We start from the raw sequence: 453,188 nt of genomic DNA, 5'->3' as shown, positions 1-453,188 counted from the left end.
CAGCGGTTGGCTTTGCGCAAGGAAGCGTGAGCGTTCAGCTTTGGAGATCGGATCGGCCATCGCTACCTTCTGACCCAGCGGGTCGACGTGCACACCATTGACCTGGAACTCGTAGTGCAGGTGCGGGCCGGTGGAGAGGCCGGTGGTGCCGATGTAGCCGATCACCTGACCTTGCTTGACGCTGCCGCCAGTCTTGATGCCTTTGGCGAAGCCCTGCATGTGGCCGTAAAGCGTACGGTAAGTACTGCCGTGCTGGATAATCACGGTATTGCCGTAACCGCCGCGGCGACCGGCCAACAATATCTGGCCGTCGCCGGCAGCCTTGATCGGTGTGCCGCGCGGTGCTGCGTAATCGACACCCTTGTGGGCGCGGATCTTGTTCAGGATCGGGTGCTTGCGGCCCATGGAGAATTTCGAGCTGATGCGGGCGAAGTCTACCGGAGTACGGATGAACGCCTTGCGCATGCTGTTGCCGTCAGCCGTGTAGTAGCTGCTGTTGCCTTGTTTGTTGGTGTAGCGCACAGCGGTGTAAGTCTTGCCACGGTTGGTGAAGCGTGCGGAAAGAATCGGACCGTTACCGACGGCTTTACCGTTGACGACTTTCTGTTCATAGATCACATCGAACTCGTCACCCTGGCGAATATCCTGGGCGAAGTCGACGTCATAGCCAAACACGCTGGCCATATCCATGGTCAGGCTATGGGACAAACCGGCACGGGCTGCGGATTGCGACAGCGAACTGTTGATCACGCCATGTACGTAGGCGGTGCGAACAGTGGGCTTGGCGGTAATGCGGTTGAATGTATAGCCCTTGTCGTTCTTGGTCAGGCTGATGCTTTCCGTGTCGCTGACTTTGCTGTGCAAATTGGTCAGTTGGCCGTTCGGGCCGAGTTCGAATTCGAGCTTCTGGCCATGTTTGAGCTGGCTGAACTGCTTGGCCTGCTTGTCGCTGGCCAGCACTTCATGCACCGAAGTGGCCGGAAGGCCGACTTTCTCAAACAATGTCGAGAGAGTGTCGCCTTTGGCAACGATCACTTCCCTGTGGCCTGGCGCCTTCTTTTCTTCGACGACTGGCGCGGGGGCGGCCTGGGCAGTTTCATGCGGGGCTTCGGCGCTGTTTTCGATCTGCGCGAAAGGGGAGGCTGCCGGCTCATTTGTGGCTTGGACGACGTCGGCGGCGTCTTGATCTTGTGTCAGTTGTTCTACAGGGCTTTCCAGTTCAAGACTCAGGGTCGTCTTTTTGGCTTCAACATCACTGGAAGGAAATACCAGAAGCGCCAGGCTCAGAAGGGCGGCGATACCGCTTGCTGCGAGCAGGTGGGTCTTCGGGTAAAGCGGTGGCGCTTTAGACGATTCTTTGGTCATAAGTAAATTTGACTTTGAAAAAATGAATTGGAAAAGATGAATGACATGATGAAGACGAAATAACTGTATAAAATATAACCAAATCATCTCTGAAGCAAGCCTGCGGACGCTCTGTCCGTGGATTGGTGTCCGTGCGCCGGGCAAAACTTTGTATTTGACGCCCGATCTTGTATGGTTGGTCCCCTTTGAATTCGAGTCTTGCAGGTCTGTTATGAAGTCGGTTGAAGAGCAGCTAGCGCTGATCAAACGTGGTGCAGAAGAACTGTTGGTCGAGTCCGAGCTGATCGAAAAGCTCAAACGTGGCCAGCCGCTACGTATTAAGGCAGGCTTCGATCCGACCGCGCCGGATTTGCACCTGGGTCACACCGTGCTTATTAATAAGCTGCGCCAGTTCCAGGATCTGGGCCATCAGGTGATCTTCCTTATAGGTGACTTCACCGGGATGATCGGTGATCCGAGTGGTAAGAGCGCGACACGTCCACCGCTCACTCGTGAACAGGTTCTCGAGAATGCCGAGACCTACAAGACTCAGGTCTTCAAGATTCTTGATCCGGCCAAAACCGAAGTGGCGTTCAACTCCACCTGGATGGATCAGATGGGGCCGGCTGACTTCATACGTCTGACTTCGCAATACACCGTGGCACGCATGCTCGAGCGCGACGACTTCGACAAGCGCTACACGACCAATCAGCCAATTGCCATTCACGAATTCCTCTATCCGCTGGTTCAGGGTTACGACTCGGTCGCTTTGCGCGCGGACGTCGAGCTGGGCGGTACCGATCAGAAGTTCAACCTGCTGATGGGGCGTGAACTGCAGCGTGGTTATGGTCAGGAGGCTCAATGCATTCTGACTATGCCGTTGCTCGAAGGGCTGGATGGCGTGAAGAAGATGTCCAAGTCGTTGGGCAACTATGTCGGTATCCAAGAGGCGCCGGGTGTCATGTACGGCAAGTTGGTCTCTATTCCTGATGTGCTGATGTGGCGCTACTTCGAATTGCTCAGCTTCCGCTCCATGGAAGAGATCGATGCTTTGCGGGCTGACGTCGAGGCGGGTGCGAATCCGCGTGACATCAAGATTAAGTTGGCCGAAGAGATCGTTGCGCGTTTTCATGGTGAAGAAGCTGCGGCCAATGCTCACCGTGCGGCGGGCAACCGTATGAAAGATGGCGAGCTGCCGGATGATTTGCCAGAGATCGAATTGATCGCTACCGAAGATATGCCGATCGCTGCTGTACTTAATAAGGCGGGCCTGGTGAAGAACTCTGCCGTGGCGCGTGATCTTTTAGGTTCCGGTGGTGTGCGTATAGATGGTGAAGTTGTCGATCGCGCCTTTATATACACGCTGGGTGCGACCCACGTTTGCCAGGCTGGGAAGAAGGCATTTGCGCGTATTACGCTCAAATCCGAATAAAGCTGAAATCAGGGGTTGACGGCAGATTCTGGACGTCTATAATTCGCCCCACTTCCGGCGCAGTCGAAACGGAAAACTCCTTGGCAAACAACGAGTTACGCAGTTTTCGGCAGCGGTTACGCTTCAGTTCATCGAAGCCAGAAGGAGTTGGTAAGGCAGGATTGTTGTCGCCTTATTGACGGTTCGATCTTCTCGGTCGAAAGCGGAGAAAAAGAGGTGTTGACAGCAGCGACTAACGCTGTAGAATTCGCCTCCCGCTAACGAGAGATCGGAAGCGCAAGTGGTTGAAGTTGTTGAAGAAACCTTCGAAAACTTCTGAAAATAATCACTTGACAGCAAATGAGGCTGCTGTAGAATGCGCGCCTCGGTTGAGACGAAAGCTCTTAACCAACCGCTCTTTAACAACTGAATCAAGCAATTCGTGTGGGTGCTTGTGGAGTCAGACTGATAGTCAACAAGATTATCAGCATCACAAGTTACTCCGCGAGAAATCAAAGATGTAACCAACGATTGCTGAGCCAAGTTTAGGGTTTCTTAAAAACCCAAAGATGTTTGAACTGAAGAGTTTGATCATGGCTCAGATTGAACGCTGGCGGCAGGCCTAACACATGCAAGTCGAGCGGCAGCACGGGTACTTGTACCTGGTGGCGAGCGGCGGACGGGTGAGTAATGCCTAGGAATCTGCCTGGTAGTGGGGGATAACGTTCGGAAACGAACGCTAATACCGCATACGTCCTACGGGAGAAAGCAGGGGACCTTCGGGCCTTGCGCTATCAGATGAGCCTAGGTCGGATTAGCTAGTTGGTGAGGTAATGGCTCACCAAGGCGACGATCCGTAACTGGTCTGAGAGGATGATCAGTCACACTGGAACTGAGACACGGTCCAGACTCCTACGGGAGGCAGCAGTGGGGAATATTGGACAATGGGCGAAAGCCTGATCCAGCCATGCCGCGTGTGTGAAGAAGGTCTTCGGATTGTAAAGCACTTTAAGTTGGGAGGAAGGGCAGTTACCTAATACGTAATTGTTTTGACGTTACCGACAGAATAAGCACCGGCTAACTCTGTGCCAGCAGCCGCGGTAATACAGAGGGTGCAAGCGTTAATCGGAATTACTGGGCGTAAAGCGCGCGTAGGTGGTTCGTTAAGTTGGATGTGAAATCCCCGGGCTCAACCTGGGAACTGCATTCAAAACTGTCGAGCTAGAGTATGGTAGAGGGTGGTGGAATTTCCTGTGTAGCGGTGAAATGCGTAGATATAGGAAGGAACACCAGTGGCGAAGGCGACCACCTGGACTGATACTGACACTGAGGTGCGAAAGCGTGGGGAGCAAACAGGATTAGATACCCTGGTAGTCCACGCCGTAAACGATGTCAACTAGCCGTTGGGAGCCTTGAGCTCTTAGTGGCGCAGCTAACGCATTAAGTTGACCGCCTGGGGAGTACGGCCGCAAGGTTAAAACTCAAATGAATTGACGGGGGCCCGCACAAGCGGTGGAGCATGTGGTTTAATTCGAAGCAACGCGAAGAACCTTACCAGGCCTTGACATCCAATGAACTTTCCAGAGATGGATTGGTGCCTTCGGGAACATTGAGACAGGTGCTGCATGGCTGTCGTCAGCTCGTGTCGTGAGATGTTGGGTTAAGTCCCGTAACGAGCGCAACCCTTGTCCTTAGTTACCAGCACGTAATGGTGGGCACTCTAAGGAGACTGCCGGTGACAAACCGGAGGAAGGTGGGGATGACGTCAAGTCATCATGGCCCTTACGGCCTGGGCTACACACGTGCTACAATGGTCGGTACAGAGGGTTGCCAAGCCGCGAGGTGGAGCTAATCCCACAAAACCGATCGTAGTCCGGATCGCAGTCTGCAACTCGACTGCGTGAAGTCGGAATCGCTAGTAATCGCGAATCAGAATGTCGCGGTGAATACGTTCCCGGGCCTTGTACACACCGCCCGTCACACCATGGGAGTGGGTTGCACCAGAAGTAGCTAGTCTAACCTTCGGGGGGACGGTTACCACGGTGTGATTCATGACTGGGGTGAAGTCGTAACAAGGTAGCCGTAGGGGAACCTGCGGCTGGATCACCTCCTTAATCGACGACATCAGCTGCTCCATAAGTTCCCACACGAATTGCTTGATTCATTGAAGAAGACGATATGAAGCAGCCTGTATCAGGTTGTAGCTGTGTTGGTTAGAGCGCACCCCATGCTGTGTGGTAAAGAGCAGGGTGAGGTCGGCCTTAGTAGCTCGAAATTGGGTCTGTAGCTCAGTTGGTTAGAGCGCACCCCTGATAAGGGTGAGGTCGGCAGTTCGAATCTGCCCAGACCCACCAATTTTGTGTGGGAATACCTGTAGAAATACGGGGCCATAGCTCAGCTGGGAGAGCGCCTGCCTTGCACGCAGGAGGTCAACGGTTCGATCCCGTTTGGCTCCACCACTACTGCTTCTGTTGTTGAAAGCTTAGAAATGAGCATTCCATCGTGATGATGGTGAATGTTGATTTCTAGTCTTTGGCTAGATCGTTCTTTAAAAATTTGGGTATGTGATAGAAAGATAGACTGAACGTTACTTTCACTGGTAACGGATCAGGCTAAGGTAAAATTTGTGAGTTGCTCTTAATTGAGCATGCGAATTTTCGGCGAATGTCGTCTTCACAGTATAACCAGATTGCTTGGGGTTATATGGTCAAGTGAAGAAGCGCATACGGTGGATGCCTTGGCAGTCAGAGGCGATGAAAGACGTGGTAGCCTGCGAAAAGCTTCGGGGAGTCGGCAAACAGACTTTGATCCGGAGATGTCTGAATGGGGGAACCCAGCCATCATAAGATGGTTATCTTGTACTGAATACATAGGTGCAAGAGGCGAACCAGGGGAACTGAAACATCTAAGTACCCTGGAAAAGAAATCAACCGAGATTCCCTTAGTAGTGGCGAGCGAACGGGGACTAGCCCTTAAGTGGCTTTGAGATTAGCGGAACGCTCTGGAAAGTGCGGCCATAGTGGGTGATAGCCCTGTACGCGAAAATCTCTTGGCCATGAAATCGAGTAGGACGGAGCACGAGAAACTTTGTCTGAATATGGGGGACCATCCTCCAAGGCTAAATACTACTGACTGACCGATAGTGAACTAGTACCGTGAGGGAAAGGCGAAAAGAACCCCGGAGAGGGGAGTGAAATAGATCCTGAAACCGTATGCGTACAAGCAGTGGGAGCCCACTTTGTTGGGTGACTGCGTACCTTTTGTATAATGGGTCAGCGACTTATTTTCAGTGGCGAGCTTAACCGAATAGGGGAGGCGTAGCGAAAGCGAGTCTTAATAGGGCGTCTAGTCGCTGGGAATAGACCCGAAACCGGGCGATCTATCCATGGGCAGGTTGAAGGTTAGGTAACACTGACTGGAGGACCGAACCGACTACCGTTGAAAAGTTAGCGGATGACCTGTGGATCGGAGTGAAAGGCTAATCAAGCTCGGAGATAGCTGGTTCTCCTCGAAAGCTATTTAGGTAGCGCCTCATGTATCACTGTAGGGGGTAGAGCACTGTTTCGGCTAGGGGGTCATCCCGACTTACCAAACCGATGCAAACTCCGAATACCTACAAGTGCCGAGCATGGGAGACACACGGCGGGTGCTAACGTCCGTCGTGAAAAGGGAAACAACCCAGACCGTCAGCTAAGGTCCCAAAGTTATGGTTAAGTGGGAAACGATGTGGGAAGGCTTAGACAGCTAGGAGGTTGGCTTAGAAGCAGCCACCCTTTAAAGAAAGCGTAATAGCTCACTAGTCGAGTCGGCCTGCGCGGAAGATGTAACGGGGCTCAAACCATACACCGAAGCTACGGGTATCACTTAGGTGATGCGGTAGAGGAGCGTTCTGTAAGCCTGTGAAGGTGAGTTGAGAAGCTTGCTGGAGGTATCAGAAGTGCGAATGCTGACATGAGTAACGACAATGGGTGTGAAAAACACCCACGCCGAAAGACCAAGGTTTCCTGCGCAACGTTAATCGACGCAGGGTTAGTCGGTCCCTAAGGCGAGGCTGAAAAGCGTAGTCGATGGAAAACAGGTTAATATTCCTGTACTTCTGGTTATTGCGATGGAGGGACGGAGAAGGCTAGGCCAGCTTGGCGTTGGTTGTCCAAGTTTAAGGTGGTAGGCTGGAATCTTAGGTAAATCCGGGATTCTAAGGCCGAGAGCTGATGACGAGTGTTCTTTTAGAACACGAAGTGGTTGATGCCATGCTTCCAAGAAAAGCTTCTAAGCTTCAGGTAACCAGGAACCGTACCCCAAACCGACACAGGTGGTTGGGTAGAGAATACCAAGGCGCTTGAGAGAACTCGGGTGAAGGAACTAGGCAAAATGGCACCGTAACTTCGGGAGAAGGTGCGCCGGTGAGGGTGAAGCATTTACTGCGTAAGCCCACGCCGGTCGAAGATACCAGGCCGCTGCGACTGTTTATTAAAAACACAGCACTCTGCAAACACGAAAGTGGACGTATAGGGTGTGACGCCTGCCCGGTGCCGGAAGGTTAATTGATGGGGTTAGCTAACGCGAAGCTCTTGATCGAAGCCCCGGTAAACGGCGGCCGTAACTATAACGGTCCTAAGGTAGCGAAATTCCTTGTCGGGTAAGTTCCGACCTGCACGAATGGCGTAACGATGGCGGCGCTGTCTCCACCCGAGACTCAGTGAAATTGAAATCGCTGTGAAGATGCAGTGTATCCGCGGCTAGACGGAAAGACCCCGTGAACCTTTACTATAGCTTTGCACTGGACTTTGAATTTGCTTGTGTAGGATAGGTGGGAGGCTTTGAAGCGTGGACGCCAGTTCGCGTGGAGCCATCCTTGAAATACCACCCTGGCAACTTTGAGGTTCTAACTCAGGTCCGTTATCCGGATCGAGGACAGTGTATGGTGGGTAGTTTGACTGGGGCGGTCTCCTCCTAAAGAGTAACGGAGGAGTACGAAGGTGCGCTCAGACCGGTCGGAAATCGGTCGTAGAGTATAAAGGCAAAAGCGCGCTTGACTGCGAGACAGACACGTCGAGCAGGTACGAAAGTAGGTCTTAGTGATCCGGTGGTTCTGTATGGAAGGGCCATCGCTCAACGGATAAAAGGTACTCCGGGGATAACAGGCTGATACCGCCCAAGAGTTCATATCGACGGCGGTGTTTGGCACCTCGATGTCGGCTCATCACATCCTGGGGCTGAAGCCGGTCCCAAGGGTATGGCTGTTCGCCATTTAAAGTGGTACGCGAGCTGGGTTTAGAACGTCGTGAGACAGTTCGGTCCCTATCTGCCGTGGACGTTTGAGATTTGAGAGGGGCTGCTCCTAGTACGAGAGGACCGGAGGTGGACGAACCTCTGGTGTTCCGGTTGTCACGCCAGTGGCATTGCCGGGTAGCTATGTTCGGAATAGATAACCGCTGAAAGCATCTAAGCGGGAAACTAGCCTCAAGATGAGATCTCACTGGGACCTTGAGTCCCCTGAAGGGCCGTCGAAGACTACGACGTTGATAGGTTGGGTGTGTAAGCGCTGTGAGGCGTTGAGCTAACCAATACTAATTGCCCGTGAGGCTTGACCATATAACACCCAAGCAATTTGTTGATCCGAAAGGACGCCAGATTGCGGTGTGTGAAGACGCAATGAACCGAAAGTTCGCAACCATTCACAAAAGCCGCACAAACTATCGCATACCCAATTTGCTGAAGCGTCGAAAGACGGTTCGGTACCCGAATTTCTTGACGACCATAGAGCATTGGAACCACCTGATCCCATCCCGAACTCAGAAGTGAAACGATGCATCGCCGATGGTAGTGTGGGGTTTCCCCATGTGAGAGTAGGTCATCGTCAAGATTAAATTCCGAAACCCCTATCTGCGTACGCAGGTAGGGGTTTTGTTTTGCCCGCAGGAAAATCTGACTTTTAGGGTTTCTATGCAACTGCTCGGCGCATGGCTATCATGCGGGCCTCATTGTGAGGCGAGACTTGCATGCTGACGTTGTTAAAGCTTCTTAAGGATGGCCGATTCCATTCGGGCCAGGCCCTGGGCGTCGCCTTGGGTGTCAGTCGTAGCGCTGTATGGAAGCAGCTTCAGCATTTGGAGGCTGAGCTCGGCTTATCCATTCATAAAGTGCGCGGTCGCGGCTATCAGCTGGCTACGCCATTGACGCTGCTTGACCCTGCCGAGATATGCGCGCATGAGCCTTCCTGTGAGTGGCCCATCCTGGTCCTCGACTCAATTGACTCTACCAATGCTGAAGCCTTGCGCGCTATCGAGCGTGGCCAGGTCGCGCCATTTCTGGTGCTTGCCGAGCGGCAGACGGCCGGTCGCGGGCGGCGTGGACGCAAGTGGGTGAGTCCGTTCGCAGAAAACATCTATTACAGCCTAGTGTTGCGCATTGAGGGTGGGATGCGGCAGCTTGAAGGCTTGAGTCTAGTTGTTGGGCTCGCCGTACTGCAGGCCTTGCGAGAGCTTGGTATTTCAGGCGCGGGGTTGAAGTGGCCCAATGATGTTCTGGTTGGTCAGAAAAAAATTGCTGGAATATTGCTCGAATTGGTGGGCGATCCTGCAGATGTGTGTCACGTAGTGATCGGTGTCGGGATCAATGTGAACATGCAGATGACTGATGAGGTTGACCAGCAGTGGACGTCCATGCGGCTCGAGTCGGGCAAGGCGGTTGATCGCAATCACCTGATCGCGAAGTTGGGGGTGATGCTCCAGGCCTACTTGAGCCGCCACCAGATCGGCGGGTTTCCGGCTATCCGGGCGGAGTGGGAGCAAAATCATCTATGGCAGGGGCGCGCTGTGTCGTTGATTGCTGGAGCTAGTCAGATAGATGGAGAGGTGTTGGGTATCGATGGTCAGGGTGCCTTGCGCTTGAAGGTGGGTGGCGTGGAAAAAGTCTTTAGTGGTGGTGAGCTCAGCCTGAGGTTGCGTGATGATTCTTGAGCTCGATTGTGGAAACAGTTTCATCAAATGGCGTGTGCTCGGCGCGGATGTCGGGCGGGTGGTTGGTGAGGGTGTCGTTGATTCGGATCTTGCGCTGCTTGAGAGCTTGAAGGGGCTCAAGGGGCTCGCTCTCAAGCATTGTCGGTTAGTGAGTGTCAGAACCGCTGAAGAAACCGGAGCCTTGATCTCTTTGTTGTCAGAGGCTTTCGGTGTTTCCGTGATGTGCGCCACGCCGGCTCGCGAAATGTCCGGGGTTCGTAATGGCTATGAAGAGTTCGAGCGGCTAGGACTTGATCGCTGGCTTGCAATGCTCGGAGGATTTCACCTGGCTTCAGGTGCTTGTCTGGTGCTCGACTTCGGTACCGCAGTCACTGCTGATTTTGTCGCTAGGGATGGCGAGCATCTTGGAGGCTTCATCTGTCCGGGAATGCCCTTAATGCGTAACCAGTTGCGTACTCATACCCGTAGAATCCGCTATGGCGACCTTGCTGCCGAGCGCGCTTTGGAGAGTCTTGTTCCTGGGCGTACCACCGTCGAGGCGGTCGAGCGAGGTTGCTTGCTGATGTTGAGGGGCTTTGTCCAGGCTCAGCTAGAATTGGCGCGCAGCTATTGGGGGGAGGATTTCGCTGTATTCCTCACAGGAGGAGATGCTGATCTGGTCTCCGAGATTGTGCCTGGGGCCAGGGTGGTTCCAGATCTGGTGTTTGTAGGGTTGGCTATGGCGTGTCCCTTGTCTTGAGGTTTTTATGCGTTGGTTGTTCCTGCTGCTGCTTGTTCTCAATGTGTTCTATTACGTCTGGCACCAACAGGAGGCTCCGCTTCGCGCGAAGGATGTGACCCCCTTGAGTATGTATCGGGGCTCTCAGCAGGACATTCGTTTGTTGAGTGAGGCGACTGATGCGACCCGAGATAAAGGAAAATCCACGCAGACAGAAAACAGTTGTCTCTATCTGGGCGGTTCTGCCCGGCAGGAAGTCGCTCAGGCAATCGAGCATCGATTGAGTGGCATGGACATCAAGTTTCAGCCCTTGCCGAAGGATCTCCCTGAATATGCGGGTTACTGGGTGCGTGTGGCGCCGGAAAGCCGGCGTTTGCTGGATGACTTGCAGTTGCAAAGCCTTTCTAAAGAATTCAATGAGTTAAAACATAAAATAATGCCGTGTGAGGGGGTTGCACCTGTCGAATAGTTTGCATAGAATGGCGCCCGCTTCGCAGTGAAGACCTTTTAAAGGTTGACGGTGCGAAGCGAGGTCAACGCAGCTAACCTCAGGTTTTTAATGAGAAAATGCTTGACAGAAGGCTGGCATAGTATAGAATGCCGGCTCGCTTAGGAGGGGTTCCCGAGCGGCCAAAGGGATCAGACTGTAAATCTGACGTCTACGACTTCGAAGGTTCGAATCCTTCCCCCTCCACCATTTTTAGCGAGAGCTGCAAGCTCCGCGGGTATAGTTTAGTGGTAGAACCTCAGCCTTCCAAGCTGATGATGCGGGTTCGATTCCCGCTACCCGCTCCAGGTTTGCAGGTCCTGCAAAGTGTTTCGCTCTTGTAGCTCAGTTGGTAGAGCACACCCTTGGTAAGGGTGAGGTCAGCGGTTCAAATCCGCTCAAGAGCTCCATATAACAAGGCAGATATGAAAATATCTGCCTTTGTTTTAATGGCTTGTAGATGCGCGTTGTTGCCTGATAGGGTGTTGTGCGTCTTTGGTGCTGGTTTGCATGGCCAGGATCGATGAGTAAATTGTTGTAAAGTCTTTTTCGGGCCGGCATAATGGTCGGCCTGATTTTGTTTTAGGTCAGTAGCTCAATTGGCAGAGCGACGGTCTCCAAAACCGTAGGTTGGGGGTTCGATTCCCTCCTGACCTGCCAGATTCACCAGGTGTGTCTGGCTTTCTTTTCACAGGATCTTCATAGATGACTCCTAAAGCTGAAGCTCAAGGCTCTCGCTTCGATCTACTCAAGTGGCTGGTAGTAGTTGCTTTGGTGATTGTTGGCGTTGTTGGCAATCAGTATTACTCTGCTTCGCCGATCCTGTACCGCGTGCTCGCTTTGCTGGTCATTGCTGCTGTAGCTGCCTTTGTAGGCCTGCAGACGGTTAAGGGCAAGTCTTTCTTTGTACTGGTTAAGGAAGCGCGCACCGAGATTCGTAAAGTCGTTTGGCCAACTCGCCAAGAAACTACGCAGACCACGTTGATCGTTGTGGCTGTTGTTCTGGTTATGGCGTTGCTGTTGTGGGGGCTTGATTCCCTGCTCGGTTGGCTTGTTTCCTTGATCGTCGGCTAAGGGTGTCCCGTGGCTAAGCGTTGGTACGTTGTGCATGCTTACTCCGGTTACGAGAAGCATGTCATGCGTTCGTTGATCGAGCGCGTAAAGCTGGCTGGCATGGAAGATGGCTTCGGCGAAATTCTGGTTCCCACTGAAGAAGTGGTTGAAATGCGTAATGGCCAGAAGCGCAAAAGCGAACGCAAATTCTTCCCTGGTTATGTGCTGGTTCAGATGGACATGAACGAGGGTACTTGGCACTTGGTCAAGGATACTCCTCGGGTGATGGGTTTCATCGGTGGTACTGCCGACAAGCCTGCACCAATCACAGATAAAGAAGCAGAAGCGATTCTGCGTCGCGTTGCTGATGGTAGCGACAAGCCGAAGCCGAAGACGTTGTTCGAGCCGGGTGAGTCGGTACGTGTCAATGACGGGCCGTTTGCCGATTTTACCGGCACGGTTGAAGAGGTTAACTACGAAAAGAGCCGGATCCAAGTGGCGGTGCTCATTTTCGGTCGCTCTACTCCGGTAGAGTTGGAGTTCAGCCAGGTCGAAAAGGTCTAGCTGAGCAAGCATCCCAACCCCGCAGCCCTAGGCTGTGGGGTTTTGTCGTCACTGGGATAAACGCGCAAGTAACCGGGGAGCCTTTCGAGGCGTTTGAACCCGTAATTGGAGTGCCTCATGGCCAAGAAGATTACCGCTTACATCAAGCTGCAAGTGAAGGCCGCTCAGGCTAACCCAAGCCCACCTGTTGGTCCTGCTCTGGGTCAGCACGGCGTGAACATCATGGAATTCTGCAAGGCTTTCAACGCCCGTACTCAGGGTCTTGAGCCAGGTCTGCCGACTCCAGTGATCATCACTGTCTACAGCGACCGTAGCTTCACGTTCGAAACCAAATCCACTCCTGCTTCGGTTCTGCTGAAGAAGGCTGCTGGTCTGACTAGCGGTTCCGCTCGTCCGAACACCGTTAAGGTTGGCACTGTGACTCGTGCTCAGCTGGAAGAAATCGCGAAAACCAAAAACGCGGATCTGACTGCAGCTGATATGGAAGCAGCCGTGCGTACTATCGCCGGTTCTGCTCGTAGCATGGGCCTTAACGTGGAGGGTGTGTAATGGCTAAGCTGACCAAGCGTCAAAAGGCTATCGCCGGCAAAATCGAAGCAGGCAAGGCCTACAACTTTGTAGACGCTGCTGCTCTGCTGTCCGAGCTGTCGACTGTCAAGTTCAGCGAGTCGTTCGACGTAGCTGTGAACCTGGGTGTTGACCCGCGTAAATCCGACCAGGTCGTTCGTAGCGCTACCGTGCTGCCGCACGGTACTGGCAAGACCGTTCGCGTTGCTGTGTTCACTCAGGGTCCAGCTGCCGAGGCCGCTCTGGCTGCCGGCGCTGACCGTGTAGGTATGGACGACCTGGCTGCCGAAATGAAAGGCGGCGACCTGAACTATGACGTAGTGATCGCATCCCCGGATGCAATGCGCGTTGTAGGTCAGTTGGGTCAGATCCTCGGTCCACGTGGTCTGATGCCTAACCCTAAAGTCGGCACTGTAACTCCAGACGTAGCTACCGCGGTTAAAAACGCCAAGGCTGGTCAGGTTCGTTATCGCACCGACAAAAACGGCATCATCCACACTTCCGTTGGCAAAGTCGGCTTCGATGCCGTCAAGCTGAAGGAAAACGTTGAAGCCCTGATCGCTGATCTGAAGCGTATCAAGCCAGCTTCCTCGAAAGGTATTTACGTCAAGCGCGTTACCCTGAGCACTACTATGGGCCCAGGTCTGGTCATCGACCAGGGTTCGCTCGACGCGTAAGACGCAGGTTGGCGCAAGTAATTGCGCCAATTGAAAGATTGGGGTCCCTGCCTGGCGGGGGCTATCCAAGACCGTAGGCGACGCAAGTCTTAAACCTCAAGCCTACGCAGATGGTGCTCCCGGTTCCTTACCGAATCAGACACCAAAACGACATCCGGTTTCGACTGGATGAAACGGTAACAAGCAGGAGTTAAACCCGTGGCAATTAAACTCGAAGACAAGAAGGCCATCGTCGCTGAAGTCAACGAGGCTGCCAAAGTCGCTCTGTCCGCTGTCGTGGCTGATGCCCGTGGCGTAACAGTAGGCGCGATGACCGGACTCCGTAAAGAGGCTCGTGAAGCTGGCGTTTATGTACGTGTCGTACGTAACACCCTGCTCAAGCGCGCTGTTGCTGACACTGAATTCAGTGTCCTCAACGACGTGTTCACCGGCCCTACCCTGATTGCATTCTCCAAAGAACATCCAGGCGCTGCTGCCCGGATTTTCAAAGAGTTCGCCAAGGGTCAGGACAAGTTCGAGATCAAGGCAGCTGCGTTTGATGGCAAGTTCCTTGCCGCTAACCAGATCGACGTGTTGGCTACCCTGCCGACCCGCGACGAAGCTATTGCGAAGCTGATGAGCGTGATCCAAGGCGCTACCAGCAAGCTGGCTCGTACCCTGGCAGCCGTTCGCGACCAGAAAGAAGCTGCTGCTGCCTAAGGCACAGCGAGACCTTTCAAAATCATATGTTTAATTTGATGGCTGCGTAAGCTGTCACCCCAATACAGGATTCAAGTCATGTCTCTGACTAACGAACAAATCATCGAAGCAATCGGCCAGAAAACCGTTCTGGAAGTTGTTGAGCTGATCAAAGCAATGGAAGAAACCTTCGGCGTTACCGCTGCTGTTGCTGCTGCTGGTCCAGCTGCTGCTGCCGCTGTTGTTGAAGAGCAAACTGAATTCAACGTCATGCTGACCGAAGCTGGCGAGAAGAAAGTTAACGTGATCAAGGCTGTACGTGAACTGACCGGTCTGGGCCTGAAAGAAGCCAAGGCTGTAGTTGACGGCGCTCCTGCCATGGTTCTGGAAGCTGTTGCCAAAGACGCAGCTGACAAAGCCAAAGCAGCTCTGGAAGAAGCAGGCGCTAAAGTCGAGCTGAAATAAGCATCGACTTTGCTCCTCCAGCCCGAGCGTTAAGCGAAAGGCTGATGGCTGGTGGCTCTTGCCACCGGCCTTTTTCCGTTATTGGCAGCCGACTGGGTCGGTGCTGGTAACGAGCTGTATCCACCCGATGTGGTGGCGCAAACCATGGGGTTTGCACGATTTTCTGGCTGCTCCCGTCGGGAGGGGCCAAACAAGCAGGTGACCAAGCTGGGGAACGCTGATGGCTTACTCATATACTGAGAAAAAACGTATCCGCAAGGACTTTAGCAAGTTGCCGGACGTCATGGATGTGCCGTACCTCCTGGCCATCCAGCTGGATTCGTATCGTGAATTCTTGCAAGCGGGAGCGACTAAAGATCAGTTCCGCGACGTGGGCCTGCATGCGGCCTTCAAATCCGTTTTCCCGATCATCAGCTACTCCGGCAATGCTGCGCTGGAGTACGTCGGTTATCGCCTGGGCGAACCGGCATTTGATGTCAAAGAATGCGTATTGCGCGGTGTAACTTACGCCGTACCTTTGCGGGTAAAAGTGCGCCTGATCATTTTCGACAAAGAATCGTCGAACAAAGCGATCAAGGACATCAAAGAGCAAGAAGTCTACATGGGTGAAATCCCCCTGATGACTGAGAACGGTACCTTCGTAATCAACGGTACCGAGCGTGTAATCGTTTCCCAGTTGCACCGTTCCCCGGGCGTGTTCTTCGACCACGACCGTGGCAAGACGCACAGCTCCGGCAAGCTGCTGTACTCCGCGCGCATCATTCCTTACCGCGGTTCGTGGCTGGACTTCGAGTTCGACCCGAAAGATTGCGTATTTGTGCGTATCGACCGTCGTCGCAAGCTGCCTGCATCGGTACTGCTGCGTGCGCTGGGCTATACCACTGAAGAAGTGCTGGATGCGTTCTACACCACCAACGTCTTCCACGTGCAGGGTGAAAACCTCAGCCTGGAACTGGTGCCTCAGCGCCTGCGTGGTGAAATTGCTGTCCTCGATATTCAGGATGACAAAGGCAAGGTTATTGTCGAGCAAGGTCGTCGTATCACCGCTCGCCACATCAACCAGCTGGAAAAAGCCGGGATCAAAGAGCTGCAAGTGCCTCTGGACTACGTCCTGGGTCGCACTACGGCCAAGGTCATCGTGCATCCGGCTACCGGCGAAATCCTGGCAGAGTGCAACACCGAGCTGAACACCGAAATCCTGGCAAAAATTGCCAAGGCGGGCGTTGTTCGCATCGAAACTCTGTACACCAATGATATCGACTGCGGTCCGTTCGTCTCCGACACCCTGAAGATCGACTCCACCAGCAACCAATTGGAAGCGCTGGTCGAGATCTATCGCATGATGCGTCCAGGCGAGCCGCCAACCAAGGACGCTGCCGAGACACTGTTCAACAACCTGTTCTTCAGTCCTGAGCGCTATGACCTGTCTGCAGTCGGCCGGATGAAGTTCAACCGTCGTATCGGTCGTACCGAGATCGAAGGTTCGGGCGTGTTGTGCAAAGAAGACATCGTCGCGGTTCTGAAGACTCTGGTCGACATCCGTAACGGTAAAGGCATCGTCGATGACATCGACCACCTGGGTAACCGTCGTGTTCGCTGCGTAGGCGAAATGGCCGAGAACCAGTTCCGCGTTGGCCTGGTACGTGTTGAGCGTGCGGTCAAAGAGCGTCTGTCGATGGCTGAAAGCGAAGGCCTGATGCCGCAAGACCTGATCAACGCTAAGCCAGTGGCTGCGGCGGTGAAAGAGTTCTTCGGTTCCAGCCAGCTGTCCCAGTTCATGGACCAGAACAACCCGCTGTCCGAGATCACCCACAAGCGTCGTGTCTCTGCACTCGGCCCAGGCGGTTTGACTCGCGAACGTGCAGGCTTCGAAGTCCGTGACGTACACCCGACTCACTACGGTCGTGTATGCCCGATTGAAACGCCGGAAGGTCCGAACATCGGTCTGATCAACTCCCTGGCCGCCTATGCGCGCACCAACCAGTACGGCTTCCTCGAGAGCCCGTACCGCGTGGTGAAAGACGCTCTGGTCACCGACGAGATCGTTTTCCTGTCCGCCATCGAAGAAGCTGATCACGTGATCGCTCAGGCTTCGGCCACGATGAACGACAAGAAAGTCCTGATCGACGAGCTGGTAGCTGTTCGTCACTTGAACGAGTTCACCGTCAAGGCGCCGGAAGACGTCACCTTGATGGACGTGTCGCCGAAGCAGGTAGTTTCGGTTGCTGCATCGCTGATCCCGTTCCTCGAGCACGACGACGCCAACCGTGCGTTGATGGGTTCGAACATGCAGCGTCAAGCTGTACCAACCCTGCGTGCTGACAAGCCGCTGGTAGGTACCGGCATGGAACGTAACGTGGCTCGCGACTCCGGCGTTTGCGTCGTGGCTCGTCGTGGCGGCGTGATCGATTCCGTCGACGCCAGCCGTATCGTGGTTCGTGTTGCTGATGATGAAGTTGAAACCGGCGAAGCTGGTGTCGATATCTACAACCTGACCAAGTACACCCGCTCCAACCAGAACACCTGCATCAACCAGCGTCCGCTGGTGAGCAAAGGTGATCGGGTTCAGCGCAGCGACATCATGGCCGACGGTCCGTCCACCGATATGGGTGAACTGGCTCTGGGTCAGAACATGCGCATCGCGTTCATGGCATGGAACGGCTTCAACTTCGAAGACTCCATCTGCCTGTCCGAGCGTGTTGTTCAGGAAGACCGTTTCACCACGATCCACATCCAGGAACTGACCTGTGTGGCGCGTGACACCAAGCTTGGGCCAGAGGAAATCACTGCAGACATCCCGAACGTGGGTGAAGCTGCACTGAACAAGCTGGACGAAGCCGGTATCGTTTACGTAGGTGCTGAAGTAGGCGCAGGCGACATCCTGGTAGGTAAGGTCACTCCGAAAGGCGAGACCCAACTGACTCCCGAAGAAAAACTGCTGCGTGCGATCTTCGGTGAAAAAGCCAGCGACGTTAAAGACACCTCCCTGCGTGTGCCTACCGGCACCAAGGGTACTGTCATCGACGTACAGGTCTTCACCCGTGACGGCGTTGAGCGTGATGCTCGTGCACTGTCGATCGAGAAGACTCAACTCGACGAGATCCGCAAGGACCTGAACGAAGAGTTCCGTATCGTTGAAGGCGCTACTTTCGAACGTCTGCGTTCCGCTCTGGTCGGCCACAAAGCCGAAGGCGGCGCCGGTCTGAAGAAAGGTCAGGAAATCACCGACGAAGTTCTCGACGGTCTTGAGCACGGCCAGTGGTTCAAACTGCGCATGGCTGAAGATGCTCTGAACGAGCAGCTCGAGAAGGCTCAGGCCTACATCGTTGATCGCCGCCGTCTGCTGGACGACAAGTTCGAAGACAAGAAGCGCAAGCTGCAGCAGGGCGATGACCTGGCTCCAGGCGTGCTGAAAATCGTCAAGGTTTACCTGGCAATCCGTCGCCGCATCCAGCCGGGCGACAAGATGGCCGGTCGTCACGGTAACAAGGGTGTGGTCTCCGTGATCATGCCGGTTGAAGACATGCCGCACGATGCCAATGGCACCCCGGTCGACGTCGTCCTCAACCCGTTGGGCGTACCTTCGCGTATGAACGTTGGTCAGATCCTTGAAACCCACCTGGGCCTCGCGGCCAAAGGTCTGGGCGAGAAGATCAACCGGATGGTCGAAGAGCAACGTAAGGTTGCTGAGCTTCGCACCTTCCTGGACGAGATCTACAACCAGATCGGCGGTCGTAACGAAGATCTGGATAGCTTCTCCGACCAGGAAATCCTGGATCTGGCGAAGAACCTGCGTGGCGGTGTTCCAATGGCCACTCCAGTGTTCGACGGCGCCAAGGAAAGCGAAATCAAGGCCATGCTGAAACTGGCAGACCTGCCAGAAAGCGGCCAGATGCAGCTGACCGACGGCCGTACCGGCAACAAGTTCGAGCGCCCGGTTACTGTTGGCTACATGTACATGCTGAAGCTGAACCACTTGGTAGACGACAAGATGCACGCTCGTTCTACCGGTTCGTACAGCCTGGTTACCCAGCAGCCGCTGGGTGGTAAGGCGCAGTTCGGTGGTCAGCGTTTCGGGGAGATGGAGGTCTGGGCACTGGAAGCATACGGTGCTGCTTACACTCTGCAAGAAATGCTCACAGTGAAGTCGGACGATGTGAACGGCCGGACCAAGATGTACAAAAACATCGTGGACGGCGATCACCGTATGGAGCCGGGCATGCCCGAGTCCTTCAACGTGTTGATCAAGGAAATTCGTTCCCTCGGCATCGATATCGATCTGGAAACCGAATAACACGTGACGCGAATCGAGAGCGGGGCAGGATTGCCCGCTCTCTGCTCCGCCAGGAGGAAAGGCCTTGAAAGACCTACTGAATTTGCTGAAAAACCAGGGTCAAGTCGAAGAGTTCGACGCCATCCGTATTGGATTGGCATCGCCTGAGATGATCCGTTCGTGGTCGTTCGGTGAAGTTAAAAAGCCGGAAACCATCAACTACCGTACGTTCAAACCTGAGCGTGACGGCCTGTTCTGCGCCAAGATCTTTGGCCCGGTAAAGGATTACGAGTGCCTGTGCGGTAAGTACAAGCGCTTGAAACACCGTGGTGTGATCTGCGAGAAGTGCGGCGTTGAAGTCGCGCTGGCAAAAGTTCGTCGTGAGCGCATGGCGCACATCGAGCTGGCCTCGCCAGTAGCCCACATCTGGTTCCTCAAATCGCTGCCGTCCCGTATCGGCTTGCTGATGGACATGACCCTGCGTGATATCGAGCGCGTTCTCTACTTTGAGAGCTATGTCGTTATCGATCCAGGCATGACCACCCTTGAAAAGGGTCAGTTGCTCAACGACGAGCAGTACTTCGAAGCGCTGGAAGAGTTCGGCGACGATTTCGATGCCCGCATGGGTGCCGAAGCTGTCCGTGAACTGCTGCACGCTATCGACCTGGAGCACGAGATTGGCCGTCTGCGTGAAGAAATTCCGCAAACCAACTCCGAAACCAAAATCAAGAAGCTGTCCAAGCGTCTGAAGTTGATGGAAGCCTTCCAGGGTTCCGGCAACCTGCCAGAGTGGATGGTGCTGACCGTTCTGCCGGTTCTGCCGCCAGATCTGCGTCCACTGGTCCCATTGGATGGCGGTCGTTTCGCGACTTCCGACCTCAACGATCTGTATCGTCGAGTGATCAACCGTAACAACCGTTTGAAGCGCCTGCTTGATCTGTCCGCTCCGGACATCATCGTGCGCAACGAAAAGCGTATGTTGCAGGAAGCCGTCGATGCACTGCTCGACAACGGTCGTCGTGGCCGCGCTATCACCGGTTCCAACAAGCGTCCTCTGAAATCCCTGGCTGACATGATCAAGGGTAAGCAAGGTCGTTTCCGTCAGAACTTGCTCGGTAAGCGTGTTGACTACTCCGGTCGTTCGGTAATTACCGTAGGTCCGACCCTGCGTCTGCACCAGTGCGGTCTGCCGAAGAAGATGGCTCTCGAGCTGTTCAAACCGTTCATTTTTGGCAAGCTGGAAATGCGTGGTCTTGCTACCACCATCAAGGCGGCCAAGAAGATGGTCGAGCGCGAGCTGCCAGAGGTTTGGGACGTTCTCGCTGAAGTGATTCGCGAACACCCGGTTCTCCTCAACCGTGCACCGACCCTTCACCGTCTGGGTATCCAGGCGTTTGAACCGGTACTGATCGAAGGTAAGGCTATCCAGCTGCACCCTCTGGTCTGTGCTGCGTACAACGCCGACTTCGACGGCGACCAAATGGCCGTGCACGTACCGCTGACGCTGGAAGCCCAGCTGGAAGCGCGCGCGTTGATGATGTCGACCAACAACATTCTGTCGCCAGCCAACGGTGAGCCAATCATCGTTCCGTCGCAGGACGTTGTATTGGGTCTGTACTACATGACTCGTGAAGCGATCAACGCCAAAGGCGAAGGTCGTGTGTTCGCGGATCTGCAGGAAGTTGACCGTGTGTTCCGTGCCGGCGAAGCCGCACTGCACGCCAAGGTCAAGGTGCGGATCAACGAAACCGTGAACGATCGTGATGGCGGCAGCGTGACCAACACCCGTATCGTCGACACTACCGTCGGTCGTGCGCTGTTGTTCCAGGTTGTGCCAAAAGGTCTGTCCTTCGACGTCGTCAATCTGCCGATGAAGAAGAAAGCGATCTCCAAGCTGATCAACCAGTGCTACCGCGTGGTTGGTTTGAAAGAGACCGTGATCTTCGCTGACCAGTTGATGTACACCGGTTTTGCCTATTCGACCATCTCCGGCGTTTCCATCGGTGTTAACGACTTCGTTATCCCGGATGAAAAAGCCCGCATCATCGGTGCTGCCACCGACGAAGTGAAAGAGATCGAAAGTCAGTACGCCTCCGGCCTGGTAACCCAGGGCGAGAAGTACAACAAAGTGATCGACCTTTGGTCCAAGGCGAACGACGAAGTTTCCAAGGCGATGATGGCCAACCTCTCGAAAGAGAAAGTCATCGACCGCCATGGCGTCGAAGTTGACCAGGAATCCTTCAACTCGATGTACATGATGGCCGACTCGGGCGCACGGGGTTCTGCTGCGCAGATCCGTCAGCTCGCCGGTATGCGTGGCCTGATGGCCAAGCCGGACGGTTCCATCATCGAAACGCCGATTACTGCGAACTTCCGCGAAGGTTTGAGCGTACTTCAGTACTTCATCTCTACTCACGGTGCTCGTAAAGGTCTGGCGGATACCGCGTTGAAAACTGCGAACTCGGGTTACCTGACTCGTCGTCTGGTAGACGTGGCGCAGGATCTGGTTGTGACCGAGATCGATTGCGGCACCGAACATGGCCTGGTAATGACTCCGCACATTGAAGGCGGTGACGTTGTTGAGCCGTTGGGTGAGCGCGTATTGGGTCGTGTCATTGCTCGTGACGTATTCAAGCCAGGTACCGAGGAAGTTATCGTTCCTGCTGGCACTCTGGTAGACGAGAAGTGGGTCGAGTTCATCGAGCTGAACAGCATCGACGAAGTGATCGTGCGTTCGCCGATCAGCTGCGAAACTCGCTACGGCATTTGCGCCAAGTGCTACGGCCGTGACTTGGCTCGTGGTCACCAGGTGAACATCGGTGAAGCGGTCGGCGTTATCGCTGCCCAGTCCATCGGTGAGCCGGGTACCCAGCTGACCATGCGTACGTTCCACATCGGTGGTGCGGCAAGCCGGACCTCCGCAGCCGACAGCGTTCAGGTGAAGAATGGCGGTACCGTCCGTCTGCATAACCTGAAGCACGTTGAGCGAGTGGACGGTTGCCTGGTTGCTGTGTCCCGTTCCGGTGAGCTGGCAATCGCTGATGACTTCGGTCGTGAGCGTGAGCGCTACAAGCTGCCGTACGGTGCTGTGATTTCGGTTAAAGAAGGTGACAAGGTCGACGCTGGCGCAATCGTGGCCAAGTGGGATCCGCACACTCACCCAATCGTTACCGAAATGAAAGGTACCGTGACCTACGTGGGCATGGAAGAAGGCATCACGATCAAGCGTCAGACTGACGAATTGACCGGTATGACCAACATTGAAGTACTCGACGCCAAAGACCGTCCAGCTGCCGGTAAAGATATCCGTCCTGCTGTGAAGATGGTTGATGACAACGGCAAGGATCTCTTGCTGCCGGGTACCGACGTAATTGCTCAGTACTTCCTGCCTGCTAACGCCCTGGTCGGTGTAGCGGACGGTGCGAAAATCGCGATCGGTGATGTTATCGCTCGTATTCCGCAAGAGACTTCGAAGACCCGTGACATCACCGGTGGTCTGCCGCGTGTTGCCGACTTGTTCGAAGCCCGTCGTCCGAAAGAAGCCTCGATTCTGGCTGAAGTCAGCGGCACCATCGCGTTCGGTAAAGAGACCAAAGGCAAGCGCCGCCTGGTTATCACCCCGAACGACGGTAGCGATCCGTACGAAGAGCTGATTCCGAAGTGGCGTCACCTGAACGTCTTCGAAGGCGAACAGGTAAACCGCGGCGAAGTTATCTCCGACGGTCCGAGCGATCCACACGACATCCTGCGTCTGCTGGGTGTGAGTGCGCTGGCCAAGTACATCGTGAACGAGATCCAGGACGTTTACCGTCTGCAAGGCGTGAAGATCAACGACAAGCACATCGAGACCATCCTGCGTCAGATGCTGCGTAAAGTTGAGATCGCTGAATCCGGCGATTCCAGTTTCATCAAGGGCGACCAGATGGAATTGACTCACGTGCTGGTAGAGAACGAGCGTCTGAGCAATGAAGACAAATTTGTCTCCAAGTTCACTCGCGTTCTGCTGGGTATCACCAAGGCGTCGTTGTCCACCGAATCGTTCATCTCGGCGGCTTCCTTCCAGGAAACCACTCGCGTACTGACCGAGGCGGCGGTAACCGGCAAGCGCGATTACCTGCGCGGCCTGAAAGAAAACGTGGTCGTGGGTCGTCTGATCCCGGCCGGTACCGGTCTGGCTTATCACAGCGAGCGCAAGCGCCGCCGTGATGCTGACAAACCGTTGCGCGTGAGCGCCAGTGAAGTGGAAGCTGCACTGACCGAAGCGCTGAACTCGAGCGGTAACTGAGTTCTGCGGTAGTAAATGAGTGCAGGCCCTGATCGCTCCGTTCATCCAGTCGAGACAATTTGTCGAGGTTGGATGGGGGGAGAGGTCGGGGCCTTGCCTTGACTGGGGGCAAGATCCTCTTTAGACTCTTGTACCCCTAAATTTGGCGGGGATTCGTTCCTGCCATTTTGCTTTTCTTGCAAGACAATAGCGTCGCAAGACAACAGTGGAGCTAGTAGATGGCAACTATCAACCAGCTGGTACGTCAGCCGCGTAAGCGTATCGTCGAGAAATCCGACGTGCCTGCGCTGCAGAACTGCCCGCAACGTCGTGGCGTATGCACCCGTGTGTATACCACTACGCCGAAAAAACCTAACTCGGCACTGCGTAAAGTATGCCGTGTGCGTCTGACCAACGGTTTCGAGGTTTCCTCGTACATCGGCGGTGAAGGCCACAACCTGCAAGAGCACAGCGTGGTACTGATCCGCGGCGGTCGTGTAAAAGACTTGCCAGGTGTTCGTTACCACACCGTTCGCGGCTCTTTGGATACTTCCGGCGTTAAAGGTCGTAACCAAGGTCGTTCGAAGTACGGTACCAAGCGTCCGAAGTAATAGTCGCTTGCAGCAAAAAACCGATTTCTATTTTTCTGAGTCGATAAGAGTAAGGTCGGAGGCGTCCCGAAAGGGCACCGATTCCGAGCGAACCTGAAGACCGTTTGAGGGCTTATCCATGCCAAGAAGACGCGTAGCAGCCAAGCGCGAAGTGCTTGACGATCCAAAATACGGAAGCCAAATCCTGGCCAAGTTCATGAACCACGTGATGGAAAGCGGCAAAAAAGCCGTTGCCGAGCGTATCGTTTATGGCGCGCTGGAAAAGGTTAAAGAACGCAAGAACAGCGACCCCCTGGAAATCTTCGAGAAAGCTCTCGACGCCATCGCTCCGCTGGTCGAAGTAAAGTCGCGCCGTGTAGGCGGTGCTACTTACCAGGTTCCGGTCGAAGTTCGTCCGTCCCGTCGTAACGCGCTGGCAATGCGCTGGTTGGTAGACTTCGCCCGTAAGCGCGGCGAGAAGTCTATGGCTCTGCGTTTGGCTGGCGAACTGTTGGACGCTGCTGAAGGTAAAGGTGCTGCTGTTAAGAAGCGTGAAGACGTGCACCGTATGGCTGAAGCCAACAAGGCTTTCTCGCACTACCGCTTCTAATTTTAGCTTCACTAATTTTGCGAGGGCTTTATGGCTCGTACTACTCCGATTAGCCGCTACCGTAACATCGGTATCGTTGCTCACGTGGATGCTGGTAAAACCACCACCACCGAGCGCGTCCTTTTTTACACTGGCAAAAGTCACAAAATGGGCGAGGTGCATGACGGCGCCGCGACCACAGACTGGATGGTGCAGGAGCAGGAGCGTGGTATTACCATTACTTCTGCTGCTATCACCGCCTTCTGGAAAGGTTCCGAGAAGCAGTACTCGCACGAGCACCGCTTCAACGTTATCGATACCCCGGGCCACGTAGACTTCACTATTGAAGTTGAGCGCTCCCTGCGCGTACTCGACGGCGCTGTCGTTGTGTTCTGCGGTACTTCGGGTGTTGAGCCTCAGTCGGAAACCGTATGGCGTCAGGCCAACAAGTACGGCGTTCCACGTCTTGTTTACGTAAACAAGATGGACCGGGCTGGCGCTAACTTCCTGCGCGTGATCGGTCAGATCAAGCAGCGTCTGGGTCACACTCCGGTGCCAATCCAGTTGGCTATCGGTTCCGAAGACAACTTCCAGGGTCAGATCGATCTGATCAACATGCAAGCTGTCTACTGGAATGACTCTGACAAGGGTATGGTCCCTGTTCGCAAGGACATTCCTGCTGAGCTGCAAGAGCTGGCTGAAGAGTGGCGCAGCAACATGGTCGAGGCTGCGGCCGAAGCCAGCGAAGAGCTGATGAACAAGTATCTCGAAGGGGAAGAGCTCTCCATCGAGGAAATCAAGGCCGCTCTGCGTCAGCGTACTATCGCTGGTGAGATCGTTCTGGCTGTTTGCGGTTCTTCCTTCAAGAACAAGGGTGTTCCCCTGGTTCTCGACGCCGTTATCGACTTCCTGCCTGCTCCAACCGACATTCCTGCTATCAAGGGTTCCAACCCGGATAACGAGGAAGAGGAAATGGAGCGTCATGCAAGCGACGACGAGCCTTTCGCGGCTCTGGCGTTCAAGATCGCTACCGACCCATTCGTGGGTACCTTGACCTTTGTTCGGGTTTACTCGGGCGTGTTGGCCTCCGGCGACGGCGTGATCAACTCGGTAAAAGGCAAGAAAGAGCGCGTGGGTCGTATGGTGCAAATGCACGCAAACGCCCGTGAAGAAATCAAGGAAGTACGCGCTGGTGACATCGCGGCCTTGATCGGCATGAAGGACGTCACCACTGGTGAAACTTTGTGCAACGCTGACAAGCCAATCATCCTGGTTCGCATGGACTTCCCGGAGCCGGTTATTTCGGTTGCCGTAGAGCCTAAGACCAAGGATGACCAGGAAAAAATGGGTATCGCTCTGGGCAAGCTTGCTCAGGAAGACCCGTCTTTCCGCGTCAAAACTGATGAAGAGACTGGTCAAACGATCATCTCCGGCATGGGCGAGCTGCACCTGGACATCCTGGTTGACCGGATGCGCCGTGAGTTCAACGTCGAAGCCAACATCGGTAAGCCTCAGGTTTCGTACCGTGAGCGCATCACGAAGAGCTGCGAAATCGAAGGCAAGTTCGTTCGTCAGTCCGGCGGTCGTGGCCAGTTTGGTCATTGCTGGATCCGTTTTGCACCTGCTGACGAAGGTCAGGAAGGTCTGCAATTCCTGAACGAAGTAGTGGGTGGTGTGGTTCCTAAGGAATACATCCCGGCTATCCAGAAGGGTATCGAAGAGCAGATGAAGAACGGTGTTGTTGCCGGCTATCCGCTGATCGGCCTGAAGGCTACCGTGTTTGATGGTTCTTACCACGACGTCGACTCGAACGAGATGGCGTTTAAGGTGGCTGCTTCCATGGCGACCAAGCAACTGGCCCAGAAGGGTGGTGGTGAGTTGCTTGAGCCGATCATGGCGGTAGAGGTTGTTACGCCTGAAGACTATATGGGTGACGTGATGGGCGACCTTAACCGTCGTCGCGGCATGATTCTGGGTATGGAAGATACGGTTTCCGGTAAAGTAATTCGTGCCGAGGTTCCGTTGGGCGAGATGTTCGGTTATGCGACCGACGTTCGTTCCATGTCTCAGGGTCGCGCAAGCTACTCTATGGAATTCAAAAAATACAATACGGCTCCGTCGCACATCGTCGAAACCGTTACCAAAAAACAAGGCTGATTCAGTCCTTTAGGCAAGGAGTTAATTGTCGTGGCTAAAGAAAAATTTGATCGTTCCCTACCGCACGTCAACGTTGGCACTATCGGTCACGTTGACCACGGTAAAACCACTCTGACCGCTGCTCTGACTCGCGTCTGCTCCGAAGTTTTCGGTTCGGCTCGTGTTGACTTCGACAAGATCGACAGCGCACCAGAAGAGAAAGCTCGCGGTATCACCATCAACACCGCTCACGTTGAGTACAACTCGAAGATCCGTCACTACGCTCACGTTGACTGCCCAGGTCACGCTGACTATGTGAAGAACATGATCACCGGTGCTGCTCAAATGGACGGCGCTATCCTGGTTTGCTCGGCCGCTGATGGTCCGATGCCACAAACCCGTGAGCACATCCTGCTGTCCCGTCAGGTAGGCGTTCCGTACATCGTGGTTTTCCTGAACAAGGCTGACCTGGTAGACGACGCTGAGCTGCTGGAACTGGTTGAGATGGAAGTGCGCGATCTGCTGAGCACTTACGACTTCCCAGGCGACGACACTCCAATCATCATCGGCTCCGCTCGTATGGCGCTGGATGGTCTGGACGATAACGAGATGGGCACCACTGCCGTCAAGAAGCTGGTTGAAACTCTGGACAGCTACATCCCAGAACCAGTTCGTCTGACTGACAAGCCGTTCCTGATGCCAATCGAAGACGTATTCTCGATCTCGGGTCGCGGTACTGTTGTGACTGGTCGTATCGAGCGCGGTATCGTTCGCGTCCAGGACCCACTGGAAATCGTTGGTCTGCGTGACACTACCGTCACCACCTGCACCGGTGTTGAAATGTTCCGCAAACTGCTCGACGAAGGTCGTGCTGGCGAGAACTGCGGCGTGCTGCTGCGTGGCACCAAGCGTGATGACGTGGAGCGTGGTCAGGTTCTGGTTAAGCCAGGTACCGTTAAGCCGCACACCAAGTTCACCGCAGAAGTTTACGTTCTGAGCAAAGAAGAAGGCGGTCGTCACACTCCGTTCTTCAAAGGCTACCGTCCACAGTTCTACTTCCGTACTACTGACGTGACTGGTAACTGCGAACTGCCAGAAGGCGTTGAAATGGTAATGCCAGGCGATAACATTCAAATGACTGTTACCCTGATCAAAACCATCGCAATGGAAGACGGTCTGCGTTTCGCTATTCGCGAAGGCGGCCGTACCGTTGGTGCTGGCGTTGTAGCTAAAATCATCGAGTAAGCTTCTCTTCTGAGATAGCTTCGATGCTTTGAAAAAGCCCCCGCTCAGCGGGGGCTTTTTTATTGGGTTGACACCTATCGGGGGCGTCTATAGAATTGCGCCTCCTTTTAACGGGCGTATTGCGCCCGGTGGGAATAGCAGCCGGAGTCTGAAATCCAATGCAAAATCAGCAAATCCGTATCAGGTTGAAGGCTTTTGACCATCGCCTGATCGACCAATCCACCCAGGAAATCGTGGAAACCGCGAAACGTACTGGTGCTCAAGTGCGTGGTCCAATTCCACTGCCTACCCGTAAAGAGCGGTTCACCGTTCTGGTCTCCCCGCACGTCAACAAAGACGCGCGTGACCAGTACGAGATCCGTACTCATAAGCGCGTTCTGGACATCGTCCAGCCAACGGATAAAACCGTTGATGCTCTTATGAAGCTTGATCTTGCGGCCGGTGTGGAAGTGCAGATCAGCCTCGGCTAAGACTCGGTCTTAGTCGTGTAACGCTCTGAAATGGGCGGCCATAGCGGGTGAAAGCCCCGTACACTCATGAGGTTTACAACATGACTATTGGTGTAGTCGGTCGTAAATGCGGTATGACCCGTATTTTCACCGAAGAAGGTGTCTCCATTCCGGTCACGGTCATTGAGATCGAACCGAATCGCGTCACCCAGTTCAAAACTGAAGAGACCGATGGCTATCGTGCAGTGCAAGTCACTGTAGGCGAGCGTCGTGCTTCGCGTGTTACAGCTGCGCAAGCTGGCCACTTCGCTAAGGCGAACGTTGCCGCTGGTCGTACCGTAATGGAATTCCGCCTTGAAGAAGGCGAGTACCAGGCCGGCGATCTGATCAACGCTGAAATCTTCGCTGCTGGTCAACTGGTTGATGTAACCGGTCAGTCCAAAGGTAAAGGCTTCCAGGGTACGATCAAGCGTTGGAATTTCCGCGGGCAAGATAACACCCACGGTAACTCCGTATCCCACCGCGTTCCAGGCTCTATCGGCCAGTGCCAGACTCCTGGTCGTGTATTCAAGGGCAAAAAAATGTCCGGTCATATGGGCGCTGAGCGCGTGACCGTGCAGTCCCTCGAAGTAGTGCGCGTGGACGCTGAACGCAATCTGTTGTTGGTCAAGGGCGCTGTTCCTGGCGCTACTGGCGGCAACTTGGTTGTACGTCCAGCAGCCAAGGCTCGCGGTTAAGGGGAAGCTGACATGCAATTAAATGTAAATGACGCTCAAGCGATCGAAGTTTCCGAACTGACATTTGGCGGCGAATTCAACGAGACGCTGGTTCACCAAGCAGTCGTGGCCTACATGGCCGGCGGCCGTCAAGGTAGCAAGCAGCAAAAGACCCGTTCCGACGTTCGTGGTGGCGGTAAGCGCCCATGGCGTCAGAAAGGTACTGGCCGTGCTCGTGCCGGTACTATCCGTAGCCCAATCTGGCGTGGCGGCGGTACCACTTTCGCAGCTCGTCCTCAGGATCACTCCCAGAAGCTGAACAAGAAGATGTATCGCGCAGCAATGCGTTCCATCCTTGCTGAGCTGGTGCGTACTGATCGTCTGGTCGTGGTTCAGGATTTCGCTGTTGAAACGCCGAAAACCAAAGACCTGCTGGGCAAACTGAACAACATGAGCCTGACCGACGTTCTGATCGTGTCGGACGCTGTTGATCAGAACCTGTACCTGGCTGCTCGTAACCTGCCGCACGTTGATGTACGTGATGTGCAAGGTTCCGATCCAGTTAGTCTGATCGCATACGACAAGGTGTTGATCACCGTGTCGGCCGTGAAGAAATTCGAGGAGCTGCTGGGATGAACCAGGAACGCGTATTTAAAGTTCTGCTTGGCCCGCACGTTTCCGAGAAGGCTACGGTTCTGGCAGACAAGAAAGGCCAGTTCGTTTTCAAGGTTGCCACTGACGCAACCAAGCTGGAAATCAAGAAGGCCGTCGAAAGCCTGTTCAGCGTGAAAGTAGAGCGTGTTACTACCCTGAATGTTCTGGGTAAGAGCAAGCGCACTGCTCGCGGTCTGGGCAAGCGTAATGACTGGAAGAAGGCAGTTATCTCCCTTCAGCCAGGCCAAGATCTCGATTTCAGCAGCAGTGCTGAGTAAGGAAGGGGTGCATCATGGCAATCGTTAAATGCAAACCGACTTCCCCTGGCCGCCGTTTTGTGGTCAAGGTGGTCAACCAGGAGCTGCATAAAGGCGCTCCTCACGCACCGCTGCTCGAGAAAAAATCGAAGTCTGGTGGTCGTAACAACAATGGTCGTATTACCACTCGTCACATTGGTGGTGGCCATAAGCAGCATTATCGTCTGGTCGATTTCCGTCGCAACGACAAAGATGGCATCGCTGCCACTGTCGAGCGTATCGAATACGATCCAAACCGTACTGCTCACATCGCTCTGCTGCTGTACGCAGATGGCGAGCGTCGCTACATCATCGCGCCTAAGGGCGTGAGTGCTGGCGACCAGCTGATCGCAGGTGCTCTGGCGCCGATCAAGCCGGGCAACGCTCTGCAACTGCGTAACATTCCAGTTGGTAGCACCGTACACGGCATCGAATTGAAGCCAGGTAAAGGCGCGCAAATCGCTCGTTCCGCTGGTGCTTCGGCTCAGCTGATCGCTCGTGAAGGTGTCTACGTGACCCTGCGTCTGCGTTCTGGTGAGATGCGTAAAGTGCTGGCTGAATGCCGCGCGACCCTGGGCGAAGTCTCGAACTCCGAGCACAGCCTGCGTTCGCTGGGTAAAGCTGGTGCCAAACGCTGGCGTGGCGTTCGCCCAACCGTTCGTGGTGTTGCCATGAACCCGGTTGACCACCCACATGGTGGTGGTGAAGGTCGTACCTCTGGTGGTCGTCATCCGGTATCGCCATGGGGCTTCCCGACTAAGGGCGCGAAGACTCGTGGTAATAAGCGTACCGACAAAATGATCGTCCGTCGTCGCAAGTAAATAGAGGGATACGACAGTGCCACGTTCTCTGAAAAAAGGTCCTTTTATCGATCTTCACCTACTGAAGAAGATCGAAGTGGCGGCGGAAAAGAACGATCGCAAACCAGTTAAAACCTGGTCGCGTCGCTCGATGATCCTGCCACAAATGGTCGGTCTGACCATCGCAGTACACAACGGTCGTCAACACGTCCCAGTTCTCGTTAACGAAGACATGGTCGGCCACAAACTGGGCGAGTTCGCCGGTACCCGCACATATCGTGGGCACGTGGCAGACAAGAAAGCCAAGCGTTAAGGGGTTAGGAAATGGAAGTAGCCGCTAAGTTGTCGGGCGCTCGAATCTCCGCCCAGAAAGCCCGCTTGGTCGCCGACCAGATCCGCGGGAAGAAGGTGGGCGAAGCGCTCAACCTGTTGGCTTTCAGCAGTAAGAAAGCCGCCGAGATCATGAAGAAAGTGCTGGAGTCGGCCGTAGCCAACGCCGAGCATAACGAAGGCGCAGACGTTGATGACCTTAAGGTCAGCACCGTTTTCGTCAACGAAGGGCGTTCGCTGAAGCGCATCATGCCACGTGCCAAAGGCCGTGCTGATCGCATCGTCAAGCGGTCTTGCCATATCACTGTCAAGGTTGCTGACAAGTAACGGAGTCGAAGAGATGGGTCAGAAAGTACATCCCATTGGCATTCGCCTGGGAATCGTCAAGGAGCACACCTCCGTCTGGTACGCAGACGGTCGGACTTATGCGGACTACTTGTTCGCTGATCTGAAGGTGCGTGAGTATCTCCAAGACAAACTAAAAAGCGCGTCCGTAAGCCGTATCGATATCCATCGTCCGGCCCAAACTGCACGTATCACCATTCACACCGCTCGTCCAGGTATCGTTATCGGGAAGAAAGGTGAAGATGTTGAGAAGCTGCGTCAGGACCTGACCAAGCAAATGGGTGTGCCTGTGCACATCAATATCGAAGAGATCCGCAAGCCGGAGCTCGACGGTATGCTGGTTGCGCAGAGCGTAGCTCAGCAGCTGGAGCGTCGCGTAATGTTCCGTCGCGCTATGAAGCGCGCTGTTCAGAACGCCATGCGCATTGGTGCCAAAGGCATCAAAATCCAAGTGAGCGGTCGTCTCGGCGGTGCTGAAATCGCACGTACTGAATGGTATCGCGAAGGTCGTGTGCCTCTGCACACCCTGCGTGCCGACATCGACTATGCCAACTACGAAGCTCACACCACTTATGGTGTGATCGGTGTAAAGGTTTGGATCTTCAAAGGCGAAGTAATTGGTGGTCGCCAAGAAGAACTGAAACCACAAGCACCAGCGCCTCGTAAAAAAGCTGCTAAGTAAGGGGTACGCCAAATGTTGCAACCAAAGCGTACGAAGTTCCGCAAGCAAATGACTGGTCACAACCGTGGCCTGGCATTGCGCGGTAGCAAAGTCAGCTTCGGCGAGTTCGCGCTGAAGTCTGTTGCTCGTGGTCGTCTCACCGCTCGTCAGATCGAGTCAGCGCGTCGTGCACTGACCCGTCACGTTAAACGTGGCGGCAAGATCTGGATCCGTGTATTCCCGGACAAGCCTATTTCCAAAAAGCCACTCGAAGTTCGGATGGGTAAAGGTAAGGGTAACGTGGAGTACTGGGTTGCCCAGATTCAGCCAGGCAAAGTCCTGTATGAAATCGAGGGTGTTTCTGAAGAGCTGGCGCGTGAGGCTTTCGCCCTGGCTGCTGCAAAGCTGCCGCTCGCCACCTCCTTTGTTAAACGGACGGTGATGTGATGAAAGCGAATGAACTTCGTGAAAAATCCGCACAGCAGCTGAACGAGCAACTGCTCGGCCTGCTGCGCGACCAGTTCAATCTGCGTATGCAGAAAGCAACTGGCCAGTTGGGGCAGTCTCATCTGCTCTCGCAAGTTAAGCGTGACATCGCTCGCGTGAAGACTGTGCTCAACCAGCAGGCAGGTAAGTAATCATGGCTGAAGCCGAAAAAACTGTCCGTACGCTGACTGGCCGTGTTGTCAGCGACAAGATGGACAAAACCATCACCGTTCTGATCGAGCGTCGCGTTAAGCACCCGATCTACGGTAAATACGTTAAGCGTTCGACTAAGCTGCACGCGCACGACGAAACCAATCAGTGCCACATCGGCGACAAAGTCACTATTCGTGAAACTCGTCCTTTGGCCAAGACCAAGTCTTGGGCGCTGGTTGATGTTCTCGAACGCGCTGTGGAAGTCTAAGGACTAGGGGTCGGAGAAATTATATGATTCAGACTCAATCCATGCTCGATGTGGCCGATAACAGCGGCGCTCGCCGCGTTATGTGCATCAAGGTGCTGGGTGGCTCCCATCGTCGTTACGCTGGTATCGGTGACATCATCAAAGTTACCGTGAAGGAAGCAATTCCTCGCGGTAAGGTGAAAAAAGGCCAAGTGATGACTGCTGTTGTAGTCCGCACTCGTCACGGCGTTCGCCGTGCAGATGGCTCCATTATCCGCTTTGATGGCAACGCTGCTGTTCTTCTGAACAACAAGCAAGAGCCGATCGGCACCCGTATCTTTGGGCCAGTGACCCGTGAACTTCGTACTGAGAAGTTCATGAAGATCGTCTCGCTCGCCCCAGAAGTGCTGTAAGGAGATCCGACATGCAAAAGATTCGTCGTGACGACGAGATCATCGTGATCGCCGGCAAAGACAAAGGTAAGCGCGGTAAGGTGCTGAAGGTTCTTGCTGATGACCGTCTGGTCGTTGGTGGTCTGAACCTGGTCAAGCGTCATACCAAGCCTAACCCGATGTCGGGCGTACAGGGCGGTATCGTCGAGAAAGAAGCGCCACTGCACGCTTCCAACGTCGCCATCTTCAACGGCGAAACCAACAAGGCTGACCGCGTTGGTTTCAAAGTAGAAGACGGTAAGAAAATTCGTGTCTTCAAGTCGACCCAAAAAGCGGTTGATGCTTGAACACTGCTAGGTAGAAGACCATGGCACGACTAAAAGAGATTTACCGGAAGGAAATCGCACCGAAACTTAAGGAAGAACTTAAGCTTTCGAACGTGATGGAAGTTCCGCGCGTTACCAAAATCACCCTGAACATGGGTCTGGGCGAAGCGATCGGCGACAAAAAAGTCATCGAGCACGCTGTTGCTGACCTGGAAAAGATCACCGGCCAGAAAGTCGTTGTGACCTACGCTCGGAAATCCATCGCTGGCTTTAAAGTCCGTGAAGGTTGGCCGATCGGCGTCAAAGTGACCCTGCGCCGTGAGCGTATGTATGAGTTCCTGGATCGTCTGCTGTCGATCTCCCTGCCTCGGGTTCGCGACTTCCGCGGCCTGAATGCCAAGTCCTTCGATGGTCGTGGTAACTACAGCATGGGCGTTAAAGAGCAGATCATCTTCCCGGAAATCGACTACGACAAGATCGATGCTCTCCGCGGTCTGGACATTACCCTGACCACCACTGCCAAGAACGATGATGAAGGTCGCGCCCTGTTGCGTGCTTTCAAATTCCCGTTCCGCAACTGATTGGAGTAGGAAAATGGCCAAGATGAGCATGAAAAACCGCGAGCTGAAGCGTCAGCTCACGGTTGCCAAGTACGCCAAAAAGCGTGCAGCACTGAAAGCTATCATCGTTGATCTGAACGCAAGTCCAGAAGCGCGTTGGGAAGCTACAGTAGCCCTGCAGAAGCAGCCACGTGACGCAAGCGCTTCGCGCATGCGTAACCGCTGCCGCCTGACCGGTCGTCCACACGGCGTTTACCGCAAGTTCGGCCTTGGCCGTAACAAACTGCGTGAAGCTGCAATGCGTGGTGACGTACCTGGTCTGGTTAAAGCCAGCTGGTAAGCACTGTCGAAGTCTCGGTGTTCGGGGTCGCAAGATCCTGACCATCGGTGACCTTGAACTTGAATCAAGCCCCTATTGGGGCTTGATTCATTTGTGGGGTGTGTCTAGAATACCCGGCTCGCCTGAGCCCGTGTTTTTTTGCGCGGATGTGCTCGGCGACACGTAGTAGCCGCAAGGCTAATTTTTTGTGTATTAGGAGCGTCTAGCCCATGAGTATGCAGGACCCGTTAGCGGACATGCTAACTCGAATCCGTAATGCCCAGATGGCTGAAAAGTCCGTCGTAAGCATGCCATCTTCTACTTTGAAGGTAGCTGTTGCCAAAGTCCTGAAGGACGAAGGTTACATTGCGGGTTATCAGATCAGCAGCGAAATCAAGCCACTGCTGTCCATCGAGCTGAAGTACTTCGAAGGCCGTCCGGTCATCGAGGAAGTGAAGCGCGTTAGCCGTCCAGGCCTGCGTCAGTACAAGTCCGTCGATGATCTGCCAAAAGTTCGTGGCGGTCTCGGTGTGTCTATCGTCTCCACCAACAAAGGTGTGATGACGGATCGTGCTGCGCGCGCTGCCGGTGTCGGCGGCGAAGTTCTTTGCACTGTGTTCTAAGGGGGGATAAGCATGTCACGCGTCGCTAAGAACCCCGTTAAGCTGCCAGCCGGTGTCGAAGTCAAATTCGCAGGCCAACAGCTTTCGGTGAAGGGTGCCAAGGGCACTCTCGAACTGAACATCCATTCGTCCGTTGAGATCGTTGAAGAAGCTGGTGAGCTGCGTTTCGCTGCTCGCAATGGCGATCAACAAACTCGCGCAATGGCTGGTACCACTCGTGCGTTGGTAAACAACATGGTCCAAGGCGTAAGCCAAGGCTTCGAGCGTAAGCTCCAGCTGGTCGGTGTTGGTTACAAAGCGCAAGCAAAAGGCACAGTGCTGAACCTGGCTCTTGGCTTCTCGCATCCAGTGGATTATGAACTGCCGGAAGGCATCACCGCTGAGACTCCTAGCCAGACCGATATCCTGATCAAGGGCATCGACAAGCAGCTGGTAGGTCAAGTGGCCGCCGAGATCCGCGACTTCCGTCCACCAGAGCCGTACAAAGGCAAAGGTGTGCGCTACGCGGACGAAGTCGTCCGTCGTAAAGAAGCCAAGAAGAAGTAGGGCATAGCAAATGACCGACAAAAAAGTTACTCGACTGCGTCGCGCTCGCAAAGCACGCCTGAAAATGCACGAACTCGAAGTCGTGCGTCTCTGCGTGTTCCGCTCGTCGCAGCACATCTACGCCCAGGTCATTTCGGCCGACGGCAACAAAGTCCTGGCAAGTGCCTCGACTTTGGATAAAGAACTGCGTGATGGTGCCACCGGCAACATCGACGCGGCCACTAAGGTTGGCCAGCTGGTCGCTACGCGTGCTAAAGCCGCTGGCGTCTCGCAGGTGGCTTTCGACCGCTCTGGCTTCAAGTACCACGGCCGCGTCAAGGCGCTGGCTGATGCTGCTCGTGAAGCTGGGCTGGAGTTCTAAGTTATGTCAAATAACGACCAAAAGCGCGACGAAGGCTACATCGAGAAGCTGGTTCAAGTTAACCGCGTAGCCAAAACCGTTAAAGGCGGCCGTATCTTCACTTTCACCGCGTTGACCGTGGTTGGTGATGGTAAAGGGCGCGTTGGCTTCGGCCGTGGCAAGTCGCGTGAAGTGCCTGCTGCGATCCAGAAGGCAATGGAAGCTGCTCGCCGCAACATGATCCAGGTTGATCTGAACGGCACCACTCTGCAGTACGCAATGAAGTCCGCCCACGGCGCTTCGAAGGTGTACATGCAGCCTGCTTCTGAAGGTACCGGTATCATCGCTGGCGGCGCTATGCGTGCTGTCCTCGAAGTTGCTGGCGTTCAGAACGTTCTGGCCAAGTGCTACGGCTCGACTAACCCGGTAAACGTGGTTCACGCCACTTTCAAGGGTTTGAAAGCAATGCAGTCTCCTGAATCCATTGCCGCCAAGCGTGGCAAAAGCGTCAAGGAGATCTTCTGATCATGGCTACCGTTAAAGTTACGCTGATCAAAAGCATGACCGGCCGCATCCCTAACCACAAACTGTGCGTTAAGGGTCTGGGTCTGCGTCGCATCGGTCACACTGTAGAAGTCCAGGATACTCCCGAGAATCGCGGGATGATCAACAAGGCTTACTACATGCTGCGTGTCGAGGGTTAATCGATGAAACTCAATGATCTGAGTCCAGCGCCGGGTTCCCGTCGCGAAAAGCATCGTCCGGGCCGTGGTATCGGTAGCGGTTTGGGTAAGACTGGTGGCCGTGGCCACAAAGGTCAAACCTCCCGCTCCGGTGGCACCATTGCTCCAGGCTTTGAAGGCGGTCAACAGCCGCTGCATCGTCGCCTGCCGAAGTTTGGTTTCGTTTCCCTGAAAGCCATGGATCGCGCAGAAGTGCGTCTGTCCGAGCTGGCTAAAGTGGAAGGCGACATCGTCACCGTGCAGTCCCTGAAAGATGCCAACGTGATCAACGTCAACGTTCAGCGTGTGAAAATCATGCTGTCCGGCGAAGTTACTCGCGCTGTCACCATCGGAAAGGGAATCGGCGCCACCAAAGGTGCGCGTGCGGCTATCGAAGCAGCTGGCGGCAAGTTCGAGGAATAAATGGCTAAGCAAGGTGCTCTCTCTGCGCTCGGCAAAGGCGGTATGTCTGAACTCTGGGCTCGTCTGCGTTTTCTGTTCCTGGCGATTATCGTCTACCGAATAGGCGCACACATCCCGGTTCCAGGTATCAACCCGGACCGACTCGCGGACCTGTTTCGACAGAATGAGGGGACCATTCTTAGCTTGTTCAACATGTTTTCCGGCGGCGCGCTGGAACGGATGAGCATCTTTGCACTGGGGATCATGCCGTACATTTCGGCATCGATCATCATGCAACTGATGACCGCCGTCAGCCCGCAGCTGGAGCAGTTGAAGAAGGAAGGTGAAGCTGGCCGTCGCAAGATCAGCCAGTACACCCGCTACGGCACTGTCGTCCTCGCTCTCGTCCAGGCTATTGGCATGTCCATTGGTCTGGCGGGGCAGGGCGTTGCGTTCACTGGTGACTTTGGCTTCCATTTCGTCGCGGTATCCACTTTTGTGGCTGGTGCGATGTTCATGATGTGGCTGGGTGAGCAGATTACTGAGCGTGGTGTTGGCAACGGTATCTCGATGTTGATTTTTTCGGGTATCGTCGCCGGTCTTCCGAGAGCGATCGGGCAGTCTTTCGAGTCTGCACGTCAGGGTGATATCAACATCTTCGCCCTGGTTGCCATCGGTTTGCTGGCAGTAGCGATTATCGGTTTCGTGGTGTTCATTGAGCGTGGCCAGCGTCGTATTGCTGTTCACTACGCCAAGCGTCAGCAGGGCCGTAAGGTCTTTGCTGCGCAGACCAGCCACTTGCCGCTGAAGGTGAACATGGCCGGTGTTATTCCGGCTATTTTCGCGAGCAGCATTTTGCTGTTCCCGGCTTCGTTGGGTGCCTGGTTCGGTCAGTCTGAAGGTATGGGCTGGTTGCAGGACATCTCGCAGTCGATCGCTCCTGGTCAGCCGTTGAATATTCTGCTGTTTAGTGCAGGGATTATTTTCTTCTGCTTCTTCTATACGGCGTTGATGTTCAATCCGAAAGACGTAGCGGAAAACCTGAAGAAGTCCGGTGCCTTTATTCCGGGCATCCGTCCAGGTGAGCAGTCTGCGCGCTACATTGATGGCGTTCTGACTCGCTTGACCATGTTCGGTGCTCTTTACATGACGGCCGTCTGCCTGTTGCCCCAGTTCCTGGTGGTTGCAGCAAACGTACCGTTCTACCTTGGCGGGACCTCGTTGCTGATCGTGGTCGTGGTTGTGATGGACTTCATGTCCCAAGTACAATCGCACCTCGTTTCGCACCAGTACGAATCCCTGATGAAGAAAGCCAACCTGAAGGGTTACGGCAGCGGCATGTTGCGCTGAGTACCCATAAGGTTCGAGGAGTTGGTGATGAAAGTTCGTGCATCGGTGAAAAAGCTGTGCCGTAACTGCAAGATTATTCGCCGCGAAGGTGTTGTTCGAGTAATTTGCAGCGCGGAACCGCGTCACAAACAGCGCCAAGGCTGAGTGTGATTGTGCTTCAAGCCCGGCAGCTAGTGCGCTGCCGGGTTGATTATTTGTTATTACAGCGATATTATCTCGCGCCCTATTTCTTGGCTTCCGGGGCGTAGGTAGCTGTCAATTGGAGTCCCACTGAATGGCCCGTATTGCAGGCGTTAACATTCCAGATAACAAGCATACTGTTATCTCGCTGACCTACATCTATGGTGTTGGTCGCACTACTGCACAGAAAATTTGTGCAGTGACTGGGGTAAACCCAGCGGCAAAGATCAAAGATCTGAGCGACGAGCAGATTGAACAGCTGCGTGGCGAAGTGGCGAAGTTCACCACTGAAGGTGACCTGCGTCGCGAAATCAACATGAAAATCAAGCGTTTGATGGACCTCGGTTGCTATCGCGGTCTGCGTCATCGTCGTGGTCTGCCAGTACGCGGTCAGCGTACCAAGACCAACGCGCGTACCCGTAAAGGTCCGCGTAAGCCGATCCGCAAGTAATCGCCCCAGCGAATCGACAGGAAATTAATCATGGCAAAACCTGCTGCTCGTCCTCGTAAAAAAGTTAAAAAGACAGTGGTTGATGGCATCGCCCACATCCATGCTTCTTTTAACAACACCATCGTGACCATCACCGACCGTCAAGGTAACGCTCTTTCCTGGGCTACCTCCGGTGGTTCGGGTTTCCGCGGTTCCCGCAAGTCCACCCCGTTCGCTGCTCAAGTAGCTGCTGAACGTGCTGGTCAAGCTGCGCTGGAATACGGCCTGAAAAACCTCGACGTTAACGTCAAAGGTCCAGGTCCAGGTCGTGAATCCGCAGTCCGCGCTTTGAACGGCTGTGGCTACAAGATCGCCAGCATCACCGACGTGACGCCAATCCCGCACAACGGGTGCCGTCCGCCGAAGAAGCGCCGCGTGTAATCCAGGAGATTGTAAAGAATGGCTCGTTACATTGGTCCAAAATGCAAACTCGCTCGTCGCGAAGGCACCGATCTCTTTCTGAAGAGCGGCGTGCGCGCGATCGAATCGAAGTGCAACATCGAAGCAGCACCTGGTATCCACGGCCAACGCCGCGGTCGCCAGTCCGACTACGGCACCCAACTGCGTGAAAAGCAGAAGGTCCGTCGTATCTACGGCGTTCTCGAGCGTCAATTCAGCGGCTACTACAAAGAAGCTGCTGGCAAGAAAGGCGCAACTGGCGAAAACCTGTTGCAACTGCTCGAATGCCGTCTGGACAACGTTGTATACCGTATGGGTTTTGGCTCTACTCGTGCCGAATCCCGTCAGCTGGTATCGCACAAGTCGATCAGCGTTAACGGTCAGACCGTAAACGTTCCGTCCTACCAGGTTCGTGCTGGTGACGTGGTCGCAGTTCGCGAGAAAGCAAAGAACCAACTTCGCATTGTCCAAGCTCTCGATCTGTGTGCCCAACGTGGCCGCGTAGAATGGGTAGAAGTAGACACTGAGAAGAAGTCGGGCGTTTTCAAGAACGTTCCTGCTCGCAGTGATCTGTCCGCCGACATCAACGAAAGCCTGATTGTCGAGCTCTACTCCAAGTAAGGGCTAGAAAATAGGTGCATCCATGCAGATTTCGGTAAATGAGTTCCTGACACCCCGCCATATTGATGTGCAGGTTGTCAGTCCAACCCGCGCCAAGATCACACTCGAGCCTCTCGAGCGTGGTTTCGGCCACACCCTGGGCAACGCGCTGCGCCGCATCCTGTTGTCCTCAATGCCCGGCTGTGCAGTAGTCGAGGCCGAGATTGACGGTGTGCTCCACGAGTACAGCGCCATCGAAGGTGTACAGGAAGACGTAATTGAAATCCTGTTGAACCTTAAAGGTCTGGCTATCAAGCTGCACGGTCGAGACGAAGTTACGCTGACCTTGTCGAAGAAGGGTTCGGGGGTGGTTACCGCTGCCGATATTCAGCTGGATCATGATGTCGAGATCGTTAACCCCGATCACGTAATCGCTAACCTGGCGTCTAACGGCGCCCTGAACATGAAGCTCACCGTAGCTCGTGGTCGTGGTTATGAACCGGCAGACTCGCGTCAGAGCGATGAAGACGAAAGCCGCAGCATCGGTCGCTTGCAGCTTGACTCTTCGTTCAGCCCGGTTCGCCGTATCGCATACGTGGTGGAAAACGCCCGTGTCGAACAGCGTACTAACCTGGACAAGCTGGTTATTGATCTGGAAACCAACGGTACCCTGGATCCTGAAGAGGCTATTCGCCGTGCTGCAACCATTCTGCAACAGCAGTTGGCTGCGTTCGTCGATCTCAAAGGTGACAGTGAGCCAGTGGTTGTCGAGCAGGAAGACGAGATCGATCCGATCCTGCTTCGCCCGGTTGACGATCTGGAACTGACTGTACGTTCGGCTAACTGCCTTAAGGCGGAAAACATCTACTACATCGGCGACCTGATTCAGCGTACCGAAGTAGAGCTGTTGAAGACTCCGAACCTTGGCAAGAAATCCTTGACTGAAATCAAGGACGTTCTGGCCTCCCGCGGTCTGTCCCTCGGCATGCGCCTCGACAACTGGCCGCCTGCAAGTCTTAAGAAGGACGACAAGGCGACTGCCTGATCGTCGTAATCACCGAACGTTGTGTTTGGTAAGGAATGAACCATGCGTCATCGTAAAAGTGGTCGTCACCTGAGCCGCACCAGCTCGCACCGCAAGGCCATGTTTCAAAACATGGCGGTGTCGCTGTTCGAGCACGAGCTGATCAAAACTACACTGCCAAAAGCCAAAGAACTGCGCCGCGTTGCTGAGCCGCTGATCACTTTGGCCAAGACAGACAGCCTGGCTAACCGCCGTCTGGCTTTCGACCGTACTCGTTCGAAAGCTATCGTTGGTAAGCTCTTCAACGACCTGGGCAAGCGTTACGCTACCCGTGAGGGTGGCTACCTGCGCATCCTCAAGTGCGGTTTCCGCGCTGGCGACAACGCGCCTATGGCGTACGTCGAGTTGGTTGATCGTGCTGTCGGCGGTGAAGCTGTATCCGCTGAGTAAGACGTCAGTCTGAAACAAAGAACCGGGCCTAGTGCCCGGTTTTTTGTGCCTGTAAGAAATGCGCTCTGCGTACAAGCTTCAAACCCTTCCCTATAGGTACTATATGCTTGGGTTGATCATTAGTAATTTTCTATTGATGTCTGCAAATTAATGAATTTGTGACTGTCATGTTGATGATCAATACTTCCCACCAAGCCGATTTAGCCGGCAGTTCAAGACTGACAGAGGAAGAGATCGCATGAGCCAAAACAAAACACTTACGACCGCCAGTGGCGCTCCTGTCGCCGACAACCAGAATTCCCGCTCCGCCGGCCCTCGTGGCCCTCTACTGCTCGACGATTTCCACCTGATCGAGAAGCTTGCCCACTTCAACCGTGAAAACATCCCGGAGCGTCGCGTACACGCCAAAGGCTCGGGTGCTTACGGCACGTTCACTGTGACTCGCGATATCACTCAATACACCAGTGCCAAGCTGTTTGAGTCTGTCGGCAAACAAACCCCGACCTTCCTGCGATTCTCCACCGTGGGTGGCGAGCGCGGCTCGGCTGACACCGAGCGTGATCCACGTGGTTTTGCCCTGAAGTTCTACACCGAGGAAGGCAACTGGGACATCGTCGGTAACAACACGCCGGTGTTCTTCATCCGTGATCCGCTGAAATTCCCTGACTTTATCCACACCCAGAAGCGTCTGCCGCAAAGCAACCTGAAAAGCGCGCAGATGATGTGGGATTTCTGGTCGCATTCGCCTGAGGCGCTGCACCAGGTCACTATCCTGTTTTCGGATCGCGGCATCCCTGACGGTTACCGTCACATGCACGGCTTCGGCAGCCACACCTACAGCTTGATCAACGCCAATGGCGAGCGTCACTGGGTGAAGTGGCACTATAAAACCAAGCAAGGGATCAAGAACCTCGCTCCGGCAGAAGCGGCGCGCCTGGCCGGCACCGATCCGGATTACGCACAACGTGACCTGTTCGGCGCCATTGAGCGCGGTGACTTCCCGAAATGGAGTGTCAACATTCAGATCATGACCGAGGCTCAGGCCTCGACTCACTATGAGAACCCGTTTGACGTGACTAAGACCTGGTCGCAGAAAGAGTTCCCGTTGATCGAAGTGGGCGAGCTTGAGCTCAACCGCAATCCGCTGAACTACTTCGCTGAAGTCGAGCAGGCCGCGTTCGGTCCGAGCAACATGGTCCCAGGCGTCGGCCTGTCACCTGACCGCATGCTGCAGGGGCGTGTGTTCGCTTACGCGGATGCCCACCGGTACCGTGTGGGCACCAATCACCAGCAGCTGCCAGTGAATGCACCTCGCAGTCCGGTCAACACTTACCAGCGCGATGGTTCGATGGCGTTTGGCAGTAATGGCGGTGCGGCGCCGAACTACGAGCCGAACAGCTACGTTGAATCACCGAAACAGGCACCGCACTACGCGGAACCTGCCTTGGCCTTGAGCGGCGCGGCTGACCGCTACGATCATCGCGAGGATACCGACTACTACAGCCACGCGGGTGCGCTGTTCCGTCTGATGAACGATGAGCAGAAAGCGCTGCTGATCAACAACATTGCCGGTGCGATGGCTGGGGTTTCCGGCGACGTGGTTGATCGTCAGCTGCAGCATTTCTTCAAGGCCGATCCGGCTTATGGAGAAGGCATCGCGAAGGCGTTGGGCGTACAGCTTAACGAAGTCTAAACGAGAAGCAGAACCGCCCTCATTAGGGCGGTTTTTTGCGTTATTTGAACCCATTTTCTCAGAATATCTTCGCTTTTATTGCGACGGGCGAGTGACCTTCAGGTCAGGTTGGTTCAAACTACAGCCTTTCAAGCAGGGAGATGTAGGGCGATGCAAGGTCACCCAGACGTAATCGATTACCTCAACACGTTGCTGACAGGCGAACTGGCAGCGCGTGATCAATATTTCATCCATTCGCGGATGTACGAGGACTGGGGGTTCACCGAGCTCTACGAACGTATCAACCACGAGATGGAAGAAGAGGCTCAGCACGCTGATGCGCTGATGCGTCGGATCCTGATGCTCGAAGGTACGCCGCGCATGCGTCCGGACGATCTCGATGTCGGCACCACCGTGCCGGACATGCTCGCCGCTGACCTGCGTCTGGAATATAAAGTTCGTGCAGCTCTGTGCAAAGGCATCGAGCTTTGCGAGCGGCACAAGGACTATGTCACCCGCGAGATCTTGCGCATTCAGCTGAACGACACCGAGGAAGATCACACCTATTGGCTGGAGAAACAACTGGGTTTGATCAAGTTGATCGGATTGGAGAATTACCTGCAATCGCAATTCTGATTTTTAGGCCGACGACGCACAAAAAAGCCCCTGTCACCGACAAAGTGACAGGGGCTTTTTCATGGGCCTGATTCAGGCCTTGTCGCGAGCCAGCAGTGGTTTGAGGTAGTAGCCAGTGTGAGACTGCTTCATCTCGGACACGTCTTCCGGCGTGCCGACGGCAATGATCTGGCCGCCCTTGGAGCCGCCTTCCGGCCCCAGGTCCACCAACCAGTCGGCGGTCTTGATCACATCCAGGTTGTGTTCGATCACCACCACGGTATTGCCATGGTCGCGCAAGCGATGCAAAACATCGAGCAGTTGCTGGATATCCGCAAAGTGCAGGCCGGTAGTTGGCTCATCGAGGATATACAGGGTCTTGCCGGTATCGCGCTTGGACAGCTCGCGGGACAGTTTCACCCGCTGGGCTTCACCGCCCGACAGCGTCGTCGCCGATTGTCCCAGCTTGATGTACGAAAGGCCTACGTCCATCAGCGTCTGAAGCTTGCGCGCCAAGGCTGGAACCGCGTCGAAGAACACCCGGGCTTCCTCGATGGTCATCTCGAGGGTTTCGTGGATGCTCTTGCCCTTGTACTTGATCTCAAGGGTTTCGCGGTTGTAGCGCTTGCTCTTGCAGACGTCGCACGGGACATAGATGTCCGGCAGGAAGTGCATCTCCACCTTGATCAGGCCATCGCCCTGGCAAGCTTCACAGCGCCCGCCCTTCACGTTGAAGGAGAAACGCCCTGGCCCGTAACCGCGGGAGCGCGATTCCGGTACGCCGGCGAACAACTCGCGAATTGGCGTGAACAACCCGGTGTAGGTCGCCGGGTTGGAGCGCGGCGTGCGACCGATCGGGCTCTGATCGATGTCGACGACTTTATCCAGATGCTCAAGGCCCTTGATACTGTCGTGAGCCGCCGCTTCCAGTGTCGTTGCCCCATTGAGTGCGGTAGCGCTCAAGGGAAACAACGTGTTGTTGATCAGCGTCGATTTGCCCGAGCCGGACACGCCGGTCACGCAGGTCAGCAGGCCGATCGGAATCTCCAGGTCGACATTGCGCAAATTGTTACCGCGAGCACCCTTGAGGGACAGCGACAGCTTCTTGTTACGGGGTGTGCGTTTGGCCGGAACGGCGATCTTCACTCGACCCGACAAATACTTGCCGGTCAGCGAATCAGGGTGAGCCATGACTTCGTCCGGCGTACCTTCGGCAACGATATGTCCACCGTGCACACCCGCGCCCGGGCCGATATCCACCACATAATCAGCCAGACGAATCGCGTCTTCGTCGTGCTCGACCACGATTACCGTGTTGCCGATGTCCCGCAGATGCTTGAGGGTGCCCAGCAACCGGTCGTTGTCCCGCTGGTGCAGGCCAATTGACGGTTCATCGAGGATGTACAGAACCCCCACCAGGCCGGCGCCAATCTGACTGGCCAGGCGAATGCGCTGGGCCTCACCGCCGGACAGCGTGTCGGCACTGCGATCCAGTGACAGATAGTCCAGGCCCACGTTGACCAGAAACTGCAGGCGTTCGCGGATTTCCTTGAGGATCTTGTCGGCAATTTCGCCACGGCGGCCGGTCAGCTTCAGCACGCCGAAATACTCACAGGCGTCGCCGATTGGCAGATTGGTCACCGCCGGCAAGGTCTTCTCGCCAACCCACACGTGTCGCGCCTCGCGACGCAGACGAGTGCCACGGCAATCCGGGCAAGGCTGGGTGCTGAGGAACTTGGCCAGTTCTTCACGGACCGAAGCCGATTCGGTTTCGCGGTAGCGACGTTCCAGGTTCGGCACGATGCCTTCGAACGGGTGCGAGCGCTTGACGATGTCGCCCCGGTCGTTCAGGTACTTGAAGTCGACGTTCTGCGAGCCACTGCCGTGCAGGATGAATTTCTGCTGATCGGCCGGCAGTTCGTTGAACGGCACTTCGAGGCTGAACTTGTAGTGGGCGGCCAGCGAGCCAAGCATCTGGAAGTAATAGACGTTGCGCCGGTCCCAGCCGCGGATCGCGCCTTCGGCCAGGGTCAGTTCACCGTTCACCAATCGTTTGGTGTCGAAGAACTGTTTAACCCCCAAACCATCGCAGGTCGGGCAGGCGCCGGCCGGGTTGTTGAAGGAAAACAGTTTGGGTTCCAGCTCGCTGATGGCGTGGCCGCAAATCGGGCAGGCAAAGCGTGCGGAGAAGATGATTTCTTCGCCGGGCTCGTCGTCCATTGGCGCCACCAGAGCGATGCCGTCCGCCAGTTTCAGCGCGGTCTCGAACGATTCGGCCAGGCGTTGTTGCAGATCGGCGCGGACCTTGAAGCGGTCGACCACGACGTCGATCGAATGCTTCTTCTGTTTATCCAGCTTCGGCAACTCGTCCAGCTCACAGAGCTTGCCGTTGACCCGGGCGCGCACAAAGCCCTGGGCCCGCAGTTCTTCGAAGACCGAGAGGTGCTCACCCTTGCGCTCGCGGATTACCGGAGCCAACAGCATCAGTTTGCTGCCTTCCGGTTGCGCCAGCACCAGGTCGACCATTTGGCTGACGGTCTGGGCTTCCAGCGGAATGTCGTGGTCCGGGCAGCGCGGAATACCGACGCGAGCGTAGAGCAGGCGCAGGTAATCGTAGATTTCGGTAATGGTGCCAACCGTCGAGCGCGGGTTGTGCGAGGTCGATTTCTGTTCGATGGAGATCGCTGGCGACAGACCTTCGATGGTGTCGACGTCAGGTTTTTCCATCATGGACAGGAATTGCCGGGCGTAGGCCGACAGCGATTCGACATAGCGGCGCTGGCCTTCGGCGTACAGCGTGTCGAATGCCAGGGACGACTTGCCGGATCCGGACAGGCCGGTGATGACGATCAGTTTGTCCCGTGGCAGGGTCAGGTCGATGTTCTTCAGGTTGTGGGTTCGGGCCCCACGAATCAGGATCTTGTCCAAAGTGGCCTCGCTCGGCGGGCGTCGAAAACGTAGGAGTATACGGCCAAATACTGGATGGATGCACACTATCAAATGAGGGTCGCGCGGCCATGCATGAAGATTGCGTCATCTGTACGCGTCATAGCGTCGCGATATACCCCGTCAATCGATGGGACTGGTAGAATCGCCGCCGGTTCACATGAGGTTTTTCCATGCACGATCCCCACAGCGAACGCATGAGTGGCAGTGAGACCCGCGCAGCAAGCGGTCTGGCCCTGGTGTTCGCCTTCCGTATGCTTGGCATGTTCATGGTGTTGCCGGTGCTGGCGACCTATGGGATGGACCTGGCGGGCGCGACCCCGGCCCTCATCGGGTTGGCGATTGGCGCTTACGGCCTGACCCAGGCGATTTTTCAGATTCCCTTTGGCTTCATTTCCGACCGCATCGGTCGTCGTCCGGTGATTTACCTGGGGCTGATCATCTTCGCCCTGGGCAGCGTGCTGGCGGCCAATGCCGATTCGATCTGGGGCGTCATCGCCGGACGCATCCTGCAGGGCGCCGGGGCGATTTCTGCGGCGGTCATGGCGTTGCTGTCGGACCTGACCCGGGAACAGCATCGGACCAAAGCCATGGCCATGATCGGCATGACGATCGGTCTGTCGTTCGCGATCGCCATGGTGGTAGGGCCGTTGCTGACCCGTGCCTTCGGCCTCTCGGGGCTGTTCTTCGCCACCGGCGGCATGGCGCTGCTCGGTATCGTCATCGTGATGTTCATGGTGCCGCGCGCCACCGGGCCATTGCAGCACCGCGAGTCCGGCGTCGCCCGTCAGGCATTGATCCCGACGCTCAAGCACCCGGACCTGCTGCGCCTGGACCTGGGCATTTTTGTGTTGCACGCGATGTTGATGTCGAGCTTCGTTGCATTGCCCCTGGCGCTGGTCGAAAAAGCCGGTTTGCCCAAGGAGCAGCACTGGTGGGTGTACCTGGCCGCGCTGCTGATTTCCTTCTTCGCCATGATCCCGTTCATTATTTACGGCGAGAAGAAACGCAAAATGAAACGAGTTTTATTGGGCGCGGTGCTGACGCTGATGCTCACTGAGCTATTCTTCTGGCAGTTTGGCGATAGCTTGCGGGCTCTGGTGATTGGTACGGTGGTGTTCTTCACTGCGTTCAATCTGCTGGAAGCCTCCTTGCCTTCGCTGATCAGCAAGGTTTCACCGGCGGGCGGCAAGGGCACGGCAATGGGGGTTTATTCCACCAGTCAGTTCCTCGGTTCGGCACTGGGCGGGATCCTCGGCGGCTGGCTGTTTCAGCACGGCGGTTTGTCGGTTGTGTTCCTGGGATGTGCCGGGCTGGCTGCACTTTGGCTGGCCTTTGCTGTTACCATGCGTGAACCACCTTACGTCACGAGCCTGCGCTTGCCGTTGTCGCCCGAGGCGATCCGCGAAGCGGGTCTGGTTGAGCGCCTGAAGGCCGTCGTAGGGGTAACAGATGCGGTGATCGTTGCTGATGAAGCGGCGATTTACATCAAATTGGACACAGAACTATTGGATCGCACGACCCTTGAGCGCCTGGTGAACAACCCGGCCGAGGCAGCGTGCGTAGCCTAGGAGAACGTTATGGCCCGTGGGGTTAACAAAGTCATATTGGTCGGCACTTGCGGCCAGGATCCCGAAGTTCGCTACTTGCCTAACGGTAACGCCGTGACCAACCTGAGTCTGGCGACCAGCGAACAGTGGACCGACAAGCAAACCGGTCAGAAGGTCGAGAAGACCGAATGGCACCGTGTTTCGATGTTCGGCAAAGTGGCTGAAATCGCCGGCGAATACCTGCGTAAAGGTTCGCAGGTCTATATCGAAGGCAAACTGCAGACCCGCGAGTGGGAAAAAGACGGTATCAAGCGTTACACCACTGAAATCGTGGTCGACATGCAAGGCACCATGCAACTGCTGGGCGGCCGTCCACAACAGGGCGACCAACAAGGCGGGAATAACTACCAGCAATCCGCTCCAGCCCCACGCCAGCAGGCTCCGCGTCCGCAGCAGTCGGCACCGCAACAGTCGCGCCCGGCTCCACCGCAGGCTGCTCCGCAACCGGCTCCGGATTTCGACAGCTTTGATGACGATATTCCGTTCTGATAAAGCTGCTATCCAGTCAGTAATAAAAAAAGCGAAGCCAGTGATCTGGCTTCGCTTTTTTGTTGGCGCTGTTAACTGAATAAAGGGGTCACATTGGCCCGTGCCGAGTGCAGTTTTTTGTAGCTCTCGATCAAGCGCAAATGCCTGTCGAGCCCTTCCAGTTTCATGCTGGTCGGCATCAAGCCATGGAAGCGCACGCTGCCGTCTACCGATCCGATCGCTGCATCCATCCGCTCGTTGCCAAACATCCGGCGGAAGTTAGCCTCGTAGTCTTCCAGTTCCAGGTCTTCGTCCAGCTTCATCTCCAGCACCACATTGACCGCCTGATAGAACAAGCCGCGCTCAACCGTGTTGTCGTTGTACTGCAGGAACATTTCTACCGCTTCTTTCGCCTCTTCAAACCGCTGCAAGGCGAGATAAATCAGCAGCTTCAACTCCAGAATCGTCAGCTGACCCCAGGCGGTATTGTCGTCAAATTCGATGCCGATCAAGGTGGTGATGTCGGTGTAGTCGTCCAGCTCACTTTCCACCAGACGCTCAACCAGCGCTTGCAGCTCTTCTTCGTCCAGGCGATGCAGGTTCAGGATGTCGGCGCGGAAGAACAGCGCTTTGTTGGTGTTGTCCCAGATCAGATCGTCTACTGGATAAATTTCCGAATAGTCTGGCACCAGGATGCGGCAGGCCGTTGCACCGATATGCTCGTAGACCGCCATGTACACTTCTTTGCCCATGCCTTCGAGAATGCCGAACAAGGTCGCGGCTTCCTCGGCATTGGAGTTTTCACCCTGGCCGGAGAAGTCCCATTCCACGAATTCGTAATCCGATTTTGAGCTGAAGAAGCGCCACGACACCACGCCGCTGGAGTCGATAAAGTGCTCGACGAAGTTATTCGGCTCGGTCACCGCATGACCTTCAAATGTCGGCTGGGGCAGGTCGTTGAGGCCTTCGAAGCTGCGGCCCTGCAGCAATTCGGTCAGGCTGCGTTCCAGCGCCACTTCCAGGCTCGGGTGCGCGCCGAACGAGGCGAACACACCGCCGGTACGCGGGTTCATCAACGTGACGCACATCACCGGGAATTCACCTCCCAGGGACGCATCCTTCACCAGCACGGGGAACCCTTGCTCTTCCAGTGCCTGAATCCCGGCCAGTATTCCGGGGTACTTCGCCAGCACGTGAGCCGGCACATCCGGCAGGGCAAATTCACCTTCGATGATTTCGCGTTTTACCGCGCGCTCGAAGATCTCCGACAGGCACTGCACCTGGGCTTCGGCCAGCGTGTTACCGGCACTCATGCCGTTGCTCAGGAACAGGTTTTCAATCAGGTTGGACGGGAAATACACCACCTCGCCGTCGGACTGGCGCACGTAAGGCAGTGAGCAGATGCCGCGCTCTTCATTGCCCGAGTTGGTGTCGATCAGGTGGGAGCCACGCAGCTCGCCGTCGCGGTTGTAAATCTTCAGGCAGTACTCGTCGAGGATTTCGGCCGGCAGTGCATCTTTACGGCCAGGCTTGAACCAGCGTTCGTCCGGGTAGTGCACAAACGCTGCGTCGGCGATGTCTTCGCCCCAGAACTGGTCGTTGTAGAAGAAGTTGCAGTTGAGTCGCTCGATAAACTCGCCCAACGCCGACGCCAACGCGCCTTCCTTGGTCGCACCCTTGCCGTTGGTAAAGCACATCGGCGAGTGCGCATCGCGGATATGCAGCGACCACACATTGGGCACGATATTACGCCACGAGGCGATTTCAATCTTCATGCCCAGGTCCGCCAGAATGGCCGACATATTGGCGATGGTTTGCTCCAGCGGCAGATCCTTGCCCGCAATGTAAGTGTTCGCCTCTGAATGAGAAGCAGGCATCAGCAACGCCTGGGCGTCGGCGTCGAGGTTGTCCACCTCTTCGATCACAAACTCAGGCCCGGCTTGCACCACTTTTTTCACAGTGCAACGGTCGATGGAGCGCAGGATGCCCTGGCGGTCCTTGTCGGAGATGTCTGCCGGCAACTCGACCTGGATCTTGAAAATCTGGTTGTAGCGGTTTTCCGGGTCAACAATATTGTTCTGCGACAGGCGGATATTATCCGTGGGGATATTGCGCGTGCTGCAGTACAACTTCACGAAATACGCAGCACACAGCGCCGACGAAGCCAGGAAGTAGTCGAACGGACCCGGTGCCGAGCCATCGCCCTTGTAGCGGATAGGTTGATCGGCCACCACCGTGAAGTCATCGAACTTGGCTTCAAGTCGAAGGTTGTCGAGAAAATTGACCTTGATTTCCATGGGGGATTACCAGAATAGCGGCTAAACGAATGGCCGCCATTATCCGGCATTTGCGCAGTAAGTCTTGTAGGTGTCTGACGATATGTCGACACCAGTCCTTTTTAGTGGGCGATGGAGGGCTCAGTCGAGTATCAGATGCGGCAAGAACCGGCTCGAATCCTTGGTAATCAAGCTGTTGTCCTCACGCACGCCGATACCGGCTGCCTGATCCCCGATCACCCAGGAGCCGATCAGCGTGTAGCTGTCGCCAAATTTCGGCAGCGGGGCAAACTCCTGAAGGATAAACGGCGCATCAGTGTAGGGGCCGTCCTCTTTTACGATCAGACCCTCAGCGGTTTGCAGCTCAATGTTTGCGCCTTCCCGTGAGAAGAACGGCTTGCGCACCCAACCTTTGGGCACCGCTTTACTCGGATCGGAGTCCAGGTGCGCCGCGAGCAGGTTCGGGTGACCTTGGTTGAACTCCCATAGCAGCGGCAGGATGCCCTTGTTGGAGATGATGGATTTCCAGGGCGGCTCGAAAAACTGCGTGTCGCTCTGGGCAATTGCAGCGCCGAAGGGTTCGTGGAAGATGAACTCCCAGGCATGCAGTTTGAACAGGTGAGGGATCCAGCGATCTTCGAGGTCGACGAAACGTCCGTCACTGGTGAGGCCAATGTCTTCGATGTCGATGTGCCGCGATTCGATGCCGACCTTTTCCGCGACCAGGCGCAGGTAATCGGTGGTGCCCTTGTCTTCGACCGAGTCTTTCATCGAGGCGAAATAGAAGGGCTGTTTGAGCTGCAGTTGGGCAAAAGCCTGATGCAGCTTGGTGTCGATGCTGTTGAACTGGTCGGCGTGCCTGGGCAGCAAGCCACGTTCGATGCATTGCTCCAGCCAGCCCCACTGAAACGCCGCGGCCTCATACAGGCTGGTCGGCGTGTCGTAGTTGAGTTCCAGCAACTTGGCCGGTCCGCTGCCGTTGTAGGAGAAGTCCATGCGCCCATACAGGTGCGGGTGGCCTTCGAGCCATGAAGTGCGAACCATGTCGAAGAACGGCGCGGGGATGCTCAGGCGCTCCAGCAACTCTTCGCTTTGTACCACTCGCGCCACCAGGTCCATGCACATCTCATGAACCTCGGTGGTCGGGTCTTCGAGGTCGTTCTCGATCTGCTTGAGCGTGAACTGGTAGTACGCGCTCTCGTCCCAATAGGGTTCGTCGTCGATGGTATGGAACAGAAAACCGAGGCTTTCGGCGGTCTGTTTCCAGTCATGACGCTCTGCGAAGAGGATTTTCTTCATGGCCTTGTTCCCTTAGCTGCTCGAACCGCCAAAGCTCTTGCCTGATCCACCCCAGCCACTGCGTGCGCTGGCCTGGCTGCCGAAGCCGCCGCGGGAGGTGGACGATGCAACGGACACCGGCTTACTGCGGGTGATGGTGTCGGTGTAACTGCCACTGCTGCCGTAGCGCGCCTGATTGGACCTATTGAAGGTTGAACCTGACGATACCCGTTGACTGAGTGTCGAGGACGAGTAGTCACCGCGATCATCGCGATAGCGGTAGACCGGTTCGGAGTAGTAGCTGTTGCGGTTGCTGCTGAGCATGTTGCCGATCAGCAGCCCGGTCAGCAGGCTACTGCCGGAGAAGCCCGACCCTGCGGCATTCGCTTCCGATGCGGGCAATTTAGCCTTGGCCGCGTCCACTTCGGACTGCGTCACCTCGCCATCGGCACTCAGCTCGAAACCACCGAGCTTGGGGATGAATTTGCCGGCGGAATCCTGCTGGCACCAGTCGGCGACAAAGTCGGCGTCGCAATCAGCCTGGTTGTCGTACACCGGCGCAATGCTTCGATGCTGGGCCATGGCCTTCATATAAGCGTCAGAACAGATGTCGACCGGGAGCTTTTCATCGGCGCATTGCTGAACGGACTGGAAATTGTACTTTTTGTGTATCTCGTAGGTTTTTTCCGTCGGCCCGCAGCCTGATATGGCCATGGCGACCGATGCCGCCAGCGAGAGCTGAACGTACTTGCTTCGTTTCATCGCAATCTCCGTGGCGCAATCAGTTCTGGGAAGGGGTCATGCACGCGGCGTTCAACATGCCGACGCTGATGGCCACTGCCGCGACATAGATACCCGCTGCGATTTCGCCGTTCTTGATGCGTTCAGAGGCGCCTTTGAGCACCAGGCTGGTCACCAGGAACGCCAGCAGCTGTACGAAAGCGGCGATCACCGCCCAGACGACGAAGTCCAGAATGCTGATCGAGTAGGCGATCACATTGCTGGCCGGAATGGCGAATCCGATGATGGCGCCGCCCAGGGCGATGGCGGCCGCAACGTTGCCCGCACGGATCAACTCGAATTCCCGGTGCGGTGTGATGCGGGTGTAGATGAACTGGAACAGCGCGAACAACACGGCGGCGCCGAGGATGTACAAAACAAACCCGAGCACGGCGGCCTTGTTCAGGGAGATAGAGAGCGCTTCAAGCATGGACTTCTTCCTTTTTAAAAAGTGTTCAGGTCGGTGGTGTACAACGAAATACCCAGCGAAGTGCTCAAGCTGATGGTGCCTTCAGCGTCTTCTTCGACGGAAAACAGCAGGAATTCCCGGCGATCGGTCAGGCCGGTTTCGCGGGCGTACAACATCGAGCGGTGCCCGATGCTGTAGGTCTCATCTGGATTCTTCAGGTGTTCGCTCAACGGCACCAGTTCGGTCTGGCCGTTCTCGGTGCCCCATTCGCGGGTGTATTCGACACCGTTGAGGGTGTAGATCGGCAGCCCGATCAGGCTTTGAGGGCCGGCCAGCCGCCGCAGCTCCGCTTCACTGTTGATGGTGACGTAGCTGAGGTAGTTGAACAGGATCACCGACTCGACCTGCCCGGCGATGTCGCCGGTGGTGTGCACTTGCAGCCAGTAGTCTTCGTCGTTCATGTAGTAGCGCGACAACCAGTTCGACTGCCCGAGATCGACGGTGCCGGCGCTCCAGATCTGTTGGGAGCCAGGGATGGTCACGGTGGTGTTGCCGTCGAGCAGCAGCTTCAGGGAGGTGTCGAACATAACCTCTTTACCCAATGCCAGGCCGAGCGGGCCGCTGACTGGCAGGTTGTCGTTGGCTGTCCATTTCGATTCCGTATTCGCTTTCGGGGCCTCAAGCCCCATCAACTGTTTAAACCATCCCATTGGTGATTTCCTTGAGGCGAGTGGAGGCGATGTAGAAGAGTTCGCCGCCCTCGACGCGAGTGGCGCCGGGCGGGTTGATCGAAGGTTGTCGGGCACCTTTGGCGCGGTAGCCAATAAGGGTCGCGTTGTGGTGTTCTTTCATCTGTGCGTACAGATCGCCAAACGTTGCTTCGAAGGAGTCGGGCAGTCTCATCAGGTATTGGGTGGCACCTTGGCCCACGCACAGCAATTCATTGATGACCACTGACGAGCCCGGATCCTGAGAGGCGCGCACCAACATCTCGATGGCCATGCTTGAGGTGCATTCCAGGCTGGGCGCGTAGGCGCTGGCGAGCGCGGCGATTTCACTTTCATTGAAGTGGGCGACCACATGCCCGACCGGGCTCAGTTGATTGACCGCCAGCACGGTGGCCAGGGTCAGATCGTCTGAATGGGTGCGCACCAGCACGCGTTCGGCGCCAGGCACGCCGGCACGCAGCAAAAGCGCGACAGAGGACAGGCTTTCGCCTTTGATGAAGGCCGTCTTGCCCGGCATGGGGTTTTCTTCGAGGTCGCAATCGCAAATGACGATCAGGTTGTCATTGGACGTTTCGTCCTGCAGCAACAAGTCAATGACCCGCTCGCTGGACGCACCTTCCCAGCCGATGAGAACGGTGTGGCCAACCTTGCCGGTGAAATCGCCTTTGCCTTTCATGCCTTTCCTCCATACATCGATGACACTGCTGGTGGTTTTGCCGATGGCTGCCGTCAGCAGCGCAATGCCCCCGAGCATGACCCAGGTAGCCACGAAAATCCGTCCCGCGGCTGTCTGTGGCGCAAGATCGCCGTAGCCGACGGTGAGCGTGGTGGTGAGATAGAAGTAGGTGAACGTGGCGGGAGCGATGAGGTGTTGTTCGCCCAGAAACGCCAGGCCCAGCCAGGCCGTGCTCAGGTGTACGCCTAGCGCAATGGCCAGGCCGGCCCAGCCGAAGCGATGGAAGAAGGACGCCGCGTACGCGCGCAATAAAAGGAAAATCGACATTACATCCCTGACTCCTTGGGGGCTCATTCCTGGCGACGTAATCGCTCGGGTATCTAAGTGCTCGAGTGCGGTTACCGGGCGGCATTAAACCTGCTGCGCGGCGTAGATAACAGTACCTTGGCTGCAATATACCCGGCGATTGCAGCAAAAATATGCCCTTCGAAGGAAATGCCCCGGCGAGGAAGGAAGCCAACAACCAGCCCGCCATAGAGCAGGGCCACGACACTGGCGGTTATCAGGTTGCTCCAGCTCCTCTGGAACCAGGCGCGCGACAGGAGATACGCCCACAGCCCGAACACCCAGCCGCTGGCACCGATATGCACGCCGGCAAAACCGAACAGCCAGATCAGCGAACCGCCCAGCAAAATGATGATAGCGCTGACGGCCATGAACCGGTTGAGCCCTTCGGCGATGACCAGGGTACCGAGGATCAAAAAGGCGATCAGGTTGGCGCTCAGGTGAGCAAAGGATGTGTGCAGGAAAGGCGAGGTGATGATACCGACCAGTCCGTGCAAGGTTCTCGGAACCAGGCCGAAGGCGTTAAGGCTGTAGCCGGTCGCCACATTGAGCAGTTGCAGCACAACCATGAAGATGGCCAGGCCGGCGATTGTCTTGAAACCCTTCAGGGCATCCATCCTTGACCTCAATTCAGCAGTAAAGAAGGGCGATCAATTAATGCCTGCCAGTTAAGAAATAGAACAAGCACTGAGTAAAGTTGTGGCGAGGGAGCTTGCTCCCTCGCCACAGGGTCAGTGCACTTGACTGACTGGCATCAGGGCAATGAATGCCCTTTCTGCTGGGGTATTGCTTACTCGGCCGATTTTTTCTTCAGGCGTTCCAGGATCGCATTGGCGCTGCCTTCATCCGGCGTGATGCCGGCTTCGCGCAGTTTGCGCTCCAGGTCGGTGCCGGTCGACGCATCGGCCAGTTCGTCCTGGGCTTGCAGTTCAGCGGCGCGTTGCTGCTGCTTGGCCTGCAGGCGGTTCAGTGTACCGACAGCGGTTTCCAGCTTGCCGTTGGCGCCGCCACTGGCAATCGAGGCGCTGACCTGGGCTTTCTGTACGCTTTCACGAGCCTTGGCCATGTCCACTTGCTGGCGCAGGCTTTTGATGCGGTTTTCAGCCTTGGTGATGTCTTTGCGCATGTTGTCGGCGTAACCACCGAATTCGGCGGCCTGCTTTTGCTCGACATCCAGTTCATTGGTCAGGGTCGAAATGGCTTCGGCCACTTCCAGTGCCAGGTCTTCGCGGTTGGCCTGGATGGCGGCCAGGGCCTTGGATTCCAGGTCCTTGATCTTGGCGTTGTACTCGCTGACGCGGTCAGCCGACAGTTTGTGCTTGGCCATGATGGTGACCAGCTCACGCTTGGCGTTGGCCAGCGCGCTGTCAGCATCGCGAATTTCCTGGTCGAGAATGCGCAGGGCCTGTTGGTCGACGATCGATTCGCCGACTTCGTTGGCACCGCCACGCAACGCGGTGAACAATTTGCTCCAGATGGACTGAGTCATTGGATATATCCTGTTCCCGAATAATTAATTGAAGAAGCGTTCAAAGGCTTCGCTGGCGCGCTGGACGTTGTCGACGAGGGTTTTGATCTCAGTCACGACGTTGGTCAGGCTGGAGTCGGAGCTCAGCGCGCCGAACATGTTGTAAACGACCTGCCCGTTGGGCATGGACTCGATACCGATCGAGGACAGCGGGAACATTTCCCGGCTGCGCAGAACGGCGTCGTTGAAGGCCGGGACGTCGTTGATCGACTCGACATCGACCAGAACGGTATCGACGATGATCTGATCGCCAACCACCGCGATGTAAATCGGCAAGCCACCGAAATCGTTCATTTCCAGCTTGATGCTGGATTCGGAGCCTTGAACGAGGGAGAGGGTGATTTCGTTCGCAACCACTTCGTCGAGGGCCTGGAGGGCGCTGTAGAGGCGATCGATGTTCCAGTTATTACCTGCGCTCATGTAATTCTCCGACATGAATGAGCCAGCCAGAATCGGTTGGCGTAGCTGTTTCTCCATCTGCTTGAGCAGGCTTCGATTTTCGGGAAGCACCCAAGTCTCGTGTTTCACATAGCCGGCGGCACCCAGGCCCGCGCGCATCTGCTTCATGTAGAAGCTCGATGGTTTTTTCGCGGAGGGTTTCGAGCGCTCTCCCTTGCGGCTCGCTGAATCGGTAACAGACCCGGTAGGCGGATCTGATGGAGAGCTGCTTTTCATGGTGCTGATCCCGTTGTGAAAAACTCACGCGTGATAACACTACAGGCTATTTTTGCAGCCCTCAATAGCTCACGCGTGAGATTTTTTCGACGGTTGCGCAGGTGTATGAAAAAGAAGGGAAGCAGCATAATTCCGGTCAGTTAAGCGCAATCCTGTGGAACGGGCTTCTCATCTAACCAGCCAGAAAGTCATCGGTGGACACCACGCTGGCATAGGCGAAACCCAGGGCTGACATGAAGGCGGCGTGAACGTGTGCGGCCGGGACGGTAACGCCGTTGAACTCCAGGTCGAGGGTGGCACAGGCGTCGTGGATCACCGTGACCGTGTAGCCGAAGTCTGCTGCGGCACGGGTGACGCCGTCGATGCACATGTGGCTCATGCTGCCGACGACTACCAGGTGTTCGATACCTTGCTGGTCGAGGATGTCCTTGAGTTCGGTTTCGCGGAACGCGTTGACGAAGTGCTTGAGCACCACCGGTTCATCGGCGCGGTTGAGGACTTTGGGGTGCAGCTTCGCGCCGTCGGAGCCCGGGGTGAAGAACGGCGCGGCGTCGGAGGTGAACTCGTGGCGGATGTGTACCACCGCGTCACCGGCCTCGCGAAAGGCCTGGATCAACCGTGCAGCGTTGTCTGCGGCGGCATCGGCGCCTGCCAAAGGCCACTTGCCCTGAGGGAAGTAGTCGTTCTGGATATCGACTACGATGAGTGCTTGCTTGGTCATGAGTGTTTCCTCGAAGTGCTTGTTGGGTGTGATTCAAGTATCAGGTTTTGCAGGCCGTCCGAGGATTGGCCGCACCGACAATAGAAGGGGGAAAACTGACAATGGGCGTAGAAAGGGCAGTCGTCGAATTGGGCGTGCTGATCTATCCCGGCGCGCAGATGGCGGCGGTGCATGGGCTGACGGATCTGTTCGGGGTGGCCAACCGGATTGCCGCCGAGCATCAGACGGCGCAGTTGCCGTTGTTGCGGATCAGCCATTGGCGGGTCGAGGGCGATCAGGCGCCCGATCGGGTCTACGACAGTCAACCCGGTCCGGACGGCGCGCTGGTGGCGGTGTTGATCCCGCCTTCGATTGGGGGTTTTTCCAAGGGTCAGGCACCGCAGGGACTGATTCGCTGGATTCGTCAGCAACACGCCAGCGGCGCGACCCTCGGCGGAGTTTGCGTGGGTTCTATACTGTTGGCCGAAAGCGGTCTGCTCGACGGTCGGAGCGCCACCACCCACTGGACCTCGGCCAAAGCCTTCGCCGAGCGTTATCCGGCGATCAAACTCAAGGCCGACACGCCCATCGTCGATGACGGCGATCTGATCACCACCGCCGGGCTGATGGCCTGGTCAGAGCTGGGGTTACGGCTGGTGAACCGCTTGCTGGGGCCGAGCATTGCCACCAGCACGGCACGCTTTCTGGTGGTGGAGCACAGCGACAGCGCGAGCGAATGCGGCAGTAATTTTTCACCGATTCTCAGCCATGGCGATGCCTCGATTCTCAAGGTCCAGCATTGGCTGCAAAGCACCGGGGCGGTCGATGTCTCGCTGGCGGCAATGGCCGAACGGGCGGGGCTGGAAGAGCGCACCTTCCTGCGGCGATTCCGTGCGGCGACCGGGTTGAAACCCACCGAGTACTGCCAGCACCTGCGCGTCGGCAAGGCGCGCGAGATGCTCGAATTCACCAATGGCACCATTGATCACATTGCCTGGACCGTGGGTTATCAAGACCCGAGTGCTTTTCGCGCGACGTTCAAAAAGATTACCGGGCTGGCGCCGAGTGATTACCGGACGCGGTTTGGCGTGACGCCGCCAGTCGTGGTGGCCCGGTAGCCAGAGCACACCAGATCAAAAAATGTGGGAGGTTTGAGTCGTGCAAAATACCTGAGTCCTGAAGGGCGTCGTGCAGAATCAAACAGGCGTAATGCCATTACTGTCTGGGCAACCGGCTGATTTAACAGTCGTTCTTCATCAGCCGCCATTGGCCTGATCCCTGCACCCCTCCAGCTACATTTATCCAACGCAGATTGAAGGGGACCCCATGACCCCAACAAGTCGCAAGAAACTGGTACTCGCCCATTCGGTACGGCCCGATGCTCCGCTGCACGAAGTCGAAACCAATCGCGCCCTAGCCCGCTGGCTGGCGCAGATCGTCGGGCTCGAATACGGCGGCAGTTACGACCCCCAATTGCACAGCAACCGTGACCTTTATCTGTTGCCGACCCAGACGCTGGTGGGCGCCGCTACCGCCCGGCGGCTGGGCGTCAAAGGGCCGGAGGATTTGTGGGGCGGTTACGTCGACCACGATTTCATCTGCACCAAAGCCATCAGTCATGGCTTGTTGAACCGCTATGCGTTCGCGCCTGAAGGCTGGTCGCCGTTGTTTTCCGAACGGGTGCGCAACGTCGTGCTCGACGGCCTCAGCGTGTTCTCCCAGGACGATGCGCGCCCGGCAGCGGAACACCTGCTCTACAGCGGCCCGATCCGCATCAAGCCTATTCACGCCTGCGCCGGGCGCGGTCAGGAAGTGATCAAGAGCATCGACCAGTTCGACGCCATCCTCGCTCGCCCCGATGCCAAGGCACTGTTCACCGAAGGCGTGGTGCTGGAACAGGACTTGACCGAGGTGATGACCCACAGCGTCGGCCAAAGCTTCGTCGGCGACAAAGTGCTGAGTTATTGCGGTGATCAATACTTGACCGAAGACGCTCAGGGCGAGCAGGTTTATGGAGGGTCCAACCTGTTGGTGGTGCAGGGTTATTACGAGGACCTGCTGGCGCTGGAACTGCCGGATGAGGTGAGGCTGGCGATCCAGCAGGCACAGGTATTCGACAGTGCGGCGGATGAGGCCTACCCCGGTTTCTATGCTTCGCGGCGCAACTACGACATCGCCCAGGGGCTGGATTGCAACGGTCGACAACGCAGCGGCGTGCTCGAACAATCCTGGCGTTTGGGCGGTGCCAGCAGCGCCGAAGTCGCGGCGTTGCAGAGCTTCGTCAACGACCCCGGCCTGCGTGCGATTCGCGTGTCCTCGGTCGAAACCTATAGCGATCAAACGCTGCCGGCGAACGCCATCGAGGTGTACCGCGGGCCGGCGGAACACAGTGACTTTCTTCTCAAGTACGTAACGGTCAAATCCTATGACGGCTAGAAGCGAAACCATTCAGATCGACATCGACGATGAACAGATGAGCGGGACCTTCCTCAGCCCCAAATCGAAAGTTCCGGGTGTGCTATTTGTCCACGGTTGGGGCGGTAGTCAGGAGCGCGACCTGGAGCGCGCCAAAGGCATTGCCGGGTTGGGCTGTGTGTGCCTGACGTTCGACTTGCGTGGCCATACCGGCGGAACTGGCATTCCGTTGTCCCGGGTCTCCCGCGAAGATAACCTGCGCGACCTGCTGGCGGCCTACGACCGCTTGCTCTCCCACCCGGCGCTCGACACCTCCGCGATCGCGGTGGTCGGCACCAGTTATGGCGGTTATCTGGCGGCGATCCTGACGACGTTGCGTCCGGTGCGCTGGTTGGCGCTGCGGGTGCCGGCGTTGTATCGCGACGACTTGTGGCACACGCCCAAGCGTGAGTTGGACAAAGCCGACTTGCGCGACTATCGCGGCACGCTGGTGCGCGCCGACAGCAATCGCGCGTTGCACGCCTGCTCGCAATTCACCGGGGATGTGTTGCTGGTGGAGTCCGAGACCGATGCCTATGTGCCCCATGCGACGATCATGAGTTACCGCGCCGCGTGCCAACAGACTCACTCGCTGACTCACCGGATCATCGATGGTGCGGATCACGCCTTGAGCGACCCGGTTTCGCAGCAGGCGTACACCTCGATCCTGGTGGGTTGGATCACCGAGATGGTGGTGGGTGAGCGGTTGAGCATCATTCAATCGAGTTGAGAGAGGCGGTGGTCTTGCGGTCGTTCGCGGGCAAACCACATCTCACCGAGGTTTCTTCGAGATCCGCAACGACTTGGCCTTGGCTTCCACCACCAGGTACATCACCACGGTTATCAGCAGCGGCAGAATGAAATAGATCGCCCGATAAGCGATCAACCCCGCCACCAGGCTGCCCCGTGACACCTCGTGCTGCAGCAGCGCCACGAACACCGCCTCCAACACACCGAGCCCGGCCGGGATATGGGTGATGACCCCGGCAATGGCGCTGATCAGCAACACACCAAGCACCAGCGGATAGTCCAGTTTGCTCGGCAGCAACGTGAAGATCACCGCCGCCATCAGCGCCCAGTTCAGTGCGCCGAGGGCCAGTTGCAGGATTGCCATGCGCAGCGACGGCAGAATGATATCCACGCCGCGAACCGACCATTTCCGGCGCCTGGAATACCGGCAGGCCGCCAGATATCCCATGCTCAACAGCAGCAACAAAATCCCTACGTCTTGCAGTGCATTGCTGCTCACTTTCCAGCCCGGCGGCATTCGCATCATGCCGCTGCTGAACACCGCGCCGGCAATCACCATGTAGCCGAACCAGTTGGTCGCCAGACTCAGCCCGAGGATTTTTGCGATGTTGCCTTTGCTCACGCCGAGCCGCGAATACAGCCGATAACGCATGGCGACGCCGCCGACCCAGGCGCTCAGGTTGAGGTTGAAGGCATAGCTGATGATCCCCACCGGCAAGATCTGCCGCCAGGTCAGGTTCTGCCGGATGTAGGTGCGCCCGATCAGGTCGAAACAGGCGTAGACCAGAAAACTTGCCAGGGTCACACCTGACGCAATGATCAACGTGCGTACTTTGAAATCAGCCAGGGTATCGAACACTTCGTTCCATTCGATGCGCTGGGCGAGCATCGTGAACAACACGATCAGCGCCAGGAAAAACAGCATCGTCAGCGGTCTTTTCCAGCGGTGCCAGTGGTGTTTGCCCGGCGTGTCGGAGTGCGGTGCAGGCTGCGCTTGGGAATGGCTCATGCCTTGGCGCTCCCGGGTGGATGGATGAAGGGCTTCAGGCGTGGTTTATGCGCCGGCAACCAACCGGCCCATGCGGGGAAATGCCGCAGGAAGTGAAACACCAGAAAGCCGATGGTCATGTCCCAGATCCGCCCGCGAGGGGCTGTGTCCACCGACATGACCTTGCAATGGTTGCTGCTCAACTCGTCGAGACGCTCGTACAGATCGCGGTTGAAGGCACGGTCGCGGATCAGCACGTTGGCTTCCAGGTTCAGGGACAGGCTCAGCGGATCGAGGTTGCTTGAGCCGACAGTGCTCCAGTCCTCGTCGACCAGGGCGACTTTGCCATGCAGTGGGCGGTCGCAATATTCATAGATCACCACCCCGGCCCGCAGCAGGTAATCGTAGGTCATGCGCGCGGCGAGTCTGGCCACCCGCAGGTCAGGTTGTCCCTGAAGAATCAGGCGCACTTCGACCCCTCGGCGTGCCGCATTGCGGATCTCCCGCAGCAGCCGATAGCCGGGGAAGAAGTAGGCATTGGCAATTACCACGCGCCGCCGGGCAGTGCGCAGTACCTGTAAATACACCTCTTCGATATCTTTTGGGTGTTCTGCATTGTCGCGATACACCAGTCGCACCTGGCCGTCATGATCGTTGACCGCCAGTTCAGCGTGCCTCTGCCGGCGACGTTGCCACCAGTATTTGGCTCGGGCCGGACGGCCGCTTTGCAGGAGGGCGAAGTGATGAATATCGGCCACTGCCGGGCCTTGCACTTCAACCGAATAATCCTGCTTGGCCTCGGGGCCGAAGTCGGCCAGATGGTCGGCGGAAAAGTTGATTCCGCCCAGGAATGCAATCGTGCCGTCGACCACCACAATCTTGCGGTGCAGACGGCGAAACCAGTTGGTGCGGATGCCCAGGTGAAGCGGGGCGGGGTCGAATATTTGCAGGCGCACGCCTGCGTTGCTCAGGGCGGCGAGGAACGGCGTACTCAGTTCGCCACAACCAAAGCCGTCGAGACTGACCGTGATACGCACGCCACGTTGCGCCGCTTCAATCAGGATCTGTTGAAGCTCATTGCCGACCTTGTCCTCGAACACAATGAAGGTTTCCAGGAGAATTTCACTCTGGGCCTGGCGCAGCACTTCAAACACCCGTGGAAAGTACGCCTCACCGTTTTCCAGCAACTCGACCCGGTTGTTACCGTGCCAGCCGTATTCAACATCAGTCACCGCGGGCTCGCGCACGGGGGGAGGTGGGGAGACATGTTCGACCGTGGTTTTTTCCATCGATGGGCTGCTCATAACTCGATCTCCACCGACAGGGGCGCATGGTCCGAAAGATGTGACCAGGGGCGTGCCGCCAGTACTTGTGGATGGCTGGCCTTGAGATGGCGCACGTAGATGCGGTCCAGGCGTAACGCCGGCAAACGCGCGGGGAAACTGCGCGCCGGTTTGCCATGCTGCTCGACAAAGACCTCACGCAAACCGCAAGGCTTGAGCAACGCATCGGCGCGCAGGCGCCAGTCGTTGAAGTCGCCGGCGACGACCACCGGGGCATCTTGCGGTAACTCTTCCAGGCGTCGGATCAACAGCTTGAGCTGTGCCGTCCGGTGGCTTTCGCGCAGCCCCAAATGGACGCAAATGGCATGCACTTCCCGGCCATCGCCGGGCATCCGCAACACGCAATGCAGGATTCCACGGTTTTCATGGCCGCTGATGGACACGTCGAGGTTGTCGTGGCGAATGATCTGGAATTTCGACAACAGTGCATTGCCGTGATCGCCCGCCGGGTAGACCGCGTTGCGCCCGTAGGCGAATTGCGGCCACAGGCTATCGGCAAGGAATTCGTACTGGGGCATCGCCGGCCAATTGTTGTAGCGCTGGGGATGCTGTTCGTGGGTGCCATGGACCTCCTGCAAAAACACCACATCGGCGGACACACTGCGCACCGCTTCGCGCAACTCGGGCAGGATGAAGCGCCGATTGAGTGCGGTGAACCCCTTGTGGGTGTTGACCGTCAGCACGGTGAAGCGGCTCACGGCATTGATGATGGGTTGCTGTTCATCCGTCCCACCGACCGGTTCGGGAATGCTCATGGCAGCGCTCCTTCGGCAACCGGCTCGCCAGGGGCAGTGACCAGGTCTTTATCGAGATGCAAACGCTCAAGCAGGCGTCGAGCATCGAAGGGCGCGCGGACTTTGATGTCGTTATCGAAATAGCAGAACACTTCCCGGGATCTGCGAGTCTTGGGTTTTTGCCGGGGCGCGATCAATTGCGGATCTGCCGGTTGCTGGCCGTGATGCCAGGCCTCGATCCGCTCGCTCCAGCGTTGCAGCGCTTGAGGGGTGTAACCGCTGGCGTAGAGTTCTTCGGCACCGTGCAGGCGCAGGTAGACGAAATCGCTGGTGAGGTCTTCGCGGTACGGCCATTTGCCGGCGGTGTCGGCAATCACCAACGCGGTGTTGTAGCGTTTGAGCAGCCGGACGAAGGCCGGATCGACGAAGCTTTCGTGGCGAATTTCCACGGCATGGCGCACCGGTTTTTTGCCGTAGGCCTTCATGCTGGCGTGACCGTTCAGACGTGGTTCGTGCTGGCGGGCGAGGGCGGCGGCCTGTTCGGTGTCGTGGGGCAGTTGTTCAAGGAAGTGTTCAAACAGCTCCGGGTCGAATTTGAAGCTGGGCGGAAACTGCCAGAGGATCGGGCCGAGTTTTTCCTTGAGCTCCAGCACTCCGGAGGCGAAGAAATTCGCCAGGGGTTTATGGATCTCCCGCAGGCGCTTGATGTGGGTGATGAAGCGCGGCGCCTTGACGCTGAACACGAAGCCCGCCGGGGTTTCGGCGTACCACTGGGCGTAACGTTCGGGGCGTTGCAGGGCGTAGAATGATCCATTGATTTCGATGCTATTGACCGCCCGTGACGCGAATTGCAATTCGCGTTTGTGGGTCAGCCCCTTCGGGTAGAAGGCTCCCCGCCAGGGCGTGTAGCGCCAGCCTGAAATACCGATATGAATCGCCGCCATGTCGCCTCCCATCCTCGGACAGCCCTGTCTTTTGATGACTGCCAGGCGTGTGAGAAAGTTTCGACGGGGCTACGGACGGGCAAAAGATTGCAGCCTTCGGCAGCTCCCACAGGCGCGCAGGCGTTGCCGAAGGCTACGATCTTTCGATCTATCAGTGCCCGGCGACGATCCGGGCCGAACCTTCAGCCGGCTCGGCATACACCGGGCCCAATCGATCGAGACGACCACTCCAGGCGGTCAGTGCCAATGCCACCAACACCACCAGGCCACCGATCCACGCGGTATGGATCAGGCCCATATGCGCCACGATCAAACCACCACCCCACGCACCACCGGCAATGCCGAGGTTGAACGCCGCAATGTTCAGGCCCGACGCCACGTCCACCGCATGTGGGGTGTGATGTTCGGCCTGACGCACCACATACACCTGCAGCCCCGGTACGTTACCGAACGCCACCGCACCCCAGACCAGCACGGTGGCCAGGGCCAGCCATGGATTGGCGGCGGTGAAGGTCAGTGCGAACAGTACGGCGGCGAGCAGGGCGAAGATGATTTTCAGGGCGCCGATCGGGCCGCGCTTGTCCGCCAGCTTGCCCCCCCAGATGTTGCCGACGGCCACCGAGATGCCGTACACCAGCAGCACCAGGCTGACGGTGCTGACGCTGAAGCCCGCAATGTCCTGAAGAATCGGTGCCAGAAAGGTGAAGGCGATGAACGAGCCGCCGTAGCCGACCGCCGTCATGGCATACACCAACAACAGGCGCGGTTGCTTGAGCACTTGCAACTGCTGCAACAGCGAAGCCGGTTTGCTGTGGGCGATGTTCTTCGGTACGTAGAGCAGGCTGCCGATGAAGGCGATTACACCCAGTGCAGACACCGCGAGGAAGGTTTCACGCCAGCCGAAATGCTGACCGATAAACGTCCCCAGCGGCACGCCGGTGACCAGCGCCACGGTCAGGCCGGTGAACATGATGGCAATCGCGCTGGCGGCTTTTTCCTTCGGCACCAGGCTGGTGGCGATGATCGAGCCAATCGAGAAAAACACCCCGTGGGCCAGGCCGGTGACGATCCGCGCAATGATCAGCGACTCGTAGCTCGGCGCTTTCCAGGCCAACAAGTTGCCGAGGGTGAACAGCACCATCAGCGACAACAGCAGCAATTTACGCGGGACTTTGCCGGTGAGGGCGGTCAGCACCGGCGCGCCGACGGCCACCCCGAGTGCATACAAACTGACCAGCAAACCGGCAGACGGCAGGCTGACGCCGAGGTCGGCGCCGATGGTGGGTAACAGGCCAACGATGACGAACTCCGTCGTCCCGATGGCGAAAGCGCTGAGGGTCAGCGCGAGCAAGGCAATGGGCATGGCTGCAACTCCGGTGGATTGATGGAGCGCAGTGTCGGGGTTTGGGTTGTGCGGAAAAATACAGGGATGGGCATTTGATATTTGCGTGCAAAGCAAATATCTCACGGCTGGCATTAAACCTTGTGGCGAGGGAGCAAGCTCCCTCGCCACAGGAGATTGAATCCTACAGGGGGGAGTGGCGGATCAGTGTATTGCGTACTTCTGTAGTCGATTGCTGATCCAGCTCCAGCCAGAACTGCTGCTTGCCGGCGATCTCGGCGGCGGCCGGCAAACCGTCGCGGTACACCAGCCGATTGCTCGCCAGCGCCGGCACTTTTGCGCCCGGCAGCAGGGTGCCGGCGAGGTTCAGCGGATCCACCCCGCACACCGCAATCAAACTACCGTCGTGGGGGCGCCGCCTGACTTCGCGCAGCAACGGGATCGCCTCGGGCAGGGCAAACTGTTCACCGGCCAAACCACTGACAAACCGCCCGCCACGAATCTCGCCCCGGGCCTCCAGCCGATGGAACGTGCGCAGCAATTCCCGCCAACTCGGCAACCAGTCCGCCTCGCGCTCCAGCAAGCGCCAGAACACCACGCCGTAACGGCGCAGTAAGGTCATGGCGATGTGTTCCAGGGTTTCTGTGGGCGTGGACGTCGGGCGTTGTTTATCCACAACCGGCTTATCCACAGCCGGCGCGGCAGCACCGCGGCGCAGCAAGGCCCAGCGCCCGGCGTCGTCCATGCCACCGACAAACGCGCCGCGCCCGCGTCGGCTGCTGCGATTCTGGCGTTTGCTGGCCGGGGTGATCAGCGCCCGCAACCCGGCGAAACTGTCGGCGTTGACCAGTCCGGCACCGACCAGTTCCTGCAAGGCGATTTCCAGTTCCGAGCGCAGCAGATGGGCCTCGTGCATCAGCTCGTCGAAAAACAGCGCGCCGTGCTGGCTGAGCGCTTCGTAGACTTTTTGTGTTTTGGGCGACAGTTCGCTGACCGGCGTCTGCTCGGTCAAGCTGCTCCACAACCCGACCTGACTACGCGGCAGCAGCAGAATCGGCGTGCTGCGCAATGCCGTGCCGGCGCTTTTGTTGCGTGCGGTCAGGCGGGTCCAGACCAGTTTGCCGCTGCGGCATAACTCATCCAGCCAGCTCGCCGAATAGTCTTTGAGCCGCGCCGGCAGAATGTCGCTGTCCCATGCCGAAGCGGCGGCGGGGTAGCCTTCGAACTGGCTGATGATCGCCGGCAACACTGCGCTGCCCTGGCCTCGGCTCACGGTGGAAAGATGCTGCCAGTCGAACAGGAAACGCATGAAATCCTGCAACGCCACTGGCTCGATTTCCCGTCGCAGCCGTTTGACCGTGTAGCGATGAATCCGCGCCAGCAGATGCCGTTCGCACCATTCGTCTTCACCTGCGCGCGGGGTGAATTGCCCGCGCAACACGTAGCCTTCGCGTTCCAGTTGGGCCAGGGCCTGAGTGACTTGAGTCGCCGGTAATCCAAGCGGTTCGGCAATCGCCTTCAGCGGTAACGGACCAAACGCGCTGAGCCGCGCGCGGATCACTTCCAGCACCGCTTCGCCCGGCTCCCAGGTTTCATCGAAACCCGGCAACGGCTCCAGCGGTGGAAGCAACTTGGCTTGTGTATAAATCGCCTTCAGGCAAGTCAGTCGCTCCAGCGCCAACCACAATGATTGCCCGATATTGATCTGCAAACGGCTGGCGCGGCCACTGTCGGCCAGGGTATTGAGCCACTCGAGCCAATTCGGGTTGGCCTGGGCCTCGGCGTCGGTGATGCACGCCAGGCTCATCAAGGCCTCATGCATTTCATTGAGGCCGGTTGGCGTTGGCCAGGCTTCGTCGCGCACCGCGGCAATCGCCTCGGCGTCCAGCGCACCGAGGTCGTCGGTGGACTGCGGATCGCTCCAGCGGCGGTTGAGTACCGCCTGAGTACGGCGCTCTTCCAGCGGCGCGTCGTCGAGGAAGGTGTAGGGGCGGGCGCTGAGGATTTCCGCCGCCAGCGGCGAGGGCGCTGGCAAGTCGCGGCTGATCAGGCGGATATCGCCCTGTTCCATACGCCGCAACAACGCCAGCCAGCCTTCGCTGTCCATGGCCTCGTGCAGGCAATCGTCGAGGGTTTGTTCCACCAGCGGATGGTCCGGAATCTCGCGCTCGTCGGCGAGGTTTTCCACGCAAGCGATCTGATCGGGAAACACGCTGGCAATCAGGTCTTCGCTTTTCATCCGCTGGATCTGCGGTGGCACTTTGCGGCCGCCGCTGTAGCGTGGCAGCGCGAGGGCGACCCCGGCATTCCAGCGCCAGCGCACGCCGAACAGCGGGGCTTCGAGCACCGCTTGAGTCAGGATATGTTCGGCGCTGTTGCTGTGCAGGTAGCGCCAGACGTCGTCCAGCTCGAAGCTGTGGCTGGTGGACAGCGACAATACGATGGCGTCCTCGCTGGCGGCGGCCTGCAATTCGAAGTTGAAGGTGCGGCAGAAACGCTTGCGCAGGGCCAGGCCCCAGGCGCGGTTGATGCGGCTGCCGAACGGTGAGTGGATGATCAATTGCGTACCACCGGACTCGTCGAAAAAACGCTCCATCACCAGTGTGTCCTGGGACGGCAAGGCGCCGAGGGTCAGGCGGGCTCGGGCCAGATAGTCGACCAGTTGCTCGGCGCTGGCGAGGTTCAGGCCGAGGGTGTCGGTCAGCCAGTCGAGGGCTGGTTGCAGATCGCCGGGTGTGGCGCCGAGCCGCTCATCGAGTTGCGCTTGCAGGCGGGCCACGGCGAACGATAGTTCATTGCTGCGACCGGGTGCTTCACCGAGCCAGAACGGAATGGTCGGCGGCTGGCCCTGAGCATCTTCGACCCGGACCTTGCCGGTTTCGACCCGCAGGATTCGATACGAGGTATTGCCCAGCTGAAAGATATCCCCGGCGATGCTTTCCACCGCGAAGTCTTCGTTGACGCTGCCGATGTTCAGCCCCTGAGGCTCCAGCAATACGCTGTAGTCGGCGTTGTCCGGAATCGTCCCGCCGCTGGTCACGGCGGTCAGTTTGGCGCCCCGACGGCCACGCAGGGTGCGGCTTACGGCGTCCCGGTGCAGGTAAGCGCTGCGAATGCCCAAGCGACCGTTGTAGCCCTCGGCGAGCATGTGCAGCAACGCCTGATAATGTTTTTCGTCGAGCTTGGCGTAAGGCGAGGCTTTACGCAGCATCTCCAGCAACGCCTGCTCGTGCCATTCCTGGCAACTGACCTCGGCGATGATCTGCTGGGCCAGCACGTCCAGCGGCGCTTCGGGGATCAGCAAGGTGTCGAGTTCGCCACGGCGCACGCAATCGAGCAAAGCGGCGCATTCGATCAGGTCGTCGCGGGTGGTGGCGAACAATCGGCCCTTGGGCGTGCCGCCGACCTGGTGCCCGGAGCGGCCGACCCGTTGCAGAAAACCGGCAATCGAGCGTGGCGAAGCGATCTGGCACACCAGGTCGACGTCGCCGATATCAATCCCCAGTTCCAGGGAGGCGGTGGCGATCAGCACTTGCAGCTCGCCGCGCTTGAGCCGTTGCTCGGCGTCCAGGCGAAATTCCTTGGCCAGGCTGCCATGGTGGGCGGCCACCGCGTCTTTGCCGAGGCGTTCGCTCAAGTGTCGGCTCAGGCGTTCGGCCAGGCGCCGGGTGTTGACGAAAATCAGCGTGGTCCGGTGTTCGCGGGCGAGGGCGGCGAGGCGGTCATAGACCAGCTCCCAGACGTCGTTGGCCATCACCGCCGACAGCGGCACGGGCGGCACTTCGATATCGAGATCCCGTGGGCGGGCGTGACCGATATCGATGATTTCGCAGGCGCGATCACGGCCAACCAAAAAACGCGACACCGCTTCGATGGGTTTTTGCGTGGCGGACAGGCCGATCCGCACCAGCGGTTGCGGGCAAAGCGCTTGCAGGCGCTCCAGGCTCAGGGCCAGGTGACTGCCGCGTTTGCTGGCGGCGATGGCGTGGATTTCGTCGACGATCACCGTTTGCGTGGTGCCGAGCATTTTCCGCCCGGAGTCGGAGCCGAGCAGCACATAAAGGGATTCCGGGGTGGTCACCAGAATGTGCGGCGCGGTTTTGCGCATGGCCGAGCGATCTTTTTGCGGCGTATCGCCGGTGCGCACGGCAGTGCTGATCGGCACGTCGGGCAGGCCCATCAGGCGTAACTGCTCGGTGATGCCGGCCAGCGGGTTTTGCAGGTTGATCCGGATGTCGTTGGACAGGGCCTTGAGCGGCGAAACGTAGACCACCAGGGTTTCGTCTGGCAGGCCATCCGGGTTTTCCAGGCCGCGATGAACCAGATCGTCGAGTACGGCCAGAAACGCGGTGAGGGTTTTGCCGGAGCCGGTGGGCGCGGCAATCAGCGTTGAACGGCGCTGGCGGATCAACGGCCACGCCCGGGCCTGGGCGGCGGTAGCCGTCGCGAAGGTGTTGCTGAACCAGGCGCTGACGGCGGGGTGGAAACCGTTCAGAGCGCTGTCTGCAGGGATGGGCAGGTTCATGAGCCAATTTATGCGGGTGGGGGCGGGAAGTTGCAAGTACCGCTCAGGCTCTGTGTTGATCCTGAGACCAGTAGCCGCACCACTAATCCTCGGGAACTACACTTTACGGATGACGGTTGCGCACTAAACCCGCAAAATGCAACGATTCCGGCAATTATTGAGGACATCGCCTGCGGGCGCTGTCGATAAAGCCATCGTTCCAATCAGACTGGGCCTGCTGACTCTATGCGAATGCGCCTTATGTTACTGGGCGGCGGAAATGCCCTTGGGCAGGCGCTGATTCGCCTCGGTGCGGAGGAAGACATCGGTTTCCTCGCCCCCCGCCCACCACAAGACGGCTGGGACGCCGCGAGCCTGACGCAACTGCTCGACGATACCCGTCCGGATGCGTTGATCAATCTCGCCTACTATTTCGACTGGTTCCAGGCGGAGACCGTCAGCGAACAGCGTCTGGCCGGACAGGAGCGCGCCATCGAGCGTCTGGCCGAATTGTGCCAGCATCACAACATCGTGCTGGTGCAACCGTCGAGTTATCGCGTGTTCGATGGCTCCCGGGCGACCGCCTACAGCGAAAAAGACGAACCGGTACCGTTGGGTCTACGCGGTCAAGCTTTGTGGCGCATTGAGCAAAGCGTGCGCGCCACTTGTCCACAGCATGTGTTGCTGCGTTTCGGCTGGCTGCTCGATGACAGCCCCGAGGGCACCCTCGGGCGATTCCTCGCCCGGGCGGAGAAAGCTGAAGAACTGCTGTTGGCGGATGATCGTCGCGGTAATCCGACGCCGGTGGACGACGCTGCCCGTGTGATCATTTCGGTGCTCAAGCAACTCGATTGCGCGGCGCCGCTGTGGGGCACCTACCACTACGCCGGGCATGAGGCGACCACACCGCTGGCACTGGGGCAGGCAATCCTTACCGAAGCACGCGCGCTGCACCCGCTGGCCATCGAATCGCCGACCGCCCAGGCTCACGCCGCACGTCCCGACGCAGCCGAAGAACCGCAACACGCGGTGCTGGCCTGCAAGAAAATTCTGCACACTTTCGGGATCAAACCCCGCGCCTGGCGCGCGGCACTCCCGGGCTTACTGGATAGGTTTTATCGCCATGGCTGACGGCCCTGTTTTAATCACCGGCGGCGCCGGTTTCATCGGTTCGCACCTGACCGATGCCTTGCTCGCCAAAGGGCATTCGGTGCGAATTCTCGATGACTTGTCCACCGGCAAACGCAGCAACCTGCCGATGGACAATCCCCTCGTCGAACTGATCGAAGGCGATGTCGCTGATGCCGCCCTGGTGGCGCAGGCGATGCTCGGTTGCAGCGCGGTGGCGCATCTGGCCGCGGTGGCTTCGGTGCAGGCTTCGGTGGATGACCCGGTGAAAACTCACCAGAGCAACTTCATCGGCTCGCTGAACGTCTGCGAAGCCATGCGTCAGGCCGGTGTCAAACGCGTGTTGTACGCGTCCAGCGCAGCGGTCTATGGCAACAATGGTGAAGGCGAGTCGATCGACGAAGACACGCCCAAGGCACCGTTGACACCGTATGCGGCGGACAAGTTGGCGAGCGAGCACTACTTCGATTTCTATCGCCGCCAGCATGGTCTGGAGCCGGTGATTTTCCGTTTCTTCAATATCTTCGGCCCACGTCAGGATCCGTCCTCGCCGTACTCCGGGGTGATCAGCATTTTCAGCGAGCGCGCGCAGAAAGGCTTGCCGATCACTGTGTTCGGGGATGGCGAGCAGACTCGGGATTTTGTCTACGTCGAAGACCTGGTGGACGTGCTGGTGCAAGCCATCGAGAAACCGCAGGTTGAGGTCGGCGCGGTGAATGTCGGCTGGAATCAGGCGACGACTCTCAAGCAGATGCTTGAAGCCCTTGAAGCCGTGGTCGGCAAGCTGCCGCCTGTTAGCTATGGCCCGGCGCGTTCCGGTGACATCCGTCATTCACGAGCGAATAACCGGCGTTTGCTGGAGCGGTTCACCTACCCGGAGCAGACGCCAATGAGCGTTGGCCTGGCGCGGTTGTTGGGGCGCTGAGGTTTTACACAGCCGTGAAAAAGGCGCCTTGAACAGACTGTGTGAAAACCTAGCAATCTGTCCGGCCCTTTAAGAGAATGCTCCGTATCGAAAGATACGGAGCATTTTTCGTTATGGCCTACATACAAGGGGAGTCCCGTAGCCAGACCAGCCTGTTCCCGGTCTCGCTGGAGGAACTGATCCCTGAAGATCATCTCGTACGAGTCATCGACCTGTATGTCGCCAGGCTCGATCTGGGCCAGCTCGGTTTTGAGAAAGCTCAGCCCAAGGCCACTGGGCGCCCTGCTTACGACCCCGCCGATCAGCTCAAGCTCTATCTCTATGGCTATTTTCAGCGCATTCGCTCGTCGCGGCGCCTAGAAGCTGAGTGCCAACGCAACATCGAAGTGATGTGGTTGATCAACCGGCTTAAACCCGACTTCAAGACCATCGCCGACTTTCGCAAGAACAACAAAGTAGCTTTCGTTATGACGTGCCGAGCTTTTGTGCAGTTCTGCCGATCCGTCGGCTTGATTGCGGGTGATCTGGTTGCGATCGACGGCAGTAAGTTTCAGGCAGTCGCTTCCTCGCGACGCCACCTGAATTTGAATCAGCTCAAGCGTCAGGAGGAGAAGCTGGATAAGCGGATTGCCCAATACCTGGCTGACCTGGATGCCGCTGATAAAGTAGAGGGCGAGCAAGTGGTCGATCGCACTGCGATCAAGGCGGCACTGGCGAAGCTTGAGGCCAAGCAGCAAGACAACCGTAGTTGCCAAGCTTTGATGAAGTCGATGGGGCTGGAGCAATTCAACACGCACGAAAGCGATGCCCGAATGATGCGCACGCCAAAGGGGCCGCGTGTTGCCTATAACGTGCAAACAGCCGTGGATGCAGAGCACTGCCTGATTTTGCACCATGAGGTGACGCAAGATGGTGACGATCGCAAACAGCTTGAACCCATAGCTAAAGCCGCCAAGGCCGAACTGGGGCAGGACACGCTGACTGTGACAGCCGATATGGGCTACTCAAATGGCCAGCAATTCCAGGCGTGCGAGGAGGCCTCCATTACCGTGTACGTGCCGCCAAACCGAACTTCGAACCCAGGCGGAGAAACATTATTCGAGCGTCAGGACTTTACCTATGACGCTGAACAGGATCGATACCAGTGCCCGGCAGGTCAATGGCTAACCCTGAAGCAGCGTTACAAAGGCGACCGGATCTACCAGGCGGCAGTCAGCGACTGCGCTGGATGTGCGCTGAAAGCCCAATGTACAACGGCTCAGCGCCGCTATGTCTCACGTCACGCACAAGAGGAAGCCTTTGAGCGTATGGCACAGCGGATGCAACTGCATCCAGAGATGATGGAGCGACGCAGATCCATCGTGGAGCACCCGTTTGGCAATCTCAAACAATGGCTATTTGGGAACGGGCGGTTCTTGCTACGACAACTTGAAGGGACAAAAGCTGAAATGGCCCTGGCCGTGACCGCTTACAACTTCAAGCGGGCGATCAGTGTCCTGGGAGCCAAGAAAATGATGCAACTGATGGGCTGAAGAGCCTTTTTCAGCATAAAAACAAACGCCCCGAACAAGTCGGGGCGTTTGGTCTTAGGCCTGTCAGTGTGTTTTCACACAGTCTGTTGAAGGCGCCTTTTTTGTGTGTCGAATATGACCGGTGCAGCTCTCTGTGGCGAGGGAGCTGATCACATGTTGCTTAGAATTTGTAACCCAGACCGACCATGTAGATGAACGGATCGACGTCCACGTTCACCCGTGCGCGGGTGCCCGGAGCCACGGCGTTGTTTTCCACGGTGGCACGGGTGTCGATGTCGATGTAGCGCACTTGGGCGTTGATCATCACCTTATCGGTGAGCATGTAGTCGGCCCCGACTTCCCAGGCCAGGCCCCAGGAGTTTTTCGCGTTGAAGTTGCTGAAGCCGTTGGCGCTGGCTTCGCTGCCGACGTGCTCGTCGTAGATCCAGGTGTAGTTGATACCGCCGCCAACATACGGCTGGAATGCGGACTTGGCGTCCATCGGGTAGTAGATCAGGCTCAGGGTCGGCGGCAGGTGTTTCAGGGTGCCGAGTTTGCCGTTGGCGGCGCCGAGCGAGGTGCCTTTGAGCTTCACCTCATGCTCGAACGGCGAAGCCGCGAGCAGTTCGATCCCCAGGTGGTTGGTGATCATGTAGGCGAAGTTCAGGCCCAGTTGCGTGTCGCTGCTCATGGTGGCCTTGCCACCCAGGTCGGCGCCCTTCAGCGGGCCTTGATCGACCTTGACGCTGGAGCTGTCGGCTGTCGGATTGACGGTGATCGCACCGGCCCGAACGATGATATTGCCAGCCTCATGGGCATGGGTGAGCGGGGCTGCGAGCGCGAGGGCAAGCAGCGAAGCGCTGAGCAGGGACTTGTGCATGGGGGCTCCAAAGGACGTTAAAAATGTTCGATGTCCAATGGTAAGGATCCAACTGATACGGTCTTTTGACTCAGCTCAACGAAACAGTGAAGGCCCAGATTTTTGCGGAACCTTTGATGGCCTCATCACGGGCAAGCCCGCGATGGCAGTCCAGTAGGCGACAGATCACCACCGGATTCACTCCGGCAGTTCATACACATAAATCTTCTGCGCCTCCATCTGATACCCGGCATCCGCCAATTCGCTGGTGGACGCCTTGACCTGCAACGCACCTTCGACCCAGTACGGCTGGTACAGCTCATCGAGCTTCACGCCGACTTCGCTTTTGACGTGCACGATCTGGTTCGACGGCGGAGGCGGTACGTGGATACAGGCGCCGAAATATGGCACCAGCAGAAACTCCGTGGTGCGGCCTTCTTCACTGACCTCCAGCGGCACGATGTACCCCGGCAAGCGAATGTTCTGGCCATCGAGACTTTTCACCACCGGCGCATTCGGCATGTCTTGTTTGGCGGCCGGGGCCGACTCCGCGGACAACGCGTCGCTCATCTTCGACAGGTCGTGCAGCGGCGTCATGTTCGGCACTTCCGGCGGGGCATCCGGCGGGATCATTTCCGACCAGGTCAGGTCTTTCGGCTCGGCCGCCCACAGCGGCAAAGCGACCAGCATCAACAGCGCAAGCAGAGCGCGGGGCATGTTCAAGGTCCTCACAGGCGGATCGACAGGCCATCGGCCAAGGATTGGCGATAAGCGCGCCAGGCCGGCACGCTGCCCATCAGCAGCGCGGCGATCAGGATGCCACCGAGCAGCGTCCATTCATATTCGCTTGGCCAGGCCAGTGGCAGGTACAAACCGTAATTTGACTGCACGTAACCCTGCGCCACGGCGATGCCGACATACAGCAGCGCCACGCCGGCAATCACTCCCGACAGCGCCAGGGCAAACGCTTCCAGCACCAGTAAAGTCGCGATATGCCATGGCCGCGCGCCCACTGAACGCAGAATCGCCATCTCGCGGCGCCGCTCGTTGAGGCTGGTGAGAATCGCCGTGAGCATGCCGATCAACCCGGTCAGCACCACGAACAGCGAGACGACGAACAAGGCTTTTTCCGCCGTGCTCATCAAACTCCACAGTTCCTGCAACGCCACACCCGGCAGGATCGCCAGCATCGGTTCGCCACGGAATTCGTTGATTTCACGTTGCAGCGCGAAGGTCGAAATCTTGTTGTTAAGGCCGAGCATGAACGCGGTGATCGCTTGCGGCGTCAGGTCCATGTTGCGCGCCTGATCGGCACTGACCCGACCGTTACCCCGCGCCGGTACACCGTTGTGCCAGTCGATGTGGATCGCTTCCATGCCGCCGAGGCTGATGTGCAGCGTGCGGTCCACCGGGGTGCCGGTGCGTTTGAGAATGCCGACCACGGTGAACGGTTTGTCGTCATGCTTGACCAGGCTGATTGCCGCCACGCCATGGGCCAGCACCAGTTTGTCGCCGAGTTTGTAGTGCAGCGCGTCGGCCACTTCGGCACCGAGCACCACTTCGAACGGATCGCTGGCGAAAGCCCGGCCGTCAGCCAGTTCCAGATGCTGTTGATGGCCGTACTGGTAATGCTCGAAGTACGCTTCAGTGGTGCCCATCACCCGATAACCACGATGGGAATCGCCGAGGGACATCGGGATCGCCCACTTCACTTTCGGGTTGTTGGCGAACTGCTCGAAGCTGTCCCAGCGGATGTTATTGGTGGCGTTGCCGATGCGGAATACCGAATACAGCAGCAGGTTCACCGAGCCGGAACGCGCGCCGACGATCAGATCGGTGCCGCTGATGGTGCTGGCGAAACTGGCCTTGGCCTCGGTGCGCACCCGCTCCACCGCCAGCAGCAGGCAGACCGACAGGGCGATGGCGAACGCGGTGAGGATCGCGGTGAAGCGACGGTTAGCGAGGCTGGCCATGGCTAGACGAAACAAATACATCTCAAACCTCGGACGGGGTGGCGGCGCGATTGAGATCGGCCAGCGACAGGTGGCGATCGAACAGCGGCGCGAGGCTCTGATCGTGGCTGACGAACAACAGGCTCGAGCCGGCTTCGCGGCATTCGGCGAACAACAGGCGAATGAAGTTTTCGCGAGCGTCGTAGTCCAGGGCCGAGGTCGGTTCGTCGGCGATCACCAGTTCCGGCTGACCGATCAGCGCACGCGCGGCAGCGACTCGCTGCTGCTGGCCGATGGACAGCGAATCGGCACGACGGCCCAGAATGTTTTCGTCTTTCAGGCCCAGATGGGCGAGCAGGGTGGCGGCGGCCTGATCGACGCTGCCGTGGCGTTGTTTCGCCCGCTCGGCGCGCAGTTTCGAGAAGTGACAGGGCAGTTCGACGTTCTCCCGCACCGACAGAAACGGCAGCAAGTTGAACTGCTGGAAGATGTAGCCGGTGTGATCGACCCGGAAGTGGTCGCGAGCCCCGGCAGACAGTTCAGTCAATTCCTGGCCGAGCAGCCGGATGCTGCCGCGATCAGGCTTTTGCACACCGCCGAGCAAGCCGAGCAGGGTGGTCTTGCCGCTGCCGCTGGGGCCTTTGAGGAACAGGGTTTCACCAGGCTCCAGGCGAAACGCCGGGATGTCCAGCAACGGTGGGTGACCGGGCCAGCTGAAGCCCAGGTCGGACAGTTCGATGAGTGCTTGGGTCATGTGAAACCGGTCAGGTTGATGGTGAACCCTGTGGGAGCGGTGTCGGATCAGAATTTCAGGGCGGCGGTTTTGGCCGTCACTTCAACCCCTTGCTGTCCGCTCGGACTGATCAGTTGTACCTGAATCTTCTGGGTAGCCGGGAACGTGTTGAAGACAGTCGCCAGGTCCAGGGTCTTCAGCGCGCCCGGGGCCGAGCAGCTGAATTGGTAACGGGCGTGGATTTCGCTGTGGTCATGTTGATGCTCGTGACCGTCCTTGGCTTCTTCATGCTCATCGTCGGCATCCGGTTTGTCACCGAACAACGGGCTTTCCAGCTCCTGGGTCGCGACCACGCAACCGGCGGCTTTCGGCAGGTTGAACAGTGTCAGTGGTTTTTCCAGTTGGGCACGGACGGCGGCGACTTTGGCCTTGTCGGCATCGGTGGTGGCGGCGTGCTCGAAACCCACCAGGTTCATTGCCGGGCTTTCCAGCTCCAGCTCCAGGGTCTGGCCGTCCAGCGCCGCATTCAAGCGACCGACGCCGTGTTCGTGGGCACCGAGGCTGCCGTGCTCATGGTCGTGATCTTGCTCGACAGCCGCGTGGGCGACAGCCAGCGGTAACAAGGCAAACGGCAAAGCGAGCAGCAGACGGCGCATGACGGGTCTCCGAAAAGTAAAATGAAAAATTTGTTATGTAATCTTATAACGAAAGTGCCGAGAGTTTGACCGTCTGCTTGGCGTTGTGCAAGACCCATGGGAGCATGCGAGTCAGGTATGTGCTGGAGCAGACTTATGTTGCGAATACGCGGAAGCATCGGCGACTGGCCGGTGGATTTGACCCTTGAACTGGATGAGGGCGACTGGGCGCAACTCGGTGCGCAGTTGCAGGCTGCCAAACCCGAGGCGAGTGCAACACCGGTCAAACCGGTGAATCAGGATGATGCGCTATGGCAGATCGCCAAAGAATTGCTGCGCAAGGCCGGGCAATTGAGTGGGCCGGATTTGCTGGAGCAGCTGGAAGGGCTGACCGGCAGCGCAGCAGCGGGCAAGCGCTTGTTGGTGCGCTTGCGCCACTGCGCAGATGTCAAAGTGGTGAGCGGCGGGGATACACCGCTCTACAGCTGGATCGAGTAAGCCGCAAAAAAGAGCTTAATAGAGCGCGGCAAACAGCTTGCGACGGTACGTGGTCACCAACGGGTGATCGTTGCCCAGCAGTTCGAACACTTGCAGCAAGGTTTTGTGTGGCAAGCCTTCGTTGTAGCTGCGATTGCGGATGAACAGTTTCAGCAACGCATCCAGCGCCGCGTCGTATTGCTGACGGGCCAGTTGCTGGATCGCCAACTGATAGACCGCCTCATCGTCCTGCGGGTTTTTCGCCAGGCGTGCTTTCAGGTCTGCCGCATCCGGCAAATCCCTGGCCTGACCGAGAAACTGGATCTGCGCCTTGGCGCCTGCCAGCGCGGCCTTGTGTTCGTCGGTCTTGACCGCGTCGAGTACGGTTTGCGCTTCACTCAGCTCGCTGCGCTCGGTAAGGCAGCGGGCGTAGAGGATCAGTGCCTTGGCATTGGTGTTGTCTTCAGTCAGCAAGACTTTGAGTGTGGCTTCAGCGTCGGCGAAACGGCCTTCATCGAACAGCGCCTGAGCCTGTTCAAAGGGGTCGGCGGCGGCTGGAGGCGGCATTTGCACATGAGGTTCGAGCATCGTGCGCACGGCGGATTCCGGTTGCGCACCGGCAAAACCGTCCACTGGCTGACCGTCCTTGAACAGCACCACGGTCGGCAGGCTGCGAATGCCGAAACGCGCAACAATGTCCTGCTCGATGTCGCAGTTGACCTTGGCCAGCAGCAACTCACCCTGATAGCTCTCGGCGATGGTTTGCAGCATCGGCATCAAGGCCTTGCACGGCGCACACCATTCGGCCCAGAAATCCACCAGTACCGGTTTGTGGAAAGAGTTCTCGATCACCGACTGGTCGAAATCGGCAGTCGTGGCGTCGAAGATGTACGGCGTTTCCTGACTCATGGGGGATCTCGTAAAAGCGTGGATGAGGCCACTATAAGGCTTGGTGGGGGGCGGCTGAAAGCGGGGTAACCATGATCGTTCCCACGCTCTGCGTGGGAATACCTCCAGTGACGCTCTGCGTCACGCTACGAAAGGACGCGGAGCGTCCCGGGCTGCATTCCCACGCTGGAGCGTGGGAACGATCAAGCTTTTTGCTAACCGCGCCGCGCGTGGTAAAGGCTCACATGCCGAAACTCTTCGGGCTCGGCCAGGTCCGGCAAGGTCATCGCCTCCAGCATCTCGATGCGCCGATACAGCGGATGGCGAAAATCCCGCACCCGTGAATCCGCTACCAATGCTTCCCGGCCACGGCTGAGAAACTCGTCGAGTAGCGGCAGATTTTCCCGGTCGTACAACACGTCGGCCACCAGAATCAGATCAAATCGATCCGCTTCGGCGAAAAAATCCGTCGAGTAGCGCAACTGCACATCATTGAGTTCGGCATTCGCCCGACACGCGGCAATCGCCAGCGGGTCCAGGTCACAGGCCACCACTTCCAGCGCCCCGGCCTTCACGGCCGCAATCGCAGCCACGCCGGAACCGGCACCGAAATCCAGCACCCGTTTGCCTTCGACCCAGTGCGGGTGTTCGGCGAGATAGCGGGCCACGGCCAGCCCACTGGCCCAGCAGAAACTCCAGTACGGCGGCTCGTGGAGAATCCGCCGGGTTTCTTCGGGGCTGAAGGCGCGGTCCATGTTGTCGCCGTCGATCAGCCAGAGTTTCAGCTCGGTGCCCGGCAATTCACAGGCAACAAGCTGTGCGTCACCGAGCAATTCACCCAACGCCTGTCGCAGGTCGAGCGGTGCAATCATGGCGCTTTGACGAATTGCAACTGACCCAGGGCCTGGGTCGTCGGCTGTGCGATGAGTTGCGCCGGCAGATGCAGAATCAACTGCCCGGACTGGCTGGCGCGGCCGCGCAGTTCAACGCGAGCGCCAACCGGGAAGGATTCAGGGTTGAAACGCAGGCGAAACGGCAACACCTGATTGGTGCCGATCAGGTTGGCACTGGCGAGCAATTGTTGCGGGCGATCCTTTTCGTCGATCACTAGCAGCGCCAGTTCGACTTCGGCGTCGGCCGGCACGCCCATCAGGGTGCCACTGATTTCACGTTGGTAAGCCGGCAGCGGGCCGAGCTCGGCAGACGCCTTGGCTTTCTTCTGCGCCTGTTGCGGCGCTGGGCCTGGTGTTGGTGGCTGGGGCTTGGGTGCATCGCTGCCACAGGCCACCAGCAGGCTGAAAAGACTGAGCAAAACGAGCGGTCGTAACGACATTGGCGGCTCCAGCAAGGTGAAAACATTATAGCCCGTCTGTATACCGCAAACCCTATGGCTTGTCTTGCCACGGAGATGCGCTACCATGGCCCTCCCATTTTTTGTTGCCTGCCACCATGCACTGTCCCTTCTGCGGTGCCAACGACACCAAGGTCATCGACTCGCGTCTGGTCGCCGAGGGCGAACAGGTGCGCCGCCGGCGTGAATGCCTGGCCTGCGGCGAACGTTTCACGACGTTCGAAACCGCTGAACTGGTGTTGCCGCGCCTGATCAAAACCGACGGCAGTCGCCAGCCGTTCGACGAAGAAAAACTGCGTGCCGGCATGCAGCGAGCGCTGGAGAAGCGCCCGGTGAGTGTCGAGCGCCTGGAATCGTCGCTGGTGCACATCAAACACAAGCTGCGCGCCACTGGCGAGCGCGAGGTCAAATCCCTCGTGGTCGGCGAACTGGTGATGGCCGAGCTGAAAAAGCTTGATGAAGTCGCCTATATCCGCTTCGCTTCGGTGTACCGACGCTTCCAGGACCTCAACGAGTTCCGCGAAGAGATCGATCGCCTCGCCCGTGAACCGGTGAAAGAATGACCACCTCCCCGGAACAAGCCATCCTCGACGCCCATTACATGGCCCGTGCCCTGGAACTGGCGCGCAAAGGTCATTACACGACGCACCCCAACCCGCGGGTTGGCTGCGTGGTGGTGCGTGACGGGCAGATTGTCGGCGAAGGCTGGCATGTGCGCGCCGGCGAGCCCCATGCCGAAGTCCACGCCTTGCGTGCCGCCGGTGACAAGGCGCGAGGCGCCACGGCTTACGTGACCCTGGAACCGTGCAGCCACCACGGCCGTACGCCGCCCTGCGCCGATGCGCTGGTGAATGCTGGTGTGGCGCGCGTCGTTGCGGCGATGCAGGACCCGAACCCGGAAGTTGCCGGTCGCGGTCTGCAACGTCTGGCCCAGGCGGGAATCGCCACTGAAAGCGGCGTGCTGGAAGGTGAGGCGCGCAAGCTCAATGAAGGCTTCCTCAAGCGCATGGAACACGGCTTGCCGTTCGTGCGGGTCAAGTTGGCCATGAGCCTCGACGGTCGCACAGCGATGGAAAGCGGCGAGAGCCAATGGATTACCGGCCCGGCGGCGCGCTCGGCGGTACAGCGGCTGCGCGCGCAGGCCAGCGTGGTGTTGACCGGCGCCGACACGGTGCTGGCGGACAATGCCCGCTTGACCGTGCGTGCCGATGAATTGGGCCTCGATCCCGAACAAACTGCCTTGGCCATGAGCCGTCCGCCACTGCGCGTGCTGATCGACGGTCGCCTGCGGGTGCCGCTGGACGCGCCGTTTTTCAAGGCTGGCCCGGCGTTGGTTGCGACGTGCATGGCGATCGAAGAGCAATACGCCAACGGTCCGGAATGCCTGATCGTGGCGGGCGACGATGGCCAGGTCGACCTGCGCAAGTTGCTGGTTGAACTGGCTGCCCGTGACGTCAACGAGGTGCTGGTCGAAGCCGGTCCGCGTCTGGCCGGGGCGTTTGCTCAGCAAGGGTTGGTGGACGAGTTCCAGATTTTCATTGCCGGCAAGTTTCTCGGCTCCACGGCGCGACCGTTGCTGGACTGGCCGCTGGCGCAGATGAAAGATGCGCCCGAGCTCAAAATTACCGAAATCCGCGCGGTTGGCGATGACTGGCGAGTCATTGCCATACCTGTCCCAACGGTCAGCGTATAATTCCCGGCTGCAGCCCAGAAGGCCCTGTTCTCGAGGAGGACTCATGTTTACCGGCATCATCGAATCCATCGGCAGTATTCGTGCATTGACCCCAAAAGGCGGAGATGTGCGGGTTTACGTAGAAACCGGCAAGCTCGACCTGAGCGACGTCAAACTGGGCGATAGCATTGCCGTCAACGGCGTGTGCCTCACGGCGGTTGAACTGCCGGGCAATGGCTTTGCGGCGGACGTCAGTCGCGAAACCCTCGACTGCACCGCCATGAATGACCTCAAGAGCGGCAGCCCAGTGAATCTGGAAAAAGCCCTGACCCCGACCACCCGCCTCGGTGGGCACTTGGTCAGCGGTCATGTCGATGGTGTCGGCGAAGTGGTCTCGCGCACCGATAATGCCCGCGCCGTGGAGTTTCGCATCCGTGCGCCGAAAGAACTGGCCAAGTACATCGCCCATAAAGGTTCGATCACCGTCGACGGCACCAGCCTGACGGTGAACGCGGTCGATGGTGCCGAATTCCTGCTGACGATCATTCCGCACACCCTGAGCGAAACCATCATGGCTTCTTACAAGCCAGGTCGCCGGGTGAACCTGGAAGTGGACTTGCTGGCACGTTATCTGGAACGCCTGTTGCTGGGCGACAAAGCTGCTGAACCGGGCTCTTCACAAAAGTCTGGCGGCACTATTACTGAAAGCTTTCTGGCCCAAAACGGCTACCTCAAATCCTGACTCAAGGGGGTGCCTTGTGGCGCTCAATAGCATCGAAGAACTGGTTGAAGACATCCGCCAAGGCAAGATGGTCATCCTCATGGATGACGAAGACCGCGAGAACGAAGGCGACCTGATCATGGCCGCCGAGTGCTGCAAGGCTGAGCACATCAACTTCATGGCCAAGCACGCCCGTGGCCTGATCTGCATGCCGATGAGCCGCGAGCGCTGCGAACTGCTCAAGCTGCCGTTGATGGCGCCACGCAACGGTTCCGGCTTCGGCACCAAGTTTACCGTGTCCATCGAAGCCGCCGAAGGCGTGACCACCGGTATCTCCGCGGCCGACCGTGCGCGTACCGTACAAGCCGCTGCCGCCAAAGACGCCAAGGCTGAAGACATCGTCAGCCCCGGCCACATCTTCCCGCTGATGGCTCAGGCCGGCGGCACCCTGGCCCGCGCCGGCCATACCGAAGCGGCTTGCGACCTGGCACGCATGGCCGGTTTCGAGCCGAGCGGTGTGATCTGCGAAGTGATGAACGACGACGGCACCATGTCCCGTCGCGCCGAACTCGAAGCGTTTGCCGCCGAGCACAACATCAAGATCGGCACCATTGCCGACCTGATCCACTACCGGATGATCCACGAACGTACCGTTCAGCGGATTGCCGAGCAGCCGCTGGACAGCGAACTGGGCCAGTTCAACCTGGTGACCTATCGTGATTCGGTGGAAGGCGACGTGCACATGGCCCTGACCCTGGGCAACGTGTGCGCCGAAGAACCGACCCTGGTTCGGGTGCACAACATGGACCCGCTGCGTGACCTGCTGATGGTCAAGCAACCGGGCCGCTGGAGCCTGCGCGCCGCCATGGCCGCGGTTGCCGAGGCTGGCAGCGGTGTGGTGCTGTTGCTCGGTCACCCGCTCGATGGCGACGTGTTGCTGGCGCACATCCGCGAGACCGCCGACCACAGCGCAGTGAAAAAACCGACCACCTACAGCATCGTTGGTGCCGGTTCGCAGATCCTTCGGGACCTGGGCGTGCGTAAAATGCGCCTGATGTCTGCGCCGATGAAATTTAATGCGATATCCGGTTTCGATCTGGAAGTTGTAGAATACGTGCCCTCCGAATAATGACCGGTTGTTTCCAGTCTTTGATTCGCGGCTAACACATCACTGAGGGATGCGTAGAAAACGCGTCCCGGCTCTTTAAGAGATCTAACGAATGACCCTGAAGACCATCGAAGGTACCTTCATCGCCCCTAAAGGCCGCTACGCTCTGGTAGTGGGCCGTTTCAACAGCTTCGTGGTTGAAAGCCTGGTCAGCGGTGCAGTTGATGCCCTGGTTCGCCATGGCGTGAGCGAAAGCGACATCACCATCATCCGTGCGCCTGGCGCCTTCGAAATCCCGCTGGTTGCGCAGAAAGTCGCTCAGAAGGGCGAGTTCGCGGCAATCATCGCCCTGGGCGCGGTCATTCGTGGCGGTACTCCGCACTTCGAATACGTGGCTGGCGAATGCACCAAGGGCCTGGCCCAGGTGTCCATGGAATTCGGCGTACCGGTCGCTTTCGGCGTACTGACCGTTGATTCCATCGAACAAGCCATCGAACGTTCCGGCACCAAGGCCGGTAACAAAGGTGCTGAAGCTGCCCTGTCCGCTCTGGAAATGGTCAGCCTGCTGGCGCAGTTGGAGGCCAAGTGATTAGCGACGATAGCGATCGTTTCAACCCGCGCGATCCAAAGCCTGCGGATGCCGGCAAGCCATCGAAAAGCGCCAAGCGTCGCGAAGCCCGTCAGCTCGCGACCCAAGCGCTGTACCAATGGCATATGGCCAAGCAGTCGCTGAACGAGATCGAAGCGCAGTTCCGGGTCGATAACGATTTTACCGATGTCGATGGCGCGTACTTCCGCGAAATCCTGCACGGGGTTCCGCAGTTCAAGACCGAGATCGACACCGCGCTCAAGCCTTGCCTGGACTTGACCATCGAAGAGCTGGACCCGGTTGAACTGGCCGTTCTGCGCCTGTCCACATGGGAACTGCTCAAGCGTGTCGACGTGCCATACCGCGTGGTGATCAACGAAGGTATCGAACTGGCCAAGGTCTTCGGCTCCACCGACGGCCACAAGTTCGTCAACGGTGTGCTCGACAAGCTGGCCCCGCGTCTGCGTGAAGCCGAAGTGAAGGCGTTCAAGCGCTGATTGGCGCTTGAACTGCCATTGCCATGGGTGAGTTTGAGCTGATCCGCAACTTCTTCGCCGCCGCGCCTTGCGCGCAGGGCGGTGAAGGCGTTGCCCTCGGGATTGGCGACGACTGCGCCTTGCTGGCTATTCCTCCCGGGGAGCAGTTGGCGATTTCTACCGATACGCTGGTGGCCGGTGTGCATTTCGCCGACCCCTGCGATCCGTTTCTGCTCGGCCAGCGCTCGCTGGCCGTGGCCGTCAGCGACCTGGCCGCCATGGGCGCCACCCCCGTTGCCTTTACCCTTGCCTTGACCTTGCCGATCGGGACTTCCGATTGGCTGGAAGCGTTCGCCCGTGGTTTGAACCTCATGGCGCAGAATTGCCGTGTGGCACTGGTGGGCGGCGATACCACTCGCGGGCCGTTGAGCCTGACCATGACTGTGTTCGGTCGAGTGCCGACCGGTCTGGCGCTGACCCGCAGTGGCGCACGGCCGGGTGATTTGCTCTGTGTGGGCGGTGATCTGGGTAACGGCGCGGGCGCCTTGCCGCTGGTACTTGGTCAGCGGACTGCCGAAGCGGCCATCGCCGATCCATTGCTGGCCCACTACTGGTCGCCGCAACCGCAGCTGGCGTTGGGCCAGGCCTTGCGTGGCAAGGCCACCGCCGCGTTGGACATCTCCGACGGCCTGCTCGCCGACTGCGGGCATATTGCCCTGGCGTCGAAAGTCGGGATTGAGGTAGAGCGCAGCAGGCTGCCGTTGTCGAAGGCGCTGCTGGCTTTCCTCGGTCAATCCGGCGCTGAGCAGGCTGCCCTGAGTGGTGGTGACGATTACGTGCTGGCCTTCACCTTGCCGCCTGCCGAGTTGCCATCGTTACTGGCGGACGGCTGGCCGATCCATGTGCTCGGGCAGGTGGTTGCAGGGCAGGGCGTGATTCTGCTGGACGCCGACGGACACGACATCACCCCGCCAATCCGGGGTTACCAACATTTTCGGGAGACACCGTGACAGATCATCCCAAACAGGTTCCGTCGGAGTTCGTACCACCGTCGGTCTGGCGCAATCCATGGCATTTCCTGGCGTTCGGCTTCGGCTCGGGCACTCTGCCAAAAGCGCCGGGCACCTGGGGTTCGTTAGTGGCGTTACCCTTTATTCCGTTGTGGCAGATGCTGCCCGACTGGGGCTACTGGCTGATGCTCGGCATCACCATGCTGTTCGGCTTCTGGCTGTGCGGCAAGGTCGCCGACGATTTGCGCGTGCACGACCATGAAGGCATCGTCTGGGACGAAATGGTCGGGATGTGGATCACCCTGTGGCTGGTGCCGCAAGGTTGGTATTGGTTGTTGGCGGGGTTCCTGATGTTCCGCTTCTTCGACATCCTCAAGCCTTGGCCGATTCGCTGGATCGACCGGCATGTGCACGGTGGCGTCGGGATCATGCTTGACGATGTACTGGCCGGGGTGTTTGCGTGGTTGGCGATGCAAGGGCTGGTTTGGCTTTTCGCCTGAAGGCTGCAGTCGAGGACGAAAAATGGCCCGCTGGTTGATGGTGATGGTTTTCGCGACGTTTTGCGCACTTGCCCGTGCGGACGAAGCACCGACGACGCCGTCCGTGATTCACCTGGCCAGCGAAGCGTGGGAAGACTTTACCGCCGCCGATGGCCGTGGTTTGGGCTGGGACGTGTTGCGCGAAGTGTTCGAGCCTGCGGGCGTCAAACTGGATATTCGAATCGAACCTTATACACGCGCCACGGGCCTGGCGCAGCGTGGCGAAGTGGACGCGTGTGTCGGTGCCTATCGGGATGAAGTCAGTGACGTGCTCTATCCGCGCTGGAGTTTCGATACCGATCCGATCTATGCACTGGGCCTGGCCAGCAATCCGGCGCCGACCGCGGAAAACCTGGGCAATTATCGATTGGCCTGGGTACGCGGCTACAAGTACCAGGCTTACCTGCCCAATGTGCAGCGCTATAACGAAGTCGCGCGGCGTACCGGGATTCTGCCGATGCTGATCCACAACCACGCCGACTACTACATTGACGCGCTGGACGAGGTTAACTCTATCGTCAGTCGAGCCAAGGATCCGTCGCAGTTCCGCCGCACGCACATCGCGGATTTACCGCTGTACCTGTGCTTCGCCGATACCCCTCGGGCACGGCAGTTGATGGTGCTGTTCGACCAGCGTATGGAATTGCTGGTAAAAAGCGGTCAGCTGAAACCGGTCTTCGAACGCTGGAAGCAGCCCTATCCGTTCGGCTCGAAATGAAAGCGTTCAATGCGGGCGCGGGGCAGATATCAAACTTTTTGATCGTTATGGCCGATAATTCAGCCTAAGCGTCTGTAGGAACGTGCTGTTACAATGCCGCCTCTGCGAATCTTCAGTACTTATAGATCAGGAGCACACCGGTGCCTGTCGTTTTTGTCGCCGCTTCCAAGCTGCCAACGCCTTTTGCGCAATTCACCATGCACGGCTTTCTCGATGAAGAAAACGGGCGCGAGCACGTGGTGCTGAGCCTGGGTGATATCGCCGACGGTGCTCCGGTACTCGGCCGGTTGCACTCCGAATGCCTGACCGGCGATGCCTTGTTCAGCCAGCGTTGCGACTGCGGTTCGCAACTCGAGGCGGCGTTGCAGGCGATCGCCCGTGAAGGCCGTGGCGTGTTGCTCTACTTGCGTCAGGAAGGTCGCGGCATTGGCCTGCTGAACAAGATCCGCGCCTATGAATTGCAGGATGGTGGTGCCGACACCGTTGAAGCCAACGAACGTCTGGGCTTCGCCGCCGACCAGCGCGACTACGCCATGTGCCTGCCGATGCTGGAGCATCTGGGCGTGAAATCCCTGCGACTGATGACCAATAACCCACGCAAGGTCAAAGCCTTGACCGACATGGGCATCGTGGTGGCCGAGCGCGTGCCGTTGCACACCGGACACAACCCGCATAACAAACACTACCTGGCGACCAAGGCCAGCAAGCTCGACCACATGATGGGCAACGAGCACCAGGGCGAGGCTGACCGGGCGTGACCCGCGGTCAGGTACGGCGGCGACTGTCCGTCAGCTGGTGGCAATATCTGGCGTTGGCCTTGCTGCCGTTGTTCGTTATTAACGGCGTATTCGGTCAAAGCGAGGCGATTCTGCCGGTGCTGGCCATGCCGTTTTTCATTGCCGGTGTGGCGTCGATGTTTGTCAGCCTGAAGTTCTTTGGCGGTTACAAACATGCGCTGATCGCGACCCAAAAAGCCCTCGATACCCCTGAAGAACCCGCCGCCTGGATCGCCCTGGCCGCGAAACGTCGCACTGCGTTTCTGGTCGCCGGCCTGCCCGCCTGGATCGGCGCACTAGCAGTCTTCGTTGGTCTGGAAGCCGTGCCGCTGATGCTGCTGGCGTTGTCGACGGCGGTGCTGTTCTACCTCTACCGTATCCCGCGTCAACTCGGCTGATGCGCTGCGTCTGGCTGGCAGTCCTGTTGCTGGCCATCGGTGGTCCGGCAGCTGCGGCCGAGCGGGTTGTCAGCCTGGCACCGTCGCTTTCCGAAATCGTGATTGAACTGAATTCGGCTGACCTGCTGGTCGGTGTGCTGGATGCCGGTGAGCGTCCGGCCGAGCTCAAAGACATTCCTTCGGTGGGCCGCTACGGTCAGTTGGACATCGAACGGTTGCTTAGCCTCAAACCCGATTTACTGCTGCTCTGGCCAGGCAGTGTGGGGCCGGCTCAGCGTGAACAGCTCAAACGGCTGAACATTCCCACCTATGTCGCCGAACCGCATAACCTCGAACAACTCACTGTGCAGATCGAAGCGATAGCCACGCAACTCGGGCGAGCGGAGCGGGGCGTTGCATTGGCCAAAAAACTGCGTCAGCGACTCGACTCCTTGCGCCAGCGCTATCGAAGGGACGAGCCGCTGCGGGTGTTTTATCAAGTCTGGGATCGGCCGCTGTACACCGTGGGCGGGGGGCAGATCATCAGCGATGCGCTACAGGTTTGCGGGGCAAGCAATGTGTTTGCCGATCTGCCACAGCCTGCACCGCAGGTCAGTGTGGAGGCGGTGTTGCAGCGCAACCCCGAGGTGATTCTGGCCAGCGATCAGGCGCAGCTCAAGGCGTGGAAGGCCTGGCCCCAGGTGACGGCGGTGGCGCAGGGGCAATTGCTGTTGGTGACGGATAAAGGCCTGGAACGGCCGAGTGGGCAGATGATCGAAGCGACGGCCAAGCTCTGTCAGTTGATCGCACCCGATCTTTAACCTGTGGCGAGGGAGCTTGCTCCCGTTGGGCTGCGAAGCAGCCCCAAAACCTGGCAACGAGTTCTTTCCACGTGGCCATGTCGGCTTGGATTGCGGCTGCTGCGCAGCCGAGCGGGAGCAAGCTCCCTCGCCACAGGGTTTTGCATGCAGCCAGAGGATCAGATATTCAGCAATTGCAGGCGCTGACGCACCGCCTCTTCGATCCCCGCTTCATCCAGCCCGCACTCGGCGAGCATTTGCGCAGGCTTGGCGTGTTCGACGTAGATGTCTGGCAAGCCCAGGTGCAGCACTGACTTGAGGATGTTCTCGCGGGCGAGGAACTCGCTGACCGCGCCACCGGCGCCGCCCATGATCGCGTTCTCTTCGACGGTCACCAGCAATTGGTGACTGCCGGCGATTTCGCGAACCAGTGCTTCGTCGAGCGGTTTGACGAAACGCATGTCGACGACCGTCGCATCCAGCTTCTCGGCGACTTTCAGTGCCTCGGCCAGTTGCACGCCGAACACCAGCAGGGCGACTGTGCTGCCCTGACGACGAACCACGCCCTTGCCGATTTCAATCGGTTCGAGGTCTTTCGCGATCGGTGCATTCGGGCCGGTGCCACGCGGGTAACGCACCGCCGCCGGGCCGTTGTACAGGTGGCCGGTGCTGAGCATTTTGCGCAGTTCGTTTTCATCGCTCGGGGTCATCACCAGCATGCCGGGAATGCAACGCAGGAACGACAGGTCGAAGCTGCCTGCGTGCGTCGGGCCGTCTTCGCCCACCAGACCGGCGCGATCGATGGCGAACAGTACGTCGAGGTTTTGTACCGCGACGTCATGAATCAGCTGGTCGTAACCGCGTTGCAGGAAGGTCGAATAGATCGCCACCACCGGTTTGGCGCCTTCACAGGCCATGCCGGCTGCCAGGGTCACGGCGTGTTGCTCGGCAATCGCCACGTCGAAATAGCGCGTCGGGAAGCGTTCACTGAAGGCCACCAGATCGGAGCCTTCCTTCATCGCCGGGGTGATCCCGACCAGGCGCGGATCGGCCGCCGCCATGTCGCACAGCCACTCACCAAACACACCGGAATATTTCGGCCCGCTGGCTTTTTTCGGCGCGGCGGCCGGCGCGTCCAGCGGTTCGAGTTTGGTAATGGCGTGGTAACCGATCGGGTCGACTTCCGCCGGGGCGAAACCTTTGCCTTTCTTGGTGACCACGTGCAGGAATTGCGGGCCTTTCAGATCGCGCATGTTGCGCAGGGTGGCGATCAGGGTTGGCAGGTCGTGGCCATCGATCGGGCCGATGTAGTTCCAGCCCAACTCTTCGAACAGCGTGCCAGGGACCAGCATGCCTTTGGCGTATTCTTCGGTGCGACGGGCGATTTCCCAGGCGCCGGGCAGGCGCGACAGGACCTTTTTGCTGCCTTCGCGCATGCTCGCGTAAGTGCGGCTGGAAAGGATTTTCGCCAGATAGTTCGACAACCCGCCGACGTTGCGCGAGATCGACATATCGTTGTCGTTGAGGATCACCAGCATGTTGGCGTCCACTTCCGGCGCGTGGTTCAGCGCCTCGAAGGCCATGCCAGCGGTCAGTGCGCCGTCGCCGATCACCGCGATCGCCTTGCGATCACTGTGTTGCAGGCGGGCGGCAATCGCCATGCCCAGCGCTGCGCTAATCGAGGTGCTGGAGTGGCCGACCCCAAAGGTGTCGTACTCGCTCTCGGAACGACGCGGGAAGGCGGCGATGCCATCCTTCTGGCGCAGGGTGCTCATGCGCGCGCGACGGCCGGTGAGGATTTTGTGCGGATAGGCCTGATGACCCACGTCCCACACCAGCCGGTCGTCCGGGGTGTCGAAAACGTAGTGCAACGCGATGGTCAGCTCGATCACGCCCAGGCCGGCACCGAAATGCCCACCGGTCTGGCCGACCGTGTAGAGCAATTCCAGGCGCAACTCATCAGCCAGGGTTTCCAGCTCGGCTTCGCCTAACCGGCGCAGTCCGTCCGGCGTGTTGGCACGGTCGAGCAGGGGCGTGGTCGGGCGCTTACGGGGAATCTCATGAAACGTCGTGGGCATCAGGCGAATCGTTATAGGTATAAAAGATGCGGCAGTTTACCTGATGCATCGCCCCCTGCCCACGCGTTGGTCTTTTTTGGCGGATACGCCGTCAGTTGCGGCGGTCAACGATGTATCGGGCCAGATCGCGCAAGGGCTCGGCTGCCGCGTCAAACGGTCGCAGCGCGTGCAGGGCCTGGTCGCGCAGTTCCAGGGCGTAGGCCTTGGCCGCGTCGAGACCAAGCAGGGCCGGGTAGGTCGGCTTGTCCCGGGCAATATCGGCGCCCTGGCGTTTGCCCAGGGTGGCGGTGTCACTTTCGACGTCGAGAATGTCGTCCTGGACCTGAAATGCCAGGCCGATGGCCTGTGCATAACTTTGCAGCGACTTCAGTTCGTCCTTTTCGGCGCGGCCACTGGCCAGGGCACCGAGTTTGACGCTGACTTCGATCAACGCGCCGGTCTTGTGCCGATGCATGTATTCAAGGGCATTTTGATCGAGCTTCAGACCCACCGAGCCAAGATCGATGGCTTGCCCGCCGACCATGCCCGCCGGGCCTGCCGCCAGCGCCAGGGCGCTGACCATCTGCAGCCGGGTTTCGGCATCCGACGAGCTCAGGCGTGGGTCGAGCAGGGCGCTGAAGGCCAGGCTCTGCAAACCGTCGCCGGCGAGAATCGCGCAGGCTTCGTCGAATTTCTTATGGGTGGTCGGCTGGCCGCGACGCAGGTCGTCATCGTCCATGGCCGGCAAATCGTCGTGCACCAGCGAATAGGCATGGATCAGCTCAACCGCGCAGGCTGCGCCGTTGGCTTGCTCGGCCTTGCCGCCCAGCGCTTCACACGCGGCGTAGGCCAGCAGCGGACGTACGCGCTTGCCGCCATTCATCACGCTGTAGCGCATGGCTTCATAGAGGCGGGCGAGCTCAGGGCTCGGCGGGTTGAACAGGGTTTCCAGTGCTGCATTGACGCGGGCCTGGCTGGCTGCCGAATACGCTGCAATCATTCTGGCTGATCCGCGTCGAAGGGTTCCTCGGCCAACTCGCCATCACGCTCGAGCAGCACTTGAACCTTCTGCTCGGCCTGGGCCAGCGCCGCCTGGCAATCACGGGTCAGCCCGATGCCCTGCTCGAAAGCGGTCAGCGAGTCTTCCAGCGATAATTCGCCGTTCTCCAGACGCTCTACCAGCGTTTGCAGGTCAGCGAGGGATTGTTCGAAATCCAGTGCAGCTTTTTTGCGGGCCATGGCGGCTATTTCCGGTTGACGTTAAACCGGCGCGACACTAGCAGACATGGGGGGTATGGGCAAATGAGCTGGGCCATTTGGAGCAGCAGTTCCGGGGTGACAACACACCTTGTGGCGAGGGAGCTTGCTCCCGTTCGGCTGCGCAGCAGTCGCGAACCTCTGGACGCGGTAGGCCTGAATAAACGCGATGTATGGTTTTGGGGCCGCTTCGCTACCCAGCGGAGCAAGCTCCCTCGCCACAGATGTATGTCGTCTATATAGGTTGTGTGGATTATTCGGCTCACTTTATGAGCCGAATAAGATCGCTATTCGGCTCACGCCCAACAAACACCGTGATTCTCACCGCAAATATAGATGTATCCGATTGTTAAAAAACTGCCGAATGGCTAATCTTCGCGCCTTCAACGACCCTATATTCAGGGTCTTCTGACGAAACGCAGTTTTTTTGATCTGTAACGCGCCGAGGATCAGGCGCCAGGTTTCGTTATGCATGGCAGGAGGCGTCACATGCGTTGGGTTCTTTCACTGCTGATTACGCTGGTTTGCGCTCAAGTTGCGCGGGCCGAGCCCACGGCCGAGCTATCGGAACCGGTGGGCGGCTGGCGCTATCACGGTTTGCTGGACCGCAGTGAAAACCCTCGCGTCGCCTATCCCACACCGCCTATCGACCGGGGCGTGCAGCGCAATCGCACAATGATCGAAGGCCAGCTCAAGGCCCTCGGCACGCTCCGTCCGCCCCACAGCCTGGCGGTCAACGGCAATCCCCTGAATCTGTATACCGACGACCAAGGGCGTTTTGCCCGCCCGTATGCGTTCGGCGCCGGTTCCAACAGCGTCGAAGTGCGCAGTTCCGAGGGCAAGTCGCTCAAGCGCGTTCAATTCTATGAAGCCAACAACCTGCGCACCCCGGCACGGATTCGCGTGGTGCTGGGCTGGGACGATCCCAAGGCCGAACTCGACCTGCACATCATTACCCCCGACGGCCAGCACGCGTTCTGGGCCAGTCCGGCGATGAGCAACGGCGGTGGGCTGGACCCGGACGGTGTCGATGGCCCCGGCCCGGAAATGTTCACCATGACTGCGCCGATGCACGGCACCTATCTGGTTTACGTGAACTATTGGGGCAACTACGGCAGCGGCGGCTATAACTTCGATGAGAACAGCAACCAGAACGAGGTGATCACCTCGCAAATCAACCTGGTGCTCAACGAAAACACCGTCGACGAAAAACGCGAGACGTTCATCGTGCCCTTGCGCGCGATTGGCGACCTGCTGCTGGTCAAGACTTTCAACTATTAAACATCCCGCACCACGGTTGAATTCAGCCTTGTGAAAATGAGCGTGAACATGAGTGATAACACTGTTTCCCCGGCCGACGCACCCGCTGCCAAACCTCCTCGCCGCTGGCCAGCGCTAGTGATCGGGCTATGCCTGGTGGCCGGCGTGGCGGGCGGATTGGGCTGGCTCCTGCACAAACCCAAGGCCCCGCCTGCGCAATTGGCCAGTGACAAACTGGGCATGAGCCGGCCGGACGGTCTGCTCGAAACCCATTCCTTGAGTCAGCTGCCCAAGGATTTGCTGGCCGTGCCGTTCCTCAAGGAAACCCTGACCGAAGATTTCGTCTTCTATTACGAAGCTCACGCCGACCGTCTCGGTTTGATTGGCAGTCTGCGGCGGATTATTTACGAGCATGACCTGAAGCTGCAGGACAGTCTGATCGAGCAGCTCTTCGACCAACCGGCAGATGTGGCGCTGTGGCGTGGGGCGGATGGGCGTCTCAAGGATTTCCTGTTGGTGATGGATCGCGGAGGGCTGGCCAAGGTGCTGGAGCCGCTGGCGAAAGTGGCGCTGGATGATTCGCAACTGAGCAAGCTCAGCGAAGTGAAAGTCGGTGCCGACGCCGTCACCCTCTATCAGCTCAACTACAACGCCAGCAAGTCGTTGGTGTTCGCCTCCCATGGCGACAAATTGGTGGTGCTGTCCAATCCGGCCAAACTCTACGACCCGGATAACGGGGCTTTGGAGGAAACCGGCGGCGTTTCGACCAAGGCGATCGCCGCCTTGCTCAACGGCGACAAACTATTCCCCGAGGCCTTCGGCCTGCCGCCCCGTGCGCCCGAGGTAAAACAACGCCTTTCGGTCAACTCCAGCGTGTTGGCCATGGGTTATCAGCGCTTCATCCCGAACTTCGCCGGCCTGCGTTTCGACATGGACGACAAGGGCTGGCACAGCTTCCTCGCCATGGACGAACTGGACAACCAGCCGGACTTCGACTTCAAACCGATCTGGCAAGCCATGCCGATGGGCGCCAGCGCTTGCGTGGCCTTGCCGTTGGCCGCCGAACAACAGAAACCGTTGCTGGTGAAACTCGGCGCCGAAGAGTCTGTGGCTCAGGCCCTGACTGAACACATGGCCGGTGCCGCCGGCCTGTGCTGGTATGCCGATTCGCGGCTGTACACGCCGCTGTTGGTGGCCAGCCTGAATGATGATGACAGTGCCAAACTCGATGGTGACTTGGGCAACCTGTTCGGCTCGATGGTCGGTGCCTACGAAGGCAATGTTGCCGAACACGCATTCCCGGTGGTCGAGAAACAGGACGGTAAAACCCATCAGTGGCAGCGTCAGGTCAGTTCCAACTTCGGTCCTTATAAGGCCAAGGATGCCGAGCAGCCAGACGCGATCACCGGCAAAGCCTTCATGCGCGTCAGCCTGGCGCGCCACGGTTCGACGCTGCTGTTCTCCCTCGATGACAAACTCGTCGACAAAGCGCTGGGCACCCTCGACAAACGTTTCCCGCCGCTGGCTGACGTGCTGCCCAAAGACCTGCTGATGCCGATCTATTTCGGCCCCGATTCCATGGCGCAACTGATGCAGCAGGAAACCCTCGACAGCCTGCCGCAGGACATGGAGCCGGTGTTCTACAACGCCGCGCAAACCTACCTGATCCCGAAACTGCGCACCCTCGGCGGCTACGGCAAATACGCCCTGACCTTGCCCAAAGGCAGCGAGCCCGACGGCCACTGGCAATGGCTGCCACTGGAGTGGAAAGCTCTGTGACCGCACTCATCCGAGGCCTCGGCTTGCTGGCGTTGCTGCTGGGGACCCGCACATTCGCCAGCGAAGCCGCCGCGCTCGACCCGCAGCAATCCCAGGTATTCCGCGCCTGGTTCGTGCGCATCGCCCAGGAACAATTGACCCAAGGCCCGAGCCCGCGCTGGTACCAGCAGGACTGCGCCGGGCTGGTGCGGTTTGCCGCCAATGAAGCGCTGAAAGTCCACGACGACAAATGGCTGCGCAGCAATGGCCTGTCCAACCGCTACCTGCCGCCGGAGCTGCAACTGAGTGACGCCCAACGCGGCCTCGCCCAGCAATGGCAGCAGGGCGGCGGCAAGGTCGGGCCCTACGTCAACGCGATCAAACTGATTCAGTTCAACAGCCATCTGGTCGGCCGCGATCTGGCCCAGGCTCGGCCCGGCGATTTGATGTTTTTCGATCAGGGCGATGACCAGCACCTGATGATCTGGATGGGCCGCTTCATTGCCTATCACACCGGCACCACCACCCCCACTGACAACGGCATGCGCTCCGCAAGCCTGCAACAACTCATGACATGGAAGGACACCCGATGGATACCCGACGCAGCCAACCCCAACTTCATCGGCGTCTATCGACTGAACTTTCTCTCCCAATGATCGGTGCCCGCATGTTGCGTTTTCTGCCTCTGCTGTTGGTATTAGTGCTGCCTTTTTCGGCGGTCAACGCCGAAGACACCGTCGAGCCGAGCGGCTATGCGCCGGTGGCCGGTGAAAGCTTTTTCCTGTTGGCCGACAGTAGTTTCGCCAGCGATGAACAGGCGGTGGTACGCCTCGAAGCGCCGGGTCGTGACTATCGCCGGTTCCGCATGGAGCCTTACGGCGGTGCGGACATTCGGGTGTATCGCATCGACAAGCCGCTGGATTTCCTCAAGCGTCAGAAGAACCTGCACCGTGTGGTCAGCGACGGCCAGTTCAAGGGTGAAGGCCTGTCGAACACCCTCGCGTACCTGTGGGACAACTGGTACCGCAAATCCCGTCGGGTGATGCAGCGGGCGTTTTCCTACGAGTCGCGTAAACAAGTCACCGAGGAAGTGCCGGAACTGAAGATGGGCACCGCCATCGCCGCGCCAACACCCTACGACGCCCAGCCGCAATTCGCGTTGATTCCGGGCCTGCCGGTGGTCAGCCAATTCCGTTATCCGCTGTGGCAAGCCAAACCGATCCAGCCGCCCGAAGGCGTGAAGCTGGTCGGTTCTTCCAGCGAGTTCGTCAGCGTCTCGCCGGGCAACGTTTATATCCCGCTGGGCAACCTGAAACCGGGCCTGTACCTGGTGGAAGCGCTGATCGGCAAGTACCGCGCGACCACCATGGTGTTCGTCTCCAATACCGTGGCCGTGAGCAAGATTGCCGGTGATGAATTGCTGGTATGGGCCGCGCGCAAACATGAAGGCAGTTCGGTGCCAAAAGTGAATGTGCTGTGGACCGATGGCCTGGGTGTGATGAGCAGTGGCGCGACCGATGCCGATGGCTTGCTGCGCCTGAAACACGTCAGCCCCGAGCGTTCGTTCGTGATCGGCGAGGACGAAGAGGGCGGGGTGTTCGTCTCCGAGAACTTCTACTACGACAGCGAAATCTACGACACCAAACTCTATGCGTTTACCGATCGGCCGCTGTACCGGCCGGGGGATTGGGTGTCGTTGAAAATCGTCGGCCGCGAGTTCAAGAATGCCCGGGATTCCGTGGCACCGACTGCTGCCGATGTCAATGTGACGGTGCTCGATGCCACCGGTACTGCGCTGCAATCGTTGGCGTTGAAGCTCGATTCCAAGGCCGGTACTCAGGGCCGTTTCCAGTTGCCGGACAATGCGGTGGCAGGTGGTTATGAGCTGCGTTTCAGCTACAAGGATCAGGCCTACAGCAGTGCCTTCCGCGTGGCTGAGTACATCAAGCCGCACTTCGAGATTTCTCTGAACCTGGCGAAGCAGGATTACCGCACCGGCGAACCGGTCAAGGGCAGTCTGGTGTTGTTGTACCCGGACGGTAAACCAGTGGCCGACGCCAAGGTGAGCCTGAGCCTGCGCGCCCAGCAGTTGTCGATGGTCGATAACGAACTGCAATACCTGGGGCAATTCCCGGTGGAGCTGACCAGCGCCGAACTGACCACCGACGCCAAGGGCAACGCGACGCTTGACCTGCCCGCCGCCGAGAAACCGAGCCGCTACATGCTCACCGTGTTCGCCAGCGATGGTGCAGCGTATCGGGTCAAGACTACCAAGGAAATCCTCATCGACCGGGGCGCCGCCAGTTTCCGCCTGAGCGCGCCGCAACGGTTCAGCGCGGTGGGCGGCAAGGTTGCCTTCAGCTATGCCAACGAAGGTGGCAGCGAGCAAAGCAAAGCAGTCAACCCGAGCAGCTACAGCTGGGTGCGACTCGAAGATCAGACCACTGGCGAAGGTAAACTCGCCGCCAAAGATAAAGGCTTCACCCTGGCCTTCGACCGTCCGGGTACTTACAACCTGACGTTGAAGGATGATCATGGCCGCGTGCTTGGCGCGACCGGTCATTCGGTCACGGGTGATGGCGTCAAAGCCGTGCCCGGCACCGTGGAAATCGTCCTCGACAAACCCGAGTACAAGGCCGGCGACGAAGCCCTCGCGTTGATCACTTTCCCCGAGCCGGTCAGCGATGCGTTGTTGTCGCTCGAGCGCGACAAGGTCGAGGCCACGGCGTTGCTGTCCAAGGGCGCTGACTGGCTGAAGATGGAAAAACTCAGCGACACCCAATACCGCGCGCGCATCGCGGTGAAGGACAACTTCGCGCCGAACCTGACGTTCTCCGTGCTCTATACCAAGGGCGGTCAGTACAGCTTCCAGAACGCCGGTATCAAGGTGGTCGCGCCACAGATCGATGTGGCGATCACTACCGACAAAGAGGCGTATCAGCCCGGCGATACCGTGTCCGTGGACCTCACCACCCAGTTCGCCGGCAAGCCGATTCCGGCGCACCTGACGGTCAGTGTGGTCGACGAAATGATCTACGCGCTGCAGCCGGAAGTGGCGCCGACCATCGACCAGTTCTTCTACCACCCGCGCCGCAACAACGTGCGCACCAGCGCCAGTTTGTCGTTCATCAGCTACGACGTGGCACTGCCGGGCAGCCCGGGCGCGCCGGGCAAAGCCAACCGCAGCGAGCGTGGGGTGAAAGTGCTGGAGCGGCCGCGTCGTGAAGACGTCGACACCGCCGCGTGGCAGCCGGAATTGATCACCGACGCCAACGGCAAGACCCGCTTCACCTTCAAGATGCCGGACTCCTTGACCCGCTGGCGCATCACCGCCCGTGCCATTGCCGATGACGGTCAGGTCGGGCAGAAGAAGCAATTCGTGCGCTCGGAAAAACCGCTGTACCTGAAGTGGAGCGGCCCGACCAAATTCCGCAACGGCGACAAACCGGATCTTGGCGTATTCGCTTTCAGTCAGGCCGAGAAACCGGTCAAGGCTGAGCTGGTGATTCATTACGCGGGTGCCGAGCAACGTGTGCCGGTCACACTGAACAACGGCGTCAACTACGTCCCATTGCCGGCATTCACATTGGCCAATGGCGATTGGACCGCCGAGCTGGTGCAGGACGGTAAAACCGCTGACGCCTTGGCCGTTCGCCTGACCGCGACTGGCGAAGGCTGGCAGGTGACCCAGAGCCAAAGCCTGGACGCGGTCAGCGGCGACACGCCGTTGACCTTGCCGACGGACGCCACGGATATTCGCCTGCGTCTGGATGACAGCCCGCAAGCAGTGTTCCGTTCGGCACTCGATGATCTGCTGAGCTATCCGTACGGCGGTGTCGAACAAACCGCCAGCCGCCTGCTGCCGCTGAGCATCGCCTACCCAACGCTGTCGTCGAATCCACAGATCCGTGATCGCTTGCGTTTGATCATGCAGAACAGCCGCCTGCGGCTGGTGCAAATGGCCGGGCCATCGGCGAGCTTCACCTGGTGGGGCTTTGACGGCGAGCCGGATGCGTTCCTCACCGCTTACGCCTATTACGCCGACTGGCACGCCAGCAAAGTGCTGGAACTGAGCCTGCCGCCGGAGCACTGGCAGCGGGTGCTGGAGGTGTACGCGAAACAGGCGCAGAACACGCCGCTGTTGCAGCGGGCGTTGATTCTGTCGTTTGCCAAGCAGATGCAATTGCCGGTGAACACGCTGCTCAGCGGTTTGATCGACGACCTGGTGAAAGCCGGCGAAGGCAATACCGCGAGCGTCATGGACGATGGCGCAGAAAGCCTGGTCATGAACGATCCGGATTCGGCCTTGGGGCTGGCCAGTGCTCGGGTGTTGACCGCGTCTTTGGCGCGTCAGGCCAAGGTCAATCTGCCGCCGGCGTTCAGTCGTCAAGTGGATGCTGCGCAACAGCAAGTGGCCGCCAGCGCTCAACCGTTTGTCGAAGCCCTGAACCTGTCACTGCAAGCTTTCGATCAGGCTCATGCGCAAGCGTTGTTGCAACGCCTGTTGCCACAGCAATCGACCCTGGAACGCGCGTTGGCGCTGACCTGGTTGCAACGCAGCATCGAGCAGGCCTCTCCGACCATCGCATTGGCACCGGGTGAGGGCTGGAAGAAACGTTACAGTGATACCGGTGAGATGTATTGGACGTGGCAGGGCTCTTCGCCAGTGCCGGCGGCATTGTCGCTGACCGGGACGCAAGAGCGCCCGCTACGCGCCATGTTGAGCTTCCAGACCAAACAACCGGCAATCGATCCGATGGCGGTGACCATCACCCGTCGCCTGTCGCGTCTGGTGCCGGGTGATGAGGCGTTCGAATTCAAACTCGAAGCGGTCGGCACCAAGCCGTTGTCCAGCGACAGCCTGTACCTGGACGAAGTGATCATCACCAGCAAAGCGGCGAAACCGCTGCGCTACGGCATGCTCGAAGTGCCGCTGCCACCGGGCGCGGACGTCGAGCGCACCACGTGGGGCATCAAGCTGATGGGCAAGGCCGGCACCGAGCCGACTGCGTTGGAGAAGGCCCGTTTCGAGCCGGGGCAAATGGCGTATGCAGTGCCAGTGGATGCCCTGAGCGGCGAGTTGCGCCTGCGTCATCTGGTGCGCTTCTCGCAAAAAGGCCAGTTCAACCTGCCGCCGGTGCGTTTCACGCAGGTCTACGCGCCACAGCATCAGGCTCAGGAACAGAAACCGGCGCTCGGTCAGGTCACGGTCAACTGACATGACCCGGTGTCTGGTCTGGTGGTTGCTGTGTTTGATCCCTGCGCTGGCGACAGCGCAGGACGAGCCGCTGCGCCTGGGTTTCAAGGGTGAGCTGCTTGCGTTGAGCCAGACTCAGGTGATCTCGCGTGAGCCATTGCCTGATGACTTGCAGACGCCGTTGGGCAGCTTGTGGAAGCTGTTTGTCTACGGTTGGCTGGTGGACACCGGCGCGCGTGAGCCCGCTTATGAATGTCGCGGGCAATCGAAGGAAGAAGTTTATTGCTGCACGGCGGGCGGCACGATCGGGCGTGATCAGGCGTTGGTGAAGTCTTGCGGGTTGTATTTCGAACCCGCGCGGTTGGGCATTGCCGGCGCGCAGTGGCGCGAGTATTGGCAGGCCAGACAAGCGCCGAAGTGGTTGCTGGATTTGCCGTCGTTGCAACCGCAGACCCGGGTTCCGGTGGCGGAGTTGTTGAAGGTGTTGGCCGTGATGCCAGCGCAGGATCAGGCGCGAAGGGTGTTGCTCGATGTGGTGCTCAATGCCGCGGACGGCAATGTCGTGGGTGAACTCGGTGGCCGGTTGCGGGTGAAAACCTGGAGCTGGCTGGGGGATCAGGATCCCTCGTCGCGCCAAGGCGGATTCGCGGGCTGGACGGTAGACGGCACACCGATCTGGGCCGGTGGGCGCGGCACCAGTCAGATGGTCTTGCGCACTTATGGGCAGGCGCTGGCGACGGTACTGCCCTCGTCGTGGCCAGCCGAGGCAGGGAAGTGCGTTGAGGTCGGTCTGTTCGCGCGTTATCCACTAAAACGCGTGCTGTCGGGGGATCGCGTTGTAGCGCCCGGCCCTTTGCAAGGCGACTATCGCGTCGAGTTCGCCAACGGCAATCAACTCGATATCCACAGCGATGGCGAGTTGTTCTTGCTCAAAGACAAACTCGTCGCCCGCCTCGATCGTGAAGAATACGTCGCCCGCGTCCTGCAGCGTGAAGCCAGGCCTGAACCCGTCGAAGCGGCCAAAGCCCTGGCCGTCGCGATCCGCACCTACCTGCTGCAAAACGCCACTCGCAACGGCGACTGCCTGAGCATCGATGACAGCAGCAGTCGACAGCGCGTCGCGCCACGTCCGGCCGCCACCGAGTCGCGCAATATCGCCTCGTGGACCAGCGATCTGGTTCTCGCAGGCAGTAACGTCACCTATCACTCCGACCAACCGGGGCCGGACAAACTCTCCTGGCAGCAAGCCGTCGAACAAGCCAATGCCGGCCAACGCTACGACGCCATCCTGCTGCATGCCTACCCGCGCGCCAGCCTCAGTCGCTGGGACAACCCCGTCGCCTCCTGCGAAGCGCTGCCCGCCGCGCAAGACTGGCTGCAAAACCAGCGCCGCGGCTGGCGCCAACGGCTCGAAAGCGAAGTTGGCTACAACGAAGTCAGCACCTTTGCGGTCTGCCGCCTGGCCTTTGGTCGTCCGTTTGTCGACCGCGAACGCCAGCGCATCTACGTGCGCGGCGTGCTGTCGTTGCAAGACCGCCTCGACCTGACCCACGAATACCTGCACCTGGCCTTCGAAGCACACCCTAACGGCCAGGATGAAACCTACATCGAAGGGCTCGCCCGTCACCTCTTGCTGGAATAGGCCATGAAACTCCGTTATCCACAGGTCTTGCTGTTGCTTTGCGCTTTTTGCGTACTGCCAGCGACATTTGCCGCCGTCAAACTTGATACGCCCATTGGCGGCTGGCGTACCGGCGCCCCTGAAGGCGAAGGCGAAAACTTTCGTCAGACGGTCAATTACCCGGCCTCGTCGGTCAACACCCCGGTGGGCCAGGCCAATACGGCGCGCATTACCGGCCAGATCCAATCCACCCCCAAGAGCAATGAACCTGGCAAGCTGATCGTCAACGGCGTCAGCATGCCGTTGAAAATTGACCCCGCCGGTCGCTTCGACCGCCCGTTCTCATTCCCCAAAGGCAGCAACAGCGTTGAAGTCCGCAGCCCCGATGGCCAACAACGCCACCGCACGCAGTTCCTCAATGCCAACGGCGGAGCCACCCCAGCCAAATTGCGCGTCCTGCTGGCCTGGGACAGCGACGGCACGGACCTGGACTTGCACCTCATCACCCCCGATGGCGCACACATCTGGTACGGCGACCGTGTCGCGCCCAATGGCGCGGCGCTGGATGTGGACGTGACCACCGGCTACGGCCCGGAAATCTTCGCCATGCCGGCGCCGATCAAAGGACAGTATTTGGTGTATGTGAATTACTTCGGCGGCGGGTATCGGAGTGATGAGGAAGGGCAGGAAGAAGCGGTTCAGCCACTGACCACCGCGCAAGTGACGGTGATTACGGAGGAGGGGACGCCTGATGAAAAAATGGAGACGTTCCTGGTGCCGATGCGGGCGGTGGGGGAGTTGACGTTGGTTAAGGGGTTTAGTTATCCGTGAGGGGAAATCGTCTCGGCACTGCTGAGGCCTTTATCCAATCCGTAGCAGCTGCCGAGCCTGCGAGGCTGCGTTCGAGCCGGGGTCGCGCTCGACCGAAGTTCTCGCATATCCGCTGTACACAGGTCTTCCTGAAAGAACCGGTTGCCTGATTTTACGACTGCTTCGTGGCCGGACGCAGACTTCGCCGGCTGCTAGAGGGAGTGCGGTGCTGTAGCTCTTTATTGATGAGGGGCTGAGGTTGGTTCGGGGGAGGGCGCGGGATTATTTCGGGCATTAAAAAGCCGGCTTGTGGCCGGCTTCTCGGGGACTGGCTTGGTTTATTTTTGGTAAACCGCGCCAGCCTTCAAAACGTACACCCGGATCTTGCGTCCGGCTGTGGGACTTGGCGAGAAAGTGATCTGCCTTGTCGGTGCGATCTGAGCCTTGAAAAGGGTCGATGCGCAAATGTGGGGCGCAGCATACTGATTTTTTTGAGGAATTCCCAGCTTGGCGTGCGGGGTAGAGCGATTGCGCTGAGGCGTAGCAGCTGCCGAAGGCTGCTACAGGGCTTCGTATTTACAGGAACGGTACGGACGGTCTGCGTTTGTTGAGCGTCGACCACCAGAACACCCACCCCAATACCCTGATGTTCTGCTTGTCGATCTGCTCGGCGCTGAAGATCTCATCCGGATACTCAGCACGGTTGTGGCTGCGCAGTCGCAGCGCATTTCCCGGCATCCGGTGCAGGTACTTGATCCGCAACATCCCGTCATGTTCGATCGCATAGATTTCGCCATCGATAATCTGCGTAAGCCCGCGATCAATGGCGAGGACAGAACCGTCTTCAATCTTTTCGGCCATGCTGTTGCCGATCATATGGGTGCAGATGGCATTGGCATGTTTGATTTCCAGGGAGTCGAGGTAGCTGTGGGGCAGGCGGATGGATTGGCCGGGGTCCTCGACGACGTGGGTTTTGTTGGAGCCTGGGGCGGTGGCGGTCTCTTTGAAGAAGGGCAGTTCGACGTCGATGGGTTCGATCACCGTGTAGATGCCCCGGATGGCTTGGGCGTCGAAGGTGTTGCCGGACTCGTCGAGCACACGCAGGCGCGAGGACTCTTTAGGACCTTCGCCGGTTTTCAGCCAGTCACTGTTTACAGACAGAAGTCGGGAGACTTCTTCCATGCGATAGGCGGGCACACCACGGGTGTACCAGTTATGGATATTTTGCGCTTCCGTGTCGAAGAAAGCGGCAAATCCTGTCGTTGTGATGTTGGCTGCTTCGAGGAGCGCTCTGAACCGTGGGCCGCTAGTGTTCTTTTTCATAAACACGAGTCTACGGGCGCAGGATGGGGGTTTGAATAAACGACCCGTTCAAATTTCGAGGGAAATTTAAGACCGGATGTAAGACGCTTTTCGTAAAAAATAAACAGGCAAACACCCAGGCCGAAATGCTCAAAACTCATTGTTAAAAGCGTTCCAGGCGGGCACAAAAAACCCCGGATCAACCGGGGTTTTTCTTGAAGCGTGAGGCTAGAAACTAACCGTTGCTTCTCAGCCTTTGTAGGCGGCAACCGACTTGGTGATCGCGGCGCGGGCGGCGTCTGCGCCGTCCCAGCCTTCGATTTTCACCCATTTGCCTTTTTCGAGGTCTTTGTAGTTCGCGAAGAAGTGCTCGATCTGCTGGATCAGCAGGGCTGGCAGGTCGGTGTATTCCTTCACGTCCACGTACAGCTGGGACAGCTTGTCGTGTGGGACTGCGATGACTTTGGCATCGCCGCCGCCGTCGTCGGTCATGTTCAGGATGCCGACTGGACGCGCGCGGATCACTGAACCTGGAGCAACCGGGTAAGGGGTCACGACCAGCACATCGAGGGGATCACCGTCGTCAGCCAGGGTGTTCGGGATGTAACCGTAGTTGGCCGGGTAGAACATTGGGGTGGCCATGAAACGGTCAACGAACAGGCAATCGCTGTCTTTGTCGATTTCGTATTTGATCGGCGCGTGGTTGGCCGGGATCTCGATCGCGACGTAGATGTCGTTCGGCAGGTCTTTGCCAGCCGGAATCTTGCTGTAGCTCATTGGGCGGTGCCCCCGTTAGTTGACCAAAAATACTTGGCCGGATTGACCAAAAAGTGGCGGCGATTATAGGCATATTCCGCCACCGTTGCTATGTGCCAGAGGTCGTGTAGACCTTAGTCGTGAGCCTGATAGACCGGATCGTTGGCCTGAAGTTGCCTAAGCCTTGCCAAGGGATCCTGCCGGTAAAACAGCCTCAACTGCTCGTAGACCTGTGGATAAGCCTCGTGCAGCAGATCCGGGGCGCTGAAGAAGTATTCGCTGGTGACCGCAAAGAACTCGGCGGGGTTTTCCGCGGCGTACGGGTCGATGGCGGTTTCAGCGTCCGGGTTGCGCTCGAGTTGCCGGTCGAGGTCGTCGTAGGCTTCCTGCATGACCTTGGCCCATTCGCTGACGCGCATGTCGGCGTGCAGCGGTGGCAGGCCATTGGCGTTGCCGTTGAGCATGTCGAGCTTGTGCGCGAGTTCGTGGATCACCAGGTTGTAGCCTTCCCAGCCACCGCTGGCCATCACGCCGGGCCAGGCGAGGATGATCGGGCCTTGCTGCCAGGCTTCGCCGCTGTGTTCACCGTCCCATTCGTGTTCGACGCCGCTGGCATCGCGATGGCGCTGGGGGCTGAGGAAGTCGTCGGGGTAGAGGATGACTTCGTGAAAGCCCTGATACCAGTTCAGATCACCCAAATGCATGAGCGGTAATTGGGCCTGGGCGGCGAGCAGCAGGCGCTGCTCCTGGTGGAGTTCTACGCCGGGCAGGGCGGTCAGGTGTTTGTCTTGCAGGAACAGCACGCTGGCTTCGCGCAGCCACTGGTCTTCGGCCGCGCTGATGCCATCGAGGAAGCTCAGGTGATGGCGCACCCGTTGCCACATGTCGTCGGCAATCGGATGCCTGGCCAGGGTGCGCCGGCGTCGCCAGGCGCTAAGGGACCACATCGTCAGTCAGCGGGGTTCGGCTTTGGACGCGCCATTAGCGAGACGGCTGCGGATTACGCCAATGATCATCGGTAGCAGCGACACCAGGATGATACCCACCACCAGCAGCGACAGGTTTTTCTTGATGAACGGTACGTTGCCGAAGAAGTAGCCGAGGGTTACCAGGCCACCCACCCAGAGGATGGTGCCGAATATGCTGAAGGCGAAGAAACGCGGGTAAGGCATTTTGCCAACGCCGGCGACGAACGGGGCAAAGGTACGGATGATTGGCATGAAACGCGCCAGGGTCACGGTTTTGCCGCCATGTTTGTCGTAGAAATCGTGGGTTTGTTGCAGGTAATCGCGGCGGAAGATTTTCGAGTTCGGGTTACTGAACAGCCGTTCGCCGACGGTGCGGCCGATCACGTAGTTGGTGCTGTCGCCGAGGATCGCCGCCAGCATCAGCAGGCCGCCCAGCAGTACCGGATCCATGCCGCCACCGGCCGCCACGGCGCCCGCGATGAACAGCAGGGAATCGCCCGGCAGGAACGGCATCACCACCAGCCCGGTTTCGCAGAAGATCACCATGAACAGGATGGCGTAGATCCATGCTCCGTAGTTGTTCACCAGCATCTCGAGGTAAACATCGAGATGCAGAATAACGTCGATCGGGTTGAAATCCATGGAAAGCACCTGTGGTGATGGCCCGACTCAGCAGGCCTGTGCGGATAGCTTCGCGTAAGACTACAGCGGGGTGTGATTTTTCTTACGAGCCGTGAGGTGTGGGCATTATACGGGGTGAAAAGTGAAAAACGCGTCGAGTTTGTAGCGAGGAATATCGATGTGTTGCAGAGTTTGTCGGAAAAGGTCGCAGCCTTCAGTAGCACCTACAGGTTCGAGGTTGCCTCGGTCAATGCAGGCGCTGCCGAAGGCTGCGATCTTCTTGGTGACCTTAAAGTTCGTCACTGATCGGCAATACGTAATTCTTGAACTCGGTGTCTTCCCTGAACCCGATGGACTCGTAGGTTTTCTGCGCGACTTCGTTGTTGCTGCTGGTGGAAACGCGCATGCGCACGGCATTGGTTTCCTTGGCCATTTTCTTCGCGGTGCGGATCAGGTTGTCGGCCACCAACTGGCGGCGGGCGTCTTCGGCGACGTAGATGTCGTTGAGGATCCACACGCGTTTGAGCGAAAGAGACGAGAAGCTCGGGTACAACTGACAGAAACCCAGCAGTTTGTTGTTGTCGTCATCGGCCAGGGCCAGGTAGATCACCGACTCTTTGCGCCGCAGGCGCTTTTCGAGGAACGCTCGGGACGAGTCCGGATACGGCAGGGAACCGTAAAACTCACGATATTTGACGAACAACGGGGTCAGCAGGTCCAGGTGTTCGAGGGTCGCTTGAATAATCCGCATGGTAGGTCTCGTCTTCAAGTGGCTGTCTTACATGGTGACGGCGATAGGAAACCCTTGGCGGCCGTGCATCGATCCTGCCTTAAACCGGAATAGAAACGCAATGCGGAAACGGTTCAGGCATCCGACGGGCTGAGTAGGAAATTACCTTTCAAACCTGCTCCTGTGTCCGACTCCAGCGTCTGAACCTGGGCTTCGTCCTTCAGACTGACCCCCGATAACTGCCGCCGACAGGCTTCGCGCATCAAATACAGCAAACGGTGTGCCGCCATGCCGTAACTCAAGCCTTCGAGCCGGACATTCGATATGCAGTTGCGGTAGGCATCCGTCAGTCCGACCTTGGGATTATAGGTGAAATACAGCCCCAGGCTGTCTGGAGAGCTTAATCCAGGGCGTTCCCCGATCAGAATGACCACCATTTTTGCGCCCAGCAGCTCGCCAATCTCATCAGCCACCGCAACCCGGCCTTGTTCCACCAGAATCACCGGCGACAGGGACCAGCCTTCGATAGCTGTCTGTTCTTCCATGCGTGCCAGAAACGGCAAGGTATGGCGATGAACGGCCAGTGCCGAGAGACCATCGGCCACCACTACAGCCAGATCCACCCCGCCAGGATTGGCTCGTGCGTAATCACGCAGTGTCTGCGCCGACTCGTCACTCAACTTGCGCCCCAAGTCGGGGCGCTGCAAATAGCTGTTCCGGTCCGTGGCGGCGCTGTGCAACAGCAAACTCTCACGCCCACGCTCGGTCAGTTGCGAACTGAGCGCCGAGTGATCGAAAGGCAGGTGCACCGCATCCCGGGCCTGGGCATGGGCGTACTGGAAATCCAGCTGCGCGCGGGTCGGCATGCTGGTGCCGGTACGGCCGAGGGCAATGCGTGCCGGGGTCAGGCGACGCAGGTCCCGCAACGGATTTTGCGGATCGACGGGGGGCTTATCCATATAAACACTCATCCCAGTTGCGCCAATGCCTGGCGGAACGCCGGTGGCAGGCTGTTGCCGAAGTGAATTTTGCCGTCCGCCTGGGTGAAGATGCCCATGTTCGCCAGCCACTGTTCAAACTCCGGCGCCGGTTTCAGGCCCAGGGTTTGCCGGGCGTAGAGGGCGTCGTGGAACGAGGTGGTCTGGTAATTGAGCATGATGTCGTCGGAGCCGGGGATGCCCATGATGAAGTTGATCCCGGCTACGCCCAGCAAGGTCAGCAGAGTGTCCATGTCGTCCTGGTCGGCTTCGGCATGGTTGGTGTAACAGATATCGCAGCCCATGGGTACGCCCAGCAGCTTGCCGCAGAAGTGGTCTTCGAGGCCGGCGCGGATGATCTGTTTACCGTTATAGAGGTATTCCGGGCCGATGAAGCCTACGACGGTGTTCACCAGAAACGGTTTGAAATGCCGTGCCACGGCGTACGCGCGGGTTTCACAGGTCTGTTGATCGATGCCGTGGTGGGCGTTGGCCGACAAGGCACTGCCTTGGCCGGTCTCGAAATACATCAGGTTTTGGCCCAATGTGCCGCGATTCAGGCTCAAGCCCGCGTCGTAGCCTTCCTGTAAAACGTTGAGGTTGATGCCGAAACTGGCGTTGGCCGCTTCGGTGCCGGCAATCGACTGGAACACCAGGTCCAGCGGAACCCCGCGATTGACCGCCTCGATGGAGGTGGTGACGTGGGTCAGCACGCAGGCCTGTGTCGGAATGTCGTAGCGCTGGATGATCGCGTCGAGCATTTCCAGCATGGCGCAAATCGATGCGATGCTGTCGGTGGCCGGGTTGATGCCGATCATCGCGTCGCCGTTACCGTACAGCAGACCGTCGAGAATGCTTGCGGCGATGCCGGCCGGTTCGTCCGTGGGATGGTTGGGTTGCAAGCGTGTCGAGAGCCGGCCACGCAGGCCCAGGGTGCCGCGGAACTTGGTGACCACGCGGATTTTCTGCGCCACCAGCACCAGGTCCTGCACGCGCATGATCTTCGACACGGCGGCGACCATTTCCGGGGTCAGGCCGGGGGCGAGGGCGCGCAGGCTCTGTTCGTTGGCGGCGTCGCTGAGCAGCCAGTCACGGAAACCGCCGACGGTGAGGTGGCTGACCGCTTTAAAAGCCTGTTTGTCGTGAGTGTCGATGATCAGTCGGGTGACCTCATCGGCCTCGTAAGGAATCAGCACTTCCTCCAGGAAGTGGGCCAGCGGGGTGTCGGCCAGGGCCATCTGCGCGGCCACCCGCTCGCCATCGTTGAGGGCTGCAACGCCGGCCAGAAAGTCCCCGGAGCGCGCCGGGCTGGCTTTGGCCATGACCTCCTTGAGGCTGTCGAAGCGGTAGGTCTGGGCGCCGACGGTATGGGCAAATACGGCCATGGGACGGTGTCCTCCTGATTCAATAAATATCTCAAATGCACCACTAAACCCCTGTGGGAGCGGGTTCTGGTGCACTTCAATAGGGCTGGCGCCGGGAATCAGCCCGGCGCCGGTGCATTTCAGACGCCTTCGAGCATCGCATCTGCCGGCGCATCGGCGCGTTGCTTGGCGGTCAGTTGGAAATACAGGTAACCGGCCACCATGAAACCGAGGAACACACAGCCGATCAGCGCGTTGAACCAGGCCATCGCCACCAGGCACACCACCGCCAGAAACAGCGCGATCCCCGGTACGATCGGGTAGCCCGGCGCGCGGAAGGTGCGCTCCAGGTTGGGTTCGGTTTTACGCAGTTTGAACAGGCTCAGCATACTGATGATGTACATCACGATGGCGCCGAATACCGACATGGTGATCATTGCAGCCGTCAGCGTCATGCCTTGCAGGTTGATCAGGCCGTCGCTGTAGATCGCCGCGATGCCGATCACGCCGCCCGCCAGGATCGCCCGGTGCGGGGTCTGGAAGCGCGACAGTTTGGCCAGGGAAGCTGGCAGGTAACCGGCGCGAGCCAGGGCGAAGAACTGCCGCGAATAACCCAGAATGATCCCGTGGAAGCTCGCCACCAGGCCAAACAGACCGATCCACACCAACATGTGCATCCAGCTCGAGTTGTTGCCGACCACGGCTTTCATCGCCTGAGGCAGCGGGTCGTTGATGTTCGACAGTTGGCGCCAGTCGCCGACACCGCCGGCCATGACCATCACGCCGATGGCGAGGAACACCAGGGTCAGAATGCCGCTGACGTAAGCCTTGGGAATCGTGCGTTTCGGGTCCTTGGCTTCTTCGGCGGCCATGGCTGCGCCTTCAATGGCGAGGAAAAACCAGATCGCGAACGGGATGGCCGCAAAGATGCCGGGAATCGAGGCCATGCTGAATTCGTTGGCGCCCGACCAGCCGTTGAGCACGAAGTTACTGAAGCTGAAGCCCGGTGCGACCACACCCATGAACACCAGCAATTCGGCGACGGCGAGCACGGTGACCACCAGTTCGAAGGTGGCCGCGATGCTCACGCCGAGGATATTCAGGGTCATGAACACGAAATAGGCGCCAACCGCGGCGACCTTCGGGTCCAGTTCCGGGTATTGCACATTGAGGTAGGCGCCGATGGCCATGGCAATTGCCGGTGGCGCAAAGACGAATTCGATCAGGGTGGCGATGCCGGCGATCAGTCCGCCTCGCTCGCCGAAGGCTCGGCGGCTGTAGGCAAACGGCCCGCCAGCGTGGGGAATGGCGGTGGTCAATTCGGTGAAACTGAAAATGAAGCAGGTGTACATCGTCGCCACCATCAATGCGGTGACGAGAAAACCCAGGGTACCTGCGGTGCCCCAGCCATAACTCCAGCCGAAATACTCGCCGGAAATCACCAGGCCGACGGCAATGCCCCATAGATGCAGGGTGCCGAGTGTGGGTTTGAGCTGTGTAGTAGAAGTCATAGGTCCTCTCTGCGTAGTAGAAGTCATAAGTCCTCTCTGTCTTTTTTATTGTTTGATTTGTTGGACTTTCGGGTATGGCATTCAGCGTGTAGAGCGGGCAAGCAAAGCCCATGCCAGACCGGCAGAGCGATGAAGGAGGCGTTTAAGGGCACCATCGCGGGCTTGCCCGCGATGGCCTTCTGAAGGGCGATACAGAAATACCTGTATCGCCCCCCGGTTTTTAGAAGAAGCCCAACGGGTTGATGTCGTAGCTCACCAGCAGGTTTTTGGTCTGCTGATAGTGATCGAGCATCATTTTGTGGGTTTCACGGCCGACGCCGGACTTCTTGTAACCACCGAACGCGGCATGTGCCGGGTACAGGTGGTAGCAGTTGGTCCACACGCGACCGGCCTTGATGGCGCGGCCCACGCGGTAGGCGCGGTTGATGTCGCGGGTCCAGAGGCCGGCACCCAGGCCGAACTCGGTGTCGTTGGCGATGGCCAGGGCCTCGGCTTCGTCCTTGAAGGTGGTGATGCTCACCACCGGGCCGAAGATTTCTTCCTGGAACACGCGCATTTTGTTGGTGCCCTTGAGCAGGGTCGGCTGGATGTAATACCCGGTCGCCAGGCTGCCCTCGAGTTTTTCCACCTTGCCACCGGTCAGCAGCTCGGCGCCTTCGCCCTTGGCGATGTCCAGGTACGAAAGGATTTTGTCGAATTGCTGCTCGGACGCCTGGGCGCCGACCATGGTGTCGGTGTCCAGCGGGTCGCCACGCTTGATCTGCAGGACTTTTTTCATGACAACTTCCATGAACTCGTCGTAGATCGACTCCTGTACCAGGGCGCGGGACGGGCAGGTGCAAACTTCGCCCTGGTTGAAGAATGCCAGCACCAGACCTTCAGCGGCTTTCTCGATGAAGGACGGTTCGGCCTGCATGACGTCTTCGAAGAAGATATTCGGCGACTTGCCTCCCAACTCCACTGTGGACGGAATGATGTTTTCGGCGGCGCATTTCATGATGTGCGAGCCGACTGGAGTCGAACCGGTGAAGGCGATCTTGGCGATGCGTTTGCTGGTGGCCAGGGCTTCACCGGCTTCTTTGCCGAAGCCTTGCACCACGTTGAGCACGCCAGGTGGCAGCAGGTCGCCGATCAGCTCCATCAGCACGGTAATGCCCAGCGGGGTTTGCTCGGCAGGTTTGAGGACAATGCAGTTACCGGCGGCCAGGGCCGGAGCGAGTTTCCAGGCGGCCATCAGAATCGGAAAGTTCCACGGGATGATCTGCCCGACCACGCCCAGCGGTTCATGGATGTGATAGGCCACGGTATTGCCGTCGATCTCGGCGGCGCTGCCTTCCTGGGCGCGAATGCAACCGGCGAAGTAGCGGAAGTGGTCGGCGGCCAGCGGGATGTCGGCGTTGAGGGTTTCACGCACGGCCTTGCCGTTGTCCCAGGACTCGGTGATCGCCAGCAGTTCCAGGTTCTGTTCGATGCGATCGGCGATTTTCAGCAGCACCAGCGAGCGTGCCTGGGCGGACGTGGCGCCCCAGGCATCGGCGGCGGCATGGGCGGCGTCCAGGGCTTTTTCGATGTCTTCGGCAGTGGAGCGCGGGAATTCGGCAATCGGTTGGCCGTTGACCGGCGAAGTATTGGTGAAGTACTGACCTTTGACAGGCGCGACGAACTCGCCGCCGATGTAGTTACCGTATTTGCTCTTGAACGAAACGATAGCGCCTTCAGTGCCTGGGTGAGCGTAACGCATGATGGGTTTCTCCTTGGCTTTTGTGCTTATAAGGGAGGACGCGCCAGAGCGCGGTAACAAGCGTAGAGCAAAGGTTGGGCCACCGCCTTGCAGGTCAGTTAAATCAAGGACTTGTGTGTTTTTTGTCGGACGGCTGGGCGGGGCTTGTGACGCTTGCGGTACAACCCGTGTGACACTTTGTACCGCTTGTGGCACAACCTGTGACCGATGGGTCTTGCCAGCATTGCAATGCGTCGATGGCTGGAGGATGCTGGGCCTCAAATGGCCCACAGGTAATCCTCTGTGGCGAGGGAGCTTGCGTGGCGAGGGGGCTTGCCCCCGTTGGGCAGCGAAGCAGCCCCCAAACCATTCACCTCGATTTACCAGATACACCGCATGCTCAGGATTTACGACTGCTGCGCAGCCGAACGGGGGCAAGCCCCCTCGCCACAGGAAGTGGTTATAGGTAGGCACTCACCTATCGGGGAGAATAATAAGAAATGCACGACAACCATTTGAGTCGCCATGCCCAGCAAGTGTTGACCGTGACCCAGGGTAAGTCCCACCTGCACGGTCCCGGCAGCGATCCGTCCATTGCTCGCTCCTGGCTGCGTTGCCTTGAGGACTATCACCTCGACCCGGCCCTGACCATGGCGCCGACGGTGCTGGAACATGGCCGTCTCCTGGAAAGCCGCGAACGCTTGCAGCAAGTGCTGCAGATCGCCGGCAACGAAATGACCAGCCTCCACCAGCAACTCTCCGGCGCCGGCCACGCAGTGTTGCTGACCGACGCTCGCGGGGTGATCCTCAACTGCGTCACCGCGCCCGCCGAACGGAAGATTTTCGAACGCGCCGGCCTTTGGCTTGGCGCCGACTGGAGCGAAGCCTGCGAAGGTACCAACGGCATCGGCACCTGCCTGGTGGAGCGCCAGTCCCTGACCATCCACCAGGACGAACACTTTCGCGGCCGCCACACCGGCCTGACCTGCTCGGCAAGCCCGGTGTTCGACCCTCATGGTGAACTGTTGGCGGTGCTTGACGTGTCTTCGGCGCGTCACGAGGTTTCGCGGCAGAGCCAGTTTCACACCATGGCCCTGGTCAATCTGTCGGCGAAGATGATCGAGAGCTGTTATTTCCTGCGTTACTTCGACAATCAATGGCTGCTGCGTTTTCACTTGCAGGCCGAATCCGTCGGACTGTTCAGCGAAGGGCTGCTGGCGTTCGACGGGGAAGGGCGGATCTGTGCGGTCAACCAGAGCGCGCTGAATTTGCTGGGGCATATTCGTGGCGGCCTGTTGGGCCAGCCGGTGGAGGCGTTTTTCGACTGCTCGCTGAATGAGTTGCTCGGCCGCGCGAGCGCCAATGCCAGCGCCAGTTGGCCGTTGCGCACCCGCGATGGGCGGCGGCTGTTTGCTGTATTGCGTGGGCAGCCGCGCAGCATTCCTGCACCGGTGGTGCAAAGCCCGGCAGTGGCCGAGCGTCCACGGCTGTCGGGTATTTGCCTGGGCGATGCCGCGTTGCAGGAAGACTTCCGCAAGGCCTTGCGGGTGTTCGAACGGGACGTGCCGTTGCTGATCAATGGCGAAACCGGCTCAGGCAAGGAGGCTTTCGCCAAGGCCGTGCATCAGGCCAGTCAACGGGCGGAAAAATCGTTCGTCGCCCTCAATTGCGCGGCGATCCCCGAAAGCCTGATCGAAAGCGAGTTGTTCGGCTATCGCGGCGGCAGCTTCACCGGTGCCCGTAAGGAAGGCATGCGTGGCAAGTTGCAGCAGGCCGATGGCGGGACATTATTCCTGGATGAAATCGGTGACATGCCGCTGAGCATGCAAACCCGGCTATTAAGGGTGCTGGAAGACCGTCAGGTGGTGCCGATTGGCGGCGAGCCGGAATCGGTCAATGTGCGGATCATCAGCGCCACTCACCGTAACCTGCTCGAAAGGGTGCAGGACGGCAGTTTCCGCGAGGATTTGTATTACCGGCTCAATGGGCTGGAAGTCGCATTGCCGGCGTTGCGCGAGCGCACGGATAAATCACAGTTGCTCGACTTCCTGCTGGCTGAAGAGGCGGGCGGGGAGACGGTATTGATTGATGCAGCGGCGCGGCAGGCCTTGCTGGATTTTGCCTGGCCGGGGAACGTGCGGCAGTTGCGCAATGTGCTGCGGACCCTGGCGGCGTTGTGTGACGGCGGTCGGATCGGGTTGGAAGATTTGCCGGCGATGATTCGTCAGGCCCGGCCGGTGACGGTGGCGACGATTGACGAGCCGTCCGAGTATCCGCTGGACGATGCCGAGCGGCTGGCATTGCTCAACGCACTGGAACAGCAGCGCTGGCACATGACCCACACCGCCGAACAGTTGGGCGTGAGCCGCAATACCCTCTATAGAAAGCTGCGCAAACACAGTATCGCCCGTTAGGTTGTGACTGATCGTTCCCACGCTCTGCGTGGGAATGCCTCCCCAGACGCTCTGCGTCCGCTTTTGGGGCGCAGAGCGTCCCTTGGTGCATTCCCACGCAGAGCGTGGGAACGAGCGTGGTTACAGCTAAAGAGTGCGATTTTCCCCTCCCTACGCTAACCTGCGGCCATGTTTTACGAGGTCGACTATGCACATTCATATTCTTGGTATTTGCGGCACTTTCATGGGTTCGATGGCGGTTCTGGCCAAAGAGCTGGGCCATCGCGTGACCGGCTCCGATGCCAACGTCTACCCGCCGATGAGCACTCAGCTGCAAGCCCAGGGCATTGAGTTGACCCAAGGTTACGACCCGGCGCAGCTCGATCCGGCCCCGGACCTGGTGGTGATCGGCAATGCCATGTCCCGCGGCAACCCGGCGGTCGAGTACGTGTTGAACAAAGGCCTGCCGTACGTCTCTGGCCCGCAATGGCTGGCCGATCACGTGCTGCAAGGCCGCTGGGTGCTGGCGGTTGCCGGCACGCACGGCAAGACTACTACCAGCAGCATGCTCGCCTGGGTTCTGGAACACGCCGGTATGAGCCCGGGTTTCCTGATCGGCGGCGTGCCGCAGAATTTCTCGGTGTCGGCGCGTCTGGGCGATACGCCGTTCTTCGTGATTGAAGCCGACGAATACGACAGCGCGTTTTTCGACAAGCGTTCCAAATTCGTTCACTACCGCCCCCGCACGGCGATCCTGAACAATCTGGAGTTCGATCACGCGGACATCTTCCCTGATCTGGCGGCCATTGAGCGACAGTTCCACCATTTGGTGCGGACTATTCCGAGCGAAGGCCTGGTGATCCATCCGACCACCGAGCCGGCCTTGCAGCGCGTGATCGAGATGGGCTGCTGGACCCCGGTGCAAACCACCGGTGCCGGCGGTCAATGGCAGGTCAAACTGCTCAGTGAAGATGGCTCGAAGTTCGAAGTGATGTTCGAAGGCGTCGCTCAAGGCGTGGTCGAGTGGGACATGACCGGTCAACACAACGTCGCCAACGCCTTGGCCACCTTGGCCGCCGCGCGCCACGTCGGCGTCGTGCCGTCGATGGGTATTGCGGCACTGAGCGCGTTCAAGAGCGTGAAGCGCCGGATGGAAAAAGTTGCGGAAGTCCGTGGCATCACCATTTACGACGACTTCGCCCACCACCCGACCGCCATCGCCACCACCCTCGACGGTTTGCGCAAGCGTATCGGCGATGCGCCGCTGATCGCGATCATCGAGCCGCGCTCCAATTCCATGAAGCTCGGTGCTCACCGCGATGGCTTGCCGGAAAGCGTGGTCGATGCCGATCAGGTGATCTGGTATTCGCCGGCCAACCTCGGTTGGGACTTGGGCGCCACGGCGGCGTTGTGCACCGTGCCGTCGATTGTCAGCGATTCGCTGGAAGGCATCATCGAGCGGGTGAAGAGCCAGGCCCAGCCCGGCACGCACGTGGTGATCATGAGCAACGGCGGCTTCGGCGGCCTGCACGGCAAACTGGCCGAGGCGCTGCAATGAACAATGGTCCGGAACGCATCACGCTGGCGATGACCGGCGCTTCGGGCGCTCAGTACGGCTTGCGCCTGCTCGACTGCCTGGTGCGTGAAGACCGCGAGGTGCACTTCCTGATTTCCAAGGCCGCGCAACTGGTGATGGCCACCGAGACCGATGTCTCGCTGCCGTCCAAGCCGCAGATGATGCAAGCCTTCCTCACTGAATACACCGGTGCCGCCGCCGGGCAGATTCGGGTGTACGGCAAGGAAGACTGGATGTCGCCGGTGGCATCGGGTTCCGGCTCGCCAGCGGCGATGGTGGTGGTGCCGTGTTCCACCGGGACCTTGTCGGCGATCGCGACCGGGGCCTGCAACAACTTGATCGAGCGGGCGGCCGACGTGACGTTGAAGGAGCGCCGCCAGCTGATTCTGGTACCGCGCGAGGCGCCGTATTCGAGCATTCATCTGGAAAATATGCTCAAGCTGTCGAACATGGGCGTGACGATTCTGCCGGCATCGCCAGGCTTCTATCATCAGCCGCAAACCATTGATGACTTGATCGACTTTGTCGTGGCGCGAATTCTCAATCTGCTGAACATTCCGCAAGACATGCTGCCGCGCTGGGGTGAACACCATTTGAGCAGTGATGAATAAGCTGCTGATCATCCTGCTGACGGTGCAACTGGCGGGCTGCGCCACGGCGCGCACCCTTGATGCCGCCAAACCTGGGGCGCCGGTGGTGTATTCGGGGACGCGTCTGGATTTGTATGCCATGAACGGCGGTTGCTGCGCCAAGGACAGATTTGGCGCAGAAGCGCCGAGTTATCCCGGTGTTGATCTGCCGGCCAGTGCGTTGCTCGACACGCTGCTGTTGCCGTTGTCATTGTTGACGGTTTTAGGTGTTGGGTTTCAGGCGACCGGAGGGTTGTAAGGGTAGCTGCTCCCCCTCGCCGTCCGATGTCGACCTGAAATTACTTGCCTAACTTGCGCAACTCATCCGACTCGACAATCCGTACGCCATCCTGCTCTTCCAGTGCCAGGCGCCACATGGCGCGGGCCAGTTGGCAGGCTTCGATGCCGTGGTATTTGCCCGGAATCAATTTCGACAACGGACCGGCAACCCGTTCGGCCAGTCGCGGCTCGGCGCGATCGCCCAGCAACAGCGAAGGCCGGCAGATGGTCAGCTGCGGCCAATTCTGCGCACGCAATGCGTGTTCCATCTCGCCTTTAACCCGGTTATAGAAAATCGGCGATCTGCGGTCGGCCCCCAAGGCACTGATCACGATCAGGTGCCGTGCGCCCATTTCCCGGGCACGTTTGGCGAAGGCCACGACCATGTCCAGGTCCACCGCGCGAAACGCTTCCTCGGAGCCGGCTTGCTTGATCGTGGTGCCGAGGCAGCAGTAGGCGACGTCGACGCGACCGTTCAATTGCGGCAGAAACTCCGTCGGGTCACCAACCGGGTTTTCCAGGTGAGGGTGTTCGGCCAGTGGCCGGCGTGAGGGGGCTAATACGCGTGCAATCGTTGGCTCGTTGAGCAGACGGTCAAGCAAATGTTCACCGGTTAACCCGGTAGCTCCGGCAAGCAATACATGCTGAGGCGTCAAGTACATAATAATTCCCCCTTGATACTATTCAGCTTAGTTGCTCTTTTCATCCTTGCTGATAGAGACACTTTGCAGCGCCTTTCGTGCCTGCTGCTTGCGTAACAATTGCCAGTGGGCGAGCACGGCTTTCGGCGCCCAGATCTGTGGTTCGGAGGCTTCGAAGCTGTCGGCCAGCTCACGCTCGGCCACGGTGGCGCTGGCCCGTTTGAAGGCTTGCTCCAGATCGTCGGTCTGGTTCAGCGCCTGGGCAAACAAGGCATCGCCGAAATAAGTGAAGTTGGCTTCTTCCGAACACCCGAAGGACACCCGGTCGGCGCGCGAGGCGGTCATGATCAGGGTGTGTTCATCCTTGAGGGCAGGGATGAAGCCGCCGGAATAACAGGACGAAATCACGATAATCTTGTCGCGCTTCTTCAGGGGCGCGAGGACGGCGGCGAGTTCGTCGGCCGGCAGGTCGGCCAGTTCCATGCGTGGCTGGTCGAGTACCAGCTCGTGTTCACTGGAGCCATGGCTGGTCAGGTAAATGAACAGCAAGTCTTCCGGGCCACTGCGCTCGGCCAGGGTCTGGGCGGCGCGGCGAAGGTTTTCCCGGGTGGCCATCGGCCGGTCGCCGAGGTGGTCGCGATGGTTGACCAGGCGAATCTGGCCGAAAGCGCCGAAACGGCTGGCGAGCATGTTGGCGACGTAGTCGGATTCGCGCAGGAACACGCTCTGCTTGCCGTCACCGCCCAGGGTCAAGGTGTACAGTTCGACCGCCGGAGTCGAGGCTGGCACATTGGCCAGGGCTTCGTCGAGCAAGCGGCCCTGGGCCAGCAAGCCGAGTTCCAGGGTGTCGGGCAGCAGCTTGCCGTCGGCGTCGCGCACGCGCTGGCTGTTGATCCAGGTGCCGCTCAGCACCGTGCCATCGGTCAGCACCAGCGTGCCTTTGCCCTGATAGTTGTCGCCGTCGAACTGACCGATATAGAAACTGCCATCGGCCAGGTTCAAGCGGCCCTGGCCGGTGAAGCGCCAGTCGCTGAACTGACCGATGTAGTGACTGCCATCGGCGCCGATCAACTCGCCCTTGCCGTTCAGCACGCCTTCCTTGAACTGACCGATCCAGACATCGCCATCGGCGTTTTCGTAGCGGCCCTTGCCATGCAGTTGATTGTTCTTGAACCCACCGACGTAGATATCGCCATCGGCGCTGTTGAAAGTACCGTTGCCTTCCAGTTGGCCGTCGACGAAATGCCCGGTGAACTGATTGCCGCTGGCATCGCTGCGCTGGCCTTCGCCGTTGGGTTTGCCGTGGGCGAACTGACCCTGGTACTGGCTGCCGTCTTCGAGTTCCAGACGACCGAGCCCTGAATATTGGTCGGCCTTGAATTCGCCGCGATAGGTCATGGCGTTTTCTTTGAGGGTGCCTTCACCGTCCCGTCGACCGGCCTTGAAACCGCCGGTGTAGCTGCTGCCGGTGGTGGTCAGCGTGCCCTGACCGTCGAACAGCCCCTGCTGGAACTGCCCGCGATAGACCTCGCCGTTGCTGCCGTGCCATTCGCCCTGGCCATGCCATTGGCCTTTGTCGAAGTGACCGGCGTACCAACTGCCGTTCGGGTAATCGATGCGACCCTCGCCTTGCAGCAAGCCGTTGACCAGATCACCACGATAGCGTCCGCCGTCCGGCAGGCGGGCGTCGGGGGGCAACAGCGATTCGCCATCGCCGCAAGCGGTGAGCATCAGGGTCAGGGCAAGGAGTGCAAGTGAGCGCATAGCGGGATCCGGGCAATTAGGCGACGGAGTATGCCGCAGCTATGTGTCGCATTTATAGAGACACGGCACAGACACAGCGCGAAACAGCATGAGCTGCTTCGCAATCAGGCATGTGTCAGACGAAGCAGAGGGACAGTGGCTCGGCGATATAGGCCGGCTTGTCCGATCCTTCGATTTCAAGCGTAGCGGTGGCCTTGAGCAGCCATTGGCCGGGTTTCTTCTCGGTGACGTCGTTCATGTCGACCTTGAGTCGAACCCTGGAATTAACCTTCACAGGCTGGATGAAACGCACGCTGTCCAGGCCATAGTTGACCACCATCTTCGCGCCTTCGGGCAGGATGAGGATGTCTTCCATCAGTTTGGGGATCAGCGACAACGACAGGAAACCATGGGCGATGGTGCTGCCAAAAGGCGTTTGCGCGGCTTTGACCGGGTCGACATGGATGAACTGATAATCGCCTGTGGCTTCTGCGAACAGGTTGATGCGTTCCTGGTCGATGGTGAGCCATTGGGAACATCCGAGTTCCTTGCCGACATAATCTTTGAGCTCTGCAACTGGAACATAGGGCATTGAGACTCTCCTTGGGTTCATCGGATTTATAGTTTTTCGAGTGGGGGCTTGACCTCCCTGCGAACCACTTTAGATCAACATGACAAATTGCTCCGGTCAACTGACCATGCTTTTGGCGAATGCCGACTCATAGCGTGCTTATAATGTCAGGCCCCTTCTTGGTTGGGGGAGAGCGCGGGAGAGGATGGATGTTGTTACGTGGCCTGACCTGGCTGGTGCTGTTTCAATTGCTCGGCACAGCCCTAAATCATCTGTTTTTGCCGGTGCTGCCGGGGCCGATCATTGGCCTGCTGTTGCTGCTGGGGTATCTGATCAGCCGCGGTCAAGTCGGCGAACCGCTGAACCTTGCGGCCAGCAGCCTGTTGCGTTATTTGCCGTTGCTGCTGGTGCCGCCGGCCGTGGGCGTGATGGTCTACGCCACTGACATTGCCGCGGATTTCTGGGCGATCACCGGTGCGCTGGTGTTGTCGCTGGTGCTGTCGATGGCCTTCGCCGGAGTGCTGATGCAGCGCCTGGTCAAGCGTCACACCCATTCCGAGGACAGCCAATGATGTTCGATTGGCACGGCGCCTGGGCGTCGGTGATTCATCATCCGCTGTTCGGCATCGGCATTACGCTGGGCGCGTATCAATTGGTGCTGGCGGCGTTCGAGAAAACCCGCTGGATTTTTCTGCAACCGGTGCTGGTCTCCATGCTGCTGGTCATCGGCGTGCTGGTCAGTTGCGGCCTGAGTTACGTTGAGTACCGCAAGAGCACCGAGATCCTCAGTATCTTGCTCGGGCCGGCCACTGTTGCGCTGGCGGTGCCGCTGTACCTCAACCTGCGGCGGATTCGACAGTTGTTCTGGCCGATATTTACTACGCTGGTGATAGGTGGCGTGGTCGCCACGGGCATGGGTGTGCTGCTGGGGTGGTGGTTCGGCGCCGAACACATGATCCTGATGACCATGGCCCCCAAGTCGGTGACTTCGCCGATAGCCATGCTGGTGGCCGAGCAGATTGGTGGTGTCGCGGCACTGGCGGCGGTGTTCGTGTTGATCACCGGAGTGATCGGGGCGATCTTCGGGCCGAGTCTTTTGACCCGTCTCGGTGTCCACAGCCCGGAGGCCCGCGGTATGGCCCTGGGCATGACCGCCCACGCGGTCGGCACGGCGGTGGCCATGCAGGAAAGTGAGGAGTGCGGCGCCTTCGCGGCGCTGGCGATGAGTCTGATGGGCGTGGCCACGGCGGTGTTCCTGCCGTTGGCGGTGTCGATGGTGGTGTAAGGAAATGTCTATGAGTCTGCCGCTTTTCCCGCTGAACACAGTGCTGTTTCCGGACTGCATCCTCGACTTGCAGATATTCGAGGCGCGCTACCTGGACATGATCGGTCGCTGCATGAAACAGGGCAGCGGCTTCGGCGTGGTGTGCATTCTCGAGGGCGAAGAAGTCGGCATCGCCCCTGAAGGCTACGCGCGGGTGGGGTGCGAGGCGCAGATCACCGATTTTCATCAGCAGGACAACGGCCTGCTGGGCATTCGGGTAAAGGGCGGGCGGCGTTTCCACGTGGTGCGCACCGAGGTGCAGCGCGACCAGTTGATCGTCGCCGAAGTCGAGTGGCTCAAAGATGAGCCTGAACAACCGTTACAGGATGAAGACGCCGATCTGGTGGCGCTGCTCAAGGCCTTGGCGGAACACCCGATGGTCGAAGCACTGAGCATGGGCTCCGAAGCGACGGGGCAACAGTCGCTGGCCAATCAGCTGGCGTATCTGTTGCCGTTTTCCGAGGCGGACAAGATTGACCTGCTGCAACTCGATGATCCGCAGCAACGGCTGGATGCGATTCAGGCGTTGCTGGATGAATTGCAGGGTGAATTGTTTGCCTGATGTCCGCTGAAAGATCGCAGCTGTTACAGGTGCGATCTTTCAATCCTCAATACGCATACCGCAACAAAGCATGCGGCAAATGCCGCAACACAAAGAAGCCGAACAACGCCACCAACGACGGCAACACCAGCCACCAGACCTTGGGTGGCATGGCGTTGAGCGGCACCTGGCGTTGCGTCAGCCACAGGCTCGCCGCACACACGCATGCCGCCAGCATCGCGCCGGCCAGCACATCAGTCGGCCAATGCGCCCCCAGATATACCCGCGACAGGGCAATCGCCAGCGCCGGTAAACAACCCAGCAGTAACCAGGTCAGGCGCATCCGCGGCGGCTGACCGCGACCGGCCAGCACAGCGAGGGTTAGAAACAACGCAAAGGAACCCGAGGCATGGCCGCTGGGCATACTGTAGCTGGTCAACGGATCGCTCAGCACTTCCGGGCGAATGCGGGCGAAAAAGTGCTTGGTTGCCGTGTTGCCCAGCGCGGTGAAAAGCAACGTGCTGCCGGCGAAGATCGCGTGCCGCCATTGTCGCGTCAGCAACAGCAGGGCCGTCAACAGGGCGCTGATCATAAACATGTTGCGGAATTCGCCGATCAGCGTGAACACCACCGCCACTTCATCGAGCGTCGGGCTGCGGTGTTCCTGCACCAGGGTCATCAGCCCTTGGTCGAGGGCCGTCAGGTGCGGATAGCCGATGAACAGTCCCGCCAGAATTAGAAAACTCATGCCGGTGATCAGCATCGTCGCCTTGCGATGGCGGCGCATGCTGCTGGTAATGCTCAAGCCCACCATGACGGCGATGCTGCCGGCAACGATCCCGGCCTCGGGCCAGAACCCTTCGGGCAATGGCAAGCGAATCGCCGCGCCGGTGGCCCAGCCGGGCAGCAGATAGGCAACGCTCCAGCCCGCGGCGGCCAACAGGCTGACGGCGGCGAAGCGGGGGAAGGGCATATCGAACATACCTGCGACCATCGGCAGCATTGGTCGCAACGGGCCGATAAAGCGTCCGACTAACAGGCTGGCAATGCCGTAACGCTGGAAATAGGCTTCGGCCCCGGCGATCCATTCCGGATGATGGCGCAACCCCGGCAGGCGCCGGATGTTCTGGTGGAAATGTCGCCCCAGGAAATACGAAACGATGTCGCCCAGCACGCCGCCGAGGAAACCCAGCAGCAATGTTTCACCCAGCGACAGCGCGCCACTGCCGGCCAGTACTGCCACGGCAAACAACAACACCGTACCGGGTACGATCAGTCCGGCAATCGCCAGGCACTCCACACACGCCACTACGAACACTGCCATGGCCAGCCACTGCGGATTGACCGTCAGCCAACCGGTCACGCTATCGAGCCATGGGCCCATAAAAACAACTCCATCGAATGTTCACTTGGCCTCAAAGGGACGAATCTCCCAAATGCTAAAGGACCGCTACCACTGGGATTCCCGTTTGCCCGGGCACGTTTCAAGTCAGCAAAAAATAATCGCGCCCTTCGACCTGACCCCGACGCATCGGATTGCGAGTGCAGTACGGCGCGTAAGCCGCATCGACGAAACGGTACATTAAATGTTCGTCGCGCCCCTGGGGGATGCCCAGGCGTGTGGTCTGGATGATGTGGCCGGGCGCAGGCCCGATGTCTTCCACCAGCAGCACTTCATGGTCAAAACGCTTGGCGTCCCAGACCGGCACCTTCAGGCCTAGTGCCTTGCACAGCAACGTCTGTCCGGCGCACAGCTTTTGTGAGGGGCGAGGGCGGCCCTGGGCGTCGGGATTGTTCAGCAGCATTTGCGCCAGGCTGGCTGGCCCGCTCAGTTCATCGACCCATGGATAGGCGGATTTGATCAGCACCGCATTGCCCGGACCTTGGGCACTGAAGTTCAGGGAATCGCCGCCGCGGGCGTAATACATATAGATGTGGCCGCCATCCAGAAACAAAGCCTTACGCTTTTCTGTGTAACCCAGGGAGGCGTGGCTACCCTTTTCTTCGCAGTAATAGGCTTCGGTCTCGATAATCCGGGCGCTGAGCCACAGGTCGTCGACCCGGTGACGGATGATTTTGCCCAGCAGGTCCCGGGCCAGCGTTTGGGCGTCGCGGTCGAAAAATGCATCCGGCAGCGCCTTGGGCGGGCGGGTTTCGGACGCACGAACAGTCAGGTTAGTCATGATGAACAGCGTTTATCAGGGCTGATTGAGTCGTGATGATAACAATATGCAACTTAATCACGGCTGAACGTCGGCAAATTGCCCTCCATTTCGACCATCCGCCCGTCACCGCTGTTAGTCGGGGGGCGCGACAGCTATAATCTGCCGCTTTATTCTTTACCAAGCCTAGCAAAGACCATTACAGACCATGACTGAGTCCGTTCTTGACTACATGACCCGTTTGGGTCGCGCCGCCCGCGAAGCTTCCCGCGTGATCGGCCGTGCCAGCACCGCGCAGAAAAACCGCGCCTTGCAGGCGGCCGCCAATGCGCTGGATGCTGCGCGCGCCGAGCTGACCGCAGCCAATGAACTGGATTTGGCCGCTGGCCGCACCAATGGTCTTGAGCCGGCCCTGCTGGAACGCCTGGCGCTGACTCCGGCGCGCATCGACGGCATGATCGTCGGTTTGCGTCAGGTCGCGGCCTTGCCGGACCCGGTCGGCGCGATCCGCGACATGAGTTACCGGCCGTCGGGCATTCAGGTCGGCAAGATGCGCGTGCCGTTGGGCGTGATCGGGATCATCTACGAATCCCGGCCGAACGTGACCATCGATGCTGCCAGCCTGTGCCTGAAGTCCGGCAACGCGACCATCCTGCGTGGCGGCTCCGAAGCGATTCACTCCAACCGCGCCATTGCCGCCTGCATCCAGCGCGGCCTGGCCGAGGCCGATCTGCCGGCCGCGGTGGTGCAAGTGGTCGAAACCACCGACCGTGCCGCCGTCGGCGCGCTGATCACCATGCCCGAATACGTCGACGTCATCGTGCCCCGTGGCGGCCGTGGCCTGATCGAACGGGTCAGCCGCGATGCCCGCGTGCCCGTCATCAAGCACCTGGACGGCATCTGTCACGTCTACGTCAGTGCCCACGCCGATCTGCCGAAAGCCCAGCGCATCGCATTCAACGCCAAGACTTACCGTTACGGCATCTGCGGCGCGATGGAAACCCTGTTGGTCGATCAAACCGTCGCCAAAGAGTTTCTGCCAGCGATGGCTGCCCAGTTCCGCGAAAAAGGCGTCGAACTGCGCGGTTGTGAGCGCACCCGGGCGATCATCGAGGCCGTCGCGGCCACCGAAGAAGACTGGACCACCGAATACCTGGCGCCGATCCTCTCGATCCGCGTGGTCGACGGGCTGGACCAGGCCATCGAGCACATCAACCAGTACGGCTCCCATCACACCGACTCGATCGTCAGCGAAAACCTGGCCGACACCCGGCGTTTCGTGGCTGAAGTCGATTCGTCCTCGGTGATGATCAACACCCCGACCTGCTTCGCCGATGGCTTCGAATACGGATTGGGTGCCGAGATTGGCATTTCTACTGATAAGCTGCACGCCCGCGGCCCGGTGGGCCTCGAAGGTCTGACCTGCGAGAAGTACATCGTGGTCGGTGACGGTCAGCTGCGCGGCCAGGAGTCGCTCTGACTTGGGCGACCTTGACCCGTCAGCCCCAGTGACCGCCAGCGAGCCCCGGCCTCGACGCATTGGCGTACTGGGCGGGACCTTCGACCCGGTGCACATCGGCCATTTGCGCGGTGCGCTGGAAGTCGCCGAATCGCTGGCTCTCGATGAGTTGCGTCTGACACCCAGTGCCAGGCCGCCCCATCGGGACAAGCCGCAGGTATCGGCGAAGGACCGTCTGGCGATGGTCAAGTGCGCGGTGGCCGGTGTGGCACCGTTGGTGGTGGATGCCCGCGAATTGCAGCGGGACAAGCCGTCCTACACCATCGACACCCTGGAACTGATGCGCGCCGAACTTGCCGCGTCAGACCAGGTTTTTCTACTTTTGGGCTGGGACGCATTTTGCGGCCTGCCCACTTGGCACCGCTGGGAAGAGTTGCTCCAGCATTGCCACATCCTGGTGCTGCAACGCCCGGATGCCGACAGCGAACCGCCGGATGCCTTGCGCAACCTGCTGGCAGCACGTTCGGTGAGCGACCCGCTGGCCCTCAAAGGGCCGAGCGGACAGATTGCATTCGTCTGGCAGACACCGCTCGCGGTATCCGCCACCCAGATCCGTCAACTGCTGGCCAGCGGTAAGTCGGTACGTTTCCTGGTGCCCGACGCGGTCCTGGCCTACATCGATGCGCACGGACTTTACCGTGCGTCGAACTGAAAAAGGGCGCGCTTCAAGGCACGTGAATGCGTGTATCGAAGCGCCCGAACATACGAGCAAAACGAGTTTTATATGACTGACAAAGACGTAAACAAAGTAAAGCGCAAGGGCACATTCAAGAGCGCACCGCTGCCAGTAGAAGCACCAACTGGCGCGCCACTGGCCGGCGAAGAGCTGGTCAAGGTTGCCGTAGCGGCCCTGGAAGACGTCAAGGCCCAGGACATCCAGGTGATCGACGTTCGTGAAAAGCAGAGCATCACTGACTACATGATCATCGCCACCGGTACGTCCAACCGCCAGATCGGCGCGATGCTGGACAAGGTCCGCGAAGCCGTCAAAGCCCAAGGCGTCAAGCCGCTGGGTGAAGAAGGCAAGGGCGACAGCGACTGGGTGTTGCTGGATATGGACGACGTCATCGTGCACATGATGACTGCCTCGGCGCGCCAGTTCTATGACCTGGAACGCCTGTGGGCCGGCGCCGAGCAAAGCCGTTCTGCCAGCGCTGCACACCACAGCCCTGAGAACACCCATGAGCATTTCACCAAGCTCAACAAAGACCAGCAATAAGGGAACGCTGTGCGACTGCGACTGATCGCCGTCGGTTCACGCATGCCCAAGTGGGTGGAAGAAGGCTGGCATGAATATGCCAAGCGTCTTCCTTCCGAGCTGGCGCTGGAACTGGTGGAAATTCCGCTCAACACCCGCGGCAAGAACGCTGACGTGGCGCGCTTTATCCGTCAGGAAGGCGAAGCCATGCTGGCCAAGGTCGGGCCGAACGAGCGCGTTGTCACCCTCGAAGTCCACGGCAAGCCCTGGAGCACCGAGCAACTGGCGGTCGAACTCGATCGCTGGCGGCTGGACTCGCGCACGGTGAATTTCATGGTCGGCGGCCCCGAGGGGCTGGCGCCGGAAGTCTGTGCCCGGGCGGATCAACGCTGGTCGTTGTCGCCGTTGACGTTGCCGCACCCGTTGGTGCGGATTCTGATCGGCGAACAGCTGTATCGTGCCTGGACAGTGCTGTCCGGCCACCCTTACCACAAGTAGTTCTGCCCTCATGTCCCAGCCGATCCGCATCAAGGACCACGAAAAAGACGCCCGTCTGGTGCGTGGCCGCGTCGTGTTCGGGGCTATTACGGTGGTGACGCTGATCGGCGTGCTGATCGCGCGGCTGTATTTCCTTCAGGTGATCCAGTACGAGTACCACTCGACCCTGTCGGAAAACAACCGCGTCCATGTGCAGCCGATTCCGCCGACTCGCGGGCTAATCTACGACCGCAATGGCGTGGTGGTGGCCGACAACCGGCCCAGCTTCAGCCTGAGCATGACCCGCGAACGCTCCGGCGACTGGCAGCAAGTGCTCGACGTGATCGTCGAAGTGCTGGAGCTGACGCCCGAGGACCGGGTGATCTTCGAGAAGCGGATGCGTCAGGGGCGTCGGCCATTCGAGCCGGTACCGATCCTGTTCGAGTTGACCGAAGAGCAGATCGCCCGCATCGCAGTGAACCAGTTCCGTCTGCCGGGTGTGGAAGTGGTCGCGCAGCTGGTGCGGCACTATCCGCAGGGCGCGCACTTTGCGCACTCGGTGGGTTACATGGGACGGATCAACGAGAAAGAGCTCAAGTCTCTGGACCCGGTGAGTTACAGCGGCACCCATCAAATTGGCAAAACCGGCATCGAGCGCTTCTACGAGCCCGAATTGCACGGTCAGGTCGGTTACGAAGAAGTCGAGACCAACGCCCGTGGCCGCGTGCTGCGGGTACTCAAACGTACCGAACCGATTTCCGGCAAGGACATCGTTCTGAGCCTGGACATCAAATTGCAGGAAGCTGCCGAAGCCGCGCTTGGCGGTCGCCGTGGCGCGGTCGTGGCGCTGGATCCGGCGACCGGCGAAGTGCTGGCGATGGTCAGCCAGCCGAGTTTCGACCCGAACCTGTTTGTCACCGGCATCAGTTTCAAGGCCTACTCCGAGCTGCGCGACTCCATCGACCGGCCACTGTTCAACCGCGTGCTGCGCGGTCTGTACCCGCCGGGTTCGACCATTAAGCCGGCGGTGGCGATTGCCGGTCTGGATGCGGGCGTGGTCACGGCGTCGACCCGGGTGTTCGACCCGGGCTACTACATGCTGCCCAACTACGATCACAAGTACCGCAACTGGAACCGTACCGGTGACGGCTTCGTCGATCTCGACACGGCGATCATGCGTTCCAACGACACCTACTTCTATGACCTGGCGCACAAGCTGGGGATTGATCGGTTGTCGTCCTACCTGAGCAAATTCGGTATTGGCCAGAAGGTCTCCCTGGATATGTTCGAAGAGTCGCCGGGGCTGATGCCGACACGGGAATGGAAGCGCGTGACCCGTCGTCAGGCCTGGTTCCCGGGCGAGACGCTGATTCTGGGGATCGGTCAGGGCTACATGCAGTCCACTCCGTTGCAATTGGCGCAGGCCACGGCACTGGTGGCCAACAAGGGGGTCTGGAATCGTCCGCACCTGGCCAAGACCATCGAGGGCGAGAAGCCGAAGGATGAAAATCCGATGCCGGACATTATCCTGCGCGACCCGTCGGACTGGACCAAGGTCAATCACGGTATGCAGCAGGTAATGCACGGTGCCCGGGGTACGGCGCGCAAGGCATCGATCGGCGCGCAATACCGGATCGCCGGCAAAAGTGGTACGGCCCAGGTGGTCGCGATCAAACAGGGCGAGAAGTACGACCGCTCCAAGGTGCAGGAACGCCACCGCGACCACGCCTTGTTCGTCGGCTTCGCGCCGGCCGATAACCCGAAAATCGTGGTGTCGGTGATGGTCGAGAACGGCGAGTCCGGTTCCGGCGTCGCCGCGCCGGTGGTGCGTCAAGTGATGGACGCCTGGCTCCTCGACCAGGACGGCCGACTGAAAGCCGAATACGCCAGCCCTATCAGTGCGGAGGCTACGGCCCGTGAAGAATAATTTCGATCGCATGCTCTCCAGCGAGGATGTGATGCGTCGCCGTGCGACGCTGTTGCAACGCCTGCACATCGACGGCCCGCTGCTGATTCTGCTGCTGACCCTCGCTGCCGGCAGCCTGTTCGTGCTGTATTCGGCCAGCGGCAAGAGTTGGGATCTGCTGGCCAAGCAAGCCACTTCCTTCGGCATCGGCCTGATATCGATGATTGTCATCGCCCAGTTCGAACCGCGCTTCATGGCCCGCTGGGTGCCGCTCGGCTATGTGGTCGGCGTGATCTTGCTGGTGGTGGTGGACGTCATGGGCCATAACGCCATGGGGGCCACCCGCTGGATCAATATCCCCGGGGTGATCCGCTTCCAGCCCTCGGAATTCATGAAGATCCTGATGCCGGCGACCATCGCCTGGTACCTGGCCAAGCGTTCCTTGCCACCCCAGCTCAAGCACGTGGGGATCAGTCTGGTGCTGATCGGTGTCCCGTTCATTCTGATCGTGCGTCAGCCCGACCTTGGCACTTCGTTGCTGATCCTCGCCGGGGGCGCGTTCGTGCTGTTCATGGGCGGCCTGCGCTGGCGCTGGATCCTCAGCGTGATTGCCGCCGCCGTGCCGGTGGCCGTGGCGATGTGGTTCTTCATCATGCACGACTATCAAAAGCAGCGAATCCTGACCTTCCTCGACCCCGAGAGCGATCCGCTGGGCACGGGCTGGAACATCATTCAGTCAAAAGCGGCCATCGGTTCCGGTGGCGTGTTCGGCAAGGGCTGGTTGCTCGGTACCCAGTCGCACCTGGACTTCCTGCCAGAAAGCCACACCGACTTCATTATTGCGGTCCTGGGTGAAGAGTTCGGCCTGGTCGGTATCTGCGCGCTGTTGCTGATTTACCTGCTGTTGATCGGTCGCGGGCTGGTGATTACCGCCCAGGCCCAGACATTGTTTGGCAAATTGCTTGCGGGCAGCCTGACCATGACGTTTTTTGTTTACGTTTTCGTCAACATCGGTATGGTCAGTGGCCTGTTGCCGGTGGTGGGGGTGCCGTTGCCGTTCATTAGCTACGGAGGAACTTCGCTGGTGACGCTACTGTCAGCGTTTGGGGTTTTGATGTCGATCCATACCCATCGCAAGTGGATCGCGCAGGTTTGAATAAGGTGAAGATTTCAATGCAAGTAATGCGTGGCTGGGCGACTCGATACGCACCGTGGGTCGGCCTGGTGAGCATCCTTGGTTCCGTGCAGGAAGCATTGGCCGGCGATTACGAAGGCTCACCCCAAGTGGCCGAGTTCGTTGGTGAAATGACCCGTGACTATGGCTTTGCCGGTGAACAGCTGATGGGCGTGTTCCGCGAAGCCGAGCGCAAACAGTCGATTCTGGACGCGATCTCCAAACCCGCCGAACGCGTCAAGCAGTGGAAAGAATATCGCCCGATGTTCATCACCGACGCGCGCATCGCCCGTGGCGTGGACTTCTGGCGTCAGCACGAGGCGGTGCTGGCCCGTGCGGAGCAGGAATACGGTGTGCCGGCGCAGGTGATCGTCTCGATCATCGGCGTCGAGACCTTTTTTGGTCGCAATACCGGTAATTATCGGGTGATCGACGCCTTGTCGACCCTGGGTTTCGACTATCCTCCCCGTGCTGATTTCTTCCGTAAGGAGTTACGTGAATTCCTGCTGCTGGCCCGTGAAGAGCAGGTCGACCCGTTGACCCTCAAAGGCTCCTATGCCGGAGCCATGGGCTTGCCGCAATTCATGCCGAGCAGCTTTCGCGCCTATGCGGTGGATTTCGACGGTGACGGCCACATTAATATCTGGAACAACCCCGATGATGCCATCGGCAGCGTCGCCAGTTATTTCAAGCAACACGGCTGGGTCGCCGGCGAGCCTGTGGTCAGCCGTGCCGATGTGCGCGGCGATCAGGTGGACGATGGGTTGACCGACGGCATCGAACCGACGAAAACCGTCGGGGAGTTGCGGGCGCTGGGCTGGTCGAGTCATGATGCGCTGCGCGATGATATGCCGGTCACGGCTTTCCGCCTGGAAGGTGACAATGGCCCTGAATACTGGATGGGTCTGACGAATTTTTACGCGATCACGCGTTATAACCGCAGCGTGATGTACGCCATGGCCGTGCATCAACTGTCTGAACAGCTGGTCCAAGCACGGGGCGTCAAGTAATGCGGGCATTGCCTATGAATAAACCCCTGAAGCTCATGGCATTCGCCGCGTTGGCGGTGCTGGTCGCCAGTTGTTCGACCAGCCGCTCGCCGACTCAGAAGTCTTCCACCGCCGTTCGTTCGGCCCCCGGCCTGGATATCAACCGGGCGCACAAGGATGGCGCACCCTGGTGGGACGTCGATGTATCGCGCATCCCGGATGCCACGCCGACCCTGCACAGCGGTCCTTATAAAGCCAACCCGTACACCGTGCTGGGCAAGACCTACTTCCCGCTGCAGGAATCCAAGACCTACGTCGCGTCGGGCACGGCGTCCTGGTATGGCACCAAGTTCCACGGCCAGAACACCGCCAACGGCGAGGTGTATGACCTGTATGGCATGAGCGCCGCCCACAAGACCTTGCCACTGCCAAGTTACGTTCGGGTGACCAACCTGGACAACAACAAGACGGTGATTCTGCGGGTCAATGACCGTGGGCCGTTCTATTCAGACCGGATCATCGACTTGTCCTACGCGGCCGCCAAGAAGCTCGGCTACGCTGAAATCGGCACGGCGCGGGTCAAGGTCGAAGGCATCGATCCGCAGGAATGGTGGGCGCAGAGAGGTCGTCCGGCACCGTTGATGCTCAACGAGCCGCAAGTGGCGCAAAATGCCGCGCCGACCGTGACGGCTTCCACTGGCACCGTCGAGCAATGGACGCCACCGCCGCAGCAACACGCCGCGGCCGTTGTGCCTGTGCAGATCGATGCAAAAAAAAACGCTTCTGTACCAGCCTCTGGCCAGTATCTGCAGGTGGGCGCGTTCGCCAACCCGGACGCTGCAGAACTCCTGAGATCGAAGCTCAGCGGGATGGTGAGCGCTCCGGTGTTCATCAGCTCGATCGTGCGTAACCAGCAGACTCTGCATCGGGTGCGCATGGGGCCGATCGGCTCTGCGGGTGAAATCCAGCAGGTGCAGAACAGCGTGCGGCTGGCCAATCTCGGCTCACCGAGCCTGGTCAGCGCCGAGTAACACGTAGTACTTGATTGACGGTTCGCTTGCGGTTTTGGGGGGCGAACCGGGTTGTTGGCTCGTTGAAGAACAAAAGCCCGGCAAGGGTTACAGAGTGAGCAACTGAACACGTGACAGCTTTTTGAAAAGTTGTCTGATTAGTTTTGCCTTAGGGCAGTTTCCATTAGCGATTTCGAGAGACGGATGAACATCACCACCTTTGCCAAACGCCTGTGCCTGCTAGTCCCGCTGCTTCTCTCTCCCGCGGCTTTCGCGGTCGAGATGATGCCGTCGCCACCGCAATTGGCCGCCAAAGCCTACGTACTCATGGACGCCAGCAGCGGCAACGTGCTGGTAGAGAACAACGGTGACCAGCGTCTGCCGCCGGCCAGCCTGACCAAGCTGATGACCGCGTACATCGCGACCCTGGAAATCCGTCGTGGCCAGATCGGCGAAAACGATCCGGTGACCGTCAGCGAGAACGCCTGGCGTACCGGTGGTTCGCGGATGTTCATCAAGGTCGGCTCGCAAGTTACCGTCAGCGACCTGCTGCACGGCATCATCATTCAGTCGGGCAACGACGCCAGTGTTGCGCTCTCCGAGCACATCGCCGGCAGCGAAGACGCATTCGCCGACCTGATGAACAAAACCGTTGCTGATCTGGGCATGACCAACACCCACTTCATGAACCCGACCGGTCTGCCGAACCCTGAGCACTACTCGTCGGCTCACGACATGGCCGTGCTGGCTCGCGCGATCATCCACGAAGACCCGGCTCACTACGCGATCTACTCGCAGAAAGAGTTCTTCTGGAACGGTATCAAGCAGCCTAACCGTAACCTGCTGCTGTGGCGCGACAAGACTGTCGACGGTCTGAAAACCGGTCACACCGACGAAGCCGGCTACTGCATGGTGTCTTCGGCCGTACGTGATGGCATGCGCCTGATCGCCGTGGTGTTCGGCACCAACAGCGAAGTGGCTCGTGCTGCCGAAACCCAGAAATTGCTGACTTACGGTTTCCGCTTCTTCGAAACCCAGACCTTCTATCAGAAAGGCGCCGAGCTGGCTCAGGCACCTGTCTGGAAAGGCACCACCAATCAAGTCAAGGCCGGCCTGGCTGAAGACCTGACCATGACCTTGCCAAAAGGCCAGCTGAAGAAGCTTGCTGCCAGCATGACCATGAACCCGCAACTGGTTGCACCCATCGCCAAGGGCGACGTGATCGGTAAAGTCGAAGTGAAACTGGACGACAAAGTGGTGCACAGCGCCGACCTGATCGCTCTGGACGCCGTCGACGAGGGTGGTATCTTCCGCCGCATGTGGGATAGCATCCGTCTATTCTTCTACGGCTTGTTCAACTGATAGTGTGCACCTGCAAGGCCCCACGCTGATCCGGCGTGGGGCCTTGCTGTCGCCACGGCTTACGCTTACGAGGCCGTTACGCCATGACCGATACCGAAGTAAAGGCGCCTAAGATCGAATTCCCCAACGTTGATTACCCGGTTAAGGTGATCAGCGATACGGGTGTGGGCAACAAAGACAAGATCATCGAGATCGTCAAGAAACACGCGACGATCAACCATGACCGCGTTGATGAGCGCCAAAGCACCAACGGCAAGTACACCACGATTCAGTTGCACATCGTCGCCACCGACCAGGACCAGCTGTACAACATCAACAGCGAACTGCGGGCTACCGGCTTCGTGCACATGGTGCTGTGATGCCTGGCACGCTGGGCTTTCGCGAACTCGGCCAGATGGCTTACGAGCCGGTCTGGCATGCCATGCAACGCTTCACCAACGAACGCGGCAGCGATGCCGCCGACGAGATCTGGCTGGTCGAGCACCCTCCGGTGTTCACCCAGGGCCAGGCCGGCAAGGCTGAGCACCTGTTGCTGCCAGGCGATATTCCGGTGGTGCAGGTCGATCGCGGTGGTCAGGTGACTTACCACGGTCCGGGCCAATTGGTGGCCTACCTGTTGCTGGATGTGCGCAAGCTGGGGTTCGGCGTGCGTGACCTGGTCAGCCGCATGGAGCAGTGCCTGATCGAGTTGCTGGCCAGTTACGGCGTGACCGCATCCGCCAAGCCGGATGCACCGGGTGTGTATGTCGATGGCGCGAAAATCGCGTCCTTGGGTCTGCGGATCCGCCACGGTTGCTCCTTTCATGGCCTGGCCCTGAACGTGGATATGAACCTGGAACCGTTTCGACGGATTAATCCCTGCGGCTATGCCGGGCTGGCGATGACCCAGCTCCGGGATCACGCAGGACCGATTGAATTTGCCGAGGTAAGTGCCCGGCTGCGCGCGCAGCTCGTCAAACACCTCGACTATGCTGAGCAGACGACCCTAACGGGCGGAATCGATTGATATGACTACTGATGCAGTGCAAACCATGATCCCGACGCTCGATGTCACCGAGCGTCCGGCCCCGCGTGCCAAGGTTGAAGCCGGCGTCAAGCTGCGCGGCGCCGAGAAGGTTGCACGCATCCCGGTGAAGATCATCCCGACCACCGAACTGCCGAAGAAACCTGACTGGATTCGCGTGCGCATCCCGGTTTCCCCGGAAGTCGACCGCATCAAGGCCTTGCTGCGCAAACACAAGCTGCACAGCGTTTGCGAAGAAGCATCCTGCCCGAACCTGGGCGAGTGCTTCTCCGGCGGCACCGCGACCTTCATGATCATGGGCGACATCTGCACCCGTCGTTGCCCGTTCTGCGACGTTGGCCATGGCCGTCCGAAGCCACTGGACGTGAACGAGCCGGAAAGCCTGGCCATTGCCATCGCCGACCTGAAACTGAAATACGTGGTCATCACCTCGGTAGACCGTGACGACCTGCGTGACGGTGGTGCCCAGCACTTTGCCGACTGCATCCGCGAAATCCGCAAACTGTCGCCGAACGTACAGCTCGAAACCCTGGTCCCGGACTACCGTGGCCGCATGGACATCGCGCTGGAAATCACCGCCGCCGAGCCGCCGGATGTGTTCAACCACAACCTGGAAACCGTGCCGCGCCTGTACAAGGCTGCGCGTCCAGGGTCGGATTACCAGTGGTCGCTGACCCTGCTGCAACGCTTCAAGCAGATGATGCCGCACATTCCGACCAAGTCCGGCCTGATGCTGGGTCTGGGCGAAACCGACGAAGAAGTCATCGAAGTCATGAAGCGCATGCGCGAACACGACATCGACATGCTGACCCTGGGCCAGTACCTGCAACCGTCCCGCAGCCACTTGCCGGTCCAGCGCTTCGTGCACCCGGACACCTTCGCCTGGTTTGCCGAGGAAGGCTACAAGATGGGCTTCAAGAACGTCGCTTCCGGCCCGCTGGTACGCTCCTCGTACCACGCCGACGAGCAGGCGAAGCTGGTCAAGGCCGAATTGATGTCGTCCTGATTCCGCGCTGAAAAAAGAACACGCCCGCAAGGTTAGTCCTTGCGGGCGTTTTCATTGGCGGTGCCCACATCCTCTGCAGGCTTTTCCTGCAAGCCGTGGTGCGACTGACCCTCTTTTGTTTATTCCCGTTCCTGACTACTGTGTGCTGAAGCATTCACACAGGGAGAATCATGGATGACTGCTCGACCGACCCACACCCTTTGTCCTCACGTCCCTGTTCCGGCCTTGCCGCCTGCAGGGCTGATCGGCGTCATTGCGCCTGCCGGCCCCGCTGCCCTGGACACCGATAAAGCGATTGCCTGGATGCGCGCTCGCGGCTATTCGCTGCGAGTGTTCCCCGGCGTTTACGAGAAAGACGGCTACCTGGCCGGCAGCGACGATGTGCGGCTCAATGACTTGCACGCGGCATTTACCGACAGCGAGGTCGACGCCATCATCTGTTTGCGTGGCGGTTACGGTACGCCGCGTTTGCTCGATCGTATCGATTTCGAGTTACTGCGCAACAATGCCAAACCGTTCATTGGCTATAGCGATATCACGGCACTGCATCTGGCAATCAGCCGTTATGCGGGGTTCGTGACGTTTCACGGCCCGATGCTCAATGCTGACCTGCTGGGTGACAAGCAGAAACCCACCGAGTCCTCGTTTTTCAACATGTTGCGCGGGCAAGTGACGGCGGACAGCGTGCTGGCGCACCCGGTGGCCTATCCGTTGACGACCGTCTCGCCAGGCATTGCTCACGGGCGTTTGCTGGGGGGCAATCTGTCGATGATCGCCGCGACCATGGGCACGCCTTACGAGATCGACGCCGAGGGCGCCATCCTGTTCATCGAAGACATCAACGAGCCGCTTTATCGCATTGATCGGCTGCTGACCCACTTGCGTCTGGCCGGCACGCTGCACAAGTTGCGCGGGGTTCTGGTGGGGGATGTGGCGGGCGTGGACACCATCGCGCTGGAGGGCTTGCTCAAGCAGACCTTCGCGTCGTTGCGCATACCCGTGCTGGCGGGGTGGCGCAGCGGGCATTGCGATCCGAATCTGACGTTGCCGATGGGGGCACTGGTCAGGCTGGATGCGGGGAGCAAGACGTTGGTGTTGGAGCAGGATGTGGTGATCAAGTAACAACACATCGCAAAAAAAGATCGCAGCCTTCGGCAGTTCCTACAGGTGTACACAAAACCCTGTAGGCGCTGTCGAAGGCTGCGATTTTTTGCTTTTAGCGGTTACGCAAACCTTCGAGCAACTTGTGCGTAGGGTACCCATCCGCCGGCCAGCCAAACGACTGCTGCGCGCTGCGGATTGCTTTACGGGTATTGGCGCCGATGATGCCGTCGGGGGTGCCGGCGTCATAGTTCCGGGCGCTCAGCAGGGTTTGCAGCTCGATTCGCTCGGTACGGCTCAGCGGCAAGTCATCTTTTGGCCATAGACCGTTGATCAGGCCACCGCCATTGAAACGCTCAGACAACAGGCTCACGCCCAAGGCGTAGGACGAAGAGTTGTTGTACTTGAGGATTGCGCGGAAGTTATCGAAGATCAGGAATGCCGGGCCGCGATAGCCTGCCGGCAGGAGCAGGGCGGCCGACAGGTGTTCGGAACCGGCCGGAACCTGGACACCATTGGGCAGGGTGACCCCCAGTTGCTGCCACTCGGCGACGCTTTTGCGGATCGCGCCATCGGCCAGGACGTAATTGAAGCTGCTCGGCAGTTGGACTTCGAAGCCCCACGGCTGGCCTTTCTGCCAGCCAGAGCTTTGCAGGTAGTGGGCGGTCGAGGCCAGTGCATCAGCGGCGCTGTTCCAGATGTCACGGCGGCCATCGCCGTCGAAGTCTACGGCGTGGGTGTTGTAGGTGGTCGGGATGAACTGGGTCTGGCCCATGGCGCCCGCCCAGGAGCCGAGCATTTTCTCGGGTTCAATATCGCCCTGTTGCAGGATTTGCAGGGCAGCGATCAGCTGCGCATGAGCAAAGCCTGGGCGTCGACCTTCATAGGCCAGGGTTGCCAGGGAGTTGATCACAGACTTGTTGCCCTGGAACTGACCGAAGTTACTCTCCATGCCCCACACCGCCACCAATGCCTGACGGTCGACGCCATAGCGCTGTTCGATGCTTTGCAGGATATCGGCGTACTGGCTGACCAGTGCCTGACCTTTGCGCACCCGCAGCGGCGACAGCGCGCCATCGAGGTATTCCCACACCGGACGAGTAAATTCCGGCTGGCTGCGGTCGGCACGGATCACGCTGGCGTCCAGGCTGACATTGGCAAAGGCACGGTCGAACAGGTCGGCGCGAATGCCGGCAGCGAGGGCGTCTTTGCGAAAACCCGCCTGCCATTCGGCAAAGGTCTGGGTGGGCTGGATGTCGAGATCCTCACCGGTCGGAACCACCGGCGGAATGACCGCAGGGGCCGTGGCAACGGCTTGGGTTTGAAGCGGCTGGGCGTCGGCGGCGGTGGGTTTTTCCGCGCAGGCGACAAGCAGAACGAGGCTGGAGGCAGCTATCAATTGGCGAAGGTGCCAACGACGGGAAAGACAAAGGGGCATGCACAGGTCCAGAGGATACGAATCAGGTGCAGACCTTAACATGTTGAGCGATGGCTTGCCTTTCAGGCTGCCAGAAAGTAAGAAGCCTCCCAGCTATTAGACTGGAAGGCTTCGCGGCGGTAGCTGCCTTTGCCCTTGCCGGCTCGTTCCTGACGGCTGCGGAACAGTGGCTGGGCGATGATGGATTTGGCCTTGTTGGGGCCATGCTTGGATGGCTTTTTGCTCATGATGATCTCTCGCAAGTGAGTGGATGTTGCGGGACAAATCATCGGCCGAAGTTGGGGTTCTGTCTAGTCCCGCATTGCGTAGGACCTTTCGCCGATCGCCCTGTAGCAGCTGGCGAAGCCTGCGTTCGGCTGCGCAGCAGTCGTAAACCCTGAGTCCGGAATCATCCTGACACACTGCGTCGTCTGACTTGGCGACTGCTTCGCAGCCGAACGCAGGCTTCGCCAGCTGCTACAGAGAGCGTGCTTACTCGGCAGGCAACGACAATCTCTGCCCAGCCATCAACAACGTCAACCGGCTCAAACTCATCCAGGGTGAACCCGCCGCCTGGCCTTTGATCTGCGCGTCGATGCGCTGTGCTTCAAGCAGCAATTGCGCCCAGCGTTGCGCCGAGTAGCGTTGCAGTGCCTTGCTCATCAGCGGTTTGCGCTTGTCCCAGACCGGCGGTCGCGCCTGGCTGAAGGCTTTGTCCAGCGGCACGCCCTGGCTGTATTGCAGCGACAGGTTGGCCAGCAGGCGCAGTTCACGGGCCAGCGCCCAGAGAATCACCGGCGGTTCGACGCCTTCGCCGCGCAGCCCTTCGAGCATGCGCAGGGCATGAGCGGCTTCGCCGTTGAGGATCGCGTCGGTCAAGCCGAAGACGTCGAAGCGCGCGCTGTCGGCCACCGCCGCTTGCACGGTTTCGACGGTGATCTGACCACCTTCGGCCATCAGCTTGAGCTTTTCGATTTCCTGGGCGGCAGCCAGCAAGTTGCCTTCGACCCGAGCGGCGATCAGTTCGACGGCGTCCTGGCTGGCGGAAAGCCCGGCCTGGGACAGTCGTTGACGAATCCAGCTCGGCAACTGGTTGGTGTCCACGGGCCAGATTTGCACGAACTGGGTTTGCGGACCTTCGACCAGTGCCTTGCCCCACTTGGTTTTCTGCGCGCTGCCATCAAGCTTGGGCAGGCTGATCAGCAGCAGCGTGTCTTCCGCCGGGCGCGAGCAGTACTCGATGAGCGCGGCGGCGCCTTTGTCACCAGGTTTGCCGGAGGGCAGGCGCAGTTCCAAAAGACGTTTTTCAGCGAACAGCGACATGCTTGCACCAGCCTGCAGTAGCGTACCCCAGTCGAAACTGGCGTCGGCGGCGAAGACCTGGCGTTCATCGAAACCTTGTTGGCGAGCAGCGGCGCGAATGGCGTCGGCGGCTTCCTGGCACAGCAGTGGGTCATCGCCACTGATGATGTAGACCGGCGCAAGAGCGCCTTGCAGGTGTTTACCGAGTTGGGCGGGGGCGAGTTTCATAAGAGGAGGCGAACGGGGCGCCTGAGCGCCCCGTAAGTCTTACTGCTGCGGCAGTTCGACAGGCGACTGACGCGGAGTCTCCGCTTCAGCCTTCTGTGCCGCTTCCAGCGCGGCGGCTTCAGCCTTGGCCCGGGCGTCGGCGGTCTGTTGCAGCTGTTCCAACTGAGTCGGGGTGAGCTGTTGCAGACGCAGCATCATGCGTTGAACCAGTTCACGACGAATGTCCTTGCGGGCATCGTTGGCTTCCTGGTCGGAGCCCACCAGGTTGTTGCCGTCGTGGATGAACACCTTCTGCACTTCAAGCTTGTCGCTCAGCAGTGGCAGGTCACCCTGACCACGGATGTCGTAATTGAGCACGGTGTTCACCTGGTACTCGCCAGTACGGCCGGCACCGGCATAGCTGAGGATGCGCTGGCTTTCCTGCTCATCGGTCAGCACCAGTTTGTAAGGTGCGCCGGTGTAGACCCGGACGCCGCTGCTTTCCAGTACCTGACGCAATTGTGTCACGGTTTCGCCGTAGGCATTGCGGGCGCTCAGGTCGAGTTCCTTGATCGCCAGTTCGGTGGTGCCGGTGCCACGCAGGTGGAAACCGCAGGCGCTCAGCAGGACTGCAAGGCCCATCACCAGCAAATTGCGTTTGATCATCTTGTTGCTCCCCTTGAAACCATGTGGGCCGGTCAAACGGCCCGAAAGGTTTTACTCGGCGCCAGGCTCACCTGGCGCCCGATCCAATTTTTAGCTGGCGACGATATTGACCAGTTTCCCGGGCACTACGATCACTTTGCGAATAGTCAGGCCATCGACGAAGCGCAGGACGTTTTCGTTAGCCCGTGCGGCGGCTTCAACTTCTTCGCGGCTGGCGCTGGCTGGCATTTCGATGTGGCCGCGCAGCTTGCCATTCACTTGAATGACCAGTTGCAGGCTGTCCTGTACCAGGGCGCTTTCGTCCAGCACCGGCCAACCGGCGTCGATCACCGGGGCGGCGTGGCCCAGGCGATGCCACAGCTCGTGGCTGATGTGCGGGGTGATCGGGGCCAGCAGCAGAGTCACGGTCTCCAGGCCTTCGTGAATCAGCGCGCGATCCTGTTCGGTGCCTTGCGGGGCTTTTTCCAGCACGTTCATCAGCGTCATCACCTGGGCGATGGCGGTGTTGAATTTGTGGTTCTGGCCGACGTCGTGGCTGGCCTGCTTGATGGCCTGGTGGATCGAACGGCGAATGGCTTTCTGCTCGTCGTTCAGGCTGGCGACATCCAGTTTGCCCGGCAGGCCCTGAGTGACGTGCGCTTGAGCCAGGCGCCAGACGCGCTTGAGGAAACGGTGCGAACCTTCAACTCCGGAGTCGGACCATTCCGCGCTCATGTCAGGTGGCGAGGCGAACATCATGAACAGGCGGCAGGTGTCTGCGCCGAACTGATCAATCATCGACTGTGGATCGACGCCGTTGTTCTTCGACTTGGCCATCTTCTCGGTGCCGCCGATTTCCACCGGCAGACCGTCTGCGATCAGCTTGGCGCTAATGACCTTGGCCTTGCTGTCGCGTTCGAGTTCGACGTCCGCCGGGTTGAACCAGGTGTAGGCACCGTTGGCTTCGCGACGGTAGTAAGTCTCGGCGATCACCATGCCCTGGGTCAGCAGGTTCTTGAACGGCTCGTTGGAGCTCACCAGGCCTTCATCGCGCATCAGCTTGTGGAAGAAGCGCGCGTAGAGCAGGTGAAGAATCGCGTGTTCGATACCGCCGATGTACTGATCCACCGGCAACCAGTGGTCGGCCGCCGATTTTTCTACCAGGCCACCTTCAAAGTGCGGCGAGGCGTAACGGGCGTAGTACCACGAGGACTCGACGAAGGTGTCCATGGTGTCGGTTTCACGCTTGGCCGGTGCGCCGCATTTCGGGCAAGCGCACTCGTAGAACTCGGGCATGCGCGCCAGCGGCGAACCAGCGCCGTCCGGTACCACGTCTTCCGGCAGCACCACGGGCAGTTGATCTTCCGGGACCGGCACATCACCGCAAGTATCGCAGTGGATGATCGGGATCGGGCAGCCCCAGTAGCGTTGACGGCTGATGCCCCAGTCGCGCAGACGGAACTGGGTGCGCGAGGCGCCGAGGTTTTTCTTGATCAGTGCGACTTCGATGGCGTCGAAAGCGCCTGCGAAGTCAAGGCCGTCGAACTCGCCGGAGTTGATCAGCGTGCCGTACTCGCCGTAAGCGTCCTGCCACGGGGCAGGATTGGTGTCACCTGCACTTGTGCGCACCACCGATTTGATCGGCAGGTTGTACTTGTGGGCGAATTCGAAATCACGCTCGTCGTGCGCCGGAACTGCCATGACCGCGCCATCGCCATAGTGCATCAGCACATAGTTGGCGACCCATACCGGGAGTTTCTCACCGGTCAGCGGGTGCTCGACGAACAGCGAGGTCGGCAGGCCTTTTTTCTCTTGAGTGGCGACGTCGGCTTCAGCAACGCTGCCGCCCTTGCATTCAGCGATGAACGCTTGCAGCTCAGGGTTGTTCTGCGCCGCCAGGGCAGCCAGGGGGTGTTCGGCGGCCACGGCAACGTAGGTTGCGCCCATCAGGGTGTCCGGACGGGTGGTGAAGACTTTCAACGCGCCGGCTTCACCGATGGAAGCGACGTCGTATGGGAACTGCACTTCCATGCCGCGGGATTTGCCGATCCAGTTGCGCTGCATGGTCTTGACCTGTTCAGGCCAGCCAGTCAATTCGTCGAGGCTCTCCAGCAGCTCATCCGCGTAAGCGGTGATCTTGAAGTAGTACATCGGGATTTCGCGCTTTTCAATCAGCGCGCCGGAACGCCAGCCGCGACCGTCGATCACTTGCTCGTTGGCCAGAACGGTCTGGTCGACCGGGTCCCAGTTCACGGTGCCGCTTTTTTTGTAAATCACGCCTTTTTCGAACAGGCGAGTGAACAGCCATTGTTCCCAGCGGTAGTAATCGGGCTTGCAGGTGGTCACTTCGCGCGACCAGTCCACCGCCAGGCCCAGGCTACGCAGCTGGCTTTTCATGTAGGCGATGTTTTCGTAGGTCCACTTGGCGGGCGCTACGTTGTTCTTCATCGCGGCGTTTTCCGCCGGCATGCCGAACGCGTCCCAACCCATGGGTTGCAGGACGTTCTTGCCTTGCATGCGCTGGTAGCGGGAGATCACGTCGCCGATGGTGTAGTTGCGCACGTGCCCCATGTGTAGCTTGCCGCTGGGGTAAGGGAACATCGACAGGCAGTAGAAAGTCTCCTTGCCTGGCTGTTCACTGACTTCAAAGGACTTTTGCTCGTCCCAGAACGACTGGGCGGCGGCTTCGATTTCACGGGGCTGATATTGTTCGTGCATGGCTACTTTTGAACTGAATAGGGGTGGCCTAATCCTCTTCAATGCAACGCTGGACGGTGATGACGCCAAATCGGCGTTTCGCTGCCCAGCCGAGCTGGAAGTGGAGTTACAGGAAGCGCCGTAGCATACATGACGGCACTCTACCGAGGGAAACCCTGATTACACGCAAGGGCGCGGCCAATTCCCGCCCCAAGGGCCGTTGGTCGCGGCGCTCAGCCGGTTTTTTCAGCGAAGCTAAGCTCTAAAAGGGGAGTGAGTCTTATCTTCAATGAGGTGATGGATGGTTGATTCACAGCAAAAAGCTACGAAACCGGAGTTGTACGAAAGACTGATCGACCGTCTCGCAATGGCCCTGGACGCGGCCAAAACCGCTGGACGGCTTCGCGACGAGCGTCCCCTGGAGCTGGAACTGCGTGGTTTGACCCCCGCAGAGTTTGAATTGGTCAAGGCCTATCTGGACCGCAGTGAACGTGAAACGCACGGATGCTTGTCAGCAGCAGTGAAGCAACTCGAGGCACCACGTACGGCCAAGATTGTCTGGCTCAAGGATAAGGCACCCGGCGGAGGCGCGGGAAAGGTCCGGTCTCTGCAGTTCAAGTAAGGACACTTGAAACCATGGCATATGGTTTTTTGAAATAAAGTCCTTCCGCATTTGTTGTCGCATTGCGTTAACCCACTTAGGCTTCGGGCATCTATGGAGATGCCCGATGCCTTTTCGTTATTTCATTAAACAACTTCTATTGCCGCCCGGCGTTCTTTTGCTGTTACTGGTACTCGCCTGGTGGTGGCGCCGCTCAAGGCCGAGGCTGGCGGGAGCGTGCTTCGTTATGGGTGTGGGCGGCTTCTGGTTGATGAGCCTGCCAGTCATGGTGGAGTGGACTGCCAGGGTTCTGGAGCGCGAGCCGCCGCTCGTACGCGAGGAATGGGCCACCCTGGGCCAGCGCGCCGACGCGATCGTGGTGCTGGGTTCAGGGCGTGAGCGTGGCGACCTGGCCTGGGGCGTCGACCAGCCCACCGGCGTAGGTCTTGGGCGCGAGCGTTATGCTGCGCGTCTGGCCAAGGCTTCCGGCTTGCCGATTCTGACCAGTGGCGGCCTGCATTACGGGACACCGCCGACTGAAGCGCAGCTGATGGCAGATTCGTTGCTCGATGATTTTGGCGTGACGGTACGCTGGCAGGAAGGGCGCAGCCGCACAACCTGGGAAAACGCGCAGTTCAGCGCCCAGGTATTGTTGCCGCAGGGGATCAAACGGGTGGTGGTCGTGACTCAGGCGTGGCATATGCCGCGGGCGGTCTGGAGCTTTGAACAGGCCGGATTTGAGGTGGTGCCGGCGCCAGTGGGGTTTTTGGGCGTGGACAATGCGCGGCCACTGGGTGGCTGGATGCCGGAATTCAAATCGATCTGGCAATCGGGGCAGTTGATGAATGAGCTCGTGGGGCAGGTCGGGTATTGGATGTTCTATCGAGGCGAGCCTGTTGAGGAGTGATCATTCCCACGCCAGTGCATGGGAATGATCCTGCCGGGTTAAACGGTCTTCGCCATCCGGTTGGCCATCAACGCCCAGCCAAACAACAGCACGCAAATGATGATCAACGGCCACGAACGCCATTGCAGATACGGCGTCAGGTTATGCATTGGCACCACTTCGCCGTACAGAATACCGCGTTCGAACTGCGGGATCCGGGCAGTGATCTGACCAAACGGGTTGATCAGGCCGGTCACGCCGTTGTTGGTGGCGCGGATCATCCAGCGGCCGGCCTCAAGGGCGCGCATCTGCGCCATCTGCAAATGTTGCAATGGGCCGATCGAGGTGCCAAACCAGGTGTCGTTGCTGATGGTCAGCAGCAAATCGCTGCGGGCGGCGAGGCCTGCGGCGAATTCCGGGTAGACCACTTCGTAGCAGATGTACGGCGCAATCTGATAACCCTTGGCCTGTAGCAGCGGTTGATCGGCCGGTCCACGGGCAAAGTCGGACATCGGCAGGTCGAAGAACGCGATCAGGCCGCGCAAGACTTCCTGCAACGGAACGTATTCGCCGAATGGCACCAGTTTCTGCTTCAGGTAAGTGCCATCGCCTTCACCGACAACGGTAATGCCGTTGAAGTAGCGCTTTTCGTGATGGACTTCCTGTCGAATCGGTACACCGGTAATCAGCGCGGATTTACGCTCTGCAGCGAAGCTGCCCATCATGTCCAGATAGCCCTCGGCGGACTCCTTGAGCACCGGGACCGCCGTTTCCGGCCAGATCAGCAGGTCGACGGGTTTGGAGCTGAAACTCATGTCGCGGTACAGCGCCAGCTGCGCGTTGATCTGCGACGGGTCCCATTTCATGCTTTGTTCGATATTGCCCTGAATCGCCGCGACGCTCAACGGCGCACCCGAAGGGCTGGTCCAGGCGTGTTCCTTGAGCGCCAGGCCGATCACCCACGGGCCGGCCAGCAGCAACACGCCAGCGGCAATAAAGCCCTTGCGAGCGCTGCGAATCAGGCGCGGTGTGTTGTAGATCAGCGCGGCGGTCAGGGCCAGCGCGAAGGAAATCAGCCACATCCCGCCGACCGGCGCGAGCCCAGCCAATGGGCCGTCGAGCTGGCTGTAACCGGAATACAGCCACGGGAAACCGGTGAGGAACCAGCCGCGAAAGGCTTCCTGTCCCACCCACAACGCTGCAAACGCCAGGGCATCGCCCAACGGCGCTTCGTTACGGCGCAACCAGCGTGCCCAAATCCAGGCGGGCAGGGCGAAGAACCAGGCAATCGCGGCGGTGAAGAGCAGCATCAAGAACCCGGCCAGCAGTACAGATGCGCCGCCGAAGTTGTGAATGCTGTAGTAGATCCAGCTGGTTCCACCGGCAAACAGGCCGAAACCGAAACACCAGCCACGGCCCAGGGCCTGACGGGGGCTCAGTTCGCGCAAGCCGGCGTAAAAGAAACCGACCGCCAGCAATGCCAGCGGCCAGATATCGAATGGCGCCAAGGCCAGGGTGGTGAGTGCACCGGCCGCCACGGCCAGCAGGTTACCGGGCCAGCCGGGGCGGGTCATCCAGCGCATTTCAATCCTTAGAGTTACCGAGCTATAGGTGTCAGACGCAGCAAATGAATCCGACGGCTGTCGGCGTTCAGGATGCGGAAGCGATAGGCGCCGATTTCGGTGATTTCGTTGCGTTTTGGCAAGTGCCCGAACGCGCTCATCACCAGTCCGCCGACGGTGTCGAATTCGTCGTCGGAGAACTCGCTGTCGAAGAACTCGTTGAAGTTCTCGATCGGCGTCAGGGCCTTGATCAGGAAGTCACCGCTGGGCAGCGGCTTGATGTAGCTGTCTTCTTCGACGTCATGCTCGTCTTCGATGTCGCCGACGATCTGTTCGAGCACGTCTTCGATGGTCACCAGACCGGCCACGCCGCCGTATTCGTCAATGACGATGGCCATGTGGTTATGGTTGGCGCGGAATTCGCGCAGCAGCACATTCAGGCGCTTGGACTCGGGCACGAAGGTGGCCGGGCGCAGCAGGTCCTTGATGTTGAAGCTGTCACCGTTCTCCTTGAGGATCAACGGCAGCAAGTCCTTGGCCAGCAACACGCCCATCACGTCATCATGGCTTTCGCCGATCACCGGGTAGCGGGAGTGGGCTGAGTCGACCACGGCAGGCAGGAACTCGCGAGGTGTCTGGGTCGCCTTGATGCTGATCATCTGCGAGCGCGGGACCATGATGTCCCGTACTTGCAGGTCTGCAACCTGGATGGCGCCTTCGACGATGGCCAGCGCTTCGCTGTCCAGCAACTTGTTTTGGTGTGCATCGCGCAGCAGCTCCAGCAGCTCCTGGCGGTTTTTCGGCTCGTGGGCAAAAGCCTGGGTGAGCTTACCCAGCCAAGACTTCTGCCCGTTGCTCGATCGATCTTCGCTCATAGCGATTACTCTGAATCCTTTGTTGTAACGATAGGGAATGTGTCTGTTTCGTCGTCCGCATAAGGGTCCGGATGACCCAGTTCTGCAAGCAACGTTCGTTCCAGTGCTTCCATTTCTTCGGCTTCGTCGTCATCTATATGGTCGTAACCAAGCAGATGCAAGCAGCCGTGAATGACCAGATGTGCCCAATGGGCGTTGAGTGCCTTGCCTTGTTCGGCGGCTTCGCGCTCGACCACGGCCACGCAGATCACCAGATCGCCCAGTAACGGGATATCCAGCAACTCGTCCGGCACATCGGCAGGGAATGACAGCACGTTGGTGGCGTAATCCTTCTGCCGCCAGGTGTGATTCAGTTCGCGGCCTTCTTCTTCATCGACCAGACGAATGGTCAGCTCGGAGTCGGCGGTGCGCTGGCGCAGGGCCAGTTCGCACCATTTCCGGAACTCGGCTTCACTCGGGGCAGGTGCGTCGCTGGCCAGTTGCAGATCAAGCTCAAGCATCGTGTGGGGTGTCCTTTGGCGCGGCATCGGCAGCGCGATTTTCGAAGCGCTCGTACGCCTCGACGATGCGTTGTACCAGCGGATGGCGCACCACGTCCTTGGGCTGGAAGTGGGTGAAGCTGATGCCCGGAACGTCCTTGAGCACTTCGATCACATGATGCAGCCCGGACTTGGTGCCGCGTGGCAGGTCGACCTGGGTGATGTCACCGGTGATGACCGCCGTGGAGCCAAAGCCGATCCGGGTCAGGAACATCTTCATTTGTTCGACGGTGGTGTTCTGGCTTTCGTCGAGGATGATGAAGCTGTTGTTCAGCGTGCGGCCGCGCATGTAGGCCAGTGGCGCGACTTCAATGACCTGGCGCTCGATTAGCTTGGCGACATATTCGAAGCCGAGCATTTCGTAGAGCGCGTCGTAGAGCGGGCGCAGGTACGGGTCGATTTTTTGCGACAGGTCGCCGGGCAGGAAGCCAAGTTTTTCACCCGCTTCAACCGCCGGGCGCACCAACAGAATGCGACGAATCTGCTCGCGTTCCAGTGCGTCTACCGCGCAGGCAACAGCCAGATAGGTCTTGCCGGTACCGGCGGGGCCGATGCCGAAATTAATGTCGTTACCGAGGATTTCCTTCACGTAGCGCAGTTGATTCAAGCCGCGAGGGCGAATCATGCCTTTTTTGGTGCGCAAGGCGACGGACGGTTCGGCGGGGGAGTGGTTGTCCAGTTCCTCGACGGCCGATTCCTGCAGGAACAGGTGAACCATGTCCGGCGACAGCTCGGTACCCTTGGTTTCTCGGTACAAGCGACGCAGGAGGTTTTCCGCGGAGGTGGTGTGCTTGGGCTCGCCGATCAGTTCGAACTGGTTTCCGCGGTTGCGGATCTCGATGGTCAGGCGCTGTTCGATCAAGCGTAGATGCTCGTCGAATTGCCCGCACAGATTGGCGAAGCGGCGAGCTTCAAAAGGCTCGAGGATGAAACGATGTGGTTCTATGGGTGCGTTCAAGGTCGTATTTAGCCGCCCTGGGGCAATTATGATGAAATCAAGGATAACGCCAGTCGCCTGGGTGCGAAAGCTCTTAAATAAGATGCCGGAATCTGACACCTGAACTGTGGCGAGGGGGCTTGCCCCCGTTCGGCTGCGAAGCAGTCGCAAAGTATTGGGGATCGCTTCGCGATCCAACGGGGGCAAGCCCCCTCGCCACAAAAGCCCGGCTCCCGCAGGAGGCGAGGTGTTATTGGATCAACGAACCGCGCAGCGAGTGCGGTTGCGCGGCATCGATGTGCACGTCGGCGAACTGGCCGATCAGGGTCGGATTGTCGCAGCGGAAGTTGACGATACGGTTATTCTCGGTGCGCCCCTGCAGTTCGCCAGGGTCTTTTTTCGAATAATCGGTAACCAGAATCCGCTGAATGGAGCCCACCATTTGTCGGCTGATCTCGAACCCTTGCTGGTTCAGGCGATGTTGCAGGGCATTCAGGCGTTCTTTTTTCAGCTCTTCCGGCGTTTCGTCGGCCAGGTCGGCGGCCGGGGTGCCCGGGCGCTGGCTGTAGACGAACGAGTAGGAGAAGTCGAAACCGACGTCTTCGATCAGCTTCATGGTCTGTTCGAAGTCTTTTTCGGTCTCGCCCGGGAAGCCGACGATAAAGTCCGAACTGATGCAGATCCCCGGCACGGCGGCCCGCAGTTTGCGCAGTTTGGACTTGTACTCCAGCGCGGTGTGGTTGCGCTTCATCGCCGCGAGGATCCGGTCGGAGCCTGATTGCACCGGCAAGTGCAGGTGTTTTACCAGTTCCGGCACGTCGGCGTGGGCCTGGATCAGGCTGTCGGAGAACTCCAGCGGGTGTGAAGTGGTGTAGCGAATCCGGTCGATGCCATCGACTGCGGCGACTACCCGGATCAATTCCGCCAGGTCGGCCAGACGACCATCGTGAGTGGTCCCGCGATAGCCGTTGACGTTTTGCCCCAGCAGGGTCACTTCGCGCACGCCGTTTTCGGCCAGGTGGATGATCTCGGCAATCACGTCGTCGAACGGCCGGCTGACTTCTTCACCGCGGGTATAAGGCACCACGCAGAAAGTGCAGTACTTGCTGCAGCCTTCCATGACCGACACGTAAGCGCTCGGCCCATCGATGCGCGGTTCGGGCAAGTGGTCGAATTTTTCGATTTCCGGGAACGAGACGTCGACTTGCGGCAGTTTGGTAGCGCGCGCGGCGTCGATCATTTCCGGCAGACGGTGCAGGGTCTGCGGGCCGAACACCACGTCGACATACGGAGCGCGATCACGGATGGCCGCGCCTTCCTGGCTGGCCACGCAACCGCCGACGGCGATGACCATTTCCGGATTGGCCAGTTTCAGTTCGCGCCAGCGGCCGAGCTGGGAATACACCCGGTCCTGGGCGCGTTCACGGATCGAGCAGGTATTGAGCAGGATCACGTCGGCGTCTTCAGCGCGGGCAGTGACTTCCAGGGCCTGATGTTCACCCAACAGATCGACCATGCGCGAGCTGTCGTACTCGTTCATCTGGCAACCGTGGGTTTCGATGTAAAGCTTCTTGGCCATGGAAAGATTCATCACGTGATTCAAAGAACCGCGCATTATAGGGAACATGTTCCAAGGTTCCTACCGCTGCGCGTCCGGTGGCTATGCTATAGTTCGCGCCCTCATTTTTATCCCCGATGTGTTACCCGCCCACCATGACCAAACGTGAAGCTCCAATCTACAAGGTGATTTTCCTCAATCAGGGCCAGGTGTTCGAAATGTACGCCAAGCAGATCTATCAAAGTGATCTGTGGGGCTTTCTGGAAGTGGAAGAGTTCGTCTTTGGCGAGCGCACGCAAGTGGTCGTCGATCCGAGCGAAGAAAAGCTCAAGGCTCAGTTCGAAGGCGTTGTGCGCAGTTTTGTGCCGATGCATTCGATCGTGCGCATCGACGAGGTCGAGCGCCTCGGCACGCCGAAAATCAGCGAAGCCCGCGGCGCGGTCGGTAATGTCATGCCGTTTCCGATGCCGATGCCTGAGAAGTAAGCAGCAGGTTTTTCTAAGGTGAGAATTGATCGTTCCCACGCTCTGCGTGGGAACGCCGCCTTCGACGCTCTGCGTCGGTGACGCGGAGCGTCACGGGATGAATTCCCACGCAGAGCGTGAGAACTATCGGATCCGGCAATTCAGGGAAGTGGCGAAAACGGCGTACGCCCGTCGGCGCTCTGCAATTCCATCAGGTATTTACGGAAAATTTGCCCCAGCACCTGGGTAGCAACTTCCAGGTCTTCGCGGGGCATTTTCTCGGCGACTTCGTCGGCGGTGTCCAGCGCGTCTTCGGCGCCGTTGACCGCGGCCATTTTCAGCACGATATACGCCTGAATGTTATTGGCCGGTACACCTTCGCCATGGAAGAACATGGTGCCGAGTTTGAATTGCGCCTGGGCATGACCTTGCAGCGAGGCCTTTTCGAAGTAGCTCAGGGCTTTATTGAGGTCGCGCGGCACGCTTTTGCCTTCGTAGTAGAACTCACCCAACTCGTATTGCGCTTGCGCATCCCCTTCATCCGACGCTTTCTGGCAGGCGGCGAGCGCTTGCGTCAGGTCTTGCGGCTGAGTATTGAGGGTGCAGCGACCCATCGCCGGGATCAACAACGAGTTGCCGCCTGCTTGTGCGAGCGCGAGCAGGGGCTGAAGGAGCAACAGGCAGCCCAATGCAAGGGTGCGGCCGGTGCGGTTCATGGGAATCGACTTACCTCTGAGGGGCGCGCGGACCCGTCGAGGGATCCAATAAGCGCGCATTATGAAATAAGCAGGGGCAACCTTACAAAGTCTTTACTCGTTTTTCTGCTGCGCGGGGACTATATCACCCACTTTGCGGGGGATTATTGGCAGCTGAGCAGGAAAAAGGGTGCGGATGTAGGTGAAAGCTGACGCTGGCAATCGCCAACGTCAGCGTCGCAGATTTACTTCAGTGCGGCGAAGGCACGTTCGGCGGCGTCCAGCGTCAGTTTCAACTCGGTTTCGCCGTGGGCAATCGAGGTGAAGCCGGCTTCGAAGGCGCTCGGCGCCAGGTACACGCCGCCCTCGAGCATCAGGTGGAAGAAGCGCCCGAACAGGTTCGCATCGCTGGCCATCACGTCATCGAAGGTGACGATATCGTCGGCGCCGCTGAAGTACAGACCGAACATGCCGCCGGCCTGAGTGGTCACGAACGGAATGCCAGCGGCATCGGCGCGCTGTTGCAGGCCATCGAGCAGGCGGCTGGTGTAGTCGCTCAGTTCAGCGTGGAAACCCGGACGACTGATCAGACGCAGCGTGGTCAGGCCAGCCGCCATCGCCAGCGGGTTACCCGACAACGTACCGGCCTGGTAGACCGGGCCTAGTGGCGCGATGTGTTCCATGATTTTGCGTTTGCCGCCGAAGCAGCCCACTGGCATGCCGCCACCGATGATCTTGCCGAAGGTGCTCAGGTCCGGTGTTACGCCGTAATAGGCTTGGGCTCCGCCGAGGGCGACACGGAAACCGGTCATCACTTCGTCGAAAATCAGCACCACGCCGTGCTTGTCGCACAGGGTCCGCAGGCCTTCGAGGAAACCCGGTGCCGGCGGTACGCAGTTCATGTTGCCGGCCACCGGTTCGACGATGATGCACGCCACGTCCTGGCCGACTTCGGCGAGCATGGTTTCGACCGCGTCGATGTCGTTGAACGGCAGGGTCAGGGTGTGTTTGGCGAACGCCGCCGGTACACCGGCCGAGCTCGGTACGCCTTGGGTCAGGGCGCCGGAGCCGGCCTTGACCAGCAGGCTGTCGGAGTGGCCGTGGTAGCAGCCTTCGAATTTGATGATGCTGTCGCGACCGGTGAAACCACGGGCCAGACGGATCGCACTCATGGTCGCTTCGGTGCCGGAGCTGACCATGCGCACCATTTCCATCGACGGCACGATCGAGCAGACCAGATCGGCCATCTCGGTTTCCATCGCGGTCGGGGCGCCGTAGGACAAGCCGTGCTCCAACTGTTTGCGTACCGCGTCCAGCACGTCCGGGTGGCTGTGGCCGAGAATCATCGGGCCCCAGGAACCGACGTAATCCACATAGCGCTTGTCGTCTTCGTCGGTGACGTAGGCGCCTTCGGCGTGTTTGAAGAACAACGGCGTGCCGCCAACGCTCTTGAACGCACGAACAGGCGAGTTCACGCCTCCGGGGATGTGTTTCTGGGCATTGGCAAACAGGGTTTCGGAACGAGACATTATTTGGCTCTCAAAATCAGGATTTGAACAATTCGTTAAAGGCGCGGGCGCGACGCGTCACTTCAGCTGTGCTGTCGGCGCCAAACAGGCCATGCACCACCGCCAGCAGATCGACCCCGTGGGCCACCAGCGGGGCAGCGTTGTCCAGGGTGATGCCGCCGATCGCACAGATCGGCAGGTGCAGTTTGCTGCGGGCCTGGTCGAGCAGGTCGAGGCTGCACGCGGGTGCGCCAGGCTTGGTGTTGGAATTGAAGAAGCGGCCGAAGGCGACGTAACTGGCGCCTTCCTTGGCGGCTTGTTCGGCGAGTTCGAGTTGCGCGTGGCAGGTCGAGCCGATGATCGCCTGACGCCCGAGCAGTGCTCGCACCGGCATCAGTGGGCCATCAGTCTGGCCCAGGTGCACGCCGACATTCAGTCGCGCGGCCAGTTCGGCGTCGTCATTGATGATCAGCTGGGTCTTGTAGCGATCGCACAGATCACGCAGGGCTTCGGCCTCGCGCAGGCGGCGGGCCTCGTCGCTGCTTTTGTCGCGGTATTGCAGCAGGGTGACGCCGCCTTCGAGCGCCGCCTCCACGTACGAAAGAAATTTGCCGGCCAGTAGCTGGCTGTCGGTAATGGCGTACAGGCCACGTAGTTTCATCGGACAAGCCTCTGCGCTTTACGCATCGAAAGTTACGAACAGAAATCCAGCGGCAGGCGGCGGGGCACGAACTGGCCTTTGCCCAGCTGTTCCGCATCTCGCAGGGTGCGCCAAGTGTAGTCAAGCGCGCTCTGTACGGCACTGGCGAGGTGTTCACCCTGGGCCAGGCGGCCGGCGAGGGCGCTGGCCAGCGTGCAACCGGAACCGTGATAACTGCCGGGCAGGCGCTGGCAGGTAAAGGTTTCGCGGCGACCGTCACGGCTGTACAGGCGGTTGTGGATTTCGTGTTCGTCGCCATGGCCGCCGGTGATCAGCAGGTGTTTGACGAATGGCAGGAGTTTTTCCGCGCACTCGTCGGCGGTGCCTTCGGGCAGTTCGGCGAGGATGCGGGCTTCGGGAAGGTTAGGAGTGGCGATGATCGACAGCGGCAGCAAGCGTTCGCGCATGGCGTAGCCGACTTCGTCCTTGCCCAGTCGTCCGCCACCGCCGGCACGCAGCACCGGGTCGCAGACCACTGGCAAATGCGGGTGCGCTGAAAGCAGTTCGACCACGGTGTCGACCATTTCCAGGGAACCGAGCATGCCCAGTTTGACGGCGGCGACTTCGGAGTCGTTGAGCACGGCATTGGCCTGGGCCAGTACCCACTCGCGATCGAGCACGCGGAAGTCAGTGACGTTGACCGTGTCTTGCACGGTCAGGGCGGTGACGGCCGGAGCCGCATGGCAACCCTGGGCAAGCAGGGCTTCGATATCTGCCTGCAAGCCGGCGCCACCACTAGGGTCGTGGCCGGAGAGACAGAGGACAACGGGGCGAGAGCTGTAGATATTCATGGTGCGCGAGCTTACCACCAAACATGTTTTTTCGGGTGTTGCGACGTCCAGTCCGGCCGATACATTGTGGCGAGGGGGCTTGCCCCCGTTGGGGTGCGAAGCGCCCCCTTTGCCTTCTGTCTGGAACACCGCGTCGGCAGATTTACGACTGCTTCGCAGCCGAACGGGGGCAAGCCCCCTCGCCACAGGGTTCATCACCCACCGGGGCATTATCACGACCTGATCAAGCCAACAGCTCTAGCTCAATACATAGCGCTGGAACGCCCGTGCTAGAGCCTTTTTAGGAAAAAATTCAATGGTGTTCAATGGCCACTAACGGCTATGCTAGAGTGGATCCAAACCAATAACAGGTAATACCGGTTTTACGTCTACTCAAAAGGAATGGGGGGCTTCCTGACAGAACCGGACAGGCCACGCTGGGGCTTAAATGCGCTATTTGTTGATGTTGCTGTTGTGCTTGCCTCTCCTGGCGAGCGCCGTCGAGTTCGACGAGTTCACCCAGAGCCTTCCCCTGGGCCGAACGATGCAGGTTTATGAAGACGCGGGCGGTCAAGCGACCATTGCCGATGTCCGTGCGCAAGCCGCGGCCGGGCACTTCCAACCCCACGATAAAGCCACCCTCAATGCCGGTTATTCGCGTTCGGCATTCTGGTTGAAAATCGACCTGCAGTACCGTCCGACCAACCCGTCGGCGCAACGGGCCTGGTTGCTGGAGCTGGCCTATCCGCCCCTCGATCACCTTGATCTGTACTTGCCTGATGCCGGCGGCGATTATCAATTGGTCCGACAGACCGGCGATGCATTGCCGTTCGCCACACGCGAGATCCGCCAGAACAACTATCTGTTCCATCTGAACTTTGCGCCCGGGCAGGCGCAAACGGTGTACCTGAGACTGCAAAGCGAAGGCTCGATTCAGGCGCCCGTCACCTTGTGGTCGAGCACTGCTTACCTTGAAGAGCAGCCCGTGCGGCTCTACGTGCTGGGGCTGATTTACGGCGTATTGCTGGGGATGCTGGTCTACAACCTGTTCATCTTCCTCAGCGTGCGCGACACCAGTTACCTCTATTACATCGTCTACATCGCCTCGTTCGGCTTGTATCAGCTGTCGGTGAACGGCGCGGCCGTGGAGTATTTCTGGCCGAACAATCCGTGGTGGGCCAACGCCGCCACGCCGTTTTTCATCGGCTGTTCGGGGTTGTTCGGCAGCCAGTTTGCCCGCAGCTTCCTGCGGACGGCCACCCACAGCCGCTGGCTGGACCGTGTGCTATTGGCGCTGATCGCGTTCAGCGGGCTGGTGGTCGGGTTGTCTTTGATGACCAGTTACGCCCTGGCCCTGCGTCTGGCGACGGCGTTGGCGCTGGTCTTTACCGTGGTGATTTTCGCTGCCGGGGTATTCGCCTGGTGGCGTGGCTTGAGGGTGGCGCGCTACTTCATCATTGCCTGGTCGGCGTTTTTGCTCGGTGGCGTCGTGAACACGATGATGGTGCTGGGGTATTTGCCCAACGTGTTCCTTACCATGTACGCCAGCCAGATCGGCTCGGCGATTGAAGTGGCGTTGCTGTCCCTGGCCCTGGCCGATCGTATCAACGCCATGCGCGAGCATCAGGCACAGACGTTGTTCGACGCCGGCCAGAAGCTTGAGGTGCTGAACCAGCAACTGGCTCACAGCAACAGGCTCAAGGACGAATTCCTCGCCACGTTGACCCATGAGCTGCGCACGCCCATGAACGGTGTGATCGGTTCGCTGGAGCTGATGCAGACCGTCGAGATGAACCCAGAGCTGGAGCAGTATCAGCAAACGGCGGCAGGTTCGGCGCGGGACATGATGCGCATGGTCAACGGCATCCTCACCCTGACCGAATTGCAGGCCGGCAAGCTCAAGGTCTATCCGGAGGCGTTCAGCTTGCGCAGTGTGGTCGAGTCTTTGCGCGGGCAGTTCGATGGCAATGCGTCGAGCAAGTCGCTGGACTTCAAGGTCGAGGTAACGCCCGGGTTGCCGGATCGTTTGTTCGGCGACAGCGGCAAGCTGGCGCAATGCCTGGAATGCTTGCTGGACAACGCAATCAAATTCACCCGAGTCGGTGGTCTGGCGCTGCGGGTGACGGGTAAACCGGCGGCGGAGCCCGGTCGGCTGGCGCTGTCTTTTGCGGTGATCGACACCGGCATCGGTTTTACCGATCTGGGGGAGGCGACGCTGTACCAGCGCTTCTTCCAGCTCGACGGCTCGATGACCCGTGAATATGGCGGTCTTGGCGTTGGCCTGGCGATCTGTCGGCAGTTGGTCGAATTACTCGGGGGGCGCCTGAGCCACCGTTCCGAACCAGGCCGTGGAAGCCGCTTCCAGCTGGACGTCGAATTCGAGCTGTCGGTGGTGGAACCTGCTCCCTCGATCACCCGGCAGACCACCGGCCTGCGCTTGCCCCAGGAGTGCACGGTATTGCTGGTCGATGACAACAGCATCAATCAATTGGTGATGCGCGGCATGTTGCTCAAGCTTGGGTTCCGGGTACGCACCGCTGACAATGGCCTTGCTGCGCTCGATCAATTGCAGTGTGAAGCCGTTGACGCGGTATTGCTCGATTGCCAGTTGCCGCCAGTGGACAGCGCCTCCATCTGCCGGCGGATCCGTGCGTTGCCGGGGTGCGCCGAATTACCCGTGTTCATGATTGCCCTGAGTGCGGACCGAGTGCACTGCCCGAGCGACACCGTGGTCGACTACCTGAACAAACCGGTGAAATTCGAGGACTTGCAGGCCGCGCTCTATCGACGGGTGCTCTGTTCTGGATAAGGCGAAAGCGCCGACAGATAGGCAGATATGCCACTTTGTTCAGCCTCGGGGCGGTGCTTAACTGAAAATCCCTTGGCTGACCAAAGGAGCCCCGTCATGAACCTGCATCAGTTCGCCGAAACCCACGAAGTCACCAACCAGCCACCGTCGCTGGACGGCACCAACCTCTATCGCATTGACCTGCCTTTGCAGGAATGGTCGCGGCGGTTCGATGCCGGTTGGGCCGAGTCGCGGATCGACGCTTACGGCGCATTGGCCGGCGGGCCGCTGATGGAAGCCGGGTTTGCGGCCAATCAAAACAAACCCGTGTTCGTCAGCCATGACCGTTACGGCCATCGCATCGACCTGGTGGAGTTTCACCCGGCTTATCACCAGTTGATGCGCACGGCGGTGGAGCATGGCCTGACAGGGTTGCCCTGGACCGATCCGCAACCGGGCGCCCATGTGGCTCGCGCGTCCATGACGTATTTGCACAGTCAGGCTGAGGCCGGTAGCGGTTGCCCATTGACCATGACTTTCGCCAGCGTCCCGGCGATGCGCCTGCAACCGGATCTGGCCCGGCAATGGCTGCCGAAAATCCTCGCCACCGAATACGACCCGCGCAATGTCGGCATGGCCCATAAGGCCGGGGTCACCATCGGCATGGCGATGACCGAGAAACAGGGCGGCACCGACGTGCGGGCCAACACCACCAAGGCGTATCCGGTGGGGGCCGGTGGGCCGGGCCAGGCGTATGAGCTGGTGGGCCACAAGTGGTTCTGCTCGGCGCCAATGTGTGACGCCTTCCTGACCCTGGCCCAGACCGACAAAGGGCTGACCTGTTTCCTGCTGCCGCGTCATCGCCCGGATGACACGCGTAATCAGTTCTACATACAGCGGCTGAAAAACAAACTCGGCAACTGGTCCAACGCCTCCAGCGAGGTGGAGTTCCGTGGCGCCCTGGCCTGGATGGTCGGCGAAGAGGGCCGGGGCGTTCCGACCATTATCGAAATGGTCGCCATGACCCGTTTTGATTGCATGGTCGGCTCCAGCGCGCTGATGCGCCAGGCCCTGACCCAGGCCAGCCATCACTGCGCCCACCGCAGGGTCGGTGGCAAGTTGCTCAGCGAACAACCCTTGATGCAAAACGTGCTGGCCGACCTGGCCCTGGAAAGCGAAGCCGCCCTGGCGTTGAGCCTGCGCATGGGGCGAGCGCTGGATCATCTGGATGACGACCACGAAGCGAAATTCGCTCGATTGGTGACGGCAGTGGGCAAGTACTGGATCTGCAAACGCGCGCCCGCGATGATCAACGAAGCGGCCGAATGCATGGGCGGCGCCGGTTACGTCGAAGAAAGCATCTTGCCGCGACTGTACCGTGAGGCACCGGTCAACTCGACGTGGGAAGGTTCCGGCAACGTGCAATGCCTCGACGTGTTGCGCGCGTTGTCGAAAGAACCGGGCGTGCTCGATGTGCTGTTCAACGAGTTGGGCGATGGCCATGGCGACAAACGCCTGGCCACACACATCGGCCAGTTGCAGAAGGCGTTCAAGGACACCGACGACATTCAATACCGCGCCCGCCAGCTCACCGAAGACATCGCCTTGGGGCTTCAGGCCAGGCTGTTGCTGGAGGCGGGTAATGCGGCGGTCAGTGATGCGTTCATCGCCAGCCGCCTCGGTTCGGCCGGTCGGGTGTATGGAACGTTGCCACGTGGGCTGGATGTGGAAGCGATTGTGGCCCGCTCGACACCGCAGGGCTTCTGAAGGGCGAAAAGATCGCAGCCTTCGGCAGCCTCTTACAGGTGTACGACGACCCTCTGTAGGAGTTGCCGAAGGCTACGATCTTTTTTCACTGTTCCCGTGAAGCGATGATGCAGGCAAGATGAAGGTCTGCAAGTCAGAACACAGGAAGCTGATCGTGACCGAAGCGTTTATTGTCGTTCAAACCGCCGAGCAAGCCGTTGATCGGCTTGCTGTCTTGCACGAGCGTGCAACCACCGCGCTGAATCAAGCGCTCAAGCGTTATCTCAAGGATCGCGTCGAGCCGGACGCTGAACAGCGTGCCCTGTTTCGTTATCCCGAGTTGCGTCTGACCTACCTCTGCCAGGGCGAAGTCCCACAAACCACTCGCGCTTATGCCAAGGTTCAATTGCCGGGGACCTACAGTGTCACCGTCACTCATCCGGCAGCCTTTCGCAAATACCTGCTGGAACAACTCGTTCCGTTGATGCACGACTTCACCGTGACCGTGGAAGTCGGCGTCAGCCAGCAAAACATTCCTTATCCGTATGTGGTCGAGCAGGGCGATGAACTGGCCGGCTCTGGCGTTACGGCGGCGGTACTGGCGCGGGTGTTCCCGAGTACGGATCTGTCGGCCGCCACCGATGGCATCGCTGATGGCTTGTACGATTGGGAAAACACCGACCCGCTGCCATTGGCCTTGTTCGATGCCGCGCGGGTGGACTTCTCCCTGCGCCGACTGGTGCACTACACCGGCAGCGACTGGCGGCATGTGCAGCCGTGGATTCTGCTGACCAACTACCACCGCTACGTTGACCAGTTCATCGTTCATGGCCTGGAACAACTGCGCAAAGACCCGCGTTTTGTGCGCATGGTGTTGCCGGGCAACGTGATCATCGAAAAGGGTATGGACCACGGCGAAGCCTCGGCGATTGCCGCGGGCGTGGTCTGGCATCGTTACCAGATGCCGGCCTATCACCTGATCGCCAGCGACGGCCATGGCGTGACCCTGGTGAACATCGGCGTCGGCCCGTCCAACGCCAAGAACATCACCGACCATTTGGCCGTACTGCGTCCGCATTGCTGGCTGATGATCGGCCACTGCGGCGGCTTGCGTCAGTCGCAGACCATTGGCGATTACGTGCTGGCACACGCTTATATGCGTCGCGACGGGATTCTCGACCGGGTGGTGCCACCGAACATTCCGATTCCGGCCTTGGCCGAAGTGCAGATGGCGTTGCAGCAAGCGGCGGCCAATATCACAGGTGAGAAGGGCGATGAACTGAAGAAGCGCCTGCGCACCGGCACCGTGCTGACCTACGACGACCGTAACTGGGAACTGCGCTGGGCGCAGGAACGTCCGCTGATCAACCTGTCCCGCGCCGTGGCGGTGGACATGGAAAGCGGCACGATTGCGGCCCAGGGTTATCGCTTGCGGGTGCCGTACGGCACGTTGCTCTGCGTATCGGATAAACCGCTGCACAGTGAAATCAAACTGCCGGGTTCGGCAAACGCCTTCTATGAACGCGCGGTCAGCCAGCATTTGAAAATCGGCATCGAGGCGGTGGATCTGTTGCGCACCGAGCTCAACTCGCTGCACTCGCGCAAATTGCGCAGCTTCGACGAGCCGCCGTTCCGCTGATTGTTCTCATGGTCATTTGACGGTTGGGGCACTAGCATTAGCAGCCCTGACCGTTAGATGTTCTTCTCGCCATGTCCCGTCCTCAACGTCCCGTTTCCCGCCGCCCTGGCGTGAAGCCTGTGTCATCTTCTTCCGCCCCGCGCCGTATCGCCAAAGCGCCCCCGGCCGAGCCGAAGCTGATTCTGTTCAACAAACCTTTCGATGTGCTGACGCAATTCAGCGACGGCGAAGGGCGGGCGACGCTCAAGGACTTTATCGAGATTCCGGGGATTTACCCGGCAGGACGGCTGGACCGCGACAGCGAAGGCTTGTTGCTGCTGACCAACGACGGCCAGCTTCAGGCGCGGATTGCCGACCCGAAACACAAATTGGCCAAGACTTACTGGGTGCAAGTGGAAGGCGAGCCAACCGCCGAGCAGTTGCAGCGTTTGCGCGAGGGCGTCGAGCTGAACGATGGTATGACCTTGCCCGCCGAGGCGCGGCAGCTTGATGAGCCTGAGCTGTGGCCGCGCAACCCGCCTGTGCGTTTTCGCAAAAGCGTGCCCACCAGTTGGCTGGAGTTGGTGATTCGCGAGGGGCGCAACCGTCAGGTGCGGCGCATGACCGCGGCGGTCGGCTTGCCGACGTTGCGCCTGGTGCGGGTCAAAATCGGTGACTGGTCGATCGAAGGGCTCGATCAGGGACAGTGGAAGGAAGTGCCGGCGCGTTTATAGCGTGCCGGATTCGATCAGGCCGATGACCACGCTTTTGATCACGAATGCGGCCACACCCAACCCCAGCACAAAGAACAGAATGAACGAGCCGAAGCGTCCGGCTTTGGATTTTTTTGCCAGATCCCAGACGATGAAACCCATGAAAATGATCAGGATGCTGACCAGGCCAGTCATCATCCACTCTTCGAAAACTGCAGGATCCATTGAACATCTCCAGCGCGGGCGGGGCTAAAAAGGCGGGAGGAGTATACGCCAAGGGGGATTGGCGGGGTATTGACCTGCGTCGGTGTGCCGCAGTCATTCGTCGTCTTGGGCAGTGATCGTTCCCACGCTCTGCGTGGGAATGCCGCCATGGACGCTCCGCGTCCGCTGTAGATCGTGACGCAGAGCGTCACAGGATGCATTCCCACGCGGAGCGTGGGAACGATCAGGTCAGAAGGGGCGTCTCAGCTGCGCAAATGAGTTAAAGGCAACTCCGTGCTATTGAGCACCTGGTTCAACACAAAACTCGACCGTACACTCGTCACCCCTTCAATCCGGGTCAGATGCCCCAGCAGCAGCTTCTGATAGTGATCCATGTCCGGCACCACCACCTTGAGCTGATAATCCGCATCCATCCCGGTCACCAGGCTGCATTCCAGCACTTGCGGTAACGTGCGAATGGCGGCTTCGAAGTTCTCGAAACGCTCGGGAGTATGGCGGTCCATGCCGATCAGGACGTAGGCGGTCAGGCTCAGGCCGAGCATCTTGCGGTCCAGCAAGGCGACCTGGCGGGAGATGTAGCCGTCGTCTTCCAGTTGCTTGACCCGCCGCGAGCAAGGCGAAGGCGACAGGCCGATGCGTTCGGCCAGCTCCTGATTGGAGATGCGCGCGTCGCGCTGTAATTCCGCCAAAATACTCAGGTCGTATCGGTCGAGTTTGCTCATCAATCAGGCCTTTGTCATAACTATTGCGGCAGATTATCTATCCTGAGTTAAAAATTGCGCAAGTGATGTTTATTTGAGCAATCTTCGCAATCCTCTGTCGGTGCTCCGGGCCTATTCTTATCACCAGAATCACTGCTCGGACAAACAGTCCAGTGCGGCTCGCCCAATCAGGCCAGCTGCGGTCGCCACCCCCACCGGGGATGCGTCGGCCCCCGAGCTACACACTGTCCAGAAGACGGCGTGAGGTGAGCCGACGTCATAAGCGTCGAGCACGGACGAAGTTCTCAAAGGGAGGCCGACGGGTCTCCCTTTTTTCTTGCCCGCAATTTGGCATGCCCTTAATAAAAAGCCGCTCAATAAAAAAGTTACGTGACTGATAACCTGTTGCAGAACCGGCCTGCGCTTTCCCAGTCTTACGTACAGGCCCTAATCCGCCGTGAGGAAAAGCATGAAATCGCGCATCTGGCGTTTGGCCGGTGTTGGTTTGCTGTGTGTGAGTGTCACTGCACAATCGCTTGCCGATGAACCACAGAACCGCGGCCCCGATGGCGGGCAGCATGGGCCTGATCATCGGGGCAATGAACAGGGCCAGGGCCGTGGCGGCAGCAATCAGCCACGCCCGCAGAACACCGAAATCATTCGTGGCGACAACAGTCGCAAGTTCGAGCTCCACGACCAGAATCAGGGTGGCCAGTGGCAGAACCGGGCGCCGCACGAGTCCAACAATCAGGGCGGCCAGTGGCAGAACCGTACGCCGCACGACTCCAGCGTTCAGGGTGGCCAGTGGCAGAACCGTCCGCTACACGATCCAAACGTTCAGGAGCGAGCGCCGCAACAACCGAGTAATAATCTGCCAATCCAGAGTCGGCCCGATACCGTGCGCCAGACCCAGGAACCGCGGCGTGGCTACTATCAGGACGAACCGTGGCGTAACAATCACAACCAGCCATGGCAGACCGGGGGGCGGGAGCCGCGTCACGATGACCGTCGCTGGCCCGGTCGCCCGGAGGGGCACGGCACAGGCTGGGGCCCCGGCCCGCAGTATCGTCCTGGGTACGTGATCGACCGCTTCCCGGAGGACCGTCACTTCCGCGTGCCGTATCGTGGCCAGGATTATTTCTATTCCGGTGGCTACTGGTATCGCCCGCAAGGCCCGCGTTATGTGGTGGTTCAGCCGCCTCGCGGGATTCGTGTCAGCTATTTGCCCGATTACGCCCGTGAAGTGTGGATCGGCGGCACGCTGTTGTTCCTGGCGGCCGGCGCGTATTACGCCTACCAGGAGAGCACTCAGGATTACGTCGTGGTCGACCCTCCTGTGCAGCCGCCACCGGTGAGCAATGGTTATGACGTGTTGGCGTACCCGGCCAACGGCCAGTCGCCGGAGGAAGTCAGCCGGGACGCTTATGAATGTTATCGCTGGGCCGTGCAACAGAGCGGTTTCGATCCACGTACCGCCACCTACCAACCGGATCCGTCGGTAGTGCAAGCTTACCGACAGGCCCAGGGCAACTGCCTGAGCAGTCGCGGTTATCAGGTGAGTTACTGAGCCCTGGCGGCCTTCACCGCTTCCTGCGGGTCGGCGTGCACCAGCACTTCGGCTCGCGGGTAGACGGCATGAATCGCATCGGCGGCTTGATCGCTGATGCCGTGGGCGACTGACAGGGTCAAGTCTCCCGGCAATTCCAGATGCAATTGCACGAACCACTGGTTGCCGGAAATCCGCGTGCGCAAGTCGTGGGCACCCAGAACGCCGGGTACGCTGCAGGCCAGTTCGAGCATGTGCTGGCTGACATCAGTCGGCAATTCTTCATCCATCAGCACTGCAAAACTTTCCCGGGCGATTTGAATCGCGCTCCAGAGGATGTAAGCAGCGATCCCCAGGCCGAACCACGGGTCGACTTGCTGCCAGCCAAACCCTGCCAGCACCAGCGCTACGAGAATGCCGCCGTTGAGCAGCAGGTCCGAGCGGTAATGCAAGGAGTCGGCGCTCACCGCGCTGGAACCGGTTGCCTTGATTACCCGGTGCTGCAACATCAGCAGGGCCACGGTCAGGACAAGGGAGAACACAATCACCCCGATACTGAGCCACGCTGCGCCTATCGGTTCCGGATGTTTCAACCGTTCGATCGCCTGCAAGGCAATCAGCACCGCACTGCCGCCAATGAACAGCGCCTGAGCCATGCCCGCCAGTGATTCGGCTTTGCCGTGCCCATATCGATGATCATCGTCGGCCGGGCGCAAGGCGTAATGCACGGCCATCAGGTTGAGCAGCGAGCTAATGCCGTCGAGGGCGGAGTCGGTCAACCCGGCGAGCATGCTCACCGAGCCGCTCAGCCACCAGGCGATGGCTTTGGCGATGATCAATATGCACGCGACCGCCACCGAGGCGCGCGTCGCCAGCCGCAGCAGGCGGGCGTGGTCGGTAGGGGTAGTCATCAGTGCTGTGGTTCCTTCAAATGCACGAATTATGCAGCCGGTTGCAGGCCGAACATAGCCAGTTGCTGGGCGCTGCCCTTGTGCTGGATCAGACGCGGATCGTCCAGCGGGAAGCTGCGGCCCAGTTCACTTTCGAGAATAGTCTGCAACTTGTGGTTATCGACCTTGCCGTCGGCGCCGATGGCTTCCTTGAGTTTTTCCGGGGCCACCTGGGCGGTCCGGCCGGGCTCGAAGTAAATGGCACCCGTGGTGAAGTCCACTGCAAAGGCGATCAGGCCGGGGATGATATAGAACAGCAGACCCACGGCATCCAGCGCGGCAATGGCCGGGTCGATCTTGCCGTCGATCTGGCCGCGACGATCCGGGTAGAAAATCGAACCGCAGGCGGTCACCTGGGTCAGCAAGGATGCGATCAATACACCGCCGATCAAGCGAAAGGGAGCACGCATTTGAAATCTCCTGGATTATCTGGGAACGAAGCATCGTCGATATGAATTAGGACCGCGCTGAACGCCGTTATACTCGCCGCTCTGTTTGGGAGCCAGCATGATTTCTTTGCCAATTGATGAAGTTTTACCCGCCCTGCGTGAAGCCCTCGCTACACGCCACGAAGCCGTGCTCGAAGCACCGCCCGGTGCCGGTAAAACCACCCGGGTACCGTTGGCCTTGCTCGATGAGCCGTGGCTGGCCGGGCAGACCATTCTAATGCTCGAACCGCGCCGGTTGGCAGCGCGGGCGGCGGCGGAGCGCTTGGCCAGTGAATTGGGCGAGAAGGTCGGCGAAACCGTGGGCTATCGTATTCGTCTCGACAGCAAGGTCGGCCCCAATACCCGCATCGAAGTGGTCACCGAAGGCATCCTCACCCGGCGCCTGCAGGATGACCCGGCGCTGGAAGGCGTGGGCTTACTGATTTTCGATGAATTCCACGAGCGCAGCCTCGATGCCGACCTGGCGCTGGCCCTGAGCCTGAATGGCCGGGAGCTGTTCCGCGACGATCAACCGCTGAAAATCCTCTTGATGTCGGCAACCCTGGAAGGCGAACGCCTGGCCGGGTTGCTGGATGACGCGCCAATCCTGCGCAGCGAAGGTCGCATGTACCCGGTGACGATGCGCTGGGGCCGGCCGTTTCAGCCCGGTGAGTTCATCGAGCCAAAGGTGGTGCAGACCATCCTCGACGCGCTGAACGATGAAACCGGCAGCCTGCTGGTGTTCCTGCCGGGGCAGGCGGAAATTCGGCGGGTGCATCAACAATTGGCCGATGCCTTGGGCGAGGGCACGCCGGTGTTGCTGTGCCCGTTGCACGGCGAACTGGACCTGGCGGCGCAGCGGGCGGCGATTGATCCGGCGCCTGCGGGCAAGCGCAAAGTGGTGCTGGCCACCAACATCGCCGAAACCAGCCTGACCATCAATGGCGTGCGCGTGGTGATCGATGCCGGGTTGGCGCGCGTGCCGCGTTTCGACCCCGGCAGCGGCATGACTCGCCTGGATACCCAACGGATCTCCAAAGCCAGTGCAACGCAGCGTGCAGGTCGGGCCGGGCGTTTGGAGCCCGGTGTGTGTTATCGCTTGTGGTCGCAGGATCAGCACGAGCAACTGGCGGCTTACGCCAGTGCGGAAATACTCTCGGCGGACCTTGCCGGGCTGGCCTTGCAACTCGGTCGTTGGGGCGTGACGCCGGGGCAGTTGGTTTGGCTCGATGTGCCTCCGGCAGCGGCTTATGCACAGGCCCAGGATCTGCTTGAGCGTTTGGGTGCGCTGGAGGGAGAAGCGCTGACCCGTCATGGTCAGGCCATGGCCGAACTGCCGGCCCATCCACGGATCGCCCATTTGCTGTTGCGTGGCCAGGCGCTCGGTCTGGCCGACATGGCTTGCGATGTCGCCGCACTGCTCGGGGAGCGGGATATCTTGCGTGGCGCTGGTGCGGACCTGCACAGCCGACTGGTGCTGCTGTCCGGTGAAGAACGGGCCGCTCGCGGTGCGCAGGGCGGTGTTCAACGGGCCCGGCAACTGGCGCGGCAGTATCGCGGTTATTTGCGTGGCAAAGCGTCGGAGCCGGTCAGCGATCCCGAACATCCGCGCTGGCTCGGTGCGTTGCTGGCATTGGCTTATCCTGATCGGGTCGCTCAACAGCGGCGGGCCGGTGGCGCTGAATATCGCCTGGCCAACGGTCGCGCAGCACTGTTCGCCGAAGCCGACAGTTTGATGAAACAACCGTGGCTGGTGATCGCCGATCTGGGCAGTCGTCAGGGCCAGCGTGAAGAACGGATTTATCTGGCGACGGATTTTGATCCGGCGCTGTTCGACTCCGTGCTGGCCGAACAGGTGCGGTGCGTCGATCAACTGGATTGGGATGAGCGCGAAGGTGTGCTGCGGGCCGAGCGTCAGCGCAAGGTCGGCGAGTTGATCCTCAGCCGCGAACCGCTGACCGGGCTCGATGAAAGTGCTCGCAGTCAGGCGTTGGTGAATCTGGTGCGGCGCAAAGGTCTGGAGCTGTTGCCCTGGACGCCAGAGCTGCGTCAGTGGCAGGCGCGGGTGGCGTTGTTGCGGCAGTTGGATCTCGCGGGTAAAGGCGAGAGCGAATGGCCGGATGTCAGCGACGCAACATTGCTCAAAAGCCTCGAACACTGGCTGATGCCCTATCTGGGGAAAGTCTCGCGGCTCAGTCACTTCGCCAATCTGGACCTGTCGAGCATCGTTCACAACTTGCTGCCGTGGCCGTTGCCGCAACGGCTCGAAGAGCTGGCGCCGCATCATTTGAGCGTGCCGTCGGGTTCATCGATTCGTCTGGATTACAGCGAGCAGCCGCCGATTCTGGCGGTGCGGTTGCAGGAGTTGTTCGGCCTGGCCGAGACCCCGCGGATTGCCGGCGGCCGGCAAGTGGTGAAACTGCATCTGTTGTCCCCGGCGCGGCGGCCAGTGCAGGTGACGCAGGACCTGGCGAACTTCTGGCGCAGCACCTATGCCGAGGTGAAGAAGGATTTGAAGGGGCGGTATCCGAAGCACTACTGGCCGGATGATCCGCTGGTGGCCGAGGCGACGGCGCGGGTTAAGCCTCGTAAGTAGCGCACGGATTTTTGTGGCGAGGGAGCTTGCTCCCGTTGGGCTGCAAAGCAGCCCCAAATTCTGTCACATCATTTTTCAGGTGCGTAGCGTCAATCGGTTTACGACCGCTGCGCAGTCGAGCGGGAGCAAGCTCCCTCGCCACAGGTGTTTTACGGCGCGACCGGCAACAGAAACCGCGCAATCACCGGCAAATGATCGGAAATGCGCAACGTATCGTCCTGCCGCACCCGCGCTTCGACCCGTTTGATGCGCGGGCTGTAAAACAGGTAGTCGACGGTCCGGTCCGGCCCGTTCAAGCCGGGATCATTCGGGTAATGGGTCAACCAATGCGCCCGGTCGATACCGCTGGCTTCGTTGTTGGTGGGGATCATCGGGTATTTGTCCCACAGCACATGCAGCGCGCTGTCGGCAGAGTAGGGCGTGCGTTGCTCGGCGGGCAGGCGTTGATACTGGCCCAGCGGCAACAGGTTGAAATCTCCACCGATCAACCACGGCGTGCCGCGGCTTTCGAACTTGTCGAGCACCTTGGCCACGGCGGTCACCTGGGTTTGCAAGGTATCGTCGGTCTGGGTGGCACGGTCCAGATGGGTGTTGAGCACGGCCATCTGGCCACCGTCGTTCAATGCCAGGTACGTGACCAGCAAGGCGTCTTTCGGCTTGAACTGACGGCTGATGACATTGGCCGGCGCGACCGGCAATTGCAGGCGTTCGGCGTGTTCGATCCGGTAGCGGCTCAGGGTCGCCAATTGCCGGCCAACGCTGCCGAAAATGTGCGGCTCAGGTACGAAGTCGGCTTTCCAGTCGAAGGCCTGAGTGGTGCACGGATACAGGTCGGTGACCCGATCCTGAAGTAATTTGAACTGGTTCTGGTAGTCGCTGGCCTTGGCGCCGTCATCGAGTTCCTGCAACAGCACGATGTCTGGTTGCTCGTCGCGAATCACCCGCGCCACTTCGTCGAGGCTGAAGGCCATGTCTTCAGGTGTAGGGGATTCGTCGTCTCCTGCGGCCAGGTCGCTCCAGAACACGTAGCGCTTGCCGGCCAGATACTGGACGTTCCAGGTCATCACCTTCAACGCCTGACCGGGCACCAGCGTCGGCGCCTGGGCGTTGCAACTGACCGGCAGCGCTTCCTTGGCGTCGGGGCGCCAGGTCAGGCTGTAGATCAGCATTGCAATCAGGCTGATGGCAATCAGCAGGCCCAGCAGGGTGTAGCGCAGTAGACGGGGCATCGCTCGGCTTATCGCGTTACAAGATTGACCCCGAGCATAACCGAGAGCAGCGCCAAAGCCCAAGGGTAGAGCGGTCAGAGCCGCTCATCAGATTTCTCGGGTGCGTCGGCGATCAGCATGAACAAACGGAACAGCACCACGCTGGTGAACAGCTGCAGGAAGCTGTGGGCGCTGTCGATCAGCAGCGAGATCACCGGGTTCTGCGGGTCAGGGTAAACCGCCAGCGTCGCTCCCTTGAGCACCCACAGCGGGCCCATCACGCACAGAATGCACACCAGAATGCGTATGAAATGCCCGCGGGTCAGGCGCAGGCTTTCCTTCATCGCCGCCAGCGGTGCCAGGCCGCGCAGCACCAACAGGTACTCGCCGAACGCCAGCGTCACCATCAGCCAGATGCCCGGCAGGAAATACAGCGACAGGCCGATCAGGATCAGCAACGTATTGAGGGCGGTCAGCACGGCGAAGCGCGGCCACAGGGTCGCAGCGGCTGCCAACAGGTCACGGGTACGCGGCGATTCGCCTCGGCTGCGGGCATCGAGGAACAGGATCAGCGCTGCGGTGTACAGCGGATACACCAGCAAGCCGACAATCACACTGATGCCGGCGAAACTGTCCGGCCCGGTGGAGCTGTCGACCACTTGTTGCAGCAGCGCCTCGACAATCACCAGCGGCAGGCATAGCTGCACAATCTGGCCCAGGTTGCGCTTGAAGAAATACAGAGAGTCACGCAGTACATCGAACGAATTCATCAGTCGGTATCGCAGGTTGAAAGCAGTGCCTCACTTTAACCGATCAACCCCTTCGGGGCGCAAACGTAAACGTTCGGTAAAGGTCATTGAAACATCCTGTATCAGCCCCATTACTGGTGAGCACCTTATCCACTGTGGGTGAGGGCACTGATATTCCCGGCAATCTACGAGGTCGCCATGAACAGCGAAGAACAAACCCTGATCGATGGACTGTTTTCCCGGCTGCAACAGGCCGAAACGGACTCAGCCCCGCGCGACGCCCAGGCCGAGGCGCGGATCAAGGAACACCTGACTCGCCAGCCAGCGGCGGGCTATTTCATGACCCAGGCGATTCTGGTGCAAGAGGCAGCCATCAAGAGCCTCGACGAACAGAACAAGCAACTCACCCAGCAAGTGCAGCAATTGCAGGCCGAACTGCAACAGGCCAAGGCGCAGACAGCGGCGCCGGTGCCAAGTGGCGGCTTTTTGTCGAGCATTTTCGGCGGCGCTTCCCGTGACCCGCAGCCTGCACCGACTCAAAGCGCAGCCCCCTCGAATGGTGGCTGGCGTGAACCAGGACGGCCGTCGTTCAACTCGCAGCCGCAGCAAAACTTCGGTGCACCGCCTGCTCAGCAGAATTACGGAGCGCCACCTCAGCAGAATTACGCACCGCAACAGCCTGTCGGCAGCGGTTTCCTCGGCGGTGCGTTGAAAACGGCAGCAGGTGTGGCCGGTGGCGTGATGCTGGCGCAAGGCATCAGTAGCCTGTTCCATCACAATCAGCAGCCGGAAGTGGTTGAAGTCATTAAGGAAGAACCGGCCAAGGTCAACGATCAGAGCGATAGCAGCGGTTGGGGCAATGATCAGCGCGTGGCTGACAACTCCAGCGATCAGGGCGGTTTCGTCGACACGGATTACGACGATGGAAGTTCATCGTTCTTTGGCGGCGATGACGACGACTCCTTCATCTGACCTGCCATTCGTCCGGAGCGCCATGGCGCTCCGGGCCGATTGTTCGCGGAACAATCCTTCGGGCTGGCATACTGGGCGACTTTTCGGGCCTGGAGCCTGATCCTGCCTGCGCGCCTGTGCGCCAAGACCCCGCGCGCCAACGCGCTGAGAGGATGTACGGTGAAAAAAATCGCAGTGTTCGCCGATGTCCAGAACCTCTACTACACCGTGCGTCAGGCCTATGGTTGCCACTTCAACTATGCCGCTTTGTGGGCTGACGTCAGCAAGCAGGGGCAGATCGTCGAGGCCTACGCCTATGCGATCGATCGTGGCGACAGCAAACAGCAGCAGTTCCAGCAGATCCTGCGCAACCTTGGCTTCGTCGTGAAGCTCAAGCCCTACATCCAGCGCAGCGACGGTTCGGCCAAAGGCGACTGGGACGTGGGCATCACCCTCGACATCATGGACGCCGCCGACCATGTCGACGAAGTGGTGCTGGCTTCCGGTGATGGTGATTTCGACATGCTGCTGGAGCGCATCATTGCCAAGCACGGCGTGCAGGCTGTGGCCTATGGCGTGCCGGGCCTTACGGCCAATTCGCTGATCCGTGCCGCCAGTCGTTATGTGCCGATCGAAGGCGCGTTGCTGCTCAAGAATTGATTTTTAAGGAGTTGAAACAGGTTTGGAACGCATAGCAGTCATCGACTTTGAAACCACCGGAATCTCCCCGAGCAGCAGCTGCCGGGCCACGGAAATTGCCGTGGTGATTCTTGAACAGGGGCGCATCGTCGAGCGTTACCAAAGCCTGATGAATGCCGGCGTGCGGGTGCCGGCGTTCATCGAACAACTGACCGGCATCAGCAACGCCATGCTGCGCACCGCACCCTCGGCCGAGCAGGTGATGAACGAGGTCAACGAATTCGTCGGCATCACGCCGCTGCTGGCGCACAACGCTGCGTTCGACCAGAAGTTCTGGGACTACGAGCTCGGGCGAATCAAACGTACACGCTTGCAGAACTTTGCCTGCTCGCTGTTACTCGCCCGCCGCCTGATGCCCGCCGCGCCGAACCACAAACTCGGCACCCTCACCACCTTCGCCAGCCTGCCCAATACCGGCAAGGCTCACCGGGCCATGGCCGATGCGGAAATGGCCGCCAACCTGACGGCGCATCTGGCGCAAGAGTTGCGGCAAAAGCATGGGTTGCGCGAGTTGTCCCATGATCTGTTGTGCAGCCTGCAGAAAGTGCCGGCGGCGAAGATCAATGAGCATTTGAAGCGGTATCGCGGGTTCTGACAGAAGCCCCCTGGAGAACTATTTGCCATTCCCCTCCAGTTGACCCAACGGCACGCGCTTTTCGATGGCACTCGACAACACAATCGAGGTCTTGCTGAACCCGAACGTGGCGATCCGGTTGATCAACTCTTCCAGCTCCGGCATCGAGCCCACCGCCGCTTGCATGATCACGCACGGATCGCCGGTGACGCGATGGCACTCGGTCAGCTGTGGGATTTTGATCAGTTCGTCGTAGGTTTTCTGGTTACCGTGCTGGTTCAGGCGCAGTTCGATGACGCACTGGATCGGCAGGCCGATTTTGGACAGGTCGACTTTCGCCTGGTAACCGGTGATCACCCCGCAAGCCTCAAGTTTAGCGACGCGTTCGGCTACCGCCGGAGCGGACAGGTTCACCTTGCGCGCCAGATCGGCGTAGGACGCACGACCGTTTTCCAACAGGGCGCAGAGGAGCATGCGGTCGTATTTGTCCATCGTGGCCTACCTGAAAAATGACTGACTTTCGAAAGCACGGTTTATAGCGTCGAACTCCGTGTTTTGAAAAGTGTACCGGCGCTATAAACAGGTTTTGTAGCTTATTTTCCGCTGTTGGCCTTTCTAGAATAGCGGCTCTCCTTGTCTTGTTCTCGAGCTGCCCATGCCTGGCCTACGCCGTTTTTCCTTACCGCTGGTCGCTGCTTTTTTCGCGCTGTACGTGATTTGGGGATCGACCTACCTGGTGATTCGCATCGGCGTGCAGTACTGGCCGCCGTTGTTGCTCGCCGGTATCCGCTTCGTGATCGCCGGGACATTGATGTACGCGTATCTGCGCTGGCGCGGGGCACCGGCACCGACCTGGGCGCAATGGAAAGCGGCGGGGATCATCGGGATTTTGCTGCTGACATGCGGTAACGGTGCGGTGAGCGTCGCCGAACATACGGGCGTGGCCTCTGGCGTGGCTGCGCTGGCGGTGGCGACGGTGCCGCTGTTTACCTTGCTCTGTGGATATTTCTGGGGTGCGCGTAATACCCGTCTCGAATGGGCCGGGATTGTGCTCGGGCTGATCGGCATTGCCATGCTCAACCTCGGCTCCAACCTGCAATCGAGCCCGTTGGGCGCGGCGTTGCTGGTGTTCGCGGCGGCGTCCTGGGCCTTCGGCTCGGTGTGGAGCAAACATTTGCCGTTGCCTCAGGGCGCAATGGCCAGTGCCGTGGAGATGCTGGTGGGCGGCATGGTGTTGCTGATCGGCAGTGCGGTGAGTGGTGAGCGTCTGGAAAGTCTGCCGCCGATCGAAGGCTGGGCGGCGCTGGCGTACCTGACCATCTTCGGTTCGATCATCGCCTTCAACGCCTACATGTACCTGTTGAAACACGTGCGTCCGGCCGCGGCCACCAGTTATGCCTACGTCAACCCGGCGGTGGCGGTGTTGCTGGGGATCGTGTTTCTCGGCGAGACCATCGGTATCGAAGAAACGCTGGCGATGGCGGTGATCATCAGTGCGGTGGTGTTGATCGGGTTGCCACAGTGGCGCCGTGGCACAGATCGGCCTGCCCCTGCCGTAGTGGTGCCGACAGAATCCCGCGCGAATTAGGGTAAACTGCGCGCCATTGCACACTTGTTTCGCACAATCGCGCTGAATTTTCCTACGGTACTCCCATGACTTTCGCCACCCTTGGCCTGATCGAACCCTTGCTGCGCGCCCTCGAGACGCTCGGCTACCAGACCCCGACGCCGGTTCAGGCGCAAGCGATTCCGGCGGTGCTGGCCGGTCGCGACCTGATGGCCGCGGCCCAGACCGGCACCGGCAAAACCGCCGGTTTCGCCTTGCCGCTGCTGCAATTGCTGGCCATGGAAGGGCCGAAAGTCAGCGCTAACTCCGTGCGCGCGCTGATTCTGGTGCCGACCCGCGAACTGGCCGAACAGGTTCACGAAGCCGTGCGCCAGTATGCCGAGAACCTGCCGTTGAGCACTTACGCGGTGTACGGCGGCGTCAGCATCAACCCGCAAATGATGAAACTGCGCAAAGGCGTCGACCTGTTGGTGGCGACCCCGGGCCGTTTGCTCGACCTGTTCCGTCAGAACGCGCTCAAGTTCAACCAGCTGCAAACCCTGGTGCTTGACGAAGCCGATCGCATGCTCGATCTGGGCTTTTCCGAGGAGCTGGGGAATATCTATAAAGCCCTGCCTTCGAGACGTCAGACGCTGCTGTTCTCCGCGACCTTCTCCGATGCGATCCGCATGCTGGCCGGGCAAATGCTCAACGACCCGCTGAGCATCGAAGTCAGCCCGCGCAACGTGGCCGCCAACACCGTCAAGCAATGGGTGGTGACGGTGGACAAAAAGCGCAAGCCGGAGCTGTTCATTCACTTGATGCGCAAGGGCAAGTGGAAGCAGGTGCTGGTGTTCGCCAAGACCCGCAACGGCGTAGACGCGTTGGTGGAAAAACTCCAGGGCCTCGGCGTCAATGCCGACGGCATCCACGGCGACAAACCCCAGGCAACTCGCCAGCGGGCGCTGGATCGCTTCAAGGCCAGCGAAGTGCAGATCCTCGTGGCCACCGACGTCGCTGCCCGTGGTCTGGATATCGAAGATTTGCCCTTGGTGGTCAACTTCGACCTGCCGATCGTGGCCGAGGACTACATCCACCGCATCGGTCGTACCGGCCGTGCGGGTGCAACCGGGCAGGCGATTTCGCTGGTCTGCGCTGATGAAGTGAATCAACTGTCAGCCATCGAGATGCTGACCCGTCAGACGTTGACTCGCCAGACAGAGCCGGACTTCGAGCCCGAGCACCGCGTGCCGGATACCGATGCCAGCGGTCAGGTGATCAAGAAGCCGAAAAAACCGAAGAAGCCAAAGACCTCCGGTGGCGGCAAGCGCAACCTGGGTAAATGGGTCGAGAGCGGTGAGGCGTCGGCGCCGGAGCCTTCGATCAAGCCGGTGCGTAAAGTGCCGGTGTTCAATACCGGGCCGCGTAAGCGTAAGCCTTGATCCTCTGAGGATCGTTCCCACGCTCTGCGTGGGAACGCCTCAATGGACGCTCTGCGTCCGCCTCGGCAGGAACGCAGAGCGTCCCGGGCTGCATTCCTTTGCTGCGCGTGGGAACGATCAGTGTCGGTGCTTCAACCACTCCACCATCCCCAATCCCGCCGCTCGCCCACTGGCGAAACACGCAGTCAGTAGATAGCCGCCGGTCGGCGCTTCCCAATCGAGCATTTCCCCTGCGCAGAACACGCCGGGTAGTTGCTTGAGCATCAAACGTTCATCCATCGCCTCGAACATCACGCCACCAGCGCTGCTGATGGCTTCATCCAATGGCCGGGTTTTCACCAGCGTCAGCGGCAATGCCTTGATTGCTTTGGCCAGCAGGGCCGGATCGGCAAAACAGTCAGCCGGTGTCAATTCCCGCAACAACGCTGCTTTCACGCCATCTAGCCCAAGCTGACTGTGCAGGTGTTTGGCCATGGAGCGTGAGCCGCGCGGTTTGCTCAGCGCCGCCTGGATTTTATCCACAGGCTTGCCTGGTAACAGATCGAGGTGAAGGGTTGCCGAGCCGTGTTGATTGATCGCTTCGCGGATCGCTGCCGACAGGGCGTAGATCAAACTGCCCTCAATTCCCGTGGCAGTGATCACGCACTCGCCGAGTCGCGGCACGTCATCATTGAGGCCGATGGCGATATTTTTCAGCGGGCTGCCGGCGAATTTGCTGACCATCAATTCGCTCCAGGCCCGCACCTCGAAGCCGCAATTGCTCGGTTGCAATGGCGCCAGCCCTACACCGCGCTGTTCCAGCGGCAGCATCCAGGCACCGTCCGACCCCAGGCGTGACCAACTGCCGCCGCCGAGGGCCAGCAGGGTCGCGTCTACTTGAACAGTTTTTTCGCCTTCGGGGCTGTCGATTAGCAAATCACCGTTGTTATCCCAACCGAGCCAGCGATGGCGGGTGTGGATAACTACGCCGGCATCGCGCAGGCGTTTGAGCCAGGCACGCAACAGGGGCGCGGCTTTCATGTCGGTGGGAAACACTCGACCGGAGCTGCCGACAAATGTTTCGATGCCCAGGTCATGAATCCATTGGCACAAGGCTTCGGCGCCGAACGAGCGTAACAGCGGAGCAATCTGCGGCGCCCGTTCGGCATAGCGTGAGAGAAATGCCGGGTAGGCCTCGGAGTGGGTGATGTTCATGCCGCCGACCCCAGCGAGAAGGAATTTTCGCCCCACTGAAGGCATGCCGTCGTACAGATCGACCTTGATCCCGGCCTGGCTCAACACTTCAGCCGCCATCAAGCCGGCGGGGCCGCCGCCGATGATGGCGACGTGAGGGGGGAGGGAAGTGGAGGGCTGGGTCATGGCGAGAGCTGCGGCGTGGCGGAATAAGCCGCGCATTCTACCAGCCCTGCTCCCTGTGGGAGGATTCGAGGGCTGGTTAAAAAACAACCACCGCTCTGTAACCTATACCCCGCATGGGCTGCAGGCCCTTTCACTCAGGTTATCCACAGGCGGTTCCACAGGCATTGTGGGTAAAGACTCACACATTAATGACAACCTGATGACTGCCACACCCGTTGGGCGCTGTGATGGAGGATGCCATGACGGCGCGCCAGAGCCTTGCGGTCCTTGCTGTAGCCGCCGCCGATCACGCCGACCACCGGAATATCCCGGCCCAGGCAATGGCGCATCACGCTTTCATCACGCGCGGCGACACCTTCGTCGGTCAGCTTCAGATAACCCAGGGCGTCATCCTTGTGCACGTCGACACCGGCGTCGTACAGCACCAGATCCGGTTGATAGAGCGGCAGCAAATAGTTGAGCGCATCGTCCACCACCTTCAGGTAATCGGCATCGCCCATGCCCATCGGCAACGGGATGTCCCAGTCGCTTTCGGCTTTGCGTGCAGGAAAATTCTTTTCGCAGTGCAGGGAAACGGTCACCGCTTCCGGGGTGTTGTGCAGGATTCGTGCAGTCCCGTCGCCCTGATGCACATCGCAGTCGAAGATCAACACCCGATTCACCCGGCCACTTTCCAGCAGGTAATGGCTGATCACCGCCAGGTCATTGAAGATGCAGAACCCGGCAGGGTGATCGTAGTGCGCGTGGTGCGTGCCGCCGGCCAGGTGGCAAGCCAAGCCATGTTCCAGCGCCTGTTCGGCCGCCAGCAGCGAACCGCCGACCGCCCGCACTGTGCGCCGGGCCAGTGCTTCGCTCCAGGGCAGGCCGAGGCGCCGCTGGTCTTCGCGGGACAACTCGCCACCCATGTAGCGCTCGATGTACGCAGGGTCATGGGCGAGGGCGAGAATATCCGCCGGGCACAGCTCCGGGCGCAGCAGGTCGATGTCACGGGTCAGGCCACTGTCCACCAGGTGATCGCGCAGCAGGCGAAACTTGTCCATGGGGAAGCGGTGATCCGCCGGGAACTCGGGACTGTAGTCTTCGTGGTAGATCAGGGGCAGGGGCATGGCTGATTTATCGGGGAAGCATGTAGGAATGAGTGAACGATCCTACCAGCGATGTAGACTTGCGGCATGGAAACAGAGGGGAGGGGCACGATGGAGCCGATACTGGAACTCGAAAGCGCACGACTGTCGTTACGGCAGTGGCGCGATGAGGATTTGCCGGCGTTTGCGGCGATGTGCGCCGATCCACAAGTGATGCGGTATTTTCCGGCGCCCTTGAGTCGGCTGGAAAGTGCCTCGCTGATCGGGTGGGTTCGCGGGCATTTTGCCGAGTATGGTTTCGGCCTCTGGGCACTGGAGCGCAAGGACACCGGGGCGTTCATCGGGTTTACCGGGCTGAGTGTGGTCGGCTTTGACGCACCGTTCACGCCAGCCATCGAAATCGGCTGGCGCCTGGCGCGCGAGCACTGGGGCCTGGGTTATGCCAGCGAGGCGGCATGGACCGCTCTGCGCTGTGGGTTTGATCGCTTGGCGCTGCAAGAGGTCGTGGCGTTCACCACCGAAACCAACCTGCCTTCGCAAAAAGTCATGCAGGCGATCGGCATGCAGCATGACCCCGGTGATGACTTCGAGCACCCCAGGCTTGCCGCCGATCATCCGCTGCGCCCGCACGTGTTGTACCGCATCACCCGTGAGCAATGGCTGCAAACCTTGCATGGATAAGCAGGCACGGACATTTACAATGGCCCTCATGTTGAACCGGGCCATAAACTGAATCGACCGCCGCAGCCCAGACTGCGCGGCATTGCTTTGTGTGAGGAGAGTCTGAATGAGCCAAGTGTTGGAAGATCTGGTAGACCTGCTGACCCTGGAACCGATTGAAGAAAACCTGTTTCGTGGCCGCAGCCAGGACCTGGGTTTCCGTCAGTTGTTCGGCGGCCAGGTGCTCGGCCAGTCCCTGTCGGCGGCCAGTCAGACAGTCGAAGAGACACGCCATGTGCACTCGATGCACGGTTACTTCCTGCGTCCGGGCGATGCGAAGTTACCGGTGGTGTATCAGGTCGATCGGGTGCGCGATGGCGGCAGTTTCAGCACGCGCCGGGTGACGGCGATCCAGAAGGGCAACCCGATTTTCACCTGCAGCGCCTCGTTCCAGTACGACGAAGAGGGCTTCCAGCATCAGAGCCAAATGCCGCAAGTGGTCGGCCCGGAGAACCTGCCGTCGGAGCTGGAGCTCACTCAGCAGCGCGCGCACCTGATCCCCGAGCACATGCGCGAAAAACTGCTGTGCCCGAAACCGATCGAATTCCGGCCGGTGACCGAAAAAGATCCCTATAACCCGCAGCCTGCCGATCCAGTCAAATACGTCTGGTTCCGCGCCGACGGTGCGTTGGCCGACACCCCGGCGCTGCACAAATACCTGCTGGCCTACGCTTCGGACTTCGGTTTGCTGACCACCTCGATGCTGCCCCATGGCAAATCGGTCTGGCAGAAAGACATGCAGGTCGCCAGCCTTGATCACGCGTTGTGGTTCCATGCCGACCTGCGCGCCGATGACTGGTTGCTGTACGCCATGGACAGCCCATGGGCCGGCAACTCGCGCGGATTTTCCCGTGGCAGCGTGTTCAACCGTGCCGGGCAACTGGTGGCCTCGGTCACTCAGGAAGGCCTGATTCGTCATCGCAAGGATTGGGCATGAGCCTGGCCGAAGTGCGGCACTGGGTGTTCGACATGGACGGCACTCTGACCGTGGCCGTGCATGACTTCGCGGCGATCCGCGTGGCGTTGGCGATTCCTGCAGAACACGACATCCTGACCCACCTCGCGGCGCTGCCGGCCGAAGAAGCGGCGGCCAAACATGCGTGGCTGCTGGAGCATGAGCGGGATCTGGCACTGGGTTCGAAACCGGCTCCGGGCGCGGTGGAACTGGTGCGGGAGTTGGCCGGGCGCGGTTATCGTCTGGGCATTCTCACGCGCAATGCTCGCGAGTTGGCCCATGTCACGCTGGAGGCCATCGGCCTGGCCGACTGCTTTGCGGTGGAGGATGTGCTGGGCCGAGATGAAGCACCGCCCAAACCGCATCCCGGTGGTTTACTGAAACTGGCCGAGGCCTGGAAGGTGCCGGCGAGTGAAATGGTGATGGTCGGTGATTACCGCTTCGACCTGGATTGCGGCCGGGCGGCGGGGGCGCGGACGGTGTTGGTGAACCTGCCGGATAATCCGTGGCCGGAATTGACCGATTGGCATGCGCGCGATTGCGTGGAGTTGCGGCAGCTGCTTTCGGCTTGAGAGAGGGGGGCGTCCGATCAGACGCCCCAAAACTCACTGCCCGAACAACGCCTTCTGCCCCTCGGGCGAGGTAAACATCCCGTCCCCATTGTGCCCGACGCCGGGCACTTCTATCAGTTGCTGACTCAACCCTTGAGGATGGCGCCGTTTCAGATAATTGAAATAATTGCGCCCGCGAATCAAACGAGAAACGCCCTGGGCTTTGGCTTCGCAACTTTTATCCAGCGCCGGGTGATTCGGGTCGATGTCCTGCTGCCCGAGCAAATAAACGATGTCACGTTTGACGTAGTTTTCTTCCAGCTGCGCAGGCGTTTGCCCATTGGCATAGGCGGGCAAGTCCGCCAGACCATACTTCCAGCGATTGAAGTTCGGACACCCCGCGTGACTGAACGCAACCGGCCGTTGCTCATTGAAATAGGCATACGACGAAGGATTGGCGATCACATAACGCACCTTCACCCCTGCTGTGTCGAGGGCTGGCTGAGGGTGGCTCAACATGGCGTAACGCTGAACCACCTGAGCGCCGCCCGAGTGACCGGCAATGACGATTTGCTTCACGTCCGGAAACTGTCGCCGATCACCCAGGCGAGCGATGATTTCGTCGAGCGCCGCGTAGGAGCTCAGCGTAAACGGCGCGGTGGATAAGCCACCGGCCATCCAGTCATTGCCGTGCCAGCGTAAAACGCTGTCAGGCACCGGGTGGCTCGCGATGTCGGTTTCATTGAGAAACTGTGGGGCAAGCACCAGGGTGTTATCGCTTTGCCCGGCTTGCTCGGCCGCGTGCTCGGCGCTCTGGCGGTAGGTCTCAGCGTTGCGCAAACGCCCATGGATGATGATCAGCACCCGTTCGATATTCTTCGCCGGTGTCGGGCCGATGCCCACCGCGATTTCGCCGGCGCTCAATAGCAGGCGCCCGGAACTGATCTCCTTGACCCCCTGCTCGGCAGCCTGGGCGCTTGTGCAGGTGATCAACAGAGCTAACAACCACTTGTGCATTACAGATTCTTCGCGGCAAAGGTATCGCACTGGCCAACCTGGCCTTGTGCAAATCCGGCTTTGAACCAGCGCACCCTTTGCGCTGACGTACCATGAGTGAACGAGTCCGGTACCACGCGGCCCTGACCTTGCTGCTGCAAGCGGTCATCGCCGATGGCGTTGGCGGCGTTCAAGGCTTCTTCGATGTCACCGGGTTCCAGCCAGTTCAGGCGCTTCTGCGCAATGTTGGCCCAGACCCCGGCCAGGCAATCGGCCTGCAGTTCCTGACGCACCAGCAAACCACCGTCGCCCTCCATTTGCCGGCCCTGCTGCCGAGCGGTCTGAATCTTCGCCGAAACGCCGAGCAAGGTCTGCACGTGGTGTCCGACTTCGTGAGCGATCACGTAGGCCTGGGCGAAATCACCTGCGGCGGAAAAACGCTGGGACATTTCCTGGAAGAAACTCATGTCCAGATAGACCTTCTGGTCTGCCGGGCAATAGAACGGACCAGTCGCCGACGTCGCCAATCCGCACGCCGAGTTCACCTGATTACTGAACAGCACCAGGGTCGGGTCTTTATATTGCCGACCGGCCTGCTGGAAAATCTGGCCCCAGGTGTCTTCGGTGTCGCCGAGGATCGAGCGCACGAACTCGGCCCCTTCATCATTGGCCGGTGGCGCCTTGCGGGTTTGGGTGGTGGTTGGGGCCGATTGCTCGCTCATTTGTCCGGTCAATTGACCGAGGATCTGCATCGGGTCCTGGCCGGTGATCCAGCCGATCCCGACAATCAACAGGATCGCCGTCAGGCTCAGGCCCTTGCCCCCGCCGAAGCGCATCCCGCCGCCCCCACCGCCGACATCATCGCCACGGGCATCGACCACGTTGTCGCTGCGTCGGCCTTTTTTCCAAAGCATGGGGGGAAATCCTCGTTTGAATATGGTGATGAGTGTTGCTGGTGAGTGAGAGCGGCGCCAGTCCGGTCGTCTGTCTTTTACTGCGCAGGGAATAATTCAGACTTGTATTGAACACGGATAGCCCGGCGAATTCCTTCAGGGCGACAGGTTTTTACCGAGTGGGTGAATGTTTGTCTCGGGAATCGTCGATCAAACGCACTCGATTCCGGCGATATGCCGTGCTGCGATGTAGCCGAAGGTCAGCGCCGGGCCGAGATTGATACCGCCGGCGGGATAATGCCCGCCCATGATGCTGGCCATGTCGCCGCCCGCCGCGTACAGCCCGGCAATGGCCTGGCCGGATGCGTCGAGGACTTGCGCGTGCCTGTTGACCTTGAGCCCGGCGAAGGTGCCGAAGCAGCCAGGCTGAACCTTCACAGCGTAGAACGGGCCTTGTTCAATCGGCGCGACGCACGGGTTGGGTTGCTGCAACGCATCGCCCTGTTTGCGGTTGTAGGGCGTCGAGCCACGACCGAATAAAGGATCTTCACCATTGCGCGCATGCCGGTTGTACTCCTCTAGCGTGCTGCGCAATCCGTTTGGGTCGATGCCACAGGCCTTGGCCAATTCCTCGACAGTGTTGCCGACCTTCAGATAACCGTTGCGGATGAAAGATGACAGCGGCACCGGAAACGGCCGAGAGATGCCCAAGCCATAACGTCGCTGAAAACCGTGGTTGCAGATCAGCCAGGAGGCGACTTCTTCACCCTGTGGTGCGGCGGCGACCATGGCGGTCACGTAGTCGTAGTAACCGTTGGCTTCATTGACGAAGCGGCGGCCGTTGCTCAGTACGCCGATGATCCCGGGCTTGCCGCGCTCGATGATGTGCGGGAAGTGACCGACGTGGCCATCCTTGTACGGCACTTGCGAAACCGGCGCCCAGGCCACGGGCGACGCCATGTCGGCGTTGACTCGAGCGCCGACACTTTCACCCAGTCGCAGGCCATCGCCGGCCACGCCGAGGGGCGGCAGGGCCAGGTGCTCATGACCGGACGGTGTGCGAGGGAACAGAGCTTTGCGCCGTTCGATGTCATTGGCAAAACCGCCGGCCGCGAGCACCACGGCCTTGCGCGCATGGATGCGGATGTTGCCTTTGGCGGTGCTGACTACCGCGCCTCGCACCTGATTGTCTTCGCAAAGCAACTCGGTCACCGGTGCCGATTCCCAGAGCAGTACGCCAAGGTCTTCGGCAGACTTTGCCAGCCGCGCCACCAGCGCTACACCGTTGACCAATTGCATCGCCCGCCCATGAACGGCGAGGTCGAACAGATGGCGGGTGAAACGCCGGGTGACGTGCCAGACCGCCGCCAGTGAGCGGGTCAGGTTGAGAAACGCCGAGAGGTCCGCCCCCGCCATGATCGGCATGCCCATGAACGAGGTTTCCCGCATGGTTTTGCGAAGACGCTTCAGTAGCTTGCCGACTTTTCGCCCGTCATAAGGCGCAGCGATCACCGACCGTCCACCGGTGCCGGCACCCGGCGTATCGCCATGAATGTCGGCGATGGCGTTACCGTCGGCGAATTGCAGGGAAGTGTGTTGCTCGAAGAACGCGACCATTCGCGGGCCAGCCTCAAGGAACGCGTCGATCATCGCCGGATCGTAACGCTCACCCAATTCGTGCTTCAGGTAAGTGCGCGGTTGCTCGACGTCTTCAACGATGCCGGCACGACGCGCCAGAGGATTGCACGGCACCCAGGCCCATCCGCCGGACCACGCCGTGGCGCCGCCGAACACCGGGTCTTTCTCGACCACGATCACTTTCAAGCCATGCCAGGCTGCGGTTACAGCTGCGGACAATCCGGCCGCACCGGAGCCGACGATCAGCACATCGCATTCGATGTCCGCAAGGAGGGGAGAATCGGCCGGCATCGTTAAAAGCTCCAGATTGTTTTTGGAATTTAATTCCAGAAAATATAAAGGCTTGATTGATCCCGGCAACCATTCACTGCGTAAAGAGGGCGGTTATCGGACAGCGGGTTCCAGATTTCGCATTACGTGGTTTGTCTTTTAGAATCGGCAAAATTTCGAGTGGAACCCCCCATGGCCGGCAGTCAGATCGAACGTGTTTTCAGCGTGCTGGAAAGCCTCACCAGTGACCCTCGCGGCCTGCCGATGCAGACGTTGGCGGAGCAACTGGACATCCCCAAAAGCGCGACCCACCGTCTGCTCGCCGAGCTGATTCGGCTAGGTTACGTGCGACAGAATCCGGAGAACTTGCGCTATCACCTGTCGACCAAACTGGTGGCGATGGGTTTCCGTTACCTGTCGAGCAGCGGCGCCGATATCGTGCAACCGGTGCTCGATCGCCTGGCCGAGGAAACCGGCGAGCTGGTGCGCCTTGGCGTTATTGAAGGCGAGCGCCAGGTCTGGATCGCCAAGTCTCAGGGCGCTCGCTCGGGCCTGCGTTACGACCCGGACATGGGTCGTGATGCGCCCTTGTTCTATACCGCTTCGGGCCACGCATGGCTGGCGTGCATGAGCGATGCCGAAGCGTTGTCGCTGGTGGAGCGTCAGGGGAGCGAACGGCCGAAAGACCTGGGGCCTAACGCGCCGCGCTCCAACATTGAGTTACTGGAACGCCTGCGTCTGGCGCGAGAGCAGGGCTATGCCTGGGTCGAAGAGAGTTCGGCCGTGGGCACCTCGGCGATAGCGGCGGTGGTGCGTCACCCAAGCGATGGTCGAGTGATCGGTGTGCTGAGCATTGCCGGGCCAAGCGCGCGGATGCCGGGGGCACGGTTGCATGAACTGGCGCCGCTGTTGTTGAAGTTCACTGAGGAGCTGTCTGCCGCAAGCCTGGCTTCGGAGTTGTTCGTCTAATTCTGCCCGCACAAACCCATATGTGGGCTATGCGAATCTGTGCGTTGTTCGAACACAAGTTGCCGTTACTCCTGTAAGAATCTGGAACCAGGTTCTAAATTATTGGAATTCATCCCTCCGACAATAATCACAAGAGGACCGCAGCATGACTTCGCCCCTTCGCATCGCCCTGATCGGTGCCGGCAACATGGGCCAGCAGCATTACCGGCATCTGCAAACCCTGACACAAGCGACGTTGTGTGCGGTGGCCGATCCCGGCCCACAAGCGGCAGGCCTCGCGGGCGAATGGGGCGTGGGGTATTTCGCTGATCACCGTCAGATGCTGGAGCAGGCGAAGCCAGAGGCGGTGATCGTTGCCAACCCGAACACGCTCCACGTCAGCACTGCGCTCGATTGCCTCGCCGCAGGTGTGCCGGTGCTACTGGAAAAACCGGTGGGTGTGCACCTGGATGAAGCGCGCGAACTGGTGGCCGCGTCGAAAGCCACCGGTGTTCCCGTGCTGGTCGGCCACCATCGCCGGCACAATCCGTTGATCGTCCGCGCCCATGAACTGGTGCAGGGTGGCGCTTTGGGGCAGCTGACGACGGTGACGGCGCTCTGGCAGTTGCGCAAACCCGACAGCTATTTCGAGACGCCATGGCGCCGCGAGCCCGGTGCGGGGATGTTGTTGACCAACCTGATTCACGACCTCGACCTGCTGCGCCATCTGTGCGGCGAAGTGCGGCAGGTGCAGGCAATCACCAGCAATGCGGTGCGCGGATTTGCCAACGAAGATTGCGCGGCGGTGTTGCTGCAATTCGACAATGGCGCACTGGGCAGCCTGACCGGTTCCGACGCCGTCGCGGCGCCCTGGAGTTGGGAGCTGGATTCCGGGGAGAACCCGGTCTATCCGCGCCAGGCCGATCAGCCCTGTTACTTGCTGGCCGGGACGGGCGGTGCATTGAGCATTCCGCAACTCAAGCGCTGGCACTACGCTGACGTCGATTGCGGATGGCATCAACCGTTGCTGGCGGAACAGGAATACTTCAGCGTCGATGAAGCATTGCGTTTGCAGTTGCAGCACTTCGTGCGCGTGGCGCGTCGGGAAGTCGAACCCTTGGTGAGCGCGGCCGATGCTGCGCGCACCCTGGCGCTGGTTGAGGCGATTCGCAGGGCCGCCGAAACCGGTCGTGCCTGCTCCCCAATGTTGATCGAGGGATGAGCATGAGTGAGCGGATCTTTTCCCTGGCCAGCCTGACGGTGCTGGAGTTGTCTCCGCCGGAGATGGTCGAGGTCGCAGCACGGGCCGGATACAGCCATGTCGGACTACGCCTTGAACCTGCAACACCCGAAGAACATCACTTTGCGCTGGTAGCCGATGTCGGTTTACGGCGTGAGACGCTGGCGCGGCTGCGCGATACCGGCATTCGTGTGCTGGATGTTGAAATCCTGCGTCTTAAACCGCAAACCGTCGTCGCCGACTTCGAGAAGATTCTGGCGGTCGGGGCGCAATTGGGTGCCAGTGAATTGCTGGTGGCCGGTAACGATTCCGACGAACAACGACTCACCGAGAACTTCGCCCGGCTGTGTGATCTGGCGGCACCTTATGGGCTGCATCCGCATCTGGAGTTCATGCCATGGACCGATGCGCGCGATCTTGAACAAGCGGTGCGCATCGTCGAAAACGCTGACCGTGAATACGGCGGGGTGTTGGTGGACGCGTTCCATTTCGACCGATCGGGTTCGCGGCTGGAAGATCTGGCCAAAGTTGCTCCGTCACGGTTACGGTACACACAGTTATGCGATGTCGCGGGGCCACGGCCAACGGACATGGCGGAGATTTTGCGTCAGGCGCGTAACGAGCGGCGTTTTCCGGGCGATGGCGATTGTGATCTGGCGGGGTTGTTGCAGTGTTTGCCGGCCGATATCCCGTTAAGCCTGGAGATTCCCGCCGTGAAGTTGCAGGAACAGGGCGTGAGCGGGTTGCAGCGGGCGCAGATGGCGTTGGATAAGACCCGGGAATTGTTGGCGCGCCTTTGAACCTGTGGCAAGGGAGCTTGTCGGACCGCCGCACCGTCCCGTTCGGCGGCGAAGCGGTCGTCAACGACCTGTTATATGCAGTGACGGAACACCTTTGCTGATTTGGGGACTGCTGCGCAGTCCAGCGGGAGCAAGCTCCCTCGCCACATTCTGATTTGATTACAGAGGCCTTGCATGACCATCAGCACCCCGCTCTCCGGTGTAAACCAACCCTTCAAAGGGATTCTGCTGATCGTTGTCGCGACCTTTCTGTTTTCCAGTCACGACGCCTTGTCGAAATATCTATCGGGGTTTTATCCGATCGTCATGGTGGTCTGGGCCCGCTATGTGGTTCACACCTTGCTGATGGCCGGGATTTTCCTGCCGCAATCGGGGTTGCGAGTCCTGCGCACCAAACGGCCGTTGCTGCAGCTATTCAGGGCGTTGTGCCTGTTGGGCACCAGTTTGTTTTTCACCACTGGTTTGCAGTACATCCCGTTGGCCGAAGCCACGGCGGTCAACTTTCTCGCTCCGGTTCTGGTCACCGCGTTGTCGGTGCCACTGCTGCGTGAGCGGGTCACCCGTGGCCAATGGATCGCGGTGATTTGCGGATTTGTCGGCGTATTGATCATCGTCCATCCCGGCGGGGATCTGTTCACGCCAGCAGTCTTGCTGCCACTCTGCTCGGCGCTGTTTTTCTGCTTCTATCAATTGCTCACCCGCAAGCTCAGTGAAATCGACAGCCCGACCACCAGTAACTTCTTCGCCGGCCTGTGCAACACCCTGGTGATGAGTGCGTTGGTGCCGTTTTTCTGGAAAGTGCCAAGCCTTGGGCATGGATTGATGATGGTTGCACTGGGCGCCTGCGGGATGACGGCGCACCTGTTTCTGACCCAGGCGTTCCGCCATGCCGCCCCCGCGCTGCTGGCACCGTTCGGCTATTGCCAGATTGTCTTTGCCGGTTTGCTCGGCTGGTTGCTGTTTTCTCACACGCCGACCCTGACCACGGTGGTCGGGATCGCGGTGATTTGCTGCAGCGGGTTGGCGGCGGCGTGGCAACAAAGCCGCCGCTGAACCCGGTCAAAATTTGAAACGCACCACCAGGTTTTGCAGGCCCGCCGCCAGTCGCGACAACTCCTGGCTGGTGGCGCTGGTCCGGGTCGCGGCGTCGGCGCTTTCCAGCGACAGGTCGCGGATGTTCAGCAGATTACGATCCACCTCACGGGCCACCTGCGCCTGTTCTTCCGAGGCACTGGCGATCACCAGGTTACGTTCATGGATCTGCTCCATCGCCCGGGTGATTTCTGCCAGCGCCAGCCCGGCCTGTTCAGCAATCGACAAGGTTTCAGCAACACGCTGACTGTTGTCGTGCATCGACATCACCACACCGTTGGTATCGCCCTGAACCCGGCCAATGATCTGTTCGATCTCCCGGGTTGATTGCTGAGTGCGATGCGCCAGCGCCCGAACTTCATCGGCCACCACCGCGAAACCACGTCCGGCTTCCCCGGCTCGCGCAGCCTCGATGGCGGCATTGAGCGCGAGCAGGTTGGTCTGTTCGGCGATGGCGCGGATCACGTCCAGCACCTTGCCGATTTCCCGGGACTGCTCGGCCAGGGTCTGAACCTGTTGCAGCGCGATGCCCGCATTGCCGCTCATCGCCTGAATCGAATCCAGGGTTTCAATCACTCGCGCCTGGCCCTGGCTGGCTTGCTGCGTTGATTGGCGAGTGCTGTCGGAAGTCGACACCGCGTTGCGTGCCACTTCTTCCACCGCGACGGTCATTTCGTTGACGGCCGTGGCGGCCTGCTCGATTTCATTGTGTTGCTGTTGCAGCCGACTGGAGTCCTGCTGAGTGCTCTGATTCATCTGCAGGGCGGCGGCCGCCAATTGAGTCGACGTGCCGCTGATCAGTTGCAGGGTTTCCCGCAGGCTGGTCTGCATGGCCGACAGGGCCTTGAGCAAGCGTGCGGTTTCATCGGCGCCGTGGCTGCGGATCGGTTGACTCAGGTCACCGGCGGCCACTTGCTCGGCCACGTCGACCGCCTGACGGATCGGCAGGACGATGCTGCGAATCAACAGCCAGGCCAGGCACAGGGTCAGGAGCGCGACCGCGATCAGCGCACCGATCACGGTGATTTTTACCTGGTTGTAGAGCGAGTCAGCCTGGTTGGCCGACAGGCTGACTTCGTTGGCGGAAAGCGCCATCAATTCGGCGAACTGGTCACCGGTCTGGGTCGAGTAGTCCTGGATTTTGCCATTGAGCAACGCGGTCATTTCTTCGCTGCGGTTTTCCCGCGACAGCGCTTCGTATTGCGCCAGCGCCTGGCGATAGCTGGTGACGGTGGCGACGAAGTTTTCGTACGGCCCCCGGTTGTAATCGCCGACCAGCGGAGTGAATTTTTCCAGCGTCTCTGCAAGCCAACCCTGCACTTGGTGCAGACGTGTGACGGTGGCATCGAGCACCTTTGGATCGCGGTTGAGCGCCATGCGCAGGCTGAGCACGCGAATGCTCAGGATGTAGTCGCGGATTTCACCCAGGTGGCGAATGCTAGGCAGGGAGACGTTTTCAGTGTGCTGGCCGGTGGCGCGGACTTGCGCGACCTGTTTAAGGGCGAACAGCCCCTGCAACAGGACCAGCAGGGCGATGACGCCGAAGCTGATCACGGCACGCTTGGCGATGCTCAAGTTACCTGGCGACATGGTGTGCCTCTGTGGCTGTGAGAAAAAAAGGGTGAAATGGATAAATCGCGGCCATAAAAAAACGCAGGCCCGGGATCAGGCCTGCGTTTGTGGTGTATCAATCTTTTACGGTCGGAATCTTGCGCGGTGCCATGAAGTACATCCAGGTCAGCGCGATGAAGTACATCGCCGGAATGATGGTGAACAACACGGTGTAGTTGTTGTTGGTGATGGTCAGAATGTGGCCGACCAACTGGGTCATGAACATCCCGCCGATCGCCGCGCACATGCCGCCGAAGCCGAACACCGTACTCATCATGTGTTTAGGTGTGTAGTCCATCACCAGGCTCCAGATGTTCGCGGTCCAGGCCTGGTGCGCGCCGATGGCCAGGGAGATGGCGAACACCGCGAGCCACAGGCTGCTCGAACCGGCGGCCATGACCACCCCGATGATGCAGCAGGCGAACAGGAACATGGACATCAGTCGGGCCTTGATCGGGTTGATCCCGCGACCGATCAGGAACGAAGACAGGATCCCGCCGCCGACGCTGCCGAAGTCAGCCGTGAGGTAGATGATGATCAGCGGAATACCCATCTGGGTCACGTTGATCCCCAGGTTGTATTGCTGATTGAGGAACGGTGGCAGCCAGTACAGGTAGAACCAGAACACCGGCGCGGTGATCGAGTAGGCGAGGGCGAAGGCCCAGGTGCCACGCATGCGCAGGATTCGCGAGAACGGTACGCGGGATTGTTCTGGTTCGACTTCCTTCTGGATGTAGTCCAGTTCCGATTGTTTAACGCTCGGGTGATCTTCCGGGTTGAAGTATTTCAGGCCCCAGAACAGCAACCAGATGCCGCCCAGCGCCGCCATGCACAGGAACGCTGCCTGCCAGCCCCAGGCGTGAAGAATCAGTGGCAGCAGCATCGGTGTGAACATCGCACCGACGTTGGTCCCGGCGTTGAAAATACCGGTGGCCACGGCGCGCTCGCCAGCTGGGAACCACAACCGGGTGGTTTTCACGCAGGCCGGGTAGTTGGCGGCTTCAGTCAGGCCGAGAATGAACCGGCAGACCATGAAGCCCGCCGCCGAAGTGGCCAGGCCATGAGCGCCGGTGGCCAGGCTCCAGAGCAGTACCGCGAAGAAGAACACGCGCTTCACGCCGACCCGGTCGATCAACCGGCCTTGCAGCACGAAACCGACGGCGTAGCCGACCTGGAACCAGAAGTTGATGTTGGCGTAGTCCATCGCCGTCCAGCTCAGTTCCTTGGCCAGGATCGGCTGCATGACGCCCAAGGCTGCGCGGTCGATGTAGTTCAGGGTGGTGGCGAAAAATACCAGCGCCAGCATTCCCCAGCGGGTTTTGCCGACGGCCATGGCGCCGCGGATTTTGTCGCCAATGCCGCCAGTGGCGACGCTTTGGGCCGAAGCCACGCGAGAGCTTTGAGAAGGAAACATGTGTGTGCCATCCGTTCAATGACTGACAAGCGAGGCTTGTCGGGACTTCAAGGGCGCGTGATCAATCGATGGCGACGGGCGCGAGTGAGATTGATCGGCTGAGGTGTTTTCGTCAGGCGACGACAACGTTTTATTCAGCGAGCGGCACGGTTCGGCCGAGGGGGCGCAAGGTTCGGATGGACACCAGGTCTGGCGTGAGATCGGTGGAGCAAGCAAACAAGGCGTTGAATGAGCGCATGAGCGTGTACCCGTTTTTTGAAATTTTTATGTGGTGTTCAGGGTCTTTGGTAACCGAGTCCATGGGGTCGTGACCGGACTCAATGTGGTGTCGATGGTGCGCAGTGGACGAAAAATCGTCAATTCGCCAACCGCCATTGTGTTCGATAATCGCCCGCAAAACTAACCGGGTAGTACACTTTGAATTGCTGTGCGGATTCGTCAAGCCAATAATTTGCCCAACAAGAATGTCCCCACCACCGGGAGTCGACACATGCAGCGTTCCATTGCCACCGTTTCCTTGAGCGGTACCCTGCCGGAAAAACTAGAAGCCATCGCCGCCGCCGGTTTTGACGGGGTGGAAATTTTCGAGAACGACCTTCTCTACTACGACGGCAGCCCACGGGAAATCAGGCAGATGTGCGCTGATCTCGGGATCGCGATCACTCTGTTCCAACCCTTTCGGGATTTTGAAGGTTGCCGCCGCGATCGCCTGCCGCGCAATCTGGAGCGGGCCGAGCGCAAGTTCGATTTGATGCAAGAGCTGGGCACCGACCTGGTGCTGGTGTGCAGCAACGCCTCGGCCGACTCCATCGGCGATGAGCAGATCCTGGTCGACGACTTGCGCCTGCTCGCCGAACGGGCCGGCGCTCGTGGTTTGCGGATCGGTTACGAAGCGCTGGCCTGGGGCCGCCACGTGAACACGTATCAACAGGTGTGGAACATCGTTCGCCAGGCCGACCATCCGAGCCTCGGCGTGTTGCTGGACAGTTTCCATACGCTGTCGCTCAAGGGCGACCCGAAGGCGATCGCCGAGATTCCCGGTGACAAGATCTTCTTCGTGCAAATGGCCGATGCACCGATCCTGGCCATGGACGTGCTGGAGTGGAGCCGGCATTTCCGTTGTTTCCCCGGCCAGGGCGAATTCGATCTGCCGGGGTTCCTCGCGCCGATCATCAAGAGTGGCTACACCGGCCCGCTGTCGCTGGAGATCTTCAACGACGGTTTCCGCGCCGCGCCACCCCGGGCCAACGCCGCCGACGGCTTGCGTTCGTTGCTGTACCTGGAAGAGAAAACCCGCCAGCGCCTGGAACAGGAAGCCACGCCTGTGGCCAATCGCGACATTCTGTTCGACACCCCAGGCGCCAGCGAATACAACGGCATCGAGTTTCTTGAGTTCGCCGTGGATGAAAGCCTCGGCGCGAAGTTGTCCCATTGGCTGGAGCGGCTGGGTTTCGTCAAGGCTGGGCAACACCGTTCCAAGAGTGTCAGCCTGTTGCGTCAGGGCGATATCAACCTGATCCTCAACTCCGAACCTTATTCCTTCGCCCACAGTTTTTTCGAGGCCCATGGGCCATCGCTGTGCGCCACCGCCGTGCGGGTCAAGGACAGCGCCAGTGCGTTGGCCCGAGCCGTGGCTTACAAAGGCCAGCCGTATCGCGGGCTGGTAGGCCCCAATGAGCTGGAACTCGCCGCCGTGCGTGCGCCGGACGGCAGTCTGATTTACCTGGTAGACCAGGACGCCGACGTCTATGGCACCGACTTCAATCTGCAACCGGCGGCCGTGGCCAGCGGTGGCCTCAAGCGCATCGACCACATGGCCATGGCACTGCCCGCCGACAGCCTCGACAGCTGGGTGTTGTTCTATAAAAGCCTGCTGGATTTCGAAGCCGACGATGAAGTGGTGCTGCCCGACCCGTATGGTCTGGTGAAGAGCCGTGCCTTGCGCAGCCGTTGCAGTTCGATCCGCCTGCCGCTGAACATTTCCGAGAATCGCAACACCGCGATCTCACACGCGTTGTCGAGTTATCGCGGTTCCGGCGTGCATCACATCGCTTTCGATTGCGACGACATCTTTGCCGAAGTCAGCCGCGCCAAGGAGGCGGGCGTGCCGCTGCTGGATATCCCGCTCAACTACTACGATGACCTCGCCGCGCGCTTCGATTTCGACGATGAGTTCCTCAGCGAGTTGGCGTATTTCAACGTGCTCTACGACCGTGATGCCCAGGGTGGCGAGCTGTTTCACGTGTACACCGAGCCGTTCGAAGGGCGGTTTTTCTTTGAAATCATCCAGCGCAAAAACGGCTATGCGGGTTACGGCGCGGCCAACGTAGCCGTGCGACTGGCGGCCATGGCCAAATCCCGAAGTGGTGGCGTACGTCAGACAAAGTTGTAGGAAAATCGTAAACACGGGTACAAAACCGCTGCCGCGTGGCTTCCTTCACTGTGCGCAGCGGCCCATAATCGCCTACTTGTGCAGTGATGGCCGTGAGCCCGCAATGACAATAATTTCAGAACTCCCCGTAGCGCCCGAAAAGCCAATTGCCGAGCCTCGCAAGAGTCGCAAGAACAACCCGGAAAAAACCCGCGAGAACATCCTTCAAGAGGCTATCGTCGAGTTCGTCCAGCAGGGGCTTTCCGGTGCGCGCGTCGATGCGATCGCCGAGCGCATCCACACCTCCAAACGCATGATCTATTACTACTTCGGCAGTAAGGAGCAGCTCTACGTCGAGGTGCTGGAGAAGCTCTACGGGGATATCCGCAGCACCGAAAGTCGCTTGCACCTGGCCGAGCTGGCGCCGGTGGAGGCGATTCGGCGGTTGGTGGAATTCACCTTCGACCACCATGACCGCAACGTTGATTTCGTGCGTATCGTCTGCATCGAGAACATTCACAACGCCGAGTATGTGAAGCGCTCCGATGCGATCAAGGCGATGAACAACACCATCCTCGATTCACTGGGCGAGATTTTGCGTCGCGGGGCCGCAGAGGGTGTATTCCGCGCCGGCCTCGATCCGCTGGATGTGCACCTGCTGATCAGTTCGTTTTGCTTCTATCGCGTGTCGAACCGTCATACCTTCGGTGAGATCTTTCAGATCGACTTGCCGGATGAAAACATCAAGCAGCGTCATCGGGAGATGATTTGCGAGTCGGTTTTGCGATATCTGCAGGCCTGACACCTTCGCAGGCAAGCCTCGCTCCTACGGACGATGCTTGCCTGCGATGCTTTTCAACCATTCATGCTCTGAAAATGCGCCAGCATCCGCTGGGCATCCGGCACCACGCCGCTGAATAATTCGAACGCCTTCACCGCCTGAAACACCGCCATGTTGCCGCCATCCAGGGTACGGCAACCCAGCGCGCGAGCATTGCGCAGCAGTTCGGTTTCCAGCGGGAAGTAAACGATCTCCGCCACCCACAAATCAGCCCGAAGCAGCTCTACCGGCACCGGCATGCCCGGCAGTTTTTTCATACCCATGGGCGTGGTATTCACCAACCCGTCAGCCTGACCCAGCGTACCCGGCAAGTCATGACCGGCCACGGCGCGGCCAAAACCGAAATGCTGATTCAGGTTGTCCGCCAAAGACTGAGCCCGGCTGTGATCCACATCGAAAATGCTCAGCAGTTGTACGCCTTCGCTCAATAACGCGTGGGCCACCGCTGCGCCTGCGCCACCGGCGCCCATTTGCACCACTCGCTCACGGGCAACGTCCTGCAGGCCGCGACGAAAGCCTTCGGCGAAGCCCAGGCAATCGGTGTTGTGGCCGATGCGTTTACCGTCCTTGAACACCACCGTGTTCACCGCGCCAATGCCGCGGGCTTCCGGAGACAATTCGTCGAGCAACGGGATGATTGTCTGCTTGCACGGAAAGGTGATGTTCAGCCCGGTGAAATTCATCCGCTCGGCGGCCATCAGCAGGTCAGGCAGGGCGCCGCTGTCGAGTCTCAGCTGATCCAGGTCGATCAGTCGATACAGGTAGCGCAAACCCTGCGCATCGCCTTCGTGCTCGTGCAGCGCCGGAGTGCGGGAAGCCTGAATGCCGGCGCCGATCAGCCCGGCCAATACCACGGTGTTCTGTGTCATCACGCTTAACCTTTCAAACGTTGGCTGAAATGCTCCAGCGCCAAACGATAGCCGTGGCTGCCGAAACCGCACATCACCGCCGTGGCGATGGACGAGACAAAGGAGTGATGCCGGAAGGGTTCGCGGGCATGGACGTTGGACAGGTGCACTTCGATCACGGGCAGTTCGCTGGCGACCAACGCATCGCGAATGGCGACCGAGGTGTGGGTCCAGGCAGCCGGATTGATGACGATCCCGGCGCAGCGGCCACGGGCGGCATGAATCCAGTCGAGCAGTTCGCCTTCATGGTTGGTCTGGCGAAACTCCACCTTCAGGCCGAACTCTTCGGCGGCGCGACCGCACAGCGCTGAAATATCCGCCAGGGTTTCGTGGCCATAAGTCGCCGGTTCACGGGTGCCGAGCAGGTTCAGGTTCGGGCCGTTGAGCACCAGAACGATAGGGGACATCGGGTCTCTCCACTTATTATTTTTGGCATTGGCCGAGGGTCTCAGCCTGTGGAGATAAATTGTACTAACTGGTTAATAAGGTCAATTGAAGAGGCGCCGGCCCTGGATTATCTGTGCGGTGATCGAACATTCAGCGTGGAAGACGCTCAACCAGAAAATCGATAAACGCCCTGAGCCGCAACGGCACATGGCGGCTTTGCGGATACAGCAACGTGAAGGGGCGGGAGCGTCCGCCATAGGGCTTGAGCACTTCCACCAGCGAGCCATCCGCCAGTTCGTTTTCGACGATGAAGCGATAGGTTTGAAACAGCCCGGCACCGTGTTTCGCTAGCGTCACGCCGCCCAGTACGTCATCGGAGCAGCAGTAATTGCCCTCGGCCAGAATCTCCAAAGGCACGCCGTTATCGTTGAACAGCCAGGCAATCCGCCGCCCGCTGCTGGGTAGCTCGAACTGGATGCATTCGTGGTGCTCCAGATCGTCGAGGGTCTGTGGTGTGCCGGCACGCTTGAGATAGTCAGGGCTGGCAATCATCACCAGCGCGGCGTCCTCCAGCGGCCGGGCAATCAGCCCGGAGTCGGGAATCGCCCGCACGCGGATGGCCATGTCATAGCCTTCGCCGACGAAATCGATGTTGCGATTGCTGATGTGCACCTCGACTTTCACGGCGGGAAAGCGCGCCCGGAACGTCGGCAGCAGCGGCAGGATGCGGTGGTGGGCATAAGTGGTTGGAATGCTGATACGCAAGGTGCCGGAGGGTTCCTGCTGTTGGCCCATGACTTCGCGCTGAGCCTCGACCAGCTGCGCAAGGGCCAGGCGACACTCCTCGAAATAACGCCGGCCACTGTCGGTCAGCTTGACGCTGCGGGTGGTACGCGCGAACAGCCGCACACCCAGACGTTCTTCCATCCGCGACACCGAGCGACTGACCGCAGCCGGGGTCACTCCCGCCACCAGGGCTGCGGCGGTAAAGCTGCCCGCTTCGGCGGCCAGGCAAAACAGTTCGATGCTGCCGAGCTGAAGATCGTCGAAATGTCGCTGCATGATTGATTACACCAAGAATCAAATGGGATGCCTGAGGTGGTATTTATCAAATGCAGACGTACAAATACAGGGTTCGTTTCAACCACCAGCGCCGTTGAGTTCATCACCGGCCAGATATTGGTAGTGAAAGGATTGCTTACTCTTTTTTGCCCTGATTGGCAGGGGACGGTCGACCTGAAACGCTAGGCTCAAACGTGGTCAGCTGATCGAACGGTTAGCGCCAGTTATCGGGTTTTTCAAGGAATGGCGAATCTTCGGATTCTATAACCTAACGGATGGGTTGGCATGAATGTATGCCGCTACAAGGGATTGTCACTGGTAGTCATGTTGCGTGACGAGAATTGCCCACCACACGTTCACGTCGATGGAGGCACATGGAGCGCACGCTTTCGGTTCAGCTTCTGGCACAACGGCGTAGAGCTCTGGGATGTCATTCCTCATTCGCATCGACCTCCTCTGACCATGCTGGAGGGGTTACGCCAGGCGCTCAGGCAACCTGCCCATTTGCGGCGAGCCCGTGGCATCTGGTGGAGCAAATTGCAGACGGCCTGCCTCGACAATCAGTTATGGGATTGGCAGGGCAATGAAGTGGTCGTGATGAAGAGGGTTGCCAGCACGACTTACATGATTGGTTCGGCTCGCTATGAGCCTGAAGGAAACAAGACCTTATTGACGCTGATGGGAGCACCGGAGGGCGTGGAGATCGAATTATGAAAACGATAAGTGCAAAAATGCAGGTAGATCACCCTGTGACCGAAGGCGTTTTGGACGAAGCGATCGAGAGTGGCGAGTTACGCCGTCGCAGTGGATTGAATGCAACGACGGTGATCTTTCTCGATCCATGTCTCGCCGTCGGTTTCGAGGATGGCAGCGGTGTGTTGTTGCCAGTGAAAAACTATCCAGAGTTCGATGGTTTTGAGACCGAGGATTTCGCCGGTTTGAAAATCGGTTTCGCCGGAGCCGCGCTTTTTCATGAAGACAAGGATCTGCAGGTCTCCATCGCCGGTTTGATTTCGGCGAGCAAACCGCTGATGGATATGGCGGCCTCGCTGGTCGCCTCGCGCAATGGCCGTCAGAGCAGCACCGCCAAAGCCGAGGCAGCTCGGGCCAACGGCAAGAAGGGCGGTCGCCCACGCAAGGTCGATGCGGCTCTTTGATCGCCCACAAAAAAGCCGTCCCAGGGACGGCTTTTTTGTGTGGCGGCTGCAATCAACGACGGGTCAACAACACTCCGGATTCCATGTGATGGGTCCACGGGAACTGGTCGAACATCGCGCATTGAGTAATGCGGTGAGTGTCGTTCAGTTGGGCGATGTTGGCCGCGAGGGTTTCCGGGTTGCAGGAAATGTAGAGGATGTTGTCGAAGCGCCGGGTCAGTTCGCAAGTATCCGGGTCCATGCCGGCGCGGGGCGGATCGACGAACACGCTACCGAACTCGTAGCTCTTGAGGTCGATGCCGTGCAGGCGACGGAACGGGCGAACTTCGTTCAGGGCTTCGGTCAATTCTTCGGCAGACAAACGCACCAGCGTGACGTTATCCACCGCGTTTTCGCTCAGGTTGCTGAGTGCCGCGTTGACCGAGGTCTTGCTGATTTCGGTGGCCAGCACTTTGCGCACGCGCGTAGCGAGCGGCAAAGTGAAGTTGCCGTTGCCGCAATACAGCTCCAGCAGATCATCCGGGCGATCGCCAAGGGCGTCATACGCCCAGTTGAGCATCTTCTGGTTCACCGTGCCGTTGGGTTGGGTGAACGCGCCTTCCGGCTGGCGATAGCTGAAGGTGCGGCCGCCGACTTCAAGTTGTTCGACCACGTAATCGTGACCGATCACTTCGCGTTTGCCCTTCGAGCGACCGATGATGCTGACGTTCAGGTCGGCTGCCAGCTTCGATGCCGCCGCGTGCCAGTGCTCGTCCAGCGGGCGGTGGTAGCACAGGGTGATCATCGCATCGCCGGCCAGTGTGGTCAGGAACTCCACTTGGAACAGCTTGTGGCTCAGGGCTGCACTCGCTTGCCACGCCGCCTTGAGCTGCGGCATCAACTGGTTGATGCGCAGGCTTGCGATCGGGAACTCTTCGATCAGGATCGGCGTGCGTTTGTCTTCCTGGGAAAACATTGCGTAGTGGCGCTCGCCGGCTTCGCGCCACAGGCGGAATTCGGCACGCAGGCGGAAGTTTTTCAGCGGCGAATCGAACACCGCAGGCTCGGGCGCACCGAACGGGGCCAGCAGGTCACGCAGGCGCGTGACCTTTTCTTCGAGCTGAACGGCGTAGGCCTGGGAATCAAAAGTCATGCGTTGAACCAACCTAACTTGATCACGAACAGAATCGACAGAACCACCAACGCCGAGTTCAGCTCACGGCCACGGCCGGACAGCAACTTGATGGCGGTCCAGGAAATGAATCCGAACGCGATACCGTTGGCGATGGAGTAAGTGAATGGCATAGCCAGCGCAGTGACTACCACTGGCGCGGCAACGGTGATGTCGTCCCAGTCTATTTCCGCCAGCCCCGAGGTCATCAGTACGGCGACGAACAGCAACGCAGGTGCGGTGGCGAAGGCCGGTACGCTGGCGGCCAGTGGTGCGAAGAACAGCGCCAGCAGGAACAGAATCGCCACCACGACGGCGGTCAGGCCGGTGCGGCCACCGGCACTCACGCCGGCTGCGGATTCGATGTAGCTGGTGGTGGTCGAGGTGCCCAGCAACGAACCGGCCATGGCCGCGGTGCTGTCGGCGATCAGGGCACGGCCCATTTTCGGCATGTGGCCGTCCTTGCCCATCAGGCCGGCGCGCTTGGCGACGCCGATCAGGGTGCCGGAGTTGTCGAACAGGTCGACGAACAGGAACGCGAAGATCACGCTGACCAGACCGATGTCCAGTGCGCCTTTGATGTCCAGTTGCAGGAAGGTCGGCGCCAGGGACGGTGGCATCGACATCACGCCGCCGAACGGGCTGAAGCCCAGCAGGATGGAAACGATGGTCACCGACAGAATGCCGATCAGCACCGCACCGCGCACTTTCAGGGCCTCCAGGGCAACAATCAGGGCAAAGCCCAGGGTTGCGAGGATCGGTGCCGGTTGCTTCAGGTCGCCGAGGCCAACCATGGTCGCCGGATTGCTGACGACGATGCCGGCGTTGTGCAGGGCGATCAGTGCCAGGAACAGGCCGATACCGGCGGCAATCGCCGAGCGTAGCGCCAACGGGATGCTGTTGATGATCCATTCGCGGATGCGGAAGATCGACAGCAGGAAAAACATCACCGCCGAGAGGAACACCGCGCCCAGCGCCACTTGCCAGGTGTGGCCCATGTGCAGGACCACGGTGTAGGTGAAGAAGGCGTTCAGGCCCATGCCCGGTGCCAGGGCGATCGGGTAGTTGGCGATCAGGCCCATGGTCGTCGAGCCGATGGCGGCTGCCAGACAGGTGGCGACAAACACCGCGCCCTTGTCCATGCCGGTCTCGCCGAGGATGCTCGGGTTGACGAACAGAATGTAGGCCATGGCCAAAAAGGTCGTGACGCCCGCCAGAATCTCGGTTCGCACATTGGTGTTGTGTGCCTTGAGTTGAAACAGCCTTTCCAGCATGTCTGCTCCCCGTGGCGCGCCCGGCGCCGTGAATGTATCGACCTCAACAGCAAAGCACAGACCGCCATGGACGCCTGGGAATTTTCTGTGGGTCGGAAAAAGCCGCGCATCATACCAGCAGCGTAGGGTTATGGCTGCTTATGGCTGTGATCGTCGTCGATGTTTTGCCAAAAAGGGAACTGCGCCATACTGCGCGCTGTTTTTTTTGGGGTAGGGAAGGGCGGAATATGAAGTACATGAGCACACGCGTGGTTGCCCCATTCGCAATGTTGATCGCGTTGTTCCTGAGCGCCCAAACCGCCTCGGCAGCGACGGCTCCACCACTGAGTCAGGTCAAGGTGCTCAAGGTCGAGTCGCCCAGCTGTGGCTTTGAAGATATTGCGGATAAGCAGGAGCAGACCCGTTGCGATCACAAGGGGCCGAACATCAAGGTTTATGTGCTGGAAGTCGGCTACGGTCGCGAAGCCCATGTTGCCCTGGACGGTTTCGAGGTGGATGGCACCCGGACCCCAGTCTGTGCTTTTGATACCGGTAACCTGACCGAGTGCTCAGTCGGGAAAAAAACTGTCGGCTATCTGTACATCTTCGACCTGGCAGGCAAGCAGGACGGCATCTTCACGTTCAGCAACACCTCGATCAACGCGCCGGGCAACACGATGTCGACGCAGCTTTACATCAAGTAACGGCCAGGCTCGAACAAGGGTCAGGAAAGCTGACTACGCTTTAAAGATCATTCCCTGGACCGCGCCCATGACCTTTAGAGCCCTGATTACCCTCGCCGAGGGCATCGACGATCTGCAAACCGTGACCCTGATCGATGTGCTGCGCCGCGCCAAGGTTGAAGTGGTGGTGGCCAGCATCGAGTCGCGGCGCATGCTCACCTGCGCCCGCGGCACTCGCTTGACCGCCGATGCGATGTTGGTGGATTTGCTGGCCCAGCCCTTCGACCTGATCGTTCTGCCCGGCGGTGCCGTGGGAGTGCAGCATCTGGTGGCCCACCAACCCCTGCAACAATTGATCAAGGACCAGGTCGCCGCCGGGCGCTTGTTCGCCGGCATTGCCGAAGCGCCGGCGCTGGCGCTGCAGACTTTTGGCGTGCTGCGTCAGCGGCGCATGACGTGCCTGCCTTCCGTCAGCCATCAATTGTCGGGCTGCAACTTCGTCGATCAACCGGTGGTGGTCGATGGCAACTGCATCACCGCCCAGGGTTCGGGCGCCGCGCTGGAGTTTGCGCTGACGCTGGTGGAGCAACTCTGCGGCAAAGCCACGCGGTCGGCGGTGGCGGGGGAATTGCTGGTGTAGAAGACGGCTTCAGGCCCTGACCTCTTCCACCGGCACATGCATGCGGTCGCGGTTGGCCAGGGTCGGGAACAGTTTGACCCAGGCCCCGGTGACCATCAGTGTGCCGATGCCGCCCATCACCACGGCCGGTACGGTGCCGAACCAGTGGGCCGTCAAGCCAGACTCGAATTCGCCGAGCTGATTCGAAGCACCGATGAACAAGCCATTCACGGCACTGACCCGGCCGCGCATCTCGTCCGGGGTTTCCAGCTGCACGAACGAGGCGCGGATCACCATGCTGATCATGTCTGCCGCGCCTAAAACCACCAACACAGCGAGAGAGAACCAGAACGAAGTCGACAGGCCGAAAGCGATGGTTGCCACGCCGAATACACCCACGGCGGTAAACATCACCCGTCCGACGTTGCGTTCCACGGCAAATCGCGCCAGAAACAGCGACATCAGCAATGCACCCACCGCCGGGGCCGAACGCAGCAGGCCCAGACCCCAAGGGCCGGTCAACAGAATATCTTTGGCGAACACCGGCAGCAGCGCAGTCGCGCCACCCAGCAGGACGGCAAACAGATCCAGGGAAATCGCCCCGAGAATATCCGGACGGCTGCGAATGAAGCGGATGCCTGCCAGCAGCGAATCGAGGGTTGCCTTGCCCTTGTTCAACGGTGTCTGCCGAGCCGGTAGGTTAAGCATCAGCGCACAGGCGATGAGGTAGAGGATCACCGTCGGGCCATACACCCAGACGCTGCCGAAGGCGTAAAGCAAACCGCCCAGCGCCGGGGCAACGATGGTGGCCGATTGCTGCGCAGATTGCGCGGCAGCAACCGCGCGCGGGAATAAAGCACTGGGCACGATGCTCGGCAGCAAGGCCTGGGTGGTTGGCATCTCGAAGGAGCGGGCGGCGCCGAGCATGAATGCGAGGATGAAGATCATCTCCCGGGTGACATGGTCAGTCGCGCTGCCGATGGCCAGCGACAGGGCGATCAGCGCTTGCACGGACTGACAGATCGCCGCAACCTTGCGCCGGTCATAGCGATCCGCCACATGCCCGGTGTGCAGCATGAACAACACCCGCGGGGCAAATTCCACCAGACCTACCAGACCCAGATCGAGCACATTACCGGTCAGTTGATACAGATTCCAGCCGATGGCCACGGTCAGCATTTGAAAACCGCTGGCGGTAAATACCCGAGCCAGCCAGAACGCGATAAAAGGGCGGTGATGACGTAACAGCAGGGGCGCTTGGCTGGGCATCTGAAGGCAAGTCTGGGTGAGGGGAAGGGCGAGATTATCACCAACCTGTAACCAGAGGTTGCGAGCGCGGAAAATTTAGTTAGCTAGACACCGATCCCACAGAACATACAAATACCCTGTGGCGAGGGAATGCATTGCAACGCATGACCAAACCCGTGAGGCAACCTGTCACGCGGCAATAGACCACACCGTCCATCGGCAAAAATGCGACTACTCTTTCAACGTTGCTTGATCCAGATCAAGACCCTTCGTGGAAATGATCCGGAGGCCAGATGGCCAGATTCCCTACGTTGTGATGATGGTAGAAAAAGAACGAATTCAAGTTCGCCACACTCCATATCCGTGGGGGCAGTGGGTGTAGGCCGCAAGCCTTCAGCCGGTATTACCTGACAGAGGAAGACTTATGTTCGGTTTGGAGGCACTTGATCTCGCCCGGATTCAGTTCGCGTTCACCATTTCGTTCCACATCCTGTTCCCGGCCATCACCATTGGCCTGGCGAGTTACCTGGCGGTACTCGAAGGCCTGTGGTTGAAGACACACAACGACACCTACCGCGATCTGTACCATTTCTGGTCGAAGATCTTTGCCGTCAACTTCGGCATGGGCGTGGTGTCCGGTCTGGTCATGGCCTATCAGTTCGGCACCAACTGGAGCCGCTTCTCGGATTTCGCCGGTTCCGTGACCGGGCCGTTGCTGACCTACGAGGTACTCACCGCGTTCTTCCTGGAAGCCGGTTTCCTTGGCGTCATGCTGTTCGGCTGGAACAGGGTCGGGCGCAAGCTGCACTTCTTTGCCACGGTCATGGTCGCCATCGGTACCCTGATCTCGACCTTCTGGATTCTCGCCTCCAACAGCTGGATGCAGACCCCGCAGGGTTACGAAATCGTCAACGGCCAAGTCATTCCAGTGGACTGGCTGGCGATTATCTTCAACCCGTCGTTCCCTTACCGCCTGATGCACATGGCTACGGCGGCGTTCGTCGCTACCGCTTTCTTCGTCGGTTCGTCAGCGGCCTGGCATTTGCTGCGCGGCAAGGACAACCCGGCCATCCGCACCATGCTCTCGATGGCCATGTGGATGGCGCTGATCGTGGCGCCGATTCAAGCCGTCATCGGTGACTTCCACGGCCTCAATACCCTCGAGCACCAGCCGGCGAAAATCGCTGCGATTGAAGGTCACTGGGAAAATGTCGGCGATGAACCGACCCCATTGATCCTGTTCGGCTGGCCGGACATGAAAGCCGAAAAGACCAAATTCGCGGTCGAGATTCCGTATCTGGGCAGCTTGATCCTGACCCACTCCCTGGACAAACAAGTGCCGGCGCTCAAGGAGTTCCCGCCTGAAGACCGGCCGAATTCGACCATCGTGTTCTGGTCGTTCCGGGTCATGGTCGGCCTGGGTTTCCTGATGATCTTCACCGGTTTGTGGAGCCTGTGGCTGCGCAAGCGCGACACGCTGTATACCTCGCGTCCGTTCCTGTACCTGGCGCTGTGGATGGGCCCATCCGGCCTGATCGCGATTCTCGCTGGCTGGTTCACCACTGAAATCGGCCGTCAGCCGTGGGTGGTCTACGGCTTGATGCGCACGGCGGATGCGTCCTCCGGGCATAGCTTCGTGCAGATGAGCATCACCTTGATCATGTTCGTCGTGGTGTATTTCGCGCTGTTCGGTGCCGGTCTTGGCTACATGATGCGCCTGGTGCGCAAAGGGCCGAAGATCGACGAAGGCAAGGAAACCAACGAAGGTGGTCCTGGCCAGAAACGCACGCCGGCCCGTCCGCTGTCCGCCGCCGACGACAACGGTGACGGCGATCACAACCACAGCCTGACCAAGGAGATTTGAATCATGGGTATTGATCTTCCGCTGATCTGGGCCGTGATCATCATCTTCGGCATCATGATGTACGTGGTCATGGACGGTTTCGACCTGGGGATCGGGATTCTTTTTCCGTTCATCAAGGGCAAGACCGACCGTGACGTGATGATGAACACCGTCGCCCCGGTCTGGGACGGCAACGAAACCTGGTTGGTATTGGGCGGCGCGGCATTGTTCGGCGCCTTCCCCCTGGCCTATTCGGTGGTGCTCTCGGCGTTGTACCTGCCGCTGATTTTCATGCTGATCGGGCTGATTTTCCGTGGCGTGGCCTTTGAGTTTCGCTTCAAGGCCAAGGACGCCAAGCGCCACTTGTGGGACAAGGCATTCATCGGTGGCTCGATCGCCGCCACCTTCTTCCAGGGCGTGGCATTGGGTGCGTTCATCGATGGGCTACCGGTGGTCAATCGTCAGTTTGCCGGTGGTTCACTCGACTGGCTGACACCGTTCACGATGTTCTGTGGCGCGGCGCTGGTAGTGGCTTATGCGCTGCTCGGTTGCACCTGGTTGATCATGAAGACCGAAGGCAAGCTGCAGGAGCAGATGCATGACCTGGCGCGACCATTGGCCTTCGTGTTGCTGGCGGTGATTGGCATCGTCAGCGTCTGGACACCGTTGGCCCACGCCGAGATCGCCGCACGCTGGTTCACCCTGCCGAATCTGTTCTGGTTCCTGCCAGTGCCGATTTTGGTGCTGGTGACTCTGTACGGTCTGATTCGCGCGGTGGCCCGCAATGCGCACTACACGCCATTCCTGCTGACCCTGGTGCTGATCTTCTTAGGCTACAGCGGTTTGGGAATCAGTCTGTGGCCGAACATCGTGCCGCCGTCGATCTCGATCTGGGACGCTGCCGCACCGCCGCAGAGCCAAGGCTTCATGCTGGTGGGCACGCTGTTCATCATCCCGTTCATCCTGGGTTACACCTTCTGGAGCTACTACGTGTTCCGCGGCAAGGTCACCCACGAAGACGGTTACCACTAGCCCATACGAATACGGCGCAAGGTTGATACCTGCGCCGTTGCAGAGGAGAACGCGATGATGGCTGGCAAACCTGATTTGCAGGAAATCGAAGCCGCCGAGAAAAAGCCGCTCTGGCAGCGACTCGGCTGGCTGGCGTTGATCTGGGCCGGCAGCGTTGGGGCACTGTTCATCGTGGCCACGCTGATGCGCATGTTCATGAATGCCGCAGGCCTGAGCACCCACTGAAATTCCCATCCCGTTGCCTTGCGGCACGGATTTTTAACCCTCCTGCGACGGAGGGTTTTTTTGCCTGCTTTTATTTGCGTGCCTTGAGAATCACGAACTTGGGAGTAGCGGCCACTTGTTCGACGCCGCGGAACAGCCGCGCAAGCTTGCTGTGATAGCCCAGATGACGGTTGCCGACGATGTACAGCGCGCCGCCCACCACCAGCGCTTCGCGCGCCTGCTGGAACATCCGCCAGGCCAGGAAATCGCCGACCACTTGCTGTTGGTGGAATGGCGGATTGCACAGCACCACGTCGAGGGATTGGGGTTCCTGCCCCGCCAACCCATCGCCGGCACGTACGATCACGTCACGATCACCCAGCGCCGCGCGCCAGTTTTCAGCGGCCGATTGCACGGCCATGAATGACTCGTCCACCAATGTGTAATGGGCCTCGGGGTTTTGCAGGGCGCTGGCGATCGCCAGCACGCCGTTGCCACACCCCAGATCGGCGACCCGCGCCGTGCCGAGGTTGTTCGGCAAGTGCGGCAGAAAGGCTCGCGTGCCGATATCCAGCCCTTCGCGACAGAACACGTTGGCGTGATTGAGCAGTTCGATTGCAGGCGTGTCGAGTCGATAGCGGGTCGGGTATGGAGAGACAGCGGGGGCTTTGGTTTCGGGCGTGGCGATCAGCAGCCGAGCCTTCTTCACGGCCAGCGAGGCTTGCACCGGGCCGATGTAGCGCTCGAGCAGATCGCCCGCGGCGCGTGGCAGATGTTTCACCATCGCGCCAGCGATCACCTGGGCGTCGGGAGCCAGTTGACCCTGTAGCCGGATCAGTTGTTCTTCCAGCAAGGCCAGGGTTTTCGGTACCCGGATCAATACCCGGTCGAACGGCCCGACGACGGCTTCGCTGGCAGGAACCCTCGGCACTGCATCAAACGCCTGGCCGTTGCGTATCAGGTTTTTTTCCAACCCCTGAAAGGCCAGAAACGAATCGCCGCTGCTGGTCACCCGGACCTTGCCCATCAGGCTGGCGGCCAGCGCGCCGAAGCTGTCGTTGAGCACCAGCACGCGGGTATCCGCAGCCGGTTGTTGTCCGGCCAGATGGTTGAGCAGGTATTCGTCCGCGGCATCAAATGCTTGCAGCGGTTCGTTCTGCTGTTCTGGCTGGCGGATCAGGTCGAGTTGGGCGAAGGGAGTTTCGAGCAGAGGCATGAGGCGGAGGGCTCTGGGTAGTCAGCGGAGATAATCAACGAGTGGCCGCCGGACGTTGTAGCGGGCGGAGCCATCCGAGCGGACTGCGTCGTGGACGCTTCACACGACATCACTCGGGATGGAGCGCAGATGGTACGTTTTTTTGGTCTGGATTACTTGCAGGGATTACCTGATTCGAACGGTTTCAGATGATGCCCTCTCTCGCTGCCCTGATCACGGCGGCAATTTTGTTGTTGACGCCGAGTTTGCTGATGGCACCCCGGATATGGAACTGTACCGTGCTTGTACTCAGTCTGAGGATGATCGCGATCTCGTCGGCTGTTTTGCCATCGGCTGAATATTTCAGCACCTCGATTTCTCGGCATGACAGATGCGTGTTCGGTTTCAGCGCACATGCAGGCAGATCTTTTACGACAAGCCCGTGCAGGTGACGGCTGATGAACATGGCGTAACCCAGATTTTTATACAGATCTTCTGTAGTAATCGGGCAGTGGCTTCTGGCCAGGCTCAGCATGCTGCAAAGCCCGTTCCGATCATGAACGGATTGAGACCAGCCATACTGTAAACCCAGATTTTTTTGTGCTTCCCACAGCGTCGGTGCCTTTGAGTAGACCTCTTTCCTCCAAAGAATTGGCAATTCAGATTGATTGCAATGGGCTAGTATCGGGTCGACTTCATTGAAATGCTCTTGTTCATATTTCATGTTCCATTCGGCGGGGTAGTTATTCAGATTGATTGGGCGACTGTGTACTCCTCTCGCTTGGGAAGTTATTGAAAATGCACAGAAATTAAAGCCCAGGTTTTTAACGAAATTGAGAGATAACTCGTAGGCCGTGTCGATTTTCCGAGCATAAGAAAGTTGCGTTAACTGTGACTCCTTCCACACTTTCATGGGATGACTCCGTGGGGGCTTTCATGAGGGTGCTGATTGGATCCAAAATCCGGCACGTCCCAGAGTGTAGGAGAGTTATTACAAACATGCTGAACTTTTTTGCTCTTGAAAAAACCGTATCTGCATAACTGGTTCTTAGCGTTGTTTTAGGGTTATACAAAATCAACACTCCGGTATTAGTTCTTTATTGCGCTGCCCAAGTCTCTGCACGAATAACACTACAAACCATCGGTGTTTAGGTCGTCTGCTTTGGGGGACACTGGTGTCATCTGTTGATCGGAGCGGCCCATGACTGCCAGTGTTGAAAAATTCACTCGTCAGACCTTGCTTGAGGTCCAGCCGTTGACTCCGAACCTGTTCACCCTGCGTACCACCAGGGATGCGGGCTTTCGTTTCCGAGCGGGGCAGTTCGCCCGGCTGGGTGTCACCAAGGCCGACGGCAGCACGGTATGGCGGGCTTACTCCATGGTCTCGTCGCCCTATGACGAGTTCCTTGAATTCTTCTCCATTGTTGTGCCTGGAGGGGAGTTCACCAGTGAGCTGAGTCGGCTCGAAGCTGGCGATACGCTGCTGGTCGACCGTCAGGCCTTCGGTTACCTGACGCTGGATCGCTTCGTCGATGGTCGTGATCTTTGGTTGTTATCCACAGGCACGGGAGTGGCGCCGTTTCTGTCGATCCTGCAGGATTTCGACGTGTGGGAAAAATTCGAACGAGTCATCCTGGTCTACAGCGTGCGCGAAGCACGGGAGCTTGCGTACCAGGAACTGATTGCGGGGCTGGTGCAGCGTGACTATCTCAGCGAGTACGCGCACAAACTGCAATTCATTCCCACCGTCACCCGCGAACAGCATCCGGGTGCCTTGAACGGGCGGATCACCAGCCTCATTGAGAATGGCGAACTGGAACAGACGGCCGGTGTAGCGCTGACAGCCGAGCATTCACGGGTGATGCTCTGCGGTAACCCACAGATGATCGATGAGACGCGCAAGCTACTGAAACAACGGGACATGCACTTGAGCCTCAGTCGCCGACCTGGCCAAGTGGCGGTGGAAACCTACTGGTAAACAAACGGCGCCCCGAAGGCGCCGTTTCTTTGGGCAATCAGCGATCAGGGCCGATTGTTCTGAGCCTTGAGCAGATCGCGGATCTCGCTCAGCAGCTCTTCTTCCCTGGTCGGAACCGGCGGCAGGGTTGGCGCAACGGCCTCTTCGCGCTTCAGGCGGTTAATGGCCTTGACGCCCATGAAGATCGCGAAGGCGACAATGATGAAGTCGATCATGCTCTGGATGAACTTGCCGTAGGCCAGCATCACCGCCGGGACATCACCGTTGGCAGCCTTGAGCGTAATGGCCAGGTCACTGAAGTCCACCCCACCGATCAGCAGTCCGATGGGTGGCATCACCACGTCGCCGACAAATGACGTAACGATTTTGCCGAAGGCGGCGCCGATGATAATACCCACCGCCATGTCGACCACATTACCTTTGACCGCGAAGGCCTTGAACTCACTTATCACGCCCATAGGTTATTTCCTTGTTACAGATGAGGTTGGTGAGCGCAGTGTAAATCAGCAAAGCATCCCTTGCTTGAAACGCCTTCTTACAATGCTCGTGTCTATCGACACATCTTCCGGCAATTAGTTTACAAAATGCCACTCTTCGCGCGCGTCTACCCGCTCTAGACCGGGCTTTCCAGAACCTTTTCGCTATCGGCCCGGTACGGGATTTCTATTTATGTTTTGGCCTTTGGGTCACTAGCCTCTGTGGTGCGCACCAGGATGCGCTTAATAAAACCAGAGGAAACTTCCATGACAACTCCCCTTGGCCTCGGGGCTTTTCCCCTCCGTCGTACCTTCGGCGTTCTGACCGTCAGCCTGCTGTCCTTCTCCATCAACGCTGCGACCTTGACTCGTGATAACGGTGCCGCTGTCGGCGATAACCAGAATTCGCAAACCGCCGGCGCGACCGGGCCGGTGCTGTTGCAAGACGTACAGTTGATTCAGAAGCTCCAGCGTTTCGACCGTGAACGCATTCCTGAGCGTGTGGTGCATGCCCGTGGCACCGGCGCCCATGGCACGTTCACCGTGACTGACGACCTCAGTGACTTGACCAAGGCCAAGGTATTCGCTGGCGGCCAGAGCACGCCGGTATTTGTGCGTTTCTCCGCAGTGGTCCATGGCAACCACTCCCCGGAAACCCTGCGTGACCCGCGGGGGTTCGCCACCAAGTTCTACACCGCGGACGGTAACTGGGACTTGGTCGGCAACAATTTCCCGACCTTCTTCATCCGGGACGCCATCAAGTTTCCGGACATGGTCCATGCCTTCAAGCCGGACCCGCGCACCAATCTTGACGATGACTCCCGTCGTTTCGATTTCTTCTCTCATGTTCCGGAAGCCACTCGCACCTTGACCGAGTTGTATTCCAACTCCGGCACCCCGGCCAGTTATCGGGAGATGGACGGCAACAGTGTACATGCCTACAAGTTGGTTAACGCCCAGGGTGAAGTTCACTATGTAAAGTTTCACTGGAAAAGTTTGCAGGGAATAAAAAATCTCACGCCTAAAGAAGTCGCCAATGTTCAAGGTCAAGATTACAGCCATATGACCAACGACTTGGTTGCTCATATCAACAAGGGGGACTTTCCGAAGTGGGACTTGTACGTCCAGGTTCTAAGTCCTCAAGACTTGTCCAAGTTTGATTTCGATCCATTGGATGCCACCAAGATCTGGCCTGGTGTTCCTGAGCGAAAAGTTGGACAAATGGTATTGAACCGTAATCCGGCGAATGTATTCCAGGAAACCGAACAAGTGGCGATGGCACCGGCCAACTTGGTTCCGGGTATCGAGCCTTCGGAAGATCGCTTATTGCAGGGGCGAGTGTTCTCGTATGCCGATACCCAACTGTATCGCCTGGGGGCCAATGCTCTGCAGTTGCCGATCAACGCACCGAAAATCGCCGTGAACAACGGTAATCAGGATGGTGCGATGAACATCGGTGCCAGCAGCACGGGGGTGAATTACCAGCCGAGCCGTCTGCTGTCCCGTGAGGAGCCGCAAACCGCGCGTTACAGCCAGTCGACCCTGTCGGGCAGCACGCAGCAGGCGAAGATTCAACGTGAGCAGAACTTCAAGCAGGCCGGTGATCTGTATCGCTCGTTCAACCAGAAGGAACGTCAGGACCTGATCGACAGCTTCGGCGGCTCATTGGCCACCACCGATGACGAGAGCAAGCACATCATCCTGTCCTTCCTGTACAAGGCCGACCCGGAATACGGGACAGGCGTAACCAAAGTGGCCAAGGGTGATCTGGCCCGGGTCAAGGCGTTGGCGGCCAAACTGGTCGACTGATCTATCTGCCTGAAGCGGGGCCTCGCAAGAGGTCCCGTCTGACCAAGGAGTCCCGCCATGCGTGTTTATCTGTCTGTGTTTCTGGCGTGCGTGTCGTTCGGTGTATTCGCCGGTCCTGACGCGCAAGTCTCGAAGGACCCCGAGGCGCTGAAAGCGCAATTACAGGATTACTATTTCGATGCCGCCCGAAGGGGGGATGTGCCGATGCTCGATACCTTCATCGAGGCCGGCTATTCCCTCGACACCCGCGACAGCAAGGGTTACACCGCGTTGATACTGGCCGCCTATCACGGTCAGGGTGCCGCCGTGGAGCGTTTGTTGGCGGCCGGGGCGGACGCCTGCGCTCAGGATCAACGCGGCAATACCGCGCTGATGGGCGCGATTTTCAAAGGCGAAGTGCAGATCGCTCGAACCCTGCTGGCCGCCAATTGCAGCCCCGACCAACGCAACGGCGCCGGGCAGACTGCCGCAATGTATGCCGGGTTGTTCAAGCGCGTCGAGTTGCTTGACGCGCTCAAGGCCAAAGGGGCGGACCTGAACGCCGAGGATCCGTTGGGCAACAGTGCCGCGCGTCTGGCCAGCGGTGAAATCCGCACGGCGGCGCCGCGCTGATCCGCGTCAGCTGAGCTATCATCGCGGTTTTTGCCGGGAGTTCAGATGGCCAAGGCCAAGCGCATGTACGGCTGCACCGAGTGTGGCTCAACCTTCCCCAAGTGGGCCGGCCAGTGCGGCGAATGCGGGGCCTGGAACACACTGACCGAAACCATGGTGGAGAGTGGCGGCGCCGCAGCCCCCAGCGGTCGCACCGGTTGGACCGGCCAGCAGGCGCAGATCAAGACCCTGGCCGAAGTCAGCGTCGAAGAAATTCCGCGGTTCTCCACGGCGTCCAGTGAGCTCGACCGTGTCTTGGGCGGTGGTCTGGTGGATGGCTCGGTGGTGTTGATCGGTGGTGACCCCGGTATCGGCAAGTCGACCATTCTGTTGCAAACCTTGTGCAACCTCGCCAAAAGCATGCCGGCGCTGTATGTCACTGGCGAAGAGTCCCAGCAACAAGTGGCCATGCGTGCCCGACGGCTGGGCTTGCCTCAGGATCAACTGCGGGTGATGACTGAAACCTGCATTGAAACCATCATTGCCACCGCTCGGCAGGAAAAGCCCAAGGTGATGGTGATCGACTCGATTCAGACGATCTTCACCGAGCAACTGCAATCGGCGCCGGGGGGCGTTTCCCAGGTACGCGAAAGCGCGGCATTGCTGGTGCGTTACGCCAAGCAAAGCGGCACGGCGATTTTCCTCGTGGGCCATGTCACTAAAGAAGGTGCGCTGGCCGGCCCCCGAGTGCTGGAGCACATGGTCGACACCGTTCTGTATTTCGAAGGGGAATCCGATGGGCGCCTGCGTTTGCTGCGGGCGGTGAAAAACCGGTTCGGCGCGGTGAATGAACTGGGCGTGTTCGGCATGACCGACAAAGGTCTGAAAGAAGTCTCCAACCCTTCGGCGATTTTCCTCACTCGCGCTCAGGAAGAAGTCCCGGGCAGCGTGGTCATGGCCACATGGGAAGGCACCCGGCCGATGCTGGTGGAAGTCCAGGCGTTGGTGGACGACAGTCATCTGGCCAACCCGCGCCGGGTGACGCTCGGTCTGGATCAGAATCGCCTGGCCATGTTGTTGGCGGTTTTGCACCGCCACGGCGGCATCCCGACCCACGATCAGGACGTGTTCCTCAACGTGGTCGGCGGCGTGAAGGTCCTGGAAACCGCTTCCGACCTGGCCTTGATGGCGGCGGTCATGTCCAGTTTGCGCAACCGGCCGCTGCCGCACGATCTGCTGGTGTTTGGCGAAGTCGGGTTGTCGGGTGAAGTACGCCCGGTACCGAGTGGCCAGGAGCGCTTGAAAGAAGCTGCCAAGCACGGCTTCAAACGCGCCATCGTGCCCAAGGGCAACGCGCCGAAAGAGCCGCCGCCGGGGTTGCAGATTATCGCCGTGACGCGCCTGGAACAGGCCCTCGACGCACTGTTCGAATAAACCGCCCTGTGGGAGCGAGCAGGCTCGCTCCCACAATGGAAGGCGGGAGGCTTCAGACTTCGATCAGGGCAGCCAATTCGCGCTCTAGTTCCCGGGGATCGCCCAGGTTGAACTCAATCAACCGCCGCAGGCGCTCGATGGATTCCAGGCTGATGTGTTTGCAGACGAACCCGAGCTGGTCATGGTCATCGTGGGTCAGTTGCACATCCATCTTGATGGCGACGTCATCGTTGAGATGAATGTCGACCAGGAAATGCCATTCCCGATTACCCAGCCATGGCTCGGGCTTCTCGACCAGCAGTCCCTTGAGCGACAGGTCAATCAGCCGCACCGGCCAGGTGAATTCCCCTTGGCTCAGCTCGGTTCGGGCATCGAACGCAATACGTCTGAAGCGGCGGCGATCGGCAGGTTGTTCGCTCATGGCGCAATCCTCGTAAAGGTTCGCTGACTATAGACCTGCATTGCCGAAGGCTGCCAGCACAGTGATGGCTCTAGACTGATGTCGAACTATGGTCTTTGCCGCCAGTAGCGCTAAACTCGAGATGGCTGTCTTTCTTGTCCACTCTGGCTGGAATCATAAAATGAAAAATAATAATAGCCCGCTACGCCACTTACCCTGGCTGCTGCTGGCAGTCGTAGGAGCGTGCGCCCTGGGCGTAGTGGCATTGCGTCGAGGCGAGGCGATCAACGCCTTGTGGATCGTTGTCGCAGCCGTCGCTATCTATCTTGTCGCATACCGCTACTACAGCCTGTTCATCGCTAACAATGTGATGCAACTCGATTCGCGTCGGGCTACACCTGCCGTAATCAACAATGACGGTCTGGACTACGTGCCGACCAACAAACACATTCTTTTCGGCCACCACTTCGCGGCCATCGCCGGCGCGGGGCCGCTGGTCGGTCCGGTGTTGGCGGCGCAGATGGGCTACTTGCCCGGTACGCTGTGGCTGATTGCCGGCGTGGTGCTGGCCGGTGCGGTTCAGGACTTCATGGTCCTGTTCATGTCCACCCGCCGCAACGGCCGTTCCCTGGGTGACATGGTCCGTGAAGAAATGGGCCGCATCCCCGGGACCATCGCGCTGTTCGGCTGCTTCCTGATCATGATCATCATCCTCGCGGTGCTGGCGCTGATCGTGGTCAAGGCCCTGGCCGAGAGCCCGTGGGGCATTTTCACGGTGATGGCGACCATCCCGATCGCGATGTTCATGGGCATCTACATGCGCTACATCCGCCCGGGCCGCATCGGTGAAATCTCGGTGATCGGCGTGGCGTTGCTGCTGGGTTCGATCTGGCTGGGCGGGCAGATCGCCGCTGACCCGGTGTGGGCCAAGGCGTTCAGCTTTACCGGGGTCCAGATCACCTGGATGCTGATCGGCTACGGTTTCGTGGCAGCCGTGTTGCCGGTGTGGCTGATTCTGGCGCCACGTGATTACCTGTCCACCTTCCTCAAGATCGGCACCATCGTTGCCCTGGCGATCGGCATTCTGATCACCATGCCCGAGCTGAAAATGCCGGCATTGACCCAGTTCATCGACGGCACCGGGCCGGTGTGGAAGGGCGGGTTGTTCCCGTTCCTGTTCATCACCATTGCCTGTGGCGCAGTGTCGGGTTTCCATGCGCTGATCTCTTCCGGCACCACGCCGAAGCTGCTGGATAACGAAGTCAACGCTCGCTACATCGGTTACGGCGGCATGCTGATGGAATCCTTCGTGGCGATCATGGCGATGGTGGCTGCTTCGGTGATCGAGCCGGGCGTCTATTTCGCCATGAACAGCCCGGCGGCGGTCGTCGGCGGTGATGTGGTGGCGGTAGCGACAGCGGTCAGCAACTGGGGCTTTGCCATCACGCCGGAAGCGTTGCAAGCGGTAGCCAAGGACATCGGTGAAACCACCGTCCTGGCCCGTGCCGGCGGTGCGCCGACCCTGGCGGTCGGTATCGCGCAGATCCTGCACAGCGTGCTGCCGGGTGAAAACACCATGGCGTTCTGGTACCACTTCGCGATCCTGTTCGAAGCGCTGTTCATCCTCACTGCGGTCGACGCCGGTACCCGTGCCGGACGTTTCATGCTGCAGGACTTGCTCGGCTCCTTCGTACCGGCGCTGAGACGCACTGAATCCTGGACCGCCAACCTGATTGCCACCGCCGGTTGCGTGGCGATGTGGGGCTATCTGCTGTACCAAGGCGTGATCGACCCGTTGGGCGGGATCAACACCTTGTGGCCGCTGTTCGGTATCTCCAACCAGATGCTGGCCGGTATCGCGCTGATGCTGGCAACCGTTGTATTGATCAAAATGAAACGCCAACGCTACATCTGGGTCACCATGCTGCCCGCCGTTTGGTTGCTGATCTGCACCACCACTGCAGGCTTCATCAAGCTGTTCGACGCCAACCCGGCGATCGGCTTCCTGTCGCTGGCCAAGAAGTACAGTGATGCCCTGGCCAACGGTCAGATCCTCGCTCCGGCCAAGAGCATCGAGCAGATGCAGCACGTGATCTACAACGCCTACACCAACGCAACGCTGACCGCGCTGTTCCTGTTCGTGGTGTTCAGCATCCTGTTCTATGCGCTCAAGGTCGGTATTGCCGCCTGGGGCACCAAAGAACGCACGGATAAAGAATCGCCATTCCAGGCGCTGCCGGATGCGTAACCTGAGGATTGCACCATGTTCAATGACCTGAGTCGCCTCGGTAAATACCTCGGTCAGGCCGCACGCCTGATGGTCGGGATGCCCGACTACGACAACTACGTCGAGCATATGCAAACCAAACACCCGGACAAACCGGTGATGAGTTACGAGGCGTTCTTTCGGGAGCGTCAGGAGGCTCGTTACGGCGGCAAGGGTGGACCGAAGTGCTGTTGATGTACGCGGTTTAGGTAACACACCACTGTAGGAGCACGGCTTGTCGGCGAAGGCGATCTTCAAGACGCTTTCGCCGGCAGCCTGGCTCCTACAGTTTTTTTGCGTCCGGGAGATCTTATTTTGTTAGCGCCAATCCCTGTCACGATCCTCAGCGGCTTTCTCGGCGCTGGTAAAACCACCTTGTTGCGCCACCTGCTCAAAGCCGAGCACGGCCTGAAAGTCGCCGTGATCGAAAACGAGTTCAGTGACGCCGGCATCGACACCCAGCTGTTGGGCGACGAGCCGGTGCAAGTGATGACGCTGTCCAACGGCTGCGTCTGCTGCACCATCCACACCGATTTGACCAAAGCGCTGTACCTGCTACTGGAGCGCCTGGACAGTGGCGAAATCGCCTTTGACCGCCTGGTGATCGAATGCACCGGTCTGGCCGACCCGGCCCCGGTGGCACAAACCTTTTTTATCGATGAAGAGCTGCGCGAGCGCTACATCCTCGACGGCATCATCACCCTGGTGGACGCGGCTCATGCCGAACTGCACCTGACCCAGACCATTGCCCAGGCGCAGATCGGTTTTGCCGACCGCTTGCTGGTGAGCAAACGCGATCTGGTGGATGAGCCGACCTTCACCGCCCTCAGCGAGCGCCTGACCCGGATCAACCGTCGCGCGCCGATTCGTGTGGTCGACCACGGCAAGATTGATCTGGCCGAATTGCTCGATGTGCGTGGCTTCAACCTCAATGCCGACCTCGGTGGTGGCGTGAGTTTGCGGCCGGTGAGCAAGGCGCCCTCCATCGATCGCATTTCCAGCCTGGTGCTGCGTACCGACAAACCGCTGGATATCGACAAGCTCAGCGAGTTCATGAACGAACTGCTGGAAGACCATGGCAAGCAATTGCTGCGTTACAAGGGCGTGCTGAACATTGCCGGCGAGGACCGGCGGTTGGTGTTTCAGGGAGTGCTGAAGCTCTATGGTTTTGATTGGGACACCGAATGGGCTGAGGGGGAAAGGCGCGATAGTGTGATGGTGTTTATTGCCGATGACTTGCCGGAAGAGAAGATTCGGGCTGGGTTTGCCATGCTTTGATCCGCCAGGTTTTCGCACAAAAAACCGGCCTGAGTGATCGCCGGTTTTTTGGGCTGCCGTTGTCAGGTGTGCCTATGTCGGCACGCTGAAGTCTAGCGACAGTATGTTGGGAATCGTCGGGTCAACGGAATATAGCAAGGCATACCCGACACCTGATATCCCCGTCAGTAGACTGATGTCGGGAACCTGATCGCTGCTGAGAAAGTTGCTCTCGAAAAAGTTATGGGCGACTTGTTCAAATGCTTTTTCAACTCTGGTGACGCCCTCGTGATTGCCTGAATCCCGGTACCAATCGTACAAGCAGATCAGATTGCCAAAGTCACCGTGACACAAGCTATAACCGCTCCCAAGGCCATGACGCCAGAGATTACTCTCGCACCTGGAAATATCCTCATCCACTTTCTGTCTGGTTGATGCGTCCAGGACCTCTCCCATCGACTTCAAGAGTTGTCGCCTGGCAATCAGAATTCCACCATCCCCGTGGCACCACTTGGTCAAATGCCCCGGATTCTCCTTGTCTCTCAAGTCCAGCCAGAACCCGTCACGAGTCAAGCGGTTTTCGCTCTCGAACACCTCAACGGCCAAGGGCACCAGAGACCTGTCGTAAGTCACATCATAGGCTTTGCACAAAGCATGGAGCACTCCCGAGAGCCCGTGGGACAGGCCTGTCAAAATGACAGACTGATCGTTGCGTCGGAAAAAACGGCCCTCTTCAATGATGAGCTCACTTTTTATGTAATCGACCATACGCCTGATGGCTGATAGCAGATCTTCTCGCGGATTCAATACATAGACATTTGCCATTAGCGTCACCGCGCCACAGCAGCCCGACAGAAAATCAAAGTCATAATCCTTGGGGGGGACTTCTATTATTCTGGTCAGTAAGTCTTCCAGTGTGTCGTTATATTTTTGATCGCCGGTGATCTGCTGGCGGCTCAAGAGGAGGTAGATATAAGAGCCCAACCCATGAAATGCACTGACACTCGAGTCGCTCTTGAAATAACCGAATGATTCGGCCAGTGAGTGCAGCACTCGATCAGCGCAGGTCAAATAATGAGGTGTCCGGCTTACTTTGAATAGACTCAGGTAAAACAGTCCAACCCCGGCGATCCCGGAATACAGGCCATTACCCATTGGGGAAAGATATTTTTTATGTGTCGTGGGGTGTGTATGGAAGGATAGCCATCTAATGTCCGCGCCCGCTTTCGTCACCGCGAGCTCCTCGACGCGGGAAGCGATTTTGATGATGTTTTCAAGACGATCAGTCGGTGTCGAACGTTCAGTTTTCGTATGAGTATGCGTGAGATTAAGAGGCTGAAGGTCATTTGGCTTTGGAAACAGACATGTTTCGAGAATAGTGCGTTGCAAGGCTTTATCCGCTAGAGACAAGCTGTCCATTTTTTTCAAGCAGCTTTCGTACGGCGGTCTTACTTGAGGTGTTTCGATTTTTTCACCGTGTGCACTCACTAGATAACGGGAGGTGAGGGGCATGGTAAAACACGGAATGCTTAACCTTTGCAGGTCCATTATTTCGTGCCGGGGAATGCCTATTGTAATGTAGGCATCTTTCACATCTTTCCACAGGGTGGCGAGTAAGAGCTCTCTATCGAGCATGTTTTGCATAAAGCGTGGATGCCGGCTCAGTCCGATAAAGTCGGCATAACGTTGGGTGTTTTTCACCAATACACGGGTTGAGAGCTGTTCTGCAGATAGTTCAAGCATTCGAACAACGGTTTGCCGATGGGTCATTAACGCATCATAGGAAAGTTCAAAGCTCTCTAAGAAAGCTTCTTTATAATGCTCCAGCCCTTTTCGTTCATCGGCCAGCAGAGGCAGGTGTTTTTGCTGAAGGCAATGTTCTGTATTGATTTTGCGCAAATGGTAAAAGCCGTTTTCATGAACGAGCGATTTGCCAGTGGAGAGGAATCGCTCTTGTCGTGTCAACCCGCTCAAGTCGTTACCTGAACCTTGCGCGAAAGGTACAAAGCCGCTGGAAAAAACTGAATGCCGAGTCGACGTAAATGCCTTGAACAGAGCAGAGTCAGCCGGCAAGTCATAAAGCAGGTCGCTGATAGAAGCCGTAAACAAACATTCCAGGTCAATCATGACCGGATTGCTTCCATGCGCAATAATGTTTTCGTGATGAAAGTCGATACCGTTCAAAGCATGGATAACGGCGATTTGTGCTCCCATTTTTCGGTAGAACAGTTCAACCTCCGCCAGGTTTGCACAGGGTAGGTTCTCGATTACCTCTATCCAGCTATGTTTTCCACGACTGACAATTCTGGGCGAATAAATAGAGAAACACTCAGCGCCTGTCTGCTCGTGCAGTTCACCAAGGAGACGATTGAAAAACAGTGCCTCCTGGCTCGCCCTTGGTTTGTATACCAGGGGCATTGCACCGACCTCAACCCGACAAACCGTTTCACCGCGGCCATGCGGGTCTCCCAGACCAAATTCGATAGCGCTTATTTTATCGCAGGGGATTGAAAACTCGTTTCGCAGAGATTCAACGTCGGCAGCGAAGTCGAGAATGACGGTATACAAATAGTCAATTGCATCCTCCAGCAGCCCAAACAATAAGCTCGCCAACACTGGGTAGGCTTCAAAAAATGTGCTGAGTGAAAGAGTTCTCAGTTGCTGGCTGAGTTCAGGCAATTCAACGTTGTTGCCTTGGGCAATCTGAGTGTTCAAATAGTGAACAAGGCTCTGTTCGGAGGTGCGGCTGATTCTGTCTAATATAAAATTTTCAACACTTGAAAGTAATGTTTGCTCACAGATGTGTGTCGACGCACTCAAGTAGCGTTCGTCTGTTTTGAAAACATCGATAAAATAAAGGTAAAAGCGGTAGGCGAACCAATAGAAGTTTTCACTGTTTTTCGGGGCTGGCTTCTCGCCGGTATTTATGGCGTCTAGTGCAGTTACTTTTTTTCGCAAAGAATTTAGTGATGCTTCACTGCTGCTGGGCAGCAGGTGCGTATTGGTGGGTTCTTCCACAAACGAAGCCAATTCCTTCCGGTCCATTCCAAAATAATGCAGGACGGCCTGGTCGTCAATTTCATGCAGGCGGATCATGTTATTTCTGAAGTTGATAAGTTCATTTCCAGAAGAAAATCTGCGTTTACCTCGCTGACGCAACGTCAAGAAATTAGCCAACATGCCGAAACTCCCTGTATGGATCGAGCAGGCGTTGCCTGCTCGATCTTTTTATTGTTGATCACTTGACAGACTGACTGGCTGGTAATTTATCCAGGTCGGTCGTCGGTATAACGGCCAATGATCAAGGAATCGAACAACCCAGGCCTGTGCATTGTAGGGTGCCACAGTCAAGAATGGTGGTGCCCATTGCTTCAATGTTGTCTTTGTCGCAAGACTGGTACGCTTCAAAGTCGCGATCAAAATCGCCGGACATATTTAGAATCTGCTCGTTCATAGTGTTATTCTCATTGTTGGTCAGGTACTAAATGCAGTGAGCAACGGTCAGCCGGATACCGGTAATTACCTTTGGCTACATTGTATTCAGAGTTTTTTATAGGGCTGAGCTGCTTTTATCTAAAAGAAGATTTGCGCAGAGGCATATTTCTGGCTTGAGACAGGCTCTGCCACAGTTTTAGCACAGAATGGCGGTGCAGTTTTCGGTGCCACACTCGACGATTGTCAGTGCTGCCGATTCAATGCCGTTTCGGCTGACTTGTTGATAGGCTTCGAACTCGCTATCGAAGTCGCCGGACATGGCCATAAGTATCTCGCTCATCATGTTCCTCTTTTTATTAAACACCGGTATGGTGTGCGAAAAAAGTTAACATGCTCCGGGCGGGACACCAATACGTAGCTTATAACCTCATATTTCAGTTGTTGGTTGTCAGGTTGTAATTTTCAGGGTGTGTTGGGTGTCGTGCTGTAATGATTTCAGGGTGATATTCAAGTGGTCTGAATAACTGGGTGAAGAAAATATGAGTTTGTTTATATCGAACTCGCAACAAATAGTATGATTGTTTCGCGTCATGACTGGGGCGAAACATGAATAACTACGTGTCAGCCCCGATCTTTTCATGTCTGGAATAGTTGTTTCTCCAATTTATCGAGGTGCGTGTTCATCAGCCTGACCGCAGCCGACACATCGCGGCGCTCAACCGCATCGACTATCGCCCCGTGTGATTGCCATGCATCGTGATCATTCCACGGAACTTCACACTGCGCGATTGCCAGGGAAATCGGTGGTACCAGGCTTCCGAGAAACCAGGCCAGTGGAACGTTGCCGACGAATTCAGCCAATAGCAGGTGAAATTCACCGGACAGGCGAAGCGTCGGCCCGCGCAACCCACGCTCGGCGGATTCGCGTTCTCTGGCAACCAGGTCACGTAAATGTCGCAACTGTGTTGATTGTGGTTGTTGGCAAGCCAGCCGGATCAAGGTGGATTCGGTCAGGCGTCGAGCATGGAGCGTCTGGCGGGTCCGCTCAGCATCTGGCGCCGCCACTTGAGGTCGATGATTGGGCAGCAGCAAGATCACCTGCTGCTGAGACAATCTCGCAAGTACGTGGCGAATGATGTTGCGATTCACGCCGAACATCTGGCCCAGGCTCGCTTCGGTAAAACGACTGTCAGTGTCGATACGCCGTTCAAGAATCGCGTCGAAAACCCGCGGGTAGATGTTGTCCACCAGATGGGTTTTCTCCTCTGCTCGGCGACGGCGTAGGGACACGGGGAAAGTGAGGTGCTGTGAATTCAAGGCGCAGCTGGCCATGGCCTGTCTCCAGTCCGGTTGCCGAAATGAAAGTGAAAGAGGTTCAGTTGTGCATATGGTCGTCCGGGATATTCAATTCGATGCCCATCCGTTGGCCTTCCCGAAGGATGTGCCGACGCATTTCGGCACTGGCCTGGGCGCTGTTTTTGCTGCGGATCGCTCGTACCATGGCTTCGCTTTCTTCAAGGCGCTCAGCCAAGTGCTCCGGAGAATTGCGCAGCACGTCGGCGCTTTGCTTGAGGGCATTGCTGGTCTGCTGCACCACGCTCTGGAAAATCGGGTTTGAGGTCAGGGTGAACAACTCTTCGTGGAACGCGATGTAGGCGTTCACACCGGCCTCGCTGTCATTGGCTTCCAGGGCTTCGCGCATGTCCATCAGGGTCAGGCGCAGTTGCCCGACTTCCTTGCTGCTGATGGACTGTGCCACCAGGCCGACGATGAACGGTTCGAGGGTGTAGCGCAGTTGCAACACGTCTTCCAGGCTGGCCCCCGCGACCGCGCTGTCATGGCTTTGGCTGTCGCTGAGATTGGCCTCCAGCACCACCACGCCTTTGCCCGGCATCGAGCGCACCAGCCCGAGGGTTTCCAGCACGATCACCGCTTCGCGCAGGCTTGGGCGGCTGATGCCCAGTTGTTCGGCCAGTTCACGCTGGCCCGGCAGCATGTCGCCGGAACGCCACTGACCGCGGGCCAGCGCGGCCCGAAGTTTTTCTACCACTGAATTTACGACGGTTGACGAGGTAATCACTGTTCGCTCCAAATCGCGATAAATGTGCCTGCCCGTGGGCAGGCACACGTTGTTTAAAATTCCTGCTGATGTGCCGGGACCACCGGTTTTCTCGGCTGGAAGGTGTAACCCACCTGGCCGGACAGCACTTTGTTTGCCCGTTGGATATCGATGTCCTTTTCCCAGCGAGCGATGGCCACCGTGGCGACGCAGTTACCAATCAGATTGGTCAGTGCCCGGCCGATGCCCATGAACCAGTCCACCGCCAGCACCAGCACCAGGCCCACCACCGGAATTGCCGGGATCGCCGTCAGGGTGGCGGCGAGAATCACCAGCGCCGAGCCGGGAATCCCGTGGGCGCCTTTGGAGGTGATCAGCGACACCAGCAGAATCGTCAGCAGGTCAGTCATGGCCAGCGGCGTGCCGGTGGCATTGGCGATGAACACAATGGCCAGGGTCAGGTAGATCGAAAAACCATCAAGGTTGAACGAATACCCGGTCGGAATCACCAGCCCGACCGTGGAACTGCCGATGCCCAGATGCTCAAGCTTGCGCATGATTTGTGGCAGCACGGCGTCGGAAGAGGCGGTGCCCATGACGATCAGCAGTTCTTCGCGCAGGTACTTGAGCAGTGGCCACATCCGCAGGCCCGAGAGGCGCATCACCAGGCCGAGAATCAGCGCCACGAACGCCGCGCAGGTCAGGTAAAACAGGCCGACCAGGCTGCCCAGGTGTTGCAGCGAGTCCAGGCCATATTTGCTGGTGGTGAAGGCGATGGCGCCGAAGACGCCGATCGGCGCCAGGCGCACGATCATGCCCATGATGCGGAAGATCACATGGCTCAGCTCGTTGATCAGCCGGGAAATACCCGACGCCGCTTCACCCACCAGATTCAGCGCGCTGCCGAACAGCACCGAAAACAGCAGGACTTGCAGGATGTTGTTGTCGGCGAAGGCGCCGATCACCGAGGTCGGAATCAGGTCCATCAGGAACTGCGTGGTGGTGTGCATGTGCTGACCGCGCTGGGCGATGTCGCCCATGTCGGCGGCGGAGAGCTGCTCCAGATGAATGTTCGCGCCGCTGCCGATGCCGGTTGTGAAGGCGAACACCAGGCCGATCACCAGGGCGATGGTGGTCAGTATTTCGAAGTAGATGACCGATTTGAGGCCGATGCGTCCGACCTTCTTCAGGTCGCCGGCACCGCTGATGCCGCTGACCACCACGCAAAACACGATCAGGCCAATAAGCATCTTGATCAGTTTGATGAAGCCGTCGCCAAGGGGTTTGAGTTGGGCGGAGTATTCGGGAAGGGTCAGACCGCAGACGATGCCGAGCACCAGTCCGAGAACCACTTGAAGGAAGATTGAACGCGAGCACCATCTGAGCATGGGAGGAATCCTGGTCGGTGTCCTGGCTGCCGTGCGCGGGGCGCATCAGATTCAGGACTTAATTATTGTGGTCTTACCGGTATGTCCAGTGCAGGCGCAGTCTACGCTGGATTTTTTCAGGATTACAAGGGGACGCAGCAAAATTGGCATGACCGGTCTGACCAGTGGTGCCGACCCCATTGATCTTTATGGCGGACGAAAAAAAACCGGCCATCACTGGCCGGTTTTTCATTGCTGCGGTTTAGCGGGGCAATTAAGCGCCGTACACCGGCAGTTTCTTGCAGATGGCCTTGACCTTCTCACGAACGGCATCGATCACCGCCTCGTTGTTCAGGTCAGCCAGGATGTCGCAGATCCAGCCGGCCAGCTCTTTGCACTCTGCTTCCTTGAAGCCGCGAGTGGTCACAGCCGGGGTACCGAAACGCAGGCCGGAGGTGACGAACGGGGAGCGTGGATCGTTCGGTACCGAGTTCTTGTTCACGGTGATGAACGCTTTGCCCAGTGCAGCGTCGGCGTCTTTACCGGAGATTTCCTGCTTGATCAGCGACAGCAGGAACAGGTGGTTCTGAGTACCGCCCGACACCACGTCGAAACCGCGCTCGATGAACACGCCGGCCATGGCCTGGGCGTTTTTCACCACTTGTTGCTGGTAGGCCTTGAACTCAGGCTGCAGCGCTTCCTTGAAGCAGATCGCCTTGGCAGCGATCACGTGCTCCAGCGGGCCGCCTTGGGCACCCGGGAATACTGCGGAGTTCAGCTTCTTCTCGATGTCGGCGTTGGCGCGAGCCAGGATCAGGCCGCCACGTGGACCGCGCAGGGTCTTGTGGGTGGTGGTGGTCACCACGTCAGCGAAAGGCACCGGGTTCGGGTAGACGCCAGCGGCGACCAGACCGGCCACGTGGGCCATGTCGACGAACAGGTAAGCACCAACCTTGTCAGCGATAGCGCGGAAGCGTGGGAAGTCCAGGATCTGCGAGTAAGCCGAGAAACCGGCCACGATCATTTTCGGCTTGTGCTCGACCGCCAGACGCTCGACTTCGTCGTAGTCGATCAGGCCGTTGCTGTCGATGCCGTACTGCACGGCGTTGTACAGCTTGCCGGAGGACGAAACGCTGGCACCGTGGGTCAGGTGACCGCCGTGAGCCAGGCTCATGCCCAGAATAGTGTCGCCTGCTTGCAGCAGGGCCAGGTAAACGGCGCTGTTGGCTTGCGAACCGGCGTGCGGCTGAACGTTGGCGTAATCGGCGCCGAACAGCTCTTTGGCGCGGTCGATGGCCAGTTGTTCGACGATATCGACGAACTCGCAACCACCGTAGTAGCGCTTGCCCGGGTAACCTTCGGCGTACTTGTTGGTCAGTACCGAGCCTTGAGCTTCCATCACCGCAGGGCTGGTGTAGTTTTCCGAAGCGATCAGCTCAATGTGTTCTTCCTGACGCTGAGCTTCTTGCTCCATGGCGGCAAAAAGGTCGGCGTCGAACTTGGCAATAGTCAAATCACGGCTGAACATGGCGGTCCTCAAGGATCGGGGCAGAAAAGGGAGGCATTCTAACCCAACCGCTTTTAGATGGCATATGAAAGGACATCATGTCGCAGACAAGTGGTGTTCATGAGCAGGATTTACGGTGTCTGGGCTGGTTAGTGTCAGGTGATCGTTCCCACGCTCTGCGTGGGAATGCCTCATTGGACGCTCTGCGTCCGCTTTGGCATGTGACGCGGAGCGTCACGGGCTGCGTTCCCACGCAGAGTGTGGGAGCGATCAGTCAGTCGAACATGAACAACGCATCATTGCTGAACTGCGCTTCGAACCGGCCGGCCGGCATCGGGCGGCCGAACAGGTAGCCCTGAACCTCATCGCAACCATGCTCGCGCAGGAAGTCGAGCTGTTCGTGGGTTTCTACGCCCTCGGCGATCACCGCCAGATTGAGGCTGTGGGCCATGGCGATGATCGCCCGGGCAATTTGCGCATCCTGTTCACCGGATGGCAGGCCATCGACGAAGGTGCGGTCGATTTTCAGCACATCGATCGGGAATTGCTTGAGGTAGTTGAGCGATGAATAACCGGTGCCGAAGTCGTCGACCGCAATGCTCAGGCCGAGGTTTTTCAGTCCGGCGAGGATCTGCATCGCCTCGCTGACTTCGCGCATCAGGATACTTTCGGTCAGCTCCAGCTCCAGGCACGCCGGGGGCAGGCCGGTTTCCCTGAGAATGGTGGCGATCCGCATGCCGAGCTGCCCGTCGGAGAACTGCCGGGCCGAAATATTCACCGAGACCTTCGGCACCCGCACCTTGGCCAGGTGCCAGGTCTTGAGCTGACGGCAAGCCTCACCGATCACCCAGTCGCCGACATCCACCACCAGCCCGAGCTCTTCGAGCACCGGAATGAAGTCCCCCGGCGGCACCAGGCCACGGCGCGGGTGGCGCCAGCGCAGCAGGGCTTCGGCACCGGTCAGGCGTTTGCCGTCGCCGCTGAATTGCGGCTGGTAGTACAGCACGAATTCGTTTTGCTCCAGGGCGTGGCGCAAGTCGCTTTCCAGTTCCAGACGTTCCAGGGCGCTGGCGTTCATGTCGGCCTGATAGAACTGGAAGTTGTTCTTGCCGCGCTCCTTGGCGTGGTACATCGCAGTGTCGGCGTTCTTCATCAGCTGACTGAGTTCGCTACCGTCCTGAGGACTCAGGGCGATGCCGATACTGGCGGTGACGAAGAACTCGCGGCCTTCGAGTACGAACGGTTTCACCAGGCTGGCGAGGATCTGTTCGGCTACATGAATCGCCCGGTTCAGGGCGATCTCGCGGTTGACCCGAGGTTGCAGCAGCAGGGTGAATTCATCGCCGCCCATGCGCGCCACGGTGTCGTCATCGTCGACGCAGCCGAGCAGGCGCGTGGCCATTTCCTTGAGCATGCGGTCGCCGGCGGCATGGCCCAGGGAGTCGTTGATCGGCTTGAAACGGTCCAGGTCGAGGAACATCAGCACCACCCAGGACTTCTGCCGTTCGGCCGATTGCAGCGCGGTGTGCAGGCGATCCTGGAACAGCGTGCGGTTGGGCAGGTGGGTCAGGGCGTCGTAATAGGCGAGGCGGTGAATCCGTTGCTCACTGGCCTTGCGCTCGCTGATGTCGCTGAAGAAACACACATAACTGGCCAGATCGCCTTCGTCGTCGAGCACCGCCGTAATCCCGACCCAGGCCGGGTAGTGCTCGCCGTTGCGACGCTTGAGCCAGACTTCGCCTTCCCAGGTGCTGTGCTGGTGCAATTGCTTGAGCACGTAGCGCAGATGAGTTTCCTGCTGCTCGTCGACGGTGAGCATGTTCGGCAACTGATCGAGCACCTGGGACACCGCATAGCCGCTGACGCGACTGAAGGCCTCATTGGCCTGGACGATGTAGCCGGCCGGGTCAGTGATCAGAATCGCCGAGGTCGAGTGCTCGAATACCGTGGCCGCCATGCGCAGGTCTTTCTCGGCCCGGCGTTGCTGGCTGATGTCGCGACCGACCCCGAGCACACCTTCGAAGGCGCCGTGTTCGTCCCAGACCAGGACCAGACGCAACTCGATAGGGATCTTGCGTCCGTCGGCCCGCAGGCAGTCGAACAAAAACAGTTGGGTCTGCACCTGACTGCGCAGCAGTGTCAGTTGATCGGGTTTATCCAGCGCTTTGCTGACTCGGTCCATCAGGCTGTAGATGCCGCTCAGTTGTTGCGGGTTGGCGATGGTCGATTGCCAGCCGTTCTGGAATATCCAGTCGGCGTCGAAGCCCAGCACCGCTTGTACCGAGGGGCTGACGTAATTGAGCGCCATCTTGCTGTCAGTCGAGAAAATCACGTCGCTGATACTTTCGGCGAGCATCCGGTAGCGCTGCTCGCTGTCGCGCAGGGATTCACTGGCTTCGATCTGCTCGGTGATGTCCTTGGCCACGCCGATGATGCGCGTGACCTGATCGTGCTTGTCCCGCGCCAGGGCCTGTTCGCGAATATCGAAACGCCGCCATTTGCCATCGCGATGGCGGAAACGCAGCTGGCACTGCAGCAATTGGGTGTAACCCGCCTGACGCTGGGACTGGCGCGAGCGGTGGTAGTAGTCGGCGTCCTCCGGGTGCAAGAGGATTTCCCAGAAGTACTCGCCCATCTGGTGCAGCTCGGTGCGGTTGTAACCCAGCGTCTGCCCCAGGTGATGGTTGCTGAAGATCATCCGCTGGCTGATCACGTCTTGCACATACAGGTGATCCGGCACGGTACGCACCACATCGGACCAGAATCCTTCGCGCTCCAGCAGCGAAAGCTCAATGAGTTTGCGGCTGGTGATGTCGCTGATGCTCAGGATCACCGCTCTATAGTCGGGCTGATCTTCCGGCAGGCGCAGCACGAGCCACAAGTGCTGGTCGCGGCCATTGGCGTCCTGAAGCTTGATTTCCAGCTCAAGCTGTTTCTGCTGGTGGAGCACCGCTTCGAGCACTTGATTGCCGATGGCCGTGCAGTCCAGTGGGCAGCCGTTGATCAGTAGTTTCCAGGCCTGATCGCAGGAATTGACGTTGAGCAGTTGCAGGGCGACCTGGTTGACTTCGGTGATGCGCAGTTCCTGCAACAATTGCTGGCGTTGCTCCGGTATCTCGAGCCAGGTTCTCAGCTGCTCGCTGTTGGTGAGTTGCGCCTTGTCGAAAAAACTTTTGAGTCCGGACAGGTCCAGCACGCACAGGGCAACGCCGGTGCCTTCGAAGATGTCCTGATAGCGTCGGCGGCCTTCATGCAGTTGGCGTTGGCGGCGACGAATGTTCAGCAAAGCGATGAACGGTAACAGCGAGAACGCCAGGCCCAGAAGGCATTTGCCGATGAACGCCGGCAACAGTTGTTCGATCACCCGTTGCCGGTCGAACAGCCCGCGCAGTTGCCAGTCGCTGCTGCTCAGGGGGACGGTCAATACGCTGTTGGTCAGTTCGTCGGGTGTCAGCGCCGCGGGTTTGGCAGAAGGCAGGGCGTCATCGCGACTGATGATCTGATGATTGATGCGGTTTTCCACCAGCCACAGGGGGCGAAGGCCGGCGTCGCCCTGTTTGGTCAATGAAGAGAAAAATGTCGGTGTCAGGCGCAGGGCCCAGTAGCCGCGCGTGCTGCCGCTGGCCTGATGCAGGAGCAGGTGCACCACCGAGCCGTCATCGGCATTGCTGAAATAGTGGGCCTGGGCGCGACTGCGCTGGACCAGTTCGCTCAGGTAGTTGGCGTCCTGGCTGTCGACGGCGCTGTCACTCAGGACTTTCCCGGAGGGGCTGAGCAGCGCCAGGCTGCGCAGGTCGGGCAGCGACTGTTGCAGTTTGCGCAGCAATGCCTGCTGTTCGTCGGCGCTTTGCGGTTGTTCGACGATCGGTAGCAGATTAAGGGCGATCTGGGCGTTGAGCGCCATGTTGAGGCTGACTTGCGAAGCCAGGTCGGCGGTGTAGTTGATGGTGTACTGGCGCTGGTTTTTCTGGGTTTCGCGCAGTTGATCCAGCAACTGCCAGAACAGCAATGCGAGCAGCAACAGCACGAGAGTCGCCAGCGCGCCCTTCAAGCTTCCGCGCAGGGGCGAGCCGAGCCCAGGGTTGAGCACGCTCGCGGACGGTGGCGGAGTGACATTGGACAAACTGTAATCCTGCGGTTTGGCTGGACTGGCGCGGCGTGCACTATAAGCCGGACGCCCGAAGGGCGGCTAGCATGCCTTGACTTGTGGCGAAGTGCCAGCCCCGCTCGGCTGGACTGCCTCCTGTCAATGAGGTAGCTTTGCCGGTTACGCGGGAGCGTTCCAGCTCCTAGGTTTTTCAGCGCGCACGCCTTGATACCCATCAAACGAACGACGCGCATGGCCTGGCCGGGCATCGCCTGCGCTCCAATCATTCATCAGTCACTGACCCTAGGTTCTCCATGGCTCAATACGTCTTCACCATGCATCGGCTGGGCAAAGTTGTTCCGCCGAAGCGGGAAATCCTGAAAAACATTTCTTTGTCGTTCTTCCCCGGCGCCAAAATCGGCGTCCTCGGTCTCAACGGTTCGGGTAAGTCCACACTGCTGAAAATCATGGCAGGCGTCGACACCGAGTTCGACGGCGAAGCCCGTCCGATGCCGGACCTGAACATCGGCTACCTGCCGCAAGAACCGATCCTGGACCCGACCAAGACCGTGCGTGAAGTGGTCGAGGAAGCGGTCAGCGTGATCAAGGACGCCCAGGCGCGTCTGGACGAGGTCTACGCGGCCTACGCCGATCCGGATGCCGACTTCGACAAGCTGGCTGCAGAGCAAGCCAAACTTGAAGCCATCCTGCAGGCCAGCGATGGCCACAACCTGGATCGCCAACTGGAAGTCGCTGCCGATGCGCTGCGTCTGCCGGCCTGGGATGCCAGGGTTGAACATCTTTCCGGTGGTGAAAAGCGTCGTGTGGCCCTGTGCCGCCTGCTGCTGTCCGCCCCGGACATGCTGCTGCTCGACGAACCAACCAACCACCTGGACGCCGACTCCGTCGCCTGGCTGGAGCACTTCCTGCACGATTTCCCGGGCACCGTGGTTGCGATCACGCACGACCGTTACTTCCTGGACAACGTTGCCGGCTGGATCCTCGAACTCGACCGCGGCGCCGGTATCCCGTACGAGGGCAACTATTCGGGTTGGCTCGAAGCCAAGTCCGATCGTCTGGCGGCCGAATCCAAGCAGCAATCGGCTCACGAAAAGGCCATGAAGGAAGAGCTGGAGTGGGTGCGCAAAGGCGCCAAGGCCCGCCAGTCCAAGTCCAAGGCTCGTCTGCAACGCTTCGAAGAAATGCAATCGCAGGAATTCCAGAAGCGCAGCGAAACCAACGAGATCTACATCCCGGCCGGTCCACGCCTGGGCGACAAGGTCATCGAGTTCAAGAACGTCACCAAGGGCTACGGCGATCGCGTGCTGATCGACAACCTGTCGTTCTCCATGCCTAAAGGCGCCATCGTTGGCGTGATCGGTGGTAACGGTGCCGGTAAATCGACCCTGTTCCGCATGCTGATGGGCAAGGAAACGCCGGATTCGGGCAGCATCGAAGTCGGCGAAACCGTGCAACTGGCGTGCGTCGACCAGAGCCGTGAAGACCTGGATGGCAGCAAGACTGTGTTCCAGCAGATCTCCGACGGTTCCGACCAGATTCGCATCGGCAACTACGAGATCCCGTCGCGTACCTACGTCGGTCGTTTCAACTTCAAGGGTGGCGATCAGCAGAAGTTCGTCAAGGACCTGTCCGGCGGTGAGCGTGGTCGCTTGCACCTGGCCCTGACCCTGAAAGAGGGCGGCAACGTCCTGCTGCTCGACGAACCGTCCAACGACCTCGACGTTGAAACCCTGCGTTCCCTGGAAGAAGCCTTGCTGGACTTCCCGGGCGCCGCCATTGTGATCTCTCACGATCGGTGGTTCCTTGACCGCGTCGCGACTCACATCCTGGCGTACGAAGACGACTCGCAAGCGGTGTTCTTCGAAGGCAACTACACCGAGTACGAAGCCGATCGCAAGAAACGCCTCGGCGAAGCGGCCTCCCAGCCGCACCGGGTACGGCACAAGAAACTGGCCTGATTTCAGGTTGGTCGAAAAAAAACGGAGCCTTCGGGGCTCCGTTTTTTTTTGCGCTCAGTAAGACCGAGGCTTGCCCGCAAAGGCGTCATCGAACTTACCCGATCTCTATGGCCAGCACCTCAATCACCAAATCCCCCGCCGGGCGTTTCCACGACACTTCATCGCCCACATGCGCACCCAGCAACGCCCGTCCCAGCGGCGAACTCCAATTGATCAGCCCATGGGCGGCATCCGCCTGGTCTTCTCCAACCAATTGCACGCGCTGCTCGTGATCGTGTTCGTCGGCGAAAGTTACCCAATTGCCAATCTGCACTTTGTCGGTGGAGGAGGCTGGTGCAACCACCTGCGCACTTTGCAGGCGCTGCTTGAAGTAGCGCCAGTCGCGATCGAGGTCGGCCTGGCGCTGCTTGTCGGCCAGGTCACCTTTGGCGCTTTCCTCGTCGAGCAGGCTTTGCAGCGCGGCGACTTTCGCCTGAAGCTGCGCGAGCCCGGCGGGTGTGACGTAATTGGGCTGCGCGCTGACCTGTCGTTCGACTGGCAGGTCGGCTTGCGCGGCAGCGTTATCTTCATTGACGAAGGCGCGACTCATGTTGTTCTCCCGTTATAGGGTTTGGGCCATGGTCGCGTGCTTTAAGTTTCGACGAATGTCTGTAAACGACTTATTGCGAGCGATAGGCTCGCGCGGCGTCCCGGTCTTTCTCTCGTTGCCAGGCCCTTTCGCGCTCATCCCAATGGCGTTCCCTGTATTCGTTGCGATCCTCGCTTTCCCGCATGGCCTGGCATTGACGGAAGCCATCGGTCCAGCCTTCTGCGTATTGCTTGTCCTTGAGGTAGCGTGGGACATTTTTGCGAAATTCACCGGTGATTGCCCCGGCGGCTTGCCGGCCACTGCTGCAACCGTCATCGAAGCCATCGGCGAACGCCGGCGGATACCCTTTGGCGATCAGATCCTCGTGAGTCGACTGGCACCCTGTAACCAATAGCAACAACCCCAACACACCCACGCAACGCCACATCTCGGACTCCAGGGCCGTTCAACGGCCTATAGGAGAAGTCTAGAAGCGGATTTGTCGGATGGGAGTGAAAGAAAGGTCAAAAGATCAATAGTGATACCACTTCACTTCAAGCATCACTTCGTTTTCAGGTGACGCCAGGTGGCTGAATTCGCGTTGGGCACTCAGGCGCAGCCCGAGGTTGCGCGACAACTCCCACTGCTGATTCAGGCTCATGCTCCGGCGCACTTCGCCGTTGGTGAAGTAATCGCCCTTGGCTTCCAGGCTGAAATTTCCCAGCGGGTTTTTCCACAACAGACCGCTGTTGAAGCCCGCTGCCGGGGCAATGAAGCCCGCGAAGTCGTTGTTGTGCTCCACGCGCACGGTGCCCAAGGCGAACCCGAGCATGTCGTCGCTCAGTTGCCAGGTCCCGCCACCGCCACCGTTGACATGACTGACCAGGGTTTCGTCATCATGCTTGCCCGGCACACGCTCCAGGCCGCCGGTGACTTGCCACGACAGCGGCTGCAACAGCGCGTTGCGCGGGGTCAGGGAGCGGATGGTCGCCAGGTCCAGTTGCTGCAATTGCCAGTGATTGCCTTCGTATTGGCGCAGCTTCATCTGCAGGATTTCGATCTGCGCGCCAAGGGGGAAGCTTTCGGCGTTGTCGTTAAGGTCGTGGTAGGCCATGCGCAGGCCATATTCGCCGAAGGCTTGGTCACCCCGGGTGCCGATGCCGGCCTGCCAGGTGCGGGACTCGTGGCCGTCCTCGGGCAGGCCTGGTCGCGCGATGTCCAGTTCAGGGGGCGGGTTCTGATTGATCGCGCGCAGCAATTCGAAACTGCGCTGAGCCCGTTGCGGGTCACGTTCCTGACCGTTGGCGCGATAACGCTCCAGACGATAGGCCGCATCGATGATCAACGCCTGTCGCTCGCGCGGTTGCGCCTTGAACGCCGGTTCCTGCAATTGCTTCTGATCGGCGCTGACTTTCAGCACCCACTGTTGCTCTTCATCGGTCAACGGCTGCGCGCGGCTCAGCAGTTCACGCTCGCGGGACGGGCGATATTCGATCGACTCCACGAGTCCGGCCTGTTTCACCGCTTTGACGGTGTCGGTGGGAATGGCGGTCAACGGGAACTGATCGGTCAGCTTCAGGCCCGGCCGCGCCACCTGCAGCAGCTCAAGCAGGCGATAGGAGCAGTTTTCATCGAAGAAGAAGTAGTCGAACTGGATCTGCTTGAGCTCCCAGACATGCTCGACCATGCGCTCGGTTTCCTGCTGGGTCAGGTTCAGGCGGTATTCCCACAGGTCGCGGTTTTCGAGGCTACGGTACTCCGAGAGTTTTTCCTGATAGGGCACCAGTGCAAACAGCCCGGGATAACCACCCATCAGGCCTTTCCACGCGTACAAAATGCTGTTGTCCGACCCTTCGATGTAGGCGCCGAAGTTGATCGCGTAACTGAGCAGCGAGGTCTTGTCGCGCTGCACATCGACCTGATCGATGCGCAGCAAGGTATGGCCGAACATCGACGACGGGCTGTTCAGGTAGGCGGCCGGGAAAATCATCACCGCACTGTGGGGTGAAACGTCCTTGAACCATTGCTTGAATTCAGCACAGTCCAGCGACGGCAGATCCGTCAGGTCAAGTTGCGCCTTGAGCCAGCGAGTACGGGCCGGATAGACACATTGCGCATGCTGCTCGCCGGCACTGGCCGGGGCATACAGCGCCTGTACGGTCGCCGCCAGTTCGCGGTCGGGGTGTTCGTTGCCGTCGGGAGCGAGAAAGAATTTTTTGTCGCTGACATAGCTGCGCCAGCCACCGAGCTTGGCGGTTTCGTAATGACCCAGGGAAATCCAGAAGGGGTCGTTGGCCAGTTGCTGCAAACGTTGATTGTCGATGTGGGGCGCGGCGGACAGCGGGGCGCAGACACAGAGCGCCAGCCAGGCAAGGCGTTTGAGCATAGTGAGCAACTTAAGTCGAAAGAAACAAAGACCCAAAGAGGCAGGCGAAAAAGGGCCCGGGTCAAAAAATAAAACCCGCTCCCCAAAGAGAGCGGGACGGGTCGAGCTTAAGCTTGAGTGGCGTACTTGGCCAGACGAGGATCGTTCTTCAATACGGCCAGGGTGTTGGTATGCACATCCTCAGCGGTCACGTCAGCTTTGCTGAAAATTTGCTGGAAGTGTTGATGAGTCACGGTGGCGAAGTGCGCACGGTCTTCCGGCGCCACACCCAGTACTACGGCGTAAGTGGTCAGCGCTTCACCCTGACCTTTAGCCATGTCTTCGGACAGCTCGTTCATCATGCCATTCATGGCGAGCCAGGATTTGCCGCCATAGGTCAGCGCCGCATTGGTCGAGCAACCGTTGGTACCGGAGGTCATGCCGAAAGTTGCGTTACCTGAGGTGCCGTTGGTGGTGGATGCCAGGAAGTGTGCCGGGGTGCCACGCTGACCTTCGAACAGCATGTTGCCCCAACCGCAGTCCGGACCGCCTGGCGCCTGAGCCATGGCGTTGATGGATACAACGGTGAAGAGAGTACCAAGAAGAATCCGTTTCATAGCTATGTTCTCTTTGTGTGCATACCAATGGACAGGGTGCTGGCCCCTAATGGTGCCAGTGGGCCGGTTATTCGTTCCAGCCGCGCAGTTTGGAGTTTAGGCAGGTTCCAGGGGTTCCGTGATTTTTTGCGAAACATTCCCTGAAAACCTTGATTTTGACCCGCGCGGCCCGAGGATGGGGGCTTGTCTAAGCTTTGGCTTGAGGTGCGCCTTGCCAGTGGGTACGGGCAGCGCCAGAATGCCGTTATCTGCCCCGCCTGATGTAAGGAAGCCCGATGCCTGATCCTGTTGCTGCCAGCTTGCGTCTAGCGCCTGAAGCGCTGACCCGTCCGTTTTCCGCTGAACAGTTCAGCTTCTCTACCACCAATGATCTGGAGCCCTTCCGCGGTGTGCTTGGCCAGGAACGCGCGGTCGAAGCCTTGCAGTTCGGTGTGGCCATGCCGCGCCCCGGTTACAACGTGTTCGTCATGGGTGAGCCCGGCACCGGCCGGTTTTCGTTCGTCAAACGCTACCTCAAGGCCGAAGGCAAACGCCTGCAGACCCCGGCCGACTGGGTCTACGTCAATAATTTCGATGAGCCGCGCGAGCCTCGCGCCCTGGAGTTGCCGTCGGGTACCGCCGGCGCCTTTATCGGTGACATCAACGGCTTGATCGACAACCTGCTGGCGACCTTTCCGGCAGTATTCGAGCACCCGTCCTACCAGCAGAAGAAAAGCGCCATCGATCGCGCCTTCAACCAGCGTTATGACCGCGCGCTGGATGTGATCGAGCGTCTGGCGCTGGAGAAAGACGTCGCGCTCTACCGCGACAGCAGCAACATCGCGTTCACCCCGATGAGCGAAGGCAAGGCCCTGGATGAGGCGGAGTTCGCCCAGTTGCCGGAAGCCGAGCGCGAACGCTTTCACGACGACATTTCCGGGCTCGAAGAACGGTTGAACGAAGAGCTCGCCAGCCTGCCGCAATGGAAGCGCGAGTCGAGCAATCAACTGCGTCAGCTCAACGAAGAAACCATCACCCTGGCCTTGCAGCCATTGCTGGCACCGCTATCGGAAAAATACGCGGAAAACGCAGGGGTTTGCGGTTACCTGCAAGCCATGCAGGTGTATCTGCTCAAAACAGTGGTCGAACAACTGGTGGACGACAGCAAGACCGACGCCATCGCCCGCAAATTGCTTGAAGAGCAATACGCCCCGAGCCTGGTGGTCGGGCATCCACACAGCGGCGGTGCGCCGGTGGTGTTCGAGCCGCACCCGACCTACGACAACCTGTTCGGCCGCATCGAATACAGCACCGATCAGGGCGCGCTCTACACCACCTATCGGCAGTTGCGACCGGGTGCGCTGCACCGGGCCAACGGCGGTTTCCTGATCCTCGAAGCGGAAAAAATGCTCAGCGAGCCATTCGTGTGGGATGCGCTCAAGCGTGCCTTGCAATCGCGCAAGCTGAAAATGGAATCGCCACTGGGTGAGCTGGGCCGTCTGGCCACCGTGACGCTGACGCCGCAACACATTCCGTTGCAGGTCAAAGTCGTGATCATCGGCGCCCGGCAGCTCTACTACACGCTGCAAGACCTCGATCCGGACTTCCAGGAGATGTTCCGCGTCCTGGTGGATTTCGATGAAGACATTCCGATGGTCGACGAAAGCCTGGAGCAGTTCGCCCAGTTGCTCAAAACCCGTACCTCGGAAGAAGGCATGGCGCCGCTGACCGCGGATGCGGTGGCGCGTCTGGCGACTTACAGCGCACGTCTGGCCGAGCACCAGGGACGCTTGTCGGCGCGGATCGGCGATCTGTTCCAACTGGTCAGCGAGGCAGATTTCATTCGCCACCTGGCGGGTGACGAGATGACTGACGCCGGGCACATCGAGCGTGCGCTCAAGGCCAAGGCCACCCGTACCGGGCGCGTTTCGGCGCGGATTCTCGATGACATGCTGGCCGGGATCATTCTGATCGACACCGATGGCGCGGCGGTCGGCAAGTGCAACGGGCTGACGGTACTGGAAGTCGGCGATTCGGCCTTCGGGATACCGGCGCGGATTTCCGCCACGGTGTATCCGGGCGGCAGCGGCATCGTCGACATCGAGCGCGAGGTCAACCTCGGCCAGCCGATTCACTCCAAAGGCGTGATGATCCTCACCGGGTATCTGGGCAGCCGCTATGCCCAGGAATTCCCGTTGGCGATTTCCGCGAGCATCGCCCTGGAGCAGTCCTACGGTTACGTCGACGGCGACAGCGCATCGTTGGGTGAGGCCTGCACGCTGATCTCGGCCTTGTCGAAAACTCCACTCAAGCAGTGCTTTGCGATTACCGGTTCGATCAACCAATTCGGTGAAGTGCAGGCGGTAGGCGGGGTCAACGAGAAGATCGAAGGCTTCTTCCGGCTCTGCGAGGCTCGCGGTCTGACGGGCGAGCAGGGAGCGATCATTCCTCAGGCCAATGTCGCCACGCTGATGCTCGACGAAAAGGTGCTGGCGGCGGTGCGCGCGGGGCAGTTCCATGTCTACGCGGTGCGCCAGGCCGACGAAGCCCTGAGCCTGCTGGTCGGCGAGGCGGCCGGTACGCCGGATGAGAATGGCGACTTTCCCGAGGGCAGCGTCAACGCGCGGGTGGTGGAACGCTTGCGGGTGATCGCGGAAATGGTCAGTGACGAAGACCTCAGGGAGGCCGAAAAGGAGTTGGCGCAGGAAGCATTGCTGGAAGTCAAACCGGCCTGAGTTGTTCGCAAAAGAGGCAAGCTCCTTGTGGCGAGGGGGCTTGTCGCCTCGCCACAACTCTGGCGTCAATATTTGCACGGCGACCACTCGGCGCCTTCTGGCCGCGTGCCGCGTGCGAGCTGAACTTTTCTTCTATTCTCTGCTCAAGGATATCGACAGTTATCACTGGATCGAGACAGCCTTCCCGTGGAGGCTGAATACCGGATCTACCGAGGGTCGCCGCCATGTCGCGCAACCTCTGCCTCACCCGTCAATGCCTGGGCCTTGTGACCCGTATCGAATGTGCTATCCGCCCGCTGGCGGGAGATACGGGCATGTGGACCTTGCTTTTTGCCGCCGGAATGGCCGGCGAGCAACCTTCAGCCATCAAGGCTCAAGGCCCGTTCCGTGGGCCGGTCGTGGCTGAATCGATCCTCGACACCATCGTCGAAAGTCTGACCCTGCATGGCTACGAGCTGGCCGATGACCCGCAAATCTGGTGCCTGCACCTGCAAGCCCAGTTGCGAGAGATCAACGGTGGCCGTTTCCGCAACCTTGCCGGTCCCGGGTTTCGACCTGAAGGCTGATCCAGGCTATTGATCCAGGTTACCTGGCTCGGTCTTGTCGAGTTTGACCTCGAAACCGTATTGCACGGTGGTGAGGTTGGTTCGCTGATAAGTTTCCAGACGTGTGGGCTGGCCGTAGAAGTAATGCACTGCGAATAACCCCGGACCTTGCGCGTTCGCGTCGTGACTGACCGAAAGAATCTCCTTCAGATAGTTGCCACTGTCGTCCTTGGCGAAAAAGCGCCAGTCCTGGTCGGGGAACAGCTTCAGATCAACCACCAACTCATTCCCTTTGAGCGCCAGGCCCTTGGGCAGTTGGTGGGCGTCGTAGATTTGCTTGTCGACAGTCGCCAGGAACAGCGGCATGGAGCCCACCGCGTAGGCTGGAGTTTCTGCAAACAGATTCAGGTCGTAGGTGATGCTGCCGCGTAGCGGGTCGACCTGATACGCCTCCGGTGGCAGCTCAATCGGCCCGTCGCGCCGGCCATTGCTGTCTTGGGTAAAGAACGTCACGGGACTTTCGCCGGGATTGAACGAGGTGCCGAGCAGTTCGTCATTGAAGTTTCTGGGGTGATTGAATTCAATGCGTGCGGCGCTCGGGTCATCGACCGACTGGCTGATACTGATGCTTTCTTTCAGTTGGTTCTCGTCCAGCGTCGCACCCTTGAGCCAGGTCGCAGCCTGGTCGTCGTATACCACCACGGGCAATGTCAGTGGCTGGATGGCTTTTTCCGTCGTGTGCGGGTCGAAGCGGCGTACTGGCAGGTCCAGGTTCTTGCGGGTCACCGTGACCGCCGAGAAGTCCAGCAGGCTGACTTCGAGCGTGTCGATCGGTCCGTTGAAGTACACCTTGGCGTAGTGTCGGGTTTGTTGTTTTTCAAAGGCACGCTGGTCGTCCTCGAGCTGTTTTTCGAACGCTTCGCTCCAGGCTTTCTGCTGTTGCATTTGCGCCAGTTGTTTTTGATAGAACGCAATCTGCGCGGCGGTTTCATGGATCGCGCCCGAGCGCGAGAGGAATTGTCCGGTGGTGTCCCTGGCCTGAACGATCAGCGGGTTGGGCGGTGTATCGCGAACCTCGGGGGCCGGTGGTGCGCTGTTACTGAATTCGATTTCGGCATGGTTTTTTTCAAGCTTCAGCAGCGTGACACTGAGGTTGTCATTGGTGCGCGTCTGGCCGACGTCCTTTTTTGTCAGGTCGAAGCTGTAGATTCGGCGTGGGGCGATGACCTCCACCTTGCCTTGCAGGCTCACCGGTTGTGGCAGGTGTTTCTTGTCCACATCCAGGCCTTCAATGAAGGGGTAGGTCACCGTCAAATCATCGGGGTTGGTCAGGTTGGAGCTCGACGGGCTCAGCTGAATGCCGGGATCGGTTTCCGACCATTCCGGCTGAAACGCGATGACGCGCTTGTTGCTGAGGGTCACCGATTGCCATTCCAGGTCATGAGGGAAAAGGAATGCGCCAGGGGTGTTGAAGTGGAGGGGGAATACCGGTTGCAGATCGGTCAGGTAATCCGAGCTGGACTCCTTGTGCAGCACGAACAGCCCGTTGATGTAAGTGTCGACCAGCGCCTGGGGCGTGGGGTAGTGCTTGAATACGGCGAGGGCATCTTCGCCGTATTCGGTGACCACCGGTTTACTGTCGAGCTTGAGTTGCGCACGCTCGAGCAGCAGCAGTGAACCGCCGAGTTCGGTCACGACGTCCTTGAGTTTCGGATCCTTGATCGCCTCCAGAGACTTTTCGAACTGCGCGGTCTTTTCTTCGAGGCTGACCTGGCGTTTCTCATCGCTGGGTGAACAACCACCGAGCAGCAATGCGAGGCAAAGTCCGGCACTCGTTAAGGGCAATCGCACATCCATTTCCAGTTTTCCTGTCCGATGTCGCTGACCTGTCATTGATCTGGACACTAGCAGAAAAACTTTGTCACACACACGCAGGTTGCGGATTTTCCGGCGGTTTCTGGGTGTAACAGGCGGCTGTTATACTCGCCGCCATTTCCAGCCCCTTGTGTGAGATTCAATGGAACGCTTTATCGAAAATACAATGTACGCCTCCCGCTGGTTGCTGGCGCCGATCTATTTCGGTTTGTCGCTGGGCTTGCTGGCGTTGGCACTGAAATTCTTCCAGGAAGTCATCCACGTCATCCCTAACGTGTTCTCGATGGCCGAGTCGGATCTGATTCTGGTGTTGTTGTCGCTGATCGACATGGCGCTGGTAGGCGGCTTGCTGGTGATGGTGATGATCTCCGGTTACGAGAACTTCGTTTCCGAACTGGATATCGACGACAGCAAGGAGAAGCTCAACTGGTTGGGCACCATGGATTCGTCTTCGTTGAAGATGAAGGTCGCGGCTTCCATCGTGGCAATTTCGTCGATCCACTTGCTGCGGATTTTCATGGACGCCAAGAACGTCGATCCGGAGCATTTGCAGTGGTACGTGATCATCCACATGACCTTCGTGGTGTCGGCGTTTGCCATGGGTTATCTGGACAAGCTGACCAAGCACTGACCCGCCCTTACTTGCTCCACCGCACCGCCCGTCTGTTGCGAAACAGACGGGCGGTGTCGTTTGTGGCTTGTACTTTGGCGCGTCGAGGCATATCCCTGTAAGAACCCTGGCTCTCCACTGCGTGAGGTGCGCTCATGAACCTGCAAGAGTTGAATGCGTTTGCCATCGCCGGAAAGATCGATGAGTTGAACCTGATCTCGATGGAAGGCGTGTTCTACGTGCTGGAGGCTCGGATGCATGGTGCGGCGCATCCAGTGCTCGATGCTCATGGCGAGACATTGCAGCTGCGCTCGGTCGAGCATGCGCGTGAAGTGCTTCACGCCTGTCCCAAGCCATTCAACGTTGTATATACCTCGGCCCATGATGAAATGTGCGGTACCAGCGCCGAGGAAAGTCCGAAATTACCGAGCACCTTCCGTTCTGCGTAACAGGGCTGACGCCGCTCATCAACGTGGCGGCATCTGTGCTAGTCTGCTCGCCCTTTTGATTCCGGGCGCTCCGGGATGCGCTGTGCACGCACGGCAAGTTCCAGGGCCGTCCGCACAGCGGAGCAGTGTCATGTCCGAAGTAAATCTGTCCACCGACGAAACCCGCGTCAGCTACGGCATTGGCCGTCAGCTGGGCGACCAGCTGCGTGACAACCCACCACCGGGTGTGAGCCTTGACGCGATCCTGGCAGGTCTGACCGACGCGTTCGCCGGCAAGCCAAGCCGTGTGGGTCAGGAAGAAATGTCCGCCAGCTTCAAGGTGATCCGCGAGATCATGCAAGCTGAAGCGGCTGCCAAGGCTGAAGCTGCTGCTGGCGAAGGTCTGGCTTTCCTGGCTGAAAACGCCAAGCGCGAAGGCATCACCACTCTGGCTTCGGGCCTGCAATTCGAAGTGCTGACTCAAGGTGAAGGCGCCAAGCCAACCCGTGAAGATCAAGTGCGCACTCACTACCACGGCACTCTGATCGACGGCACTGTATTCGACAGCTCCTACGAGCGCGGCCAGCCTGCAGAATTCCCGGTAGGCGGCGTTATCGCTGGCTGGACCGAAGCCCTGCAACTGATGAACGCCGGCAGCAAATGGCGTCTGTACGTGCCGAGCGAACTGGCTTACGGCGCTCAAGGCGTTGGCAGCATTCCGCCGCACAGCGTACTGGTATTCGACGTCGAACTGCTCGACGTTCTGTAATCCCGGTGTTGGAGCTGGCCCGCTCCTGCAGGGCCAGCTCCGGCATTTTTACAAATGATCTTCATACCTCGAACTTGGTATTCAGATCATGACTCGGGCGCAACGCCCGGGCATAGCAAAACAGAAACAGATTGCGCACCAGTTCCTTGAGCACCACCGGCTCACTGGAACTCAGGCCGTTGACGTCCAGATCACCTTGATCCTGCAGCTCGTTCAAGGCTTCTTCTTCAAGCACCGCACAGACTTCCCCGGTTTCCCGATGCAGGATTCTGAGGTAGGGATGTGGGCGGTCCAGCCAGGCATCGATCAAATAAGTCATGGGTCTCATCTCCATTGATGGGGTTCAATGAGAATAATTCCTATTCATTAAATAGCAAGGGCCTATTGGCGGTTTGCGTTTTTTATCGGGTAAGGATTGCGTAAGGTCAAAACGGCTGGCGTTTGGCTATTGCGAGGAGTGCTGGGTGAGGCGGGGAAGGGCAAAGCACCATCCCACGCAGGGCGCGGGATGGAATACAGCGGGCTCAGACTTTTCTGACGAACTCGGATTTGAGCTTCATCGGGCCGATGCCGTCGATCTTGCAGTCGATGTCGTGGTCGCCATCGCACAGGCGGATGTTCTTGACCTTGGTGCCGACCTTGACCACCAGGGAAGTGCCTTTGACCTTGAGGTCCTTGATCACGGTGATGGTATCGCCGTCCTGCAGGACGTTGCCTACCGAGTCCTTTTTCACGGTATCGTCGGACGCTACTTCGGCTTCGCCGTTGGCGGACCACTCATGGGCGCACTCCGGGCAGATCAGCTGTGCGCCGTCTTCGTAGGTGTATTCGGAATTGCATTTCGGGCAGGGTGGCAACGTGCTCACTAAAGCTCCTTGGATTCAGGATGGCTAAAAAGCGCACATTATATAGGGATTTATCGCAGGAGGGAGCGAACAGCAAAAGATCGCAGCCTCCGGCAGCTCCTTGGTGTACCCATGTGGAGCTGCCGAAGGCTGCGATCTTTTGATTTTGCTGTGAATATCAGTGCGTGCGAGCGACCGCGAACTCACTCAATTCCACCAGCGCATCGCGGTATTCGCTGGCGGGCAGGGCGTCGAGGCACTTGATCGCACGGGCCACGTAGTCGCGGGCCAGTTGCGCGGTGTAATCCAGCGAGCCGGAAGCTTCGACCGCTTCGCGAATGCTTTCCAGGTCTTCGATGCCACCTTTCTGGATCGCCTGACGAACCAGTGCAGCTTGCTCCGGAGTGCCTTCGCGCATGGTGTAGATCAGCGGCAGCGTCGGCTTGCCCTCGGCCAGATCGTCACCGACGTTCTTGCCCAGGGTCTCGGCGTCGCCACGGTAGTCCAGCAGGTCGTCGACCAATTGGAAGGCCACCCCCAGGTGATCGCCGAAGGTACGCAGTGCTTCGCTCTGTTCCGGCGAGGCACCGGCCAGGGCCGCGGCACTGTGGGTCGAAGCCTCGAAGAGCATTGCGGTTTTGCCGCGGATGACTTCCATGTAGGTTTCTTCGGTGGTGCTGGCGTCGCGAACCTTCGACAGCTGCAACACTTCGCCTTCAGCGATGATGCGCGTGGCTTGCGAAAGGATCTTCATCACCGGCATGGAGCCCAGTTCGACCATCATTTCGAAAGAACGCGAATACAGGAAGTCGCCCACCAGCACGCTCGGCGCGTTGCCCCACATGGCATTGGCGGTCGAACGGCCACGGCGCATGCCGGACATGTCGACGACGTCGTCGTGCAGCAGAGTGGCGGTGTGCAGGAATTCGATGGTCGCGGCCAGCAGGCGCAGGTCATCGCCTTCGCGGCCCAGTGCCTTGCCGCATAGCAGCACGAGCAAAGGACGCAGGCGTTTGCCGCCAGCCGAGGTAATGTAGTCGCCGATTTTCGATACCAGCGGCACTCGGGAAGTCAGCTGCTTCTTGATGATGCCGTCGACGGCGCTAAAATCGTCCGCCACCGCGCGGTAGAAAGCTTGGGGTTGCATCAGCGACAGTTGCTCCAGAAGGGTTGCGCGGCATGCTAGGACCCACGTCCGGGCCTGTCAAGGCGCGATGGACGGCCACTTGCAACGCCAGAGTAGCTTGCGTACAATCGCGCACCCTGAACTTCCTGGGCAGCACCTGCCTTACGCAATTGCAAACTGGCCTTCCAGCCTTATGCAGCCATGCCAGCCAATACCTCTTCTTATAAAGAGCTGGGTGAGCAGGATTATCGGAGAAATACCATGTCTTATGCAGTAATCGTTACTGGTGGCAAGCAGTACAAAGTTGCTCCAGGTGAATACCTGAAGATCGAAAAACTGGAAATCGCTACCGGCGAATCCGTAACTTTTGATCGCGTTCTGTTGGTTGCCAATGGCGACGACGTGAATATCGGCGCTCCAGTTGTTCCTGGTGCTACCGTTGTGGCTGAAGTGATCTCCCAAGGTCGTCACGATAAAGTCCGCATCATCAAGTTCCGTCGCCGTAAGCACCACATGAAGCGTATGGGCCACCGCCAGTGGTACACCGAGATCAAAATCACCGGTATTCAGGCTTAATCAGCCTAATTCCTCACTAGGAGAATTGAACTCATGGCACACAAAAAAGCTGGTGGTAGTACCCGTAACGGTCGCGACTCAGAAGCCAAACGCCTTGGCGTGAAGATGTATGGCGGCCAGGTCATCAAGGCCGGTAACATCATCGTGCGTCAGCGCGGCACCCAATTCCACGCTGGCTACGGCGTTGGCATGGGTAAAGATCACACCCTCTTCGCGAAAATCGAAGGCGTGATCAAGTTTGAAGTAAAAGGCGCCTTCGGTCGTCGTTACGTGAGCGTCGTCGCAGCTTAATTGCGCGATCGCTGGAAAAGCCCTGTCTTGCGACGGGGCTTTTTCGTTTGTGGGGTGAGTCTCTTGCAAAGCTGTTTGTGATGGGCTCCAGCGCTGTATTGGCGGTCGTTGATTGAGGTCGCTGCGCTCATTTTTGCAAGAGTCTTATGTCTTGGTTGTTTTTCGGCTCGTCCGTATGGCGAGAGGCGTTTTGTTATGAAGTTTGTTGATGAAGTATCGATTCGAGTAAAGGCCGGCGACGGTGGCAACGGTTGCATGAGTTTCCGTCGAGAAAAATTCATTGAAAACGGCGGCCCGAACGGCGGCGACGGTGGTGATGGCGGTTCCATCTACATGATGGCCGACGAAAACCTGAACACCCTGGTCGACTACCGTTACACCCGGCACTTCGATGCCGAGCGCGGTTCCAACGGTGGCAGCACCGACTGCACCGGCAAAAAAGGTGAGGATCTGATCCTGCGGGTGCCGGTCGGTACCACAGTGATCGACTCTGCCACCCAGGAAGTCATCGGCGACCTGACCAAGGCCGGCCAGAAGCTGATGGTGGTTCAGGGCGGCTGGCACGGTCTGGGTAACACTCGTTTCAAATCCAGTACCAACCGTGCGCCGCGCCAGACTACGCCGGGCAAGCCGGGTGAGCAGCGCGACCTGAAACTGGAAATGAAGGTGTTGGCGGACGTCGGTCTGCTCGGTTTGCCGAACGCCGGTAAAAGTACCTTCATTCGCTCGGTGTCGGCTGCCAAGCCGAAAGTCGCCGACTACCCGTTCACCACATTGGTGCCGAACCTGGGTGTGGTCAGTGTCGATCGCTGGAAGAGCTTCGTGGTCGCGGATATTCCGGGCTTGATCGAAGGTGCTTCCGACGGCGCAGGCCTGGGGATTCGCTTCCTCAAGCACTTGTCGCGTACGCGTCTGCTGCTGCACCTCGTCGACATGGCGCCGCTGGATGACACCAGTGCGCCGGATGCCGCTGAAGTGATCGTCAGCGAGCTGACCAAGTTCAGCCCGTCCCTGGCTGAGCGTGATCGCTGGCTGGTGCTGAACAAGTGCGACCAGATCCTTGAAGAAGAGCACGATGCTCGCGTCAAGGAGATCGTTGATCGTCTGGAGTGGACCGGTCCGGTCTATGTGATCTCGGCGATCGCCAAGCAGGGCACCGAGCGTCTGTGTCACGACATCATGCGTTACCTGGAAGATCGCGCCGATCGCCTGGCTAACGACCCCGCCTACAAGGAAGAGCTGGCTGAGCTCGATCAGCGCATCGAAGATGAAGCTCGCGCTCAGTTGCAGGCGCTGGACGATCAGCGTGCTCTGCGCCGCAGCGGCGTGAAGTCGGTCCATGATATCGGTGACGACGATTGGGACGAAGAAGATGTGGATGACGAAGACGGTCCGGAAATCATTTACGTGCGTGACTGATTCGTTGCGATAAACTTAAGCGCCGCTCACTGGAGCGGCGTTTTAGTATCTGGAAATCGACTGTTGGTCACGAAGAACCACGAATAACGTCACGGGCAGTGCCAGGTCGCGCTGCCCTCAAGCTAAGGTTGAAGATGATGCGGAGCAAGGTGACAGGTGCGCAGCGTTGGGTCGTGAAGATCGGCAGCGCTTTGCTGACGGCGGACGGCAAGGGCCTGGATCGCGCAGCAATGGGTGTCTGGGTCGAGCAGATGGTTGCCCTGCATGAGGCGGGCGTTGAGCTGGTGCTGGTGTCCTCCGGGGCAGTGGCGGCGGGCATGAGCCGTCTGGGCTGGACCTCGCGACCCAGTGCGATGCATGAGTTGCAGGCGGCTGCCGCCATCGGTCAAATGGGGCTGGTGCAGGCCTGGGAGTCGAGCTTCGCCGAACATGGTCGGCATACCGCGCAGATTCTCCTGACTCACGACGATTTGTCCGACCGCAAGCGCTACCTGAATGCTCGTAGCACTTTGCGTGCGCTGGTCGAATTGAAGGTGATCCCGGTGATCAACGAAAACGACACTGTGGTCACTGACGAAATCCGTTTCGGCGACAACGATACGTTGGCGGCGCTGGTGGCGAATCTGGTCGAAGCCGATTTGCTGGTGATCCTCACCGATCGCGATGGCATGTTCGATGCTGATCCACGCAACAATCCCGACGCCAAGCTGATTTATGAGGCGCGGGCCGATGATCCGGCGCTCGATGCGGTAGCTGGTGGCACTGGCGGTGCGCTGGGGCGTGGCGGCATGCAGACCAAGCTGCGCGCTGCGCGTCTGGCGGCGCGCTCTGGTGCGCACACCATCATCGTTGGTGGGCGTATTGAGCGAGTGTTGGATCGCCTCAAGGCTGGCGAGCGCATCGGCACTTTGCTGTCGCCTGAGCGCGGCATGCTGGCGGCCCGCAAACAGTGGCTGGCCGGGCATCTGCAGACTCGCGGTACGCTGGTGCTGGACGCGGGGGCGGTGACCGCGCTGTCTCAGGGCAACAAAAGTTTGCTGCCGGTAGGTGTAAAGCTGGTCCAGGGCAGCTTCCGTCGCGGCGAAATGGTGGTCTGTGTGGCGCCGGACGGTCGTGAAATCGCTCGTGGCCTGGCTAACTACAGTGCTCTGGAAGCACAAAAAATCATCGGTCAGTCGTCTGAGGCGATTATCGGTCTGTTGGGTTACATGGCGGAGCCGGAACTGGTGCACCGCGATAACCTGATTCTGGTCTGAAGGAATACCTGAATGCGTGTGGCAAAAGGATTATTGGGCTTGTTGTTGGCGATGCCGTTGCTGGCCTCGGCCGAGGAAATTGGCCAGGTGTCGACGGTGTTCAAATTCGTCGGCCCGAACGACCGTATTGTTGTCGAGGCGTTTGATGATCCGAAAGTGGAGGGCGTGACCTGTTACCTGTCGCGTGCCAAGACGGGTGGCGTGAAAGGTGGTCTGGGATTGGCCGAGGATCGCGCTGAGGCGTCTATTGCATGTCGCCAGGTCGGGCCGATCAGCTTCAAGGGTGAGCTCAAGGATGGCGAGGAGGTATTCAAGGAGCGCACCTCGCTGGTATTCAAGACTATGCAGGTGGTGCGATTCCTCGACAAGAAGCGCAATACCCTGGTGTATCTGGTCTACAGCGATCGTTTGATCGAGGGCAGTCCGCAGAATGCGGTGACGGCGATTCCGATTCTGCCATGGACGCACGCTCAGTAAGATAGCGACGGTCCAAGTGTGGGGGCGAGCCTGCTTGCTCCCACATTTTTTTTGCATTGTATTTAATAAATCGCAGGCAATAAAAAACCGACCCTGAGGTCGGTTTTTTAACGAGCGCGTCGCTTAGGCAGCAGCGGCAACGTTCAGGGCCTTGACGTGGCCATTCAGACGGCTCTTATGGCGAGCAGCTTTGTTCTTGTGGATGATGCCTTTATCGGCCATGCGGTCGATAACTGGCACGGCCAGAACGTAAGCAGCTTGAGCTTTAGCAGCGTCTTTTGCGTCGATGGCTTTAACTACATTCTTGATGTAGGTACGAACCATGGAACGCAGGCTGGCGTTGTGGCTGCGACGCTTCTCAGCCTGTTTTGCACGTTTTTTGGCGGAAGGTGTGTTGGCCACCGTCGAGCTCCTCGAAAGACTTTTTAGGAAATAGCAAACAAAATAGGCCGCGAATCATGCCGATGAGTTGATGTCTTGTCAAGGGCGGAAGAGACGTTCCGCTAAGTGGCCGGTTCCGGCCCCATGAAAACTACTGCGCTCGGCAATACAGCGTTGAAAGCAGACTCGAAATGCTCATTGACTAAAGTCAACTCCGCTTTCTCGCCTGCTTTCGCCTTGTCTTGCCTTCGCTCGCTACGTTTTCAAGGGGACGGTGCGCTGGATATTTCTTTCCGGCGCGCGACCTGTAAACTCGCGAGCTTTGGCTCTGTGCTGTTGCGGCGCGGAGTATCGCATAAGTGGGCGCGTTGTTCGCCTGCTGTTTATCGACAGGCACAAACTCTTTCAATGAATCTGCTCAAATCGTTGGCCGCTGTCAGCTCTATCACGATGCTTTCCCGGGTGTTGGGGTTTGTTCGTGACACTCTAATCGCTCGTGCATTTGGCGCGGGAATGGCGACCGACGCCTTCTTTATCGCCTTCAAACTGCCCAATCTCCTGCGGCGAATCTTCGCTGAGGGGGCGTTTTCCCAGGCCTTTGTGCCGATTCTTGCCGAATACAAAAGCCAGAAGGGCGAGGAGGCGACGCGAACCTTCATTGCCTACGTCTCAGGCCTGCTGACGCTGGTACTGGCGCTGGTCACTGCGTTGGGTATGTTCGCCGCCCCTTGGGTCATCTGGGCCACGGCACCGGGATTCGTCGATTCTCCGGAAAAATTCCAGCTGACAACCGATCTGCTGCGGGTCACTTTCCCTTATATATTGCTGATCTCCCTGTCGTCGCTGGCCGGGGCGATCCTCAACACCTGGAACCGCTTCTCGGTGCCGGCCTTCGTGCCGACCCTGCTCAATGTCAGCATGATCATCTTTGCGGTATTCCTGACACCGTACTTCGATCCGCCGGTGATGGCGCTGGGCTGGGCCGTTCTGGTGGGTGGGCTGGCGCAGCTGCTCTATCAACTGCCGCACCTGAAAAAAATCGGCATGCTGGTACTGCCGCGTTTGAACCTGCGCGATAGCGGTGTCTGGCGGGTCATGAAACAGATGCTGCCCGCGATCATCGGCGTTTCGGTGAGTCAGATTTCGCTGATCATCAATACTATTTTTGCCTCGTTTCTGGTGGCCGGCTCCGTGTCATGGATGTATTACGCCGACCGCCTGATGGAATTGCCATCCGGCGTGCTGGGTGTGGCGTTGGGCACGATTTTGTTGCCGACGCTGGCCAAGACCTATGCCAGCCAGGATCGCCACGAATACTCGCGGATCCTCGATTGGGGGCTGCGCCTGTGTTTCATGCTGGTGTTGCCGTGCGCCCTGGCGCTGGGGATTTTGTCTGAACCGCTGACGGCTTCACTGTTCCAGTATGGCCAGTTCAGCGCTTTCGATGCGGCCATGACCCAGCGCGCGCTGATCGCTTATTCTGTCGGCTTGCTGGGGATTATCGTGATTAAAGTGCTGGCGCCGGGCTTCTATGCGCAACAAAACATCCGCACGCCGGTGAAAATCGCGATTTTCACCCTGATCGTCACTCAGCTGTTCAACCTGGTGCTGATCGGTCCGCTGGCGCACGCTGGCCTGGCCCTGGCCATCAGCGCGGGTGCCTGCATCAACGCCGGTTTGCTGTTTTATCAACTGCGCAAGCAGCAGATGTATCAGCCGCAACCGGGCTGGGCGAAGTTCGGGCTCAAATTGCTGGTGGCGGTAGCGGTGATGTCAGCAGTATTGCTGGGTGCGATGCACTTTATGCCGGCCTGGGGGCAGGGGCCTATGCTTGAGCGGCTGCTGCGTCTGGGTGCATTGGTGAGCGCAGGCGTCGTGGCGTATTTCGGCATGTTGCTGTTGATGGGCTTTCGTTTGCGCGACTTCAATCGCAAGGCCTTGAGCTGAAGACGTTATCTCGATAATCATGGGCGAACCGGCAGTTTTGTCGGCTCGATTACTTTGGGTTACGGTGTTGCCTGTCGTCGGCCGCCGGGTGTGGTTATAATCGACCACTTTATGAGCAAGAAGCGCGTTATGCAGCTGGTTCGAGGCCTCCACAACCTGCGCCCCCAGCATCGGGGCTGTGTCGCCACTATTGGCAACTTTGACGGTGTTCACCGTGGCCACCAGGCTATCCTGGTCCGGCTGCGAGAGCGTGCGCTCGAGTTGGGCGTACCCAGCTGCGTGGTGATTTTCGAGCCGCAGCCGCGGGAGTTCTTCGCTCCGGACACCGCTCCGGCCCGTCTGGCCCGCCTGCGGGACAAACTGCAGCTGCTGGCCGAAGAGGGTGTAGACCGGGTGTTGTGCCTGGCTTTCAACCATCGCCTGAGCAAACTCAGCGCCAGGGCGTTCGTCGATACCATTCTGGTGGACGGCCTCGGCGTGCAGCATCTGGAAGTCGGTGACGATTTCCGGTTTGGCTGCGATCGGCTGGGGGATTTCGACTACTTGCAACAGGCCGGCGTCCTTCAGGGCTTTACCGTCGAAGCGGCGCAGACCGTCGAGCTGGACGGCATTCGTGTCAGCAGCACTCAGGTCCGCAATGCCCTGGCCGCCGCCGATTTCGCCTTGGCCGAGCAACTGCTCGGTCGCCCGTACCGGATTGCCGGTCGGGTCCTGCATGGCCAGAAGCTGGCGCGCCAGTTGGGTACGCCCACGGCCAACGTGCAACTCAAACGTCGTCGTGTGCCGTTGAGCGGGGTTTACCTGGTCAGCGTCGACATCGATGGCAAGACCTGGCCAGGCGTCGCCAATATTGGTGTGCGGCCAACGGTCGAAGGGGATGGCAAAGCCCACCTCGAAGTGCACCTTTTAGATTTTGCCGGCGATCTGTATGACCGGCGTTTGACGGTGGTTTTCCACCACAAGCTGCGTGAAGAGCAGCGTTTCGCCTCTCTGGAGGCGCTTAAGACGGCGATCAATGCGGATATCGCCGCCGCCCGTGCCCTGTCGCACCTAGCGCCAATCGCTAATGAAGAGCCTTAAATGACCGACTATAAAGCCACGCTAAACCTTCCGGACACCGCCTTCCCAATGAAGGCCGGCCTGCCTCAGCGCGAACCGCAGATTCTGCAGCGCTGGGACAGCATTGGCCTGTACGGTAAGTTGCGCGAGATTGGCAAGGATCGTCCGAAGTTCGTACTGCACGACGGTCCTCCGTACGCCAACGGCACGATTCACATCGGTCATGCGCTGAACAAGATTCTCAAGGACATGATCATCCGCTCGAAAACCCTGTCGGGTTTCGACGCACCTTATGTTCCGGGCTGGGACTGCCACGGTCTGCCGATCGAGCACAAAGTCGAAGTGACCCATGGCAAGAACCTGGGCGCCGACAAGACCCGCGAACTGTGCCGTGCCTACGCCACCGAGCAGATCGAAGGCCAGAAGTCCGAATTCATCCGTCTGGGCGTGTTGGGCGACTTCGCCAACCCGTACAAGACCATGGACTTCAAAAACGAGGCCGGTGAAATCCGCGCCCTGGCGGAAATCGTCAAGGGTGGCTTCGTGTTCAAGGGCCTGAAGCCTGTGAACTGGTGCTTTGACTGCGGTTCGGCCCTGGCTGAAGCGGAAGTTGAGTACGAGAACAAAAAGTCCGCGACCATCGACGTGGCCTTCCCGATCGCCGACGAAGCCAAACTGGCGGCCGCGTTCGGTCTGCCATCGCTGGCCAAGCCTGCTTCGATCGTGATCTGGACCACCACTCCGTGGACCATCCCGGCCAACCAGGCGCTGAACGTTCACCCGGAGTTCAACTACGCCCTGGTCGACGTCGGCGACAAGCTGCTGGTACTGGCTGAAGAACTGGTCGAATCCTGCCTGGCCCGCTACAGCCTGGAAGGTTCGGTGATCGCCACCACCACCGGTAAAGCGCTGGAACTGATCAACTTCCGTCACCCGTTCTACGATCGCCTGTCGCCGGTTTACCTGGCCGACTACGTTGAGCTGGGCGCGGGCACCGGCGTGGTTCACTCCTCGCCAGCCTACGGCGTAGATGACTTCGTGACCTGCAAGAAGTACGGCATGGTCAACGATGACATCATCAATCCGGTGCAAAGCAATGGTGTGTATGTGCCATCGCTGGAGTTCTTCGGCGGCCAGTTCATCTGGAAGGCCAACCCGGCCATCGTCGATAAACTGACCGAAGTCGGCGCGCTGCTGCACACCACCACCATCGAACACAGCTACATGCATTGCTGGCGTCACAAGACCCCGCTGATCTACCGCGCCACCGCGCAGTGGTTCATCGGCATGGACAAAGAGCCAGCAGCGGGCGACACCCTGCGCAAACGCGCGATCAAAGCCATCGAAGACACCAAATTCGTCCCGGCCTGGGGCCAGGCGCGCCTGCACTCGATGATCGCCAACCGTCCGGACTGGTGCATCTCCCGTCAGCGCAACTGGGGCGTGCCGATCCCGTTCTTCCTGAACAAGGAAAGCGGCGAACTGCACCCACGCACCGTCGAACTGATGGAAATCGTCGCCCAGCGCGTCGAAGTCGAAGGCATCGAAGCCTGGTTCAAGATGGACGCCGCCGAGTTGCTCGGTGACGAAGCGCCGCTGTACGACAAGATCAGCGACACCCTGGACGTCTGGTTCGACTCGGGCACCACGCACTGGCACGTCCTGCGCGGTTCGCACCCGATGGGTCACGAGACCGGCCCACGCGCCGACCTGTACCTGGAAGGTTCGGACCAGCACCGCGGCTGGTTCCACTCATCGTTGCTGACCGGTTGCGCCATCGACGACCACGCTCCGTACCGCGAACTGCTGACCCACGGTTTCACCGTCGACGAATCCGGTCGCAAAATGTCCAAGTCCCTGGGCAACGTGATCGCGCCGCAGAAAGTCAACGACACCCTGGGCGCCGACATCATGCGTCTGTGGGTAGCATCTACCGACTACTCGGGTGAGATGGCGGTTTCCGAGCAGATCCTGCAACGCAGTGCGGACGCCTACCGGCGCATCCGTAACACCGCGCGCTTCCTGCTTTCCAACCTGACCGGTTTCAACCCGGCCACCGACCTCCTGCCGGCCGAAGAAATGCTCGCCCTGGACCGTTGGGCGGTGGATCGCACGCTGTTGCTGCAACGCGAGCTGCAGGAACACTATGGCGAATACCGTTTCTGGAACGTTTACTCCAAGATCCACAACTTCTGCGTGCAGGAGTTGGGCGGTTTCTACCTGGACATCATCAAGGACCGCCAGTACACCACTGGCGCCGACAGCAAGGCCCGTCGTTCGTGCCAGACCGCGCTGTTCCACATCAGCGAAGCGCTGGTGCGCTGGATCGCGCCGATCCTGGCGTTCACCGCCGACGAGCTGTGGCAATACCTGCCGGGTGAGCGTAACGAGTCTGTGATGCTCAACACCTGGTACGAAGGCCTGAGCGAGCTTCCAGAAGGCTTCGAGCTGGATCGCGCTTACTGGGACCGGATCATGGCGGTCAAGGTTGCGGTCAACAAGGAAATGGAAATCCAGCGTGCAGCCAAGGCCGTCGGTGGCAACCTGCAAGCCGAAGTGACGCTGTTCGCCGAAGACGCGCTGAGCGCCGACCTGGCCAAGCTGAGCAACGAGCTGCGTTTCGTGCTGATCACTTCGACCGCCAGTGTTGCGCCATTGGTGCAGGCACCGGCCGATGCCGTGGTCACCGAAGTCAGCGGCCTGAAGCTCAAGATCGTCAAGTCGGCTCACGCCAAGTGCGCCCGTTGCTGGCACTGCCGTGACGACGTCGGTGTGAACCCTGAACATCCGGAAATCTGCGGTCGTTGCGTCGACAACATCAGCGGCGCGGGCGAGGTTCGTCACTATGCCTAATGCGGCTGGCCGTTTCGGACGGCTGAGCTGGCTCTGGTTGAGTTTGCTGGTCCTGGTCATTGACCAGGCCAGCAAGTTCTACTTCGAAGGCAAGCTCGAGATGTACCAGCAAATCGTGGTGATCCCCGATTTGTTCAGCTGGACCCTGGCCTACAACACCGGGGCGGCGTTCAGCTTCCTGGCTGACAGCTCCGGCTGGCAGCGCTGGTTGTTTGCCTTGATCGCGGTGGTGGTCAGTGCGGTGCTGGTGATCTGGCTCAAGCGCCTGGGGCGCAACGACACCTGGCTGGCGATTGCGCTGGCCCTGGTGCTGGGTGGCGCGCTGGGTAATCTTTATGACCGCATTGCCCTGGGGCATGTGATTGATTTCATTCTGGTGCATTGGCAGAACCGCTGGTATTTCCCGGCGTTCAACTTTGCTGACAGTGCTATTTCTGTCGGTGCCGTGATGCTTGCGCTGGATATGTTCAAAAGTAAGAAGACCGGAGAAACCGTTCATGACTGAACAGGTATTGGCTGAACAACGTATCGGCCAGAACACGGAAGTCACCTTGCACTTTGCATTGCGCCTGGAGAACGGCGACACCGTCGACAGCACTTTCGACAAAGCCCCGGCGACCTTCAAGGTCGGTGACGGCAACCTGTTGCCAGGCTTCGAGGCCGCGCTGTTCGGCTTCAAGGCCGGCGACAAGCGCAGCCTGTCCATCGAGCCGGAAAACGCCTTTGGCCAGCCTAACCCGCAAAACGTGCAGATCATCCCGCGCTCGCAGTTCCAGGACATGGAACTGTCGCCAGGATTGCTGGTGATCTTCAATGATGCGGCCAATACCGAGCTGCCAGGCGTGGTGAAGGAATTCGATGACGCGCAAGTGACCATCGACTTCAACCACCCGCTCGCCGGTAAGACCTTGACCTTTGACGTCGAGATCATCAACGTCAAAGCGTTATAACTGACCGAATACGGTCACCTGTAGGAGCAGAGCTTGCTCGCGAAGGCGTCATCACATTCAGCATCAATGTTGACTGACACACCGCTTTCGCGAGCAAGCTCTGCTCCTACAATGATCTAACTTCTTGCGCGCAAGACACGAGGCACAGCATGCAAATCAAACTCGCCAACCCCCGTGGCTTCTGCGCCGGCGTGGACCGGGCGATCGAAATCGTCAACCGCGCCCTGGAAGTCTTCGGGCCGCCGATCTATGTGCGCCACGAAGTGGTCCACAATAAATTCGTCGTCGAAGACCTGCGTGCCCGCGGGGCGATCTTCGTCGAGGAACTGGATCAGGTGCCGGATGACGTGATCGTGATCTTCAGCGCCCACGGCGTTTCCCAGGCCGTGCGCACCGAAGCCACAGGTCGTGGCCTGAAGGTGTTCGACGCGACCTGCCCGCTGGTGACCAAGGTGCACATCGAAGTCGCGCGTTACAGCCGTGACGGCCGTGAATGCATCCTTATTGGTCATGCCGGCCATCCGGAAGTCGAAGGCACCATGGGCCAGTACGATGGCAGCAATGGTGGCGCGATCTATCTGGTCGAAGACGAGAAAGATGTCGCCGAATTGCAGGTGAACAACCCTGAAAAGCTGGCTTTCGTTACCCAGACCACCCTGTCCATGGACGACACCAGTCGCGTGATCGACGCCCTGCGTACGCGTTTTCCGGCGATCGGTGGTCCGCGCAAGGACGACATCTGCTACGCCACGCAAAACCGTCAGGACGCTGTCAAGCAACTGGCGGACGAGTGCGACGTGGTGCTGGTGGTCGGCAGCCCGAACAGCTCCAACTCCAATCGTCTGCGTGAACTGGCCGAACGCATGGCCACCCCGGCCTATCTGATCGACGGTGCTGAAGACCTGCAAAAGAGCTGGTTCGACGGTGTCGAGCGTATTGGCATCACGGCCGGTGCCTCCGCTCCGGAAGTGCTGGTGCGTGGCGTGATCCAGCAACTGCAGGCCTGGGGTGCCACGGGTGCCGATGAACTGGCCGGTCGCGAGGAGAACATCACCTTCTCCATGCCTAAAGAGCTGCGCGTGCGTTCGCTGCTGTAATACTTTTCGCCTTTCGACACAGCGCCTGCTCAGCCTTACGGTTGGCCAGGCGCACTCGACCGCTCGCCGCCAGCACCACCTGGAGCTGGCTGACCGGCTCGCGAGCCGAGCAAATATGTAGCGTCCCTGCCTGAAATGCCCGCCCGGGCATCAGCGGTTGGCCCAGACTGCTGAACCGCACGAAACGCCTGACCCACCAATTGCCGACAATCGGCGTTCGCGCATCACCTGCGCGCTCGACCAGTAGCGGATTGCTGCTGTCCTCTGGCCCTTTGCCGCTGATGTCCAGAATGATCCGCCAGCCCTGGCTCCAATCGCCGTTGATGCCATGAATGACCACGTTCTGGTTGCGGGTTATGGCCAGGGTTCTGGCCTGCCGGATCCCGCTGATCAGCGACTCGGCCGCCTGCTCCCGATGATTCGATTCCGTCAGTGCAGCGAACGCCGGACTGACCAAGTGCAGAACAATCCCGACAATTGTCAGTCCCATGAGCAGTCCGATCAGGCTGAAACCTTGCTGACGCATATCATCTCCCTCCATGGAGTGCTGCGGTCCGCGCGATCCTTGCGCGAGTAATGGCAAAACAACCGTACATCTGTCGGTCGAATGTTCTAGCGTGTAGAAGCAGGTATAGCCGACGGCAACGGAGGGCACTGATGGATCATCGTACAAAAGGTTTCACGCTGATCGAGCTGCTGGTCACGCTCGCGGTGTTTCTGATCCTGATTACACTGGCCGTTCCGGCGTTTACCCGTTCGGTGCAAAGCGCCAAGGCTGACACCGAGCTCGGCGACCTGCAGCACGCGCTCAATTACGCACGGCTAGAGGCGATCGACCGAGGCATCACTACCCGGGTTCGCCCGACGGCCGGCGGCAGTGTCTGGACCGGCGAGCTGAGCGTTTATGACGGCACTGGTAATCCGGCCAATGTATTGCGGGTTGTTCCGGCGATGAGCAGTGGGGCAACTCTGACGCTAACCTCAGGAGTGACCGCCATTGATTTCAACAATCTGGGCGGTTTGGCGGCGCCGTCCACGGCGGTGGTGATCAGTTATGTACTGGGGGCGCAAAACAGGACGCTGAACGTGTGCTTGAACGGACGAATTCTATTGGGTGGAAGTTGCGGATGAGGGGATGGAGCAAGCGTGCACAGGAGGGCATGACGCTGATCGAGGTATTGGTCGCGTTATTGGTGCTGGCTGTGGGGCTGCTGGGCGCGGCGGCGATTCAGCTCAATGCGCTGAAATACACCGACAGCTCGCGGATGACCAGTCAGGCGAGTTTTATCGCCTACGACATGATGGACCGCATTCGCGCCAACTCCGGCGCCGATTACACCGTCACGCCACCGACCTCGGGCAACCTGAGCGTGGCCCGGGATCAGGACCTCTACGATTTCACCACCAATATCGTCAATTTCGGCGGCGCCACGGCCACCGGCAGCATCGTCCGCAACCAGCGGGTGTACACCATCACCATTACCTGGGACGACTCCCGGGCCGCCAATATCGCCGATTCGCGCCGCAGTTTCGTCCTCACCAGCCGCGCCACCGTTGATCCGGCGACGACACCATGAGCAGAACCAGCAGAGGTTTCGGCCTGATCGAATTGCTGATCGCCCTGGCGTTGAGCCTGATCGTGGTCCTGGGCGTGGCGCAGATTTTCATCGCGGCAAAAAACACCTACGTCAGCCAGAACACCGCCGCCGGGATGCAGGAAGATGCGCGGTTCGTCCTGAGCAAGATGATTCAGGAAATTCGCATGGTCGGCATGTTCGGTTGCCTGGGTACGATTACCGATGCCAGCTCGGCTGGGGATTTTAATGCCAGCCGGCTCACACCGATCAGTTGGGACAATGCCAACCTCAAATTGACCCTGGTCACTGCAGATGTCGGCGGCAGTGGCGGGGTACCGACCTGGACCGTCCTTTCCGATTGCCGCAACGCCGCGACGGCCTACTCCGGTGCACGCACGCCGACGACGGGGCAGTTGGCGTTTCCGGTCCGACGGCTGATCTACAGCTTCAGCAACAATCAGCTGCTGATGGGCACTGGCAGCGGCACACCGACTCAGGCGGTGCTTATCAATAACGTCAGTGCCTTCGGCGTGAGCTTCGGCCTCGCCAGTTCGGCCACGGATACATCCGCCTCCACCTACAGCAGCAATCCGTCCGATCCGGCGCGAATCCGCAGTGTACGGCTGACGCTGACCCTCACCGACCCGAACAATCGGGTACGCAATCAAACCTTCAACGTGGTTGCCGCCTTGCGCAACCGGTTGCCATGAGGGAAGGGCCGATGAATCGTGTACCCATGACCTCTCACGCCCAGCGCGGCATGGCGCTGCTGGTCAGCCTGGTGTTTCTCCTGGTGCTGACATTGATCGGTCTCTCGTCAATGCAGAGCGCCACGTTGCAGGAGAAAATGACCAGCAGCGTGATCCTGCGCAACCAGTCGTTCCAGGGCGCGGAAGCGGCGTTGCGGGTCGGCGAAAGCGCGGTGCAACTGAACTCCTACTCATTGCCGGTCTGCAGTGGCACCAGCCAGTGCGCACCGCCGGCCGAGGCGTCGGTCATTACCGCCGCCGGGTTCAACTCCACCTCGGGGGTGAACTGGATCGCCTCCGGTAGCGGCTTTTACGGAGTGCAGAACATTGGCACTACCCTGACTGCCGTGAATGTGCCGAGCAACACGTCGGCAACCCTTTATCGGGTGACCGCCGTGGGCATCGCGGGCAGCTCGCGCAGTGTGGTGGAGAGTATTTATGCGAAGTACTGAGACCCGCACAGGCTGGCGCCGTTGGTTACTGCAGCTGCTCTGCGGCGCGGCCTTGAGCCTTTACCTGGCCGCGCCGACCTACGCCTTCACGCCCTCGGATTCTCCGCTGTTGAGCGCCGCCGCCGTGCCTCCCAATGTGATGCTGCTGCTCGATGACTCGGGGAGTATGAACAACATTATCTGGGCAGCCGGTTTCGACCCGACGGTCGCACGCACCCCGGTGACTATTTGTCTCTCCAATGGTACCTGCCTGAAAGGCCGCGACCTGGACATGACCGATAACAATATCGCCTTGTCGAGTTTGACTCATGGAACATGCACGAAGGCCGGATGGTACGGTTTTTATAAAAACAGCCTTCTCGGTCTGGATTCGCTTTGCCTGAAGCTTCCCGACCCGGTGGGAAGCGAGGACACGCGGTATACGGCGAATTATTTGTCCTACCTGATCAGCCTGGCCAACAACACTGACCGGGACTTCACCGACGGCTCGATCCCCAACGATTACCGGATGAACGTGGCGCGCAACGTTTCCAAGACGTTTGTGGCCAATAACCGTTCGCTACGCATCGGCCTGTCGACGTTCAACCTGGCGGTCGGCAACCATAAGGATGACGGCGGTTACATCGCCCGCTCGATCAGCGATTTATCGGCGGTCAGCGGCACTGTGACCCAGGCTCAGGCCGATACCAATTACACCTCACTGATCGCCGGGATCGACGAGTTGAGCGCGCAAGCGAATACGCCGCTGGCGGAAGCCTATTACGAGATCACTCGTTATTTCCGTGGCATGGCGCCGTACAACAACTCGACGCCCGACACCTATACCAGTCCGATTCAGTACCGTTGCCAGAAAAACTACGGGGTGGTGATCACCGATGGTCTGCCGACCTACGACCGAACCTTTCCGACCGACGATCCGCTGGGTGGCAGCCGGTTACCGAACTGGGACGGGATCAGCAGTAACGATGGGGCTGACCCTTCAGGCGACAATGAGGGCGACACCCTGTACCTGGATGACATTGCCAAGTTCGCCTTCGATATCGACATGCGTTCCACGGGAACCGATGCCGCGGGCAAAAGCTGGGACGCGGTGGATTTTCCCAGGCAGAACATGAACACCTATACCGTGGGTTTCACCGCTGCAAACCAGATGTTGGCGGATGCCGCGACCTACGGGCAGGGCAAGTACTACCAGGCGAGCGACAGTGCGGGACTTAACAATGCATTGTCTGCAGCCCTGAGCGACATCACTTCCAAGGCCGGCTCAGGTGGCAGTGGCGTGGCCAGCGGCACGACCCTGACCAGCGACTCGAGCTATTTCCAGACCAGCTACGATCCCAAGGACTGGCGGGGTACGATCAAGTCCTTTGGCTTCACGTCGGCGGGCGCGGTTAACACCGCCGCTGTGCTGTGGACGACCGACACCACCATCGTGCCCGCCGCCACTGCGCCGACCTACCAGTCCTGGAACACGCAAACCAACGCAGCGGTCACCCTGGCTTACAGCAATTTCTCTGCGGCGCAGCAGACAGCCCTCAACCAGGGGCTGCCCACTGGCATCAACGGCAACGATCTGGTGGAGTGGAGCAAGGGCATCAACAAAACCGGGCTGAAAGTTCGCAGTGTATTGCTGGGCGACATCATCAATTCGCCACTCGTGCTGGCCTCACCCACGGACAAAACCGCGTCCGATCTGGTGGCAGACACCAGCTACAGCACTTACCTGACCACCAAAGCCGCCAACATGAATGCCAGCCTGGTGGTGAATGCCAACGACGGTTTTGTAAACATCATCAACTCGGCCAATGGTGTCAGGCGTTATGCCTACATGCCCTCCAGCGTGCTGCCATCGTTGAACGACATCGCCGATCCCAATTACATCAACGGTGTGAGCCACAAGTTTCTGGTCGATGGCCAGGTCGGCGTGTTCGATGCTCAGCTCAACAGCGCCTGGAAAACCCTGGCGATTGGCGGAACAGGGGCGGGGGGCAAAACCTTCTATGCGCTGCAATTGTTCGACGCATCGGCCGGTAACGAAACTAAAGCGCTGTGGGAAATCAGTGCACCGGCCACGGCCAGCACAGCGAACGTTTTCAATGATCTGGGTTATGCCTATGCGCGCCCCGAAGTGGCACGCTTGGCCGATGGTCGCTGGGCCGCGTTTATCTCCAACGGCTATGGCAGCAACTCCGGGGTGGCAGCGTTGTATGTGGTGGATATTCGCGACGGCTCGCTGATCAAGAAAATCGTGGTCGACAGTACCGAAACCACCAACGGCCTCTCGTCGGTGAAGCTCAGGGTCAACTCGCAGAATGTGGTGCAGGCTGCCTATGGGGGCGATCTGAAAGGGCGGTTGTGGAAGTTCGATTTGAGTGGCACCACCCCTGACACCTGGGGCGTGGCGTTTTCCGGCAAGCCGTTGTTCACCACTGCAGGTGGCGCGACCCAGCCGATTACCGCGCAACCGTTGCTGGCGGATCACGTGTTGGGCGGCAAGGAGGTGTTTTTCGGCACCGGCAAATTCAATGAGGTTGCCGACAAGACCAACAAGGATCTGCAGGCGTTCTACGCGGTATGGGATGCCGAGGGGGGCGCAGGACAAATCACCGTTTCCAGTTTGCAGGTGCAGGCGGTGACCGGCGTGTTTTCGGGCAGTACCGGGCAATTCATCACCACCAGCCAGAACGAGGTGACCTACCCGGCCAAGAAAGGCTGGTACTTGCCCCTGGTATACAACAACGTGCTGACGGGGGAGCGGGTGATCTATCAGGCCAGTCTGGTATCGGGGCGAATTGTTTTTACCACGCTCAGCGTGGATACCGTGGACCCCTGTGCCAGCTTCGGTACCGGCAAACTGGTCGAACTCGATGCGTTCAGCGGTAAGATGCTCAATTACGCGGTACTCGACACCAATGCCGACGGGGTGGTCGATGGCAACGACACGATTTCCAGCGGGGTGATCTTCACCGGTGGTATCCCGACCCTGAACGCGGTCGTCAATGACGCAACCCGCAAGATTGTGAACGACTCCGGTGGTGGCGTGACCACTCTGGTGGAAAAATCCGGTGGCGGCAGCGGCCGTCGCATCATGTGGCGACAAATACAGTAAGTGAGAGTGAGGCATGCGCAGATCCAACCGAGGTTTTACCCTGATCGAAATCATGATCGTGATTGCGATCATCGGGATCGTCATCACCATTGGCTATCCGAGCCTCACCGAGTACGTAAAAAAGGGCCGCCGTACTGAAGTCGCCGGGTTGCTTTCCGAGCAGGCGCAGATCCTCGAGCGTTTCTATTCGAAGAATAATGTCTACACCAATGCCACTGGCCTCAGCGCTGGCAATGATTTCTACACCATCACCCCGACCCTGACCGATCAGACCTTCCTGCTGACGGCAACACGCAAGGCCGGTTCGACCATGGCCAGCGACAAGTGCGGTGATTTCACCCTCACCAATACCGGTGTCAGGAGCATGGTCAATGCCGCGTCCGGCCTGGCCACCAAGGATTGCTGGGGTCGCTGAGTTCCTTTTTCGGGCGCCTTTTGCGCCCTCTGTCTATTGAACGGTTGGATCAGAACATGAGCAGTCAACAGCAAGTGGTGATTGTCGGTGGCGGGGTGATTGGCCTGCTGACGGCGTTCAATCTCGCGTCCGAAGTGCAGAGCGTGGTGCTGCTGGACCGCTCGAACGTCGGTCAGGAATCTTCCTGGGCCGGTGGCGGGATCGTTTCGCCGCTCTACCCATGGCGCTACAGCCCGGCGGTCACTGCACTGGCTCATTGGTCCCAGGATTTTTATCCACAGCTGGCCCAGCGTTTGTTCGCTGCCACCGGTGTCGATCCTGAAGTGCACACCACCGGGTTGTATTGGCTGGACCTGGATGACGAGGCCGAAGCACTCGCCTGGGCCGAACGGGAGAACCGTCCGCTGCGGGCTGTGGATATCTCTGCGGCTCACGATGCAGTGCCGGTATTGGGCGCCGGTTTTTCGCGGGCGATCTACATGGCCGATGTGGCCAATGTGCGTAATCCACGGCTGGTGAAGTCCCTCAAGGCCGCCTTGCTGGCGTTGCCGAACGTGACGATCCATGAACAATGCGAGGTCAGCGAATTTATCCGGGAGGGTTCTGTGGTGGTCGGGGTACAGACCTCGAAGGGGGCCATTCGGGGTGATGAGGTGGTTTTGACAGCGGGGGCCTGGAGCGGTGACTTGCTGAAACAGCTGGGCCTGGAGCTGCCGGTCGAACCGGTCAAGGGACAGATGATTCTCTACAAGTGCGCAGCGGACTTCCTTCCGAGCATGGTCCTGGCAAAGGGGCGTTATGCCATTCCCCGGCGCGATGGGCACATCCTGGTCGGCAGTACGCTGGAGCATGAGGGTTTTGACAAGACGCCAACCGACACGGCGCTGGAAAGCCTGAAAGCATCGGCGGTGGAGTTGATTCCGGCATTGGCGGATGCCGAGGTGGTGGGGCATTGGGCGGGGTTGCGGCCGGGGTCGCCTGAAGGAATTCCCTATATCGGTCGGGTGCCGGGATATGACGGGCTCTGGCTCAACTGCGGGCATTACCGTAACGGGCTGGTGCTGGCGCCGGCGTCGTGTCAGTTGTTTGCCGATGTGATGCTGGGGCGGGCGCCGATTATTGACCCTGCGCCGTATGTGCCAGCCGGACGAATCTGACAGAAGAGCTGTTAACGGTTCAATCCAGCCCCAATTTCTTCAGCCTGTAGCGCATCGACCGAAATGACAGATTCAATCGCTGGGCCGCCGCCGTGCGGTTCCAGCGGGTTTCTTCCAGGGCCTGGAGGATGAGTTTGCGTTCGACGTTTTCCAGATAGGCTTCCAGATTGTCGATCTGTGTCAGGTCTGGCACGCCGCCGTCCGGATTGCAGTTGCCTTCCGCCAGGCGCAGGTCGCTGGCTTCGATCTGTTTGTTCTCGCACAAGGTGTGAGCCCGTTCGAGCATGTTCTCCAATTCCCGCACGTTTCCAGGAAAGCGATAGTTTTTCAGCGCTTCGAGGGCTTGTGGGTGGAGTTTTGCGGGGGGCTGGCCAGTGCTGGCCGCCAGTCGCTTGAGCATATTGTTGGTCAGAAGCTCAATGTCGTCGCGCCGTTCGCGCAAGGACGGTACTCGCAGCTCGATCACGTTCAGGCGGTAGTACAAGTCCTGGCGAAAGCGTTCGGCGGCGACTTCGGCATCGAGGTCTTTGTGAGTGGCGCAGAGGATGCGCACATCGACCACGGTTTCCTGCTGGCCACCGATGCTGCGAACGGCTTTCTCCTGTATGGCCCGCAGCAGTTTGACCTGCATTGCCAGCGGTAGGTCAGCCACTTCGTCAAGGAACAAAGTACCGCCGTGGGCTGCCTGGAACAGCCCGGGCTTGTCTTCGATGGCGCCGCTGAAACTGCCTTTGCGATGGCCGAAAAATTCGCTTTCCATCAATTCCGACGGGATTGCCCCACAGTTCACCGGGACGAACGGTCGGCTGGCGCGTGGGCCTTGGTCGTGGATAAGTCGGGCGACCAGTTCCTTGCCGCTGCCGGACTCGCCACTGATGTAGACCGGGGCTTGGCTGCGGGCCAGTTTGTCGATTTGTTTGCGCAGGTTGCGCATGGGCAGCGAGTCTCCCAGCAGCCGACGGTCGATGCCGCTGCTGGTGCCGCCTGGCGCTGGCAAGCTCAGGGCGCTGATGACCAGTTCGCGCAGGCGGGTGAGGTCGACCGGTTTGGTCAGGAAGTCGAAGGCGCCGGCCTTGAGGGCATTTATTGCTGTCTCCAGGCTGCCGTAGGCGGTGATCATCGCCACCGGCACTTGCGCATAGCGCTGCTGGATGTGCTGCACCAGCGCCAGACCGGTGCCGTCAGGCAGGCGCATGTCGGTCAGGCACAGGTCGAACGTATCCCGTGCCAGTAGCGCCTGCGCTTCTGCGAGGTTGCGGGCGCTGAAGGTGTCGAGTTTCATCCGTCCCAGGGTGATTTCCAGGAGTTCGCGGATATCCGGCTCGTCGTCGACGATCAGGATTTTTTGCCGTGGGCTTGTGTTCAACTTTGTTTCCGTCCGTGAGCAAAGGTGATGCGAAAGCAGCCGCCGCCTTGGCGTGATTTGAAGTCTAGGCGGGCTTGATTGCTTTCGCACAGCTCACGGGACAGATAAAGCCCCAGGCCAGTACCCTGGCTGCTGGTGGTGAAGAACGGTTCGAACAAGTGCGTGCGCTGGTCCGGATCGACGCCGGGGCCATCGTCCAGGACTTCCAGGGTCGGCAACTGGCTGTCGGGGTCGACAAACAACTCAAGCCAGGCCTGCGCCCGATCATGCTTGAGGGCGCTATGGCGCCAGGCATTGCGCAATAGGTTATCGAGAATCTGGGTCAGCTGATCCGGATCCATCAGGGTTTTGAAGTCTCCCGAACCGATGCGCAGGTGAATCTGCTGATGTTCTTTCGAGCCTTCGCGGGTTTCGGCGACGAAATGCTCCAGCCACGGCTTCAAATCGAGCCGTTGCGGCACGGTTTGCTGACGACGGGACAGTTGCAGGACGTTTTCGATTACCCGATTCATGCGCTGAGAGTGGTCTTGAATAATCTGGGTCAGACGCCGGTCCGCACCGTTCAGTTCCTCGGATTCCTGCAGTAACTGCGCGGCATGACTAATGGCGCCCAGTGGATTGCGGATCTCATGGGCAATCCCGGCAGTCAGGCGACCTAAGGCCGCGAGTTTCAGTTGTTGGGCCTGTTGGGCGATTTGGGCGAGGTCTTCGAGAAAAACCAGCGTCTGGTGGTGCGGGCTTTGGTCAAGGGCAATGAAGCTTGGTTGCAGCTCGAGGCCGTTGCTGGCGATCTGCAGGCTTTGCGGGCGCAACGTTGGATTGTTGAGCCACAGTTGGAGCCGCTCAACCAACGGTATCGAGTAATCGTCGATCAACTGGCCGTCCAGTTTTTCCTGCCCCAGCAAGGTCAAGGCGCTGTGATTGGCCAGTTGCACCCGCCGCTGGTCGTCGAGCACCAGAATGCCCGTGCGCATGCGTTGCAGAATCAGTGCGTTGAGCGCTTCCAGGCTGAGCACTTCGCTGGCCCGCTGCTCGGCCAGGTTCTCGCTGACTTCCAGTCGTCGGGTCAAGCCCTGCACCAGCAGCGCCGCGGCAAAACACAGGGCGCCGAGGGTACCGATTTGCAGGTAATCACTGGGGCTGGCGGGGTGGTTGAAGCTCAGGATGAAGCTCAACCCCACGATGCCAAGGGCACCGACCGCTGCGATCAGCAGACCGACACGCCCGCGCAGCAAGGTATTGCTGATGGCCACTGAGACGATCAGCAAATTGCCAATGGCGCTGGCCATGCCGCCTGCGGCATAGAACAGGCCGCACAGCAGCAGGACATCGACCAGCGCCAGGCCGAACAGCTGCGCGGGGCGTCGGGTGTTCCCCAGAAAGACCACCAGCAGGATATTCAGCACCAGGTACAACCAGCTGCCGTTGCGCAGCAGGTCGTCATTGGCGAACTTCAGCAACTGGTTGTCCATGTTGCTGGAGATCAACAGTACCAGGGTGATGCCGACGCTTAAGCGGTAGAGGTGATAGAGGCGCAGCAGTCGCTGGGCCTGTTTGTTGCCTGGGCTGGGCGTCTCAGCGATCACTGGAGCCCGGGCCTTGCTCAAGGTGAGCCTGGCTGCAATACCACTGTTGTTCGAGTTTCAACGCGCGGTCGCGGGGCAGGTGTACGCCGCAATGAGCACAGCGAACCATGGGCGGAGCATCTTGCTCGCGCGGCATATTGGCGACCGACGTCGGGCCCTTGAACTTGCGCCAGAACCATACGGCAGCGGCAATCAGGGCGATCCAGAACAATAGACGAAGCATGGTGAGCTGCTTTTTGATTAATGAGTTGGCAGTTTAGCCAAGGACGGGTCAAGCGCACAGCGCAATACGTTCACCCAAAAATCCGGCAATAAAAAAGGCGCCTCGAAAGGCGCCTTCCCGGTACAACATCCCTATGTCAGTCGAACAGGCCGAAGGTCATGTGGCTGAACCAGGAACGGTCGGTGTTGCTGGACTCGGGTTCCGGTTCTTCGATCACATCGCCGTTTTCATCTTTAGGCTTGAGCTCGTTCGGAATCGCGTCCTTGGCATCCTGGAACTGCTTCTGCACGTCCTGGTTGGCGCGGGTTTCGCCCGGCGGCAGTGGCGGACGGGATTCGATCAGGCCCAGGGTGGCCTTGCTCAGCCACGAACGGTTGTCGGCTTCGGCTACCGATGGCACGAACTGACCGTCCACCAGACTCGGGTGGTTCGGGTAGTTGAGCTTCAGGGTTTCGAGGCTGGTCGCAGCCAGTTCGTCCAGGTGCAGGCGCTGGTAGGCTTCGGTCATCACCGCCAGGCCGTCACCGACCGATGGGGTTTCCTGGAAGTTCTCCACTACATAACGGCCACGGTTGGCGGCGGCAACGTAGGCCTGACGGGTCAGGTAGTAGTCGGCAACGTGGATTTCATAGGCCGCCAGCAGGTTGCGCAGGTAAATCATGCGCTGCTTGGCGTCCGGCGCGTAGCGGCTGTTCGGGTAGCGGCTGGTCAGCTGGGCGAACTCGTTGTAGGAGTCGCGGGCAGCGCCCGGGTCACGCTTGGTCATGTCCAGTGGCAGGAAGCGCGCCAGCAGGCCGACGTCCTGGTCAAAAGAGGTCAGACCCTTGAGGTAGTAGGCGTAATCGACGTTCGGGTGCTGCGGGTGCAGGCGAATGAATCGCTCGGCGGCGGACTTCGCAGCCTCAGGCTCGGAGTTCTTGTAGTTGGCGTAGATGAGCTCGAGTTGAGCCTGATCGGCATAGCGACCGAACGGATAACGCGACTCCAGGGCCTTCAGCTTGGCTGTGGCGGCGGTGTAGCTATTGTTGTCCAGATCGTGCTGAGCCTGCTGGTACAGCTCGACTTCGCTCAGGTTTTCGTCTACGACTTCCTTCGATGAGCAAGCAGCGGTCAATGCGAGGATGGCGATCAGCAGCAGGTGTTTCACTTGCATGGCGGCTTGCGTCCCTATGACGGCCGCTGTCTTGGGCGGGGCCGTCCTGTTATGATGAGTGCCCCGTTGAAAAGCCTCGGGGCAAAAGACGCCGTATTTAACCACAAGCGCGCAGCCGAAACCAAAGGCTGTGCCGACGCCTAGTCTGAGCATGTCCGATAAAATTGAACTTCGCGCAGAGGTGCCGTCCGAATTGGGCGGCCAACGCCTCGATCAAGTCGCCGCACAATTATTCGCTGAGCACTCGCGCTCGCGCCTTTCCGCCTGGATCAAAGACGGCCGCCTGACTGTGGATGGGGCGGTTATCCGCCCGCGAGACATCGTTCACGGTGGCGCCATTCTTGAACTGACTGCCGAGCAGGAAGCTCAGGGCGAATGGATCGCTCAAGACATCGAGCTGGACATCGTCTATGAAGACGACGACATCCTGGTGATCAACAAGCCTGCGGGCCTGGTGGTGCATCCGGCCGCCGGTCACGCCGACGGCACCTTGCTCAACGCCTTGCTGCACCACGTGCCGGACATCATCAATGTGCCCCGCGCCGGTATCGTGCATCGTCTGGACAAGGACACCACCGGTCTGATGGTGGTGGCCAAGACCATTCAGGCGCAGACACAGCTGGTCACGCAATTGCAGAGCCGCAGCGTCAGCCGGATCTACGAGTGCATCGTAATCGGTGTGGTGACGGCCGGCGGCAAGATCAACGCACCGATCGGTCGTCACGGCCAGCAGCGCCAGCGCATGGCGGTGATGGAAGGCGGCAAGCAAGCCGTCAGTCACTACCGCGTGCTCGAGCGTTTCCGCTCCCACACTCATGTGCGAGTGAAACTGGAAACCGGTCGTACGCACCAGATTCGCGTGCACATGGCGCACATCAACTACCCGTTGGTCGGAGATCCTGCCTACGGCGGTCGTTTCCGTATTCCACCGGCCGCCAGCGTGACCATGGTCGAATCCCTGAAGAATTTCCCGCGTCAGGCGCTGCATGCGCGGTTCCTGGAGCTGGATCATCCGACCACCGGTAAACGCATGAGCTGGGAATCGCCACTGCCGGATGACTTCGTCTGGTTGCTGTCGCTGCTCAAGCAAGACCGCGAGGCGTTCATCGGATGACCTGGCTGACGCCTGACTGGCCCGCGCCGGCCAGCGTCAAAGCCTGCGTTACCACCCGTGCGGGCGGCGTCAGTCTGGCGCCGTTCGACAGCCTTAACCTCGGCGATCACGTCGACGACAGCCCTCAAGCCGTCGCCGAAAACCGCCGTCGTCTCACCGATCGTTTTTCGATTCAACCGGCTTGGTTGCAACAGGTTCACGGCATTGTCGTGGCCCAAGCGGACCCAAACCTGGTAGCCACTGCCGACGCCAGCTGGACGGCAACACCCGGTATCGCTTGCACAGCGATGACCGCCGACTGCCTTCCTGCGCTGTTTTGCGACCGTGCCGGCACCCGCGTCGCTGCCGCCCATGCCGGTTGGCGCGGGCTGGCGGCGGGTGTGCTGGAAGCGACCCTCGACAGTCTGGCTGTACCGCCCGAAGACGTACTGGTCTGGCTCGGCCCGGCCATTGGCCCTCAAGCCTTTGAAGTCGGCCCGGAAGTGCGCGAAACCTTCGTCCAGCAATTGCCTGAAGCCGCCAAAGCCTTCGTGCCGAGCCAGAATGCCGGCAAGTTCATGGCCGACATCTATGAACTGGCGCGTTTGCGTCTGGCCGCTCGCGGTGTCACCGCTGTTTATGGCGGTGGTTTCTGCACAGTGACCGATCCGCGTTTCTTTTCTTACCGCCGCAGTCCTCGCACCGGCCGGTTTGCCTCCCTGATCTGGCTCGAACGCTAGACTTCTCTGATCTACATCAACTGCACGACGCTTGAATCTCCCAGAATCGACCACATCTATAGCGGTATCTGGCAGGTTTCTTTATTCGGGATGTTTATAGGTCCGGCCTGCTCAAAAGGAAGGTGAACCCATGCGTATAGACCGTTTAACCAGCAAGCTGCAGTTAGCCTTGTCCGACGCCCAATCCCTGGCTGTCGGCCTCGATCATCCGGCCATCGAACCGGCGCATTTGATGCAGGCCATGCTTGAACAGCAGGGTGGTTCGATCAAACCCCTGCTGATGCAGGTGGGTTTCGACGTCAACAGCCTGCGTAAAGAGCTGACCAAAGCGCTCGATCAGCTGCCGAAAATCCAGAACCCGACCGGTGACGTGAACATGTCACAGGATCTGGCACGCCTGCTCAATCAGGCCGATCGCCTGGCCCAGCAGAAGGGTGACCAATTCATCTCCAGCGAACTGGTGCTGCTCGCCGCGATGGACGAGAACAGCAAGCTCGGCAAATTGCTGCTCGGCCAGGGCGTGAGCAAAAAGGCGCTGGAAAACGCGATCAACAATCTGCGTGGCGGTGAGGCGGTCAATGACGCCAACCAGGAAGAATCACGCCAGGCGCTGGATAAATACACCATCGACCTGACCAAGCGCGCCGAAGAGGGCAAGCTCGATCCGGTGATCGGCCGTGACGATGAAATTCGCCGCACCATTCAGGTTCTGCAACGCCGCACCAAGAACAACCCGGTGCTGATCGGTGAACCTGGCGTGGGTAAAACCGCCATCGCCGAAGGCTTGGCTCAGCGCATCATCAACGGTGAAGTGCCGGACGGTCTCAAAGGCAGGCGCCTTTTGTCCCTGGACATGGGAGCATTGATTGCCGGCGCGAAATACCGCGGCGAGTTCGAAGAACGCCTCAAGTCCCTGCTCAATGAACTGTCGAAGCAGGAAGGGCAGATCATTCTGTTCATCGACGAGTTGCACACCATGGTCGGCGCGGGCAAGGGCGAAGGCTCGATGGACGCGGGCAACATGCTCAAACCGGCATTGGCTCGCGGTGAGCTGCATTGCGTCGGCGCGACCACGCTCAACGAGTACCGCCAATATATAGAGAAGGATGCGGCCCTCGAGCGGCGCTTCCAGAAGGTCTTGGTGGACGAGCCGAGCGAAGAAGACACCATCGCCATCCTGCGGGGCCTGAAAGAGCGCTACGAAGTTCACCACAAGGTGGCAATCACCGACGGTGCAATCATCGCCGCGGCCAAGCTCAGTCATCGCTACATCACTGACCGCCAGTTGCCGGACAAGGCGATCGACCTGATTGACGAAGCCGCCAGCCGCATCCGCATGGAAATCGATTCCAAGCCGGAAGTGCTGGACCGTCTGGAGCGTCGTCTGATTCAGCTGAAGGTGGAATCCCAGGCGCTGAAGAAAGAAAGCGACGACGCGGCGAAGAAACGTCTGGAAAAATTGCAGGAAGAAATCGCCCGTCACGAGCGTGAGTATTCGGACCTTGAAGAAATCTGGAATTCGGAAAAAGCCGAGGTCCAGGGTTCGGCACAGATCCAGCAGAAAATCGAACAGTCCCGTCAGGAACTGGAAGCCGCGCGCCGTAAAGGCGACCTGAACCGCATGGCCGAGCTGCAATACGGGGTAATCCCGGACCTGGAGCGCAGCCTGCAAATGGTCGACCAGCACGGTAAAAGCGAAAACCAGTTGTTGCGCAGCAAGGTGACAGAAGAAGAGATCGCTGAAGTCGTGTCGAAGTGGACCGGCATCCCCGTGGCGAAAATGCTCGAGGGCGAGCGCGAAAAACTGATGAAGATGGAAAGCCTGTTGCACCAACGTGTGATCGGTCAGGACGAAGCAGTGATCGCCGTCTCCAACGCAGTGCGGCGTTCCCGTGCCGGGTTGTCCGATCCGAATCGCCCGAGCGGCTCGTTCATGTTCCTCGGCCCGACCGGTGTCGGTAAAACCGAGTTGTGCAAGGCGCTGGCCGAGTTCCTCTTTGATACTGAAGAGGCGATGGTACGGATCGACATGTCCGAGTTCATGGAGAAGCATTCCGTGGCTCGTCTGATCGGCGCGCCACCGGGCTATGTGGGCTATGAGGAGGGCGGTTACCTGACCGAGGCGGTGCGTCGCAAGCCTTATTCGGTGATCCTGCTGGATGAGGTCGAGAAGGCCCACCCGGATGTGTTCAACATCTTGCTGCAAGTGCTCGAAGATGGCCGTTTGACCGACAGCCATGGCCGCACGGTGGATTTCAAAAATACCGTGATCGTCATGACCTCCAACCTGGGCTCGGTACAGATCCAGGAACTGATAGGGGATCGCGAAGCGCAGCGTGCAGCGGTGATGGATGCGATTTCCACGCACTTCCGGCCGGAGTTCATCAACCGGGTCGACGAAGTGGTGATCTTCGAGCCGCTGGCTCGGGATCAGATCGCGGGCATTACCGAGATCCAGTTGGGTCGCCTGCGTAGCCGTCTGACTGAGCGCGAGCTGAAGCTTGAGCTGAGTCCGGAAGCGATGGATAAGCTGATTGCTGTCGGTTACGACCCGGTCTATGGCGCACGGCCGCTCAAACGGGCGATCCAGCGCTGGATCGAGAACCCACTGGCACAGCTGATTCTATCGGGTCGTTTCATGCCCGGAGAGACCGCCAAAGGTGTGGTGGAACACGACGAGATCGTCTTTGTCTGATCCCCAGTGGCAACAAAATGAAAGAGGCCTCGCATTGCGAGGCCTTTTTTTCGATAGGCTGTTGAACTCAAAGGAAAATGCTTGTAAAGTGCGCCCCGCAGTAAGTCACCCCGAGAGGGTTTCTGCTCCCCAAGCAGGAATCTGAAATAAGTTGCAAATCATTAACTTGAAAGCAATTTAGGGGGTTGACAGAGGTGCTTAAGATTGTAGAATAGCGCGCCTCAGACACACGAACGCAGCGATGCGAACGGGTCGAAGAGGTGAAGCAAGCTTCACAGTTGTAAATTGAAATATGTAGTTCCGTGATAGCTCAGTCGGTAGAGCAAATGACTGTTAATCATTGGGTCCCAGGTTCGAGTCCTGGTCACGGAGCCAATTTCAAGCCGGGGTATAGCGCAGTCCGGTAGCGCGCCTGCTTTGGGAGCAGGATGTCAGGAGTTCGAATCCCCTTACCCCGACCATTTTTGGGTCGTTAGCTCAGTTGGTAGAGCAGTTGGCTTTTAACCAATTGGTCGTAGGTTCGAATCCCACACGACCCACCATTTTTGAAACCAGTTAACGCTGGAATCGAATCTTAAGATCAGACGCCAAAAGCTCTGTTCGCAGAAGGCGCCTTTCAAAGGTGCCTTTTTTTTACCGGGGTATAGCGCAGTCCGGTAGCGCGCCTGCTTTGGGAGCAGGATGTCAGGAGTTCGAATCCCCTTACCCCGACCATATTAAAAATCCTCGTATCGAAAGATACGGGGATTTTTTTTTGCCTCGAACAAATGCAGATTGCTTCCAAGGCAATGGAAGCGCAGAGCAGGGCTGGTGCTTTCGGTAAATCCTCCAGACAAAAAAAGCCCTGCTTATCGATGGAAAAGCAGGGCTTGGCTCTTCAGGGCTAAGTCTTCGCAGACTTAGCTGTTGTCTTTCAGGTGCTCGAACAAGCCTTTTGGCATTTGTTTGCCATTGGCTTCGTAGCTGGCTTTCACATTGTCGAAAGCCTCTTGTTCCGAGATTTGACCATCGTGGTTAGTGTCGATCTTGTCGAAGTCGCCCTTAGGCGCCACTTTCATGAACTCCGCACGGGACACCTGACCATCGCCATCGGTGTCGGTCTTGGCCATCGAGGCATCGCCGCACTTGCCTTCGCCACATTTGCCTTCTGGGGTTTTTACCGAAGTTTCAGCTGAGGCGACCATGTAGCCCTGGGTCAGTGGCTGCGCGGCGAATACGGAACCGGACAACATCAGGCCACCGGCCAGGACAGCGCCGAGCAGGCCAACGGTGTTTTTGCTGAGAGTAGTGGTACGGGACATTACAAATCTCCTGGGTTGCACGACACAACCGTTCGATAAAGGACGCCACGCAAGTGCGGCGATGACCGAAGCAGGCGGTGCCTTGCTCGGGTGTGACCATTTAGCGGGCGCGGTGTATCGCTACTGTGTCGTGCAAGGAGGGAGTTTGTAAGCGAAGGGGTGAAATCGTGGGGGAGATACAGTGAGACACAGAAGTGTTCACGGGGTAGACCGAGGCGCCTGCATCGCGGGCAAGCCACGCTCCCACAGTTGATCTTTGTTGGCCGCATATTTGCGTACGACGCAGATCCTGTGGGAGCGTGGCTTGCCCGCGATGAGGCCCTGACAGACGCCGAAAATTTAGTGCAGCTTGAGCCGCGGCTCGGTCCCACGCCCAATCTTGCTACCAAGCATCAACATCGCCGTACGGAACGCGCCATACAGCGCCATCTGGTGCATGCGGTACAGCGACACGTAAAACATCCGTGCCAGCCAGCCCTCGAGCATCACGCTGCCGGTCAGGTTGCCCATCAAGTTACCCACAGCCGAAAAACGCGACAGCGAAATCAGCGAGCCATAGTCGGTGTATTTGTATTCCGGCAGGGCCTTGCCTTCGATCCGTAGTTTCAGCGATTTGGCCAGCAACGAAGCCTGTTGGTGGGCCGCCTGGGCACGCGGCGGCACATTGCGGTCGCTGCCCGGTTGCGGGCAGGCCGCACAGTCACCGAAGGCGAAGATGTTCTCGTCGCGGGTGGTTTGCAGGGTCGGCAGCACTTGCAGCTGGTTGATGCGGTTGGTTTCCAGGCCGTCGATGTCCTTGAGGAAACCCGGTGCGCGAATCCCGGCGGCCCAGACTTTCAGGCTGGCGCTGATCACTTGGCCGTCGGCGGTAATCAGGCTGTCGGCGGTCACTTCACTGACTGCGGCATTGGTCATGACGTTGACCCCGAGCTTCTCCAGGGTTTTATGCACAGGCCCGCCGATCCGCTCCGGCAGCGCCGGGAGAACCCGTGGCCCGGCTTCGATCAAGGTGATGTGCATGTTTTCAGGCTTGATCCGATCCAGACCATAAGCTGCCAGTTCATGGGCTGCGTTGTGCAGTTCCGCTGCCAGTTCGACCCCGGTGGCGCCGGCGCCGACGATGGCCACGCTGATCTGTTGCACGGTGTCGGTCTGTCCGGCGTGGGCACGCAGGTAGTGATTGAGCAGTTGCTGATGGAAGCGCTCGGCCTGTTTGCGGGTGTCGAGGAACAGGCAGTGTTGCGCCGCGCCTTGAGTGCCGAAGTCGTTGGTGGTGCTGCCGACCGCGATTACCAGCGAGTCGTAAGGCACTTCGCGCGCTGGTACCAGTTCAAGGCCAGCGTCGTCGTAGGTGGCGGCCAGCTGGATTTTCTTCTGTGTGCGATCGAGCCCGCTCATGCGCCCCAGCTGGAACTCGAAATGGTTCCATTTTGCCTGGGCAACATAGTTGAGTTCGTCTTCGGAAGAGTTGAGCGATCCAGCGGCCACTTCGTGCAACAGCGGTTTCCAGATGTGGGTCAGGTTCGCGTCGACCAGCATCACACTGGCCGTGCCGCGCTTGCCCAGAGTCTTACCCAGACGGGTAGCCAACTCCAGACCGCCGGCGCCGCCGCCAACGATGACAATACGATGAGTCATGGGGATATCTCGCAAGGCTAAAAGAAATCGGTGCAATTACCCGAGCGAGCGCCAGGCAGCTCATAGCGTCAGGTAACTGATCAAGCGGCTCAACAGGCCCAGGCCAATGGTCACTGCCAACACCACCACCAGGAGCATCCACGGCCGGAAAGGCCGGCGCTCGACTTGGTGCTGGGACAGGTGCAGGTACTCTTCGACATGCTTTTGGTCGTCGGGGTTCAGGCGGCTGGTCATAAAGGCCTCGTCAGGTAGACGTAGCTGAATGTGCAGACGTTACAGCGGTTTGTCTGCGAGCGTTGAACGGTGCATGTGGTTCGGGTGAATGATTGCGCTTTGTAACATTCGGCCAGTGATTGCGCCATCCCGTGCAGTGTTGCCGGTAACTGTGGCGCTGCTCACAGGCTGATCCCCACGTCGAAGACGATGCTGCGGCCCAGATTGCTGCGCAGGAAGTCCGGGGCATCCGGGTGGGCGAAGAGCACGCGGGCGAAGGTCGGGCCGACCAGCGACAACGAACGCCAGCCCTGGCGCAGGTATTCGGTGGGTGGTGGAAAGTGGCTGTTGAGGTCTAGCACTTCGCGCTTGAGGCTGGCGAAGGCGATGATGTCCAGATCCCCCAGGTCCATGCCGCGTTCTTTGTAGTTGTGGGCTTTTTTGCGCAAGGTCGGCGCCAGTCTCAGCAGGAACTCATTGGCCGGGATGCGCCGGGGCTTGGCCTCGCGGCGCACCAGCTGGCTCAGGGAAAACGCGCTGCGCCGGCGTTGCAGTTCATCGCGCCATTCATCGTTGAGGCGCCGGCCCTCGTCGAGCACGAAGAACACCTCGAAATTCGCGTCGCGAAACAGCACGTCCGGCGGCTCCCCGGCGGGGGCAAACTCGTCGGCGCGGTAGGGAATGTTCAGGCCTTGCAGCAGGCGCTGGCAAACCCAACGCTCACGCTCCCATTTGCGGGCATTGGAAAGGAACGTGTTGGCTTGCTCGGCCGCAATGGTCAGCAGGCGTAAATAATCTGAGTCGTCCATAGGCCCAAGCTTAGCGTTCATTTGCGACAAGCAGAAAGCGTGAAATGGTAAACAGGGGCACTGGGCACCCGGAACGGGCGGTGTAGACTGATGGCCATTACGCATATGCGCTCGAACGAGGATAGAACGTGAAATATTGGCCGGTGTTATTGCTCAGTCTCCTGCCTCTTTGGGCCCAGGCGCTGGAGGTTGGCGAGCGCCTGGCGCCGTGGACCTTGCTTGATCAGTTCGATCAGGCCTTCACGCTCGATAACCAGACTCGGACGCTACTGGTGGCGCGTAGCATGGACGCCGCCAAACTGGTCGACGCCGCTTTGCAGGGCCAGCCCAAGGGCTACCTGGAGGCTCGACACGCGGTATTTGTCGCGGATATCCAGCGCATGCCTCAACTGATCGCGAAAATGTTCGCAGTACCGGCCATGCGCGATTATGCCTATCGAGTGATGCTTGACCGTGATGGTCGCGTGGCGCCGCGTTACCCCGGCGCCGCGGATAAAGTGCTGTGGCTGCAGCTCAAGGACGGTCAATTGGTGGGTGAGCACGAATACGCCACGGCGGCACAATTGCGCGAGGCGCTGGAGAAGGCCCGGCCATGATCGGCGCATGCCTATGGGCGTTGACGCTACTGTAGCCTGTCCGTGTTGTGCTTTATGACATCCATCACCGCAGCGGTCATCACCGAGGTGGAGACACCAAACATCAGAATACCGTTGGCTGCCTCCAATGGGCCAAGCAGACGCCAGCGAGAGGACATGATGATGTCTCCGTAGCCCAGCGTGGCGAAATTGACTGCCGAGTGATACAGCGCGGTGGTGAACTCGTCGAATTCGTCGAGCAGCATGAACAGCGTGGCCCAGATGGCGATCTGCACAAAATTACTGAACAGCATCAGCAGCATGACCATCGACAACAACAGGATATTCAGCCATTGCGTTTCAGGCGGTTTGGAATGCCTGAAACGCACGTATTGACGCAGGCATATCGTCACGAAAATGGCTTGCATCAGCAGGCAGAACAACATCACGGGAACGCCGGCCAATAAATTCAACAGCATGGGAATATCCTCGGCCGCCGTATCAGGTCTGTCCCTGGTTGTCTGTCCCGGGTTCTTGCGCTTGATCGTCCACCCATTGCCAGAACAGCCGATAACCGACCGCCAATATCACAGGGCCGATAAACAGGCCGAGGATACCGCTCGTGACCATGCCGCCCAAGGCACCGATCAGAATCACCGGCATTGGCACATCGACACCTCGACCTAGCAGCAATGGTTTGAGGACGTTATCGACCAGGCCCGCAACGAAGACATAGATGGCAAACACAATGGTCGCCGTACTGGCACCTTCGTTCGCGAAGACGTAGACGATGACCGGAAGGGTAATCAGGGTGGCCGGTAATTGCATGATGCCAATAAGCAACACCGCCAAGGCGAGAAGACCTGCGCCGGGGATGCCCATGGACACAAAGCCGATGCCGACCAACAGCATTTGAATGAAGGCGATGCCGACCACGCCCAACGCCACTGCCCGGATGGTCGCGGTGCACAGCTCGGTGATTTTCGGTCCCTTGACCGGACCGCAGAAGCGCGAAGCGATTTGCACTGCGCTGCGGTGGCCACTTTCACCATAGGCTAAAAAAATACCGGCAATAATCAGGGCGAAGATGAATAACAGGAGCCCCATGCCGGCCCCCGCCAGCTTGCTCAGCAGGGAGAGGCTGACACCTTTGATTTGCGGTATGAACTTCTGTAACAGGTCGGGCAGGTCGGTGACGGCTTGTGTCCATAAGCCATGAAGGGGTTTGCCCACGAGTGGCCAGCCGGCTACCGCATCGGACGGCGGGGGGATATGGAAACTGTCACTTTTGACCATGCTCATCGCCCTCTCCACGGAATCTGCAATCGAGGTTCCCAACAAATAGGCAGGCACCATGAGGATACTGATGGCGATCAGCACGATCAGCGTCGCGCTGAGCCCATCCTTGTTTCCCAGCAGGCCTTTGAACCTGACGTGCGATGGGTAGAGGGTGATTGCCAGGATTATCGACCACAGCATCAGATCGAGGAATGGACTGAATATCTGGAAGCAGAAAACCACCAGAACGGCAATCAACCCGGCACGAATCAGTACATCGAGCAGACCTCGGGAGAAAGCCTTCTCGGAAATGGGCGTGGGAACCATTGGTTTTTCCTCCTGTAGGTAGGAGCAAAGGCATGAGCTGGGTAAGTCCAGCATAGACGTGCTCCTCGTCACAGGTTGCTCTGGTTCAAGACTCTCTTTCCCCGCCCAACGCCCGGTTCGGGGCATTGCACAAAACGGATAGTGATCTCTGGGGATCAGCCTGCCGCTGCAAATGAACTTCATGGTGTTTGCCTTGCCCGGTGCGGTGGCCGCCATCGCCATTACCGCAGCAACGGATATGCCCCCCACGCCCCTCCGGAGCAAAGTCAAAGGGCGGTGTAGACTGATGACCTGTTCTCTTCTGGCAAGACAAGGGAGTGTGCCCAGCCATGATCGGTGCCGAGTTACTGTCATCCGAAACCCTGACGGTGGGGTGGCTGATCTATGTTCCGGTGCTGATCTGGGCAGTTACGCGAGCGCCATGGGTCGAGTTGTTCAGCGACAGCCGCCGCCAGCATTTGTTGTTCGGTACGGTGTTCGCGCTGTTCATGCTGTGGCTGGTGCGGCGGGACTTCGATACCGGCGTGTCCTATCACTTCATCGGCATGACGGCCGTGACGTTATTGCTGGATTGGCCGTTGGCGATTGTCGGCGGGTTGGTCGCGCAGGTGGGCTTGGTGTTGCTCGGGCGTCAGGACCTGGCCGCTGTCGGCGTAAACGGAGCGCTGCTGATTCTGCTACCGGTGCTGGTCACCGAGTGCTGCGCGATCCTGGTGGAGCGCGCGCAGCCGCGTAATCCCTTTGTGTATATCTTCTGTTCCGGTTTTTTTGCCGCTGCGCTGTCGGCCTTGTTGTGCCTGATCCTGACACTCACGCTGCTGTGGTACGACGAAAGATTCGTCATGCCGTACTGGCTGGAAGACTTTGTCGGTTACCTGTGGCTGCTGATTTTTCCGGAGGCATTCATCAACGGCATGGTGGTCAGCGCGTTGGTGGTGTTCTGCCCCGAATGGCTGGAGACGTTCAATCGCACGCGCTATCTATCGGCGCCCTGGAAAGATGACGATCCCAAATCTTGATCCACATCAAATCCAAAAAACGTTGACGAATCCATGCTTCGGAAAACTTTCAGGAGCATCGAAATGAGTGTCTACGAGTGGGCCAGGCAGGAGTTGCGTCAGAGTCTGGATGTGGCGCAAGAGGTGGGTTTCGATCCGGGATTGAGCTTGCGCGCCTTGCTCAGTGCAGTGGTGCAGCAGAGCAAGGCAGTGCGCAATATTGAAGACCTGGCCGATGAGTTGCGGTTTCTCGCCGAGAACCTCGACGAGGGCCAGGACTATGGCTTTATGCGGCCCTGATGGCCGGGATCAGTGACGCGGGTCGAAGTCGCCGCTGAACAACTCATCCTCGGCATCGGGGGCCACCGGAATCTTGTGCTCTTCCGACGCCCAGGCGCCCAGGTCGATCAGTTTGCAACGGTCCGAACAGAACGGCCGGAACGTGTTCTCGGGGCTCCATTCGACAGGGGCGCCACAGGTTGGGCAATCGACGGTCGGGGTTTGGCTCATGACTGGCCTCCACGCAAAGTAAGGTAAAAGTGATGCAGGCGTTCGACCTCGCTGTGCAGCCAGGCGAGGTCGCGGTCGTTGACCACCACATCGTCGGCATGGCTCAAGCGGTCCTGTCGGCTGGACTGAGCCTTGAGGATCGCCTGGACTTGCTGCTCGCTGGTCTGGTCACGCTGCAGGGTGCGTTCGATCTGTAACTGTTCCGGGGCATCGATCACCAGGACCCGTTGGGTCATGGCGTACTGCCCGGACTCGATCAGCAGCGGCGAAACCAGAATCGCGTAAGGTGATTGTGCCTTGGCCAGATGATGGGCGATTTCCTCGGCGATCAACGGATGCAGCAGCGCTTCGAGCCAGCGGCGTTCTTCCGGCACCTCGAAGATCAGCTTGCGCAGGGCCGCACGATCCAGCTGGCCATCGGCTTGCAACACGCCGGGGCCAAAGTGCTCAGCGATTTTTGCCAGTGCCGGGCGACCGGGTTCCACCACCCAGCGAGCCGCATGATCGGCGTCCACCACGTGCACGCCGAGGTCGATGAAGTGCTGCGCGGCCGCGCTTTTGCCGCTGCCGATGCCGCCGGTCAGGCCGAGAATCCAGGGTTTTTCCACAGGGGTATTCATTTCAAACCGACAAACTGCCAATAGAAGCCGGTTATTTGACCACCCCAGAGCAAGGCAATCCAGCCGGCAATGGCCAGATAGGGTCCAAAGGGTAGCGGCGTCGAGGTTTTCGCATCCCGCAGGCGCAGCAAAATCACCCCGAGAATGGCTCCTACCAGCGATGACAGCAGAATGGTCATGGGCAGGATCTGCCAGCCGCCCCAGGCGCCGAGCATCGCCAGGAGCTTGAAATCGCCGTAACCGATGCCGTCCTTGCCGGTGACCAGCTTGAACAGCCAGAACACCGTCCACAGCGCCATGTAGCCGGCCACCGCGCCCCAGAACGCGTCATGCAGTGATACGAAGAGCCCGAAGCTGTTGAGGACCAGTCCCAGCCACATCAACGGCATCACCAGTACGTCCGGCAACAGTTGATGTTCGGCATCGATCAGGCTCATCGCCAGCAAGCCCCAACTCAGGACCAGCACCATGCAGGCCTGCCAGCCGAAACCGAAATGCCAGGCAACGAACGCCGACAGCAGGCCGCAGGCCAATTCGGTCAGCGGGTAACGTTTACTGATCGGCGCTGCGCAGCTCGAGCATCGCCCACGTAAAAACAGATAACTGAGTATTGGAATGTTCTCCCACACTCGAATCCGATGGCCGCAGTGAGGACACTCGGAGTGGGGCAGTATCAGGTTGTAGGTCGGGCCGGGGGCTTCGGCTGGCAAGTCCAGTACGTCATGGGCCTGCAGGCGCCATTCACGCTCAAGCATTTTCGGCAGGCGCCAGACCACCACGTTGAGAAAACTGCCGATCAACAGGCCGATTACCCCTGCGGTAATCACGAAGGCCAGCGGGTTGAGGCTCAGAAATTCGTTCAAGGACATATCAGACCGCTGAGCCGAGTTGGAAGATGGGCAGGTACATTGCAACCACCAGCCCGCCGACGATAACACCCAGCACCACCATGATGAATGGCTCCATCAGGCTGGTCAGGTTATCGACCATGTTGTCCACCTCGGCCTCGTAGAAACCCGCGACCTTGTCGAGCATGTCGTCCAGCGCGCCGGACTCTTCGCCAATGGCCGTCATCTGGATCGCCATGGTCGGAAAGATGCCGGAGGTACGCATGGAAAAATTCAGCTGCATGCCGGTGGAAACGTCCTGCTTGATGCGTAGCACCGCTCGCTTGAACACGATGTTGCCAGTCGCGCCTGCGACTGAATCCAGAGCCTCGACCAGTGGCACGCCGGCGGCAAACGTCGTCGACAGGGTGCGGGCGTATCGGGCCACGGCGGACTTGTACATGAGCGCGCCAACCAGCGGCAGTTTCAGCAACCAGGCGTCCGTCCGGTCGCGAAAACCTGGAGAGTTCTTGAAGGCGTGGCGCAGGCCGAAGATCAGCGCTCCCAGTACGCCAAGCATCATCCACCACCAATCTTGCATGAACTCCGACAAGCCGATGACCATCACGGTGAACGCCGGCAGTTCGGCGCCGAACCCCGAGAATACCGACTGGAACTGCGGCACAACCTTGACCAGCAGAATGCCGGTCACAATGATTGCGACAAACACCACGGCCAGCGGGTAGGTCATGGCTTTCTTGATCTTGGCCTTGAGGCTTTCGCTCTTTTCCTTGTAGGTCGCCACCCGTTCCAGCAGGGTATCCAGGGCGCCGGCCTGCTCGCCGGCGTCCACCAGGTTGCAGTACAGCTCGTCGAAATACTGGGGCTTTTTGCGCAGGGCCGCAGCGAAGCTGTTACCGGCCGCGACTTCCTGTTTCACCTCGTCCACCAGCTTGCGCATGTTCGGGTTATCGAAGCCTTCGCCGATGATCTCGAACGATTGCAGGAGCGGTACGCCGGCTTTCATCATGGTCGCCATCTGCCGGGTAAACAGGGCAATGTCCAAGGGTTTGATGCGCTTACCGGCACTGAAAATGGACGCGGATTTTTTCCGTACCTTGCCCGGGTTGATACCCTGCTTGCGCAACTGGGCCTTGATCAGCGCGGGATTTTGTCCGGTCAGCTCGCCGGTCATTTTCGCACCTTTGCGATCCGTGCCTTCCCAGGCATACACGCTGATTTTCGCTGCTTTGACCGCCATATTCAGTCCTTCGTGACCCGATTGATTTCTTCAAGGCTGGTGATGCCTTGCATGGCCTTGAGCAAGCCCGACGTGCGCAGGTCGTTGAAGCCGTCCTTGCGCATCTGAAGGTCGATCTCCAGTGAATTGCCTTCGGCCATGATCAGCCGTTGCAGGTCAGGGGTGTTCTTTACCACTTCATAAATCCCCACTCGCCCTTTGTAGCCGGCGTTGCATTGATTGCAGCCGACCGGTTCATAGATCGTGAACGAGCCGATGCGTTCCTCGGGGAAGCCTTCCTTGAGCAGCGTCTCGCGGGGAATCTCGATGGGTTTCTTGCAATGGCTGCACAACTTGCGCGCCAGGCGCTGGGCAATGATCAGACTGACCGAGGTCGCAATGTTGAAGCCCTGAATCCCCATGTTGTGCAGGCGGGTCAGGGTTTGCGCGGCGCTGTTGGTGTGCAGGGTGGAAAGCACCATGTGCCCGGTCTGGGCGGCCTTGATGGCAATTTCGGCAGTTTCGAGGTCGCGGATTTCGCCGACCATGATCACGTCGGGGTCTTGGCGCAGAAACGAGCGCAACGCCTGGGCGAAATCCATTCCCTGCCTGGGATTGACGTTGACCTGGTTGACGCCCTCCATGTTGATTTCCACCGGGTCTTCGGCAGTGGAGATGTTGATGTCGACGGTGTTGAGGATGTTCAGCCCGGTATAGAGCGACACGGTCTTGCCTGAACCGGTGGGCCCGGTCACCAGGATCATCCCCTGTGGTTGCTTGAGGGCGGCCATGTACAGGTCTTTCTGCTCCGGCTCATAGCCGAGGGCATCGATGCCCATTTGCGCGCTGGACGGATCGAGGATCCGGATCACCACTTTTTCGCCCCACAGGGTCGGCAGGGTGTTGACCCGGAAGTCGATGGACTTGCTCTTGGACAGGCGCATCTTGATCCGCCCGTCCTGGGGTTTGCGCCGCTCGGAGATGTCGAGACTGGCCATGATTTTGAGTCGCGAAGCAATGCGGTTGGCCAGTTGCGTGGGTGGCTTGGCGACTTCATGCAGGATGCCATCGGTGCGCATCCGCACGCGGTAGGATTTCTCGTAGGGTTCGAAATGCAGGTCGGAAGACCCGCTCTTGATCGCATCGAGCAACATCTTGTGGACGAAGCGCACCACGGGCGCGTCATCGGTGTCCTGCCCGGCGATGGCGTCCTGTTTCTGGTCGTCGACCGACTCGATGTCCAGACCGTCGAGGTCGACATCGGCCATCTCTTCCAGGCCGGTGGCGTGGCTGTCGAAGAATTTTTCAATGGCGTCGCTGAGCTTGTCTTCTTCGACCAGGATGGCTTCGGTGTTCAGCCCGGTACTGAACTGGATATCGTTGATGACCTGTTGATTGCTCGGATCGGAAACCCCCACGAACAGTTTGTTGCCGCGTCGCCAGAGGGGTAGGGCGTGGTGCTGGCGGATCAGTTTTTCGCTGACCAGCCCCTTGGGTTGGGTGTCTTTTTCCAGGCAGTCGAGGTCCAGCAGGGCCATGCCGAAATGCTCCGAAGCCACCTCGGCGACCTGCCAGCTTTTCAGCAGTTTGTTTTGCACCAGATAACTGACCAGTGAGACTCGATCGCGTTGGGCTTGCTGATAAGCCTTTTGCGCACTTTGATCAGTGATCAGCTCGGCCAGCACCAATTGCTTGGCCAGACCGCTAAGGGCAATGTCATTCATTGGGATTCCGGACGCAGGCGGTTAATGACTTATAGCCTAGTCAAGCAGTGGAACCAAACCAGCCGAGGTGAGGTGACAAAAAGTGTCAGAAACTGCGTATTCTGGGAGTAGGAAAGGTCTTTGTCGTGATCCTGAGCCTAGTCTGCAGGGGGGCATACGACTTGGCATGACCTGTGCTGTACCCTGTACAGATCATGAGATTTCGACTCATGCATGGAGCCTGTCTATGAAAAATCAAAATGGTTTTACCCTGATCGAGCTGCTGATCGTGGTGGCGATCATCGGGATTCTGGCGACGTTTGCGTTGCCGCAGTATTCGAAGTACCAATCACGGGCGAAGGTCACCGCTGCGGTTGCAGAAATCTCGGCACTGAAGGTGCCTTTCGAAGACGTTATTAATCAAGGCACCGATATTGCCGCCCCCGCCGGGATCGGCGCGACGACCCCCACGGGTAATTGCACGATTACAGCGACGGGTACCGCCTCTACCGGTGCGGGCAGTATTGGTTGCACGATTCTCAACGCACCGGGGCCGGTGCTCGGAAAAACCGTTACGCTTTCGCGTACCCTCGCCGGTGGCTGGACTTGCGCCACCACGGTTGCGCCGGAGTACAGTCCAAAAGGCTGCACCGCCAGCGGCACCTGATTCACTTTGCCAGGCATCCCCAGTGCCCCGCCTCTCACGAAGCGGGGCATTAATGAGATGGTCACCCCCACACCCTGCGAGGGCTACGCTTTCGCAGGGTGTTTTGTTTTCGGAGGTCATCATCATGAGCGAGTCAGCGCTGATCGGGATCGATCTCGGTAAACACAGTTTCCAGCTGCACGGCCAAGACAAATTGGGCCGAGAGGTGTTTCGCAAGAAGCTCTCGCGTCAACAGATGATGACGCTCTTCGGCAATCTGCCGGCCTGTACCGTGGTGATGGAAGCTTGTGCCGGGGTGACCATAGATTTTTATGGGGCATTTTGGAGGGCGTCGGATAATCAGGAAAACTCCGACAATTCATGGCTTTAGGCCTGCGCTAAAACCCGCAAGTTGCATGTCGATAATTTTGTACTCATGCATTTTGCATGATTTCGAAAATTGTCATTTCTACTAAGTTATTGATTTGTATGTATTTATTTTTTATCGAGCAGTTGGCACAGCGTTCGCACTCTCTCTGGTAACCCTGCTGACAAGACGACACGCAGCAGACTTTCCAGAAGAACAGGAGTTACTCGTATGAAGAAGTTCGCTATCGCTGCCGCTACTGCTACCGCGCTGACCCTGACGATGGCCAACGCTGCATTCGCCCAGACCAGCCAAACCACCCAGGCTCCCATGACGCTGGCCGCCGGTGAAGTGACCAAAGCCAAGGAAGCTACTTCCGATACCTGGATCACGACCAAAGTCAAAGCAGACCTGGTGACTGAAAAAGGCATCCCTGGCACCGACATCAAAGTCGAAACCAACAAAGGTGTCGTGTCGCTGTCGTCCACTGTTGCGGTGACTGAAGCTCAGAAAGCCACCGCCGTGGCCATTGCCAAGAAAATCAAAGGCGTCAAAGCGGTGTCCGCTGACGGCCTGAAAGCCGAATAAGGCAAGGCTTCTCGCCTGGACCGGGAGAAGATGCGGCAGGCGGGCCAGGTCATACGTCTGTCGCTTTTTGAGAGTTCATGCGAAAGGCCATATGGACGTGGCCGTTACAGGCCCCGACATTCGTGTCGGGGCCTGTTCTATTGTGAGCAACGCAAAAAACTGTGGGAGCGAGTTCAGTTACCGCGTTTGCTGGTGATTTGAACCAACCGGTTTCCTTCAAAGCGCAGGTACTGGTACATCCCGCTGTTGGGCCCGTAGGTCCATTCCTCAACCTGAAACTCTTCCCGTCGATTGGCGCTGCGCTTGTAGCCCAGCAGGTCGCGGGCGACGGGCTCTCCGCATTTTTGCAGCACTTCGCTGGACCTGTCCCCGACGCTGATCAATTGACTGCCGCAGCGCAGGGTATCGGCCGCCTCGGCTTGGCCGGCAGCCAATACCAGGGCCAGGCTCATAAACCATTGCGCGCCCATCACTCGGCATCCAAATGCAAGGCCGTCACCACGCGGCCGTCGCTTTCGGCCTCACCGAGGTTGGCGTCGATGAAGTACACGCGGTCATCGGCCAGCTGCCCTTTGTCCACCAGGTAGTCCTTGATGCTGCTGGCCCGTTCCTGGCCCAGCTGACGCAACAGAACCTCGCTGGAGCTCCAGAAACCGATCACGCTTTCACGCATTTTTTTGTTGCGTTCTTCCTTACCCAGATCCTTCCATTCCGCGGGCGGCTGGATCTTGAGACGTGTGCGGTAGATTCCTTCGAGCAGAGGGCCTTTCTCGCCGTCCGGCACTTCCAGCATGGAGGCCTGGGCCGGCACCTTGTCACCGCGGCGCTGGAGCATTTTGTAGTAGTTGTACTGGTATTCCCGTTCCAGGCGTTGCTCGGCGAGCAGCGGGCCGTCGCTGCTCTTGGCGGCAGTGCCTTCGATTTCCAGGCGCAGGGCCGGACGCTCCTTGAGCGCCTGGGACAGTTTGATCAGTGTCGCTTCGGCTTCCTTGCTCAAGTCACTTGAACCTGGTGCAAACGCCACGGTGCCCAAGTCCTCTGAACCACCGCCGCTGACCAGCCCGCCAATCATTTTGAACGGCGCCGCGGCCGCCTTCACGATCAGATTGCGCAGGGTCTGCCAGATGATCGGCATGATGCTGAACTGCGGGTTGTTCAGGTCGCCGCTCACCGGCAGTTCGATGGAAATCTTGCCGTCGACATCCTTGAGCAAGGCAATCGCCAGTTTCAGCGGCAGGCTTACTGCATCCGGACTGTCGACTTTTTCACCCAGTTGCAGCTGCTCGACCACCACTTTGTTTTCGGCCAGGAGCTGACCGTTGGTGATCTTGTAATGCAGATCCAGATTGAGCCGGCCCTTGCGGATGCGGTAACCGGCGAACTTGCCGGAATAGGGCGTCAGGGTCGTCAGTTCTACCCGTCTGAAACTGGTAGCGATGTCCAGGCTGGCCATTGGGTCGAACGGGTTGACCGAGCCCTTGATGGTCACCGGCGCATAGCGGTCGACCTTGCCTTTGATGTCGACGTTGGCCGGTTTTACATGGCGGCTGTCGATGGTGCCGATGTTCCCGTTCAGTTGTTGGACGGCCGTGGCGAAGTTCGGCGTCAGGCTGAAGTCGGCGAAGTTTGCCGAACCGTCATTGATGGCAATGCCGCCGATGTGGATGCCCAGCGGTTTTTCTTTTCCGGCTGCCGGTTTGGCCGCGGCGGTCTTGGCGCCGGAGTCGGCCGGTTGCGGGATCAGCAGGTCATCGATGTTGGTGGTGCGGTCATCGTTGATCATGAAGCGCGCATAGGGCTGGAACAGATTGACCTTGTCGATCGACAGGCTGTCGCCGTGCTGATAGTTCAGGCCTTCGAGCGCCAACTGTTGCCACTTGAGGAAGTCACGGGTTTTCAGAGTGTCGAGGGTATGCAACTGGTCGATCTGGGCTTTGCCTGTGACGCTGAACGCCAGCGGCTCGGTGCTTTTCAAGTCGACCGCCAGATCACTGCCCAGCATGCCGCTACGCAGTTCGAGGCGAATGAACGGATTGATGTAGGACTGGGCGACGCGCAGGTCGATATCCCTGGTCTGCACGTTCAGTTTGGCGCTGATCGGGGCCAGATTGACCGTGCCGTCCGCCATGATCTTGCCTTGCTTGCCCACGCCCGTGTCGAGCTTGAGGTTGAAAGGGGAGCCATTGAGGCTGTCGAAATTCTGCAGGTCCAGGTTCAGCGGACCGAGCTCCAGCGCTACGGCGGGTTGTGCCTTGCGGTCGGCCAGGTGCACCTGATAATTACGCAGTTGCACGTCTTTGAGCAGCACCTGCCAGGGCTTGCTCGGCGCTGTCGGTTCGGGCTTCGGTGAATCGGCTGCCGCGGGTGTGCTGGTGGGTTCAGCGTTGGCTTTGGCCGCCTGTTTGGACGGCTGGCTGGCGAACAGTTTTTGCCAATCGAGTTGCCCATCGGCTTCGAGGGCTGCCCAGGTTTCCAGTTTCTGGCTGCGGATCTTGCCGACCACCACTTGCTGCTTGGCCAGGTCCACGGTGGTGTCGCTGATGTCCAGCCGTTCGAGCTTAGCCAGCGGTCGGCCGTCCGGCGCCTTGATGGCGAAAGGTGCGACGCTGACGGCGACGTTGTCCAGCAGCAGTTCGGTGCCTTTGTTCAGATTGAGTTTGTAGTCGGTGCTCAGGTTCAGGACGCCGTTTTCCAGGACCAGTGGCACAGCATCGCGCACATAGGGCCAGAAGGATTTCATCTTGCCATCGGTGATTTTCAGCTTACCTTCAGAGGCGATCGGGCTCAGGCTGAAATTGCCGGTCCAGTCGATCTGCCCGCCGGCCGGGCCGACCGCGACCAGGGTCATGTCGGCGTTGTCGTCGGGCAGGGTGCTGAGGTTCTTCAGCTCGAAATCGAGTTTGTCGTAGAGGAACTCGATGGGCTCGCTGGGCCGGGCATCTACGAAATGCAGGTAGCCGCCGGCCAGTTTGATCCGCTCCACGCGCAGCGGAAAGGGTTTGGCGTTCGGGTCGACCGGGGTCGGTTCGCTGGCGGGGATTTTGAACAGCCCGAGAAGATTGAGCTGGCCGTCCTTGCCGAAGAGTATTTCGGTCTTGGGTTTGTCCAGTTCGATATCCGACAGATGCAGCGCCTTGGTCCACAGGCTGTCGATCTGCAGGTTGGCGTACAGGCGTTCGAAGCCCACTTGTTCCTTGCCCGGCTCGCCGATGATCAGGCCCCAAAGGGTTACTTCAAGGCTGAACGGGTTGAGTTCGATCCGCGAAATCGTCGCGGGCGTCGTGGCGTAGTTGGCCAATTGCTGGTTGGCAACCCGCAACGCGATGCCCGGCAAAATCAGAAACCCCAGCAGGCTGTAAAGGGCCAGGGCTGTTAACAAGGCGCCGATAGCGCGGATCAATCCTTTGGGCATGTGTGGCTTCATCTGTCGGAATCGGAGTGCCTTGGAGTATGGCATGCGTTTGCGGTTCCGAAGCAATCACGCCTTATAGGATTTGTCTGATAACGGGTGTGGATTGTCAGAGCTGCAGGATCAGCGTTTTCAGCGGTGGCTGTTGATCCATTGACGGGAAATCGCCGCCCGGTTTCATCACTGTCCATTCGCGAACCGGACGACCAGCCTTCTCTGCGCAGCGCAAAACCTGTTCACGCCAATCGTCCATGCTGACCTTCGCCAGGTTGTTGCAGCAGATCAGCACGCCGTTGTCGGCGGTGGTCAGCAGCGCCGGTTTGAGCAGGCTCTGGTAGTCGCGCAACAGGTCGACCGTGCCGAAAGCACTCTTGGCCCAGGCCGGTGGATCGAGCAGCACCAGATCGTATTGACGCGGCTCCAGGCGCTGATAGCTCGGCAGTTTCTGCCCACGACGCTGGCTGATCGGCAGGCCGGCCAATTGACGAATCGCCGGGAAGTAATCGGACTGGATGAACTCCATGGTCGGCAATTGCGGGTTAAGCAAACCGTTCTCGCGGCCGACCGCCAGGTTGCCTTCGGCAAAGTCCAGGTTGCACACCTCGCTGGCACCACCGGCCGCAGCGCAGAGACCGACGCCGCAGGTGTAGGCAAACAGGTTCAGCACACTTTTGTTTTTGCTGTGCGCCTTGACCCAGCCGCGGGCGTTGCGCAGGTCGAGAAACAGCAACGGATCCTGGCCGGCATGGCGCCCGCGAACCCGGTAGTTCAGCCCCCATTCGTGGCCAATCAAGTCTTGCAGGGCGGCCTCGTCGGCGCGGTAGACGGTGTCTTCGCGGTCGATGCGCGAATTGCCGCGAGAACGGTCGTTGTACACCAGCAAGGTATCGAGCCCCAGCTGTTGATTGACGGTCTCGTGCAGTTGCAGCAGGGCGTCACGCTCCAGCGCCTGATGAAAACTTTGCACCAACAGTTGTGGGCCGTAGCGGTCGATGGTCAAGCCGCCGGCACCTTCCTGGCTGCCATGGAACAGGCGATAGCAATCGGTGCCTTGCTGATGCAGCTCGGCGAGCAGGTCCTGGCGACGATCGAGGGCGGCGCACAGCGCCTGATTCAAGGAAGACATGCTGGGCGCCTTGCTGGAGGGAATTGGGCGCGGGAGTTTAACAGCTATGGGCTTTGAGTTTGGGTGGCAAATGTGAGGGATGTGGTGGCTGTGAGGCGGCAGCGAAGGCGTTCTGGGCTTCACCGCTGATGCCGTACTTGTCCACCAGGTTCTCGGCAGTGATGCCCGTGTGGTAATCGTTGAACGTATTCCACAAACCGTCGCTGATCATCGTGTCGACGATCTGGCTGTGGTCCTTGCGCAAACCCGCCGAAAGGCTCGACCAAGCGGCGGGTGCGCGAGCGCTTTATGAGTTCAGGCGTTTGTCGATCAAGCCTTGCACCACGCTCGGGTCGGCGAGGGTCGAGGTGTCGCCCAGGCTGTCCAGTTCGTTGCAGGCGATCTTGCGCAGGATCCGTCGCATGATCTTGCCCGAACGGGTTTTCGGCAGGGCCGGGGCCCACTGGATCAAGTCCGGTTTGGCGAAGCTGCCGATTTCCTGGCTGACATGGGCCAGCAGTTCTTTCTTCAGATCGTCGTTGGGGTCGACGCCGTTCATGGGTGTAACAAAGGCGTAGATGCCCTGGCCTTTGATGTCATGGGGGTAACCGACCACGGCGGCCTCGGCAATGCTGTCGTGCAGCACCAGCGCGCTCTCCACTTCGGCGGTGCCGATGCGGTGCCCGGAGACGTTGATCACGTCGTCGATGCGCCCGGTGATCCAGTAATCGCCGTCCTCGTCGCGGCGCGCGCCATCGCCGGTGAAGTAGTAGCCGGGGTAGGGTTTGAAGTAGGTTTCGACCATCCGTTTCGGATCGCCGTAGACGCTGCGGATCTGCCCCGGCCAGCTGGACTTGATCGCCAGCACGCCACTGCCGGCGCCTTTGATTTCCTTGCCTTGTTCATCGAGTAACACCGGTTGTACGCCGAACATCGGTTGGGTGGCGCAACCGGGTTTGATCCTTTGAGTGCTGACCAGCGGGCTGAGCATGATGCCGCCGGTTTCGGTCTGCCACCAGGTATCGACAATCGGGCAGCGTTGCTCGCCGACCGTATTGAAATACCACTCCCAGGCTTCCGGGTTAATCGGCTCACCGACAGTACCGAGTAAGCGCAGGCTCTCGCGGGATGTTTCCTTCAACGGCCCGGAACCTTCACGCATCAACGCGCGCAGGGCGGTCGGGGCGGTGTAGAAGATGTTGACGTGGTGCTTGTCGATCACCTGCCAGAAGCGCGAGGTGCTGGGGTAGCTCGGTACGCCTTCGAAGATCAGTGTGGTCGCGCCATTGGCCAGCGGCCCGTAGACAATGTAGCTGTGGCCGGTGACCCAGCCGACATCGGCGGTGCACCAGAAGACTTCACCGTCGCGATAGTCGAGCACGTATTTGAAGGTCATCGCCGCTTGCAGCAGGTAGCCGCCGGTGGTGTGCAGCACGCCTTTGGGTTTGCCGGTGCTGCCGGAGGTGTAGAGGATAAACAGCGGGTCTTCGGCGTCCATCGGCTCTGGCGGGCAATCGTCACCGACATCGCGCAGGGCCTGGTGATACCAGAGGTCGCGGTCTTCAACCCAATTCACCTGGTTTTGGGTGTGCTCGACCACGATCACACTGCTGACGTGCGGGCAACTTTGCAGGGCCTTGTCGACGTTTTGTTTGAGCGGTACGAATTTACCGCCGCGCACGCCTTCATCGGCGGTGATTACGGTGCGGCAGTCGGCGTCGAGGATCCGGTCACGCAGTGAGTCCGGGGAGAATCCGCCGAACACCACTGAATGAATCGCGCCGATCCGCGCACAGGCGAGCATGGCGTAGGCGGCTTCGGGGATCATCGGCATGTAGATGCACACGCGGTCGCCTTTCTTCACGCCACGGCTTTTGAGCACGTTGGCCAGTCGACAGACGTTGTGATGGAGTTTTTTGTAGGTGATCTGGATGGATTCGGCGGGGTCATCGCCTTCCCAGATGATCGCGGTTTGATCGCCACGCTTTTCCAGATGACGATCGATGCAGTTGTAACTGACGTTTAACTTTCCGCCGGCAAACCAGCTTGCGTCACCGGTTTTCAGGTCGTACCGCTGAACGGTCTGCCACGGCGTGCTCCAGTCGAGGAACCGTGTGGCCTGTTCGGCCCAGAAGGTGCTGGGGTGTTCAATGGATTCACGGTACAGGCGCTTATAGTCGTCCTGACTCAACTGTGCAGCCCGGCGGACGGCATCGGCTTTGGGGAACGTGCTGATATCGAACATGACGGTTCCTTATTCTTGTTTTGCGACAAGAGGGGAGCTGCGCGACCCTCGTAGGGGCTGCCGAAGGCTGCGATCTTTTGATCTTGTTTTTTACAACCAGGATCAAAAGATCGCAGCCTTCGGCCGCTCCTACAGTGATAGCGCACGCCACCGATTTTGCAGTAAACCCGGTGCCGTGGAACTGTCGGTGCTGCAAGTTGAAGGGGCGGGTAAACCGCCCCTTCAGCCTATCACCCGCGGTGACGACCGCGGAAGTAGTTGATCAGGCCTTGGGTGGACGCATCGTCGGCCGGGGTTTCTTCGCTGCCGACCAGGCGGTTGTAGACGCCTTTGCCCAGCTCTTTACCCAACTCCACGCCCCACTGGTCGAAGGCATTGATGCCCCAGACCACGCTTTGCACGAAGACTTTGTGTTCGTACAACGCCACCAGTGCGCCAAGACGCCGCGGGCTGATGCGTTCGAGCACCAGGGTGTTGCTCGGACGGTTGCCCGGGATCACCTTGTGCGCGGCCAGTTTTTGCACTTCATCCTCGGCCATACCCTTGTCACGCAGCTCGGCTTCAGCCTCGGTGCGGGTCTTGCCGAGCATCAATGCCTGGCTTTGCGACAGGCAGTTGGCGTACAGCCACTGGTGGTGGTCGGACACCGGGTTGAAACTGACGATCGGCACTATGAAGTCGGCCGGGATCAGTTGGGTGCCCTGGTGCAGCAGCTGGTGGTAAGCATGCTGACCGTTGCAGCCAACGCCGCCCCAGATTACCGGGCCGGTATCGGTGGACACTGGCGTGCCGTCCTGGCGCACGCTCTTGCCGTTGGATTCCATGTCCAGCTGTTGCAAGTGCTTGGTGATGTTGCGCAGGTAGTGGTCGTACGGCAGGATCGCGTGGCTCTGCGCGCCCCAGAAGTTGCCGTACCAGACGCCGAGCAACGCCAGCAGTACCGGCATGTTCTGTTCGAATGGCGCGCTCTGGAAATGCTGGTCCATGGTGTAGGCACCGGACAGCAGTTCCTTGAAGTTCGACATGCCGATGGCCAGGGCAATCGGCAAACCGATGGCCGACCACAGCGAGTAACGGCCGCCGACCCAGTCCCACATCGGGAAGATGTTCTCTTCACGAATACCGAACGCCACGGCCGCCGCGTTGTTGCTGGAGACGGCGATGAAGTGACGGTACAGCTCGGCTTCCGAACCACCCTGAGCCAGGTACCAGGCGCGGGCGGCCTGGGCGTTTTTCAGGGTTTCGAGGGTATTGAAGGATTTCGACGAGACGATGAACAGCGTGGTCTCGGCGCGCAGCTTCATGGTCAGTTCGTGGAATTCACTGCCGTCGATGTTCGCCAGGTAATGGCAACGCACGCCTTTCTGGGCGTAGGACAGCAGTGCTTCGGACACCAGCTCGGGGCCGAGGAACGAGCCACCGATGCCAATGTTCACCACGTCGGTGATCGGCTTCTCGGTGTAACCGCGCCACAGACCGTCGTGGATACGGCCCACGAGATCGGTGATCTGGTTCAGCACTTTGTGCACGTCGGGCATCACGTTGACGCCGTTGACCGACAGCTTGTCGCCCACCGGACGGCGCAGTGCGGTGTGCAGGGCCGGGCGTCCTTCGGAAGCGTTGACGATTTCGCCCGAGAACAGCGCTTTGATCGCGCCCTTGAGGTCGACTTCGTTGGCCAGGCCCACCAGCAGATTGCGGGTCTCGGCGTTGATCAGGTTCTTCGAGTAGTCGAGAAACAGGCCGCAGCTGCTGAGGGTGAATTGATTAAAACGCTGCGGATCGGCATTAAAGGCTTCGCGCATGCTGAAATCCTGCATGGCTTGGCGGTGGTCATTCAGCGCTTGCCAAGCGGGCAGAGCGGTAACGTCGTGAGGAGTGCGGTAATACGCCATCGCTGCGGTTTTCCTTTTTACTTGAACGGCCTTTTGAACACTAAAAAATCCCGGAGCGCCAGGGGGGCGTCCGGTCAACTGCGTCGACACGATTTCTGGCGCAGGGCGAATACAGTAAACCTCGCGCTGCAATCTGTCTTGACTTTGTCTGACCTGCTCCCGGTACTTTTTTAACATTTAACCAGGAGCGGTCCGACAAACGGAAAGCTGACAGGGGGGCGGTTCGGTCAGGCGACCTGAACTGGAATGGCATTGCTGGTGTGGCTCAGTTCGTTACCCGGCGCCATGTAGAGCATGCGCGGCTTGAAGTTGAGCAGCTCGGCTTCGCTGAAGTGGGCGTAGGCGCAGATGATCACGCGGTCGCCGACCTTGGCCTTGTGGGCCGCGGCACCGTTGACCGAGATCATGCGCGAACCTTCTTCGCCACGAATCGCGTAGGTGGTGAAGCGTTCGCCGTTGTCGATGTTGTAGATCTGGATCTGTTCGTACTCACGGATGCCGGACAAGTCCAGCCATTCACCGTCGATGGCGCAAGAGCCTTCGTAATCGAGTACAGCATGGGTGACTTCGGCGCGATGCAGCTTGGCCTTGAGCATGATGGCGTGCATGAGTGTTTCCCCGGGTCGGAATCGAACGGGGGGCAGTTTGCCCGAAGGCTTTGTGGGCGGCAATACAACGTAAAAGATCGTCCGAACGCGGCCCGAGCCCGCGGCATCTCCTACAGGTGTCCGCGAGACCGTGTAGGAGCTGCCGCAGGCTGCGATCTTTTGATTTTGCCGTTAAGACGTAGCGTCGAGGTTCAGATGCAGGTTGTCGATCAACCGCGTCGTGCCGAGGAACGCCGCCACCAGAATCACCAGATCCCGATCTTCGGTCGTCGCCGGACGCAAGGTCAGCGCATGGCGAATTTCCAGGTAATCCGGACGCAGGCCAGCGGCTTCCAGTTGCTTGATCTGCTCGTTGATCAGCGTCGGGTAATCGCGCTCGCCCTGTTTGATCGCGTCGCTGATCCGGGTCAGGGTGCGATAGACCTCCGGTGCAATGGCCCGCTGTTCTTCGCTGAGGAAACCATTGCGTGACGACAGCGCCAGACCGTCAGCGGCGCGTACGGTCGGTTCGCCGATGATCTGGATCGGCATGTTCAGGTCGTGCACCAGGGCGCGAATCACCGCCAGTTGCTGGAAGTCTTTCTGGCCGAAGATCGCCAGGTCCGGCTGGACCATGTTGAACAGCTTGCTGACTACCGTCGCCACCCCTTCGAAATGCCCCGGACGGCTGGCGCCGCACAGGCCTTCAGATAGTTGCGGAACGCTGACGCGGGTCTGGCCGGCCATGCCGTCGGGGTACATTTCTTCGACGGTTGGGGCAAACAGCAGATGGCAACCGGCCTGGAGCAGTTTCTCCTGATCGGCGGCCAAGGTCCGCGGGTATTTGTCGAGGTCTTCGCCGGCGCCGAATTGCAGCGGGTTGACGAAAATACTCGCGACTACGAAATCCACCCGTTGGGTGGCTTTGGTAATCAGCGCGATATGCCCGCTGTGCAGGTTGCCCATGGTCGGCACAAAGCCGATGCGCTTGCCTTCGCTACGGGCGCGGGCCACCGCGGCCCGCAGTTCGCGTACGGTTTTTACGGTGTTCATGCAGAGAATCCGTGTTCGATGCCAGGGAAAGTCGCCGCTTTGACTTCAGTGACGTAAGCGCTCAAGGCGGCTTGAATGCTGGTTTGGTCGGTCATGAAGTTCTTCACGAACTTTGGCACGCGGCCGGTCATGGACAAGCCCAGCATGTCGTGCAGAACCAGGACCTGACCGTCGGTGCCACTGCCGGCGCCGATGCCAATCACCGGGATCTTCACCGCCTGGCTGATTTCTTCGGCCAGTTCGCTCGGCACGCATTCGAGCAGCAGCATGGCCGCGCCGGCCTGTTCCAGGGAAATCGCGTCGGCACGCATCTGCCGCGCCTGGTTCTCGTTGCGGCCCTGGACTTTATAGCCGCCGAGGATGTTGACCGATTGCGGTGTCAGCCCCATGTGCGCGCACACCGGGATGCCGCGTTCGGCCAGCAGGCGGATCGAGTCCGCGAGCCACAATGCCCCTTCAACCTTGACCATGTGCGCACCGGCTTGCATCAACATGGCGCTGTTGGTCATGGTTTGATCGAGGGTGGCGTAGGCCATGAAGGGCAGGTCGGCGAGGATCAGGGCATCGGTGTTGCCGCGTTTGACGGCTGCCACGTGGTAGGCCATTTCTGCAGTGGTCACCGGCAGGGTGCTGTCGTGACCTTGCAAGACCATGCCGAGGGAGTCGCCCACCAGCAGCACTTCAACCCCGGCCTCATTGCAGGCGTGGGCGAAGGTCGCGTCATAGCAGGTCAGCATGGTGATCTTTTCACCTGTCTGCTTGAGGCTCTGGAGCGTGGTCAGGGTGATGGCTGGCATGAAAAAAATCCTCATTACAGGCGCTATGAAAACTACTGCGAGTAACGCGCGTGATTCGTCATTTATACAGGCGCACCCTCTTTCGTGGTGCTTGTAAGGCCTGGACTGCGCCCTTTAGCGCCGCGTTGGCGGCAGCGGGACGCCTATAGTCGTGAGGAGAACCCGGGAAGTCAATTGCATGTGTTACCGCATTGTTACGTGTGGGGTGTTACCGACGTTACTGATGCGATTCAGCAGATTTGCGATGGGCTTGTATCGTCAAAAGCGGCAACTCAGGCTGCCGGGAGGCGTTCCAGGCCGACGAACGGGCAGGCGGCGAGTAATTTTGCGAGGGTGCGGCCGTCAGCCAAGCGCAAGTCCGCCGGTGCCAGTTCGGCCAGCGGATAGAGCACAAAGGCTCGTTCCTGCAGGTGATAGTGAGGGACTTTGAGGCGCGGTTCGTCGATCAGTCGATCGCCGAACAGCACGATGTCCAGATCCAGCGTGCGCGGGCCCCAGCGTTCAAGGCGCTGGCGGCCTTGTCCGTTCTCGATGGCTTGCAGGGCATCGAGCAGTTCCAGCGGCGCGAGGCGGCTGTCGAGAGCGGCGACCGCGTTGGTATAACGCGGTTGGCCGGGCAGCAGCGAGTCGCTTTGATAAAACCCGGAAACACCGACCAGTTCGGTCTGCGGCAAGCGTGCCAAGGCCTCGACAGCGCTGCGCAACTGTTCGGCAGGGTCAGCCAGATTGCTGCCCATGCCGATGTAGATGCGTTCCATGGCCTATTCGCCTGTCGTGCTCGAAGCGCCGGCAGCGCGTTTGCGTTTGGCACCGCCACTGCGGCGACGTTTGCGCGGAGCACCGCTGCCGTCGTCCTTGCCGCTGAGTTCGCGGATCATGTCCCGACGTTCGCTGTCGTTGGCGTCCTGATAGTCGGTCCACCATTCGCCCAGGCCGTCGGTCTGTTCGCCAGCGCTTTCGCGCAGCAGCAGGAAGTCGTAGCCGGCACGGAACCGCGGGTTATCCAGCAATAGGTCGGCCCGCTTGCCGCTGCGGCGCGGCAGACGCTCCTGCATATCCCAGATCTCGCGGATCGGCATGGTGAAGCGTTTCGGAATTGCAATACGCTGGCACTGTTCTGCAATCAACTCGTGCGCTGCTTCCTGCATTGCCGGAATCGGCGGCATGCCACGTTCTTGCAGGCGCAACACGCGGGCCGGCAGGGCAGGCCAGAGCAGGGCGGCGAACAGGAACGCCGGGGTGACCGGTTTGTTCTGCTTGATCCGCAAGTCCGTGTTGATCAGTGCTTCACTGATCAGCGTGTGGGTGTACGTCGGGTTGTATTCCAGTGCCTCGGCACTGGCCGGGAACAGCGGATCGAACAGCTGCAGGTCGACCAGCATCTCGAAGGTGTCCGCGGCGTGGCCGGAGAGGAACAGCTTGAGCACTTCTTCGAACAGGCGGGCTGACGGGATCTCGCGCAGCATCGGTGCCAGGTCGCGGATCGGCAGGGCGCTGTGCTTCTCGATACCGAAATTCAGCTTGGCGGCGAAACGCACGGCCCGCAGCATCCGCACCGGGTCTTCCTGGTAGCGCTGCTTCGGATCGCCGATCAGGCGGATCAGGTGATTGCGGATGTCGTGTACGCCATTGGCGTAGTCGAGAATGCGCTCGCTGACCGGATCGTAATACAAGGCGTTGATGGTGAAGTCGCGGCGTTGCGCGTCTTCTTCCAGGGTGCCGTAGACGTTATCGCGCAGGATGCGCCCGCTTTCGTTGCGGGAAGACTGGTTGCTGTCTTCGTCCTCGTCGTTTTGCGGGTGATTGGCGCGGAAGGTCGCGACTTCGATGATTTCGCGGCCAAAGTGGATATGCACCAGTTTGAAGCGACGACCGATGATCCGCGCGTTGCGGAATTCGGCCCGTACCTGTTCAGGGGTGGCACTGGTGGCGACGTCGAAATCTTTCGGCGTGATGCCGAGCAGCATGTCACGCACACAGCCGCCGACCAGGTAAGCCTGGTAACCGGCGTTCTGCAGGCGTTCGACGATATTGACCGCGTAACGGCTGAATTGCGCCTTTTGCAGCGAATGTTGGCCGCTATTGAGCACTTCAGGCGTGCTGCGGATGTGTTGCGTACGACGCAGGGGAGAACGGAATGACTGGAACAGCTTCTTCAGCATGGGATGCACTGTTTGAAGGAATGTTCGGCCATAACGAAGAATGACCGCATGATGGGCCGGGATTCTAGCATTTAGTCGGGGGATGGTGTAGGAAGCTGCGCAAGCGCTTGAAGGGAGATGTCTTGAGGGGCGGTTTTTGTAGTAGTGAGAATGCCAAACGCCAGAAACCACAAGGGGAGCCGAAGCTCCCCCAGAAGTAGTTGCGTGCTCTATTTTTATTATTGGTTTCGGGCTTCTTGTTTTTGTTGAGCGCCCTCGCCATGAAGTTTTCCTTCATGACCCTCCCAATCGGGAGCCAAGAGCAAACGGATTGCTTTGGTCGCTGTGTTGCTATGATCGTGTGATCCAACCAGTTCAGGCACTGTCTCGGGACAGTTTTTTATTGTTCTCGGCCTGGTTGCGGGGCAAGCCCCAAATGCAACGCCTCTCCAAAAGAATCAGTTAGCTACGCCTCTCGCCGTCTTGTTTTTATTGTGCGTGAGTCGATTCGTCTTATTTTTATTGTCTTGTGCATTACTTGTTATTGTTCTTGTACTGAACATATAGCAGGGTGCGTGCCAACTTTTGTGAGGCCCAGTAAAACAAGGGGTTAGGCAGGCTAATGGTGTTTTTCGAGGCCAAAAAAAACCGGGGCTTCGTTACCGTAAGCCCCGGCTTCTGTTACGTGAAAAAGCTGAGGTAACAGTTTTTCCACAATGTCACGTGTTACCCGCACATCCGACAGGCGCGGTTCAGCTCTCGCTCGCCACCCCGGTCTTGCGCCGCGGGATGCCCAGGCGTTGACGGCGTTCCCACAGGCATTTGCGACTGACTCCGAGTTTGCGGGCCAGTTCGGTTTCGGTCATGTGATCCTGATGCTCGAGCACGAAGTGCTGGAAGTAGTCTTCCAGGGACAGATCTTCGGTCGGTTCGTGGCTGGTGTTACCGGCGTTGTTGCCCTGCTGGGGGGCGAGGCCGATGAAGTCGTCGTCTTCCAGATCGCTGAGCTCGATGTCGATACCCAGCAGCTCGGCGGAAATCTCCGGGCTCTCGCACAGAATCACCGCACGCTCGACCGCGTTTTCCAGTTCGCGAACGTTACCCGGCCAGGAGTAATGCCGTATCGCCTGCTCGGCATCGGCGGCGAATTTCAGATCGGTGCGGTTGACCCGCGCGCTCTGCCGCGCCAGGAAGGCATTGGCAATTTCATTGACGTCCGCACCGCGCTCGCGCAGGGCCGGCAGTTTCAGGGCGATCACGTGGAGGCGGTAATACAAGTCTTCACGGAACTGGCCGATCTTCGCCAGGCTCTTGAGGTCCCGGTGGGTCGCGGCGATCAGGCGTACATCGACCTTCTGCGACTGGACCGAGCCAACCCGGCGGATTTCACCTTCCTGCAATACGCGCAACAGGCGGGCCTGGGCTTCCAGTGGCAGTTCACCGATTTCATCGAGGAACAAGGTGCCACCGTCCGCCGCTTCCACCAACCCGGCACGCCCGGCGCTGGCGCCGGTGAACGCGCCTTTTTCGTGGCCGAACAGTTCGGACTCGATCAGGCTTTCCGGAATGGCCGCGCAGTTCACCGAAATCATCGGTGCCTTGGCGCGTTTGGACAGGTTGTGCAGGGCGCGTGCCACGAGTTCTTTACCGGTACCGGATTCGCCCTGGATCAGGACATTGGAATCGGTCGGGGCGACTTTACGGATTTTGCTGTACAGGTCCTGCATCGGCGGGCAAGAGCCGATGATGCCGATTTCGCCGTTGCTTTTGTCGACACCGCTTTTTGCTGCGGCGCCATTGGACGCTTTGCCGACGACCGGCTCACCGCTGGCTTGCGCCGATTGCCGGTCACGCAGGATTCGCGCGACGGCCTGGAGCATCTCGTCGTGATCGAAAGGCTTGGCGATGTAGTCCACCGCGCCCATTTTCATGGAGTCGACGGCCGAACGCAGGCTGGCGTAACTGGTCATGATCAGCACCGGAGTGCCCTGGCCGAGTTTGATCAACTCGGTACCCGGCGCGCCCGGCAGGCGCAGGTCACTGACGATCAGGTCAAACGTGGGAATGCTGAAACGCTCTTGTGCTTCCTGCACGGATCCGGCTTCGCTGACCTGGTACTGGTTACGTTCCAGCAGACGGCGCAAGGCGGAGCGGATAATTGTTTCGTCTTCGACGATCAAAATGTGCGGCATTGATTCGATACTCTCGACGGTCTCAGTTCACAGCGGACGTCGCTTCGACATGACGCGGTAAGGTCACCCGGATACGGGTGCCGCGTTGGCTTTGAACATCAGCCGGGCTGTCGATGGTGATTTGTCCATAATGCTCTTCAACGATGGAATAGACCAGTGCAAGGCCCAGACCGGTGCCTTCGCCAGGATCCTTGGTGGTGAAGAAGGGTTCGAACAGTCGGTCCATGATGCTCGAGGGAATACCGCTGCCTTCGTCTTCGACGATCAGATCGACCGTGTGTTCGCCGGCTTCGCTCTTGACGCGCACTGCACTGCCCGGAGGCGAGGCGTCACGGGCGTTTGAGAGCAGATTGATCAATACCTGGGCGAGCCGCTGCGGGTCGCCTTCGACCCAGTGATCGGGGTCGCACAGGTTGTAGAACTGTACTTCGAAATTGCGCCGGTTCAAGGCCAGCAGGCCGATGGCATCCTGGGCCACTTCCGCCAGACAAACGGGCTCGTCGCTGTGCTGATGACCGCCCGCGTGGGCGAAGCTCATCAGCGACTGAACGATGCGTGACACGCGTTTGGTCTGCTCGAGGATCTGCCCGCTGATTTCCGTGAGTTCGGCGTCTTCTTCACGTTCTTCGCGCAGGTTCTGCGCGAGACAGGCAATGCCGGTGATCGGGTTGCCGATTTCATGGGCCACGCCGGCCGCCAGTCGGCCAATGCTGGCCAGGCGCTCGGAGTGCACCAGTTTGTCTTCGAGCATCTGGGTTTCGGTCAGGTCTTCCACCAGCAGCACCAGGCCGCTGTTGCCCGGTGCCAGCGGTTCGTCGATCGCCGCTTTGTGCAGGTTCAGCCAGCGGGTCTGGCCATCGAGGGCCAGGTGCTGCTTGTGCAAGTGTTCGTCCGGCAGATTGATGAAGCCTTGCAGCAGCTCTTTCCACGGATCGGCAATGGTGCTCAGGCGCGAACCGACCACACGCTGCGCGGCAATCCCGGTCAGCTCCTCCATGGCTTTGTTCCACATGAGGATTTCCTGATCCTTGGCCAGCGAGCACACGCCCATCGGCAATTCCTGCAGGGTTTGGCGGTGGTAGCGGCGCAGGGCATCGAGTTCGGCGGCAAGGCCGGTGAGGCGCGAGTGGTAATCCTCGAGGCGACTTTCGATGAAGTGGATGTCTTCGGTGACGTAGTTTTCGCCGCCGGCCTTATAGGGCAGGAAGGTTTCGACCATGTCCTGCGCCACGCTCGGGCCCATCAGGCCGGAGAGGTTGGCTTCGATACGGTCACGCAAACGACGCAAGGCGTAAGGCCGGCGTTCGTCGAACGGCAGATAAAGGTCACGCAGCGCTTGTTCGACTTCTTTCTGCGCCGCCTTGGCGCCCAGCGGTTTGGCCAGTTGCGTGGCGAATTCCTGAGGCGAGGCGGCATGCAGTTCGCGGCGTTGCGGGCGGCGAACGTTGTCCACCGCGCAGGCTTCGGCGGCGCTGGCCTCTTCGGGGCTGGCGTTGGTGAACAGTGAAATCAGGGTGAACATCAGCACGTTGGCGGCCAGCGAGGCAATCGCCGCCATGTGCCAGCTGGTGTCGTCCAGCACGTAAATCATGTTCAGCAACGGAATGTAGAAGCCTTGCAGATTGCCGACCAGCGGCAACAGCATGGTCACCAGCCACACCAGAATCCCCGCCAGGAGGCCGGCGATGAAGCCGCGACGGTTGGCGGTCGGCCAGTACAGCACCGACAGCACTCCCGGCAGGAACTGCAACGTGGCGACGAAGGCGACGATGCCGAGGTTGGCCAGGTCCTGTTCCGCGCCCAGCATCAGGTAGAAACCGTAGCCGGCCATGATGATCGCGACGATCAGTGCCCGGCGGGTCCATTTCAGCCAGCGGTAGATATTGCCCTCGGCCGGCGGTTGATAGAGCGGCAGCACCAAGTGGTTCAGTGCCATCCCGGACAGCGCCAGCGTAGTAACGATGATCAGCCCGCTGGCCGCCGACAATCCACCGACATACGCCAACAGCGCCAGGGCTTTGCTATTGGCGGCGATGCCGATGCCCAGGGTGAAATATTCCGGATTGGTGGTGGCACCGAGTTTCAACCCGGCCCAGAGAATCAACGGCACTGCCAGGCTCATCAGCAACAGGAACAGCGGCAAGCCCCAGCTCGCGCTGACCAGCGAACGCGGGTTGAGGTTTTCGGTAAAGGTCATGTGGTACATGTGCGGCATGACGATCGCCGAGGCGAAGAACACCAGCAGCAGCGTGCGCCATGGGCCTTCCTGCAGAGGCGTGTGCAGGGCGGCGAGGGCGGTCTGGTTTTGCAGCAGCCACAGTTCCAGCTGTTGCGGGCCGTCGAACACGCCATACAGCGCATACAGGCCGACGCCACCAATCGCGATCAGCTTGATCACTGACTCGAAGGCGATTGCGAACACCAGGCCTTCATGTTTCTCACGGGTGGCGATGTGGCGCGAGCCGAAGAAAATCGTGAACAGCGTAATCAGCGCGCAGAAACTCAGGGCCACGCGATGCTGCACCGGCTCGCGGGTGAGGATGCCGATGGAGTCGGCCACTGCCTGAATCTGCAACGCCAGCAACGGCAGCACGCCGACCAGCATGAAAATCGTCGTCAGCGCACCGGCCCAGGTGCTGCGGAAACGGAACGCGAACAGGTCGGCCAGCGATGAGAGTTGGTAAGTGCGGGTGATTTTCAGGATCGGGTACAAAAGCACCGGCGCCAGCAGAAACGCCCCGGAAACCCCGAGGTAGCTGGACAGAAAACCGTAGCCGTACTGATAAGCCAGGCCCACCGTGCCGTAAAACGCCCAGGCACTGGCATAAACGCCCAGCGACAGGGTGTAGGTCAGCGGATGGCGAATGATCGCCCGGGGGATCATGCCCCGTTCACTGATCCAGGCCACACCGAACAGCACCGCCAGGTACGCGGCGCTGATCAGGATCATCTGGGTCAGGCTAAAGCTCATCGGCATCTTTTTGGCTCTGCAGGATGAAGGTCACGACGATCAGAATCAGCCAGAGCAAATAAGGGCGATACCAGGCGCCAGTGGCGTCGATCCACCAATCCATGATGGCCGGGGAGAACAGATAAATCCCCACTACTAGGAGCAGGACCAAGCGATAGATGTACATCCCGGCCTCTCTCTTTTATGCGCGTGCCCGAAAACGTGCGGCGATGGTAACGGATGGGTGCGCCACTGCAAGTGGCATCACTGCAGTTGCGCTTCAGGCAACGTCAGTGTGCGCGGGATCAGCGACGCATCCCAGTGGGCAATGCCCCAATTCAGCACTTCCCGTGGCGTGGCGTCATTGAGTTCGATAACGGGAGTGTGCCCCAGCGCCCGCAATGCGCGCAGCAACAGCGGCGTGGCCTGATCTTCGGTGAGTGGCGGCGAGCGATAGGACTTTCCGAGTTTGTGGCCGTCCGGCTGGGTAATCAACGGGATGTGCAGGTAGCGTGGTTGCGGCAGGCCGAGCAGTTCTTGCAGATAGAGCTGGCGTGGCGTGGAGTCAAGCAGGTCGGCGCCGCGCACGATATCAGTGATGCCTTGCCAGGCATCGTCCAGCACCACCGCCAATTGATAGGCGTAGAGCCCGTCACGGCGACGAATCACGAAGTCGCCGACCTCACGGCCCAGATGTTGACGGAATTCGCCCTGTACCCGGTCGATGAAGTGGTATTCGAGCTCCGGTACACGCACGCGGATCGCAGCATTCTCGGTGCCGTGCCCCGCGTTGCGGCAGAACCCGGGATAGATGCCGTGATACGGCTCCAGTTGCTTGCGCGAGCAGGTGCATGCGTAGGCCAGGCCCTGGCTGAACAGGCGATTGAGGACTTCGGCGTAGGCCGCGTGCCGGTCACTCTGTCGGACCATCTCGCCATCCCATTCGAAACCATAGCTTTCCAGCGCCTTGAGAATCGCCGCCTGAGCACCGGGCTCCTCGCGTGGCGGATCGAGATCCTCCATGCGCACCAGCCAGCGCCCGCTGACCGAACGGGCGTCGAGGTACGAGGCCAGCGCTGCAACCAGCGAACCGAAGTGCAGATGCCCGCTGGGCGTGGGGGCGAAGCGCCCGATATAGGCGGAAGAGGCGATGGCGGTCATAAGGGCGATGTCAGGCTGTCCAATCGTTTTGAGCACGGCTTGAAGCCGCCTTCACGAGCAAGCTCAGTTCCTACAGGAGATTGCGCCAGCCTTTGTAGGAGCGAAGATTGTTCCGGGCGGCGATCCGACGAAGGCGATTTCGAAGTCGCAACAAATATCAGCAAATATCAGAAACAAAAACGGAGCGTTCGCACGCTCCGTCTTTCGTTCAAGTCGAGATTACTTGCCGACTTGCTTTTCCTTGATTTCCGCCAGGGTCTTGCAGTCAACGCACATGTCGGCGGTAGGACGGGCTTCCAGTCGCTTGACGCCGATTTCGACGCCGCAGGACTCACACCAACCGTATTCTTCGTCTTCGATCAGTTGCAGGGTCTTGTCGATTTTCTTGATCAGCTTGCGCTCACGGTCGCGGGCGCGCAATTCGAGGCTGAATTCCTCTTCCTGGCTGGCACGGTCTGCCGGGTCAGGGAAGTTGGCCGCTTCGTCTTTCATGTGATCAACGGTACGGTCGACTTCCTGCATCAAGTCCTGTTTCCACTTGTTCAGGATCTTGGTGAAGTGAGCACGCATGGGTTTGCCCATGTACTCTTCGCCCTTCACTTCTTTGTAGGGTTCGAAGCCGCTGATCGACTGATTTTGCTGCTTTGCTTGGGTGGGCATGAAATGGACCGCCTCTACTCTTGTAATCCATTGCGCAGGATTGCTCCATCACCGACACCTGCCGGCCCTGCGGCTGCAAGCGGGCGAACTTACCAGATCAAATCGGACCGCGCTACTCCCGGATGTCGAGCCCGCGGCCCGTGGTGCTTGCAAAAGATTGCAAAGCTCCGTCTGGTGGCTAGGGAGACCTGATCAATTATTGATTTTAGCCAAACCTGAGACATACGCTTGAATCGATTGAGACCAGCATTATATGGCTCTGACCGCTTTAGGCTCTCGCTCGTTCCTGCGCTTGGGTAGAATCAATTTTTTTCCCCGTTGTAAGGAAGGCTAATGGCTCTGTCCTACAGTGCGCGCAGTCGCGCTATCGAACCGTTCCACGTTATGGCCCTGCTGGCGCGGGCCAACGAGCTGCAAGCGGCTGGCCACGACGTGATTCACCTGGAAATCGGCGAGCCGGACTTCACCACCGCCGAGCCGATCATCCAGGCCGGCCAGGCTGCGCTAACGGCGGGGAAGACCCGTTACACCGCCGCTCGCGGCATTCCCGAGCTGCGTGAGGCCATTTCGGGCTTTTATCAGCAGCGCTACGGGCTGAACATCGATCCGCAGCGCATTCTGATCACGCCTGGCGGCTCAGGTGCGTTGCTGTTGGCCAGTGCCTTACTGGTGGACCCAGGCAAGCACTGGCTGCTGGCCGACCCGGGTTACCCGTGCAACCGGCACTTCCTGCGCCTGGTGGAAGGGGCGGCACAGCTGGTGCCGGTCGGCCCGGACGTGCGTTATCAACTGACCCCGGACCTGGTCGCGCGTCACTGGGATCACGACAGCGTCGGTGCCCTGGTGGCATCGCCGGCCAACCCCACCGGGACCATCCTGACCCGTGATGAGCTGGCCGGGCTATCCGCGGCGATCAAGGCCCGCCACGGTCATTTGGTGGTCGACGAGATTTACCACGGCCTGACTTACGGCACGGACGCGGCTAGCGTGCTGGAAGTCGATGACAGCGCGTTCGTCCTCAATAGTTTTTCCAAGTATTTCGGCATGACCGGCTGGCGCCTTGGTTGGCTGGTCGCACCTGAAGCGGCGGTCGGTGAACTGGAGAAGCTCGCCCAGAACCTCTACATCAGCGCACCGAGCATGGCCCAGCACGCGGCATTGGCCTGCTTCGAGCCAGCCACCATCAGCATTTTCGAGGAGCGCCGCGCCGAGTTCGGTCGACGTCGTGACTTCCTCCTGCCAGCCCTGCGGGAATTGGGTTTCGGTATCGCGGTAGAACCAGAAGGTGCGTTCTATTTGTACGCCGATATCAGCAAGTTCGGCGGCGATGCCTTCGCGTTCTGCCGGCACTTCCTCGAAACCGAGCACGTTGCGATCACCCCGGGGTTGGACTTCGGGCGTCATCAGGCCGGGCATCATGTGCGGTTTGCCTACACCCAAAGCCTTCCGCGCTTGCAAGAAGCAGTCGAGCGGATCGCCCGCGGTTTGAAGAGCTGGCAAGGCTGATGCGTTTTCATCCTCCCCTTGAAGAAGGTCGCTTGATTCGTCGTTACAAGCGTTTTCTTGCCGATATCGAAACCGTGGGTGGCGAGTTGCTGACCATTCACTGCCCGAACACCGGCTCGATGCTTAATTGCCAGGTCGAGGGCGGGCAAGTCTGGTTCAGCCGCTCCACCGACCCCAAGCGCAAGTTGCCCGGCACTTGGGAAGTTGGCGAAACCCCGCAGGGACGGCTGTTCTGTGTGAACACCGGGCGCGCCAACGGCTTGATCGAGGAAGCGTTGCAGGCTGGCGTCATCACCGAGTTGAACGGCTTTACCGAACTGAAGCGCGAAGTGGCCTATGGTCAGGAAAACAGCCGCATCGATTTTCGTCTCGATTACCCGGGCGGGCCGGCTTATGTGGAAGTCAAAAGCGTCACCCTGGGCTTTGATGGCTCGGCGGTGGCGGCATTTCCTGACGCGGTGACCCAGCGTGGGGCCAAGCATTTGCGCGAACTGGCGCATTTGGCCAGGGACGGGATTCGGGCAGTGCAGTTGTATTGCGTGAACCTGACAGGGATCGACGCGGTGCGTCCTGCCGAAGAAATCGATTCGGCCTACGCAGCTGCGTTGCGTGAGGCGGTGGCGTGTGGAGTCGAAGTGCTGGCGTATGGCGTGCGCTTGACCCACGAAGAGATGGTGGTGCATCGGCGACTGGATGTGTTGCTTTAGAGCGTAACCCAGATCCCTTGTTCGTCCTCGCGGCACAGGACGCTGGTCAGGAATTGCCCGGCGCAGGGGCCGGCAACGCATTCACCGTCCTCGATCAGAAACAGTGCGCCGTGGGTCGCGCACTGGATCAGGCTGTTGCTGGGGTCGAGAAACTGGTCGGGCTGCCATTCCAGCCCGACGCCCCGGTGCGGGCAGCGATTTTCATACACATACACCCGACCGCCCCGGCGTACGGCCAGGAGCTTCTGGCCGTCGACGTCGAAACCGCGACTGCTGGCGTCAGCCAATTCGGCGCCTGTGCAAAGAAGCTTCATGTCTATCCTCAAGTCCTGCGGCTCGTGGCCGGTATGTCCGAGCTTGACGTTCAAATGCAAGCAATTATCAAATGACGGCTTGCCCGCAGGGCGATTACCGGATGCCGAGAATACTTGGCCTGTCATGACTATGCCCGGGAAACCTTTGAAGGAGGCTATTTATGCACCTGTTCGATCCCGGTACGACTGGCCAATGACCCTTCTGATTAAACCTCGTGCGTTGTTCATGGGCTTGAGCCTGTTGTGTTTGCTGGCGATCTGGCTGTCGCTGGCGTTGGGGCCGGTGAGTTTGCCGTTGTTCGACACCTTGCGCGCGGCGCTGCGCTTGCTCGGTCTGCCGATTGCCGCCGACGGGTTGGAGCAGGCCGAACTGATCCTCGGGCAAATCCGCCTGCCGCGAACCTTGCTCGGTTTGGCGGTGGGCGGGGTTCTGGCGCTGTCCGGTGTGGCGATGCAGGGTTTGTTTCGCAATCCTCTGGCCGATCCAGGCCTGATAGGGGTGTCGAGCGGCGCGGCATTGGGCGCGGCTATCGCGATTGTCGGCGGCTCGGTATTCGGTGGACTGCCTGAATCCATCGGGCCATATCTGTTGTCGGTGTGCGCGTTTCTTGGCGGGTTGGGGGTGACGGCGCTGGTCTATCGACTGGGGCGACGCAATGGCCAGACCAACGTCGCGACCATGTTGCTGGCCGGTATTGCATTGACAGCCCTGGCTGGCTCGGCGGTCGGGCTCTTCACCTATCTGGCGGATGACGCGACCCTGCGCACCCTGACGTTCTGGAACCTGGGCAGCCTTAACGGCGCCAGTTATGCGCGACTCTGGCCGTTATTGCTAGTGAGCACCGGCGTGGCACTGTGGTTGCCGCGTCGGGCCAAGGCCTTGAATGCATTGTTGCTGGGAGAATCGGAGGCCGGTCACCTGGGCATCGATGTGGAAAGTCTCAAGCGCGAATTGGTTTTCTGTACGGCGCTTTGCGTCGGCGCGGCGGTAGCTGCGGCGGGGATGATCGGGTTTGTCGGCCTGGTGGTGCCGCATCTGGTGCGACTGCTGGTCGGCCCCGATCATCGGGTGCTGTTGCCGGCGTCGGTGTTGGCGGGGGCCAGTCTCCTGTTGTTTGCTGATCTGGTGGCGCGGCTGGCGCTGGCGCCGGCTGAGTTGCCGATCGGGATTGTCACGGCCCTCATCGGCGCGCCGTTCTTTCTGTATTTATTGCTCAGAGGGCGTGCCTGATGTTGCGAGCGCAAAACCTGCAAATCCGCCGCGGTCGAAAAGTTGTCCTGACGGACATCACCCTTGAGCTTAAACCGGGCGAAGTGCTCGGCGTGTTGGGGCCTAATGGCGCCGGCAAAAGCACGTTGCTCGGCGCCCTGTGCGGAGAATTGCCTGCGGACCATGGCAGCGTCTGGCTCGATGAGCGTGAGTTGAGTCATTGGAACGGAGCGCAGCGAGCCCGGCGTTTGGCAGTATTGCCGCAAGTGTCGACCCTGGACTTTGCCTTTCGCGTCGAAGAAGTGGTCGGCCTGGGCCGTCTGCCTTATCAAAGCGGTCGGGTCCGGGATGAGGAGATTGTCGCCGCCGCGCTGCAGGCGGCCGATGCGGGGCACTTGAGCGGTCGCAGTTATCTGGCGTTGTCTGGTGGCGAACGTCAGCGGGTGCATTTGGCGCGGGTGTTGGCGCAGCTTTGGCCGGGCGAGGCGGGGCAGACGTTGTTGCTCGATGAGCCGACGTCGATGCTCGACCCGCTGCATCAGCACACCACTCTGCAAGCGGTGCGTGAATTCGCCGATCGCGGTGCGGCGGTGCTGGTGATCCTGCATGATCTGAACCTGGCGGCGCGTTATTGTGATCGCCTGTTACTGCTCGAAGGTGGGCGTCCTGTAGTGCTGGACACGCCGGAACAGGTATTGCGCCCGGAACCGCTCAAGGCTGTGTTCGGGTTGGAAGTATTGGTGCAACCGCACCCGGAGCGTGGGCATCCGCTGATCATCGCCCGCTGAGGTGTTTTAGGGATGAAAACACGCATGATGGTTTTTCTGGCCGCGCTGTTACTGGGTGCTTGCCAGCATGTAGCGGTGCCGTCGGTCAGCGGCGAAATCCGGGATCTGCGCAGCGGTCAGACCCTAACGGCGCAAGAACTGCTTGCACGGTTGTCGGAACCTTCGCGGTTGATCGTCGGCGAGCAGCATGACAATCGTGATCACCATCAACTGCAATTGTGGTTATTGCAGGCACTGGGTGAGCGACGGCCTCAAGGCAGTCTGCTGTTGGAAATGCTGACGCCGGCTCAGCAACAGCGCGTCGATGACGTTCGGCATGCCTCACCGCTGCCGAACGATTTGTCCGGGGCATTGGCCTGGCAGCCGGGATGGGACTGGAATCTTTACGGGCCGATCGTTCGGTTTGCCCTGACTCAGCCGTACCCGTTGCTGGCGGCCAATCTGGACACGCCTGAAGTCCGTTCTGTCTATGCCAAACCGCCGATATTGAGCGGTGCGCGTTCCAACGCTCCGACGGTCAAGAATGAGTTGCTGGCGCAGATCAGCGATTCCCACTGCGGCTTGCTGCCTGAATCACAGATGCCCGCGATGCTGGCCGTCCAGCAGCAGCGTGACCGGCGGATAGCCGAGCGATTACGGGTGGCACCGATGCCTTCACTGTTGTTTGCCGGCGCGTTCCACGCACGCAAGGATGTCGGGGTGCCGATCCATATGCTGGATCTGGGGGAGCCCGAGGCGCCAACGGTATTGCTGCTGGCGGAGCAGGGCGCTGAGGTCACGTCGGCTATGGCCGATTACGTCTGGTATACGCCCACCACGCCGCCGCAGGATTACTGCGCGCAAATGCGCAAGCAGTTCGGCAAGCCGTCAGGCCAATAAAATCAGCCGAGTTTTCCGCAGGCAAAAAAAGACCCGGCAAGAGCCGGGTCAAATAACCGTGATTAGCCTGATGAGGAGATAATCTGAGAGTCCGAACCAAGGGCTTTTCAGAATATCGACCAGTCTCGCGACCAGTTGTGATAATCATAGCGATTCTCATTACCAAGTCAACCGCTGATTTCTCGTATTCGTGAATGACGTCATTCCTTCGCTGGAAAGCGTCGTAACCATTGGGTTTCAGGCTGTGCGTTCGAGTGAAATTATCCGTTCAATTCTTGTGGCGAGACGAAATAGCATCCAGCTGTTTGTTCAAGGCTTCCTTGCGCTCGGCGGGAATGTCGTTCCAGTGAACATCCATCAACGCGCCTTCAATCGCATACAACAACACCTTGGACGCCCGAAAACCGCGAGTGCGCACGGCCCGATAAGCGTCCACAGCTCCCAGCCGACGCAAGTCCGAGGCACTGTGGATGCCCACGGCATGCAGCCATTGCGCCGACGTCTTGCCAAGATTCTTCAGGTGTTGCAGTTCATCATTCATCAAGCCTCCTTGCGACAGCCGAATGGTGCGTGGGCGAGCCTCTCAGCAGTGTAGCCATCAGTAGGAAAAGCGTGATTGTTTGGTCGGTTTCGACGCAAAAGCTTCTAAGAGGAAAACTCAAGAAGCGGCGTGAAAAGGCGGAGCATGTAGTCCGAGGGCGTGTGGAAATTGAGTTTTTGAGCAAAAAAAGTACAAAGTCCAGCGCAAGGCAGGGGCGCTGGACTGGGTGAGACGTCGCTTTTAGCGGGTGCGATAACGCAGGCGTGTACCGAAATTCATCGACATCAGAATCTCATCGGCACTCAGCTCTGGCGGGAAGTAGGCGCCGGAGATCTGCGCGTGGGCCAGGCTCGCGCCTTCCAGGGATGAGTTGCGAAAATCGATGCCGCGCAAGTCGGCAGAGCGAAAATAGGCATCGGTGAAGTCGATGCCGTCGGCGTTCAGTTCACGCAGATCGAGCCCGCGGAAGTCACCACCGACCATGTCGATAGGTCCATCTTTCGGGCGTTCATTGTTGAAGCTTGTGATGTCGTCTTTGTGCAGCAAGGCATAAAGCGGGGTGTCGAGAAGTTTTGGCTGGCTCATGTCACATCACCTGATGGTTTTATGACGCCAGTATAGTGCCACTATTTGACAGCCGTGAAGCCGGCGAGGGCTTCACGGCTGAAATTGTTTCTTACAGACCAGGCAAGCGTTGGCGAATTTGCGCAACGACGGTGTCGAGGGTGCCACTTTCATTGGTCTGGACGCGTTTGCTGCAGAGGATTTCTGCTGGCGTCAGGGCCTCGCGGCTGGCTTGTTGGGCGGCGATAACAGCCAGGTTGGCGTCGGACGGATCGTTGTTGTCCGCCTGGCGTTGCTTCAACCAGCTCTCGATCACCGCTTGCGGTGCGTCGCAATCGAGGATCAGGAACGGCGCGCCGGTGGCCTCGGCGATTTTTTCCGCGCCATCCCGTTGGTCGCGCTTGAGATAAGTGGCATCGATCACCACCGGGAAGCCGGCACGCAGAATTACATTGGCAACCTCATGCAGGCGGGCATAGGTGGCGACGCTGGCGTCGGCGCTATAGATGCCGGCTTGCAGCTCGTTTGGTACGGTCTGCTCGCCGAACATACGCTTGCGCTCGACATCCGAACGCAGGCGAATGGCGCCCAATGCTTCCACAAGGCGCATGGCCACATGGCTTTTGCCGACGGCGGAAACGCCGTGGGTAATCGCCAGGAAACGCGAAGGAATGGTGCTGTAGCTTTCCGCCAGGTTGGCGTAGTTGCGGTACTGACGCAGAGTGGTGGCGCGCTGTACCGGATCGGCTTCGGCCGGCATGCTGAACAGGCTGACCTTGGCGCGAACCAGGGCGCGGTAGGCTTTATAGAAGTTCAGCAGCTCAAGGCCCTGATAGTCGCCGGTCAGCTCCAGGTACTGGCTGATGAAACGGCGCGCCAGGCTCTTCAGGCCACGGTCTTCCAGGTCCATTGCCAGGAAACCGGTATCGGCGTAAACGTCGGTGAAGCGGAACGGTTCGTTGAACTCGATGCAGTCGAAGATCACCACTTTGCCGTCGATCACGGTAGCGTTGCCCAGGTGAATGTCACCATGGCATTCACGAATGAAGCCGTCGGCCTTGCGCTGGGCGAACAGTGGCTTGAGGCGCTCGAAGCTGCTTTCGGCCCAGGCTTGCAGTGCCTCGAGTTGCAACAGATCGGCCTTGTCGCTGAGGAACGGAAGGATCTGTTCGAAGTTCTGCCGTACCGGCGCCATGACGCTGTCCGGCGTGCCGGCTTCGTGTTCGGCAGGCACTTTCGGCGCACTGAGGTGGAATTGAGCGATCTGTGCGGCCATCTCGTCAATGTGCGCGGTGGTCAATTCGCCGTTGGCTTGCAGGGTGCTGAGCAATTGGCTTTGCGGGAACTGACGCATTTTCAGGGCGTATTCGACAACCGGACCATCGCCGCCCAGTTGTGGGGCCTCGGCGCTGCCGGTGATCGGCAGCACTTCAAGATACAAGTCATGGGTCAGACGCTGGTTCAGGCGCAGCTCTTCGCCGCAGAAATGCTTGCGAGCTTCGAGACTGGTGAAATCGAGGAAGCCGAAATTCACCGGCTTCTTCACTTTATAAGCATAGGGACCGGTGAGTATCACCCAGGAAATATGGGTCTCGATGACCTGGAACCCTTCTACGGGATGCGGGTAGAGGGCCGGGTTTTGCAGGGCAGCGATCAGGGACTGGCTCACAGGTGATCCTTCAGAGTCTGGGGAAAATTCAAGGCCGTCATTATGGCTGCAAGTCCGTCCGACGCAAACCTCAGAGGGCTCCTGTTGAGGATGAATAAAGTGCGTATAATCCGCCGCCATGACTCGAACTCGATCCCCCCGCACCCCTAAAAAACCACCTTCCAAGGGCATGCGCCCCTGGCTGGGTTGGGCCCTTAAACTCAGCCTGGTCGGCCTTGTGGTGCTCGCCGGGTTCGCGGTTTACCTCGACGCCGTGGTTCAGGAGAAGTTCTCCGGCAAGCGCTGGACCATCCCGGCCAAGGTGTACGCGCGCCCGCTCGAGCTGTTCGTCGGACAAAAGCTCAGCAAGGACGACTTCCTCACCGAGCTCGATGCCTTGGGCTACCGGCGTGAAGCGGTCAGCAACGGCCCCGGCGCGGCAGCGGTCAATGGTAATACCGTCGACTTGAATACCCGAGGCTTCCAGTTCTATGAAGGCATGGAGCAGGCGCAGCCCGTGCGCGTGCGGTTCTCCGGCGATTACGTGGCCGAGCTCTCGGCGACCAACGGTTCGAAGCTTTCCGTGGTGCGACTGGAGCCGCTGCTGATCGGCGGGATTTACCCGAAAAACCTTGAAGACCGCATCCTGATCAAGATCGATCAGGTTCCGCCGTATCTGCTCGAAACCCTGGTTGCCGTAGAAGACCGGGATTTCTACAGCCACTGGGGCGTGTCGCCGAAGTCGATTGCCCGAGCTATCTACGTCAACACCTCGGGCGGCAAGATGACCCAGGGCGGTAGTACGCTGACGCAACAGTTGGTCAAGAACTTCTACCTCACCAGTGAACGCAGCCTGACCCGTAAGCTCACCGAAGCCATGATGGCGATGTTGCTTGAGCTGCATTACGACAAGAGCGAAATTCTTGAGGCTTACCTCAATGAAGTATTCGTCGGCCAGGATGGTCAGCGCGCGGTGCACGGCTTCGGTCTGGCCAGCCAGTTTTTCTTCGGGCAGCCATTGTCCGAGCTGAAACTGCATCAAGTCGCTTTGTTGGTGGGCATGGTCAAGGGACCGTCCTATTACAACCCGCGTCGCAACCCTGAGCGGGCGCTGGAGCGGCGCAATCTGGTGCTCGATGTTCTGAAGGAGCAAGGCGTTGCCAGCGCCGAACAGGTTGAGGCGGCGAAGAAAATGCCACTGGGTGTGACCACTCGCGGCAAGTTGGCCGACAGCTCGTTCCCGGGCTTCCTGGATCTGGTTAAACGTCAGTTGCGCGAAGACTACCGCGACGAAGACTTGACCGAAGAAGGGCTGCGAATTTTTACCAGTTTCGACCCGATCCTGCAGATGAAAGCCGAAGCTTCGGTCAACGACACGTTCAAGCGCCTGGCCGGGCGCAAGGGTTCCGATGACGTGGAAGCGGCGATGGTCGTGACCAACCCGGAAACCGGTGAGGTCCAGGCCATGATCGGCAGCCGTCAGGCGAGTTTTGCCGGTTTTAACCGTGCGTTGGACGCGGTGCGACCGATCGGCTCTTTGATCAAGCCGGCGGTTTATCTGACCGCTCTTGAAAAGCCGAGCCAGTACACGCTGACCAGTTGGCTATCGGACGACTACTTCTCGGTCAAAGGCGCGGACGGTCAGATCTGGAAACCACAGAACTATGATCGCCGTTCCCACGGCACGGTGTTCCTGTACCAAGGGTTGGCGCATTCCTACAACCTGTCGACCGCGCGTCTCGGGTTGGCGGTGGGCGTGCCGAATGTCTTGAAGACCCTGGCACGCCTGGGCGTAAGCCGCGAATTCCCGGCGTTCCCATCGATGTTGCTCGGTGCCGGCGGTATGACCCCGATCGAAGTGGCGACCATGTACCAGACGCTGGCCAATGGCGGGTTCAATACGCCAATGCGCGGGATTCGCAGCGTACTGACTGCCGAGGGCGAGCCGCTCAAGCGTTATCCGTTCCAGATTCAGCAGCAATTTGATCCGGCCTCCATTTACCTGATCCAGAACGCCATGCAGCGCGTCATGCGCGAAGGTACCGGCAGTTCGGTTTATAACGTGTTGCCGAAAACCCTGACCCTGGCCGGTAAGACCGGTACCAGTAACGATTCGCGGGACAGCTGGTTCGCCGGTTTCAGTCAGGATCTGCTGGCCGTGGTCTGGCTGGGGCGCGATGATAATGGCAAGACACCGTTCACCGGTGCCACCGGCGCGTTGCAGGTCTGGACCAGCTTCATGCGCAAGGCCGATCCGCTGCCGCTGGACATGCCGCAACCGGACAACATTGTTCAGGCCTGGGTCGATTCGCGCACCGGTCAAGGTTCCGAAGCCAGCTGCCCAGGCGCGGTGCAGATGCCGTATATTCGCGGCAGCGAACCGCCTCCCGGTGCTGCTTGCGGTGGCGAAAGCCCTGCTGAATCGGTGATGGATTGGGTCAAGGGCTGGATGAATTAAGCAAAGAGGATTTGAAGTGAACAAGTGGTTGATTCCAGCGGTGACTGCCGTGGCTTTGCTCAGCGGCTGCTCCACTGTACAGCGTGGTTCGATCCCGATTGTGGACGCCGGCACTGCCGTCTCCAACAGCGAGCGGATTTCGGCGAATGGCGGTTTCCGTCAGTCGACGGTGAAACGTCCAGTACAAGCTCAGACTCAGGCGATCCCGCAAGGTGACACCGGGGTCGTGGTGATGGTCCCGGGTGGTGGTGCCGTCTCTTCGGCACCGATCAGCACTTCGCCGATTACCCCGGGTCCGATTACTCCGGGGCCGATTGATACCTCGCCGGTTCAGTCGGCGCCGATCAATCAGGGTAGCTACAGCATGCCGTCGACGCCCAGCGGGATTCCTTCGGCGAACTCCGGCGGACTGTCCGCCGATGAACAACTGGACGGTCCGGTCCTGGCATTGTTGACCACCGCCCAGCAGCAACAGGCCAGTGGCGACCTTAATGGTGCATCTTCCAGTCTCGAGCGTGCCCAGCGTGTTGCGCCGCGCGAGCCGCAAGTGCTTTATCGCCTGGCCCAGGTGCGTATGGCTCAAGGTGATGCGGCGCAGGCCGAGCAGTTTGCCCGTCGTGGTCTGACGTTCGCCAATGGGCGTCCGGACCTTCAGGCCAGCCTGTGGGAATTGATCGCCCAGGCCCGTGAGAAACAGGGTGATCCGGCCGGTGCAGCATTGGCTCGTCAGAAGGCCAAGGTTTCGCTGTGATGGATACTCGCTTTCCGAAGATTGCCGAACAGTTGCTGTTGATCGAGCGCGAGCTGCGCGTTCAGGGCTGGTGGGATGAAGTACCGCCGTCCGCTGAGGCGCTTTCCAGCGTTGAACCGTTTTCGGTGGATACGCTTGATTTCGAGCAATGGCTGCAATGGATCTTCTTGCCAAGGATGAAGTCGATCCTGGAGCAGGATCTGCCCTTGCCCAACGCATCGGGCATTCAGGAGATGGCCGAAATGGTCTTCGCCTCCCGCAATGTCCAAGGCAAGGATCGGCAGCTTCAGGCCTTGCTCAAAGAGTTCGACGCGTTGATCACCGTTTCCCGCTGATCCCGAACCCTCGACAGCTCCTACATGCAGTTTTTCGCAATCTGTTTCTGTGCTTCGGTGAGGCGCTCCTGACGTTGTTGGTCGGTCAGGCGGCGCGTCTCACCGTCGACTTCCTCCCGCAATCGCGGATTGTTCTGCAGTTGAGCCAGGTTCGTCCGAGCCTGTTCGCAGAACACTTTTAGCTGGGCCTGCTGCTCGGCGACCTGCTTTTTCACTTTGTGATCGATGGCCTTTTGATCGCCGATGACGTTGCCGCGCGGTGGCACGCCCGGTTTGCCGACGGGCGGGGAGGGCGTGACCATAACGGTGGCCTCCCGGCCCTGGGGCGGCTGCGCATCGAAATGGGTGACGCCCTGGGCATCGACCCATTTATAGATCTGACCCGCCATGCACAAAGGGCTCAGGCTGATCAGCAAGCTGGTGGTGAAGATGAGCGTTCGCATGCCATTTCCTTATCGGGGGTGCGCAATTGAAGCTAACACAGTTGCGGTTTAAAGGTTTTTTCTTGCGTTCTCATGCGCTTAGTTCAATAAAGCACATTGACGGCTTGACTTGCGATGGGCGAAACAGAAGAATCCAAAGTCCGCTGTAGAGGGACTGCCAGAAGCAGACCCACTCGGCAGATCATGAGGCGCACATCCGCGCCGACCTGTTACACCCGCAACGCGTTACCTCGCGCTGGGTGGGAAAGGCCCGCAACACTTGGGACGATCCCAATACTTGCTCAGTCAGTGCTGACGTAGTCGGCGACCACCGTCGCTCATGCTCTGCCGAGAAGTAAACCTATTAAGACCCGTCCTCTTGTATGTGGGCGGTATTCTGGCGTTTTAGAGGTGAACAACGTGGAGCTTTTATCTGGCGGTGAGATGCTCGTCCGCTTTTTGCGTGACGAAGGCGTCAAATATATCTACGGGTACCCGGGTGGTGCTCTTCTTCATGTCTATGATGCCCTGTTCAAAGAACCGGAAGTGACCCACATCCTGGTTCGTCACGAGCAGGCTGCGACCCATATGGCTGACGGCTATGCCCGTGCCACCGGTAAAGCCGGCGTGGTACTGGTGACGTCCGGCCCGGGCGCAACCAATGCCATCACCGGTATTGCCACGGCCTACATGGACTCCATTCCGATGGTGGTCATTTCCGGCCAGGTGCCTAGCACCATGGTAGGCACCGATGCGTTCCAGGAAACCGACATGATCGGTATCTCCCGGCCGATCGTGAAGCACAGCTTCATGATCAAGCACGCCTCGGAAATCCCGGAAGTCATGAAGAAGGCGTTCTACCTGGCGCAATCCGGTCGTCCTGGTCCGGTCGTTGTCGATATCCCGAAAGACATGACCAACCCGGCCGAAAAGTTCGAATACATCTTCCCGAAAAAAGCCAAGCTGCGTTCCTACAGCCCGGCCGTTCGCGGTCACTCCGGGCAAATCCGCAAGGCAGCCGAAATGCTTCTGGCGGCCAAGCGCCCTGTGTTGTATTCGGGCGGCGGCGTGATCCTCGGTGGTGGCTCTGCGCCGCTGACCGAGCTGGCGAAGATGCTCAACCTGCCAGTGACCAATACCCTGATGGGCCTGGGTGCCTACCCTGGCACCGACCGTCAGTTCATCGGCATGCTCGGCATGCACGGCAGCTACACCGCCAACCTGGCGATGCACCATGCCGATGTGATCCTTGCAGTCGGCGCGCGTTTCGATGACCGCGTGATCAACGGCCCGGCCAAGTTCTGCCCGAATGCCAAGATCATTCACATCGACATCGACCCGGCTTCGATTTCCAAGACCATCAAGGCAGACGTGCCTATTGTTGGGCCGGTCGAGAGCGTCCTGACCGAAATGGTCGCGATCCTCAAGGAAATCGGCGAGACCCCGAACAAGGAGTCCGTTGCCAGCTGGTGGAAGCAAGTTGATGAGTGGCGCGGTGACCGCGGTCTGTTCCCTTACGACAAGGGCGACGGCAGCGTGATCAAGCCGCAGACCGTGATCGAAACCCTGTGCGAAGTGACCAAGGGCGACGCCTTTGTGACCTCCGACGTGGGTCAGCATCAGATGTTCGCGGCGCAGTACTACAAGTTCAACAAGCCGAACCGTTGGATCAACTCCGGTGGCCTGGGCACCATGGGCTTCGGTTTTCCGGCGGCCATGGGCATCAAGCTGAGCTTCCCGGATGACGATGTCGCCTGCGTAACAGGCGAGGGCAGCATCCAGATGAACATTCAGGAACTGTCGACCTGCCTGCAATACGGTTTGCCGGTAAAAATCGTCATCCTGAACAATGGCGTGCTGGGTATGGTTCGCCAGTGGCAGGACATGAGTTATGGCAGCCGTCACTCGCACTCCTACATGGAATCGCTGCCTGACTTCGTCAAACTGGCAGAGGCCTATGGTCACGTTGGCGTGCGCATCACCGACTCGAAAGATTTGAAGTCGAAGATGGAGGAGGCGTTCGCCATGAAAGATCGCCTGGTGGTTATCGACATCTCGGTTGACACCAGCGAGCACGTCTACCCGATGCAGATCAAAGACGGCTCCATGCGTGATATGTGGTTGAGCAAGACGGAGCGTACTTAATCATGCGGCACATTATTTCCCTGCTTCTGGAAAACGAACCGGGCGCTCTGTCTCGTGTAGTCGGCCTGTTTTCGCAGCGCAACTACAACATCGAAAGCCTGACCGTGGCGCCAACCGAAGACCCGACTTTGTCGCGTCTGACGCTGACCACTGTCGGCCATGATGAAATCATCGAGCAGATCACCAAGAACCTGAACAAGCTGATTGAAGTGGTCAAACTGGTCGACTTGTCGGAGAGTGCTCACATCGAGCGCGAACTGATGCTGGTCAAGGTCAAGGCTACCGGCGCCCAGCGCGCCGAGATCAAGCGCACCACCGATATTTATCGTGGGCAGATCGTTGATGTCAGCGCCAGCGTGTATACCGTTCAATTGACCGGTACCAGCGACAAGCTCGACAGCTTCATTCAATCAATCGGCACTGCCTCGATTCTGGAAACCGTACGCAGTGGCGTCACCGGGATTGCCCGCGGCGACAAAGTACTGAGCATCTAAACCAAATTAGCGAATGGCCTGAAGGGCCAGATATAAAGGGGAAATTCATGAAAGTTTTCTACGATAAAGACTGCGACCTGTCGATCATCCAGGGCAAAAAAGTCGCCATCATCGGTTACGGCTCCCAGGGTCACGCTCAAGCGTGCAACCTGAAAGACTCCGGCGTTGACGTTACCGTTGGCCTGCGTAAAGGCTCGGCCACTGTTGCCAAAGCCGAAGCCCACGGCCTGAAAGTGACTGACGTTGCTTCCGCCGTAGCGGCTGCCGACCTGGTCATGATCCTGACCCCGGACGAGTTCCAGTCCTCCCTGTACAAGAACGAAATCGAGCCGAACATCAAGAAAGGCGCCACCCTGGCCTTCTCCCACGGCTTCGCGATCCACTACAACCAGGTTGTGCCGCGCGCTGACCTCGACGTGATCATGATCGCGCCGAAAGCTCCGGGCCACACCGTGCGTTCCGAGTTCGTCAAGGGTGGCGGTATCCCTGACCTGATCGCTATCTACCAGGATGCTTCGGGCAACGCCAAAAACGTTGCACTGTCCTACGCTGCCGGCGTTGGTGGCGGTCGTACCGGCATCATCGAAACCACCTTCAAGGACGAGACCGAAACCGACCTGTTCGGCGAACAAGCCGTTCTGTGCGGCGGTACCGTTGAGCTGGTAAAAGCCGGTTTCGAAACCCTGGTTGAAGCTGGCTACGCGCCGGAAATGGCCTACTTCGAATGCCTGCACGAACTGAAGCTGATCGTTGACCTCATGTACGAAGGCGGTATCGCCAACATGAACTACTCGATCTCCAACAACGCTGAGTACGGCGAGTATGTGACAGGTCCGGAAGTAATCAACGCCGAATCCCGTCAGGCCATGCGCAACGCCCTGAAACGTATTCAGGACGGCGAATACGCCAAGATGTTCATCAGCGAAGGCGCCACCGGCTATCCTTCGATGACCGCCAAGCGTCGTAACAACGCCGCTCACGGTATCGAAATCATCGGTGAGCAACTGCGCTCCATGATGCCGTGGATCGGTGCCAACAAGATCGTCGACAAAGCCAAGAACTAAGTCACGAGCTTGTACGGAAAACGCGGCCTAGGCCGCGTTTTTTCGTTTGGATCCGCCGGTTCTGGTATAAAGCTGCATCGTTTGCGGTCGAACCGTCGTCCCAGACACCTGTCGAAACTTTCCACCCCGTTACAAGGTAATGTCCATGAGCGAACGTCCCGAAGAGCCAAAGCAGGCTTCTGACGCCGAAAGCCTTCTGCCCATCGATGAGCACATCGAAGAAGGGCATGACGCTGAAGGCCGTAAAGTCCGGCATCGTGGTATCTATCTTCTGCCGAATCTGTTCACCACTGCGAACCTGTTCGCAGGGTTCTATTCCATCATCAACTCGATGAGCGCCCAGAGCGCCTTGAGTGCCGGTGATGCAATCGGCGCGAGCAAGTATTTTGCGTTTGCCGCGATCGCGATTTTCGTTGCCATGGTGCTCGACGGCCTCGACGGTCGCGTCGCTCGCATGACCAACACCCAAAGCGCCTTCGGTGCGGAGTACGACTCGCTGTCGGACATGGTTGCCTTTGGCGTCGCGCCGGCTTTGCTGGCATTCGGCTGGGCCTTGGGCGATATGGGCAAAGTCGGCTGGATGGTCGCCTTCATCTATGTGGCGGGTGCGGCGTTGCGCCTGGCACGCTTCAACACGCAGGTCGGCACCGCCGACAAGCGCTACTTCATCGGTCTGGCCAGCCCGGCCGCGGCCGGTGTGGTCGCGGGAATTGTCTGGGCGTTCAGCGATTACGGCATTCAGGGTTCCAAAATGTCGTTCCTGGTTGCACTGATGGTTGCCGCCGCAGGCATGCTGATGGTCAGTAACATCAAGTACAACAGCTTCAAGGAGCTGGACTTGAAGGGGCGCGTTCCCTTTGTCGCGATCCTGGCAGTGGTGCTGGTATTTGCCGTTGTATTCAGTGATCCGCCGCGCATCCTGCTGCTGGTTTTCCTTGCCTATGCGGCTTCCGGGCCGGTGCAGTACCTGCTGCGTCTTCGTCGGCACAACAAAGCCGAGTGATGTAATTTCCCTCATACTCCGCAGTCTATGGGTGCATCTGTCCTCCAATGCTGCGGAGTTGCCATGCTGATCAAAGTCCCCAAAGCGTCTGACTGTCATGAGTCAGACGTCACGCCTGAATCTCTCTACCTTTCTCGTCGCAATGTATTAGGCGCGGCCGTTGCCGGTTTGGCTGTGAGTACGTTGCCGCGCTGGGCGAGTGCCGACGATGCTGCGCGTTATGCCGATGTCGAGCCTGGCAAGGCGCCGTCCTGGTTTGCCGAAAAACTGCCTTCCACTAAATGGGGGGCGGTCAACGTCAAGGATGAAGCAATCACGCCTTTCAAGGATGCGACCCACTACAACAACTTCTATGAGTTCGGTACCGACAAAGGCGATCCTGCGGCCAACGCCGGTGCGCTAAAAACCGAACCGTGGAGCGTGGTGGTAGACGGGGAGGTGGGTAAGCCGGGGCGGTATGCGCTGGAAGACTTCATGAAGCCTTATCAGCTGGAAGAGCGTATTTATCGTCTTCGCTGTGTGGAGGCTTGGTCGATGGTCATTCCGTGGATAGGTTTTCCAATTTCGGCTTTGCTGAAGGAAGTAGAACCGACGTCCAAGGCCAAATTCATTCGCTTTGAAACCCTGCAAGATCCCAAGACTATGCCCGGGCAGCGTTCTGGCTTCGCCTTGATCGACTGGCCATATGTAGAAGGGCTGCGTCTGGATGAGGCGATGAATCCGTTGGCGATTCTCGCTGTAGGCATGTATGGACGTGAGTTGCCCAATCAGAACGGTGCGCCGCTACGTCTGGTGGTGCCGTGGAAATACGGCTTCAAGAGCATCAAGTCCATCGTGCGAATCAGCCTGGTCAGTGAGCAGCCGAAAACCACCTGGCAGAGCATTGCCTCGAATGAGTATGGCTTTTATGCGAACGTGAACCCTGCAGTCGACCACCCGCGCTGGACGCAGGCACGGGAAAGGCGTTTGCCGAGCGGTCTGTTCAAGCCCAATGTGCGGGACACGCAAATGTTCAACGGCTACTCGGATGAAGTCGCTTCTTTATATGCAGGGCTCGATCTGCGGAAGAATTACTGATGCGATATCTGTTCTGGCGTATTGGTGTCTTTATCGCCGCAGCGATTTGGCCGCTGCTTTGGTTGTATCAAGCCTGGGCGGATGTGCTGGGACCTGATCCAGGAAAGGTGCTGGTTGATCGTCTAGGGTTGGGGACGCTTGTCCTGCTGCTCATTACGTTAAGCATGACGCCTTTGCAGAAGCTCACCGGTTGGTCGGGGTGGATAGCTGTCCGACGGCAGTTGGGGTTGTGGTGTTTCGCCTATGTGGTTTTGCATTTGAGCGGTTATACGGCGTTCATCCTCGGCTTTGATTGGTCACAACTGGGTATCGAGTTGCGCAAGCGGCCGTACATTATCGTCGGGGTGCTGGGGTTTCTCGGTTTGTTGGCGCTGGCGGTTACCTCCAATCGTTACAGTCAGCGGCGTTTGGGCGTTCGCTGGAAAAGATTGCATCGGTTGGTCTATGTGATTCTCGGGCTTGGGTTGCTGCATATGTTGTGGATCGTTCGCGCCGATCTGAGGGAGTGGGCGATCTATGCTTCTATAGGTGCGTTGTTATTAGTATTGAGATTGCCGCCTGTAACCCGCCGAATTCCACGCTTAATCGTTAAAAAGGCACCTTCTGCAAGAAAGGCGTAATTAGAGGTTGACGGCAGATCCTGGACGTCTATAATTCGCCCCACTTCCGGCGCAGTCGAAACGTAAAACTCCTTGGTAAACAACGAGTTACGCAGTTTTCGGCAGCGGTTACGCTTCAGTTCATCGAAGCCAGAAGGAGTTGGTAAGGCAGGATGTTGTCGCCTTATTGACGGTTCGATCTTCTCGGTCGAAAGCGGAGAAAAAGAGGTGTTGACAGCAGCGACTAACGCTGTAGAATTCGCCTCCCGCTAACGAGAGATCGGAAGCGCAAGTGGTTGAAGTTGTTGAAGAAACCTTCGAAAACTTCTGAAAATAATCACTTGACAGTAAGTGAGGCTGCTGTAGAATGCGCGCCTCGGTTGAGACGAAAGCTCTTAACCAGCCGCTCTTTAACAACTGAATCAAGCAATTCGTGTGGGTGCTTGTGGAGTCAGACTGATAGTCAACAAGATTATCAGCATCGCAAGTTACTCCGCGAGAAATCAAAGATGTAACCAACGATTGCTGAGCCAAGTTTAGGGTTTCTTAAAAACCCAAAGATGTTTGAACTGAAGAGTTTGATCATGGCTCAGATTGAACGCTGGCGGCAGGCCTAACACATGCAAGTCGAGCGGCAGCACGGGTACTTGTACCTGGTGGCGAGCGGCGGACGGGTGAGTAATGCCTAGGAATCTGCCTGGTAGTGGGGGATAACGTTCGGAAACGAACGCTAATACCGCATACGTCCTACGGGAGAAAGCAGGGGATCTTCGGGCCTTGCGCTATCAGATGAGCCTAGGTCGGATTAGCTAGTTGGTGAGGTAATGGCTCACCAAGGCGACGATCCGTAACTGGTCTGAGAGGATGATCAGTCACACTGGAACTGAGACACGGTCCAGACTCCTACGGGAGGCAGCAGTGGGGAATATTGGACAATGGGCGAAAGCCTGATCCAGCCATGCCGCGTGTGTGAAGAAGGTCTTCGGATTGTAAAGCACTTTAAGTTGGGAGGAAGGGCAGTTACCTAATACGTAATTGTTTTGACGTTACCGACAGAATAAGCACCGGCTAACTCTGTGCCAGCAGCCGCGGTAATACAGAGGGTGCAAGCGTTAATCGGAATTACTGGGCGTAAAGCGCGCGTAGGTGGTTCGTTAAGTTGGATGTGAAATCCCCGGGCTCAACCTGGGAACTGCATTCAAAACTGTCGAGCTAGAGTATGGTAGAGGGTGGTGGAATTTCCTGTGTAGCGGTGAAATGCGTAGATATAGGAAGGAACACCAGTGGCGAAGGCGACCACCTGGACTGATACTGACACTGAGGTGCGAAAGCGTGGGGAGCAAACAGGATTAGATACCCTGGTAGTCCACGCCGTAAACGATGTCAACTAGCCGTTGGGAGCCTTGAGCTCTTAGTGGCGCAGCTAACGCATTAAGTTGACCGCCTGGGGAGTACGGCCGCAAGGTTAAAACTCAAATGAATTGACGGGGGCCCGCACAAGCGGTGGAGCATGTGGTTTAATTCGAAGCAACGCGAAGAACCTTACCAGGCCTTGACATCCAATGAACTTTCCAGAGATGGATTGGTGCCTTCGGGAACATTGAGACAGGTGCTGCATGGCTGTCGTCAGCTCGTGTCGTGAGATGTTGGGTTAAGTCCCGTAACGAGCGCAACCCTTGTCCTTAGTTACCAGCACGTAATGGTGGGCACTCTAAGGAGACTGCCGGTGACAAACCGGAGGAAGGTGGGGATGACGTCAAGTCATCATGGCCCTTACGGCCTGGGCTACACACGTGCTACAATGGTCGGTACAGAGGGTTGCCAAGCCGCGAGGTGGAGCTAATCCCACAAAACCGATCGTAGTCCGGATCGCAGTCTGCAACTCGACTGCGTGAAGTCGGAATCGCTAGTAATCGCGAATCAGAATGTCGCGGTGAATACGTTCCCGGGCCTTGTACACACCGCCCGTCACACCATGGGAGTGGGTTGCACCAGAAGTAGCTAGTCTAACCTTCGGGGGGACGGTTACCACGGTGTGATTCATGACTGGGGTGAAGTCGTAACAAGGTAGCCGTAGGGGAACCTGCGGCTGGATCACCTCCTTAATCGACGACATCAGCTGCTCCATAAGTTCCCACACGAATTGCTTGATTCATTGAGAAGACGATATGAAGCAGCCTGTATCAGGTTGTAGCTGTGATGGTTAGAGCGCACCCCATGCTGTGTGGTAAAGAGCAGGGTGAGGTCGGCCTTAGTAGCTCGAAATTGGGTCTGTAGCTCAGTTGGTTAGAGCGCACCCCTGATAAGGGTGAGGTCGGCAGTTCGAATCTGCCCAGACCCACCAATTTTGTGTGGGAATACCTGTAGAAATACGGGGCCATAGCTCAGCTGGGAGAGCGCCTGCCTTGCACGCAGGAGGTCAACGGTTCGATCCCGTTTGGCTCCACCACTACTGCTTCTGTTGTTGAAAGCTTAGAAATGAGCATTCCATCGTGATGATGGTGAATGTTGATTTCTAGTCTTTGGCTAGATCGTTCTTTAAAAATTTGGGTATGTGATAGAAAGATAGACTGAACGTTACTTTCACTGGTAACGGATCAGGCTAAGGTAAAATTTGTGAGTTGCTCTTAATTGAGCATGCGAATTTTCGGCGAATGTCGTCTTCACAGTATAACCAGATTGCTTGGGGTTATATGGTCAAGTGAAGAAGCGCATACGGTGGATGCCTTGGCAGTCAGAGGCGATGAAAGACGTGGTAGCCTGCGAAAAGCTTCGGGGAGTCGGCAAACAGACTTTGATCCGGAGATGTCTGAATGGGGGAACCCAGCCATCATAAGATGGTTATCTTGTACTGAATACATAGGTGCAAGAGGCGAACCAGGGGAACTGAAACATCTAAGTACCCTGAGGAAAAGAAATCAACCGAGATTCCCTTAGTAGTGGCGAGCGAACGGGGACTAGCCCTTAAGTGGCTTTGAGATTAGCGGAACGCTCTGGAAAGTGCGGCCATAGTGGGTGATAGCCCTGTACGCGAAAATCTCTTGGCCATGAAATCGAGTAGGACGGAGCACGAGAAACTTTGTCTGAATATGGGGGGACCATCCTCCAAGGCTAAATACTACTGACTGACCGATAGTGAACTAGTACCGTGAGGGAAAGGCGAAAAGAACCCCGGAGAGGGGAGTGAAATAGATCCTGAAACCGTATGCGTACAAGCAGTGGGAGCCCACTTTGTTGGGTGACTGCGTACCTTTTGTATAATGGGTCAGCGACTTATTTTCAGTGGCGAGCTTAACCGAATAGGGGAGGCGTAGCGAAAGCGAGTCTTAATAGGGCGTCTAGTCGCTGGGAATAGACCCGAAACCGGGCGATCTATCCATGGGCAGGTTGAAGGTTAGGTAACACTGACTGGAGGACCGAACCGACTACCGTTGAAAAGTTAGCGGATGACCTGTGGATCGGAGTGAAAGGCTAATCAAGCTCGGAGATAGCTGGTTCTCCTCGAAAGCTATTTAGGTAGCGCCTCATGTATCACTGTAGGGGGTAGAGCACTGTTTCGGCTAGGGGGTCATCCCGACTTACCAAACCGATGCAAACTCCGAATACCTACAAGTGCCGAGCATGGGAGACACACGGCGGGTGCTAACGTCCGTCGTGAAAAGGGAAACAACCCAGACCGTCAGCTAAGGTCCCAAAGTTATGGTTAAGTGGGAAACGATGTGGGAAGGCTTAGACAGCTAGGAGGTTGGCTTAGAAGCAGCCACCCTTTAAAGAAAGCGTAATAGCTCACTAGTCGAGTCGGCCTGCGCGGAAGATGTAACGGGGCTCAAACCATACACCGAAGCTACGGGTATCACTTAGGTGATGCGGTAGAGGAGCGTTCTGTAAGCCTGTGAAGGTGAGTTGAGAAGCTTGCTGGAGGTATCAGAAGTGCGAATGCTGACATGAGTAACGACAATGGGTGTGAAAAACACCCACGCCGAAAGACCAAGGTTTCCTGCGCAACGTTAATCGACGCAGGGTTAGTCGGTCCCTAAGGCGAGGCTGAAAAGCGTAGTCGATGGAAAACAGGTTAATATTCCTGTACTTCTGGTTATTGCGATGGAGGGACGGAGAAGGCTAGGCCAGCTTGGCGTTGGTTGTCCAAGTTTAAGGTGGTAGGCTGGAATCTTAGGTAAATCCGGGATTCTAAGGCCGAGAGCTGATGACGAGTGTTCTTTTAGAACACGAAGTGGTTGATGCCATGCTTCCAAGAAAAGCTTCTAAGCTTCAGGTAACCAGGAACCGACCCCAAACCGACACAGGTGGTTGGGTAGAGAATACCAAGGCGCTTGAGAGAACTCGGGTGAAGGAACTAGGCAAAATGGCACCGTAACTTCGGGAGAAGGTGCGCCGGTGAGGGTGAAGCACTTGCTGCGTAAGCCCACGCCGGTCGAAGATACCAGGCCGCTGCGACTGTTTATTAAAAACACAGCACTCTGCAAACACGAAAGTGGACGTATAGGGTGTGACGCCTGCCGGTGCCGGAAGGTTAATTGATGGGGTTAGCTAACGCGAAGCTCTTGATCGAAGCCCCGGTAAACGGCGGCCGTAACTATAACGGTCCTAAGGTAGCGAAATTCCTTGTCGGGTAAGTTCGACCTGCACGAATGGCGTAACGATGGCGGCGCGTGCTCCACCCGAGACTCAGTGAAATTGAAATCGCTGTGAAGATGCAGTGTATCCGCGGCTAGACGGAAAGACCCCGTGAACCTTATACTATAGGCACTGGACTTTGAATTTGCTTGTGTAGGATAGGTGGGAGGCTTTGAAGCGTGGACGCCAGTTCGCGTGGAGCCATCCTTGAAATACCACCCTGGCAACTTTGAGGTTCTAACTCAGGTCCGTTATCCGGATCGAGGACAGTGTATGGTGGGTAGTTTGACTGGGCGGTCTCCTCCTAAAGAGTAACGGAGGAGTACGAAGGTGCGCTCAGACCGGTCGGAAATCGGTCGTAGAGTATAAAGGCAAAAGCGCGCTTGACTGCGAGACAGACACGTCGAGCAGGTACGAAAGTAGGTCTTAGTGATCCGGTGGTTCTGTATGGAAGGGCCATCGCTCAACGGATAAAAGGTACTCCGGGGATAACAGGCTGATACCGCCCAAGAGTTCATATCGACGGCGGTGTTTGGCACCTCGATGTCGGCTCATCACATCCTGGGGCTGAAGCCGGTCCCAAGGGTATGGCTGTTCGCCATTTAAAGTGGTACGCGAGCTGGGTTTAGAACGTCGTGAGACAGTTCGGTCCCTATCTGCCGTGGACGTTTGAGATTTGAGAGGGCTGCTCCTAGTACGAGAGGACCGGAGTGGACGAACCTCTGGTGTTCCGGTTGTCACGCCAGTGGCATTGCCGGGTAGCTATGTTCGGAATAGATAACCGCTGAAAGCATCTAAGCGGGAAACTAGCCTCAAGATGAGATCTCACTGGGACCTTGAGTCCCCTGAAGGGCCGTCGAAGACTACGACGTTGATAGGTTGGGTGTGTAAGCGCTGTGAGGCGTTGAGCTAACCAATACTAATTGCCCGTGAGGCTTGACCATATAACACCCAAGCAATTTGTTGATCCGAAAGGACGCCAGATTGCGGTGTGTGAAGACGCAATGAACCGAAAGTTCGCAACCATTCACAAAAGCCGCACAAACTATCGCATACCCAATTTGCTGAAGCGTCGAAAGACGGTTCGGTACCCGAATTTCTTGACGACCATAGAGCATTGGAACCACCTGATCCCATCCCGAACTCAGAAGTGAAACGATGCATCGCCGATGGTAGTGTGGGGTTTCCCCATGTGAGAGTAGGTCATCGTCAAGATTAAATTCCGAAACCCCTATCTGCATATGCAGGTAGGGGTTTTGTTTTGCCCGCAGGAAAAGTCTACTTCGCTGGCAACACAAAATTGCACAGTTATTTTCGAGTCAGGGCACTAGAATAGGTCCAACTTTTTTGGAGCCAGAGCCTTTATGCCAGATCCGGTTGACGCCCCTGGGCTGTCAGATTTACCACTGGACGGTTTGGTGGCGTGTCATGAGTGCGACTTGCTGATGCGCAAGCCTGAACTCGCCCATGGTGAGAAGGCCATTTGTCCACGCTGCGGTTATGAGCTGTATGCCCATCGGCACAATGTCGTGCAGCGCAGTCTCGCCTTGGTCATTGCCGCCCTGTTGCTGTATATCCCCGCGAACTTTTTACCCATCATGCAGCTCCATCTACTCGGACAGTCATCGAATGACACCGTCTGGAGCGGTGTTGTCGGCTTGTTCGATACCGGTATGCAGGGCGTGGCAGCAGTCGTATTTCTCTGCAGCATGGGGATTCCGCTGCTCAAGCTGCTCTGCCAATTGGTGGTGCTGCTGAGTATCCGATTCAATATCGGACGCAGCTACGGTTTGCTGCTCTACCGCATTTATCACCATCTTCGGGATTGGGGGATGCTTGAGGTTTACCTCATGGGCGTGCTGGTCGCGATCGTCAAATTGGCCGATATGGCGGCGATTACCGTAGGTCTTGGTCTGGCGTGCTTTATCAGTTTGTTGTTGGTCCAGGTCTGGCTGGAAGTGGTGATGTCGCCGCACCAGATCTGGCAGGCATTATCAGGAGAAGATGCCCATGCGGGCGATTGATGCGGGCATTCTGATTTGTGCCGAATGCCACGAGTTGAACAAGCAGGAAGCTGGCACTGACGAGCAGGTCTGCACCCGCTGTGGTGCGTTGGTTCATGCGCGCCGACCGAACAGCCTGATGCGTACCTGGGCGCTGCTAGTCACCGCTGCGATTATTTATATCCCGGCCAATGTGCTGCCGATCATGACCGTCAGTTCCCTGGGGCAGGGCGATCCGAGCACCATCATGTCCGGAGTGATCCAACTGGTTCAGCACGGCATGATTCCCATCGCGGCTGTGGTTTTTATCGCCAGTATTCTGGTTCCTACGTTCAAACTGGTGGGCATCGGGTTGCTGCTGTTTTCGGTGCAGCGCCGCCAGCCACTCTCCGCACGCCAACGTATATGGATGTACCGCTTTATCGAGTTCATCGGCCGCTGGTCGATGCTCGATATTTTTGTGATCGCCATCCTGGTGGCGGTTGTGAATTTCGGACGGCTTGCCAGCGTCGAAGCCAATCTTGGTGCCATCGCCTTCGCCAGTGTGGTGATTCTGACGATGCTTGCCGCAGTAACTTTCGATCCCCGACTGATTTGGGATAACACGGAGTCGGACGACGACCATGACTGATTTGCCTACAGCGAAAACCCGACCGGCCTCTAACTGGTCTGCCATTTGGGTATTGCCCCTGATCGCCTTGCTCATTGGCGGTTGGCTCGCCTGGCGTGCCTATAGCGAGACAGGCATTGAGATCCATGTGCGCTTCGAAAGCGGCGAAGGTATTCAGGCCAACAAGACCGAAGTCGTTTACAAAGGTATGTCGGTCGGTAAGGTGAAAGCCCTCACACTCGATGACGAAGGCAGCGCCAAGGGCGTGATCGCCACCATCGAGATGAATAAGGACGTGGAGCAATACCTCAGAACCAGCACGCGCTTCTGGCTGGTCAAGCCGAGCGTAACCCTGGCCGGTATCACGGGCCTGGAGACGCTGGTCTCGGGTAACTATGTGGCTGTCAGCCCGGGAGAGGGCGAGCCGACCCGCAAGTTCAAGGCCCTGGCCGAAGAGCCGCCGCTGTCGGACGCCAAGCCTGGTCTGCACCTGACCATCAAGGCTGATCGTCTCGGTTCGCTGAATCGCGGCAGCCCGGTGTTCTACAAGCAGATCCAGGTCGGTCAGATCAAAAGCTATTTGCTGTCCGCGGACCAGAACACCGTTGAACTCAAAGTCTTCATCGAACCGACCTACGCCAGCCTGGTACGCAAACACACGCGTTTCTGGAATGCCAGCGGCATCAGCATCGATGCCAACCTGTCCGGTGTGAAAGTGCGTAGCGAGTCCCTCGCCAGCATCGTCGCTGGTGGTATTGCATTTGCTACACCGGAAAACCGTAAGGACAGCCCACCCACCGATCCAAGCCTGCCGTTCCGCCTCTATGAAGACTTCGATGCAGCCGCCGCCGGTATTCGGGTCAAGGTCAAACTCAGCGATTTCGAAGGCCTGCAGGCCGGTCGTACACCGGTGATGTACAAAGGCATTCAGGTCGGCAATCTGAAGGCGCTCAAGATTGACCCGGACCTCTCCAGTGCAACCGCCGAGCTGACGCTCGACCCATTGGCTGAGGATTACCTGGTCACCGGCACGCAGTTCTGGGTGGTCAAACCATCGATTTCGCTGGCTGGTATCACCGGTCTGGAAGCATTGGTCAAAGGTAACTACATCGCCGTGCGCCCTGGCGACAAGGGGGGCGCACCGCAGCGCGAGTTCGAAGCACGGGCCAAGGCGCCGCCGCTGGATCTGCGTTCGCCGGGCCTGCATCTGGTGCTGTTCACCGAAAACCTCGGCTCACTGGAAGTCGGCAGTCCGATTCTCTACAAGCAGGTCAAGGTGGGTTCGGTGCAGAGCTACCAGTTCTCTCGCACTAAAAAACAGCTGGTGATCGGTGTGCACATCGAGAAGGAATACGAGGGGCTGGTCAACGCCTCGACGCGCTTCTGGAATGCCAGCGGTATTACGCTGACAGGTGGGCTGACCGGTGGCATCCAGGTCAAAAGTGAGTCGTTGCAAAGCCTGATGGCTGGCGGCATTGCTTTCGAAACCCCCGAAGCCAAAGCGCCGTTGCGGAAGCGCATTCCACGTTTCCGTCTGTTCGCCAGTCATGAAGAGGCAAACCAGAAAGGCGCCGTGGTGACCATCAAGGTCGATCGCGCCGATGGTCTGCGCACGGGCACGCCGATCCGGTTCAAAGGCCTCGACGTCGGCAAGGTCGAAGACGTTGACCTCAGCGACGACCTGCAATCGGTGCTGCTGACTGCGCGAATCACGGAAGTGCCGGAGCGTATCGCTCGGGTGGGCAGTCAGTTCTGGGTGGTCAAACCTGAATTGGGTCTGATCAAGACGTCCAACCTTGAGACGCTGGTGACCGGGCAGTACATCGAAGTGCAACCGGCGCCGAAGAATCTCGGTCCGCAAAAGGACTTCGTAGCGCTGACCAATCCTCCGGAAACCGCCAAGGAAGAGGCCGGTTTGAGCCTGGTATTGAGCGCTGCTCGTCGAGGCTCGCTGAAGACTGGTGTGCCCGTCACCTATCGCGAAATCACGGTGGGCAAGGTGACTGGCTATGAATTGGGGCAGACGGCGGATCGAGTGTTGGTACACATCCTGATCGAGCCGAAGTACGCGCCATTGGTACGCAGTGGCACGCGGTTCTGGAACACCAGTGGTTTTGGTTTTGACTACGGCTTGTTCAAAGGCGCAACCATACGCACCGAGTCGCTGGAGACGCTGATCCAGGGCGGTATCGCCTTTGCCACACCGGATGGCGACCGCATGGGCGTCCCGGCGCGGCCTGAACAAACGTTCCCGCTGTTCGACAAGTTTGAAGATGAATGGCTGACTTGGGCGCCGAAGATTTCTATCGGTAAGTAACCCTAGGTTAATTTGGCGTTTATCAGGACGTCTTCGCGGGCAGCCCGCGAAGACGGTCTACCAGACGCCGACGTCTCCGGTGGCTTATCATTAGCCCCCTAACGACGCCCACCCAAGGTTCCCCCGGCATGCTGGCTATTTTCCTCGAAACCCTGAACATCACTGCGCCGGTGTTTGCCATGCTGTTTCTGGGTGTGCTGCTCAAGCGCATCGACTGGATCAACGACAACTTCATCCACACTGCGTCGGCCCTGGTGTTCAATGTCACCATGCCGGCGTTGCTGTTTCTGGGCATCTTGCATGCCGACCTGCACGCTGCGTTGCAACCAGCGCTGCTGATCTACTTCTCGCTCGCGACCCTGATGTGCTTTGCAATTGCCTGGGGTTGGGCGATCTGGAAATGCCCGCGCGAAGATCGGGGCATTTACACCCAAGGCGCGTTTCGCGGCAATAACGGGGTAATCGGCCTGGCCCTGGCGGCGAGCATGTACGGCGACTATGGCATTTCCCTTGGGGCGATTCTCGCGGCGCTGGTGATCCTGTTTTACAACACGCTCTCAACCATTGTGCTGGCGGTCTATAGCCCGGTGATCAAGTCTGATCCGTGGAGCATCTGCAAAAGTGTGATGGCCAATCCGCTGGTCATCAGTGTGATTGCGGCCGCACCATTTGCCTGGTTCCAGATCGGCTTGCCGGGATGGCTGGAGAGGTCCGGTCAATATTTGGCGCAAACCACCTTGCCATTGGCATTGATCTGCATCGGTGGCACGTTGTCGCTGGCGGCAATGCGCAAAAGCGGCACGATGGCGCTGAGTTCAAGTCTGGTGAAGATGATCGGCCTGCCGGTGCTGGCGACACTCGGCGCCTGGCTCTGGGGCTTTCGTGGGGCGGAGTTGGGGATTCTGTTTCTGTACTTCGGCAGCCCGACCGCCGCGGCCAGTTTCGTCATGGCCCGGCAGGCCAATGGCAATCATGAACTGGCGGCGGCGATCATCGTGATTACTACACTGATGGCGGCGGTCACCACCAATATCGGGATCTTTTTGTTGCAGTGGGGTGGGTGGATCTAACCTCGGGATTTGCGGCGTTCTTCAGGTCGCCTACTCCGGCTTCTGATAGGTATCGATCACTTCCTGCGCCGCCCGAAATGCATCGATCGCCGCCGGCACACCGGCATACACCGCGCAATGCAGCAGCGCTTCGCGAATCTCTTCCACCGTGCAACCGTTGTTCAACGCACCGCGCACATGGCCTTTCAATTCTTGCGGGCACTTCAACGCGGTCAGCGCAGCGAGAGTGATCAGGCTGCGGGTTTTCAGCGGCAAACCTTCGCGGTTCCACACGCCGCCCCAGGCGTGCTCATTGACGAAGTCCTGCAGCGGCTGGGTGAATTCGGTGGCGTTGCCCAGGGCGCGGTCGACGAACGCGTCGCCCATCACTTGGCGGCGGATTTCAACCCCAGGCTTCTTATCAGTGCTCATGGCAATTCCCTCTTGTGGTGTTGGCGACGCCAGGCGCGAAGCGAGGTGAACAGCAAAAACGCCACCAGCGCCGGCAGGACGAAAAAGAGCATCAGGTGTTCAAGCTTGCCAGCTAGCGGCATGCCCGTGGTGAACGACACCACGTGCAGCCCATAGGCCAGGTACAAACCCAAAAACAGTAGGCCTTCGGCGCGGGTCACCCGGTAGCCGGAATAGAACACAGGCAGGCACAGCACCGCGACTCCGAGCATCACCGGCAAATCGAAATCCAGCGCGTTGGGCGAGACCGACAGCGGTGACGGCGCGATCAATGCGGTCAGCCCGAGCACGCCCAAAAGGTTGAACAGGTTGCTGCCGATCACGTTGCCCACCGCGATGTCCCGCTGACCGCGCAACGCGGCGATCAACGAAGTGGCCAGTTCCGGCAGGGAGGTGCTGACGGCGACGATGGTCAGGCCGATGATCCGCTCCGACAAACCCAGGTCGGTCGCGACCGCCACCGCGGCGCCGAGCAACAAGTGCCCGGCGAACACCAGCATCGCCAGCCCGGCGACAATCATCAGCAGGCTGCTGAACCACGGTGCCTGCGACGCTTCATGAGCCCCTGATGGCGGACGGGCCGAGTGCCGCGACTGGCGCAGCAGCAAGCCCAGGTACAGCACCAGCGCGGCCAGCAGCATCATGCCGTCGACCCGATTCAGTTCTTTGTTCCACGCCAGTACGAACACCAGCAGGCTGGCGCCGATCATCAGTGGAATATCCAGACGCACCAATTGTCGCGAAACCCGCAATGGAGTAATCAGCGCCGAGAGCCCGAGGGTGACGAGGATGTTGAAGATGCTGCTACCAATCACGCTGCCGACGGCGATGTCGGCGTTTTGCGCCAGGGTGGCTTGCAGGCTGACCGCCATCTGCGGCGCGCTGCTGCCGAGGGCCACGATGGTCAGGCCGATGATCAGTGGTCGCACATGCAGGCGCGCGGCCAGGCGTACGGCGGCGCGCACCATCAGTTCGGCGCCGGCGATCAGTAAAAACAGGCCGGCGAACAATTCAATGACGCTGATCAGGGGTAAATCGGCCAGTCCGAAAATAGTCAGCGCTCCGTCTATCAGTCGTCGAGGGCTTGCACGCGAACCTTCGCGGTGCCACTGCGCAGCATGCCCAACTGGTCGGCCGCTTCACGGGACACGTCGATCAGGCGCCCGCGAGAATACGGCCCGCGGTCGTTGATGCGTACCACGCAGGATCTGTCGTTATTCAGATTGGTAATCTTCACCCGGGTGCCGAATGGCAACTGGCGATGGGCAGCGGTCAGGCCATGCTGATTGAAACGCTCACCGCTGGCGGTGCGTTTGCCATGGTGCTTGGCACCGTAATACGAGGCCAGGCCGGTCTTGTCGTAGCCGTGTGGATCGATGGTGTCGGTACTGGCACAACCGGCCAGTAGAGAGAGCAAGGCGCAAGCGCTGAGCAGGCGTTTCATTTGGACGGCTCCCAAAATAAATGTGGCGAGGGAGCTTGCTCCCGCTCGACCGAGAAGCGGTCGCAAAATCGGCTGATGCATTCTCGCTGAAAGAGTGCGGTTGCTGATTTGGGCCTGCTTCGCAGACCAGCGGGAGCAAGCTCCCTCGCCACAAGGAATGGAGCCAATATTGAGAGCTGGCTCCATTCTCATCAGCCTTCGAGCTTGCTTTTAAGCAGTTCGTTGACCTGTTGCGGGTTGGCCTTGCCTTTGGAGGCTTTCATGGCCTGGCCGACGAAGAAGCCGAACATCTTGCCGCGTTTGGCTTCGTCTGCCGCGCGGTATTGTTCGACCTGTTCAGCGTTGGCTGCGAGCATTTCGTCCAGTACCGCCGAGATCGCGCCGGTGTCGGTCACTTGCTTGAGGCCGCGCTTGTCGATGATTTCGTCCGCGCTGCCTTCGCCGTTGGCCATGGCTTCAAACACCACTTTGGCGATCTTGCCGGAGATAGTGTTGTCCTTGATGCGCAGCAGCATGCCGCCCAGTTGCTCGGCCGAAACCGGCGACTGGTCGATGTCCAGGCCTTGCTTGTTCAACAGGCTGCCCAGTTCAACCATGACCCAGTTGGCCGCCAGTTTGGCGTCGCCACTGATGCTCACGACTTTCTCGAAGTAATCGGCTTGTTCGCGGCTGGTGGCCAGTACGCTGGCGTCATACACCGACAAACCGAACTGCTGCTGGAAACGCTCGCGTTTCTGCGGCGGCAGTTCCGGCAGGGTGGCGCGCACCTCGTTGAGGAACGAGTCCTCGATGACCACCGGCAGCAGGTCAGGGTCGGGGAAGTAACGGTAGTCGTTGGCTTCCTCTTTGCTGCGCATCGGACGGGTTTCGTCCTTGTTCGGATCGTACAGGCGGGTTTGCTGGATCACCTTGCCGCCGTCTTCGATCAGTTCGATCTGGCGTTGCACTTCGCTGTTGATCGCCTTCTCGATGAAGCGGAACGAGTTGACGTTCTTGATCTCGCAGCGCGTGCCGAACTCGGCCTGGCCTTTCGGACGGATCGATACGTTGCAGTCGCAACGCAGCGAGCCTTCGGCCATGTTGCCGTCGCAGATGCCCAGGTAGCGTACCAGCGCGTGGATCGCCTTGACGTAAGCCACGGCTTCCTTGGCGCTGCGCATGTCCGGTTCGGAAACGATTTCCAGCAGCGGTGTGCCGGCACGGTTCAGGTCGATGCCAGTGGCGCCGCTGAATTCTTCGTGCAGGCTTTTACCGGCGTCTTCTTCCAGGTGCGCGCGGGTGATGCCGACGCGTTTGACGGTACCGTCTTCGAGGGCGATGTCCAGGTGGCCCTTGCCGACGATCGGCAATTCCATCTGGCTGATCTGGTAGCCCTTGGGCAGGTCCGGGTAGAAGTAGTTTTTGCGGGCGAACACGTTGTGCTGACCGATCTCGGCATCGATGGCCAGGCCGAACATCACCGCCATGCGCACCGCTTCCTGGTTCAGCACCGGCAATACGCCGGGCATGCCGAGGTCAACCAGGCTGGCCTGGGTGTTCGGTTCGGAACCGAAGGTGGTGGAACTACCGGAAAAGATTTTCGACCGGGTGGTGAGCTGGGTATGAATCTCCAGCCCGATCACGACTTCCCATTGCATGTGTTTCTCCTCAGAAGCCGGTTGGGGTGCGGGTGTGCCAGTCAGTGTTTTGCTGATACTGATGGGCAACGTTCAACAGGCGACCTTCCTGGAAATACGGGGCGAGCAGTTGCACGCCGACCGGCAGGCCATCGACAAAACCTGCAGGCATGGACAGGCCCGGCAGACCGGCGAGGTTGGCGGTGATGGTGTAGACGTCTTCCAGGTACGCGGCGACCGGGTCGTTGTTCTTGGCGCCGAGCTTCCAGGCCGGGTTCGGCGTGGTTGGGCCGAGGATGATGTCGACCTCATTGAAGGCAGCCATGAAGTCGTTCTTGATCAGACGACGGATCTTCTGCGCCTTCAGGTAGTAGGCGTCGTAGTAACCGGCCGACAGCGCATAAGCACCGACCATGATCCGGCGCTGTACTTCCGGGCCGAAACCTTCGCCACGGGAACGCTTGTACAGGTCTTCCAGGTTTTTCGGGTCTTCGCAGCGATAGCCGAAACGCACGCCGTCGAAACGCGACAGGTTGGAAGACGCTTCCGCCGGGGCGATCACGTAGTACGCGGGAATCGCGTGCTGCATGTTCGGCAGGCTGATTTCCTTGATCACGGCGCCGAGCTTTTTCAGCTCTTCGACGCTGGCCATGACCAGGTCGGCGATGCGTGGGTCCAGGCCGGCGCTGAAGTATTCCTTCGGCACGCCGATGCGCAGGCCTTGCAGCGAACCGTTGAGGCCGGCGCTGTAATCAGGCACGGGCTCGTCGATGCTGGTGGAGTCCTGCGGGTCGAAACCGGCCATGCCTTGCAGCAGGATCGCGCAGTCTTCGGCGGTACGGGCCAGCGGGCCGCCCTGATCGAGGCTGGACGCGTAGGCGATCATGCCCCAGCGCGAAACACGACCGTACGTCGGTTTCAGGCCGGTAAGGTTGGTCAGTGCCGCGGGCTGACGGATGGAACCGCCGGTGTCGGTGCCCGTTGCCGCCGGCAACAGACGAGCGGCCACCGCCGCCGCGGAACCGCCAGACGAACCACCTGGAACACATTCCAGGTTCCACGGGTTTTTCACCGCGCCGTAGTAGCTCGACTCGTTGGCCGACCCCATGGCGAATTCGTCCATGTTGGTCTTGCCCAAGGTCACGGCCCCGGCAGCCGCCAGTTTGGCGACCACGGTGGCGTCGTACGGCGCTTTGAAGTTGTCGAGCATCTTCGAGCCGCAGCTGGTGCGGATGCCCTGGGTGCAGAACAGGTCTTTGTGGGCGATCGGCGCGCCGAGCAGGGCGCCGCTCTCACCGTTGGCGCGACGAGCGTCAGCGGCTTTCGCCTGCTGCAGCGCCAGGTCTTCGGTGAGGCTGATGAAACTGTTGAGCTGCGGGTCGAGCTGGGCGATGCGCGCCAGCAGGACTTTGGTCAGCTCTTCGGAGGAAAACTTTTTATCGGCGAGTCCGCGGGCGATCTCGGCCAGAGTCAATTGATGCATTGCAGGCTCTTTCCCTTTAGTCGATGACTTTCGGAACCAGGTACAGGCCGTTTTCGACCGCTGGTGCGATGGACTGATAGGCCTCGCGATGATTGGTCTCGGTCACGACGTCTGCACGCAGGCGCTGGCTGGCTTCCAGTGGGTGGGCCAGCGGCTCGATACCGTCGGTATTGACCGCTTGCATTTCGTCGACCAGCCCGAGAATGCTGTTCAGGGCCGAAGTGATGTGTGGAAGATCGGCATCATTGAGGCCAAGGCAGGCCAGATGAGCGATTTTTTCCACGTCGGAGCGTTCAAGCGCCATGGGATTCTCCAGTGGAAAACAAAACGGACCGCGTCCGTGTGTTAGATTGTCGGAACACTACCGCATATCTACGGTCTCAAGGCCGCGATTGTGGTGCTTGGTGCACAGAAAAGCAGCCAATTTAACATATTGGCGCCTTGCCCAAAATCCCTGTCGTTGTTAGAGTTTGCCGCACTTTTTTACCCACGCGTTGCCTAGGGTCCCTTTCCCATGTTCAAGAAACTGCGTGGCATGTTTTCCAGCGATCTTTCCATTGACCTGGGCACTGCCAACACCCTTATTTACGTGCGCGAGCGCGGTATCGTCCTGAATGAGCCATCGGTTGTGGCTATTCGGACACACGGTAACCAGAAAAGTGTCGTTGCTGTCGGCACCGAGGCCAAGCGCATGCTCGGTCGTACGCCGGGCAATATTGCAGCCATTCGTCCGATGAAGGACGGCGTGATCGCCGACTTCAGCGTTTGCGAAAAAATGCTGCAGTACTTTATCAACAAGGTTCACGAAAACAGCTTTTTGCAGCCTAGCCCTCGTGTGCTGATCTGCGTTCCATGCAAATCCACCCAGGTTGAGCGTCGTGCCATCCGTGAGTCGGCCCTTGGTGCCGGCGCCCGTGAAGTGTTCCTGATCGAAGAGCCAATGGCTGCTGCGATCGGTGCCGGCCTGCCGGTTGAAGAAGCTCGCGGTTCGATGGTTGTCGATATCGGTGGCGGTACCACTGAAATCGCGCTGATCTCCCTTAACGGTGTGGTCTATGCCGAATCCGTACGGGTTGGCGGCGACCGCTTCGACGAAGCGATCATCACCTACGTGCGTCGCAACTACGGCAGCCTGATCGGCGAATCCACTGCCGAGCGCATCAAACAGGAAATCGGTACGGCCTACCCGGGCGGCGAAGTTCGTGAAGTCGACGTTCGTGGCCGTAACCTGGCCGAAGGCGTTCCACGCGCATTCACCCTGAACTCCAACGAAGTGCTGGAAGCTCTGCAAGAGTCGCTGGCCACCATCGTTCAGGCAGTGAAAAGTGCGCTGGAGCAATCGCCTCCGGAGCTGGCTTCCGATATCGCCGAGCGTGGTCTGGTACTGACCGGTGGTGGCGCTTTGCTGCGCGACCTCGACAAGTTGCTGGCCCAGGAAACCGGTCTGCCGGTGATCGTCGCCGAAGACCCGCTGACCTGCGTTGCTCGCGGCGGTGGCCGTGCATTGGAAATGATGGATAAACACACCATGGACCTGCTGTCGAGCGAGTGATCTCGCCCGATGCATCTATGCTGGTGAGCCCGCAGGCAGCACTTTGCAGTGCTGCCTGTTGGCGTTTATCTTCTGTCAGTCTGCATCCAGGCCGGTTTGATGCCGTATGAATAAAGAGAACATTTGCCTGGGAGGAGCGGCTTATTAAACCGCTTTTCACCAAAGGCCCCTCACTGGGCGTGCGCTTGTTGGTGCTGGTCGTGCTATCGGTCGCGCTGATGGTGGTCGATGCCCGCTTCACACTGCTCAAGCCAGTGCGTAGCCAAATGTCGCTGGTGCTGATGCAGTCTTACTGGATCACCGACCTGCCGCAGCGGCTATGGCAAGGTGTGGCCAGCCAATTCGGCAGCCGGACCGAGTTGGTCGCCGAAAACGAAAAACTCAAAACCGAAAACCTGCTGTTGCAGGGCCGCATGCAAAAGCTTGCCGCCCTCACCGAGCAGAACGTTCGGCTGCGCGAGTTGCTCAACTCTTCCGCGCTGGTCAACGAGAAGGTCGAAGTGGCCGAGTTGATCGGCATGGACCCCAATCCCTTCACCCATCGCATCATCATCAATAAAGGTGAGCGCGACGGTGTGATCCTCGGTCAGCCGGTGCTCGATGCCCGCGGCCTGATGGGGCAGGTGGTCGAGTTGATGCCGTACACCTCTCGGGTACTGTTGCTGACCGACACCACCCACAGTATTCCGGTGCAGGTGAACCGTAACGGTCTGAGGGCGATTGCCAGCGGCACCGGCAACCCGGAACGCCTTGAGCTGCGTCATGTGGCCGATACCGCCGACATTAAAGAAGGCGATCTGCTGGTCAGCTCCGGCCTCGGTCAGCGTTTCCCGGCGGGTTACCCGGTGGCGACAGTCAAGGAAGTAATCCACGATTCCGGTCAACCGTTCGCCATCGTGCGTGCGGTGCCGACTGCCGCGCTGAACCGCAGTCGTTATTTGCTGTTGGTGTTCAGTGATGGTCGCACAGCCGAGGAGCGCGCCAACGAAGCCGCCCAGGCTCAAGAGGCTCTGGACCGGCAGGGTGGCGGGCCGATCATTCCTGCAACTGTGCCGAAACCGGCCGCGTCGGTGGTACCGGCTGCCGCTGCAACTCCGACTGCCGTACCTGCCGTACCTGCCGTACCTGCCGCCGCGACCCCAGTCAAACCTGCCGCGTCCCATCCTGCTGCCGCCAAGCCACCCGCGACGGCGACGGCCGCCAAACCCAAACCCGCGGCCGTGAAGCCTGCTGCCAAACCGCCTGTCGCCGCGCCGGCCACCACTGGGGGAACAGAATAATGGGCGGTGCAACTTCCTCCCGAAACGGCTGGATGGTCTGGCTGACGTTCGCCATCGGCATGTTGCTCAGCGTTTCACCGCTGCCGCAATTCATGGAAATCCTGCGCCCTTTGTGGCTGGCCTTGTTGTTGGCCTTCTGGGCGTTGGCCCTGCCGCATAAAGTCGGCATGGTCACCGCCTGGTGCCTGGGGTTGGCCGAAGACGTGCTGTATGGCACGTTGCTGGGCCAGAACGCGTTGATCCTCACGCTCATTACGTTCCTGGTGCTGTCGCTGCAACAGCGCCTGCGCATGTTCCCGATGTGGCAACAGAGCCTGGTGATCCTGGTGATCTTCGGCCTCGCCCAACTGGTTCAGTTGTGGCTGAGCGCCCTGACCGGTAATCGTCAGCCGACCCTGGCGCTGGTCTTGCCTGCACTGGTCAGTGCGTTGCTCTGGCCATGGATCAGCTTCGGTTTGCGCGGTTTGCGTCGACGCTACAAAATCAATTAATTCGGTCAGGCATGTGCTCGCACCCGGTGCCCTGTCTCGCCAAAAAGGAACAGTATTCGTGAGACAGGGCACTAGACAGGGAGATGTCTTGATGAAACAGCTGTACCTCGCCTCAGGCTCGCCGCGTCGGCGTGAACTGCTCACGCAGATCGGCGTGCCGTTCACCGCCATCAGCGCGGACATCGACGAAACCCCTTTCCCTGAAGAGTCCCCATCGGCCTATGTCGAGCGTCTGGCGCGCGGCAAGGCTGAGGTCGGGCGCGGGGCGATCGTGTCCGACGCGGATTTCTGCGTGCTGGGCGCCGACACTGCCGTGGTGCTGGACGGGAAAATTCTCGGCAAACCGGTGGATGAAGCCGAAGCGTACGCCATGCTTATGCTGTTGTCCGGGTGTGAGCATGAAGTGCTGACGGCGATTGCAGTGCACGATGGTGAACGTTGCGAGTCTCTGGTGGTGCGCAGTCTGGTGCGTTTTCGCACCATCGGCCGCGATGAAGCGGCGGCCTATTGGGCCAGCGGCGAACCCCGGGACAAGGCGGGCGGCTACGGGATTCAAGGGCTGGGCGCGGTGTTCGTCGCCGGGCTCAATGGCAGCTACTCGGCGGTGGTCGGTTTGCCGCTGTGCGAAACCGCAGAACTACTCGGCCATTTCGGCATACCCTGTTGGCAAACCCTTAACGCGCACTGAGCGTCGTACTGACAAGATGCGGCCATTATCGTGAACATGCCTGAACGAGACCCTGCCATGAGTGAAGAGATCCTGATCAACATCACGCCGATGGAATCACGCGTGGCGGTGGTCGAAAACGGTGTTCTGCAAGAGGTCCATGTCGAACGCACGCAAAAGCGCGGGATCGTCGGCAACATCTACAAAGGCAAGGTCGTGCGGGTATTGCCGGGCATGCAGGCCGCCTTCGTAGATATCGGGCTGGACCGCGCCGCATTCATTCACGCCTCGGAAATTTCCCTGCGCGAAGGCCCGGCGGTGGAGAGCATCAGCTCGCTGGTTCACGAAGGCCAAAGCCTGGTGGTGCAAGTCACCAAGGACCCGATCGGCTCCAAGGGCGCACGCCTGACCACGCAACTGTCGATCCCGTCGCGCTATCTGGTGTACATGCCGCGCACTGCCCACGTCGGTATTTCCCTGAAGATCGAAGACGAAGCCGAGCGCGAACGCCTCAAGCAAGTGGTCACCGACTGCGTGGAGAAAGAAGGTATCAAGGAAGCCGGCGGTTTCATTCTGCGTACCGCTGCCGAAGGGGCCGGAGCCGATGAAATCCTCATGGATATCCGCTACCTGCGCAGGCTTTGGGATCAGATCAACGCCCAGATCAAAACCATCAGCGCGCCGAGTGTGATCTACGAAGACCTCGGCCTGGCGTTGCGCACCTTGCGCGACCTGGTGAGCCCGAAGATCGAAAAGATCCGCATCGACTCCCGGGAAACCTTCCAGAAAACCACACAGTTCGTCGCCGAACTGATGCCGGAAATCGCTGACCGTCTGGAGCATTATCCGGGCGAGCGGCCGATTTTCGACCTGTATGGCGTCGAAGACGAAATCCAGAAAGCCCTGGAGCGCAAAGTGCCGCTCAAGTCCGGCGGCTATCTGGTGGTCGACCCGGCGGAAGCCATGAGCACCATCGACGTCAACACCGGAGCCTTCGTCGGTCATCGCAATCTCGAAGAAACCATCTTCAAGACCAACCTCGAAGCCGCCACAGCCATTGCCCGTCAACTGCGTCTGCGCAACCTGGGCGGGATCATCATCATCGACTTCATCGACATGGAAGATGAAGAGCATCAGCGTCAGGTACTGCGCACCCTCGAGAAGCAACTGGAGCGCGATCACGCCAAGACCAACATCATCGGCATCACCGAGTTGGGCCTGGTGCAGATGACCCGCAAGCGCACCCGCGAAAGTCTCGAGCAAGTGCTGTGCGAGCCGTGCAGCAGCTGCCAGGGTCGCGGCAAGCTCAAGACCCCGGAAACCGTCTGCTACGAGATATTCCGCGAAATCCTGCGTGAGGCCCGTGCCTATCAGGCCGAAGGCTATCGCGTGCTGGCGAACCAGAAAGTGGTCGACCGCTTGCTCGATGAAGAGTCGGGCAACGTCGCCGAGCTCGAAGGGTTTATCGGGCGCACCATTCGGTTTCAGGTAGAAACCATGTATTCCCAGGAACAGTACGACGTGGTGCTGCTCTGAAGCGTTGTATTTCAAATCCACTAGAACGGCTGGCCTCAGCTTTTTGCAGTATTTTTGCCATGGGAGCCAACTGACATGGACCGTCTGACACGCATATTGGCCGCACTGACCCGCTGGGGTCTGGGCCTGTGCGCGTTGGTTTTGGTGTTGATGGCGCTGTTTGTCAGTCTCGGCCGGGAGCTGACACCGCTGGTGGCCGAATACCGTGCCGATGTCGAAACCAAAGCCAGCGCCGTCTTGGGCATGCCGCTGCACATCGGCGAACTGGAGGGCAACTGGAGCGGCCTCGCCCCGGTTCTGCTGGCTCATGACGTGATGGTTGGCGAAGGCTCCAATGCCTTGCGCCTGGACCAGGTGCGCGCGGTGCCGGATATCTGGGCCAGCCTGCTGGCGCGCGAAATACGCATCGCACATCTGGAGCTCAACGGCCTGAAGATCAGCCTCAAGGAAGGCGAGGATGGTCATTGGGCGCTGGAAGGATTGCCGGTGCGGCAGGATCAGCCGCTGGACCCGGAGCAGTTGTTCAATCGTATGCAGATGGTCCAGCAATTGTCGGTGCTCGACAGCCAGGTGACCTTGCAGCCACTGGATCAGCCGCCGCTGACTCTGACCTACGTTGGCCTCAATCTGAGAACCGGTGTGTCGCGTCAGCGTCTCGACGCCCGTTTGACCCTGCCCGACGGCCAGCCGGTTGCGATGAGCCTGCGCACCCGTATCCGCGCCAGCCAGTGGCAGGACGGCGAGGTTGAGGCTTACTTGAGCCTGCCGCAAAGCGATTGGTCGAAATGGTTGCCCGAGCGCCTGACCCAACAATGGAATTTCTCCGAGATAAAGGCCGGCGGCGAGCTCTGGGCGAACTGGAGCGAGGGCGCCCTGCAAAGCGCCGCGGTCCGTTTGAACGCACCGCAACTCAAGGGCGCCTACGCCGAGCGCAAGCCGATCCAGATCAACAATCTGGCGCTTAACGGGTATTTCCAGCGCAGCTCCACAGGCGTCCAGGTCACCCTGGATTCTCTGGCGATGAGCCTGGGTGAAACCCGCTGGGAGTCGAAACTGCAATTTCAACAAACGGCGGCGACCGACGAGACGCCAGAGCTCTTGCATCTGCAAGCCGACCGCATCGACCTCACACCCCTCACCCCGTTGCTGAACGCGTTGGGGCCGCTTCCGGAAGGTGTCGCTACGGCCGTCGAGCGGCTCAAGGTCACCGGGGTATTGCGCAACGTGCTGATCGACTTGCGCCCCGCGGCTACCGATGACAGCAAATTCAGCTTTGCCGCCAATCTGGAGCGGGTCGGCTTCGACGCCTATCACGGCGCACCGGCGGCGCGAAACGTCAGTGGCAGCATCAGCGGCGATCTCGGGCAGGGCGAGTTGCGCATGGACAGCAAGGATTTCTCCCTGCACCTGGACCCGATTTTCGCCAAGCCATGGCAGTACATTCAGGCCAATGCGCGGTTGACCTGGAAGCTCGATAAAGAAGGTTTCACCCTGATCGCGCCGTACCTGAAGGTGCTGGGCGAAGAGGGCAAGATTGCCGGCGACTTCCTGATTCGCCTGCATTTCGATCACACCCAGGAAGACTACATGGACCTGCGGGTCGGCCTGGTCGACGGCGACGGTCGCTACACCGCCAAGTACCTGCCGGCCGTGTTGAGCCCGGCGTTGGACGAGTGGCTGCGTACGGCGATTCTCAAAGGCGCGGTGGATGAAGGTTTCTTCCAGTACCAGGGATCGCTGAACCATGGCGCCCCGGAAACGGCTCGCAGCATCAGCCTGTTTTTCAAGGTTCACGATGCCGAGCTGGCGTTTCAGCCGGGTTGGCCGCATGTCAGCAAGGTCAGCGGCGATGTGTTCATTGAAGACAGCGGTGTGCGGATTCTCGCGAGCAAGGGGCAATTGCTCGATACCCAGGTCAGCGACGTCTACGTCAATATTCCCCATGTGCCTGCCGGACAGAGTCCCCACCTGTTCCTCGATGGCGCGTTCGCCGGCGGGTTGGGCGATGGCCTGAAGATTCTGCAGGAAGCACCGATCGGCACCGCCGACACGTTCGCTGGCTGGGAGGGCGAGGGCGATCTGCAAGGCAAGCTCAACCTGGATATCCCGCTGGTCAAAGGTGAGCAACCGAAAATCCTCGTCGACTTCAAGACCGACAAGGCCCGCTTGAAACTTCGCGAGCCCATCCTGGAACTGACACAACTCAAGGGCGACTTCCGCTTCGACAGTGCTAAGGGTTTGAGCGGGCAGAAGATCACCGCGCGAGCGTTCGACAAACCCGTGACCGCGCAGATTTTTGCCGATGGCAGTGCGGGCAAGCTCAACACTCGGGTCACCGCGGCGGGTCAGGTCGAAGTCAAGAAACTCACTGAGTGGCTGAACGTCACTCAGCCGCTGCCGGTGTCTGGTGTAGTCCCTTATCAGCTGCAACTGAACCTTGATGGCGCCGACAGCCAATTGATCGTCAGCTCCAATCTCAAAGGCGTGGCGGTGGATTTGCCGGCGCCGTTCGGCATGGCGGCGGATGTCGGCCGCGACACCGTGTTCCGCATGACCCTGCAAGGACCGGAGCGGCGTTACTGGGTCAACTACGGTGAGCTGGCGAACTTCACGTTTGCGGCTCCGACCGGCAATTTCGTCGACGGTCGCGGTGAGTTGTTTCTCGGCGGTGGTGATGCTGTGCTGCCCGGCAACAAAGGCCTGCGCGTGCGCGGTGTACTGTCCGAGCTGGATGTGTCTCCCTGGCAGGATCTTGTCAGCAAGTATGCTGGCCAGGATCCAGGCGGCAGCGCCAAGCAATTGCTCAGCGGCGCGGATTTCAAGGTTGGCAAGCTCAGCGGTTTCGGCACCACCCTTGATCAGGCGTCGGTGCAGTTGACGCGCAAGCCGGCCGCCTGGGCGCTGCAACTCGACAGTCAGCAGGCCAAGGGCACCGTCGGTATACCTGATGCGAAAGCCGCACCGATTGCGGTCAATCTGCAATACGTACGTTTGCCGGCGCCAGACCCGACGGTGCTGGCCGACGAGAATTCGCCGGATCCGCTGGCCACCGTGGACCCGACGAAAATCCCGGCGCTGGATATCACCATCAATCAACTGTTCCAGGGGCAGGACCTGGTGGGCGCCTGGCTATTGAAAGTTCGCCCGACCGGCAAGGGCATTGCCCTCAACTCCCTGGATATGGGTCTCAAGGGCATCTTCCTGCAGGGCAGCGGCGGTTGGGAAGGCACGCCCGGCAATTCCAGCAGTTGGTACAAGGGCCGGGTCAGTGGCAAGAACCTCGCCGACGTGCTCAAGGGCTGGGGCTTTGCGCCGAGCGTCACCAGTGAAGAGTTTCACATGGATGTCGACGGTCGCTGGCCTGGCTCACCGGCGTGGCTGGCCACCAAGCGCTTCTCCGGCAGCCTTGATGCGTCGCTCAATAAAGGTCAGTTTGTTGAAGTCGAGGGCAGCGCCCAGGCTCTACGGGTATTTGGCCTGCTCAACTTCAACTCCATTGGCCGCCGCTTGCGCCTGGACTTTTCCGACCTGTTCGGCAAAGGCTTGAGCTATGACCGGGTCAAAGGGCTGTTGGTCGCGAGCAACGGGGTCTACGTGACCCGTGAGCCGATCCGGCTGACTGGCCCGTCGAGCAACCTGGAACTCAACGGCACCCTGGACCTGGTGGCTGATCAGGTCGATGCCAAGTTGCTGGTGACCTTGCCGGTGACCAACAATCTGCCGATTGCCGCGCTGATCGTCGGTGCACCAGCCGTCGGTGGGGCGCTGTTCCTGATCGATAAGCTGATCGGTGACCGCGTGGCGCGCTTTGCCAGCGTCAGATACACGGTCAAAGGTCCGTGGAAAGAGCCGAAAATCACCTACGACAAGCCTTTTTGAAAAGCCACTTTCCAAGCCTATGGAGTAGCATGGCCGTAAGTCCCCTGTAGGAGCTGCCGCAGGCGGCTCCTACAGGTATGTGTTGATTCCAGATAAGGAAATGGCCATGTCTGTAGCAGTCATTCAAATGGTCAGCCAGAGCGACGTGCTGGCCAACCTGGCCCAGGCCCGTCGTCTGCTTGAGCAGGCCGCGTCCGGTGGCGCGCGGCTTGCCGTGCTGCCGGAAAACTTCGCAGCCATGGGTCGTCGCGACATTGCCGACATTGGTCGCGCCGAAGCGCTGGGCGAAGGCCCGATCCTGCCGTGGTTGAAACAGACCGCCCGCGACCTCAAGTTATGGATAGTGGCCGGCACGTTGCCGTTGCCGCCGGCGGATGAACCGATGGCCAAAGCGCATGCGTGCTCGTTGCTGGTGGATGACCAGGGCGAGACCGTGGCGCGGTACGACAAGCTGCACCTGTTCGACGTGGACGTGGCGGACAATCGCGGGCGTTATCGCGAATCCGATGACTATGCTTATGGCAGTGGCGTGGTGGTTGCCGATACGCCGGTCGGTCGAGTCGGCCTGACAGTGTGTTACGACTTGCGCTTCCCGGAGCTGTACAGCGAATTGCGTGCCGCCGGCGCGGAATTGATTACCGCCCCGTCGGCCTTTACCGCGGTGACCGGCGCGGCCCATTGGGACGTGCTGATTCGCGCGCGCGCCATCGAGACTCAATGTTACGTGCTCGCGGCCGCCCAGGGTGGCACTCATCCGGGACCGCGAGAAACCTTTGGTCATGCCGCGATAATCGACCCATGGGGGCGCGTGCTGGCACAACAGGATCAGGGCGAGGCCGTGCTGCTGGCCGAACGCGACAGCAGCGAACAGGCGTCCATCAGGGCGCGGATGCCGGTGTCCACTCACCGGCGCTTTTTCTCGCAGGGCGCTCAGCGACCTGCATCAGAACGACGAATTTAAGGCGTAAAGCATATGAGCGAGTTGTTGTCCTCTGTCAGTGAACACCTCCTGGCGCCCGGTGGCGTAACGATCGAGAGCCTGCAAGGTGTGCTCGGCGATCTGGCCGGCCCGGGCATCGATGCCGCCGACCTGTATTTCCAGGGGCAGATTTCCGAGTCCTGGGCGCTGGAAGACGGGATCGTCAAGGAAGGCAGCTTCAACCTCGACCAGGGTGTCGGCGTGCGTGCGCAATCGGGTGAAAAAACCGGTTTCGCCTACAGCAATGCGATCACCCTCGAAGCGCTGGGCGCGGCGGCCCGTGCGGCCCGTTCGATCTCCCGGGCCGGGCAGAATGGCACCGTGCAGGCGTTCACTACCCAGGATGTCGCTCAGTTGTACGGGCCGGACAACCCGCTGGAAGTGATGACCCGCGCCGAGAAAGTCGAGCTGCTCAAGCGTATCGACGTGGCGACCCGGGCCCTCGACCCGCGTATCCAGCAAGTCACCGTGAGCATGGCCGGAGTTTGGGAGCGGATTCTGATCGCCTCCACCGATGGCGGCCTGGCGGCGGATGTGCGGCCGCTGGTGCGTTTCAACGTCAGCGTGATCGTCGAGCAGAACGGTCGGCGTGAGCGCGGTGGCCATGGCGGTGGCGGTCGTACCGACTACCGCTATTTCCTCAGCGAAGACCGTGCCATGGGTTATGCCCGTGAAGCGTTGCGTCAGGCTCTGGTGAATCTGGAAGCCATTCCGGCGCCGGCCGGTACGTTGCCGGTAGTGTTGGGTTCGGGTTGGTCCGGCGTGTTGCTGCACGAAGCCGTCGGTCACGGTCTGGAAGGCGATTTCAACCGCAAGGGCAGTTCGGCCTACAGCGGGCGCATGGGCGAGATGGTTGCATCGAAGCTTTGCACCATCGTCGACGACGGCACTCTCGCCGGCCGCCGAGGTTCGCTGAGCGTCGACGACGAAGGCACGCCGACCGAGTGCACCACGCTGATCGAAAACGGCGTGCTCAAAGGTTATATGCAGGACAAGCTCAACGCGCGCCTGATGGGCGTGGCCCGCACCGGCAACGGTCGTCGCGAATCCTACGCGCACTTGCCGATGCCGCGTATGACCAACACTTATATGCTCGGTGGCGAAAGCGACCCGGCGGAAATCATCGCCTCGGTGAAAAAAGGCATCTACTGCGCCAACCTCGGCGGCGGTCAGGTGGACATCACCAGTGGCAAGTTCGTGTTCTCTACCAGCGAGGCGTACCTGATCGAAGACGGCAAGATTACCGCCCCGGTCAAAGGCGCGACATTGATCGGCAACGGGCCGGAAGCCATGAGCCGGGTGTCGATGGTTGGTAACGATCTGGCGCTGGACAGCGGTGTGGGAACGTGTGGCAAGGATGGGCAGTCGGTGCCGGTGGGTGTCGGCCAGCCAACGCTGAAAATCGATGCGATCACCGTGGGTGGCACAGGATCGTAAGGGGCTCTTGAAAACGTGAAGCTTCGGGTGAGTTGCGAGGCAACTCACCCGATTCGGGACTTAACGCAAACCGCGTTGAGTCTCGTCCAGCTCACGGATGTACTTGAAGATTTTACGGCTCGAAGCCGGTGGCTTGTTGGTCGCCAGTTCGTGCTGGGCCTGACGGATCAGGGAGCGCAATTGTTGACGATCGGCCTCCGGGTAATCGACGACGAACTTCTCCAGGACGGCGTCGTCGCCTGCGATCAAGCGATCGCGCCAGCGTTCCAGGCCGTGGAAACGTTCGTTGTACTGCCGGGTGGAGGCATCGAGTTGATCGAGCAGAGTGAGAATGGCGCCAGTGTCCTGATCGCGCATCAGCTTGCCGATAAACTGAAGGTGCCGTTTACGCGCGATGTTCGCGGTGTGCTTGGGCGCATCGGCCAGAGCCCGGCGCAAAGCGTCGGTCAACGGCAGTTTTGCCAGCAGGTCAGGCTTGAGTGTTGTAAGGCGCTCGCCGAGGTCAACCAGAGCATGCAGCTCGCGTTTGACCTGGGATTTGCTTTTTTCTCCCGTATCGAGGGAGTCGTCGTAAGAATCAACCATGGTGGCCGTCCGCAAAGAAACGCCGCCATGATAACCAGTCGGGGGCCGCTTGTCCGGCCCGGTCGCTCGATGACCGTTACCGAAAGCAGAATTTGAGTGGAGAACAGCATGAGTGCAGTTGAAAGCGTCGGCCCACAAGCGTTGCCGGCACTGCAAGAGCAAGTCGAGCAGATCATTGCTGAAGCCAAGCGCCAAGGCGCCAGTGCCTGTGAAGTGGCGGTGTCGCTGGAGCAGGGCCTGTCGACCACGGTGCGTCAGCGGGAAGTCGAAACCGTTGAGTTCAACCGCGACCAGGGCTTTGGCATCACCTTGTATGTAGGGCAGCGCAAAGGCTCGGCCAGCACCTCGGCCAGCGGTTCGGAAGCGATTCGCGAAACCGTCGCTGCAGCGCTGGCGATTGCCAAGCACACGTCTGAAGACGAAGCCGCAGGCTTGGCGGATGCCGCGCTGATGGCCAAGGAGCTGCAGGATTTCGACCTGTTCCACCAATGGAGTATCACGCCGGAGCGAGCCATCGAGCAGGCTCTGGCCTGTGAAGCGGCGGCGTTTGCCGCCGACGTTCGGATCAAGAACGCCGACGGCACCACCCTCAGCACTCATCAGGGTTGCCGTGTGTACGGTAACAGCCACGGTTTTATCGGCGGTTACGCCTCGACCCGTCACAGCCTCAGCTGCGTGATGATCGCCGAGGCCGATGGCCAGATGCAGCGTGATTACTGGTACGACGTGAACCGGCAGGGCAATTTGTTGGCCAGCCCGGAGAGCATCGGCCAGCGTGCCGCGCAACGGGCGGCGAGTCGCTTGGGCGCACGCCCGGTACCGACCTGCGAAGTGCCGGTGCTGTTTTCTGCGGAACTGGCCGGCGGTTTGTTCGGCAGTTTCCTCTCGGCGATTTCCGGCGGCAGTCTGTATCGCAAGTCGTCGTTCCTCGAAGGCACGCTGGGGCAGAAACTGTTCCCGGAATGGCTGACCATCGATGAACGTCCGCACTTGATGCGCGCTTTGGGCAGCTCTGCCTTCGATGGCGATGGCCTGGCGACCTACGCCAAGCCGTTCGTGGAAAACGGCGAGCTGGTGTCCTACGTGCTTGGCACCTATTCCGGCCGCAAGCTGGGCATGCCGAGCACCGCGAATGCCGGCGGCGTGCACAACCTGTTCGTCACCCATGGCGATGAAGATCAGGCGGCCCTGTTGCGCCGCATGGGTCGTGGCCTGCTGGTCACTGAATTGATGGGGCAGGGCCTGAACATGGTCACTGGCGATTACTCCCGTGGCGCGGCGGGTTTCTGGGTCGAGAACGGCGAAATCCAGTTCGCGGTCCAGGAAGTGACTATTGCCGGCAACATGCGCGACATGTTCAAGCAGATCATTGCGGTCGGTAATGACCTGGAATTGCGCAGCAACATTCGCACAGGTTCGGTGTTGATCGAGCGGATGACGGTGGCGGGCAGCTAAGCTGCGATTGCTGCACAAAAAAACGCGCCACCCAATTGGGTAGCGCGTTTTTTTGGATCATTGGATCGCAGCCCTTAGCATCGCCCAAAGACGCGTAGGAGCTGCCGAAGGCTGCAATCTTTTGCTGTTTATTCGCCTTCGTCGAAGTAGTTGTTGATCAGCGCCACCAGTGCATCCAGCGCTTCCTGCTCCTGTTCACCTTCGGTACTCAGGTGGATTTTGGTGCCCTTGCCAGCAGCCAGCATCATCATGGCCATGATGCTTTTGCCGTCGACTGCGGATTCTGGCGTGCGTCCTACCCTGATCGTGCAATCCTTGAACTGACCGGCGACTCCGACAAATTTGGCAGACGCGCGGGCATGCAGGCCCAGCTTGTTGATGATTTCGATTTCCAGAGCAGGCATCGCGATGTGAATCCTTTAGCTGAGGTCGCGGTGGCGAACCTGGACGTTCTTCAGGGATTGTTGCAGGACCTGACCCAGGCGTTCGGTCAGGTAAACCGAGCGGTGATGCCCGCCGGTGCAGCCAATGGCAATAGTGACATAGGCGCGGTTGCTCGCGGCAAAGCGGGGCAGCCACTTGAGCAGGTAGGAGGAAATGTCCTGGAACATCTCTTCGACATCCGGCTGCGCCGCCAGGTAGTCGGCCACCGGCTGATCGAGCCCGGACTGTGCCCGCAGCTCCGGTTTCCAGTAAGGGTTAGGCAGGCAGCGCACGTCGAACACCAGATCGGCGTCTACCGGCATGCCACGCTTGAACCCGAAAGACTCCACCAGAAACGCAGTACCGGGCTCCGGCTGATTCAGCAGGCGCAGCTTGATGGTATCGCGCAGCTGATACAGGTTCAGATTGGTGGTGATGACCTTGAGGTCGGCCAGGTCGGCGATCGGCCCCAGCAGATTGGTTTCGTCCTCTATCGCCTCCGCCAGCGAGCGATTGGCACTGCTCAGCGGGTGACGACGGCGGGTTTCCGAAAAACGTTTGAGCAGGGTCTCTTCATCGGCGTCCAGATACAGCACATCGCACTGGATATGCCGGCTGCGGACTTCTTCCAGCAATTCGGGAAACCGTGACAGGTGGCTCGGCAAGTTGCGTGCATCGATGGACACGGCCACCAGCGGTTGTGCCAGTTCGGTATGAATCAGCGCGCGCTCGGCCAGTTCCGGCAGCAGACCGGCCGGCAGGTTGTCGATGCAGTAGTAGCCGTTGTCCTCGAGAACATCGAGGGCAGTGCTTTTACCTGAGCCGGAGCGGCCGCTGACGATGATCAGGCGCATGATTAGTGACCGTTTTGCTCGTCCAGGACAACCTGATACAAGGCTTCGTTGCTCGGGGCGCTGCGCAGTTTTTCACGTACTTCCTTGCGATCAAGCATGCTGGCGATCTGGCGCAGCAACTCCAGGTGCGCATCGGTGGCGGCTTCCGGGACCAGCAGTACAAACAGCAGGTCAACCGGGGCACCGTCGATGGCGTCGAAATCGATGGGTGCATCCAGGTGCATCAAGGCACTGATGGGCGATTCGCAGCCCTTGAGACGGCAGTGGGGGATGGCGATACCGTTGCCAAAACCGGTCGAACCGAGTTTTTCACGGGCAATCAAAGCCTCGAAGACATCTTGCATCTCCAGATCCGGCACTTCCCGGGCAATCAGGGTGGCAATTTGCTCAAGGGCTTTCTTTTTACTGCCGCCCGGCACGTTCACCAGGGAACGGCCGGGGGTCAGGATGCTTTCAAGTCGGATCATGGGTTGGGAGTGTTAACGACCGGTCGCGCCCTGGAGGAGGCTCTGGGTCTTTTCCTTATGCTTTTTGAGTTGTTTATCCAGCTTGTCGGTCAGTGCGTCGATCGCTGCGTACATATCGGTATGTTCCGCGTTAGCGACCACCTCATTGCCGGGAATATGCAGTGTGGCTTCGATTTTCTGCTTGAGCTTCTCGACCGTCATCGTGACCTGCACGTTGGTGATCTTGTCGAAATGCCTCTCTAATCGTTCGAGTTTTTCGCCGATGTAGGTGCGAAGAGGTTCGGTCACTTCCAGTTGGTGTCCACTGATGTTGACTTGCATACAGCTTCTCCTTCGTTGCCAGTGCATAAAGCGGTAGATCCGATGATCTACCACTGGAACGCTGTGGCGTGGCTCTACATCAACCGCTTGCGTTCGCTCGAAGGCGCGATTCCCAGGGATTCGCGGTACTTGGCGACGGTGCGGCGAGCCACCTGAATGCCTTGTGCCTCCAGTAAACCAGCGATCTTGCTGTCACTCAACGGCTTTTTCTGATTTTCCGCGGCAACCAGTTTTTTGATGATCGCGCGGATCGCCGTGGACGAGCATTCGCCGCCTTCGGAGGTGCTGACGTGGCTGGAAAAAAAGTATTTCAGTTCATAGATGCCCCGTGGGGTATGCATGAATTTTTGCGTGGTCACCCGTGAAATCGTCGATTCGTGCATGCCCACCGCTTCAGCGATGTCATGCAGCACCAGCGGTTTCATGGCCTCGTCGCCGTACTCCAGGAAGCCGCGTTGATGCTCGACGATCTGGGTGGCCACTTTCATCAGGGTTTCGTTGCGGCTTTGCAGGCTCTTGATGAACCAGCGAGCCTCCTGCAGCTGATTACGCATGAAGGTGTTATCAGCGCTGGTATCGGCGCGGCGTACGAAGCCGGCGTATTGGGCGTTGACCCGCAGGCGTGGCACCGACTCCTGGTTCAGTTCCACCAGCCAGCGCTCGTTGTCCTTGCGCACGATCACGTCGGGAACGACGTATTCGGCTTCGGTGGACTCGATTTGCGAACCCGGGCGCGGGTTGAGGCTCTGGACCAGTTCGATCACCTGGCGCAGTTCGTCTTCCTTGAGCTTCATGCGGCGCATCAGCTGGCTGTAGTCGCGGCTGCCGAGCAGGTCGATGTAATCGGTGACCAGGCGCTTGGCCTCGGTCAGCCAAGGGGTCTTGGCGGGCAGTTGACGCAGTTGCAGCAGCAGGCATTCACCGAGGTTGCGGGCGCCGATACCGGCGGGCTCGAATTGCTGGATGCGGTGCAGGACGGCTTCGATTTCGTCCAGTTCGATGTCCAGTTCCGGATCGAAGGCCTCGAGGATTTCCTCGAGGGTTTCGTCCAGATAGCCCTGATTGTTGATGCAGTCGATCAGGGTCACGGCGATCAGGCGATCGGTGTCGGACATCGGTGCCAGGTTCAGTTGCCAGAGCAAATGGCTTTGCAGGCTTTCACCGGCCGAAGTACGGGTGGTGAAATCCCACTCGTCGTCATCGTTGCTCGGCAGGCTGCTGGCGCTGGTCTGGTAGACGTCTTCCCAGGCGGTATCGACAGGCAATTCGTTGGGAATGCGCTCGTTCCAGTCGCCTTCCTCAAGGTTATCCACCGTCGGGGCGGTTTCCTGGTAGGAGGGTTCCTGGATGTCGGCGTTGGGTTGCTGTTCGGCTTTGTCGGCCAAGGGGTCGGCGTTATCGAAGTCGTCGCCTTCTTCCTGGCGTTCGAGCATCGGATTGGACTCCAGGGCCTCCTGGATTTCCTGTTGCAGGTCCAGGGTCGACAATTGGAGCAGGCGGATGGCCTGTTGCAGCTGCGGTGTCATCGTCAGCTGCTGGCCCATTCTCAAGACTAGCGATGGTTTCATGGCAGGGGCTTAACACCTTATTCGCCGGCGCACATGCGCCATCCACTACAGGGCGCCGAAGCGCCAAACATAAGCAAATTATATGCCTGAAACTGAAGTGTTTGCCTAGAGCGCTGTAACAATAAAAAACTATTGATTTTTTATTGAGATGAGCACCGAGGCGACTGACCAGGCACCTCAGCGCTTACAGGCGGAACTCATGGCCCAGATACACTTCCTTGACCAGTTCATTGGCCAGGATGGTGGCGGAGTCGCCTTCAGCGATCAGTTGGCCATCGTTGACGATGTAGGCGGTTTCGCAGATGTCCAGGGTTTCACGGACGTTGTGGTCAGTGATCAGCACGCCAATGCCTTTGGCCTTGAGGTGATGGATGATCTGCTTGATGTCGCCCACCGAGATCGGGTCCACGCCGGCGAAGGGTTCGTCGAGGAGGATGAATTTCGGGTTGGTGGCCAGTGCCCGGGCGATTTCCACCCGGCGGCGTTCACCACCGGACAGGCTCATGCCAAGGCTGTCGCGGATGTGGTGAATGTGAAATTCCTGCAGCAGGCTTTCCAGCTCTTTGCGGCGACCGGCCTTGTCGAGCTCCTTGCGGGTCTCGAGGATGGCCATGATGTTGTCGGTCACCGACAGCTTGCGGAAGATCGACGCTTCTTGCGGAAGATAGCCGATACCGGCCTTCGCGCGACCATGCATCGGCTGGTGGCTGACGTCCAGGTCATCGATCAGTACGCGACCCTGATCGGCCTGTACCAGGCCCACGATCATGTAGAAACAGGTGGTTTTACCGGCGCCGTTGGGGCCAAGCAGGCCGACGATCTGGCCGCTGTCGATGGACAGGCTGACGTCACGCACGACCTGGCGGCTCTTGTAGCTCTTGGCCAGATGCTGAGCTTTCAGAGTTGCCATTACTGGGTTTTCTCGTCGGTTTTCTTCTTCGGCTGGATCACCATGTCGATACGCGGACGTGCCTCGGTGACCTTGCTGCCTGTGGCGCGACCGGCGCTGGCGAGTTTTTTCACCGTGTCATAGACGATTTTTTCGCCCTGGGTGACGTTGTTGTCCTTGTCGACAACTTTGGCCTTGTCGATCAGTACGACGCGGTTTTGCGCGGCGTGATATTGGATGGTCACGCCCCAGCCCTGAACAGGCTTGGTGTCGCCAGCTGTTTGCAATTGCTCGAAGTACGCCAGGTTGCCCACCGAGGTCACCACGTCGATGTCGCCAGTCGGGGTGCGAGTGATGGTCACGGTGTTGCCGGTGACCTTCATCGAGCCCTGAGTGATGATCACATCACCTTTATAGGTGGCAACACCGTTCTTATCGTCCAGTTGGGCGTCGTCGGCCTGAATGCGGATAGGCTGCGCTTGATCGGTCGGCAGAGCCCAGGCGCTCACGCTTCCCAGTGCTGCGCTCAGACTGAGCAAAATAGGGAGGGTTTTAACGAGCCTCATACTGTCCTCTTACGTTCGATAGCAGGTGTATCCTGCTTTCTTTCAAGTACGCTTTCATTCCGTTGCCTGTCGATACACCGCCGGCGCCGTCGATTCTAACGGGTTGATCGGTCTGCGCATATTGCTGCTGCGGGAACACTGTCATACGGGTGGTGGTAATCAGGGTTTTACGGTTTTTTTCGTCGAAACGCGTGATACGTACCGAGTCGATCAACTCGACCTGGGTGCCGTCCGGGTTGACTTCGCCGCGATCGCTCTGGACGTGCCAGGGGAATTCGGTGCCGCGAAACATGTTCAGGTCAGGATTGGACAGCAACGTCACTTCGGTCGCTTTCAGGTGTTCGACCTTGTCGGACGTCATTTCGTACTGCAATTTGCCGTCCGGCAGGTACTGCACGCTGTGGGCGTTGGTGGCGTAATAGTCGATCATGGCTTCATCGACATGCGCCACTGGCTTGTCGAGGAAGCGTTCCGGGCTGATGTTCCAGTAGCCGACCGCAGCGAATAGCGCCGCGATGCAACCGAATATCAGGATGTTGCGAATCTTTTTGCTCAGCATGATGGGCTCACAGGTACGCGGCGTTGGCCGCATCGAGGCGGCCCTGGGCGCGCAGGATCAATTCGCAGAACTCGCGCGCGGCACCCTCGCCGCCACGGGCCTGGGTAATGCCGTGGGCGTGTTCGCGCACGAAACCGGCGGCGTTGGCCACGGCCATGCCCAGGCCGACGCGGCGAATCACCGGCAGGTCCGGCAGGTCGTCGCCGAGGTAGGCCACTTGTTCATAGTTCAGGTTGAGTTGGGCAAGGAGCTCGTCGAGCACCACCAGTTTGTCTTCGCGACCCTGGTACAGGTGTGGAATGCCGAGGTTCTTGGCCCGTCGTTCGACCACCGGGGTCTTGCGTCCGCTGATGATAGCGGTCTGCACGCCCGCTGCCATCAGCATCTTGATGCCTTGGCCGTCGAGGGTGTTGAAGGTCTTGAATTCGCTGCCGTCTTCGAGGAAGTACAGGCGCCCGTCGGTCAGCACGCCGTCGACGTCGAATACCGCCAGTTTGATCTGTTTGCCGCGTTGCAGCAGGTCCGTGCTCATTACATTACTCCAGCGCGCAGCAAATCGTGCATGTTCAAGGCGCCGACCGGGCGGTCCTCGCTGTCGACCACGACCAGTGCGTTGATCTTGTGGTCTTCCATGATTTTCAACGCCTCGGCAGCCAGCATCTCGGCACGTGCGGTCTTGCCGTGGGCGGTCATGACCTGCTCGATGGTGGCGCTGTGGATGTCGATGCTGCGGTCCAGGGTGCGACGCAGATCGCCGTCGGTGAAGATCCCGGCAAGTTTACCGTCGGCCTCCAGAACCACGGTCATGCCCAGGCCCTTGCGGGTCATTTCCATCAATGCGTCCTTGAGCAGGGTGCCGCGCTGAACCTGCGGCAGCTCTTGCCCGGCGTGCATGACGTTTTCCACTTTCAGCAGCAGGCGTCGGCCAAGTGCACCGCCTGGGTGGGAAAAGGCGAAATCTTCAGCGGTAAAACCGCGGGCTTCCAGCAGCGCCACCGCCAGGGCATCGCCCATCACCAGAGCGGCGGTGGTCGATGAGGTTGGCGCCAGGTTCAGCGGGCAGGCTTCGTGCTCGACGTGAACGTTGAGGTTGACCTCGGCAGCCTTGGCCAGCGCTGAGTCGGGATTGCCGGTGACGCTGATCAATTTGATGCCCAGGCGCTTGATCAGTGGCAGCAGGGTTACGATTTCATTGGTGGAGCCGGAGTTCGACAGCGCCAGGATGATGTCGTCACGCGTGATCATGCCCATGTCGCCGTGGCTGGCTTCGGCTGGATGCACGAAGAACGCCGTGGTGCCGGTGCTGGCCAGGGTGGCGGCAATCTTGTTGCCGATGTGCCCCGATTTGCCCATGCCGACCACGACTACGCGGCCTTTGCTGGCCAGAATCATCTCGCAAGCGCGTACGAAATCTGCGTCGATATGGGGTAACAAGCCTTGCACGGCTTCCAGTTCGAGACGGATGGTGCGTTGTGCAGATTGAATCAGGTCGCTGGATTGGCTCATGTCAGAAATCGTATAGCCTGATGAAAAGGCGGCGATTATAACGGTAATGATCAAAACCCTCACGCAAGTTCGTCGCGGTTTGTCATTCCTTGTTACCGAAACCCTCTAAATAGATGATTTCAGGTGGTCATGTTGCTGAACGTGCCCGGCTTGGGCCTTGGGCGCTTGGCCTTTGCAGTGATATAGTTCGCCGCCAGTTCGGCCTGCCCGGGGAGGTATGTGCTTTCGTTAGAAAGCCAGGCGTCCGAGTGAGAGGCTGCATCGCAAGGAGTTTAGATGAGTGCCGATAACGCCTACGCGGTCGAGCTGAAGGGACTGACCTTCAAGCGCGGTGCGCGCAGCATTTTCAATAACATCGATATCCGCATACCACGCGGCAAGGTCACCGGCATCATGGGGCCTTCCGGGTGTGGCAAGACCACGCTGTTGCGGTTGATGGGGGCCCAATTGCGCCCCACCAGCGGCGAAGTCTGGGTCAATGGCCAGAACCTGCCAACATTGTCGCGCAGCGATTTGTTCGATGCGCGCAAGCACATGGGCGTGCTGTTTCAGAGCGGCGCGCTGTTTACCGATCTCGATGTATTCGAGAACGTCGCCTTTCCGCTGCGTGTTCATACCACACTGCCGGAAGAGATGATTCGCGATATTGTCCTGCTCAAATTGCAGGCCGTGGGCTTGCGTGGCGCCATTGACCTGATGCCTGACGAATTGTCCGGCGGCATGAAACGTCGAGTCGCGCTGGCCCGGGCGATTGCCCTCGATCCGCAAATTCTCATGTACGACGAGCCTTTTGTCGGCCAGGACCCGATCGCCATGGGCGTGCTGGTGCGCCTGATCCGCCTGCTCAACGATGCGCTGGGCATCACCAGCATCGTGGTCTCCCACGATCTGGCCGAGACCGCGAGCATCGCCGACTACATCATTGTGGTGGGTGACGGGCAAGTGTTGGGGCAGGGCACACCCAAGGAATTGATGACTTCGCAGGAACCACGGATTCGCCAGTTCATGACTGGCGAACCCGACGGCCCGGTCGCATACCACTTTCCAGCGACGGATTACCGCGCAGATCTTCTGGGGAAGCGCTGATGCGCAAGATTTCATTAATAGAAAGAGTGCGCCGTTTCGGCCACGCCGGCATCGATGTGCTGGCGGTGTTCGGGCGTTCGGCGCTGTTCCTGTTTCATGCCTTGCTCGGTCGCGGTGGCATCGGCGGCAGTTTTGGCCTGCTGGTCAAGCAACTGCATTCGGTTGGCGTGATGTCCCTGGTGATCATCGTGGTCTCCGGGGTGTTCATCGGCATGGTGCTGGCGCTGCAGGGCTTCAATATCCTGTCCAGCTATGGCTCGGAGCAGGCTGTCGGGCAGATGGTTGCGCTGACGCTGCTGCGTGAACTGGGGCCGGTCGTCACGGCCTTGCTGTTCGCCGGACGTGCGGGCTCGGCGCTGACCGCCGAAATCGGCAACATGAAATCCACCGAACAACTGTCCAGTCTGGAAATGATCGGGGTTGACCCGCTCAAGTACATTATTGCTCCGCGCCTGTGGGCCGGCTTCATTTCCCTGCCGGTGCTGGCGATGATTTTCAGCGTGGTGGGTATCTGGGGGGGTTCGTGGGTGGCCGTCGACTGGCTGGGGGTCTATGAAGGCTCCTACTGGTCGAACATGCAAAACAGCGTGATGTTTGTCGACGATGTGCTCAACGGCATTATCAAAAGCATCGTTTTTGCCTTCGTCGTGACCTGGATCGCCGTATTCCAAGGCTATGACTGCGAGCCCACTTCCGAGGGGATCAGTCGTGCCACTACCAAGACCGTGGTGTACGCCTCTTTGGCGGTACTCGGCCTGGACTTTATTCTGACCGCCTTGATGTTTGGAGATTTCTGATGCAAAACCGCACCCTGGAAATCGGTGTCGGCCTTTTCTTGCTGGCTGGCATCCTGGCTTTGCTGTTGCTTGCGTTGCGGGTCAGTGGCCTGTCCCCGAGCGCAGCCACTGACACTTATAAACTTTATGCATATTTCGACAATATCGCCGGTTTGACTGTCAGAGCTAAAGTGACCATGGCCGGTGTGACCATCGGCAAGGTCACGGCGATCGATCTGGATCGCGACAGCTTCACCGGTCGGGTGACCATGCAACTGGAAAAGCGCGTAGATAACCTGCCGACTGACTCCACTGCATCTATCCTGACCGCTGGCCTGTTGGGTGAGAAATACATCGGTATCAGCGTGGGTGGGGAACAAGCCCTGCTCAAGGATGGTGGAACCATCCACGACACGCAGTCGTCGTTGGTGCTCGAGGACCTGATCGGTAAATTTCTGCTCAATACCGTTAGCAAAGACGCCAAATGAGGAGCTTTTCAATGATCTCTATCTTGCGACGTGGCCTGTTGATACTGCTCGCGGCCTTGCCGTTGATGGCTAACGCCATGGCGGCGCAGTCGGCGCACGATCTGGTTCAGGACACCACGACCCGGATGCTCGCCGACCTGTCGGCCAATAAAGAGAAGTACAAGCAGGATCCACAAGACTTTTATACGGCGTTGAACACCATCGTCGGCCCCGTGGTGGATGCCGAGGGCATTTCCAAAAGCATCATGACCGTCAAATACTCGCGCAAAGCAACGCCCGAGCAAATGAAGACGTTTGAAGAAAACTTCAAAAAGGGCCTGTTCCAGTTTTATGGCAACGCATTGCTCGAATACAACAACCAGGGCATCACTGTTGAGCCTGCCAAGGATGAATCGGGAGACCGTACCAGCGTTGGCATGACGGTCAAAGGCAGCAGCGGCGCGATCTATCCTGTGTCTTACACACTCGAAAAGATCAACGGCGAATGGAAGCTGCGTAACGTCATCATCAACGGCATCAATATCGGCAAGCTGTTCCGCGATCAGTTCGCTGATGCGATGCAGCGCAATGGCAACGACCTGGACAAGACCATCAATGGTTGGGCCGGGGAAGTCGCCAAAGCCAAGGAAAACACCGAAAAAGCTGTCGAGAAGAAAGCCCAATGAGTGAGTCGGCCATTCGCATGAGCGAAACCGGCGAGCTGCTGCTCAGCGGTGTGCTGGATTACCGGACCGGCCCGAACTTGCGCAAGCAGGGTCAGGTACTGATCAAGTCCAGCAAGGCGCCTGCGCTGGTGGTCGATTGCTCCGCAGTGGAGAAGTCCAGCAGTGTCGGCTTGTCGCTGCTGCTGTGCTTCATGCGCGATGCTCAGGTGGCCGGCAAGGCCGTGAGCATTCGCGCGATGCCCGAAGACATGCGCAAAATCGCTCAGGTCAGCGAATTGACCGAGCTGTTGGCGCACCCCTGAACCGCATCTATAAAGAAGCCCCCCGTCAGAGTCCTGCTTCGCGGGGTTCGCAGGCGCGGGGCTTTTTTGTATGATGTCCGACCCGCGCGCACAGGGCGCCGATTGAGGTTGAGCATGCAGGCCGTAGAAGTGAAGAGCTTCCTTGAAGGAAAGCTGCCAAACACGAAGGTGGAAGTTGAAGGCGAAGGCTGCAATTTCCAGCTGAACGTGATTAGCGATGAACTGGCGGCGTTGAGCCCGGTGAAGCGTCAGCAGCAGGTCTATGCCCATTTGAACCCGTGGATTGTCGATGGCAGCATCCATGCGGTCACTATGAAATTTTTCAGCAGCGCGGCCTGGGCCGAGCGCACCTGAGCCCAAGGGCGTCGAGATTCTTATGGATAAATTGATTATTACTGGTGGCGCTCGTCTTGACGGCGAGATCCGCATCTCCGGGGCAAAGAACTCTGCCTTGCCGATCCTGGCTGCCACCTTGCTGTGCGATGGCCCCGTGACCGTGGCCAACCTGCCGCACCTGCACGACATCACCACCATGATCGAGCTGTTCGGTCGCATGGGCATCGAGCCTGTGATCGACGAGAAACTCAGCGTCGAAATCGACCCGCGTACCATCAAGACCCTGATCGCGCCGTACGAACTGGTTAAAACCATGCGCGCCTCGATCCTGGTGCTGGGCCCGATGGTTGCCCGTTTCGGTGAAGCCGAAGTTGCACTGCCTGGCGGTTGCGCCATCGGTTCGCGTCCGGTTGACCTGCACATCCGTGGTCTTGAAGCCATGGGCGCGGTCATCGACGTCGAAGGCGGCTACATCAAGGCCAAGGCCCCTGAAGGCGGCCTGCGCGGTGCGCACTTCTTCTTCGACACCGTCAGCGTGACCGGTACCGAGAACATCATGATGGCGGCCGCTCTGGCCAAGGGCCGCAGCGTTCTGGCCAACGCCGCTCGCGAGCCTGAAGTCGTCGACCTGGCGAACTTCCTGAACGCCATGGGCGCGAAGGTTTCCGGCGCCGGCACCGACACCATCACCATCGACGGCGTCGAGCGTCTGCACACGACCACTTACAAAGTGATGCCTGACCGTATCGAGACCGGTACCTATCTGGTGGCGGCAGCGGTCACCGGCGGGCGTGTGAAGGTCAAGGACACCGATCCGACCATCCTCGAAGCCGTTCTGGAAAAACTTCGTGAATCCGGCGCCGAAATCACCACCGGTGAAGACTGGATCGAGCTGAACATGCACGGCAAGCGACCGAAAGCCGTCAACGTGCGGACCGCTCCATACCCGGCGTTCCCGACCGACATGCAAGCGCAGTTCATCTCCCTCAACGCCATTGCCGAAGGCACTGGTGCTGTGATCGAGACGATCTTCGAAAACCGTTTCATGCACGTTTACGAACTGCACCGCATGGGCGCGCACATCCAGGTTGAAGGCAACACCGCCATCGTCACCGGCATCGAAAAGCTCAAGGGCGCGCCAGTCATGGCCACCGACCTGCGTGCTTCGGCCAGCCTGGTGATCTCGGCGCTGATCGCCGAAGGCGATACCCTGATCGATCGCATCTACCACATCGACCGTGGTTATGAGTGCATCGAAGAGAAGCTGCAGATGCTCGGCGCCAAGATTCGCCGCGTACCGGGCTAGTTTCTGCTGCATGGGCGCAGGGACGCGTCCGTTGATTTGTTGAAGTCGAGCCGGTTTCCGGCTCGATGTGTGTCCGGCGCCATTTGCGACCGGGCATGAGTACCTTGATAAGGACTGACGTTTCCCATGTTGACTATCGCACTGTCCAAGGGCCGCATCCTTGACGACACCCTGCCGCTTCTGGCTGAAGCGGGCATCGTGCCGACCGAGAATCCGGACAAGAGCCGCAAGCTGATCATCCCCACGACCCAGGCCGATGTGCGCTTGCTGATCGTGCGTGCCACCGATGTGCCGACCTATGTCGAGCATGGTGCCGCCGATCTGGGCGTCGCCGGTAAAGACGTGCTGATGGAATACGGCGGCCAGGGTTTGTACGAACCACTGGACCTGCAAATCGCCCAGTGCAAACTGATGACGGCCGGCAAAGTCGGCGCAGTCGAGCCCAAGGGCCGTCTGCGCATTGCCACCAAGTTCGTCAACGTCGCCAAGCGCTACTATGCCGAACAGGGTCGTCAGGTCGACATCATCAAGCTCTACGGCTCGATGGAGTTGGCGCCGCTGATCGGTCTGGCGGACAAGATCATCGACGTGGTCGACACCGGTAACACGCTGCGGGCCAATGGCCTGGAGCCACAGGATTTCATCGCTGCCATCAGCTCCCGTCTGATCGTCAACAAGGCGTCGATGAAAATGCAGCATGCCCGTATCCAGGCGTTGATCGACACCCTGCGCAAGGCAGTGGAGTCTCGACACCGCGGCTGATTCACCTGCGCGACCTTGAGTCGCGCCCGTCTATCCGCCTCATAGCCAGAATTCTCGGGTGCCCAAGCGGATCAACGGCTAGCTTAGGGCGCCCGAGTTTTTGCCAATCCTATGAGGCTCTCGCTATGACCGCACCGACTGCAATTCGCCGACTCAACGCTGCTGACCCGGATTTCGCACATCATCTGGATCATCTGCTGAGCTGGGAAAGTGTGTCTGACGACTCGGTCAATCAGCGGGTGCTGGACATCATCAAGGCCGTGCGCGAGCGTGGCGATGCGGCGGTGGTCGAGTTCACCCAGAAATTCGATGGCCTGCAAGTGGCGTCCATGGCGGACTTGATCCTGCCGCGCGAACGCCTGGAACTGGCATTGACCCGCATCACCGTGCCTCAGCGCGAAGCCCTGGAAAAAGCCGCGACCCGTGTGCGCAGCTACCACGAAAAGCAGAAACAGGACTCCTGGAGTTACACCGAAGCCGATGGCACGGTGCTGGGCCAGAAGGTCACGCCACTGGATCGCGCCGGCCTGTATGTGCCGGGCGGCAAGGCGTCCTACCCGTCCTCGGTGCTGATGAACGCGATTCCGGCCAAGGTGGCGGGCGTGACCGAAGTGGTCATGGTCGTGCCGACCCCGCGTGGTGAAGTCAACGAACTGGTGCTGGCCGCAGCCTGCATCGCCGGCGTCGACCGGGTGTTCACCATCGGCGGCGCCCAGGCCGTTGCGGCGCTGGCTTACGGCACCGAAAGCGTGCCGAAGGTCGACAAAGTGGTTGGCCCGGGCAACATCTATGTCGCCACTGCCAAGCGCCACGTGTTCGGCCAGGTCGGCATCGACATGATCGCCGGCCCTTCGGAGATTCTGGTGGTGTGTGACGGCCAGACTGATCCGGACTGGATCGCCATGGACCTGTTCTCCCAGGCCGAGCACGACGAAGACGCCCAGGCGATTCTGGTCAGCCCGGACGCCGAGTTCCTCGACAAGGTGGCCGCCAGCATCGCCAAACTGCTGCCGACCATGGAACGCGCCGAGATCATCGAAACCTCGATCAATGGCCGTGGTGCGCTGATCAAGGTTCGCGACATGGAACAGGCCATCGAAGTGGCCAACCGCATTGCCCCAGAGCACTTGGAGCTGTCGGTCGCCGATCCGCAGGCCTGGCTGCCGCAGATCCGTCACGCCGGCGCGATCTTCATGGGCCGCCACACTTCCGAAGCCCTGGGCGACTACTGCGCAGGTCCGAACCACGTATTGCCGACCTCCGGCACTGCGCGCTTCTCCTCGCCGCTGGGTGTTTACGACTTCCAGAAACGTTCGTCGATCATCTTCTGCTCCGAGCAGGGTGCCTCCGAACTGGGCAAGACCGCCTCCGTACTGGCCCGTGGCGAATCGCTGAGCGCTCACGCCCGCAGTGCTGAATACCGCATTCTTGATGACAAGCAGGGGAACTGAACATGAGTAAATTCTGGAGCCCGTTCGTCAAGAATCTGGTGCCTTATGTGCCGGGCGAGCAGCCGAAACTGGCAAAACTGGTGAAGCTCAACACCAACGAAAACCCGTACGGTCCATCGCCAAAAGCCTTGGCGGCGATGCAAACCGAACTGAACGACAACCTGCGTCTGTACCCGGACCCGAACAGCGACCTGCTCAAGCAAGCCGTTGCCAAGTACTACGGCGTGCAGGGCAATCAGGTGTTCCTCGGTAACGGTTCCGATGAAGTCCTGGCGCACATCTTTCACGGTTTGCTGCAGCACGATAAACCGCTGCTGTTCCCGGACATCAGCTACAGCTTCTACCCGGTTTACTGCGGGTTGTATGGCATCAAGTTCGATGCGGTTGCGCTGGACGAACAGTTCCAGATCAACCCGGCGGACTATGCCAAGCCGAACGGCGGGATCATCTTCCCGAACCCGAATGCGCCGACCGGTTGCCTGTTGGCACTGGACGCTGTTGAGCAAATCCTCAAGGCCAGCCCGGATTCGGTGGTCGTGGTGGATGAGGCTTACATCGACTTCGGCGGTGAAACGGCGATCACGCTGGTGGACCGTTATCCGAACCTGTTGGTGACGCAGACCCTGTCCAAGTCCCGTTCCCTGGCCGGCCTGCGGGTTGGCCTGGCCGTGGGGCACCCGGACCTGATCGAGGCACTGGAGCGGATCAAGAACAGCTTCAACTCCTACCCGCTGGATCGTCTGGCGATTGTGGGGGCTGCAGCGGCGTTCGAAGATCGCGAGTATTTCGACAAGACTTGCCGGTTGGTCATCGAGAGTCGCGAGCAAGTGGTCGCACAACTGGAGGCGAAGGGGTTTGAAGTGTTGCCGTCGGCGGCGAACTTCATTTTTGCCCGTCACCCGAAGCACGATGCGGCGGGGCTGGCGGCGAAGTTGCGCGAACAGGGCGTGATTGTTCGGCACTTCAAGCAAGAGCGGATTGCCCAGTTCCTGCGGATTTCGATTGGCGCGCCGGAGCAGAATCAGGCACTGATCGACGGCCTCGGCGACCTCTAGACCAAAACTGTTCCTGTGGGAGCGAGCGGTGCGGCTCGTTCCCACAGGTCCCCGCTTACTCTTCTTCTTTTTCCTGGATCGGCGCAGGCGGCGGACGCAGACCGATTTCTGCAGTGAGCTTGAGTTCTTTACCGTTGCGCATCACCTGAATCGTGACCTTGTCGGTCGGTTTGATGCGCGCCACCTGGTTCATTGACTTGCGACCATCGCCAGCCGGTTCACCATCGATGCTGAGGATTACGTCGCCCAATTGCAGGCCGGCCTTCTGCGCCGGGCCGTCACGGAATATCCCCGCGACCACAATTCCAGGGCGTCCCGACAGGCCAAACGATTCCGCCAGTTCCTGACTCAACGGTTGCACTTCGATGCCGAGCCAGCCGCGAATCACCTGGCCGTGTTCGATGATCGACTTCATCACTTCCATCGCCAGTTTGACCGGGATCGCGAAGCCGATGCCTTGCGAGCCACCGGACTTGGAGAAGATCGCCGTGTTGATGCCGGTCAGGTTGCCGTTGGCGTCCACCAGTGCACCGCCGGAGTTGCCGGGGTTGATCGCGGCGTCGGTCTGGATGAAGTCTTCGTAGTTGTTCAGACCCAACTGATTGCGCCCGGTGGCACTGATGATACCCATGGTCACGGTCTGGCCGACGCCGAACGGGTTGCCGATGGCCAGGGCCACGTCGCCGATGCGCAGGTTGTCAGAACGGCCGACGGTGATCGACGGCAGGTTTTTCAGGTCGATCTTCAATACCGCGAGGTCGGTTTCCGGGTCGCTGCCGATGACCCGGGCCAGGGTTTCACGACCATCCTTGAGCGCCACCACGATCTGGTCGGCACCGCTGGTCACGTGGTTGTTGGTCAGCAGGTAACCTTCCGGGCTCATGATCACGCCCGAACCGAGGCTCGACTCCATGCGCTTCTGCTTGGGCGAGTTGTCGCCAAAGAAGCGGCGGAACTGCGGGTCTTCAAACAGCGGATGGCTGGGTTTGTTGACCACTTTGGTGGTGTAAAGGTTGACCACCGACGGCGCAGCCGTGGTCACCGCATCGGCATAGGACACCGGGCCCTGCTGCACACCAAGGGTTTGCGGGGCTTGTTGCAGATTGACGTCGAGGCTTGGCAGCCCGACCCACTGCGGGTAACGCTGAATAATCAGTAGAGCGACAAGCACGCCGGCCAACAGCGGCCAGCCGGAAAAACGCAGCGCCTTGAGCATTAAGCACGTCCTGAGAGGTTGCAGGCGGTATGAGACCGCCCATAATGTCGCGCATTATACGAGGCCGCGCGCGCCTCTGAACGGGATATTTAGGAGTCTTTTATGGCCGTCGCCCTGAGCACCCTGGTCGAAGAAGCCGACCGTTACCTGGCAAGTGCGAAGATTGCCGATTACTGCCCCAACGGCTTGCAGGTCGAAGGCCGGCCGCAAGTAATGCGCATCGTCAGCGGTGTCACCGCCAGCCAGGCGTTGCTGGACGCCGCAGTGGAGGCCCAGGCCGATCTGGTGCTGGTGCATCACGGCTATTTCTGGAAAGGCGAGAACCCGTGCATCACCGGCATGAAGCAGCGCCGGTTGAAAACCCTGCTCAAGCACGACATCAGCCTGCTGTCCTATCACTTGCCGCTGGATCTGCACCCGGAAGTCGGCAACAACGTGCTGCTCGCCCGGCAGTTGGATATTACCGTCGAAGGCCCGCTGGATCCGGACAACCTGAAAATCGTCGGGTTGGTCGGCTCGTTGAACGAACCGATGACTCCCCGCGATTTCGCTCGCCGCGTGCAGGAAGTCATGGGGCGCGAGCCGTTACTGATCGAAGGCAGCGAGATGATTCGTCGGGTCGGCTGGTGCACCGGTGGCGGCCAGGGTTACATTGACCAGGCGGTGTTGGCCGGTGTCGATCTGTACCTCAGCGGCGAGGCCTCTGAGCAGACGTTCCACAGCGCCCGGGAAAACGACATCAGTTTCATTGCCGCCGGCCACCATGCCACCGAGCGTTACGGCGTACAGGCTTTGGGTGATTACCTGGCGCGACGTTTCGCCCTCGAGCACATCTTCATCGATTGCCCGAACCCGATTTGACTACAGGGCTGGAGCCCAAACGAGGGGGTATATTCATATACCCTTTCGATCTAGCCGCCGTCCTGATTAGAAGAGGGCGCTGTGCTAGGATTCCCCGCTCGAACACGGCCCGCAGGCCGTCCATAAGATCGTTTTCGTGAGTAGCCATGGTCGACAAACTGACGCATCTGAAACAGCTGGAGGCCGAAAGCATCCACATCATCCGCGAGGTCGCCGCCGAGTTCGATAACCCGGTGATGCTGTACTCCGTCGGTAAAGACTCCGCCGTGATGCTGCACCTTGCGCGCAAGGCATTCTTCCCGGGCAAACTTCCGTTTCCGGTGATGCACGTCGACACCCAGTGGAAGTTCAAGGAAATGTACGCGTTCCGCGACCGCATGGTCGAAGAGCTCGGCCTGGACCTGCTGGTACACGTCAACCCCGAGGGTGTTGCGCAGGGTATCAACCCGCTGACCCACGGCAGTGCCAAGCACACCGACATCATGAAGACCGAAGGCCTCAAGCAGGCCCTCGACAAGTACGGCTTCGACGCCGCATTCGGTGGCGCCCGTCGCGACGAAGAGAAGTCCCGTGCCAAAGAGCGCGTGTATTCGTTCCGTGACAGCAAGCATCGCTGGGACCCGAAGAACCAGCGCCCGGAGCTGTGGAACGTCTACAACGGCAAGGTCAACAAGGGTGAATCGATCCGCGTATTCCCGTTGTCGAACTGGACCGAACTGGACATCTGGCAGTACATCTACCTGGAAGGCATCCCGATCGTGCCGCTGTATTTCGCAGCCGAACGTGATGTCATCGAGATGAACGGCACCTGGATCATGATCGACGACGAACGCCTGCTCAATCACCTGAGCGACGAAGACAAGGCGCGCATCGTCAAGAAGAAGGTCCGTTTCCGTACACTGGGCGACTACCCGTTGACCGGTGCTGTCGAGTCCGAGGCCACCAGCCTGACCGACATCATTCAGGAAATGCTCCTGACGCGAACTTCCGAACGCCAGGGCCGGGTCATCGATCACGATGGCGCCGGTTCCATGGAAGAAAAGAAACGTCAGGGTTATTTCTAAGGGGTTGTCATGTCGCACGCATCTGATTTGATCAGCGAGGACATCCTCGCCTACCTGGGCCAGCACGAACGCAAGGAAATGCTGCGCTTTCTGACTTGTGGCAACGTCGACGACGGCAAGAGCACCTTGATCGGGCGCCTGCTGCACGACTCCAAAATGATCTACGAAGATCATCTGGAAGCCATTACCCGCGACTCGAAAAAAGTCGGCACCACCGGCGAAGACATCGACCTGGCGTTGCTGGTCGACGGCTTGCAGGCCGAGCGTGAGCAGGGCATCACCATCGATGTCGCCTACCGCTATTTCTCTACCGCCAAGCGCAAATTCATCATCGCCGATACCCCCGGCCATGAGCAGTACACCCGCAACATGGCCACCGGTGCATCCACCTGTGACCTGGCGATCATCCTGGTCGACGCCCGTTACGGCGTGCAGACCCAGACCCGTCGCCACAGCTTCATCGCCTCGTTGCTGGGCATCAAGCACATCGTGGTCGCCATCAACAAGATGGACCTCAACGGCTTCGACGAAAGCGTATTCGAGTCGATCAAGGCCGATTACCTGAAGTTCGCCGAAGGTATCGCGTTCAAGCCGAGCACCATGGCGTTCGTGCCGATGTCCGCGCTCAAGGGCGACAACGTGGTGAACAAGTCCGAGCGCTCGCCGTGGTACACCGGCCAGTCGCTGATGGAAATCCTCGAAACCGTCGAAATCGCCAGCGACCGCAACTACACCGACCTGCGTTTCCCGGTGCAGTACGTCAACCGTCCTAACCTGAACTTCCGTGGTTTCGCGGGCACCCTGGCCAGCGGCATCGTGCACAAGGGCGACGAAGTTGTTGTGTTGCCGTCGGGCAAGAGCAGCCGCGTGAAATCCATTGTCACCTTCGAAGGTGAGCTGGAGCACGCCGGTCCTGGTCAAGCGGTGACGCTGACCATGGAAGACGAGATCGACATTTCCCGTGGCGACTTGCTGGTGCACGCCGATAACCAGCCGCAAGTGACCGACGCCTTCGACGCCATGCTGGTGTGGATGGCCGAAGAGCCGATGCTGCCGGGCAAGAAGTACGACATCAAGCGCGCCACGACTTACGTGCCGGGCTCGATCACCAGCATCGTCAATCGCGTGGACGTGAACACCTTGGCCGAAGGCCCTGCCAGCTCGTTGCAGCTGAACGAGATCGGTCGGGTCAAGATCAGCCTCGACGCGGCCATTGCGCTGGACGGTTACGACAGCAACCGCACCACGGGTTCGTTCATCGTCATCGACCGTTTGACCAACGGCACGGTCGCGGCCGGCATGATCATCGCTCAGCCGCTGGCGCATGGCAGCAGCTCCCACCATGGCAAACTGGCCCATGTAGCCACCGAAGAGCGCGCCCAGCGCTTCGGTCAGCAACCGGCCACCGTGTTGTTCAGCGGCCTGTCGGGCGCTGGCAAAAGCACTCTGGCGTATGCGGTTGAACGCAAGTTGTTCGACATGGGTCGCGCGGTGTTTGTACTCGATGGCCAGAACCTGCGTCATGACCTGAACAAAGGTCTGCCACAGGATCGCGCCGGGCGTACCGAGAACTGGCGTCGTGCGGCGCACGTTGCGCGTCAGTTCAACGAAGCCGGCCTGCTGACACTGGCGGCGTTTGTTGCCCCTAGTGCCGAAGGTCGTGAGCAAGCCAAAGAGCTGATCGGCAAGGAGCGTCTGCTGACGGTCTACGTCCAGGCCTCGCCGACGGTCTGCGCCGAGCGTGATCCGCAAGGTCTGTACGCGGCGGGTGGCGACAACATCCCGGGCGAATCCTTCCCGTACGACGTGCCGCTCAATGCTGATCTGGTGATCGACACCCAGTCGCTGTCGCTGGAAGAAAGCGTCAAGCAAGTGCTGGATCTGCTGCGCAAGCGTGGCGCGATCTAAGCATTAGCTGAAAACAAAAAAGCCCGCAGATGAGTGATCGTCTGCGGGCTTTTTTGTGTCCGGGAGGACACCTTCGCGGGCACCTCAAGAATTCACTGGATACTCACGGTGCATCTGCCCCAGCAGCGCATCCTTGTCCTGCCACAATTGATTGATCCAGCCCTGAAACTCCAGGCGATACACCCCATCCTGGTCGTAGTTCTTGCCAACGAACTGCGGCGGAATCTTCAGCTCCTGAAAGTGCACCACCACGTCTTTCACCTTGCCGCAGAGCAAATCCCAGTAACCCGGACGCCCGGTCGGGTAGTGGATGGTCACGTTGACGATGGCTTCCAGCTGTTCGCCCATGGCATCCAGCACGAAGGCAATGCCACCCGCTTTCGGCTTGAGCAGGTAGCGGAACGGTGAACTCTGCTGGGCATGTTTGCTCTCGGTAAAGCGCGTACCTTCGACGAAGTTGAAAATCCCCACCGGGTTATTGCGGAACTTGTCGCAGGTCTTGCGGGTGGTCTCCAGGTCTTTGCCCTTCTTCTGCGGATGCTTTTCCAGATAGGCCTTGGAGTAACGTTTCATGAACGGAAAGCCCAGCGCCCACCACGCCAGGCCAATCACCGGCACCCAGATCAGTTCCTGTTTGAGGAAGAACTTCAGCGGGCGGATGCGACGGTTGAGCACGTACTGCAACACCATGATGTCGACCCAGCTCTGGTGGTTGCTGGTGATCAGATAAGAGTGCCGATAGTCCAGGTCTTGCAAACCGCTGAGGTGCCAGCGTGTGCGGCAAACCAGATTCATCCAGCCCTTGTTGTTACTGATCCACGCTTCGTGGGTATGACTCATCAGCCAGCGCGCGAAACGTTGGGTGAGGGCGAACGGCAACACTTTGAACAGCGCCACACAGAACAGAAACGAGCAGAGCAGAATCGTATTCAGCGCCAACAGCAGCGAGGCGATCACGCCGCGCACGGGTGCAGGTAGAAAATCCAGCATTTAAACATCCATAGGTCGGTTGGCCGCTTGAATCGCGGTCAACGCGATGGTGTACACGATGTCGTCGACTTGCGCGCCACGCGGCAGGTCGTTCACCGGTTTGCGCAGGCCTTGCAGCATTGGCCCGAGGCTGACGCAGTCGGCGCTGCGTTGCACGGCTTTGTGGGTGGTGTTGCCGGTGTTCAGGTCGGGGAACACGAACACCGTGGCACGACCGGCCACCTGACTGTTCGGCGCCAGTTGCCGGGCCACGGTTTCGTTGGCGGCGGCGTCGTATTGCAACGGGCCGTCGATCAACAGTGAGTGTTGCTGTTCGTGGGCGAGCAAGGTGGCCTCGCGAACCTTCTCGACTTCTTCGCCACTGGCCGATTCTCCGCTGGAGTAGCTGATCATCGCCACCCGTGGAGTAATGCCGAACGCCGCTGCCGAATCGGCGCTTTGCAAGGCAATCTCGGCCAGTTCGCTGGCGCTCGGGTGCGGGTTCATCACACAGTCGCCGTAGACCAGCACTTCTTCGGGGAACAGCATGAAGAACACCGACGACACCAGGGTGCAACCCGGCGCGGTCTTGATCAGTTGCAGGGCCGGGCGGATGGTGTTGGCGGTGGAGTGAATGACCCCGGACACCAGCCCGTCGACTTCATCCAGCGCCAGCATCATGGTGCCGATCACCACGGTGTCTTCCAGTTGCTGCTCGGCCATCGGCGCGTTGAGGCTTTTGGTCTTGCGCAGCGCAACCATCGGCTCGACGTAACGCTCGCGGATCAGGTCCGGGTCGAGGATTTCCAGCCCCGGTGGCAACTCGATGCCTTGGGCGCGGGCGACCGCCTCGACGTCTGCCGGCTTGGCCAGCAACACGCAACGGGCGATGCCCCGTGCCTGGCAGATCGCGGCGGCCTGCACGGTCAACGGCTCGCTGCCCTCGGGCAACACGATGCGCTTGTTGGCGGCCTGGGCGCGCTGGATCAGTTGATAGCGGAACACTGCAGGCGACAGGCGCATTTCCCGTGGCGTGCCGCAGCGTTGGTGCAGCCAGTTGGCGTCGAGGTGGCTGGCGACGAAATCGGTGATGATCTCCGCGCGCTCGCGGTCGTCGATCGGGATTTCCTTGTTCAAACCGTTCAACTGGTTGGCGGTGTCGTAGGAACCGGTACTCACCGACAACACCGGCAGACCGGCCTGCAAGGCGCCACGGCACAGCTCCATGATGCGTGGGTCGGGCAGGGTGTCGCTGGTCAGCAGCAGGCCGGCCAGAGGCACACCGTTCATCGCCGCGAGGCTGACCGCGAGGATGATGTCGTCGCGATCGCCGGGGGTCACCACCAGCACGCCGGGCTTGAGCAGCTCCACGGTGTTGCGCACGGTGCGGGCACAAATGATGATTTTGGTCATGCGCCGGGTTTCGTAGTCTCCGGCATTGAGCACCTGAGCGCCCATCAGCTCGGCCACGTCACGGGTGCGCGGCGCGTTCAGCTCCGGTTGAAACGGGATGCAGCCGAGCAGACGGAAGTCGCCACTGCGCAGCAACGGCGAGTGCTCTCTCAGGCGCGAGGCGAAGACGTCCATGCTTTCGTCGGTCTTGACCTTGTTGAGGATCACGCCCAGCACTTTCGGGTCTTTCGGCCCGCCGAACAATTGCGCCTGCAATTCCACCCGGCCGGACAATTCGGTCAGCACTTCGTTTTCCGGCGCCGAAACCAGAATCACGTCGGCGTCGAGGCTCTTGGCCAAGTGCAAGTTGACCCGCGCGGCGTAGCTGGCGCTGCGGGTCGGGACCATGCCTTCGACAATCAGCACGTCCTTGCCGATCGCGGCTTGCTGGTAAAGCGTGATGATTTCTTCGAGCAATTCGTCCAGCTGACCGTCGCCGAGCATCCGCTCGACATGGGCCAGGCCCAGCGGCTGAGGCGGTTTCAAGCCGTGGGTGCGGGCCACCAGTTCGGTGGAGCGTTCAGGGCCGGTGTCGCCCGGATGCGGTTGGGCAATCGGTTTGAAAAAGCCGACTTTGAGGCCGGCCCGCTCAAGGGTACGCACCAGCCCGAGGCTGATGGAGGTCAGACCCACACCAAAATCGGTGGGCGCGATAAAAAAAGTTTGCATGCGGATTCTCTAAGGGTGCATGGCAATGGTGAACGCCTATGGCTGGCGTTCTACCGATATTCAGTGGTCAAGGTTATCGCTAACCGAGCCTTGTGCGCACCAACCGCAATCAAAGGGCTGGCCTATTTTTTCATTGCGCAGCGCAGGGTCCAGCACCCAGGCCCGGGATTGCCACGGCGGCTGGTGCCGCAGGTGTTGGGTATGGCCGCAGGACAGCTCGGCCACCCAGTGCCCGTCCTCGTCCTGATGGAAACCTGTAATGGTCGAGGCTTTCATCGCGCCCCGTTTGTCCGGGTTGTGTTCGCTTTCGGGCGATTGCTTCGCTAAACTTGGACATTCATCATTCTTATGCAAAAGGTCTCGCCCCATGCTGATCGCCGCCAATAAGGCTGTCTCCATCGACTATACCCTGACCAACGACGCTGGTGAGGTCATCGACAGCTCCGCCGGCGGCGCGCCGCTGGTCTACCTGCAAGGCGCAGGTAACATCATTCCGGGCCTGGAAAAGGCGCTGGAAGGCAAAGCAGTCGGTGATGAACTGAAAGTCTCCGTAGAACCTGAAGATGCCTACGGCGAATACGCTGCCGAACTGGTCAGCACCCTGAGCCGCAGCATGTTCGAAGGCGTCGACGAACTGGAAGTGGGCATGCAGTTCCATGCTTCCGCTCCGGACGGCCAGATGCAGATCGTCACCATTCGCGATCTGGACGGCGACGATGTCACCGTCGACGGCAACCACCCGCTGGCCGGTCAGCGCCTGAATTTCCAGGTCAAGATCGTTGCCATCCGTGATGCCAGCCAAGAAGAAATCGCTCATGGTCACGTCCATGGCGAAGGTGGCCATCACCACTGATTTTCTGCGCTAAGCTTTCGAGAACTGGAGAGGCGCCCGAGGGCGCCTTTTTAGTCCGCGGCTGTCCTTGGCGACATGACCAAGTGGCTGTTTCGAGAAGAACACGGGAAATTTGGAGTCCGTCATGAGTGCTTTTCACGACCTTACATTGAAAACTTTGGATGGCCAGGAGTTACCTCTGGCGCCCTTCAAAGGGCACGTCGTGCTGGTGGTCAACGTCGCCTCCAAATGTGGCTTGACCCCACAATACACGGCGCTGGAAAACCTCTACCAGCAATACAAGGACAAGGGGTTCAGTGTGCTGGGCCTGCCGTGCAACCAGTTTGCCGGGCAGGAACCGGGTACCGAGAAAGAGATCCAGGAGTTTTGCCGCCTCAACTATGGCGTGACCTTTCCGTTGTCCAGCAAGCTGGAAGTCAACGGTCACGAACGCCATCAGTTGTACCGCCTGCTGGCGGGCGAGGGCGCGGAATTTCCGGGCGACATCACCTGGAACTTCGAAAAATTCCTGTTGGGCAAGGACGGTCGCGTATTGGCGCGGTTCTCGCCGCGTACGGCGCCGGATGATCCTTCTGTTATCCAGGCGATTGAAAAAGCTCTGAGTTAAAAAGCGAAGAATCAAGATCAAAAGATCGCAGCCTTCGGCAGCTACAGGTGTTCACATTTCTCTGTAGAAGCTGTCGAAGGCTGCGATCTTTTCGTTTCTAATCCTTAATCACTCAAATCAATAGTGCTGTTCAAGGCAGGGCACCCTCCATATTATCGCCGTCATAAAGTCTATGTCCCGTGGAGCGTCCAATGCCCGTCAAAGCCCTGTTCAAGCCTTTTCACCTCGGCGCTCTCGAACTGCCGACCCGCGTCGTCATGGCGCCGATGACCCGCTCGTTTTCGCCAGGCGGCGTGCCCAATTCCAAAGTGATCGAATACTACCGTCGTCGCGCCGCTGCCGGAGTGGGGTTGATCATCACTGAAGGCACCACCGTCGGCCACAAGGCCTCCAACGGTTACCCGAACGTGCCGCACTTCTACGGTGAAGCTGCGTTGGCTGGCTGGAAAAAAGTCGTCGACGCGGTGCATGCCGAAGGCGGCAAGATCGTTCCGCAGCTGTGGCATGTGGGCAGCGTGCGCCGCATCGGCACCGAGCCGGATGCCAGCGTGCCGGGTTACGGTCCGTCGGAAAAACTGAAAGACGGACAGGTCGTGGTTCACGGCATGACCCAGCAGGATATCCGGGAGGTAATCGCTGCGTTCGCCCAAGCCGCCAAGGACGCCCAGAGCATCGGCATGGACGGCGTGGAAATCCACGGCGCCCATGGTTATCTGGTGGACCAGTTCTTCTGGGAAGGCAGCAACCAGCGCACCGACGAATACGGTGGCAGCCTGGCCAACCGTTCGCGCTTCGCCATCGAACTGATTCAGGCGGTGCGCGCCGCTGTTGGCGAGGGATTCCCGATCATCTTCCGTTTCTCCCAGTGGAAGCAGCAGGACTACACCGCGCGTCTGGTGCAGACGCCAGAGGCGTTGGGCGAATTCCTCAAGCCGTTGTCCGACGCCGGCGTGGATATTTTCCACTGCTCGACACGCCGTTTCTGGGAGCCGGAGTTCGACGGTTCCGAACTGAACCTGGCCGGCTGGACCCGCAAGCTCACCGGCAAGCCGACCATCACCGTTGGCAGCGTCGGCCTGGATGGCGAGTTCCTGCAATTCATGGTCAACACCGACAAGATCGCACAGCCGGCCAGCCTGGAAAAACTGCTGGAGCGTTTGAATAACGATGAGTTCGACCTGGTGGCGGTGGGGCGTGCGTTGTTGGTGGACCCGGACTGGGCGCAGAAAGTGCGTGACGGTCGCGAGCAGGACATCCTGCCGTTCAGCCGTGATGCGTTGATGACGCTGGTGTAAACGGCAACTGAAAAGGCCTTTGCGCGGGCAAGCCTCGCTCCTACAGGGGCGAGGCCTGCCCGCGAAGCTTTTAAGGCAACAACGCTGCATCGGATAGAACTTGTTCCTGCGCACAAGCCCCCCGCAACTGCCCCTCGAACTGCTCGATAATCGCCGCCCAGCCCTGACGGCTTGCATGCTGGCGGGCATTGAGCCGCATGCAGCGCAAGGTTTCGCGCTCCTCCAGCAGCCAACGTGCCGCATCGCAGAACGCCTGTTCATCCCCGGGCATGGCCAATACGCCGTTGTAGCCATGGCGAATATGCTGAGCCGCCGCAGCCTGATCGTACGCCACCACCCCCAGCCCTGAGGCCAATGCCTCAAGCACCACATTGCCGAAGGTTTCGGTCAGGCTCGGAAACAGAAACACATCCCCCGAGGCATAGTGACTGGCCAGCGCTTCGCCGCGTTGTGAGCCGCAAAAAATCGCCTCGGGCAATTCCTTTTCCAGCGCCGATCGTTGCGGACCGTCACCGACCACAATCAATTTCATGTTGCGCTGTGGATAAGTGGTTTTCAGCGCGTCGAAACTGCGCTTGAGCAGGCCAAGATTCTTCTCCTGGGCCAGGCGTCCTACGTGGATGAAGGCGATGTCATCCTCGGCCAGTCCCCATTGCTCACGCAGCGGTTTCAGTCGTTTGACCGGATGAAACAACTGGCTGTCGACGCCTCGAGAGAGTAACGCCAGACGCTCGAAACTGCGCCGCTCCAGCTCCAGTCGCTGGCTGGCGCTGGGCACCAGGGTCAGGGTCGAGCGATTGTGAAACCAGCGCAGGTAGTGGGTCAGCAAGCGCGTCAGCAACCCGAGCCCATACTGGCTGGAATACTGCTGAAAATTGGTATGAAAGCCGCTGACCACCGAAATCCCCAAACGCCGTGCCGCGCGTAACGCCGACAACCCCAGCGGTCCTTCGGTGGCGATGTACAACACGTCCGGGCGATGGCGCTTCCAGCGCCGCAGCAGCTTGTGCATCGACGACTGGCCCCATTGCAGGCCGGGATAACCCGGCAGCGGCCAGCCCCGACACAGCAGCAACTCATCATTGCTGCCCATCAGCGGGTCGCCGCCCTGACGTGGCCGTACCAACTCGACCTGATGCCCGCGCGCGCGCAAACCGTCGAACAAGCGACCAAGGGTATTGGCCACGCCGTTGATTTCCGGGGGGAAGGTTTCGGTGATCAGAGTGATATGCAGAGCTGTCGTCATGACCTCAGTGTCGGCTGAGGCCATGTCGTCATTGTGACGGTGGGATGATGGATATGTGACGCGATTAACGGCGTTCTGTCACCAGATTCTCCGCGCCACGCTCACGGACCCAGAACAGCGTCGCCCCGGCCACGGCCGCCGGCATCATCAAAATGTTCACCACCGGAATCAGCAACGCCAGATAAACGATCCCGCCAAAACTCATGCTCTGCCAGCGCTTCTTGCGCAGCCAGGCGAGCATCTCGTTCCACCCGAGCTTGTGGTTGTCCGCCGGGTAGTCGATGTACTGGATCGCCATCATCCACACCCCGAACAGCAGCCACAGCGGTGCGGCAATGATGTTGACCACCGGGATGAAGGAGAGAATGAACAGCCCGATGGCCCTTGGCAGGAAGTAGCCGAGCTTGCGCATTTCCCGGGTCAGGGTACGGGGGATCATGGCGATCAGTTCGCCCCAGCTGAAGGTCGGGAAATCGTCGGTGCCGCGCACCACCACTTCGACTTTCTCCGCGAGGAAGCCATTGAACGGCGCGGCGATGACGTTGGCGAGCAGGGTGAAGGTGAAGAACACCATCAACACCACCAACACCACGAATATCGGCCAGAGGATGTAGCTGAGGAAACTCAGCCAGTCGGGCAGGGATGGCATTAGCGTATCGACCCACATACTGAACTGATGGCCAGCCAGATAGATCAATCCGACGAACAGCACCAGGTTGATCGCCAGCGGCAGCAACACGAACAGACGCAGACTTGGGCTCAGGACCAGATTGAGGCCTTCGCGCAGGTATTGCGGGCCGGACAGAACGGGGGCGGGCATAACGTGCTCCGAACAAGAGGGAAACGCGCCGACCTTACCGGCTTTGCCTGAGGTGCGAAAGCGCGGTAGCGGCATCGACATTAACTGTAACAAAGGCGTCTATACATTCACTGCAATGGAATAGAGACCGCCTATGAGCTGGATTGTTAAACCGTATTTCCTTAATCTTCGCCCCCTCGATACGCTGCACCCATTCTTTTACAGGACTGTCGAGCCCAAGCCTTCCCCAAGTGCTTTCAACGGTCCTTTTTTATTCCCGCCGGCAATCCGGCGTTCCGCGCCCAGTGTTTCGGGCCGGTCAACAGGAGCAGGTCATGTCTGAAGTTCGTCATTCGCGAGTGATTATTCTCGGTTCCGGCCCTGCCGGTTACAGCGCTGCTGTCTATGCGGCCCGTGCCAACCTCAAGCCACTGCTGATCACCGGCATGCAAGCGGGTGGTCAACTGACCACCACCACCGAAGTCGACAACTGGCCGGGCGACGTCCACGGCCTGACTGGCCCGGCGCTGATGGAACGGATGAAAGAGCACGCCGAGCGCTTTGAAACCGAGATCGTGTTTGATCACATCAATGCCGTGGACTTCGCTGCCAAGCCGTACACCCTGATCGGCGATAGCGCGACTTACACCTGCGACGCCCTGATCATCGCTACCGGTGCCAGCGCGCGTTACCTGGGCCTGCCTTCGGAAGAAACGTTCATGGGCAAAGGCGTTTCGGCCTGCGCGACCTGTGACGGTTTCTTCTATCGCAACAAGCCAGTGGCTGTGGTCGGTGGCGGTAACACCGCAGTTGAAGAAGCGCTGTACCTGGCCAACATCGCCAGCACTGTGACCCTGATTCACCGTCGTGAAACGTTCCGCGCCGAGAAGATCCTGATCGACAAGCTCAATGCCCGGGTTGCCGAAGGCAAGATCATCCTGAAGCTGAACGCGACCCTGGACGAAGTGCTGGGCGACAACATGGGCGTGACCGGTGCTCGCCTGAAGAACAACGATGGCAGCTTCGACGAAATCAAAGTCGACGGCGTGTTCATCGCCATCGGCCACACCCCGAACACGTCGTTGTTCGAAGGTCAGCTGACGTTGAAAGACGGCTACCTGGTTGTACAGGGCGGCCGTGACGGCAACGCCACTGCCACCAGCGTCGAAGGTATCTTTGCTGCCGGTGACGTGGCCGACCACGTTTATCGTCAAGCCATCACCTCGGCCGGCGCCGGCTGCATGGCAGCACTGGACACTGAGCGTTACCTCGACGGCCTGCAGAACGTTTCGTTCTGATTCCGTAGAAAACAAAAAAACCGGCCTTGGCCGGTTTTTTTGTGGGCAGACGATTCTGCCTCAGGACAATTTCGCAAGGCACGCCTCAAGAATATCCAGTCCTTCCTCCAGCACTGCCGCCTCTGTTGTCAAAGGCGCCAGTAGCCGAATGATGTGGCGCGACTTGCCGCTGGGCATCAGCAGCAAGCCCGACTCTCGCGCCAGGGCCAGCAACTGTGTCAGTTGCACCGAAGCCGGTGTGCCGTCGGCATTGATCAACTCAATGCCGCGCATAGCACCCACGCCGGTCAAACGGCCCAGATACGGTGACAGTCCGCGTGCCCGCCAGGCTTCGTAGCGGCTGACAATCGCTTCTTCCTGCTGCGAGCCCCAGGCATGCAGATGTGCATCACTCATTTCGTCCAGGGTCGCCAATGCGGCGGCGCAGGCGATGGGATTGCCTGAGTAAGTGCCGCCCAATCCGCCCTTGGGCAAGTTGTCGATTAGCGATTTGCGCCCGACAACCGCCCCGAGCGGCACGCCGCCGGCAATGCTTTTGCCCAACAGAATCAGGTCCGGCTCAATGCCCAGTCGCGAGAACGCAAACCGCTGGCCGGTGCGACCGAAACCGGACTGGATTTCATCGGCAATCAGCAAAATGCCTTTGTCATCACAGAAACGCCGCAGCGCTTGGGCGAATTCCACATCCATCGCCAGAAACCCGCCTTCGCCCTGTACCGGTTCGACGATAAAACAGGCCACGTCATTCACGTCGATCTCGACGCTGAACAGCCGATCCATCGCCTTCAGGGCCTCGGCGCAGGTCACGTCATTGTCTTTGCTGGGGAAGGGCAGGTGGTACACCGGCCCCGGCAGCACGCCGACTTTCTGCTTGTAGGGGGCGACTTTGCCGTTGAGGTTGAGGGTGGCCAGCGTGCGGCCGTGGAAGGCGCCGTCAAAGGCAATGATCGCGGTGCGGCCGGTGGCGCCACGGACGATTTTCAGGGCGTTTTCCGCCGCTTCCGCGCCGCTGTTGGTGAGCATGCCACTGACCGGGTAATCCACCGGAATAAACGCGGCCAGGCGATCCATCAGTTCGATGTAAGGCACATGGGGAGCCGCGTTGAACGCGTAGTGGGTCAGGCGGGTGGCTTGTTCACGAATGGCCTCGACGATGCGCGGATGGCAATGGCCGAGGTTCAGTACGCCGATTCCCCCGACAAAGTCGATGTAGCGCTTGCCATCGGTGTCCCAGACTTCGGCATTTTTGCCGTGGCTGAGACTGATGGGGTGAACAATGGAAATCGACTGACTGATGGTTTCGCTGCGCATGGATGGCTGACTCTGAAGAAGGGATGCTTCTTTTTATCTAAGCCGCGAGCAGAGGTGCCCGGCAAACGAAATAAAGTTGCCGGGTCAATCTTAAAAGTCGGGATGTGCCCTGATACCGATCGATGGCGACGCATAATCCGTGGCGAGGGAGCAAGCTCCCTCGCCACAGGTTTAGCGACGAGTCAGTGGCTGCTGAGCGAACTTCACACCCGCCAAGCCATGGGCAATCAACGCCCGGATATTGCCGTGGTCGCTGCCTTCGGGCGTAGCCACCACCGAGCGATAATGCTCGCCAAACGCCAACAGTGCCTCTTCATCGCTCAGACCTTCCAGCAGCGCCAGGCCCAGGGTCTTGCACGAGCCTTCGTTCTGCCCGGCTGCGTTTTCCACGCCACCGTTGTTGAAAGCCTGGGGCTGGTAGTCATAACCGGCGGCAATGAATGCCAGGGTGTCGGCGAAAACGTGTTCGCCACTCTTGAGGCTGGCGCGCAGGGTGTTCAAATCACTCATTGGGTTTTCCTTTGGCGAACGCCGCTTGTTGGTCGGCGCTGGCTTCTTTCTGGTATTGGGCTTTCCACTCGGCGTACGGCATGCCGTAAACCACTTCGCGGGCTTCATCGAGGCTGACGTCGATCTGGCGTTCGTCGGCGGCGGCCTTGTACCACTTGGACAGGCAGTTGCGGCAGAAACCCGAGAGGTTCATCAGGTCGATGTTCTGCACGTCCTTGCGGCTGTCCAGGTGGGCAACCAGCCGGCGAAAGGCGGCGGCTTCAAGTTCCAGGCGTTGTTGATCGTTCATGATGGGCTCTGTGCAATCAAATCGTGGCGCGGATGATAAAAGCCTGGCGAGCGATACGCCAGACGCGGTCAGCGGCTGGCAGCCAGGGTAATCGACACCGACTCGGCGAAGCGCAGGGCGTGGGGCTTGTCGACTTCGACTTCGGCATACAGCACCGACTCGTTGGCCATGATCAGGTCCAGCAGCTCCTGGGTCAGGCGCTCGAGCAGGGCAAAGCGATTGCCTTCCACGTGGGCAATGATCGCCTTGGTGATGGTGCGGTAGTTCAGCGCGTGATCGATGTCGTTGTCACGCACGGCGTCCTGGGCGGCATACAGGATGGTCAGGTTGATCAGCACATCCTGCTTGTTGAGGATTTCGTCCTCGTTGATCCCGATGAAAGTTCGCAAACACAGGTCCTTGACCCGGATGCGTGCCATTCCTGGTTGAAGTTGTGGCATTGCTACTTGCTCCGTCCAATCAATTGCAGGAACTCCTGACGGGTGTTGCTCGACTCGCGGAAGGCACCGAGCATCACCGAGGTGTTCATGGTCGAATTCTGTTTCTCGACGCCGCGCATCATCATGCACATGTGCTGGGCTTCGATGACCACCGCGACACCGGCGGCATCGGTCACTTGCTGCACGGCCTCGGCGATTTGCCGGGTAAGGTTCTCCTGTATTTGCAGGCGGCGGGCGAACATATCCACAAGCCGTGCAATCTTCGACAGGCCGAGCACCTTGCCCGTTGGAATATAAGCCACATGCGCCTTGCCGATGAAGGGCAACATGTGATGTTCACACAGCGAGTACAACTCGATGTTGTCGACAATGATCATTTCATCGTTGTCGGAGGCGAACAGTGCGCCGTTGACGATCTCTTCGACACTCTGTTCGTAACCATGACACAGGTATTGCATCGCCTTGGCGGCGCGCAACGGGGTGTCTTGCAGCCCTTCGCGGTCGGGGTTTTCACCGAGGCCGATGAGGATCTCGCGATAGCTCTGGGACAGGGCGTTGTGGGGCAGGGATAACGTCATGGGGACATCCTCGCGGGGGCGGCTTATTTGACGTGCCGTCCGCCATTGACGGTCAGGGTCGTGCCGGTGACATAAGGGTTGTCGAGCAAATAGCGCAGGCTCTGGTAGATCACTTCGCTGCCGGGCTCGATGCCCAGTGCGGATTTGGCCAGGACCCTGGCGCGGTACGCCGCATCGTCGTCGGACTTGAACAGTAGCAGGGCTGGGGCGATACCGTTGACCTTGATGTCTGGCGCGTACTTCGCGGCAAAGGACAGGGTCAGGCTGTCGAGCCCGGCTTTACTGGCGCAGTAGCCGATGTGCTTGCTGCTGCCCTTGCGGGTCACGTCATCGCTGATGTGCACGATGTCGGCGGGGCTTGAGCATCTGAGTAAATCGGCACAGTGCAGGTTGATCAGGTAGGGCGCCAGCATGTGCACGCTGAACATGCGGGTGAAGGCATCGGCTTCGGCGCCTGGGGTTTCGGCCAGCCATTCGGAGGCATTATGGACAATCGCCCGAAGGCTGTCGGTGTGGTTCTTCAGTTCGCCGATGAATGTGAGAATCCCGGCCTCGCTGGAAAAGTCCGCGAACACCGCGGTCGCTCCCAGATCGCGCAGGGTCTTTACGCCGGGGCGTTCGCTGCGGTAACTGAAAATGACCGGATGGCCGTCTTCGAGCAAACGCTGCGCACAGTGCAAGCCGACACGCTGGCCGGCACCGGTGATGAGGATGGGGGCTGCGGAAGAGGTCATGAACGGCTCGCGTCGCGGTTAGAGCAAAACTATACCAGCGACGGGAGTCGTGCACCTACGCTCCTGCAAGAGTTACTGATTTTGGGTAGTAGGCGTTGCGGGCAACGGTTGTTGCGGTGCGGTGTTCAGCCAGCCGGCCAGCAGATGGGTCGACAATGGAATGAAGAAATAGACCATCAGCGGCGTCAGGCACAGGGTGCTGACGAACACCCGGACCAGCAATCCCGTTTCAGCCAATAACGGTCCCAGCACAAAGTTGAACAGCAGGGACACCGGAAAGAACGCCAGCCAGATCGCCACGGCCTGCTTCCAGCGTGGCGGGCGTTGCCCTACCGCACCGAACCAGCCATCGATGCCACTGACCCGATGCTCAGAAGGATGGGCAAACAGATTGCTGCCGCGTCCCAGCCAAGCGGTACGCGACGCGGAATGCTCCCAGGCATGCAGGGTCTGCTCGTCGGCGAAGCGGAAAATAATCTGGAATTCGTCATCCTCGGGCGGCGGAGCGAGCACGCCAGAACCGAGATAGCCGGGGAAGTCGGTGGCCAGTTGTTCGCCTTCGCGCAACCAGGCCATCAGGTCCTGATAACGCCCATCGGCGACGCGACGCGCAACCATCAGCGTGACGGGTGAGGTAGACATTGTGTATCTCCATAGGGCAAATGCGTCGCTCCGGATAGGAGTTCCGCCAGACACAGCGCCGGGTAGTGGGCTGCGTCTCGGGACAAGCAAGAATTATTCCTGATTGCCTCATGGACGTCAGTACCAAATTCGTTCAACTTCGTGTTGAATCCTAACGGGGCAAGGGAGTTAGAATGGATCCAAAAATATACAAGGACGTAGATTTGAAGATGCCTGTGCTGACCGACCTTGCACCTGATTTGCCCTCCCGCACCTCCCTGAATCGAGAAGAGCTGTTCCCGATTCGTGAGGTCGCGCGCCTGACAGGGGTCAATCCAGTCACGCTCAGAGCCTGGGAGCGACGCTACGGGCTGATACAACCCACCCGCACCGAAAGCGGGCACCGTTTGTATTCGATGATCGATATCGAGCGTGTCCGCAGCATCCTCGGCTGGATCGAGCGCGGTGTCGCGGTCAGCAAGATTGGCAAGATACTGGCCAAGACCGAACCGCTCCAGGTGCTGGAGCGGATCATTCCCGACGAACTCGTTCAAGCCGACTATGGCCAATGGCAGCAGCAGGTCAAGGCGGCAGTGAGTGTTTTTGACGAAGTTCAACTGGAGCACGTCTACGGTCAGATTTTTTCCAGTTATCCGCTGACGGTTGTGTTCCAGGACATCCTGATTCCGATCTGGAAGCTATTGCTACAACGCCATGATGCGTTCGGTGAGACCAGCGAGTGGCTTTTTCTGGATGGCTTTCTGCGTTCTCGAGTATTGCAACGCCTGCTGCTGGTGCGTGTCATGCAACCGCGACAAGTGATTGTCTGCGCTTTGGCCGACCAATGTCGTGAGCTCGAAGTGTTGGTCACGGCGCTGTATCTGAGCAGCGTCGATTCGGCTATTCAATTGTTGGCGATCGGGCAGCCCTTCGACGAGTTGATCCTGGTCTGTGAGAAGATCAAGCCCAAGGCGCTGGTGCTGATTTCCAATCACGCGCCGGCTGCCGAACTGCCTCGACGTTTGAACCGTCTGGCCATGGGCCTGGACTGTCAGCTGTTTCTGGCTGGGGATGCGTCCGACCTGGCGCAAGAAAGTCTGGCCGGGTCGTCGGTGGGTTGCCTTGGAAACGAGGGGGGGATGATGCGCCAGCGTCTGAAACAGTTCCTGGCGGGAAACCTGGATACCTGAGATTCAAATATGCAAAGCAGGATGGGTCAGGCGATGTTGCTGAAGGATGTACTGACGCAGACGCTCGGTTTCGTCCTTGTCACTCTGGCTCAACTCGTAGGCGTAGAAACCTTGCTCGGTCTCACGCTCCAGGGTGCCGCGCAACGCAATCCGCTCATAGCCTGACGGGCTGAACCACAACGCGAAGTGCTTTGGCGCTTTGGTCTTGTTGCGAACTTCCAGCAAAACCCCTTTGAACGATATTTCGTGCACCCACATCGTGCCGGGTTGCCCCTTGGCATTTTCCAGCGCCACCGGCTCTTCGAGCGCCAGGCGCCATGGCCGAATCATTGGCCCGTCTTCATAAATGCTGGGGACACCGAGGCGTAGATGCATTGCGTGAAACTCATCTTCCACCAGGTGCAGCGGGAAGGTCATTTGCTGATTTTCGAAAGTGGCCTGGATGGTGACTTGCTCATGAGCGGCCAGGCGTGTGAGCAAATCACGGATCTGCGAGCCGCCGTTGACCAGCAAACTCGACGTCGCATCCCGCACATTGAGTTGCGGGTTGTGTTGCATGGTCTGGATAAAGTCCAGCTCATCCTGGGTCAGGAGTGCGTCGCGCTGCATGATTTGCTCGAAAGAAATAATTACAAAGTCATCGGTGATTGTAGTAAATGACCACTAATTCGCAGATTGGTTTGATCCGTTCGTCGACTTGAGATCAGCAAGTTCTGCCTGTACCTCGGCCAATTGCGCTTCCAGCTGTGCAACTCGCTGCTGTGCCTTGACCTGAACCGTGACGTCTTTCTGCACCCCGACAAAATAGGTTTGTCCGTCGTGCGGGTTTTTTACCGTGGAAAGCGACAGTTCGTTCCAGAACGGGGTGCCGTCCTTGCGGTAGTTCCTGAGAATTTCCCGGCAGGAACCGCCATTGCCCAACGCCTGGCGAATCAATGCGAGGGCGGGCTGATCCCGGTCTCCTGACTGCAAAAAACGGCAATCCTGGTAGAGGATTTCTTCGCTGGTATAGCCCGTCAGGCGTTCGAACGCCGGGTTTACGTAAATCAGGATGTTGTCCTGTTCGCCTTCCTTTTCGGCAATCACGATGCCGTCGTTGGACGCCTCGATTACCAGTTGCAGCAGTGAGGCATTGATCATCGCAGAGTCCTTTGCGTATTGATGGGTACGCTGCATTCTAAAAGATCAATGAGGGCTGTGCTGTTAATATCTCGGCCTTTTACTCAGCTTCAGGATCAGATTGATGAAAGTCGCCATCCTTTCCGGCTCGGTGTACGGCACGGCTGAAGAAGTCGCCCGCCACGCCGCAAGTCTATTGAACGCCGCCGGTTTTGAAACCTGGCACAACCCGCGCGCGACACTTGCCGATGTTCAGGCCTTTGGCCCGGAAGCATTTCTGGCGGTGACTTCGACCACCGGCATGGGCGAGTTGCCGGACAATCTACAACCGTTGTATTCGACGATCCGCGATCAATTGCCCGCCACCTGGCGTGGCTTGCCGGGTGCCGTTATAGGGTTGGGCGACTCGAGTTACGGCGATACGTTCTGCGGTGGCGGTGAGCAAATGCGTGAATTGTTCGGCGAACTGGGCGTGCGTGAAGTGCTGCCGATGTTGCGTCTGGACGCCAGTGAAACCGTAACGCCGGAAACCGACGCCGAGCCTTGGCTGGCGGACCTGGTCAGCGCTCTGCGGGGCTGACCGGCTTTTATTGGCGGCAGTGTTCTGACATGGATCCAGGCTCCCCCGCGCACTGACTCGCTCGGCCACCAAGCTGGCTGCCAATGCAACTAGCCGATCTCCGGGGGCTGACTAGACTGCTGTAACGTCAGTGAACATTAAGAACCCAGAACAATAAAAAGAGATCCTTGCCGTGAGCGTAACCCCCCTCCAGTCGCCACACAGTCTCCAGGATAAAGTCAGTGCCGCCGAGTGGCAGACCCGCGTCGACCTGGCGGCCTGTTATCGTCTGGTCGCCCTCCACGGCTGGGACGATCTGATCTTCACGCACATTTCAGCCAAGGTGCCAGGCACTGAAGACTTCCTGATCAACCCGTTCGGGATGATGTTCCATGAAATCACCGCGTCGAGTCTGGTCAAGGTCGATCAGGCCGGCAACAAATTGATGGACAGCCCCTACGAGATCAACCCGGCGGGTTACACCATCCACAGTGCGGTGCATGAAGTCCGGCATGACGTCGTGTGTGTGCTGCATACCCACACGGCGGCGGGCGTGGCGGTATCGGCGCAGAAACAGGGCATTTTGCCGATCAGTCAGCAGTCATTGTTCGTCCTGTCCAGCCTGGCTTATCACGCCTACGAAGGCGTGGCACTGAACCATGAGGAGAAGGCGCGGCTGCAAGCCGACCTGGGTGAAAACAACTTTCTGATGCTGCACAACCACGGTCTGCTGACCTGTGGCGGCACCATCGCCGACACGTTCCTGATGATGTTTACCTTTCAGCGCGCCTGCGAGATTCAGGTGCTGGCGCAGAACGGTGGCGCGGAGCTGATTGCCATCGAACCGCAGATTCTGGCGGGCGCCAAGGCGATGATCGCCGGCGTCACCAAAAGTGCTCAAGGGATGGGTGGCGCGCTGGCCTGGCCGGCGCTGCTGCGCAAACTCGATAAACAAGACACGGGTTATAAACTCTAAATGGCACTCGCCGAAATTCCTCTGTGTGTCTGGCGTAAACGCGGCCAGACGTTTGTCTTCCGCGGTCAGACCATCCGCTATTGGGCAGCGGGGCAGGGCGAACCGCTGTTGTTGATCCATGGCTTCCCGACCGCCAGTTGGGACTGGCATTACCTGTGGCAGCCGCTGGCGCAGCGCTATCGGGTGATTGCCTGCGACATGCTTGGCTTCGGCGATTCGGCCAAACCGGTGAACCACAACTACAGCCTGCTGGAGCAGGCCGATCTGCAACAAGCGTTATTGGCGCACTTGAACGTCGAGCAACCCGTTCACGTGTTGGCACATGATTATGGCGACAGCGTGGCCCAGGAACTCTTGGCCCGGCATTACGAAGCACACGCTCATATCGCCAGTTGCGTGTTCCTCAATGGCGGGTTGTTTCCCGAAACCCATCGCCCGGTGTTGATGCAAAAACTCCTGCTAAGCCCCTTGGGCTGGATGATCGGGCTAGCTTTTACCCGGGACGCTCTGGTGAAGAATTTCAAGCAGATTTTCGGTCCGCAGACCCGGCCCACCGAAAGTGAGCTGGATGATTTCTGGAGCCTGGTCGATAGCAATCACGGGCAGCGGATCATGCATAAATTGATCGGTTATATCCCGCAGCGGCGTGTCCAGCGTGAGCGTTGGGTCAGCGCCATGCAGCGCGGCGAAGTGCCGCTGCGCGTTATCGATGGCGAGGTCGACCCGGTTTCCGGCGCGCACATGGTGGCGCGCTATCGGCAACTGATTCCCGCCCCGGACACTGTCCTGCTGTCCGAGATCGGCCATTACCCACAAATCGAAGCGCCGGCGCAGGTGCTCAAGCACTATCTGGAGTTTCGCGATCAGTTGATTTCACCGCCGCTCAAGTTGGCGTGTTCCTGACTATCCCGCTGCCTTATCGCGCACCATTCAGCCGCCCCCGTGTTCATTGTGACCGGCAGCCCCGTGCCCGACACTCGCACTAATAGTCCCTGGCCTGCTGGAGTTCCCCATGAATGAGTCTATGCGCTTCGAAGATAAAGTCGTGATTGTCACCGGTGCGGGCGGCGGCTTGGGGCGAGCGCATGCATTGCTGTTCGCCAAACAGGGCGCCAGAGTGCTGGTCAATGATCTCGGCGGCTCGGCTCAGGGTGAAGGCGCCAATGCGTCGGCGGCCGATCGGGTGGTGGCGGAAATTCGTGAAGCGGGCGGCATTGCCGAGGCAAACCATGACTCCGTCACCGACGGTGACAAAATCGTCCAGCACGCCCTCGATACGTTCGGTCGTATCGATGTCGTGGTGAACAACGCCGGCATCCTGCGGGACAAGACCTTTCACAAAATGGACGACAGCGATTGGGACCTGGTTTACCGCGTTCACGTCGAAGGCGCCTACAAGGTCACTCGCGCCGCCTGGCCACACATGCGTGAGCAAAACTATGGCCGCGTGATCTTCACCGCGTCGACCTCGGGCATCTATGGCAACTTCGGGCAGTCAAACTATGGCATGGCCAAGCTCGGCCTCTACGGCCTGACCCGCACACTGGCTATCGAGGGCCGCAAGAACAACATCCTGGTCAATGCCGTCGCCCCCACGGGTGGCACCCGTATGACTGAAGGCCTGATCCCGCCGCAGATGTTCGAGCAACTCAAACCGGAATTGGTCAGCCCATTGGTGGTGTACCTGGCCAGCGAGCATTGCCAGGAGACGTCTGGTCTGTTCGAGGTCGGTGGCGGCTGGATGGGCAAGGTGCGCTGGGAGCGCAGCCTGGGCGCCGGGTTCGATCCGCGGGTCGGTTTCTCGCCGGAGGATGTGGCGGCGCATTGGCAGCAGATCTGCGATTTCGAAGGCGCGGCGCATCCGAAGGACAACATTGAGGCGCTGAAGGAAATGATGGAGAACTTGCAGAAGTATTCCCTCTGACGCTGATTGCGCGACATCTGGCGTGGCTTGCCTGAGCCCCGTCATCTTCTCCCGACTACTCCTTGCCTGAAAACCTTTCGCCCATAAAAAAGGCCGCTGCAAACGCAGCGGCCAAAGTAAGACGTGGATCCAGGAGCTACAAATCAACGTCAGTGAACACAGGGCGATGAGTCGAAAAAATACGCTTCGAATCATCTGGATTCTGTCGCCAATGGGGTGGTCTATCATCCCCATTGCTTTGTGCTTTCGGGCGGTTTGCCGTGACAGCCAGGTAAGAATAAGGCCTTGATCACAAAGGAAAAATAGCGATTTCTGACATGCACTGTTACAGTCTTGGCAACAGTCTTCGGCTGACCTTTTGTAACAGCTGCCGCTAGCTGCGCCAGCTGTTACACATCCAACTTCAACCATGTCCCATGCACTGCACTGATAACCCTCCATCCAGCCCATCCATACCCCGCGCAAAACCCCGCCCCATGCGGGCCTTCATCCTTTGGAGGTACATCGCGAATACCTCCTTGGTGCGCTTATCGCTCCCGGCGAGCGGCAGTAGGGTGGGGTCTTCTGTCACTCACCGGGGAAGACGCATGACAAAAACAACAATGCGCGCCATCTTCAAACCGCAAGCGCTGGCCGCTGCGGTGGCCTTGGGCTGCTGCGCCCAGGCGCAGGCTGTTTCATTCAACATCGGCGAAATCGAGGGGCAGTTCGATTCCTCGTTGTCCGTCGGCGCGAGCTGGGGCATGCGCGATGCCGACAAGTCGCTGGTGGGTACCGTCAATGGCGGGACAGGCCAGTCTTCGACCGGTGATGACGGACGCCTGAACTTCAAGAAAGGCGAAACCTTCTCCAAGATCTTCAAGGGCATCCACGACCTCGAATTGAAGTACGGCGACACGGGCGTGTTCGTCCGTGGCAAGTACTGGTACGACTTCGAGCTCAAAGACGAAGACCGCGAGTTCAAGCAGATCAGTGACAGTGGCCGCAAGGAAGGCGCCAAGTCTTCCGGGGCGGAGCTTCTCGATGCCTTCGTTTATCACAACTATTCCATCGCCGATCTGCCGGGCACCGTGCGTGCCGGTAAACAGGTGGTCAGCTGGGGTGAAAGCACCTTCATCGGCAACTCGATCAACAGCATCAACCCGGTCGACGTTTCGGCGTTCCGGCGTCCCGGCGCGGAGATCAAGGAAGGCCTGATTCCGGTCAACATGCTGTTCGCCTCCCAGGGCTTGACCGATCAACTCACGGTGGAAGGTTTCTACCAACTGGAGTGGGATCAGACGGTTCTCGACAACTGTGGCACCTTCTTCGGTAACGACGTGGTGGCGGACGGTTGCAACAACAACTACACCGTCGGCAGCCCGGCGATTGCTCCGCTGGCACCACTGGCGGCAGCCTTTGGCCAACCTATCCAGGTCACCCGTGAGGGCGTGATCGTGCCCCGTGGCGGTGACCGCGATGCACGGGATTCGGGGCAGTGGGGCGCGGCTTTGCGCTGGCTCGGTGACGACACCGAATACGGCCTCTACTTCATGAACTACCACAGTCGCACACCGACCGTCGGCACCACCACCGCCGGGCTGTCCACATTGGCCAGCCTGCCGGGCATGGTCAGCACTGCCAACCGTCTGGCTCCGGGCAGCGGTTCGGGCCTGGCGCAAAGCGTGATGCTCGGGCGCGGCCAGTACTACCTCGAATACCCGGAGGACATTCGCCTGTACGGTGCGAGTTTCTCCACCACGTTGCCCACCGGCACTGCCTGGACTGGCGAAATCAGCTACCGGCCTAACGCTCCGGTGCAGGTCAACACCAACGACCTGACCCTGGCGTTGCTCAACCCGATCGCCGGCGGCGCGGCATCGCCTGTTGCGACCCGGCCTGGCGCCGACAATACCGGTTACCGCCGCAAGGAAGTGACCCAGGTGCAAAGCACCCTGACGCACTTCTTCGATCAAGTGCTGGGCGCCCAGCGGCTGACCCTGGTCGGTGAAGCGGCGATGGTCCATGTCGGTGGTCTGGAGCCGCGGAGCAAGCTGCGTTACGGCCGTGATTCGGTCTACGGCCAGTACGGTTTCGGTGGCGATACTGACGGCTTCGTCACTTCGACGTCCTGGGGCTACCGTGCCCGGGCAATCCTCGATTACGCCAACGTGATTGGCGGGATCAACCTCAAACCCAACCTGTCCTGGTCCCATGACGTCGCTGGCTACGGCCCCAACGGGCTGTTCAACGAAGGCGCCAAGGCGATCAGCGTCGGTGTCGATGCCGACTACCGCAACACCTATACCGCAAGCTTGAGTTACACCGACTTTTTCGGCGGGAATTACAACACCCTGACCGACCGCGACTTCCTGGCGCTGAGCTTCGGCGTGAACTTCTGATCTGGCTGAGAAGGATGATGTTAATGCGCAAGATGATTCTGCAATGCGGCGCTCTGGCACTGAGTCTGTTGGCCGCCAACGTGATGGCTGCGGTCTCGCCGGAAGAGGCCAATAAGCTCGGCACCACCCTCACGCCGCTGGGCGCCGAGAAGGCCGGCAACGCCGATGGTTCGATCCCGGCCTGGACCGGTGGCATCCCGAAAAACGCTGGCGCTGTCGACAGCAAAGGCTTCCTGGCTGACCCGTTCGCCAGTGAAAAGCCGCTGTTCACCATCACCGCCGCAACGGTCGACAAGTACAAGGACAAGCTTTCGGACGGTCAGGTGGCGATGTTCAAGCGCTACCCGGAGACTTACAAAATTCCGGTCTACCCGACCCACCGCACCGTGGCCGTGCCGCCGGAAATCTACGAGTCGGCCAAGCGCAGCGCGCTGAACGTAACCAGCATCAACGACGGTAACGGTCTGGCCAATTTCACCGGCAATCGCTACTACGCGTTCCCGATTCCGAAGAATGGCGTCGAGGTGCTGTGGAACCACATCACCCGTTACCACGGCGGCAACCTGCGACGCATCATCACCCAGGTGACCCCGCAGACCAACGGCAGCTACACGCCAATCCGTTTCGAGGAAGAGATCGCCGTACCGCAACTGATGAAGGACCTGGACCCGGACAAAGCCGCCAATGTGCTGACCTTCTTCAAACAGTCGGTGACCGCGCCGGCACGGCTGGCGGGTAACGTATTGCTGGTGCATGAAACCCTCGACCAGGTGAAAGAACCGCGACTGGCGTGGATCTACAACGCCGGTCAACGTCGTGTGCGCCGTGCACCGCAAGTGGCCTACGACGGACCGGGCACCGCCGCTGACGGCCTGCGGACTTCGGACAACTTCGACATGTTCTCCGGTGCGCCAGATCGCTACGACTGGAAACTGATCGGCAAAAAGGAAATGTACATCCCCTACAACAGTTACAAGCTCGACTCGCCGAGCCTCAAGTACGATGACGTGGTGAAAGCCGGGCACATCAACCAGGACCTGACCCGCTACGAGTTGCACCGGGTCTGGGAAGTGGTCGGCACGGTCAAGCCGAGTGAGCGGCACATCTACGCCAAACGCCACATGTACCTTGACGAAGACAGCTGGCAAGTGGCGCTGGTGGACCACTACGACGGTCGCGGCCAACTGTGGCGAGTGGCCGAAGGTCACGCCCAGTACTACTACGATCACCAGACTCCGGCCTACACCCTCGAGGCGCTCTACGACATCATCGCTGGCCGATACATTGCCCTGGGAATGAAGAACGAAGAGAAGCACAGTTTCATATTTGGCTTTGACGCCAAGGCTGCTGACTACACACCGTCGGCTCTGCGCGCCGAGGGCGTTCGGTAAGGGTTTTGATACATTGGCATCACGAAAGGCGACCGGTGGGTCGCCTTTTTTATGGGCGCCAATCAGCGCGCTGAATACCTCTCAACAAGCGGGTGGGAGAGGGTTAGGGTTGTCGGACAATTATAAAAAGGCACGCTGCAATGACCGCCATGACCCCGTGTCTGGACCGTTCTGGATTCCTGCCCCGCCTGTCCTCTCATCACCTGTCGCGGGCTCGCTTGACCGAGCCGTTATTGGCCTCAACGGCCCGGGTGAAATTACTCTGCGCCCCCGCCGGCAGCGGCAAGAGTGCGCTGCTCGCCGAGTGCCTGTTGCGGGCGCCATCCCAGTGCCGGGTGCATTGGCTGCCCTTGTCTGGCGTGGTGTCGAGCGCGGCCGATTTTCGTCATCGTCTGGCTGAGGCGCTGGGGTTGGCCTCGTCGGGCGAAACCGAATTGCTGAGCAATCTGGCGCGATTGCAGGCGCCAACCTGGCTGTTCCTTGATGACTACTGCCGTCTGCCGAGCCCGGAGCTGGACTCGTTGCTGGATCGCATGTTGGCGATCGGCAGCCCGATGCTGACCTGGTGGCTCGGCGCTCGCCGCCGGCCACAATGCAACTGGCCGCGGTTGTTGCTCGATGATGAGTTGTACGAGTGCGAGAGTATTTCGCTGGCGTTCACGCCAGGTGAAGTCGAGCAGATATTGCAGCCCTGGGTACCGGAGCAGGTCAGCAAGGTGGCCAGTCGGATCATCCAGCGCACCGGCGGCTGGTGTGCCGGTGTGCGGATTGCGTTGCTGCACAAGTGCGACTGGTCGCGTCAGGACAAACCCCTGGGACGGGCGGACACCTTGCTCGATTATCTGGAGCACGAGTTGTTCAGCTCGCTGACGCCTGAGTTGAGCGAGGCCTGGCGCGTGCTGGCCCACTTGCCACGCTTCAATGCCCGACTGTGCGATCACCTGTTTGGGGCCGGGGAGGGCGCGCAGTACCTGAGGACCTTGCAAGCACTGGGTTGTTTTATCGAACCCTGGCGCGACTCCACCGACTGGCTGCAGGTGTTCACCCCGTTCACCCAATTGCTGCGCGATGAGCAATGGCCGGCCGGACGTTCCTGGCATCGGCGTGCCTGCCAGTGGTTTTGCGCCGAGCAGGACTGGAAATCAGCCTTCGAACAGGCATTGCTCGCCGAGGAATACGAAGTGGCGGTCAGCCTGTTGCAGCACTTCAGTTTCGAGCATCTGTTCGAGGAGCAGACGGTGGTGCTATTGCTGCGTCTGCATGAGCAACAAGGCGAGGAACTGATGCTCGGCTCGCCGCAACTGATCGGGCTGATCACGGCGGCATCGCTGTTTGCGGGGCGGTTTGAGCAGGCCGGAGCCTGTATCGAGCAGTTGTCACGATTCGTCCCGCAGCCGTCGGCGATTCTGCAACGGCAGCTGATCGCACGGTGGCAGGCTCAGCAGGGTTGGCTGTTGCATCTGCAGGGGCGGATGGATGGTTCGCGTGCGCATTTTCTCGATGCGCTGAAGGACCTTGGTCCCGAACTCTGGACTGTACGTGTGATGTGCTTGTCGGGGCTGACTCAGCAAGCATTGCTGCGCGGGGAGCTGGAAGTCGCCCAGACAACGAACCGTGAAGCGTTGTGCCTGGCGCGTGCGCAAGGTTCACTGGTTTTCGAAGGACTGCTGGAACTGGACCATGCGCAATTGCTGGAGCAGCGTGGTGCGCTCCAGCGTGCCGAGGACTTGCTTGCCAATGTTCACGCCATGTTCACCAGGCAGCAACGCAATGCCGAACCTTTGCTAGGACGACTGGCGTTGCAGCGTGGCCGTTTGAATCTGTCTCTGGGACGCGATGCACAGGCGAGCGAGTTGTTTGAAAGTGGCTTGCGGATCTGCCTGCGTAACCACGACAAGCGGGTGTTGTACGGTTTTCTGGGGCTTGCGCAATTGGCGGCCAATCAGCGTGACTATGACTTGGCATTTGCTCATCTGCGCGATGCTGAACGGTTGATGCAGCAGCGGCAGAGTCCTGACACCGTTTATCGTGGAGTGCTGTTGCAAGTCAGCAGCCATTTCTGGCTGCAGCAGGGCCGGCCTGAACTCGCCTGTGAGGCGCTGAGTCGCGTCTTGCGTCACTATCTGGGCCAGGCGCGGCAAGCACCTCCGGCAACTTTGCTGCTGATTGCCCGGATTGAGTACCTGCTGGTGTTGGCCCAAGTCTATTTGCGCCGGAGCGAGGCCCCATTGAACATCCTCGCTCGCCTGCTTGATCAGTCGAAGAGCTCCGCTCAGTTGACGCTGGAGGTGGAACTGTTGTTCGCCGGGGCCGAAGTCGCCTGGTTGAATAGTGACCTGGTCAGTGCCAATGAGTTTTTACGCTGTGGATTAAATCTGGTGGAACGATGTGGTTCGCGGCAGGCGCTGCGCGAACTTCAATTACGCCAGCCTGACCTGCTGTCGGCACTGGGAGTGACGGAACCGAACATTGAAGGCGTAGCCTATACAGGTGGTAACAATCCGCTTAGTCAGCGCGAGATCGAAGTATTGAAGTTGATTGCATTGGGTAATTCGAATCAACAGATTGCCGAGCAATTATTCATCTCGTTACATACGGTCAAAACGCACGCTCGACGCATTCACGGTAAGTTGGGTGTTGAGCGCAGAACTCACGCAGTTGCCCAAGCGCGACTGCTTGGACTGTTGGCGTGATGTAAAAATTGATTGGCTGTTTGTAGTGCGGCATTGTTATCGCTGTAACATAAGTGGAAAAGAAATCCGGCTGTATTGTTGATTTTCTTTGATTTAGTTTCGCTGAAAGTTGGTGTGTGCAGAATGCGCCACTTTCAATTGGCTAAGTCAGGATTGTGTATTTATGGAAAGTAATAAGCTTGAATCGGTTTCAAATAAATTTATCGGCGTAAGCGAGGCCGTTGAACAGTTGTCCGAACAATTGAGCCGCATCCCCTCATTTGCGTCTTTGCTACAAGATTGCCTGGCGGAGGAAATGTGGCGGTTGGTGCCGGAACTCTATATTTCCAAGGTGTTTATCAATTATCGCGGTTCTGCGACTGCCCAAGAGCCGACAGGCTCACTGAATAATGTATTGATGGAGTGTCTGCTGCGCGGAAGTGCACCGAATTATCATCCAGACCAATATGGTGTTTACGAATGGCTGAACGATACGGATGAAAGCGTCCGGTACGCTGATCTGGATGTTGGGGTAGTGAGTCAAGTAATCGCCGAATTGCTCCGGACGTTGCCTGCAAAGTTTGTCGCGGCGCTGGATCAGTACTGGACACGTAATACGGGCAACAATGTGATGCGTAAAGGCCTTCTGCGAAATTATGCTGTCAAACTCTTCTGGCAGGAATTGAACAGCGTAACGCAAGAGGGCGGTGTCACACCGGAAGACGAAAAAAAGATTCACGCGTTGACCAGTCCTCTGGTTCCCAGCGCATTTTATGGCGTTGCTGTCCAACTGCAGGATGGCGTCTTCAAATCATTGGCTTCGGCTTTTGTCATGCGTCTGGATGGTCAGTCGTCAGGGGCGATTGTTCCTGCGGCGGACAGTGCCATGATTTTATATACGGCGAACGCAGGGGTGGAAAAGTTCGCTACATCGGCAGCGCTGCATCAAGAGGTCCGGAAACGCCTGAGTACGCCAGCGAGTCGTGGCGAACTGTTGAAGGACTTGGCAGTTGAAGACGCGCAGAAGGTCGACGCTCATCCAGAGATTCGTTACGCACGAATTGATACGGATGTATTCGGTGTTGGCACAGACGCGCTGTTGGCAAAGCAACGTGCTGACATCAGTCGTCAACTCAAGGGGTTGAGTGGCTCGCGCACGGACAAGGAGAATGTGATCCGAGAAGTCAACACCCTCCTGCCCTTGAGGGAGTTGCTTGAACATGCAAAACATCGCACCGCCGCGCTGATCAAGTTGATCAGTAGAAATGCGTGGCCTGAATGGTTGAAGCGCAGTAGCGAAAGCGACCAGAAAATTTATGTCGATCTGGAGCGCACCCTGCTTCAAAGTGAAGTAGATCTGCATCAGCGAGTGGGTCATTTCGCGTCGCTGAAAGCCTATACACGAAACAGTGTTCAAGACTTTATTTTTCGGCGTGCTGCATTGCATGTCGATCCTGATTTCGTCCTCGTGACATTGAACTACAATTTCCGTATGGGCGTAAAGGAAATCCGGCATCAAGAAACGAAAACGTTAACCGAACTATTTATGTACGGTTTGCATGATAAAGCCGCCCGTTATCAGCTCAAGATCAACGGCGAACATGCGCGGGATTTGACCCCTTCATTCATCGAGTCAGCCATTGAAACGCTCGATGTGCGGGCGAAGTACGCAGCGCTGCGGAACGCTGCCTATGAAGAACCTGAAGTACAAGACGCTATCCATGAAAACCTGGCAAGAGTGACGGCCTTGTCGGTATTTGCCGCCGGGCTCCAAGGTCATTTGAAGGCGCAAAGTCTGGATATGGTGAAACGTTGCAACCTTGGCGATACATCATTAATCACTTATGGTCTTTCCTTTCGTGATGATTATCAGGCATTCAAGGATCTCACCGTTTATACCTCTAAAAGCAATGGTGTGCTTGTTCCTTGTGTGTTATATGCGCCAGGCGCGCCGGGAGGTAAAGACTGGTTTGAATTCGATAATGTTTGGTTGCTCAAGGAGCACGTTGCGAAATGGGTGCTTGTTCCAGGCGGTAAGGATTACTTGATCGATCAATGCCACTTGAAGGATCGCGGCAAGCTGGTTGACGAAATAAATAAATCCGGAGCAGCGGCCATAGCTGGTCAATCGTCACGAATCAATAGCGTTACATGGATGTCTCTTCCCCAGAGACGCTTTGAAGACAGTGTCAGGCAGCTACTGGCATGGGCGGAGTACGAGGTTGAATTTGTTACGCCTGGTTGGTTCAGGCAAGCGAAGCTGTCTGAACGGCAATGCCTGGCTCGACTGAGTACTGAACAAAGCGCCATTTATGAGCTGGCGAAAGATAAGGTTAATGTACAGCCGTTTCAGGTGTTTGCTCGGGAATTGGTGAAAAAGCGAGTTAATGACTATTTACTTCGCTCGGGGCCACACCCGGAAATTGATCCGGACCAGGTTGAGATCACAATTGCAGGTCATCAGCCAATGACCCTGACTCAGCTGTTTATTAATTGGGAAATCTGGCGCAGCGACACCAGTTCTTTTGTGAAGGCTCTTGCGTGGTTTGACACGGTGGTCAAAAGTCTGGTCAATGTTCATGATCTATTGAGAACGGCTACGTTCAGGTCAAGAGACGGCACTTCGGTGGGAAGGCTGAGTGCAGCAGTGATCAACGACTTGATTGGAGTGTTGCCAGGGGATCAATACATCGATTATTTGAAGAGCACTTTCCTCAATCCCGGGGGCGGAGATCTGTCAACAAGACCTGAGGTGTATGGCAAGCTCAAGCAAAACAAACTCCAGTTCGATGCTCTGACTCAGAGAATGCAAGGCAATTTGAGCGTGGAGCAATATACCTGGCTGAATGCGGTGCTGGAAGAGTTGCACATTACTGCAAATACTGCCAATGGCGAAGTCTACAGGTTTGTCGTCAACGGCAAGCGCGTTGAAGGTGGATATGTCTTTGCTCGCAAAGGCACAACTGAAAAAATTATTTATCTGCCAGCGGCTTACGATGGCAAGAATTTTGTTTCACTGGAATCTTATGCCGCGGAACTGAAGATGCATGCGCGATGGGATATTGTTAAAAGTGTCCGGAGTAGAGATCAAGAGGTTGTGCGCAATTATTTGTTCGAAGTTCTGAAGGGATATCATGATTTCACGCTAACACTCGGACGGCCTATCCGCTTCTCGAATGACTACGCGCCGATGATCGAGCTTTTCATCGCCGAGACGGATGACCAGACGACCAGTCTTTCCGAAGCATTCTGGCGCGACACGCTGATTGTTGCCGAATTTGCGGTGGACATTGTTTCGCTCTTAATTCCACCGGTCGGGGTCGCAGCCACGTTATTGAAGGCAACGCGATCAATTGTGCTGGGGGTAATCGCTCACCACAACGGGTATGAAAAACAGGCAAACGGGCATTTTTCAGCTGCATGGGTCGGGTTGATTTCTCTCTATATGGGTACCGTTGCGGGCATTGGCGGTGCAAATGCCGGCTTGAGTCTCCTTTCCAGAATCAACGATTTTGCCGGAATTGTTTCAACCGTTACCGGTGTTGAGGTCGGCGTAAATTATCTGACCTATGTGGCGGGTCGGTCTCTCGCGAGTACAACCGGTTCGGTAACAACCTCTATTCGCTGAGCAGGGAAAAGAGTAGATGAATAGCGGGCGGTGATATTTCCGCTTTATTACGTCACGGTTCAACCTGGTAACCCATCCGCCAACTCACGGCCCGCGTCGCTGCCAGCAATCGCTGCGCCGCCGGGCCGTTTTCGTCAGCGTGAAACAGTGAGGTCGGACCGACGATGGTCATGACCGCCGCTACGTTCCCTACCGCGTTGAATACCGGTGCCGACAACGCATCCACTCCCGGCATCAATAAGCCATGCACATGATGCAGGCCGCGTTCGCGGATCTGTTCGCATAAGGCTGCATAGCTCTGATCGTCCGCCAAGATGTGGTCAGTGGCGTTGTGAAGTTCCTGATCGCGCAAGTCCACGGTTTCCCGCTTTGGTAGGTAAGCGCCAAATACCAGGCCAGTGGATGAACTGAGCAACGGCAATACCGAGCCCAATTGCGTGACCACCGTCACCGCTCGTACCGCTGGCTCGATATGCACCACCGTCGCGCCCTGATTGCCCCACACCGCCAAAAAACAGGTTTCGTTCAGATCGTCGCGCAGTTCGGCCAAGGGCAGGGCGGCGACTTTCAGCACGTCCATACTGTTCAGAGCTGCCAGGCCCACGCGCAACGCTTCACGGCCCAGGCCGTAGTGGTTGGTGGCGGGGTTCTGCTCGGCAAAACCGCTGGCGATCAACGCCTGTAGATAACGGTGAACCTTGCTCGCCGGCATCTGAACGTGTTCGGCCAGACGCGACAGCGAGGTCGAGGGCGATAGCTCGGCCAGTGCCTTGAGGATGTCAGTACCGACCTCGGCCGAGCGGACTTTCTGTTTATCGTTGTTGCGCGGCGTTTCCATGAAGGCGGTCTGATCCCGGGACGAATGGGCGTCTTTATAGCTTGACGGTCAATACCAATCAAATTACGTTATGCGTAATTGAATTACGATAAAAATAACTTCCCGTTCAGGAGGCTCCATGAACCTCGATTCAACGGCGCCAGCGCTGGCTTATCAGTCAGGCTTTGGCAACGAATTCAGCAGCGAAGCGTTGCCCGGCGCACTGCCTGTCGGCCAGAACTCCCCGCAAAAAGCTCCTTACGGCCTGTACACCGAGCTGTTCTCCGGCACTGCGTTCACCATGGCCCGCAGCGAAGCACGGCGCACCTGGATGTACCGCATTCAGCCGTCGGCCAATCACCCGGCATTCGTCAAACTGGATCGGCAACTGGCCGGTGGTCCGTTGGGTGAAGTGACCCCCAATCGCTTGCGCTGGAACCCCTTGGACATTCCGGGCGAGCCCACCGATTTCATCGACGGGCTGGTGAGCATGGCCGCCAATTCGGGTGCGGATAAACCGGCCGGGATCAGCATCTATAACTACCGCGCCAACCGTTCCATGGAGCGGGTGTTCTTCAACGCCGACGGCGAACTGCTGCTGGTACCGGAACTGGGCCGCCTGCGCATCGCCACCGAACTGGGCGTGCTGGAACTGGAGCCGCTGGAAATCGCCGTGCTGCCTCGCGGGCTGAAATTCCGCATCGAACTGCTCGACCCGCAAGCGCGGGGCTATATGGCCGAAAACCACGGCGCGCCACTGCGCCTGCCGGACCTGGGGCCGATCGGCAGCAACGGCCTGGCCAACCCTCGCGACTTCCTGACCCCGGTGGCGCATTACGAAAACCTCAAGCAACCGACCACCCTGGTGCAGAAATTCCTCGGCCAGTTGTGGGGCTGCGAGCTCGATCATTCGCCGCTGAACGTGGTCGCCTGGCACGGCAATAACGTGCCGTACAAATATGACCTGCGTCGCTTCAACACCATTGGCACGGTGAGTTTCGATCACCCGGATCCGTCGATTTTCACCGTCCTGACCTCGCCGACCAGCGTGCACGGTCTGGCCAACCTCGACTTCGTGATCTTCCCGCCACGCTGGATGGTGGCCGAGAAAACCTTCCGTCCGCCGTGGTTCCACCGCAACCTGATGAACGAATACATGGGCCTGATCAAGGGCGAGTACGATGCCAAAGCCGAAGGTTTCGTGCCGGGCGGCGCCTCATTGCACAGCTGCATGAGTGCTCACGGTCCCGATGGCGAGACCTGCACCAAGGCAATCAACGCTGAACTGGCGCCGGCTAAAATCGACAACACCATGGCTTTCATGTTCGAGACCAGCCAGGTGCTGCGCCCGAGCCGGTTCGCCCTGGATTGCCCACAGCTGCAAAACGATTACGACGCCTGCTGGGCCTCGTTGCCCGCCACTTTCGACCCGACCCGGAGATAACCCATGACTCAGACTTCCATCACTCGTAGCTGGGTTGCCTCCGCCAACGGCCACGCGGATTTCCCGCTGCAAAACCTGCCGTTGGGCGTGTTCAGCGTGAAGGGCGGAGCGCCGCGCAGTGGCGTGGCGATCGGCGACCATATCTTTGATCTGGGAGCGGCACTCGATGCCGGGCTGTTCGACGACGGTGCCGCGCGAACCGCCGTCGAAGCCACCCGTGGCGGCCAGTTGAATGCATTTTTCGAGCTGGGTCGCGAGGCTCGCGTCGCCCTGCGTGAACACTTGATCGAGTTGCTCAAGGAAGGCAGCACCCTGCACGGCAAGATCGAAGCCCAAGGCGCAAAACTGCTGCCGCTGGCGGCGGATTGCCAGATGCACCTGCCGGCGAAGATCAACGACTACACCGACTTCTACGTCGGCATCGAGCACGCGCAGAATGTCGGCAAACTGTTCCGCCCGGACAACCCGTTGCTGCCGAACTACAAGTACGTGCCGATTGGTTACCACGGCCGCGCCTCGACCATTCGCCCGTCCGGCACCGACGTGCGGCGTCCGAAAGGCCAGACCCTGCCGGCCGGCCAGACCGAGCCGACGTTTGGCCCGTGCGCACGCCTGGATTACGAACTGGAACTGGGCATCTGGATTGGCCCGGGCAACGCCATGGGCGACTCGATCGCCATCGGTGACGCCGCCGATCACATTGCCGGTTTCTGCCTGCTCAACGACTGGTCGGCTCGCGACATCCAGGCCTGGGAATACCAGCCGCTGGGGCCGTTCCTGTCCAAGAGTTTCATCACCAGTATTTCGCCGTGGGTGGTGACGGCCGAAGCGCTGGAGCCGTTCCGTCGTGCGCAGCCGGCGCGCCCTGAAGGCGATCCGCAGCCGCTACCTTACCTGTTCGACAAACGTGATCAGGCGACCGGTGCCTTCGACATCGAACTCGAAGTGCTGCTGCTGACCGAATCGATGCGCGAACAGAATCTGCCGGCCCATCGCCTGACCCTCAGCAATACCCAACACATGTATTGGACCGTTGCGCAGATGGTGGCGCATCACAGCGTCAATGGCTGCCAGTTGCAGGCCGGCGACCTGTTCGGTTCGGGCACGTTGTCCGGCCCTGAAAGCGGTCAGTTCGGCAGCCTGCTGGAAATCACCGAGGGCGGTAAAAAACCGATCGAACTGGCCTCGGGCGAGGTGCGTAAATTCCTCGAGGATGGCGACGAAATCATTCTGCGGGGACGTTGCAGCCGTGAGGGTTTTGCTTCCATCGGTTTCGGCGAATGCCGCGGCAAAGTGCTGCCGGCGCGCTAAGAGGATCGGCCCATGGAACTCTATACCTATTACCGTTCGACCTCGTCTTTCCGGGTGCGCATTGCGCTGGCGTTGAAGGGGCTGGATTACCAGGCACTGCCGATCAACCTGATCGCGCCGCAGGGGGGCGAACATCGCCAGCCGGCATATCTGGGCATCAACCCGCAAGGCCGGGTGCCGGCCTTGCGCACCGACGAAGGTGAATTGCTGATTCAGTCACCGGCGATCATCGAGTACCTGGAGGAACGTTATCCACAGGTGCCGCTGCTGTCCAAAGACCTCGCCGCCCGCGCGCACGAGCGTGGCGTGGCGGCGGTGATCGGCTGCGACGTTCATCCGCTGCACAACGTCAGTGTGCTGAATAAACTGCGGGAGTTGGGGCACGATGAGCCGCAGGTGGTGGAGTGGATCGGTCACTGGATCAGTCAAGGGTTGGCGACGGTGGAGCAGTTGATTGGTGATAGCGGTTACTGCTTTGGCGAGCAACCGGGGCTGGCGGACGTCTATTTGATCCCGCAGTTGTATGCGGCCGAGCGCTTCAATATTTCCCTTGAGGCCTACCCGCGAATTCGGCGAGTGGCGGCGCTTGCGGCGACACATCCAGCCTTCTTCCTGGCCCATCCGGCGAACCAGCCTGACACCCCTTAATGGCTTCACATCGACCCAATGTGGGGGCGATCAATGGATGATGGCGTTGGGCGGAAGGTGCCCCAGCCGCTCGGTCAGGCGAATCTGCTGAATCGGGTCGTCACAGAGCAGCAGCGCGTGTTCCAGGTCAAAGCGTTCGGCGTTCGGGCAATCCAGCCGTTGATAGAGGCTGGCCCGGGCCAGGTAGTCGGAGGCGTTGGCGTTGCCCAGCTCCAGCACGCGCTCGGCGTCGATCAGGGCGTCGATGTAGTCGTCGTTCGTGAGGTACAACTGACGCAGGTTGCGTGACAGCCGTTGCAGCATCTGCGCAGGTTCGGCGGTCTGCAAATGCTCGGCGCTGAGCTGCATGTTCGGGCCGTACTGACGTTGCAGCAGTTCACGACAATCGTTGGGGTACAGCCGGCGCCCGCCGCACGGGTCGAGCAGGTGATCGGCGCCTTGCACCCGCAGCAGGAAATGCCCGGGGAAGTTGACCCCAACCAGAGGGATTTCCAGCCTTCTGGCCAGCTCCAGGGCAATCAGGCCCAGCGCCAGCGGCTGGCCGCGCCGGCGTTCCAGCACTTTATGGAGCAATGCCACTTGCGGGCGCAAGGGCGTGAAGTCGTCCTGGGCGAACCCCAGGTCATTCATGCGCCGCAACAACGGTTGCGCCAACTCATTTACCGGCAGCATCGGCAATCCGTAGCTGACCCGCTGTTGCAGGTCCTTGAAGTCCGCCAGCACAGTTTCGGGATTCAGCTCTTTATCGTGTTCGACGGCGATCCACAACGCCGCCTCGAACAGCGCGGGCGGTGATCGTTGCAGACAGTCGAAAAAACGTTGGCGCGGGGTCATCAAAATCTCCGGGGAATGCCTCGTTTTAGCCCCGTCGCAGGCTTTCGTCCAGTGTTGAACACAGGTCGTAACAGGTTATGTCCGAAAACCTTTAAAGCCGCGCTGCTTATTCCTGTGCGCTTCTGCAATTTTTGTGCGCAAGCCTATACTGGCGACTACAAGAAGTGATTCGGGAGCCCTACGATGTTCGCTCTCATGCAAAGCACTCGCCTTGAATCGCTGCACCTGAGCGTCGATCCGGTCACCGGGTTGAAGGCGGTGATTGCCATCCATAACAGCCGCCTGGGACCTGCCTTGGGCGGGTGTCGTTACCTTGCCTATCCCAGCGATGAATCCGCGATCGAGGATGCTGTGCGCCTCGCCCAAGGCATGAGTTACAAGGCGGCCCTGGCTGGCCTGGCTCAGGGTGGTGGCGTTGCGGTGATTATTCGCCCGGCCCATGTGGAAAACCGCGCCGCAGTATTCGAAGCGTTCGGGCGCTGGATCAATCAGCTCGACGGTCGCTACATCACCGCCATCGACGCCGGCACCTCGGTGGCGGACATGGACTGCATCGCCCAACATACGCAATTCGTCACCAGCACCACCGCTGCGGGGGACCCTGCACCCCACGCGGCCATGGGCGTGTTTGCCGGCATCCGCAGCACCGCCATGGCCCGCTTGGGCAGCGATAATCTGGAAGGGCTGCGCATCGCCATTCAAGGCCTGGGCAATGTCGGTTATGCCTTGGCCGAACAGTTGCACGCTGCCGGTGCCGAGCTGCTGGTCAGCGACATCGATCACGGCAAAGTACAACTGGCCATGGAGCAGTTGGGCGCTCATCCGATTGCCAACGAAGCGCTGCTCAGCACCCCTTGCGACATTCTCGCGCCTTGTGGCTTGGGCGGTGTGCTTAACAGGACCAGCGTGACGCAGCTGCGCTGCTCGGCGGTCGCAGGTTCGGCCAACAACCAACTGACCCATCTGGAAGTCGCCGATCAGCTGGAACGCCGGGGCATTCTGTATGCGCCGGATTACGTGATCAACGCCGGCGGGCTGATCTACGTGTCGCTCAAACACCGTGGGGAAGAGCTGACGACCATCACCGCGCACCTGTCGAAAATCAGCTCACGGCTGACCGAAGTCTTCGCCCATGCCCAGGCGGAAAAACGTTCTCCGGCCAGGGTCGCGGATGAGTTGGCGGAGAAAGTGCTGTACCGGTAAAAGTTTGAATCGATAAAGGAGTGAGTGCTTATCCGGCCAACTTGCTCCCCAAGCCCTGCGCCACAAACGTCGGGCCTGACAATCGCACGCCGACCCCGCGTGCCAGGAGCCCTGTGATGCTTCACAAGGTTGAGCTGCCCTACACCCGTTTTTTATCCCCTGACGGCCAGGTGCTCTGCGATCTCCCTCCCTGGGCCGACGACTTCAATCTGTTGACACGCCTGTATCGGCAGATGGTCCTGACCCGCCTTTTTGACCAGAAAGCGGTCGCCCTGCAACGCACCGGGCGCATCGGTACCTACGCGCCGACCCTGGGCCAGGAAGCCATTGGCGTTGCGGTCGGCAGCCTGATGCACGCCGAAGACGTGCTGATCCCGTATTACCGCGACACCGCCGTGCAGCTGATGCGTGGCGTGCGCATGGAAGAAATCCTGTTGTATTGGGGCGGCGATGAGCGTGGCAGCGACTTTGTCGACCCGGCGGTGGCGCAGGATTTCCCGATCTGTGTGCCGATCGCCACCCAGGCCTTGCATGCCTGTGGCGTCGCCAGCGCATTCAAGATCCGTGGCGAGCATCGGGTCGCCGTCACCACCTGCGGCGATGGCGGCACCAGCAAAGGTGATTTTCTCGAGGCCCTCAATGTCGCTGGCGCCTGGCAGTTGCCGGTGGTGTTCATAGTCAACAACAACCAATGGGCGATCTCGGTACCGCGACGAATTCAGTGCGGCGCTCCCACGTTGGCGCAGAAAGCTATTGGCGCCGGGTTCCACGGCGAGCAAGTCGACGGCAATGACATACTCGCCGTGTATGACCGCGTGCAAGCGGCCCTCGAACGGGCGCGCCACGGCAAAGGCCCGGTGTTGCTCGAATGCCTGAGCTATCGTCTCGGCGATCACACCACGGCCGACGATGCCACACGCTACCGCTCGGCGGACGAGGTCAAGCAAGCCTGGCTCGAAGAACCGATCAAACGCCTGCAGCGTTTCATGGTAGGGCAGGGCGTGTGGGATGAAAGCCGCGAACAGGCGCTGATCAGCGAATGCCAGGGGTTGGTGCAGGTTGCTGTGGATAACTTCGAAGCGGCGGGCCTGCAGGCGCCGGCATCAGTGATCGATCATGTCTACGCCCAGTGGCCGCCAGCCCTGGCCGAGCAGCGTGAAGACTTCCTCGAACGAGTGGCGCGCCGGACGGGAGGTTCGGGCCATGAGTAACGGTAAGGTAACGCTGCTGGAGGCGGTGAATCTGGCGTTGCATCGGGCCATGCGCGAGGACGAGAACGTTATCGTCCTGGGTGAAGACGTCGGGGTGAACGGTGGCGTGTTTCGCGCCACGCTGGGCCTGCGCGACAGCTTTGGTTTCAAGCGGGTCATCGATTCGCCGCTGGCCGAAACCATGATCAGCGGGCTGGCAGTGGGCATGGCGGCCCAAGGCTTGAAACCGGTGGTGGAAATCCAGTTCATGGGGTTTATCTACGCCACCATGGAGCACCTGGTGTCCCACGCCAGTCGCATGCGCAATCGCACGCGCGGGAGGCTCACTTGCCCGATGGTGCTGCGCTCGCCGATGGGCGCCGGGATTCGTGCGCCGGAACATCACAGCGAAAGCACCGAAGCACTGTTCGCGCACATTCCGGGGTTGCGGGTGGTGATCCCGTCCTCGCCGGCCCGGGCCTATGGTTTGTTGCTCGCGGCCATCGACGACCCGGACCCGGTGATCTTTCTCGAACCGACCCGACTCTATCGCATGAACCCGCAACCGTTGTTGGATGACGGTAAACGCTTGCCGCTGGACAGCTGCTTCACCCTGCGCGAAGGCAGCGACATCACCTTGATCAGTTGGGGCGCCAGTGTGATGGAAACCCTGCAAGCTGCCACAGCGTTGGCCGAGCAGGGCATCTCGGCGGAAGTGATCGATGTCGCCAGCATTAAACCGTTGGACCTCGACACGATGGAGGCCTCGGTGCGCAAGACCGGTCACTGCGTGATCGTGCATGAGGCGCCGCGCTCCTGCGGGGTCGGCGCGGAAATCGCCGCCAGTCTCTACGAGCGGGTGTTTCTGCAGTTGCAGGCACCGATCCAGCGAGTCACTGCGCCGGACATCCCGCCACCGCTGTATCGACTGGAATCGCTGTACATGCCCGGCGTCGAGGACATTCTTCACGCCTGTGACACCGTGCTGCGCCACGCCTGAAGAAGCCCTTGAAGAAACGCCAGAGGCCGAGGAGGTTACGATGAAATACTTCAAACTGCCGGATCTGGGCGAAGGTTTGCAGGAGGCGGAAATCGTCCGCTGGCACGTCAAGGTCGGCGATACCGTCCAGGCTGATCAATTGCTGGTGTCGGTGGAAACCGCCAAGGCGCTGGTGGACATTCCCGCGCCTTACGACGGCGTGGTGGCGAAAACCTTCGGCGGCGAGGGCGACATCCTGCATGTGGGGGAGCCGTTGCTCGGTTACGAAGGCGAAGCGGATGCGGGCACCGTGGTCGGACGGCTTGAGGGCGGCGGCACGAATCAGGAGGATGCCTTTTTTATCGGCTCCGCGCCTTCGACCCGCGAATACCTGGCGAACCGCGCCACGCCAGCAGTGCGTCAATTGGCGCGACAACTGGGCGTTGAACTGAGCGCCTTGGTCGGCTCCGGCCAGGACGGTCAGATCACCCGCAGCGATGTGGAAAATGCGGCCCAGACGGAGCGTGAGCGTTTCGGCGGTGAGAAGCTGCGCGGTGTGCGGCGCAGCATGGCGCTGAACATGGCCAGGTCCCATGCCGAAGTGGTGCCGGTGACGATTTTCGGCGATGCCGATCTGCATCGCTGGGGGCAGGCGCGAGAACCACTGATTCGTCTGGCCAAAGCCATGGCGGCGGCCTGCGCGGTGGAGCCAGTGCTCAATAGCGGCTTCGATGGCAAAACCCTGTCGCTCAAACAACACGAACGGCTCGACCTGGGCATTGCCGTGGATACACCGGACGGTTTGTTCGTGCCGGTGCTGCGCGATGTCGGCAATCGCACGTCGGCGGATTTAAAGGAAGGTGTGATGCGCCTGCGCGCCGATGTGCAGGCGCGTTCGATTCCGCCCAAGGAAATGATGGGTGCGACCCTGACTCTGTCGAATTTCGGCACCTTGTTCGGTCGCTACGCCAACCCGGTGGTGGTGCCGCCGCAAGTGGCGATCCTCGCCGCCGGGGCGATCCGCGATGAACCGGTGGCGGTCGAGGGGGCGGTGGCGGTGCATCCGATCCTGCCGCTGTCCTTGACCTTCGATCACCGCGTGGTCACCGGCGGTGAGGCGGCGCGGTTTTTCAAGGCGCTGGTCGACGCACTGGAGCAGCCTGACGCCTGATTTTCTGCGGGCATGAAAAAGGCCCTGAGCCATTGGACTCAGGGCCTATTCAATTCGGGCATTGCTTACTTCGGCGTCTTGGCGGCTTTGGCTGGCTTGGTCGGCTCAGCTTGCTCCACTTCAACAGGTGCAGCCACTTCAACAGGTTTAGCGACTTCAGCCGGCACGTTGAGCAATTCGGACAGTGCGTCCGGCTGGCTCTTGAACGCCTTGGCGAACACATCGCGGTTTTTCGCCATGTAGATCCCGGCTTCTTCCACTTGCTGTTCGGTCAGGGACGGAACGGCTTTTTGCAACACTTCAGCCAGCAATTCGGCCAGTTCGAGCATTTTGTCATGACGGTCAGCTTCGGCTTTATCCATGAACAAGCGCTCCAGATCTCGGCTGCTGCGGTATACCACTTCGACGGCCATTCACCACCTCACATGCCTTCACATTTAGTTGTCTTTGCGACTACTGTATCTATATACAGCGAAAAGGATAAGCGAATCCCTGCGCTTTGGGTAGTGGCTTTTTAATGTAGACCGGATTCGGGGTTTGTCAGGTGAACGGTGGCGCTCCATTCGCGGCTACAGGTTTGGTGTTGACCTGCGACCAAACGCCACGGAGCGTGTTTTAAAGCACCTCGCCATCATGTGGCAGGCAACCCCTGGCCTTTTTTCTGCATGCAGAACAACCGTCACGTCCAACCCGCATCATCCGCTCGAACCGAGCTAAGGAACAATCATCGTGAAAATCAACTGGGCCGAGAACCTGCGGCAGAACGTGCATCAACTGGCCGAGTCCCTGGGCAACCTGTTTGTCGAGACCTTCCACTACCTGGCGCTGTTCGCCATCGGTGCGGTGACTGCCTGGGCGGCGGTCATGGAGTTCATCGGGATGCTGGAGCAGGGGCACATCAAGATCGATGACATCCTGTTGCTGTTCATCTACCTGGAACTCGGGGCGATGGTCGGGATTTACTTCAAGACCAACCACATGCCGGTGCGGTTCCTGATCTACGTGGCGATCACGGCGCTGACACGGCTGCTGATCTCCAACGTCTCGCACCACAATCCGCCGGACCTGGGGATCATCTACCTGTGCGGCGGGATCCTGCTGCTGGCGTTTTCGATTCTGGTGGTGCGTTATGCCTCGTCGCAATTTCCTTCGGTGAAGATCGAACACCCGCAGCGCAAGATCGGTGCGGGTTCCGGTGAGCATCCCGAAGTGGAGAAGGGCGAGCTTTAAAACCCGACTTCAGGTCGGGGCCGGGCTTTGGCCTGTGGCGGCGGCAGCTTACGGTTGTCGCCGTCGGTCATGGCTTCGAGGATGGCCACGGCGCATTGACCCTGTTCGATGGCGATGCCGAATTGAATGCTTTGCACCAGGCGTTTGAGGCGCTTGGGGTCATTGCGTTGTTCGGCGCTGATCATCCGTTTGGCCACCACACGGCCAGCGTTGGAGAGGGTCAGCATGATGCTGCCGTCCAGGCCCTGGATGCTCAGGTTGATTTGATAATCCGCTGCAAAAGCATCGGTAATGAGCTGAAAAGGGTTGTCCATAATGCGTCACCGCCTGATTGAACGTGCAGTTGTTGACGGCCATGATCGGGATTAGTTCGCAATACCAGACCACTGGCCTTCCATGTTCATGCGCTTTCTTCCGTGCCGCACAAGGGAGATAGCAAGGGGCATGCCGGAAAAACTGTCGGACAATGTTTACGGCAAAAAAACGGCGGGCACCTTGGCCCGCCTTCTTTTTGCCTGCCCGTTTCAGGGCATAAATGAATAGATGATCGCAGACAGTGCAATCAGACCGACCAACACCACGAACACGTTCGAGGCCTGGCCCGAGTACTGGCGCAAGGCTGGCACGCGGCGGATGGCGTACATCGGCATCAGGAACAACAGGCAGGCGATGATCGGCCCACCGAGGGTTTCGATCATGCCCAGGATGCTCGGATTGAAAGTCGCCACGGCCCAGCAACTGAGGATCATGAACAGCGCAGTGAGGCGGTTCAGCCAGCGGGCAGAGACGACTCGACCACGACCACGCAGGCTTTTCACGATCAGGCCCTGAAAGCCTTCGCTGGCGCCGATGTAATGGCCCAGGAAGGATTTGGTGATTGCCACCAGCGCAATCAGCGGCGCGGCGTAAGCGATGACCGGCGTCTGGAAGTGGTTGGCCAGGTACGACAGGATCGAAATGTTCTGCGCCTTCGCCGCGGCCAAATCAGCCGGGGACAACGCCAGCACGCAGCTGAAGCAAAAGAACATCACCGTGACGACCATCATGGCGTGAGCGATCGCCAGAATGCCGCTGCTTTTGCGTTCGGCTTGCTTGCCGTAACGCTGCTTCTGATCGACGGCGAAGGCCGAAATGATCGGCGAATGATTGAACGAGAACACCATCACCGGGATCGCCAGCCACAAGGTCTTGAAGAACAGCGGCAGCGGCATGCCTTCACTGGCGGTGGCGAAGAACGCGCCGTTCCAGTTCGGGATCAGGCTGATGCCCAGTAGCAGCAATGCCGCGACGAACGGGTAAACCAGCACACTCATGCATTTGACGATGACGCCCTGGCCACAACGGACGATGGCCATCAGGCCTAGAATCAGCCCCAGTGACAGGATCGCCCGAGGCGGTGGCGTCATGTGCAACTGGTGCTCCATGAGACTGCTCAGGGTATTGGTCAGCGCCACGCTGTACACCAGCAGAATCGGGAAAATTGCGAAGAAATACAGCAGCGTGATCAGCTTGCCGGCACCGATGCCGAAGTGTTCTTCCACCACTTCAGTGATGTCCCCGGAACGGCCGGACAACACGAAACGAGTCAGACCGCGGTGTGCAAAGAATGTCATCGGAAACGCCAGCACTGCCAGGATCAGCAGCGGCCAGAAACCACCCACGCCGGCGTTGATCGGCAAAAACAGCGTGCCGGCGCCAATTGCCGTGCCATAGAGGCCAAGCATCCAGGTGGTGTCGTGTTTACTCCAGCCTTTGTGGATTATTTCGCTACTGTGTGTGAGGTCTACAGCGGGATTATCGGCAGCTGGTATACGTACATCGGTCATCGTTTTCGCCTCGTTATTGTTTTTGCTCGGGCTCACGGCGGGCAGGCCGTTTGAAACTACTGCGCTCGACAATCCTGCGTTAAAAACAGGCTCGGAATGCTCATTTACAGCCAGTAAACTCCGCTTCCTCGCCTGTTTTTGCCTTGTCTTCGCTCGCTACGTTTCAAACGGCCTGCCGGGACGGTCAGGAAATGCTCCTCAGCATTCCACCCAGCTAACCGCCAGGCCGCCCCGTGAAGTTTCTTTGTATTTGTCGTGCATATCGGCACCGGTATCGCGCATGGTGCGGATCACCCGGTCCAGGGAAATGAAGTGTTTGCCGTCGCCGCGCAGGGCCATTTGCGTGGCGTTGATCGCCTTCACCGCGGCAATTGCGTTGCGCTCGATGCACGGCACTTGCACCAGGCCTCCAACCGGGTCGCAGGTCAGGCCGAGGTTGTGTTCCAGGCCGATTTCGGCGGCGTTTTCCAGTTGTTCCGGGGTGGCGCCGAGCACGTCGGCCAAACCGGCGGCGGCCATGGCACAGGCGGAGCCGACCTCGCCCTGGCAGCCGACTTCGGCGCCAGAGATCGAGGCGTTTTTCTTGCAGAGAATGCCTACGGCGGCCGCGCCCAAAAAGAACGCCACGACGTCTTCGTCCGACGCGTCCGGGTTGAATTTCATGTAGTAGTGCAGCACGGCCGGAATGATCCCCGCCGCCCCGTTTGTAGGTGCGGTGACCATCCGTCCGCCCGCGGCGTTTTCTTCGTTCACGGCGAGGGCGAACAGGTTCACCCACTCCATGGCCGACAGGGTGGAGCTGATGACGTTCGGTTTGCCGATTTCCAACAGGCTGCGATGCAATTTCGCGGCGCGGCGCGGAACGTTCAGACCGCCGGGAAGGATGCCTTCGTGACGCAAGCCTTGCTCGACGCACTCGCGCATTACCGACCAGATGTGCAACAGGCCCTGACGGACTTCGGCTTCGCTGCGCCAGGCCAATTCATTGGCCATCATCAATTCGGACACCCGTAGACCTTGCTGTTTGCAGAGCTTGAGCAATTCGGCGGCGCTGGAGAAATCGTACGGCAGCACGACGTCGCTGGCCGGCGCAATGCCCGACTCGGCTTCGGCCGCGTCGATGATGAAACCGCCGCCCACCGAGTAGTACGTCTGCTCGAACAGCTCACCGGTTTCGCCGAAGGCTGTCAGGGACATGGCGTTAGGGTGGTAGGGCAGGCTCTCGTCGAGCAGCAGAAGATCGTGCTGCCAGTTGAAGGCGATGGTCGCTTTGCCGGCCAGGGACAGCTTGCCGGTTTCCCGCAGGTGCTGGATACGCGAATCGATGGTGGTCGGGTCGATGCTATCCGGCCATTCGCCCATCAGGCCCATGACACAGGCGCGGTCGGTGGCATGGCCGACGCCGGTGGCTGAAAGCGAACCGTAAAGCCGGATTTCGACCCGACGGACGGCGGCCAGTAAATGCTGGTCAATCAATGCTTGGGCAAAGGTCGCTGCAGCGCGCATCGGGCCGACGGTGTGGGAACTGGACGGACCGATGCCGACTTTGAAGAGATCGAAAACACTGATAGCCATGCTAAAGCCTATACAAGCAATGGAAGAGAAATCGCCGCCATTTTTGTAGGCCAAGCGCAATGTCGGCGATACTGCCTACCTCGGTCCTACGTGACCAACGAAACTTCCTAAGACAGCCTTTAGCAGGACTAAACGATGAGTCGTCAATTGCACGCCCAGACTTACGTCTGGCTGCACGTGTTTTCCTGTGCCGCGCGGCACCTGTCGTTCACCCGTTGTGCCGAAGAACTGCACATCACGCCGGGTGCGGTCAGTCAGCAAATTCGGCAACTGGAAGAACGGCTGGGTTTTCGCCTGTTCCACCGTCGCGCTCGTGGCGTGGAATTGAGTGCGCAAGGCCAGCGCCTGGCCATTACGGTCAACGAGGCTTACGGCAGCATCGACGCAGAATTGAGACGACTGGATGCGGGAATGATCAGCGGGATTTTGCGGGTGCGTTCGATTCCCTCGTTCCTGAGCAAATGGCTGACCCCGCGTTTGCCGCGTTTGCAGCAGCGTTTTCCGGACATTCAATTGCGCCTGGTGGCGGAGGACAGCAGCGTGCCGTTGCACGAGGGAGATTTCGACCTGGCGATCGATCTGAATGACGGCAGCTATCCCGGATTGTTATCCACAGCCTTGCTCGACGAGCAGATATTTCCGGTGTGCGCCCCGAGCCTGTTGCGAGGGCGGCCGCCGCTGCACGGCCCGGCAGACTTGATGCACTTCCCGTTGTTGCATGACATCACCGCGTGGCGCGGTAGCTACGAGTACGCGGAATGGGAGTTTTACCTCAATGCCATCGGTTTCGAAGGCGCGGACGTGCGGCGCGGGCACACCTTCAACCGCAATCACCTGACCATCGAAGCGGCGATTGCCGGGATGGGCGTGGCGATTGCGCGGCGAACGCTGCTTAACGATGAGCTGGAACGGGGCACGCTGATCGTGCCGTTTGGCCTGGCGGTGCCTAATCACAAGCGCTACGTGCTGCTCTACGCGCCGGGTGCGCTGAGCCATCCGGGCGTGCGCGCGGTGCATGACTGGCTGGTGGAAGAGGCGGGGATTTTTCGTGACCTGCATCCGCTGGGGGGCGCGGCAGATGTGACCATTTGTGACTGAAGACAGGGCCGACCCAACTCCCGACATTAACAGCGCTTTTGCTCGTTGTCCGGCTTTTTTTGCGTATGAATATTTATCTTTTTTTAGGGCTTGAAATGTTCCGCGCACACACCGATTGTGTAACCAAGAGGTTGCGGTGATGACGCCCAAGGGCCAGCCGATGCGCCTCTTGCGAGCTAGCTGAAATAAGGGAAGAACTATGCAAATCCAAGTCAACAGCGATAACCATATTCAAAGCAGTAAACGACTGGAGGAGTGGGTACGTACTACCATTGAGAGCACGCTCGAACGTTATGAAGAGGACCTGACCCGCGTCGAGGTCCATCTGCGGGACGAGAACGGCGACAAGCCTGGTCCCCATGACATGCGCTGCCAGCTGGAAGCGCGGCCAAAAGGCCACCAACCAATTTCCGTTACCCATAAAGCTGACTCCCTGGAACTGGCGATCGACGGGGCAGCCGAAAAACTTGAACATGCGCTGGAGCATATGTTTGGCAAATTACGCGGCAAACCACGCGCCGCTGTGGTGCCGTTCGACAGGGGCGCTCATGCCGATGCGCTGCTTGAGGATGAGTTTCTCGAGAACGAACAGGCTGCACTCAACGGCTGAGGCCTGATTCACCTTTTACCTTCCTGATTAAAACGGGCCTGCGATTGCAGGCCCGTTTTGTTTCTGGCGCGAGAGCTGCCGAAGGCTGCGATCTTTTACTCTTTGTTCTAGCGTAAAAACGCCTGCCGATACTCCCCAGGCGTCCCACCCAACGCCTGGCGAAACCGGTTGGTGAAATGGCTCGCACTGGCAAACCCGCACGCCAGCGCGATCTCACCCATTGGCTGCGATGTTGCGCGCAACAACTCCCGAGCCCGGCTCAATCGCCGCGCCAACACATACTGATGCGGCGGCAAGCCGAAGCTCACACGAAACATCCGCGCAAAGTGATATTCCGACAGCGCGCACAAGCTCGCCAATTGTCCAAGGCTGATCGCTTCCGCCAACTGACTGTCGATGAACTCCACCAGTTGCCGCCGCTGATGCGCCGCCAATCCACCCTTGAGGCGCAGGCCCTGACGCACACCAACCTGGCTGAGCAAGGCGTGGCTGAGCATCTCGTGGGCCAGGCTGCTGGTGAGCAAGCGTTCGCCGGGTTCGTCCCAGTTGAGGCTGATCAACTGCCGAAAGTGCCGTACTTGCTGCGGGTCTTCGAGGAACGTGCGCTCGCGCAACTGCAATTCACGCGGTTCGCGATCCAGCAGCGTGACACAGCCGAGGGCAAATTGTTCGGGGCTGAAATACAGGTGGGCCAGGCGAATGTCGCCGTTGATCACCCAGCCTGACTGATGGTCGGCCGGCAGAATGCACAGCTTGTCCGGGCCGCCCTTGGTGCCGGGCTGGTCGCGACGAAAGGTGCCGGTACCGCCGGCGATGTAGCACGACAAAGTGTGATGGCTCGGCGCTTCGTAGTCCTGAGCGTCATGGTGGTTGCTCCACAAAGCCGCAGCCATGCCGTCACCGAGCTCGGCGCTGTGCTCCAGGCGAGCATTGGGCGAGCGGTTGAGGGCTTGAAAGACTTGCAACGTTTCCAGTGCGGCCATGATCGGTTCTCTCCAACGCCTTGCATCCTACTCCGTAGACGCTGGCCTGCCAGCCTGCCGACCGACAAAAGCGCAAGTTTATGCAAGTGCAAAAGGGTGTCGCGCAGGACACTGAAGGCCTATTCAGGAGTCTTCACCATGAACCTCTCGTTATACCTGCTGACCGTATTGATCTGGGGCACCACCTGGATTGCCTTGAAATGGCAACTGGGCGTGGTGGCGATTCCGGTGTCGATCGTCTATCGCTTCGGCCTCGCCGCGCTGGTGCTGTTCGTGATGTTGTTGCTTAGCCGGCGTCTGCAAGTGATGAACCGTCGCGGGCATCTGATTTGCCTGGCGCAGGGGCTGTGCCTGTTCTGTATCAATTTCATGTGCTTCCTCACCGCCAGCCAGTGGATCCCCAGCGGTCTGGTCGCCGTGGTGTTTTCCACCGCCACGTTGTGGAACGCCTTCAATGCGCGGGTGTTCTTCGGCCAGAAAATCGCTCGAAATGTGTTGATGGGCGGCGCGTTGGGCTTGCTCGGTCTTGGTCTGTTGTTTTGGCCGGAACTTGCCGGTCATACCGCCAGCCCGGAAACCTTGCTCGGGTTGGCTCTGGCGTTGCTCGGAACCTTGTGCTTCTCGGCGGGCAACATGTTGTCGAGTCTGCAGCAGAGGGCCGGCCTGAAACCCCTGACCACCAATGCCTGGGGCATGGCTTATGGCGCAGCGATGTTGTCGGTGTGGTGCCTGGTCAAAGGCATCCCGTTCGACATGGAATGGAGCGTCCGTTACATCGGCTCGTTGCTGTACCTGGTGATACCGGGCTCGGTGATAGGCTTCACCGCCTACCTGACGCTGGTCGGGCGCATGGGGCCGGAGCGGGCGGCGTATTGCACCGTGTTGTTCCCGGTGGTGGCGCTGAATGTGTCGGCGTTTGCCGAGGGCTATCAATGGACGGCGCCGGCATTGGTGGGGTTGGTGCTGGTGATGTTGGGCAATGTGCTGGTGTTTCGTAAGCCCAAGGCACCGATGGTGCAGGGAAGCGGCAAATTGGCCTGATGTTTTGACCGAGCGCTGAACAACTCAGCGCTCGATTCTGATAGCGATATAAATCAGCAACGGCAATATGAAGTCGACAATATGCCGAGAGCAGGCAGGCGTTTAAAACCCCCGCCCGTTTTGATCAGCCTTTCCACACTTGTGGGTTCACCAGATCCTGCGGTCTTTCACCCAACAAGGCACTGCGCAAGTTAGCCAGTGCACGGTTGGCCATGGCTTCGCGGGTTTCGTGCGTGGCCGAGCCGATATGCGGCAGGGTCACGGCGTTTTTCAGTTGGAACAGCGGTGATTCAGCCAGTGGTTCTTTCTCGTAGACGTCCAGCCCGGCGCCACGAATCCGGTTGTTTTGCAGCGCTTCGACCAGCGCCGGTTCGTCCACCACCGGGCCACGGGCGATGTTCACCAGAATGGCGCTCGGTTTCATCAGCGCCAGTTCGCGATAGCTGATCAGGTGCCTGGTTTTTTCGCTGAGCGGCACCACCAGGCAGACGAAATCGGCTTCGGCCAGCAGTTGATCCAGGCTACGGAACTGTGCGCCGAGTTCCTGTTCCAGTGCGGTCTTGCGGCTGTTGCCGCTGTAGATGACCGGCATGTTGAAGCCCAGTCGACCACGACGGGCGATGGCCGCGCCGATGTTGCCCATGCCGACGATGCCTAAGGTTTTGCCATGCACATCGCTGCCGAACAACGGCGCACCGACGGTGGCTTGCCATTGGCCTGCCTTGGTCCAGGCGTCCAGCTCGGCGACGCGGCGGGCGCTGCTCATGAGCAGGGCGAAGGCCAGGTCGGCGGTGCTTTCGGTGAGCACGTCGGGGGTGTTGGTGAGCATGATCCCGCGTTCGTTGAAGTAGGCGAGGTCATAGTTGTCGTAGCCGACGGAGACGCTGGACACCACTTCCAGTTTGCTGGCGTTTTCCAGTTGCGCCCGGCCGAGTTTGCGACCAACGCCGATCAGGCCATGGGCGTGGGGCAGGGCTTCGTTGAACTGGGCGGCGATGTCGCCGTTTTTCGGGTTCGGCACGATCACATCGAAATCCTGTTGCAGGCGTTCGATCATGGGCGGGGTGATGCGGCTGAAGGCGAGGACGGTTTTTTTCATTGGAGAGGGGCTCGTCGGGCATGGAGATTGCCAAGCAAGCTAACATTCTTCGCGGACATTATGCGAGTGCTCGGATTGCCCGGGTGTACGCCATCCAAAATTGTGGGAGTGAGGTTGTGGCCCACTCCCACAAGGGATCAGCTGTGTGGCGCGGGTTTTGGTATGTCGACGTTATCCAGCACTCGGTTCACTGCTAACTCCGCGAGCATGATGACCTGCTGGATCGCCAGGATCGTATGGCGCTGCGGGGCGTCGACATAGGCGGCAATGTCGCTGGTCATGACGCTGGCCGAGGCCAGGGATTCGCAGACATGGGCCAGCAGGCTCTCGTTGTCCATGTCCGGCGCGACCTGAAACATCCTGCTTGGCTTGCGGCCTTCTGGTTTTTTCGGAGTGGGCTTGAGGTAGTGATCGAGCGCTCGTTCGGCGGCTTCGTTGAGTTTTTTCGAATCGAGAGATTCGTAGGGGGAAACGTCGTCGGTTTCCGGAGGGTTCGGTGTTTCTTTAATCATGCGGAAGTTACTCATTGGCAGATGAAGTGGAACTGCCATCTTTCGTTTTCCAGACGAAAGGGTGGCAGCTGTGCGCGGACTGGAAAAACCGGAACACCCACCAAAACCCGGCAGACCCGAAGGTCTCCCGCGCACAGCCGCCATAACAAGGATTGCGTGCAGTAAAAAGCGCCGCAGTATGCCATGGGGTGTGGTCAGTGTTCGCCAGGTTTTCCAGACCTGATCGCTGATTTTGCAGCGACCCACAAAGCCTACCCACTTCGCTTCCGACGCAACAACCGCCAAAACTTGTCGGAAACCTCCCCAAAAACCACCGCATCTGTAGGACCGTGAAATCAGTTCGCCAGCCGAGCCCCACCCAAGCTGCCGCTCAATTCATACGCCGCCAATTCCGCCTGATGCGCCGCCAGAATCTCCGGCAACGACCCGCGCAAGTACTCGACCCAGGTCTTGATCTTCGCGTCCAGATACTGTCGCGATGGGTAAATCGCGTACAGATTCAATTCCTGCGAGCGGTACTTTGGCATCACCCGCACCAGCGTACCGTTGCGCAGCCCTTCAATCGCCGCATACACCGGCAACACCCCAACCCCCATGCCGCTGGTAATCGCTGTCTTCATCGCGTCAGCGGAGTTCACCAAGAACGGTGAGCTGTTGATGGTGACCATTTCCTGGCCTTCGGGGCCATCGAAAGCCCACTTTTCCAGTGGGATCACCGGGCTCACCAGGCGCAAGCACATGTGATTGAGCAAATCGCTGGGCTTCTGCGCGCAGCCGTTGGCTTTTACATAGGCGGGGGATGCGCAAACGATGCTGTAGGTGATGCCCAAACGCTGGGAGACGAAGCCCGAGTCGGGCAGTTCGCTGGCGAGCACGATGGACACGTCGTAGCCCTCGTCGAGCAAGTCCGGCACACGGTTGGCCATGGTCAGGTCGAAGGTCACGTCGGGGTGGGTCTTGCGGTAGCGAGCGATGGCGTCGATCACGAAGTGCTGACCGATGCCGGTCATGGTGTGCACCTTGAGTTGCCCGGCCGGGCGCGCGTGGGCGTCGCTGGCCTCGGCTTCGGCTTCTTCGACATAGGCCAGGATCTGCTCGCAGCGCAACAGATAGCGCTTGCCCGCTTCGGTCAGGGCAATGCGCCGGGTGGTGCGGTTGAGCAGGCGGGTTTGCAGGTGGGCCTCCAGGTTGGAGACCGCGCGCGAGACGTTGGCCGTGGTGGTGTCCAGTTGTACGGCGGCGGCGGTGAAGCTGCCGGCCTCGGCCACGTAACTGAAGGCGCGCATGTTTTGCAAAGTGTCCATGGGGTGCTCTCTTGGCGGATGGCAAATTGTGACACGAAGTTTCAGAGACTGAGACCCCGACCAAGGGATTATCTCGTTAACGGTAACAAAGATTCACAAGATTCCCGGCTTATCGCCAACAAGGCCCACCCCTAGAATTACGCCCATCCTGTAGGAGCGGCTTCGTTTCACTCGACAGCTCCAACAGGGGATCTATCTCACCTCAGGAAATCGCAGCAGTGCCGCGTCGCATCAACAGAGCGCTCAAGACGCTCAGTGTTTTGGCTTTAACCCTGGCAATCAGCGGCTGCATCGGAACCGGCGGTATTGCCCCACAAGGCAAGGCACTGGAGGCCAATTCACTGGCCACCGACGAAGCCATCCAGAGCGCCGCCCGGGACGCTCACTGGCCCACCGCTCAATGGTGGCAAGTCTACGGCGACCCGCAACTGAACCGCTGGATCTCCCTCGCCCTGCAAGACAGTCCGAACATGGCCATGGCCGCCGCGCGAGTGCGTCAGGCCTGGTCCATGGCGGGTATTGCCGAGTCCGCCGAGTCGCTGCAGATCAATGGCCAGTCGACCCTCAAACGCCACAACTGGCCCACCGATCAGTTCTACGGCCCCGGTGAGTTGGCCAACACCACCACTTGGGACAACAACGCCGCGCTGGGCTTCAGCTATGCCCTCGACCTCTGGGAGCGCGAAAGCAACGCCACCGAGCAAGCGGTGGACATGGCGCACATGAGCGCTGCCGAAGCACGGCAGGCCCAGCTCGAATTGCAGAACAACATCGTGCGCGCCTACATCGAGCTCTCGTTGCATTACGCGCAACGGGACATCGTCGCGGCGACCCTGAAGCAGCAACAACAAATCCTCGACCTGGCGCAAAAACGCCTGGACGGTGGCATCGGCACGCACTTCGAAGTCAGCCAGGCCGAAACGCCGCTACCGGAAACCCATCGCCAACTTGATGCGCTGGATGAAGAAATCGCCCTCAGCCGTAACCAGCTCGCGGCCTTGGCCGGTAAGGGACCGGGGGAGGGCGCGCAGTTGCAACGGCCGACGCTGTCGTTGGGGGCGGCACTGAAGTTACCGTCGTCGCTGCCGGCGCAATTGCTCGGTCAACGCCCGGACGTGGTTGCCAGTCGCTGGCAAGTGGCGGCCCAGGCGCGGGGCATCGATGTCGCTCACGCAGGCTTCTACCCCAACGTCGATCTGGTCGGCAGCCTCGGTTACATGGCCACTGGCGGCGGTGCGCTGGAGTTCCTGACCGGCAAGAAGCTCAACTACAGCGTGGGGCCTGCGATTACATTGCCGATTTTTGATGGCGGCCGCTTGCGTTCCGAGCTGGGTGAAGCCTCGGCCGGTTATGACATAGCCGTGGCCAAATACAACCAGACGCTGGTCAATGCGCTGAAGAACATCTCCGATCAGTTGATCCGCCGCGAGTCGATGGACAAGCAGCAAACGTTCGCCGCCGAATCGGTGGCCACAGCGCAGAAGACCTACGACATCGCGATGATCGCCTATCAACGTGGGCTCACCGATTACCTCAACGTACTCAATGCGCAGACTTTGCTGTTCAAGCAACAGCAAGTGCAGCAGCAGGTTCAGGCTGCGCGGTTGAGTGCTCATGCTGAGCTGGTGACTGCTTTGGGCGGAGGTCTTGGCGCTGGCAACGACGTCCCGAGTGCCGAGAAAACCTTGCCCCCGAAAACCCCGAGCCTTTTGAAGTGAGCACGACGTTTCAGGCACACCCACAGTTCCTCAAGCCCTAGACCATTGAGCAAAATTTCATGACTCCCTTGCCCGCACCTTTGCGCTGGCTGTATTCCCTTGAATGGCGCCGGGGATTCTTCGACTGGGCGCGCAGCGACGGCGTGACTTGGGTCTACATTTTCAAGGTGCTGTTCGCCGCATTCCTCACGCTGTGGCTGGCCATGCGTCTTGAATTGCCGCAACCGCGCACCGCGATGATCACCGTGTTCATCGTCATGCAACCGCAAAGCGGCCAGGTGTTCGCCAAGAGTTTTTATCGCTTCCTTGGCACGTTGGCCGGGTCGGCGGTGATGGTCGCGCTGATTGCCTTGTTCGCGCAGAACACCGAACTGTTCCTCGGCTCGCTGGCGATCTGGGTCGGCCTGTGCACGGCTGGCGCGGCGCGTTGTCGCAACTTTCGCGCCTATGGATTTGTGCTCGCCGGTTATACGGCGGCGATGGTTGGGCTGCCCGCTCTGGCTCACCCGGACGGCGCATTCATGGCTGCGGTCTGGCGAGTGCTGGAAATCTCCCTGGGGATTCTCTGCTCGACGCTGGTCAGCGCCGCGATCCTGCCGCAAACCGCCAGTGCGGCGATGCGCAATGCGTTGTATCAGCGCTTCGGTGTGTTTGCGTTGTTCGTCACTGATGGCTTGCGCGGTCGCAGTCGGCGCGAAGCGTTCGAAGCAAGCAACGTTCGGTTCATCGCCGAAGCGGTGGGCCTGGAAGGACTGCGCAGCGTCACGGTGTTCGAAGACCCGCACATGCGTCGACGCAACGGGCGACTCAGTCGTTTGAACAGCGAGTTCATGGGCGTCACCACACGCTTCAATGCCCTGCATCAGTTGCTCGAGCGCCTGCGCGGCAGCGGCGCCGATCATGTTGTCGCGGCGATCAAACCAGGGTTGCAGGACCTGGCCGAAGTGCTCGACGGTTTCAGCGGCCGTGCGCTGACCAGCCCTGATGCCGCTCGCCTGGCCAGCGCCTTGGCGACTTACAAGGACAACTTGCCGGCGCGGGTGCGCAAGCTGCGGGCGAGCTTTCAGGAGAACGATCCGAGCGACGCCGAGCAGTTGGATTTTCACACCGCCTACGAACTGCTTTATCGCTTCGTCGACGACCTGCACAGTTATGCACAGACCCACGCGTCGCTCGCCGATCACAGCCACGAACGGGAGCGTTGGGACGAGCCCTTCACCCCGCAAACCAATTGGCTGGCCTCGGCCGCGTCGGGGATTCGCGCAGCGTTCATCCTTGTGGTGCTCGGCAGCTATTGGGTGGCCACCGCGTGGCCGAGCGGGGCGACCATGACCCTGATCGCTGCCGCCACCGTCGGCCTGTCAGCCGCGACGCCAAACCCCAAGCGCATGGCGTTTCAGATGGCCTGCGGGACCTTGCTCGGGGCGCTGATCGGCTTCGTCGAGATGTTTTTCATCTTCCCCTGGATCGACGGTTTTCCATTACTTTGCGTGATGCTCGCGCCGGTGATCGTGCTCGGCTCGTTCCTGACTTCTCGGCCGCAATACGCCGGTGTCGGCCTGGGGTTGCTGATCTTCTTCAGCACCGGTTCGGTGCCGGACAACATTACGGTCTACAACCCTTACGCCTTCATCAACGACTACATCGCCATGGTCATGGGCATGCTGGTGTGCGCGGCGGCCGGAGCAATCATTCTGCCGCCCAACAGCCGCTGGTTGTGGCGGCGACTGGAGCAGGACTTGCGCGGGCAAGTGGTGTACGCCATCAGCGGCAAACTCAAAGGGCTGGCGTCGAGTTTTGAAAGTCGCACGCGGGACTTGCTGCATCAGGCCTATGGCCTCGCCGCAGGACAGCCGCAGGTGCAGCGGGAGTTGTTGCGCTGGATGTTGGTGGTGCTGGAAGTCGGCCACGCGATTATCGAACTGCGTAAAGAACAAGCGATTCTGCCGGTGCACCCGGCGTATGCCGAGTCCCAGCCGTGGCGCCAGTCCATCCGGGTGATGGGGCGTTCGCTGGTGCGGCTGTTTCTGCAACCGGGCCAGAGCAATCTGGAGCGGGCGCTGGTCGCCGTCGACCACGCGATCGGCCGCGTGCAGGCCACCGACGAACCCTTCGCGCCGCACTTCGACACCTCTGCCTTGCGCCGGGTGAAGAGCTATCTGCACTTCATCCGCACCTCGTTGCTCGACCCGCAATCGCCGCTGGCCTCATACACCACTGCCAAGCCCCAAGGACTTGAACATGCCTCGTGAAATCGCCTTCCACGGCGTGTACATGCCGACCATGACCCTGATGTTTTTCATTGCGGCGGCGCTGGCCTGGGCGCTGGACCGGTTCTTGTCCGGGTTCGATCTGTACCGTTTCTTCTGGCACCCGGCGCTGCTGCGCCTGAGCCTGTTTACCTGTCTGTTCGGCGCCTTGGCGCTGACTGTCTACCGTTGACTCTCTATCACTGAAGAAGGCCCTGATGAAAAAGCTTTTCAGCCTGCTCGCGACCCTGCTGGTGCTGGCCCTTGCCCTGTGGATCGGCCGGACCTTGTGGGTGCATTACATGAACACACCCTGGACCCGTGACGGCCGGGTGCGCGCCGACATCATCAATGTCGCCGCCGACGTGACCGGTGAGGTGGTGGAGGTGCCGGTGCGTGATAACCAGTTGGTGAAGAAAGGCGACTTGCTGATGCGCATCGACCCCGAGCACTACCGTCTCGCGGTGAAACAGGCGCAGAGCCTGGTGGCCTCGCGCAAGGCCACGTGGGAGATGCGCAAGGTCAACGCCCATCGCCGCGCCGACCTCGACAACCTGGTGATCTCCAGGGAAAACCGCGACGACGCCACCAACATCGCCGACTCGGCCCTGGCCGATTACCAGAACGCACAAGCGCAACTGGAAGCCGCCGAACTGAACCTCCAACGCACCGAAGTGCGGGCGGCGGTGGACGGCTACGTCACCAACCTCAACGTCCATCGCGGTGACTATGCGCGCATCGGCGAAGCGAAAATGGCGGTGGTCGACATGAACTCGTTCTGGGTTTATGGCTTCTTCGAAGAAACCAAACTGCCGCATGTTCGCGTGGGCGATAAAGCCGACATGCAATTGATGAGTGGCGAAGTGCTCAAGGGCCACGTGGAAAGTATTTCTCGCGGCATCTACGACCGCGATAATCCGGAAAGCCGCGAGCTGATCGCTGATGTGAATCCGACCTTTAACTGGGTGCGTCTGGCGCAGCGGGTGCCAGTAAGGATTCACATTGATGAAGTGCCGCAGGGCGTGCTGTTGGCGGCGGGGATTACGTGTACGGTGGTGGTGAACCCCCCGGCTGGCGAATGACCCGTGGCGAGGGGGCAAGCCCCCTCGCCACAGAAAGTGGCCGTGTCAGCCTTGGCAAAACGTCTCATGCAAATGCCGCCAAACCACCTTACCATCGGCCTGTTTCTCAAACACCACCGAGGACCGCCGATCCGAATGCAGCCCCGTCGCATCGGTCTGTTGCTCGCGGTAACTGACCACTGCGCCACCGTCATACAGCGCGACACCTCGCAACTCGCTGAGCTCAATTCTGAACCCGAGCTTCTTCCCGCCCGCGAGCAGAAACAATTCATTCAACGCCTCGAAATCCAGTACCCGGCCCAACGGCGAGACCATGGAAAACTGCGGTGAAAAACGCGTCAGCAATTGCTCAAGCTCGGCCTCGTCTCGCTCCTCGGCCAACCATTGCTCGATGGCTACGTGGGCCTGGATCACTTCGTCAAAGTATTCGGTGTAGTCGGTCATGCTGTTTCCTGAAAGTCTGAAAGTGTGTTTTGAAGCCTTCGTGGTCTCAGAGCTGCCCGCGCAACCCGAACCGCTTCATCAACCCCGACTCCAGCAACCCTTTTGGCAATAACCCCGCCATTAACGGCAACGCCCGGCTGCCGTTACCCAAACGTACCAGACGCGGCGTTTTGCTCTGCTGTACTGCCTTCAGTAAACCGGCGGCAAATTCACTGGCCGGCGTTGGTTTATCTTGAGAGGCCTTGGCCCGTGCACGAATACCTTCACGCAGTGGAAACCACGGTGATTGTTCGGTGATCAATTGCTCGGCTTCGTGGCCGGCATTTTTCGCGAAGCTGGAGGCGATGGCCCCAGGCTGAACTTCCATGACCCGCACGCCGAACGGCGCCAGCTCCATGCGCAGCGCATCGCTCAAGGCATGCACGGCGGCTTTCGAGGCGCAGTAGGCACCGGCAAACGGCGTGACCAGAACCCCGGAAACGCTGCCGATGTTCACCACCAGCCCCCGGGCGCGACGCAGTACCGGGAACATTGCGCGAGTGACGCCGACAATCGCAAACACGTTGGTTTCGAACTGGCGCTGCATGGCCGGCACGCCGCCATCGAGCAGCGGCCCCATGGCGCCATAACCGGCATTGTTGATCAGCACATCGAGGCCGCCGCGTTGCTGGTTGATCCGCTCGCTCAGCTGTTCAAGGGCCGGGCCATCGTTAACGTCCAGCTGCACGGCGGTGAAACCGGCGGCGGTGAGGGCTGCCACGTCTTCAGCCTTGCGGGCACTGGCCCAGACTTCGTAACCGGCATTTTTGAAGGTGTCGGCGAGGGCGCGGCCAATGCCGCTGGAGCAACCGGTAATCAACGCAACAGGCATGGCGCGGTCCTTGTGCAAAAGAAAAAGGGGGATCAGTCGGAGAAACTACCCTGCAACCGTTCAGCGCGAAATTCCAGGGTTTGCGGGCGGTAGCCGGGGCGCAAGGGCGGTAGCGGCAAGCAGTCTTCCCAACTGCCGCCGGCCTGCAATTCACCGGGGCCGCGATAACGTGGCGCAGCGTATTGATTGTCGGCCAGGTTCACCGTATCGCCCGGCGCATACGCCGCGATGCGCCAGCGCAACTCGGTCAGCGGCACGTCGTTGCCGTTTTTCATTGTCAACTTCAACGGCCGGTCTGCGGGACAGTGCTCGGGTGCGTAAGTGATGCGCAGCTCAAGGCGTGCCAGTTGCTTGATTTCGCGATTGTCCATCCAGAACACCCACGTCGCCACCAGGCCCAATCCGACAGCGGCCGCCACGGAAACCGGCACGGCCTTGGTCGGGTAGCGCAGCAGCAGGATCAGCCAGGTGATGACCAGCAGGACGCCGATGAACATGTTTGAACGCTCCTTGAACTCATGCACACCATCCTACCGAAGGGGCACGAGAATGGATATTCGGTGAGCAAGGGGTTGTACCGTTGGTCGGTACTGTAATTTCTGACAGTAGCCAGCCATGCGCTTGAAACGTTAGAAGACATTGGTCGACAGGGCTGTTATTCGATGGACGGAGGCAATGGAAATGCACCACAAGACGCCCACACTGAGGATCTTCGATCCGCGCGGCCTGTCGATTCGCTTGGTAGATTACTGGCGTGCCATCGAAAACCTGCCCGCTGAGGCTCGCATCAATCGCACTGCTCACAATGGCGCAGGACGTGCAGTCAAACAGTGGGATCCGCGGTTATGGGCGCTGCAAGAAGGCGATCCCCTGACCCCTCCCAATCTGATCACGGTGTATTCGCTGTCCGGGAACGCGTTGCGCACGGACAGCGTTGATGCCGGAACGCAGATCACCCTGCGCGGTCTGGCCGACGAAGTGTTGTCGGACTGGGACAGCCGCGAAACACGTCGCGAGGTCGAATATGACGATTTGCTGCGGCCCGTGGCGGTGTTCGAACAGGGCACAACTGAGCCGCGAAAGTCTGTTGAACGCATGGCCTATGGCGGTCCCGATCATGGCGACCAGAATCGATGCGGGCAGTTGATCCGTCATGATGACCCCGCCGGGACGGTGCTGTTCGAGGCCTTTTCGATCACCGGCCAATGTGTGAAGCAAGTCCGTCACTTCACCCTGCACCCTGTTGCGCCAGACTGGCCGGAGTTGGAAGCTGATCGCCAGCGGTTGCTTGAGCCGGGGGAGGGGGCTGTCTCGACGTGGAGTTTTGGACCGCTGGGCGATGTGCTGGAACAGGTCGATGCCAAGAAAAACCGTCAGGCCTTCAGTCTGACCCTTGAGGGTCGTCTGCGTGAGGCGCGTCTGCAACTCCAGGGACTGGCCACTTGGCAAACGCTGGTCAGCGGTATCCAGTACAACGCCGAAGGGCAAATCGAACGGGAGGTCGCGGGTAACGGGGTGAAAACAACCCTCATTTACCGTCCCGAAGATGGTCTATTGATGGAACGTCGGGCACAGGATGCCAGTGCCCGAATGTTGCAGCATCTAATCTACGACTATGACCGGATGGGCAATGTCTTGAGCATCGAGGACAAGGCCCTGCCCGTGCGCTACTTCGCCAACCAGCGCATCGACCCGATCAGTCGCTTCATCTACAACAGCCTGCACGAGTTGATCGAAGCCTTTGGCTGGGAGGCGGGCGGTCCCGATCAAGGACCCGAGTCGGTTGGTCGCACCGATCCGGCGGCGGTTAGCAACTATCGGCAGATTTACCACTATGATGAGGGCAGCAATCTGCTGAAGGTGACCCACATCGGCGCGCAAAAACATGGGCGCGATTTGAAAGCTGCCCGCTACAGCAATCGCTGCCTGCCCTGGCGCAACGGCGTGCCGCCCACTGAAGAGGACATCGCCGCCGCATTCGACGCCAAAGGTAATTTGCTGGAGTTGGACCAGGGACGGTTGTTGACCTGGGATCTGCGCAATCAATTGCAGTCGGTCAGCCCGGTGGAGCGCGCCTCCCGGCGCAATGACGGTGAGTGCTATTTTTACGATGGCGCTGGCCAGCGGGTGCGCAAAATCCGCGCGTTGCAGACCAGGGCTCGCACCGTGATAGCTGAAGTGCGTTACTTGCAGGGCTTGGAACTTCGTACCGACAGTGGCACCGGGGTGGTGTTGCAGGTCATCACCGCGCAGGCTGGCCTCAACACCGTGCGGGTGTTGCATTGGGACAGCGAGCCACCGTCCGGTGTCAACGATCAGTACCGCTACACCCTGGTCGATCACCTGAGCTCCTGCACCGTGGAACTGGCCGATGACGCGCAAATCATCAGCCGGGAAATTTTTTATCCCTTTGGCGAGACCGCGTGGTGCGACGCGATTGAAGTGGTCTATAAAACCATTCGTTATTCGGGCAAGGAACAGGATGCCACGGGGCTTTATTGCTATGGCTTCCGGTACTACATACCGTGGTTGCGGCGATGGGCGAGTACCGATCCGGCAGGCGCTGTGGATGGCTTGAACCTGTATCGGATGGTTCGAAACAACCCGTTAACGTTCTTTGACGAGCAGGGTGAAAACTCAAAATCCAACTCGGCAGTGCGTACAGCGATCGAGATTTTTGAATCGTATAAGGACAATTACAGCGATACGGACAGAGTGACTCCTTACAACATGATGAACACAATCACTCAGGGCAAACTGAAGTTCAAAACAGCAAAGGCAACACCTGGGGTGCTTGAAAAGACCAAGCCCCAGAGCTTTACCTTGCGCCATTACACGGTCTACGGGAGCAGCGGCGAAACACCTCCCTTTATGGAAATCGCGTCTAACTTTTCTTTGGTTCACAAGAACTTGAAGACGTTGGGCGGAAAGGGCGGCAATACCAATGAAAAGGATTGGACCAAGGCCGGAAACATGGGCTTCACCTTCTTTCTTCTGGCGATAAATGGAGAAGTGAATGAACGCAAGTTTCTCGGCTCGATGACACACTTTGCCGAATACGATCTTGAGGATGACAAGGCGCTGGAGGCAGCCTTGGGTAAAGATTTCGATAAGGTAGAGTTTTTTGCTTCTCCCGATGTACTCGATCCCAAACACTCTTCGGACCTGGGCGCGGTGCCAATGGTTAAAGGCCCACTCAAAGAATTGAAGGCGCTGCTGTTAGGCAACTCGGGAATCAGTCCGGTTCAGGTGGGAAGAATGAGTTCACGAGCATTACTTGACAGTATCGATAGTGCGTTTCATGGAACACTTGAGATCAAAATACCAGGATCAATAAAGGTCAGTGGCTGGCATAGAAAACCAGCCACAACCCGTAAGGCTGCATGAAGGTGTAAAAAAGCCCCCGCCCAACCCGCTGCGGATAGGGAACGCAGCGGGCTGGACGAGGGCTTTTTGATTTGCTGATTGATTACTGCGCGATGGTTTTCACCGACACGCCGCGCTCGATCGGGGTGGAGCGACCGTAGATATCTTCAAACCGCTCGATATCGTCTTCGCCCAGGTAGCTGCCCGATTGCACTTCGATGATCTCGAGTGGAATCTTGCCCGGGTTGCGCAGGCGGTGAACCGACGCGATAGGGATATAGGTCGACTGGTTCTCGCAGAGCAGGAACACGTTTTCGTCGCAGGTCACTTCAGCGGTGCCGCTGACCACGATCCAGTGTTCGGCGCGGTGGTGGTGCATCTGCAGCGACAGGCACGCGCCCGGTTTGACCGAGATATGCTTGACCTGAAAACGACCGCCCATGTCCACCGAGTCGTAGGAACCCCACGGACGATAGACTTCGCAGTGGTTCTGGGTTTCGCTGCGGCCCTGTTCGTTGAGGGTGTTGACCATCTGTTTGACGCCTTGGACCTTGTCCTTGTGGACGATCATCATGGCGTCCTTGGTTTCGACCACCACGATGTTTTCCAGGCCGATCACCGACACCAGTTTGCCGTTGCCGTGGATCATGCAGTTTTTGCTGTCCTGGATGACCACGTCGCCTTTGGTGACGTTGCCGTTGGCGTCCTTTTCATTGACTTCCCACAGCGACGACCAGCAACCGACATCGCTCCAGCCCGCGGTCAGCGGTACGACGCAGGCGCGCTGGGTTTTTTCCATCACCGAATAGTCAATGGAATTGTCCGGGCAGCAGGCGAAGGTGGCGGGGTCGATGTCGACGGTGTCGGCATCCTGCTCGCTACGTTCCAGGGTCAGTACGCAGGTGTCGTAGATGTCCGGATCGTGCTTTTTCAGCTCTTCGAGGAAGCGACTGGCGCGGAACAGGAACATGCCGCTGTTCCAGAAATAACCGCCGGACTGGACGAACTCGGTGGCGCGTTTCACGTCGGGTTTTTCGACGAAGTGCGAGACACGGCTGACGCCTTCCGGCAGCAGGGCATCGTTGGTGGATTTGATGTAGCCGTAACCGGTTTCCGGTTTGGTCGCCGGCACGCCGAACAGCACCATCTCGCCACGCTCGGCCGCCACGGTGGCCAGGGCCAGGGCGCGTTGCAGGGCTTTCTGGTCTTCCAGGACGTGGTCGGCCGGCAGCACCAGCATCAACTCGTCGCGACCTTCATTGACCAGCATCATCGCGGTCAGGGCCACGGCCGGCGCGGTGTTACGGCCGAACGGTTCCATCAGGATGCGCTGGGTTTCCAGTTTACGGGCGCTCAGCTGCTCGTTGACGATGAAGCGGTGATCCTTGTTGCAGACCACGATCGGGGTATCCATGCCTTCGAACACCAGGCGTTCCAGGGTTTGCTGGAACAGCGTGTGTTCGCCGGTCAGGGCGAGGAATTGCTTGGGGAATTGCTTACGGGAAAGCGGCCAAAGACGTGAACCGCTACCACCTGACAAGATCACCGGAATCATGTTGTTACTCCCTTAAATCGATTGGTTAGAGCCACGAACGTTCTGTCGTTTCACTCTTGTTTTTGTTCCGTAATCAGATCGGCTCACCGATTCTGTAGCAGCTGCCGAGCCTGCGAGGCTGCGTTCGGCGACGTAGTCGTCGTGAATCCCGTCAATGCGGTCATTCAGAAAGACCGAGTTGCTTGGATTGCGACTGCTTCGCAGTCGGACGCAGGCTTCGCCAGCTGCTACAGGGTGATCACCGTCCTGATGAATTAATCAGCGCGTCGACACCGGGCGCTTGACCCAGACTGGCGACAGGCTGCTGCCGTTGCCGGTGACGTACAGCACCGCCGCTTCACCGCGCTCCAGGGCAACCGGCTTCACGTCGCCGACTTTCTTGTCGCCCTCGTACAGCGCCAGGCTGACTTTCACCGGGTTGATTTCACGCTCGCCACGGCCCTTGGCGGCCACGTTCGGCACCACATCGGTCTTGCCGTCGGCGGTTTTCAGGGTCAGGGCCTTGTCGCTGAGGTTCTGCACGCGCACCAGGGATTTCTGCTTGTTTTTGAACGGCGGCTCTTCGATCAGTTGTGGTGCGCCGCTGGCGTTGTTGACCAGGGTGTAATAGTGATCACCGGCCAGTTTCACCGGCAGGGTCTGGCTGCCGATCTTGGCGCTGTAGTCGCCGCCCGGCATGAAACTGAAGTCAGTGCTGGACAGCGGCGCGACTTCGTTCAGGTTGGTGGTGCCGACAGTGGCGCTGACTTCAGCGTTACCGGCGTTGTAGACCCGCACGAAGCTGGAGCCTTTCGGTGCGGTCGGGCCGTAGAGGGCAGCGTCGCCACCGGCGAAGGCCTGCATTGACAGCACGCTCATGCCGGCAACGAGAGCAAAGGTCTTGGCGAGACGGCGAGGAGTAGTAGTGAAAGTCATGGGTGTACCTCTCTTTCAGTTTTGCGCCCGGTCGGGCGTCTCGGATTTGGTGTTTACAGCTACGTTTTGTTGGCGCGCGCCGGCTTGTTTAAGCTCTGCGACCCACTGTGGGTCGGCGTCACCGATTTCGTTGTTCACAGGCAGATATCGTTCAGGGAACTCCCAGATCAGCACTTGTGGCGGGCTGTTCTTGAAGGCATCGCTTTTCAGGTAGCTGAGCATCGGCAGAATCGGGCCGTGGCCGTCTTCGGCGTAATTGACCACGTCGCTGTGCAGCGCTTCTTTCAGCGCACCGACGAAGTTCCAGTTAGGGTTGGCGCTGTAGCTGGTGCCGATCAGGGCCACCGGCACTTCAGTGTTGGCGAACAGTGCGTCATCACCGGCAGGCTGGTCCTGGGCAGCCACGGTATTGCGCTTTTGCAAAGGTTCTGGCGCCGGCATCAGGTTTTCGAACAGTGGGTCCAGCGGCAGGAACAACCGCAGGTCACCCTTGTGCGTCACCTTCTCGGCAGGTTCAGTGACGAAGTTTTGCGGTTCGCCGCTGAGCGGAGCCTTGTCGGCGATGGTTTTGGCCAGGGTCTGGGCAGCGACTTGTGCGCCTTCCGGGGTCCAGTGGGTGTCGGTACGCAGGAACACTTGCTGACCGTCGTGCTTGGCTTGTTGCAGCGGGCCGAGCAGGTCAGGGGCGAGGATCTTGTCGGCCGCCACGCGAGCGTGGAAGTCCTTGTACAGATTGGCGTGGATACTCGCCGGCTTCACTTCACCCAGGTGTTCCGGGTACAGCCGCGTCTTGGCCGGCACGATCGCCATCACCAGTTGCACGCCTCGCTTTTTCAGTTCCTGGCGCACGCCTTCGACCAGCGCGTAGTTGCCCTGCAGGTTCAACTCTTCGTTGACGATCGGGTGGAACTCTTCATCGCTGTAGAGCCACTGATCGCGACCGAGCACCACGCCCGGACGACCTTCGTTGAACAGTTTGAAATCCAGCGCGGCCCAAAGGTTGGTGCCCAGGCGCTTGATCGGGAACTCGTCGTCGTAGTGCGTCTCGACGGCTTTGGTCCAGCGCCCGTTGAGCACGGTGGCATCGGCGTTGGTACTGAAGCCGAAGAAGCTGCGTACCGACCACACGCCCAGGACCAGCAAGGTCACCAGGAACAGCGCGATGTAGAAGATGCGTAATGAGCGGGTCATGGTCAGATCCCTCAGAACTGGAAGTAAAGGAACGGCGAGAAGCTTTGCGCCGAGAGTTTGAGAATCGAAGCGATGAACAGCAGCAGCACCAGGGCGCGCATCACGTAACGGGACCAGTCAGCGGTCCAGTAGGCCGGTTGCACAGTCGCTTCAACACCGACGGTGTAACCCGGTTCGTGGATGCTGGCCGGGTTGTCGCCTGGTACGGCTTTGATCATTCCGGGCGTCGCCGCTGCAGGGCCATCGGCCTCGACGTTGACGGCAGGCTTGGTCTTGACTGGCGGCTGGTTGGTGTAGAAATCACGGATGCCGAAGAACGCCAGGGTGATGTAGGCCACCACCAGAGTGGCGACTTGCAGGCCGGTGAGGCTGGCCTGATTGAGTTCCGACAGCGACCATTGGCCGAAGCTGAACATCGCACCGTACATGCGACCGGCGACGTGCAGGTTTTCCGAGCGGAAGATCACCCAGCCCATGACGACGAGCAGGAAGGTCAGCGCCCAACGGATCGGGTTGATGCTGCGCGGTGAAGTGTTCAGGCCCAGCGCTTTTTCGATCGCCAGCCACATGCCGTGCCAGGCGCCCCAGACGATGTAGGTGATGTTCGCGCCGTGCCACAGACCACCGAGCAGCATGGTCAGGAACAGGTTGCGATAGGTCATCAGCGTGCCTTTACGGTTACCGCCTAGGGTGATGTACAGATAGTCACGCAGCCAGGTGGAGAGGCTGATGTGCCAGCGCCGCCAGAACTCGGTGATCGACTGGCTGATGTACGGCTGTTTGAAGTTTTCCATGAAGCGGAAACCCATCATCAAGCCCAGGCCGATGGCCATGTCGCTGTAGCCGGAGAAGTCGAAGTACAGCTGCGCGGTGTAGGCCAGGGCGCCGAGCCAGGCGTCGCCCGTGGTCGGGTTCTGCAAGGCGAAGCAATGGTCGGCCACGACCGCCAGGGTGTCGGCGATGAACACTTTCTTGATGAAGCCCTGCATGAACCGCGTGGCACCTTCGGAGAACTTGTCGAGGGTGTGGGTACGGTTGTTGAACTGGTCGGCCAGGTCGCGGAAACGCAACACAGGGCCCGCGATCAGGTGCGGGAAGATCGCCACGAATGCGGCAAAGTCGATCAGGTTGCGGGTGGCCGGGGTATCGCCGCGGTAGACGTCGATGATGTAGCTGATGGACTCGAAGATGTAGAACGAGATCCCGATCGGCAACAGCACGTGGGTAAGGATGAACGGCGACAGACCGACCGAGGTCATCATCGCGTTGATGCTCTCCACGCCGAAGTTGGCGTACTTGAAGTAGCCCAGGATGCACAAGTCCACCGCGACGCCGAGCAGCAGCCAGCGCTGGGCCGGTTTGGTCCGGACACCGGCGGCGCCAACTTTCAGGCCGATCCAGTAGTTCCACAGCGTGACGGCTGCGAACAGCGCAAGGAAGTCCACACGCCACCAGGCGTAGAACACGTAGCTGGCGATCAGCAGCAGCAGGTTGCGATAGCGTATTCCGCTCAGGTAGTACAAGCCGAGAAAGATCGGCAAGAACAGAAACAGGAATACGTTGGATGAAAATACCATCCCGATCTCTCCATGTTTAACCAACAGTCAAGGGCCAACGGCCCCCCCAAACCCCCCACGAAAATCTGGGGGCATCACACAAAAAAACACAACGATCGTTCCCACGCGCAGCGTGGGAATGCCTCACTGGACGCTCTGCGTCCACTTCGGCATGTGACGCGGAGCGTCACGGGCTGCATTCCCACGCGGAGCGTGGGAACAATCAACCCTAAGAACCCTTGTTGCCTTTTTCATTGGCCGGGTCGAAGACCTTGGTCAAATCCCCACCCAGTCGGAACGTCTTGAACGGCTGCATCTTGTGCTTGAGTTCCAGCACGTCCGGCGGGCAGGTGTAGAGCGAGCAGAACGGTTCGAGCCAGGCGAATTTCGAGTCGATCTTGAGATCGGTCATGTCCTGGTCCTTGCCGTTTTTCTTCTCGAACTCATCCGGGTCTTTCACTCCCGCAAGCACGCGATCACCCAGGCGTTTCAAGGCACCGTTGTTTTCCTGACGCAGATCCACACCGTTGGCCTGGGCGAAACTGGCGATCATCGCCAGCGGCGGCAGGGCGTAGTTGTGGTAGGCGAGGGCGCGTTGCTGGCGCTTGAGTTCGTTAGGCAGGAAGCCTTGGGCATCGATCTGATTGGCGCCGACCTTGAATTCCTTCACGGCCCAGTCGAACAGGTCGCGGCGGTTGATGGCGACCGACGTGGCCATCACCGACCAGGCGGCCCAATACGAGTGGTTGTTGGTCTGTTCAAGCGGCAGGTTGTCCCAATCGCTGACCACCTGATCGGCCATTTTGCTGAACCAGGCTTCAATCACCTGCGCTTGTTCCTGGTGGGTGGCCAGGGGATGCGAGTCAGAGAATTTCAGGCGGATATAGGACGAAGCCATGCTGCCCAATGCCCATTTGCGCATGGACTTGCCGGTGTGGTTGAAGTCCTTGGACATCAATGCATCGGCCTTGGCCCAGGCGGTCAACCAGTCGAGGGTGCATTCCAGTTGTTCCGGGCGACCGTCACGCATGAACTGCATCACTCGCTTGCTGGTGCCGCGCTCGATCTTGGTGATGTCGGCGGTGGTATCGCGGAAGGCCTTTTCCGACTCCTCGTTCAGAGTCGAACGAGCCTTGTCGGAGCCTTCGTATTTGCTGCGAAACTGCAGGGCGCCGGTGTAGGGCGTCGGCATTGCGTCGCAGCCTTCGCTCTTGTCGCCGGTCTTGAATTTATCCACTGGCGCAAAATACCCCTGAGGCGGGCGCAGTGGCGCGGCGGCCTGGGTGGCGCCAGCGAACATCGCCAGAGCCAGCAGGGAAGGCGCGAGTAACTTTTTCAAAGCTCGGGTTTGCATGCAGTTCATAAGAGGTAGCCTCATTGCCCGGCTTGAGCAGTACGCTGCCCGGTGCCGGAGAACACGTTACGTTTGCAGATTTTCGCTTCGACTTTCTGCGGCGCGGCACCTGGTGTTTCAGGCCCCTGGACTTCAACGGCCAGCAGATTCTGCGAAGCCCAGTCTTCGTCCGTGCGCAACTCGAAGGCGAAACGCCCGTCGGTATCGGAGGTTTCCGGTTTCTCGATCTTGATGTCCTCGTGGCGCCCATTCATGTACCAGAGGGTGGCATGCAGGGTTTTCACCGACGTATCGGCGAAGCGGATGTCGACCTGGTGGTCGCTGTTGCGCAGGTCCAGGTTCTTGCTGTTGACCATCAGTTCGTTTTTGCCCGGCTTCAGTGAGGCGCTGCTGCTCATCTGTGCATCCTTGCCTTCGCAACCGTTGTCGAGCAGCGCCATCATCTGGCGGTAGATGGTTTCCTGGTCGAGGCGATAAAGCGGCGAGAATTCCCAGATGAGAATTTTCGGAGGCTTGGTCTGGAACTCTTGGCTGCCCAGGTATTGCAGCATCGAACCTTCCAGGCCACCGCCGGGGAATGCCACGTTGAGGATGTCGGCGCCGATGGCCTCTTCGAGGAAACCGGCGAAGTTGTAGTTCTTGCCACTGTGGCTGGTGCCGACCAGGGTGATTTCCGGGTTGCCGGATTCACCGAACAGATCGCCATCCGCCGCTTCGCCCTTGGGCTCGGTGGTGAACTGATCCATGTACTGGATCGCGTAGCTGGTGCCACAGAGTTGACCCGCCATGTTGTGCAACGTTCCGGTCTTGCCCATGCGACCCGACTTATGGGTCTCGAATTCACGCTTGGGAATGTCGGCGAAGACCGGCAACTGCTTGACCTTCTCGGCGACGATCTTCGCGGTGCGCTGGGCGCCATACGGGGTCCAGTGCTGGTCACCGCGGAAATAGAAATCGTGGGCGGGCAGGGTGTCGGGCAGCGATTCGTTGGTCAGTGGTGACAGGTCGGGGACCACGTAGCCCATCTGCGCGAAGCGCCCGAGCATGGTTTTGTAGTTGGTCAGGGCCTTGTCGAAATCGTATTTGGCTTTTTCTTCCGGGTTCAGCTTGTTGCGGTTCACCAGGCCACGGGTCGGCTGGTAAACGATGACCAGCTCCACGCCTTTGCTCTTGAATGCATCGTGCAGTTGTTTCAGGCGTTTGTAGCCGGCGGGTGTGGTGTCGAACTCGGTGCGCAAGTCTTCTTGCGTACGGAACAGCCAGTCGCCCTGGGCCTGCACCAGCGTGGTGAAGTTCTGCTGATAGCGGGTGGTGTAGTTCTTCGGGTCGTGGGCTGCCGGGCACAGGCTGCAGCACGGCTCGGCGCTGAAGCTCGGTGCCTTGGCGTCTTCGGCACGCACGCCAGTGCTGGCCGCGAGAATGCCCGCAGTCAGGGCCGACAGGCTGAGTAATTTGATCAAGTGTGGGTGCATAAAATTATCCTCAGTCCCGCATTTCGGTCTGGCGTTCGACAGGGTCGATCAGCACGGCTTTCTGCTGGCGCACCAGCAGGTCGAGAATTTCATCCTGGCGCTCGCCGAGAATCCCCGAAAAGCTGATGCCACTGGTTTTGGTCGGCGCGAGCATCGACACGCGATACAACTCCACGCTCAGCGGCGAGTCGATCGACAGCGGTCCGCTGCCGTTGGCGGCCAGTTCACCACCGACCACGATCAGCGACACTTCGGCATCGAACGGGTCGAGCTTGATGTCCCGGTCGGTGTCGCTCAGGTCTTTGATGTGCCCGTAGACACCGGTCAGGCCATTGGCCATCGAGATGTTTTCGTACAGGCGAATGTTCACGCTGTTACGAATCCGGATGCCGTGACGCTTATTGCTGATCACCTTGTTGCCCCACAACAGGTTGTCGGCACTCTCGTAGAGGGTGATGCCGTCGGTGTGGTTCTTGTAGATCTCGTTGTAGGCGATCAGGTTGTTCACGCTGTTACGGTCGATCACCAGCCCCGAGAGGTGGTTGTCGTAGCTGCGGTTGTTGAAGATGAAGCTGTCGTTGACCTCACGGGAAATAATGATCCCGTGCTTCTTCTTGGTTCCGTACACCGTGTTGTCGGCGATGATCAGGCCGTGGGAACGGTCATGGGGGTCGATGCCGTAGACGATGTTGTCTTTGTAGGTGTTGCCCTTGACCACGAAGTCGCGGGTTTCGTAGCAGTAGAAGCCGTACCACATGTCCGAGAACTCGGAGCCGACGATCCAGCCGGTCGGTTCAGGGCGCTTGAGCACCTTGGCCATGTTCGGCGTGTACTGGGAAATACTCACGCCGTAGGACTTACTGTTGGCGTAACCGAAACTGGCGATCTTGCTGTTGGCGATGTAGGTCTCGGTGCCGCCCCAGGACAACAGGAACGGCCGGAATTCCTTGGGCGACGAGAAGGCCGCCGGGCCGTTGGCCTTCTCGCTCCAACCGGTGATCCTGGTATCACGCACAAACAGCTGACCGTCGTTGACCAGGAACGAGCCGGCCTCCTGGGACAGGCGCAGTTCCTGGGTCTGTTTGTCGATTTCCAGAATGCCGTGTCTGCCCACCACGATCGGCAACTTCGCCAGGAACACACCTGGCGACGTTTCGCTGAGGTACTGCTTGGGCAGCTTCTTGGTCAGGTCCTTGAGGTTCATATAGCCGTCGTCGACGAAGATCGCCTGCGGGATGCCGTGCTGACGCACCACCCACTCGGCCATCTTGTTGTCGCCGCCGATGAAGTCCTTCAAGGCGTCTTCCTGCATCATCCGGCGCACGCTGATCTTGCCGGGCTTGGTGCGCACGATTTTCGCGGCAATGGCTTGGGCGGTGTAGCCAGAAGTGTCCGGCAGTTTCGGCTTGGCCAGGTCCAGGGGCGCGGTTGGCGCGCTGCTGACGGTGTAGGTCTTGGCCTGTTGCAGCCCCTTGGCTACGGTCGTCGATTTACTCTGCTGTTCAGGCTGGTGCACAGACTTGGCCGGTTCGACGGTGGCGAAGGCGGCTGCGCTGGCCAGCAGCAGCGCGCCGGCCAGCAGGCTGATCGAGCCTTTCTTGGCGCTGTTCATGTCGGGCACTCCCTTCGCGGTTTGCATCAGAAGCGCCAGATCACGTCGATAAACGCACGGTGCATGTACGAGTCGACTTCTTTGCCATAGGCATCGCCGGGCTTGAACACACCGCCACGGAACCGCACCAGGGCCGAAGGCTCATCGATCGACTGGCTCAACGCCGCCGGCAGCAGGCCTTGCTTGAAGTACTTGGTGACGACCACGTCCATTTCCTGACCGAGGTCCTTGTTGCCATCTTCCAGCGGCAGGGAAGTGCTGGAGAGGATCGCGCCGGTCACATCGTCGGTGTTGTTTTCGACGGCGTTGATGCCGTTACTGCCCACCGGCTTGTTGCCGTCGACGCGCCAGAACTTGTGGTAGATCAGACTGGCGTCGTATTCGTCGTTGAGCATCCACGAGCCGAACAAGGTAGCGGTCTGCATGTTGTTCATTTCGCCACGGAAGGCTTCGCCGAAACGGTGAACCCGCGAGCGCGTACCGGTGTAGTTCGAGCGGTTGCTTTCCAGGCCGTTCTGTTGGTACTCGGCGCTGGCGCGGGCATAGGCTGCACCGACTTGCCACTGCGGGTCGAGACGCAGACGAACACCCAGGTCGGTAGCCCAGCCGTTCAGGTCTTCACCACGCTTGGCTTCTGCCGGGCGAGTGCCGTCGGCATTCAACGGGTTGACCGTGTCACGGTCGCCGTTCATGCCGGTGATGCTGCCCCAGTAATTGACGGTGTTGGTGTTGCGCCAGTTGTAGGCATCACTGTCGGCGGTGAGGCCGAGCCAGCTGATGTCGCCGTTCTGTTTCTTGTCCAGGGTATCGCCGGCCACGCCCGGCTCCGGATAGTCGAGCTTGCCGTTATCGTGGGTGTGATGACCGCGAATGCCGACCCAGTTACCGGGTCTCCACTGATACGCCGCATCGGCGTAGGCGTGCAGGCGATCCTTGTCTTTGGGCGCCAGTTCTTTCAGGTCGGTACGGTATTCGCTGAAGCGTTCGGCGATACCGACGTTGGCGCGCAACAGGGTGGTGTCGAAGGTCCAGTTCAGGGCTTCGATGTTGGTGTCGCGCCATTGGCCGTCGTCGTTGCGCAGGCGTTGGCGACCGAACTTGAGGATCTCGCCAGGGTAAGGCGTGAGGCCCTGGTAACCGACCCAGAACTCGCGCATCGCCAGGTAGTTTTTCCTGGTCTTGCGATCACCGCTGTCGGTGGTCTGGGTGCCGCTGTTGTCGGACTGCTGCAGGGTGTCGGTTTCGATGATGTCGGTGGAGGTCACGGCCTGACCCATCGCGTAGGCGCTCCACGCGCCGCTTTCGCCATAGACCCATGGGCGCAGGTCGAGGCCGACGCCGTTAACGTCGCCGCCACCGGCGGTGCCCAGATCACTGTCGTTCTCGGACTGGCCGGTAACTTTGACTTCGAGACCGAAGTTCTTGTCTTCGGTCAGGGCCGCCAGGGTCGGGCACGACCACAGCAGGGCGAATGTCAGGCCAATACCGGCCTGCACGAATGGATTGAGTTTCATAGGGATTCCTCGCCGTCTTCTTCTTGCAAAGCGTGCAGTTCCAGCGTGTCCGGACTCACGGTGCTACGAATGGCTTGCTCTTGTTTGAGCAGGCGTTGGGCCTCGGCCAGCCGGTCAGGCGGCAGTTGCGCTTCGAGTGTTTGCGCAAGCTCAGTGGCTTGCGGGGTGTCTTGAGCCTTGGCCAATTGGCTGAAGACGTAAGCGTTGACCGGGTCGGGCCGGGTGCCCTTGCCTTGGGAGAACAGTTGGGCGATGGCGAAATCGGCGCTGTTCTGGCCGTTGCGCGCAGCGGTCAGCAGGTGATCCAGGGCTTTCTGCGGATAGACCTTGCCCAGGTAACCGCGACGGTAAATCTGGCCGAGGTAGTAATCGGCGGCGACTTCCCGGCCGACGGCTTTCTTGAAGTGCTCTTCGGCGACCTTGGCGTCGGCCGGCACCATCTTGCCTTCGTAGTAGAGCTTGCCCAGCAACAGTTCGGCGCGCGGCTGGTCGGCGGCGCGGCCGTTGTCCAGGTACTTCATCATCGTGTCGACGTCGCCCAGTTCAGGGAAGTCGTAGAGCAATTGCGCCAGGCTGACCCAGGACGCCGGGTAGCCAGGGGCGATGCCTTCGAGCAGCGACTGAGCGGTTTTTTCGTCAGTCTTGCCCAGGCTCGCATCGCCCAGCACGCGGGCCACGCTGTCGACCCGTTGCGCGGAGACGGTGCCACGGCTGTGAGCGGCCTGCATCTGTTTGATCAACTCGGCCTGTTGTTCGGGCTGGCCACGTTTCTGATAGACCGTGGCCAGTTCGACGTAGCAGATGTCGGTGGTGTTCAACGCCGCTTTGCAGATCTTTTCCACGTCATTCAGGTGTTGGTCGTAAGTGCCTTGGGTGCGATAGAGCAGCACCTGGGCCAGACCTGCTTCCGGTTTGCCTTCGGCACGCCATTGGCTGATCTGCTGCTGCGCGTTGACGTTGGGAAAGCTGTGCGGGAATTGCAGATACAGCATCGCCAACGGGATCAGGGTGTTGCCTTCGCCATTGGTCGCGGCTTTCTTCAGCAGTGCCTCGGCTTCGTGGTGTTCGGCTTCGGTGGCGCCAGGTTTGGCCACCAGCAGGCGACCCAGGCGAGCCTGAGCCCGCGGCGAGACGCTGGCCGCGGCGCGGTAAGTCGCCTCGGCCTTTTTGATCTGCGCCGGGTCGCGGCTGTCGACCTGAATGTCGGCCAGCCCAACCTGGGCTTCGCTGTAGCCCAGGTCGGCCAGTTGCTGATAGTTCTGCGCCGCCAGCGTGGTATCACCGCGCTTGAGGGCTTCATTGGCCAGGCGCTGGTCGGGCAGGCCGGCGCAACCGGCCAGGCTTACGGCCAGTGCAACTGCACACAGTGATCCTATGTGGGTGCGCGGTGTTCTGAGGATTTGTGGAGTCGTCACGGGCATGTCCTCTTTTTAAAGACCGGCGGCCATGGCTTTGTTGATCAGCCAGTTCAGGTTCGGGCCACGGGTGCTGTTCACTTCCGCCGGGCGACCGGCGAGTGCGCTGTCCAGCGGCTCGTCAGGTTTGATCTGCACGCGGATATCGGATGACAGGTCTTCGCTTTTCAGGCTGGTGCTGCTGACGATCTTGCCGGTACGGGTCTGGTCTTCGCCGGCGATCTGGAAGCTGACCGTGGTGCCTGGGCGCACGTCGCCGAACTGGCGATAGGAGAAGCGTGCTTCAACGTTGGCTTCGGTATTGCGTGGTACCAGTTGGAAGATCACGTCACCTTTGTTGGCGTATTGACCGTTAGCCACCAGTTGCTGCGCCACGGTGCAATCGCACGGGGAGGTCAGGGTGCCGGTCATTTGCTTGCCGAACAGTTCTTCAACCTTGGACGGTTGCAGTTGGTTTTCGTCCAGATGGCCTTTGAGTACGTCGAGCATGCTGGTGCTGAAGGTCGCCAGCGGGGCGCCTTTGGCGGCAACGCCGTCAGCCTTGATCAGGCTCTGCACGGTGCCGTCGCGCGGCATGGTGATGTTCATGCCTTGCACGCTGACCAGGCCAGCCTGGGCGTGGCTGACGAAGTACATGCCGTACACCGATTTGAAGATAAAACCGAACGCCACCAGGCCGACCACGAAGATACCGGCGCTGAAGGTCACCGCTTTCAGACGGCCGAGCGCGGTCATGCCGTGGCCGCCGTCCTTGACCTTGCGCGCCTTGGTGAAGTTGTCGCGCTGCAGGGTCGCCAGCACTTCACCGATGCTGACGATGTCGCCGGCCAGGTGCGAGGTGATCAGGTGGCGCAGGGTGGAAATGTCCCGCGGTTCCAGGTTCTGGAACTGGCAACCGGTGCGACCGGTCTGGCGGTCGACGGAGCGGATCTGCAATTCCACGTCCATGGCCAGGCCAAGGTTATCGATGACGAATTGCAGGCGGGCCTTGTGCACATCGCCGACCTTCAGTGGCAGCTGACCGGCGTTGAACGCCAGGCCGCCTGCGGAAAGGTCGATGACCCGGGCTTCGACCGGGGTCCGGTCAGGGCCGAAGAAACGCAGTTTGGCCGGAATTTTCACACGGGCGTGTTGGCGCTGGGCTTCGGATTCGTGCACTACGTTGCTGTTGACGGCGGTATTCATATGGGCGATTTCCTAGTTAATTCAGGCGAGTTCGGTCAGACCATCATCAGCAGCACGGCGACAAAGATGCTGCCGGCGGAGAAGGTCATGGTCCGAGACGACCAGGTGTTGAACCAACGTTGAAAGCTGGCGAGATCACGGGTCAGAGAAGTGGGCTGGCGAGTCCAGGATTGTTGATCGAGGCGGAAGAACACGTAGATCTTCACCAGCGCGCCGACGATCTGGTTGTAATAGAGAATGACCGGGTACGCCGGGCCGATCCGGTGACCGGAACAGGACAGCAACAGGGTCAGGATCAGGCGGGTGATGCCGATCCACAGCAAGTAAACCAGGATGAACGCGGTGCCGTACTTGAAGGTGGCGATGAGCGCCACGGTCAGGCCCAGCAGGGACGTCCACATCGACACGCGCTGATCGAACAGCACCACTGATGTGAACAGGCCGAGGCGTTTCATCCCCAGGCCCAGGGCGCGGGAGTTCTGCCGCAGGTTGTTGCCGTACCAACGGAACATCAGTTTGCGACTGGCCTTGATGAAGCTCTTTTCCGGCGGGTGTTCCACGGTATGGATCGCGGCGTCGGGCACGTAGAACGTGTCGTAACCCAGGCGCATCAGGCTGAACCAGCTCGACTTGTCGTCACCGGTCAGGAACTTGAAGCGGCCCAGACGCCAGTGTTGCAGCGAGTCGCTTTCCACGTCGGCGATGAAGTCCGGGTTGGTGACCACGGTGGCGCGGAACACCGACATCCGGCCGGTCATGGTCAATACACGCTTGGACAGGGCCATGGAGCACATGTTGATGTGGCGCTGGGCGAATCGCAGTTTGTGCCATTCGCTCATGATGTAGCCGCCGCGCACTTCGCAGAACTCGTTGGTGGTCAGGCCGCCGACATTGCCGAACAGCTGGAACCACGGCACGGTCTTGAGCACGACGCCTTCGGCCAGCACGGTGTCGCCATCGATCACGGCAACCACGGCACGGTCGTCCGGCAGGTGGCGGGAGATGGCGCGGAAACCGTAGGCCAGGCCATCGCGCTTGCCGGTGCCGGGAATGCGCACGAAGTCGAGCTTGACGCTCGCGGGTGGGTTCATGCGTTTCCAGAGGCTCTTGACCAGCAGCTCATCGGACATTTCGACGATGGAGCACACCACGGTGGTCGGCAGGCCGCAGTCGATGGCCTCGCGGATCACCGAGCTGTAGACCTGAGCGGTGGTCAGTGCATCGATACGGAAGCTGGTGACCATCAGAAACACGTGGGACGGGTCTGCCTCTTTGCCCAGCTTGCGCACTTTGCGCCGCAGGTGCGGGTAGACCACGTACAGAAACAGCATGCCGCGCAAAAAGTGCGTGGCACCCATCGAGTAGCGCCAGATACCGACGATACCGATCAGGAAGATGAAGTCCTTCGACTCGGAGTCGAATGTGGACGGAGGCAACGCCAGGGCGATGCCCATTAATAAACTTAGGTAAAACAGCCAACCGGCGGCCTGAAGTAGGCCGTGCTTTAGCCTGTGCATAATCTGCATCCGTCTCGATCTCGGGCGAGCCTGTGGGGTGGCCCGATGGGGTTAAGGCAGGCGTAAAAGCCAAGGTGATCTCATCGGACCTGTGGGAGCGAGGCTTGCCCGCGAAGGTTGCGAACCTGACAAGCCACGTTGTCAGGTTCGCCGGCAAGTCGGATCGCCGCCCGCTCGCTCCTACAGGGGGCGGTGTGTTACCAGCAGATGCCTTCAGTCCGGCCACTCACGCTGGTGGCTTTGGACATGAAGCCGACCAGGTCGACCACTTGCTTGCCGTGCGGTGCTTCCAGTGCCAGGGCGCGGAATTTCTCATCACGGTTGCCGAGGATGATCACGTCGGAGTTGTTGATCACTTCCTCGAAGTTCGAGTTGAGCAAGGACGAGACGTGAGGGATCTTCGACTCGATGTAATCCTTGTTCGCACCGTGGACACGGGCGTACTCGACGTTGCTGTCGTAGATGCTCAGGTCGTAGCCCTTGCCGATCAGCATTTCCGCCAGGTCGACCAGCGGGCTTTCGCGCAGGTCGTCGGTGCCGGCCTTGAAGCTCAGGCCCAGCAGGGCGACTTTGCGTTTGTCGTGGCTGGAGACGATGTCGAACGCGTTCTGCACCTGGGACTCGTTACTGCGCATCAGCGAATTGAGCAGCGGTGCTTCGACGTCCAGGGAACCGGCGCGGTAGGTCAGGGCACGGACGTCTTTTGGCAGGCAGGAGCCGCCGAACGCGAAGCCAGGACGCATGTAGTACTGGGACAGGTTCAGCGTCTTGTCCTGGCAGACCACTTCCATCACTTCACGACCGTCGACGCCGACAGCCTTGGCGATGTTGCCGATCTCGTTGGCGAAGGTCACCTTGGTGGCGTGCCACACGTTGCAGGTGTACTTGATCATCTCGGCGACAGCGATGTCCTTGCGGATGATCGGCGCGTCGAGTTCTTCGTACAGCGATTGCAGAACGTCGCCCGAAGCCTTGTCGAACTCGCCGATGACGGTCATTGGCGGC

General features: G+C 59.2%; 421 protein-coding genes, 12 tRNA genes, 6 rRNA genes and 3 pseudogenes (2 of these 442 running past the window's edge). 250 read left to right on the top strand and 192 right to left on the bottom strand.

The genetic code is table 11. The features are described from left to right. Positions 1 to 1,365, bottom strand: the 5' portion of a protein-coding gene (locus tag PSH69_RS26935; RefSeq protein WP_305410295.1) for a peptidoglycan DD-metalloendopeptidase family protein. The gene continues 54 nt to the left of window position 1, outside the view; 1,365 of the gene's 1,419 nt are visible here — the first part of the coding sequence; it begins with the start codon at positions 1,363 to 1,365; its stop codon lies beyond the left edge, outside the window. 211 nt (positions 1,366 to 1,576) lie between these two features. Between PSH69_RS26935 and tyrS the strand changes: the two genes are divergently transcribed. From tyrS to bfr, 55 genes are all read left to right on the top strand, one after another. Next, a complete protein-coding gene (gene tyrS, locus PSH69_RS26930; RefSeq protein WP_305410294.1) occupies positions 1,577 to 2,776 on the top strand; it encodes a tyrosine--tRNA ligase in 1,200 nt (399 codons plus the stop codon). 554 nt (positions 2,777 to 3,330) lie between these two features. Further along, positions 3,331 to 4,869: ribosomal RNA gene (locus tag PSH69_RS26925) — 16S ribosomal RNA — on the top strand. 163 nt (positions 4,870 to 5,032) lie between these two features. Continuing rightward, positions 5,033 to 5,109, top strand: a tRNA-Ile gene (locus tag PSH69_RS26920). Between the two features lie 29 nt (positions 5,110 to 5,138). Then, positions 5,139 to 5,214: transfer RNA gene (locus PSH69_RS26915), tRNA-Ala, on the top strand. Between the two features lie 246 nt (positions 5,215 to 5,460). Further along, positions 5,461 to 8,350 (top strand): 23S ribosomal RNA (locus PSH69_RS26910). Between the two features lie 155 nt (positions 8,351 to 8,505). Further along, positions 8,506 to 8,621 (top strand): 5S ribosomal RNA (rrf, locus tag PSH69_RS26905). The 16S, 23S and 5S rRNA genes sit together here with 2 tRNA genes alongside, the layout of an rRNA operon. Positions 8,622 to 8,757: 136 nt before the next feature. Further along, positions 8,758 to 9,717, top strand: a complete 960-nt coding sequence (gene birA / locus PSH69_RS26900) for a bifunctional biotin--[acetyl-CoA-carboxylase] ligase/biotin operon repressor BirA (protein WP_305410293.1) — start codon at positions 8,758 to 8,760, stop codon at positions 9,715 to 9,717. Next, the gene (locus PSH69_RS26895) at positions 9,707 to 10,456 is read left to right on the top strand and encodes a pantothenate kinase (protein WP_305410292.1); all 750 of its coding nucleotides are present in this window, start codon (positions 9,707 to 9,709) and stop codon (positions 10,454 to 10,456) included. The genes birA and PSH69_RS26895 overlap by 11 nt, the downstream gene beginning before the upstream one ends. A 7-nt stretch (positions 10,457 to 10,463) precedes the next feature. Then, positions 10,464 to 10,904 carry a hypothetical protein gene (locus tag PSH69_RS26890; protein WP_305410291.1) on the top strand — a complete coding sequence of 147 codons (441 nt, stop codon included), beginning with the start codon at positions 10,464 to 10,466 and terminating at the stop codon, positions 10,902 to 10,904. A 143-nt stretch (positions 10,905 to 11,047) separates the two neighbouring features. Then, positions 11,048 to 11,132: transfer RNA gene (locus tag PSH69_RS26885), tRNA-Tyr, on the top strand. A 24-nt stretch (positions 11,133 to 11,156) separates the two neighbouring features. Continuing rightward, a tRNA-Gly gene (locus PSH69_RS26880) sits at positions 11,157 to 11,230 on the top strand. Between the two features lie 26 nt (positions 11,231 to 11,256). Then, positions 11,257 to 11,332, top strand: a tRNA-Thr gene (locus PSH69_RS26875). 174 nt (positions 11,333 to 11,506) lie between these two features. Continuing rightward, positions 11,507 to 11,582 (top strand) — tRNA-Trp (locus PSH69_RS26870). A gap of 45 nt (positions 11,583 to 11,627) precedes the next feature. After that, the gene (gene secE, locus PSH69_RS26865) at positions 11,628 to 11,996 is read left to right on the top strand and encodes a preprotein translocase subunit SecE (RefSeq protein WP_007933728.1); all 369 of its coding nucleotides are present in this window, start codon (positions 11,628 to 11,630) and stop codon (positions 11,994 to 11,996) included. 9 nt (positions 11,997 to 12,005) lie between these two features. Next, positions 12,006 to 12,539: a transcription termination/antitermination protein NusG gene (gene nusG / locus PSH69_RS26860; protein ID WP_007933727.1), complete on the top strand. Its 534-nt coding sequence runs from the start codon at positions 12,006 to 12,008 to the stop codon at positions 12,537 to 12,539. Between the two features lie 117 nt (positions 12,540 to 12,656). Continuing rightward, a complete protein-coding gene (gene rplK / locus PSH69_RS26855) occupies positions 12,657 to 13,088 on the top strand; it encodes a 50S ribosomal protein L11 (protein ID WP_007933726.1) in 432 nt (143 codons plus the stop codon). Continuing rightward, a complete protein-coding gene (rplA, locus tag PSH69_RS26850) occupies positions 13,088 to 13,783 on the top strand; it encodes a 50S ribosomal protein L1 (protein WP_007933725.1) in 696 nt (231 codons plus the stop codon). Before rplK ends, rplA begins: the two co-directional genes overlap by 1 nt. Before the next feature lie 198 nt (positions 13,784 to 13,981). After that, complete coding sequence (gene rplJ / locus PSH69_RS26845) at positions 13,982 to 14,482, top strand: 50S ribosomal protein L10 (protein WP_018925653.1); 501 nt, start codon at positions 13,982 to 13,984, stop codon at positions 14,480 to 14,482. 78 nt (positions 14,483 to 14,560) lie between these two features. Further along, positions 14,561 to 14,926 carry a 50S ribosomal protein L7/L12 gene (gene rplL / locus PSH69_RS26840; protein WP_018925654.1) on the top strand — a complete coding sequence of 122 codons (366 nt, stop codon included), beginning with the start codon at positions 14,561 to 14,563 and terminating at the stop codon, positions 14,924 to 14,926. 220 nt (positions 14,927 to 15,146) lie between these two features. Continuing rightward, entirely contained in the window at positions 15,147 to 19,220 is a 4,074-nt protein-coding gene (rpoB, locus tag PSH69_RS26835) for a DNA-directed RNA polymerase subunit beta (RefSeq protein ID WP_018925655.1), read from the top strand. Between the two features lie 64 nt (positions 19,221 to 19,284). Further along, on the top strand, positions 19,285 to 23,484 hold the full coding sequence (gene rpoC / locus PSH69_RS26830) for a DNA-directed RNA polymerase subunit beta' (RefSeq protein WP_007933713.1): 4,200 nt from the start codon (positions 19,285 to 19,287) through the stop codon (positions 23,482 to 23,484). A gap of 218 nt (positions 23,485 to 23,702) precedes the next feature. After that, positions 23,703 to 24,074, top strand: a complete 372-nt coding sequence (gene rpsL / locus PSH69_RS26825) for a 30S ribosomal protein S12 (RefSeq protein WP_003186084.1) — start codon at positions 23,703 to 23,705, stop codon at positions 24,072 to 24,074. 118 nt (positions 24,075 to 24,192) lie between these two features. After that, complete coding sequence (gene rpsG, locus PSH69_RS26820) at positions 24,193 to 24,663, top strand: 30S ribosomal protein S7 (RefSeq protein ID WP_002555493.1); 471 nt, start codon at positions 24,193 to 24,195, stop codon at positions 24,661 to 24,663. A 30-nt stretch (positions 24,664 to 24,693) separates the two neighbouring features. Next, positions 24,694 to 26,799 (top strand): elongation factor G, encoded by a 2,106-nt coding sequence (fusA, locus tag PSH69_RS26815; protein ID WP_305410290.1) that lies wholly within the window; start codon positions 24,694 to 24,696, stop codon positions 26,797 to 26,799. Between the two features lie 30 nt (positions 26,800 to 26,829). Then, on the top strand, positions 26,830 to 28,023 hold the full coding sequence (gene tuf / locus PSH69_RS26810) for an elongation factor Tu (RefSeq protein WP_007933700.1): 1,194 nt from the start codon (positions 26,830 to 26,832) through the stop codon (positions 28,021 to 28,023). A 158-nt stretch (positions 28,024 to 28,181) separates the two neighbouring features. Continuing rightward, the gene (rpsJ, locus tag PSH69_RS26805) at positions 28,182 to 28,493 is read left to right on the top strand and encodes a 30S ribosomal protein S10 (RefSeq protein WP_003186070.1); all 312 of its coding nucleotides are present in this window, start codon (positions 28,182 to 28,184) and stop codon (positions 28,491 to 28,493) included. Positions 28,494 to 28,573: 80 nt separating this feature from the next. Then, positions 28,574 to 29,209 (top strand): 50S ribosomal protein L3, encoded by a 636-nt coding sequence (gene rplC / locus PSH69_RS26800; RefSeq protein WP_003186059.1) that lies wholly within the window; start codon positions 28,574 to 28,576, stop codon positions 29,207 to 29,209. A gap of 12 nt (positions 29,210 to 29,221) precedes the next feature. Beyond that, a complete protein-coding gene (rplD, locus tag PSH69_RS26795; protein ID WP_003228735.1) occupies positions 29,222 to 29,824 on the top strand; it encodes a 50S ribosomal protein L4 in 603 nt (200 codons plus the stop codon). Continuing rightward, entirely contained in the window at positions 29,821 to 30,120 is a 300-nt protein-coding gene (gene rplW / locus PSH69_RS26790; protein WP_002555488.1) for a 50S ribosomal protein L23, read from the top strand. Before rplD ends, rplW begins: the two co-directional genes overlap by 4 nt. 14 nt (positions 30,121 to 30,134) lie before the next feature. Beyond that, positions 30,135 to 30,959, top strand: a complete 825-nt coding sequence (gene rplB, locus PSH69_RS26785) for a 50S ribosomal protein L2 (RefSeq protein WP_003186055.1) — start codon at positions 30,135 to 30,137, stop codon at positions 30,957 to 30,959. 16 nt (positions 30,960 to 30,975) lie between these two features. Further along, positions 30,976 to 31,251 (top strand): 30S ribosomal protein S19, encoded by a 276-nt coding sequence (rpsS, locus tag PSH69_RS26780; RefSeq protein ID WP_002555486.1) that lies wholly within the window; start codon positions 30,976 to 30,978, stop codon positions 31,249 to 31,251. An 11-nt stretch (positions 31,252 to 31,262) separates the two neighbouring features. Continuing rightward, positions 31,263 to 31,595 carry a 50S ribosomal protein L22 gene (rplV, locus tag PSH69_RS26775; RefSeq protein ID WP_003103908.1) on the top strand — a complete coding sequence of 111 codons (333 nt, stop codon included), beginning with the start codon at positions 31,263 to 31,265 and terminating at the stop codon, positions 31,593 to 31,595. A gap of 13 nt (positions 31,596 to 31,608) precedes the next feature. Further along, positions 31,609 to 32,295, top strand: coding sequence for a 30S ribosomal protein S3 (gene rpsC / locus PSH69_RS26770; RefSeq protein WP_003176422.1), 687 nt, complete (start codon positions 31,609 to 31,611; stop codon positions 32,293 to 32,295). Positions 32,296 to 32,307: 12 nt separating this feature from the next. Next, complete coding sequence (gene rplP, locus PSH69_RS26765; RefSeq protein WP_003228729.1) at positions 32,308 to 32,721, top strand: 50S ribosomal protein L16; 414 nt, start codon at positions 32,308 to 32,310, stop codon at positions 32,719 to 32,721. Continuing rightward, on the top strand, positions 32,721 to 32,912 hold the full coding sequence (rpmC, locus tag PSH69_RS26760; RefSeq protein WP_002555481.1) for a 50S ribosomal protein L29: 192 nt from the start codon (positions 32,721 to 32,723) through the stop codon (positions 32,910 to 32,912). The genes rplP and rpmC overlap by 1 nt, the downstream gene beginning before the upstream one ends. Positions 32,913 to 32,914: 2 nt before the next feature. Beyond that, positions 32,915 to 33,181: a 30S ribosomal protein S17 gene (gene rpsQ, locus PSH69_RS26755; protein ID WP_003176419.1), complete on the top strand. Its 267-nt coding sequence runs from the start codon at positions 32,915 to 32,917 to the stop codon at positions 33,179 to 33,181. Positions 33,182 to 33,204: 23 nt separating this feature from the next. Further along, positions 33,205 to 33,573, top strand: a complete 369-nt coding sequence (gene rplN, locus PSH69_RS26750) for a 50S ribosomal protein L14 (protein WP_002555479.1) — start codon at positions 33,205 to 33,207, stop codon at positions 33,571 to 33,573. Between the two features lie 11 nt (positions 33,574 to 33,584). Further along, positions 33,585 to 33,899, top strand: a complete 315-nt coding sequence (rplX, locus tag PSH69_RS26745; RefSeq protein WP_007896770.1) for a 50S ribosomal protein L24 — start codon at positions 33,585 to 33,587, stop codon at positions 33,897 to 33,899. 20 nt (positions 33,900 to 33,919) lie between these two features. Next, complete coding sequence (gene rplE / locus PSH69_RS26740; RefSeq protein ID WP_003210069.1) at positions 33,920 to 34,459, top strand: 50S ribosomal protein L5; 540 nt, start codon at positions 33,920 to 33,922, stop codon at positions 34,457 to 34,459. A gap of 13 nt (positions 34,460 to 34,472) precedes the next feature. Further along, positions 34,473 to 34,778 (top strand): 30S ribosomal protein S14, encoded by a 306-nt coding sequence (gene rpsN, locus PSH69_RS26735; RefSeq protein ID WP_003176414.1) that lies wholly within the window; start codon positions 34,473 to 34,475, stop codon positions 34,776 to 34,778. 209 nt (positions 34,779 to 34,987) lie between these two features. Further along, the gene (gene rpsH / locus PSH69_RS26730; RefSeq protein WP_003186040.1) at positions 34,988 to 35,380 is read left to right on the top strand and encodes a 30S ribosomal protein S8; all 393 of its coding nucleotides are present in this window, start codon (positions 34,988 to 34,990) and stop codon (positions 35,378 to 35,380) included. 12 nt (positions 35,381 to 35,392) lie between these two features. Continuing rightward, entirely contained in the window at positions 35,393 to 35,926 is a 534-nt protein-coding gene (gene rplF / locus PSH69_RS26725; protein ID WP_003176412.1) for a 50S ribosomal protein L6, read from the top strand. Positions 35,927 to 35,936: 10 nt separating this feature from the next. After that, on the top strand, positions 35,937 to 36,287 hold the full coding sequence (gene rplR / locus PSH69_RS26720) for a 50S ribosomal protein L18 (protein WP_003186037.1): 351 nt from the start codon (positions 35,937 to 35,939) through the stop codon (positions 36,285 to 36,287). A gap of 3 nt (positions 36,288 to 36,290) precedes the next feature. Next, positions 36,291 to 36,791, top strand: coding sequence for a 30S ribosomal protein S5 (gene rpsE / locus PSH69_RS26715; protein ID WP_003186035.1), 501 nt, complete (start codon positions 36,291 to 36,293; stop codon positions 36,789 to 36,791). Between the two features lie 2 nt (positions 36,792 to 36,793). Beyond that, a complete protein-coding gene (gene rpmD, locus PSH69_RS26710; RefSeq protein WP_003176408.1) occupies positions 36,794 to 36,970 on the top strand; it encodes a 50S ribosomal protein L30 in 177 nt (58 codons plus the stop codon). Between the two features lie 3 nt (positions 36,971 to 36,973). Further along, positions 36,974 to 37,411 carry a 50S ribosomal protein L15 gene (gene rplO, locus PSH69_RS26705; protein ID WP_003228720.1) on the top strand — a complete coding sequence of 146 codons (438 nt, stop codon included), beginning with the start codon at positions 36,974 to 36,976 and terminating at the stop codon, positions 37,409 to 37,411. Continuing rightward, positions 37,412 to 38,740: a preprotein translocase subunit SecY gene (secY, locus tag PSH69_RS26700; RefSeq protein WP_003228718.1), complete on the top strand. Its 1,329-nt coding sequence runs from the start codon at positions 37,412 to 37,414 to the stop codon at positions 38,738 to 38,740. Between the two features lie 27 nt (positions 38,741 to 38,767). Beyond that, positions 38,768 to 38,884, top strand: a complete 117-nt coding sequence (gene rpmJ / locus PSH69_RS26695) for a 50S ribosomal protein L36 (RefSeq protein WP_002555468.1) — start codon at positions 38,768 to 38,770, stop codon at positions 38,882 to 38,884. 130 nt (positions 38,885 to 39,014) lie between these two features. Further along, on the top strand, positions 39,015 to 39,371 hold the full coding sequence (rpsM, locus tag PSH69_RS26690; protein WP_003186020.1) for a 30S ribosomal protein S13: 357 nt from the start codon (positions 39,015 to 39,017) through the stop codon (positions 39,369 to 39,371). Positions 39,372 to 39,401: 30 nt separating this feature from the next. Further along, positions 39,402 to 39,791, top strand: coding sequence for a 30S ribosomal protein S11 (gene rpsK / locus PSH69_RS26685; RefSeq protein ID WP_002555466.1), 390 nt, complete (start codon positions 39,402 to 39,404; stop codon positions 39,789 to 39,791). Positions 39,792 to 39,809: 18 nt separating this feature from the next. Further along, a complete protein-coding gene (gene rpsD / locus PSH69_RS26680; protein WP_003176404.1) occupies positions 39,810 to 40,430 on the top strand; it encodes a 30S ribosomal protein S4 in 621 nt (206 codons plus the stop codon). 22 nt (positions 40,431 to 40,452) lie between these two features. Next, a complete protein-coding gene (rpoA, locus tag PSH69_RS26675) occupies positions 40,453 to 41,454 on the top strand; it encodes a DNA-directed RNA polymerase subunit alpha (RefSeq protein ID WP_003186012.1) in 1,002 nt (333 codons plus the stop codon). A 42-nt stretch (positions 41,455 to 41,496) separates the two neighbouring features. After that, positions 41,497 to 41,883, top strand: coding sequence for a 50S ribosomal protein L17 (rplQ, locus tag PSH69_RS26670; RefSeq protein ID WP_007924175.1), 387 nt, complete (start codon positions 41,497 to 41,499; stop codon positions 41,881 to 41,883). Between the two features lie 238 nt (positions 41,884 to 42,121). Next, on the top strand, positions 42,122 to 43,576 hold the full coding sequence (locus tag PSH69_RS26665; RefSeq protein WP_064620710.1) for a catalase: 1,455 nt from the start codon (positions 42,122 to 42,124) through the stop codon (positions 43,574 to 43,576). 150 nt (positions 43,577 to 43,726) lie between these two features. Next, positions 43,727 to 44,191, top strand: coding sequence for a bacterioferritin (bfr, locus tag PSH69_RS26660; protein WP_018925657.1), 465 nt, complete (start codon positions 43,727 to 43,729; stop codon positions 44,189 to 44,191). 72 nt (positions 44,192 to 44,263) lie between these two features. On the opposite strand, the gene uvrA is transcribed toward bfr, so the two are convergent. Next, positions 44,264 to 47,098 (bottom strand): excinuclease ABC subunit UvrA, encoded by a 2,835-nt coding sequence (gene uvrA / locus PSH69_RS26655; RefSeq protein ID WP_018925658.1) that lies wholly within the window; start codon positions 47,096 to 47,098, stop codon positions 44,264 to 44,266. 191 nt (positions 47,099 to 47,289) lie between these two features. Here uvrA and PSH69_RS26650 point away from each other — a divergent pair, with 191 nt between their 5' ends. Further along, entirely contained in the window at positions 47,290 to 48,687 is a 1,398-nt protein-coding gene (locus tag PSH69_RS26650) for an MFS transporter (RefSeq protein WP_305410289.1), read from the top strand. A gap of 9 nt (positions 48,688 to 48,696) precedes the next feature. Beyond that, positions 48,697 to 49,215: a single-stranded DNA-binding protein gene (locus tag PSH69_RS26645; RefSeq protein WP_064620707.1), complete on the top strand. Its 519-nt coding sequence runs from the start codon at positions 48,697 to 48,699 to the stop codon at positions 49,213 to 49,215. A gap of 71 nt (positions 49,216 to 49,286) precedes the next feature. Here PSH69_RS26645 and PSH69_RS26640 read toward each other — a convergent pair whose 3' ends face one another. From PSH69_RS26640 to PSH69_RS26595, 10 genes are all read right to left on the bottom strand, one after another. Beyond that, positions 49,287 to 51,491, bottom strand: a complete 2,205-nt coding sequence (locus PSH69_RS26640; RefSeq protein ID WP_305410288.1) for an OsmC domain/YcaO domain-containing protein — start codon at positions 51,489 to 51,491, stop codon at positions 49,287 to 49,289. A 120-nt stretch (positions 51,492 to 51,611) separates the two neighbouring features. Continuing rightward, a complete protein-coding gene (locus PSH69_RS26635; RefSeq protein WP_305410287.1) occupies positions 51,612 to 52,769 on the bottom strand; it encodes a glutathionylspermidine synthase family protein in 1,158 nt (385 codons plus the stop codon). Between the two features lie 12 nt (positions 52,770 to 52,781). After that, a complete protein-coding gene (locus tag PSH69_RS26630) occupies positions 52,782 to 53,510 on the bottom strand; it encodes a DUF1190 domain-containing protein (RefSeq protein ID WP_018925662.1) in 729 nt (242 codons plus the stop codon). 19 nt (positions 53,511 to 53,529) lie between these two features. After that, positions 53,530 to 53,958 (bottom strand): DUF350 domain-containing protein, encoded by a 429-nt coding sequence (locus tag PSH69_RS26625; protein ID WP_018925663.1) that lies wholly within the window; start codon positions 53,956 to 53,958, stop codon positions 53,530 to 53,532. Positions 53,959 to 53,972: 14 nt separating this feature from the next. Continuing rightward, positions 53,973 to 54,647 (bottom strand): DUF2491 family protein, encoded by a 675-nt coding sequence (locus tag PSH69_RS26620; RefSeq protein ID WP_305410286.1) that lies wholly within the window; start codon positions 54,645 to 54,647, stop codon positions 53,973 to 53,975. Beyond that, positions 54,634 to 55,668: an ion channel gene (locus tag PSH69_RS26615; protein WP_305410285.1), complete on the bottom strand. Its 1,035-nt coding sequence runs from the start codon at positions 55,666 to 55,668 to the stop codon at positions 54,634 to 54,636. Before PSH69_RS26615 ends, PSH69_RS26620 begins: the two co-directional genes overlap by 14 nt. A gap of 71 nt (positions 55,669 to 55,739) precedes the next feature. Then, on the bottom strand, positions 55,740 to 56,303 hold the full coding sequence (locus PSH69_RS26610; protein WP_305410284.1) for a rhomboid family intramembrane serine protease: 564 nt from the start codon (positions 56,301 to 56,303) through the stop codon (positions 55,740 to 55,742). Positions 56,304 to 56,476: 173 nt separating this feature from the next. After that, positions 56,477 to 57,175, bottom strand: coding sequence for a PspA/IM30 family protein (locus tag PSH69_RS26605; protein WP_305410283.1), 699 nt, complete (start codon positions 57,173 to 57,175; stop codon positions 56,477 to 56,479). Positions 57,176 to 57,199: 24 nt separating this feature from the next. Beyond that, entirely contained in the window at positions 57,200 to 57,781 is a 582-nt protein-coding gene (locus PSH69_RS26600) for a YjfI family protein (RefSeq protein ID WP_018925667.1), read from the bottom strand. Between the two features lie 280 nt (positions 57,782 to 58,061). Continuing rightward, a complete protein-coding gene (locus PSH69_RS26595) occupies positions 58,062 to 58,610 on the bottom strand; it encodes a cysteine hydrolase family protein (protein WP_305410282.1) in 549 nt (182 codons plus the stop codon). A 101-nt stretch (positions 58,611 to 58,711) separates the two neighbouring features. Here PSH69_RS26595 and PSH69_RS26590 point away from each other — a divergent pair, with 101 nt between their 5' ends. From PSH69_RS26590 to PSH69_RS26580, 3 genes are all read left to right on the top strand, one after another. Then, the gene (locus PSH69_RS26590; RefSeq protein ID WP_305410281.1) at positions 58,712 to 59,707 is read left to right on the top strand and encodes a GlxA family transcriptional regulator; all 996 of its coding nucleotides are present in this window, start codon (positions 58,712 to 58,714) and stop codon (positions 59,705 to 59,707) included. A gap of 208 nt (positions 59,708 to 59,915) precedes the next feature. Then, positions 59,916 to 61,025, top strand: a complete 1,110-nt coding sequence (locus PSH69_RS26585; RefSeq protein ID WP_305410280.1) for a DUF3182 family protein — start codon at positions 59,916 to 59,918, stop codon at positions 61,023 to 61,025. Further along, entirely contained in the window at positions 61,015 to 61,773 is a 759-nt protein-coding gene (locus PSH69_RS26580; RefSeq protein WP_019650842.1) for a S9 family peptidase, read from the top strand. The genes PSH69_RS26585 and PSH69_RS26580 overlap by 11 nt, the downstream gene beginning before the upstream one ends. Positions 61,774 to 61,815: 42 nt before the next feature. On the opposite strand, the gene PSH69_RS26575 is transcribed toward PSH69_RS26580, so the two are convergent. From PSH69_RS26575 to PSH69_RS26550, 6 genes are all read right to left on the bottom strand, one after another. Then, entirely contained in the window at positions 61,816 to 62,802 is a 987-nt protein-coding gene (locus tag PSH69_RS26575; protein WP_305410279.1) for a lysylphosphatidylglycerol synthase domain-containing protein, read from the bottom strand. Next, entirely contained in the window at positions 62,799 to 64,085 is a 1,287-nt protein-coding gene (gene clsB, locus PSH69_RS26570) for a cardiolipin synthase ClsB (RefSeq protein ID WP_305410278.1), read from the bottom strand. The genes PSH69_RS26575 and clsB overlap by 4 nt, the downstream gene beginning before the upstream one ends. Next, positions 64,082 to 64,879 (bottom strand): endonuclease/exonuclease/phosphatase family protein, encoded by a 798-nt coding sequence (locus tag PSH69_RS26565; protein ID WP_305410277.1) that lies wholly within the window; start codon positions 64,877 to 64,879, stop codon positions 64,082 to 64,084. Before PSH69_RS26565 ends, clsB begins: the two co-directional genes overlap by 4 nt. Beyond that, on the bottom strand, positions 64,876 to 65,802 hold the full coding sequence (locus PSH69_RS26560; protein ID WP_305410276.1) for a DUF72 domain-containing protein: 927 nt from the start codon (positions 65,800 to 65,802) through the stop codon (positions 64,876 to 64,878). Before PSH69_RS26560 ends, PSH69_RS26565 begins: the two co-directional genes overlap by 4 nt. A gap of 151 nt (positions 65,803 to 65,953) precedes the next feature. Beyond that, a complete protein-coding gene (locus PSH69_RS26555) occupies positions 65,954 to 67,165 on the bottom strand; it encodes an MFS transporter (protein ID WP_305410275.1) in 1,212 nt (403 codons plus the stop codon). A gap of 163 nt (positions 67,166 to 67,328) precedes the next feature. Further along, entirely contained in the window at positions 67,329 to 71,669 is a 4,341-nt protein-coding gene (locus tag PSH69_RS26550) for a DEAD/DEAH box helicase (RefSeq protein ID WP_305410274.1), read from the bottom strand. 225 nt (positions 71,670 to 71,894) lie between these two features. Between PSH69_RS26550 and PSH69_RS26545 the strand changes: the two genes are divergently transcribed. The 3 genes from PSH69_RS26545 (at position 71,895) to PSH69_RS26535 (ending at position 75,233) form a co-directional block, all read left to right on the top strand. Then, a complete protein-coding gene (locus tag PSH69_RS26545; protein ID WP_138866371.1) occupies positions 71,895 to 72,779 on the top strand; it encodes a sugar nucleotide-binding protein in 885 nt (294 codons plus the stop codon). Then, positions 72,772 to 73,701, top strand: a complete 930-nt coding sequence (locus PSH69_RS26540; RefSeq protein ID WP_019581391.1) for an NAD-dependent epimerase/dehydratase family protein — start codon at positions 72,772 to 72,774, stop codon at positions 73,699 to 73,701. The genes PSH69_RS26545 and PSH69_RS26540 overlap by 8 nt, the downstream gene beginning before the upstream one ends. A 113-nt stretch (positions 73,702 to 73,814) precedes the next feature. Continuing rightward, complete coding sequence (locus PSH69_RS26535; RefSeq protein ID WP_305410273.1) at positions 73,815 to 75,233, top strand: IS1182-like element ISPfl3 family transposase; 1,419 nt, start codon at positions 73,815 to 73,817, stop codon at positions 75,231 to 75,233. 160 nt (positions 75,234 to 75,393) lie between these two features. Here the strand turns inward: PSH69_RS26535 and PSH69_RS26530 are convergent, their stop codons facing one another. The 5 genes from PSH69_RS26530 to PSH69_RS26510 all read right to left on the bottom strand — a co-directional run bounded on the left by PSH69_RS26530 (position 75,394) and on the right by PSH69_RS26510 (position 79,412). Further along, positions 75,394 to 76,092: an OmpW family protein gene (locus tag PSH69_RS26530; protein ID WP_305410272.1), complete on the bottom strand. Its 699-nt coding sequence runs from the start codon at positions 76,090 to 76,092 to the stop codon at positions 75,394 to 75,396. A 177-nt stretch (positions 76,093 to 76,269) separates the two neighbouring features. Continuing rightward, a complete protein-coding gene (locus PSH69_RS26525) occupies positions 76,270 to 76,788 on the bottom strand; it encodes a DUF3299 domain-containing protein (protein WP_018925681.1) in 519 nt (172 codons plus the stop codon). Positions 76,789 to 76,799: 11 nt separating this feature from the next. After that, positions 76,800 to 78,065, bottom strand: coding sequence for an ABC transporter permease (locus PSH69_RS26520; protein WP_007933653.1), 1,266 nt, complete (start codon positions 78,063 to 78,065; stop codon positions 76,800 to 76,802). A 1-nt stretch (position 78,066) separates the two neighbouring features. Beyond that, a complete protein-coding gene (locus PSH69_RS26515) occupies positions 78,067 to 78,777 on the bottom strand; it encodes an ABC transporter ATP-binding protein (protein ID WP_019650853.1) in 711 nt (236 codons plus the stop codon). A 47-nt stretch (positions 78,778 to 78,824) separates the two neighbouring features. Further along, positions 78,825 to 79,412: a DUF2796 domain-containing protein gene (locus PSH69_RS26510; RefSeq protein ID WP_018925683.1), complete on the bottom strand. Its 588-nt coding sequence runs from the start codon at positions 79,410 to 79,412 to the stop codon at positions 78,825 to 78,827. A gap of 135 nt (positions 79,413 to 79,547) precedes the next feature. On the opposite strand from PSH69_RS26510, the gene PSH69_RS26505 reads away from it, so the two are divergent. Continuing rightward, positions 79,548 to 79,889 (top strand): hypothetical protein, encoded by a 342-nt coding sequence (locus PSH69_RS26505; protein ID WP_111454190.1) that lies wholly within the window; start codon positions 79,548 to 79,550, stop codon positions 79,887 to 79,889. A gap of 15 nt (positions 79,890 to 79,904) precedes the next feature. Here PSH69_RS26505 and trxA read toward each other — a convergent pair whose 3' ends face one another. The 3 genes from trxA to PSH69_RS26490 all read right to left on the bottom strand — a co-directional run bounded on the left by trxA (position 79,905) and on the right by PSH69_RS26490 (position 82,089). Further along, positions 79,905 to 80,777, bottom strand: a complete 873-nt coding sequence (gene trxA / locus PSH69_RS26500; protein ID WP_018925685.1) for a thioredoxin — start codon at positions 80,775 to 80,777, stop codon at positions 79,905 to 79,907. A gap of 194 nt (positions 80,778 to 80,971) precedes the next feature. Then, on the bottom strand, positions 80,972 to 81,628 hold the full coding sequence (locus PSH69_RS26495) for a methyltransferase (protein WP_305410271.1): 657 nt from the start codon (positions 81,626 to 81,628) through the stop codon (positions 80,972 to 80,974). Further along, positions 81,625 to 82,089, bottom strand: a complete 465-nt coding sequence (locus tag PSH69_RS26490; RefSeq protein WP_305410270.1) for a YbaY family lipoprotein — start codon at positions 82,087 to 82,089, stop codon at positions 81,625 to 81,627. The genes PSH69_RS26495 and PSH69_RS26490 overlap by 4 nt, the downstream gene beginning before the upstream one ends. A 116-nt stretch (positions 82,090 to 82,205) precedes the next feature. Between PSH69_RS26490 and nrdR the strand changes: the two genes are divergently transcribed. From nrdR to PSH69_RS26430, 12 genes are all read left to right on the top strand, one after another. Continuing rightward, on the top strand, positions 82,206 to 82,670 hold the full coding sequence (gene nrdR / locus PSH69_RS26485; RefSeq protein ID WP_007906838.1) for a transcriptional regulator NrdR: 465 nt from the start codon (positions 82,206 to 82,208) through the stop codon (positions 82,668 to 82,670). Further along, complete coding sequence (ribD, locus tag PSH69_RS26480; protein ID WP_018925688.1) at positions 82,667 to 83,800, top strand: bifunctional diaminohydroxyphosphoribosylaminopyrimidine deaminase/5-amino-6-(5-phosphoribosylamino)uracil reductase RibD; 1,134 nt, start codon at positions 82,667 to 82,669, stop codon at positions 83,798 to 83,800. The genes nrdR and ribD overlap by 4 nt, the downstream gene beginning before the upstream one ends. Positions 83,801 to 83,843: 43 nt before the next feature. After that, positions 83,844 to 84,521: a riboflavin synthase gene (locus PSH69_RS26475; RefSeq protein ID WP_064620656.1), complete on the top strand. Its 678-nt coding sequence runs from the start codon at positions 83,844 to 83,846 to the stop codon at positions 84,519 to 84,521. Between the two features lie 16 nt (positions 84,522 to 84,537). Continuing rightward, positions 84,538 to 85,629 (top strand): bifunctional 3,4-dihydroxy-2-butanone-4-phosphate synthase/GTP cyclohydrolase II, encoded by a 1,092-nt coding sequence (ribBA, locus tag PSH69_RS26470; protein ID WP_018925690.1) that lies wholly within the window; start codon positions 84,538 to 84,540, stop codon positions 85,627 to 85,629. Positions 85,630 to 85,720: 91 nt separating this feature from the next. Continuing rightward, a complete protein-coding gene (gene ribE, locus PSH69_RS26465) occupies positions 85,721 to 86,197 on the top strand; it encodes a 6,7-dimethyl-8-ribityllumazine synthase (protein ID WP_003228649.1) in 477 nt (158 codons plus the stop codon). Continuing rightward, positions 86,194 to 86,694 carry a transcription antitermination factor NusB gene (nusB, locus tag PSH69_RS26460; RefSeq protein ID WP_007933632.1) on the top strand — a complete coding sequence of 167 codons (501 nt, stop codon included), beginning with the start codon at positions 86,194 to 86,196 and terminating at the stop codon, positions 86,692 to 86,694. Before ribE ends, nusB begins: the two co-directional genes overlap by 4 nt. A gap of 23 nt (positions 86,695 to 86,717) precedes the next feature. Further along, positions 86,718 to 87,683 carry a thiamine-phosphate kinase gene (gene thiL, locus PSH69_RS26455; protein ID WP_305410269.1) on the top strand — a complete coding sequence of 322 codons (966 nt, stop codon included), beginning with the start codon at positions 86,718 to 86,720 and terminating at the stop codon, positions 87,681 to 87,683. Then, positions 87,680 to 88,183 carry a phosphatidylglycerophosphatase A gene (locus PSH69_RS26450; RefSeq protein ID WP_018925692.1) on the top strand — a complete coding sequence of 168 codons (504 nt, stop codon included), beginning with the start codon at positions 87,680 to 87,682 and terminating at the stop codon, positions 88,181 to 88,183. The genes thiL and PSH69_RS26450 overlap by 4 nt, the downstream gene beginning before the upstream one ends. Positions 88,184 to 88,205: 22 nt before the next feature. Beyond that, entirely contained in the window at positions 88,206 to 88,940 is a 735-nt protein-coding gene (locus PSH69_RS26445) for an ABC transporter substrate-binding protein (RefSeq protein WP_305410268.1), read from the top strand. Between the two features lie 140 nt (positions 88,941 to 89,080). Next, positions 89,081 to 89,698, top strand: a complete 618-nt coding sequence (gene ribA, locus PSH69_RS26440; protein WP_305410267.1) for a GTP cyclohydrolase II — start codon at positions 89,081 to 89,083, stop codon at positions 89,696 to 89,698. Then, positions 89,695 to 90,114, top strand: coding sequence for an MFS transporter (locus tag PSH69_RS26435; protein ID WP_305410266.1), 420 nt, complete (start codon positions 89,695 to 89,697; stop codon positions 90,112 to 90,114). Before ribA ends, PSH69_RS26435 begins: the two co-directional genes overlap by 4 nt. Beyond that, complete coding sequence (locus PSH69_RS26430) at positions 90,114 to 90,914, top strand: cobalamin-binding protein (protein WP_305410265.1); 801 nt, start codon at positions 90,114 to 90,116, stop codon at positions 90,912 to 90,914. The genes PSH69_RS26435 and PSH69_RS26430 overlap by 1 nt, the downstream gene beginning before the upstream one ends. A gap of 158 nt (positions 90,915 to 91,072) precedes the next feature. On the opposite strand, the gene dxs is transcribed toward PSH69_RS26430, so the two are convergent. From dxs to PSH69_RS26415, 3 genes are all read right to left on the bottom strand, one after another. Further along, entirely contained in the window at positions 91,073 to 92,971 is a 1,899-nt protein-coding gene (dxs, locus tag PSH69_RS26425; protein ID WP_018925697.1) for a 1-deoxy-D-xylulose-5-phosphate synthase, read from the bottom strand. A gap of 91 nt (positions 92,972 to 93,062) precedes the next feature. Continuing rightward, positions 93,063 to 93,950, bottom strand: a complete 888-nt coding sequence (gene ispA / locus PSH69_RS26420) for a (2E,6E)-farnesyl diphosphate synthase (protein WP_305410264.1) — start codon at positions 93,948 to 93,950, stop codon at positions 93,063 to 93,065. Continuing rightward, positions 93,947 to 94,189 (bottom strand): exodeoxyribonuclease VII small subunit, encoded by a 243-nt coding sequence (locus PSH69_RS26415; RefSeq protein ID WP_007894317.1) that lies wholly within the window; start codon positions 94,187 to 94,189, stop codon positions 93,947 to 93,949. The genes ispA and PSH69_RS26415 overlap by 4 nt, the downstream gene beginning before the upstream one ends. Positions 94,190 to 94,696: 507 nt before the next feature. On the opposite strand from PSH69_RS26415, the gene PSH69_RS26410 reads away from it, so the two are divergent. Genes PSH69_RS26410 through PSH69_RS26385 form a run of 6 tightly spaced genes read left to right on the top strand, consistent with a single transcriptional unit; the run spans position 94,697 to position 104,874 of the window. Next, positions 94,697 to 95,488: a YfaP family protein gene (locus PSH69_RS26410; protein WP_018925700.1), complete on the top strand. Its 792-nt coding sequence runs from the start codon at positions 94,697 to 94,699 to the stop codon at positions 95,486 to 95,488. A gap of 48 nt (positions 95,489 to 95,536) precedes the next feature. After that, positions 95,537 to 97,246 (top strand): DUF2138 domain-containing protein, encoded by a 1,710-nt coding sequence (locus PSH69_RS26405; protein WP_305410263.1) that lies wholly within the window; start codon positions 95,537 to 95,539, stop codon positions 97,244 to 97,246. Next, the gene (locus PSH69_RS26400; protein WP_370695222.1) at positions 97,216 to 97,881 is read left to right on the top strand and encodes a DUF1175 domain-containing protein; all 666 of its coding nucleotides are present in this window, start codon (positions 97,216 to 97,218) and stop codon (positions 97,879 to 97,881) included. Before PSH69_RS26405 ends, PSH69_RS26400 begins: the two co-directional genes overlap by 31 nt. Then, positions 97,878 to 102,443 (top strand): alpha-2-macroglobulin, encoded by a 4,566-nt coding sequence (locus PSH69_RS26395; RefSeq protein ID WP_305410262.1) that lies wholly within the window; start codon positions 97,878 to 97,880, stop codon positions 102,441 to 102,443. The genes PSH69_RS26400 and PSH69_RS26395 overlap by 4 nt, the downstream gene beginning before the upstream one ends. Before the next feature lies 1 nt (position 102,444). Beyond that, entirely contained in the window at positions 102,445 to 104,064 is a 1,620-nt protein-coding gene (locus tag PSH69_RS26390; protein WP_305410261.1) for a DUF2300 domain-containing protein, read from the top strand. A 3-nt stretch (positions 104,065 to 104,067) separates the two neighbouring features. After that, on the top strand, positions 104,068 to 104,874 hold the full coding sequence (locus tag PSH69_RS26385) for a YfaP family protein (RefSeq protein ID WP_305410260.1): 807 nt from the start codon (positions 104,068 to 104,070) through the stop codon (positions 104,872 to 104,874). A gap of 555 nt (positions 104,875 to 105,429) precedes the next feature. Here PSH69_RS26385 and PSH69_RS26380 read toward each other — a convergent pair. From PSH69_RS26380 to PSH69_RS26340, 9 genes are all read right to left on the bottom strand, one after another. After that, positions 105,430 to 106,176, bottom strand: coding sequence for a S24 family peptidase (locus PSH69_RS26380; RefSeq protein WP_305410259.1), 747 nt, complete (start codon positions 106,174 to 106,176; stop codon positions 105,430 to 105,432). A 228-nt stretch (positions 106,177 to 106,404) separates the two neighbouring features. Next, on the bottom strand, positions 106,405 to 106,932 hold the full coding sequence (gene ppa / locus PSH69_RS26375; protein WP_007933577.1) for an inorganic diphosphatase: 528 nt from the start codon (positions 106,930 to 106,932) through the stop codon (positions 106,405 to 106,407). 113 nt (positions 106,933 to 107,045) lie between these two features. After that, a complete protein-coding gene (locus PSH69_RS26370; RefSeq protein ID WP_305410258.1) occupies positions 107,046 to 107,858 on the bottom strand; it encodes a zinc-dependent peptidase in 813 nt (270 codons plus the stop codon). 6 nt (positions 107,859 to 107,864) lie between these two features. Further along, a complete protein-coding gene (locus PSH69_RS26365; protein WP_096479485.1) occupies positions 107,865 to 108,521 on the bottom strand; it encodes a DedA family protein in 657 nt (218 codons plus the stop codon). 268 nt (positions 108,522 to 108,789) lie between these two features. Further along, positions 108,790 to 109,251 (bottom strand): N-acetyltransferase, encoded by a 462-nt coding sequence (locus tag PSH69_RS26360; protein WP_018925733.1) that lies wholly within the window; start codon positions 109,249 to 109,251, stop codon positions 108,790 to 108,792. A 113-nt stretch (positions 109,252 to 109,364) separates the two neighbouring features. Continuing rightward, entirely contained in the window at positions 109,365 to 110,189 is an 825-nt protein-coding gene (eutC, locus tag PSH69_RS26355; RefSeq protein WP_305410257.1) for an ethanolamine ammonia-lyase subunit EutC, read from the bottom strand. A gap of 8 nt (positions 110,190 to 110,197) precedes the next feature. After that, positions 110,198 to 111,592 (bottom strand): ethanolamine ammonia-lyase subunit EutB, encoded by a 1,395-nt coding sequence (locus PSH69_RS26350; RefSeq protein ID WP_305410256.1) that lies wholly within the window; start codon positions 111,590 to 111,592, stop codon positions 110,198 to 110,200. 119 nt (positions 111,593 to 111,711) lie between these two features. After that, positions 111,712 to 113,082 carry an ethanolamine permease gene (eat, locus tag PSH69_RS26345; RefSeq protein ID WP_096479488.1) on the bottom strand — a complete coding sequence of 457 codons (1,371 nt, stop codon included), beginning with the start codon at positions 113,080 to 113,082 and terminating at the stop codon, positions 111,712 to 111,714. 220 nt (positions 113,083 to 113,302) lie between these two features. Further along, positions 113,303 to 114,823, bottom strand: coding sequence for an aldehyde dehydrogenase family protein (locus PSH69_RS26340; RefSeq protein ID WP_018925737.1), 1,521 nt, complete (start codon positions 114,821 to 114,823; stop codon positions 113,303 to 113,305). A gap of 479 nt (positions 114,824 to 115,302) precedes the next feature. On the opposite strand from PSH69_RS26340, the gene PSH69_RS26335 reads away from it, so the two are divergent. The 4 genes from PSH69_RS26335 to PSH69_RS26320 all read left to right on the top strand — a co-directional run bounded on the left by PSH69_RS26335 (position 115,303) and on the right by PSH69_RS26320 (position 119,659). Next, entirely contained in the window at positions 115,303 to 117,216 is a 1,914-nt protein-coding gene (locus PSH69_RS26335) for a sigma-54-dependent Fis family transcriptional regulator (RefSeq protein ID WP_305410255.1), read from the top strand. A 187-nt stretch (positions 117,217 to 117,403) separates the two neighbouring features. Continuing rightward, complete coding sequence (gene mpl, locus PSH69_RS26330; protein WP_019581356.1) at positions 117,404 to 118,753, top strand: UDP-N-acetylmuramate:L-alanyl-gamma-D-glutamyl-meso-diaminopimelate ligase; 1,350 nt, start codon at positions 117,404 to 117,406, stop codon at positions 118,751 to 118,753. Then, positions 118,750 to 119,382, top strand: coding sequence for a flavin prenyltransferase UbiX (ubiX, locus tag PSH69_RS26325; protein WP_030129554.1), 633 nt, complete (start codon positions 118,750 to 118,752; stop codon positions 119,380 to 119,382). The genes mpl and ubiX overlap by 4 nt, the downstream gene beginning before the upstream one ends. Continuing rightward, a complete protein-coding gene (locus PSH69_RS26320) occupies positions 119,375 to 119,659 on the top strand; it encodes a YceK/YidQ family lipoprotein (protein WP_305410254.1) in 285 nt (94 codons plus the stop codon). Before ubiX ends, PSH69_RS26320 begins: the two co-directional genes overlap by 8 nt. A gap of 40 nt (positions 119,660 to 119,699) precedes the next feature. Here PSH69_RS26320 and PSH69_RS26315 read toward each other — a convergent pair whose 3' ends face one another. The 3 genes from PSH69_RS26315 to PSH69_RS26305 form a co-directional block, all read right to left on the bottom strand. Beyond that, positions 119,700 to 120,341, bottom strand: coding sequence for an oxidoreductase (locus PSH69_RS26315; protein ID WP_018925742.1), 642 nt, complete (start codon positions 120,339 to 120,341; stop codon positions 119,700 to 119,702). A 27-nt stretch (positions 120,342 to 120,368) separates the two neighbouring features. Beyond that, positions 120,369 to 122,084, bottom strand: coding sequence for a C13 family peptidase (locus PSH69_RS26310; protein ID WP_018925743.1), 1,716 nt, complete (start codon positions 122,082 to 122,084; stop codon positions 120,369 to 120,371). A gap of 115 nt (positions 122,085 to 122,199) precedes the next feature. Then, a complete protein-coding gene (locus PSH69_RS26305; RefSeq protein ID WP_018925744.1) occupies positions 122,200 to 122,655 on the bottom strand; it encodes a MaoC family dehydratase in 456 nt (151 codons plus the stop codon). 188 nt (positions 122,656 to 122,843) lie between these two features. On the opposite strand from PSH69_RS26305, the gene PSH69_RS26300 reads away from it, so the two are divergent. The 3 genes from PSH69_RS26300 to PSH69_RS26290 are packed head-to-tail and all read left to right on the top strand — an operon-like array spanning position 122,844 to position 124,520. Continuing rightward, a complete protein-coding gene (locus tag PSH69_RS26300) occupies positions 122,844 to 123,206 on the top strand; it encodes a CidA/LrgA family protein (protein ID WP_019650884.1) in 363 nt (120 codons plus the stop codon). Next, positions 123,203 to 123,919: an LrgB family protein gene (locus PSH69_RS26295; RefSeq protein WP_018925746.1), complete on the top strand. Its 717-nt coding sequence runs from the start codon at positions 123,203 to 123,205 to the stop codon at positions 123,917 to 123,919. The genes PSH69_RS26300 and PSH69_RS26295 overlap by 4 nt, the downstream gene beginning before the upstream one ends. Before the next feature lie 10 nt (positions 123,920 to 123,929). Next, a complete protein-coding gene (locus tag PSH69_RS26290; protein WP_305410253.1) occupies positions 123,930 to 124,520 on the top strand; it encodes an LON peptidase substrate-binding domain-containing protein in 591 nt (196 codons plus the stop codon). A gap of 46 nt (positions 124,521 to 124,566) precedes the next feature. Here PSH69_RS26290 and PSH69_RS26285 read toward each other — a convergent pair whose 3' ends face one another. Together PSH69_RS26285 and PSH69_RS26280 are read right to left on the bottom strand one after the other, a co-directional pair. Continuing rightward, positions 124,567 to 125,883: a bifunctional DedA family/phosphatase PAP2 family protein gene (locus PSH69_RS26285; protein ID WP_305410252.1), complete on the bottom strand. Its 1,317-nt coding sequence runs from the start codon at positions 125,881 to 125,883 to the stop codon at positions 124,567 to 124,569. Positions 125,884 to 125,983: 100 nt separating this feature from the next. Continuing rightward, positions 125,984 to 126,682 carry a DNA-3-methyladenine glycosylase gene (locus tag PSH69_RS26280; protein WP_064620614.1) on the bottom strand — a complete coding sequence of 233 codons (699 nt, stop codon included), beginning with the start codon at positions 126,680 to 126,682 and terminating at the stop codon, positions 125,984 to 125,986. 187 nt (positions 126,683 to 126,869) lie between these two features. Here PSH69_RS26280 and PSH69_RS26275 point away from each other — a divergent pair, with 187 nt between their 5' ends. The 13 genes from PSH69_RS26275 (at position 126,870) to PSH69_RS26215 (ending at position 139,448) form a co-directional block, all read left to right on the top strand. Further along, entirely contained in the window at positions 126,870 to 128,141 is a 1,272-nt protein-coding gene (locus tag PSH69_RS26275; RefSeq protein ID WP_305410251.1) for a glutamate-5-semialdehyde dehydrogenase, read from the top strand. Between the two features lies 1 nt (position 128,142). Next, positions 128,143 to 128,832: a nicotinate-nucleotide adenylyltransferase gene (nadD, locus tag PSH69_RS26270; protein ID WP_018925751.1), complete on the top strand. Its 690-nt coding sequence runs from the start codon at positions 128,143 to 128,145 to the stop codon at positions 128,830 to 128,832. A 72-nt stretch (positions 128,833 to 128,904) separates the two neighbouring features. Beyond that, entirely contained in the window at positions 128,905 to 129,399 is a 495-nt protein-coding gene (gene rsfS / locus PSH69_RS26265; protein ID WP_019581345.1) for a ribosome silencing factor, read from the top strand. Between the two features lie 9 nt (positions 129,400 to 129,408). Beyond that, positions 129,409 to 129,876, top strand: a complete 468-nt coding sequence (gene rlmH / locus PSH69_RS26260; protein ID WP_007937439.1) for a 23S rRNA (pseudouridine(1915)-N(3))-methyltransferase RlmH — start codon at positions 129,409 to 129,411, stop codon at positions 129,874 to 129,876. 10 nt (positions 129,877 to 129,886) lie between these two features. Next, positions 129,887 to 131,782, top strand: a complete 1,896-nt coding sequence (mrdA, locus tag PSH69_RS26255) for a penicillin-binding protein 2 (protein ID WP_305410250.1) — start codon at positions 129,887 to 129,889, stop codon at positions 131,780 to 131,782. A 31-nt stretch (positions 131,783 to 131,813) separates the two neighbouring features. After that, a complete protein-coding gene (gene rodA, locus PSH69_RS26250; protein ID WP_019650887.1) occupies positions 131,814 to 132,917 on the top strand; it encodes a rod shape-determining protein RodA in 1,104 nt (367 codons plus the stop codon). Positions 132,918 to 132,934: 17 nt separating this feature from the next. Then, positions 132,935 to 133,945: a lytic murein transglycosylase B gene (mltB, locus tag PSH69_RS26245; RefSeq protein ID WP_305410249.1), complete on the top strand. Its 1,011-nt coding sequence runs from the start codon at positions 132,935 to 132,937 to the stop codon at positions 133,943 to 133,945. Continuing rightward, positions 133,945 to 134,955 carry a septal ring lytic transglycosylase RlpA family protein gene (locus PSH69_RS26240; protein WP_026345997.1) on the top strand — a complete coding sequence of 337 codons (1,011 nt, stop codon included), beginning with the start codon at positions 133,945 to 133,947 and terminating at the stop codon, positions 134,953 to 134,955. Before mltB ends, PSH69_RS26240 begins: the two co-directional genes overlap by 1 nt. A gap of 183 nt (positions 134,956 to 135,138) precedes the next feature. Further along, entirely contained in the window at positions 135,139 to 136,296 is a 1,158-nt protein-coding gene (locus PSH69_RS26235; RefSeq protein ID WP_018925757.1) for a D-alanyl-D-alanine carboxypeptidase family protein, read from the top strand. An 83-nt stretch (positions 136,297 to 136,379) separates the two neighbouring features. After that, complete coding sequence (locus PSH69_RS26230) at positions 136,380 to 136,655, top strand: DUF493 domain-containing protein (RefSeq protein WP_003215438.1); 276 nt, start codon at positions 136,380 to 136,382, stop codon at positions 136,653 to 136,655. Further along, positions 136,655 to 137,302, top strand: a complete 648-nt coding sequence (lipB, locus tag PSH69_RS26225; RefSeq protein ID WP_007937425.1) for a lipoyl(octanoyl) transferase LipB — start codon at positions 136,655 to 136,657, stop codon at positions 137,300 to 137,302. The genes PSH69_RS26230 and lipB overlap by 1 nt, the downstream gene beginning before the upstream one ends. 1 nt (position 137,303) lies before the next feature. Beyond that, a complete protein-coding gene (gene lipA / locus PSH69_RS26220; RefSeq protein ID WP_007937422.1) occupies positions 137,304 to 138,326 on the top strand; it encodes a lipoyl synthase in 1,023 nt (340 codons plus the stop codon). Between the two features lie 174 nt (positions 138,327 to 138,500). After that, positions 138,501 to 139,448: an LD-carboxypeptidase gene (locus PSH69_RS26215; protein ID WP_018925758.1), complete on the top strand. Its 948-nt coding sequence runs from the start codon at positions 138,501 to 138,503 to the stop codon at positions 139,446 to 139,448. Between the two features lie 94 nt (positions 139,449 to 139,542). Here the strand turns inward: PSH69_RS26215 and PSH69_RS26210 are convergent, their stop codons facing one another. The 5 genes from PSH69_RS26210 to leuS all read right to left on the bottom strand — a co-directional run bounded on the left by PSH69_RS26210 (position 139,543) and on the right by leuS (position 145,716). Beyond that, a complete protein-coding gene (locus PSH69_RS26210) occupies positions 139,543 to 140,865 on the bottom strand; it encodes a lytic murein transglycosylase (RefSeq protein ID WP_305410248.1) in 1,323 nt (440 codons plus the stop codon). A 62-nt stretch (positions 140,866 to 140,927) separates the two neighbouring features. Beyond that, positions 140,928 to 141,092: an alternative ribosome rescue factor ArfA gene (arfA, locus tag PSH69_RS26205; RefSeq protein WP_003176285.1), complete on the bottom strand. Its 165-nt coding sequence runs from the start codon at positions 141,090 to 141,092 to the stop codon at positions 140,928 to 140,930. A 244-nt stretch (positions 141,093 to 141,336) separates the two neighbouring features. Then, complete coding sequence (holA, locus tag PSH69_RS26200) at positions 141,337 to 142,374, bottom strand: DNA polymerase III subunit delta (RefSeq protein ID WP_007937416.1); 1,038 nt, start codon at positions 142,372 to 142,374, stop codon at positions 141,337 to 141,339. Between the two features lie 39 nt (positions 142,375 to 142,413). Beyond that, entirely contained in the window at positions 142,414 to 143,019 is a 606-nt protein-coding gene (lptE, locus tag PSH69_RS26195) for an LPS assembly lipoprotein LptE (RefSeq protein WP_305410247.1), read from the bottom strand. A gap of 90 nt (positions 143,020 to 143,109) precedes the next feature. Beyond that, a complete protein-coding gene (leuS, locus tag PSH69_RS26190; RefSeq protein ID WP_305410246.1) occupies positions 143,110 to 145,716 on the bottom strand; it encodes a leucine--tRNA ligase in 2,607 nt (868 codons plus the stop codon). A 280-nt stretch (positions 145,717 to 145,996) separates the two neighbouring features. Here leuS and PSH69_RS26185 point away from each other — a divergent pair, with 280 nt between their 5' ends. Further along, positions 145,997 to 146,317, top strand: a complete 321-nt coding sequence (locus PSH69_RS26185) for a hypothetical protein (protein ID WP_305410245.1) — start codon at positions 145,997 to 145,999, stop codon at positions 146,315 to 146,317. Between the two features lie 106 nt (positions 146,318 to 146,423). Next, the gene (locus tag PSH69_RS26180) at positions 146,424 to 147,203 is read left to right on the top strand and encodes a YdcF family protein (protein ID WP_305410244.1); all 780 of its coding nucleotides are present in this window, start codon (positions 146,424 to 146,426) and stop codon (positions 147,201 to 147,203) included. A 38-nt stretch (positions 147,204 to 147,241) separates the two neighbouring features. Here PSH69_RS26180 and lnt read toward each other — a convergent pair whose 3' ends face one another. From lnt to miaB, 5 genes are all read right to left on the bottom strand, one after another. After that, positions 147,242 to 148,765, bottom strand: a complete 1,524-nt coding sequence (gene lnt / locus PSH69_RS26175; RefSeq protein ID WP_305410243.1) for an apolipoprotein N-acyltransferase — start codon at positions 148,763 to 148,765, stop codon at positions 147,242 to 147,244. A 14-nt stretch (positions 148,766 to 148,779) separates the two neighbouring features. After that, on the bottom strand, positions 148,780 to 149,619 hold the full coding sequence (locus PSH69_RS26170) for an HlyC/CorC family transporter (RefSeq protein WP_007909641.1): 840 nt from the start codon (positions 149,617 to 149,619) through the stop codon (positions 148,780 to 148,782). A 5-nt stretch (positions 149,620 to 149,624) separates the two neighbouring features. Further along, positions 149,625 to 150,119, bottom strand: a complete 495-nt coding sequence (ybeY, locus tag PSH69_RS26165) for an rRNA maturation RNase YbeY (protein ID WP_305410242.1) — start codon at positions 150,117 to 150,119, stop codon at positions 149,625 to 149,627. Continuing rightward, entirely contained in the window at positions 150,112 to 151,116 is a 1,005-nt protein-coding gene (locus PSH69_RS26160; RefSeq protein WP_019020889.1) for a PhoH family protein, read from the bottom strand. The genes ybeY and PSH69_RS26160 overlap by 8 nt, the downstream gene beginning before the upstream one ends. Before the next feature lie 229 nt (positions 151,117 to 151,345). Further along, positions 151,346 to 152,674: a tRNA (N6-isopentenyl adenosine(37)-C2)-methylthiotransferase MiaB gene (gene miaB / locus PSH69_RS26155; protein WP_018925767.1), complete on the bottom strand. Its 1,329-nt coding sequence runs from the start codon at positions 152,672 to 152,674 to the stop codon at positions 151,346 to 151,348. A gap of 134 nt (positions 152,675 to 152,808) precedes the next feature. Between miaB and PSH69_RS26150 the strand changes: the two genes are divergently transcribed. After that, on the top strand, positions 152,809 to 153,138 hold the full coding sequence (locus tag PSH69_RS26150) for a DUF1820 family protein (RefSeq protein ID WP_003185742.1): 330 nt from the start codon (positions 152,809 to 152,811) through the stop codon (positions 153,136 to 153,138). A 140-nt stretch (positions 153,139 to 153,278) separates the two neighbouring features. On the opposite strand, the gene PSH69_RS26145 is transcribed toward PSH69_RS26150, so the two are convergent. From PSH69_RS26145 to PSH69_RS26130, 4 genes are all read right to left on the bottom strand, one after another. Next, on the bottom strand, positions 153,279 to 153,833 hold the full coding sequence (locus PSH69_RS26145) for a tetratricopeptide repeat protein (protein ID WP_019650898.1): 555 nt from the start codon (positions 153,831 to 153,833) through the stop codon (positions 153,279 to 153,281). A 224-nt stretch (positions 153,834 to 154,057) separates the two neighbouring features. Next, a complete protein-coding gene (hemL, locus tag PSH69_RS26140; RefSeq protein ID WP_258671238.1) occupies positions 154,058 to 155,341 on the bottom strand; it encodes a glutamate-1-semialdehyde 2,1-aminomutase in 1,284 nt (427 codons plus the stop codon). 16 nt (positions 155,342 to 155,357) lie between these two features. Beyond that, entirely contained in the window at positions 155,358 to 155,981 is a 624-nt protein-coding gene (gene thiE / locus PSH69_RS26135) for a thiamine phosphate synthase (RefSeq protein ID WP_305410241.1), read from the bottom strand. 32 nt (positions 155,982 to 156,013) lie between these two features. After that, on the bottom strand, positions 156,014 to 156,811 hold the full coding sequence (locus PSH69_RS26130) for a hydroxymethylpyrimidine/phosphomethylpyrimidine kinase (protein WP_019581334.1): 798 nt from the start codon (positions 156,809 to 156,811) through the stop codon (positions 156,014 to 156,016). Positions 156,812 to 157,238: 427 nt separating this feature from the next. Between PSH69_RS26130 and PSH69_RS26125 the strand changes: the two genes are divergently transcribed. The 4 genes from PSH69_RS26125 (at position 157,239) to PSH69_RS26110 (ending at position 163,676) form a co-directional block, all read left to right on the top strand. Continuing rightward, the gene (locus tag PSH69_RS26125; protein WP_305410240.1) at positions 157,239 to 159,599 is read left to right on the top strand and encodes a hybrid sensor histidine kinase/response regulator; all 2,361 of its coding nucleotides are present in this window, start codon (positions 157,239 to 157,241) and stop codon (positions 159,597 to 159,599) included. A gap of 96 nt (positions 159,600 to 159,695) precedes the next feature. Beyond that, positions 159,696 to 161,345, top strand: coding sequence for an acyl-CoA dehydrogenase family protein (locus PSH69_RS26120; protein ID WP_305410239.1), 1,650 nt, complete (start codon positions 159,696 to 159,698; stop codon positions 161,343 to 161,345). A 118-nt stretch (positions 161,346 to 161,463) separates the two neighbouring features. Continuing rightward, positions 161,464 to 162,963 carry an AMP nucleosidase gene (gene amn, locus PSH69_RS26115; protein ID WP_305410238.1) on the top strand — a complete coding sequence of 500 codons (1,500 nt, stop codon included), beginning with the start codon at positions 161,464 to 161,466 and terminating at the stop codon, positions 162,961 to 162,963. A 146-nt stretch (positions 162,964 to 163,109) separates the two neighbouring features. Then, positions 163,110 to 163,676 carry a pseudouridine synthase gene (locus PSH69_RS26110; protein WP_167331180.1) on the top strand — a complete coding sequence of 189 codons (567 nt, stop codon included), beginning with the start codon at positions 163,110 to 163,112 and terminating at the stop codon, positions 163,674 to 163,676. Here PSH69_RS26110 and PSH69_RS26105 read toward each other — a convergent pair. Both PSH69_RS26105 and PSH69_RS26100 read right to left on the bottom strand, forming a co-directional pair. Beyond that, a complete protein-coding gene (locus PSH69_RS26105) occupies positions 163,671 to 163,880 on the bottom strand; it encodes a DUF2788 domain-containing protein (RefSeq protein ID WP_007937369.1) in 210 nt (69 codons plus the stop codon). The two genes, PSH69_RS26110 and PSH69_RS26105, sit on opposite strands and share 6 nt — an antisense overlap. 242 nt (positions 163,881 to 164,122) lie before the next feature. Next, positions 164,123 to 164,602, bottom strand: coding sequence for an Lrp/AsnC family transcriptional regulator (locus tag PSH69_RS26100; protein WP_007937367.1), 480 nt, complete (start codon positions 164,600 to 164,602; stop codon positions 164,123 to 164,125). A 448-nt stretch (positions 164,603 to 165,050) separates the two neighbouring features. Between PSH69_RS26100 and PSH69_RS26095 the strand changes: the two genes are divergently transcribed. Further along, positions 165,051 to 166,148, top strand: coding sequence for a DUF6515 family protein (locus PSH69_RS26095; protein WP_305410237.1), 1,098 nt, complete (start codon positions 165,051 to 165,053; stop codon positions 166,146 to 166,148). On the opposite strand, the gene PSH69_RS26090 is transcribed toward PSH69_RS26095, so the two are convergent. Both PSH69_RS26090 and PSH69_RS26085 read right to left on the bottom strand, forming a co-directional pair. Further along, on the bottom strand, positions 166,142 to 167,038 hold the full coding sequence (locus PSH69_RS26090; RefSeq protein ID WP_305410236.1) for a cation diffusion facilitator family transporter: 897 nt from the start codon (positions 167,036 to 167,038) through the stop codon (positions 166,142 to 166,144). The genes PSH69_RS26095 and PSH69_RS26090 overlap by 7 nt on opposite strands. Before the next feature lie 29 nt (positions 167,039 to 167,067). After that, positions 167,068 to 167,487 (bottom strand): polyribonucleotide nucleotidyltransferase, encoded by a 420-nt coding sequence (locus PSH69_RS26085; RefSeq protein ID WP_305410235.1) that lies wholly within the window; start codon positions 167,485 to 167,487, stop codon positions 167,068 to 167,070. Positions 167,488 to 167,584: 97 nt separating this feature from the next. Here PSH69_RS26085 and hrpB point away from each other — a divergent pair, with 97 nt between their 5' ends. Beyond that, complete coding sequence (hrpB, locus tag PSH69_RS26080) at positions 167,585 to 170,101, top strand: ATP-dependent helicase HrpB (protein WP_305410234.1); 2,517 nt, start codon at positions 167,585 to 167,587, stop codon at positions 170,099 to 170,101. A 149-nt stretch (positions 170,102 to 170,250) separates the two neighbouring features. Here hrpB and PSH69_RS26075 read toward each other — a convergent pair whose 3' ends face one another. Together PSH69_RS26075 and PSH69_RS26070 are read right to left on the bottom strand one after the other, a co-directional pair. Further along, a complete protein-coding gene (locus tag PSH69_RS26075) occupies positions 170,251 to 171,330 on the bottom strand; it encodes an endonuclease/exonuclease/phosphatase family protein (RefSeq protein ID WP_305410233.1) in 1,080 nt (359 codons plus the stop codon). 74 nt (positions 171,331 to 171,404) lie between these two features. Next, positions 171,405 to 172,079, bottom strand: a complete 675-nt coding sequence (locus PSH69_RS26070; protein ID WP_305410232.1) for a YciC family protein — start codon at positions 172,077 to 172,079, stop codon at positions 171,405 to 171,407. A gap of 177 nt (positions 172,080 to 172,256) precedes the next feature. On the opposite strand from PSH69_RS26070, the gene PSH69_RS26065 reads away from it, so the two are divergent. The 3 genes from PSH69_RS26065 to PSH69_RS26055 all read left to right on the top strand — a co-directional run bounded on the left by PSH69_RS26065 (position 172,257) and on the right by PSH69_RS26055 (position 174,303). Continuing rightward, the gene (locus tag PSH69_RS26065) at positions 172,257 to 173,030 is read left to right on the top strand and encodes a DUF2076 domain-containing protein (protein ID WP_305410231.1); all 774 of its coding nucleotides are present in this window, start codon (positions 172,257 to 172,259) and stop codon (positions 173,028 to 173,030) included. 159 nt (positions 173,031 to 173,189) lie between these two features. Continuing rightward, positions 173,190 to 173,669, top strand: a complete 480-nt coding sequence (locus PSH69_RS26060; protein WP_018925783.1) for an NYN domain-containing protein — start codon at positions 173,190 to 173,192, stop codon at positions 173,667 to 173,669. Between the two features lie 22 nt (positions 173,670 to 173,691). After that, positions 173,692 to 174,303, top strand: a complete 612-nt coding sequence (locus PSH69_RS26055; RefSeq protein WP_018925784.1) for a PolC-type DNA polymerase III — start codon at positions 173,692 to 173,694, stop codon at positions 174,301 to 174,303. A gap of 18 nt (positions 174,304 to 174,321) precedes the next feature. Here PSH69_RS26055 and PSH69_RS26050 read toward each other — a convergent pair whose 3' ends face one another. After that, complete coding sequence (locus tag PSH69_RS26050; protein ID WP_305410230.1) at positions 174,322 to 174,774, bottom strand: Lrp/AsnC family transcriptional regulator; 453 nt, start codon at positions 174,772 to 174,774, stop codon at positions 174,322 to 174,324. A 163-nt stretch (positions 174,775 to 174,937) separates the two neighbouring features. Between PSH69_RS26050 and yedA the strand changes: the two genes are divergently transcribed. Next, the gene (gene yedA, locus PSH69_RS26045) at positions 174,938 to 175,870 is read left to right on the top strand and encodes a drug/metabolite exporter YedA (RefSeq protein WP_305410229.1); all 933 of its coding nucleotides are present in this window, start codon (positions 174,938 to 174,940) and stop codon (positions 175,868 to 175,870) included. A 65-nt stretch (positions 175,871 to 175,935) separates the two neighbouring features. Next, positions 175,936 to 177,270, top strand: coding sequence for a DEAD/DEAH box helicase (locus PSH69_RS26040; RefSeq protein WP_111454214.1), 1,335 nt, complete (start codon positions 175,936 to 175,938; stop codon positions 177,268 to 177,270). A gap of 117 nt (positions 177,271 to 177,387) precedes the next feature. Here the strand turns inward: PSH69_RS26040 and PSH69_RS26035 are convergent, their stop codons facing one another. Continuing rightward, on the bottom strand, positions 177,388 to 178,629 hold the full coding sequence (locus PSH69_RS26035) for a TIGR03862 family flavoprotein (RefSeq protein ID WP_305412876.1): 1,242 nt from the start codon (positions 178,627 to 178,629) through the stop codon (positions 177,388 to 177,390). 185 nt (positions 178,630 to 178,814) lie between these two features. Next, positions 178,815 to 179,735: a histone deacetylase gene (locus tag PSH69_RS26030; protein WP_305410228.1), complete on the bottom strand. Its 921-nt coding sequence runs from the start codon at positions 179,733 to 179,735 to the stop codon at positions 178,815 to 178,817. Positions 179,736 to 179,825: 90 nt separating this feature from the next. Between PSH69_RS26030 and PSH69_RS26025 the strand changes: the two genes are divergently transcribed. From PSH69_RS26025 to PSH69_RS26015, 3 genes are all read left to right on the top strand, one after another. After that, entirely contained in the window at positions 179,826 to 180,395 is a 570-nt protein-coding gene (locus PSH69_RS26025) for a GNAT family N-acetyltransferase (protein ID WP_305410227.1), read from the top strand. Between the two features lie 106 nt (positions 180,396 to 180,501). Beyond that, positions 180,502 to 181,371 (top strand): acyl-CoA thioesterase II, encoded by an 870-nt coding sequence (gene tesB, locus PSH69_RS26020; protein ID WP_019650913.1) that lies wholly within the window; start codon positions 180,502 to 180,504, stop codon positions 181,369 to 181,371. Next, positions 181,368 to 181,961, top strand: coding sequence for an HAD family hydrolase (locus tag PSH69_RS26015; RefSeq protein ID WP_305410226.1), 594 nt, complete (start codon positions 181,368 to 181,370; stop codon positions 181,959 to 181,961). Before tesB ends, PSH69_RS26015 begins: the two co-directional genes overlap by 4 nt. A gap of 33 nt (positions 181,962 to 181,994) precedes the next feature. Here PSH69_RS26015 and PSH69_RS26010 read toward each other — a convergent pair whose 3' ends face one another. The 3 genes from PSH69_RS26010 to PSH69_RS26000 form a co-directional block, all read right to left on the bottom strand. Continuing rightward, a complete protein-coding gene (locus tag PSH69_RS26010; protein ID WP_305410225.1) occupies positions 181,995 to 182,957 on the bottom strand; it encodes an alpha/beta fold hydrolase in 963 nt (320 codons plus the stop codon). Next, positions 182,957 to 183,850 (bottom strand): neutral zinc metallopeptidase, encoded by an 894-nt coding sequence (locus tag PSH69_RS26005; protein ID WP_305410224.1) that lies wholly within the window; start codon positions 183,848 to 183,850, stop codon positions 182,957 to 182,959. Before PSH69_RS26005 ends, PSH69_RS26010 begins: the two co-directional genes overlap by 1 nt. Before the next feature lie 189 nt (positions 183,851 to 184,039). After that, positions 184,040 to 185,758: an FAD-dependent oxidoreductase gene (locus tag PSH69_RS26000; RefSeq protein WP_305410223.1), complete on the bottom strand. Its 1,719-nt coding sequence runs from the start codon at positions 185,756 to 185,758 to the stop codon at positions 184,040 to 184,042. Between the two features lie 171 nt (positions 185,759 to 185,929). Here PSH69_RS26000 and PSH69_RS25995 point away from each other — a divergent pair, with 171 nt between their 5' ends. From PSH69_RS25995 to PSH69_RS25980, 4 genes are all read left to right on the top strand, one after another. Continuing rightward, complete coding sequence (locus PSH69_RS25995; protein ID WP_111454219.1) at positions 185,930 to 186,706, top strand: IclR family transcriptional regulator; 777 nt, start codon at positions 185,930 to 185,932, stop codon at positions 186,704 to 186,706. Positions 186,707 to 186,851: 145 nt separating this feature from the next. Continuing rightward, positions 186,852 to 187,907 carry a Gfo/Idh/MocA family protein gene (locus PSH69_RS25990; protein WP_305410222.1) on the top strand — a complete coding sequence of 352 codons (1,056 nt, stop codon included), beginning with the start codon at positions 186,852 to 186,854 and terminating at the stop codon, positions 187,905 to 187,907. A gap of 2 nt (positions 187,908 to 187,909) precedes the next feature. Then, positions 187,910 to 188,725, top strand: a complete 816-nt coding sequence (locus tag PSH69_RS25985; protein ID WP_305410221.1) for a sugar phosphate isomerase/epimerase — start codon at positions 187,910 to 187,912, stop codon at positions 188,723 to 188,725. A gap of 174 nt (positions 188,726 to 188,899) precedes the next feature. Continuing rightward, positions 188,900 to 189,778, top strand: a complete 879-nt coding sequence (locus tag PSH69_RS25980) for a DMT family transporter (RefSeq protein WP_064620533.1) — start codon at positions 188,900 to 188,902, stop codon at positions 189,776 to 189,778. 6 nt (positions 189,779 to 189,784) lie between these two features. On the opposite strand, the gene PSH69_RS25975 is transcribed toward PSH69_RS25980, so the two are convergent. Both PSH69_RS25975 and PSH69_RS25970 read right to left on the bottom strand, forming a co-directional pair. Then, the gene (locus PSH69_RS25975; protein ID WP_305410220.1) at positions 189,785 to 191,407 is read right to left on the bottom strand and encodes a methyl-accepting chemotaxis protein; all 1,623 of its coding nucleotides are present in this window, start codon (positions 191,405 to 191,407) and stop codon (positions 189,785 to 189,787) included. A gap of 97 nt (positions 191,408 to 191,504) precedes the next feature. Then, positions 191,505 to 192,842, bottom strand: a complete 1,338-nt coding sequence (locus PSH69_RS25970; protein WP_018925801.1) for an MFS transporter — start codon at positions 192,840 to 192,842, stop codon at positions 191,505 to 191,507. 490 nt (positions 192,843 to 193,332) lie between these two features. Here PSH69_RS25970 and quiC point away from each other — a divergent pair, with 490 nt between their 5' ends. Together quiC and PSH69_RS25960 are read left to right on the top strand one after the other, a co-directional pair. Beyond that, positions 193,333 to 195,234 (top strand): 3-dehydroshikimate dehydratase QuiC, encoded by a 1,902-nt coding sequence (gene quiC / locus PSH69_RS25965; protein ID WP_204124856.1) that lies wholly within the window; start codon positions 193,333 to 193,335, stop codon positions 195,232 to 195,234. A gap of 103 nt (positions 195,235 to 195,337) precedes the next feature. Further along, positions 195,338 to 196,015: a TetR/AcrR family transcriptional regulator gene (locus PSH69_RS25960; RefSeq protein WP_305410219.1), complete on the top strand. Its 678-nt coding sequence runs from the start codon at positions 195,338 to 195,340 to the stop codon at positions 196,013 to 196,015. Between the two features lie 53 nt (positions 196,016 to 196,068). Here PSH69_RS25960 and PSH69_RS25955 read toward each other — a convergent pair whose 3' ends face one another. The 3 genes from PSH69_RS25955 to PSH69_RS25945 form a co-directional block, all read right to left on the bottom strand. Then, on the bottom strand, positions 196,069 to 196,923 hold the full coding sequence (locus PSH69_RS25955) for a shikimate dehydrogenase (RefSeq protein ID WP_305410218.1): 855 nt from the start codon (positions 196,921 to 196,923) through the stop codon (positions 196,069 to 196,071). Positions 196,924 to 196,928: 5 nt separating this feature from the next. Beyond that, positions 196,929 to 197,369 (bottom strand): type II 3-dehydroquinate dehydratase, encoded by a 441-nt coding sequence (gene aroQ / locus PSH69_RS25950; protein WP_007937291.1) that lies wholly within the window; start codon positions 197,367 to 197,369, stop codon positions 196,929 to 196,931. A 130-nt stretch (positions 197,370 to 197,499) separates the two neighbouring features. After that, complete coding sequence (locus PSH69_RS25945) at positions 197,500 to 198,411, bottom strand: LysR family transcriptional regulator (protein ID WP_305410217.1); 912 nt, start codon at positions 198,409 to 198,411, stop codon at positions 197,500 to 197,502. A 285-nt stretch (positions 198,412 to 198,696) separates the two neighbouring features. Here PSH69_RS25945 and PSH69_RS25940 point away from each other — a divergent pair, with 285 nt between their 5' ends. Next, positions 198,697 to 199,125, top strand: a complete 429-nt coding sequence (locus PSH69_RS25940) for a DUF4160 domain-containing protein (protein ID WP_305410216.1) — start codon at positions 198,697 to 198,699, stop codon at positions 199,123 to 199,125. After that, complete coding sequence (locus PSH69_RS25935) at positions 199,122 to 199,568, top strand: DUF2442 domain-containing protein (protein ID WP_305410215.1); 447 nt, start codon at positions 199,122 to 199,124, stop codon at positions 199,566 to 199,568. Before PSH69_RS25940 ends, PSH69_RS25935 begins: the two co-directional genes overlap by 4 nt. A gap of 52 nt (positions 199,569 to 199,620) precedes the next feature. Here the strand turns inward: PSH69_RS25935 and trmA are convergent, their stop codons facing one another. Next, a complete protein-coding gene (trmA, locus tag PSH69_RS25930) occupies positions 199,621 to 200,700 on the bottom strand; it encodes a tRNA (uridine(54)-C5)-methyltransferase TrmA (RefSeq protein WP_305410214.1) in 1,080 nt (359 codons plus the stop codon). Continuing rightward, positions 200,697 to 201,992: an NCS2 family permease gene (locus PSH69_RS25925; RefSeq protein WP_018925809.1), complete on the bottom strand. Its 1,296-nt coding sequence runs from the start codon at positions 201,990 to 201,992 to the stop codon at positions 200,697 to 200,699. Before PSH69_RS25925 ends, trmA begins: the two co-directional genes overlap by 4 nt. A gap of 227 nt (positions 201,993 to 202,219) precedes the next feature. Here PSH69_RS25925 and PSH69_RS25920 point away from each other — a divergent pair, with 227 nt between their 5' ends. Beyond that, the gene (locus PSH69_RS25920) at positions 202,220 to 202,675 is read left to right on the top strand and encodes a DUF4879 domain-containing protein (protein WP_305412875.1); all 456 of its coding nucleotides are present in this window, start codon (positions 202,220 to 202,222) and stop codon (positions 202,673 to 202,675) included. Between the two features lie 67 nt (positions 202,676 to 202,742). Further along, positions 202,743 to 203,294 (top strand): DJ-1 family glyoxalase III, encoded by a 552-nt coding sequence (locus PSH69_RS25915; RefSeq protein WP_305410213.1) that lies wholly within the window; start codon positions 202,743 to 202,745, stop codon positions 203,292 to 203,294. A 9-nt stretch (positions 203,295 to 203,303) separates the two neighbouring features. On the opposite strand, the gene PSH69_RS25910 is transcribed toward PSH69_RS25915, so the two are convergent. Beyond that, the gene (locus tag PSH69_RS25910) at positions 203,304 to 204,542 is read right to left on the bottom strand and encodes an MFS transporter (protein ID WP_305410212.1); all 1,239 of its coding nucleotides are present in this window, start codon (positions 204,540 to 204,542) and stop codon (positions 203,304 to 203,306) included. A 403-nt stretch (positions 204,543 to 204,945) separates the two neighbouring features. Between PSH69_RS25910 and PSH69_RS25905 the strand changes: the two genes are divergently transcribed. From PSH69_RS25905 to PSH69_RS25895, 3 genes are read left to right on the top strand one after another with little or no spacing between them, the layout of a single operon-like run. Next, positions 204,946 to 206,385: a cytochrome ubiquinol oxidase subunit I gene (locus tag PSH69_RS25905; RefSeq protein ID WP_305410211.1), complete on the top strand. Its 1,440-nt coding sequence runs from the start codon at positions 204,946 to 204,948 to the stop codon at positions 206,383 to 206,385. 3 nt (positions 206,386 to 206,388) lie between these two features. Further along, positions 206,389 to 207,396 (top strand): cytochrome d ubiquinol oxidase subunit II, encoded by a 1,008-nt coding sequence (gene cydB / locus PSH69_RS25900; RefSeq protein WP_018925814.1) that lies wholly within the window; start codon positions 206,389 to 206,391, stop codon positions 207,394 to 207,396. Positions 207,397 to 207,453: 57 nt separating this feature from the next. Next, entirely contained in the window at positions 207,454 to 207,621 is a 168-nt protein-coding gene (locus PSH69_RS25895) for a DUF2474 domain-containing protein (RefSeq protein ID WP_081625770.1), read from the top strand. Between the two features lie 70 nt (positions 207,622 to 207,691). On the opposite strand, the gene PSH69_RS25890 is transcribed toward PSH69_RS25895, so the two are convergent. Together PSH69_RS25890 and PSH69_RS25885 are read right to left on the bottom strand one after the other, a co-directional pair. After that, positions 207,692 to 208,816 (bottom strand): class I SAM-dependent methyltransferase, encoded by a 1,125-nt coding sequence (locus PSH69_RS25890; RefSeq protein WP_305410210.1) that lies wholly within the window; start codon positions 208,814 to 208,816, stop codon positions 207,692 to 207,694. Between the two features lie 184 nt (positions 208,817 to 209,000). Beyond that, complete coding sequence (locus PSH69_RS25885) at positions 209,001 to 209,708, bottom strand: autoinducer binding domain-containing protein (protein WP_305410209.1); 708 nt, start codon at positions 209,706 to 209,708, stop codon at positions 209,001 to 209,003. A gap of 288 nt (positions 209,709 to 209,996) precedes the next feature. On the opposite strand from PSH69_RS25885, the gene PSH69_RS25880 reads away from it, so the two are divergent. Then, positions 209,997 to 210,773 carry a ferredoxin--NADP reductase gene (locus tag PSH69_RS25880; RefSeq protein ID WP_305410208.1) on the top strand — a complete coding sequence of 259 codons (777 nt, stop codon included), beginning with the start codon at positions 209,997 to 209,999 and terminating at the stop codon, positions 210,771 to 210,773. 44 nt (positions 210,774 to 210,817) lie between these two features. Here PSH69_RS25880 and mscL read toward each other — a convergent pair whose 3' ends face one another. Continuing rightward, positions 210,818 to 211,231, bottom strand: coding sequence for a large-conductance mechanosensitive channel protein MscL (mscL, locus tag PSH69_RS25875; RefSeq protein WP_305410207.1), 414 nt, complete (start codon positions 211,229 to 211,231; stop codon positions 210,818 to 210,820). Between the two features lie 285 nt (positions 211,232 to 211,516). Between mscL and katB the strand changes: the two genes are divergently transcribed. Genes katB through radA form a run of 3 tightly spaced genes read left to right on the top strand, consistent with a single transcriptional unit; the run spans position 211,517 to position 215,083 of the window. Next, positions 211,517 to 213,058 carry a catalase KatB gene (gene katB / locus PSH69_RS25870; RefSeq protein WP_305410206.1) on the top strand — a complete coding sequence of 514 codons (1,542 nt, stop codon included), beginning with the start codon at positions 211,517 to 211,519 and terminating at the stop codon, positions 213,056 to 213,058. Between the two features lie 57 nt (positions 213,059 to 213,115). Continuing rightward, positions 213,116 to 213,670 carry an ankyrin repeat domain-containing protein gene (locus tag PSH69_RS25865; RefSeq protein ID WP_111454233.1) on the top strand — a complete coding sequence of 185 codons (555 nt, stop codon included), beginning with the start codon at positions 213,116 to 213,118 and terminating at the stop codon, positions 213,668 to 213,670. A 45-nt stretch (positions 213,671 to 213,715) separates the two neighbouring features. Then, positions 213,716 to 215,083, top strand: a complete 1,368-nt coding sequence (radA, locus tag PSH69_RS25860) for a DNA repair protein RadA (RefSeq protein ID WP_019581287.1) — start codon at positions 213,716 to 213,718, stop codon at positions 215,081 to 215,083. A 52-nt stretch (positions 215,084 to 215,135) separates the two neighbouring features. Here radA and PSH69_RS25855 read toward each other — a convergent pair whose 3' ends face one another. Then, a complete protein-coding gene (locus PSH69_RS25855; protein WP_305410205.1) occupies positions 215,136 to 215,504 on the bottom strand; it encodes a PilZ domain-containing protein in 369 nt (122 codons plus the stop codon). A 160-nt stretch (positions 215,505 to 215,664) separates the two neighbouring features. On the opposite strand from PSH69_RS25855, the gene PSH69_RS25850 reads away from it, so the two are divergent. From PSH69_RS25850 to yjiA, 3 genes are all read left to right on the top strand, one after another. Then, complete coding sequence (locus PSH69_RS25850; RefSeq protein ID WP_305410204.1) at positions 215,665 to 217,731, top strand: carbon starvation CstA family protein; 2,067 nt, start codon at positions 215,665 to 215,667, stop codon at positions 217,729 to 217,731. 15 nt (positions 217,732 to 217,746) lie between these two features. Next, the gene (locus tag PSH69_RS25845) at positions 217,747 to 217,944 is read left to right on the top strand and encodes a YbdD/YjiX family protein (RefSeq protein ID WP_007937254.1); all 198 of its coding nucleotides are present in this window, start codon (positions 217,747 to 217,749) and stop codon (positions 217,942 to 217,944) included. Between the two features lie 120 nt (positions 217,945 to 218,064). Further along, positions 218,065 to 219,027 carry a GTPase gene (gene yjiA / locus PSH69_RS25840; RefSeq protein ID WP_305410203.1) on the top strand — a complete coding sequence of 321 codons (963 nt, stop codon included), beginning with the start codon at positions 218,065 to 218,067 and terminating at the stop codon, positions 219,025 to 219,027. A 72-nt stretch (positions 219,028 to 219,099) separates the two neighbouring features. On the opposite strand, the gene lanM is transcribed toward yjiA, so the two are convergent. From lanM to PSH69_RS25800, 8 genes are all read right to left on the bottom strand, one after another. Then, positions 219,100 to 222,186, bottom strand: coding sequence for a type 2 lanthipeptide synthetase LanM (gene lanM, locus PSH69_RS25835; protein ID WP_305410202.1), 3,087 nt, complete (start codon positions 222,184 to 222,186; stop codon positions 219,100 to 219,102). Positions 222,187 to 222,307: 121 nt separating this feature from the next. After that, positions 222,308 to 222,460, bottom strand: coding sequence for a hypothetical protein (locus tag PSH69_RS25830; RefSeq protein WP_019581282.1), 153 nt, complete (start codon positions 222,458 to 222,460; stop codon positions 222,308 to 222,310). 177 nt (positions 222,461 to 222,637) lie between these two features. Further along, a complete protein-coding gene (locus tag PSH69_RS25825; protein ID WP_169342470.1) occupies positions 222,638 to 222,781 on the bottom strand; it encodes a hypothetical protein in 144 nt (47 codons plus the stop codon). Positions 222,782 to 223,077: 296 nt separating this feature from the next. Then, entirely contained in the window at positions 223,078 to 223,773 is a 696-nt protein-coding gene (locus PSH69_RS25820) for a GntR family transcriptional regulator (RefSeq protein WP_305410201.1), read from the bottom strand. 43 nt (positions 223,774 to 223,816) lie between these two features. Next, a complete protein-coding gene (locus PSH69_RS25815; RefSeq protein WP_305412873.1) occupies positions 223,817 to 224,521 on the bottom strand; it encodes a FadR/GntR family transcriptional regulator in 705 nt (234 codons plus the stop codon). Between the two features lie 53 nt (positions 224,522 to 224,574). Next, positions 224,575 to 225,888, bottom strand: coding sequence for a C4-dicarboxylate transporter DctA (locus PSH69_RS25810; protein WP_018925865.1), 1,314 nt, complete (start codon positions 225,886 to 225,888; stop codon positions 224,575 to 224,577). Between the two features lie 253 nt (positions 225,889 to 226,141). Next, positions 226,142 to 227,395 (bottom strand): serine hydroxymethyltransferase, encoded by a 1,254-nt coding sequence (gene glyA, locus PSH69_RS25805; RefSeq protein WP_305410200.1) that lies wholly within the window; start codon positions 227,393 to 227,395, stop codon positions 226,142 to 226,144. A 253-nt stretch (positions 227,396 to 227,648) separates the two neighbouring features. Then, positions 227,649 to 231,497 (bottom strand): bifunctional diguanylate cyclase/phosphodiesterase, encoded by a 3,849-nt coding sequence (locus PSH69_RS25800; RefSeq protein WP_305410199.1) that lies wholly within the window; start codon positions 231,495 to 231,497, stop codon positions 227,649 to 227,651. Between the two features lie 278 nt (positions 231,498 to 231,775). Between PSH69_RS25800 and ettA the strand changes: the two genes are divergently transcribed. Beyond that, the gene (ettA, locus tag PSH69_RS25795) at positions 231,776 to 233,440 is read left to right on the top strand and encodes an energy-dependent translational throttle protein EttA (protein WP_018925869.1); all 1,665 of its coding nucleotides are present in this window, start codon (positions 231,776 to 231,778) and stop codon (positions 233,438 to 233,440) included. 94 nt (positions 233,441 to 233,534) lie between these two features. Here the strand turns inward: ettA and PSH69_RS25790 are convergent, their stop codons facing one another. The 4 genes from PSH69_RS25790 to PSH69_RS25775 form a co-directional block, all read right to left on the bottom strand. Next, a complete protein-coding gene (locus tag PSH69_RS25790; protein ID WP_019581276.1) occupies positions 233,535 to 234,029 on the bottom strand; it encodes a GreA/GreB family elongation factor in 495 nt (164 codons plus the stop codon). A gap of 70 nt (positions 234,030 to 234,099) precedes the next feature. Further along, the gene (locus PSH69_RS25785) at positions 234,100 to 234,456 is read right to left on the bottom strand and encodes a hypothetical protein (protein ID WP_305410198.1); all 357 of its coding nucleotides are present in this window, start codon (positions 234,454 to 234,456) and stop codon (positions 234,100 to 234,102) included. 84 nt (positions 234,457 to 234,540) lie between these two features. Next, positions 234,541 to 236,394, bottom strand: coding sequence for a DUF4105 domain-containing protein (locus PSH69_RS25780; protein WP_305410197.1), 1,854 nt, complete (start codon positions 236,392 to 236,394; stop codon positions 234,541 to 234,543). Positions 236,395 to 236,501: 107 nt separating this feature from the next. After that, positions 236,502 to 236,990 (bottom strand): DUF3015 domain-containing protein, encoded by a 489-nt coding sequence (locus PSH69_RS25775; protein ID WP_019650956.1) that lies wholly within the window; start codon positions 236,988 to 236,990, stop codon positions 236,502 to 236,504. A gap of 275 nt (positions 236,991 to 237,265) precedes the next feature. Between PSH69_RS25775 and PSH69_RS25770 the strand changes: the two genes are divergently transcribed. Next, positions 237,266 to 239,704 carry a Lon protease family protein gene (locus tag PSH69_RS25770; RefSeq protein WP_305410196.1) on the top strand — a complete coding sequence of 813 codons (2,439 nt, stop codon included), beginning with the start codon at positions 237,266 to 237,268 and terminating at the stop codon, positions 239,702 to 239,704. A gap of 224 nt (positions 239,705 to 239,928) precedes the next feature. After that, positions 239,929 to 240,270, top strand: a complete 342-nt coding sequence (locus tag PSH69_RS25765) for a hypothetical protein (protein WP_305410195.1) — start codon at positions 239,929 to 239,931, stop codon at positions 240,268 to 240,270. Positions 240,271 to 240,276: 6 nt separating this feature from the next. Here PSH69_RS25765 and PSH69_RS25760 read toward each other — a convergent pair whose 3' ends face one another. Continuing rightward, positions 240,277 to 242,106, bottom strand: coding sequence for a hypothetical protein (locus PSH69_RS25760; protein ID WP_305410194.1), 1,830 nt, complete (start codon positions 242,104 to 242,106; stop codon positions 240,277 to 240,279). 160 nt (positions 242,107 to 242,266) lie between these two features. On the opposite strand from PSH69_RS25760, the gene PSH69_RS25755 reads away from it, so the two are divergent. From PSH69_RS25755 to PSH69_RS25745, 3 genes are all read left to right on the top strand, one after another. After that, positions 242,267 to 242,755 carry a TIGR00645 family protein gene (locus PSH69_RS25755; protein WP_007938436.1) on the top strand — a complete coding sequence of 163 codons (489 nt, stop codon included), beginning with the start codon at positions 242,267 to 242,269 and terminating at the stop codon, positions 242,753 to 242,755. Positions 242,756 to 242,889: 134 nt separating this feature from the next. Next, on the top strand, positions 242,890 to 243,183 hold the full coding sequence (locus tag PSH69_RS25750) for a DUF6482 family protein (protein WP_305410193.1): 294 nt from the start codon (positions 242,890 to 242,892) through the stop codon (positions 243,181 to 243,183). A gap of 130 nt (positions 243,184 to 243,313) precedes the next feature. Further along, positions 243,314 to 243,931, top strand: coding sequence for an FKBP-type peptidyl-prolyl cis-trans isomerase (locus PSH69_RS25745; RefSeq protein WP_007938433.1), 618 nt, complete (start codon positions 243,314 to 243,316; stop codon positions 243,929 to 243,931). Between the two features lie 61 nt (positions 243,932 to 243,992). On the opposite strand, the gene PSH69_RS25740 is transcribed toward PSH69_RS25745, so the two are convergent. The 3 genes from PSH69_RS25740 to PSH69_RS25730 all read right to left on the bottom strand — a co-directional run bounded on the left by PSH69_RS25740 (position 243,993) and on the right by PSH69_RS25730 (position 245,923). Further along, a complete protein-coding gene (locus PSH69_RS25740) occupies positions 243,993 to 244,250 on the bottom strand; it encodes a hypothetical protein (RefSeq protein WP_018925879.1) in 258 nt (85 codons plus the stop codon). Positions 244,251 to 244,455: 205 nt separating this feature from the next. Next, a complete protein-coding gene (locus PSH69_RS25735; protein ID WP_007938431.1) occupies positions 244,456 to 244,797 on the bottom strand; it encodes a zinc ribbon domain-containing protein YjdM in 342 nt (113 codons plus the stop codon). A gap of 157 nt (positions 244,798 to 244,954) precedes the next feature. After that, complete coding sequence (locus PSH69_RS25730; protein WP_030129461.1) at positions 244,955 to 245,923, bottom strand: polyprenyl synthetase family protein; 969 nt, start codon at positions 245,921 to 245,923, stop codon at positions 244,955 to 244,957. Between the two features lie 240 nt (positions 245,924 to 246,163). Here PSH69_RS25730 and rplU point away from each other — a divergent pair, with 240 nt between their 5' ends. The 5 genes from rplU (at position 246,164) to PSH69_RS25705 (ending at position 249,921) form a co-directional block, all read left to right on the top strand. After that, complete coding sequence (gene rplU / locus PSH69_RS25725) at positions 246,164 to 246,478, top strand: 50S ribosomal protein L21 (RefSeq protein ID WP_007901869.1); 315 nt, start codon at positions 246,164 to 246,166, stop codon at positions 246,476 to 246,478. Positions 246,479 to 246,511: 33 nt separating this feature from the next. Beyond that, positions 246,512 to 246,769 carry a 50S ribosomal protein L27 gene (gene rpmA / locus PSH69_RS25720; RefSeq protein WP_003228360.1) on the top strand — a complete coding sequence of 86 codons (258 nt, stop codon included), beginning with the start codon at positions 246,512 to 246,514 and terminating at the stop codon, positions 246,767 to 246,769. A gap of 195 nt (positions 246,770 to 246,964) precedes the next feature. After that, positions 246,965 to 248,188 (top strand): Obg family GTPase CgtA, encoded by a 1,224-nt coding sequence (cgtA, locus tag PSH69_RS25715; RefSeq protein WP_018925882.1) that lies wholly within the window; start codon positions 246,965 to 246,967, stop codon positions 248,186 to 248,188. A 137-nt stretch (positions 248,189 to 248,325) separates the two neighbouring features. Then, positions 248,326 to 249,444, top strand: a complete 1,119-nt coding sequence (gene proB / locus PSH69_RS25710) for a glutamate 5-kinase (protein ID WP_007938428.1) — start codon at positions 248,326 to 248,328, stop codon at positions 249,442 to 249,444. Between the two features lie 12 nt (positions 249,445 to 249,456). Continuing rightward, entirely contained in the window at positions 249,457 to 249,921 is a 465-nt protein-coding gene (locus tag PSH69_RS25705; RefSeq protein ID WP_018925883.1) for a CreA family protein, read from the top strand. Between the two features lie 123 nt (positions 249,922 to 250,044). Here PSH69_RS25705 and rpsT read toward each other — a convergent pair whose 3' ends face one another. After that, complete coding sequence (gene rpsT / locus PSH69_RS25700) at positions 250,045 to 250,323, bottom strand: 30S ribosomal protein S20 (RefSeq protein WP_007901883.1); 279 nt, start codon at positions 250,321 to 250,323, stop codon at positions 250,045 to 250,047. A gap of 387 nt (positions 250,324 to 250,710) precedes the next feature. On the opposite strand from rpsT, the gene murJ reads away from it, so the two are divergent. The 6 genes from murJ to ispH all read left to right on the top strand — a co-directional run bounded on the left by murJ (position 250,711) and on the right by ispH (position 258,208). Beyond that, positions 250,711 to 252,249 (top strand): murein biosynthesis integral membrane protein MurJ, encoded by a 1,539-nt coding sequence (murJ, locus tag PSH69_RS25695; RefSeq protein WP_305410192.1) that lies wholly within the window; start codon positions 250,711 to 250,713, stop codon positions 252,247 to 252,249. 129 nt (positions 252,250 to 252,378) lie between these two features. Beyond that, positions 252,379 to 253,329, top strand: coding sequence for a bifunctional riboflavin kinase/FAD synthetase (gene ribF, locus PSH69_RS25690; RefSeq protein WP_305410191.1), 951 nt, complete (start codon positions 252,379 to 252,381; stop codon positions 253,327 to 253,329). Beyond that, a complete protein-coding gene (gene ileS, locus PSH69_RS25685; RefSeq protein ID WP_305410190.1) occupies positions 253,330 to 256,161 on the top strand; it encodes an isoleucine--tRNA ligase in 2,832 nt (943 codons plus the stop codon). Beyond that, the gene (gene lspA, locus PSH69_RS25680; RefSeq protein WP_019581266.1) at positions 256,154 to 256,666 is read left to right on the top strand and encodes a signal peptidase II; all 513 of its coding nucleotides are present in this window, start codon (positions 256,154 to 256,156) and stop codon (positions 256,664 to 256,666) included. The genes ileS and lspA overlap by 8 nt, the downstream gene beginning before the upstream one ends. Before the next feature lie 7 nt (positions 256,667 to 256,673). After that, positions 256,674 to 257,111, top strand: coding sequence for an FKBP-type peptidyl-prolyl cis-trans isomerase (gene fkpB / locus PSH69_RS25675; protein WP_177318289.1), 438 nt, complete (start codon positions 256,674 to 256,676; stop codon positions 257,109 to 257,111). A 149-nt stretch (positions 257,112 to 257,260) separates the two neighbouring features. Then, positions 257,261 to 258,208: a 4-hydroxy-3-methylbut-2-enyl diphosphate reductase gene (ispH, locus tag PSH69_RS25670; RefSeq protein ID WP_018925888.1), complete on the top strand. Its 948-nt coding sequence runs from the start codon at positions 257,261 to 257,263 to the stop codon at positions 258,206 to 258,208. Here the strand turns inward: ispH and PSH69_RS25665 are convergent. Continuing rightward, positions 258,177 to 258,734 (bottom strand): GspH/FimT family protein, encoded by a 558-nt coding sequence (locus PSH69_RS25665; protein WP_305410189.1) that lies wholly within the window; start codon positions 258,732 to 258,734, stop codon positions 258,177 to 258,179. The genes ispH and PSH69_RS25665 overlap by 32 nt on opposite strands. A gap of 131 nt (positions 258,735 to 258,865) precedes the next feature. Here PSH69_RS25665 and PSH69_RS25660 point away from each other — a divergent pair, with 131 nt between their 5' ends. The 7 genes from PSH69_RS25660 to thiO are packed head-to-tail and all read left to right on the top strand — an operon-like array spanning position 258,866 to position 265,667. Further along, positions 258,866 to 259,339, top strand: a complete 474-nt coding sequence (locus PSH69_RS25660; RefSeq protein WP_105343785.1) for a GspH/FimT family pseudopilin — start codon at positions 258,866 to 258,868, stop codon at positions 259,337 to 259,339. Then, positions 259,336 to 259,785 carry a type IV pilus modification protein PilV gene (gene pilV / locus PSH69_RS25655; RefSeq protein WP_086945906.1) on the top strand — a complete coding sequence of 150 codons (450 nt, stop codon included), beginning with the start codon at positions 259,336 to 259,338 and terminating at the stop codon, positions 259,783 to 259,785. Before PSH69_RS25660 ends, pilV begins: the two co-directional genes overlap by 4 nt. Continuing rightward, positions 259,782 to 260,495, top strand: coding sequence for a PilW family protein (locus PSH69_RS25650; RefSeq protein WP_305410188.1), 714 nt, complete (start codon positions 259,782 to 259,784; stop codon positions 260,493 to 260,495). The genes pilV and PSH69_RS25650 overlap by 4 nt, the downstream gene beginning before the upstream one ends. Positions 260,496 to 260,506: 11 nt before the next feature. Continuing rightward, positions 260,507 to 260,986: a PilX N-terminal domain-containing pilus assembly protein gene (locus tag PSH69_RS25645; protein WP_305410187.1), complete on the top strand. Its 480-nt coding sequence runs from the start codon at positions 260,507 to 260,509 to the stop codon at positions 260,984 to 260,986. Then, positions 260,973 to 264,095, top strand: coding sequence for a pilus assembly protein (locus PSH69_RS25640; protein WP_305410186.1), 3,123 nt, complete (start codon positions 260,973 to 260,975; stop codon positions 264,093 to 264,095). Before PSH69_RS25645 ends, PSH69_RS25640 begins: the two co-directional genes overlap by 14 nt. 13 nt (positions 264,096 to 264,108) lie before the next feature. After that, positions 264,109 to 264,510 carry a type IV pilin protein gene (locus tag PSH69_RS25635; protein ID WP_019581258.1) on the top strand — a complete coding sequence of 134 codons (402 nt, stop codon included), beginning with the start codon at positions 264,109 to 264,111 and terminating at the stop codon, positions 264,508 to 264,510. A 56-nt stretch (positions 264,511 to 264,566) separates the two neighbouring features. Continuing rightward, entirely contained in the window at positions 264,567 to 265,667 is a 1,101-nt protein-coding gene (gene thiO / locus PSH69_RS25630) for a glycine oxidase ThiO (protein ID WP_305410185.1), read from the top strand. 19 nt (positions 265,668 to 265,686) lie between these two features. On the opposite strand, the gene PSH69_RS25625 is transcribed toward thiO, so the two are convergent. From PSH69_RS25625 to PSH69_RS25610, 4 genes are all read right to left on the bottom strand, one after another. Beyond that, entirely contained in the window at positions 265,687 to 267,033 is a 1,347-nt protein-coding gene (locus tag PSH69_RS25625) for a sigma-54 dependent transcriptional regulator (RefSeq protein WP_018925897.1), read from the bottom strand. Next, positions 267,030 to 268,619, bottom strand: a complete 1,590-nt coding sequence (locus PSH69_RS25620; RefSeq protein ID WP_305410184.1) for an ATP-binding protein — start codon at positions 268,617 to 268,619, stop codon at positions 267,030 to 267,032. Before PSH69_RS25620 ends, PSH69_RS25625 begins: the two co-directional genes overlap by 4 nt. After that, entirely contained in the window at positions 268,609 to 268,842 is a 234-nt protein-coding gene (locus PSH69_RS25615) for a PP0621 family protein (protein ID WP_007938406.1), read from the bottom strand. Before PSH69_RS25615 ends, PSH69_RS25620 begins: the two co-directional genes overlap by 11 nt. Before the next feature lie 136 nt (positions 268,843 to 268,978). Beyond that, on the bottom strand, positions 268,979 to 269,995 hold the full coding sequence (locus PSH69_RS25610) for an outer membrane protein assembly factor BamD (RefSeq protein ID WP_018925899.1): 1,017 nt from the start codon (positions 269,993 to 269,995) through the stop codon (positions 268,979 to 268,981). Between the two features lie 151 nt (positions 269,996 to 270,146). Between PSH69_RS25610 and rluD the strand changes: the two genes are divergently transcribed. The 7 genes from rluD (at position 270,147) to PSH69_RS25575 (ending at position 275,237) form a co-directional block, all read left to right on the top strand. After that, positions 270,147 to 271,109 (top strand): 23S rRNA pseudouridine(1911/1915/1917) synthase RluD, encoded by a 963-nt coding sequence (gene rluD, locus PSH69_RS25605; protein WP_007901932.1) that lies wholly within the window; start codon positions 270,147 to 270,149, stop codon positions 271,107 to 271,109. Continuing rightward, positions 271,106 to 271,828 (top strand): peptidoglycan editing factor PgeF, encoded by a 723-nt coding sequence (gene pgeF, locus PSH69_RS25600; protein WP_305410183.1) that lies wholly within the window; start codon positions 271,106 to 271,108, stop codon positions 271,826 to 271,828. Before rluD ends, pgeF begins: the two co-directional genes overlap by 4 nt. Before the next feature lie 130 nt (positions 271,829 to 271,958). Beyond that, positions 271,959 to 274,523 carry an ATP-dependent chaperone ClpB gene (clpB, locus tag PSH69_RS25595; protein ID WP_018925901.1) on the top strand — a complete coding sequence of 855 codons (2,565 nt, stop codon included), beginning with the start codon at positions 271,959 to 271,961 and terminating at the stop codon, positions 274,521 to 274,523. 299 nt (positions 274,524 to 274,822) lie between these two features. Beyond that, positions 274,823 to 274,898, top strand: a tRNA-Asn gene (locus PSH69_RS25590). Positions 274,899 to 274,907: 9 nt separating this feature from the next. Further along, a tRNA-Pro gene (locus tag PSH69_RS25585) sits at positions 274,908 to 274,984 on the top strand. A 5-nt stretch (positions 274,985 to 274,989) separates the two neighbouring features. Beyond that, positions 274,990 to 275,065 (top strand) — tRNA-Lys (locus PSH69_RS25580). A 95-nt stretch (positions 275,066 to 275,160) separates the two neighbouring features. Then, positions 275,161 to 275,237, top strand: a tRNA-Pro gene (locus PSH69_RS25575). Between the two features lie 185 nt (positions 275,238 to 275,422). Here PSH69_RS25575 and PSH69_RS25570 read toward each other — a convergent pair. The 4 genes from PSH69_RS25570 to PSH69_RS25555 form a co-directional block, all read right to left on the bottom strand. Next, positions 275,423 to 275,824, bottom strand: a complete 402-nt coding sequence (locus PSH69_RS25570) for an EF-hand domain-containing protein (protein WP_305410182.1) — start codon at positions 275,822 to 275,824, stop codon at positions 275,423 to 275,425. 339 nt (positions 275,825 to 276,163) lie between these two features. Next, positions 276,164 to 277,462, bottom strand: a complete 1,299-nt coding sequence (locus tag PSH69_RS25565) for an NAD(P)/FAD-dependent oxidoreductase (RefSeq protein ID WP_305410181.1) — start codon at positions 277,460 to 277,462, stop codon at positions 276,164 to 276,166. 60 nt (positions 277,463 to 277,522) lie between these two features. Continuing rightward, entirely contained in the window at positions 277,523 to 277,696 is a 174-nt protein-coding gene (locus PSH69_RS25560) for a DUF3094 domain-containing protein (protein WP_007938396.1), read from the bottom strand. Between the two features lie 161 nt (positions 277,697 to 277,857). Continuing rightward, positions 277,858 to 278,484, bottom strand: coding sequence for a DUF1780 domain-containing protein (locus PSH69_RS25555; protein ID WP_007938395.1), 627 nt, complete (start codon positions 278,482 to 278,484; stop codon positions 277,858 to 277,860). Between the two features lie 128 nt (positions 278,485 to 278,612). Here PSH69_RS25555 and PSH69_RS25550 point away from each other — a divergent pair, with 128 nt between their 5' ends. Further along, complete coding sequence (locus tag PSH69_RS25550) at positions 278,613 to 279,080, top strand: FAD/FMN-containing dehydrogenase (protein WP_305410180.1); 468 nt, start codon at positions 278,613 to 278,615, stop codon at positions 279,078 to 279,080. A gap of 26 nt (positions 279,081 to 279,106) precedes the next feature. Here the strand turns inward: PSH69_RS25550 and PSH69_RS25545 are convergent, their stop codons facing one another. Both PSH69_RS25545 and PSH69_RS25540 read right to left on the bottom strand, forming a co-directional pair. Further along, entirely contained in the window at positions 279,107 to 279,538 is a 432-nt protein-coding gene (locus tag PSH69_RS25545; protein ID WP_305410179.1) for a potassium channel family protein, read from the bottom strand. Positions 279,539 to 279,560: 22 nt separating this feature from the next. After that, positions 279,561 to 280,664, bottom strand: a complete 1,104-nt coding sequence (locus PSH69_RS25540; protein WP_305412872.1) for an AI-2E family transporter — start codon at positions 280,662 to 280,664, stop codon at positions 279,561 to 279,563. 329 nt (positions 280,665 to 280,993) lie between these two features. On the opposite strand from PSH69_RS25540, the gene PSH69_RS25535 reads away from it, so the two are divergent. After that, positions 280,994 to 281,683 carry an energy-coupling factor ABC transporter permease gene (locus PSH69_RS25535; RefSeq protein WP_305410178.1) on the top strand — a complete coding sequence of 230 codons (690 nt, stop codon included), beginning with the start codon at positions 280,994 to 280,996 and terminating at the stop codon, positions 281,681 to 281,683. A 63-nt stretch (positions 281,684 to 281,746) separates the two neighbouring features. Continuing rightward, on the top strand, positions 281,747 to 281,962 hold the full coding sequence (locus tag PSH69_RS25530) for a hypothetical protein (protein ID WP_007938959.1): 216 nt from the start codon (positions 281,747 to 281,749) through the stop codon (positions 281,960 to 281,962). Positions 281,963 to 281,971: 9 nt separating this feature from the next. Here PSH69_RS25530 and yacG read toward each other — a convergent pair whose 3' ends face one another. Genes yacG through pilB form a run of 5 tightly spaced genes read right to left on the bottom strand, consistent with a single transcriptional unit; the run spans position 281,972 to position 286,583 of the window. Further along, a complete protein-coding gene (yacG, locus tag PSH69_RS25525; protein WP_305410177.1) occupies positions 281,972 to 282,172 on the bottom strand; it encodes a DNA gyrase inhibitor YacG in 201 nt (66 codons plus the stop codon). Continuing rightward, positions 282,169 to 282,792: a dephospho-CoA kinase gene (coaE, locus tag PSH69_RS25520; protein WP_026286732.1), complete on the bottom strand. Its 624-nt coding sequence runs from the start codon at positions 282,790 to 282,792 to the stop codon at positions 282,169 to 282,171. Before coaE ends, yacG begins: the two co-directional genes overlap by 4 nt. After that, a complete protein-coding gene (locus tag PSH69_RS25515) occupies positions 282,789 to 283,661 on the bottom strand; it encodes an A24 family peptidase (protein ID WP_096479536.1) in 873 nt (290 codons plus the stop codon). Before PSH69_RS25515 ends, coaE begins: the two co-directional genes overlap by 4 nt. Position 283,662: 1 nt before the next feature. Beyond that, complete coding sequence (locus PSH69_RS25510) at positions 283,663 to 284,880, bottom strand: type II secretion system F family protein (protein ID WP_305410176.1); 1,218 nt, start codon at positions 284,878 to 284,880, stop codon at positions 283,663 to 283,665. Positions 284,881 to 284,882: 2 nt separating this feature from the next. After that, on the bottom strand, positions 284,883 to 286,583 hold the full coding sequence (gene pilB / locus PSH69_RS25505; RefSeq protein ID WP_305410175.1) for a type IV-A pilus assembly ATPase PilB: 1,701 nt from the start codon (positions 286,581 to 286,583) through the stop codon (positions 284,883 to 284,885). A 226-nt stretch (positions 286,584 to 286,809) separates the two neighbouring features. Here pilB and PSH69_RS25500 point away from each other — a divergent pair, with 226 nt between their 5' ends. The 3 genes and pseudogenes from PSH69_RS25500 to PSH69_RS25490 all read left to right on the top strand — a co-directional run bounded on the left by PSH69_RS25500 (position 286,810) and on the right by PSH69_RS25490 (position 288,163). Further along, complete coding sequence (locus tag PSH69_RS25500) at positions 286,810 to 287,229, top strand: pilin (protein ID WP_305410174.1); 420 nt, start codon at positions 286,810 to 286,812, stop codon at positions 287,227 to 287,229. Between the two features lie 124 nt (positions 287,230 to 287,353). Then, positions 287,354 to 287,524: pseudogene (locus tag PSH69_RS25495) on the top strand (IS110 family transposase); the annotation flags it as partial. A 282-nt stretch (positions 287,525 to 287,806) separates the two neighbouring features. Next, on the top strand, positions 287,807 to 288,163 hold the full coding sequence (locus tag PSH69_RS25490) for a BON domain-containing protein (protein ID WP_305410173.1): 357 nt from the start codon (positions 287,807 to 287,809) through the stop codon (positions 288,161 to 288,163). Positions 288,164 to 288,336: 173 nt separating this feature from the next. Here PSH69_RS25490 and PSH69_RS25485 read toward each other — a convergent pair whose 3' ends face one another. The 16 genes and pseudogenes from PSH69_RS25485 to dksA form a co-directional block, all read right to left on the bottom strand. Continuing rightward, positions 288,337 to 288,633, bottom strand: a complete 297-nt coding sequence (locus PSH69_RS25485; RefSeq protein WP_305410172.1) for a DUF2845 domain-containing protein — start codon at positions 288,631 to 288,633, stop codon at positions 288,337 to 288,339. Further along, complete coding sequence (locus PSH69_RS25480; protein WP_305410171.1) at positions 288,633 to 291,620, bottom strand: DUF748 domain-containing protein; 2,988 nt, start codon at positions 291,618 to 291,620, stop codon at positions 288,633 to 288,635. Before PSH69_RS25480 ends, PSH69_RS25485 begins: the two co-directional genes overlap by 1 nt. A gap of 61 nt (positions 291,621 to 291,681) precedes the next feature. Continuing rightward, on the bottom strand, positions 291,682 to 292,698 hold the full coding sequence (locus tag PSH69_RS25475) for a class I SAM-dependent rRNA methyltransferase (RefSeq protein ID WP_305410170.1): 1,017 nt from the start codon (positions 292,696 to 292,698) through the stop codon (positions 291,682 to 291,684). A gap of 88 nt (positions 292,699 to 292,786) precedes the next feature. Continuing rightward, positions 292,787 to 292,945 (bottom strand): annotated as a pseudogene (locus PSH69_RS25470) (acetyl-CoA C-acetyltransferase); the annotation flags it as partial. A 39-nt stretch (positions 292,946 to 292,984) separates the two neighbouring features. Then, the gene (gene acs, locus PSH69_RS25465; RefSeq protein ID WP_305410169.1) at positions 292,985 to 294,922 is read right to left on the bottom strand and encodes an acetate--CoA ligase; all 1,938 of its coding nucleotides are present in this window, start codon (positions 294,920 to 294,922) and stop codon (positions 292,985 to 292,987) included. A 230-nt stretch (positions 294,923 to 295,152) separates the two neighbouring features. Continuing rightward, positions 295,153 to 296,817: a glucose-6-phosphate isomerase gene (gene pgi, locus PSH69_RS25460; protein WP_018930196.1), complete on the bottom strand. Its 1,665-nt coding sequence runs from the start codon at positions 296,815 to 296,817 to the stop codon at positions 295,153 to 295,155. 227 nt (positions 296,818 to 297,044) lie between these two features. Beyond that, the gene (gene panD, locus PSH69_RS25455) at positions 297,045 to 297,425 is read right to left on the bottom strand and encodes an aspartate 1-decarboxylase (protein WP_305410168.1); all 381 of its coding nucleotides are present in this window, start codon (positions 297,423 to 297,425) and stop codon (positions 297,045 to 297,047) included. Positions 297,426 to 297,596: 171 nt separating this feature from the next. Beyond that, entirely contained in the window at positions 297,597 to 298,457 is an 861-nt protein-coding gene (gene panC / locus PSH69_RS25450; RefSeq protein WP_305410167.1) for a pantoate--beta-alanine ligase, read from the bottom strand. Then, positions 298,454 to 299,254, bottom strand: coding sequence for a 3-methyl-2-oxobutanoate hydroxymethyltransferase (panB, locus tag PSH69_RS25445; RefSeq protein WP_305410166.1), 801 nt, complete (start codon positions 299,252 to 299,254; stop codon positions 298,454 to 298,456). The genes panC and panB overlap by 4 nt, the downstream gene beginning before the upstream one ends. 272 nt (positions 299,255 to 299,526) lie before the next feature. Beyond that, the gene (gene folK / locus PSH69_RS25440; RefSeq protein ID WP_305410165.1) at positions 299,527 to 300,012 is read right to left on the bottom strand and encodes a 2-amino-4-hydroxy-6-hydroxymethyldihydropteridine diphosphokinase; all 486 of its coding nucleotides are present in this window, start codon (positions 300,010 to 300,012) and stop codon (positions 299,527 to 299,529) included. A 3-nt stretch (positions 300,013 to 300,015) separates the two neighbouring features. After that, positions 300,016 to 301,416 carry a polynucleotide adenylyltransferase PcnB gene (locus PSH69_RS25435; protein WP_018930200.1) on the bottom strand — a complete coding sequence of 467 codons (1,401 nt, stop codon included), beginning with the start codon at positions 301,414 to 301,416 and terminating at the stop codon, positions 300,016 to 300,018. Between the two features lie 731 nt (positions 301,417 to 302,147). After that, on the bottom strand, positions 302,148 to 303,587 hold the full coding sequence (locus PSH69_RS25430; RefSeq protein ID WP_305410164.1) for a sigma-54 dependent transcriptional regulator: 1,440 nt from the start codon (positions 303,585 to 303,587) through the stop codon (positions 302,148 to 302,150). Between the two features lie 22 nt (positions 303,588 to 303,609). Beyond that, a complete protein-coding gene (locus PSH69_RS25425; protein WP_305410163.1) occupies positions 303,610 to 306,564 on the bottom strand; it encodes a sensor histidine kinase in 2,955 nt (984 codons plus the stop codon). Beyond that, positions 306,548 to 306,724 (bottom strand): hypothetical protein, encoded by a 177-nt coding sequence (locus tag PSH69_RS25420; protein WP_003176118.1) that lies wholly within the window; start codon positions 306,722 to 306,724, stop codon positions 306,548 to 306,550. The genes PSH69_RS25425 and PSH69_RS25420 overlap by 17 nt, the downstream gene beginning before the upstream one ends. Positions 306,725 to 306,801: 77 nt before the next feature. Then, complete coding sequence (gene gluQRS, locus PSH69_RS25415) at positions 306,802 to 307,698, bottom strand: tRNA glutamyl-Q(34) synthetase GluQRS (protein WP_305412871.1); 897 nt, start codon at positions 307,696 to 307,698, stop codon at positions 306,802 to 306,804. Between the two features lie 219 nt (positions 307,699 to 307,917). Further along, entirely contained in the window at positions 307,918 to 308,358 is a 441-nt protein-coding gene (dksA, locus tag PSH69_RS25410) for an RNA polymerase-binding protein DksA (RefSeq protein WP_007902025.1), read from the bottom strand. 333 nt (positions 308,359 to 308,691) lie between these two features. Between dksA and PSH69_RS25405 the strand changes: the two genes are divergently transcribed. Both PSH69_RS25405 and sfsA read left to right on the top strand, forming a co-directional pair. Further along, complete coding sequence (locus PSH69_RS25405; protein WP_018930205.1) at positions 308,692 to 309,864, top strand: pyridoxal phosphate-dependent aminotransferase; 1,173 nt, start codon at positions 308,692 to 308,694, stop codon at positions 309,862 to 309,864. Further along, positions 309,864 to 310,571 (top strand): DNA/RNA nuclease SfsA, encoded by a 708-nt coding sequence (gene sfsA, locus PSH69_RS25400; RefSeq protein WP_305410162.1) that lies wholly within the window; start codon positions 309,864 to 309,866, stop codon positions 310,569 to 310,571. The genes PSH69_RS25405 and sfsA overlap by 1 nt, the downstream gene beginning before the upstream one ends. Here sfsA and PSH69_RS25395 read toward each other — a convergent pair. Then, on the bottom strand, positions 310,568 to 310,885 hold the full coding sequence (locus tag PSH69_RS25395; RefSeq protein ID WP_305410161.1) for a Rieske 2Fe-2S domain-containing protein: 318 nt from the start codon (positions 310,883 to 310,885) through the stop codon (positions 310,568 to 310,570). The genes sfsA and PSH69_RS25395 overlap by 4 nt on opposite strands. Before the next feature lie 247 nt (positions 310,886 to 311,132). Between PSH69_RS25395 and PSH69_RS25390 the strand changes: the two genes are divergently transcribed. From PSH69_RS25390 to PSH69_RS25380, 3 genes are read left to right on the top strand one after another with little or no spacing between them, the layout of a single operon-like run. Further along, positions 311,133 to 312,116, top strand: a complete 984-nt coding sequence (locus PSH69_RS25390; RefSeq protein ID WP_305412870.1) for an iron ABC transporter permease — start codon at positions 311,133 to 311,135, stop codon at positions 312,114 to 312,116. After that, on the top strand, positions 312,116 to 312,883 hold the full coding sequence (locus tag PSH69_RS25385) for a heme ABC transporter ATP-binding protein (RefSeq protein WP_305410160.1): 768 nt from the start codon (positions 312,116 to 312,118) through the stop codon (positions 312,881 to 312,883). The genes PSH69_RS25390 and PSH69_RS25385 overlap by 1 nt, the downstream gene beginning before the upstream one ends. A gap of 12 nt (positions 312,884 to 312,895) precedes the next feature. Next, entirely contained in the window at positions 312,896 to 313,762 is an 867-nt protein-coding gene (locus PSH69_RS25380) for a ChaN family lipoprotein (protein ID WP_305410159.1), read from the top strand. Positions 313,763 to 314,030: 268 nt separating this feature from the next. On the opposite strand, the gene PSH69_RS25375 is transcribed toward PSH69_RS25380, so the two are convergent. The 3 genes from PSH69_RS25375 to PSH69_RS25365 all read right to left on the bottom strand — a co-directional run bounded on the left by PSH69_RS25375 (position 314,031) and on the right by PSH69_RS25365 (position 316,536). Next, positions 314,031 to 314,303: a TfoX/Sxy family protein gene (locus PSH69_RS25375; RefSeq protein ID WP_009050884.1), complete on the bottom strand. Its 273-nt coding sequence runs from the start codon at positions 314,301 to 314,303 to the stop codon at positions 314,031 to 314,033. Between the two features lie 240 nt (positions 314,304 to 314,543). Continuing rightward, positions 314,544 to 314,888: a pentapeptide repeat-containing protein gene (locus PSH69_RS25370; protein ID WP_019582853.1), complete on the bottom strand. Its 345-nt coding sequence runs from the start codon at positions 314,886 to 314,888 to the stop codon at positions 314,544 to 314,546. A 91-nt stretch (positions 314,889 to 314,979) separates the two neighbouring features. Then, positions 314,980 to 316,536, bottom strand: coding sequence for a bifunctional aminoglycoside phosphotransferase/ATP-binding protein (locus tag PSH69_RS25365; RefSeq protein WP_305410158.1), 1,557 nt, complete (start codon positions 316,534 to 316,536; stop codon positions 314,980 to 314,982). Between the two features lie 118 nt (positions 316,537 to 316,654). On the opposite strand from PSH69_RS25365, the gene mrcB reads away from it, so the two are divergent. From mrcB to PSH69_RS25350, 3 genes are read left to right on the top strand one after another with little or no spacing between them, the layout of a single operon-like run. Next, entirely contained in the window at positions 316,655 to 318,973 is a 2,319-nt protein-coding gene (gene mrcB, locus PSH69_RS25360) for a penicillin-binding protein 1B (protein ID WP_305410157.1), read from the top strand. 16 nt (positions 318,974 to 318,989) lie between these two features. After that, on the top strand, positions 318,990 to 319,724 hold the full coding sequence (locus PSH69_RS25355; RefSeq protein ID WP_305410156.1) for a M48 family metallopeptidase: 735 nt from the start codon (positions 318,990 to 318,992) through the stop codon (positions 319,722 to 319,724). Further along, the gene (locus PSH69_RS25350; protein ID WP_019582849.1) at positions 319,724 to 320,059 is read left to right on the top strand and encodes a YqcC family protein; all 336 of its coding nucleotides are present in this window, start codon (positions 319,724 to 319,726) and stop codon (positions 320,057 to 320,059) included. The genes PSH69_RS25355 and PSH69_RS25350 overlap by 1 nt, the downstream gene beginning before the upstream one ends. Before the next feature lie 20 nt (positions 320,060 to 320,079). Here PSH69_RS25350 and PSH69_RS25345 read toward each other — a convergent pair whose 3' ends face one another. Next, complete coding sequence (locus PSH69_RS25345) at positions 320,080 to 320,502, bottom strand: DUF4124 domain-containing protein (protein WP_305410155.1); 423 nt, start codon at positions 320,500 to 320,502, stop codon at positions 320,080 to 320,082. Between the two features lie 399 nt (positions 320,503 to 320,901). Between PSH69_RS25345 and PSH69_RS25340 the strand changes: the two genes are divergently transcribed. From PSH69_RS25340 to PSH69_RS25270, 15 genes are all read left to right on the top strand, one after another. Then, positions 320,902 to 322,626 (top strand): acetolactate synthase 3 large subunit, encoded by a 1,725-nt coding sequence (locus tag PSH69_RS25340; RefSeq protein WP_026286735.1) that lies wholly within the window; start codon positions 320,902 to 320,904, stop codon positions 322,624 to 322,626. A gap of 2 nt (positions 322,627 to 322,628) precedes the next feature. Further along, on the top strand, positions 322,629 to 323,120 hold the full coding sequence (gene ilvN / locus PSH69_RS25335) for an acetolactate synthase small subunit (RefSeq protein ID WP_003205610.1): 492 nt from the start codon (positions 322,629 to 322,631) through the stop codon (positions 323,118 to 323,120). A 47-nt stretch (positions 323,121 to 323,167) separates the two neighbouring features. Further along, on the top strand, positions 323,168 to 324,184 hold the full coding sequence (gene ilvC, locus PSH69_RS25330) for a ketol-acid reductoisomerase (RefSeq protein ID WP_003228216.1): 1,017 nt from the start codon (positions 323,168 to 323,170) through the stop codon (positions 324,182 to 324,184). 145 nt (positions 324,185 to 324,329) lie between these two features. Beyond that, positions 324,330 to 325,187, top strand: a complete 858-nt coding sequence (gene pssA, locus PSH69_RS25325; protein ID WP_305410154.1) for a CDP-diacylglycerol--serine O-phosphatidyltransferase — start codon at positions 324,330 to 324,332, stop codon at positions 325,185 to 325,187. Between the two features lie 63 nt (positions 325,188 to 325,250). Next, positions 325,251 to 326,264, top strand: coding sequence for a protein-methionine-sulfoxide reductase catalytic subunit MsrP (msrP, locus tag PSH69_RS25320; protein WP_138866311.1), 1,014 nt, complete (start codon positions 325,251 to 325,253; stop codon positions 326,262 to 326,264). After that, positions 326,264 to 326,884, top strand: a complete 621-nt coding sequence (gene msrQ, locus PSH69_RS25315) for a protein-methionine-sulfoxide reductase heme-binding subunit MsrQ (protein WP_019651010.1) — start codon at positions 326,264 to 326,266, stop codon at positions 326,882 to 326,884. The genes msrP and msrQ overlap by 1 nt, the downstream gene beginning before the upstream one ends. A 545-nt stretch (positions 326,885 to 327,429) precedes the next feature. Then, positions 327,430 to 328,968: ribosomal RNA gene (locus PSH69_RS25310) — 16S ribosomal RNA — on the top strand. A gap of 162 nt (positions 328,969 to 329,130) precedes the next feature. Then, positions 329,131 to 329,207: transfer RNA gene (locus PSH69_RS25305), tRNA-Ile, on the top strand. A gap of 29 nt (positions 329,208 to 329,236) precedes the next feature. Then, a tRNA-Ala gene (locus PSH69_RS25300) sits at positions 329,237 to 329,312 on the top strand. Positions 329,313 to 329,558: 246 nt separating this feature from the next. Continuing rightward, positions 329,559 to 332,442: ribosomal RNA gene (locus PSH69_RS25295) — 23S ribosomal RNA — on the top strand. A gap of 155 nt (positions 332,443 to 332,597) precedes the next feature. Further along, positions 332,598 to 332,713 (top strand): 5S ribosomal RNA (rrf, locus tag PSH69_RS25290). A gap of 149 nt (positions 332,714 to 332,862) precedes the next feature. Beyond that, the gene (locus PSH69_RS25285; protein WP_018927224.1) at positions 332,863 to 333,522 is read left to right on the top strand and encodes a paraquat-inducible protein A; all 660 of its coding nucleotides are present in this window, start codon (positions 332,863 to 332,865) and stop codon (positions 333,520 to 333,522) included. Next, positions 333,509 to 334,132, top strand: a complete 624-nt coding sequence (locus PSH69_RS25280; protein WP_007941211.1) for a paraquat-inducible protein A — start codon at positions 333,509 to 333,511, stop codon at positions 334,130 to 334,132. The genes PSH69_RS25285 and PSH69_RS25280 overlap by 14 nt, the downstream gene beginning before the upstream one ends. Next, positions 334,125 to 336,428 (top strand): intermembrane transport protein PqiB, encoded by a 2,304-nt coding sequence (locus PSH69_RS25275; RefSeq protein WP_028940287.1) that lies wholly within the window; start codon positions 334,125 to 334,127, stop codon positions 336,426 to 336,428. Before PSH69_RS25280 ends, PSH69_RS25275 begins: the two co-directional genes overlap by 8 nt. A 128-nt stretch (positions 336,429 to 336,556) precedes the next feature. Continuing rightward, the gene (locus PSH69_RS25270; RefSeq protein ID WP_305410153.1) at positions 336,557 to 337,498 is read left to right on the top strand and encodes an AEC family transporter; all 942 of its coding nucleotides are present in this window, start codon (positions 336,557 to 336,559) and stop codon (positions 337,496 to 337,498) included. A gap of 30 nt (positions 337,499 to 337,528) precedes the next feature. Here the strand turns inward: PSH69_RS25270 and PSH69_RS25265 are convergent, their stop codons facing one another. The 6 genes from PSH69_RS25265 to gatC all read right to left on the bottom strand — a co-directional run bounded on the left by PSH69_RS25265 (position 337,529) and on the right by gatC (position 342,795). Then, on the bottom strand, positions 337,529 to 337,909 hold the full coding sequence (locus PSH69_RS25265) for a carboxymuconolactone decarboxylase family protein (RefSeq protein ID WP_007941215.1): 381 nt from the start codon (positions 337,907 to 337,909) through the stop codon (positions 337,529 to 337,531). Beyond that, positions 337,906 to 338,916: a calcium/sodium antiporter gene (locus PSH69_RS25260; protein WP_305412869.1), complete on the bottom strand. Its 1,011-nt coding sequence runs from the start codon at positions 338,914 to 338,916 to the stop codon at positions 337,906 to 337,908. Before PSH69_RS25260 ends, PSH69_RS25265 begins: the two co-directional genes overlap by 4 nt. Before the next feature lie 101 nt (positions 338,917 to 339,017). Then, complete coding sequence (locus PSH69_RS25255; RefSeq protein WP_018927220.1) at positions 339,018 to 339,392, bottom strand: septal ring lytic transglycosylase RlpA family protein; 375 nt, start codon at positions 339,390 to 339,392, stop codon at positions 339,018 to 339,020. Positions 339,393 to 339,583: 191 nt separating this feature from the next. Further along, positions 339,584 to 341,029, bottom strand: a complete 1,446-nt coding sequence (gene gatB / locus PSH69_RS25250; protein WP_018927219.1) for an Asp-tRNA(Asn)/Glu-tRNA(Gln) amidotransferase subunit GatB — start codon at positions 341,027 to 341,029, stop codon at positions 339,584 to 339,586. Positions 341,030 to 341,039: 10 nt separating this feature from the next. Beyond that, positions 341,040 to 342,491: an Asp-tRNA(Asn)/Glu-tRNA(Gln) amidotransferase subunit GatA gene (gatA, locus tag PSH69_RS25245; protein WP_305410152.1), complete on the bottom strand. Its 1,452-nt coding sequence runs from the start codon at positions 342,489 to 342,491 to the stop codon at positions 341,040 to 341,042. Positions 342,492 to 342,507: 16 nt separating this feature from the next. Next, positions 342,508 to 342,795, bottom strand: coding sequence for an Asp-tRNA(Asn)/Glu-tRNA(Gln) amidotransferase subunit GatC (gene gatC, locus PSH69_RS25240; RefSeq protein WP_007901429.1), 288 nt, complete (start codon positions 342,793 to 342,795; stop codon positions 342,508 to 342,510). A gap of 210 nt (positions 342,796 to 343,005) precedes the next feature. Between gatC and mreB the strand changes: the two genes are divergently transcribed. The 8 genes from mreB to tldD all read left to right on the top strand — a co-directional run bounded on the left by mreB (position 343,006) and on the right by tldD (position 354,312). Next, the gene (mreB, locus tag PSH69_RS25235) at positions 343,006 to 344,043 is read left to right on the top strand and encodes a rod shape-determining protein MreB (RefSeq protein ID WP_002555108.1); all 1,038 of its coding nucleotides are present in this window, start codon (positions 343,006 to 343,008) and stop codon (positions 344,041 to 344,043) included. 179 nt (positions 344,044 to 344,222) lie between these two features. Continuing rightward, a complete protein-coding gene (gene mreC / locus PSH69_RS25230; protein ID WP_305410151.1) occupies positions 344,223 to 345,323 on the top strand; it encodes a rod shape-determining protein MreC in 1,101 nt (366 codons plus the stop codon). Continuing rightward, positions 345,323 to 345,814 carry a rod shape-determining protein MreD gene (gene mreD, locus PSH69_RS25225; RefSeq protein ID WP_018927216.1) on the top strand — a complete coding sequence of 164 codons (492 nt, stop codon included), beginning with the start codon at positions 345,323 to 345,325 and terminating at the stop codon, positions 345,812 to 345,814. Before mreC ends, mreD begins: the two co-directional genes overlap by 1 nt. A gap of 91 nt (positions 345,815 to 345,905) precedes the next feature. After that, on the top strand, positions 345,906 to 346,502 hold the full coding sequence (locus PSH69_RS25220; protein WP_305410150.1) for a nucleoside triphosphate pyrophosphatase: 597 nt from the start codon (positions 345,906 to 345,908) through the stop codon (positions 346,500 to 346,502). 57 nt (positions 346,503 to 346,559) lie between these two features. Continuing rightward, positions 346,560 to 348,017 (top strand): ribonuclease G, encoded by a 1,458-nt coding sequence (gene rng, locus PSH69_RS25215; protein ID WP_007941226.1) that lies wholly within the window; start codon positions 346,560 to 346,562, stop codon positions 348,015 to 348,017. Between the two features lie 75 nt (positions 348,018 to 348,092). Further along, positions 348,093 to 351,896 (top strand): YhdP family protein, encoded by a 3,804-nt coding sequence (locus tag PSH69_RS25210; protein WP_305410149.1) that lies wholly within the window; start codon positions 348,093 to 348,095, stop codon positions 351,894 to 351,896. Between the two features lie 106 nt (positions 351,897 to 352,002). Beyond that, positions 352,003 to 352,857, top strand: a complete 855-nt coding sequence (locus tag PSH69_RS25205; protein WP_305410148.1) for a carbon-nitrogen hydrolase family protein — start codon at positions 352,003 to 352,005, stop codon at positions 352,855 to 352,857. 12 nt (positions 352,858 to 352,869) lie between these two features. Beyond that, positions 352,870 to 354,312: a metalloprotease TldD gene (gene tldD, locus PSH69_RS25200; protein ID WP_018927212.1), complete on the top strand. Its 1,443-nt coding sequence runs from the start codon at positions 352,870 to 352,872 to the stop codon at positions 354,310 to 354,312. A 60-nt stretch (positions 354,313 to 354,372) separates the two neighbouring features. Here the strand turns inward: tldD and yjgA are convergent, their stop codons facing one another. After that, entirely contained in the window at positions 354,373 to 354,897 is a 525-nt protein-coding gene (gene yjgA / locus PSH69_RS25195) for a ribosome biogenesis factor YjgA (protein WP_007941230.1), read from the bottom strand. A gap of 108 nt (positions 354,898 to 355,005) precedes the next feature. On the opposite strand from yjgA, the gene pmbA reads away from it, so the two are divergent. Then, positions 355,006 to 356,352 (top strand): metalloprotease PmbA, encoded by a 1,347-nt coding sequence (gene pmbA / locus PSH69_RS25190; protein ID WP_305410147.1) that lies wholly within the window; start codon positions 355,006 to 355,008, stop codon positions 356,350 to 356,352. A 128-nt stretch (positions 356,353 to 356,480) separates the two neighbouring features. Here pmbA and PSH69_RS25185 read toward each other — a convergent pair whose 3' ends face one another. The 10 genes from PSH69_RS25185 to PSH69_RS25140 form a co-directional block, all read right to left on the bottom strand. Continuing rightward, complete coding sequence (locus PSH69_RS25185) at positions 356,481 to 356,756, bottom strand: HPr family phosphocarrier protein (protein ID WP_305410146.1); 276 nt, start codon at positions 356,754 to 356,756, stop codon at positions 356,481 to 356,483. A 15-nt stretch (positions 356,757 to 356,771) separates the two neighbouring features. Continuing rightward, a complete protein-coding gene (gene rapZ, locus PSH69_RS25180; protein WP_305410145.1) occupies positions 356,772 to 357,629 on the bottom strand; it encodes an RNase adapter RapZ in 858 nt (285 codons plus the stop codon). Between the two features lie 2 nt (positions 357,630 to 357,631). Beyond that, positions 357,632 to 358,096, bottom strand: a complete 465-nt coding sequence (gene ptsN, locus PSH69_RS25175) for a PTS IIA-like nitrogen regulatory protein PtsN (RefSeq protein ID WP_305410144.1) — start codon at positions 358,094 to 358,096, stop codon at positions 357,632 to 357,634. 12 nt (positions 358,097 to 358,108) lie between these two features. Continuing rightward, positions 358,109 to 358,417 carry a ribosome hibernation-promoting factor, HPF/YfiA family gene (gene hpf / locus PSH69_RS25170; protein ID WP_007941242.1) on the bottom strand — a complete coding sequence of 103 codons (309 nt, stop codon included), beginning with the start codon at positions 358,415 to 358,417 and terminating at the stop codon, positions 358,109 to 358,111. A 74-nt stretch (positions 358,418 to 358,491) separates the two neighbouring features. Continuing rightward, positions 358,492 to 359,985 (bottom strand): RNA polymerase factor sigma-54, encoded by a 1,494-nt coding sequence (locus tag PSH69_RS25165; RefSeq protein WP_026331852.1) that lies wholly within the window; start codon positions 359,983 to 359,985, stop codon positions 358,492 to 358,494. 184 nt (positions 359,986 to 360,169) lie between these two features. Next, a complete protein-coding gene (gene lptB / locus PSH69_RS25160) occupies positions 360,170 to 360,895 on the bottom strand; it encodes an LPS export ABC transporter ATP-binding protein (RefSeq protein WP_018927206.1) in 726 nt (241 codons plus the stop codon). Continuing rightward, positions 360,895 to 361,440 (bottom strand): lipopolysaccharide transport periplasmic protein LptA, encoded by a 546-nt coding sequence (lptA, locus tag PSH69_RS25155; RefSeq protein WP_019581168.1) that lies wholly within the window; start codon positions 361,438 to 361,440, stop codon positions 360,895 to 360,897. Before lptA ends, lptB begins: the two co-directional genes overlap by 1 nt. Then, a complete protein-coding gene (lptC, locus tag PSH69_RS25150; protein ID WP_018927204.1) occupies positions 361,427 to 361,999 on the bottom strand; it encodes an LPS export ABC transporter periplasmic protein LptC in 573 nt (190 codons plus the stop codon). Before lptC ends, lptA begins: the two co-directional genes overlap by 14 nt. 7 nt (positions 362,000 to 362,006) lie before the next feature. Continuing rightward, positions 362,007 to 362,531, bottom strand: a complete 525-nt coding sequence (locus PSH69_RS25145) for an HAD family hydrolase (protein ID WP_018927203.1) — start codon at positions 362,529 to 362,531, stop codon at positions 362,007 to 362,009. Further along, positions 362,531 to 363,505 (bottom strand): KpsF/GutQ family sugar-phosphate isomerase, encoded by a 975-nt coding sequence (locus tag PSH69_RS25140; protein WP_018927202.1) that lies wholly within the window; start codon positions 363,503 to 363,505, stop codon positions 362,531 to 362,533. Before PSH69_RS25140 ends, PSH69_RS25145 begins: the two co-directional genes overlap by 1 nt. 276 nt (positions 363,506 to 363,781) lie before the next feature. Here PSH69_RS25140 and PSH69_RS25135 point away from each other — a divergent pair, with 276 nt between their 5' ends. The 10 genes from PSH69_RS25135 to hisC all read left to right on the top strand — a co-directional run bounded on the left by PSH69_RS25135 (position 363,782) and on the right by hisC (position 371,732). Further along, on the top strand, positions 363,782 to 364,591 hold the full coding sequence (locus tag PSH69_RS25135; protein ID WP_018927201.1) for an ATP-binding cassette domain-containing protein: 810 nt from the start codon (positions 363,782 to 363,784) through the stop codon (positions 364,589 to 364,591). Further along, the gene (gene mlaE / locus PSH69_RS25130; protein WP_019581164.1) at positions 364,591 to 365,388 is read left to right on the top strand and encodes a lipid asymmetry maintenance ABC transporter permease subunit MlaE; all 798 of its coding nucleotides are present in this window, start codon (positions 364,591 to 364,593) and stop codon (positions 365,386 to 365,388) included. Before PSH69_RS25135 ends, mlaE begins: the two co-directional genes overlap by 1 nt. After that, positions 365,388 to 365,855, top strand: coding sequence for an outer membrane lipid asymmetry maintenance protein MlaD (gene mlaD, locus PSH69_RS25125; RefSeq protein ID WP_105340085.1), 468 nt, complete (start codon positions 365,388 to 365,390; stop codon positions 365,853 to 365,855). Before mlaE ends, mlaD begins: the two co-directional genes overlap by 1 nt. An 11-nt stretch (positions 365,856 to 365,866) precedes the next feature. Continuing rightward, the gene (locus tag PSH69_RS25120) at positions 365,867 to 366,520 is read left to right on the top strand and encodes a phospholipid-binding protein MlaC (RefSeq protein WP_018927198.1); all 654 of its coding nucleotides are present in this window, start codon (positions 365,867 to 365,869) and stop codon (positions 366,518 to 366,520) included. Next, complete coding sequence (locus PSH69_RS25115; protein WP_018927197.1) at positions 366,517 to 366,822, top strand: lipid asymmetry maintenance protein MlaB; 306 nt, start codon at positions 366,517 to 366,519, stop codon at positions 366,820 to 366,822. Before PSH69_RS25120 ends, PSH69_RS25115 begins: the two co-directional genes overlap by 4 nt. Before the next feature lie 114 nt (positions 366,823 to 366,936). Then, the gene (locus PSH69_RS25110; protein ID WP_018927196.1) at positions 366,937 to 367,176 is read left to right on the top strand and encodes a BolA family protein; all 240 of its coding nucleotides are present in this window, start codon (positions 366,937 to 366,939) and stop codon (positions 367,174 to 367,176) included. Positions 367,177 to 367,198: 22 nt separating this feature from the next. Further along, positions 367,199 to 368,464 carry a UDP-N-acetylglucosamine 1-carboxyvinyltransferase gene (gene murA / locus PSH69_RS25105; protein WP_018927195.1) on the top strand — a complete coding sequence of 422 codons (1,266 nt, stop codon included), beginning with the start codon at positions 367,199 to 367,201 and terminating at the stop codon, positions 368,462 to 368,464. 126 nt (positions 368,465 to 368,590) lie between these two features. Then, entirely contained in the window at positions 368,591 to 369,226 is a 636-nt protein-coding gene (hisG, locus tag PSH69_RS25100; protein ID WP_007941260.1) for an ATP phosphoribosyltransferase, read from the top strand. 125 nt (positions 369,227 to 369,351) lie between these two features. Then, entirely contained in the window at positions 369,352 to 370,677 is a 1,326-nt protein-coding gene (gene hisD / locus PSH69_RS25095; protein WP_018927194.1) for a histidinol dehydrogenase, read from the top strand. A gap of 2 nt (positions 370,678 to 370,679) precedes the next feature. Further along, positions 370,680 to 371,732, top strand: coding sequence for a histidinol-phosphate transaminase (hisC, locus tag PSH69_RS25090; RefSeq protein WP_305410143.1), 1,053 nt, complete (start codon positions 370,680 to 370,682; stop codon positions 371,730 to 371,732). A 55-nt stretch (positions 371,733 to 371,787) separates the two neighbouring features. On the opposite strand, the gene algW is transcribed toward hisC, so the two are convergent. Further along, complete coding sequence (gene algW / locus PSH69_RS25085) at positions 371,788 to 372,948, bottom strand: Do family serine endopeptidase AlgW (protein WP_018927192.1); 1,161 nt, start codon at positions 372,946 to 372,948, stop codon at positions 371,788 to 371,790. Between the two features lie 102 nt (positions 372,949 to 373,050). On the opposite strand from algW, the gene PSH69_RS25080 reads away from it, so the two are divergent. The 3 genes from PSH69_RS25080 to cysN all read left to right on the top strand — a co-directional run bounded on the left by PSH69_RS25080 (position 373,051) and on the right by cysN (position 376,781). After that, complete coding sequence (locus PSH69_RS25080) at positions 373,051 to 373,809, top strand: Nif3-like dinuclear metal center hexameric protein (protein WP_305410142.1); 759 nt, start codon at positions 373,051 to 373,053, stop codon at positions 373,807 to 373,809. 146 nt (positions 373,810 to 373,955) lie between these two features. After that, positions 373,956 to 374,873 carry a sulfate adenylyltransferase subunit CysD gene (cysD, locus tag PSH69_RS25075; RefSeq protein WP_007941268.1) on the top strand — a complete coding sequence of 306 codons (918 nt, stop codon included), beginning with the start codon at positions 373,956 to 373,958 and terminating at the stop codon, positions 374,871 to 374,873. A gap of 9 nt (positions 374,874 to 374,882) precedes the next feature. After that, a complete protein-coding gene (cysN, locus tag PSH69_RS25070) occupies positions 374,883 to 376,781 on the top strand; it encodes a sulfate adenylyltransferase subunit CysN (protein WP_305410141.1) in 1,899 nt (632 codons plus the stop codon). Between the two features lie 84 nt (positions 376,782 to 376,865). Here cysN and PSH69_RS25065 read toward each other — a convergent pair whose 3' ends face one another. The 3 genes from PSH69_RS25065 to PSH69_RS25055 are packed head-to-tail and all read right to left on the bottom strand — an operon-like array spanning position 376,866 to position 380,270. Further along, positions 376,866 to 377,771 (bottom strand): acyltransferase, encoded by a 906-nt coding sequence (locus PSH69_RS25065; protein WP_305410140.1) that lies wholly within the window; start codon positions 377,769 to 377,771, stop codon positions 376,866 to 376,868. Further along, positions 377,772 to 379,871, bottom strand: coding sequence for a phosphate acetyltransferase (gene pta / locus PSH69_RS25060; RefSeq protein WP_305410139.1), 2,100 nt, complete (start codon positions 379,869 to 379,871; stop codon positions 377,772 to 377,774). Between the two features lie 60 nt (positions 379,872 to 379,931). After that, complete coding sequence (locus PSH69_RS25055) at positions 379,932 to 380,270, bottom strand: DUF3565 domain-containing protein (protein WP_026286504.1); 339 nt, start codon at positions 380,268 to 380,270, stop codon at positions 379,932 to 379,934. Between PSH69_RS25055 and PSH69_RS25050 the strand changes: the two genes are divergently transcribed. From PSH69_RS25050 to PSH69_RS25040, 3 genes are all read left to right on the top strand, one after another. Beyond that, entirely contained in the window at positions 380,239 to 380,724 is a 486-nt protein-coding gene (locus PSH69_RS25050) for a peptidylprolyl isomerase (RefSeq protein ID WP_064620281.1), read from the top strand. The genes PSH69_RS25055 and PSH69_RS25050 overlap by 32 nt on opposite strands. 124 nt (positions 380,725 to 380,848) lie before the next feature. Beyond that, entirely contained in the window at positions 380,849 to 381,331 is a 483-nt protein-coding gene (locus PSH69_RS25045) for a glutathione peroxidase (RefSeq protein ID WP_305410138.1), read from the top strand. Between the two features lie 191 nt (positions 381,332 to 381,522). Further along, complete coding sequence (locus PSH69_RS25040) at positions 381,523 to 382,626, top strand: NADH:flavin oxidoreductase (RefSeq protein ID WP_138866305.1); 1,104 nt, start codon at positions 381,523 to 381,525, stop codon at positions 382,624 to 382,626. A 70-nt stretch (positions 382,627 to 382,696) separates the two neighbouring features. On the opposite strand, the gene PSH69_RS25035 is transcribed toward PSH69_RS25040, so the two are convergent. Together PSH69_RS25035 and cysZ are read right to left on the bottom strand one after the other, a co-directional pair. Continuing rightward, complete coding sequence (locus PSH69_RS25035; RefSeq protein ID WP_305410137.1) at positions 382,697 to 383,896, bottom strand: glycosyltransferase family 1 protein; 1,200 nt, start codon at positions 383,894 to 383,896, stop codon at positions 382,697 to 382,699. Between the two features lie 40 nt (positions 383,897 to 383,936). Next, positions 383,937 to 384,692 carry a sulfate transporter CysZ gene (gene cysZ / locus PSH69_RS25030; RefSeq protein WP_305410136.1) on the bottom strand — a complete coding sequence of 252 codons (756 nt, stop codon included), beginning with the start codon at positions 384,690 to 384,692 and terminating at the stop codon, positions 383,937 to 383,939. Between the two features lie 314 nt (positions 384,693 to 385,006). Here cysZ and trxB point away from each other — a divergent pair, with 314 nt between their 5' ends. After that, a complete protein-coding gene (trxB, locus tag PSH69_RS25025) occupies positions 385,007 to 385,969 on the top strand; it encodes a thioredoxin-disulfide reductase (RefSeq protein ID WP_018927182.1) in 963 nt (320 codons plus the stop codon). 60 nt (positions 385,970 to 386,029) lie between these two features. On the opposite strand, the gene PSH69_RS25020 is transcribed toward trxB, so the two are convergent. The 7 genes from PSH69_RS25020 to PSH69_RS24990 all read right to left on the bottom strand — a co-directional run bounded on the left by PSH69_RS25020 (position 386,030) and on the right by PSH69_RS24990 (position 390,473). Beyond that, on the bottom strand, positions 386,030 to 387,280 hold the full coding sequence (locus PSH69_RS25020; protein ID WP_305410135.1) for an aspartate aminotransferase family protein: 1,251 nt from the start codon (positions 387,278 to 387,280) through the stop codon (positions 386,030 to 386,032). 171 nt (positions 387,281 to 387,451) lie between these two features. Next, a complete protein-coding gene (locus PSH69_RS25015) occupies positions 387,452 to 387,790 on the bottom strand; it encodes a HopJ type III effector protein (RefSeq protein WP_018927180.1) in 339 nt (112 codons plus the stop codon). After that, complete coding sequence (locus tag PSH69_RS25010) at positions 387,783 to 388,079, bottom strand: DUF1244 domain-containing protein (protein ID WP_018927179.1); 297 nt, start codon at positions 388,077 to 388,079, stop codon at positions 387,783 to 387,785. The genes PSH69_RS25015 and PSH69_RS25010 overlap by 8 nt, the downstream gene beginning before the upstream one ends. A gap of 68 nt (positions 388,080 to 388,147) precedes the next feature. Next, complete coding sequence (gene folX / locus PSH69_RS25005; protein ID WP_007942179.1) at positions 388,148 to 388,519, bottom strand: dihydroneopterin triphosphate 2'-epimerase; 372 nt, start codon at positions 388,517 to 388,519, stop codon at positions 388,148 to 388,150. Positions 388,520 to 388,521: 2 nt separating this feature from the next. Then, entirely contained in the window at positions 388,522 to 389,097 is a 576-nt protein-coding gene (gene folE, locus PSH69_RS25000) for a GTP cyclohydrolase I FolE (RefSeq protein ID WP_019647673.1), read from the bottom strand. A gap of 23 nt (positions 389,098 to 389,120) precedes the next feature. Continuing rightward, a complete protein-coding gene (folM, locus tag PSH69_RS24995) occupies positions 389,121 to 389,831 on the bottom strand; it encodes a dihydromonapterin reductase (protein WP_305410134.1) in 711 nt (236 codons plus the stop codon). A 72-nt stretch (positions 389,832 to 389,903) separates the two neighbouring features. Next, a complete protein-coding gene (locus tag PSH69_RS24990; protein WP_305410133.1) occupies positions 389,904 to 390,473 on the bottom strand; it encodes an antibiotic biosynthesis monooxygenase in 570 nt (189 codons plus the stop codon). A 173-nt stretch (positions 390,474 to 390,646) separates the two neighbouring features. On the opposite strand from PSH69_RS24990, the gene PSH69_RS24985 reads away from it, so the two are divergent. Then, positions 390,647 to 391,642, top strand: coding sequence for a MerR family transcriptional regulator (locus PSH69_RS24985; protein WP_305410132.1), 996 nt, complete (start codon positions 390,647 to 390,649; stop codon positions 391,640 to 391,642). Between the two features lie 3 nt (positions 391,643 to 391,645). Here PSH69_RS24985 and PSH69_RS24980 read toward each other — a convergent pair whose 3' ends face one another. Next, entirely contained in the window at positions 391,646 to 392,251 is a 606-nt protein-coding gene (locus PSH69_RS24980) for a hypothetical protein (RefSeq protein WP_018927173.1), read from the bottom strand. Positions 392,252 to 392,305: 54 nt separating this feature from the next. Continuing rightward, positions 392,306 to 392,782 carry a PAS domain-containing protein gene (locus PSH69_RS24975; RefSeq protein WP_305410131.1) on the bottom strand — a complete coding sequence of 159 codons (477 nt, stop codon included), beginning with the start codon at positions 392,780 to 392,782 and terminating at the stop codon, positions 392,306 to 392,308. A 103-nt stretch (positions 392,783 to 392,885) separates the two neighbouring features. On the opposite strand from PSH69_RS24975, the gene PSH69_RS24970 reads away from it, so the two are divergent. The 8 genes from PSH69_RS24970 to PSH69_RS24935 all read left to right on the top strand — a co-directional run bounded on the left by PSH69_RS24970 (position 392,886) and on the right by PSH69_RS24935 (position 406,292). Continuing rightward, entirely contained in the window at positions 392,886 to 393,341 is a 456-nt protein-coding gene (locus PSH69_RS24970) for a flavodoxin (RefSeq protein WP_305410130.1), read from the top strand. Between the two features lie 172 nt (positions 393,342 to 393,513). Then, a complete protein-coding gene (locus PSH69_RS24965; RefSeq protein WP_305410129.1) occupies positions 393,514 to 394,296 on the top strand; it encodes a class II aldolase/adducin family protein in 783 nt (260 codons plus the stop codon). Then, entirely contained in the window at positions 394,297 to 395,199 is a 903-nt protein-coding gene (locus PSH69_RS24960) for an alpha/beta fold hydrolase (protein WP_230175490.1), read from the top strand. It abuts the gene before it with no gap. A gap of 109 nt (positions 395,200 to 395,308) precedes the next feature. Then, positions 395,309 to 396,220 (top strand): SDR family oxidoreductase, encoded by a 912-nt coding sequence (locus PSH69_RS24955; RefSeq protein WP_305410128.1) that lies wholly within the window; start codon positions 395,309 to 395,311, stop codon positions 396,218 to 396,220. Positions 396,221 to 396,807: 587 nt separating this feature from the next. Next, positions 396,808 to 398,601: a DUF1302 domain-containing protein gene (locus PSH69_RS24950; protein ID WP_305410127.1), complete on the top strand. Its 1,794-nt coding sequence runs from the start codon at positions 396,808 to 396,810 to the stop codon at positions 398,599 to 398,601. A gap of 23 nt (positions 398,602 to 398,624) precedes the next feature. Beyond that, on the top strand, positions 398,625 to 399,992 hold the full coding sequence (locus PSH69_RS24945; RefSeq protein WP_018927165.1) for a DUF1329 domain-containing protein: 1,368 nt from the start codon (positions 398,625 to 398,627) through the stop codon (positions 399,990 to 399,992). A gap of 140 nt (positions 399,993 to 400,132) precedes the next feature. Further along, positions 400,133 to 402,685 (top strand): LuxR C-terminal-related transcriptional regulator, encoded by a 2,553-nt coding sequence (locus tag PSH69_RS24940; RefSeq protein WP_305410126.1) that lies wholly within the window; start codon positions 400,133 to 400,135, stop codon positions 402,683 to 402,685. A gap of 163 nt (positions 402,686 to 402,848) precedes the next feature. After that, on the top strand, positions 402,849 to 406,292 hold the full coding sequence (locus PSH69_RS24935; protein ID WP_305410125.1) for a dermonecrotic toxin domain-containing protein: 3,444 nt from the start codon (positions 402,849 to 402,851) through the stop codon (positions 406,290 to 406,292). 52 nt (positions 406,293 to 406,344) lie between these two features. On the opposite strand, the gene PSH69_RS24930 is transcribed toward PSH69_RS24935, so the two are convergent. Beyond that, positions 406,345 to 407,130: an IclR family transcriptional regulator gene (locus tag PSH69_RS24930; protein WP_305410124.1), complete on the bottom strand. Its 786-nt coding sequence runs from the start codon at positions 407,128 to 407,130 to the stop codon at positions 406,345 to 406,347. Positions 407,131 to 407,248: 118 nt separating this feature from the next. Between PSH69_RS24930 and hmgA the strand changes: the two genes are divergently transcribed. Genes hmgA through maiA form a run of 3 tightly spaced genes read left to right on the top strand, consistent with a single transcriptional unit; the run spans position 407,249 to position 410,512 of the window. After that, positions 407,249 to 408,553, top strand: a complete 1,305-nt coding sequence (gene hmgA, locus PSH69_RS24925) for a homogentisate 1,2-dioxygenase (protein ID WP_305410123.1) — start codon at positions 407,249 to 407,251, stop codon at positions 408,551 to 408,553. Between the two features lie 3 nt (positions 408,554 to 408,556). Continuing rightward, positions 408,557 to 409,864, top strand: coding sequence for a fumarylacetoacetase (fahA, locus tag PSH69_RS24920; RefSeq protein WP_305410122.1), 1,308 nt, complete (start codon positions 408,557 to 408,559; stop codon positions 409,862 to 409,864). 12 nt (positions 409,865 to 409,876) lie between these two features. Then, positions 409,877 to 410,512, top strand: coding sequence for a maleylacetoacetate isomerase (gene maiA, locus PSH69_RS24915; protein WP_305410121.1), 636 nt, complete (start codon positions 409,877 to 409,879; stop codon positions 410,510 to 410,512). Positions 410,513 to 410,542: 30 nt separating this feature from the next. Here maiA and PSH69_RS24910 read toward each other — a convergent pair whose 3' ends face one another. After that, positions 410,543 to 411,346, bottom strand: coding sequence for a SirB1 family protein (locus PSH69_RS24910; RefSeq protein WP_305410120.1), 804 nt, complete (start codon positions 411,344 to 411,346; stop codon positions 410,543 to 410,545). A gap of 183 nt (positions 411,347 to 411,529) precedes the next feature. Between PSH69_RS24910 and PSH69_RS24905 the strand changes: the two genes are divergently transcribed. From PSH69_RS24905 to PSH69_RS24890, 4 genes are all read left to right on the top strand, one after another. After that, positions 411,530 to 412,549: a Glu/Leu/Phe/Val dehydrogenase dimerization domain-containing protein gene (locus PSH69_RS24905; RefSeq protein ID WP_305410119.1), complete on the top strand. Its 1,020-nt coding sequence runs from the start codon at positions 411,530 to 411,532 to the stop codon at positions 412,547 to 412,549. A 116-nt stretch (positions 412,550 to 412,665) separates the two neighbouring features. Continuing rightward, on the top strand, positions 412,666 to 413,760 hold the full coding sequence (pdhA, locus tag PSH69_RS24900; RefSeq protein WP_019581136.1) for a pyruvate dehydrogenase (acetyl-transferring) E1 component subunit alpha: 1,095 nt from the start codon (positions 412,666 to 412,668) through the stop codon (positions 413,758 to 413,760). Further along, complete coding sequence (locus PSH69_RS24895) at positions 413,753 to 414,739, top strand: alpha-ketoacid dehydrogenase subunit beta (protein ID WP_305410118.1); 987 nt, start codon at positions 413,753 to 413,755, stop codon at positions 414,737 to 414,739. The genes pdhA and PSH69_RS24895 overlap by 8 nt, the downstream gene beginning before the upstream one ends. A 40-nt stretch (positions 414,740 to 414,779) precedes the next feature. Beyond that, positions 414,780 to 415,889, top strand: a complete 1,110-nt coding sequence (locus tag PSH69_RS24890; protein ID WP_305410117.1) for a dihydrolipoamide acetyltransferase family protein — start codon at positions 414,780 to 414,782, stop codon at positions 415,887 to 415,889. 173 nt (positions 415,890 to 416,062) lie between these two features. On the opposite strand, the pseudogene PSH69_RS24885 reads toward PSH69_RS24890, so the two are convergent. Beyond that, a pseudogene (locus tag PSH69_RS24885) lies at positions 416,063 to 416,302 on the bottom strand (YebG family protein); the annotation flags it as partial. Between the two features lie 316 nt (positions 416,303 to 416,618). Between PSH69_RS24885 and PSH69_RS24880 the strand changes: the two are divergent. Then, positions 416,619 to 417,119 carry a phosphate-starvation-inducible protein PsiE gene (locus PSH69_RS24880; RefSeq protein ID WP_018927152.1) on the top strand — a complete coding sequence of 167 codons (501 nt, stop codon included), beginning with the start codon at positions 416,619 to 416,621 and terminating at the stop codon, positions 417,117 to 417,119. Here PSH69_RS24880 and PSH69_RS24875 read toward each other — a convergent pair. The 3 genes from PSH69_RS24875 to PSH69_RS24865 all read right to left on the bottom strand — a co-directional run bounded on the left by PSH69_RS24875 (position 417,116) and on the right by PSH69_RS24865 (position 420,520). After that, positions 417,116 to 417,433 carry a DUF3509 domain-containing protein gene (locus PSH69_RS24875; RefSeq protein WP_305410116.1) on the bottom strand — a complete coding sequence of 106 codons (318 nt, stop codon included), beginning with the start codon at positions 417,431 to 417,433 and terminating at the stop codon, positions 417,116 to 417,118. The genes PSH69_RS24880 and PSH69_RS24875 overlap by 4 nt on opposite strands. 210 nt (positions 417,434 to 417,643) lie before the next feature. Further along, the gene (locus tag PSH69_RS24870; protein ID WP_305410115.1) at positions 417,644 to 418,945 is read right to left on the bottom strand and encodes a serine/threonine transporter; all 1,302 of its coding nucleotides are present in this window, start codon (positions 418,943 to 418,945) and stop codon (positions 417,644 to 417,646) included. A gap of 198 nt (positions 418,946 to 419,143) precedes the next feature. Next, positions 419,144 to 420,520 carry an L-serine ammonia-lyase gene (locus tag PSH69_RS24865; protein ID WP_305410114.1) on the bottom strand — a complete coding sequence of 459 codons (1,377 nt, stop codon included), beginning with the start codon at positions 420,518 to 420,520 and terminating at the stop codon, positions 419,144 to 419,146. Between the two features lie 135 nt (positions 420,521 to 420,655). Between PSH69_RS24865 and PSH69_RS24860 the strand changes: the two genes are divergently transcribed. Then, positions 420,656 to 421,618 (top strand): LysR substrate-binding domain-containing protein, encoded by a 963-nt coding sequence (locus tag PSH69_RS24860; protein WP_018927148.1) that lies wholly within the window; start codon positions 420,656 to 420,658, stop codon positions 421,616 to 421,618. A gap of 199 nt (positions 421,619 to 421,817) precedes the next feature. Beyond that, positions 421,818 to 422,228, top strand: coding sequence for an HPF/RaiA family ribosome-associated protein (locus PSH69_RS24855; protein WP_064620217.1), 411 nt, complete (start codon positions 421,818 to 421,820; stop codon positions 422,226 to 422,228). A gap of 107 nt (positions 422,229 to 422,335) precedes the next feature. Here PSH69_RS24855 and PSH69_RS24850 read toward each other — a convergent pair whose 3' ends face one another. Beyond that, on the bottom strand, positions 422,336 to 423,211 hold the full coding sequence (locus tag PSH69_RS24850) for a helix-turn-helix domain-containing protein (RefSeq protein ID WP_305410113.1): 876 nt from the start codon (positions 423,209 to 423,211) through the stop codon (positions 422,336 to 422,338). 138 nt (positions 423,212 to 423,349) lie between these two features. Here PSH69_RS24850 and PSH69_RS24845 point away from each other — a divergent pair, with 138 nt between their 5' ends. After that, the gene (locus tag PSH69_RS24845) at positions 423,350 to 424,252 is read left to right on the top strand and encodes a DMT family transporter (protein WP_305410112.1); all 903 of its coding nucleotides are present in this window, start codon (positions 423,350 to 423,352) and stop codon (positions 424,250 to 424,252) included. Between the two features lie 124 nt (positions 424,253 to 424,376). Here the strand turns inward: PSH69_RS24845 and PSH69_RS24840 are convergent, their stop codons facing one another. From PSH69_RS24840 to PSH69_RS24830, 3 genes are all read right to left on the bottom strand, one after another. Then, entirely contained in the window at positions 424,377 to 425,351 is a 975-nt protein-coding gene (locus PSH69_RS24840; protein WP_305410111.1) for a D-glycerate dehydrogenase, read from the bottom strand. Between the two features lie 137 nt (positions 425,352 to 425,488). Further along, positions 425,489 to 425,863 carry a DUF6124 family protein gene (locus tag PSH69_RS24835; protein ID WP_305410110.1) on the bottom strand — a complete coding sequence of 125 codons (375 nt, stop codon included), beginning with the start codon at positions 425,861 to 425,863 and terminating at the stop codon, positions 425,489 to 425,491. A gap of 335 nt (positions 425,864 to 426,198) precedes the next feature. Further along, the gene (locus tag PSH69_RS24830; protein WP_018927142.1) at positions 426,199 to 427,167 is read right to left on the bottom strand and encodes a LysR family transcriptional regulator; all 969 of its coding nucleotides are present in this window, start codon (positions 427,165 to 427,167) and stop codon (positions 426,199 to 426,201) included. Between the two features lie 218 nt (positions 427,168 to 427,385). On the opposite strand from PSH69_RS24830, the gene PSH69_RS24825 reads away from it, so the two are divergent. The 4 genes from PSH69_RS24825 to PSH69_RS24810 are packed head-to-tail and all read left to right on the top strand — an operon-like array spanning position 427,386 to position 432,216. After that, complete coding sequence (locus tag PSH69_RS24825; RefSeq protein WP_305410109.1) at positions 427,386 to 428,885, top strand: efflux transporter outer membrane subunit; 1,500 nt, start codon at positions 427,386 to 427,388, stop codon at positions 428,883 to 428,885. A 59-nt stretch (positions 428,886 to 428,944) separates the two neighbouring features. Beyond that, positions 428,945 to 431,137: an FUSC family protein gene (locus PSH69_RS24820; RefSeq protein ID WP_305410108.1), complete on the top strand. Its 2,193-nt coding sequence runs from the start codon at positions 428,945 to 428,947 to the stop codon at positions 431,135 to 431,137. Further along, positions 431,127 to 431,327 (top strand): DUF1656 domain-containing protein, encoded by a 201-nt coding sequence (locus tag PSH69_RS24815; RefSeq protein ID WP_007896379.1) that lies wholly within the window; start codon positions 431,127 to 431,129, stop codon positions 431,325 to 431,327. The genes PSH69_RS24820 and PSH69_RS24815 overlap by 11 nt, the downstream gene beginning before the upstream one ends. A gap of 25 nt (positions 431,328 to 431,352) precedes the next feature. Next, positions 431,353 to 432,216, top strand: coding sequence for an HlyD family secretion protein (locus tag PSH69_RS24810; protein WP_305410107.1), 864 nt, complete (start codon positions 431,353 to 431,355; stop codon positions 432,214 to 432,216). A 45-nt stretch (positions 432,217 to 432,261) separates the two neighbouring features. Here PSH69_RS24810 and PSH69_RS24805 read toward each other — a convergent pair whose 3' ends face one another. From PSH69_RS24805 to PSH69_RS24795, 3 genes are read right to left on the bottom strand one after another with little or no spacing between them, the layout of a single operon-like run. Next, the gene (locus PSH69_RS24805) at positions 432,262 to 432,660 is read right to left on the bottom strand and encodes a DUF4440 domain-containing protein (protein ID WP_028940322.1); all 399 of its coding nucleotides are present in this window, start codon (positions 432,658 to 432,660) and stop codon (positions 432,262 to 432,264) included. Positions 432,661 to 432,706: 46 nt separating this feature from the next. Next, positions 432,707 to 433,531 carry an SDR family oxidoreductase gene (locus tag PSH69_RS24800; RefSeq protein WP_305410106.1) on the bottom strand — a complete coding sequence of 275 codons (825 nt, stop codon included), beginning with the start codon at positions 433,529 to 433,531 and terminating at the stop codon, positions 432,707 to 432,709. A gap of 32 nt (positions 433,532 to 433,563) precedes the next feature. After that, complete coding sequence (locus PSH69_RS24795) at positions 433,564 to 434,028, bottom strand: multidrug transporter (RefSeq protein ID WP_111454317.1); 465 nt, start codon at positions 434,026 to 434,028, stop codon at positions 433,564 to 433,566. Between the two features lie 178 nt (positions 434,029 to 434,206). Here PSH69_RS24795 and PSH69_RS24790 point away from each other — a divergent pair, with 178 nt between their 5' ends. Beyond that, positions 434,207 to 436,918 (top strand): RHS repeat-associated core domain-containing protein, encoded by a 2,712-nt coding sequence (locus tag PSH69_RS24790; RefSeq protein WP_305410105.1) that lies wholly within the window; start codon positions 434,207 to 434,209, stop codon positions 436,916 to 436,918. Positions 436,919 to 437,000: 82 nt separating this feature from the next. On the opposite strand, the gene PSH69_RS24785 is transcribed toward PSH69_RS24790, so the two are convergent. The 12 genes from PSH69_RS24785 to PSH69_RS24730 all read right to left on the bottom strand — a co-directional run. After that, positions 437,001 to 438,452 (bottom strand): mannose-1-phosphate guanylyltransferase/mannose-6-phosphate isomerase, encoded by a 1,452-nt coding sequence (locus PSH69_RS24785; protein WP_305410104.1) that lies wholly within the window; start codon positions 438,450 to 438,452, stop codon positions 437,001 to 437,003. 258 nt (positions 438,453 to 438,710) lie between these two features. Then, positions 438,711 to 439,367: an alginate O-acetyltransferase AlgF gene (locus PSH69_RS24780; RefSeq protein ID WP_305410103.1), complete on the bottom strand. Its 657-nt coding sequence runs from the start codon at positions 439,365 to 439,367 to the stop codon at positions 438,711 to 438,713. A gap of 15 nt (positions 439,368 to 439,382) precedes the next feature. After that, entirely contained in the window at positions 439,383 to 440,558 is a 1,176-nt protein-coding gene (locus PSH69_RS24775; protein ID WP_096479571.1) for an alginate O-acetyltransferase, read from the bottom strand. 11 nt (positions 440,559 to 440,569) lie between these two features. Further along, positions 440,570 to 442,135: an MBOAT family protein gene (locus tag PSH69_RS24770; protein WP_305410102.1), complete on the bottom strand. Its 1,566-nt coding sequence runs from the start codon at positions 442,133 to 442,135 to the stop codon at positions 440,570 to 440,572. 208 nt (positions 442,136 to 442,343) lie between these two features. Further along, positions 442,344 to 443,477 (bottom strand): mannuronate-specific alginate lyase, encoded by a 1,134-nt coding sequence (locus PSH69_RS24765; protein WP_370695221.1) that lies wholly within the window; start codon positions 443,475 to 443,477, stop codon positions 442,344 to 442,346. A gap of 11 nt (positions 443,478 to 443,488) precedes the next feature. After that, positions 443,489 to 444,940, bottom strand: coding sequence for an alginate O-acetyltransferase (locus PSH69_RS24760; RefSeq protein WP_305410100.1), 1,452 nt, complete (start codon positions 444,938 to 444,940; stop codon positions 443,489 to 443,491). Between the two features lie 10 nt (positions 444,941 to 444,950). Beyond that, positions 444,951 to 446,552 (bottom strand): mannuronan 5-epimerase AlgG, encoded by a 1,602-nt coding sequence (gene algG / locus PSH69_RS24755; protein ID WP_305410099.1) that lies wholly within the window; start codon positions 446,550 to 446,552, stop codon positions 444,951 to 444,953. A 26-nt stretch (positions 446,553 to 446,578) separates the two neighbouring features. Further along, positions 446,579 to 448,066 carry an alginate export family protein gene (locus PSH69_RS24750; protein ID WP_305410098.1) on the bottom strand — a complete coding sequence of 496 codons (1,488 nt, stop codon included), beginning with the start codon at positions 448,064 to 448,066 and terminating at the stop codon, positions 446,579 to 446,581. After that, the gene (algK, locus tag PSH69_RS24745; RefSeq protein WP_305410097.1) at positions 448,063 to 449,487 is read right to left on the bottom strand and encodes an alginate biosynthesis TPR repeat lipoprotein AlgK; all 1,425 of its coding nucleotides are present in this window, start codon (positions 449,485 to 449,487) and stop codon (positions 448,063 to 448,065) included. The genes PSH69_RS24750 and algK overlap by 4 nt, the downstream gene beginning before the upstream one ends. 9 nt (positions 449,488 to 449,496) lie before the next feature. Continuing rightward, a complete protein-coding gene (locus PSH69_RS24740; protein WP_204125440.1) occupies positions 449,497 to 450,666 on the bottom strand; it encodes an alginate biosynthesis protein Alg44 in 1,170 nt (389 codons plus the stop codon). 35 nt (positions 450,667 to 450,701) lie between these two features. Further along, the gene (gene alg8 / locus PSH69_RS24735; protein WP_370695220.1) at positions 450,702 to 452,183 is read right to left on the bottom strand and encodes a mannuronan synthase; all 1,482 of its coding nucleotides are present in this window, start codon (positions 452,181 to 452,183) and stop codon (positions 450,702 to 450,704) included. 197 nt (positions 452,184 to 452,380) lie between these two features. Next, positions 452,381 to 453,188, bottom strand: partial view of a nucleotide sugar dehydrogenase gene (locus tag PSH69_RS24730; protein ID WP_305410096.1) — the 3' portion only. 509 nt of this gene lie beyond the right edge of the window; 808 of the gene's 1,317 nt are visible here — the last part of the coding sequence; its start codon lies beyond the right edge, outside the window — the gene reads right to left on this strand; it ends in the stop codon at positions 452,381 to 452,383.

The organism is Pseudomonas sp. FP1740 (assembly GCF_030687165.1).
Taxonomy (GTDB): Bacteria; Pseudomonadota; Gammaproteobacteria; order Pseudomonadales; family Pseudomonadaceae; genus Aquipseudomonas.
The sequence above is the reverse complement of the archived record's forward strand: the minus strand, read 5'-3'. Positions and strand labels throughout refer to the sequence as shown.

What these genes read in the sequence shown, in the direction of transcription:
- ppa (WP_007933577.1), bottom strand. Translation starts at nt 106,932, where the DNA reads ATGAGCTACAGCAAGATTCCGGCTGGCAAAGACCTGCCGAACGACATC.
- PSH69_RS25545 (WP_305410179.1), bottom strand. Translation starts at nt 279,538, where the DNA reads ATGCTGTTGAATTTATTGGCCGGCGTTCCCGTGATGTTGTTCTGCCTG.
- rpsG (WP_002555493.1), top strand. Translation starts at nt 24,193, where the DNA reads ATGCCAAGAAGACGCGTAGCAGCCAAGCGCGAAGTGCTTGACGATCCA.
- PSH69_RS24860 (WP_018927148.1), top strand. Translation starts at nt 420,656, where the DNA reads ATGAGTCGTCAATTGCACGCCCAGACTTACGTCTGGCTGCACGTGTTT.
- PSH69_RS26000 (WP_305410223.1), bottom strand. Translation starts at nt 185,758, where the DNA reads ATGCCGGCCGATTCTCCCCTCCTTGCGGACATCGAATGCGATGTGCTG.
- rpsN (WP_003176414.1), top strand. Translation starts at nt 34,473, where the DNA reads ATGGCCAAGATGAGCATGAAAAACCGCGAGCTGAAGCGTCAGCTCACG.
- PSH69_RS26275 (WP_305410251.1), top strand. Translation starts at nt 126,870, where the DNA reads ATGACTGAGTCCGTTCTTGACTACATGACCCGTTTGGGTCGCGCCGCC.
- PSH69_RS26495 (WP_305410271.1), bottom strand. Translation starts at nt 81,628, where the DNA reads ATGATTGCACCGCTCGACCTGCGACAGGCGTTGGGTGAATTGCTCGGT.
- PSH69_RS24980 (WP_018927173.1), bottom strand. Translation starts at nt 392,251, where the DNA reads ATGCAGCGCGACGCACTCCTGACCCAGGATGAGCTGGACTTTATCCAG.
- PSH69_RS25510 (WP_305410176.1), bottom strand. Translation starts at nt 284,880, where the DNA reads ATGGCGGTCAAAGCAGCGAAAATCAGCGTGTATGCCTGGGAAGGCACG.
- pdhA (WP_019581136.1), top strand. Translation starts at nt 412,666, where the DNA reads ATGCTTCACAAGGTTGAGCTGCCCTACACCCGTTTTTTATCCCCTGAC.
- PSH69_RS25010 (WP_018927179.1), bottom strand. Translation starts at nt 388,079, where the DNA reads ATGAACGATCAACAACGCCTGGAACTTGAAGCCGCCGCCTTTCGCCGG.
- PSH69_RS25055 (WP_026286504.1), bottom strand. Translation starts at nt 380,270, where the DNA reads ATGGAGACAGCCTTATTGGCGGCGATCAGCATGGGGCGAGACCTTTTG.
- PSH69_RS26335 (WP_305410255.1), top strand. Translation starts at nt 115,303, where the DNA reads ATGCACGACAACCATTTGAGTCGCCATGCCCAGCAAGTGTTGACCGTG.
- PSH69_RS26575 (WP_305410279.1), bottom strand. Translation starts at nt 62,802, where the DNA reads ATGAGCCATTCCCAAGCGCAGCCTGCACCGCACTCCGACACGCCGGGC.
- PSH69_RS25020 (WP_305410135.1), bottom strand. Translation starts at nt 387,280, where the DNA reads ATGCGCAGCGAAACCATCAGTCAGTCGATTTCCATTGTTCACCCCATC.
- PSH69_RS24945 (WP_018927165.1), top strand. Translation starts at nt 398,625, where the DNA reads ATGCGCAAGATGATTCTGCAATGCGGCGCTCTGGCACTGAGTCTGTTG.
- PSH69_RS24840 (WP_305410111.1), bottom strand. Translation starts at nt 425,351, where the DNA reads ATGAAAAAAACCGTCCTCGCCTTCAGCCGCATCACCCCGCCCATGATC.
- PSH69_RS25705 (WP_018925883.1), top strand. Translation starts at nt 249,457, where the DNA reads ATGCGTGTGGCAAAAGGATTATTGGGCTTGTTGTTGGCGATGCCGTTG.
- PSH69_RS26510 (WP_018925683.1), bottom strand. Translation starts at nt 79,412, where the DNA reads ATGCGCCGTCTGCTGCTCGCTTTGCCGTTTGCCTTGTTACCGCTGGCT.
- lipB (WP_007937425.1), top strand. Translation starts at nt 136,655, where the DNA reads ATGCCTGGCACGCTGGGCTTTCGCGAACTCGGCCAGATGGCTTACGAG.
- arfA (WP_003176285.1), bottom strand. Translation starts at nt 141,092, where the DNA reads ATGAGCAAAAAGCCATCCAAGCATGGCCCCAACAAGGCCAAATCCATC.
- tesB (WP_019650913.1), top strand. Translation starts at nt 180,502, where the DNA reads ATGAGCCAAGTGTTGGAAGATCTGGTAGACCTGCTGACCCTGGAACCG.
- thiL (WP_305410269.1), top strand. Translation starts at nt 86,718, where the DNA reads ATGGGTGAGTTTGAGCTGATCCGCAACTTCTTCGCCGCCGCGCCTTGC.
- PSH69_RS25035 (WP_305410137.1), bottom strand. Translation starts at nt 383,896, where the DNA reads ATGGCCTCAGCCGACACTGAGGTCATGACGACAGCTCTGCATATCACT.
- PSH69_RS25480 (WP_305410171.1), bottom strand. Translation starts at nt 291,620, where the DNA reads ATGCCATACTCCAAGGCACTCCGATTCCGACAGATGAAGCCACACATG.
- algG (WP_305410099.1), bottom strand. Translation starts at nt 446,552, where the DNA reads ATGAACAGCGCCAAGAAAGGCTCGATCAGCCTGCTGGCCGGCGCGCTG.
- clpB (WP_018925901.1), top strand. Translation starts at nt 271,959, where the DNA reads ATGCGTATAGACCGTTTAACCAGCAAGCTGCAGTTAGCCTTGTCCGAC.
- PSH69_RS25985 (WP_305410221.1), top strand. Translation starts at nt 187,910, where the DNA reads ATGAGTGAGCGGATCTTTTCCCTGGCCAGCCTGACGGTGCTGGAGTTG.
- PSH69_RS25205 (WP_305410148.1), top strand. Translation starts at nt 352,003, where the DNA reads ATGTCTGTAGCAGTCATTCAAATGGTCAGCCAGAGCGACGTGCTGGCC.
- PSH69_RS26410 (WP_018925700.1), top strand. Translation starts at nt 94,697, where the DNA reads ATGCGTTGGGTTCTTTCACTGCTGATTACGCTGGTTTGCGCTCAAGTT.
- PSH69_RS26490 (WP_305410270.1), bottom strand. Translation starts at nt 82,089, where the DNA reads ATGTCGTTACGACCGCTCGTTTTGCTCAGTCTTTTCAGCCTGCTGGTG.
- folX (WP_007942179.1), bottom strand. Translation starts at nt 388,519, where the DNA reads ATGCCACAACTTCAACCAGGAATGGCACGCATCCGGGTCAAGGACCTG.
- PSH69_RS24875 (WP_305410116.1), bottom strand. Translation starts at nt 417,433, where the DNA reads ATGGACAACCCTTTTCAGCTCATTACCGATGCTTTTGCAGCGGATTAT.
- PSH69_RS26235 (WP_018925757.1), top strand. Translation starts at nt 135,139, where the DNA reads ATGAACATCACCACCTTTGCCAAACGCCTGTGCCTGCTAGTCCCGCTG.
- yjgA (WP_007941230.1), bottom strand. Translation starts at nt 354,897, where the DNA reads ATGGTTGATTCTTACGACGACTCCCTCGATACGGGAGAAAAAAGCAAA.
- eutC (WP_305410257.1), bottom strand. Translation starts at nt 110,189, where the DNA reads ATGGATAAGCCCCCCGTCGATCCGCAAAATCCGTTGCGGGACCTGCGT.
- PSH69_RS25995 (WP_111454219.1), top strand. Translation starts at nt 185,930, where the DNA reads ATGGCCGGCAGTCAGATCGAACGTGTTTTCAGCGTGCTGGAAAGCCTC.
- mrcB (WP_305410157.1), top strand. Translation starts at nt 316,655, where the DNA reads ATGACTCGAACTCGATCCCCCCGCACCCCTAAAAAACCACCTTCCAAG.
- leuS (WP_305410246.1), bottom strand. Translation starts at nt 145,716, where the DNA reads ATGCACGAACAATATCAGCCCCGTGAAATCGAAGCCGCCGCCCAGTCG.
- rplQ (WP_007924175.1), top strand. Translation starts at nt 41,497, where the DNA reads ATGCGTCATCGTAAAAGTGGTCGTCACCTGAGCCGCACCAGCTCGCAC.
- PSH69_RS25275 (WP_028940287.1), top strand. Translation starts at nt 334,125, where the DNA reads ATGACTGATTTGCCTACAGCGAAAACCCGACCGGCCTCTAACTGGTCT.
- PSH69_RS25485 (WP_305410172.1), bottom strand. Translation starts at nt 288,633, where the DNA reads ATGGGCGCGCAATGGTTTATGAGCCTGGCCCTGGTATTGGCTGCCGGC.
- murA (WP_018927195.1), top strand. Translation starts at nt 367,199, where the DNA reads ATGGATAAATTGATTATTACTGGTGGCGCTCGTCTTGACGGCGAGATC.
- PSH69_RS25345 (WP_305410155.1), bottom strand. Translation starts at nt 320,502, where the DNA reads ATGCGAACGCTCATCTTCACCACCAGCTTGCTGATCAGCCTGAGCCCT.
- birA (WP_305410293.1), top strand. Translation starts at nt 8,758, where the DNA reads ATGCTGACGTTGTTAAAGCTTCTTAAGGATGGCCGATTCCATTCGGGC.
- PSH69_RS24950 (WP_305410127.1), top strand. Translation starts at nt 396,808, where the DNA reads ATGACAAAAACAACAATGCGCGCCATCTTCAAACCGCAAGCGCTGGCC.
- PSH69_RS26895 (WP_305410292.1), top strand. Translation starts at nt 9,707, where the DNA reads ATGATTCTTGAGCTCGATTGTGGAAACAGTTTCATCAAATGGCGTGTG.
- mscL (WP_305410207.1), bottom strand. Translation starts at nt 211,231, where the DNA reads ATGGGCGTGATAAGTGAGTTCAAGGCCTTCGCGGTCAAAGGTAATGTG.
- cysN (WP_305410141.1), top strand. Translation starts at nt 374,883, where the DNA reads ATGTCGCACGCATCTGATTTGATCAGCGAGGACATCCTCGCCTACCTG.
- PSH69_RS25865 (WP_111454233.1), top strand. Translation starts at nt 213,116, where the DNA reads ATGCGTGTTTATCTGTCTGTGTTTCTGGCGTGCGTGTCGTTCGGTGTA.
- PSH69_RS26535 (WP_305410273.1), top strand. Translation starts at nt 73,815, where the DNA reads ATGGCCTACATACAAGGGGAGTCCCGTAGCCAGACCAGCCTGTTCCCG.
- PSH69_RS24895 (WP_305410118.1), top strand. Translation starts at nt 413,753, where the DNA reads ATGAGTAACGGTAAGGTAACGCTGCTGGAGGCGGTGAATCTGGCGTTG.
- ribF (WP_305410191.1), top strand. Translation starts at nt 252,379, where the DNA reads ATGCAGCTGGTTCGAGGCCTCCACAACCTGCGCCCCCAGCATCGGGGC.
- lspA (WP_019581266.1), top strand. Translation starts at nt 256,154, where the DNA reads ATGCCTAATGCGGCTGGCCGTTTCGGACGGCTGAGCTGGCTCTGGTTG.
- PSH69_RS24940 (WP_305410126.1), top strand. Translation starts at nt 400,133, where the DNA reads ATGACCGCCATGACCCCGTGTCTGGACCGTTCTGGATTCCTGCCCCGC.
- panC (WP_305410167.1), bottom strand. Translation starts at nt 298,457, where the DNA reads ATGAACACCGTAAAAACCGTACGCGAACTGCGGGCCGCGGTGGCCCGC.
- PSH69_RS25370 (WP_019582853.1), bottom strand. Translation starts at nt 314,888, where the DNA reads ATGAGCCAGCCAAAACTTCTCGACACCCCGCTTTATGCCTTGCTGCAC.
- PSH69_RS24805 (WP_028940322.1), bottom strand. Translation starts at nt 432,660, where the DNA reads ATGACCGACTACACCGAATACTTTGACGAAGTGATCCAGGCCCACGTA.
- PSH69_RS24810 (WP_305410107.1), top strand. Translation starts at nt 431,353, where the DNA reads ATGAAAAAGCTTTTCAGCCTGCTCGCGACCCTGCTGGTGCTGGCCCTT.
- PSH69_RS26635 (WP_305410287.1), bottom strand. Translation starts at nt 52,769, where the DNA reads ATGAAGAAAATCCTCTTCGCAGAGCGTCATGACTGGAAACAGACCGCC.
- lnt (WP_305410243.1), bottom strand. Translation starts at nt 148,765, where the DNA reads ATGCGCTGGATGACCCGCCCCGGCTGGCCCGGTAACCTGCTGGCCGTG.
- PSH69_RS24775 (WP_096479571.1), bottom strand. Translation starts at nt 440,558, where the DNA reads ATGACCCGCTCATTACGCATCTTCTACATCGCGCTGTTCCTGGTGACC.
- PSH69_RS25375 (WP_009050884.1), bottom strand. Translation starts at nt 314,303, where the DNA reads ATGAATGATGAACTGCAACACCTGAAGAATCTTGGCAAGACGTCGGCG.
- PSH69_RS25570 (WP_305410182.1), bottom strand. Translation starts at nt 275,824, where the DNA reads ATGTCCCGTACCACTACTCTCAGCAAAAACACCGTTGGCCTGCTCGGC.
- ybeY (WP_305410242.1), bottom strand. Translation starts at nt 150,119, where the DNA reads ATGCTTGAGCTTGATCTGCAACTGGCCAGCGACGCACCTGCCCCGAGT.
- PSH69_RS26555 (WP_305410275.1), bottom strand. Translation starts at nt 67,165, where the DNA reads ATGCCCATTGCCTTGCTCGCGCTGACCCTCAGCGCTTTCGCCATCGGG.
- PSH69_RS26025 (WP_305410227.1), top strand. Translation starts at nt 179,826, where the DNA reads ATGGAGCCGATACTGGAACTCGAAAGCGCACGACTGTCGTTACGGCAG.
- PSH69_RS26120 (WP_305410239.1), top strand. Translation starts at nt 159,696, where the DNA reads ATGAACCTGCATCAGTTCGCCGAAACCCACGAAGTCACCAACCAGCCA.
- PSH69_RS25975 (WP_305410220.1), bottom strand. Translation starts at nt 191,407, where the DNA reads ATGTCGCCAGGTAACTTGAGCATCGCCAAGCGTGCCGTGATCAGCTTC.
- rpsH (WP_003186040.1), top strand. Translation starts at nt 34,988, where the DNA reads ATGAGTATGCAGGACCCGTTAGCGGACATGCTAACTCGAATCCGTAAT.
- alg8 (WP_370695220.1), bottom strand. Translation starts at nt 452,183, where the DNA reads ATGCACAGGCTAAAGCACGGCCTACTTCAGGCCGCCGGTTGGCTGTTT.
- PSH69_RS25825 (WP_169342470.1), bottom strand. Translation starts at nt 222,781, where the DNA reads ATGAGCGAGATACTTATGGCCATGTCCGGCGACTTCGATAGCGAGTTC.
- fahA (WP_305410122.1), top strand. Translation starts at nt 408,557, where the DNA reads ATGACTCAGACTTCCATCACTCGTAGCTGGGTTGCCTCCGCCAACGGC.
- PSH69_RS25765 (WP_305410195.1), top strand. Translation starts at nt 239,929, where the DNA reads ATGTCGCGCAACCTCTGCCTCACCCGTCAATGCCTGGGCCTTGTGACC.
- PSH69_RS25140 (WP_018927202.1), bottom strand. Translation starts at nt 363,505, where the DNA reads ATGAGCCAATCCAGCGACCTGATTCAATCTGCACAACGCACCATCCGT.
- hemL (WP_258671238.1), bottom strand. Translation starts at nt 155,341, where the DNA reads ATGTCTCGTTCCGAAACCCTGTTTGCCAATGCCCAGAAACACATCCCC.
- PSH69_RS25015 (WP_018927180.1), bottom strand. Translation starts at nt 387,790, where the DNA reads ATGAGTGATTTGAACACCCTGCGCGCCAGCCTCAAGAGTGGCGAACAC.
- rplN (WP_002555479.1), top strand. Translation starts at nt 33,205, where the DNA reads ATGATTCAGACTCAATCCATGCTCGATGTGGCCGATAACAGCGGCGCT.
- rplK (WP_007933726.1), top strand. Translation starts at nt 12,657, where the DNA reads ATGGCCAAGAAGATTACCGCTTACATCAAGCTGCAAGTGAAGGCCGCT.
- PSH69_RS24770 (WP_305410102.1), bottom strand. Translation starts at nt 442,135, where the DNA reads ATGGTATTTTCATCCAACGTATTCCTGTTTCTGTTCTTGCCGATCTTT.
- PSH69_RS25120 (WP_018927198.1), top strand. Translation starts at nt 365,867, where the DNA reads ATGATCTCTATCTTGCGACGTGGCCTGTTGATACTGCTCGCGGCCTTG.
- acs (WP_305410169.1), bottom strand. Translation starts at nt 294,922, where the DNA reads ATGTTCGATATCAGCACGTTCCCCAAAGCCGATGCCGTCCGCCGGGCT.
- PSH69_RS24985 (WP_305410132.1), top strand. Translation starts at nt 390,647, where the DNA reads ATGGATCCAAAAATATACAAGGACGTAGATTTGAAGATGCCTGTGCTG.
- rplL (WP_018925654.1), top strand. Translation starts at nt 14,561, where the DNA reads ATGTCTCTGACTAACGAACAAATCATCGAAGCAATCGGCCAGAAAACC.
- PSH69_RS25490 (WP_305410173.1), top strand. Translation starts at nt 287,807, where the DNA reads ATGAAGAAGTTCGCTATCGCTGCCGCTACTGCTACCGCGCTGACCCTG.
- pgeF (WP_305410183.1), top strand. Translation starts at nt 271,106, where the DNA reads ATGACCTGGCTGACGCCTGACTGGCCCGCGCCGGCCAGCGTCAAAGCC.
- PSH69_RS25945 (WP_305410217.1), bottom strand. Translation starts at nt 198,411, where the DNA reads ATGCAGCGACATTTCGACGATCTTCAGCTCGGCAGCATCGAACTGTTT.
- rplU (WP_007901869.1), top strand. Translation starts at nt 246,164, where the DNA reads ATGTCTTATGCAGTAATCGTTACTGGTGGCAAGCAGTACAAAGTTGCT.
- thiE (WP_305410241.1), bottom strand. Translation starts at nt 155,981, where the DNA reads ATGAAACTACGTGGCCTGTACGCCATTACCGACAGCCAGCTACTGGCC.
- PSH69_RS24780 (WP_305410103.1), bottom strand. Translation starts at nt 439,367, where the DNA reads ATGACTTTCACTACTACTCCTCGCCGTCTCGCCAAGACCTTTGCTCTC.
- hisG (WP_007941260.1), top strand. Translation starts at nt 368,591, where the DNA reads ATGTTGACTATCGCACTGTCCAAGGGCCGCATCCTTGACGACACCCTG.
- cydB (WP_018925814.1), top strand. Translation starts at nt 206,389, where the DNA reads ATGGGTATTGATCTTCCGCTGATCTGGGCCGTGATCATCATCTTCGGC.
- PSH69_RS26525 (WP_018925681.1), bottom strand. Translation starts at nt 76,788, where the DNA reads ATGCCCCGCGCTCTGCTTGCGCTGTTGATGCTGGTCGCTTTGCCGCTG.
- algW (WP_018927192.1), bottom strand. Translation starts at nt 372,948, where the DNA reads ATGCTCAAGGCGCTGCGTTTTTCCGGCTGGCCGCTGTTGGCCGGCGTG.
- PSH69_RS25855 (WP_305410205.1), bottom strand. Translation starts at nt 215,504, where the DNA reads ATGAGCGAACAACCTGCCGATCGCCGCCGCTTCAGACGTATTGCGTTC.
- PSH69_RS26580 (WP_019650842.1), top strand. Translation starts at nt 61,015, where the DNA reads ATGACGGCTAGAAGCGAAACCATTCAGATCGACATCGACGATGAACAG.
- ribD (WP_018925688.1), top strand. Translation starts at nt 82,667, where the DNA reads ATGACCACCTCCCCGGAACAAGCCATCCTCGACGCCCATTACATGGCC.
- PSH69_RS26315 (WP_018925742.1), bottom strand. Translation starts at nt 120,341, where the DNA reads ATGTACTTGACGCCTCAGCATGTATTGCTTGCCGGAGCTACCGGGTTA.
- PSH69_RS24870 (WP_305410115.1), bottom strand. Translation starts at nt 418,945, where the DNA reads ATGACCGATGTACGTATACCAGCTGCCGATAATCCCGCTGTAGACCTC.
- PSH69_RS26560 (WP_305410276.1), bottom strand. Translation starts at nt 65,802, where the DNA reads ATGGCGGCGATTCATATCGGTATTTCAGGCTGGCGCTACACGCCCTGG.
- PSH69_RS25890 (WP_305410210.1), bottom strand. Translation starts at nt 208,816, where the DNA reads ATGCCTCTGCTCGAAACTCCCTTCGCCCAACTCGACCTGATCCGCCAG.
- PSH69_RS26035 (WP_305412876.1), bottom strand. Translation starts at nt 178,629, where the DNA reads ATGACCCAGCCCTCCACTTCCCTCCCCCCTCACGTCGCCATCATCGGC.
- PSH69_RS25850 (WP_305410204.1), top strand. Translation starts at nt 215,665, where the DNA reads ATGAAAAATAATAATAGCCCGCTACGCCACTTACCCTGGCTGCTGCTG.
- rpsE (WP_003186035.1), top strand. Translation starts at nt 36,291, where the DNA reads ATGTCAAATAACGACCAAAAGCGCGACGAAGGCTACATCGAGAAGCTG.
- PSH69_RS26380 (WP_305410259.1), bottom strand. Translation starts at nt 106,176, where the DNA reads ATGAAAAAGAACACTAGCGGCCCACGGTTCAGAGCGCTCCTCGAAGCA.
- PSH69_RS26395 (WP_305410262.1), top strand. Translation starts at nt 97,878, where the DNA reads ATGATCGGTGCCCGCATGTTGCGTTTTCTGCCTCTGCTGTTGGTATTA.
- murJ (WP_305410192.1), top strand. Translation starts at nt 250,711, where the DNA reads ATGAATCTGCTCAAATCGTTGGCCGCTGTCAGCTCTATCACGATGCTT.
- ettA (WP_018925869.1), top strand. Translation starts at nt 231,776, where the DNA reads ATGGCTCAATACGTCTTCACCATGCATCGGCTGGGCAAAGTTGTTCCG.
- PSH69_RS26615 (WP_305410285.1), bottom strand. Translation starts at nt 55,668, where the DNA reads ATGTCGATTTTCCTTTTATTGCGCGCGTACGCGGCGTCCTTCTTCCAT.
- PSH69_RS24815 (WP_007896379.1), top strand. Translation starts at nt 431,127, where the DNA reads ATGCCTCGTGAAATCGCCTTCCACGGCGTGTACATGCCGACCATGACC.
- PSH69_RS25270 (WP_305410153.1), top strand. Translation starts at nt 336,557, where the DNA reads ATGCTGGCTATTTTCCTCGAAACCCTGAACATCACTGCGCCGGTGTTT.
- PSH69_RS25260 (WP_305412869.1), bottom strand. Translation starts at nt 338,916, where the DNA reads ATGGTGCGCGCCGCCGTACGCCTGGCCGCGCGCCTGCATGTGCGACCA.
- PSH69_RS25045 (WP_305410138.1), top strand. Translation starts at nt 380,849, where the DNA reads ATGAGTGCTTTTCACGACCTTACATTGAAAACTTTGGATGGCCAGGAG.
- PSH69_RS26040 (WP_111454214.1), top strand. Translation starts at nt 175,936, where the DNA reads ATGACTTTCGCCACCCTTGGCCTGATCGAACCCTTGCTGCGCGCCCTC.
- PSH69_RS24855 (WP_064620217.1), top strand. Translation starts at nt 421,818, where the DNA reads ATGCAAATCCAAGTCAACAGCGATAACCATATTCAAAGCAGTAAACGA.
- PSH69_RS26400 (WP_370695222.1), top strand. Translation starts at nt 97,216, where the DNA reads ATGGCTGCCACTGGAGTGGAAAGCTCTGTGACCGCACTCATCCGAGGC.
- gatC (WP_007901429.1), bottom strand. Translation starts at nt 342,795, where the DNA reads ATGGCGCTTGAACGCTCCGACGTGGAAAAAATCGCTCATCTGGCCTGC.
- PSH69_RS26415 (WP_007894317.1), bottom strand. Translation starts at nt 94,189, where the DNA reads ATGGCCCGCAAAAAAGCTGCACTGGATTTCGAACAATCCCTCGCTGAC.
- PSH69_RS26310 (WP_018925743.1), bottom strand. Translation starts at nt 122,084, where the DNA reads ATGCGCTCACTTGCACTCCTTGCCCTGACCCTGATGCTCACCGCTTGC.
- hmgA (WP_305410123.1), top strand. Translation starts at nt 407,249, where the DNA reads ATGAACCTCGATTCAACGGCGCCAGCGCTGGCTTATCAGTCAGGCTTT.
- PSH69_RS25610 (WP_018925899.1), bottom strand. Translation starts at nt 269,995, where the DNA reads ATGCAAGTGAAACACCTGCTGCTGATCGCCATCCTCGCATTGACCGCT.
- PSH69_RS26640 (WP_305410288.1), bottom strand. Translation starts at nt 51,491, where the DNA reads ATGGAAATCAAGGTCAATTTTCTCGACAACCTTCGACTTGAAGCCAAG.
- lipA (WP_007937422.1), top strand. Translation starts at nt 137,304, where the DNA reads ATGACTACTGATGCAGTGCAAACCATGATCCCGACGCTCGATGTCACC.
- amn (WP_305410238.1), top strand. Translation starts at nt 161,464, where the DNA reads ATGAAGGTCTGCAAGTCAGAACACAGGAAGCTGATCGTGACCGAAGCG.
- katB (WP_305410206.1), top strand. Translation starts at nt 211,517, where the DNA reads ATGACAACTCCCCTTGGCCTCGGGGCTTTTCCCCTCCGTCGTACCTTC.
- rpsD (WP_003176404.1), top strand. Translation starts at nt 39,810, where the DNA reads ATGGCTCGTTACATTGGTCCAAAATGCAAACTCGCTCGTCGCGAAGGC.
- PSH69_RS25810 (WP_018925865.1), bottom strand. Translation starts at nt 225,888, where the DNA reads ATGCTCAGATGGTGCTCGCGTTCAATCTTCCTTCAAGTGGTTCTCGGA.
- pmbA (WP_305410147.1), top strand. Translation starts at nt 355,006, where the DNA reads ATGAGTGCAGTTGAAAGCGTCGGCCCACAAGCGTTGCCGGCACTGCAA.
- PSH69_RS25475 (WP_305410170.1), bottom strand. Translation starts at nt 292,698, where the DNA reads ATGTCTTCCTTGAATCAGGCGCTGTGCGCCGCCCTCGATCGTCGCCAG.
- PSH69_RS25910 (WP_305410212.1), bottom strand. Translation starts at nt 204,542, where the DNA reads ATGCCCAGCCAAGCGCCCCTGCTGTTACGTCATCACCGCCCTTTTATC.
- ribE (WP_003228649.1), top strand. Translation starts at nt 85,721, where the DNA reads ATGACCCTGAAGACCATCGAAGGTACCTTCATCGCCCCTAAAGGCCGC.
- PSH69_RS25385 (WP_305410160.1), top strand. Translation starts at nt 312,116, where the DNA reads ATGTTGCGAGCGCAAAACCTGCAAATCCGCCGCGGTCGAAAAGTTGTC.
- PSH69_RS24935 (WP_305410125.1), top strand. Translation starts at nt 402,849, where the DNA reads ATGGAAAGTAATAAGCTTGAATCGGTTTCAAATAAATTTATCGGCGTA.
- PSH69_RS26105 (WP_007937369.1), bottom strand. Translation starts at nt 163,880, where the DNA reads ATGGATCCTGCAGTTTTCGAAGAGTGGATGATGACTGGCCTGGTCAGC.
- PSH69_RS25185 (WP_305410146.1), bottom strand. Translation starts at nt 356,756, where the DNA reads ATGCCTGCTCTGGAAATCGAAATCATCAACAAGCTGGGCCTGCATGCC.
- PSH69_RS25530 (WP_007938959.1), top strand. Translation starts at nt 281,747, where the DNA reads ATGAGTGTCTACGAGTGGGCCAGGCAGGAGTTGCGTCAGAGTCTGGAT.
- PSH69_RS26350 (WP_305410256.1), bottom strand. Translation starts at nt 111,592, where the DNA reads ATGGCCGTATTTGCCCATACCGTCGGCGCCCAGACCTACCGCTTCGAC.
- PSH69_RS26295 (WP_018925746.1), top strand. Translation starts at nt 123,203, where the DNA reads ATGATGTTCGATTGGCACGGCGCCTGGGCGTCGGTGATTCATCATCCG.
- pta (WP_305410139.1), bottom strand. Translation starts at nt 379,871, where the DNA reads ATGCAAACTTTTTTTATCGCGCCCACCGATTTTGGTGTGGGTCTGACC.
- rplW (WP_002555488.1), top strand. Translation starts at nt 29,821, where the DNA reads ATGAACCAGGAACGCGTATTTAAAGTTCTGCTTGGCCCGCACGTTTCC.
- PSH69_RS24850 (WP_305410113.1), bottom strand. Translation starts at nt 423,211, where the DNA reads ATGGCCGCACTGGAAACGTTGCAAGTCTTTCAAGCCCTCAACCGCTCG.
- rplX (WP_007896770.1), top strand. Translation starts at nt 33,585, where the DNA reads ATGCAAAAGATTCGTCGTGACGACGAGATCATCGTGATCGCCGGCAAA.
- PSH69_RS26320 (WP_305410254.1), top strand. Translation starts at nt 119,375, where the DNA reads ATGAATAAGCTGCTGATCATCCTGCTGACGGTGCAACTGGCGGGCTGC.
- glyA (WP_305410200.1), bottom strand. Translation starts at nt 227,395, where the DNA reads ATGTTCAGCCGTGATTTGACTATTGCCAAGTTCGACGCCGACCTTTTT.
- rpsC (WP_003176422.1), top strand. Translation starts at nt 31,609, where the DNA reads ATGGGTCAGAAAGTACATCCCATTGGCATTCGCCTGGGAATCGTCAAG.
- PSH69_RS25050 (WP_064620281.1), top strand. Translation starts at nt 380,239, where the DNA reads ATGCTGATCGCCGCCAATAAGGCTGTCTCCATCGACTATACCCTGACC.
- PSH69_RS26390 (WP_305410261.1), top strand. Translation starts at nt 102,445, where the DNA reads ATGACCCGGTGTCTGGTCTGGTGGTTGCTGTGTTTGATCCCTGCGCTG.
- PSH69_RS25285 (WP_018927224.1), top strand. Translation starts at nt 332,863, where the DNA reads ATGCCAGATCCGGTTGACGCCCCTGGGCTGTCAGATTTACCACTGGAC.
- rplA (WP_007933725.1), top strand. Translation starts at nt 13,088, where the DNA reads ATGGCTAAGCTGACCAAGCGTCAAAAGGCTATCGCCGGCAAAATCGAA.
- PSH69_RS26095 (WP_305410237.1), top strand. Translation starts at nt 165,051, where the DNA reads ATGAAATCGCGCATCTGGCGTTTGGCCGGTGTTGGTTTGCTGTGTGTG.
- rpoB (WP_018925655.1), top strand. Translation starts at nt 15,147, where the DNA reads ATGGCTTACTCATATACTGAGAAAAAACGTATCCGCAAGGACTTTAGC.
- PSH69_RS25740 (WP_018925879.1), bottom strand. Translation starts at nt 244,250, where the DNA reads ATGACTTATTTGATCGATGCCTGGCTGGACCGCCCACATCCCTACCTC.
- rplC (WP_003186059.1), top strand. Translation starts at nt 28,574, where the DNA reads ATGACTATTGGTGTAGTCGGTCGTAAATGCGGTATGACCCGTATTTTC.
- PSH69_RS24760 (WP_305410100.1), bottom strand. Translation starts at nt 444,940, where the DNA reads ATGCACCCACACTTGATCAAATTACTCAGCCTGTCGGCCCTGACTGCG.
- clsB (WP_305410278.1), bottom strand. Translation starts at nt 64,085, where the DNA reads ATGAGCAGCCCATCGATGGAAAAAACCACGGTCGAACATGTCTCCCCA.
- hrpB (WP_305410234.1), top strand. Translation starts at nt 167,585, where the DNA reads ATGATTTCTTTGCCAATTGATGAAGTTTTACCCGCCCTGCGTGAAGCC.
- PSH69_RS24750 (WP_305410098.1), bottom strand. Translation starts at nt 448,066, where the DNA reads ATGAAACTCAATCCATTCGTGCAGGCCGGTATTGGCCTGACATTCGCC.
- PSH69_RS26530 (WP_305410272.1), bottom strand. Translation starts at nt 76,092, where the DNA reads ATGCACAAGTCCCTGCTCAGCGCTTCGCTGCTTGCCCTCGCGCTCGCA.
- PSH69_RS25760 (WP_305410194.1), bottom strand. Translation starts at nt 242,106, where the DNA reads ATGGATGTGCGATTGCCCTTAACGAGTGCCGGACTTTGCCTCGCATTG.
- rplE (WP_003210069.1), top strand. Translation starts at nt 33,920, where the DNA reads ATGGCACGACTAAAAGAGATTTACCGGAAGGAAATCGCACCGAAACTT.
- PSH69_RS25350 (WP_019582849.1), top strand. Translation starts at nt 319,724, where the DNA reads ATGGATACTCGCTTTCCGAAGATTGCCGAACAGTTGCTGTTGATCGAG.
- gatA (WP_305410152.1), bottom strand. Translation starts at nt 342,491, where the DNA reads ATGCATCAATTGACTCTGGCCGAGATCGCCCGCGGACTCGCCGATAAA.
- PSH69_RS25955 (WP_305410218.1), bottom strand. Translation starts at nt 196,923, where the DNA reads ATGACACAGAACACCGTGGTATTGGCCGGGCTGATCGGCGCCGGCATT.
- PSH69_RS25380 (WP_305410159.1), top strand. Translation starts at nt 312,896, where the DNA reads ATGAAAACACGCATGATGGTTTTTCTGGCCGCGCTGTTACTGGGTGCT.
- PSH69_RS25935 (WP_305410215.1), top strand. Translation starts at nt 199,122, where the DNA reads ATGAAAACGATAAGTGCAAAAATGCAGGTAGATCACCCTGTGACCGAA.
- ilvC (WP_003228216.1), top strand. Translation starts at nt 323,168, where the DNA reads ATGAAAGTTTTCTACGATAAAGACTGCGACCTGTCGATCATCCAGGGC.
- rapZ (WP_305410145.1), bottom strand. Translation starts at nt 357,629, where the DNA reads ATGCGCCTGATCATCGTCAGCGGCCGCTCCGGCTCAGGTAAAAGCACT.
- secE (WP_007933728.1), top strand. Translation starts at nt 11,628, where the DNA reads ATGACTCCTAAAGCTGAAGCTCAAGGCTCTCGCTTCGATCTACTCAAG.
- PSH69_RS26625 (WP_018925663.1), bottom strand. Translation starts at nt 53,958, where the DNA reads ATGCTTGAAGCGCTCTCTATCTCCCTGAACAAGGCCGCCGTGCTCGGG.
- PSH69_RS25775 (WP_019650956.1), bottom strand. Translation starts at nt 236,990, where the DNA reads ATGAAACGGATTCTTCTTGGTACTCTCTTCACCGTTGTATCCATCAAC.
- algK (WP_305410097.1), bottom strand. Translation starts at nt 449,487, where the DNA reads ATGCCCGTGACGACTCCACAAATCCTCAGAACACCGCGCACCCACATA.
- PSH69_RS26185 (WP_305410245.1), top strand. Translation starts at nt 145,997, where the DNA reads ATGGTTGATTCACAGCAAAAAGCTACGAAACCGGAGTTGTACGAAAGA.
- PSH69_RS25925 (WP_018925809.1), bottom strand. Translation starts at nt 201,992, where the DNA reads ATGCTGGAAAGGCTGTTTCAACTCAAGGCACACAACACCAATGTGCGA.
- PSH69_RS25660 (WP_105343785.1), top strand. Translation starts at nt 258,866, where the DNA reads ATGGATCATCGTACAAAAGGTTTCACGCTGATCGAGCTGCTGGTCACG.
- rplB (WP_003186055.1), top strand. Translation starts at nt 30,135, where the DNA reads ATGGCAATCGTTAAATGCAAACCGACTTCCCCTGGCCGCCGTTTTGTG.
- PSH69_RS26405 (WP_305410263.1), top strand. Translation starts at nt 95,537, where the DNA reads ATGAGTGATAACACTGTTTCCCCGGCCGACGCACCCGCTGCCAAACCT.
- pilV (WP_086945906.1), top strand. Translation starts at nt 259,336, where the DNA reads ATGAGGGGATGGAGCAAGCGTGCACAGGAGGGCATGACGCTGATCGAG.
- rplD (WP_003228735.1), top strand. Translation starts at nt 29,222, where the DNA reads ATGCAATTAAATGTAAATGACGCTCAAGCGATCGAAGTTTCCGAACTG.
- rplR (WP_003186037.1), top strand. Translation starts at nt 35,937, where the DNA reads ATGACCGACAAAAAAGTTACTCGACTGCGTCGCGCTCGCAAAGCACGC.
- PSH69_RS25790 (WP_019581276.1), bottom strand. Translation starts at nt 234,029, where the DNA reads ATGAGTCGCGCCTTCGTCAATGAAGATAACGCTGCCGCGCAAGCCGAC.
- lptE (WP_305410247.1), bottom strand. Translation starts at nt 143,019, where the DNA reads ATGATCAAACGCAATTTGCTGGTGATGGGCCTTGCAGTCCTGCTGAGC.
- PSH69_RS24970 (WP_305410130.1), top strand. Translation starts at nt 392,886, where the DNA reads ATGAAAGTCGCCATCCTTTCCGGCTCGGTGTACGGCACGGCTGAAGAA.
- PSH69_RS25430 (WP_305410164.1), bottom strand. Translation starts at nt 303,587, where the DNA reads ATGCCGCACATTTTGATCGTCGAAGACGAAACAATTATCCGCTCCGCC.
- PSH69_RS26005 (WP_305410224.1), bottom strand. Translation starts at nt 183,850, where the DNA reads ATGCTTTGGAAAAAAGGCCGACGCAGCGACAACGTGGTCGATGCCCGT.
- mltB (WP_305410249.1), top strand. Translation starts at nt 132,935, where the DNA reads ATGCAAGTAATGCGTGGCTGGGCGACTCGATACGCACCGTGGGTCGGC.
- PSH69_RS26285 (WP_305410252.1), bottom strand. Translation starts at nt 125,883, where the DNA reads ATGGGCCCATGGCTCGATAGCGTGACCGGTTGGCTGACGGTCAATCCG.
- PSH69_RS26520 (WP_007933653.1), bottom strand. Translation starts at nt 78,065, where the DNA reads ATGTATTTGTTTCGTCTAGCCATGGCCAGCCTCGCTAACCGTCGCTTC.
- PSH69_RS26150 (WP_003185742.1), top strand. Translation starts at nt 152,809, where the DNA reads ATGACCAAACGTGAAGCTCCAATCTACAAGGTGATTTTCCTCAATCAG.
- PSH69_RS25080 (WP_305410142.1), top strand. Translation starts at nt 373,051, where the DNA reads ATGGCCGTCGCCCTGAGCACCCTGGTCGAAGAAGCCGACCGTTACCTG.
- PSH69_RS25750 (WP_305410193.1), top strand. Translation starts at nt 242,890, where the DNA reads ATGAACCTGCAAGAGTTGAATGCGTTTGCCATCGCCGGAAAGATCGAT.
- PSH69_RS26215 (WP_018925758.1), top strand. Translation starts at nt 138,501, where the DNA reads ATGACTGCTCGACCGACCCACACCCTTTGTCCTCACGTCCCTGTTCCG.
- mlaE (WP_019581164.1), top strand. Translation starts at nt 364,591, where the DNA reads ATGCGCAAGATTTCATTAATAGAAAGAGTGCGCCGTTTCGGCCACGCC.
- PSH69_RS26180 (WP_305410244.1), top strand. Translation starts at nt 146,424, where the DNA reads ATGCCTTTTCGTTATTTCATTAAACAACTTCTATTGCCGCCCGGCGTT.
- folE (WP_019647673.1), bottom strand. Translation starts at nt 389,097, where the DNA reads ATGACGTTATCCCTGCCCCACAACGCCCTGTCCCAGAGCTATCGCGAG.
- PSH69_RS24795 (WP_111454317.1), bottom strand. Translation starts at nt 434,028, where the DNA reads ATGTTCATCGGCGTCCTGCTGGTCATCACCTGGCTGATCCTGCTGCTG.
- tyrS (WP_305410294.1), top strand. Translation starts at nt 1,577, where the DNA reads ATGAAGTCGGTTGAAGAGCAGCTAGCGCTGATCAAACGTGGTGCAGAA.
- PSH69_RS25895 (WP_081625770.1), top strand. Translation starts at nt 207,454, where the DNA reads ATGGCTGGCAAACCTGATTTGCAGGAAATCGAAGCCGCCGAGAAAAAG.
- PSH69_RS24865 (WP_305410114.1), bottom strand. Translation starts at nt 420,520, where the DNA reads ATGGCTATCAGTGTTTTCGATCTCTTCAAAGTCGGCATCGGTCCGTCC.
- nrdR (WP_007906838.1), top strand. Translation starts at nt 82,206, where the DNA reads ATGCACTGTCCCTTCTGCGGTGCCAACGACACCAAGGTCATCGACTCG.
- PSH69_RS26430 (WP_305410265.1), top strand. Translation starts at nt 90,114, where the DNA reads ATGCGCTGCGTCTGGCTGGCAGTCCTGTTGCTGGCCATCGGTGGTCCG.
- trxB (WP_018927182.1), top strand. Translation starts at nt 385,007, where the DNA reads ATGTCTGAAGTTCGTCATTCGCGAGTGATTATTCTCGGTTCCGGCCCT.
- PSH69_RS26540 (WP_019581391.1), top strand. Translation starts at nt 72,772, where the DNA reads ATGGCTGACGGCCCTGTTTTAATCACCGGCGGCGCCGGTTTCATCGGT.
- secY (WP_003228718.1), top strand. Translation starts at nt 37,412, where the DNA reads ATGGCTAAGCAAGGTGCTCTCTCTGCGCTCGGCAAAGGCGGTATGTCT.
- PSH69_RS26650 (WP_305410289.1), top strand. Translation starts at nt 47,290, where the DNA reads ATGCACGATCCCCACAGCGAACGCATGAGTGGCAGTGAGACCCGCGCA.
- PSH69_RS24830 (WP_018927142.1), bottom strand. Translation starts at nt 427,167, where the DNA reads ATGGACACTTTGCAAAACATGCGCGCCTTCAGTTACGTGGCCGAGGCC.
- yacG (WP_305410177.1), bottom strand. Translation starts at nt 282,172, where the DNA reads ATGAGCCAAACCCCGACCGTCGATTGCCCAACCTGTGGCGCCCCTGTC.
- mrdA (WP_305410250.1), top strand. Translation starts at nt 129,887, where the DNA reads ATGTCCCAGCCGATCCGCATCAAGGACCACGAAAAAGACGCCCGTCTG.
- lanM (WP_305410202.1), bottom strand. Translation starts at nt 222,186, where the DNA reads ATGTTGGCTAATTTCTTGACGTTGCGTCAGCGAGGTAAACGCAGATTT.
- gatB (WP_018927219.1), bottom strand. Translation starts at nt 341,029, where the DNA reads ATGCAATGGGAAGTCGTGATCGGGCTGGAGATTCATACCCAGCTCACC.
- dksA (WP_007902025.1), bottom strand. Translation starts at nt 308,358, where the DNA reads ATGCCCACCCAAGCAAAGCAGCAAAATCAGTCGATCAGCGGCTTCGAA.
- PSH69_RS26300 (WP_019650884.1), top strand. Translation starts at nt 122,844, where the DNA reads ATGTTGTTACGTGGCCTGACCTGGCTGGTGCTGTTTCAATTGCTCGGC.
- rng (WP_007941226.1), top strand. Translation starts at nt 346,560, where the DNA reads ATGAGTGAAGAGATCCTGATCAACATCACGCCGATGGAATCACGCGTG.
- eat (WP_096479488.1), bottom strand. Translation starts at nt 113,082, where the DNA reads ATGACTTCTACTACACAGCTCAAACCCACACTCGGCACCCTGCATCTA.
- PSH69_RS25555 (WP_007938395.1), bottom strand. Translation starts at nt 278,484, where the DNA reads ATGGACGACTCAGATTATTTACGCCTGCTGACCATTGCGGCCGAGCAA.
- PSH69_RS25220 (WP_305410150.1), top strand. Translation starts at nt 345,906, where the DNA reads ATGAAACAGCTGTACCTCGCCTCAGGCTCGCCGCGTCGGCGTGAACTG.
- cysD (WP_007941268.1), top strand. Translation starts at nt 373,956, where the DNA reads ATGGTCGACAAACTGACGCATCTGAAACAGCTGGAGGCCGAAAGCATC.
- PSH69_RS26130 (WP_019581334.1), bottom strand. Translation starts at nt 156,811, where the DNA reads ATGAATATCTACAGCTCTCGCCCCGTTGTCCTCTGTCTCTCCGGCCAC.
- PSH69_RS26445 (WP_305410268.1), top strand. Translation starts at nt 88,206, where the DNA reads ATGGCCCGCTGGTTGATGGTGATGGTTTTCGCGACGTTTTGCGCACTT.
- lptA (WP_019581168.1), bottom strand. Translation starts at nt 361,440, where the DNA reads ATGAGGCTCGTTAAAACCCTCCCTATTTTGCTCAGTCTGAGCGCAGCA.
- lptB (WP_018927206.1), bottom strand. Translation starts at nt 360,895, where the DNA reads ATGGCAACTCTGAAAGCTCAGCATCTGGCCAAGAGCTACAAGAGCCGC.
- PSH69_RS25420 (WP_003176118.1), bottom strand. Translation starts at nt 306,724, where the DNA reads ATGTACATCTATCGCTTGGTCCTGCTCCTAGTAGTGGGGATTTATCTG.
- ispH (WP_018925888.1), top strand. Translation starts at nt 257,261, where the DNA reads ATGCAAATCAAACTCGCCAACCCCCGTGGCTTCTGCGCCGGCGTGGAC.
- PSH69_RS26010 (WP_305410225.1), bottom strand. Translation starts at nt 182,957, where the DNA reads ATGCACAAGTGGTTGTTAGCTCTGTTGATCACCTGCACAAGCGCCCAG.
- PSH69_RS24975 (WP_305410131.1), bottom strand. Translation starts at nt 392,782, where the DNA reads ATGATCAATGCCTCACTGCTGCAACTGGTAATCGAGGCGTCCAACGAC.
- PSH69_RS26210 (WP_305410248.1), bottom strand. Translation starts at nt 140,865, where the DNA reads ATGCCCCTTTGTCTTTCCCGTCGTTGGCACCTTCGCCAATTGATAGCT.
- dxs (WP_018925697.1), bottom strand. Translation starts at nt 92,971, where the DNA reads ATGCCCACGACGTTTCATGAGATTCCCCGTAAGCGCCCGACCACGCCC.
- PSH69_RS26290 (WP_305410253.1), top strand. Translation starts at nt 123,930, where the DNA reads ATGAGTCTGCCGCTTTTCCCGCTGAACACAGTGCTGTTTCCGGACTGC.
- rplV (WP_003103908.1), top strand. Translation starts at nt 31,263, where the DNA reads ATGGAAGTAGCCGCTAAGTTGTCGGGCGCTCGAATCTCCGCCCAGAAA.
- trxA (WP_018925685.1), bottom strand. Translation starts at nt 80,777, where the DNA reads ATGAGTCAGGAAACGCCGTACATCTTCGACGCCACGACTGCCGATTTC.
- PSH69_RS26515 (WP_019650853.1), bottom strand. Translation starts at nt 78,777, where the DNA reads ATGACCCAAGCACTCATCGAACTGTCCGACCTGGGCTTCAGCTGGCCC.
- PSH69_RS25990 (WP_305410222.1), top strand. Translation starts at nt 186,852, where the DNA reads ATGACTTCGCCCCTTCGCATCGCCCTGATCGGTGCCGGCAACATGGGC.
- PSH69_RS25280 (WP_007941211.1), top strand. Translation starts at nt 333,509, where the DNA reads ATGCGGGCGATTGATGCGGGCATTCTGATTTGTGCCGAATGCCACGAG.
- PSH69_RS25165 (WP_026331852.1), bottom strand. Translation starts at nt 359,985, where the DNA reads ATGAAACCATCGCTAGTCTTGAGAATGGGCCAGCAGCTGACGATGACA.
- PSH69_RS25615 (WP_007938406.1), bottom strand. Translation starts at nt 268,842, where the DNA reads ATGCTTCGTCTATTGTTCTGGATCGCCCTGATTGCCGCTGCCGTATGG.
- thiO (WP_305410185.1), top strand. Translation starts at nt 264,567, where the DNA reads ATGAGCAGTCAACAGCAAGTGGTGATTGTCGGTGGCGGGGTGATTGGC.
- trmA (WP_305410214.1), bottom strand. Translation starts at nt 200,700, where the DNA reads ATGACTTTTGATTCCCAGGCCTACGCCGTTCAGCTCGAAGAAAAGGTC.
- PSH69_RS25065 (WP_305410140.1), bottom strand. Translation starts at nt 377,771, where the DNA reads ATGCTGGATTTTCTACCTGCACCCGTGCGCGGCGTGATCGCCTCGCTG.
- rpmC (WP_002555481.1), top strand. Translation starts at nt 32,721, where the DNA reads ATGAAAGCGAATGAACTTCGTGAAAAATCCGCACAGCAGCTGAACGAG.
- PSH69_RS25745 (WP_007938433.1), top strand. Translation starts at nt 243,314, where the DNA reads ATGTCCGAAGTAAATCTGTCCACCGACGAAACCCGCGTCAGCTACGGC.
- msrQ (WP_019651010.1), top strand. Translation starts at nt 326,264, where the DNA reads ATGCGATATCTGTTCTGGCGTATTGGTGTCTTTATCGCCGCAGCGATT.
- PSH69_RS25845 (WP_007937254.1), top strand. Translation starts at nt 217,747, where the DNA reads ATGTTCAATGACCTGAGTCGCCTCGGTAAATACCTCGGTCAGGCCGCA.
- PSH69_RS26630 (WP_018925662.1), bottom strand. Translation starts at nt 53,510, where the DNA reads ATGAAACGAAGCAAGTACGTTCAGCTCTCGCTGGCGGCATCGGTCGCC.
- folM (WP_305410134.1), bottom strand. Translation starts at nt 389,831, where the DNA reads ATGACCTCTTCCGCAGCCCCCATCCTCATCACCGGTGCCGGCCAGCGT.
- panB (WP_305410166.1), bottom strand. Translation starts at nt 299,254, where the DNA reads ATGCCAGCCATCACCCTGACCACGCTCCAGAGCCTCAAGCAGACAGGT.
- PSH69_RS25435 (WP_018930200.1), bottom strand. Translation starts at nt 301,416, where the DNA reads ATGCTGAAGAAGCTGTTCCAGTCATTCCGTTCTCCCCTGCGTCGTACG.
- PSH69_RS26015 (WP_305410226.1), top strand. Translation starts at nt 181,368, where the DNA reads ATGAGCCTGGCCGAAGTGCGGCACTGGGTGTTCGACATGGACGGCACT.
- rpmA (WP_003228360.1), top strand. Translation starts at nt 246,512, where the DNA reads ATGGCACACAAAAAAGCTGGTGGTAGTACCCGTAACGGTCGCGACTCA.
- PSH69_RS24765 (WP_370695221.1), bottom strand. Translation starts at nt 443,477, where the DNA reads ATGAACTGCATGCAAACCCGAGCTTTGAAAAAGTTACTCGCGCCTTCC.
- mreD (WP_018927216.1), top strand. Translation starts at nt 345,323, where the DNA reads ATGGGCGGTGCAACTTCCTCCCGAAACGGCTGGATGGTCTGGCTGACG.
- rplO (WP_003228720.1), top strand. Translation starts at nt 36,974, where the DNA reads ATGAAACTCAATGATCTGAGTCCAGCGCCGGGTTCCCGTCGCGAAAAG.
- PSH69_RS25565 (WP_305410181.1), bottom strand. Translation starts at nt 277,462, where the DNA reads ATGACTCATCGTATTGTCATCGTTGGCGGCGGCGCCGGCGGTCTGGAG.
- PSH69_RS26340 (WP_018925737.1), bottom strand. Translation starts at nt 114,823, where the DNA reads ATGCGTTACGCTCACCCAGGCACTGAAGGCGCTATCGTTTCGTTCAAG.
- mpl (WP_019581356.1), top strand. Translation starts at nt 117,404, where the DNA reads ATGCACATTCATATTCTTGGTATTTGCGGCACTTTCATGGGTTCGATG.
- ubiX (WP_030129554.1), top strand. Translation starts at nt 118,750, where the DNA reads ATGAACAATGGTCCGGAACGCATCACGCTGGCGATGACCGGCGCTTCG.
- PSH69_RS26085 (WP_305410235.1), bottom strand. Translation starts at nt 167,487, where the DNA reads ATGCGTGCTCCCTTTCGCTTGATCGGCGGTGTATTGATCGCATCCTTG.
- PSH69_RS25210 (WP_305410149.1), top strand. Translation starts at nt 348,093, where the DNA reads ATGGACCGTCTGACACGCATATTGGCCGCACTGACCCGCTGGGGTCTG.
- gluQRS (WP_305412871.1), bottom strand. Translation starts at nt 307,698, where the DNA reads ATGACCGCCATCGCCTCTTCCGCCTATATCGGGCGCTTCGCCCCCACG.
- mlaD (WP_105340085.1), top strand. Translation starts at nt 365,388, where the DNA reads ATGCAAAACCGCACCCTGGAAATCGGTGTCGGCCTTTTCTTGCTGGCT.
- PSH69_RS24960 (WP_230175490.1), top strand. Translation starts at nt 394,297, where the DNA reads ATGGCACTCGCCGAAATTCCTCTGTGTGTCTGGCGTAAACGCGGCCAG.
- maiA (WP_305410121.1), top strand. Translation starts at nt 409,877, where the DNA reads ATGGAACTCTATACCTATTACCGTTCGACCTCGTCTTTCCGGGTGCGC.
- pgi (WP_018930196.1), bottom strand. Translation starts at nt 296,817, where the DNA reads ATGGCGTATTACCGCACTCCTCACGACGTTACCGCTCTGCCCGCTTGG.
- PSH69_RS25650 (WP_305410188.1), top strand. Translation starts at nt 259,782, where the DNA reads ATGAGCAGAACCAGCAGAGGTTTCGGCCTGATCGAATTGCTGATCGCC.
- PSH69_RS26665 (WP_064620710.1), top strand. Translation starts at nt 42,122, where the DNA reads ATGAGCCAAAACAAAACACTTACGACCGCCAGTGGCGCTCCTGTCGCC.
- rpmJ (WP_002555468.1), top strand. Translation starts at nt 38,768, where the DNA reads ATGAAAGTTCGTGCATCGGTGAAAAAGCTGTGCCGTAACTGCAAGATT.
- aroQ (WP_007937291.1), bottom strand. Translation starts at nt 197,369, where the DNA reads ATGTCCCCTATCGTTCTGGTGCTCAACGGCCCGAACCTGAACCTGCTC.
- rpsQ (WP_003176419.1), top strand. Translation starts at nt 32,915, where the DNA reads ATGGCTGAAGCCGAAAAAACTGTCCGTACGCTGACTGGCCGTGTTGTC.
- PSH69_RS25500 (WP_305410174.1), top strand. Translation starts at nt 286,810, where the DNA reads ATGAAAAATCAAAATGGTTTTACCCTGATCGAGCTGCTGATCGTGGTG.
- rpsJ (WP_003186070.1), top strand. Translation starts at nt 28,182, where the DNA reads ATGCAAAATCAGCAAATCCGTATCAGGTTGAAGGCTTTTGACCATCGC.
- PSH69_RS24930 (WP_305410124.1), bottom strand. Translation starts at nt 407,130, where the DNA reads ATGGAAACGCCGCGCAACAACGATAAACAGAAAGTCCGCTCGGCCGAG.
- bfr (WP_018925657.1), top strand. Translation starts at nt 43,727, where the DNA reads ATGCAAGGTCACCCAGACGTAATCGATTACCTCAACACGTTGCTGACA.
- PSH69_RS25785 (WP_305410198.1), bottom strand. Translation starts at nt 234,456, where the DNA reads ATGTGGCGTTGCGTGGGTGTGTTGGGGTTGTTGCTATTGGTTACAGGG.
- PSH69_RS26305 (WP_018925744.1), bottom strand. Translation starts at nt 122,655, where the DNA reads ATGCCCTATGTTCCAGTTGCAGAGCTCAAAGATTATGTCGGCAAGGAA.
- radA (WP_019581287.1), top strand. Translation starts at nt 213,716, where the DNA reads ATGGCCAAGGCCAAGCGCATGTACGGCTGCACCGAGTGTGGCTCAACC.
- PSH69_RS26605 (WP_305410283.1), bottom strand. Translation starts at nt 57,175, where the DNA reads ATGACTCAGTCCATCTGGAGCAAATTGTTCACCGCGTTGCGTGGCGGT.
- cysZ (WP_305410136.1), bottom strand. Translation starts at nt 384,692, where the DNA reads ATGCCCGCCCCCGTTCTGTCCGGCCCGCAATACCTGCGCGAAGGCCTC.
- PSH69_RS25515 (WP_096479536.1), bottom strand. Translation starts at nt 283,661, where the DNA reads ATGTCCTTGAACGAATTTCTGAGCCTCAACCCGCTGGCCTTCGTGATT.
- PSH69_RS26365 (WP_096479485.1), bottom strand. Translation starts at nt 108,521, where the DNA reads ATGGATTTCAACCCGATCGACGTTATTCTGCATCTCGATGTTTACCTC.
- ispA (WP_305410264.1), bottom strand. Translation starts at nt 93,950, where the DNA reads ATGATTGCAGCGTATTCGGCAGCCAGCCAGGCCCGCGTCAATGCAGCA.
- PSH69_RS26595 (WP_305410282.1), bottom strand. Translation starts at nt 58,610, where the DNA reads ATGACCAAGCAAGCACTCATCGTAGTCGATATCCAGAACGACTACTTC.
- PSH69_RS26370 (WP_305410258.1), bottom strand. Translation starts at nt 107,858, where the DNA reads ATGTGGTCCCTTAGCGCCTGGCGACGCCGGCGCACCCTGGCCAGGCAT.
- PSH69_RS25920 (WP_305412875.1), top strand. Translation starts at nt 202,220, where the DNA reads ATGAAGTACATGAGCACACGCGTGGTTGCCCCATTCGCAATGTTGATC.
- PSH69_RS25535 (WP_305410178.1), top strand. Translation starts at nt 280,994, where the DNA reads ATGATCGGTGCCGAGTTACTGTCATCCGAAACCCTGACGGTGGGGTGG.
- coaE (WP_026286732.1), bottom strand. Translation starts at nt 282,792, where the DNA reads ATGAATACCCCTGTGGAAAAACCCTGGATTCTCGGCCTGACCGGCGGC.
- PSH69_RS24905 (WP_305410119.1), top strand. Translation starts at nt 411,530, where the DNA reads ATGTTCGCTCTCATGCAAAGCACTCGCCTTGAATCGCTGCACCTGAGC.
- fusA (WP_305410290.1), top strand. Translation starts at nt 24,694, where the DNA reads ATGGCTCGTACTACTCCGATTAGCCGCTACCGTAACATCGGTATCGTT.
- PSH69_RS25885 (WP_305410209.1), bottom strand. Translation starts at nt 209,708, where the DNA reads ATGAAAGTGTGGAAGGAGTCACAGTTAACGCAACTTTCTTATGCTCGG.
- folK (WP_305410165.1), bottom strand. Translation starts at nt 300,012, where the DNA reads ATGGAACGCATCTACATCGGCATGGGCAGCAATCTGGCTGACCCTGCC.
- rpsM (WP_003186020.1), top strand. Translation starts at nt 39,015, where the DNA reads ATGGCCCGTATTGCAGGCGTTAACATTCCAGATAACAAGCATACTGTT.
- PSH69_RS25960 (WP_305410219.1), top strand. Translation starts at nt 195,338, where the DNA reads ATGACAATAATTTCAGAACTCCCCGTAGCGCCCGAAAAGCCAATTGCC.
- PSH69_RS25560 (WP_007938396.1), bottom strand. Translation starts at nt 277,696, where the DNA reads ATGACCAGCCGCCTGAACCCCGACGACCAAAAGCATGTCGAAGAGTAC.
- PSH69_RS24785 (WP_305410104.1), bottom strand. Translation starts at nt 438,452, where the DNA reads ATGATTCCGGTGATCTTGTCAGGTGGTAGCGGTTCACGTCTTTGGCCG.
- quiC (WP_204124856.1), top strand. Translation starts at nt 193,333, where the DNA reads ATGCAGCGTTCCATTGCCACCGTTTCCTTGAGCGGTACCCTGCCGGAA.
- proB (WP_007938428.1), top strand. Translation starts at nt 248,326, where the DNA reads ATGCGGAGCAAGGTGACAGGTGCGCAGCGTTGGGTCGTGAAGATCGGC.
- ileS (WP_305410190.1), top strand. Translation starts at nt 253,330, where the DNA reads ATGACCGACTATAAAGCCACGCTAAACCTTCCGGACACCGCCTTCCCA.
- PSH69_RS25425 (WP_305410163.1), bottom strand. Translation starts at nt 306,564, where the DNA reads ATGCCGATGAGCTTTAGCCTGACCCAGATGATCCTGATCAGCGCCGCG.
- PSH69_RS25395 (WP_305410161.1), bottom strand. Translation starts at nt 310,885, where the DNA reads ATGAAGCTTCTTTGCACAGGCGCCGAATTGGCTGACGCCAGCAGTCGC.
- PSH69_RS24835 (WP_305410110.1), bottom strand. Translation starts at nt 425,863, where the DNA reads ATGATTAAAGAAACACCGAACCCTCCGGAAACCGACGACGTTTCCCCC.
- PSH69_RS26505 (WP_111454190.1), top strand. Translation starts at nt 79,548, where the DNA reads ATGTTGCGAATACGCGGAAGCATCGGCGACTGGCCGGTGGATTTGACC.
- PSH69_RS26240 (WP_026345997.1), top strand. Translation starts at nt 133,945, where the DNA reads ATGCGGGCATTGCCTATGAATAAACCCCTGAAGCTCATGGCATTCGCC.
- PSH69_RS25265 (WP_007941215.1), bottom strand. Translation starts at nt 337,909, where the DNA reads ATGAGCACTGATAAGAAGCCTGGGGTTGAAATCCGCCGCCAAGTGATG.
- PSH69_RS26090 (WP_305410236.1), bottom strand. Translation starts at nt 167,038, where the DNA reads ATGACTACCCCTACCGACCACGCCCGCCTGCTGCGGCTGGCGACGCGC.
- PSH69_RS25780 (WP_305410197.1), bottom strand. Translation starts at nt 236,394, where the DNA reads ATGCTCAAACGCCTTGCCTGGCTGGCGCTCTGTGTCTGCGCCCCGCTG.
- PSH69_RS26070 (WP_305410232.1), bottom strand. Translation starts at nt 172,079, where the DNA reads ATGAATTCGTTCGATGTACTGCGTGACTCTCTGTATTTCTTCAAGCGC.
- holA (WP_007937416.1), bottom strand. Translation starts at nt 142,374, where the DNA reads ATGAAACTCGCCCCCGCCCAACTCGGTAAACACCTGCAAGGCGCTCTT.
- PSH69_RS26600 (WP_018925667.1), bottom strand. Translation starts at nt 57,781, where the DNA reads ATGAAGCAGATGCGCGCGGGCCTGGGTGCCGCCGGCTATGTGAAACAC.
- PSH69_RS24790 (WP_305410105.1), top strand. Translation starts at nt 434,207, where the DNA reads ATGGAAATGCACCACAAGACGCCCACACTGAGGATCTTCGATCCGCGC.
- PSH69_RS25970 (WP_018925801.1), bottom strand. Translation starts at nt 192,842, where the DNA reads ATGTTTCCTTCTCAAAGCTCTCGCGTGGCTTCGGCCCAAAGCGTCGCC.
- msrP (WP_138866311.1), top strand. Translation starts at nt 325,251, where the DNA reads ATGCTGATCAAAGTCCCCAAAGCGTCTGACTGTCATGAGTCAGACGTC.
- PSH69_RS26620 (WP_305410286.1), bottom strand. Translation starts at nt 54,647, where the DNA reads ATGGGATGGTTTAAACAGTTGATGGGGCTTGAGGCCCCGAAAGCGAAT.
- PSH69_RS24740 (WP_204125440.1), bottom strand. Translation starts at nt 450,666, where the DNA reads ATGAATACCGCCGTCAACAGCAACGTAGTGCACGAATCCGAAGCCCAG.
- PSH69_RS25145 (WP_018927203.1), bottom strand. Translation starts at nt 362,531, where the DNA reads ATGAGCACGGACCTGCTGCAACGCGGCAAACAGATCAAACTGGCGGTA.
- PSH69_RS25830 (WP_019581282.1), bottom strand. Translation starts at nt 222,460, where the DNA reads ATGAACGAGCAGATTCTAAATATGTCCGGCGATTTTGATCGCGACTTT.
- rplF (WP_003176412.1), top strand. Translation starts at nt 35,393, where the DNA reads ATGTCACGCGTCGCTAAGAACCCCGTTAAGCTGCCAGCCGGTGTCGAA.
- hpf (WP_007941242.1), bottom strand. Translation starts at nt 358,417, where the DNA reads ATGCAAGTCAACATCAGTGGACACCAACTGGAAGTGACCGAACCTCTT.
- PSH69_RS26075 (WP_305410233.1), bottom strand. Translation starts at nt 171,330, where the DNA reads ATGCCCCGTCTACTGCGCTACACCCTGCTGGGCCTGCTGATTGCCATC.
- hisD (WP_018927194.1), top strand. Translation starts at nt 369,352, where the DNA reads ATGACCGCACCGACTGCAATTCGCCGACTCAACGCTGCTGACCCGGAT.
- PSH69_RS26170 (WP_007909641.1), bottom strand. Translation starts at nt 149,619, where the DNA reads ATGAGCGAAGATCGATCGAGCAACGGGCAGAAGTCTTGGCTGGGTAAG.
- rsfS (WP_019581345.1), top strand. Translation starts at nt 128,905, where the DNA reads ATGACTGACAAAGACGTAAACAAAGTAAAGCGCAAGGGCACATTCAAG.
- mreB (WP_002555108.1), top strand. Translation starts at nt 343,006, where the DNA reads ATGTTCAAGAAACTGCGTGGCATGTTTTCCAGCGATCTTTCCATTGAC.
- sfsA (WP_305410162.1), top strand. Translation starts at nt 309,864, where the DNA reads ATGCGTTTTCATCCTCCCCTTGAAGAAGGTCGCTTGATTCGTCGTTAC.
- PSH69_RS25820 (WP_305410201.1), bottom strand. Translation starts at nt 223,773, where the DNA reads ATGGCCAGCTGCGCCTTGAATTCACAGCACCTCACTTTCCCCGTGTCC.
- tldD (WP_018927212.1), top strand. Translation starts at nt 352,870, where the DNA reads ATGAGCGAGTTGTTGTCCTCTGTCAGTGAACACCTCCTGGCGCCCGGT.
- PSH69_RS25110 (WP_018927196.1), top strand. Translation starts at nt 366,937, where the DNA reads ATGCAGGCCGTAGAAGTGAAGAGCTTCCTTGAAGGAAAGCTGCCAAAC.
- PSH69_RS25770 (WP_305410196.1), top strand. Translation starts at nt 237,266, where the DNA reads ATGCCTGATCCTGTTGCTGCCAGCTTGCGTCTAGCGCCTGAAGCGCTG.
- PSH69_RS26385 (WP_305410260.1), top strand. Translation starts at nt 104,068, where the DNA reads ATGAAACTCCGTTATCCACAGGTCTTGCTGTTGCTTTGCGCTTTTTGC.
- PSH69_RS25880 (WP_305410208.1), top strand. Translation starts at nt 209,997, where the DNA reads ATGACTGCCAGTGTTGAAAAATTCACTCGTCAGACCTTGCTTGAGGTC.
- PSH69_RS24955 (WP_305410128.1), top strand. Translation starts at nt 395,309, where the DNA reads ATGAATGAGTCTATGCGCTTCGAAGATAAAGTCGTGATTGTCACCGGT.
- PSH69_RS26565 (WP_305410277.1), bottom strand. Translation starts at nt 64,879, where the DNA reads ATGAGCATTCCCGAACCGGTCGGTGGGACGGATGAACAGCAACCCATC.
- pilB (WP_305410175.1), bottom strand. Translation starts at nt 286,583, where the DNA reads ATGAATGACATTGCCCTTAGCGGTCTGGCCAAGCAATTGGTGCTGGCC.
- PSH69_RS25040 (WP_138866305.1), top strand. Translation starts at nt 381,523, where the DNA reads ATGCCCGTCAAAGCCCTGTTCAAGCCTTTTCACCTCGGCGCTCTCGAA.
- PSH69_RS25730 (WP_030129461.1), bottom strand. Translation starts at nt 245,923, where the DNA reads ATGCAACCCCAAGCTTTCTACCGCGCGGTGGCGGACGATTTTAGCGCC.
- rpsK (WP_002555466.1), top strand. Translation starts at nt 39,402, where the DNA reads ATGGCAAAACCTGCTGCTCGTCCTCGTAAAAAAGTTAAAAAGACAGTG.
- ilvN (WP_003205610.1), top strand. Translation starts at nt 322,629, where the DNA reads ATGCGGCACATTATTTCCCTGCTTCTGGAAAACGAACCGGGCGCTCTG.
- PSH69_RS25980 (WP_064620533.1), top strand. Translation starts at nt 188,900, where the DNA reads ATGACCATCAGCACCCCGCTCTCCGGTGTAAACCAACCCTTCAAAGGG.
- PSH69_RS26645 (WP_064620707.1), top strand. Translation starts at nt 48,697, where the DNA reads ATGGCCCGTGGGGTTAACAAAGTCATATTGGTCGGCACTTGCGGCCAG.
- lptC (WP_018927204.1), bottom strand. Translation starts at nt 361,999, where the DNA reads ATGCTGAGCAAAAAGATTCGCAACATCCTGATATTCGGTTGCATCGCG.
- PSH69_RS26590 (WP_305410281.1), top strand. Translation starts at nt 58,712, where the DNA reads ATGGGCGTAGAAAGGGCAGTCGTCGAATTGGGCGTGCTGATCTATCCC.
- PSH69_RS24800 (WP_305410106.1), bottom strand. Translation starts at nt 433,531, where the DNA reads ATGCCTGTTGCGTTGATTACCGGTTGCTCCAGCGGCATTGGCCGCGCC.
- PSH69_RS26230 (WP_003215438.1), top strand. Translation starts at nt 136,380, where the DNA reads ATGACCGATACCGAAGTAAAGGCGCCTAAGATCGAATTCCCCAACGTT.
- PSH69_RS25940 (WP_305410216.1), top strand. Translation starts at nt 198,697, where the DNA reads ATGAATGTATGCCGCTACAAGGGATTGTCACTGGTAGTCATGTTGCGT.
- PSH69_RS24845 (WP_305410112.1), top strand. Translation starts at nt 423,350, where the DNA reads ATGAACCTCTCGTTATACCTGCTGACCGTATTGATCTGGGGCACCACC.
- PSH69_RS26050 (WP_305410230.1), bottom strand. Translation starts at nt 174,774, where the DNA reads ATGGACAAATACGACCGCATGCTCCTCTGCGCCCTGTTGGAAAACGGT.
- PSH69_RS26545 (WP_138866371.1), top strand. Translation starts at nt 71,895, where the DNA reads ATGCGAATGCGCCTTATGTTACTGGGCGGCGGAAATGCCCTTGGGCAG.
- PSH69_RS26065 (WP_305410231.1), top strand. Translation starts at nt 172,257, where the DNA reads ATGAACAGCGAAGAACAAACCCTGATCGATGGACTGTTTTCCCGGCTG.
- hisC (WP_305410143.1), top strand. Translation starts at nt 370,680, where the DNA reads ATGAGTAAATTCTGGAGCCCGTTCGTCAAGAATCTGGTGCCTTATGTG.
- PSH69_RS26100 (WP_007937367.1), bottom strand. Translation starts at nt 164,602, where the DNA reads ATGAGCAAACTCGACCGATACGACCTGAGTATTTTGGCGGAATTACAG.
- PSH69_RS25905 (WP_305410211.1), top strand. Translation starts at nt 204,946, where the DNA reads ATGTTCGGTTTGGAGGCACTTGATCTCGCCCGGATTCAGTTCGCGTTC.
- PSH69_RS26890 (WP_305410291.1), top strand. Translation starts at nt 10,464, where the DNA reads ATGCGTTGGTTGTTCCTGCTGCTGCTTGTTCTCAATGTGTTCTATTAC.
- rodA (WP_019650887.1), top strand. Translation starts at nt 131,814, where the DNA reads ATGCGTCGCCGTGCGACGCTGTTGCAACGCCTGCACATCGACGGCCCG.
- PSH69_RS25755 (WP_007938436.1), top strand. Translation starts at nt 242,267, where the DNA reads ATGGAACGCTTTATCGAAAATACAATGTACGCCTCCCGCTGGTTGCTG.
- PSH69_RS26610 (WP_305410284.1), bottom strand. Translation starts at nt 56,303, where the DNA reads ATGGATGCCCTGAAGGGTTTCAAGACAATCGCCGGCCTGGCCATCTTC.
- PSH69_RS24990 (WP_305410133.1), bottom strand. Translation starts at nt 390,473, where the DNA reads ATGTCTACCTCACCCGTCACGCTGATGGTTGCGCGTCGCGTCGCCGAT.
- PSH69_RS25540 (WP_305412872.1), bottom strand. Translation starts at nt 280,664, where the DNA reads ATGGTTCCCACGCCCATTTCCGAGAAGGCTTTCTCCCGAGGTCTGCTC.
- miaB (WP_018925767.1), bottom strand. Translation starts at nt 152,674, where the DNA reads ATGGCCAAGAAGCTTTACATCGAAACCCACGGTTGCCAGATGAACGAG.
- PSH69_RS24910 (WP_305410120.1), bottom strand. Translation starts at nt 411,346, where the DNA reads ATGACCCCGCGCCAACGTTTTTTCGACTGTCTGCAACGATCACCGCCC.
- PSH69_RS25255 (WP_018927220.1), bottom strand. Translation starts at nt 339,392, where the DNA reads ATGAAACGCCTGCTCAGCGCTTGCGCCTTGCTCTCTCTACTGGCCGGT.
- PSH69_RS26475 (WP_064620656.1), top strand. Translation starts at nt 83,844, where the DNA reads ATGTTTACCGGCATCATCGAATCCATCGGCAGTATTCGTGCATTGACC.
- PSH69_RS26125 (WP_305410240.1), top strand. Translation starts at nt 157,239, where the DNA reads ATGCGCTATTTGTTGATGTTGCTGTTGTGCTTGCCTCTCCTGGCGAGC.
- ptsN (WP_305410144.1), bottom strand. Translation starts at nt 358,096, where the DNA reads ATGATCCGACTTGAAAGCATCCTGACCCCCGGCCGTTCCCTGGTGAAC.
- PSH69_RS25635 (WP_019581258.1), top strand. Translation starts at nt 264,109, where the DNA reads ATGCGCAGATCCAACCGAGGTTTTACCCTGATCGAAATCATGATCGTG.
- PSH69_RS25915 (WP_305410213.1), top strand. Translation starts at nt 202,743, where the DNA reads ATGACCTTTAGAGCCCTGATTACCCTCGCCGAGGGCATCGACGATCTG.
- rplP (WP_003228729.1), top strand. Translation starts at nt 32,308, where the DNA reads ATGTTGCAACCAAAGCGTACGAAGTTCCGCAAGCAAATGACTGGTCAC.
- PSH69_RS24890 (WP_305410117.1), top strand. Translation starts at nt 414,780, where the DNA reads ATGAAATACTTCAAACTGCCGGATCTGGGCGAAGGTTTGCAGGAGGCG.
- PSH69_RS26550 (WP_305410274.1), bottom strand. Translation starts at nt 71,669, where the DNA reads ATGAACCTGCCCATCCCTGCAGACAGCGCTCTGAACGGTTTCCACCCC.
- rpoA (WP_003186012.1), top strand. Translation starts at nt 40,453, where the DNA reads ATGCAGATTTCGGTAAATGAGTTCCTGACACCCCGCCATATTGATGTG.
- PSH69_RS25135 (WP_018927201.1), top strand. Translation starts at nt 363,782, where the DNA reads ATGAGTGCCGATAACGCCTACGCGGTCGAGCTGAAGGGACTGACCTTC.
- panD (WP_305410168.1), bottom strand. Translation starts at nt 297,425, where the DNA reads ATGCACGCCATCATGCTCAAGGCCAAGCTGCATCGCGCCGAAGTCACC.
- PSH69_RS26030 (WP_305410228.1), bottom strand. Translation starts at nt 179,735, where the DNA reads ATGCCCCTGCCCCTGATCTACCACGAAGACTACAGTCCCGAGTTCCCG.
- rluD (WP_007901932.1), top strand. Translation starts at nt 270,147, where the DNA reads ATGTCCGATAAAATTGAACTTCGCGCAGAGGTGCCGTCCGAATTGGGC.
- PSH69_RS24820 (WP_305410108.1), top strand. Translation starts at nt 428,945, where the DNA reads ATGACTCCCTTGCCCGCACCTTTGCGCTGGCTGTATTCCCTTGAATGG.
- PSH69_RS25405 (WP_018930205.1), top strand. Translation starts at nt 308,692, where the DNA reads ATGGCTCTGTCCTACAGTGCGCGCAGTCGCGCTATCGAACCGTTCCAC.
- PSH69_RS25645 (WP_305410187.1), top strand. Translation starts at nt 260,507, where the DNA reads ATGAATCGTGTACCCATGACCTCTCACGCCCAGCGCGGCATGGCGCTG.
- rpsL (WP_003186084.1), top strand. Translation starts at nt 23,703, where the DNA reads ATGGCAACTATCAACCAGCTGGTACGTCAGCCGCGTAAGCGTATCGTC.
- rpmD (WP_003176408.1), top strand. Translation starts at nt 36,794, where the DNA reads ATGGCTACCGTTAAAGTTACGCTGATCAAAAGCATGACCGGCCGCATC.
- yedA (WP_305410229.1), top strand. Translation starts at nt 174,938, where the DNA reads ATGCCTGGCCTACGCCGTTTTTCCTTACCGCTGGTCGCTGCTTTTTTC.
- pssA (WP_305410154.1), top strand. Translation starts at nt 324,330, where the DNA reads ATGAGCGAACGTCCCGAAGAGCCAAAGCAGGCTTCTGACGCCGAAAGC.
- PSH69_RS25665 (WP_305410189.1), bottom strand. Translation starts at nt 258,734, where the DNA reads ATGCGTCAGCAAGGTTTCAGCCTGATCGGACTGCTCATGGGACTGACA.
- PSH69_RS26145 (WP_019650898.1), bottom strand. Translation starts at nt 153,833, where the DNA reads ATGAACCGCACCGGCCGCACCCTTGCATTGGGCTGCCTGTTGCTCCTT.
- PSH69_RS26280 (WP_064620614.1), bottom strand. Translation starts at nt 126,682, where the DNA reads ATGACTAACCTGACTGTTCGTGCGTCCGAAACCCGCCCGCCCAAGGCG.
- cgtA (WP_018925882.1), top strand. Translation starts at nt 246,965, where the DNA reads ATGAAGTTTGTTGATGAAGTATCGATTCGAGTAAAGGCCGGCGACGGT.
- PSH69_RS25640 (WP_305410186.1), top strand. Translation starts at nt 260,973, where the DNA reads ATGCGAAGTACTGAGACCCGCACAGGCTGGCGCCGTTGGTTACTGCAG.
- PSH69_RS26585 (WP_305410280.1), top strand. Translation starts at nt 59,916, where the DNA reads ATGACCCCAACAAGTCGCAAGAAACTGGTACTCGCCCATTCGGTACGG.
- PSH69_RS25115 (WP_018927197.1), top strand. Translation starts at nt 366,517, where the DNA reads ATGAGTGAGTCGGCCATTCGCATGAGCGAAACCGGCGAGCTGCTGCTC.
- PSH69_RS26360 (WP_018925733.1), bottom strand. Translation starts at nt 109,251, where the DNA reads ATGCGGATTATTCAAGCGACCCTCGAACACCTGGACCTGCTGACCCCG.